Source organism: Chryseobacterium sp. ZHDP1 (assembly GCF_018603435.1).
Taxonomy (GTDB): domain Bacteria; phylum Bacteroidota; class Bacteroidia; order Flavobacteriales; family Weeksellaceae; genus Chryseobacterium; species Chryseobacterium indicum.
Genome location: NZ_CP075682.1, coordinates 865074 through 1326446, shown reverse-complemented (window position 1 = coordinate 1326446; position 461373 = coordinate 865074). Strand labels below are relative to the sequence as shown.

400 protein-coding genes, 5 tRNA genes, 1 pseudogene and 1 CRISPR repeat array (2 of these 407 running past the window's edge) are annotated in these 461373 nt (G+C 35.8%); of the genes and pseudogenes, 260 read left to right on the top strand and 146 right to left on the bottom strand.

What is annotated here, in order from left to right; translation table 11 throughout:
- The 11 genes from KKI44_RS05945 to KKI44_RS05900 form a co-directional block, all read left to right on the top strand.
- On the top strand, positions 1-492 hold the 3' portion of the coding sequence (locus tag KKI44_RS05945) for a TlpA family protein disulfide reductase (RefSeq protein ID WP_214590281.1). The gene continues 93 nt to the left of window position 1, outside the view; 492 of the gene's 585 nt are visible here — the last part of the coding sequence; its start codon lies beyond the left edge, outside the window; its stop codon occupies positions 490-492.
- 174 nt (positions 493-666) lie between these two features.
- Positions 667-1026 carry a hypothetical protein gene (locus KKI44_RS05940; RefSeq protein WP_250902170.1) on the top strand — a complete coding sequence of 120 codons (360 nt, stop codon included), beginning with the start codon at positions 667-669 and terminating at the stop codon, positions 1024-1026.
- A 357-nt stretch (positions 1027-1383) separates the two neighbouring features.
- Positions 1384-4536: an efflux RND transporter permease subunit gene (locus KKI44_RS05935; RefSeq protein ID WP_410492763.1), complete on the top strand. Its 3153-nt coding sequence runs from the start codon at positions 1384-1386 to the stop codon at positions 4534-4536.
- Positions 4537-4584: 48 nt separating this feature from the next.
- Positions 4585-5811: a TolC family protein gene (locus tag KKI44_RS22845; RefSeq protein WP_410492762.1), complete on the top strand. Its 1227-nt coding sequence runs from the start codon at positions 4585-4587 to the stop codon at positions 5809-5811.
- A 4-nt stretch (positions 5812-5815) separates the two neighbouring features.
- The gene (locus KKI44_RS05930) at positions 5816-6955 is read left to right on the top strand and encodes an efflux RND transporter periplasmic adaptor subunit (protein WP_214590280.1); all 1140 of its coding nucleotides are present in this window, start codon (positions 5816-5818) and stop codon (positions 6953-6955) included.
- Positions 6956-7633: 678 nt separating this feature from the next.
- On the top strand, positions 7634-7999 hold the full coding sequence (locus tag KKI44_RS05925) for a hypothetical protein (protein WP_250902169.1): 366 nt from the start codon (positions 7634-7636) through the stop codon (positions 7997-7999).
- Between the two features lie 75 nt (positions 8000-8074).
- Complete coding sequence (locus KKI44_RS05920; protein WP_214590278.1) at positions 8075-8518, top strand: thioredoxin family protein; 444 nt, start codon at positions 8075-8077, stop codon at positions 8516-8518.
- An 11-nt stretch (positions 8519-8529) separates the two neighbouring features.
- Complete coding sequence (locus tag KKI44_RS05915) at positions 8530-9456, top strand: FAD:protein FMN transferase (RefSeq protein ID WP_214590277.1); 927 nt, start codon at positions 8530-8532, stop codon at positions 9454-9456.
- Between the two features lie 149 nt (positions 9457-9605).
- Positions 9606-9809: a DUF4266 domain-containing protein gene (locus KKI44_RS05910; protein ID WP_214591106.1), complete on the top strand. Its 204-nt coding sequence runs from the start codon at positions 9606-9608 to the stop codon at positions 9807-9809.
- A gap of 35 nt (positions 9810-9844) precedes the next feature.
- Entirely contained in the window at positions 9845-11035 is a 1191-nt protein-coding gene (locus KKI44_RS05905; RefSeq protein WP_214590276.1) for a DUF3570 domain-containing protein, read from the top strand.
- A gap of 69 nt (positions 11036-11104) precedes the next feature.
- Positions 11105-11800 carry a VIT family protein gene (locus KKI44_RS05900; protein WP_214590275.1) on the top strand — a complete coding sequence of 232 codons (696 nt, stop codon included), beginning with the start codon at positions 11105-11107 and terminating at the stop codon, positions 11798-11800.
- A gap of 68 nt (positions 11801-11868) precedes the next feature.
- On the opposite strand, the gene KKI44_RS05895 is transcribed toward KKI44_RS05900, so the two are convergent.
- Positions 11869-12636 (bottom strand): methyltransferase domain-containing protein, encoded by a 768-nt coding sequence (locus KKI44_RS05895; protein WP_214590274.1) that lies wholly within the window; start codon positions 12634-12636, stop codon positions 11869-11871.
- Between the two features lie 284 nt (positions 12637-12920).
- Positions 12921-13391: an Lrp/AsnC family transcriptional regulator gene (locus KKI44_RS05890; RefSeq protein ID WP_214590273.1), complete on the bottom strand. Its 471-nt coding sequence runs from the start codon at positions 13389-13391 to the stop codon at positions 12921-12923.
- A gap of 143 nt (positions 13392-13534) precedes the next feature.
- On the opposite strand from KKI44_RS05890, the gene KKI44_RS05885 reads away from it, so the two are divergent.
- Together KKI44_RS05885 and KKI44_RS05880 are read left to right on the top strand one after the other, a co-directional pair.
- A complete protein-coding gene (locus tag KKI44_RS05885; protein ID WP_214590272.1) occupies positions 13535-14917 on the top strand; it encodes an MFS transporter in 1383 nt (460 codons plus the stop codon).
- Between the two features lie 127 nt (positions 14918-15044).
- The gene (locus tag KKI44_RS05880; RefSeq protein ID WP_214590271.1) at positions 15045-15791 is read left to right on the top strand and encodes a metallophosphoesterase; all 747 of its coding nucleotides are present in this window, start codon (positions 15045-15047) and stop codon (positions 15789-15791) included.
- 1 nt (position 15792) lies between these two features.
- Here KKI44_RS05880 and KKI44_RS05875 read toward each other — a convergent pair whose 3' ends face one another.
- The 7 genes from KKI44_RS05875 to KKI44_RS05845 all read right to left on the bottom strand — a co-directional run bounded on the left by KKI44_RS05875 (position 15793) and on the right by KKI44_RS05845 (position 25296).
- Positions 15793-16740, bottom strand: coding sequence for a hypothetical protein (locus tag KKI44_RS05875; protein ID WP_214590270.1), 948 nt, complete (start codon positions 16738-16740; stop codon positions 15793-15795).
- Between the two features lie 14 nt (positions 16741-16754).
- Positions 16755-18812: a phospholipase D-like domain-containing protein gene (locus KKI44_RS05870; protein ID WP_214590269.1), complete on the bottom strand. Its 2058-nt coding sequence runs from the start codon at positions 18810-18812 to the stop codon at positions 16755-16757.
- A 200-nt stretch (positions 18813-19012) separates the two neighbouring features.
- The gene (locus KKI44_RS05865) at positions 19013-21274 is read right to left on the bottom strand and encodes a glycoside hydrolase family 3 C-terminal domain-containing protein (protein WP_214590268.1); all 2262 of its coding nucleotides are present in this window, start codon (positions 21272-21274) and stop codon (positions 19013-19015) included.
- A 266-nt stretch (positions 21275-21540) separates the two neighbouring features.
- Positions 21541-22353 carry a methionine ABC transporter substrate-binding lipoprotein MetQ gene (metQ, locus tag KKI44_RS05860; protein ID WP_214590267.1) on the bottom strand — a complete coding sequence of 271 codons (813 nt, stop codon included), beginning with the start codon at positions 22351-22353 and terminating at the stop codon, positions 21541-21543.
- Between the two features lie 249 nt (positions 22354-22602).
- Complete coding sequence (gene metI / locus KKI44_RS05855) at positions 22603-23259, bottom strand: methionine ABC transporter permease MetI (protein ID WP_214590266.1); 657 nt, start codon at positions 23257-23259, stop codon at positions 22603-22605.
- Complete coding sequence (locus KKI44_RS05850; RefSeq protein ID WP_214590265.1) at positions 23252-24280, bottom strand: methionine ABC transporter ATP-binding protein; 1029 nt, start codon at positions 24278-24280, stop codon at positions 23252-23254. The genes metI and KKI44_RS05850 overlap by 8 nt, the downstream gene beginning before the upstream one ends.
- 14 nt (positions 24281-24294) lie before the next feature.
- Positions 24295-25296, bottom strand: a complete 1002-nt coding sequence (locus tag KKI44_RS05845; RefSeq protein WP_214590264.1) for an EamA family transporter — start codon at positions 25294-25296, stop codon at positions 24295-24297.
- A gap of 594 nt (positions 25297-25890) precedes the next feature.
- Between KKI44_RS05845 and KKI44_RS05840 the strand changes: the two genes are divergently transcribed.
- Together KKI44_RS05840 and KKI44_RS05835 are read left to right on the top strand one after the other, a co-directional pair.
- Positions 25891-26187: a GNAT family N-acetyltransferase gene (locus KKI44_RS05840; RefSeq protein WP_214590263.1), complete on the top strand. Its 297-nt coding sequence runs from the start codon at positions 25891-25893 to the stop codon at positions 26185-26187.
- A gap of 41 nt (positions 26188-26228) precedes the next feature.
- Positions 26229-27257 carry a pirin family protein gene (locus KKI44_RS05835; RefSeq protein WP_214590262.1) on the top strand — a complete coding sequence of 343 codons (1029 nt, stop codon included), beginning with the start codon at positions 26229-26231 and terminating at the stop codon, positions 27255-27257.
- A gap of 47 nt (positions 27258-27304) precedes the next feature.
- On the opposite strand, the gene KKI44_RS05830 is transcribed toward KKI44_RS05835, so the two are convergent.
- A complete protein-coding gene (locus KKI44_RS05830) occupies positions 27305-27481 on the bottom strand; it encodes a hypothetical protein (protein WP_214590261.1) in 177 nt (58 codons plus the stop codon).
- A 251-nt stretch (positions 27482-27732) separates the two neighbouring features.
- Between KKI44_RS05830 and KKI44_RS05825 the strand changes: the two genes are divergently transcribed.
- From KKI44_RS05825 to KKI44_RS05805, 5 genes are all read left to right on the top strand, one after another.
- A complete protein-coding gene (locus tag KKI44_RS05825) occupies positions 27733-29859 on the top strand; it encodes a type IA DNA topoisomerase (RefSeq protein WP_214590260.1) in 2127 nt (708 codons plus the stop codon).
- A 313-nt stretch (positions 29860-30172) separates the two neighbouring features.
- A complete protein-coding gene (locus KKI44_RS05820; RefSeq protein WP_214590259.1) occupies positions 30173-30595 on the top strand; it encodes a PaaI family thioesterase in 423 nt (140 codons plus the stop codon).
- A 65-nt stretch (positions 30596-30660) separates the two neighbouring features.
- Positions 30661-31005, top strand: a complete 345-nt coding sequence (locus KKI44_RS05815) for a phage holin family protein (protein WP_116099500.1) — start codon at positions 30661-30663, stop codon at positions 31003-31005.
- A gap of 155 nt (positions 31006-31160) precedes the next feature.
- Positions 31161-33155, top strand: a complete 1995-nt coding sequence (locus KKI44_RS05810; protein WP_214590258.1) for a S9 family peptidase — start codon at positions 31161-31163, stop codon at positions 33153-33155.
- 172 nt (positions 33156-33327) lie between these two features.
- Complete coding sequence (locus KKI44_RS05805) at positions 33328-33819, top strand: DNA-deoxyinosine glycosylase (RefSeq protein WP_214590257.1); 492 nt, start codon at positions 33328-33330, stop codon at positions 33817-33819.
- Between the two features lie 48 nt (positions 33820-33867).
- Here KKI44_RS05805 and KKI44_RS05800 read toward each other — a convergent pair whose 3' ends face one another.
- The gene (locus KKI44_RS05800; RefSeq protein ID WP_214590256.1) at positions 33868-34560 is read right to left on the bottom strand and encodes an AIM24 family protein; all 693 of its coding nucleotides are present in this window, start codon (positions 34558-34560) and stop codon (positions 33868-33870) included.
- 453 nt (positions 34561-35013) lie between these two features.
- Here KKI44_RS05800 and queA point away from each other — a divergent pair, with 453 nt between their 5' ends.
- The 5 genes from queA (at position 35014) to KKI44_RS05775 (ending at position 40453) form a co-directional block, all read left to right on the top strand.
- Entirely contained in the window at positions 35014-36063 is a 1050-nt protein-coding gene (gene queA, locus KKI44_RS05795; protein ID WP_214590255.1) for a tRNA preQ1(34) S-adenosylmethionine ribosyltransferase-isomerase QueA, read from the top strand.
- A gap of 89 nt (positions 36064-36152) precedes the next feature.
- On the top strand, positions 36153-37187 hold the full coding sequence (rlmN, locus tag KKI44_RS05790) for a 23S rRNA (adenine(2503)-C(2))-methyltransferase RlmN (RefSeq protein ID WP_214590254.1): 1035 nt from the start codon (positions 36153-36155) through the stop codon (positions 37185-37187).
- 76 nt (positions 37188-37263) lie between these two features.
- Positions 37264-38202, top strand: coding sequence for a sterol desaturase family protein (locus KKI44_RS05785; RefSeq protein WP_214590253.1), 939 nt, complete (start codon positions 37264-37266; stop codon positions 38200-38202).
- A gap of 325 nt (positions 38203-38527) precedes the next feature.
- Positions 38528-39406: a hypothetical protein gene (locus KKI44_RS05780; RefSeq protein WP_214590252.1), complete on the top strand. Its 879-nt coding sequence runs from the start codon at positions 38528-38530 to the stop codon at positions 39404-39406.
- A gap of 69 nt (positions 39407-39475) precedes the next feature.
- A complete protein-coding gene (locus tag KKI44_RS05775; RefSeq protein WP_214590251.1) occupies positions 39476-40453 on the top strand; it encodes a polyprenyl synthetase family protein in 978 nt (325 codons plus the stop codon).
- A gap of 52 nt (positions 40454-40505) precedes the next feature.
- Here KKI44_RS05775 and KKI44_RS05770 read toward each other — a convergent pair whose 3' ends face one another.
- The gene (locus KKI44_RS05770; RefSeq protein WP_214590250.1) at positions 40506-41303 is read right to left on the bottom strand and encodes a hypothetical protein; all 798 of its coding nucleotides are present in this window, start codon (positions 41301-41303) and stop codon (positions 40506-40508) included.
- A gap of 194 nt (positions 41304-41497) precedes the next feature.
- Complete coding sequence (locus tag KKI44_RS05765; protein WP_228427557.1) at positions 41498-41794, bottom strand: hypothetical protein; 297 nt, start codon at positions 41792-41794, stop codon at positions 41498-41500.
- 134 nt (positions 41795-41928) lie between these two features.
- Here KKI44_RS05765 and KKI44_RS05760 point away from each other — a divergent pair, with 134 nt between their 5' ends.
- Positions 41929-44361, top strand: a complete 2433-nt coding sequence (locus KKI44_RS05760) for a thiamine pyrophosphate-dependent enzyme (RefSeq protein ID WP_214590249.1) — start codon at positions 41929-41931, stop codon at positions 44359-44361.
- Between the two features lie 98 nt (positions 44362-44459).
- On the top strand, positions 44460-45443 hold the full coding sequence (locus tag KKI44_RS05755; RefSeq protein ID WP_214590248.1) for a hypothetical protein: 984 nt from the start codon (positions 44460-44462) through the stop codon (positions 45441-45443).
- 32 nt (positions 45444-45475) lie between these two features.
- Here the strand turns inward: KKI44_RS05755 and KKI44_RS05750 are convergent, their stop codons facing one another.
- A complete protein-coding gene (locus KKI44_RS05750) occupies positions 45476-45865 on the bottom strand; it encodes a winged helix-turn-helix transcriptional regulator (protein ID WP_214590247.1) in 390 nt (129 codons plus the stop codon).
- Between the two features lie 366 nt (positions 45866-46231).
- Here KKI44_RS05750 and KKI44_RS05745 point away from each other — a divergent pair, with 366 nt between their 5' ends.
- A complete protein-coding gene (locus KKI44_RS05745) occupies positions 46232-47293 on the top strand; it encodes an NADH:flavin oxidoreductase (RefSeq protein WP_214590246.1) in 1062 nt (353 codons plus the stop codon).
- A 200-nt stretch (positions 47294-47493) separates the two neighbouring features.
- Here KKI44_RS05745 and KKI44_RS05740 read toward each other — a convergent pair whose 3' ends face one another.
- Both KKI44_RS05740 and KKI44_RS05735 read right to left on the bottom strand, forming a co-directional pair.
- Complete coding sequence (locus KKI44_RS05740; RefSeq protein WP_214590245.1) at positions 47494-47655, bottom strand: bacteriocin-like protein; 162 nt, start codon at positions 47653-47655, stop codon at positions 47494-47496.
- A gap of 436 nt (positions 47656-48091) precedes the next feature.
- Positions 48092-49294 (bottom strand): aminopeptidase C, encoded by a 1203-nt coding sequence (locus KKI44_RS05735; RefSeq protein WP_214590244.1) that lies wholly within the window; start codon positions 49292-49294, stop codon positions 48092-48094.
- Positions 49295-49821: 527 nt separating this feature from the next.
- On the opposite strand from KKI44_RS05735, the gene KKI44_RS05730 reads away from it, so the two are divergent.
- From KKI44_RS05730 to KKI44_RS05610, 26 genes are all read left to right on the top strand, one after another.
- Positions 49822-50340: an RNA polymerase sigma factor gene (locus tag KKI44_RS05730; RefSeq protein WP_214590243.1), complete on the top strand. Its 519-nt coding sequence runs from the start codon at positions 49822-49824 to the stop codon at positions 50338-50340.
- Between the two features lie 12 nt (positions 50341-50352).
- The gene (locus KKI44_RS05725) at positions 50353-51477 is read left to right on the top strand and encodes a TonB-dependent receptor plug domain-containing protein (protein WP_214590242.1); all 1125 of its coding nucleotides are present in this window, start codon (positions 50353-50355) and stop codon (positions 51475-51477) included.
- A 99-nt stretch (positions 51478-51576) separates the two neighbouring features.
- On the top strand, positions 51577-54348 hold the full coding sequence (locus KKI44_RS05720; protein WP_214590241.1) for a hypothetical protein: 2772 nt from the start codon (positions 51577-51579) through the stop codon (positions 54346-54348).
- Between the two features lie 3 nt (positions 54349-54351).
- The gene (locus KKI44_RS05715; RefSeq protein ID WP_214590240.1) at positions 54352-58920 is read left to right on the top strand and encodes a TonB-dependent receptor plug domain-containing protein; all 4569 of its coding nucleotides are present in this window, start codon (positions 54352-54354) and stop codon (positions 58918-58920) included.
- 177 nt (positions 58921-59097) lie between these two features.
- Positions 59098-61104, top strand: coding sequence for a vWA domain-containing protein (locus KKI44_RS05710; protein WP_214590239.1), 2007 nt, complete (start codon positions 59098-59100; stop codon positions 61102-61104).
- A gap of 13 nt (positions 61105-61117) precedes the next feature.
- The gene (locus KKI44_RS05705) at positions 61118-62728 is read left to right on the top strand and encodes a DUF4139 domain-containing protein (protein WP_214590238.1); all 1611 of its coding nucleotides are present in this window, start codon (positions 61118-61120) and stop codon (positions 62726-62728) included.
- A gap of 161 nt (positions 62729-62889) precedes the next feature.
- Positions 62890-63393: a GbsR/MarR family transcriptional regulator gene (locus KKI44_RS05700; protein WP_087706067.1), complete on the top strand. Its 504-nt coding sequence runs from the start codon at positions 62890-62892 to the stop codon at positions 63391-63393.
- A gap of 118 nt (positions 63394-63511) precedes the next feature.
- Entirely contained in the window at positions 63512-63892 is a 381-nt protein-coding gene (locus KKI44_RS05695; RefSeq protein ID WP_214590237.1) for a hypothetical protein, read from the top strand.
- Between the two features lie 50 nt (positions 63893-63942).
- Positions 63943-64287, top strand: coding sequence for a hypothetical protein (locus KKI44_RS05690; RefSeq protein ID WP_214590236.1), 345 nt, complete (start codon positions 63943-63945; stop codon positions 64285-64287).
- Between the two features lie 7 nt (positions 64288-64294).
- Positions 64295-64696 carry a hypothetical protein gene (locus KKI44_RS05685; protein WP_076396570.1) on the top strand — a complete coding sequence of 134 codons (402 nt, stop codon included), beginning with the start codon at positions 64295-64297 and terminating at the stop codon, positions 64694-64696.
- 79 nt (positions 64697-64775) lie between these two features.
- Positions 64776-65144 carry a hypothetical protein gene (locus KKI44_RS05680; protein WP_214590235.1) on the top strand — a complete coding sequence of 123 codons (369 nt, stop codon included), beginning with the start codon at positions 64776-64778 and terminating at the stop codon, positions 65142-65144.
- Positions 65145-65156: 12 nt separating this feature from the next.
- Positions 65157-65573: a hypothetical protein gene (locus KKI44_RS05675; RefSeq protein ID WP_214590234.1), complete on the top strand. Its 417-nt coding sequence runs from the start codon at positions 65157-65159 to the stop codon at positions 65571-65573.
- Entirely contained in the window at positions 65570-66382 is an 813-nt protein-coding gene (locus tag KKI44_RS05670; RefSeq protein WP_214590233.1) for a DUF393 domain-containing protein, read from the top strand. The genes KKI44_RS05675 and KKI44_RS05670 overlap by 4 nt, the downstream gene beginning before the upstream one ends.
- A 21-nt stretch (positions 66383-66403) precedes the next feature.
- Positions 66404-66889, top strand: a complete 486-nt coding sequence (locus tag KKI44_RS05665) for an SRPBCC family protein (protein ID WP_214590232.1) — start codon at positions 66404-66406, stop codon at positions 66887-66889.
- A gap of 107 nt (positions 66890-66996) precedes the next feature.
- The gene (locus KKI44_RS05660) at positions 66997-67701 is read left to right on the top strand and encodes a YqjF family protein (protein ID WP_214590231.1); all 705 of its coding nucleotides are present in this window, start codon (positions 66997-66999) and stop codon (positions 67699-67701) included.
- Positions 67702-67839: 138 nt separating this feature from the next.
- Positions 67840-68427, top strand: coding sequence for a TetR/AcrR family transcriptional regulator (locus KKI44_RS05655; RefSeq protein ID WP_214590230.1), 588 nt, complete (start codon positions 67840-67842; stop codon positions 68425-68427).
- A gap of 15 nt (positions 68428-68442) precedes the next feature.
- Positions 68443-68730: a hypothetical protein gene (locus KKI44_RS05650; RefSeq protein ID WP_214590229.1), complete on the top strand. Its 288-nt coding sequence runs from the start codon at positions 68443-68445 to the stop codon at positions 68728-68730.
- A 3-nt stretch (positions 68731-68733) separates the two neighbouring features.
- Entirely contained in the window at positions 68734-70050 is a 1317-nt protein-coding gene (locus KKI44_RS05645; protein ID WP_214590228.1) for a TolC family protein, read from the top strand.
- Between the two features lie 21 nt (positions 70051-70071).
- Complete coding sequence (locus KKI44_RS05640; RefSeq protein WP_214590227.1) at positions 70072-71208, top strand: efflux RND transporter periplasmic adaptor subunit; 1137 nt, start codon at positions 70072-70074, stop codon at positions 71206-71208.
- A gap of 2 nt (positions 71209-71210) precedes the next feature.
- On the top strand, positions 71211-72434 hold the full coding sequence (locus KKI44_RS05635) for an ABC transporter permease (RefSeq protein WP_214590226.1): 1224 nt from the start codon (positions 71211-71213) through the stop codon (positions 72432-72434).
- Positions 72435-72437: 3 nt separating this feature from the next.
- Positions 72438-73115, top strand: a complete 678-nt coding sequence (locus KKI44_RS05630) for an ABC transporter ATP-binding protein (RefSeq protein ID WP_214591105.1) — start codon at positions 72438-72440, stop codon at positions 73113-73115.
- Between the two features lie 20 nt (positions 73116-73135).
- On the top strand, positions 73136-73678 hold the full coding sequence (locus KKI44_RS22825) for an NAD-dependent epimerase/dehydratase family protein (protein ID WP_317195191.1): 543 nt from the start codon (positions 73136-73138) through the stop codon (positions 73676-73678).
- Positions 73679-73828: 150 nt separating this feature from the next.
- Positions 73829-74029: a DUF1731 domain-containing protein gene (locus KKI44_RS22820; RefSeq protein ID WP_317195190.1), complete on the top strand. Its 201-nt coding sequence runs from the start codon at positions 73829-73831 to the stop codon at positions 74027-74029.
- A gap of 186 nt (positions 74030-74215) precedes the next feature.
- The gene (locus KKI44_RS05620) at positions 74216-75658 is read left to right on the top strand and encodes an alpha-L-fucosidase (protein WP_214590225.1); all 1443 of its coding nucleotides are present in this window, start codon (positions 74216-74218) and stop codon (positions 75656-75658) included.
- A 260-nt stretch (positions 75659-75918) separates the two neighbouring features.
- The gene (locus KKI44_RS05615) at positions 75919-78582 is read left to right on the top strand and encodes a beta-glucosidase (protein WP_214590224.1); all 2664 of its coding nucleotides are present in this window, start codon (positions 75919-75921) and stop codon (positions 78580-78582) included.
- A gap of 92 nt (positions 78583-78674) precedes the next feature.
- Positions 78675-78935, top strand: coding sequence for a hypothetical protein (locus KKI44_RS05610; RefSeq protein WP_214590223.1), 261 nt, complete (start codon positions 78675-78677; stop codon positions 78933-78935).
- Positions 78936-78995: 60 nt separating this feature from the next.
- Here KKI44_RS05610 and KKI44_RS05605 read toward each other — a convergent pair whose 3' ends face one another.
- Positions 78996-79868 carry a hypothetical protein gene (locus tag KKI44_RS05605; RefSeq protein WP_214590222.1) on the bottom strand — a complete coding sequence of 291 codons (873 nt, stop codon included), beginning with the start codon at positions 79866-79868 and terminating at the stop codon, positions 78996-78998.
- Positions 79869-80150: 282 nt separating this feature from the next.
- Between KKI44_RS05605 and lpdA (KKI44_RS05600) the strand changes: the two genes are divergently transcribed.
- From lpdA (KKI44_RS05600) to KKI44_RS05585, 4 genes are all read left to right on the top strand, one after another.
- Entirely contained in the window at positions 80151-81539 is a 1389-nt protein-coding gene (gene lpdA, locus KKI44_RS05600) for a dihydrolipoyl dehydrogenase (RefSeq protein WP_214590221.1), read from the top strand.
- Positions 81540-82243: 704 nt separating this feature from the next.
- Positions 82244-82825, top strand: coding sequence for a PH domain-containing protein (locus KKI44_RS05595; protein WP_250902168.1), 582 nt, complete (start codon positions 82244-82246; stop codon positions 82823-82825).
- Between the two features lie 54 nt (positions 82826-82879).
- Positions 82880-83470: a hypothetical protein gene (locus tag KKI44_RS05590; protein WP_087706088.1), complete on the top strand. Its 591-nt coding sequence runs from the start codon at positions 82880-82882 to the stop codon at positions 83468-83470.
- Positions 83471-83676: 206 nt separating this feature from the next.
- The gene (locus KKI44_RS05585; protein ID WP_214590220.1) at positions 83677-84483 is read left to right on the top strand and encodes a patatin-like phospholipase family protein; all 807 of its coding nucleotides are present in this window, start codon (positions 83677-83679) and stop codon (positions 84481-84483) included.
- Between the two features lie 106 nt (positions 84484-84589).
- Here the strand turns inward: KKI44_RS05585 and ade are convergent, their stop codons facing one another.
- Both ade and KKI44_RS05575 read right to left on the bottom strand, forming a co-directional pair.
- Complete coding sequence (gene ade / locus KKI44_RS05580) at positions 84590-86224, bottom strand: adenine deaminase (protein WP_214590219.1); 1635 nt, start codon at positions 86222-86224, stop codon at positions 84590-84592.
- A gap of 558 nt (positions 86225-86782) precedes the next feature.
- On the bottom strand, positions 86783-87214 hold the full coding sequence (locus KKI44_RS05575; RefSeq protein ID WP_214590218.1) for a hypothetical protein: 432 nt from the start codon (positions 87212-87214) through the stop codon (positions 86783-86785).
- 450 nt (positions 87215-87664) lie between these two features.
- Here KKI44_RS05575 and KKI44_RS05570 point away from each other — a divergent pair, with 450 nt between their 5' ends.
- Complete coding sequence (locus KKI44_RS05570) at positions 87665-89602, top strand: SPFH domain-containing protein (RefSeq protein ID WP_214590217.1); 1938 nt, start codon at positions 87665-87667, stop codon at positions 89600-89602.
- A 162-nt stretch (positions 89603-89764) separates the two neighbouring features.
- Here the strand turns inward: KKI44_RS05570 and KKI44_RS05565 are convergent, their stop codons facing one another.
- From KKI44_RS05565 to KKI44_RS05555, 3 genes are all read right to left on the bottom strand, one after another.
- Entirely contained in the window at positions 89765-90460 is a 696-nt protein-coding gene (locus KKI44_RS05565; protein WP_214590216.1) for an ABC transporter ATP-binding protein, read from the bottom strand.
- 84 nt (positions 90461-90544) lie between these two features.
- Positions 90545-91120 carry a hypothetical protein gene (locus KKI44_RS05560; RefSeq protein ID WP_250902167.1) on the bottom strand — a complete coding sequence of 192 codons (576 nt, stop codon included), beginning with the start codon at positions 91118-91120 and terminating at the stop codon, positions 90545-90547.
- Positions 91121-91567: 447 nt separating this feature from the next.
- Positions 91568-92500, bottom strand: coding sequence for a LacI family DNA-binding transcriptional regulator (locus tag KKI44_RS05555; protein WP_214590215.1), 933 nt, complete (start codon positions 92498-92500; stop codon positions 91568-91570).
- A gap of 243 nt (positions 92501-92743) precedes the next feature.
- Here KKI44_RS05555 and KKI44_RS05550 point away from each other — a divergent pair, with 243 nt between their 5' ends.
- The 4 genes from KKI44_RS05550 to KKI44_RS05535 all read left to right on the top strand — a co-directional run bounded on the left by KKI44_RS05550 (position 92744) and on the right by KKI44_RS05535 (position 98450).
- Positions 92744-95167 carry a TonB-dependent siderophore receptor gene (locus tag KKI44_RS05550; RefSeq protein WP_214590214.1) on the top strand — a complete coding sequence of 808 codons (2424 nt, stop codon included), beginning with the start codon at positions 92744-92746 and terminating at the stop codon, positions 95165-95167.
- Positions 95168-95232: 65 nt separating this feature from the next.
- Positions 95233-96360, top strand: coding sequence for a glycoside hydrolase 100 family protein (locus tag KKI44_RS05545; protein WP_214590213.1), 1128 nt, complete (start codon positions 95233-95235; stop codon positions 96358-96360).
- A 39-nt stretch (positions 96361-96399) separates the two neighbouring features.
- Positions 96400-97050 carry a hypothetical protein gene (locus KKI44_RS05540; RefSeq protein WP_214590212.1) on the top strand — a complete coding sequence of 217 codons (651 nt, stop codon included), beginning with the start codon at positions 96400-96402 and terminating at the stop codon, positions 97048-97050.
- A complete protein-coding gene (locus KKI44_RS05535; RefSeq protein ID WP_214590211.1) occupies positions 97047-98450 on the top strand; it encodes an MFS transporter in 1404 nt (467 codons plus the stop codon). The genes KKI44_RS05540 and KKI44_RS05535 overlap by 4 nt, the downstream gene beginning before the upstream one ends.
- Before the next feature lie 268 nt (positions 98451-98718).
- On the opposite strand, the gene KKI44_RS05530 is transcribed toward KKI44_RS05535, so the two are convergent.
- The 6 genes from KKI44_RS05530 to KKI44_RS05505 all read right to left on the bottom strand — a co-directional run bounded on the left by KKI44_RS05530 (position 98719) and on the right by KKI44_RS05505 (position 102133).
- Positions 98719-99396 carry a DUF2490 domain-containing protein gene (locus KKI44_RS05530; RefSeq protein WP_214590210.1) on the bottom strand — a complete coding sequence of 226 codons (678 nt, stop codon included), beginning with the start codon at positions 99394-99396 and terminating at the stop codon, positions 98719-98721.
- Positions 99397-99621: 225 nt separating this feature from the next.
- Complete coding sequence (locus KKI44_RS05525) at positions 99622-100071, bottom strand: VOC family protein (RefSeq protein ID WP_214590209.1); 450 nt, start codon at positions 100069-100071, stop codon at positions 99622-99624.
- Between the two features lie 341 nt (positions 100072-100412).
- Positions 100413-100784 carry a VOC family protein gene (locus KKI44_RS05520; RefSeq protein ID WP_214590208.1) on the bottom strand — a complete coding sequence of 124 codons (372 nt, stop codon included), beginning with the start codon at positions 100782-100784 and terminating at the stop codon, positions 100413-100415.
- Positions 100781-101185: a hypothetical protein gene (locus KKI44_RS05515; RefSeq protein WP_214590207.1), complete on the bottom strand. Its 405-nt coding sequence runs from the start codon at positions 101183-101185 to the stop codon at positions 100781-100783. Before KKI44_RS05515 ends, KKI44_RS05520 begins: the two co-directional genes overlap by 4 nt.
- 5 nt (positions 101186-101190) lie before the next feature.
- A complete protein-coding gene (locus tag KKI44_RS05510; protein ID WP_214590206.1) occupies positions 101191-101661 on the bottom strand; it encodes a hypothetical protein in 471 nt (156 codons plus the stop codon).
- 16 nt (positions 101662-101677) lie between these two features.
- A complete protein-coding gene (locus KKI44_RS05505) occupies positions 101678-102133 on the bottom strand; it encodes a DUF1569 domain-containing protein (protein WP_214590205.1) in 456 nt (151 codons plus the stop codon).
- 229 nt (positions 102134-102362) lie between these two features.
- On the opposite strand from KKI44_RS05505, the gene KKI44_RS05500 reads away from it, so the two are divergent.
- Positions 102363-103634 (top strand): hypothetical protein, encoded by a 1272-nt coding sequence (locus KKI44_RS05500; RefSeq protein ID WP_214590204.1) that lies wholly within the window; start codon positions 102363-102365, stop codon positions 103632-103634.
- Between the two features lie 50 nt (positions 103635-103684).
- Here KKI44_RS05500 and eco read toward each other — a convergent pair whose 3' ends face one another.
- The 8 genes from eco to KKI44_RS05460 all read right to left on the bottom strand — a co-directional run bounded on the left by eco (position 103685) and on the right by KKI44_RS05460 (position 111664).
- On the bottom strand, positions 103685-104170 hold the full coding sequence (gene eco / locus KKI44_RS05495) for a serine protease inhibitor ecotin (RefSeq protein ID WP_214590203.1): 486 nt from the start codon (positions 104168-104170) through the stop codon (positions 103685-103687).
- A gap of 281 nt (positions 104171-104451) precedes the next feature.
- Positions 104452-105936: a tetratricopeptide repeat protein gene (locus KKI44_RS05490; protein ID WP_214590202.1), complete on the bottom strand. Its 1485-nt coding sequence runs from the start codon at positions 105934-105936 to the stop codon at positions 104452-104454.
- 85 nt (positions 105937-106021) lie between these two features.
- Positions 106022-106348: a helix-turn-helix domain-containing protein gene (locus KKI44_RS05485; protein ID WP_214590201.1), complete on the bottom strand. Its 327-nt coding sequence runs from the start codon at positions 106346-106348 to the stop codon at positions 106022-106024.
- Positions 106320-106562, bottom strand: coding sequence for a hypothetical protein (locus tag KKI44_RS05480; RefSeq protein ID WP_214590200.1), 243 nt, complete (start codon positions 106560-106562; stop codon positions 106320-106322). Before KKI44_RS05480 ends, KKI44_RS05485 begins: the two co-directional genes overlap by 29 nt.
- Positions 106563-106566: 4 nt before the next feature.
- Complete coding sequence (locus KKI44_RS05475; protein ID WP_250902166.1) at positions 106567-107004, bottom strand: transposase; 438 nt, start codon at positions 107002-107004, stop codon at positions 106567-106569.
- Between the two features lie 113 nt (positions 107005-107117).
- Positions 107118-107636, bottom strand: coding sequence for a hypothetical protein (locus KKI44_RS05470; protein WP_214590198.1), 519 nt, complete (start codon positions 107634-107636; stop codon positions 107118-107120).
- Positions 107637-107660: 24 nt separating this feature from the next.
- Positions 107661-110036 (bottom strand): hypothetical protein, encoded by a 2376-nt coding sequence (locus tag KKI44_RS05465; RefSeq protein ID WP_214590197.1) that lies wholly within the window; start codon positions 110034-110036, stop codon positions 107661-107663.
- Between the two features lie 35 nt (positions 110037-110071).
- The gene (locus KKI44_RS05460; RefSeq protein WP_214590196.1) at positions 110072-111664 is read right to left on the bottom strand and encodes a hypothetical protein; all 1593 of its coding nucleotides are present in this window, start codon (positions 111662-111664) and stop codon (positions 110072-110074) included.
- Positions 111665-112327: 663 nt separating this feature from the next.
- Between KKI44_RS05460 and KKI44_RS05455 the strand changes: the two genes are divergently transcribed.
- The 9 genes from KKI44_RS05455 (at position 112328) to KKI44_RS05415 (ending at position 119884) form a co-directional block, all read left to right on the top strand.
- Entirely contained in the window at positions 112328-112777 is a 450-nt protein-coding gene (locus tag KKI44_RS05455) for a PA2169 family four-helix-bundle protein (RefSeq protein WP_214590195.1), read from the top strand.
- A gap of 75 nt (positions 112778-112852) precedes the next feature.
- Complete coding sequence (locus tag KKI44_RS05450) at positions 112853-114556, top strand: FAD/NAD(P)-binding protein (protein WP_214590194.1); 1704 nt, start codon at positions 112853-112855, stop codon at positions 114554-114556.
- Between the two features lie 207 nt (positions 114557-114763).
- Complete coding sequence (locus KKI44_RS05445) at positions 114764-115189, top strand: SRPBCC domain-containing protein (protein ID WP_214590193.1); 426 nt, start codon at positions 114764-114766, stop codon at positions 115187-115189.
- 27 nt (positions 115190-115216) lie between these two features.
- Positions 115217-115600: a VOC family protein gene (locus tag KKI44_RS05440; RefSeq protein WP_214590192.1), complete on the top strand. Its 384-nt coding sequence runs from the start codon at positions 115217-115219 to the stop codon at positions 115598-115600.
- 36 nt (positions 115601-115636) lie between these two features.
- Complete coding sequence (locus KKI44_RS05435; RefSeq protein WP_214590191.1) at positions 115637-116659, top strand: glutaminyl-peptide cyclotransferase; 1023 nt, start codon at positions 115637-115639, stop codon at positions 116657-116659.
- A gap of 46 nt (positions 116660-116705) precedes the next feature.
- The gene (locus KKI44_RS05430) at positions 116706-117731 is read left to right on the top strand and encodes a glutaminyl-peptide cyclotransferase (RefSeq protein WP_214590190.1); all 1026 of its coding nucleotides are present in this window, start codon (positions 116706-116708) and stop codon (positions 117729-117731) included.
- An 88-nt stretch (positions 117732-117819) separates the two neighbouring features.
- Positions 117820-118797, top strand: a complete 978-nt coding sequence (locus tag KKI44_RS05425; protein ID WP_214590189.1) for a hypothetical protein — start codon at positions 117820-117822, stop codon at positions 118795-118797.
- Positions 118798-118831: 34 nt separating this feature from the next.
- The gene (locus KKI44_RS05420) at positions 118832-119446 is read left to right on the top strand and encodes a deoxynucleoside kinase (protein WP_076394463.1); all 615 of its coding nucleotides are present in this window, start codon (positions 118832-118834) and stop codon (positions 119444-119446) included.
- Positions 119447-119533: 87 nt separating this feature from the next.
- A complete protein-coding gene (locus tag KKI44_RS05415; RefSeq protein ID WP_076394465.1) occupies positions 119534-119884 on the top strand; it encodes an ArsC/Spx/MgsR family protein in 351 nt (116 codons plus the stop codon).
- Positions 119885-119938: 54 nt separating this feature from the next.
- On the opposite strand, the gene KKI44_RS05410 is transcribed toward KKI44_RS05415, so the two are convergent.
- Together KKI44_RS05410 and KKI44_RS05405 are read right to left on the bottom strand one after the other, a co-directional pair.
- On the bottom strand, positions 119939-120244 hold the full coding sequence (locus KKI44_RS05410) for a DUF493 family protein (RefSeq protein ID WP_087706271.1): 306 nt from the start codon (positions 120242-120244) through the stop codon (positions 119939-119941).
- A 39-nt stretch (positions 120245-120283) separates the two neighbouring features.
- On the bottom strand, positions 120284-120961 hold the full coding sequence (locus KKI44_RS05405; protein WP_214590188.1) for a DUF4197 family protein: 678 nt from the start codon (positions 120959-120961) through the stop codon (positions 120284-120286).
- A gap of 426 nt (positions 120962-121387) precedes the next feature.
- Here KKI44_RS05405 and KKI44_RS05400 point away from each other — a divergent pair, with 426 nt between their 5' ends.
- The 7 genes from KKI44_RS05400 (at position 121388) to KKI44_RS05370 (ending at position 132321) form a co-directional block, all read left to right on the top strand.
- A complete protein-coding gene (locus KKI44_RS05400; protein ID WP_214590187.1) occupies positions 121388-124201 on the top strand; it encodes a SusC/RagA family TonB-linked outer membrane protein in 2814 nt (937 codons plus the stop codon).
- 10 nt (positions 124202-124211) lie between these two features.
- Positions 124212-125633 (top strand): RagB/SusD family nutrient uptake outer membrane protein, encoded by a 1422-nt coding sequence (locus KKI44_RS05395; protein ID WP_214590186.1) that lies wholly within the window; start codon positions 124212-124214, stop codon positions 125631-125633.
- Positions 125634-125638: 5 nt separating this feature from the next.
- Positions 125639-127027 (top strand): glucoamylase family protein, encoded by a 1389-nt coding sequence (locus tag KKI44_RS05390; RefSeq protein ID WP_214590185.1) that lies wholly within the window; start codon positions 125639-125641, stop codon positions 127025-127027.
- A gap of 13 nt (positions 127028-127040) precedes the next feature.
- On the top strand, positions 127041-128429 hold the full coding sequence (locus KKI44_RS05385) for a glucoamylase family protein (RefSeq protein WP_214590184.1): 1389 nt from the start codon (positions 127041-127043) through the stop codon (positions 128427-128429).
- A gap of 163 nt (positions 128430-128592) precedes the next feature.
- Entirely contained in the window at positions 128593-129300 is a 708-nt protein-coding gene (locus KKI44_RS05380; protein ID WP_214590183.1) for a prolyl oligopeptidase family serine peptidase, read from the top strand.
- Positions 129301-129471: 171 nt separating this feature from the next.
- The gene (gene bglX / locus KKI44_RS05375) at positions 129472-131799 is read left to right on the top strand and encodes a beta-glucosidase BglX (protein ID WP_214590182.1); all 2328 of its coding nucleotides are present in this window, start codon (positions 129472-129474) and stop codon (positions 131797-131799) included.
- Positions 131800-131910: 111 nt separating this feature from the next.
- Positions 131911-132321: a hypothetical protein gene (locus tag KKI44_RS05370; protein ID WP_214590181.1), complete on the top strand. Its 411-nt coding sequence runs from the start codon at positions 131911-131913 to the stop codon at positions 132319-132321.
- A 36-nt stretch (positions 132322-132357) separates the two neighbouring features.
- Here KKI44_RS05370 and KKI44_RS22840 read toward each other — a convergent pair whose 3' ends face one another.
- Positions 132358-132507, bottom strand: coding sequence for a bacteriocin-like protein (locus KKI44_RS22840; protein WP_410492760.1), 150 nt, complete (start codon positions 132505-132507; stop codon positions 132358-132360).
- A 229-nt stretch (positions 132508-132736) separates the two neighbouring features.
- On the opposite strand from KKI44_RS22840, the gene purB reads away from it, so the two are divergent.
- The 5 genes from purB to KKI44_RS05345 all read left to right on the top strand — a co-directional run bounded on the left by purB (position 132737) and on the right by KKI44_RS05345 (position 140009).
- On the top strand, positions 132737-134164 hold the full coding sequence (gene purB, locus KKI44_RS05365; protein ID WP_185204883.1) for an adenylosuccinate lyase: 1428 nt from the start codon (positions 132737-132739) through the stop codon (positions 134162-134164).
- A 321-nt stretch (positions 134165-134485) separates the two neighbouring features.
- Positions 134486-134959 (top strand): IS200/IS605 family transposase, encoded by a 474-nt coding sequence (gene tnpA, locus KKI44_RS05360; protein WP_214590180.1) that lies wholly within the window; start codon positions 134486-134488, stop codon positions 134957-134959.
- Positions 134960-135292: 333 nt separating this feature from the next.
- Positions 135293-138991 (top strand): phosphoribosylformylglycinamidine synthase, encoded by a 3699-nt coding sequence (locus KKI44_RS05355; RefSeq protein ID WP_214590179.1) that lies wholly within the window; start codon positions 135293-135295, stop codon positions 138989-138991.
- Entirely contained in the window at positions 138969-139361 is a 393-nt protein-coding gene (locus tag KKI44_RS05350) for a ribonuclease inhibitor (protein ID WP_214590178.1), read from the top strand. Before KKI44_RS05355 ends, KKI44_RS05350 begins: the two co-directional genes overlap by 23 nt.
- Positions 139362-139394: 33 nt before the next feature.
- A complete protein-coding gene (locus tag KKI44_RS05345; RefSeq protein ID WP_214590177.1) occupies positions 139395-140009 on the top strand; it encodes an SGNH/GDSL hydrolase family protein in 615 nt (204 codons plus the stop codon).
- A gap of 7 nt (positions 140010-140016) precedes the next feature.
- Here the strand turns inward: KKI44_RS05345 and KKI44_RS05340 are convergent, their stop codons facing one another.
- Positions 140017-140388, bottom strand: a complete 372-nt coding sequence (locus KKI44_RS05340; protein WP_214590176.1) for a diacylglycerol kinase family protein — start codon at positions 140386-140388, stop codon at positions 140017-140019.
- Between the two features lie 196 nt (positions 140389-140584).
- Between KKI44_RS05340 and dnaN the strand changes: the two genes are divergently transcribed.
- The 3 genes from dnaN to KKI44_RS05325 all read left to right on the top strand — a co-directional run bounded on the left by dnaN (position 140585) and on the right by KKI44_RS05325 (position 145608).
- Positions 140585-141715 (top strand): DNA polymerase III subunit beta, encoded by a 1131-nt coding sequence (dnaN, locus tag KKI44_RS05335; protein WP_076394496.1) that lies wholly within the window; start codon positions 140585-140587, stop codon positions 141713-141715.
- Positions 141716-142311: 596 nt separating this feature from the next.
- Positions 142312-144714 (top strand): phenylalanine--tRNA ligase subunit beta, encoded by a 2403-nt coding sequence (gene pheT, locus KKI44_RS05330; RefSeq protein WP_214590175.1) that lies wholly within the window; start codon positions 142312-142314, stop codon positions 144712-144714.
- Positions 144715-145197: 483 nt separating this feature from the next.
- Positions 145198-145608: an META domain-containing protein gene (locus KKI44_RS05325; protein WP_214590174.1), complete on the top strand. Its 411-nt coding sequence runs from the start codon at positions 145198-145200 to the stop codon at positions 145606-145608.
- A 47-nt stretch (positions 145609-145655) separates the two neighbouring features.
- Here the strand turns inward: KKI44_RS05325 and KKI44_RS05320 are convergent, their stop codons facing one another.
- The 8 genes from KKI44_RS05320 to KKI44_RS05285 all read right to left on the bottom strand — a co-directional run bounded on the left by KKI44_RS05320 (position 145656) and on the right by KKI44_RS05285 (position 153116).
- Positions 145656-145895: a hypothetical protein gene (locus KKI44_RS05320; RefSeq protein ID WP_002977986.1), complete on the bottom strand. Its 240-nt coding sequence runs from the start codon at positions 145893-145895 to the stop codon at positions 145656-145658.
- A 38-nt stretch (positions 145896-145933) separates the two neighbouring features.
- Positions 145934-147250, bottom strand: coding sequence for a hypothetical protein (locus tag KKI44_RS05315; protein ID WP_214590173.1), 1317 nt, complete (start codon positions 147248-147250; stop codon positions 145934-145936).
- Between the two features lie 101 nt (positions 147251-147351).
- The gene (locus tag KKI44_RS05310; RefSeq protein WP_214591104.1) at positions 147352-148242 is read right to left on the bottom strand and encodes a 3-hydroxybutyryl-CoA dehydrogenase; all 891 of its coding nucleotides are present in this window, start codon (positions 148240-148242) and stop codon (positions 147352-147354) included.
- Between the two features lie 24 nt (positions 148243-148266).
- Positions 148267-148680 carry a hypothetical protein gene (locus tag KKI44_RS05305; RefSeq protein ID WP_214590172.1) on the bottom strand — a complete coding sequence of 138 codons (414 nt, stop codon included), beginning with the start codon at positions 148678-148680 and terminating at the stop codon, positions 148267-148269.
- 31 nt (positions 148681-148711) lie between these two features.
- The gene (bla-A, locus tag KKI44_RS05300; protein WP_214590171.1) at positions 148712-149587 is read right to left on the bottom strand and encodes a CGA/CIA family class A beta-lactamase; all 876 of its coding nucleotides are present in this window, start codon (positions 149585-149587) and stop codon (positions 148712-148714) included.
- 58 nt (positions 149588-149645) lie between these two features.
- The gene (locus tag KKI44_RS05295; protein ID WP_214590170.1) at positions 149646-150083 is read right to left on the bottom strand and encodes a hypothetical protein; all 438 of its coding nucleotides are present in this window, start codon (positions 150081-150083) and stop codon (positions 149646-149648) included.
- 94 nt (positions 150084-150177) lie between these two features.
- Positions 150178-151899, bottom strand: a complete 1722-nt coding sequence (locus tag KKI44_RS05290; RefSeq protein ID WP_214590169.1) for a cellulase family glycosylhydrolase — start codon at positions 151897-151899, stop codon at positions 150178-150180.
- Positions 151900-152153: 254 nt separating this feature from the next.
- Entirely contained in the window at positions 152154-153116 is a 963-nt protein-coding gene (locus KKI44_RS05285) for a Gfo/Idh/MocA family protein (RefSeq protein WP_214590168.1), read from the bottom strand.
- Between the two features lie 157 nt (positions 153117-153273).
- Here KKI44_RS05285 and KKI44_RS05280 point away from each other — a divergent pair, with 157 nt between their 5' ends.
- From KKI44_RS05280 to KKI44_RS05245, 8 genes are all read left to right on the top strand, one after another.
- Positions 153274-153927: a protein-L-isoaspartate(D-aspartate) O-methyltransferase gene (locus tag KKI44_RS05280; RefSeq protein WP_214590167.1), complete on the top strand. Its 654-nt coding sequence runs from the start codon at positions 153274-153276 to the stop codon at positions 153925-153927.
- A gap of 309 nt (positions 153928-154236) precedes the next feature.
- Positions 154237-155034 (top strand): hypothetical protein, encoded by a 798-nt coding sequence (locus KKI44_RS05275; protein ID WP_214590166.1) that lies wholly within the window; start codon positions 154237-154239, stop codon positions 155032-155034.
- 234 nt (positions 155035-155268) lie between these two features.
- Positions 155269-155496: a hypothetical protein gene (locus KKI44_RS05270; protein WP_214590165.1), complete on the top strand. Its 228-nt coding sequence runs from the start codon at positions 155269-155271 to the stop codon at positions 155494-155496.
- A gap of 103 nt (positions 155497-155599) precedes the next feature.
- Positions 155600-156574: a 2-hydroxyacid dehydrogenase gene (locus tag KKI44_RS05265; protein ID WP_214590164.1), complete on the top strand. Its 975-nt coding sequence runs from the start codon at positions 155600-155602 to the stop codon at positions 156572-156574.
- 51 nt (positions 156575-156625) lie between these two features.
- Positions 156626-156919 carry a hypothetical protein gene (locus KKI44_RS05260; protein ID WP_214590163.1) on the top strand — a complete coding sequence of 98 codons (294 nt, stop codon included), beginning with the start codon at positions 156626-156628 and terminating at the stop codon, positions 156917-156919.
- Between the two features lie 202 nt (positions 156920-157121).
- Complete coding sequence (locus KKI44_RS05255; RefSeq protein ID WP_214590162.1) at positions 157122-161324, top strand: T9SS type B sorting domain-containing protein; 4203 nt, start codon at positions 157122-157124, stop codon at positions 161322-161324.
- 186 nt (positions 161325-161510) lie between these two features.
- A complete protein-coding gene (locus tag KKI44_RS05250; protein WP_214590161.1) occupies positions 161511-161930 on the top strand; it encodes an endonuclease domain-containing protein in 420 nt (139 codons plus the stop codon).
- Positions 161931-162199: 269 nt separating this feature from the next.
- Entirely contained in the window at positions 162200-164185 is a 1986-nt protein-coding gene (locus KKI44_RS05245; RefSeq protein WP_214590160.1) for a urocanate hydratase, read from the top strand.
- Between the two features lie 131 nt (positions 164186-164316).
- On the opposite strand, the gene KKI44_RS05240 is transcribed toward KKI44_RS05245, so the two are convergent.
- The 4 genes from KKI44_RS05240 to KKI44_RS05225 all read right to left on the bottom strand — a co-directional run bounded on the left by KKI44_RS05240 (position 164317) and on the right by KKI44_RS05225 (position 169658).
- Complete coding sequence (locus KKI44_RS05240) at positions 164317-165105, bottom strand: hypothetical protein (protein WP_214590159.1); 789 nt, start codon at positions 165103-165105, stop codon at positions 164317-164319.
- 1582 nt (positions 165106-166687) lie between these two features.
- On the bottom strand, positions 166688-167329 hold the full coding sequence (locus KKI44_RS05235; protein ID WP_214590158.1) for a hypothetical protein: 642 nt from the start codon (positions 167327-167329) through the stop codon (positions 166688-166690).
- A 108-nt stretch (positions 167330-167437) separates the two neighbouring features.
- Positions 167438-168523: a hypothetical protein gene (locus KKI44_RS05230; RefSeq protein WP_214590157.1), complete on the bottom strand. Its 1086-nt coding sequence runs from the start codon at positions 168521-168523 to the stop codon at positions 167438-167440.
- Between the two features lie 136 nt (positions 168524-168659).
- Entirely contained in the window at positions 168660-169658 is a 999-nt protein-coding gene (locus KKI44_RS05225; protein ID WP_214590156.1) for a hypothetical protein, read from the bottom strand.
- A 378-nt stretch (positions 169659-170036) separates the two neighbouring features.
- Here KKI44_RS05225 and KKI44_RS05220 point away from each other — a divergent pair, with 378 nt between their 5' ends.
- The 6 genes from KKI44_RS05220 (at position 170037) to KKI44_RS05195 (ending at position 176899) form a co-directional block, all read left to right on the top strand.
- A complete protein-coding gene (locus KKI44_RS05220; protein WP_214590155.1) occupies positions 170037-170759 on the top strand; it encodes a DUF6261 family protein in 723 nt (240 codons plus the stop codon).
- A gap of 2505 nt (positions 170760-173264) precedes the next feature.
- Positions 173265-174191: a tetratricopeptide repeat protein gene (locus KKI44_RS05215; RefSeq protein WP_214590154.1), complete on the top strand. Its 927-nt coding sequence runs from the start codon at positions 173265-173267 to the stop codon at positions 174189-174191.
- Between the two features lie 16 nt (positions 174192-174207).
- Positions 174208-174669: a hypothetical protein gene (locus KKI44_RS05210; protein ID WP_214590153.1), complete on the top strand. Its 462-nt coding sequence runs from the start codon at positions 174208-174210 to the stop codon at positions 174667-174669.
- 37 nt (positions 174670-174706) lie between these two features.
- Positions 174707-175165, top strand: a complete 459-nt coding sequence (locus KKI44_RS05205; protein ID WP_214590152.1) for a hypothetical protein — start codon at positions 174707-174709, stop codon at positions 175163-175165.
- A 689-nt stretch (positions 175166-175854) separates the two neighbouring features.
- Complete coding sequence (locus KKI44_RS05200; protein ID WP_214590151.1) at positions 175855-176625, top strand: hypothetical protein; 771 nt, start codon at positions 175855-175857, stop codon at positions 176623-176625.
- 4 nt (positions 176626-176629) lie between these two features.
- Positions 176630-176899: a hypothetical protein gene (locus KKI44_RS05195; RefSeq protein ID WP_214590150.1), complete on the top strand. Its 270-nt coding sequence runs from the start codon at positions 176630-176632 to the stop codon at positions 176897-176899.
- A 151-nt stretch (positions 176900-177050) separates the two neighbouring features.
- On the opposite strand, the gene KKI44_RS05190 is transcribed toward KKI44_RS05195, so the two are convergent.
- Entirely contained in the window at positions 177051-177551 is a 501-nt protein-coding gene (locus tag KKI44_RS05190) for a hypothetical protein (protein WP_214590149.1), read from the bottom strand.
- 236 nt (positions 177552-177787) lie between these two features.
- On the opposite strand from KKI44_RS05190, the gene KKI44_RS05185 reads away from it, so the two are divergent.
- Positions 177788-178465, top strand: a complete 678-nt coding sequence (locus tag KKI44_RS05185) for a TonB-dependent receptor plug domain-containing protein (RefSeq protein ID WP_214590148.1) — start codon at positions 177788-177790, stop codon at positions 178463-178465.
- Between the two features lie 633 nt (positions 178466-179098).
- Here KKI44_RS05185 and tpx (KKI44_RS05180) read toward each other — a convergent pair.
- Positions 179099-179671: a thiol peroxidase gene (gene tpx / locus KKI44_RS05180; protein WP_214590147.1), complete on the bottom strand. Its 573-nt coding sequence runs from the start codon at positions 179669-179671 to the stop codon at positions 179099-179101.
- 181 nt (positions 179672-179852) lie between these two features.
- Between tpx (KKI44_RS05180) and KKI44_RS05175 the strand changes: the two genes are divergently transcribed.
- Positions 179853-181481, top strand: coding sequence for an NADP-dependent glyceraldehyde-3-phosphate dehydrogenase (locus KKI44_RS05175; protein WP_214590146.1), 1629 nt, complete (start codon positions 179853-179855; stop codon positions 181479-181481).
- A gap of 303 nt (positions 181482-181784) precedes the next feature.
- On the opposite strand, the gene KKI44_RS05170 is transcribed toward KKI44_RS05175, so the two are convergent.
- Positions 181785-182615 (bottom strand): alpha/beta fold hydrolase, encoded by an 831-nt coding sequence (locus tag KKI44_RS05170; protein WP_214590145.1) that lies wholly within the window; start codon positions 182613-182615, stop codon positions 181785-181787.
- Between the two features lie 126 nt (positions 182616-182741).
- Between KKI44_RS05170 and KKI44_RS05165 the strand changes: the two genes are divergently transcribed.
- From KKI44_RS05165 to KKI44_RS05145, 5 genes are all read left to right on the top strand, one after another.
- Positions 182742-183245 (top strand): RNA polymerase sigma factor, encoded by a 504-nt coding sequence (locus KKI44_RS05165; protein WP_214590144.1) that lies wholly within the window; start codon positions 182742-182744, stop codon positions 183243-183245.
- A gap of 16 nt (positions 183246-183261) precedes the next feature.
- Positions 183262-184080, top strand: a complete 819-nt coding sequence (locus KKI44_RS05160; protein ID WP_214590143.1) for a hypothetical protein — start codon at positions 183262-183264, stop codon at positions 184078-184080.
- Positions 184081-184175: 95 nt separating this feature from the next.
- Positions 184176-186188, top strand: a complete 2013-nt coding sequence (locus KKI44_RS05155; RefSeq protein ID WP_214590142.1) for a M4 family metallopeptidase — start codon at positions 184176-184178, stop codon at positions 186186-186188.
- 122 nt (positions 186189-186310) lie between these two features.
- Positions 186311-186808 carry an RNA polymerase sigma factor gene (locus tag KKI44_RS05150; protein WP_214590141.1) on the top strand — a complete coding sequence of 166 codons (498 nt, stop codon included), beginning with the start codon at positions 186311-186313 and terminating at the stop codon, positions 186806-186808.
- A 20-nt stretch (positions 186809-186828) separates the two neighbouring features.
- Positions 186829-187425 carry a hypothetical protein gene (locus KKI44_RS05145; RefSeq protein ID WP_214590140.1) on the top strand — a complete coding sequence of 199 codons (597 nt, stop codon included), beginning with the start codon at positions 186829-186831 and terminating at the stop codon, positions 187423-187425.
- A gap of 39 nt (positions 187426-187464) precedes the next feature.
- Here KKI44_RS05145 and KKI44_RS05140 read toward each other — a convergent pair whose 3' ends face one another.
- Both KKI44_RS05140 and KKI44_RS05135 read right to left on the bottom strand, forming a co-directional pair.
- A complete protein-coding gene (locus KKI44_RS05140; protein WP_214590139.1) occupies positions 187465-188028 on the bottom strand; it encodes a YdcF family protein in 564 nt (187 codons plus the stop codon).
- Positions 188029-188031: 3 nt separating this feature from the next.
- Positions 188032-189513, bottom strand: coding sequence for a S41 family peptidase (locus tag KKI44_RS05135; protein ID WP_250902165.1), 1482 nt, complete (start codon positions 189511-189513; stop codon positions 188032-188034).
- A 499-nt stretch (positions 189514-190012) separates the two neighbouring features.
- On the opposite strand from KKI44_RS05135, the gene KKI44_RS05130 reads away from it, so the two are divergent.
- On the top strand, positions 190013-191110 hold the full coding sequence (locus KKI44_RS05130; protein WP_214590137.1) for an MBL fold metallo-hydrolase: 1098 nt from the start codon (positions 190013-190015) through the stop codon (positions 191108-191110).
- A gap of 1 nt (position 191111) precedes the next feature.
- On the opposite strand, the gene KKI44_RS05125 is transcribed toward KKI44_RS05130, so the two are convergent.
- A complete protein-coding gene (locus KKI44_RS05125; protein ID WP_087710810.1) occupies positions 191112-191399 on the bottom strand; it encodes a GNAT family N-acetyltransferase in 288 nt (95 codons plus the stop codon).
- 245 nt (positions 191400-191644) lie between these two features.
- Between KKI44_RS05125 and KKI44_RS05120 the strand changes: the two genes are divergently transcribed.
- From KKI44_RS05120 to KKI44_RS04990, 27 genes are all read left to right on the top strand, one after another.
- The gene (locus KKI44_RS05120) at positions 191645-192067 is read left to right on the top strand and encodes a hypothetical protein (RefSeq protein ID WP_194304437.1); all 423 of its coding nucleotides are present in this window, start codon (positions 191645-191647) and stop codon (positions 192065-192067) included.
- Between the two features lie 120 nt (positions 192068-192187).
- Entirely contained in the window at positions 192188-193081 is an 894-nt protein-coding gene (locus KKI44_RS05115; protein ID WP_076394570.1) for a helix-turn-helix domain-containing protein, read from the top strand.
- Between the two features lie 88 nt (positions 193082-193169).
- On the top strand, positions 193170-194171 hold the full coding sequence (locus tag KKI44_RS05110) for an aldo/keto reductase (protein ID WP_214590136.1): 1002 nt from the start codon (positions 193170-193172) through the stop codon (positions 194169-194171).
- A 75-nt stretch (positions 194172-194246) separates the two neighbouring features.
- The gene (locus KKI44_RS05105) at positions 194247-195437 is read left to right on the top strand and encodes an MFS transporter (RefSeq protein WP_214590135.1); all 1191 of its coding nucleotides are present in this window, start codon (positions 194247-194249) and stop codon (positions 195435-195437) included.
- Between the two features lie 286 nt (positions 195438-195723).
- Positions 195724-196221, top strand: a complete 498-nt coding sequence (tpx, locus tag KKI44_RS05100; protein WP_214590134.1) for a thiol peroxidase — start codon at positions 195724-195726, stop codon at positions 196219-196221.
- Between the two features lie 120 nt (positions 196222-196341).
- Positions 196342-197553, top strand: a complete 1212-nt coding sequence (locus KKI44_RS05095) for a DUF763 domain-containing protein (protein ID WP_214590133.1) — start codon at positions 196342-196344, stop codon at positions 197551-197553.
- Positions 197554-197797: 244 nt separating this feature from the next.
- Complete coding sequence (locus KKI44_RS05090) at positions 197798-198388, top strand: Crp/Fnr family transcriptional regulator (protein WP_214590132.1); 591 nt, start codon at positions 197798-197800, stop codon at positions 198386-198388.
- 76 nt (positions 198389-198464) lie between these two features.
- Complete coding sequence (locus KKI44_RS05085) at positions 198465-198872, top strand: VOC family protein (RefSeq protein WP_214590131.1); 408 nt, start codon at positions 198465-198467, stop codon at positions 198870-198872.
- A gap of 343 nt (positions 198873-199215) precedes the next feature.
- Positions 199216-199647 (top strand): VOC family protein, encoded by a 432-nt coding sequence (locus tag KKI44_RS05080; RefSeq protein ID WP_214590130.1) that lies wholly within the window; start codon positions 199216-199218, stop codon positions 199645-199647.
- A gap of 74 nt (positions 199648-199721) precedes the next feature.
- The gene (locus tag KKI44_RS05075; RefSeq protein WP_185204943.1) at positions 199722-200135 is read left to right on the top strand and encodes an SRPBCC family protein; all 414 of its coding nucleotides are present in this window, start codon (positions 199722-199724) and stop codon (positions 200133-200135) included.
- Positions 200136-200177: 42 nt separating this feature from the next.
- On the top strand, positions 200178-200414 hold the full coding sequence (locus tag KKI44_RS05070) for a hypothetical protein (RefSeq protein ID WP_250902164.1): 237 nt from the start codon (positions 200178-200180) through the stop codon (positions 200412-200414).
- 215 nt (positions 200415-200629) lie between these two features.
- Positions 200630-201496, top strand: coding sequence for a VOC family protein (locus KKI44_RS05065; RefSeq protein ID WP_214590128.1), 867 nt, complete (start codon positions 200630-200632; stop codon positions 201494-201496).
- A 133-nt stretch (positions 201497-201629) separates the two neighbouring features.
- Positions 201630-202463, top strand: a complete 834-nt coding sequence (locus KKI44_RS05060; RefSeq protein WP_214590127.1) for an SDR family oxidoreductase — start codon at positions 201630-201632, stop codon at positions 202461-202463.
- Between the two features lie 38 nt (positions 202464-202501).
- Positions 202502-202930, top strand: coding sequence for an SRPBCC domain-containing protein (locus KKI44_RS05055; RefSeq protein ID WP_214590126.1), 429 nt, complete (start codon positions 202502-202504; stop codon positions 202928-202930).
- A 17-nt stretch (positions 202931-202947) separates the two neighbouring features.
- Positions 202948-203394 carry an SRPBCC family protein gene (locus KKI44_RS05050; protein ID WP_214590125.1) on the top strand — a complete coding sequence of 149 codons (447 nt, stop codon included), beginning with the start codon at positions 202948-202950 and terminating at the stop codon, positions 203392-203394.
- Between the two features lie 106 nt (positions 203395-203500).
- The gene (locus KKI44_RS05045) at positions 203501-203959 is read left to right on the top strand and encodes a hypothetical protein (protein WP_214590124.1); all 459 of its coding nucleotides are present in this window, start codon (positions 203501-203503) and stop codon (positions 203957-203959) included.
- Between the two features lie 456 nt (positions 203960-204415).
- Positions 204416-204970: an RNA polymerase sigma factor gene (locus tag KKI44_RS05040; RefSeq protein WP_250902163.1), complete on the top strand. Its 555-nt coding sequence runs from the start codon at positions 204416-204418 to the stop codon at positions 204968-204970.
- Between the two features lie 13 nt (positions 204971-204983).
- On the top strand, positions 204984-205325 hold the full coding sequence (locus KKI44_RS05035) for a hypothetical protein (protein ID WP_214590122.1): 342 nt from the start codon (positions 204984-204986) through the stop codon (positions 205323-205325).
- An 87-nt stretch (positions 205326-205412) separates the two neighbouring features.
- Positions 205413-205685, top strand: coding sequence for a hypothetical protein (locus KKI44_RS05030; RefSeq protein WP_214590121.1), 273 nt, complete (start codon positions 205413-205415; stop codon positions 205683-205685).
- A gap of 14 nt (positions 205686-205699) precedes the next feature.
- The gene (locus KKI44_RS05025; RefSeq protein ID WP_214590120.1) at positions 205700-205843 is read left to right on the top strand and encodes a hypothetical protein; all 144 of its coding nucleotides are present in this window, start codon (positions 205700-205702) and stop codon (positions 205841-205843) included.
- A 141-nt stretch (positions 205844-205984) separates the two neighbouring features.
- Positions 205985-206947, top strand: coding sequence for a transposase (locus KKI44_RS05020; RefSeq protein WP_250902065.1), 963 nt, complete (start codon positions 205985-205987; stop codon positions 206945-206947).
- 432 nt (positions 206948-207379) lie between these two features.
- Complete coding sequence (locus KKI44_RS05015; RefSeq protein WP_214590119.1) at positions 207380-208027, top strand: J domain-containing protein; 648 nt, start codon at positions 207380-207382, stop codon at positions 208025-208027.
- Between the two features lie 476 nt (positions 208028-208503).
- The gene (locus tag KKI44_RS05010; RefSeq protein WP_214590118.1) at positions 208504-209772 is read left to right on the top strand and encodes a phage integrase SAM-like domain-containing protein; all 1269 of its coding nucleotides are present in this window, start codon (positions 208504-208506) and stop codon (positions 209770-209772) included.
- 17 nt (positions 209773-209789) lie between these two features.
- Positions 209790-211268, top strand: coding sequence for a hypothetical protein (locus KKI44_RS05005; protein ID WP_214590117.1), 1479 nt, complete (start codon positions 209790-209792; stop codon positions 211266-211268).
- Positions 211269-211386: 118 nt separating this feature from the next.
- Positions 211387-211662, top strand: coding sequence for a helix-turn-helix domain-containing protein (locus tag KKI44_RS05000; protein ID WP_214590116.1), 276 nt, complete (start codon positions 211387-211389; stop codon positions 211660-211662).
- 133 nt (positions 211663-211795) lie between these two features.
- Positions 211796-212650 (top strand): ParB/RepB/Spo0J family partition protein, encoded by an 855-nt coding sequence (locus tag KKI44_RS04995; protein WP_214590115.1) that lies wholly within the window; start codon positions 211796-211798, stop codon positions 212648-212650.
- Positions 212651-212818: 168 nt separating this feature from the next.
- Entirely contained in the window at positions 212819-214333 is a 1515-nt protein-coding gene (locus KKI44_RS04990) for a hypothetical protein (RefSeq protein ID WP_214590114.1), read from the top strand.
- Between the two features lie 316 nt (positions 214334-214649).
- On the opposite strand, the gene KKI44_RS04985 is transcribed toward KKI44_RS04990, so the two are convergent.
- The 9 genes from KKI44_RS04985 to KKI44_RS04945 all read right to left on the bottom strand — a co-directional run bounded on the left by KKI44_RS04985 (position 214650) and on the right by KKI44_RS04945 (position 228313).
- Entirely contained in the window at positions 214650-218027 is a 3378-nt protein-coding gene (locus tag KKI44_RS04985) for a hypothetical protein (protein ID WP_214590113.1), read from the bottom strand.
- Positions 218028-218033: 6 nt separating this feature from the next.
- Positions 218034-218417 (bottom strand): hypothetical protein, encoded by a 384-nt coding sequence (locus KKI44_RS04980; RefSeq protein WP_214590112.1) that lies wholly within the window; start codon positions 218415-218417, stop codon positions 218034-218036.
- Between the two features lie 344 nt (positions 218418-218761).
- On the bottom strand, positions 218762-219067 hold the full coding sequence (locus KKI44_RS04975; protein WP_214590111.1) for a DUF2185 domain-containing protein: 306 nt from the start codon (positions 219065-219067) through the stop codon (positions 218762-218764).
- Positions 219064-219597 (bottom strand): hypothetical protein, encoded by a 534-nt coding sequence (locus KKI44_RS04970; protein ID WP_214590110.1) that lies wholly within the window; start codon positions 219595-219597, stop codon positions 219064-219066. Before KKI44_RS04970 ends, KKI44_RS04975 begins: the two co-directional genes overlap by 4 nt.
- 12 nt (positions 219598-219609) lie before the next feature.
- The gene (locus tag KKI44_RS04965) at positions 219610-223014 is read right to left on the bottom strand and encodes a DUF6443 domain-containing protein (RefSeq protein WP_214590109.1); all 3405 of its coding nucleotides are present in this window, start codon (positions 223012-223014) and stop codon (positions 219610-219612) included.
- 162 nt (positions 223015-223176) lie between these two features.
- The gene (locus KKI44_RS04960) at positions 223177-224049 is read right to left on the bottom strand and encodes a hypothetical protein (protein WP_214590108.1); all 873 of its coding nucleotides are present in this window, start codon (positions 224047-224049) and stop codon (positions 223177-223179) included.
- A gap of 1 nt (position 224050) precedes the next feature.
- Complete coding sequence (locus KKI44_RS04955) at positions 224051-224452, bottom strand: hypothetical protein (protein WP_214590107.1); 402 nt, start codon at positions 224450-224452, stop codon at positions 224051-224053.
- Between the two features lie 469 nt (positions 224453-224921).
- A complete protein-coding gene (locus tag KKI44_RS04950; RefSeq protein ID WP_214590106.1) occupies positions 224922-226946 on the bottom strand; it encodes a hypothetical protein in 2025 nt (674 codons plus the stop codon).
- Between the two features lie 767 nt (positions 226947-227713).
- A complete protein-coding gene (locus KKI44_RS04945) occupies positions 227714-228313 on the bottom strand; it encodes a Crp/Fnr family transcriptional regulator (RefSeq protein ID WP_214590105.1) in 600 nt (199 codons plus the stop codon).
- 477 nt (positions 228314-228790) lie between these two features.
- Between KKI44_RS04945 and KKI44_RS04940 the strand changes: the two genes are divergently transcribed.
- A complete protein-coding gene (locus KKI44_RS04940) occupies positions 228791-229318 on the top strand; it encodes an antirestriction protein ArdA (protein WP_214590104.1) in 528 nt (175 codons plus the stop codon).
- 193 nt (positions 229319-229511) lie between these two features.
- On the opposite strand, the gene KKI44_RS04935 is transcribed toward KKI44_RS04940, so the two are convergent.
- From KKI44_RS04935 to KKI44_RS04925, 3 genes are all read right to left on the bottom strand, one after another.
- Positions 229512-229583, bottom strand: a tRNA-Arg gene (locus KKI44_RS04935).
- 87 nt (positions 229584-229670) lie between these two features.
- Positions 229671-231437, bottom strand: a complete 1767-nt coding sequence (locus tag KKI44_RS04930) for a TonB-dependent receptor (RefSeq protein WP_214590103.1) — start codon at positions 231435-231437, stop codon at positions 229671-229673.
- 106 nt (positions 231438-231543) lie between these two features.
- The gene (locus tag KKI44_RS04925; RefSeq protein WP_214590102.1) at positions 231544-234507 is read right to left on the bottom strand and encodes a tetratricopeptide repeat protein; all 2964 of its coding nucleotides are present in this window, start codon (positions 234505-234507) and stop codon (positions 231544-231546) included.
- Positions 234508-234756: 249 nt separating this feature from the next.
- Here KKI44_RS04925 and KKI44_RS04920 point away from each other — a divergent pair, with 249 nt between their 5' ends.
- Genes KKI44_RS04920 through KKI44_RS04905 form a run of 4 tightly spaced genes read left to right on the top strand, consistent with a single transcriptional unit; the run spans position 234757 to position 237787 of the window.
- Positions 234757-236427 carry an APC family permease gene (locus tag KKI44_RS04920; RefSeq protein ID WP_214590101.1) on the top strand — a complete coding sequence of 557 codons (1671 nt, stop codon included), beginning with the start codon at positions 234757-234759 and terminating at the stop codon, positions 236425-236427.
- 4 nt (positions 236428-236431) lie between these two features.
- Positions 236432-237043, top strand: a complete 612-nt coding sequence (locus KKI44_RS04915) for a hypothetical protein (protein WP_214590100.1) — start codon at positions 236432-236434, stop codon at positions 237041-237043.
- Between the two features lie 2 nt (positions 237044-237045).
- A complete protein-coding gene (locus tag KKI44_RS04910; RefSeq protein ID WP_214590099.1) occupies positions 237046-237384 on the top strand; it encodes a DUF962 domain-containing protein in 339 nt (112 codons plus the stop codon).
- A 55-nt stretch (positions 237385-237439) separates the two neighbouring features.
- The gene (locus KKI44_RS04905; protein ID WP_076394622.1) at positions 237440-237787 is read left to right on the top strand and encodes a DUF4377 domain-containing protein; all 348 of its coding nucleotides are present in this window, start codon (positions 237440-237442) and stop codon (positions 237785-237787) included.
- A 95-nt stretch (positions 237788-237882) separates the two neighbouring features.
- On the opposite strand, the gene KKI44_RS04900 is transcribed toward KKI44_RS04905, so the two are convergent.
- The 3 genes from KKI44_RS04900 to KKI44_RS04890 all read right to left on the bottom strand — a co-directional run bounded on the left by KKI44_RS04900 (position 237883) and on the right by KKI44_RS04890 (position 242047).
- Positions 237883-239427 carry an IS1182 family transposase gene (locus KKI44_RS04900; RefSeq protein ID WP_214590076.1) on the bottom strand — a complete coding sequence of 515 codons (1545 nt, stop codon included), beginning with the start codon at positions 239425-239427 and terminating at the stop codon, positions 237883-237885.
- A 99-nt stretch (positions 239428-239526) separates the two neighbouring features.
- Positions 239527-240477: an SPFH domain-containing protein gene (locus tag KKI44_RS04895; RefSeq protein WP_214590098.1), complete on the bottom strand. Its 951-nt coding sequence runs from the start codon at positions 240475-240477 to the stop codon at positions 239527-239529.
- Positions 240478-240691: 214 nt separating this feature from the next.
- A complete protein-coding gene (locus tag KKI44_RS04890) occupies positions 240692-242047 on the bottom strand; it encodes a deoxyguanosinetriphosphate triphosphohydrolase (protein WP_214591103.1) in 1356 nt (451 codons plus the stop codon).
- A 161-nt stretch (positions 242048-242208) separates the two neighbouring features.
- On the opposite strand from KKI44_RS04890, the gene KKI44_RS04885 reads away from it, so the two are divergent.
- From KKI44_RS04885 to KKI44_RS04825, 13 genes and pseudogenes are all read left to right on the top strand, one after another.
- Positions 242209-242751: a hypothetical protein gene (locus KKI44_RS04885; protein WP_214590097.1), complete on the top strand. Its 543-nt coding sequence runs from the start codon at positions 242209-242211 to the stop codon at positions 242749-242751.
- A 92-nt stretch (positions 242752-242843) separates the two neighbouring features.
- Positions 242844-243658, top strand: a pseudogene (locus KKI44_RS22835) (SDR family oxidoreductase).
- A gap of 7 nt (positions 243659-243665) precedes the next feature.
- The gene (locus tag KKI44_RS04875; protein ID WP_214590096.1) at positions 243666-244037 is read left to right on the top strand and encodes a DoxX family protein; all 372 of its coding nucleotides are present in this window, start codon (positions 243666-243668) and stop codon (positions 244035-244037) included.
- Positions 244038-244106: 69 nt separating this feature from the next.
- A complete protein-coding gene (locus KKI44_RS04870; RefSeq protein ID WP_214590095.1) occupies positions 244107-245024 on the top strand; it encodes a helix-turn-helix domain-containing protein in 918 nt (305 codons plus the stop codon).
- A 175-nt stretch (positions 245025-245199) separates the two neighbouring features.
- The gene (locus KKI44_RS04865) at positions 245200-245934 is read left to right on the top strand and encodes an endonuclease (protein WP_214590094.1); all 735 of its coding nucleotides are present in this window, start codon (positions 245200-245202) and stop codon (positions 245932-245934) included.
- 15 nt (positions 245935-245949) lie between these two features.
- A complete protein-coding gene (locus KKI44_RS04860) occupies positions 245950-247032 on the top strand; it encodes a hypothetical protein (RefSeq protein ID WP_214590093.1) in 1083 nt (360 codons plus the stop codon).
- Between the two features lie 935 nt (positions 247033-247967).
- Positions 247968-248684, top strand: coding sequence for an AAA family ATPase (locus KKI44_RS04855; protein ID WP_214590092.1), 717 nt, complete (start codon positions 247968-247970; stop codon positions 248682-248684).
- A gap of 39 nt (positions 248685-248723) precedes the next feature.
- Positions 248724-249062, top strand: coding sequence for a hypothetical protein (locus KKI44_RS04850; protein ID WP_214590091.1), 339 nt, complete (start codon positions 248724-248726; stop codon positions 249060-249062).
- A gap of 60 nt (positions 249063-249122) precedes the next feature.
- Positions 249123-249836 carry an ankyrin repeat domain-containing protein gene (locus tag KKI44_RS04845; RefSeq protein ID WP_214590090.1) on the top strand — a complete coding sequence of 238 codons (714 nt, stop codon included), beginning with the start codon at positions 249123-249125 and terminating at the stop codon, positions 249834-249836.
- An 11-nt stretch (positions 249837-249847) separates the two neighbouring features.
- Positions 249848-250675 (top strand): tetratricopeptide repeat protein, encoded by an 828-nt coding sequence (locus KKI44_RS04840; RefSeq protein ID WP_250902160.1) that lies wholly within the window; start codon positions 249848-249850, stop codon positions 250673-250675.
- A gap of 4 nt (positions 250676-250679) precedes the next feature.
- Positions 250680-251561: an SMI1/KNR4 family protein gene (locus tag KKI44_RS04835; protein ID WP_214590089.1), complete on the top strand. Its 882-nt coding sequence runs from the start codon at positions 250680-250682 to the stop codon at positions 251559-251561.
- 98 nt (positions 251562-251659) lie between these two features.
- Positions 251660-252232, top strand: coding sequence for a hypothetical protein (locus KKI44_RS04830; protein WP_214590088.1), 573 nt, complete (start codon positions 251660-251662; stop codon positions 252230-252232).
- Positions 252233-252282: 50 nt separating this feature from the next.
- On the top strand, positions 252283-252900 hold the full coding sequence (locus tag KKI44_RS04825; protein ID WP_214590087.1) for a leucine-rich repeat domain-containing protein: 618 nt from the start codon (positions 252283-252285) through the stop codon (positions 252898-252900).
- A 126-nt stretch (positions 252901-253026) separates the two neighbouring features.
- Here KKI44_RS04825 and gcvP read toward each other — a convergent pair whose 3' ends face one another.
- Positions 253027-255885 carry an aminomethyl-transferring glycine dehydrogenase gene (gene gcvP / locus KKI44_RS04820; protein WP_214590086.1) on the bottom strand — a complete coding sequence of 953 codons (2859 nt, stop codon included), beginning with the start codon at positions 255883-255885 and terminating at the stop codon, positions 253027-253029.
- A 372-nt stretch (positions 255886-256257) separates the two neighbouring features.
- Positions 256258-256629, bottom strand: coding sequence for a response regulator (locus tag KKI44_RS04815; protein WP_214590085.1), 372 nt, complete (start codon positions 256627-256629; stop codon positions 256258-256260).
- Between the two features lie 177 nt (positions 256630-256806).
- Here KKI44_RS04815 and KKI44_RS04810 point away from each other — a divergent pair, with 177 nt between their 5' ends.
- The 9 genes from KKI44_RS04810 to KKI44_RS04770 all read left to right on the top strand — a co-directional run bounded on the left by KKI44_RS04810 (position 256807) and on the right by KKI44_RS04770 (position 264750).
- Positions 256807-258117, top strand: coding sequence for a PQQ-dependent sugar dehydrogenase (locus KKI44_RS04810; RefSeq protein ID WP_214590084.1), 1311 nt, complete (start codon positions 256807-256809; stop codon positions 258115-258117).
- A 196-nt stretch (positions 258118-258313) separates the two neighbouring features.
- Positions 258314-258907 (top strand): Crp/Fnr family transcriptional regulator, encoded by a 594-nt coding sequence (locus KKI44_RS04805; protein ID WP_214590083.1) that lies wholly within the window; start codon positions 258314-258316, stop codon positions 258905-258907.
- A gap of 170 nt (positions 258908-259077) precedes the next feature.
- Positions 259078-259458 (top strand): response regulator, encoded by a 381-nt coding sequence (locus KKI44_RS04800; protein WP_214590082.1) that lies wholly within the window; start codon positions 259078-259080, stop codon positions 259456-259458.
- A gap of 139 nt (positions 259459-259597) precedes the next feature.
- A complete protein-coding gene (locus KKI44_RS04795) occupies positions 259598-259807 on the top strand; it encodes a hypothetical protein (protein ID WP_214590081.1) in 210 nt (69 codons plus the stop codon).
- A gap of 71 nt (positions 259808-259878) precedes the next feature.
- A complete protein-coding gene (locus KKI44_RS04790) occupies positions 259879-260478 on the top strand; it encodes a Crp/Fnr family transcriptional regulator (protein WP_214590080.1) in 600 nt (199 codons plus the stop codon).
- Positions 260479-260927: 449 nt separating this feature from the next.
- A complete protein-coding gene (locus KKI44_RS04785) occupies positions 260928-262094 on the top strand; it encodes a zinc-dependent alcohol dehydrogenase (RefSeq protein WP_214590079.1) in 1167 nt (388 codons plus the stop codon).
- Between the two features lie 36 nt (positions 262095-262130).
- Positions 262131-262931, top strand: a complete 801-nt coding sequence (locus tag KKI44_RS04780; protein ID WP_250902159.1) for an SDR family NAD(P)-dependent oxidoreductase — start codon at positions 262131-262133, stop codon at positions 262929-262931.
- 12 nt (positions 262932-262943) lie between these two features.
- Positions 262944-263216, top strand: a complete 273-nt coding sequence (locus KKI44_RS04775) for a hypothetical protein (protein ID WP_214590077.1) — start codon at positions 262944-262946, stop codon at positions 263214-263216.
- Positions 263206-264750, top strand: a complete 1545-nt coding sequence (locus tag KKI44_RS04770; RefSeq protein WP_214590076.1) for an IS1182 family transposase — start codon at positions 263206-263208, stop codon at positions 264748-264750. Before KKI44_RS04775 ends, KKI44_RS04770 begins: the two co-directional genes overlap by 11 nt.
- 136 nt (positions 264751-264886) lie before the next feature.
- On the opposite strand, the gene KKI44_RS04765 is transcribed toward KKI44_RS04770, so the two are convergent.
- Positions 264887-265477: a Crp/Fnr family transcriptional regulator gene (locus KKI44_RS04765; protein ID WP_214590075.1), complete on the bottom strand. Its 591-nt coding sequence runs from the start codon at positions 265475-265477 to the stop codon at positions 264887-264889.
- Between the two features lie 469 nt (positions 265478-265946).
- Between KKI44_RS04765 and KKI44_RS04760 the strand changes: the two genes are divergently transcribed.
- From KKI44_RS04760 to KKI44_RS04750, 3 genes are read left to right on the top strand one after another with little or no spacing between them, the layout of a single operon-like run.
- Entirely contained in the window at positions 265947-266147 is a 201-nt protein-coding gene (locus KKI44_RS04760; protein ID WP_214590074.1) for a hypothetical protein, read from the top strand.
- Entirely contained in the window at positions 266140-266964 is an 825-nt protein-coding gene (locus KKI44_RS04755) for a hypothetical protein (RefSeq protein ID WP_214590073.1), read from the top strand. The genes KKI44_RS04760 and KKI44_RS04755 overlap by 8 nt, the downstream gene beginning before the upstream one ends.
- 16 nt (positions 266965-266980) lie before the next feature.
- Entirely contained in the window at positions 266981-267826 is an 846-nt protein-coding gene (locus KKI44_RS04750) for a cyanophycinase (RefSeq protein ID WP_214590072.1), read from the top strand.
- 52 nt (positions 267827-267878) lie between these two features.
- Here the strand turns inward: KKI44_RS04750 and KKI44_RS04745 are convergent, their stop codons facing one another.
- A complete protein-coding gene (locus tag KKI44_RS04745; protein ID WP_214590071.1) occupies positions 267879-268487 on the bottom strand; it encodes a ferritin-like domain-containing protein in 609 nt (202 codons plus the stop codon).
- 87 nt (positions 268488-268574) lie between these two features.
- Entirely contained in the window at positions 268575-269171 is a 597-nt protein-coding gene (locus tag KKI44_RS04740) for a Crp/Fnr family transcriptional regulator (RefSeq protein WP_214590070.1), read from the bottom strand.
- Positions 269172-269388: 217 nt separating this feature from the next.
- On the opposite strand from KKI44_RS04740, the gene KKI44_RS04735 reads away from it, so the two are divergent.
- Positions 269389-270156, top strand: a complete 768-nt coding sequence (locus KKI44_RS04735) for a succinate dehydrogenase/fumarate reductase iron-sulfur subunit (protein ID WP_214590069.1) — start codon at positions 269389-269391, stop codon at positions 270154-270156.
- Positions 270157-270401: 245 nt separating this feature from the next.
- Here KKI44_RS04735 and KKI44_RS04730 read toward each other — a convergent pair whose 3' ends face one another.
- The 8 genes from KKI44_RS04730 to KKI44_RS04695 all read right to left on the bottom strand — a co-directional run bounded on the left by KKI44_RS04730 (position 270402) and on the right by KKI44_RS04695 (position 278208).
- Positions 270402-271067, bottom strand: coding sequence for a MarR family winged helix-turn-helix transcriptional regulator (locus KKI44_RS04730; protein WP_214590068.1), 666 nt, complete (start codon positions 271065-271067; stop codon positions 270402-270404).
- A gap of 110 nt (positions 271068-271177) precedes the next feature.
- Positions 271178-271876, bottom strand: a complete 699-nt coding sequence (locus tag KKI44_RS04725; RefSeq protein ID WP_214590067.1) for an SDR family NAD(P)-dependent oxidoreductase — start codon at positions 271874-271876, stop codon at positions 271178-271180.
- A 205-nt stretch (positions 271877-272081) separates the two neighbouring features.
- Positions 272082-272363, bottom strand: coding sequence for a TIGR03643 family protein (locus KKI44_RS04720; protein WP_214590066.1), 282 nt, complete (start codon positions 272361-272363; stop codon positions 272082-272084).
- A gap of 168 nt (positions 272364-272531) precedes the next feature.
- Positions 272532-274010 carry a cryptochrome/photolyase family protein gene (locus KKI44_RS04715; protein ID WP_214590065.1) on the bottom strand — a complete coding sequence of 493 codons (1479 nt, stop codon included), beginning with the start codon at positions 274008-274010 and terminating at the stop codon, positions 272532-272534.
- Positions 273995-275293 carry a DASH family cryptochrome gene (locus tag KKI44_RS04710; protein WP_214590064.1) on the bottom strand — a complete coding sequence of 433 codons (1299 nt, stop codon included), beginning with the start codon at positions 275291-275293 and terminating at the stop codon, positions 273995-273997. The genes KKI44_RS04715 and KKI44_RS04710 overlap by 16 nt, the downstream gene beginning before the upstream one ends.
- Positions 275245-275400, bottom strand: a complete 156-nt coding sequence (locus tag KKI44_RS04705) for a DUF2256 domain-containing protein (protein ID WP_143883645.1) — start codon at positions 275398-275400, stop codon at positions 275245-275247. Before KKI44_RS04705 ends, KKI44_RS04710 begins: the two co-directional genes overlap by 49 nt.
- A gap of 317 nt (positions 275401-275717) precedes the next feature.
- Positions 275718-277034, bottom strand: a complete 1317-nt coding sequence (locus KKI44_RS04700; RefSeq protein WP_214590063.1) for an ABC1 kinase family protein — start codon at positions 277032-277034, stop codon at positions 275718-275720.
- 514 nt (positions 277035-277548) lie between these two features.
- Positions 277549-278208, bottom strand: a complete 660-nt coding sequence (locus tag KKI44_RS04695) for a TetR family transcriptional regulator C-terminal domain-containing protein (RefSeq protein WP_214590062.1) — start codon at positions 278206-278208, stop codon at positions 277549-277551.
- A 97-nt stretch (positions 278209-278305) separates the two neighbouring features.
- Here KKI44_RS04695 and ribA point away from each other — a divergent pair, with 97 nt between their 5' ends.
- The 5 genes from ribA to pgl all read left to right on the top strand — a co-directional run bounded on the left by ribA (position 278306) and on the right by pgl (position 284247).
- On the top strand, positions 278306-278896 hold the full coding sequence (gene ribA / locus KKI44_RS04690; RefSeq protein ID WP_087710699.1) for a GTP cyclohydrolase II: 591 nt from the start codon (positions 278306-278308) through the stop codon (positions 278894-278896).
- A gap of 47 nt (positions 278897-278943) precedes the next feature.
- The gene (locus tag KKI44_RS04685) at positions 278944-280380 is read left to right on the top strand and encodes an SDR family oxidoreductase (RefSeq protein ID WP_214590061.1); all 1437 of its coding nucleotides are present in this window, start codon (positions 278944-278946) and stop codon (positions 280378-280380) included.
- 224 nt (positions 280381-280604) lie between these two features.
- Positions 280605-282023 (top strand): NADP-dependent phosphogluconate dehydrogenase, encoded by a 1419-nt coding sequence (gene gndA, locus KKI44_RS04680; protein WP_214590060.1) that lies wholly within the window; start codon positions 280605-280607, stop codon positions 282021-282023.
- Between the two features lie 9 nt (positions 282024-282032).
- The gene (gene zwf / locus KKI44_RS04675) at positions 282033-283514 is read left to right on the top strand and encodes a glucose-6-phosphate dehydrogenase (protein ID WP_214590059.1); all 1482 of its coding nucleotides are present in this window, start codon (positions 282033-282035) and stop codon (positions 283512-283514) included.
- Between the two features lie 22 nt (positions 283515-283536).
- Positions 283537-284247: a 6-phosphogluconolactonase gene (gene pgl / locus KKI44_RS04670; protein ID WP_214590058.1), complete on the top strand. Its 711-nt coding sequence runs from the start codon at positions 283537-283539 to the stop codon at positions 284245-284247.
- 336 nt (positions 284248-284583) lie between these two features.
- Here pgl and KKI44_RS04665 read toward each other — a convergent pair whose 3' ends face one another.
- Positions 284584-286119, bottom strand: coding sequence for a peroxidase, FMP-type (locus tag KKI44_RS04665; RefSeq protein ID WP_214590057.1), 1536 nt, complete (start codon positions 286117-286119; stop codon positions 284584-284586).
- A gap of 245 nt (positions 286120-286364) precedes the next feature.
- Here KKI44_RS04665 and KKI44_RS04660 point away from each other — a divergent pair, with 245 nt between their 5' ends.
- The 6 genes from KKI44_RS04660 (at position 286365) to KKI44_RS04635 (ending at position 291682) form a co-directional block, all read left to right on the top strand.
- Positions 286365-287243: a helix-turn-helix domain-containing protein gene (locus tag KKI44_RS04660; RefSeq protein WP_214590056.1), complete on the top strand. Its 879-nt coding sequence runs from the start codon at positions 286365-286367 to the stop codon at positions 287241-287243.
- Between the two features lie 90 nt (positions 287244-287333).
- Positions 287334-288389 (top strand): alpha/beta hydrolase, encoded by a 1056-nt coding sequence (locus KKI44_RS04655; protein WP_214590055.1) that lies wholly within the window; start codon positions 287334-287336, stop codon positions 288387-288389.
- A 57-nt stretch (positions 288390-288446) separates the two neighbouring features.
- Positions 288447-289016, top strand: a complete 570-nt coding sequence (locus tag KKI44_RS04650) for a sugar O-acetyltransferase (protein WP_375181172.1) — start codon at positions 288447-288449, stop codon at positions 289014-289016.
- A 12-nt stretch (positions 289017-289028) separates the two neighbouring features.
- Positions 289029-289499 (top strand): cupin domain-containing protein, encoded by a 471-nt coding sequence (locus KKI44_RS04645; RefSeq protein WP_250902158.1) that lies wholly within the window; start codon positions 289029-289031, stop codon positions 289497-289499.
- Positions 289500-289675: 176 nt separating this feature from the next.
- Positions 289676-289852, top strand: coding sequence for a histone H1 (locus tag KKI44_RS04640; protein ID WP_076394683.1), 177 nt, complete (start codon positions 289676-289678; stop codon positions 289850-289852).
- Positions 289853-290113: 261 nt separating this feature from the next.
- On the top strand, positions 290114-291682 hold the full coding sequence (locus KKI44_RS04635) for a M20/M25/M40 family metallo-hydrolase (protein ID WP_214590053.1): 1569 nt from the start codon (positions 290114-290116) through the stop codon (positions 291680-291682).
- A gap of 172 nt (positions 291683-291854) precedes the next feature.
- On the opposite strand, the gene KKI44_RS04630 is transcribed toward KKI44_RS04635, so the two are convergent.
- The 8 genes from KKI44_RS04630 to KKI44_RS04595 form a co-directional block, all read right to left on the bottom strand.
- Positions 291855-292601: a hypothetical protein gene (locus KKI44_RS04630; protein ID WP_214590052.1), complete on the bottom strand. Its 747-nt coding sequence runs from the start codon at positions 292599-292601 to the stop codon at positions 291855-291857.
- Between the two features lie 11 nt (positions 292602-292612).
- Positions 292613-293596 carry a bestrophin family protein gene (locus KKI44_RS04625; protein ID WP_290266239.1) on the bottom strand — a complete coding sequence of 328 codons (984 nt, stop codon included), beginning with the start codon at positions 293594-293596 and terminating at the stop codon, positions 292613-292615.
- Positions 293597-293771: 175 nt separating this feature from the next.
- The gene (locus KKI44_RS04620) at positions 293772-294446 is read right to left on the bottom strand and encodes an ion channel (RefSeq protein WP_250902157.1); all 675 of its coding nucleotides are present in this window, start codon (positions 294444-294446) and stop codon (positions 293772-293774) included.
- Between the two features lie 6 nt (positions 294447-294452).
- Entirely contained in the window at positions 294453-294773 is a 321-nt protein-coding gene (locus KKI44_RS04615; protein ID WP_214590050.1) for a hypothetical protein, read from the bottom strand.
- Between the two features lie 111 nt (positions 294774-294884).
- Complete coding sequence (locus KKI44_RS04610; RefSeq protein WP_214590049.1) at positions 294885-295235, bottom strand: DoxX family protein; 351 nt, start codon at positions 295233-295235, stop codon at positions 294885-294887.
- 75 nt (positions 295236-295310) lie between these two features.
- Positions 295311-296081 carry an SDR family oxidoreductase gene (locus KKI44_RS04605; protein ID WP_214590048.1) on the bottom strand — a complete coding sequence of 257 codons (771 nt, stop codon included), beginning with the start codon at positions 296079-296081 and terminating at the stop codon, positions 295311-295313.
- A 45-nt stretch (positions 296082-296126) separates the two neighbouring features.
- Positions 296127-296525, bottom strand: a complete 399-nt coding sequence (locus KKI44_RS04600) for a helix-turn-helix domain-containing protein (protein ID WP_214590047.1) — start codon at positions 296523-296525, stop codon at positions 296127-296129.
- Between the two features lie 65 nt (positions 296526-296590).
- Positions 296591-298714, bottom strand: coding sequence for a Tex family protein (locus KKI44_RS04595; protein WP_214590046.1), 2124 nt, complete (start codon positions 298712-298714; stop codon positions 296591-296593).
- A 704-nt stretch (positions 298715-299418) separates the two neighbouring features.
- On the opposite strand from KKI44_RS04595, the gene KKI44_RS04590 reads away from it, so the two are divergent.
- The 4 genes from KKI44_RS04590 to cas2 all read left to right on the top strand — a co-directional run bounded on the left by KKI44_RS04590 (position 299419) and on the right by cas2 (position 306356).
- Entirely contained in the window at positions 299419-300096 is a 678-nt protein-coding gene (locus tag KKI44_RS04590) for a YceI family protein (RefSeq protein ID WP_214590045.1), read from the top strand.
- A gap of 694 nt (positions 300097-300790) precedes the next feature.
- On the top strand, positions 300791-304984 hold the full coding sequence (cas9, locus tag KKI44_RS04585; protein ID WP_214591099.1) for a type II CRISPR RNA-guided endonuclease Cas9: 4194 nt from the start codon (positions 300791-300793) through the stop codon (positions 304982-304984).
- Positions 304985-304996: 12 nt separating this feature from the next.
- Complete coding sequence (gene cas1, locus KKI44_RS04580) at positions 304997-305890, top strand: type II CRISPR-associated endonuclease Cas1 (RefSeq protein WP_214590044.1); 894 nt, start codon at positions 304997-304999, stop codon at positions 305888-305890.
- A 127-nt stretch (positions 305891-306017) separates the two neighbouring features.
- Entirely contained in the window at positions 306018-306356 is a 339-nt protein-coding gene (cas2, locus tag KKI44_RS04575) for a CRISPR-associated endonuclease Cas2 (RefSeq protein WP_007842732.1), read from the top strand.
- A gap of 497 nt (positions 306357-306853) precedes the next feature.
- Positions 306854-311980: direct repeats of the CRISPR family, unit length 47 nt; unit sequence GTTGTCCTTCATCACGAAGATAATAATTTTTGAAAGCAATTCACAAC.
- Between the two features lie 656 nt (positions 311981-312636).
- On the opposite strand, the gene KKI44_RS04570 is transcribed toward cas2, so the two are convergent.
- The 3 genes from KKI44_RS04570 to KKI44_RS04560 form a co-directional block, all read right to left on the bottom strand.
- Positions 312637-314856: an NADP-dependent isocitrate dehydrogenase gene (locus KKI44_RS04570; protein ID WP_214590043.1), complete on the bottom strand. Its 2220-nt coding sequence runs from the start codon at positions 314854-314856 to the stop codon at positions 312637-312639.
- Between the two features lie 546 nt (positions 314857-315402).
- A complete protein-coding gene (locus KKI44_RS04565; protein WP_214590042.1) occupies positions 315403-315921 on the bottom strand; it encodes a hypothetical protein in 519 nt (172 codons plus the stop codon).
- Between the two features lie 455 nt (positions 315922-316376).
- Positions 316377-316793: a hypothetical protein gene (locus tag KKI44_RS04560; protein WP_214590041.1), complete on the bottom strand. Its 417-nt coding sequence runs from the start codon at positions 316791-316793 to the stop codon at positions 316377-316379.
- Between the two features lie 201 nt (positions 316794-316994).
- Here KKI44_RS04560 and KKI44_RS04555 point away from each other — a divergent pair, with 201 nt between their 5' ends.
- Positions 316995-317405: a hypothetical protein gene (locus KKI44_RS04555; protein ID WP_214590040.1), complete on the top strand. Its 411-nt coding sequence runs from the start codon at positions 316995-316997 to the stop codon at positions 317403-317405.
- A gap of 224 nt (positions 317406-317629) precedes the next feature.
- On the opposite strand, the gene KKI44_RS04550 is transcribed toward KKI44_RS04555, so the two are convergent.
- The 4 genes from KKI44_RS04550 to KKI44_RS04535 form a co-directional block, all read right to left on the bottom strand.
- Positions 317630-317995, bottom strand: a complete 366-nt coding sequence (locus tag KKI44_RS04550; protein ID WP_214590039.1) for a hypothetical protein — start codon at positions 317993-317995, stop codon at positions 317630-317632.
- A gap of 212 nt (positions 317996-318207) precedes the next feature.
- The gene (locus KKI44_RS04545) at positions 318208-318570 is read right to left on the bottom strand and encodes an enoyl-CoA hydratase (RefSeq protein ID WP_214590038.1); all 363 of its coding nucleotides are present in this window, start codon (positions 318568-318570) and stop codon (positions 318208-318210) included.
- A gap of 758 nt (positions 318571-319328) precedes the next feature.
- Complete coding sequence (locus KKI44_RS04540) at positions 319329-319760, bottom strand: hypothetical protein (protein ID WP_214590037.1); 432 nt, start codon at positions 319758-319760, stop codon at positions 319329-319331.
- A gap of 1 nt (position 319761) precedes the next feature.
- Positions 319762-320868, bottom strand: a complete 1107-nt coding sequence (locus KKI44_RS04535; RefSeq protein ID WP_214590036.1) for an RHS repeat-associated core domain-containing protein — start codon at positions 320866-320868, stop codon at positions 319762-319764.
- A 211-nt stretch (positions 320869-321079) separates the two neighbouring features.
- Here KKI44_RS04535 and KKI44_RS04530 point away from each other — a divergent pair, with 211 nt between their 5' ends.
- Complete coding sequence (locus KKI44_RS04530; RefSeq protein ID WP_214590035.1) at positions 321080-321406, top strand: helix-turn-helix domain-containing protein; 327 nt, start codon at positions 321080-321082, stop codon at positions 321404-321406.
- Positions 321407-321533: 127 nt separating this feature from the next.
- On the opposite strand, the gene KKI44_RS04525 is transcribed toward KKI44_RS04530, so the two are convergent.
- The 7 genes from KKI44_RS04525 to KKI44_RS04495 form a co-directional block, all read right to left on the bottom strand.
- On the bottom strand, positions 321534-321932 hold the full coding sequence (locus KKI44_RS04525; protein WP_214590034.1) for a hypothetical protein: 399 nt from the start codon (positions 321930-321932) through the stop codon (positions 321534-321536).
- Positions 321933-321941: 9 nt separating this feature from the next.
- The gene (locus KKI44_RS04520) at positions 321942-323003 is read right to left on the bottom strand and encodes an RHS repeat-associated core domain-containing protein (RefSeq protein ID WP_214590033.1); all 1062 of its coding nucleotides are present in this window, start codon (positions 323001-323003) and stop codon (positions 321942-321944) included.
- Positions 323004-323277: 274 nt separating this feature from the next.
- Positions 323278-323808, bottom strand: a complete 531-nt coding sequence (locus KKI44_RS04515) for an STM3941 family protein (protein ID WP_214590032.1) — start codon at positions 323806-323808, stop codon at positions 323278-323280.
- A 331-nt stretch (positions 323809-324139) separates the two neighbouring features.
- A complete protein-coding gene (locus KKI44_RS04510) occupies positions 324140-324679 on the bottom strand; it encodes a hypothetical protein (RefSeq protein WP_214590031.1) in 540 nt (179 codons plus the stop codon).
- A 38-nt stretch (positions 324680-324717) separates the two neighbouring features.
- Entirely contained in the window at positions 324718-328248 is a 3531-nt protein-coding gene (locus KKI44_RS04505) for a DUF6443 domain-containing protein (protein ID WP_214590030.1), read from the bottom strand.
- Between the two features lie 5 nt (positions 328249-328253).
- On the bottom strand, positions 328254-331022 hold the full coding sequence (locus KKI44_RS04500) for a hypothetical protein (RefSeq protein WP_214590029.1): 2769 nt from the start codon (positions 331020-331022) through the stop codon (positions 328254-328256).
- A 5-nt stretch (positions 331023-331027) separates the two neighbouring features.
- Positions 331028-332641 (bottom strand): T9SS type A sorting domain-containing protein, encoded by a 1614-nt coding sequence (locus tag KKI44_RS04495; RefSeq protein WP_214590028.1) that lies wholly within the window; start codon positions 332639-332641, stop codon positions 331028-331030.
- 1582 nt (positions 332642-334223) lie between these two features.
- Between KKI44_RS04495 and KKI44_RS04490 the strand changes: the two genes are divergently transcribed.
- The 16 genes from KKI44_RS04490 to KKI44_RS04415 all read left to right on the top strand — a co-directional run bounded on the left by KKI44_RS04490 (position 334224) and on the right by KKI44_RS04415 (position 354501).
- Complete coding sequence (locus KKI44_RS04490; protein ID WP_214590027.1) at positions 334224-334622, top strand: hypothetical protein; 399 nt, start codon at positions 334224-334226, stop codon at positions 334620-334622.
- Positions 334623-334797: 175 nt separating this feature from the next.
- Complete coding sequence (locus KKI44_RS04485) at positions 334798-335064, top strand: helix-turn-helix domain-containing protein (protein WP_214590026.1); 267 nt, start codon at positions 334798-334800, stop codon at positions 335062-335064.
- A gap of 1797 nt (positions 335065-336861) precedes the next feature.
- A complete protein-coding gene (locus tag KKI44_RS04480) occupies positions 336862-337503 on the top strand; it encodes a DUF6266 family protein (protein WP_214590025.1) in 642 nt (213 codons plus the stop codon).
- Positions 337504-338277: 774 nt separating this feature from the next.
- On the top strand, positions 338278-339885 hold the full coding sequence (locus KKI44_RS04475; protein ID WP_214590024.1) for a type I restriction-modification system subunit M: 1608 nt from the start codon (positions 338278-338280) through the stop codon (positions 339883-339885).
- Positions 339875-341182, top strand: a complete 1308-nt coding sequence (locus KKI44_RS04470; RefSeq protein WP_214590023.1) for a restriction endonuclease subunit S — start codon at positions 339875-339877, stop codon at positions 341180-341182. The genes KKI44_RS04475 and KKI44_RS04470 overlap by 11 nt, the downstream gene beginning before the upstream one ends.
- 40 nt (positions 341183-341222) lie before the next feature.
- Positions 341223-342365: a PD-(D/E)XK nuclease family protein gene (locus KKI44_RS04465; RefSeq protein WP_214590022.1), complete on the top strand. Its 1143-nt coding sequence runs from the start codon at positions 341223-341225 to the stop codon at positions 342363-342365.
- Between the two features lie 35 nt (positions 342366-342400).
- Positions 342401-342865, top strand: coding sequence for a DUF6998 domain-containing protein (locus tag KKI44_RS04460; RefSeq protein ID WP_214590021.1), 465 nt, complete (start codon positions 342401-342403; stop codon positions 342863-342865).
- 83 nt (positions 342866-342948) lie between these two features.
- Positions 342949-344988: a hypothetical protein gene (locus KKI44_RS04455; RefSeq protein ID WP_214590020.1), complete on the top strand. Its 2040-nt coding sequence runs from the start codon at positions 342949-342951 to the stop codon at positions 344986-344988.
- A gap of 32 nt (positions 344989-345020) precedes the next feature.
- Positions 345021-345332, top strand: a complete 312-nt coding sequence (locus tag KKI44_RS04450; protein WP_214590019.1) for a transposase — start codon at positions 345021-345023, stop codon at positions 345330-345332.
- A 39-nt stretch (positions 345333-345371) separates the two neighbouring features.
- Complete coding sequence (locus tag KKI44_RS04445; protein WP_214591210.1) at positions 345372-345776, top strand: transposase; 405 nt, start codon at positions 345372-345374, stop codon at positions 345774-345776.
- Between the two features lie 54 nt (positions 345777-345830).
- On the top strand, positions 345831-348974 hold the full coding sequence (locus tag KKI44_RS04440; RefSeq protein WP_214590018.1) for a type I restriction endonuclease subunit R: 3144 nt from the start codon (positions 345831-345833) through the stop codon (positions 348972-348974).
- A 14-nt stretch (positions 348975-348988) separates the two neighbouring features.
- Positions 348989-350968 (top strand): McrB family protein, encoded by a 1980-nt coding sequence (locus KKI44_RS04435; protein WP_214590017.1) that lies wholly within the window; start codon positions 348989-348991, stop codon positions 350966-350968.
- Positions 350968-352194: an McrC family protein gene (locus KKI44_RS04430; protein ID WP_214590016.1), complete on the top strand. Its 1227-nt coding sequence runs from the start codon at positions 350968-350970 to the stop codon at positions 352192-352194. The genes KKI44_RS04435 and KKI44_RS04430 overlap by 1 nt, the downstream gene beginning before the upstream one ends.
- Positions 352195-352199: 5 nt before the next feature.
- Complete coding sequence (locus tag KKI44_RS04425; RefSeq protein ID WP_214590015.1) at positions 352200-352961, top strand: LytR/AlgR family response regulator transcription factor; 762 nt, start codon at positions 352200-352202, stop codon at positions 352959-352961.
- A gap of 131 nt (positions 352962-353092) precedes the next feature.
- Positions 353093-353968: a viperin family antiviral radical SAM protein gene (locus tag KKI44_RS04420; protein WP_214590014.1), complete on the top strand. Its 876-nt coding sequence runs from the start codon at positions 353093-353095 to the stop codon at positions 353966-353968.
- 14 nt (positions 353969-353982) lie between these two features.
- Complete coding sequence (locus tag KKI44_RS04415; RefSeq protein ID WP_214590013.1) at positions 353983-354501, top strand: cytidylate kinase family protein; 519 nt, start codon at positions 353983-353985, stop codon at positions 354499-354501.
- 85 nt (positions 354502-354586) lie between these two features.
- Here the strand turns inward: KKI44_RS04415 and KKI44_RS04410 are convergent, their stop codons facing one another.
- Positions 354587-354943 carry a hypothetical protein gene (locus tag KKI44_RS04410; protein WP_214590012.1) on the bottom strand — a complete coding sequence of 119 codons (357 nt, stop codon included), beginning with the start codon at positions 354941-354943 and terminating at the stop codon, positions 354587-354589.
- Positions 354944-355563: 620 nt separating this feature from the next.
- On the opposite strand from KKI44_RS04410, the gene KKI44_RS04405 reads away from it, so the two are divergent.
- The 3 genes from KKI44_RS04405 (at position 355564) to KKI44_RS04395 (ending at position 357975) form a co-directional block, all read left to right on the top strand.
- Positions 355564-355770, top strand: a complete 207-nt coding sequence (locus tag KKI44_RS04405; protein WP_214590011.1) for a bacteriocin-like protein — start codon at positions 355564-355566, stop codon at positions 355768-355770.
- A 54-nt stretch (positions 355771-355824) separates the two neighbouring features.
- A complete protein-coding gene (locus KKI44_RS04400; protein WP_214590010.1) occupies positions 355825-356082 on the top strand; it encodes a DUF1294 domain-containing protein in 258 nt (85 codons plus the stop codon).
- Between the two features lie 366 nt (positions 356083-356448).
- Positions 356449-357975 carry a subtype B tannase gene (locus KKI44_RS04395; protein WP_214590009.1) on the top strand — a complete coding sequence of 509 codons (1527 nt, stop codon included), beginning with the start codon at positions 356449-356451 and terminating at the stop codon, positions 357973-357975.
- A gap of 209 nt (positions 357976-358184) precedes the next feature.
- Here KKI44_RS04395 and KKI44_RS04390 read toward each other — a convergent pair whose 3' ends face one another.
- Complete coding sequence (locus KKI44_RS04390) at positions 358185-358532, bottom strand: winged helix-turn-helix transcriptional regulator (protein WP_214590008.1); 348 nt, start codon at positions 358530-358532, stop codon at positions 358185-358187.
- A 161-nt stretch (positions 358533-358693) separates the two neighbouring features.
- Here KKI44_RS04390 and KKI44_RS04385 point away from each other — a divergent pair, with 161 nt between their 5' ends.
- The 13 genes from KKI44_RS04385 to KKI44_RS04325 all read left to right on the top strand — a co-directional run bounded on the left by KKI44_RS04385 (position 358694) and on the right by KKI44_RS04325 (position 377132).
- Positions 358694-359302: a hypothetical protein gene (locus tag KKI44_RS04385; protein ID WP_214590007.1), complete on the top strand. Its 609-nt coding sequence runs from the start codon at positions 358694-358696 to the stop codon at positions 359300-359302.
- A gap of 208 nt (positions 359303-359510) precedes the next feature.
- Entirely contained in the window at positions 359511-361316 is a 1806-nt protein-coding gene (gene typA, locus KKI44_RS04380; protein ID WP_214590006.1) for a translational GTPase TypA, read from the top strand.
- 810 nt (positions 361317-362126) lie between these two features.
- Entirely contained in the window at positions 362127-363725 is a 1599-nt protein-coding gene (locus KKI44_RS04375; RefSeq protein ID WP_317195189.1) for a glycoside hydrolase family 10 protein, read from the top strand.
- A gap of 602 nt (positions 363726-364327) precedes the next feature.
- Positions 364328-364897 (top strand): helix-turn-helix domain-containing protein, encoded by a 570-nt coding sequence (locus tag KKI44_RS04370; protein WP_084196320.1) that lies wholly within the window; start codon positions 364328-364330, stop codon positions 364895-364897.
- A gap of 363 nt (positions 364898-365260) precedes the next feature.
- Positions 365261-368086 carry a TonB-dependent receptor gene (locus KKI44_RS04365; RefSeq protein ID WP_214590004.1) on the top strand — a complete coding sequence of 942 codons (2826 nt, stop codon included), beginning with the start codon at positions 365261-365263 and terminating at the stop codon, positions 368084-368086.
- Positions 368087-368096: 10 nt separating this feature from the next.
- Entirely contained in the window at positions 368097-369398 is a 1302-nt protein-coding gene (locus tag KKI44_RS04360; protein WP_214590003.1) for a DUF5690 family protein, read from the top strand.
- A 12-nt stretch (positions 369399-369410) separates the two neighbouring features.
- Positions 369411-370565, top strand: a complete 1155-nt coding sequence (locus tag KKI44_RS04355; RefSeq protein ID WP_214590002.1) for a TIGR03364 family FAD-dependent oxidoreductase — start codon at positions 369411-369413, stop codon at positions 370563-370565.
- 6 nt (positions 370566-370571) lie between these two features.
- Positions 370572-371243, top strand: coding sequence for an HAD-IA family hydrolase (locus KKI44_RS04350; protein WP_214590001.1), 672 nt, complete (start codon positions 370572-370574; stop codon positions 371241-371243).
- 415 nt (positions 371244-371658) lie between these two features.
- Positions 371659-373512, top strand: coding sequence for an alkaline phosphatase family protein (locus KKI44_RS04345; RefSeq protein ID WP_214590000.1), 1854 nt, complete (start codon positions 371659-371661; stop codon positions 373510-373512).
- Between the two features lie 219 nt (positions 373513-373731).
- Entirely contained in the window at positions 373732-374283 is a 552-nt protein-coding gene (locus KKI44_RS04340) for a ferritin (RefSeq protein ID WP_214589999.1), read from the top strand.
- 148 nt (positions 374284-374431) lie between these two features.
- Entirely contained in the window at positions 374432-374632 is a 201-nt protein-coding gene (locus KKI44_RS04335; RefSeq protein ID WP_214589998.1) for a bacteriocin-like protein, read from the top strand.
- Between the two features lie 250 nt (positions 374633-374882).
- Positions 374883-375974, top strand: a complete 1092-nt coding sequence (gene ychF, locus KKI44_RS04330) for a redox-regulated ATPase YchF (protein ID WP_214589997.1) — start codon at positions 374883-374885, stop codon at positions 375972-375974.
- 195 nt (positions 375975-376169) lie between these two features.
- Complete coding sequence (locus KKI44_RS04325) at positions 376170-377132, top strand: transposase (RefSeq protein WP_250902065.1); 963 nt, start codon at positions 376170-376172, stop codon at positions 377130-377132.
- 201 nt (positions 377133-377333) lie between these two features.
- On the opposite strand, the gene KKI44_RS04320 is transcribed toward KKI44_RS04325, so the two are convergent.
- Positions 377334-377495: a hypothetical protein gene (locus KKI44_RS04320; protein WP_214589996.1), complete on the bottom strand. Its 162-nt coding sequence runs from the start codon at positions 377493-377495 to the stop codon at positions 377334-377336.
- Positions 377496-377642: 147 nt separating this feature from the next.
- On the opposite strand from KKI44_RS04320, the gene KKI44_RS04315 reads away from it, so the two are divergent.
- Together KKI44_RS04315 and KKI44_RS04310 are read left to right on the top strand one after the other, a co-directional pair.
- A complete protein-coding gene (locus tag KKI44_RS04315) occupies positions 377643-378581 on the top strand; it encodes a helix-turn-helix domain-containing protein (RefSeq protein WP_410492773.1) in 939 nt (312 codons plus the stop codon).
- Positions 378582-378671: 90 nt separating this feature from the next.
- Positions 378672-379436 (top strand): SDR family NAD(P)-dependent oxidoreductase, encoded by a 765-nt coding sequence (locus tag KKI44_RS04310; RefSeq protein WP_214589994.1) that lies wholly within the window; start codon positions 378672-378674, stop codon positions 379434-379436.
- Between the two features lie 356 nt (positions 379437-379792).
- On the opposite strand, the gene KKI44_RS04305 is transcribed toward KKI44_RS04310, so the two are convergent.
- The 5 genes from KKI44_RS04305 to KKI44_RS04285 form a co-directional block, all read right to left on the bottom strand.
- Positions 379793-380941: a methionine aminotransferase gene (locus KKI44_RS04305; protein ID WP_214589993.1), complete on the bottom strand. Its 1149-nt coding sequence runs from the start codon at positions 380939-380941 to the stop codon at positions 379793-379795.
- 194 nt (positions 380942-381135) lie between these two features.
- On the bottom strand, positions 381136-382404 hold the full coding sequence (locus tag KKI44_RS04300) for a T9SS type A sorting domain-containing protein (RefSeq protein WP_214589992.1): 1269 nt from the start codon (positions 382402-382404) through the stop codon (positions 381136-381138).
- Positions 382405-382438: 34 nt separating this feature from the next.
- Positions 382439-383656 carry a T9SS type A sorting domain-containing protein gene (locus KKI44_RS04295; protein WP_214589991.1) on the bottom strand — a complete coding sequence of 406 codons (1218 nt, stop codon included), beginning with the start codon at positions 383654-383656 and terminating at the stop codon, positions 382439-382441.
- 266 nt (positions 383657-383922) lie between these two features.
- The gene (locus tag KKI44_RS04290) at positions 383923-385083 is read right to left on the bottom strand and encodes a T9SS type A sorting domain-containing protein (protein WP_214589990.1); all 1161 of its coding nucleotides are present in this window, start codon (positions 385081-385083) and stop codon (positions 383923-383925) included.
- A 126-nt stretch (positions 385084-385209) separates the two neighbouring features.
- On the bottom strand, positions 385210-385926 hold the full coding sequence (locus KKI44_RS04285; RefSeq protein ID WP_214589989.1) for a LytR/AlgR family response regulator transcription factor: 717 nt from the start codon (positions 385924-385926) through the stop codon (positions 385210-385212).
- A 288-nt stretch (positions 385927-386214) separates the two neighbouring features.
- On the opposite strand from KKI44_RS04285, the gene KKI44_RS04280 reads away from it, so the two are divergent.
- The 4 genes from KKI44_RS04280 to KKI44_RS04265 are packed head-to-tail and all read left to right on the top strand — an operon-like array spanning position 386215 to position 391892.
- Positions 386215-388104 carry a DNA topoisomerase IV subunit B gene (locus KKI44_RS04280; RefSeq protein ID WP_214589988.1) on the top strand — a complete coding sequence of 630 codons (1890 nt, stop codon included), beginning with the start codon at positions 386215-386217 and terminating at the stop codon, positions 388102-388104.
- A gap of 52 nt (positions 388105-388156) precedes the next feature.
- Positions 388157-388633, top strand: coding sequence for a hypothetical protein (locus tag KKI44_RS04275; protein WP_214589987.1), 477 nt, complete (start codon positions 388157-388159; stop codon positions 388631-388633).
- 8 nt (positions 388634-388641) lie between these two features.
- Entirely contained in the window at positions 388642-391227 is a 2586-nt protein-coding gene (locus KKI44_RS04270) for a DNA gyrase/topoisomerase IV subunit A (RefSeq protein WP_214589986.1), read from the top strand.
- Positions 391228-391238: 11 nt separating this feature from the next.
- Positions 391239-391892, top strand: coding sequence for a rhomboid family intramembrane serine protease (locus tag KKI44_RS04265; protein ID WP_214589985.1), 654 nt, complete (start codon positions 391239-391241; stop codon positions 391890-391892).
- A gap of 468 nt (positions 391893-392360) precedes the next feature.
- Here the strand turns inward: KKI44_RS04265 and KKI44_RS04260 are convergent, their stop codons facing one another.
- The 6 genes from KKI44_RS04260 to KKI44_RS04235 form a co-directional block, all read right to left on the bottom strand.
- A complete protein-coding gene (locus KKI44_RS04260; RefSeq protein WP_214589984.1) occupies positions 392361-394859 on the bottom strand; it encodes a T9SS type A sorting domain-containing protein in 2499 nt (832 codons plus the stop codon).
- Positions 394860-395803: 944 nt separating this feature from the next.
- Positions 395804-396655: a peptide chain release factor N(5)-glutamine methyltransferase gene (prmC, locus tag KKI44_RS04255; protein WP_214589983.1), complete on the bottom strand. Its 852-nt coding sequence runs from the start codon at positions 396653-396655 to the stop codon at positions 395804-395806.
- A gap of 10 nt (positions 396656-396665) precedes the next feature.
- Positions 396666-397811, bottom strand: a complete 1146-nt coding sequence (locus KKI44_RS04250) for a retropepsin-like aspartic protease (RefSeq protein WP_214589982.1) — start codon at positions 397809-397811, stop codon at positions 396666-396668.
- Between the two features lie 8 nt (positions 397812-397819).
- Positions 397820-398578, bottom strand: coding sequence for a peroxide stress protein YaaA (gene yaaA / locus KKI44_RS04245; protein WP_214589981.1), 759 nt, complete (start codon positions 398576-398578; stop codon positions 397820-397822).
- Positions 398579-398582: 4 nt separating this feature from the next.
- On the bottom strand, positions 398583-399284 hold the full coding sequence (locus KKI44_RS04240; protein ID WP_214589980.1) for a CPBP family intramembrane glutamic endopeptidase: 702 nt from the start codon (positions 399282-399284) through the stop codon (positions 398583-398585).
- Positions 399285-399336: 52 nt separating this feature from the next.
- On the bottom strand, positions 399337-399948 hold the full coding sequence (locus KKI44_RS04235) for an L-threonylcarbamoyladenylate synthase (protein WP_214589979.1): 612 nt from the start codon (positions 399946-399948) through the stop codon (positions 399337-399339).
- A 101-nt stretch (positions 399949-400049) separates the two neighbouring features.
- On the opposite strand from KKI44_RS04235, the gene KKI44_RS04230 reads away from it, so the two are divergent.
- The 5 genes from KKI44_RS04230 to KKI44_RS04210 all read left to right on the top strand — a co-directional run bounded on the left by KKI44_RS04230 (position 400050) and on the right by KKI44_RS04210 (position 400980).
- Positions 400050-400122 (top strand) — tRNA-Met (locus KKI44_RS04230).
- Positions 400123-400162: 40 nt separating this feature from the next.
- Positions 400163-400235: transfer RNA gene (locus KKI44_RS04225), tRNA-Met, on the top strand.
- 36 nt (positions 400236-400271) lie between these two features.
- Positions 400272-400344, top strand: a tRNA-Met gene (locus tag KKI44_RS04220).
- A 36-nt stretch (positions 400345-400380) separates the two neighbouring features.
- A tRNA-Met gene (locus tag KKI44_RS04215) sits at positions 400381-400453 on the top strand.
- Positions 400454-400569: 116 nt separating this feature from the next.
- Positions 400570-400980: a hypothetical protein gene (locus KKI44_RS04210; RefSeq protein WP_214589978.1), complete on the top strand. Its 411-nt coding sequence runs from the start codon at positions 400570-400572 to the stop codon at positions 400978-400980.
- 42 nt (positions 400981-401022) lie between these two features.
- On the opposite strand, the gene KKI44_RS04205 is transcribed toward KKI44_RS04210, so the two are convergent.
- Positions 401023-401229, bottom strand: coding sequence for a DUF2945 domain-containing protein (locus KKI44_RS04205; RefSeq protein WP_214589977.1), 207 nt, complete (start codon positions 401227-401229; stop codon positions 401023-401025).
- 723 nt (positions 401230-401952) lie between these two features.
- On the bottom strand, positions 401953-402534 hold the full coding sequence (locus KKI44_RS04200) for a hypothetical protein (RefSeq protein ID WP_214589976.1): 582 nt from the start codon (positions 402532-402534) through the stop codon (positions 401953-401955).
- 232 nt (positions 402535-402766) lie between these two features.
- On the opposite strand from KKI44_RS04200, the gene KKI44_RS04195 reads away from it, so the two are divergent.
- The 9 genes from KKI44_RS04195 (at position 402767) to KKI44_RS04155 (ending at position 412516) form a co-directional block, all read left to right on the top strand.
- Positions 402767-404191, top strand: coding sequence for a TolC family protein (locus KKI44_RS04195; protein ID WP_214589975.1), 1425 nt, complete (start codon positions 402767-402769; stop codon positions 404189-404191).
- Positions 404192-404196: 5 nt separating this feature from the next.
- Positions 404197-405195, top strand: a complete 999-nt coding sequence (locus KKI44_RS04190) for an HlyD family secretion protein (RefSeq protein WP_185204742.1) — start codon at positions 404197-404199, stop codon at positions 405193-405195.
- Positions 405196-405218: 23 nt separating this feature from the next.
- A complete protein-coding gene (locus tag KKI44_RS04185) occupies positions 405219-406385 on the top strand; it encodes an ABC transporter permease (RefSeq protein ID WP_214589974.1) in 1167 nt (388 codons plus the stop codon).
- Positions 406382-407554, top strand: a complete 1173-nt coding sequence (locus KKI44_RS04180; RefSeq protein WP_214589973.1) for an ABC transporter permease — start codon at positions 406382-406384, stop codon at positions 407552-407554. The genes KKI44_RS04185 and KKI44_RS04180 overlap by 4 nt, the downstream gene beginning before the upstream one ends.
- 241 nt (positions 407555-407795) lie before the next feature.
- Positions 407796-408161, top strand: a complete 366-nt coding sequence (locus tag KKI44_RS04175) for a BlaI/MecI/CopY family transcriptional regulator (RefSeq protein WP_076389915.1) — start codon at positions 407796-407798, stop codon at positions 408159-408161.
- A gap of 2 nt (positions 408162-408163) precedes the next feature.
- Positions 408164-410029 (top strand): M56 family metallopeptidase, encoded by a 1866-nt coding sequence (locus tag KKI44_RS04170; RefSeq protein WP_214589972.1) that lies wholly within the window; start codon positions 408164-408166, stop codon positions 410027-410029.
- Between the two features lie 70 nt (positions 410030-410099).
- A complete protein-coding gene (locus KKI44_RS04165) occupies positions 410100-411002 on the top strand; it encodes a GLPGLI family protein (RefSeq protein WP_214589971.1) in 903 nt (300 codons plus the stop codon).
- A gap of 84 nt (positions 411003-411086) precedes the next feature.
- Positions 411087-411647: a sugar O-acetyltransferase gene (locus KKI44_RS04160; protein WP_214589970.1), complete on the top strand. Its 561-nt coding sequence runs from the start codon at positions 411087-411089 to the stop codon at positions 411645-411647.
- A 26-nt stretch (positions 411648-411673) separates the two neighbouring features.
- Positions 411674-412516, top strand: coding sequence for a GLPGLI family protein (locus KKI44_RS04155; protein WP_214589969.1), 843 nt, complete (start codon positions 411674-411676; stop codon positions 412514-412516).
- A gap of 65 nt (positions 412517-412581) precedes the next feature.
- Here the strand turns inward: KKI44_RS04155 and fsa are convergent, their stop codons facing one another.
- Entirely contained in the window at positions 412582-413235 is a 654-nt protein-coding gene (fsa, locus tag KKI44_RS04150; RefSeq protein ID WP_076389923.1) for a fructose-6-phosphate aldolase, read from the bottom strand.
- Positions 413236-413468: 233 nt separating this feature from the next.
- Between fsa and KKI44_RS04145 the strand changes: the two genes are divergently transcribed.
- A complete protein-coding gene (locus KKI44_RS04145; RefSeq protein WP_214589968.1) occupies positions 413469-413951 on the top strand; it encodes a YdeI/OmpD-associated family protein in 483 nt (160 codons plus the stop codon).
- Between the two features lie 47 nt (positions 413952-413998).
- On the opposite strand, the gene KKI44_RS04140 is transcribed toward KKI44_RS04145, so the two are convergent.
- Positions 413999-414562 (bottom strand): tetratricopeptide repeat protein, encoded by a 564-nt coding sequence (locus KKI44_RS04140; RefSeq protein WP_214589967.1) that lies wholly within the window; start codon positions 414560-414562, stop codon positions 413999-414001.
- Positions 414563-414746: 184 nt separating this feature from the next.
- Between KKI44_RS04140 and pepE the strand changes: the two genes are divergently transcribed.
- The 3 genes from pepE to KKI44_RS04125 all read left to right on the top strand — a co-directional run bounded on the left by pepE (position 414747) and on the right by KKI44_RS04125 (position 418343).
- Positions 414747-415439 carry a dipeptidase PepE gene (pepE, locus tag KKI44_RS04135; RefSeq protein WP_214589966.1) on the top strand — a complete coding sequence of 231 codons (693 nt, stop codon included), beginning with the start codon at positions 414747-414749 and terminating at the stop codon, positions 415437-415439.
- A gap of 371 nt (positions 415440-415810) precedes the next feature.
- Complete coding sequence (dacB, locus tag KKI44_RS04130; protein WP_214589965.1) at positions 415811-417181, top strand: D-alanyl-D-alanine carboxypeptidase/D-alanyl-D-alanine-endopeptidase; 1371 nt, start codon at positions 415811-415813, stop codon at positions 417179-417181.
- A gap of 7 nt (positions 417182-417188) precedes the next feature.
- Positions 417189-418343, top strand: a complete 1155-nt coding sequence (locus tag KKI44_RS04125) for a sensor histidine kinase (RefSeq protein WP_250902156.1) — start codon at positions 417189-417191, stop codon at positions 418341-418343.
- Positions 418344-418782: 439 nt separating this feature from the next.
- On the opposite strand, the gene KKI44_RS04120 is transcribed toward KKI44_RS04125, so the two are convergent.
- The 5 genes from KKI44_RS04120 to KKI44_RS04100 all read right to left on the bottom strand — a co-directional run bounded on the left by KKI44_RS04120 (position 418783) and on the right by KKI44_RS04100 (position 426158).
- Positions 418783-420639, bottom strand: a complete 1857-nt coding sequence (locus KKI44_RS04120; RefSeq protein ID WP_214589964.1) for a PDZ domain-containing protein — start codon at positions 420637-420639, stop codon at positions 418783-418785.
- 166 nt (positions 420640-420805) lie between these two features.
- A complete protein-coding gene (locus KKI44_RS04115; RefSeq protein WP_214589963.1) occupies positions 420806-422434 on the bottom strand; it encodes a M1 family metallopeptidase in 1629 nt (542 codons plus the stop codon).
- A 447-nt stretch (positions 422435-422881) separates the two neighbouring features.
- A protein-coding gene (locus KKI44_RS04110; RefSeq protein ID WP_214589637.1) for an IS3 family transposase occupies positions 422882-424134 on the bottom strand; the annotation gives its coding sequence in 2 pieces (ribosomal slippage) (positions 422882-423807 and positions 423807-424134; 1254 coding nt in all).
- A gap of 108 nt (positions 424135-424242) precedes the next feature.
- Positions 424243-425070 (bottom strand): twin-arginine translocase subunit TatC, encoded by an 828-nt coding sequence (gene tatC / locus KKI44_RS04105; RefSeq protein WP_185117461.1) that lies wholly within the window; start codon positions 425068-425070, stop codon positions 424243-424245.
- A 128-nt stretch (positions 425071-425198) separates the two neighbouring features.
- Positions 425199-426158 (bottom strand): SIS domain-containing protein, encoded by a 960-nt coding sequence (locus KKI44_RS04100; RefSeq protein ID WP_214589962.1) that lies wholly within the window; start codon positions 426156-426158, stop codon positions 425199-425201.
- Between the two features lie 159 nt (positions 426159-426317).
- Here KKI44_RS04100 and recQ point away from each other — a divergent pair, with 159 nt between their 5' ends.
- The 6 genes from recQ to KKI44_RS04070 all read left to right on the top strand — a co-directional run bounded on the left by recQ (position 426318) and on the right by KKI44_RS04070 (position 434378).
- A complete protein-coding gene (gene recQ / locus KKI44_RS04095; protein ID WP_214589961.1) occupies positions 426318-428522 on the top strand; it encodes a DNA helicase RecQ in 2205 nt (734 codons plus the stop codon).
- 591 nt (positions 428523-429113) lie between these two features.
- The gene (locus tag KKI44_RS04090) at positions 429114-430193 is read left to right on the top strand and encodes a glycosyltransferase (protein WP_214589960.1); all 1080 of its coding nucleotides are present in this window, start codon (positions 429114-429116) and stop codon (positions 430191-430193) included.
- 64 nt (positions 430194-430257) lie between these two features.
- Positions 430258-430608, top strand: a complete 351-nt coding sequence (locus KKI44_RS04085) for a hypothetical protein (RefSeq protein ID WP_214589959.1) — start codon at positions 430258-430260, stop codon at positions 430606-430608.
- A gap of 223 nt (positions 430609-430831) precedes the next feature.
- Positions 430832-432235 (top strand): dihydrolipoyl dehydrogenase, encoded by a 1404-nt coding sequence (gene lpdA / locus KKI44_RS04080; RefSeq protein ID WP_214589958.1) that lies wholly within the window; start codon positions 430832-430834, stop codon positions 432233-432235.
- A gap of 94 nt (positions 432236-432329) precedes the next feature.
- Positions 432330-433196: a DUF4476 domain-containing protein gene (locus tag KKI44_RS04075; protein ID WP_214589957.1), complete on the top strand. Its 867-nt coding sequence runs from the start codon at positions 432330-432332 to the stop codon at positions 433194-433196.
- Positions 433197-433553: 357 nt separating this feature from the next.
- Complete coding sequence (locus KKI44_RS04070) at positions 433554-434378, top strand: S1 RNA-binding domain-containing protein (protein WP_214589956.1); 825 nt, start codon at positions 433554-433556, stop codon at positions 434376-434378.
- A 91-nt stretch (positions 434379-434469) separates the two neighbouring features.
- On the opposite strand, the gene KKI44_RS04065 is transcribed toward KKI44_RS04070, so the two are convergent.
- Entirely contained in the window at positions 434470-438381 is a 3912-nt protein-coding gene (locus KKI44_RS04065) for a T9SS type B sorting domain-containing protein (protein ID WP_214589955.1), read from the bottom strand.
- A gap of 181 nt (positions 438382-438562) precedes the next feature.
- Between KKI44_RS04065 and KKI44_RS04060 the strand changes: the two genes are divergently transcribed.
- The 4 genes from KKI44_RS04060 to KKI44_RS04045 all read left to right on the top strand — a co-directional run bounded on the left by KKI44_RS04060 (position 438563) and on the right by KKI44_RS04045 (position 444862).
- On the top strand, positions 438563-439156 hold the full coding sequence (locus KKI44_RS04060) for a TetR/AcrR family transcriptional regulator (protein ID WP_214589954.1): 594 nt from the start codon (positions 438563-438565) through the stop codon (positions 439154-439156).
- A 92-nt stretch (positions 439157-439248) separates the two neighbouring features.
- Complete coding sequence (locus KKI44_RS04055) at positions 439249-440601, top strand: TolC family protein (protein ID WP_214591097.1); 1353 nt, start codon at positions 439249-439251, stop codon at positions 440599-440601.
- A gap of 6 nt (positions 440602-440607) precedes the next feature.
- Positions 440608-441669 carry an efflux RND transporter periplasmic adaptor subunit gene (locus KKI44_RS04050; protein ID WP_214589953.1) on the top strand — a complete coding sequence of 354 codons (1062 nt, stop codon included), beginning with the start codon at positions 440608-440610 and terminating at the stop codon, positions 441667-441669.
- A gap of 7 nt (positions 441670-441676) precedes the next feature.
- Positions 441677-444862 (top strand): efflux RND transporter permease subunit, encoded by a 3186-nt coding sequence (locus tag KKI44_RS04045; protein WP_214589952.1) that lies wholly within the window; start codon positions 441677-441679, stop codon positions 444860-444862.
- 442 nt (positions 444863-445304) lie between these two features.
- Here KKI44_RS04045 and KKI44_RS04040 read toward each other — a convergent pair whose 3' ends face one another.
- The 9 genes from KKI44_RS04040 to KKI44_RS04000 form a co-directional block, all read right to left on the bottom strand.
- Positions 445305-445751, bottom strand: a complete 447-nt coding sequence (locus tag KKI44_RS04040; RefSeq protein WP_214589951.1) for a KTSC domain-containing protein — start codon at positions 445749-445751, stop codon at positions 445305-445307.
- 133 nt (positions 445752-445884) lie between these two features.
- Positions 445885-446265, bottom strand: a complete 381-nt coding sequence (locus tag KKI44_RS04035; RefSeq protein ID WP_214589950.1) for a VOC family protein — start codon at positions 446263-446265, stop codon at positions 445885-445887.
- 16 nt (positions 446266-446281) lie between these two features.
- A complete protein-coding gene (locus KKI44_RS04030) occupies positions 446282-447070 on the bottom strand; it encodes a hypothetical protein (RefSeq protein ID WP_214589949.1) in 789 nt (262 codons plus the stop codon).
- A complete protein-coding gene (locus KKI44_RS04025) occupies positions 447060-447626 on the bottom strand; it encodes a hypothetical protein (RefSeq protein WP_214589948.1) in 567 nt (188 codons plus the stop codon). The genes KKI44_RS04030 and KKI44_RS04025 overlap by 11 nt, the downstream gene beginning before the upstream one ends.
- Positions 447627-447631: 5 nt before the next feature.
- Complete coding sequence (locus KKI44_RS04020; protein ID WP_214589947.1) at positions 447632-448210, bottom strand: hypothetical protein; 579 nt, start codon at positions 448208-448210, stop codon at positions 447632-447634.
- A 34-nt stretch (positions 448211-448244) separates the two neighbouring features.
- The gene (nudK, locus tag KKI44_RS04015) at positions 448245-448826 is read right to left on the bottom strand and encodes a GDP-mannose pyrophosphatase NudK (RefSeq protein ID WP_214589946.1); all 582 of its coding nucleotides are present in this window, start codon (positions 448824-448826) and stop codon (positions 448245-448247) included.
- 26 nt (positions 448827-448852) lie between these two features.
- Complete coding sequence (locus tag KKI44_RS04010) at positions 448853-449755, bottom strand: TIGR01777 family oxidoreductase (protein ID WP_214589945.1); 903 nt, start codon at positions 449753-449755, stop codon at positions 448853-448855.
- Between the two features lie 21 nt (positions 449756-449776).
- Positions 449777-450121: a hypothetical protein gene (locus KKI44_RS04005; RefSeq protein WP_214589944.1), complete on the bottom strand. Its 345-nt coding sequence runs from the start codon at positions 450119-450121 to the stop codon at positions 449777-449779.
- Positions 450118-450723, bottom strand: coding sequence for an HPP family protein (locus KKI44_RS04000; RefSeq protein ID WP_214589943.1), 606 nt, complete (start codon positions 450721-450723; stop codon positions 450118-450120). Before KKI44_RS04000 ends, KKI44_RS04005 begins: the two co-directional genes overlap by 4 nt.
- A gap of 160 nt (positions 450724-450883) precedes the next feature.
- Here KKI44_RS04000 and KKI44_RS03995 point away from each other — a divergent pair, with 160 nt between their 5' ends.
- The 6 genes from KKI44_RS03995 to KKI44_RS03970 all read left to right on the top strand — a co-directional run bounded on the left by KKI44_RS03995 (position 450884) and on the right by KKI44_RS03970 (position 456040).
- Complete coding sequence (locus KKI44_RS03995; protein ID WP_214589942.1) at positions 450884-451216, top strand: single-stranded DNA-binding protein; 333 nt, start codon at positions 450884-450886, stop codon at positions 451214-451216.
- A gap of 17 nt (positions 451217-451233) precedes the next feature.
- Entirely contained in the window at positions 451234-451689 is a 456-nt protein-coding gene (locus KKI44_RS03990) for an HRDC domain-containing protein (protein WP_214589941.1), read from the top strand.
- A 164-nt stretch (positions 451690-451853) separates the two neighbouring features.
- Entirely contained in the window at positions 451854-453203 is a 1350-nt protein-coding gene (gene hisS, locus KKI44_RS03985; RefSeq protein WP_214589940.1) for a histidine--tRNA ligase, read from the top strand.
- A gap of 137 nt (positions 453204-453340) precedes the next feature.
- Positions 453341-454288 carry a PH domain-containing protein gene (locus KKI44_RS03980; RefSeq protein WP_214589939.1) on the top strand — a complete coding sequence of 316 codons (948 nt, stop codon included), beginning with the start codon at positions 453341-453343 and terminating at the stop codon, positions 454286-454288.
- A 64-nt stretch (positions 454289-454352) separates the two neighbouring features.
- The gene (locus KKI44_RS03975; protein ID WP_214589938.1) at positions 454353-455186 is read left to right on the top strand and encodes a PH domain-containing protein; all 834 of its coding nucleotides are present in this window, start codon (positions 454353-454355) and stop codon (positions 455184-455186) included.
- Positions 455187-455242: 56 nt separating this feature from the next.
- Positions 455243-456040 carry a class I SAM-dependent methyltransferase gene (locus tag KKI44_RS03970; protein WP_214589937.1) on the top strand — a complete coding sequence of 266 codons (798 nt, stop codon included), beginning with the start codon at positions 455243-455245 and terminating at the stop codon, positions 456038-456040.
- Between the two features lie 56 nt (positions 456041-456096).
- Here KKI44_RS03970 and KKI44_RS03965 read toward each other — a convergent pair whose 3' ends face one another.
- The 4 genes from KKI44_RS03965 to KKI44_RS03950 form a co-directional block, all read right to left on the bottom strand.
- Positions 456097-456366 (bottom strand): YtxH domain-containing protein, encoded by a 270-nt coding sequence (locus KKI44_RS03965; RefSeq protein ID WP_214589936.1) that lies wholly within the window; start codon positions 456364-456366, stop codon positions 456097-456099.
- Positions 456367-456463: 97 nt separating this feature from the next.
- Positions 456464-457306, bottom strand: coding sequence for an isoaspartyl peptidase/L-asparaginase (locus KKI44_RS03960; protein WP_214589935.1), 843 nt, complete (start codon positions 457304-457306; stop codon positions 456464-456466).
- A 2-nt stretch (positions 457307-457308) separates the two neighbouring features.
- Positions 457309-458028, bottom strand: coding sequence for a YoaK family protein (locus KKI44_RS03955; protein ID WP_214589934.1), 720 nt, complete (start codon positions 458026-458028; stop codon positions 457309-457311).
- 16 nt (positions 458029-458044) lie between these two features.
- A complete protein-coding gene (locus KKI44_RS03950; protein WP_214591096.1) occupies positions 458045-458932 on the bottom strand; it encodes a cyanophycinase in 888 nt (295 codons plus the stop codon).
- Between the two features lie 300 nt (positions 458933-459232).
- Here KKI44_RS03950 and KKI44_RS03945 point away from each other — a divergent pair, with 300 nt between their 5' ends.
- From KKI44_RS03945 to KKI44_RS03935, 3 genes are all read left to right on the top strand, one after another.
- Positions 459233-459415: a bacteriocin-like protein gene (locus KKI44_RS03945; RefSeq protein WP_214589933.1), complete on the top strand. Its 183-nt coding sequence runs from the start codon at positions 459233-459235 to the stop codon at positions 459413-459415.
- Positions 459409-460269 (top strand): GLPGLI family protein, encoded by an 861-nt coding sequence (locus KKI44_RS03940; protein WP_214589932.1) that lies wholly within the window; start codon positions 459409-459411, stop codon positions 460267-460269. The genes KKI44_RS03945 and KKI44_RS03940 overlap by 7 nt, the downstream gene beginning before the upstream one ends.
- A gap of 455 nt (positions 460270-460724) precedes the next feature.
- A protein-coding gene (locus KKI44_RS03935; RefSeq protein ID WP_214589931.1) for a hypothetical protein crosses the window boundary here: on the top strand, positions 460725-461373 show its 5' portion. 2 nt of this gene lie beyond the right edge of the window; only the first 649 of its 651 coding nucleotides appear in the window; the start codon lies at positions 460725-460727; its stop codon straddles the right edge of the window (only 1 of its three bases is visible, at position 461373).

Genomic DNA, 461373 nt, shown 5'->3' with positions numbered 1-461373 from the left:
GCATGGGTGATGAGACAAATGATTTCCACAGGATTATTCAATTCGAAAATCGAAGAAAAGACAGAAGAATCTTCACTTGTACCGCCGAATTTCAGTGTAAAAAATGAGCGCGGAGAAATAATTGAAACGGCTCAGCTCAGAGGAAAAGTAGTTTTCATCAATTTCTGGGCTTCGTGGTGTCCTCCTTGCCGCGCAGAATTTCCTTCCGTTCAGAAACTGTATGACCGGTACATACCAAATGAAGATATGGTATTTCTTACAGTAAATCTTGATGATGAAATGATTTTGGGTAAGAAATATCTGCAGAAAGAAAAATTCAGTATTCCTTTTTTAGTTCCGAACGACAGTATTCCTAAAGAATTATACAGCGGCTCTATTCCGACAACCACTGTTCTGGACAAAACAGGGAAAATAAGAATGCATCATTCCGGAATGGCAGATTACAGCAAATACTCATTCTATCAGGAAATTGAACAGCTTTTGAAAGAATGATTTAAATAAAAATAACCTTAGCGATCCTTCGTTAACAATCAATGAAATTAATAATGGATAATCAATAAATCTTTTGTGCCTAAGGAAAAAAATTCAGGCAGACTATAATTTAAAACCATTCTTAACGAAACATTTTATAATTTTGCAGAAGTGAAAAAACTGATCTAAATACTATTGCTTAGTTTATACTTGGTTTCTACAACCGAGCTGTATCAGTTTTTGAAAATTCCGGTTCTTATTGAGCATTATCTGGAACACAAAGAGCAGAATCCGAAACTCACCATTGGTTCGTTCTTCAAAATCCATTATGACAATCCTGTAAAAGATTCAGATTACACCAAAGATCAGCAGTTACCGTTTGTTTCCCACGCAGCGCATCTTATCATCGTATGTACACCTGCGACACCTTTTACGTTTCAGTTGTCCGACAAAGAATCCAATCCGATTATTAAATCCAAACAGACTTTTTATAAAAGCATCTTTTACAATAAAGATATTCTCAATTCTATCTGGCAGCCGCCGAAATCTTGTTGATTTTTTTCTGAATTCCTCTCAAATATCACTTTGGGAGATTTCTGATACTTATTGGTAAATTTTTATACAGTTTTTTTTATTTGGGCAGCTTGATCCGCCCTCCGTTCCCGCTTTTTGTAATTTTGCCAAAGCTTTTCCAACCGAAAAATTACAAAAGAGCTCCACTCAGGTCGGGCTGCAAACCAGTATAAATTCCAGTGCTTAAAACAGGCATTAATTGGTATCAGACCATTACCTTATTTATTCATGAGCATTTGCTAGAATTGTAAATTCAAATAGAGATATTTATCTGTAAACCATTTATTTATCATCTATTATCAATTATCTATCATCTGCTAATAAGCTCAACAAAACATTATGCTTACAAAAATCATTGAGTTTTCTGTAAAGAACAAACTCATCATTGCGCTGTTGATTTTGGGATTGATAGGCATTGGTTCCTATCAGGTCACCAAACTTCCGATCGACGCCGTTCCCGATATCACCAACAATCAGGTTCAGGTCATCACCATTGCTCCTTCATTTGGAGCAACAGACATCGAAAGACTCGTGACATTTCCCATAGAACAGGCGAACAATAATATTTCAGGATTAAAAGAAATCCGCAGTTTTTCCCGTTTCGGGCTATCGCTCGTTACCATCGTTTTCGAGGATGACGTCGATGTATACTGGGCAAGACAGCAGGTCGCAGAACGGCTGCAGCAGGTTCAGAGCCAGATTCCGCAGGGAATAGGAACTCCCGAATTAGGTCCTATTTCCACGGGTTTAGGCGAAATTTTCCAGTACGTGATCCGTCCCGAAAAAGGCTACGAGAAAAAATACGACATCACAGAACTCCGCACCATTCAGGACTGGATCGTGAGAAGACAGCTTCTCGGTGTAAAAGGCGTTGCCGAAGTCAGCAGTTTCGGAGGAAAATTAAAGCAGTACGAAATTGCCGTCAATCCCGACAGATTAAACGCTTACGGAATCACCATCAACGATGTTTTCGATGCATTAAACACCAATAACCAGAACACAGGAGGAGCTTATATCGAAAAAGGTCCCACTGTTTTATACATCCGGAGCGAAGGTCTGATCGGAAATATTGAAGACATCAAAAATATTGCAATTGCTTCCAAAACCAATGAAATCCCGCTGTTTATAAGAGATGTTGCAGAGGTGAAAACCAGCTTTGCAACACGCTATGGCGCAATGACGTTCAACGATCAGGGAGAAGTTTCCGGAGCAGTGGTGATGATGCTGAAAGGCGAAAACAGCAATCAGGTTATTAAAAACGTAAAAGAAAAAATCGCACAGATTCAGAAAACCCTTCCGAAAGGAGTCGTAATAGAACCGTTCCTCGATCGTACCAAAATGGTAAACAACGCCATCGGAACAGTAGAGAAAAATCTTACAGAAGGTGCATTAATTGTTGTTTTTGTTCTGGTTCTGTTCCTCGGAAATGTACGCGCAGGACTGCTTGTGGCGTCCGTAATTCCTCTTGCTATGCTTTTTGCCATTTGTATGATGAATCTTTTCGGAGTCAGCGGAAACCTGATGAGTCTCGGTGCACTGGATTTTGGGTTGATTATCGACGGTGCGGTCATTATTGTAGAATCCGTCCTGCATCAGTTCAGTCATAATTCAAAATTCAAAAAAATATTCTCCGTTGGAAAAGAAGAAATGGACACCATTGTTACTGATTCTGCCGGAAAAATGATGAACAGTGCAGTTTTCGGTCAGATTATCATCCTGATTGTTTATCTTCCGATTCTTACCTTACAGGGAATTGAGGGGAAAATGTTCAAACCGATGGCTCAGACTGTAGCTTTTGCTTTATTAGGAGCATTTTTATTGTCGTTAACCTACATTCCGATGATGAGTTCTTTGCTTTTGAGAAAAAGAAGCTCAAAACCGAGTTTATCCGACCGGATGATGAAAAAAGTAGAGAAAATCTATCTGAAAACATTGCTTAAAATTTTAAGAGTTCCGAAAATGGTATTCTCCATCGTGGCTGTACTTTTCGTATTGGCAATTTTCATTCTCAGCAGAATGGGAGGTGAATTTATTCCTTCCCTTGAAGAAGGAGATTTTGCCGTAGAAACCAGAGTTTTGCCGGGAAGTAATCTGAATACAACCATTGAAAGTACCCAAAAAGCTGCTCATATCCTGAAATCAAGATTTCCTGAAGTACAAAAAGTCGTGACAAAAATCGGGAGCGGGGAAGTTCCTACGGATCCGATGCCGATGGATGCTGCCGATTTGATGGTGATTCTGAAAGATAAAAAAGAATGGACTTCTGCCTCTACATTCCCTGAATTGGCAGATAAAATGAGCAAAGAACTGCAGGATGTTCCCGGAGTAACCGTAAGTTTTCAGTTTCCGGTGCAGATGCGTTTCAATGAACTGATGACGGGAGCAAGACAGGATGTCGTGGTGAAGATTTTCGGTGATGATCTGGACGTTCTTTCCCAAAATGCCCAAAAACTTGGGAAAATTATTGAAACTGTAGACGGAGCGCAGAATCTTTACATCGAACCGATTGCAGGAATGCCGCAGGTAACCATAGAATATAACCGTCCTGTTATTGCACAATATCATTTATCCATTTCAGATATCAACCGGATTGTGAATGCTGCATTCGCAGGGCAGAGTACAGGTCTCGTTTTCGAAGGTGAAAAACGTTTCGATATGGTCGTTCGTCTCGATTCTAAAGTCCGTAAAAATGTGGATGATATTAAAAATCTTCTAGTTCCGACTCCGTTTGGAAACCAGATTCCCCTTTCCCAACTCGCAAAAGTTGAAGTAAAGAACGGTCCCAACCAAATCCAGAGAGAAAATGCACAACGAAGAATTGTCGTTGGATTCAACATCAAAGGAAGAGATGTTCAGAGCATTGTGGAGGAACTTCAGACTAAAGTCAATAAAGAGATAAAACTTCCGACAGGTTATTATATGACTTACGGAGGTTCTTTTGAAAACCTGAACAATGCAAAACAGCGTCTGATGATTGCCGTTCCGGTCGCTTTAGCGCTTATTTTTGTGATGTTATTTTTAGCATTCGGCTCGGTGAAAGAAAGTCTGCTGATTTACACCGCAATTCCACTGTCAATTATTGGCGGCGTATTTCTTCTGGCTTTGAGAGGAATGCCTTTCAGCATCAGTGCAGGTGTTGGATTCATCGCCCTTTTCGGAGTGGCGGTTCTCAACGGAATCGTTCTCATCTCAGAATTCAACAGATTATACAAAAGCGGAATCCGGAATATCGTAAGAATTGTAATTGATGGCGGGGAGTCCAGACTTCGTCCGGTTCTGATGACGGCTTTCGTGGCATCTTTAGGATTTATTCCGATGGCGCTCAGCAACGGAGCCGGAGCAGAAGTTCAGCGTCCGTTGGCAACTGTGGTGATCGGAGGTCTGCTCGTGGCAACCTTCCTTACGCTTTTTGTACTGCCGCTTCTTTATGTAACCATTGAAAAAGGATTTAAAATGAAATCGCCATCATTTGGAAAACGCAAACACCTATGAAGAAAACGCGATTACATATGACCTTTAAAAAACAATAAATATCTACATATGAAAAATAATCACAAAAATATAACGGCTGTATTGATTTTGCTGTTCAGCTTTGCAGGATTCGGACTGAAGGCACAAACGCCGATCAATCTTCAGACTGCGATCAATACCGCACTGGAAAACAACAGAAATCTTAAAAACGAAAAACTGAAATCGGAATATTCCAAAGCTTTAATAAAATCGGCTAATGACATTCCGCAGACTGGTGTAACGTTCGATTACGGACAGATCAACAGTGCGTACAACGATATGAAATTTGGCGTTTCCCAAAATATTGCTTTTCCGACAGTGTATAAAAAACAGAAAAATGTATACACCGAAGAATGGAAAAAATCCCTGCTGAATGTTTCCCTGAAAGAATATGAACTTAAAAAAGCAGTCAGTCTTACCTTTTACAACATTCTGTACTGGAAAGAAAAAGAAAAACTGCTGAATGAAATCCTGAAACTGTACACCGACTTTTCAGACAAAGCGAGCCTCAGACTGAAAGCAGGAGAGAGCAATATTCTCGAAAAAACAACCGCTTCAAGCCAGAAATCGGCGATAGAAATTCAGTTAAAACAATTGCAGCAGGAATTAGCAGTTTTAAAGATTCAGTTTCAGTGGCTTTTGAATACGGAAACCGATTTCATTCCCGAAGGTTCAAAATCTTTTGCCAATTCTTTAAACGAAAAACTGGCGGATCATCCTTTGCTGAAAATCTGGGAACAGCAGAAAAATATTTCCACAGAACAGATCGCACTGGAAAAAGCGAAAATGCTTCCCGGTCTGCAATTGGCGTATAACCTGAACAGTTTTAAAGGATTAGGTCCGGATGATAAACTCTACAATGCAACACCCCAGTTTCATTCGGTTCAGGTCGGTGTTTCGCTTCCGATATTTTCAGGAGGTCAGAAAGCGAGAATTGAAGCCGCAAAAGTAGCGCAGTCTGTTGCAGAAAGTGAACTGAAAAACGCTGAATTCAACCTTCAGAATCAGCTTAAAAAAGCCAGAGAAATCTATCAGTCCAATCTGGAAATTGTTTCAAAATATGAAAGTTCCGACCTTAAAAATGCAGACGTCATTACCGAAACGGCGAAAAGACAGTTTATCGGCGGAGAAATCAATTACCTCGAATTTGTGATCCTCGTGAATCAGGCAGTACAGCTTAAAAACAATTACACCGATGCAGTCTGGAAACTTAATCAAAGTGCCATTGAACTGGAATACCTTACTTTAAATCCGTAAAAAAATGAAATCAATTTCAATATATACCTTATTACTCAGCTTTTTTGTATTCATTCAATGTAAAAAAGAAGAAGCTCCCAAACAGGAAAAAAGCCTCCCGAAAGACGAAAATGTAGTGACTTTAACCGATGCACAGTTAAGAAATGCACCAATAGAAACAACCACACTTTCGTTACAGAATATCGCTTCAACCCTGAAATTAAACGGAATGATCGATGTTCCGCCTCAAAATCTGGTTTCTGTAAGCATTCCGCTTGGCGGTTATCTGAAATCCAGCAATCTTCTTCCGGGAATGCCGGTTTCCAGAGGTCAGGTGATTGCCGTGATCGAAAATCCGCAGTTCATTCAGCTTCAGCAGGATTATCTGATGGCAAGATCCAAAGCACATTTTGCAGAACTGGATTACAACCGTCAGAAAACCCTGAACCAAAGTCAGGCAAGCAGCGACAAAGCGATGCAGCTCGCCCAATCTGAAATGAACAGCCAGAGAATTTTAATGAATTCATTGGCACAGCAGCTCAGACTCATCAATATCAATCCTGAAGCATTAAAATCCGGAAGCATTACGAAAAGTGTTCCCGTGTACAGCTCAATCAATGGTTTTGTAAGCAAAGTGAATGTGAATATCGGAAAATATGTAAATCCTTCGGATGTGCTTTTTGAGCTTATTAATCCCGATGACATTCACCTGAATCTTAAAGTGTACGAAAAGGATTTGGAAAACCTGAAAAAAGGACAGCGTTTTGCAGCGTACACCAATGCAGATCCAAGTAAAAAATATTATGGGGAAATCCTTCTCATCAGCAAAGATATCAGTCAGGGCGGTTTGGCGGAAGTTCACTGCCATTTCGATAAATACGATCACAGTCTCGTTCCGGGAATGTATATGAATGCCGAAATTGAAACCAGCACCTCTTTTTCCAATGCGGTTCCGGAAGAAAGCATCGTGAATTTTGAAGGCAAAGACTTTGTATTTGTTGAGGTTAAAAAGCAGACGTACCGATTGACTCCGGTGACTTTAGGCGAAACGGAAAACGGATTTATCCAGATCCTCAATTTTGATGATTTTAAGAATAAAAAGATCGTGACCAAAAATGCCTATACGCTTTTGATGAAGCTTAAAAATACGGAGGAAGAAGAATAAATATTAAATTTAAAGTAATTTGATATCATTATTCGTCAGTTAAATATGTAAAGAATGTTTAAATTTTTTATTTAACCGCAAAAGTAAAAAAAGATGAAGTAAACTTTTGAAGTAGCTTAGAGTAAAATAGCTTTGCTCCTTTAGGTGCAGAATCTGTGTAGAAAAAGAATAAGTGTATCAATCAATCCGTAGGATTGATATCTGTAATACGATAAATGTTTTAAAGATAGCGTTCCTACGGAACGCCGAACGTACTCCTAGTATGATTTCTACACAGATAAAGCTCCATAGAGTTTTCTAACATTTTGCTTTAAACAACTTTAATTTAAGAGCTTATTTAATATTGCAAAATAAAAGTTTTATAGCTTTTCTTAATTTTCTAAATTAAATAAACTTGTTTATTCTTAAATTTAATATTAAGAATTTCAGTTAGTTAAGTTGATTGTAATGAATTAATCAATAAATTGATTTTTATTAAGTTTTTTAAGCTTAAAAGTCTTAATTCTCTTAATAGTAAAAATAAAATCTAAGCAGCCTCTAGACAAATTTATAATTTAAACAATAAACTAAAGCTGAACAATTTATTGAACATTTTAGCGTTATAATCCGGATTAATTTAAAATCATTCTTAACAGAAGATTTTATACCTTTGATTAGGTGAAAAAGTTGGTTTCCATATTGTTACTATCCTTATTCTTGGTTTCTACAACCGAGCTGTATCAATTTTTGAAGATTCCTACTCTGGTGGAACTTTATTGGGAACACAAACAGCTTAATCCGGAAATGCCGCTGATTGCATTTTTCAGAGCACATTACGATCATCCTGCAAAAGACGGAGATTACGGCAAAGACAGAAAACTGCCGTTTGTAATTCATTCTGCACCGCTGAATTTGGTTTTCACCATCAATCCGGGTTTTTATTTTGAAACAAAAACGGAAAATTTCAGATCACTGAAATCGCATAAAATTCCTTCAAAAGACGAAGATTTCTGCTACAAAGGATTCGCGGGATCTGTCTGGGAACCACCAAAACCGATTGCTTAATTCATTTACCTTTTTTTGATTTTATTCAATCAAAATCCATCGTTTATTATCAAAATCATTATAAAATTTAAAATAATGAAAACAATAGTATCAGCCATACTTATGGTTGTATTTTCCTTTGGTTTCCACGCACAAAACAGACTGGAAAACGCAAAAAAAACGGCTGCAGAAAACAAAGAACTCATTCTGCTTAACTTTTCCGGCTCAGACTGGTGTATTCCCTGCATTAAACTTCATAAAAACATCATTGAAACAGAAGATTTCAAAAAACTGGAATCTGATAAAGTGATTGTGTACATCAACGCAGATTTTCCGCGAAATAAGAAAAATCAGCTTTCTGCGGATATGAAAAAAGAAAACGCTTCTCTTGCCGATGCATATAATAAAAAAGGCTTGTTTCCGTATACCCTTTTATTAAATTCAGAAGGGAAAATTCTGAAAAGCTGGGAAGGACTGCCTTCAGAAAATGCACTGGCTTTCAGTAAAGAGATCAGGGAAATCAGAGAAAAACAAAAATAACAGAAAAAGAGATGCTTAGAGAATTCAAAAGACCTCAGAAACTGATGGGGAACGCTTTTGAAATTACCGTTGTAAGTAGTGATGAAAAATCCGCTTACGATCATATTGACGCCGCCATTGATGAAATCCGGAGAATCGAAAAACTGCTGACAACCTTCAGCGATGACAGTCAGACTAATCTCATTAATCAAAATGCGGGAATAAAGCCTGTAAAAGTAGACCGCGAGATTTTTGATCTCATTGAAAGGAGTTTGAGAATCAGCAGAATTACAGACGGTTACTTCGATATTTCTTATGGCGGAATCGATAAGAGTTTCTGGAATTTCGACCGTGAAATGAAAGAGCTTCCTAATCCTGAAAAAATAAAGGATCATCTGAAACTCGTTAATTATCAGAATATTATTCTCGATGGCGACAATCAGACGGTTTTTCTCAGAGAAAAAGGAATGCGTATCGGCTTTGGAGGAATCGGGAAAGGATATGCCGCAGAAATGGCAAAAAGAATTCTCATGGAAAGAGGCGTAAAATCCGGAATTGTAAATGCTTCAGGCGATTTAACGACTTGGGGAAATCAGGCGGACGGAAAACCCTGGACTGTAGGAATCGCCGATCCTGACAATGCAAAACAGCCTTTTTCTTATATGAATATTACGGATATGGCGGTTGCAACTTCAGGAAATTACGAGAAATTCGTAGTCATCAACGGTAAAAAATATTCTCATACCATCAATCCGAAAACAGGAATGCCGGTTTCGGGCGTAAAAAGTGTTACCGTATTTTGTCCCAACGCAGAAATTGCCGACGCAATGGCAACTCCCGTCAGTATTATGGGAATCGATGCCGCGCTCGGTATGATCAACCGGATCAATCATCTGGAGTGTATCATCATCGACGATGAGGACAGAATTTATTCATCTCAAAACATTAACTTAAAATGAAAAATATAATTAAAAATACCAGAAATGTTGTTCAAAATTTATTTGGGCAGCTTTTACCGTCTTCCACTCTCGCTTTTTTGCTCGTTCCTCACAAAAAGAGCTCCGTTCAAGCCGGGCTGCGAAGATTCAACGCTTTAAATTACAAAACCATTGCAGTTCTTTCGATAGTAACAATTCCTTTGCTGAATTCCTGTACCACCGTAAAAGAATACGAAAAAAATAAACTCAACGATGCCGAAATGGTGCTCGGAAACCGAACAATCGAAAAGACCGAACTGAGCTTTCAGTCTTACAGAGAAGGTTCTTCAGGAGCCAATGCCGGAAAAGTGGGCGGTGGCTGCGGATGCAATTAAGAAAAGAGAATGGTAAAAATTTAATGTGATCTACAATGAAAAAAATAATCATAAGTGTTGTTGCTCTTTTCGGAATTTTTAATGCAAAAGCACAGGAAAACACAAATAACGAACAGCCCAAAAAGCTGACTTTTGATGAAGCTAATTTAGTTTCAAGTTACTACAAACAGGACGGAAACAATTCTGCCGTTACAGGAGGAATCGGCTCAGAAAAACTGACCGATGTTTCCAACACGATCGATGTAACGATGGTAAAATACGATAAAAAAGACCGTAAAAATAAATTCAATGTAAGTGTCGGGATCGATCATTATACTTCCGCATCTTCGGATATGATTGATCTGAAAGCCAATTCCTCGGCTTCGCACGCAGACAACAGAATTTATCCTGCATTAAGCTGGAGCCGTGAAAATACCGAAAAAGGAACGACTTTAATGGCGGGTGTTTCTACCTCTTTCGAATTCGATTATACCTCTTACGGGGCAAACATCGGGTTTTCACAAAAAACGAAAAACAGAATGGGAGAGTTTACGGCTAAATTTCAGGCCTATCTCGATCAGGTAAAACTCATTGCTCCTATTGAATTGAGAACCAACGGAAGCACAGGCGGCGAACACGAAAACTACGGAACCAGCGGAAGAAATACCTTTGCTTTATCTTTGGCGTACTCACAGATCATCAATCAGAATTTTCAGGTTGAATTTCTGGCGGACGGAGTTCAGCAGACCGGATATTTAAGCCTGCCGTTCCACAGGGTTTACTTTAATGATAAATCGGTTCATCAGGAAGCGTTGCCGGATAAAAGATTTAAAATTCCTTTGGGAGTAAGAGCCAATTATTTCTTGGGAGACAAGGTGATTTTGAGAGCGTACTACCGTTATTATACCGACGATTGGGGCTTGAAATCCAATACTTTCAGTCTGGAAACGCCTGTAAAGATTTCTCCGTTTGTTTCGGTAAGTCCTTTCTATCGTTACTATTCGCAGACTGCGGCTAAATATTTTGCGCCTTATCAGCAGCATACCGCCTTTGATGATTTCTACACCAGCAATTATGATCTGTCCAAATTCGACAGTCATTTTTACGGGGCAGGAATCAGAATCAGTCCGAAGAACGGTTTATTCGGCGTAGAACGACTGAATATGCTGGAAATACGGTACGGACATTATACAAAATCGATCGGAATGAAATCTGATATTATTTCGTTAAATTTAAGGTTTAAATAAAAAATCAGTTTAATTTTGACTTGTTAACATAATTAGCAAGTCATTTTTTTAACTTAAAAACTAAAGTGTATGCATCATCAGTTGGAAAAACATTATGTGAACAGGTTAGGCTGGCTTCGTGCAGCAGTTTTGGGAGCGAATGACGGATTATTATCAACCACAAGTATCGTTATTGGTGTTGCAGCAGCCACACCCGAAAGAAATACCATCATTCTTGCCGCACTCGCCGGAATGATTGCCGGAGCGATGTCTATGGCTGCAGGAGAATATGTATCGGTAAGTTCGCAGGAAGATACCGAAAAAGCAGATCTCCTTCGCGAAAAGCGGGAACTTGAAGAAATGCCGGAAGTTGAACTTCTGGAACTGGCTAAAATTTATGAAAAAAGAGGCGTAAGCAAAGAAACAGCTTTGAAAGTAGCTACAGAACTTACGGAACACGATGCTTTGGCAGCTCACGCTCATGACGAGCTTGGAATTAACGAAATTACTCAGGCTAAACCGTTACAGGCTGCTTTGGCGTCATTCGGTTCTTTTGCTTTGGGAGCGTTACTGCCATTTATCGTTTCACTGGTGGCTCCCTTAAAGGAAATGGTGTATTTTCAATATGGCTTTTCTATTATATTTCTGATGATTCTGGGCGCTATTTCAGCAAGAACAGGAGGCTCAAAAATAGGAATTGCCGTGCTCAGAATTTGTTTCTGGGGAACGGTTGCCATGGGAATTACGGCTTTAATCGGGCATCTTTTCGGGGTTACAGTAGCTTAATCTTAAAATATTTTCTATAAATTGAAATCGCGGAGAATGCATTTTCCGCGATTTTATTTTTAAAGGAATTATGGCTTCCTTCCATACATTAAAATTCTTTTGAAAGAATAAACTGCCGGAAGCTTAGGGAAATTTTTCTGAATCCTTCGTTTAAATTCTGTCTTAAAAGTTTCCTGCTCATCCTCCGAAAGTCTTTCCAGATAAGGAATTAATGCAGATCCCGAAATGAAATTAAATAGCGTTTCATGATCTTCCGCGATAATAGGATACACCTTCTGAAATATATTTAAATTTTCAAGTTCGTTTTCAAATATAATCTGTACGTATTCGTCAATCGTTAAAACAGAAGAAGGACGGTTCCATCCGTTTAATTGTGTTTTGAAAGGTTCCTCACCCGACATTTCAGACAAAATCTGATTGAGAATATTTCCCGGCTGATAAGGCATTTGGATTGCAAGTTGTCCGTTACAGTTTAGTTTTGAAATCAATTCTGGGAATAATTTATGATGATTATCAGACCACTGCAGAGCCGCATTACTGAATATCAAATCCCAGTTTTCTTCACTTTCCAAAATTTCTTCTGTTGTCGCCTGTCTGAAATGAAGACGTTCATTTTCAAGACTTTTTGATTGCTCAAGCATTTCGGCAGAAGAATCTATTCCGATAAATACAGCTTCGGGAAATTTTTCAGCTAATATGGCAGTCTGTTCACCCGTTCCGCATCCCAGATCGATAGCCTTCATTGGTTTTTCATCTTTAATCAAATCTGAAAGATCAAAGAAAGGCTGATACCGTATATTTTTAAACTGATTGTAAATTTCAGGATTCCAAGGCATGATTTTGTTGATTTAATGTGACTAAATTTACGAAATTATACATTGACAGCACATAAAATAGCCTCTTAGTTTGTATTCAGATGAAGGAAGGATCTAAAAGTAGCGAGAAAAAAATCGAAAGATTCGTGCTTAGATCCTTACAGGATGACAAATACTAAGCAAAATAATCATGGCAAAATTACTCAATTGCTGAGTGAAACGCCCTTGCGAACGAAAAATATTCACAACAATTTTAAAAATATCTTTGTGGTCTTTACGTTAAAAAAAATTACCAGAAAAAATGACTACAAAATCTGGGAACTTTCCTTAATACTGTTCATCACAAAAATACTTTTCGTCTGTCCGATTCCTTCAATTTCAGAAAGCTTGTTCACGAAAAATTCATGAAATTCATCCATATTCGGAGCGAGAATTTTCAGCATAAAATCGAAATCACCACTGATGTTGTAAAACTCAACGACTTCTTTCAGTTTTCCGACTTCTTCAATAAATTTTCCTGCGGTTTTTTTGTTGTGGACATTCAGCGCGATCATACAGATCACCATCATGCCTTTATTCACTTTTTTACGGTCAACAACGGTGGTGTATTCTTTTATGATTCCCAGTTTTTCCATCCGTTTAATTCTTTCGTGAGTAGGAGTGGGACTCAGATTAATTCTTGCCGCAATATCGCGGACGCTTAATTTCGCATCTTTCTGTAAAATTCTGAGAATGGAAAGGTCTTTTTCGTCGGGTGTATAATTTTCTGTTGCCATCTGTTCTGTTTTTGAAGAATTAATTTCAAATATAAGACTATTTGTTCTTTTTTAAATTGAATTAAATTAAATATGTTCTTAATTTTAGTTTGAATTTTTATATACGTTCTATTAATTTTAATTTTGCAGCATAATTGAACTATATGGAGAGAAAGAATTTGATATTGATTTTAGCATCGGTAGGAACATTTGTAGAGGCTTTGGATATTGCCATTATCAATCTCACAATTCCTTCTATTCAACAGCAATTCGGTATTGGTGCAGAAACCGTACAATGGCTTCAGACTTTATATGTATTGTTTTTTGGCGGTTTTCTGATTATCGGGGGAAAACTTTCTGATCAGCTCGGAAGAAAGAAAATTTTTCTTTTGGGATTATTCCTTTTTATGCTGACTTCTCTGGGAGCGGGTTTGTCTGAAAGTTTCGGAACTTTAGCTATTTTCAGAGCTTTGCAGGGATTGGGAGCGGCTTTTATTATGCCTTCGGCAATGTCTATTGTAACGAATACTTTTAAAGAAGATCAGGAGAGAAACCGTGCGATCGGGATTTTCAGTTCTTTTGCTGCGATTGGTTCCGGAAGCGGACTTTCTTTGGGGGGAATCATCAGTACGTATCTGAGCTGGCATTGGGTTTTCTTAATCAATGTTCCGATTCTTTTCATCACGTTGATTTTCGCGTATCAGTATCTTCCGAAAGATGAGAAAGGTTTATCCCAAAAAACAGATCTTCTGTCGGGAATTCTACTGGTTTTAGGTTTATTGAGCTTAACATACGGAACGCATGAACTGGTTCACATCAAAGAACAGACTTTATTGGTTGCAGGTTCGTTAATTTTGGCGGTCATTTTATTAACTTCTGTCGTTTTTCGTTTAAAATCTGTTGCTCAGCCTTTGATTGATTTAAAATTGTTGAAACATTCTTCTCTGGTAGTTTCCAATCTGGCTTTTGTGGCTTTAGGCGCGTTTTTTATCGGATTTTTATTCTTAATATCATTGATGTTGCAGAAAGATATGAATCACAGTGCGGCTTCGGCGGGATTGATGTTGGTTCCTTTCAGTATTATGTCGGCTTTGGTGGCAAAATTTATTCTTCCTCATGTTGCCAAAAAATTAAATTCTTCGCAGATGGGAATTTTGGGCTGGATCTTTATGTTGAGCGGCACTTTGGCATTATTGGGTTCCATTTATTTCGGGCATCCTTTGTCATTGGTTTTGTTCGGTGCAGCATGCATTTCGGGAATAGGGATGACGTTTTGTTTTACCGGTTTGTCTGTCTTGGGAATTCAGGACGTAAATCCTTCCTCTTACGGAGTGGCTTCGAGTCTGAGTTCTACGAGCTATTTTTTAGGAGCAGGAATCGGGTTGTCTTTTATGACGTTGATGAGCCAGATTTTTCCTTCAGAACTTGCGGTTGGAAATTTGAGCCTGATTATTCTGATCGGCTATGCCGTTTTTGCACTGACAATGCTATGCTACTTTATCTTTAAAAATATAAAAATCGCGGAATCTGAAATCGCTGTTTCGTAAACTGACCTACTTTAAACTAAATTATATAAAGGAATGTTTACACTTTTTGATTAACCGAAAAATCAGTTTAGACATTCTTATTGAGAGAACCGCAAGAAATTGTCGGTTCTTTTTTTATTTTAGCACCATGAAAATACAAATCATCAGCGATCTGCATCAGGAATTCGGAATGTCGGAACTATCTTTTGATCATGCCGATGTCGTTGTTTTGGCGGGAGATGTTAATTTGGGAACGAAAGGAATTGAATGGATTAAAACAAAAATTCCCGATAAACCTGTGATTTATGTGTTGGGAAATCATGAATATTATAAAGGTTCTTATCCTAAAACATTAAATAAAATAAAAGCTGCCGCAGAAAATTCCAATGTTTTTGTGCTGGAAGATTCTTTTACAGACATCGACGGGATTCGTTTTCATGGCGCAACGTTGTGGACGGATTTTTCTATTTTCGGAGATCCGAGATACTACGGATTCGTCTGTCAGCAAGGAATGAACGATTATAAGCAAATTAAAAGAGATCCTTCTTATTCCAAGATGAGGTCGATTGATATTTATAAAATTCATCAGTTTTCGAGATTGTGGCTAAAAGAAAGTCTTGAAAGTTCAAAGGGCATGAAGAATATTGTGGTTACTCATCATGCCCCAAGTTTACAGTCGAGTCCGGAACATTTCAAAAATGATCCGCTGACTTCCGCATACGTTTCCAATCTGGAGGATTTTATTCTGGAATATCAACCGCTGTATTGGATTCACGGGCATATTCACACGCCGAAAAGATACAAAATAGGGGAGACGGAGATTATCTGCAATCCGCACGGTTATATTTCGGAAAAGTATAATGGATTTGAGAGGGAGCTGATTGTGGAGGTTTAAGTTATTTAATTTCTTTCATGAATTTTTTTAACGCTTCAAAAGAGTCTGTTTCTTTAGAAAAAGCAGGATAAATTTCAACATGTGATGCTCCGGAATCTTTCAGCCATTTTGTCCAGATGATTTTCATGATCTCAAAATCTGTTGGCTGAATGGTTGTTGAACCATTTTTATCAAGCGATCTGTCTACCATTTCTAAAATTAAAATATTAATATCGTGAAGGTTATTAGACGTTTTTTTAATTAAATATTCAGGTTTTGAACTGATAAATTTTTCGAGGTCAGTGGATTTACTATTCAAAAACTCGGTTCTTATTTTTTTGATTAATTTTTGGTCGAATGTATATCCCAAATCGTTATTGGTACTTTCTATATAGCCGTCTGTAAAAAGTACAACAATATTCTTTGTATTTTTAATCGTTTTTGCTGTGCTATCAATTTTATCGGGATTATTTATGATGGAACTTTTGATTGTCTCATTGAAGTAATTCCAAACATCGGAACCGGAAGAATTTTGTAAAGAATAATTGTAAATCTTTGAAACCCCGGATTTAAATTTCAATACATCAGATTTCAAACTTTTTCTTTTGTATTCAGAGGATGCCGATAAGTTATTCTCAAATTTTTTGAAATTAATTTCCAGATCTTTTGGATCCACTACATTCTTGTTCAAAATTCCCCGGTTGATAAAATCCAGTTTATAGACATCAAGCTGATTCATTTGTCTGTTATTTGTCTGTAATAAATGCTCAATGTTGCCTATTATATTATTGATTAACAGTGTGTCGTTTACAGGTTTAGGATGGATTTCTTTGTTGATTCTGTTAGATAAATCAGGCACAATTAATACGTTATAATCATGAATTTTCGTAAAAGACTTTTCAGGTGTTTTACAACAATTAAACAGAAGAAATGTGATTGCTAAAATGCTTAAGGTAAATTTTGTTTTCATAAAAATATTTAAGTTTAATTTTGGGCGAAGTCGGTAGTAAAACTTTCATTAAAAGCAATCATATTCAGCCATTTTTCGCATTCTCTAATGGCTTCAGTTGTTTTTGCTTCAGCTTTCGGAACTGCATAAATTTCAAATAAATATTTGCTCCAGCCTTCCATAAAGATGTTCACTCGGTTTTTCATTTCTGGTTTGGAGATCGGAAGTCTGTCGTTATCTACCTGACTTTGATAAATATGAGCAAGATTTTCCACTTTTTCTTTAAAGGTCAGTAACATTTGTTTCAGATTATTGATCTTGGTATTCGTCTGCATTGGTAAATCCTGAAGCTGCTTTGTAAAGTTTATTTTATTTCTTTCCGATGCGGAAATTTCACTGCTTAATCTGTTGTTTTCCTCTTTCAGGCTATTAATTTCCAGTCGGTGCTCCTGCATTTCTTCTTCCAGTTTTTTAACAACGAATTCAGTTTTTTCCTGATGGTGCGTTTTAGTTCTTTTATGATAGGACTGATAGAATTTTTCTGTAACAATTCCAAATAAGTATACTCCTAAAGTCCCAAGAATAAAGACCAGCCAAAAGTTTTCCGTCTGTAAAATATCTTTAAATTCTAACTGCTTATCGGTACGGTTGGTTAAATATTCTATAAAGTTGATATTTTTTGCCACCCGATAAGCGATAAAGCAATCAACCAGAAAAATTAAAAATATGCCTCCGTAATTGTTAAACAGTCTCTTCAATGTATTACTTACGCTGCTTTCTTTATCAGATGGTTCTTCTTTATTGGGCATGATGAGTTTCATCATTCCTAATCCTAAAGGAATACTGACGAAAAGGAACAGAAATAATATTCCGCCGGCTCCTTTGTTCCAAATTTGTGTGATGGCATCAGAATTAAAAACTTCCGGTGTTTCCGGAACTGTACCTCTGTTTAAAGCGGATAGTGTTTCATTTTTCGAAAAAATAAATATATAGGCAACAGAAGAATAAAATACGAATATATACGATAAAAGCATGATACCTATAAATCCTAAAGTAACCGTTAAAGGCCAGTTAACAGGAGGTTTTACAAAATCAACTTTCAATTCGTTTATTTTTTTCATCAGTACATCAATTTTATCCTGAATGAAAGGAATTTTGATGGAATTATTAGATTCTATAAGCTGTTTTTTATCCTCAATATTTTTCTCGGTTTCCCGAATATTATTTTCTGTGTTTTGTATTTCAGCATCCAGATTATAATTTAGTGTGTCAATCTCATTCTGAGTTTTCATTTCTACGTTACTGATGCTGACTTTCAATTGCTCTTCAATTCTGTTTTTAAGTCTGGTTTTCTTCTCTGCAATCACTTCTATTTCGTTAATGAAATTCGAGTAAAGACTATCCATCGCTTGTGGAAGAACCTGATGATCGCCCTGATTTTCAAAAGCTCTTTGATAAGCGTTTTCTTTCAGAAGATTTTTATCGAATGAGCCGACTTCTGTGGCTATAATGCTATCCAGAACATCTTTAAAATCTTTCAGAGATTGCTCCTGGAAATTCAATGGTTTATTTGGGCTTTCAGATTTTAAAGGATTCATTACCGGAAGAAATGATGCGTTTTCTTCTCTCTCAATTTCTTCAAGACTCAGTCCGTTGTTGAGTTTTTCTACTCGGTCTTTGATCTTGAAAAAACTTTCTGTAAGTTCATTTACTGTTTTAGGGAAATTGGTTACCAAAACCTGTTCATGATTATTTTTGGCATTATTTGACCAATTATAGGAACCAGAAATGGCGATAGTACGGTCTATCACACAAAATTTCAGATTCATCATTCCGTAACCAATATTCCTGATTTTCGTAAAATGTAAGCCCTGACTTACCAAAATATCAAAATCGAGTTTTTCATTATCGGGCTGATCAGAAAGAACCAGTAAAACTTTTACGTTTTGCAGAAGTTTTTCTTTAATAATTTCATACAAATCCTGATTGGTGAACCAAGCCATAGCAATCAGAATTTCGGATTTTGCGTTTCTTAGTTCAGATTTTATTCTTAGTAAAATATCATCTGTATTAGAAATTGAATCTTGAATCATTGTATTCATAATTATGGTTATAGAGTTTTAAATGGAGAAAAAATTAAACTATGATTTCTGTTTTAATGAATCAGTTTTATGATACAAATGTAAATACATGAAAAATAAATTTTTTACGGTTTTCCGTAATTGAAAATTTTTTATACGAAAAATGCCCGGAGAAAATCCGGGCATTTCGTTTTAGAAATATATAAGTAAGATTACTTTAACGTAAACTTCACCTTCGTTTTTATGGCATCGGAAGAATTACCGATCTGTGCTTCAAAATCTCCCGGTTCTGCAACCCAATCATGTTTTTGGGGATCGAAGAAACTTAAAGCAGATTGATCAATGGTAAATGTTACTTCTTTTTCTTCTCCCGGATTCAGATACACTTTTTCAAAACCTTTTAATTCTTTAGCCGGTCTTTCAACAGACGATTTAAGGTCGGAAATATACAGTTGGGCAACTTCCGCTCCGGCTCTTTTCCCTGTATTTTTCACAGAAACCGTAAACGTGATTTTATCATCCTGAGACATCGTTGTTTTATCGACTTTGGCTTTTCCAAATTCGAAAGTGGTGTAGCTTAAACCATGTCCGAAACTGAATAAAGGTTTTATTTTTTTCGTATCATGCCATCGGTATCCCACAAAAATTCCTTCATTGTATGCGATGTTGATCGGATTTTTCTGATCTTTGCCTTTATCCGCTGCCAATTCCGCTTTATTTCCGGGATATTCTCCCAACTGATGCGCAGAATTGTCTTCCAGTTTCACAGGGAAAGTGAAAGGCAGTTTTCCTGATGGGTTTGCATCACCTGCTAAAACCGAAGCAATAGAATTTCCTGCCTCAGAACCCAAATACCAAGCCTGAACAACAGTCGGAACTTCTTTAATCCACGGCATTGCCACCGCATTTCCGGAAACCAGAACAACCGCAAGATTTTTATTCGCCTTTGCCAATGCAGCAATTACATTATCCTGATTGTAAGGCAATCCGTAACTTTTTCTGTCGTTCCCTTCACTGTCCTGAAAATCTGCTTTGTTTAATCCTCCAACGAAAATAACATAATCAGATTTTTTTGCCAGTTCTACGGCTTCGTTTAATAATTCAGCTTCAGAACGGTTATCTTTTAAATCCTGTCCGGATTTTACCCCATTGTATTCTCCGCCGATGTCTCCCACATAACCTCTTGCGTATTGTACATCCGACTGTTTCCCGAATCTCGCCTTAATTCCGTCTAAAGGAAGCGTTTCGTATTTTACTTTTAATGAAGAAGAACCTCCGCCAACGGTCATGATTTTAATAGCATTTTCACCAATGACCGCTATTTTTTTAGCTTTATTCAGATCAATCGGAAGAATATTTCCCTGATTTTTCAACAATACAATTCCTTCTTCCCCGATTTCTTTTGCAATAGCTTTATGCTCTTCTGAAGCGATATTTCCGAAAGGTTTGTTTCGGTTCATTGTTGTTTTATACGCAAGATTTAAAAGCCTTGAAACCTTATCGTCCAACTCTTTCGTTCCTACTTTTCCGGATTTAATTAAATCTAAATAAGGCTTTGCCAGATAATAATTGTCGTAAGCATTTTTTGTACCTGCTGAAAGTCCGTTTGTCCAGCTTCCGAATTCCAAATCCAGTCCGTTATGGATAGCCTGTTCGGTATTGTTAACAGCACCCCAGTCGGAAACCACGACCCCTTTATATTTCCATTCTCCTTTTAAAATATCGTTCAGAAGATATTGGTTCTGGCTAGAATACTGACCTTTATACATATCATAAGCTCCCATGATCGTCCAAGAATCACCTTCTGTTACAGCCGCTTTGAAAGCCGGAAGATAAATTTCGTACAACGTTCTGTCGTCCACTTTTACATTGCTGGTATGGCGGAACATTTCCTGATTGTTCAGGGCGAAATGCTTTACAGAAGTTGCCACACCGTTGGATTGTACTCCTTTGATGTAAGGAACTACCATTTTTGAAGTCAGATAAGGATCTTCACCCATGTATTCGAAATTTCTTCCGTTGAGTGGAGTTCTGTAAATATTAACTCCTGGTCCCAGAAGAATATCTTTTTTTCGGTAACGGGCTTCTTCACCCAATGCTTTACCGTAATTCCAGGACATTTTTTTATTCCATGTCGCGGAAAGTGCCGTTAAAGCAGGATAGGCGATAATGGAGTCGTTCGTCCAGCCTGCCTGATTCCATTCGTCCCACATCACTTCCGGGCGAACTCCGTGAGGACCGTCCGTTGTCCAGAATTCAGGAATTCCCAATCTCGGAACTCCCGGCGAACTGAATTTTGACTGGGCATGAAGCATCGCCACTTTTTCTTCCAGAGTCATTCTGGAAAGGGCATCTTTTACCCGTAATTCCACAGGTTTGGATTCGTCTAAATAAACAGGAAGCGGTGTATTTTGAGCCATATAAGAAGCAGAAATAAATGTGAATAAACTTACAATGGCGGTTTTCTTAAACATAAAAAGCCTTTTTTGATTGGAAACAAAAATAGCAAAAAATTTTATTATCTCAAATTGAGAAAATATATTTTTAAATAAATAATTTTTAATAACCCGTGATTTGAAAATAAAAAAGACATCATTTCAAAAAACTGAAACAATGTCTGAATATATAATAATAGACTTTTTTAAAATGTCAATGGTGAATTGTCAATGGTGGATTGTTAGTGATGAATTTTAAAGCATAACGGAAAAATTCACTATTCACCATTCACAATTCCCTCAAATCAGTTCCAGCCTTTTACAGCACCGCCTTTGAAAATTTCTTCCGCCTTTTTTACCACTTCATCAGATTCATAGGCTTTTACGAAATTTTTTACCTTTTCGGAGGTTTTGTTATCTTCTCTTGAAACAATTACATTTACATAAGGAGAATCTTTATCTTCTTTGAAAATTCCCTGTTTATCGGCATCCAATCCCGCCTGAGCCGCAAAATTATTGTTGATAATGGCAATCACCACTTCTTTATCATCCAACACTCTCGGCAGTTGCGGCGCTTCAATTTCAAGGATTTTTAACTGTTTAGGATTGGCAACAATATCCGTTACTTTCGGTAAAAGTCCGATGCCGTCTTTCAGTTTCAGCAAACCGTTTTTCTGTAAAAGAAGTAAGGAACGTCCGCCATTGGTAGGATCATTCGGAATTACAACTGTGCTTCCGTTCTGAAGTTCATTGATGCTTTTAATTTTCTTTGAATACGCAACGATAGGGTAAACAAAAGTATTTCCTACAACCGCTAATTTATATCCTCTCTGTTTGGATTGTTCGGTTAAATAAGGAACGTGCTGAAAAGCATTGGCGTCAATATCACCGTTATTCAGAGCTTCATTGGGAACCACATAATCGTTGAAGGAAACCAGCTCTACTTCAAGGTTGTATTTTTCCTTCGCTACTTTTTTCGCCACTTCGGCAATTTCCTGTTCCGGTCCTGAAGTTATTCCTACTTTTATAAAGTTCGGATCCTCTTTTTTTGATGAATTACAGCCGGTAAATGCTAACAAACCCGCCGCTAAAAAACTTAAAATCTTTATTTTTTTCATTGTAAATTATTTTCTTTTAAAAAAAGGGCGAAAAGCAAAAAGGTTAGATTTTTAAAATTCTTTAATAAATAAATATGGCTTTTACTCCTTTTTGCTGATTTTCGCCCGATTGATGGCTGAAATTTTCAAACCACCACACTATTTCACATTCACACTTATCACATTATTTTCAAAATACTCACACACACTCACTCTCACACACTCAAACACTCACACCCTCCAACTCAAAAACCCTCCCACTCAAAAAACTCAACGATGATCAAACCTCTTCGCTAATCGGTCTCCCGAAAACTGAATGATAAAAACAATCGCAACCAGCAATCCCAACACAAGATTCATAATCACGGCATCATAACCGATGTAGCCGTACTGATAACCGATCTGTCCCAATCCGCCGGCTCCGACAGCTCCTCCCATCGCAGAATAGCCGACAAGCGTAATTAAGGTAATTGTTGCGTTATTAATCAAAGAAGGAAGTGCTTCCGGTAATAATATTTTTCTGATAATCTGAAACGGGCTTGCTCCCAAAGCTCTTGCGGTTTCAATTAGTCCATGAGGAACTTCCAGTAAGCTGTTTTCTACCAGTCTTGCGATAAAAGGAGCCGCTCCGATGCTTAAAGGAACCAAAGCTGCGTTTACCCCGATAGACGTTCCCACCAGACTTCTCGTGAAAGGAATCATCCACACAATTAAAATAATAAAAGGAATAGAACGGAAAATATTCACCAGAACAGATAAAATCCTGTTATAAATTACATTTTCCAAAAGCTGTCCTTTCCGTGTTAAAAACAATAGAATTCCGACAGGCAAACCCAGAACAAATCCGAAAAACCCCGAAACAAACGTCATAAAAACCGTCTCCCAAATTCCCTTTGATAAAAGAGAAATCACCGTATCACTAAGCATATCCTCTTACCGTATTTTGAATTTTATTCTGATTGAAATAATAAATGGCCTGCTGATTTTTCTCCTCTTCTCCTTGAAGCTGAAGCAATAGTTTTCCAAAATTGGAATCGCCTAAATATTCAACATCCGCTTTCAGCAGTTTGTATGGAATTTTATATTTATCGTAAACAATGGAAAGCAGTTCTTCCACCGATATATTTTCATTAAGTTCTACTTCCACCAATGGAAATAATCCGTCTTGTGGCTCTTGCTGTAGTTTTTTATTCAGTTCCTGTGGTATCGTCATAACACTAGAGTTTAAAAATTGTTTAATGATAGGATTCTCTTTGTTCGAGACAATCTCGCTTAAAGTTCCTTTAATTAATAGTTGACCTTTGTCGATTACCGCAACATGGTTGCAAACCGTTTTGATGACTTCCATTTCGTGCGTAATCAGCAAAATCGTAATTCCAAGTCTCTGATTAATATCCCTCAACAATTGTAAAATCGATTGTGTGGTTGCAGGATCGAGCGCACTCGTCGCTTCATCACAGAGCAGGAGATAAGGATCATTTGCTAAAGCCCTTGCAATAGCAACCCTCTGTTTTTGTCCTCCCGAAAGACTTTTAGGATAATCATTTGCTTTGTCTTCCAGTCCTACGATTTTCAGCAGTTCATTTACTTTTTTATTAATTTCAGTTTTGCTGACATGATCCAGCTCTAACGGAAGCGCAATATTTTCAAAAACAGTTCTCGAAGAAAGCAGATTAAAATGCTGAAAAATCATCCCGATCTTTTTCCTTTCCTGGGCTAATTGTCTCGAATTTAATTTCGTAAAATCCTTTCCGTTAATCACAATTTCACCGCTGTCAGGTTTTTCAAGAAGATTCACCGTTCGGATTAACGTACTTTTTCCCGCTCCCGAAAATCCGATGATTCCTACAATATCGCCCTGTTCAATCGTCAGACTTACATTATTCAGCGCCTTAAACGACTGTTTTTTCTGATGAAATGTTTTTGAAACATTCTTTATCTCTATCATTTTTTACTTAAATTTTATATTGGCTGATAAGGTCTTGCGGTTTTGTTCACGTGTCTTATCACTCTTCTTATTTTCACTTTAGACCGCTTGGAAAGCTTAAAATATTTAGTCACGTTCGTTAAAAGAACTCCGGCAAGAATAACAATCAATCCGTAAAACTGGTTGATGTTGATGGTCTGATTTGCAACGATCCAGCCCGCAATTACAGTAACAATAGGATTGATGTAAGTATGCGTACTTACCAAAGCGGCAGGTTTTACAGACAAAAGCCAGATATACGAAAGGTAAGCGATGATTGATCCGAATACAATAAGGAAAAACAATCCTGACCATGCGTTTAACGGTACTTTTATGATTGAAAAACCAGTCCATTCATTTCTGAAAAACGCAATAATAAATGAAGCAATACCGGCAGTAATAAGCTGTTGGGCAATATTCATAAAAGTTGAATGGCCAGCCGGATTTTTTTTGGAATAAAGAGATCCTAAAACCCACGCTACGGAACTTAGTCCCAGAACAACAAATGCAATTATCCTGATTGAAGCATCTGCCGTTTGTGTATGCGAACCGGAAGAACTTACACTTCCGTTGAGAAATAAAATAAGTCCTGCAAACCCGATCACCAAACCTAAAGGAATAAACTTATCCGAGAAATAATAACTCCAGTTTTTCTTATCAATGGCGATAAACCAAAAAGGTCCCGTTGCAATAGCAATGGCTGCTTCAGAAGCGGTTACATATTGTTCTCCCCACGCAACCAATCCCGTTCCTCCCGTAAGGATGAGAATTCCGGTGATGGCATTTTTTTTCCAGTTGATGACAGAATTGGCTTTTTCACCTTTTAAGAGCAGATAGCCGATCATTGCTATTCCTGCGCCCAAAAATCTGAACCCCGAAAGAATAAAAGGCGGAAATCCGTTTAACCCGAAAGAAATGGCGAGGAAAGTAATTCCCCATATTACATAAATATTGATGAAGGCTATAGGAATCAGCCATTTGTTTTTATTAGTATTCATGATATTTTTTAATGTTGTTTTTAAAATAAAAAAGGCTCTACAACGTGGTAAAGCCTTTAGAAATATGTCATATAAAAGTAAGGTTAACCACAACAGGAATGAAGCATAGGCATACAGCAATACATCATCATAAAATGATTGATATGTTTTCTTACGGTGCTGTTCTTGAATTCTGCTTTCATTGTATTATTATATCCTGATTACGGTTGCAAATATAAAACATATTTTTCTATTAGTCCACTAAAAAAGTAGGCTTTTTAGAAAATAAATTGATCTCTTGTTTTTAATGTTTTGATTTTTAATGATTTAATTTTTGAAAATACTATCAATTCACCAGTGATTTCTCTCAAAAAAAGCCAAATAATAGCTTTGAACTTCCTGTTGATGTTCCGAAAATCAAGCCTTCGTTGCGTTTAACCCCCTTCGCAAACGAAAAATTTATAGCAATACAGACAGAAAATTTATGTTCATCACGTTAAAAAATAATTCACGGCTTCTTTCAGTTTAATCAAAATAAAACGGATTTATTATCATACATCATGATCCGGCAAATTCAGGGTGCCTAATTTTACATCATCATTAAAAATCAAAATTATGGAAAGAACAGAAGTTGTTTTAGGAAATGTAAGAGGAGAGATTCAGCTTTTCTCAGACGATAAAAAAGCAGGAAAAATGGACATCTCTGTCATTGGAGATAAATTAACGGTATACCATACGGAAGTAAACGAAGAATTTGAAGGCAGAGGATTTGCGAAGATCCTGCTGGAAAAGCTGGTTTCCTACGCAAGAGAACATCAGCTCAAAATTGTTCCGTTGTGTCCGTATGTTCACGCCCAGTTCAAACGCCGTCCCGACGAATACAGCGATGTATGGTTCAAAGAAGAACTGTAAAAATTTATAATTGTAAACCATTAACTTTTAATTGAATCAAAATGAAAGCACTGAACTTTTTGATAATCGGAAAAAATGTCGAAATTCTTGCAACCTTACAAAGAATTATCGAAAAAAATGATGGATGGAAGGCTGAAATTCTGAGTGATGAAAGCAAGAGCGAGGATTTTATCAAAAATAATCCCGTGGATATAGTTTTGCTGAGTTCCGGTCTGGAAGAGCAGTTCGAAAAACAGATCAGTGTTTTTTGCAGAAATTTTGATGAAAATATAAAAGTAATAGAACATTACGGCGGCGGAAGCGGATTGCTGTTCAACGAGGTGGAAAACAGTTTTGCAGCAGTAAAAAAGCCTGAAAACAGAGTAGTGCACCGCGCAGATTCAAGAGGGGTAACCAACGAACAGTGGCTGGTCAGTAAAAAGACATTCAGCTTCGGAGAATTTTATGACCCCGAAAAAATGCAGTTCGGCGCCTTAAGAGTGCTGAATGACGATACTGTTGAAGCCGGAAAAGGCTTCGGAACGCATCCTCACGACAATATGGAAATCATCAGCATTGCACTGGAAGGAACCCTGATCCATCATGACAATCTGGGAAACCATAACGAAATAAAAGGCGGCGAAATTCAGGTCATGAGCGCCGGAACAGGATTAATGCACAGTGAATTCAGTAAAGATGAAGGCGATTTGGTTAAATTTCTGCAAATCTGGGTCTATCCCAATAAAAGAAATGTCACGCCGCGATACGACCAGATGAAACTCGACAGAACGAAAAGTCAAAACAGATTTCAGCAGATCCTTTCACCCGATCCTCAAGACGACGGAATATGGATCCATCAGGAAGCATGGTTTCATCTCGGAGATTTTGAAAATACGGCTGAAACCCAATATCAGATAAAGAAAAAAGGAAACGGTGTCTACGTTTTCATCATCAAAGGAAGCGCAGAAATTGAACGACAGAAACTGGAAGAAAGAGACGGCTTCGGAATTTGGGATATTTCCGAATTAAACATAAAATCCACATCGGAAAACACAGAGATTCTTCTCATGGAAGTTCCGATGGAAGTGTAGTGATAAGGTATGAATTGTTTTGAAGCTCTCTTTTTAAGGGAGCTTTTTTAATTTCCGGGAAAGTTTCTTGCAGGGGTGTAAGAAGGTTTCCCGCCTTCCGGAAAGTTTGTCGCAGGGGTGCAGGAAGCTTTCGAGGTTCCCGGAAAGTCTCTTGCAGGGGTGAAACATACTTTCCCGGTTACCCAAAAAGCCGTTACAGGACTGTTTTGAATTTTTCCAGACAAAATTGTCTTTTAATTCTGAATTCTTTTCCGGCACATCTGTCATCCTGAAAGGATCTAAGAAATTCACACAAAAATATTCGAATATAGATTCCTCCGGAATGACAATCACAACGTATCTATTTTCAAAAAATTAAGTAATACCCTTCATTTTAAAAGTTCAGACAAGCTTATTTTCAACCAACAATCCGCAAATTAGCAAAATCCAAAAAAAATCCCGATTTTTGCCCTCTCCAAAAAATTCCGAGACATTCATGAAACTTTGTATTGCCGAAAAACCCAGTGTTGCCAGAGATATCGCCAAAGTGTTGGGCGCCACCACGCCGAAGCAGGGCTATATGGAAGGAAATGGCTATTGTGTGACATGGACTTTCGGGCATCTTTGCACCCTCAAAGAACCACACGATTACGGTCCGCAGTACAAATCGTGGAACCTGTTTCTGCTGCCCATTATTCCCAATAATTTCGGGATCAAATTAATCCCCAACAAAGGCGTAGAAAATCAGTTTAAAGTTATTGAAAGACTGGTTGAAGAATGTGATGAGGTCATCAATTGCGGGGATGCCGGTCAGGAAGGAGAGCTGATCCAGAGATGGGTTTTACAGAAAGCAAAATGCAATAAACCCATTCAGCGTTTGTGGATTTCATCCCTTACCGAAGAAGCGATTAAAGAAGGTTTTGCTAATCTAAAACCTGCCGAAGATTACAAAAATCTCTACCTTGCCGGAAACGCAAGAGCGATTGGAGATTGGTTATTAGGAATCAATGCAACGCGACTTTTCACCAAAAAATTTGGGGGAAATAAAGCCGTTCTTTCCATCGGAAGAGTTCAGACTCCCACGTTGGCAATGCTTGTTCAGCGTCAGAAAGAAATTGATGCTTTTACCACCGAAGAATATTGGGAACTGAAAACCAAATACCGCGAAGTTATTTTTAACGCAGCGATCGACCGTCTCAAAACTTTGGAACGAGCAGAAAAAGGGCTGGAATATTTAAAACAGAATCCTTTCGAAATCGTATCCTTTGAAATTAAAGAAGGAAAAGAAAAAAATCCGAGACTGTTTGATTTGACGGCACTTCAGGTGGAAGCCAACAAAAAATACGGCTATTCTGCGGAGAATACTTTAAATTATATTCAGAGTCTTTACGAGAAAAAGCACGTTACGTATCCGCGTGTGGATACAACCTATTTGTCTGAAAGTTTATATCCGAAAATCGAAGGAATTCTGAAGAAAATGTATTTTTATCAGGAACTTATCGCCCCTTTACTGGAAGCTCCGATTCCCAAATCGAAAGCGGTTTTTGATGATACCAAAGTAACAGATCACCACGCAATTATTCCGACGGAAGTTCCGCCTTCCCAGAATTTAAGCAGGGAAGAAAAGTTAGTTTATGATCTGGTTGCGAAACGTTTCATTGCCGTATTTTATCCCGAGTGTAAAATTTCCAATACTTTAGTAGAAGGAAAAGTAGGAACCATTCCTTTCAAAACCAGCGGAAGGCAGATATTGGAACCGGGATGGAGAGCCGTTTACGCCAAAGAACCGAAAGAAGAACCCAACGATAAAGAAAAAGAAAAGGAAGAAGAACAGACCATTCCCGAATTTACCGTCGGAGAAACCGGACCACATGATCCGATGATCCATCAGGGAAAAACGACTCCGCCAAAACCATACACGGAAGCAACTTTGCTGAGAGCTATGGAAACCGCAGGAAAACAGGTGGAAGATGATGAACTGCGCGAACTCCTGAAAAACAACGGTATCGGAAGACCTTCAACCCGCGCCAATATTATCGAAACGCTTTTCAAGCGGAAGTATATCGAGAAGAAAAGAAAAAATCTCATCGCTACCCAAACCGGAATTCAACTGATCGATACCATTGAAGATGAATTGCTGAAAAGTCCCGAATTAACGGGAGAATGGGAACTGAAACTCCGAAAAATTGAAAAAGGCGAATATGAAGCAAATCATTTTAAGGAAGAGCTCATCCAGATGGTGACGGAGCTTACTAAAAAAGTAGTCGACGGAAAAGGGAAAGTGATTTCTTTGGAAGAAGAAAAAGTGGAGGAGGTAAAAGAAAAGAAAAAACGCGAACCCGCCGTTAAAAAAGAACTTCAATCCTGGGAAGAAACCAAATGCCCGAAATGCAAAGAACACCATTTGATGAAAGGAAAAACCGCTGTCGGATGTTCCGATTTTAAAAATTGCGGCTTTAAAGTTTCCTTTGAAATCTTCGGAAAAAAACTTTCGGATAAGCAATTAATGGATTTGGTCTTAAAAGGCAAAACCTCAAAATTAAAAGGCTTCACCACCCATCCTGAAAGTTTGGCAGAAGGTATTTTAGCGATGGATGAGCAATTTCAGATTGTTTTAAACTAAAAATTAAACACAAATACCACAAATATTTTCACGATTACCACAACGAAACATCAATAGGAGCGGACTTTAGTCCGCTTTCACATTTTACCCAAAACAACGGCTTCAGCCAAAACATAATAATTCTAACCTCTCAAATATCGTTCATGGTTAAAATATTTGCGCCATTTGTGAAAAAATTATTCGTGCAATTCGTGTTTAAAAATAAAATTTGTGAAATCTATCCGTGCCATTCGTGTTTAAATCAAAAGCAAACATAATATTTTCGCATTTGTAAAAAAAATTGTGCAACTTGTGTTCAAATTATAAACAAAAAATGACACCCCATAAAAAACAGCTCATCACCGACAGCTTCAACCGCTCCGAAACATTAAAATTCTACAAAGCCGAACTTCTGGAAGTGGAAACCGACTTCATTTCCATGAAAATCCCTAAAATGGATTTAATGACCCGAAAAGCAGGAATGTTCAACGGAGCCATGATTGCTTCTTTGGTGGATGTTTCTTCCGGTTACGCGGCAGTAAGTCATTACGAAGAAGACTGCTATGTGGTAACCGTTGAATTGAAAGTCAATTATTTAAGACCTGCCATTGGAGAAGCTTTAATTTCGAAATCTTATGTGATAAAAGGAGGTTCAAAGATCAGCGTGATCCGCACTGAAATTTATGTGGCTGATGAAAACGGAGCATCTGAAAGCCACGTTGCAACATCCTTGGTCACGATGATGAAGATCAGATAATTTTTCAAACAAGTGGAATAGCTTTTGCACAGGAACATTCATCAACAACATTAAAAAATCATACTATGAACTTAATTATTCGACTTTTGGTAACGGCCATTGTTGCCTATCTTTTAACATGGATCTTACCGGGAGTACACTTTACAGGATTTGGCGGAGCGATCATTTTTGCCATCGTTTTAGGACTTTTGAATTTAATTGTAAAACCTATTCTTAATATTTTAGGATTGCCTTTAACGATCATTACATTGGGACTGTTCACCTTAGTAATCAATGCAATTATTATCCTGATCGCCGATTATTTTATAGACAGCATGATGGTAGACGGATTTTTGTGGGCGCTGATTTTCAGCATCCTGCTTTCCATTGTCAGCTCACTGGCAAACTCAATGTTTTCGGACGGAGATTAATTTAAAATTTGAAATGATATAAAATCGCCTGTTAAAACGACAGGCGATTTTTTGTGTGCGTTTGTGTTTTAAAAATAGTTAACTTTGGCAATCTTTGAATTAAATAAAGACTTTATGATTGGATTGAATGATAAAGTCATAAAAAATGAATTAATATGAAACTTAAGTACAGTCTGCTGGCTTTGGCAGCTCCGCTCTTAATGAATGCACAACAACTAATGACGCCTGAAATTTTATGGACTTTGAAAAAAGTTGGAGTACAGGCAGTTTCTCCCGATCAGTCTTCGTTAATCTACAAAATAGGACAGACCGATCTTAAAACCGAAAAAACAAAAAGCGAGAACTATTTCCTGAATGTTCTGAACAATCAGTCCGTGAAAGTTGATTTAGGCAAAAAAGCACTGATTCAGTGGGATAAAAACGGATTGTACGCGCAGGAAGGCGATAAGATTTTCCTTTCAAAAGACAACGGTAAAACATGGACGGAATTTTATACCATCGGTGAAGCAGACAACATTGTTATTTCTCCCGACGGTAAAAAAATAGCCTTCAGTAAGCAGGTTTTGGTGGAAAAAGTAATGGGAAAAGACAAATATTCCGATACTCCGAAAACCACCGCGCAAGTTTATACAGATCTGAATCACAGACACTGGGATTATTTCAATGAAGGGAAATACAATCATGTTTTCGTAGTAAATGTTTCGGATAAAGCAGATGCTGCAAAAGATTTACTGGAAGGGAAAATGTGGGATTCTCCGCAAAGACCTTTTGGCGGAGCGGAAGATTTCATCTGGAGTCCGGATTCTGCACAGCTTTTATATGTAACTAAACCGAAAAGCGGTAGAGAATACTCTACAAGCACAAACACGGATATTTTTGCATATGATCTTGCTTCAGGAACAACAAAAAATTTAACTGAATCTAATAAAGGATACGACGTTAATCCGAAATTCAGTCCGGACGGAAAATCACTTTTGTGGCAGAGTATGTCAAGAGATGGTTATGAAGCCGATAAAAATGATGTAAAAATCATGGATTGGAAATCCGGAAAAACAACAAACCTCACCGCAGGTTGGGACGAAAGTGTTTCCGGAGATGTTTTCTGGAGCGGAGATTCAAAAATGATCTATTTTACGGCAGCTTTCAGAGGAACGAAGCAGTTATTCTCTTTAGATCCTAAAAATGCCAAAGTGCAGCAGATCACGAAAGGTGATTTTGATGTGAACGAAATTTTTGCCGATCAGAAGACTTCACTTTTGGTAGGAAGAACCGATATTAACCACGCCACAGATATTTTCTCTGTCAACCTTAAAAACGGAGAAATGAAGCAGGTTACGGAAGCCAATAAAGAAATGTATGCACAGTTGGCTCAGGGAAAATCTGAACTAAAAATGGTGAAAACTTCGGACGGAAAAGAAATGGGAGTGTGGTTCCATTATCCGCCAAACTTTGATCCGAATAAAAAATATCCAACCCTTGTTTATTGTCAGGGAGGTCCGCAATCTGCATTAACACAATTCTTCAGCACAAGATGGAATTTTGCTTTAATGGCAGCCAACGGATACATTGTTGTTGCACCAAACAGAAGAGGAATGCCGGGTTGGGGAACAAAATGGAATGAAGAAATCTCAAGAGACTGGGGAGGACAACCAATGAGAGATTATTTGGCCGCAACAGATTACGCAAAAACTTTACCTTACGTTGACGGAAGCAGAGTTGCTGCTGTCGGAGCAAGTTATGGAGGTTACAGCGTATTTATGTTAGCAGGAATTCACGAAAACAGATTCAAAACGTTCATCGCGCACGATGGATTATTCGATATGAAATCTTGGTATTTAACAACGGAAGAACTTTGGTTTGCGAACTGGGATCTCGGTTCACCGTGGGAAAAACCGCAACCAAAAGCTTATACGGAATTCAACCCAAGCAATTTTGTTGATAAATGGAATAAGCCGATTATGATCGTTCAGGGTGGAATCGACTTCAGAGTGCCTTACGAACAAGGACAGGAAGCCTTTCAGGCAGCAAAACTGAGAGGTTTAAAATCTAAACTGGTCTATTTCCCGAATGAAAATCACTGGGTGCTGCATCCACAAAACGGATTGGTTTGGCAAAGAGAATTCTTCGACTGGCTAAAAGAAACGTTATAAATGTAATCTTCCCTTCTGAATTCCCCTCCTTTGGAGGGGTGGCAAAAATTCATAGAATTTTTGACGGGGTGGTTTAAACAAATATAAAAATCAACAGAAAACGGGCTTTTAGTCCGTTTTTTGTTTTGAAAATTAATAATGACTTTAGCCAAAATGTATATGTATTTGAATCATGCAAAACAGAATATCTTCCTTTCCGCCAATCATTGATAACGATTCTAAAATTATCATTCTGGGATCAATTCCCGGTGTAAAATCGTTAGAAAAACAACAGTATTACGGTCATCCCCAAAACAAATTCTGGAAAATCATCTTTGAATTGCTTAACGAAGAATTTACAGAAGATTATGCTGAAAGAATCAATATTTTAAAGAAACACAACATTGCACTTTGGGATGTTATCGATTCCTGCGAAAGAAAAGGAAGTCTGGATTCTGAAATAAAAAATGAAGAAGCCAACCAGGTTGAAGAACTCCTGGAAGTTCATCCGAATATTAAGGCAATCTTTTGTAACGGCGGAAAGTCGTATAAAAATTTGCAGAAAATTTTAGGAAAGAATTATAAAATACCTGTATTTTTACTGCCTTCCACAAGCCCGCTTCATACGGTTTCTTTTGAAAAGAAACTGGAGGAGTGGAAGAAGATTGTAGAATTTCTGAATTAAAATAGCAGGAATAAAAACTATCCCTGCTAAGATTTATTTGAAAAATAATTACTTCTCAATCCTGTAAACCTCCTCATAAGGCTGTATCAGAACCCATCCATTTCCTGAGAATTTCATCTGAAATTCCTCACCGCTTCCTCTTCCTATCAGACTTTTAAAAGAAACATTGGTTTTCAGTTCAGGAGATAGATTTCCCGACCACGCAACGGTGGCATTCGGATCTGTGAAAACCGGAGCATCGGGAGTTACCAATAATGTCAACGGTTCGCCGTGAGTGGTAATCGCGATATGTCCCGTTCCGGATAATTTCACCTGAAAAAGTCCGCCTGACATTACGCCTGCAATACTTTTTAGCATTGTAATATCGCTTTTTATGCTTTGTTCATGTGCCAAAACGTCGTTTCCGTTCACGCAGACTGATTCATTATTTAAATAAAGAATACGAACTTTTTTTCCGGAATCCGCAACGTACAATTTTCCGGTTCCTTCGGCTTTCATTAATTTTGCTCCTTCGCCGCTGATCGCTTTTTTCAATAAGTTTCCAATTCCTCCGGAAAGCATTCCCTGCCTTTCGAAATTAACGTTTCCGATGTAGCCGACCATGCTTCCTGCCTTCGTCCAGACAGACTGATTATTAAGGTTGATCTCCAGAAGAGATGGCTTTTCCAGTTCGAAATAATCTCTTTCCATTGGATTTTCTTTCGTTTCGTTCACAAAAGATTCAATCGAATATTTGCTCATAGTGTAAATTTTTAATGTTCTCAAAAATAGCTTTTTTACGGTATAAAAAATATCGGGAAATCACGGTTTTTTATTTCAATTAAAATTAATTTAAATACTTTGAATCTTTGTATTTCGAAAATAAGTGAAACGCCCTTGTTTATCTTGGTTTCAATAATTTAAAATAGATTCTTTGTTTATCCTTGCGATTATTTAAACGCAACGCTAAACAAAATTCTTAAATAAAACTTTTTAATTTAAAGAAATACAAAGGCATCTCATTCAAAAAATACAAAACATAAAATAATTATATTGTTGATTATTAGTTAGTTATGTTTATTTAAAAAATACACAAAGAGTTACTTTAACATCTATGTAAATAATACTTGACAAAGGGGTGTTTCATGTCGTATATTTGCACTCCGAAAATTACACCATGTAATTTCTATAAATTTTTAAACCGTAATTTAAAAAATGAAAACATCAGATTTTAATTTTGATCTTCCTGCGGAATTATTGGCAGAACACCCATCAGAACACAGAGACGAAGCCAGATTAATGGTTTTAGACAGAAAAACTGAAACAATTCAGCATAAACTGTTCAAAGATGTGGTTGATTATTTCGACGAAGGAGATCTTTTTATCTTCAACAATACTAAAGTTTTTCCTGCACGTTTATACGGAAATAAAGAAAAAACGGGAGCTAAAATTGAAGTTTTCTTATTAAGAGAGCTGGATAAGGAAACCCGCGTTTGGGACGTTTTGGTAGATCCTGCAAGAAAAATCAGAATTGGTAACAAATTATTCTTCACAGAAGATGAATCTTTAGTAGCAGAAGTTATAGACAACACCACTTCAAGAGGAAGAACTTTAAGATTCTTATTCGATGGTTCTTACGAAGAATTCAGAGCTAAATTAAAGGAATTGGGAGAAACTCCGCTTCCGAAATACATCAAAAGAGATGTTGAACCTGAAGATGCGGAAAGATACCAAACCATCTATGCAAAAGTAGAAGGAGCGGTTGCAGCACCAACTGCAGGACTTCACTTTTCAAAACATCTGATGAAGAGACTGGAAATCAAAGGAATCGACTTTGCTGAGGTTACGCTTCACGTTGGTTTGGGAACATTTAACCCGATTGAAGTAGAAGATCTTTCTAAGCACAAAATGGAATCTGAAGAAATCTTCATCGATGAGAAAAATGCTCAGATCATCAACAATGCTGTGGAAGCAAACAGAAGAGTTTGTGCCGTTGGAACAACTACCATGAGAACTTTGGAAACTTCTGTTTCTTCAAACAAAAAGATCTCTGCTTTCCACGGATGGACCAATAAATTTATTTATCCTCCACACGATTTCGGAGTGGCAAACTGTATGATTACGAACTTCCACACGCCAAAATCTACATTAATCATGATGATCGCAGCGTTTGCAGGAAGAGATTTCGTAATGCACGCTTACGAAGAAGCCGTAAAAGAAAAATACAAATTCTACTCTTACGGAGACGCAATGTTAATTTTATAAGAACAGAAGCTGGAAGTTGGGTGTTGGAAGTTTGCAATTCGACGCCCAATTTTTCTTCCATCTTCTGACATCTAACTTCCAACAATATAATGAAAGACATCAGAACTTTATCACTGGACCAGCTCAAAGAATATTTTGTTTCTTTGGGGGAAAAACCGTTTCGTGCGAAGCAGGTGTACGACTGGTTGTGGAGTAAAAATCTCCACTCGATTGATGAAATGACGAATCTTTCAAAGTCTCTTCGTGAAAGAATCGCGGAAGAGTATACCATCAATCCTGTTTCTGTGGATCAGCTTCAGAAAAGCACAGACGGAACCATTAAAAACGGAGTGAAATTACACGACGGCTTATTGGTGGAATCCGTTCTTATTCCTACAGAAACCAGAACGACAGCCTGCGTTTCTTCACAGGTGGGATGTTCATTAAACTGCGAATTCTGCGCAACCGCAAGACTCAAAAGAATGAGAAATCTTGAAGTTGCTGAAATCGTGGATCAGGTTGCTTTAATCGACAGCCAGAGCAAAATGTACTTCGACAGACCGCTTTCCAACATTGTTTTTATGGGAATGGGAGAGCCGATGATGAATTACAAGAATGTAGTGGAAGCAATCCGGAAAATTACCCAACCGGAAGGTCTGGGAATGTCTCCGAGAAGAATTACGGTTTCAACTTCCGGAATTCCGAAGATGATTAAAATGCTTGCTGATGAAGAACTGAAAGTGAAATTAGCTTTATCACTCCATTCCGCAATCGAAGTAAAACGTAATGAGATCATGCCTTTTTCCGATAAGTTTCCTTTAACGGAAATCATGGAATCTCTTCAGTACTGGTATAAAAAAACAGGCTCTGTCATTACTTTCGAATATTGTGTATGGAAAGGAATTAACGACGGAGATGAAGACATCAAAGCCCTGATTAAATACTGTAAGCAGGTTCCTTCGAAAGTAAATTTAATCCAGTATAATCCCATTGGAGACGGAAAATATGACCAGTGCAACAAACAGGCAGAGGAAAATTATATCCGCCAGCTTGAAAATGCCGGAATTGTCTGTGTGGTAAGAAAAAGCCGTGGCGGAGATATTGATGCAGCCTGCGGACAGCTTGCCAATAAGTCTTCGGATTAAATTTTTATTAAAAAAAACAAAAATTTTTCTTATCGTTTTTGTAAAATCCTAACTTTGTACCACAAATTTAAAAGTGATGATGGATTACTTTATGGATGAAAATGGATTGGAAAGTGTCTACTCATGGGCAATTCCTGTTCACGCTGCTGTTATTTTAGCCGAAATGATTTACAGCCATGTTTCCGAGGCTAAATTATATGATAAAAAAGACGTTGCAACAAGTGTTTATTTGGCACTGATGAACTTCGGGCTGGATCTTTTAATGAAAGGATTTGCCATGTTTGTCATGTTTTTCTTTTACAATCATAGATTTTTCACGTGGGAATTTACGATCTGGTATTGGCTGATCTGTTTTGTGGTAACGGATTTTGCGTACTACGTTCTTCATTATGTAGATCATCATTCCAGAGCATTCTGGGCGGTTCATATTACGCACCATAACTCGGAATATTTCAATTTGACCACAGGTTTCAGGAGTCCGGTTTTACAGCCTCTATACAGATATTTGTACTTTTCGCCACTGGCTTTTTTAGGATTCAATCCGTGGCACATTATGGTGGTTTATGCGATTGGTCAGGTTTATGGAACGTGGGTTCATACGCAGACTGTAAAAAGTATGGGATTTCTGGAATATATCTTGGTAACGCCCTCTCATCACCGTGTTCATCATGCATGTAACATCAAATATCTTGACAGAAATATGGGAATGTGCCTTATTATCTGGGACAAAATTTTCGGAACTTTCGAAAAAGAAGATCCTAATGTTCCTGTAAAGTACGGTATTTATCCAAAAATGCCGAATGACAGACCAGACACGGTTTTGTTATACGAATGGAGAAAAATATGGAAAGATATTAAACAGCCGGGACTGAAATTTTCAGATCGTATTAATTATATTTTTAATTCTCCGGGATGGCGGCACGACGGAACCGGAAAAACAGTGAGACAATATCAAAAAGATTATTGGGCAAGAAAAAATAAAAATAAAGATCACGTTCAGAAGAAATCTGCTTAGTTTTCTAAACACTGGTGACGCTATTTTGACACAGATTTCACAATATTTGAATTTAAATACAATAAATTAGGACGGGCTTGCTCGTCTTTTTTGTTTGCTTAAATTTAAATTCAATCTCTTCTTCGTTATCTTAGTTAAGTGAAATGCCTTTGCGAACTTGAAAACAAATAGTAATAAAAAAAATCTTTGCGAGCTTTGTATTAAAAATATTACTCAACTTTATTATGTTCAAAACTACGAAAAGCATATAAAATTTTATATAAGTATTTGTGAAATTAGTATAACAAATTAGTGTCATTTGTGTTTAAATAAATATTTTTACCGCATGAAAAAGCTTTTCATCATATTTGCCATTACCGTTTCAACAGTCTCATTTTCCCAACAGGCGGATCTGTTCAAAATCAGAAAGTACAGAGTCAATTATTTGGATGATAAAGTGAAAGAAACTTCAGGGCTGAGCCTAATCAACGGAAAACTGTATACTTTTAATGACAGCGGAAATTCTCCTGAACTTTTCGAACTGGATAAAAAAACAGGAAAAATTATCAGCACTGTACAAATCAACGCTAAAAATAAAGATTGGGAAGCACTTACAAACGACGGTAAAAACTTTTACATCGGAGATTTCGGAAACAACGGCGGAACCAGAAAAGACCTCGAAATTTATAAAGTTCCTTTTGAAAATAATACATTAAATAACGATTCTGTAAAAGTAATTTCGTTTGAATATCCCGAACAGCAGGAATTTATTCCGAAATATTCCGAAACAGATTTCGATGCGGAAGCGATGATTTATTTAAATGGTAAAATTCATCTCTTTACAAAAGAATGGGGTTCAAAATCAACAACACATTACATTATCGATCCTGAAATTTCAGAAAAGCAGAAAGCACAGAAAACAGAAACTTTTAAGACCGGTTTTATTGTAACAGATGCTTCTTATTTTAATAAAAAGCTTTATTTGATAGGCTATACCAAGAAAACAGAAGTTTTTTTAGATATTTTTAATGAAGCTGAATCCGGAGTTTTTTTTAAAGAAAATCCTAAACATTATTATCTCGGAAGCGCTTTATCCATTGGACAAATTGAAGGAATTGCCGTTGATGAAACAGGAATCTATATTTCGGGGGAAAAATTTCATTCTCCGATTGGCGGAGGAAAACAAAGCCTGTATTTTATTCCGATAGATAAACTCAAAGATTAATTTCTCTTAAAATTGCCCGAAAAAAATTATCTTTGTGGGAATTAATAATTTATCTCTTATTCAAAGATTGTGGCGAACACCGTTGAAGAAATCAAGCGACCGATCAATGAGGAAATGAAACTTTTCAAGCAGAAGTTTTATGAATCCATGCAGAGCAAAGTACCTTTACTAGATAAAGTCACTCGTTTTATTGTTACCACAAAAGGAAAACAGATGCGTCCGATGTTTGTCTTTCTTTGTGCAAAATTAGTCGGCGATGTCAACGAAAAAACATATCGTGGAGCTTCCATGATCGAGCTGATTCACACCGCAACTCTGGTTCATGATGATGTGGTGGATGAAAGTTTTAAGCGTCGCAATTTCTTTTCAATTAATGCGTTGTGGAAAAATAAAATTGCTGTTTTGGTAGGGGATTATCTTTTATCCAAATCTGTTTTATTATCTACAGATCATAAAGACTACGATTTATTAGGTGTTATTTCAAGAACCATCCGCGAAATGTCTGAAGGTGAACTTCTTCAGCTGGAAAAAGCCAGAAAACTGGATATTACGGAAGATGTATATTATGAAATTATCCGTCAGAAAACAGCGACTTTAATTGCTGCGTGTTGCGAAATCGGCGTTTTATCGAATAATGCAGATGAAGTTCTGGCTAAAAAAATGATGGATTTCGGAACTTATACCGGAATGGCTTTCCAGATCAAAGACGACCTTTTTGATTATTTAACATCGAACGTCATCGGAAAACCTGTAGGAATTGATATCAAAGAGCAGAAAATGACACTGCCTCTGATCCATACTTTGAAAACAGCAAACGAGAAAGACCGCAAATACTATTTCAATACCATTAAACGTTACAATAACGATCAGAAACGCGTAAAAGAGTTGATTAATTTTGTTAAAAGTTCCGGAGGTTTGGAGTATGCGATTACCGTAATGAAAGACTTTCAGCAAAAAGCAATTGATATTCTGAACGAATTTCCCGATTCTGAAGCAAAAAAATCATTGCGGATTATGCTTGATTACGTAATTGAAAGAAAATTTTAAATAAAATATAATAAGCCGGATTTTCCGGCTTATTTTTTTATTAAGACGCTGATTAAATCTTCTGAATTGTTACGCTTGTTACATTTCCGCTTCCCGTACTTCCCGTTTCTGTCGCCAAAACAGTACAGTTCTGATTCGGAGCTGCCGTAAAACGAACCTGATATCCTGCGGTTGGAATCACAAGCAGTGTTGTATAATTCATAAGTTCACCCACCGAACCTGAAGTTGCCACTGCATTATAATGACTGCCTCGTCCTAAATAATCAGCATCCGGAACCGGTCTTATTCCAATCAGCAATTGAGTTCCTGCCGGAGCATTAACAAAGCTTGCCTGTAAAGTAACCAGATAATTTCCTGCCTGATTGAATGTTAAAACTCCTGTAGTAGTGTTGTAAGAATAATAAGGGGAAGTTGATAGAGGAGTACCGAATAATAAAGTTGTAATAGAGGAATTGGCGTTCTGATTAGCGGTTAGCCTTGCGTGAAATAACGAGTACGCATTGAAATTTATAGTTTTTAAAACACCGTTTGCATCTGCAACAACCACTCTGTCTGTTCCTCCAATGCCAACGTTTGAATTGATGTTTCGAATTCTCGCATTACCTGTTACAATATCTAATTTTTCTGTGGGAGCAACAGTTCCGATACCTAAATTTCCAGATGAAGTAACGGCTACGTCGTTAGATTGCTGTGCAGCAGTCGGCGTTCCCGAGGCTGCATTATCTCTGGCGCCGTCTACATGAAAGGTGGCTTGAGGATTACCCGTATTTATGCCTACTTGTGCGAATGTTGTTCCTGAAAGGGCACAGAATAAGAATAAGCCAACTGACTGAAATAATGATTTTTTCATGATCCTTTTAAATTTGTGAATTTTTTCAAGATCGTCAAAATGTATGCCGTGTTATTTGTGAATTTTAAGCTAAAATATTAAATAAATTATTAATAATTTTTAATAATTTTTAATTTATATGTATTATTTGGCTTTATCTGTTTATTATTGATGATAATTTAAATATAATTGAATATTAATTATTTTATTTAAAGTTAAATTATTTTCACTGTCACAATAATTACAGCCAGAACAATGCAAAATAAAGCGATTAAAAATAAATAATCCGCAATAGTTTCAAATCTGAAAGAACGTCTTTCATGTTTCGATCTTATAGCCAGAAAAGAAAAAAAGCAGCTGAAGGCAAAAAACAGACAGGCAACTCCGGCGAACTCGTCCAAATGCGTACTGTGGCTGATTTTTGATATCTTTAATGAAGTGATAATGACCAGAGAAAACCCCAGAAGATTACTCGATGCATTAAGGATATGAGACGATTTTTTCTCCATCATTTACAAATTTATTCCAAGATAAACACAATTTATTTTATTATCAAATTTTTAAAAAAGATTATTAAAAATTAAAATTAATTTAAAAAGTGTATATTAGCAAAATACTTCAAAATAAAAATATTTAATATTTGGCTATGCAGACAACCTATATTGAAACACAGCAAATTTCCTTTCAAGATTTTAAAAATCAGATACTTGAAGATTATAAATTAGGAAGAATTTCTCGTGAAATGTCCTACTTGGGAAGAAGAGAAGTTCTTACGGGAAAAGCTAAGTTTGGTATTTTTGGGGATGGAAAAGAGCTTCCTCAGCTTGCAATGGCGAAAGTTTTCAGAGATGGAGACTTCCGTTCGGGATATTACAGAGATCAGACCTTTGCATTGGCTGTAAATGCGTTGACTGTTGAAAGTTTCTTTGCACAATTGTATGCAGATACCAGCGTGGAAAGAGAACCTGCTTCAGCCGGAAGACAGATGAACGGTCACTTTGCAACAAGAAGTTTAAATGAAGACGGAAGCTGGAAAGACTTAACAGCTCAGAAAAATATCTCTTCCGACATTTCTCCTACTGCGGGACAGATGCCGAGATTATTAGGGTTGGCTCAGGCTTCTAAAATTTATAAAACCGTAAAATTCGAAGGCTCTGAAAAGTTTTCCAGAGAGGGAAATGAGATTGCTTTCGGAACAATCGGGGATGCTTCTACAGCGGAAGGTCATTTCTGGGAAACACTGAATGCGGCTTGTGCGCTTCAGGTTCCAATGGTAGTTTCGATCTGGGACGACGGTTACGGAATTTCTGTTCCCACGAAAAACCAGAGAGCAAAAGCCGATATTGCTGAAATGCTAAGCGGTTTCCAGAGAAAAGAAGGAGAAAACCAGGGATGTGAAATCATTCAGGTAAAAGCTTGGGATTATCCTGCGCTTTTGGATGCTTATGCAAGAGCAGAACAGTTTGCAAGAGTAGAAAGCGTTCCGGTAGTGGTTCATGTGATTGAAGTTACACAGCCTCAAGGTCACTCCACTTCAGGATCTCACGAAAGATATAAAAATGAAGAGCGTCTGGCTTGGGAATCTCAGTTTGACGGCTTGGTAAAATTCAGAGAATGGATTTTAAACTATTCCATCGAAATTGAAGGAAAAGAAGAAGTTCTGGCAACAGCAGAAGAACTTGATGTTATTGATAATGAAGCGAAAAAAACGGTAAAAACAGGTCAGAAACAGGCTTGGGAAAATTACCAGAAAACAATTACAGATTTAATCGGTTCTGTTTTGCCTTTGGTTGAAAATCTTAAAGGTCAGAATGCTGAAATTGAAAATTATATCAGCCAGTTCAATAAACTCGTTTCAAAAGCTAAGAAAGACGTTTTCCATTTGGTAAGAAAATCTTTACTGGCTACAAGAGGAACAAATTCTGCGGAAAGAAACCAACTGATGGAGAAATACAACGAGATCTTTGAAGTTGAAAAAGACAATTATTCTTCTCATTTATATTCTCAGTCTCAATGGAAAGCTGAAAACGTAAAAGAAATTAAGCCCATTTATTCCGACGCTTCTGAAGATGTGGACGGAAGAGTAGTGGTAAGAAACAATTTCGATAAAATATTCGAAAAATATCCTGAAACTTTAGTCTTTGGTGAAGATGCCGGTAATATCGGTGACGTAAACCAAGGCCTTGAAGGAATGCAGGAAAAATACGGTGATGTTCGTATTGCCGATACCGGAATCCGTGAAGCAACCATTCTAGGACAGGGAATCGGAATGGCAATGAGAGGTTTAAGACCAATTGCCGAAATCCAGTATCTTGATTATATTCTTTACTGTTTGCAGGGAATGAGCGATGATCTGGCAACGGTTCAGTACAGAACAAAAGGTGGTCAGAAATCGCCGGTTATCATCAGAACGAGAGGTCACAGACTGGAAGGAGTTTGGCATTCAGGTTCTCCAATGGCGGGAATTCTTAATCTTTCAAAAGGAATTTTGGTATTGGTTCCGAGAAACTTAACCAAAGCTGCCGGATTCTACAACACCATGCTTCAGAGCGATGATCCGGCTGTAATCGTTGAATGTTTAAATGGGTACAGATTAAAAGAAAAACAACCGGATAATTTAGGTGAATTTACTGTTCCTGTCGGAAAAATCGAGGTGACGAAAGAAGGAAAAGATGTTACGTTGGTTACTTACGGTTCTACGTGGAGAATTGTAATGGAAGCAGCAGAAGAACTTGAAAAATTAGGAATTTCTGCGGAAGTTATTGATGTTCAGTCGTTAATTCCTTTCGATTTAACACATGAAATTGCAGAATCTGTAAAGAAAACAAGCCGATTGGTCGTAATCGACGAAGATGTGGAAGGCGGAACTTCAGCGTTTATTCTTCAGCAGATTTTAGAAAAACAAAAGGCGTTCAGATTCTTAGATTCTGATCCGTTGACAATTTCTGCAAACGATCACAGACCGGCTTACGCAAGTGACGGAGATTATTTCAGCAAACCTTCTGCGGATGATATGGTTGAAAAAATCTATACAATGTTTAACGAAACAAATCCTCAGAAATATCCTGCGATATTTTAATTTGGATTTTAAATAAATTTAGAAACCGCTTTCTTTTGGAGGGCGGTTTTTTTTTGTTATATTATTTAATTTAATAAATTTGAAACTAATTTAATACTATGACAGATATTTATAAGAAAGAAATTGATAAAATAAAAGATGAGTCATTAAAAGAAAGTTTAAATATTTGTCTTTATAAAGATTATTTACAAGAAGATGAGTTTGATAATGTTTTTATATCTATTTCCCGAATTTTTGCAGCAGAATCGGCAAAGTATGGTATTTCAAATCCTATTTTATTATATAATAATTATGATTCTCTAAATGCTTGCGCAAGAAAATCAGATAATTATAATCTAATAATATTTAACAGAGGATTATTGTTAATAACCATTAACGAAGTTTTAGAAAACGAGAGACTTAAAAATTTTAACACTGAGTTTGAAATGACGGCTAGGTTCTTGAATATTTCAATTGAAAAATTGATTTATCAATTTACAATTTTATTTACTTTTTACCATGAATTTGCACATCTTCTTCAGTATAGTAATGATTTCTCAATGAATGTTTCAGAAGATAATGAACCTACTAAGACCGATTTTTTCGGACATTATAAGGAATTAGATGCTGATGCATATAGTGCAATTCATTTAGCAAGACATATTAATGAATATGCGGTTAAAAGTTTTCCTGAAAATATTTTGATTCAAGGTATCATAGGAATTACAGCTATTTTTTGTTCTAATCTTTTATATCATTTAATAAGATTCCCGTCTGCTAATAAGGAATTATATTTTAATGAAAATACTCATCCTCACACATTTATAAGAATTCTAAATATCATTGCAATAATTGTGCAATATATTAATCAAGATGTTAATTTAATAGAAAGAAAAATTAACATTACAAAAGAAGATTTATTTGAACCTATTGTAGACGAAGTATCAAGATTACAAGAGGTGTATTCGGAAAATAGTTTAGATTCTTTTAGAACTTGTATAGAAACGCAAATTGAAGATATTACTAAATATATAAATAAAGTTTCAAAAAATAAACCAGATCAAATAAAATCTGCAGTAGAAATTTATAATAAATTTGTTTAGCAAATATCTTATATATAAAATAAAAAAGACCATCAAACAACTGTCTTCTGCGGTTTCTTGCCTTCCAAAATCATTTTACAGTCCTTCTCTTTTTCCGGATCATACACATGATATTTCGTTTCCCATTCTTCCAGTTGATATAAAATAGGAAGGAGAGCCAATCCTTTTTCTGTGAGTGAATATTCAACTCTTGGAGGAATTTCTTTAAACTCCTCACGAATTACCAATCCGTCGGATTCCATTTCTCTAAGCTGATCGGTCAAAACTTTTCTGGAGATTACATTAATCCTCGCCGCCAATTCTCCGAAACGCAGTTTACGGTCTTTAATCACCAATACAATGATCGGTTTCCATTTGCTTCCCAAAGCAGACATTGCTTTTCCCAAAGGACAGCTGTATTGCATTAATTCGTTCTTTTTCATAAAGGTGTATTTCTAATTTCTGTTTTTTTGTTGAACACGAAGTTCACAAGGATTTTTATCAGCTAACTGTTTTAAGTTTCACAAAGGCGCTCTGCTTATAAGAGATACAGGATTTTTAAGATTTATATGTTCTTATGAATAGCTTAAAAAAATGTGCTAATTTTTTTTGTTTCTTTTTATTCTGTCGAACCTTCGGTTTATGATTAAATAAAAATTAAAATCCTATCTGCTTGTAAAATCTCGTCTGTTACTTTAAAGTTACTAATGTATGTTACTGCAAAGTTACTACTTTTTTTAATTCAAAAGATACAAATATGAACTATTATTAGTTACTTTGTGTAACAATTATAAAATAATAAGTTAAAGATGAGCACAGAATCATTATTTAAACCTTTTAAATATAAGAATTTAGAACTTAAAAATAGAATCGTAATGGCTCCCATGACGAGAGCACAATCCGATAACGGGGTTCCTACGCAGCAAATTACAGATTATTACGCAAGAAGAGCGGCTTCCGAAGTGGGATTAATTCTTTCGGAAGGAACGGTCATCAACAGACCTGCTTCAAAAAACTTACAGAATATCCCGGATTTTTACGGAACTGAAGCATTGAACGGCTGGAAAAACGTAATCGATGCAGTTCATGAAAACGGAGGAAAAATGGGACCACAAATCTGGCACGTTGGAGACACAAGAATGTCAGAAGATTATCCTTCGGTTGAGATGGAAAAAGCTTCTGCCATGACGTTGGAAGACATTCAGGATACGATTGCTCAGTTTGCGGCTTCTGCAAAATCTGCGAAGGATCTGGGATTTGATGTTTTGGAAATTCACGGAGCGCATGGTTATCTCATCGATCAGTTTTTCTGGGATGTAACCAATACAAGAACCGATGAATACGGAGGTAAAACCCTGAAAGAAAGAAGCAGATTTGCGGTAGATGTGGTGAAAGCAATCAGAGCTGCGGTTGGTGAAGATTTCACGATTATTATTCGTCTTTCTCAGTGGAAACAGCAGGATTATTCTGTAAAACTTGCGAATACACCGGAAGAAATGGAAGAGTGGTTATTACCATTAAAAGAAGCGGGAGTTGATATTTTCCACTGCTCTCAAAGACGTTTCTGGGAAGCAGAATTCGAAGGCTCTGATCTTAATTTCGCAGGCTGGGCAAAAAAAATTACCGGACAGCCAACCATTACTGTAGGTTCTGTAGGTCTTGAAGGAGATTTTATGGCGTCTTTTGGAGGACAGGGTACTGAAAAAGCTGATTTAACAGAGCTTACAAAAAGGCTGGAAAAAGGAGAATTCGATTTGGTAGCTGTGGGGCGTGCACTTTTACAGGATCCGGAATGGGTGAAAAAAGTCAAAGAAGAAAAAACAGACGAGCTTCAGGATTTCAAAGCAGAAAGCATGGCAATACTTTATTAAAAGTCGAAAGTCAATGTTGAATTGCTTTGCTGTCAGTTTTTATTGGACAAATAAAGCAAATTCATTATTCACTTTCCATATAATTTTACCTATCAATTATTTTAAACGAAACCGCTTCAGGAGAGATCCTGAAGCGGTTTTTTCTTTGAAATATTCTAATGATTTAAAAGAACATTAATTTCAGACACCTGAATTTACATTTAATTAGGACATCCGAAAGTAACGGAAACACATTTCCAGTATCCCGGAATTCCATTTTTTGGTGGATAATAACACTCAACAGTGTTTGTTGGACATTCCGGAGCATTTCCTCCGTTGATTTTTTTCAAATCAGATTTTGGTAATTTTCTTAGATTTTTCATAGGAATAATTTTGTTCGTTACCAAATATAATATTTCTCCACTAAATGAAAAAATAAAACAACCCTAAAAAATGAATTTACTTTTTCCAATTCACCTTTAAGAAATTAAGCCTCATTAAAAGAAAATCAATGGGACATTTAAACAGCAAAGCTAACTTAACATTCTTAAATCCTTACCGTAAAATCTTAATGGGTTTAAATTAAAAACTATTCTAAAAACTAAAATAACTTTTCGATATTTTTTAACATTAAGATTTCATATTTAATTAAGAAAAATCAATATGAATTTTAAAGCTTTAATCGGCTAATTGCAATACTTTATTACTTTTTTTAAATGTAAACAATAAATAAAATAAAACCGTTCCCAAAAATGAGAACGGTTTTTAACAGATTTAAATATCTAAAATTGTCATCAATAATGACAAAAGTGATCAGATTTACAGCCCAATATTTTTTGTTGGCTTCAGTTGCTTTTTAATTGATTTCGGAAGCGCATCCTTATGAACCAGAATTGCTGTCGATTTGTATTCTACATAAGGTCTTGTTACATAAATATACCCTTCAAAATCATTCGTTACACCCCATGAATTTTTAACCATATAATATTCTTTCCCCGACTGATCTTTTGCCAGTCCTACGATGTGCATTCCGTGGTCGTCCGTCGTAGAAAGGTTATTCAAAGCCTTCTGACGCATATCTTCAGTAATCGTTTTGTCTTTTTTCGGTTCTGTGAATAAAGTCCCTTTATTTTCTTTTGTAATCTGATCCAGATCCATGTCCGGAACATAAGCAACTCCGTTTTTGTAAGAGAAATAAGGCTCAGAAACATCCGTTGCCCAACCTACAGAATATCCTTTATTTACAGCATTATCAATAATTAAAGTTAAATCTTTCATTGGTACATTCCAGTCAGAATCATGGCTCCAGTTATCCGGAATCGGAACTACAAATTTCTGGTAATACGGATAATCCTTATAAGAAGAAAGTTCTACATAATCTTCCGGATTGATTCCTACAATCTCTTTCGCAAAAGTTTGCGGTGTGTAAGATTTTCCTTCATACGTAAAGTTGGCAGGAACTTTTCCAAGATATTCATCCAGAATGGCATCAACGGAAGACATCCAGTTATCCGTCAGTTTTCCTTTAGAACCAGCCTGAACCAAACTGTCCAGAACAGGCTTCAATTTTCCCTGCATTTCAGAGAAATTATTTAAACTCTGCCCCTGCTTCAAACCTGTGTAAACATCCTGTGGAACGGCTCCGTATTTTTTATACATATTGATTACGTCGTGAAGCTCTCCGCCGTCTCCCCAACTGATCGCGCCATTATTCAGAACGTATAATTTAGCTTTATCGTGGTAAGAATTTCTTGCAGTGTATATCTCCGCCAGATCAACAGGTTTTTTGCCCATTCTCTGCATCTCAGATTCAAGGAAAGAGTTTCCCGAGTAGCTCCAGCAGGTTCCCGAAGATCCCTGGTTTTTTACCGAAGTTGCACCCACATCTTTTAGCGTGGTAAACTGGAAATTAGCATTCTGAGATTGGTTGTTTTTTAACTTGTTGATTAAGTCATCCTGTGCAAACATCATACTTCCTGCAGACAAAACAAAAAGTAATGACACAAATTTTGAATTTTTCATTACTAAAAAGATTATTTATACGAATAGTCGTTCCTGTTAAAGATTTGTTACAAAGGCAAAGGTTAAATTGAATATCGCGTTTTCCGACAAAAAGTTTTTTATCAGGAGCTGTTTCGCGCTTTCGCTACTCGCTTTTTTGGGTTTTCGGCGGCGGCAAAGCCGCCGCCGAAAACCCAAAAAGAGCTCAGACAGACCGCTCAATCACGGCTAATATAGAAGTCATTCATTTTAAATATTTGTTGTGACCATTAAATTTGTCATGCTGAAAGCATCTGTTACTAATTTTCCATATCACTTTTCTACTACATTTGGATAATTGCGGCATCATAAACTTTGTGAAAATAATTTTAAAAAAAATAAAAAAAGAAAATATTTCAAAAATGTGAAGTATAGGCTTCATTTACAGGTGTTTTCGTTCTTAAATTTATTTGCAGCCTTCACTGAAATTCATTATTTTTTCAAAAAAGTTAACCATGTTTCCAACCTTTTTGAAATTTTTTGCATCTATGTAGATATAAAGCCTGATTATGGAACGAGAGTTACTATTAGAATGTCAACGGAACGACCGCAATGCGCAGCGGAAAGTCTACGAAAGGATGGCGGGAAAACTGTACACCGTTTGCAAACGCTATCTGAAAAACGATGAGGATATAGAAGAAGTTTTGGCAGACACTTTTTATAAGATTTTTACAAAAATAAACCAGCTTCATAATTCCGAAATTTTTGAAGCGTGGGCGAAAAAGATTGCAGTAAATGAGTGCCTTCAGAAACTGAGATCAACCAAAGAACTGCATATTTCTTTAGAAGACAATCATGTCGTTTCCACAGATTCTACACTAGAAAACGTATCGTTTGAAAAAGATATTTTAAGTCTTTTAAACTTTCTCCCAGAAGGTTGCAGAGCTATTTTTAACCTTTTTGCCATTGAAGGATACCCTCATAAAGAAATTGCAGCCATGCTTTCCATCAGCGAAGGAACCTCAAAATCCCAGCTCAATTTTGCCAGAAAAAGACTTCAGGAACTTTTGATTCATCAAAACATTTAAACTTTTACAACAATGGAAAACAATTCAATAGATAAAACATTCAACGAGGCTTCTAAAACACTGGAAGAACCTGCGACTTTTCCTGGGTTTGATAAAGTTTGGGCGAAAGTGGAAGAAAAATTAGACAGAAAAGAAGAAAAGAAGAGTAAAATAGTTCCGATATGGTTTCCTTACGGTATTGCCGCAAGTTTATTAATCGGATCTGCAATCTTTTACTTTTCCGGTAAAAAAGAAAAAGCGGAAGTAACCCAACAAATTATTGCAAAAAATATAATTTCCGAAAATAAACCTTCTGTTGTTATTTCAGAACACATCCAAAAAGCTGACAGTACTATAAAAGCGAACATTCAAAAGGAAACTTTGCCTCCTGTAACGATGGCTGCTGAAGCTCCGCATGCTATGATTGCAGCGCCACTTCCGGTAATTTCTTCCGTTCCGGCAGCTTCTCCAGCACATGGCGAAAAACCTGAAATTCCTGAAAAAATCGATAAAATAATTCAGGAGGTTCCAAAAAATCAAAATACAGAAGTGGTAATTGCGATGGGAATTAAAAAAGAGAAAGCTTCGATGGTGAATTCTCTGGATCCATCTTCATCACTGAAAAAGAAACTCACGGATCTTAATGCTGTTGCAGATACCGCAGAAGCAGTCTATTCTACCAATCCGTATGATCTGAAAGAATCTTCTCAGGAACCTGAAATTCTGGCATACAATAAAGGATATCTTCAGGCAAAACAATCTGTTGCAGGAAATTATCAGGGCTTGGCGAATAAGATAGGGAACAAAGAAGCAGTAAATTCAATTCGTGGTGCAGCTTCAGGCGTGAATATCAATTCAATTTCGGGAAGACAGGGTTCCGGAAAAGTGGATATCTCGATCAGTTGTGAAGGTTCATCCAAAACCAATAACAGTCCGCTGTTCGTTATCAACGGAAAGGCAACAGATTCCGAACTTTTCAAGAGAATTGATCCTAAAAAAATAGAATCCATCCGTGTTTTTAAAGCAGACACAGCAACCGCACTTTTCGGAAACCAAGCCGCGAATGGAGCTGTTCTGGTGGAAACAAAAGACATTTCCCGAAAAGAAAAAAGAATGCTGAAAAGGCTGCTTAAAAAAGAAAAACTGCTGAAAAAGTAGCTCTCTAAACCTCCAAAACTAATATTCATTCAATATAAATCTGAAAAAAGAAATTTCTTCGGAGGTTTCTTTTTTCGCCTTTTAATCAACAAAAATACCATGAAGAAGTTGTATTGTCTGCTTCCGCTGCTTGCGGTTAACTGCCTCTTCGCGCAGAATTCTCAACGGTATTATTCCGGAATATTTTTAAACGAAAAAGAAAAGCCACAGAATTTTTTAAAGGTTCTGAACAAAAACAGCGGAGTTTATGAACTTACCGATGAAAAAGGCTTTGCCATCATCGCAGCAAAAGATTACGATACTTTGGTTTGGAACAACGGTAAAAACAAAGCGGTTGTATACGGAACCCGTGAGCTGAAAACTATTTTGGAAAGTCAGATAGAGAAAAGAAGTGTTCAAAATATTCAAAATAATACGTATGACAGCTTGGTTTCAAAAGAGCGGAAAAATGAATTTAGTATAGAAAACTCAGGACAAAACCTGAAAGTTAATTTGTTTGATTATTATTCCATCAGAAACCTAAAAGAAATCGATAAGAATCTCATCAGTTTAAAAGGACGAACCCAGAAATTTTTGTTTTTAAACGGAAGTTTTACCACTTCAGCGGAAGTAAAAAGCAGAAATTCCGTTCCGAAAACCCAGAATCAATATGTTCAGGGAAGATATGAAAACGGAGAACTGGTTTGGAAAGGTCCCGAAACCAATGAAATGTTCAGTTTCGGACCGGATATTTCAACTTTACAGTTTGATAATCAGCCTTATGAATATGATCAGAATGGAAAACTCATTCCTCTCATGAACGGAAATTCTCCCGCGAAAGCTTATGACAACGACATTTTTAAAACGACAGTTGGGTACAATAATCAATTGAGGCTGAATCTTTTTTTCAAAAATCATCAGTACTCTTATGATGAAAAATTTCGGATTTCACTGGATCTCGGACAGCAGAAAGATCAGATGTATTTCATGGATCAGCACTGTATTCTGAATTCTTTTAAAACAAAACTAAGTTCGAAAATTTTAAAATTTAATGTAAATGCGGCTTTTATATATGAAGAAAATAAAGCGACAAATTCCAACAGGATTGGCTTGTTCAACAGAGTTTATCAGAATTCTTTACTGACGCCGGTTTCTTTTTCGAATGCTCAGAAGATCTTTATTACCGATGGTTCGCAGAGAAGCTACAGCAAGTTTGCAGACAATCCTGAATTTTTATTTTATGAAGATAATCAATACAATTCCAGAGATAAAAGAAGACAGTTCAACTTCGGAATTTCGCGGGACTGGTATCGTTTTAAGCTAAATGTCACACAATCTTATGAAAACGATTTTTTCCTGAATCTGGATCGTTATAAACCTTCAACGTATGGTTTTCCCGAAGGTCTGCGAAATGGGAGAAAGCAAAACAATAAATTGTATAATTCCAGTATTTCAGGAGAATATTCGATAAATGAATATCGTTGGAACCATCGCTTTAATCTCAATTTTATTGTCAATAACAACAGATCGGAGATTGATAATACTTTGAACAGTAAAAATTATATTTACCAGAGAACTTCGCAGGATTATATCTTTGAGTACGGATTAAATTATAATGGCTACGGAGATTTCGAAATGGGACTGAATGCAGGAAATTCTTTCTACATTTCAAATACTTCGCTTAAAAATAATTATTTCCTTCCTAAAGTGGGAGCATATTTTACTTTTAAAGAAATATTCAACTGGAGAAACATCAATTTTAAAATTTTAGGAGCCTACACTCAGCTAAGCTCGGAGCCGGAAATCACAAAATCGTATGCTTCTTACGCAACCACTTTGCTGAATGCGCAGAATTCCAATCAGTATTTTCCGATTCAGGAAGTGGAAACCTTTAAAAATCTGTCGAATATTGATTCTAAAGAATGGAAAACGGGTTTCAGGCTGACTTCAAGATACAATTTAGGCATTGAAGCAGAATATTTTCAACGGAAAATCAGCAATGATATTTTTCCGGTTTTTGAAAATGGCAATTTAAAACTGAAAAACCTTGCAGATCACACGTACCGCGGACTGGAAGTGAATTTCTTTTTTGATAATGTTTATCTGGGTTCAGATTTCAGGATGAGCCAGAAAGCTTCATTTTTTAAGTACAGAGATATTGTGGATCGGGTAAATTCGGGGTATAATAATACAGCGGTTTCAGGTTTTAAAGACATTTACAAAACATTGTCGGAAGGTGAAGTTCTGGGAGCCGTTGTAGGAAGTTATTTCGAAAGAAATAACAACGGAGCGTTGATAATTGATGAATCCGGTTATCCTAAAAAAGCGAATGGTTCCAAAATAATTGCAGATCCCACACCGGATTTCGTCGTTAAATTCACTCATAATTTCACCTATAAAATGTTCACTTTAGACATCAACTGGGAATGGAAAAAAGGCGGACAGGTATGGAACGGAACTCAGGCTGTTCTCGATTATTACGGACGCTCCCAAACTTCCGGAGACGACAGAAATATTAAAAATTATGTTTTTCAGGGAGTAAATTCCGGTGGAAATCCCAATCAGATTCCTGTTGATTTTTACGATCCCAATCAGGACGTTTCAAAAAACCGATGGACGAGATACGGATATTTGGGCGTTGCAGAAGACTATGTTCAGAAAGCGGATTATGTGAGAATTAATGCGGTTTCTCTAACGGCAAAATTCGATGTCGGGCAATTTAAAAAAGGTTTGGGAATTACGTTCTATGTGAATAATATCCTTCTTTGGCAGGCGAATCGTGGCGCAGATTCCAATCAGAATTTCTATGATTCGGATAACGGAAGAGGACTGGATTTTTTCAATCTTCCGTCGTTTAAAACTTTTGGCTGTATGGTTTCATTTCAATTTTAAGGTATGAATTTCAAGGTTACAACATCTATTTTAGGATTATTTTTTCTGGTTTTTGCTTCTCTGTCAAAAGCTCAGGAAGCGTTTAAAAATTTCGAAAAAGAAAAAACGTACATCCAGACCAACCATGTTTTTTATAAACCCGGTGAGGAAATGTACTTTAAAATTTACACGGTAAAGGCAGAAAATAATCTTCCCGCCGATCAGAGCAAAGCCGTCAATTTTGAATTGACTGATCCAAGCGGAACAGTCGTAAAAAAAGCCAGATACGAAATTACAAACGGTTATTCAGAAGGCTATTTTTATTTTAACAGCGACATGAAGGGCGGAATATACAAATTGCGCGCTTTCACGAACTGGATGCAGAATGAAGACGGAAAAAATGCTTTCGAGAAAGAAATTACCCTCCAAAAAATTGTTTCGCCAAGAATTCTGATGAAACTGGAATTTCCCAAAAAAGGATATGGAGCAGGAGATGAGGTTCTTGCCGATTTTTCAATGAGAAGTCTCAGCAATCTTCCGATTCCTTTTTACGAAGGAGATTACACGGTAATGCATAACGGTGAAAAGATTTCAGAGGGAAAGCTGATAACAGACAAAGAAGGGAAAAATCAACTGAAATTCAGACTTCCGGCTGTTTTAAAATCTTCTGATGCACTGTTAACCATTAAAATCAATTTCGACGGCTTTACAGAATCCATTTCACGAAATATTCCGATTGTACTGAATCATCTTGATATAAAATTCATGCCGGAAGGAGGAACTTTCATTAATGGAATTGAACAGAATATTGCCTATAAAATTCTGGATGAATTTGAAAAGCCTGTCGATGCAGCTTTGGAAATTTTTAACCAAAATCATCAGAAAATTACGGAGACTACAGCATATAATTTCGGGATGGGAAGTTTTCTTTTTACTCCAAAAAAAGGAGAAAATTATTATGCTAAAGTATTGAAACCTGAAAATATTTCAGCCGTTTATCCGCTTCCGATGGCAAAAGATGAAGGAATCGTTTTCAATATCAATAAAGAAAATCAGAAGATTGTTTTTAAAATCCGATCAAAAGATGAAAAGGATGTTATTCTCAAAGGAAATTTCCGTGAGAAAGAAATGTACAGCAAAACCATTTCATTAAAAAAAGGATTGAATGAATTGGAACTTCCGGAAAATGAACTTCCTATCGGCATTTGCAGATTCACGGTGTTTGAAGGTGATATTCCTTTGGCAGAACGCATCGTCTTTGCGAATGAAAACAGACAGATGAATGTGAAAGTAAAACCGGTAAAGCAAAATTACCTTCCGAGAGAAAAAGTAACTGTGAATATCGAAACCACCGATGAAAATAACAAACCGATTCCCGCAAATCTCGCTCTGAGCGTTGTGGATGATAAACTATGGACGTATGCAGACGATAAGCAGAACCATATTCTTTCGTGGCTGCTGATGGATTCTGAGCTGAAAGGAAAAATTGAAAGACCACAGTTTTATTTCGATAAAAAAGAAGAAAAAAGAACCAGAAGCCTCGATTTGGTAATGCTTACCAACGGTTACCGATATTTTGAGATGACTCCCGAAGTGATCAAAAACAGAAAATACAAATATCTTCCCGAAAAGAAAAATCCCATCTACGGAATTGTAGAAGATGAAAAAGGAAACCCTGTAAAAGCCGATGTGTATTTCCTTGGGGACGGTAAAATCCTGAAACAGACGACTTCTGAGAACGGATTGTTTTATTTTTATGATCTTAACAGAAGTTATTCCAATAAGCTGATTGCGAAATCTGTACAGCCAAAACAGCAGGTGAAAATTCGGATTTTATCTTACAGACTGGCAATAAATCCTTTGGCTGCAAAATCTCTGAATAATATTAATGTAGAAGAAATTGTAAAGGAAACCGTAAAAGAAGAAGGTAAAATAAAACTGCGTGAAGAGGCTGAAAAGGAAATTGCGAAAACGGCTTCCACAGAAAGAACAAAATCTTCCTCCGAAAACAAACGTTCCCGATCGGTTTCAAGAGGAAGCATGAGAAGTGATACCATAAAATCTCAAAATATAGAAGAGGTTGTCGTGACGGGAGCAATGGGAATGAAGAAAAAAGAATGGCTTACCAGTTCTGTAACTATGCTGAGAACTGAGGAAATTCAGAATCCAAGCATTACGTCTTCTTTAGCCGGAAAAGTTTCGGGACTTGTTATTACTCCCACCAATCAGCCGGGAGGTTATCTCAATGTGCAGATCAGAGGAAATGCTTCTGTTGCCAATAAAAATCCGCTGTTTGTCGTAGATGGAGTTCCTGTTGAAAATTTTAAGACCATCATTAATCCAAATGATATCAACAGTATAACGGTTTTAAAAGATGCCGCTGCAACCGCCATTTATGGGAACAGAGGTGCAAATGGGGTGATCGTCATTAATTCTTTGAAGAACTTTCGCACTCAGATAAAATTTGATGTAACGCCGAAATCATATTATGCATTGGTGAATATTCCCAATGACAGTCTGGTTTCGTACGAATACACAAGAAATTTTTCTTATCCTGTCTACAAAACGACAAACACTTCTTACAGACACGATTATCGCGAAGCTCTGTATTGGAATCCTGTAGTAGAAACAGGAAAAAACGGAAAAGCACAGGTTGAATTTTATAATTCCGATGCCAGTTCTACTTTCAGAATCATGACGGAAGGAATTTCCTCTTCAGGTTTAATCGGGCGTGATGAAACAACCTATGCCGCTCAAAGTCTGATTTCAATAGATGCGAAACTTCCGCAATATCTTACAAGAACAGATCAGATGATGATTCCGGTGGTGGTTAAAAATAATTCTCCGGAAACCAGAAAGATAACGATGGACGTTATTGTTCCGAATCGTGTGAATGTGGTAAAATCAGATAGCGCGATTACTTTGAAACCTTTGGAATCAGGCAGATTATTTGTGAAAATCCAGACCAATGAAGTGTTGGAATCGAATATTCAGTTTACCGTAAGATCAGAAGATTTCAGAGAAACTATGATCCTTCCTTTTAAAGTTGATGAAAAAGGATTTCCGCACCGCTATTCAGTTATCAATAACAAAACAGAAGACCTTAAAATTGATATTCCGGATTATATTGAAGGCAGTTTCTTCTCGTCTTATTATGTGTATGAAAACAATGCACTGCAGATGTTTGAAAATATGGAACGCCTGAAAAGAGAACCTTACGGATGTTTTGAACAGCTTTCTTCAACCGTTTATCCAAATATTTTCATTCTGGATTATTTAAAACAGATTAAAAAAATTACGCCGGAAACCGAAAGTCTGGTCATCAAAAATATGAAAAAAGGCTATCAGAAAATGCTGAGCTATAAAAACCGCGACGGCGGATTCACTTACTTCGGATCTTCGGAATCGGATGTGGCGCTTTCTGCTTTTGCATTGCTTGAATTTAGAGATCTGAAAAAATATGTGAATATTGAACCTAAAATCATTCTGGATCTTACGTCTTTTATTTTATCTAAAAAAAATCAGAACGGAATGTTTGAGGTAAGAAGAGACTATGAAAAAAGCATTCCATATTCAGATTTTGCATGGTCGAGAAATATGTATGTTTTGTATGCTTTGTCTAAAACCGGGATCAGAAATCTGGATGATGCCTACGAAATCAATCTGAAACGTGCTTTGGCTACAAAAGATGCTTATCAGTTGGCTTTAATGGCAAATATTTCTTCCGATCTGGGCAAAAATCAGCAGTATAAAGACTTGATAGCAATTTTAAACAATCAGTTTGAAGGGAAAAGTTTAAAAACAAAAACTACTTTTACAGGTTCCGGAGGATTTTCTGCAAATGCAGAAACACTTTCACTTTATCTGATGGCTTTGCAGAAAGATAAGCAGTTGAGCCAGTTAAAAATTGCAGAAGTTGCAGATCATTTAATCAATTTCAACGGATATTACGGTTTCGGTTCCACTCAGGCAACAACTTTGGCATTGGAATCATTATCAGAATTTTTCGCCAAAAATGAAAGATTATACGGAACCGACAAACCTGCAATAAAAGTAAACGGAGCTGAAATCGGGGTTAATAATTCGGTGGGTTCTGCTTTTAAAAACGGAGAAAATACAATCAGCGTCAATTATCCTACACAAAGAGGACTTCCATATAAACTGGATTACGAATATTACACGTTAAAAGCTCCTAAAAGTGCAGAAATTCCTTTAATTCTGAATACAAGATTAAAATCTGAAACAACTAAAACAGGCGATACAGACCGAATGATAATTACCATTCAGAATAAAATAAATAACCAGCTTCCGATGGTGACCGCGAAAATAGGAATTCCGGCAGGATTAACTTTACAGAATGCTTTGCTGAAGGATCTTTTGGATAAAGGACAGGTTTCTTATTATGAAATTTTTGATAATTATCTGGTGTTGTATTGGGAACATTTTGATGCCAATGAAATAAAAACCATCAATCTGGATCTTAAAGTGGAATTTGCAGGAGAATATACAGGAAAAGCAAGCAACGCATACCTTTATTATATGCCGGAAGCAAAATTTTGGAATGAAGGAATAAAAGTCAGAATTCAGCCTTAAAGCTTATTTTAAAGTTGTTAAATTTTTAGTTGTTTGAATTTTAATTAATTAAATTGGGAAAATGAAGAGGGTAAAGTTTTAACAAAAAAACATCAAATCCGCTGCAACTTTTCCGAAAATCTGCATCCTTAAAACACAGAAACGGAAAATAATTATACTTTCAGAAAAATAATACATATGAAAAAACTAGGAACTACCATATTGGCTTTGATGTTAATAATGGGCTGTAAAACCAAAACAGCAACAGATCATCAAACTGAAAAAGAGAAATTAAGCATTGAAAAAGACAAAGATCAGGACGGAGTTAAAAACCGAAAAGATAAATGTCCTGAAATCGCAGGACCGATAGAGAATAAAGGTTGTCCGTTCCCAGATATGGACGGCGACGGTGTTCCCGATAAAGAAGACCAATGCAAAGAAGCTGCGGGACCGATAGAAAATAACGGCTGTCCTTTTTCTGATACCGACGGAGATGGAATAATAGACAAAGATGATGCCTGTCCGACGGTTGCAGGACCCGCAGAAAACAACGGCTGTCCTTGGCCGGACACAGATGGCGACGGAATCCTGGATAAAGACGATGCGTGTCCTACCGTTCCCGGATTACCGGAATATAACGGCTGTCCGAAACCAAAATCGCTTACTGCGTCAGAAATTTCCTATTCTCCGCGAAATTCCTATACTCTTGGAAGATCGTATCAACTTCAAGGAAAAGTATACAATAATCATATAGGAACTAAAAAAGGGAAGAAGAAAGTTGCCCGGAAAGGTGATTATACGAATGAAGAATATGATGCTTTAGTTGAAAATCCGTTTGAATTAACAAAGAATCAGCCACTTTCCACATTTTCTATTGATACAGACAACGCTTCCTATTCTAATCTAAGAAGAATGATTGAGTATGGGGAAGTTTATAAAAACGCGGTGAGAGTGGAGGAGATGATCAATTATTTTAAATATGATTATCCGCAGCCAAAAAACAATCAGCCTTTTTCTATCAGTACAGAATTGGGAAAAAATCCATGGAATCCTAATCATCAGTTGCTGAAGATCGGCTTGAAGGGGAAAAATATTCCGATGAATAATCTTCCTCCTTCCAATATTGTTTTCCTGATTGATACTTCCGGTTCTATGGCTGCGGAAAATAAATTACCGTTGCTAAAATCTTCTTTGAAAATATTACTGGATCAGCTAAGACCGGTAGATAAAGTGGCAATGGTGGTGTATGCAGGAAGTGCCGGTGTTGTATTGCCTCCGACATCGATTTCTGAGAAAGGAAAAATTATTGAATCTTTGGACAGATTGGAAGCAGGAGGAAGTACGGCGGGAGGAGCAGGAATTGAACTTGCCTATAAGTTGGCGCAGGAAAATTTCATCAAAAACGGAAATAATCGGGTGATTTTAGCAACAGACGGAGATTTCAATGTAGGAGTTTCTTCAAAAGGTGATCTTGAAAGTCTGATTGAGGAAAAAAGAAAATCAGGCATTTTTCTTACATGTTTAGGGTACGGAATGGGAAATTATAAAGACAGCAAAATGGAAACACTCGCTGATAAAGGAAACGGAAATTATGCGTACATAGATAATCTGCAGGAAGCCAACAAGTTTTTAGGAAGAGAATTCGCCGGAAATATCTATACAATTGCTAAAGATGTTAAAATTCAGATTGAGTTTAATCCTAAATTCGTAAAATCTTACCGATTGATTGGATATGAAAATAGAAAACTGAGAAATGAGGATTTTACAAATGATAAAATTGATGCAGGAGAATTAGGAAGCGGACATACAGTAACGGCTTTATACGAAATCATTCCTGCTAATGTAAATTCTAAGTTTTTACCTAAACAGAATAAACTTAAATATACTTCAAATTCTGTCAGTCAAAAGTCCGGAAATGAACTGGGAACTGTTAAATTCAGATATAAAAAACCTCAAGAAACAAAAAGTGCAGAAATTATTCATGTCATAAAAAATACTGCCTCTCAGAAAGAAAGCAATGATTTTCAATTTGCGTCATCGGTTGCTTGGTTTGGACTGGTTTTAAGAGATTCAGATTTAATTACGAGAAAGAATTTATCCGAGATCGAAAAAATGGCGAAAGAAAGCAAAGGCGAGGATAAAGAAGGATACAGAAAAGGATTTGTAAAAATGATTCAGGATTATAAAAAGATAAAAAATAATTAAGTAGTAAAATTATATGAAAAAACTCATCATTATTGCTCTGTGCAATATTCCATTCCTTGCCTTCGCACAAAAACCCGTTTTTGCAGAGGCAAAATTAAAGTCTGTTACTTTATACGAGCAGTCTGCAGAGCTGTACAGCAATACTATGTTTAAAATTCCGAAAGGAAGCTCCGAAGTCGTCATTACTAATATCGCACAGAACATTGATGAGAATACCATAAAAATAGGTTCGAAATCTAAAGTTTCGGTTCTTACCTATCGGTTCACAACAGATGAAAGTATTTATAAAGTAGAACTGGATAAAAGAAATCCCCAACATAAAATTGTTTTGGACAGCATTTCTCTTGTGGAGAAAAAATTAAAGGATCTGGACTTTCAAAGAGCAGCATTGTCTAACAGTATCGGTATTCTAGATAAAAATCAAACCATTAATGCAGGTTCTACCTCATATTCTAAAGAACTTGAAAAATTAATTGATTACTATCAGAAAAAAAGAACAGACCTTAGTATACAGTTGGATCAGGCCGAAACGTCATATGCTCTTTTTACTCAAAAGCTGGATAAACTAAGAAGCAGATTTGATCTCAACAATCAGGAATTGGAAAAATATCCGAAAGGAAAACTGATTCTGCAGGTTTCCGGCGATAGCTCAGAGGACGTTAATTTAGACATCAAGTACAGCATCCGGGACGCTTTTTGGAAACCTTACTACGATGTGTTGATTCCTGATATTAATTCTAAAGCGCAGCTGCTGTACAAGGCAATGGTTAGACAGAATTCAGGACTGGACTGGAAGAATGTGGAGCTGCATCTGGTTTCCGGATATCCTAATGTCAAAAAAACAATTCCTTCTTTATCGGAGTGGAGTTTGTTTTATCAGGAACCTTTAATTGCTTCTGCACCGGGAATCAAAATAAATCAGGCAGAAAACTATAATTCGGGAAGAACATCTGCTGTGGCAGAAGTAAATATAGCAGAAGTTGCTGTTCTTGGATCGAATGTTTCCAGAAATCAGCTGAATGTCGCTTACGACCTCAAAGATCTTTATACTATTTTATCAAATAATCAGGATAACAGCATCAATCTGGACCGTACAGAAATTCCTGCGACATATACTTATTATTCAGTTCCTAAAGTGGATAGAACAGTTTATCTGATTGCAGAACTAGATAATCTCGATAAATACAACCTTATTAATGCGGAAGCGAATGTTATTTTCGAAAATACCAATGTCGGAAAAACTACGCTTAATGCAGAAAACACGGATACTAAACTTCTGCTGACACTGGGCGATGATAAAAGAATAAGTGCTAAAAGAGAGGTGATTAAAGATAAAACCATGGAAAAGAGTATTTCCTCTTCTAATAAGGAACAGCAGTTTGCCTATCAGTTTACCATCCGAAATAATAAAAGTGAAAAAGTAAAACTCAGAATTAAAGACCGAATTCCGGTGTCACAGGATAAGCAGATCATCATTACGCTTGTTAACAAAGGCGGTGCATCTTACAATGAAGAAACGGGAGAACTTATCTGGGAAATAACTTTAAATGCCAATGAAACAAAAAAGATGGAATTTTCCTTTAAAGTGAATTCACTCAAAAATAGAGTGGTTTTGGGACTTTAATGGATGAAAATAAAATGAAATAGAGCAAAATAGTAAATTAAAGTTAGTGTTAACAGGCATTCTCACAGGATGTCTGTTTTTATTTTAAATAAACTTTCAAAAATTATTGAAAGTTCGAAAATTATTATTACATTTGTATCAGAAACTAAAAGTAAAACAAAATGCAACTTTCAGAAGCTAAAGAAAAATACATTCAGACTTGGGGTACATTTGCCACCAATTGGGGCATTAACCGTACGATGGCACAGGTTCATGCTTTGCTTTTGGCAAGTGGTAAAGCGCTTTCTACCGATGAGGTGATGGAGCAGCTTGAAATTTCAAGAGGAAATGCCAATATGAATCTCCGTGCACTGATGGATTGGGGAATTGTAAGAAAAGAATTTGTAAAAGGCGACCGTAAAGAATATTTTGTAGCTGAAAAAGACGTCTGGTTTTTATTCAAGCAGATTACCAAAGAAAGAAGAAAGAGAGAGATTGAGCCTGTAATTTCGTTTCTGGAAGAACTAAAAAATATTGAAGATAAAGATTCTGACGAAGCGAAAGAGTTCATTAAATTAATGGATGATTTCAGCTCTGTAACAGGAAAAATCAACAATATCATGGATCTCGCGATAAAAAGTGACGATCATTGGCTGGTTGGAAAGATTACGAATTTACTGAAGTAATCGTTTGTTAGTCTGAACGAAACGAAAAGGATGAATATAAAAAGGAAAATTTTCCTTTTTTATTTCAGGTTAACTTTCAAAAATTATTGAAAATATAATAACAATAAAAACTCACAACATGAAACGTAAAATATTAATAGGAGAAGCAATAGTTCAGACAGTCATTAGCCTTGTATTCTTTTCGTATGCTATCGCTGATTATTTCGAAAAAACACCCGGAACAGAATTTTTTATTGCACTTTTTTATATTGGTATATCAAATCTGATAGGATTTTTATTGAGAGTTTCACTTAGCAAAAGCAAACTTCACCGGTACTATTTTTATGGTGTCTTGTTATTTTTCCAGTTATTATTTGTTGCGGTTTTATTATTCAACGATTCTAAAATTGAGTATGTTCTTTATTTCATGGGCATCGGAGGCGTACTTTTTAATATTTACTATCTGATCTATGGCTTCTACAATGTTAAAACTATGCAACAGAATAAAACGGAAAAATAATTTTTTTGAAATTAAATTTCAAAATTTATTGAAAATATAATATTTATAAAATGTTCAATATTGTTTCATATCTGCTTTTTCTTTCCGTCAGTTCCTACATAACCATTGATGTCGGAAGAAGATGCTACAACGCAGGAAAACATTACCTGAACTATCTTATTCACGATGCAGATTTGTGTTTAACGATCAACAGGATTCTTTTGGGATGTTATTATCTCATCAATCTCGGGTACATCGCATTAAATCTTACCCACTGGGAAAAAGTAGATTCTATGGAAAAAATGTTATCTGTGACAGCAATCAGAATCGGCTATATCACCTTGATTTTATGTGTGCTGCACTTTATTAACATTTTCGCACTATACTTTTTAAGAAAAAATTTAACCATAAAATAATAAAACTATGAATGCAACAGCTCTTACCACAACGTACAATTTTCAGGCATACATGATCTATCTGCCAATTGTAATCCTCCTTACTGTATTGGTTTCCCAGTTTCTGTTCAAAAATTCCAAAGCGTTTATGATCGATATTTTTCATCAGAAAGAAGACATTGCAATGGCAACCAACTCTTTATTTAAAATCGGTTTTTACCTCTTAAATCTCGGTTTCGCACTTTGTATCATTGAATTTTTTCAAATTGAAACCATTGAAAGGCTGGTTGTTGCTTTAAGCGAAAAAATCGGAGGATTTTCCATCTATCTCGGAGTGATGATGCTTCTGAACCTGCTTCTTTTCCTGAAAGGTCGTAAACACGCCATGAACAAAGATAAAATCATCAAAAATGAAAACACTGCTATTTAAAATCTGGATGTATTTCACCTTCAAAATCCAGAAAAAGAGAACTAGAGGAGATTTTTTGAACCTTTAAAATCCAATAACCATGAAAACTTCTATTAAAAACGACTTTTACATTCAACTTTCATTCCTTGTAATCGGACTTATTTTGGTATTCTTAGGAATTGTTGTTTTTGAAAATGCTACTGTTTTTCTTTTTTATTTCATAGTGGGAATACCTCAATTAATTAGTTTTATCAGCAGAGCCTTTCAGAAAACAAAGAAATCTTGGCTATATATTGTCTACGGAATTTTTATAATGCCTGTTTGGATTTCATGGCTGATTATTTTGGCTTTTAATAGCAATAATGATGTCACCAATTTTTTCGGATATATTTTAATCGCATCAGTGTTTTACAGTCCGGTACTGGCAATCCTCTACATTATAGATTGTTATAAAACTTGTGAATACTAAAAAAACAGAACTATGAAAACCATTCTTACATACGATCTCAGAATCCAGCAATCGCTAATCTTACTGTTTCTTGCAACAATTCTTGCAGCAATAATTACAAAACAGGAATTTTTAGGAGTAGTAATAATAGTTGAATTTTTCCTGATAGCCGTTGCACAATATTCTCTGAATATTATCAAGGCTTTCAGTAACAAATATATAAAGACAGATTCCAGAAAAGTATATGTTTTTATTTCAACCTATGTTGTAATCGGCTTTTTAATCCTGATTTTATCATCATTATTCAAGTTTGAAGACACTGAACAAAACCTGAAAAATATTTTTGAATTAATGGTAATGTCCTGGATATTTCTTTCACCCATTCTTATTATTCAGTCCTTAATGATCAGTTTTTTTGATGCTAAAAATAGTTTAAACGAACAACCATGAAAACCCTCAAAAACCACATCCTCATTTACGATAACGAATGTCCCATGTGCAACATCTATTCAAAAGGCTTCATTAAATGCGGAATGCTCGATGAAAACGGAAGAGAAGCCTTTACAGACCTGAGTTTCGAAAATAAAAACATCATTGATTTCAACCGCGCAAAAAACGAAATCGCTTTAGTCGATCACGAAAAAAACACAGTAATATATGGTTTAGAAAGTCTTTTGTTAATCATAGGAAATTCATTTCCAAAGCTTGAAAAAATTGCGAGGATTCAGCCTTTATTTTGGTTTTTCAAGAAGATGTATTCCTTCGTTTCTTATAACCGAAAACAGATCATCCCTTCGAAAAATGACGATACGGAAACAGCTTGTGTTCCGGATTTCAATCTAAAATACAGATTGGCTTACATCGCTTTTGTGGTCATTTTTTCAGGATATATTTTAAGCATATTTTCATCTAAATTGGGATTAAACCTCACTCAGAATTTTTGGAGAGAATTTGCAATCTGTTGCGGACAAATCGTTTGGCAGACTTTAATTTTAAAAACTTATTTAAAAGAGAAAATCTGGAATTACCTCGGAAATATGATGACGGTTTCTTTAATCGGAACTTTACTTCTGATTCCGGCTTTATTTCTTAATATCAATGCAAATGCATCAGTTATCTACTTCGGAATTGTGGTTTTTGTCATGTTTTCAGAACATCTCAGAAGAAGCAGAATTTTAAAATTAAACCTTCTTCCGACCATTTCATGGATTGTTTTCAGATTGACTGTTTTAGCCATCTTAATCTGGATGAATCTTTAAAAACTAAAAAATATTTTTAAAATGTCAACAATCTATTTAGATACCATCATCAAACCAGACATTCAGACCGTTTTTGATCTGGCAAGAGACATCGATCTTCATCAGGAATCAACTTTTAAAACAGGAGAAAAAGCAATCGCAGGACGAACTTCAGGACTCATTGAAGAAGGCGAAACGGTAACGTGGAGAGCAAAACATTTAGGATTCTGTCAAACCTTGACTATAAAAATTATCAGTATGAAAAGGCCTCATCATTTCACAGATATGATGTTGCAGGGTGCTTTCAAATCCATGAAACATCAGCATATTTTCAGGCAGGAAGGTAAAAACACAATCATGACAGACATCTTCGAATTTCATTCCCCTTTCGGGATCATCGGAAAAATTTTTGATGCTCTGTTTCTTAAAAATTACATGAAAAACTTTCTTTTAGAGAGAAACAAATTAATAAAAACTGTTGCAGAAAATAAGCAGAAGCGTGAGCGAAGCGAGCGTCGAAACGTTTAGTATTAGCGATGTCATGCTAAGCTGTAAGTTTATCCTGAGCTTGACTAAGGAAAGCATCTCAATATTTAAATCCATCAACTTTCAACTAACAACAATCAACCAAAGTCATGAACTTCCTAAAAGCCGAATGGCGAAAACTAGCCATCATCAATTACGAAATTAAACCCGAAATTCTACAGAAATATCTTCCAAAAGGTACAGAACTCGATTTTTACAAGGGAAAATGCTATGTAAGTGTAGTCGGGTTTATGTTTTTAAATACAAAATTACTCGGACTTCCGATTCCTTTTCACAGAAATTTCGAAGAAGTAAATTTAAGATTTTATGTAAAGAAAAAAGAAGGCAATGATTGGAAAAGAGGAGTTGTTTTCATCAAAGAAATTGTTCCTAAACCGGCTTTGAGTTTTGTGGCAAATTCGGTTTACAAAGAAAATTATAAAACAATGCCGATGAAAAATATCATTCATCAAAAAGATCAAGAACTGCTGATAAAATACTCTTGGAAAGATAAAGAATGGCATTCAATAGAGATCAGTGCAGAAAGTGAACCATTAAAAATGGAAAACAATTCTGAATTTGAGTTCATTACTGAACATTATTACGGTTTCACAAAAAAAGAAAATAAAACATCAGAATATCAAGTCTGCCATCCGAAATGGGATTATTATTTAATCAAAAACTATCAGTTAGAAATAGATTTTCAGAAAGTATACGGTAATGATTTTGAATGTTTAAATCATAGGAACCCAATTTCTGTAATGCTTGCAGAAGGTTCTGAAATTGAAGTAAAAACAAAAAAATATGTGATCTAAATGATTTATAAATTACAAATATCTTTCTTTTACGGCTAAAATCAGTTATATGATAAAAAACACAAAATCAGAATATTGTCCGAATAAAAATAAATGCTAAATTTGGAGAGTGAATATTCACTAACTTTAATAGAATGCATGAAATTAGATATTACAAACAGGCAGATTGAAATTATCAAAGCGTCGGGTAAAATCTTGATGGAGAAAGGAATTGTGGGTCTTACGACAAAAAATTTAGCTGCTGAAATCGGTTTCTCTGAAAGTGCTCTCTACAGACATTTTAAGGATAAAGAGTCAATAATTTCACTCTTAATTCAATATCTGGCAGAAAATATCAACGAAAGATTTACAAAGATTATGAGCTCAGATCTCAACGGAGAAGAAAAATATCTTGCTGTTTTCGGGAGCCAGTTTCAGTTCTTTAAAGATAATCCCCATTATATTGCGGTTATTCTTTCCGATGGATTGATGGATAGTTCGGAAGTGATAAAGCAAAGCATAAAAAATTTAATACAGAGAAATTCTAAATTCCTCATAGAACTCATTGAAAACGGAAAACAAAATCATTTCTTTACCCATAAAATTGATACCGAAGATATGGTTCATATCATGATGGGAACCTTCAGATTACAAATGCTGAAATGGAAAATGGCAGATTTCAGTTTTGATATTACCGAAAAAGGAATGAAAACCATGAAAGGCCTATTAACACTTATTAAAAACTAAAATAAAAAAAATACAATGAACCTGAAAAAATTACATGAAGACAGTTCCGGAGTACAGGCTAAAACAATCTTTTCTGCTTCCGAAGGTAAAGTTATTTCCTTGCAGATCCTGAAGAACAACAGGCTGAAAGAACATATCACAAAAGTTCCTGCAATGCTTCTATGTATATCCGGAGAAGCCGTTTATGAAGATGAAAACAACACCAAAATATCTCTGGTTTCCGGTGATTTTACAGAAATAAAACCAGATGTAAAACATTGGGTGGATGGTATCGAAAACTGTAATCTGCTTCTTATAAAATAACCTATGAAAAGGTCTCAGTTTTTATATACATCCTTTGTCTTCCTGATTTTTTTCAGCGTTATAAATGGACAGGAAAAAAGAGAATTCACCTCTTTTAAAGAAGTTCTGGAATATGCCAAAGCCACAAATCATCAGTTTAAAAATGCCGAATGGCAGACCCGATTAGCAGACTTAACAAGAAAAACCGCAAAATTAAATCTGCTGAATCCCAAAATTCCAGCATCTGCACAGGTACTGGATAATATTACCCAGCAGGTCAGCTTTTTACCGGGACAGATTTTCGGGCAGCCGCAGGGAACTTTTAAAGAAGTAACGATTGGTCAGCAATATGCATCTACTTTCAGCATTCAGCCACAATTTGATATCATTAATTTAGCAAATTACGCCCAGATTAAATCGGCAAAAACCAATCAGCTTCTGGTTGACAATCAGAACAAAATTAACGAACAGAATGTATATGACCAGATCAATATGGTATATTTTAACATTCTTTCCTTTAATGAGCAGAAAAAAATACTCGAAGAAAATATTATTATTGCCAAAGATATTCTCAGAATCATTCAGAACAAATTCACAGAAGGAATTGCAAGAAAACAGGAGGTAAATGAGGCTGAAACCAATTTGATTTCCTTGCAGGACAAGCTTCAGCAAATAGAGCTGAATACAGAAATTCAGGTTCAGACCTTCAATTTATTTCTTGAAAATACTATAAACGCGACACTTTCTGAAGATTTGTGGACTTACGAAAACAGCAATTCGCCTCTAACCACACAAAACAGTCTTTTGGCAGAAAATGCAAAACTACAATATGAATTATCCGAACAGGAATATAATGGATTAAAATTTCAGAATTATCCCGTCCTTAGTTTTATTTCATCTTTCAACTGGCAGAATCTGAGCAATGATTTTGCTTTCTCTAAGAATTCCGACTGGATCAATTTTAATTATATCGGGTTAAAATTATCCTACGATTTGCCTACGACCGTTACCAAGTATTCTAACCTGAAATCCAAGAAAATTCAACTGGAAATCGCGAAAAACAATCAGGAATTCAGCAAAAAAGAAAACGAAAACAAAAATAAGCAGATGATTCTGGAATATGAAAAAGCCCTTCTGCAAAACGAAAATTTCAGAAAAATTTACACTCTGAAGAAAGACACCTATGAAAAAAACTTCAATCAGTTTAAAGAAAATATCCTGCCTTTGGATAAATTGCTCATTTCACAGAATGATATGTTAACAAGCCGGCTTAATGTTGTTTATTCACTGGCAAATATTGGTTTTGCCAAAGCTAAAATAGAAATCAGCAATAGATTTTAAAGTTCACAAAAAGACAACCCAATGAATACAGAAAGAAATTATTCAGAATTATCCCATCAGAAATACAGGCTGAAAACATCAGTTTTAGCTCTTTTTTTTATACTTTTTTTATTTTCCTGCGCAAAAAAGGAAGAAGTAAAACCCGTTGTTCAGGATATAAAAGAGCTTGTCTTTGCATCGGGAGATTTAGAATGGGAAAACGCTTACAATCTTACCGCGCAATCCGATGGAATATTGTTGAATGCAGATTTTGAAGTAGGAGATAAAATTTCAAAAGGAAAAAATGTAGCGGATATTGATAACAGATCAAGCGAAGTGAATGCCGAAATCGCCAATGAACAACTGGCAATTTCCAATGAAAATCTTACCCCAAATTCACCTCAGATTCAGCAGTTAGAACAGAATATTCAGTTTGCCGAAAACAAATATACTCAGGATAAAATTCAGGCAGAACGTTACGAAAGACTCTACAAAAGCCAAAGCGTGGCAAAGGTAGAATATGAAAACATGCAGCTTACTGCAAAAAATTCCTTATCCAGCTTAAATGCGCTGAAAAAACAGAAATTACAGATATTGCAGCAGGCTGAAATTCAGAAAATTGCATCAAAAGGACAGGCGGAAAACAGCAGAATTGTCCGGGGTTTTAATCACATCACGGCAACTGTGAGCGGAACAGTAATTAAAAAGCTGAAGTCGAAAGGAGATTATGTGCGGAAAGGAGATATAATCGCCACGATTGCCGATGATCAGAAGGTGGAAGCCGTACTCAATGTAGACGAAAATAACATCGGGAAAATCAAAGTCGGGCAGACTGTTTACGTAAAACTAAATACAGACAAAAATAAAGTATACAACGGAAAAATATCCGAGATTCTATCCGCTTTTAACGAACAGACCCAGTCGTTTATCTGCAAAGTTACTTTTGATAATACATTGAATGCATCTTTATTCGGAACACAGCTTGAAGCCAATGTTTTGGTGGGAGAAAAGAAAAATGCACTACTCATCCCGAGAGAACTGATGGGATATGGAAATAAAGTAAACGTGAAAGGAAAAGAACAGCCGGTAATCATAAAATCAGGGATTGTTTCCACAGATTATGTAGAAGTACTTTCAGGAATTACGAAAGATGATGTTTTACTTCCTCTAAAACCATAAGTATGAACATCAATTCTCTTATTTCAAAAACCTATATCTTTTCCAATAAAAAGCTTACCGCAGTTGCCGTTTTGGGAGTGTTATTGGGAATGTCTGTCTATATTTTCATGAACTGTCTTCTGGTAGGTTTCGACAGGACTTCCAACGCCTCCGTTTTCCGAAACACTTCCCACATCAGAGTATACAAAGATGATGAAATAAGCAGGGTTTTACCCGAAAACAAGGCAGGAAACTTCATCATTATCAATCCGAAAGTAGTTCCCGATAACAATACGATCATCAACCCGAAATTAATTTTAGCAACCATTCTAAAGCAGAAAGAAGTAACCGTTGCTGCTCCACAGGTAAATGCGAGTGTTTTTTACAATAACGGAAAATCTCAGATTTCGGGTATTGCAGCGGGGATAAATCCCGATGAAGCCAACCTTATGTACGATATAAAATCGTTTATGGTAGAAGGAAAATATGATCTCTTAAAATCCAATCCCAACGGAATTATTATCGGAAGCGGAATTGCAGAAAAAATGAATGTTGAAGTAGGCGATAATATCAATTTAACATCTTCAAGAGGTGTTAACCGAACCTTTAAACTGATCGGGATTTTCAAAACCAACAATTCTGCGGTAGACAAAACAAAATCATACATTAATCTCGCTTCCTCACAGCAGTTACTAAAAGAAGGAAATTCCTACATAACCGATATTAATGTAAATGTTACCGATCCGGAGACTGCAGGAGATATGGCAAAAAAACTGACGCAGATTACAGGATATAAAGCCGAAGGATGGAAGGAAGCCAATCAGACATTAATGGCAGCTAATAAAATGCGGAAACTGATTATCTCATTCGTTTCACTTACCATTTTGTTGGTTGCAGGTTTTGGAATTTACAATATTCTGAACATGACGGTATCACAGAAAATTAATGACATAGCGATCTTAAAAGCGATTGGTTTCAAAGGTAAAGATGTGATCCGCATTTTTGTGATGCAGGCAATTTCTATAGGAATCATGGGAGTAATAGGAGGAATTATTTTAGCTACTGTTCTCATTACCATTTTAAAAAGAGTGTATCTTGGCGGCGATATTGGTTATTTTCCCATAGACTATGAACCCGTAAAATACATTCAGGGAATTGTAATTGGCTTGGGAATTACTTTTTTTGCGGGATATATTCCTGCTAAAAAAGCAGCAGGTATAGATCCGGTAGAAATATTTAGAAAATAAATGATGACCACAATTTTAAAAACAGAAAAGGTAAATAAATTTTTTCACGATCCTGTTGAATTTCAGGTACTCAAAAACATAGAATTTGAAGTACAAAAAGGGGAATTCCTTTCCATGATCGGGAAATCCGGAAGCGGGAAATCTACCCTGTTGTACATCCTTTCTACGATGGATACAGATTATAAAGGGAATCTTTATATTGATAATCAGCTTACAACAGGTCTCAACAAAGATAAGCTTGCAGAACTGCGGAACGAAAAAATAGGATTTGTTTTTCAGTTTCATTATTTACTCCCTGAATTTTCTTGCCTGAAAAATGTAATGATTCCTGCATTAAAACTTGGAAGATTAAACGAAAAAGAAATTGAACACAAAGCTTATGAGAAACTGGAAATGCTGGGGCTGAAAGATCAGGCTCTGAAGCCGGCAAGCAAACTTTCAGGAGGACAGCAGCAACGTGTTGCAATCGCCAGAGCACTCATCAATGATCCGTTGATTATCATGGGAGACGAACCGACAGGAAACCTCGACAGCAAGAATACAGACATTGTTTTTGATATTTTTCAGGAGCTTACCAAAACCTACGGTCAGACGATTATTGCAGTTACTCATGATGATGATTTTGCCCGCAAAAGTGACCGGATTATTGAGATGAAAGACGGAGAAATTATCAAAAAATAAATACGCACAATAGAATTCAGATGAAAATAATCATTGCTGCCGGAACAGGTTTTCTAGGCAAAAATCTCGAAAAATATTTTACCGAAAAAAGAAACGAAGTATATATTTTAACCCGAAACCCAAAACAGAAAAATGAATTGTATTGGGATGCCAAAACTTTGGGCGAATGGAAAAAAATACTCGAAAATTCTGATGTTCTGATCAATCTTGCCGGAAAATCCGTCGATTGCAGATATACGGAAAACAACAAAAAAGAAATTTACAATTCAAGAATTGAAAGCACTAAAGTTCTTCGGCAGGCAATTGACGAATGTATCCATAAACCCAAAATCTGGCTCAATTCCAGTTCCGCAACCATTTACGTTCATTCAGAAAAGCAATTAAACACAGAAGAAAATGGAATCATCGGTGACGATTTTTCCATGAACATCTGTAAAAGCTGGGAAAATGAATTTTTTAAATCAGAAACAGAAAATCTACGAAAAGTTGCGTTACGGACTTCCATCGTTTTAGGAAATAACGGCGGTGCTTTTCCAAAACTGAAAATGCTCACCAAATTCTGATTAGGCGGAAAACAGGGAAGAGGAAACCAAAACGTAAGCTGGATTCATATCGAAGATTTTTGCAGAGCAGTAGCGTTCATTATTGAACATGAAAATATTTCAGGAACTATCAATATTACAGCTCCAAATCCGTTATCCAACGAAGAATTCATGAAAAAATTAAGAAAACAAATGAAAATTCCATTTGGATTGAATGCTCCGGTTTGGCAACTGGAAATCGCATCAATATTCTTAAACACCGAAACCGAATTACTATTAAAAAGTCGGAATGTCTACCCTGAAAAATTAATCAAAAGTGGGTTTGAATTTACTTATTCAAATATTGAATCTGCATTTAACGATTTGGTTTAAAGTAAAAATAAAAATGAAAGGAATGAGAAACCAATGCAACAGAAAATATTTGATTTTCAAAAACTAATGTGTTCTTCTATAGAAAATGTGATAATAATCTTAAATTCTAATGTGTTTCTAATCTTTTATGCCTTTTGTAGTTAAAAATTTACGGTGAAATATTAAATTAGCAAAAACTAAACGTCAATGTTCATCAGACAAAAAGCAAAAGCCATAATCCTTTCATCATTTCTTACGTCATCCGCTTTTTTTTCTCAGGCTCACAATGTTTCTGAAGGCTATCAGAAACCTACCGATCCGCTTGTTGTTCAAAATCTGGAAAACTGGCAGGATTTAAAATTCGGACTCTTCATGCATTGGGGAACCTACAGTCAATGGGGAATTGTCGAAAGCTGGAGCCTTTGTCCCGAAGACGAATCATGGACACAAAGAAAACCCGAACACGGAAAATCGTACTATGAATACGTAAAAAACTATGAAAATCTTCAGACTACTTTCAATCCGGTTCAGTTCGATCCACAGAAATGGGCAGAAGCAGCGAAAAAAGCAGGAATGAAATATGTGGTTTTTACCACAAAACACCACGACGGTTTTGCAATGTTTAATACCCAACAGTCTGATTACAAAATTACTTCTTCCAAAACGCCTTTTTCCAAAAATCCGAAAGCAGACGTAACAAAAGAAATTTTCAATACATTCCGAAATAGCGGGTTTAAAATCGGAGCTTACTTTTCAAAACCCGATTGGCATTCCGACGATTACTGGTGGTCGTATTTTCCGCCAAAAGACCGAAATGTAAACTACGATCCTAAAAAATATCCGGAAAAATGGAACAGTTTTAAAAACTTTACCTTTAACCAACTCAACGAAATCACCTCCAATTACGGCAAAATTGACATTCTTTGGTTAGACGGAGGCTGGGTTCGTCCCTTTAATACCATCGATCCTAATGTAGAATGGCAGAGAACCATCAAAGTTGAACAGGACATCGATATGGATAAAATCGGAACAATGGCGCGTAAAAACCAACCCGGAATCATTGTCGTAGACCGTACCGTTCCCGGAAAATGGGAAAATTACGTAACACCGGAACAGGCGGTTCCCGAAAAACCACTTTCCATTCCCTGGGAAAGCTGCATCACAATGGGGGATTCCTTTTCCTATGTTCCCAATGACAATTATAAATCCTCTCAGAAAATTATCGAAACGTTAATTAAAATCATCTCAAGAGGCGGAAATTACCTCATGAATATTGCTCCCGGACCCAATGGAGACTACGATTCCATTGTTTACGAAAGACTGAAAGAAATTTCAAGTTGGATGGATAAAAATCAGTTGGCTGTTTTTGCAACAAGAAGTATTGCCCCTTATCATGACGGAAATTTTTACTACACCAAAAGCAAAGACGGAAAAACAGTGAATATTTTTCATCTGGATGAAAAAGTAAATTATCTCGCTCCTTCTACGTTAAATTTTGCAATTCCGGAAAATTTTAAACTAAAATCATTGAAAATTTTAGGTTTATCCCATAAAATTCAGTGGAAACAATCTGGAAATTCAATTGAAATCAATTTACCCAAAGAAAGAAATCAATTAAAATATTCAACCGTAATCCAGATTACACGATAGTTCAGATTGAGGACTGCTATATATCAAAAAACGACCTAGGAAATCGAAGCGTTAAGAAAATAAAGTCTGTGAACGTTAAGAAAATTCTACTGTTTGAGCGCGACACAATTATTGAACTGAAAAACCAACATTGAATTCGCGCGGGTTTTAGAATTTTTAGAGAGCAGATTTTTTTTTTAGCGGAGAGTTCCATGTCTTGATTTTTTGTTTCTTTTTTCATCAAGGAAAAAAGAAAATATTTAAAACAAAATTATTTTGCGATGTCTTTAAAACTTCGATTTAAAATTATAGGAATTTCATTGTTGAGCACGGTATTCATCTCAGCTCAAAAAACACTTTACAAAGACCCCAAACAGCCTGTTGAAGCCAGAGTTCAGGATTTATTGAAACGCATGACGCCCGAAGAAAAATTCTGGCAGTGCTTTATGATTCCCGGAGATCTAGATAACGTTCCGAAAGGTCAGTATTCATACGGAATTTTCGGTTTGCAGGTGAGCGCAGGAAATCAGGGAGGCGGAGTTGCAGGACAAATGCTGAAATACAACGCCAATGAAGATGCAGAAAGACTCGCAAAAAAAATCAACGCCATTCAGAAATATTTTGTGGAAGAATCAAGATTGGGAATTCCGATTATTCCTTTTGATGAGGCTTTGCATGGATTAATGCGTGAAGGTGCAACTGCTTTTCCACAGGCAATTGGTTTATCCGCAACTTTCAATCCTGAATTGATGAAACAAGTTTCAAGGGCTATTGCAAAAGAATCTAAACTGAGAGGAATCCGTCAGATTTTAACGCCGGTTGTCAATTTAGCAAGCGATGTACGATGGGGGAGAACGGAAGAAACATACGGGGAAGATCCGTTTCTGACTTCCGTAATGGGGGTAAATTTCGTCAGTTCTTTTGAAAATCAGGGAATTATTACCACTCCGAAACACTTTTTAGCCAACGTTGGAGAAGGCGGAAGAGATTCTTATCCGATTCACTGGAGCAGAAGATATTTGGAGGAAACCCATTTGATTCCTTTTCAGAAAGCTTTCCAACAGGGAAAAAGCCGTTCGGTAATGACTTCCTACAATTTGCTTGACGGAAGACCTTCAACGGCAAATCATTGGCTGTTAACAGAGAAATTAAAAAAAGACTGGAATTTTAAAGGATTTGTCATCAGCGATGCAAGTGCAGTCGGAGGAGCCAATGTGTTACATTTTACGGCAAAAGATTACGATGATGCCTCTGCACAGGCAATCAATGCGGGGCTTGATGTGATTTTTCAGACAGAATATCAACATTACAAACTTTTTATTCCTCCGTTTTTGGATGGAAGAATTTCTCAGGAAAGAATTGATGATGCAGTCGCGAGAGTTTTGAGGGCAAAATTTGAACTCGGTTTGTTTGAAAATCCTTACGTTTCCAACAAAGACATTGCAGAATTAAAAAAAATCAATCACAAAACATTGGCGGAAAAAGCTGCGGCAGAATCTTTTGTGTTGCTTCAGAATAATAATCATACTCTTCCGATTTCAGAAAAATATAAAAAGATTTTAGTTGTCGGAACAGATGCTGTTGATGCAAGATTGGGTGGTTATTCGGGGCCGGGAAATAAAAAGGTCAGCATTTTGGACGGCATTAAAAATTTTGCCAAAAATAAAAATATCGAAATCGCTTATTCAAAGGGAATCGACTGGAATGTAAAGGATTTTATGACCGTTCCTGCTGAAGTTTTGTCTTCTGAAAATCAAAAAGGGTTGAAGGGAAGTTATTTTTCAAATTCTGAATTAAATGGAGATCCCGCTTTTGAAAAACAGGACGAACAACTGAATTTCAAGTGGACTTTGTATTCGCCTAATCCTGAAAAATTGCAGCCAGATAACTACAGTGTTCGCTGGAAAGGAAAACTGGAAGCTCCAAAATCGGGAAAATATCAGTTAGGTTTAAGAGGAAATGATGGTTTCAGATTGATTTTAAACGGTTCATTGTTAATTGACCATTGGGAAAAGCTGAGCTATTCAACAAAAACGGTTGAGGTAGAATTTAATAAAGGTCAGAAATATGATATTGTGGTTGAATTTCACGAAAACAGGGGAGAAGCGAACATTGAACTGATCTGGAACTATGGCTTATATGACTATCAAAAAGATTTTAATGATGCTTTGAAACAGGCTCAGAATGCAGATTACATTATCGTGACAGCCGGAATTCATGAAGGGGAATTTCAGGACCGCTCTTCGTTGAGTCTTTCTGGAAATCAGGAAAAATTCATCCATGAATTATCAAAATTAAATAAACCGACAACGGTTGTTTTGATTGGTGGTTCTGCCATAAAAACAATAGGTTGGAAAGAGAAAGTCGGAGCGATTCTGGATGTCTGGTATCCCGGAGAAGAAGGCGGAAACGCAGTGGCAAAAGTGCTTTTCGGAGAAGAAAATCCTTCAGGAAAACTGCCGATAACATTCCCTGTTGAGGAAGGGCAGCTGCCTTTAACCTACAATCATCATCCTACAGGACGCGGAAACGACTATTATGATCTGAGTGGCGAACCTTTATATCCTTTCGGTTTCGGATTAAGCTATACCACTTTTGAAATCTCAGATTTACAATTAAATAAAACAAAATATTCTAAAAATGATGTCATTACAGCAAAAGTAACCGTTAAAAATACAGGTTCAAAAGCAGGAAGTGAAGTGGTTCAGCTCTACGTAAAAGATCTGCTGGCTTCGGTTTCAAGACCGATTATTGAACTGAAAGGATTTCAGAAAGTATATCTGAAACCCGGAGAATCCAAACAGATTTCAATTACAGTTCCGGCGAAAGAATTACAGTTTTTAGATGAAAAAATGAACTGGATTGTCGAAAAAGGAACATACAGAATCTTTGTCGGAAACTCTTCCAAAAATCTTCCTTTGAAACACAATATTGAAGTTGAGTAGTTCGGCGTAAAAAAATTATGGTATGATATATGTAATATTTCCTCCGAACGCGAATGAATTCATCACGAATTCATTCAAAAAAGTAAAATGTTATGAAAAATTTATTTATATCAGCCGTTTTATTAGTAGGATTATCAATGAATACTTACGGACAAAAACGTCCGCCGGCACCTCCTCATCCTTCAAAAAGTGAACTGATCAGCATCAAGTCGAAAGAACTTGACAGAAGATACAACGCAGAGAAAAAAGCAATTTTAAATCATCCGCTTGCTACTAAAAGAATGAAGCAGGATCAGTTAAGAGCTTTGAACGAAAAATATCAGAGTCAGAAGAGATTACTGAGAAAAATGTAATTTCCAGGCAAAATAAAATAGGCTATCCCAAAAAGACAGCCTATTTTTTATGAATTCATGCTAATAAACTTTTCTTGAAAGCAAGAGATTTAAAAGGAATGTTCCCGTCCAGTTACTGTTATTGGTAAAGTTATTCCCTACAAAGTCTACACGGGCTACGGAAACAGTCAGTCTTGTTCTGCCCGCTGTTCCGTTATTGGCAAGATTTACGAAAGAAGCAATAAACACATCCGGAAAACTTGAGTTATTTCCGGCTGTAAGAATAGGATTCATATTAGTGATGTTAAAAGGAGTTCCCTGATATTCATACACTATGGTCATTCTGCTGGCATTTGAATATCCTGATCCAACAATATATGAAGTTGATGCTTTGCTGATAACCCACCATACATCAGTTCCTGTTCCTGTATCATATCCTGTATTAGAATGTCCCGTCCAGTCAGCTACTCCGGCATGTGGAGGAATGGATAGCTGAGCTCCGTAAATTTCAACATTGCTGGGTCTTGGGAGAGTGGCATAGGAAATATCCCATGTTCCGCCCGTGGTATTGTTGTTGTTTACAACTTCGGCATAGGCTCCTGTAGGAATCGTAAGAGTAGATACTGCGGTATTGTCAACCCTTAGTGTATTGCCACCTGAAGCCTGCAGCGTGATATTAAAAGCAGAGACGTTTTTAATTTTATAAACTCTTCCTGCATAACTTGACGATCCTGATCCGATATTCGGAAGCGTAAAGGTAGAATTTGCAGTTCCGTTATAGGTCACATAACAATCGTTGTCCGCAAGTGTATACGTGGCAGCCGTTACTTGTCTGTAATTGGCACTTAAGGATCCGTTAACATCTAGGGTACTTGTTGGTAGGTTTTTGTTGATTCCTACTTGTGCATTGAGGGATAATGCCGAAAATACAATTATCGATAATAATTTTTTCATAAATGTCGTTTTTGTTGTGTTATTGATGATAAAATTAAAAAAAAACAAAATAAAAACAATATTGGCGTGTCAATTTTTTAATAGTTTGTTTGTATTTTTGTTATTTATACAATCTTAAAAGGTTATATGTGGATATTTTAAAATTATTTGTAAATTTTATTAAAAATTTCACTTTTTTGGGATTATTTTGTTTATCATATCAAAATCCTGTAGTCCATCAATTTTGTTACAATGCAATACATCCGATATTTTTCCTTAAATTCGCATAAAAATTTTAAACTAATGAATTACGATATTATTGTCATCGGAAGTGGTCCTGGCGGATACGTTACAGCAATCAGAGCGGCACAATTAGGTTTCAAAACAGCAATCATTGAAAAAGAAAATTTAGGAGGAATCTGCCTTAACTGGGGATGTATTCCTACGAAAGCTTTATTGAAATCGGCTCAGGTTTTTCATTATATCAACCATGCTGAAGATTATGGTTTGAATAAAGTGGAAGCAAGTTTTGAGTTTCCAAACGTAATTCAGAGAAGCCGTGGCGTTGCATCGAAAATGAGCAAAGGGATTGAATTCCTGATGAAGAAAAATAAAATCGACGTTATCCTTGGAACTGCAAAAGTACAGAAAGGTAAAAAAGTTTCTGTTACAGATAAAGAAGGAAAAGTAACTGAGTATACAGGAACCCACATCATTATCGCAACAGGAGCACGTTCAAGAGAATTACCGAACTTACCACAGGACGGTAAAAAAGTAATCGGATACAGACAGGCATTGTCTCTTCCTGAGCAGCCAAAATCTATGATCGTTGTAGGCTCCGGAGCAATCGGGGTAGAATTTGCCGATTTCTATAACACGATGGGGACAAAAGTAACCGTTGTAGAATTTATGCCAAACATCGTCCCTGTAGAAGACGAAGAAATTTCTAAACATTTAGAAAAATCTCTGAAAAAATCAGGAATTGATATTATGACCAATGCTTCAGTAGAAAGCGTTGATACAAGCGGAGAAGGCGTAAAAGCTACCGTAAAAACAGCAAAAGGAAACATCGTTCTTGAAGCTGATATCTTATTATCTGCTGTAGGAATTGCTGCAAACATCGAGAACATCGGTCTTGAAGAAGTGGGAATCCAGACAGATAAAGGAAGAGTTTTGGTAAACGAATGGTACGAAACTTCAGTTCCGGGTTATTATGCAATCGGAGACATCATTCCTACTCAGGCTTTGGCGCACGTTGCTTCAGCGGAAGGAATTACCTGCGTTGAAAAAATCAAAGGAATGCACGTTGAAAAAATCGACTATGGCAATATTCCGGGATGTACATACTGTCACCCTGAAGTAGCTTCAGTAGGTCTTACAGAAAAGCAGGCGAAAGAAAAAGGATACGAAATTAAAGTAGGTAAATTCCCTCTTTCTGCAAGTGGAAAAGCAACGGCAAACGGAAATACGGATGGTTTCATCAAAGTTATTTTCGATGCAAAATACGGAGAATGGTTAGGATGCCACATGATCGGAGAAGGGGTTACAGACATGGTTGCAGAAGCGGTTGTTGCCAGAAAACTGGAAACTACAGGTCATGAAATCATCAAATCTATTCACCCGCACCCTACAGTTTCTGAAGCCATTATGGAAGCTGCAGCGGCTGCTTATGGTGAAGTAATCCACATTTAATTTTTCACTTTGTCAAAGTTGAAAATCTTTGACAAAGTTTAACAATATCAAAACCACAGATAAGGAGTCTGTGGTTTTTCTTTTTGAAAAAAGCCCGTTTCAATCTGACATTAAAATTTTTATATTCTTAAACGCAAAGTTTTAATTCAGCTTTACACATTATTCTTAGAAAGCAACGGTAATAAAATTTGCTTCATGAAGCCTGAAAATAGTGCTTCATCAAATCAACTTGTTGATTTTCTTTGTTCACTTAAATAATTAACCTCAGTTCGGGATAAGAAATAAATTTAAATAATTGATTTATAGTATTATATTAATTTATCGCAAAGAAAAACAAAAGATTTTTCTACTTATTGAAAGTTTGCAAGCTAAACAAAGGCACTTCGTTTATTTAAAAAATGCAAAAATGGTATTACTTTGATCAATTTTACGCCTTTGTATATCTTAAAAGCTGAATTCCTGATAATTGAATCTTTTTGTTTTACCTTGCGTTCAAAAAGACTTATCCGAACTCAGGTAATTAAATCTTTAAATAAAAACTTTGCGTCAAAAAATGAATGAAATTTTTCAATATTTAATCAAATTTAAACACTCTTTAAGATGATTTTTTTTGATTTCATCTCAGTTATTTTCTTATTTTAGTCAGTCAATAAATACAAATATAACAAACTATGTTTAAAAAATTAGCTGCGGAAGCTTTATGATTGGGTGATATCGGTAAAATCATTCCTTCTCAGGATTATGATAAAGTAGACTCAGACGATTATATCCTTTCCGAAGATAACGAGAAAATTTTCTTTTTAATTAAATCAAAAAGAGACGAATACTGCTTTACGAACAGAGCTTTGATCCACATCGACGGAGCCAGTGCGTTAGACAAAAAAAGAGTCTTGAAGAGATATGAATATTACCAGTTTCCTTTCTCTAATATTGCTTTGCAGACGGCAGGAACCATCGATCTTGATGTAGAAATTTCTTTCAATATCGGGAATGTTCCAATGATGATAAGCGTTGCAAAAGGTCAGATCGATCAGTTGAAAGATTTATATAAAGCACTTTTGGCGATTCAGCAGGAAGTTCACCACAATCATTCTTTGCTGAATTTTTCTAACGACAGCATCCAGAAGGCGATCACTACAGTAGCTTCCGGAAAGCAGGAAAATGTTTCGAAAAGTCAGGAATTAAGAGCCATCAACGAATATATTTTTGCATGGAATACCAACAGTTTTGATAAATATAATCAGAAAGATTTTTCAAGAATTTTTGAAAAATATATTAATAATTAAAATAAATTTAGATAATATGCCCGGAAATTTGCCGGGCTTTTTAAACCACCATTCATGAAAAAAATCATTTTTTTGCTGCTTTTTGTATGCTTTAGCTTTTCATTTTCTCAGAACAAAGACGATAAAAGATATTTTCCTGTGGAGTACATTCTGAAAACATCCAGTGATACCATCAAAACGAAGATCAGAAATGTAGGTAAATTTTCCAATACAAAATATTATGTAGCCACTGTGTTACTTAAGATGAAAATGAGGGATTCTTCCGGGGCTGAAACGTGGGTGGAACCAAAAGATGTGGAATACATTAAGATTACCGATGAAAATAATACCATTCATGAATATTATGCTTCTGCCGGGAAAATGGTTTTTGACAATGGTTTTGTAGAAATTTTGTACGAAGGCAAAAATATGAACTGGTACAGATTTTTTCCTCACGGCGGCTTAAAATTTGTTGGAACTGACTTCTTAATAGACGGCAGAAACCGAAAAATCATCAATGAATCCGGATTTTTCAATCCCAGTCTTAAAAACAGTTTGAAAGTAAGATTTGCAGCTTATCCGGATCTTCTTGCTATGATAGATTCCTGGAAAACAGATGATGATCTTCTGAAGATTCTTCAGTTGTATGATAAAAAAGTGGGTTGAACTATTTCTTATTGAAGAAAACCTCTTTTAAAAAAGCTTTAGATTAAATACTTAATAACAAAAATCACTATAATTTTTCTGCCTAAATAAGAATATACCATCAATATTCATTTAAGCACAATTTTATTTGTGTTAAAATAATCCCAAATCACGGTATTTAGAAAATTTAATCTGTTTTTCTCGACTTGTTTTCTTAATTTTATTCAATGGATTTTGGGAAAGTTGGGCTTGTTTTATCGGGTGGCGGTACAAAAGGGATCGCACATGCCGGAGTTTTAAAATTCTTAGCAGAAAAAAATATTGATATTGATGTTCTGTCATGCTGCAGTGCAGGTTCAATTGTGGGCTGTCTTCATGCGGTAGGCAAAACACCCGAAGAAATTCTGGAATTTTTCAATTCGGTTTACTTTTTCAACTGGAAGCATTTTGCATTCAACCAACCCGGATTGGTTTCTTCCGTTATTTTCAGAAATTATCTCAATCCTATTTTCGGCGAAATGAAACTGGGCGATTTAGATAAAGACGTAAGAATTGTGGCAACAGAATTGGTAAGAGGAACCGAAAAAATCTTTGAAAAAAGTTTTAAAATCGTTGATGCCATTATTGCTTCATGCTCCATTCCCGGAGTGACGACTCCGTACATTATCGATGAAGAAATGTACTGCGACGGAGGCGTGCTGAATAATTTTCCCGCCGACATCATCAGAGACGATTGCGATAAGCTGATCGGAGTCTTCGTTTCTCCCCCACAAGACGTCAAAATCAATGATTTAAAATCGATTAAAGCCATTGTTTCCCGCTCGTACGATCTGCTTTCTTACCGCATCGAAAGAATTAAATTCGATCACTGCGACTGGTTTATCTCATCGCAGGAACTTTCCATCTACGGAACATTCGAAAGAAGAAAAGACCGTCTCGAACAGATTTTTAACATTGGCTACAACGCTGCAAAAGAAAGCTTTAACGAAAGCCGTTTTTACGCTAATCTGGAAAACGAGAAAAGAATTGTTTAAACCAATTTTAGAATTAACCGTAAAAGGAACAAATAATGTTAAAGCAAAATCAGCTTTAAATAAAAGTTTAGGTTATATTTTTTGACTTTTGCGGTTAAATAAGAGTTTAAACAGACTTGATAAAAACATCCGTAAAATCGAAACTTTTCCCGTTGAAAAGCCCTTTGTCACTCAGTTTCAGCTCGGGAATCACCAGAAGAGCCATGAAAGACAAACTCATGTAAGGCGCTCGTAATCTGCTTCCCAATTCCTTTGCGCGCCGGTCTAATTTAATATAAGCTTCTGCTACTTTTTCCGCAGGAAGATCCGTCATAATTCCCGCAATCGGCAGTTCCAGAACCATTTCTTCCTCATCATGGGCAAGAGAAATTCCGCCTTTTGCCTGAATGATCAGATTCACGGCTTTGCATATGTCATCGTCATTCGTTCCCACCACTACAATATTATGACAGTCGTGCGCAACACACGAAGCAATCGCTCCGTTTTTTAAGCCTATATTTTTAATGAAAGCTGTTGCAACTGGCGCATCCTGATAACGGTTCACCACGGCAATTTTCAGAATATCATTTTCAGGATCAGATTCTGCAAAACCATCAATATTTAAAACTTCTGCATGAATTTCTTTTGTAATCAGTTGTCCGTCCAGTGTTTCAATCACACGAACTTTTTCCCCTTCGCTTTTTACCTTAAAATCTGATGGGCTTTTTAAGCTGCAGCTAAAATTATTCACTGTCGCAGCTTCCACAGATTCAATAAACGATTCCCCGTTTTCTGAAACCAATGCTCCGTTGATGTACGTTTTTAAAATCGTAAAATCCGTGAGATTATCGATTTCTATAAAATCTGCATTGTCGCCAATCTGCAATAATCCGACCGGTAAATTGTAATGTTTAACTACATTGTACGAAGAAGTACGCAGCACATCGTACAAATCATAACCCAAATCCAGAGCGCGTTTTACATGATCGTTGATATGAGATTCCAGCAAATTATCAGGATGCTTATCGTCACAGCAAAACATCATCTGATCCGGAAAATCTTTTAATAAAGGAATTAAAGTGTCAAAATTTTTCGCTGCACTTCCTTCACGGATCATCACTTTTACCCCGAATTCAAGCTTTTCCAGTGCTTCCTGATACCCAAAACACTCATGATCTGTAGAAATTCCCGCACTGAAATAAGATCTCATTTCTTCTCCCATTAATCCCGGAGCATGACCGTCAATCGGCTTGTTATGTTTTTTCGCAGATTCCAGCTTTTTCAGAACCTCCTCATCTTTATAAATAACCCCCGGAAAATTCATCATTTCAGCCAGATATACAATTTCTTTCTTGCTTAAAAGCCCGTCAATATCACCCGAATCAATCACCGCACCTGCTGTCTCAAAATGGGTCGCAGGAACGCATGAAGGAGCCCCGAAATAAAAATGAAAAGGTACTTTCTGAGCATTTTCGATCATATAATCTACCCCCGAAACTCCCAAAACATTGGCAATTTCATGAGGATCTGAAATCGTTCCCACCGTTCCGTGCTTTACCGCAATCTTTGCAAACTCAGACGGAACCAGCATACTGCTTTCAATATGAACATGTGCATCAATAAATCCGGGCAGAACATACGTATTCAGTTTTTCTGAAATTCTTTGTATTGAACTGATCTTGTTGTCTTTAATAATTATTTCAGCAGGGTAGGTTTCCTTTGCAACAATGTCGATGAGGTTTGATTTAATGGTGAAATCCATTTTGTATTGAATATTTTAAGTGAATTTACCAAAATATTAGAAATAATACCATTTTTCTACACATAAAATATTCTGTAGAAATCATATCTGTGCAGCAGAAAAATAAAATGCAGAAGCAGAACTCCGAAGGAGTTCAATTCTTTACAGTAACTTTAATGATAGGATAAACAGATAGGATAGCCTTAACCTTAATCTTAATCTCAGCCTCAAACTTAACCTTTCCACTCCAAATCTTTTTTCTTTGAAGCTTTTTCCCACTTTCGCTACTCGCTTTTTTAGAGTTTCGGCGGCAGCGAAGCTGCCGCCGAAACTCTAAAAAGAGCTCAGACATGCCGCTCAATTGGGGCTAGGAAACCAGTTATCCATTCACTATTTCAACAACAGCTTCAATAGACAACCTTCCCCAAAATAAAAGCCAAAGTATTTTTTATTTATCTGATTTTTAGCTTTCACCAGAATGTAAAACCCTTTCATAAAAGTTTAAACAATTCTCCATTGTTTCAAAAAGACAAAAAAATTCCTGACGGTGAAGTCAGGAACTCAAATATAGAATTAAAATTAATTTTTGACAATGTAACCATCCTGATTAACGATTGTCTTGCCGTTTCGGTCCGTTACCGTTAAAGTATAAGGAGCTTTTTTTGCAGAACTCGTTAAATAATTTCTCCAGATCTGATAAGTATATCCGTTATTATTAAACTCATAGTAATAATTTCCGCCTGTTCCGTCCGGAATTAATTCTCCGTCCGAAATAATCATACTCGGTTTCGAAGTCACCTTTCCGTTGGCTGCCCACGATTGATACAGATAATTTCCGTTCGGTTGCTTATCAATTTTAATTTTAAACTTTTTCGTTTTAATGATAAACGACTTTGGAACTTTTTCCTGTTGATAATGGATTTTTGAAACCGGATTTTCATTAAAAGCTGCTGCCTGTACCAATGAAAACTGTGCAATACAAAATACTCCTAATAAAATTTTTCTGATCATTTTCGATGTATATTACACAAAAAATTAATCAAATTTAAAGCCAATTTATAACGATAGGGTTCGTTTTCCGTCTAATTTCACATTAAAAACCACCTGATTTTGATTAAAAAACAATATCGCTGTAAAAATAATTGTATTGATTATCAGTGAATTAATAAATATTCAGAAAAATATTTAATTTTTTTGAAACAAGTAAATATTTTTCTTACGTACATTTGTATCATCAAAAGGATCTCGTTCCTTTCTTATCAAAATGAAACTAATTAACTTTAAGTTTTTTCTTTTAAAAGTATCAGAAATCATCTTCACGATTTTCAATACTTCTCCTCCTGCACTTTCTTAATTTTTACGAAAGAATTATCATATAATTCGTACTCTGTTTTTCTTTTATGAAAAAATAGAGCACACTTTCTGTTTTCAAATTTAATCAAACAAAAAAACAAACAAACTATGGAATTAGGTTTTCATGGCTGGATGATTCCGGTCGTTATTGCACTGTTGTGCATCATTTTTTACAAATTTATCTTAAGAATTTTCTTTGGATTAGTGATTGTTCCACAAGACAGAATTGGCTTGGTCACCAAAAAATTCGTGCTTGTCGGTAAACAGGAACTTCCCGAAGGAAGAATCATCGCCACCAACGGAGAAGCCGGTTTTCAGGCACAGACTTTGGCTCCCGGAGTTTATTTCGGAAAATGGATCTGGCAATATTCTATTGATTTTCAGCCTTTCACCGTAATTCCCACAGGAAAAATAGGCTTACTTCTTGCGAAAGACGGGATGGAGCTGGAAACCGGAAGAATTTTAGGAAGAAAGGTAGACTGCGATTCTTTTCAGGATGCAGAAGCCTTTTTAAAGAATGGAGGAAGAAAAGGCCGCCAAACCGCCATCATTGCTCCCGGATCTTACAGAATCAATACTTTACTGTTTGAAATCGAACTTACTGACATGACTCAGATTCCCGATAATGCAGTGGGAATTATAACAACGATGGAAGGAAGTCCGTTGGAAGAAGGACAGATTGCCGGAAAGATCATTAATGACCATAATAAATTTCAGGATGTTGATACTTTTTTAAACAGCGGTGGTTACAAAGGTCTTCAGGAACAGGTGATTTTGGCGGGTTCATATTTCTTAAACCCTTGGTTTACAAAAGTTGAAATGGTAAAAATGACGGAAATTCCTATCGGTCATGTTGGAGTCATTATCAGTTATGTAGGAGAAGAAGGGCAGGATTTGAGTGGGGTAGACTTTAAGCACGGAAATATTGTAGAAAAAGGGCACAAAGGAGTTTGGGCAGAACCTATCGGTCCCGGAAAATATCCAATTAACCCTTACATTATGAAAGTGGAACTTGTTCCGACAACCAATTTAGTTTTAAACTGGGCTTATGAAAGAAGCGAATCTCACCAACTGGATAAAAACCTTTCCACTATTACCGTTCGAAGTAAAGACGGTTTCCCTTTCAACTTGGATGTTTCGCAGATTATTCATATTCCGACGTATGAAGCACCAAAAGTAATTGCCCGTTTCGGAAATATGATCAATCTGGTGAGTCAGGTACTGGAACCTACGATCGGAAATTACTTCAGAAACTCTGCGCAGGACAGTGATGTAATTGCCTTTTTAGGAACCCGTAAAGAAAGACAGCAGTCAGCCAAAGATCATATCAGCAGTGTTTTGGAACAATATAATGTAAATGCCGTTGATACACTGATTGGAGCAATCGTTCCTCCTGAAAGTTTAATGAAAACTTTAACAGACAGAAAGTTAGCAGAAGAACAGAAAATTACTTACGAAACCGAAATGCTTGCTCAGGAAACCAGACAGGCTCTTGAAAAAGAAACTGCTGTTGCAGATATGCAGAAAGAAATTGTAAAAGCAGATCAGGGCGTTGTGATTGCAGAAAGAATTGCCGATGCATCCGTGAAAAAAGCAACAGGAGACGCCAATTCCGTAAGATTACAGGCAACTGCGGAAGGAGACAGATTAAAACTTTTAGCAACCGGTGAAGCAGAAAAAACAAGACTTCTTGCAAAAGCCGAAGCGGAAAAAATCGAATTGCTGGCAAAAGCTAGTGCAGAGCAGATTTCATTAACAGGTAATGCAGAAGCGGAAAAAATCCTTGCCATCGGTAAATCCAACGCGGAATCTTACAAATTGTCTGTGGAAGCAATGGGTGGAAATAATTTCACGCAGTTAAAGATTATGGAAAATATTGCGAGCCAAAATGTGAGAATTATGCCTGAAGTGTTGATCGGAGGAAACGGAGATTCAGCAAGCGGAGGAATCAGCGGACTTTTGGGATTACAGCTTTTGGAGCAGGTTCAGAAGAAAAATTTAGAAACGGTTCCTGCAACTGAGGAAAAAGGAGATAACCATGCTTAATAATTTCTGTCAGAATCAGAATCAAAAAAAACACAACATCATATATATTCAAAGTACAGAAATTTTTTCTGCTTCACTTTAAAAACTTTTAACCATTCTATATATCTTTTGCCGGATTTCGCTGCAAAAGAGGAAAGCTCCAGATTTTGGAGCTTTTTCCTTTTATGCGGTATAGTTTGCAAATGCTTCTTCCAGACTTTCAAACTTGCCTTTGAATTCATCAATCGGGCAGTCCTGCAGGATATTTCCTTTATGGATAAGGATCACACGCGAGCAAAGCGCTTCCACTTCCTGCATGATGTGAGTGGAAAGCAAAACCGTTTTCTGCTGTCCGATTTCTTTCACCACATTTCGGATTTCGATGATCTGGTTCGGATCCAGTCCGTTTGTAGGTTCATCCAGAATCAAAAGATCAGGCTGATGAATAATTGCCTGTGCAAGACCAACTCTCTGTTTGTATCCTTTGGAAAGCTGACCGATCTTTTTAGATTTTTCAGGGGTAATTCCTACAAGCTCAATCACTTCATCTACTCTTGACGCCGGAATTTTGTGAATATTGGCAACAAATTGTAAATATTCTTTTACATACATTTCCAGATACAGTGGATTGTTTTCAGGAAGGAAACCGATCTTCTTCTTGCTTTCGATTTCGTTTTCCGTGATGTTTTTTCCGTTAAAAATTATTTCGCCTTCATCAATTTTCAGTGCGCCGACAATGGATTTCATTAAAGTAGATTTTCCGGCTCCGTTCGGACCCAAAAGACCGATGATTTCATTTTTATCAATGGAAACGTTAATATTGTTCAGAGCAGTCTGCTCACCAAATTTTTTAGTTAAATTGTTTATTTGAAGAGACATAATTTCGTAATGATCTTTTTGCAAAAATAAAATAAAAAAACTCATCCGTATGAATGAGTTGATGCAATATTTTAAAAAGTTTAATTATTTTTTCGACTTCTTACCTGTACCGGAAGCAGATGGTTCTGCGGCTGGTTGAACTGCAGCTTGTTGCGGATTGGAAGCACTCATTGTCTGAGCATTATTCTTTTGTCCGGGTTTCTCATACAGTGCAGATTTTCCGTTGGTTCTGCCAAAGATTTTATCAATCTGTTTTTTGGTCAGAAGCTGGGATTTTCCTACGAATTTTCTGTTTTTGTTGATATACTGGATAAACTGAACAGTAGGAGTACCGTAGTTTTTCTCAAAATGCAGTTCGATGATATCGTTCGGAAGCTCCAGAATGATGTTTCCTACAGGAATATCAATAAAGCCGTTTTCGATAAGTTCATAAAGTCCGGAAACGTCCTTATTAAGATTCTGAAAAGAGAATGATCTGAAGGTATTAAGGTTTGCCGTATTCAGATCCTGATAATTGAACGTAAATTTATCATCTTTTTTATATAAACCTACGGCATTATCTTTACCAATTTCTATCAGAGTTTCGTTTTTCAACACCTTGATCTGTGAGGAAACTGAAATACCGATCATACATACAAATAGTAGAATTATTTTTCTCATGAGTAGATTTTTAATGCTATATAATGTGGTATTCTAAAATTAACAAATAAAACGCGAAAAGTAATTTTTACGCCCTCAAAAACAAATGTAACACTTTTTTTTAATATTTGTTAATGGGATTTAATAGATAAAACTTATTCTTTACTGCGTGAATTATATTAAATCTTTGAAATTTAATTATTTATGAAAGATGCCCGATCTCTGTTAATTAATTGATAATTCTTAAAAAAGTGTACTTATCTCATAATAATTTAAAAGTCAGGAGCTTTGTCCTATTATAAAAGCAATGCTTCAAATAATTATTTCTGAAAATTATTAAAATAGGGATTGGAATTTTTGATAACAGAATGGCAGTTCGGGAATGGGAATGTTGATTTTTTCATTTCGTGTATGTTTATTTACTGGCAAATTTAGCAAAATAATCTTTGCAAATCCTACAGTTTCCTATTAAATACCACTTTTAATGAGGTGCAGCAATTTCGAAGCCGCCATAGTTCCCATACTGAAACCGTCATTGATGATACACTCATACGAATCGTCCAGATATCGTGGAAGCGTACCCTCCGTAATAGCAATAACTTTTACATCGGAAGTCTGTACCTTCTTTTTAATAAGAGAACTGTGCAGTCCGGCAAGCGTTTCGTCACTCATCGCGAAATAACCGTCAAACTGTTCATAATCCAGAATAATATTCAGTTTCTCTTTTACACTTTCCGCAGACTCACAATAAATTACCTTGCATTCTATTTCCGGATATTCTTTCAGCTTTTGCAGGAAAAAATCTCTTCGGGTTTGCGTGATGTCCAGATTCTCATCCCCGAAAATGGCAAGAATCTTTTTACATTGGTTTTGGGCAAGCTTTTCCGCGGCAGCTTCCACATTCAGTTTATTGTCGAAAACAATCTGCTCAAAAGAATTCTGAGAAATCGTTTTATCAAACATTACTACCGGAACTTCTATTTCCCTGAGTCTGTTTAAGTGGGAAAGATCTTTCGTTTGTCTTGTAAGAGAAATAAGAATTCCGTCCACACGTGAGTTGATGCAGGTAATGATATTTTCTTCCTCCATTCCCACAGATTCTTCTGAGGACAATACAAAAAAATGATATCCTTCTTTATGCAGCACCGAAGAAATTCCTCTTATAATAGAAGGTATAAAAAACATCGACATTTCCGGAATGATAAGTCCGATAACTTTTGAAGACTTTTTTCTGAAATTGATTGCAAAATCATTCGGAATATAATTAAAAGTTTCTGCAGCCTCCTTCACTCTCAGCTTTACAGCACTGCTGATATCAGGATGGTCTTTCAGTGCTCTGGATACTGTAGATACACTGATATTGAGCATTTCTGCGAGGTCTTTTATTGTGACTCTTTTCATTTTTAAGTTAATTGAGGCAATTTTTGGGTTAATTTAGTGATGTTTTCGGGTTAAATTTAAGTTAAAAAATGTTAAAATTTAAGATTTAAATGTTAATAAAATGTTAAAATTTTTAGAAGTTATCCACCGCAAACGTTTGCGCAAACGTTTGAAATTAATATAAATTTAACACAAGGGAAAAATTATGTTTTGAATATGTTAAAAAAAATACTTTTAGACCATAATTAAAAACTCTCAAAAATTATGGAATCAAAAATTTTTACCAAATTGCTCATTTTCGGTGCGATGAACACTGCAGCATTTATGTTTTCTCAGAGTACAGAAAATGATACAATTACAAGAGGAAAAGCGATTGATGAGGTTGTGGTGACCGGAAACGCAAATCCTAAAGCATCTATTAAAACCAGTACTTCTATTTCTACTTTAAAAATGAAAGATATAGAAAATGCTGCTCCAAGAACAACTGCCGAAATTTTCCGTACCATCCCGGGAATCCGTTCAGAATCTTCAGGGGGTGAAGGTAACTCAAATATTACGGTAAGAGGGGTTCCTGTTTCAGCAGGAGGATCAAGATATCTACTGATTCAGGAAGACGGTTTACCGGTAATGCAGTTCGGAGATATTGCTTTCGGAACTCAGGATCAGTTTACAAGATTCGATTCTTTTGTTGCCAGAGTGGAAGCGTTAAGAGGAGGTTCAGCATCCGTTTTTGCAAGTAATTCTCCTGCGGGGATCATCAACTTCATTACGAAGACCGGAGAAAAAGAAGGCGGAAGCATCACGCAGCAATTAGGTCTAAATTATAAAAACTACAGAACAGATTTCGACTATGGAACTCAGATTGCGGATAATACGTTTTTAGCTTTAGGAGGTTTCTACAGAATCGGCGACGGACCAAGAAAAACAGGATTCAACTCTAATAACGGAGGACAGTTCAGAGTATCTTTACTAAAAAAGTTCGAGAAAGGAAGCTTCAGAATTTATGCTAAATTTCTGGATGACAGAACTGCTGCGTATATGCCGATGCCGGTTGCGGTTTCAGGAACAGATGCAGATCCGAAGTGGTCTTCTTTATCCAATTATAATATCCTGAACGGTGCGTTACAGACAATTAATTTACAGCACGACAGAACATTAGGGAACGACGGTAATATCTTCAACAGCGATGTTTCAGACGGTATGCATTCTATTTCAAAAACCATCGGTGCAGAATTCAATTATGACCTTGGAGAAGGATGGAAATTTGAAGACAGAATCCGTTACTCAGCAAACGATGGTCAGTTTATTGCACCTTTCCCTGCAAGCGTAAGCAAAGGAAGCGATTTCTTCAAAGCTTCTAATTTTGCCAATTTCGGAAGTGCAGTGTATGCAGGAACCAATACTCCGGTTGACATGAATGCTTATTACATGAAAATTGCACTTTTCAACGTAAAGCTTAACAACTTCAATAATTTTGTGAATGATTTTAACATCAGCAAAAAATGGAGCAATGTGAAATTCAACGCAGGATTGTACAAAGCTACCCAAAACATCAATATGGACTGGATGTGGAACAACTATATTCAGGAAGTAAGCGACAGCAATGCAAGATTGGTAGATGTTAAAAATCTTTCAGGAGCTTTCATCACAGATCAGGGGTTACTTAATTACGGGATGAAAGACTGGGGGAATTTAAAAAGAAACTACAATACCAAATATGACATTACTGCGCCTCACGCACAGATCGAAATTAATGCTACTGATAAGTTAACGATTGATGCGGGTGCAAGATACGATATCGGAAAAGTGACAGGAACTTTTTCAGGAGGGACTGTTACCTATACAAGCCGTGATATGAATGGAAACGGGGTTATCGATATTCCTGAACAATTGGTAGGTTCTAACGACAATATCAATGTTCCTGTAAAATACAGATACGGAATTTTCGGATATTCAGTAGGTGCTAATTATGCTTTAAACAGCAAAAATGCAGTATTTGCAAGAGTGAGCCAGGGTGGAAGCGCTTCTGCAGACAGAATTTTATTCTCAGGATACAATTATACCAATAATGATGATCCTGCATTGGATGCTGTAAAAGTAAACAAAGTAAATCAGGTGGAAGCCGGTTACAAATTGAGAGGAGCAGGATATTTCCTTAATACAACGCTTTTCTATGCAGGAACCAAAGAAGCGAATTACGAAGCAACTACACAGAGAAAAACAGAAAATAAATACGAGTCTCTTGGGGTAGAATTGGACGGATACTATAAAATTGCTAAAGGTTTTGACGTAAAAGCAGGACTTACCTATACCCACGCGGAAATTAAAAACGCACTTGATCCGACTGTTGTTGGAAACACGCCTAGAAGAACACCTAAATTGATGTACTCCGTAAATCCTAATTTCAACGTAGACAAACTGAATGTTGGTTTCTATCTGATCGGAGCAACAAAAGCTTACACTCAGGATTCAAACAAATTAATCATGCCTGGTTACGCGATTGTAAACCCTTATATTTCTTACCAGTTGATGAAAAATCTTTCGGTTAGCGTAAATGCAAACAACATCTTCAATACCATTGCAGTTACAGAAGCTGAAGAAGGATCTATCGCAGGAGGAAACGGAATCGTAAGAGCAAGAACGCTTCCTGGAAGCAGCTACAGCGCAAGTGTAAAATTTGACTTTTAATACTTTTATCTTAAAAATGTGGAATGAATGAAAGTTCATTCCGCATTTTTTAAAAAAAATAAAATATGTTTAGACAGGAAGCCATTGAAATTATAAGGAAAGCCATTACAGAAGAAGGAATTCTGGCATCTGCACAACAGAGAGACAACTACGCAAGAGTATGGGCGAGAGATTCTATGATGACGGGATATGCCGGAATTTTAGTACATGATGAAGAAATCCTTGCCGGACTGGAAAAATCTGTACTTACACTCGCCAGACATCAGGCAGAAAACGGACAGATCCCTTCCAATGTGGTAAATGATAAAGCAAGCTACGGAACACACGTAGGCAGAACAGATGCCACAACATGGTGGATTGTTACAACTTGTGAATATCTTAAAAGCAAGCAAAATGAAGAGCTTAAAAAAAGTCTGAAAGAAAAAATTTATAAAGCTCTTTCATGCCTTAAAAGCTGGGAATACAACCAGAGAGGTTTGGTATACAGTCCGTTAGGCGGAAACTGGGCAGACGAATATGTAACTTCAGGATATACTTTGTATGATAACGTTCTGAGATATTGGGCTTTAAAAAATGCTGCTGAAATTTATGATGATGAAACATTGAAAATTTTAGCGGAAAATACAAAAAAGCTGATTCAGGAAAATTTTTATAAAAATGAAAACGGAACAGATTCAACCCGATATCACGAAACGGCTTATGCGAAAGTTACTGCAAAACCCTATTTCTATGCTTCGCTCAATGCTAATGGATATGACGGACGTTTTGATCTTGCAGGAAATGCGCTTGCTCTTCTACTGGATTTTGATTTGGATACAAACGCTTTTTCAGAATTTTTGAATGGTGTAAAGGCTGAATTTAAACATTGGATGCTTCCTGCATTTTATCCTGTGATTTTGCCGGGAGACGATGACTGGCGCCTGCTGGAAAACAACTACAGCTACAGTTTTAAAAATGAACCTTATCATTTTCATAACGGAGGTTCCTGGCCGATATTTCTGGGCTGGCTTTGTCTCGGACTTAAAAATAAGGGCGTAAAAGACATTCCTGAAAAAATCCTGAAGCAGTACGAAGAACTGATGAATGAAAAAGGAGAGCATTTCAGAGAATATTATTCCACAGATCAGTTATTGCCGTTGGGAACAGAGCAGCTTTGCTTTTCTGCATCGGGGTATCTTTTAATGACTTACTAAGGTAGTTTTTCAAATTTTTCATTTTAAAAAAGTAAAAAAATGGTCGGCGATATTATAGAATTAAAAGAGAAACATCTGGCAACAGCCAAAAAAATAACAGCAATATTAGAAAAGCGCTTTTCGTTGAATGGAAAACAGAAATTAGCCATCGGAATCGGGGGAGAAAGCGGAAGCGGTAAATCGGTAACGGCTTTTGCTATACAGAAAATTCTGGAGCAGGAGAATGTAAAAAGTCTGGTGTTGCAGATGGACGATTATTTTAAGCTTCCTCCGAAAACCAACCACGAAAATCGTCTGAAATCTATTGAAAATGTGGGAATTCAGGAAGTAGATCTTGAAAAACTGTCCCAAAATATAAAAGATTTTAAAGCAGATATTCATGAGATCGAAAAACCGCTGGTTTACTATAATGAGAATCTGATCAGTAAAGAAAAAATAAAAACTTCAGAATATGAAGTCATTATTGTAGAAGGAACGTACATTCTGGAGATCGAAGAATTTGATTTTAAAATTTTTATAGACAGAAACTACAAAGACACTCACGAAAACCGCATGAAACGTAATCGTGACGAGCAAAGTGATTTTGTAGAAAAAGTTTTGGAAATTGAACATCAGATTATCCGCAGTTTCAAAAATAATGCAGATCTTATTCTCGGAAAAAACTATGAACTTGTAAACACAGATTTATGAACGCAAAAAGAATCATTCCGCGCCTGAGTTTCTGGCAGATCTGGAATATGAATGTCGGATTTTTCGGCATTCAGTACAGTTTCGGGCTTCAGCAGACTGCGGTTAACCCCATCTATTCTTTTTTAGGAGCCCATGCAGAACAGCTTCCTATCCTTAATCTTGCCGGTCCTATTACAGGACTGCTTATCCAGCCTTTGATCGGAGCCATCAGTGATAAGACCTGGAGTCCGAGATGGGGGCGAAGAAAACCATTTTTTTTGCTGGGTGCAATATTCTGCAGTATTGCCTTGTTTTTATTCCCTTTCAGCTCATCGATTTGGATGGCGGCAGGACTTTTATGGATTCTGGATGCGGCAAATAATACGGCAATGGAACCTTACCGCGCTTTTATCGGAGACAAACTTCCCGAAGATCAGCAGACTTTTGGTTTCCAGATGCAGAGTCTTTTCGTTGGTGCGGGGATTACGCTTGCGAATCTTTCTTTATTTGTTTTTCAGAAATATTTAGGCGGAAATTCTGCAAACGGAGGAATTCCGGTGTGGGTTTATTATTCATTCTTTCTGGGTTCTTTCTGTTCCATTGCTTCTGTGGCGTGGTCCGTTTATAAGACACCTGAAATTCCTCCAACAGATGAGGAAATTGAAGAATTAAGAATAGCAAAGGAGAAAAGTACATTTTTCACACCTTTTACAGAGATCATTGTAGCAATAAGAGAAATGCCGAAAGTACTTTGGCAGCTGGCATTGGTTTATCTCTTCCAGTGGTATGCGCTTTTTGTCTATTGGCAATTTATTACACCCATGCTGAAATCTTCGCTGTACGGAATTTCTGAAGCTGATGAAACCAAAGCAAATGCAATAGTAGAAAGTGCCAAAAAAGGAGTCTCTGTTATATCTTCCGACCTAAGCTGGGCACAAGGAATACTTCATCAGGTTGAGGTTGCTGTAGGACAAACGGGATTAATGAATGGTTCTTACAATATTGTCACCATGCTTTCCGCTTTGCTTCTGGTTCCTTTTGCTAAAAAATTTGGTTCTAAAAACACATATATATTTTGTTTGTTCCTTACAGGTTTAGGCATTATGACCTTACCTTTTATTAAAAATGAATATTTCATTTTGCTTCCTATGGTAGCATTGGGAATTGGATGGGCTTCAATGATGGGGTTACCATATTCCATGGTTTCTCCATCTATTCCTCACAACAAAAGAGGAGTTTATATGGGGGTTATTAATATGATGATTGTTATTCCGATGCTTATCCAGACTTTATCCTTTGGTTTTGTATTTAACAACTTTTTAGGAAACAATCCCTGTTCTGCAATTATTTTAGCCGGAGTACTGTTTGTTGTAGCGGGAAGTTGTGTATTCTTAATAAAACAGGATGTGGCAAAAAATTAAAATTAATGTAAAAATAGATCTTCATATAATTTGGTTAGGAAGCGCGCTGCAAAATTTTTGCAGCCGCTTTTTATTTGAAAATAATACCTCTTATAATATTGAGAAATTTTTATGAAAGAAATAGGAGAGAGCCTAAGAATTAAGAAAAAGGATATAATAAAATCCGTGTCAAACAACTCTGGTTTATAGGATTAAACTACTCAGGAAAGGCTCGGATAGTTTGGTTTAAATTTTTAAAATAAACCGTATTTAATCTCATAATTCATTTTTAGTTTTTAGTAAACGGAATATTATTATAAAATCCGATCTGGATCTGTCCGCGGTTTCTGTTTTCCTGAATCTGGTTCATGTATCCCGCTTCAATTCTCATATTTTTATTAATGACATATCCCAAAGCTCCGTAAACTCTGTTTCTGTCGAAAACCGGACTGTCGAGATGTAGAAAAATTTCATTGTAAGCCGATGCGTAGAATGTTTTGGGCAGCATTTCCTTGTTATTGATCGGAATATTAAATCCTAAAAAATAACGGAACCTCATCCTGAAATCTTCTTCCAGAAAACGTTCTTCCAGACGATAACGATGCTGAATGTTAAAACGTCCGAATTTCTGTTTTGTAATATATTGCTGGAAAATCCGGTGCTCTATATTTTCTGTTTTCTCTCCTTTCACGTAAGGCTGACTTAGAATAAAACCGTAACCCAACAAAACATTGTTATTGTTTTCTGAGAGATCGTAGCCAATTCCGGTGCGGATTAACAGTTGCTCCAAATCTCCTATTCCGTCAAAATTTCTGTACTGGATTTCGTTGTGAAAGTTCAGTTTTTTGCTGATTTTGTTATTCCCGAAATACATATACCAGGCTCCCAAATCGCTTTTCTGAGCCTGTGAAAAAATTGCTCCCAATGTAAAAATTCCTAAAACAGCTTTTTTTAAAATATTCCTCATGTAGTTTTATTACTATTATCTATCGTTTTTAACAAATTTAATATTTTAAATCAATAATAACAAACTGCATATTGTAAGCCGCTTATATTTTATTTGAACACAAAAGGCTTTTATTTAAGATGGAATAAGCGTCAATAGTTTATAATGAGCCTGTAAAAGTTGTGCTGCTTACGAACAGGACAAAAAAAACTGACAGAATTTGTCAGTTTTAAAATACATTAAATATTAAGGATGTTGCTTCATTTTTGCAGGATCGTCATAATTTACCATCCAGTTGATCCCAAATTGATCGGCAAACATTCCGAAATAGGCTCCCCAAAATGTATCGGACATCGGCATCGTTACATTTCCGCCTTCAGAAAGTCCAGCGAATAATTTGTCCGCTTCTTCTCTGGATTCTGCATTAATGGAAATTGAAAAGTTGTTTCCCATCACCAGATGAGCGGCATGATCGCAGCCTGCATCACTTCCCATTAAAATCGTTTCTTTAGAAATCGGAAGCGAAACGTGCATGATTTTGTCTCTGTCTTCTTCTTTCGTTTCCTGACCTTCCATCGGAGGCATTTCCCCGAATGTTCCGATGTAAGGAAATTCTCCGCCGAAAACAGATTTGTAAAAATCAAATGCTTGTCTGCAATTTCCGTTAAAAGTTAAGTAAACATTTACTGTTGCCATAGATGTGTCTTTTTTTATAGTTTAGTTTTAATTTTTAACTTGTCTAAGCTTTAGTTTTTTAAGTTTAATAGTTAAATGGAAAAAAGAGTACGTAAGTTAAAAAATCAAAGATTTTTTCTCTTTGCAGACTTTTGAAATACTTTAAATTCGATAAAGTCTTTTGTCTCTTTTGCGGTTAAATTTAAAATGAGTTTAAACAAACTTATTAAATAATAATTCCGTTTGAACTTTTTATCACATAAGAGTTTAAAATGATTTTTAAACCTGATAAAAAGAACATTTTAGTTATTAAGAAACCTTTGATTCTGCTCTTTTGTGATAGTATTAAAAAGAATAAAACCTTATCTGTGCTGATCGATCAGGATCATATTTCCGTCGGGATCTTTCAGGTAAATATGTTCAGGACCGGAAGTGTTTTCATCGGCTTCCTTCTGTAATTCCAAACCCTGTTCTTTTAATTTTTTCTGTATTTCCCGAACATCATCGAAAGATTCAAGATTCTGTGCATTCTGATCCCAACCCGGATTGAAAGTAAGCATATTCCCATCGAACATTGCCTGAAAAAGACCAATGATATGATCTCCGTTTTTCATGATAAGATAGTTGTGATCGAGATTTCCAGCCATCTGGCTGAATCCTAATTTTTCGTAAAAATCCTTAGACTTCTGAAGATCTTTTACACTGAGACTGATTGAAAAAGCGCCTAAATTCATGCTTGTTTATTGTTTAATGCCAATTTATATCCTGCCAAAACCAATCCCCATACTGCAATTCCCAAAACCCAGAACCAGAAAGGAGTCGGAAGCATTACCATATTGTAAATGGTAAAAAAAGTAAAAATAACTCCACAGATGATTGCTGATGTCGGTTTTCCGTTGTTGGCAACTTTGGTGGAAATAAATCCCGCGAGCAAAGCTCCCAAAGCGTAACCGAGAATCACGATAAATTTCCCCATAAAAGGCAAATTTTCCACATACGCTCTGAATCCTTCAATATCATCCGGTCTTAAACCTGAAGGAAACGGATACAGCGCATGACCGAGTCTTTCCATCAGCCAGACTCCAATGGATCCGGAGATCATTCCTGCGATTACCGCTAAAATTCTTCTTAACATAGTGATTACTGATTGTTCATTTTTGTTTTGAGATCAAGCGTTCCGTCATAGCTTTTCCAGTCGCCAATGAGTTCAATATACTGGGATTCCACTTTTTCAGTGTCTTTATTCCATTTAAAAGTATAAATAAATTTTCCTTTTAAAATGCCGGAATGCTTTCCTTTGTTTTCTTCTGCCAGTTCATATTCTCCGAAAACGGTTCCTCTTTTTTTAGCATCCTTATATTTGGTAATGATGAATTTGCCTTCGAATTTAGCATAAGTTTTATCAACGAGAGTATATCCCGAAACAAAATATTCCTGATCGTTTTTCTTGTTCTGCTCAGAAATATTGATTTTCAGTTTGATTTCCTGATTCTTATTTCCGATGGTTCCTGTGTACGCTTTGCTGTTATTGAGCCAGACATTGGAAATATCGGGCATCTGTGCAAAGATAAAATTGGAAAGAAGTACAAAAAGTAATAAAAGTTTTTTCATATTGTTTTTAGTTTTTTTAAACTCCGAATTGTGCCAGATGGTGATTCAGATGTTTTGCAAACATATTGTTCCATTCCTGTGCTTTCAGTTTCCCGAAAGAAAAAGATTCTTTACCGTCAAAAGCAGAAGCTCCCAATTGCTGTGTTTTCTGGATAAAACCGATGAGTCTTTTTTTCTCTTCTTCAAAGTTTTTATGATCCGAAATAATAAACTGAGGCGCAGTGGGTCCGTTCTGCGGATATGCTTTTTCACCGACAACTTTAGATTTTACAAAAGATTTAAGGATGAATTTTGCAATAGCTCCCGGCTTTTTATGCTTTTCCGGTTCGTAAACCATTTCGTAAGACACATTACAATGCGCCAACATCTGATCTACAGACATTTTCCCCCACAAGCCTTTGGTTTCCGGCGTAAGATTATTAATCCTATCAATGTAATTTTGAGCAGCTTTTGCATCAAAAACGTTTTCCATAGTTTAATTGTTAAAAAACAAATATATCAGTTTTTTTTCATCCTTTTTTTATCATTTAATAAAAAGAATGCAATCCATTATAAATCATATTATTAATCGAATAAAATTTAATCTTAGGATAAGGAGTTGTGATCAGAGTTTTCTTTCTAATTTAAAAATTAAGAGTGATATTCAGAATTGGTGATAATAAATGTTTAGAGAAACCGTTAACCAGAGTAAAACTATAATTTTGAAAAATTCTGTTGCTTTTTTATTGCTTTTCATTTGTTCTTTTTACAATGCACAGGAAATGGAATTATGCAAATGTGATCTTTTAAAAAAATCCGAAGACAGCATCAGCGATTTTTATGCAAAACATGAGTTTAAGGCGATTTCCAAAAAAGAAGCATTGAAGACTAAGTATGATTACATTTCAGTTCAATATTTAAAAAAATATTCAAAATCGCAGGATATTGTCGATTCTTTGGAGCTTAAAATCAGTAATGAGATAAGCAAAATCGTTCCTGATACAGCTTATGTTTCTTATAAAATTCGGGACTCTATTGAAAGGCTTGAATATTCAAAAAAATTTGGAGACATCCCAAAACCTGTAATTATCAAGACAGGTAAACTCCATGATGCTATAGCTATATTATATCATACCCGTAATTTTTATCATCCCAAATATTATCTTAGAATTTCTTATGATGAAGGGAAAAGCTGGAAAAACTATTATACAGGTTTGGAGAAAAATGCTAATTATTTATTCAAAACAAATTCTAAGTATCCATTATGGAAAGATAAAAACAACATACAGATTGAAGCAGATATTGTGAGAATGATTAAAGAGCCTTTGTTTCCATCAAATCCCATTCCGACGTACGAAACCATTAAAAACAATGCTTTAATAACTTTAAATTTAAAGGAAATTATTAAAGATTCTGATGGCATTAACGATCTTGAAGAAAAATTTGTCTATTTTACCAATCCTTTATCAGCTGACACAGATAAAGATGGCACTATGGATTTTGACGACGAAAATCCCCGATATAAAAATCTTAACAACGATTTTACAAGACTTGCAGAGATATTAAGATTCGGAGATTATCCATTGCTGACAAATAATTCTACAGTACAAATGGATGAATTTACCACCGATTTAAAAACGGTACATGAGGATATACAAACTCAGGTAGAAAAGCAGAAATCTGAATTTAAACCACGAGAAAGAAGTTTTTTGGATTTATTAGAATTTAAAGTTATCGTTACAGATGATGAAAACATCAGAAGAATGGATACATACGGAGAGAAAACCATATTTCTGACTTCTAAGGAGTATTCTAATTATTTAAAATATAATTATGGTATTAATTATTGTAATTACAGTAAAATTTTCAAATGTGATGATCAAAAAGATACTTATATTTTAACTTTTGATGGCTTAATAATTGGTGAAACCTATATTTTTATCAAAATTCCTGAAGGCTGGATTGTGAGAATCGGACATAGATGGCAAGCCTAAACAAAAATTCCCCGCAAATAGCAGGGAATTCATATTTAAATTAAGTTAATTTATCTCTGAACAGCTTTCTTCATCGCATCGGGACGAAGAATTCTGTATCGTACTTCCATATCTTTCGGAACATAGAAAACCAATGGTAATTTGCTGTTGTATCTTACGGTTTCCGGCTGAATATACACAAACTGTTTTGTCATTTTTTTATCCGGACAAGCCATTAGAGTTCCGGCAGTTTCTCCTTTCGATTCTACTTCATAATAATTGTACCCCCATCCCTGAAGATCCTGTGTATTCACTTTCCCGATTAAAAAATGTCTGTTACAGTCGAGCATTTTTTCTGCTCCTACAAAAAATTCCACTTTAAGGTCATTTTCATTCTTAGCAACCGGAAGCTGTACATACACCTGCTTAAAACCTTCTTTTGCTTTTGGGAACATTTCAATCTGCAATTTTTCAAACTTTTCTGTTTTCTTTTGCGCGAATGCATTCACTGCTGCAAACATCATTAATCCCGAAATAAGTGTTTTTGAAAATTTCATAAATTTTGTATTTATTTTTTATAAATTCTTTAAAGACAAAAACTGTTCCAAATTAAACATTTGTTTAAATTAATTTACAAACAACAATGAAAAAAATCAATCATTTTTCTGAGAAATAAGTCCGGAAACGGTTAGTGTTCTGCTTATGCCTTACAGTGTTCTTTTAAATAACAGATGATGCCTATTGTATTAAATTTAAAAGTTGTTTAAACTCATTTCATAATTAACTCAAATATAAAAATCTTACCTATTCTATTATTCTTGTATAGTTTTATTGTTATTTATAAAGTCGGAGAATCTTCTGAAGGCTGATGATCGTTTTCTAAAAAGGAAAGAATATCTGAGTTCGGAGGCAGATTATATTTTTTTCTGAATCTGTTTTTCCTTATTTCGACAGTACTTACATTTACATGAGTATAAGTTGCAATATCTTTATTGGAAAAATTTAATTTAAGAAAAGCACACAGTTTAAAATCATTCTTATTGATTTCAGGAAAAGTCTTTTCAATGGTATTGCTGAATTTCGGATAAGCGTCTTTAAACCTTACTAAAAATGAAGGATCATTGTTTTGAGCCAGCTCCAGCACTTCTTTGGAAATATCGTTAATTCTGTCCTGAAGTTGAGAAATCTGTTCTTCCTTTTCTGTAATATACTGGCTGGTTTCTTCTTTTTGTTTTCTTTCGGTATGATACTTTTTAAATATCCTCCCTGCAAAAAACAATATCACTACAAAGGCTGAGAAAAACAGGATTAATATGTAGTAAAACTGATTTTTTTTCTTTCTGTTGTTATCTTCCAATAAGTATTCGTAAGTTCCGTTGATGTCTCCTTTCTCTTTTTTGCTCAACGCATACGCAAGATCTTTCGCTTTTTTCGTGTAATATAACGAAGTTTTACTTTCACCGAGATTTTCGTAAATTGAAGATAAATCTTCATAGATATATTGCTGCTGATAATCCTGCTTAAGATTTAAAAATAAAGGCAACGCTTTATTGTAATAATACAGGGCGCTATCATTTTTGTTCACATTTTTAAAAGCTTCTGCAATTCCCATTAAACCAAACGCAATATCATTGGGATTTTTTGCCTTAAGAGAAAGCGAATAGGCTTTTCTTGAATAATATAGTGCCGAGTCCGGTTTGCCCACCGCCGAATAGGAACTGCCCAGATTATACGCCTGTGTAGCAGTAACCGTAATTCTCCTGTAGACATTTTTAATTTTTTCGCAGGAAAGAAAGCTTTTAAGATCGTATTTTAAAATAATTTCCGGCCCGGAACCTCTCATTTCTTCAATTTCTGCGTGTCTTTTATAAACATCTCCCATGGCATAATAAAAGTCGTCTCCCTTGAGATTTTTCGATAAGGATTCTGCTGTTTTTAAAGAGCTGTCTGCTTCTTTGAAGAACCCTAAATATGCATACGCTGATGCTTTGGTTCCCCATGCAAATACCTGAAAAAGATAATTGTTTTCCTCCGATGCAATCTTTTCAAGCTGATTGGCATATTCAATGGCTTTTTTATTATTCCCTGTGTATATATTGATGTTCACCACACTGTACAAAGCCCGCATTTTACCATAACCGTATCCCATTTCATCCGATAATCTGTAGGCTTCAGATGCATCTTTTACTGCCTTTTTTATGTTAGATTTGCTGTATGTTGCCGAAATAATACTGTCGATCTGCTTTTTTGAATATGCCTGAGTCTTTATTTGGGAGAATACTAATTGAGATAATAAAATTAATAGCCATTTAAAGTTCTGCATTATTTTTTCAATAAAAATAAGAAAATTTAGATATTTTTTTAATTAATCATTAGAATAACTTATTGAGAAATTGATGTGTATCATCTCATGACTGATTAATAAATATTTTTTTCCATTTGGTAATGGTATTTCTGCTCATTTTAAAATGACTGGCAAGCTGGGTATTGTTGAGGTTATTGATCTTTTGATATTGCAGAATTTCGAATATTGTTTTTCGGTCATAAGAACGATGCTTATGATTAAAGTCTTCATTGCTGTTCCCAAATATAAGGTCATTCAGGTTCATAATGTCTACAAAAGACAGATACTTTTTGGAAAGTATCTGTACACATTTTTCTTTTTTTTCGGGATATTTTTCTGACAACAGATCATTGTAAATTCTTTTATAATTTGGTTTTTTTAATTCTTTCATACCAATAATAATATCTTTCTACTGTAAAACTTACCTTTTCATTTTCAAAATACACATACAGAACTTTCTTCATTATTTTTTTTCTTTCCACATAAATCCACAGGTCTTGTTCGGAATATTCGGAATCTTTTTCTCCAAGAATATGAATGATTTCCTGTTTGTTTTTTCCCTTCAGCTCTTGCCGGTTTGTATTTTCTGTATTTTTATTTCTCATTGCTTTATAGTGATGGAGGATCGTTTTTTTTAATGAGACTTTTCTCGTGTTTATAAATCCATTTATATAATGTAGTCTTAGGAATGTTATAGTGTTCTATAACTTCATTTTTAGACATTTTTCCTTTGTTGATTTTTTCCAGAATAAATTCAATAATTTCTTTGGTATAGATATTTTTCCGGAATTGCGGTAAGGAAGACTTTTTGGCGGTGACTTTATTATAATTTACGTTTCTCTGAGGAGCGTATAATATAAGATGCTGTGTATAAATCCTGAAAAAATCATATTCCAGTAATTTAGACCATTTCAGCAGATCCTCACAATAGAGATCTCTCCTTTCAAAATGTTCCTGTATTTCTTCTTCACTGCATTTAAAGAACTTCGCAATTCTTGCCATATCCAGATCACTTTCTTCCACTCTTTCTTTTAAAAGTGATCCCATGTGAATTTTTTTTAACTTCATAATAAGCTGATTTTTTTTATTTCCGTTGTATGAATGAAAATGAAATACAGTAAATTTTTGTCCGGAGTATCATATCGTGTTTTTAGAATTCTTTATTTCCAGTAATTCCATTTCAGACCGTCAAATACCGCTAAAGATTTGCTTACCGTATCATAACACATTGTTCCGACATGGGGTGACTTTACATTAATATGCGGATTGTTTATTTTAGGGAGAATCATTGCCTTATCCGATGATTCCAGTACCAAAACTCCTTTTGCATTACTGAAAGGTGCACCGATCGTTATTCCCTGTCCCAATTCTGATCCGCTGTTTGAAGTTGCTCCGGAAGCATTTCCGGCATCAGAAAGGTTTTTCCACACACCATTTTCAAACATCTTCAATTTTAAATCACTTTTATCAAAAATAAAAGTCCCGTTATTATTGGATGTTAAACCCGTTGGAGCGCTGTTTACGGCAGGTAATATAATCGCTCGTGTATTGGAAGCAGAATCTTCAAAATCCAGTAAAGTACTGCTTCCGTTTACATTGGTTTTTGCAACAGCAATCTGCGCATGGGATACACTGAATATCCAAAAAAAGAAGAATAATATATATGCTTTATTTTTCATTATTTCCAATTTTAATTGTTGTTTTTAATTATTGCAGCTTCTTACAATACAGTTCCAGACAGTGCCGTTATATAACTTCACGCAATTGGCTGCGATATCATAAATAATCATTCCTTCCTTAGGATTAACGATGGCGTTTTCATTGGCTACTCTTGTAATAACAAAGCCTTTGTCTTTAGACTCCAATGCTATAAAACCGTTGGAAACCGCATCTGGAAAATCAGAAGATTTTGTAAGATATGTTGAGATCCCTATCAGTGAATATGAATAGTCCGGTGTCCCGATTGCCGCAGGCTGGGTACAATAGGAAGGACAAGTAATTATCTGTACCGGAACACTTACCGTAGGACTGTAACATCCTCCTGCAGCATCATAAAATGCAGCATAATACGTTCCGGAAACAGAAACTGCGTCAGGACTGGCGATTTTGTTAGAGTCCGTAGCCGGAGTTCCCGTATGCCACGTTACCGGAAGATTACCACTTTGTACCAGTGCCGTAAGATTAACAGTAACAGCAGGACAAATGTTGGATATCACAGTACAGCCGTTAATACTTACAGTAACGGGAGCAGAAGTGGTACTGTAGCATCCGTTTGCCGCATCATAAAATGCTGCATAATAAATTCCTCCCTGATTTACGGCATCCGGTGTTGTCACTTTATTGGCATCCGTAGCTGTGGAGCCGGTGTGCCAGGTTAAGGTAACATCCGCATTCTGATTGCCCGCTGTAATTGTTGTTAAATTTACCACAGCTGCAGGACAGGTATTGCTTATACTATAAGTACTTAATGCCGGACTCGGATCGTCACTTGCCAGACATGGGATCGTTATCGTTGCGGGACAGTTAAAAGAAGGAGAAACGACACCGCCGTTGTTCGTATTACTGAAAGTGTTGCCTCCGCCATTTATGTAATTTGTATTTACCGGAGCTGTAGTTCTGGGAAAATATTCATGACTTAAATAACTATTAATACCGGATAACTGTAATTGATTATTAGTCAGCGTTAAAGTCCCGTGAGTTCCAAATTGGCTTCCACTGTATAACGCGATATCTGCCGCAGTATTTCCGTTGCCTGCCGGAAAACAAGCCGGTCCGGATGTTGTATTGCCTCCAACATTATTGCCATAGAACAGGCATCCCGTAATGGTGCTTGCAGCACTTGTAGTACCTCCTGAGTTCACCATGAATATTGCGCCACCTAAACTGCCGTTTGTATAATTGCTGACAAATTTACTGTTGCTGATGCTGGTAAGACCAGAGTTTGGATAAGTATAAATAGCACCACCTCCCTGAATATTGGCATTGCTTACATCAAGAGTATACGGAGAACCGTTGTTGTAGAAAACACAATTATTTACCGTAAGAGTATTTCCCACTCCGCTGCTGCTGCCATATGCACCTCCGCCATAAGCTTTATTTCCATAGAAATTACAATTGTTAAGGGTAACATAGCCGTTTGAGTTTAATATGGCACCTCCAAAACCAACGCTGGTAACTATATTATTACTAAATGTACATCCTGTAAAATTAGCTGTAGCAAAATAACTGCTATAGCCAATCTGTATGGCACCACCTCCCCATTGTGAGGTATTTCCGCAAAAGCTGCTGTTGGTAGCCGTAAAATCTCCCATTGTGGTAATTCCGCCTCCACTGCCTACAGATGAAGTATTGGAACATCCTACCACAGAACTGTCATTAAACGAAATGGAAGTCGTATTGGTATTGGCATAAATTGCAGAAGCAAAACTCCCGGTACTCAGATTTTTCAGTAAACAGTTATTAAATACTGCTTTACTACCGGCTACAGTGGTAAGAAAATCGAAAGCAATAGCACACATGTCGTGTACATAAAGATCTGTAAAATTGATGGTTCCTCCGCCACCTGCCGAAAAGCCATTATTTCCCGTTACATAGACCCACGCACACGTTGTGGAACTTGCCGTTATATCCAGACCTTTTATTTCGGCAGATTCTGTACCCGCCATATTGGTTTGCCCGAATAACTGATAGGCTGTGCCTCCTGTAATCGTAATACGCGTCGTATTAATTACCGGATTATATCCCGAAAGATCATTACCTGTAGCCGTTGCAGGAAAACCTCCCTGTATAAGCACACCCGGACTTACCCTGATAACCGGTGCTGAAGATCCTCCCAAATAGGTGTAACCCGTATTTGCTTTTATATAGACTTTAGTGTTCGCCGGAATAGTACCTGAAGAAAGGCTTCCGAAATAAGAGCTAAATGACTTGGCATTATTCCAGTTGACACCGGTTCCGGCACCTCTGTTGGCGATGTCCAGAAAAACCTGTGCAGCTAAATTTTGTGAAAAAATAAAGAATATTAGGAATACAGAAAGTCCGGATATTCTTTTGTATATATTGAATAAATTACTTTTCATAACGTTGAAATTTGTAAATAATAAATCTTTGGATCTTAATTTAAGATGGGGGCAAAAGATCCTGCCACACAATAGGTAATCTTTGAAGGACAACTGAAAGTAGGTGCATTCAGCCCTCCGGAAATATTACCAAATACATTCCCCGTACCAAAAGTGTAGTTATTAGCTGTTGCCGTAAAAAATGCGTACGAGCGATAAGAGTTGGCAGCAGGCAGCTGCATCCTGCTGTTGGCAATGCTGTATTTGCCGCTACCCGCTGAACCTGCATAAATACCGATGTCACAACCTGCGGTAACAGTAGAGGTTCCTAATTTATTATTTATAAAAGTTACATTACTAAGAGTAATATTGGTATCAATGCTTCCTCCGAAAATATTGCTCAGGAAAATAGCGCCTCCGTAACTTGTAGAAGGAACCGCATTACTGTCAAATACACAATTGCTGATATTGATGATTTTCAGCAGTGATTGTCCTGTAAAAAGAATAGCTCCTCCGCCCTGATTTCCTCCTCCTGACGGTGAAGAACCAGTAGTAATGCTATTGTTGTAAAAATTACAGTTGGTAATAGAAGTCGTAAGATAACCTGCATCCAAAGACAATGCTCCGCCTCCTGAACAGCAGCTCGTTTCCGAATTACTGTAAAAATTACAGCCACTCATGGTAAGAGTATTTATACCGCTTCCCGTAGGTCCCGGATTCAGACAAAATGCTCCTCCCGTGTAAGCTCCTGATGTATTGTTACTGAAAGTACAGTTGATAACGGTCCAGTTACCCGCCGAAACTCCTGTGCCCGCTCCGTTTCCCAAAGCACCTCCTGCACCGCTGGGTGTACTGTTCCCACAAAATGAACTGTTGGTAATAGTGGTTGTATCTGCAACACTTGCCACAGCACCGCCACCGCCTTGTTGACCGGTGTTACTTTTATTATTGGTAAATGTACAACCATTAACACTAAGTGTAGTTCCTGTTCCTCCCAAAATATCAATGGCTGCTCCGTCATTTGCTGCGCCATTGTCGTGGAAATAGCAGTTGGTAAAAGTATAATTTCCGTCGTCCTGTGTCCAGAATGGCTGCCATCCCTGTCCATTGGTAAAATTTCCAAAATGGAAAAATTCACAATCCATTACCTGAAGGTCAATCGTAATGAGTGAACCCAAAGTCCCGTAATAAATTACATGAGAAAAGCCTCCCGCGGTTAAATTTCCTTCTCCTTCAAAACGGATTCCCTTTATCAGCATACTGTTGACGGAACCTGTAGCATTCAGGAATTCGTAAGGCGTGGAGGTTCCGGCTCCCGAGAATTTAATATTGGTCTGATTCGCCAATGGATTGTAACCTGTAATGTCCGTTCCTGTAGCCGTTGCAGGAAAACCGCCTATTAATCTGAATCCCGTTGCTGCAGATATTGCATTAACAGCGCTGTAATTGTACGTTCCGGCTTTTAAGTAGATCGTAGTATTGGCAGAAACGGTAGTACCAGATAATGTTTGCAGAAAGGTAACTCCTTTTGGACTATTCCAGCTTGTTCCGGTATTCGAATTATTTCCTGTTGTGGAAACATAAATTTCAGCGGCTGAAATCTGATCAAAAGAAAGAATGAAAATCACTGATAAAAAAATTCCGTACATTTTTTTCAGAATTTTTTTGTGCTTAAAAAAAATTGGGTTCATCATTTTGTTTGTTATTTATCATCATTTTTATCTCGTTCATAAAACTTAAAAAGTAAGCAGAGAACATTTGAATGTAGTTCCTATACCAATTTGCTCATTAGTGAACAGATGAAGTATATATCCATTAACTGTTGATAATTAAAATACATCAGCAATGGCTTTGTGAAAAATTTTGTGGAATGTGTTTTTGATGAAGCAAAACTACTTCGTGATCCATTTGTAATCCAAATTTCGTTACCCTACATTTACTTAACAAATGAATAAAACACTGTTGTTCAGGTATTTAATTTAATAAGCTAAATAATTAATGTAGTTATTACAATGAAAATGAATTTTAAAATTTTCATTAAAAACTGAGTAATATTTAATTTTAAATTAGGCAAACCGTTAAAAAAACAACAGAGCAGTGAATGTAAACTTAAATGATGGCATTATAAAATTTACTTTATTTCTTGAAGATCAAAATCACAAAAGACCAAGATTATTAAATAGAAATTTGAGCTTACCTATAAACTGTAAATTAATTGATTCTTTTTCAGCCTGAAACGTAAATAAAGAAATTTAATTCATAAAAGGCATATTTATTGTAAAGTATGAAGGACACCAAATAAAAAATTTAATATGAACAACGAAAAAAATGTAGCAGTATTAAACGATTTACTGAACATTACCAATGACAGAATTGAAGGATTTTCAAAAGTAGAAGACAAAGTATGGGACACCCATTCTGCATTAAGAAGTGACTACGACAATATGGTTTCTCAGTCTCAGATTATGAAAAATGATCTGATAAGACATATCAATGAACACGGAGGAGAAGCAGACAACACCACAAGTACAGCAGGAGCTTTCCACAGAGCGTGGATAGATGTGAAAAATGCATTTTCAGCAAATAAAGATGAGTCTACTTTAGAAAATGTTGTTTTCGGAGAAAAAGCAGCCATCGATGCTTATCAGGATGCACTGGACAGTGGAGATCTTTCTCCTGAATGTTCCACACTGGTATCGGATCAGCTTCATCACCTGAAATCTTCCTATTCCAAATTTGAAAATCTTGAAGAAAGAAATTAATACATACATTACCATCCAAAGAAGAGAGTTTTTTAGCTCTCTTTTTTGTGGTAAATTTTAAAAATTAAATTACCCATGAATACCATCAACAGTATTGCCCTTATCGGCGGAGGACCTGCAGCTTTATTTGTCGTAAAACACCTGATTGCCGAAAAGGTTTATCCCAAAGAACTTTATATTTTCGAAAAAAATGAAACTTTAGGATCCGGTATGCCTTACAGCCATTACGGAGCTAATGTAGAACATGTCGCCAACGTATCAGCAAACGAACTTCCGGAACTTCCGCACTCTTTTACAGATTTTGTCCTGAGAAAAGATCTGAAAGACTATCCCGATTTTGCCGGCGGAGACAATGGAAATATCAATGAATATAAAGTAATCCCCAGACTTCTTTTGGGAAATTATCTGGAAGACCAGTTTAATATTTTATTAAAAACCGCCAATAAACTCAATATTGTAGTAAAAGTTTTCAAAAACACAAAAATTGTAGATATCGACAGGAAAAATGATGATTTTTTTAATGTGATTACAGAATCCGGTGAAATTCATAAAGTTTCTAAAGTCATTATCTGTACCGGACATCAATGGTCTTCTGAAAACGAATCCCGAACCAAAGGATGGTATGATTCTCCTTATCCTCCGTCAAAATTTACCTTTGCATCTGATCATTCAGTTGCAATTCGCGGAACATCACTTACTGCAGTAGATGCCGTGAAAACTCTGGCAAGATTAAACGGAAAATACATCGAGGAAAATAATGATCTGAAATTTAAAATTAACGAAGAAAGCAAAAATTTTTCGATTACCTTATTTTCAAAAAGAGGATTTCTTCCGGCTTTAAGGTTTCATTCTGAAGGAAGCCCTTATTCTGAAGGCTGGATCATGTCTCATGACGAAATCTATGAATATAAACAGAAAAATAACGGATTTGTGGATCTGGATTATGTATTCAATATTAATTTTAAGCAGCCACTAAGAAAAAGAAACGAAAAGTTTTATCAGGAAATTAAAGATCTCAGCATTGAAGAATTTGTTGAAAAAATGCTTGAACTGAGAGAAAAACTGGACAGTTTTCAACTTTTTAAAGCTGAATATGCAGAAGCCGAGAAATCAATAGAAAGACATCAGACTATCGCATGGAAAGAAACTCTATCAGCTTTCAGCTACGCGATTAATTATCCTGCGAAACATTTTTCTGCTGAAGATATGATGAGATTAAGAAAAACTTTGCTTCCTCTTATTTCCGTTATCATTTCATCTCTTCCTCAGTCTTCATATAAAGAACTTATGGCAATTTATGATGCAGGAATTCTGAATCTGGTAAGTGTAGATGAAGACAGCTATATCGAATCTCATGACGACGAAGGCATAATTTATCATTACACAGATGAGACAGGAAACAAAAGATCAGATCATTACAGACTTTATATCGATGCTATTGGTCAACAGCCTGTCCAGTTCAACAATATTCCTTTTGAAGGTCTGAAAAACGGAAGATTCATAAGTTCAGGGTATATTAAATTTAAAGATCCGGACAAAGGCAAAAATGAATTCGAACAGGATAACCGAAATATCGTACAAACTGAACCCGGCAATTATTATCTGCGCGTGGACGGATTGAATATTAATGATAATTTTCAGGCTCTGGATTATTACGGAAGAGTTACAGAAGATCTGTACATCATGGCTGTACCATATATTGCAGGCTTAAATCCGGATTATTCCGGACTTGATTTCTGCGATACGGCAGGAAAAAGAATTGTAAAATCTTTATTGTAAATGTGAATTTATCATTTTATAATCTGAAATACACATCTATATTTAAAATTTCCGTTTTCGACTCTTTAAGAAATTTTATTGAGCTATATATCCATCTTATAGTTTTCTTTTGTAACTTTTGAGATTAAATTTAAAATCATCTTAAGTAAATGATTCTAAAGTAAACTTTCATCATTTTTGCATTCAATCAATAAAAAAAACAGAAATATGAGTCATCCAATTATTGTTGAGCAGAAAATAAATGCTCCGGTTTATAAAGTCTGGAAAGCACTAACCGATAAAGCTGAAATGCAGGTATGGTATTTCGATATTTTTGATTTTGAACTGCAAACCGGCAAAATATTCAACTTTTATGAACCGGGTGAAAAGAAAAAGTATCATCATCAGGGAGAAATTTTAGAAATTTTTCCTAATGAAAAGCTAAAATATTCATGGTCATATCCTGAGTTATCAGATAAAAAAACAACCGTAATCTGGGAATTGAAACCCGACGAAAACGGAACTTTAATAAAGCTTATTCACGAAGATATTGACCTTTTTAACGATCTGGGTGAAAATTTTTCACGGGAATCTTTTACGGAGGGCTGGAACGGAATTTTGAAGGAAAGTTTAAAACCCTATCTCGAAAATTAATTAAATAGTAGACTTAAAATATAAGTGATGGCAAAATTCAATTCCCTTCGTCCCGTTTTATGGACAGAACAATTCGATGAAACAATAGGTTTTTATACGCAGATTCTTGGTTTTACCCTACAGGAAAGAAATGACGACTGGCAATGGGCTTCTTTGCAGAAAGATGAGGTGCAGATTATGCTTACAAAACCGAATCAGCATGAGAAATTCAACGGAATTGGTTTTACGGGTTCATTCTATTTTACTGTAAATAATGCAGATGAATTATGGGAAGAGCTGAAAGATAAAGCAAAAATCTGCTACGAAATAGAAACGTTCGACTGGGAAATGAGGGAGTTTGCGATCTACGATAACAACGGCTATATATTACAATTTGGTCAAGATGTACATGAAATTAGTTCAGAGGAATAAATTTTGCTAATTTTGGGAAAATTATTTTAGAAATCAATGAAAAAAAATATAATAGCAGGTTTTGCAGCGATTTTGTTGTTGGCTTCATGTAAAGATGACAAAAAAGTACTGGATTCTTTGGCAGATTACAACAACTCGATGATGGAAAAAGGATACCATTTCGGAGATAAACTGGATTTGCCGAAAGATGTGCTTGATGATGCAGAAACCATTTCAATTAGTTTCGGAGACAAAGAAACATCAGGTCTTACCATAGATCCTAAATTTTTTACTTTGGGCGATAATGCTGTTACTTTTAATATCAAAACAAAAGGCGGTGAAACATTAACGCAGGACGCCACCATTAATGTATTTGCCAAAAATCCTGAACAGAAAATCAATTACGAAATCATTGCCGAATATCCTCACGATCCGAAAAATTTTGTGCAGGGTTTCCAGATCGAAGGCAACACAATTTATGAAAGCGACGGACAGAACGGTTCTTCACAGATTTTAAAATATACGTTAGGCACTACAACACCTTTGGCTTCTACAAAACAGGGACAGGAAGATTTTTCTGAAGGAAGCACCATTGTTGGCGATAAAGTCTATCAGTTAACATGGCAGAGCAAAAAAGGATATATTTACGATAAAAGTTCTTTAAAATTGATCAAAGAATTTGCTTATCCAAATGTATTGGGTGAAGGTTGGGGATTAACCTACGACGGTAAAAACCTGATCGCTTCAGATGGTAGTAAATTGCTATATTTCCTTGATCCGAACAATCCTTCAAAAATGGTTAAATATATTGCCGTTGCAGGAAGTTCTCAGGCTTACGACCAGTTGAATGAACTGGAATTCCATAAGGGATTTATTTACGCTAATGTTTGGCAGAAACCGATCATTCTGAAAATTAATCCGGCAAACGGAGAAGTGGTAGGAACTTTTGATTTTACAGAAATTGCCAAGCAAAATACCAAAGGAAGCGACGACGTTTTGAACGGAATTGCTTTTAAAGGAGATAATATGCTGATAACCGGTAAAAACTGGTCTAAAATTTACGAAGTAGCCATCAAATAAATTCTGATATTTTCTCTTTATTTGTAATGAAAATAAAAAATTTAAAGTGAAGAAAAGTCTGATCGCAGGTTTTGCAGCAGCTTTGCTGTTAATGTCCTGTAAAAACGATAAAAAAATCCTTGATTCTTTAGCTGATTATAACAATTCGATGGAGCAGAAGGGATATCATTTTGGTGATAAACTGAATCTTCCGAAAGAAGTTATAGACAATGCAGAAAGTATTTCTATAAGTTTCGGAGATAAAGAAACGTCAGATTTAACGATTGATCCGAAGTTCTTTTCTTACGGTGATAATGAGGTGACCTTCAATATTAAAACGAAAGGAGGGGAAATTTTAAATCAGGACGCCACCATCAATGTTTTTACAAAAAATCCTGAAGCCAATATTCCTTTCGAAATTGTAGCAGAATATCCTCATGATCCGAATAATTTTGTGGAAGGGTTTCTTATAGAAGGAAATACGATTTACGAAAGTGACGGGCTGGAAAAAGCTTCACAACTAATAAAATATACTTTGGGAAGTACGGCTCCCGCGCAGACTGAAAAACAGCCTGCTAATATTTTTTCCGAAGGAATTGCCATTGCGGGAGATAAAATTTATCAGTTGACCTATCAAAATAAAATCGGATTTGTTTACGATAAAAATACGTTGAAGAAAATCTCGGAATTTCCTTTGCCGAATGAATTCGGAGAAGGTTGGGGAATGACCTATGACGGGAAAAATCTTATCGCAGATACAGGTTCAAATAAACTGTATTTTCTGGATGTAAATAATCCTTCAAAAGTGGTGAAAACCGTTTCCGTGGGTGGAAATAAGGAAATTTACAACCAAATCAACGAGCTGGAATACTACAACGGATTTATTTATGCCAATATCTGGCATCAGCCTTATATTTTAAAGATCAATCCTCAAACCGGTGAAACTGTAGGTAAATTTGATTTTACAAAGATCACGGAAGAATATACTCAGAATAACAGCGAACACGTTCTCAACGGAATCGCCTTTAAAGGAGATCATATGCTGATTACAGGAAAAAACTGGTCGAAAATTTATGAAGTTGCGATTAAATAAGTTAAAAAGAATGGCAATTTCTGTTGAAATAAATAAAAATAGTAAATTGGTAGCGTTCCTTTCCGGAACGCTATCTTAGTAAAAGAATTTGAAAGTATTATCCTTCATATTTGCATTCGTTTTCTGCTCGTTATCTGCGCAGAAAGCTCTTCCTTTAGACACTTTGAAACTGAAGGAAGCAAAAGATATGCTTGCCGACGATTACGGGAATCTGTACATCTATAAAAACAAAGATTTCAGTTTTACCAAATACGATTCGCTCGGGAAGCAGATCGGAAAAATGATGCTTACGGTTCCTTATAAAGTACAGACGGTACAAAATCCGTTAAGCGTGCCTTTGTTTTCTGAAAACGCTCAGGAAATGAAATTTGTAGATCAGAACTTAAACGAAATCCAAAAGGTTGATTTTAAGCAGAAATTCGGGTTTATTAAAATGGCTTATGCGGAAGATCTGCAGCAGCTCTGGCTTCTGGACGACAGTACAAAACGTCTGATCCAGTATAATTTCAGAAATGAAACCACCATTAATTCTTATCCTTTTGATGCAAGTATTGACGATTTGACGGATCTTCTGGTATATGAAAATAAAGTGTATGTTTTAACCAGAAAATACATCCGTGTCTATTCATTAAAATTTGAAAAACTCTTTGAAGCACCTCTGGAAAACGGAAAACGTTTCAGACGAGAGAATGAATTTATACTGGTGATTACCAATAATTCCATCCTGAAATATGTTCCGGAGAAGGAAATGGTGAAGATTTTTGAAGATTCGGATGCACAGATTGTGGATAAAAATACGCTGTCTTATTTTGAAATAAAAGCCAACAAACTTTATCTTTACAGTCTTGAAAAAAACAAGGAATCCAAACCACAAACAGAGCCTGATCCTAAGCAGAAAGTTGCGGAACAGGAGGTAGAAAAATCTGCTGAGAAAGCAGCGGAACCCGATAGTCCTGAAGGAAAACTGGAAAAGAAAACTCAGGAAATTGAAAGCAAAAATCCTGCGGAAAGTTCTCTTCAGAAGCTTCTTGAAGATACTTCCCAGATTCAGGCTGCCGGAATTTAGATCTTATTGAATTTAAAAATATACTAAGGAAAATATGCACATTGCAGTTACAGGAAATATTGGAGCAGGAAAAACGACGTTAACGACGATGCTTTCTAAGCATTACGGTTGGGATGCCCAGTTTGAAGATGTAGATCACAATCCTTATCTGGAGGATTTTTACGCGGATATGAGCAAGTGGAGTTTTGCGCTTCAGATCTATTTTTTGGGAAGCAGATTCAGACAGGTAAAAGAGATCAGGGAAAGCGGCAAAAATATTATTCAGGATCGTACGATTTATGAAGATGCACACATTTTTGCAGAAAACCTGAACGATATGAATCTTCTTTCGGACCGTGATTTTAAAAACTACGAATCTGTTTTCAATCTGATGAAATCTTTCGTTTCTGCGCCGGATTTATTAATTTACCTTAAATCTGACGTTCCGAATCTGGTAAAGAAAATTTACAAAAGAGGAAGAGAATATGAAGCATCCATCAGCATCGAATATCTTTCAAAACTGAATCAGAAATACGAAAAATGGATCTCCAATTATACGGAAGGCAAACTTTTGATTATTGAAGTGGATGATCTTGATTTTGTAGAAAAGCCTGAAGATTTTGGATTTATTTTAGAAAAAATCGAAGCGGAACTAAACGGTTTGTTTTAACAAAGTTTTATCATACATTAAAGCAGTAATCGTTTTATTCTTTCTAAATTTGCTAAAGAAACAGTTAATTTTTAAATATAAATAATCATGTTGGTGAAGGTTTTACATAATGGAAATTGTTCAAAATCGAATGCGGTTTTAGAATACCTCGACGAAAACGGAGTTCCGTTTGAGATCATCAACATCGTTGAAGATCCGTTGAGTGAGCTGGAAATTAAAACTGTTTTAAAAAAGCTGAATCAGAGTGTTTTTCACATCATCAGAAAAACCGATAAATTATATCTGGAAAATTTCGCAGACAAAAATTTATCAGAAGAAGAATGGATCAAAGTTCTGGCTGAAAATCCGTCCCTGATCCAAAGACCGATTATTATTAAAGGCTCTGTAGCAATGCTGGGAAGACCAATTGAAAATGTGAAGTACTTTATCGAGAAATAAAAACTTCTTTGAAAAATATACTAAAAAAGTCAGCCGTGAAGCTGACTTTTTGTTTTATAAAAGAATGACGCCTTCTATTTTTGCGACTTCCTGATAAATGGTTACCACCTGATCCGCATCCAGAACGAATGCATTAATATTGCAGGCTGTGTATTTTCCGTTTTTACTTTCGCGGTTTCCCAGTGTAAATTTGATCCCGTCGAAAACCTTATAAATCTCTGTAAGTTTTGCCTGATCGGTAGGAATAATAAATTTAAATAAATAATCTTCCGGAAAATCGTGATGACCTTCCAGTTTTTCCCTCAAAGAGTTATAAAAATCTTCAGGGTTTGCGTGTTGATTTCCTTGTAATATATCCATCTGCTTTTTAAAATCTATATAAATATAGTCAAAATTTTTCTATTTCCCAAGCGGTCCCAGAAGCGACTTGGAATTTTGGATCTCATAATCTTCAATGATGTTGAAAATCCCGTTCACAAGCTGTTCGGAAGCCAATTGGCTTAATCCTCCCGAATTTACAGAAGTTTTATTTCCACCCAGAAGACTTCCGAGTAGATTGCTTCCCGATAGTGCAGTATTAATGCTCTTAACAATTCCGTATTGGTTAAGCTGTTCTTCGACTTTCGGAGTAATGGCGGCAATAAGCTGTTGGGAAGTTTTTTCTTTTAGAATTAAAGTTGCTGTTCCTTTCTCTCCCTGAATAATTCTCGTTACGTCATTTGCATTCAGGCTGTTAACGGCATTTACGAGAATAGGTTTTGAAATATTTACCGTATATACTGCTGCATCCGCAATATAGGCTCTTTCTTTTGCAACCAGAGAAGGAGCAATTTTTTCTAACATTGAATTGATGTCTCTAAGCTGTTTTGGAAGGGCTTTATCTACCATATTATTTTGTAAGAAAGCATCTCTGTTGCTGTATACATTCACTCCTTTATCAATTCCGTTCAGAAGAAGTCTTTTAATAATCGATAATCCGAGATCAGATGTTGCCAGAGTCGTACAAGACTGCATTGTTGTATTGATAACAGCTCCGGTTCCTATCATAAGAGCCGCCGCGATAATATATTTTTTCATTGATAGTGATTAAATTTTAAAAATTGTCAAATACCGAACCAAATTTATAACAGTAGAATTAGTTTAACAAATTTTATTATTCCTATTTACTATCGGAGTTTAACTTTATTTGGTCGTTTCTTTTGGCATAGTTAAAATTTTTAAGAGCTATGTTATGAATAAATTATTAATTTTTTTAATTGAAAAGTATAAGTTTGCTATTAAATAATATGTAATAATAACGAATATATTGAATGATTTACTTAATGTAAATGATAATTAAATGTTTTTCCGTAAATCTAAAATATTAACAGATAGGTAAAAAAATTAAGTATAATTAACATTGTTTGATATATTTTTATAATTTTGACTAATGTCTTTTATTGAGAATATATATTTTTCGGTAAAAAACATCAAGTTTTGATTGTACGAATAAAATTAAACTATATGAAACAACGTGATTTAAAGTATTCATGTCTCATTGCGGTTTTATACTTCGGTATGAATGTCAATGCGCAAACTACCCCAAAAGACACTGTTCCGAAGGAGCAGAAGATTGAGGAAGTTGTGATGATTGGATATGGATCTCAGAAAAAGGAGAATGTAACGGGGAGTATTGCTACAATATCTTCAAAGCAATTGGAAAATCAGCCCAATCCAAACGCGCTTAGCTCTGTTCAGGGGAAAGTAGCGGGGGTTCAGATTACAAACGGTGCGGCTCCGGGATCTTCTCCAAGAGTGGATATCCGAGGAATTGGAACTTTAAACGGAACAACGGTATTTATTGTTGACGGAAGTATAACAGAAGATATTTCTTTTCTGAATCCGCTGGACATTGAGTCGATGAGTGTTTTAAAAGATCCTTCTTCGTTGGCTATTTATGGAGCGAAAGCTTCTAAAGGTGCTGTAATTATTAAAACAAAATCCGGTAAAGGTAAAAATGTCTTTAATTTCAATTCTTATATCGGGTTAAAAAGAGTTTCCAACATACCTAAAATGGTTAATAAAGATCAGTATGTGGAACTTTACAATGAAAAATTAAAAAACCAGGGATCAACAACCGGATTTATTAATTCTTCCATGTTTCCGACAAGTACCAACTGGTTTGATGAGATTTTTAGAGATGCCATGATTAATTCAAATGATATCTCTGCATCCGGAAAATCAGACAAATTAACTTACTTTTTAAGTTTAGGTTATTTAACAGATCAGGGGAATTTAGCTGCCGGTAAAGGAATCAACAGTGGAGATGAGTTCCGCAGATTTACATCAAAGATTAATTTAACGTATAAATTAACAGATCATTTAACGGTTGGTACAAATTCAACATGGAGTACTACACGAAGAGATAATGCAAACAATCCTACATTAACAGCATATCTTTCTCCACCAGTATACAGCCCAATGAATGCAGATGGAACTTACGGTTATCAGACTCTTGTTTCATTAGCTAACCCAAGAGCTACTTTAGATCTTTTCAGAGGAAAGGATAATGGTAACAGATATTTGATAAACCTTTGGGGAGAATATAAATTCTGGGACGATTTTACATATAGAATAAGTTATACTCAGGATAATTCTGATGTTAAATCTTATTCTTATAATCCTGTTATTAATTACATTCCTGCAAGTACTTCACGTTCAAGCTTATTAAGAACAAACCAGATGTTAAGATCTTATGTTTTAGATAATACTTTAACATGGAGAAAGCAATTAGGAAGTCATAACCTTGAAATTCTTGCAGGTATGACCAGAAACGAGGATTACGGACTTAATCTTAATACTTTTGGAAGAGATATCGTGTATAACGGTACAGAACAGTCTTTATATTTTTCTGGAAGTATCCCAACCACGAGCGGAGGAGGAAATAATTATGCGGACGGAGCTTCTTGGGAAGTAGGCTTCAGAGATAGGGTACAGTCTTATTTTGGAAGAGTAAATTATGATTATAAAGGAAAATATCTTATTAATGCATCCATTAGAAATGATGGAACTACAGGATACAGCTCCGGAGACAGAACACACTGGTTCCCTGCTGTAAGTGCAGGATGGGTTATTTCCAAAGAAAACTTCATGAGCAACCAGAATATTTTTAATTTGTTAAAAGTAAGAGGAAGCTGGGGAAGTTTAGGAAATCCGGTAAGAGGTCTTAACTACGTTTTAACCACACAAACCGGTCTGAATGCTTACTTTGGAGGGGTTGCTTATCCGGGTGAAACCACAACAGATATTATTGATACATCAATTGGCTGGGAAACTATTGAAGGAACAGATTTCGGATTGGAGATGGCGTTCCTGAAAAACAGGCTGAAAGTTGAAGCTACTTATTATAACAAAGATTCTAAAGATGTTGTATACGGAATTCAGCAGCCTTCTATTTCCGGAGCGCAGAATAAATTGGTTACCAATGCATTCTCTTTCAATAATAAAGGATTTGAATTCTCTGTTAATTATGAAGCAAACCTTACCGATAAAATCAAATTCGGAGTGTATGGAAATTTAACCACTCTTAAAAATGAAATCACTTCGGTTTACAACAACTCCTATAACGAAACAGGACCTTATCTATTCGGAAGCACCATCACAAGACTTGAAAAAGGAGTTCCTGTAGGTTCTTACTACGGGTTCCAGGTAGCGGGAATTTTCCAGAATCAGGCACAGGTAAATGCTGCACCTAAGCAGGTGGGAGCTGCTGTCGGAGGATTTCAGTTTGCAGATATTAACGGGGACGGAGTTATTGACAATTCAGATAAAACATACCTAGGAAGCCCGATTCCGGACTTTACTTACGGATTCGGAGTTAATTTATCCGGATATAATGTAGATTTTTCTGTGGACTTCCAGGGAGTTTCCGGAAACAAAATTTACAACTACAACAGAGAGCAGCGTTATGGTAACGAAAGCTGGGATTTAGATTTCTACAACAACAGATGGAGAGGCGAAGGTACTTCTAATATATATCCTATGGTTACCAATGATCAGAATATCATCAAGCCCAACAGTTTCTATGTTGAGAATGGAAGTTTCTTCAGAATCAGAAATATTCAGTTAGGATATACATTACCATCTAATTTATTTACGAATACAAAGATTCAGAAATTAAGACTGTATGTTTCTGCTCAAAATCCATGGACATCTTTTAAATACAACGGTTTTTCACCAGAAATATTGAATACATCAGACCGTGTTCAACTGGGGGTAGATCAAAACATTTATCCCTTATCTTCGATCTATACAATGGGGGTTAATTTAACTTTCTAAAATTAAAAAAATGAAAAAAGTATCAATACTGTTATTAAGTCTATTTCTTGCATCATCTTGCGGAAATGATTATTTAGATATAAAACCGGAAACTAAAAACGAAGCTGATAATTTCTTTACTACCGAAGCTGATGCTGTCTCTGCGACGACTGCTATTTATAGCTTTCTAAGAAGCTGGGAAAACTCTGCATTTCCGTCTCAATATGTTTTTGGTGTTCCTGCGGATGACGTCCTGAAAGGTTCAAACCCGGGAGATGCATCCTTTATGCTTGCTTATGATCAATTTACTTACACTGCTTCCGATGGCGGAGTGGAAGGATACTGGACAGGTCAGTGGAATGCTGTAGCGAGATGTAATCAGGTAATCAGTAACATTCCAAAGATTACCATGAACGAAACATTAAAAAAGAGACTTCTTGCAGAGGCTAAAATGCTGAGAGCATATTTCTATTTTAATCTGGTAAGAATTTATGGAGGGGTTCCTATTTTTGATGGTATTCCTTCAGATTTAAATTATAACATCCCTAGAAAATCCAAAGAAGAGGTGTATAATTTTATCATTTCAGATTTAATTTCAGCTTCAGAGGTCCTGCCTCAGACTTATTCTGCTGCGGATCAGGGTAGAGTTACCAAAGGTGCAGCGCTAGGATTACTATCAAAAGTTTATTTGTATAAAAAAGATTACCAGAAGGCATACGATGCTTCTAACCAGGTAATTGCAATGGGATATTCACTAGATCCTGATTTCAACCACCTTTTCAGAATTGCAGGAGAATTCGGTCCGGAATCTGTATTTGAAGTAGACTGTGAATGTTCTTCATTAGGAGGAAGTCAATATGCAGAAGTTCAGGGAGTAAGAGGACAGTTTGGATGGGGCTTCTTCACACCGTCACCTTCTCTGGAAGCGGCGTTTGAAACCGGAGATATCAGAAAAGAGCTTACGATCTTAAGAGACGGAGAAACAACTCCGGAAGGAGATGTTATTGCGGTTGGAGATCCTTTATCAGTAAAAACATTTAATCAGAAGGCGTATGTTCCTAAAAGTTTAAATAATACTTCTTGCGGATATGGCTCCAGACAAAATATAAGAATTTTAAGATTTGCTGAAGTATTGCTAATTAATGCAGAAGCGGCAAATGAATTAGGAAATTCTGCAACCGCGATCACGAACTTAAATAAAGTGAGAACGAGAGCTATGTTACCGGTTACAACTGCAACCTCACAATCTGCATTACGTACCGCGATATGGAAAGAGAGAAGAGTAGAATTAGCGATGGAAGGAGACCGATTTGTGGATCTTGTAAGAACGGGACAGGCAGCCAGCGTCCTTGGAAGTTATGGATTTGTTGCCGGGAAAAACGAAGTATTCCCAATACCGCAAAACGCAATTAATCAAAGCAATGGGGTACTTGTTCAGAATCCTGGATACTAATCCTCATGAGAATTAAAAATTTTATAATACTAACAACTGCCATATATTTATGTGGCAGTTGTTCTTCTGAAGATATTGTAAATAACCAGCAAAATCCAACAGCTCCCACCAACAACTACACCGATGCACAACTCATCGAAATGGTACAAAAAGATGCTTTAAAGTATTTTTGGGATTATGCCGAATCGGGATCAAAATTAGCAAGAGAACGATATCACACAGATAATCCGTCTCAGGATGCAAATATTGTAACCACCGGTGGTTCAGGTTTTGGACTCATGACTATTTTAGTGGGTATTAAAAACGGATATATTTCCAGAGCTGAAGCGGTTTCCAGATTAACAACCTCTCTTAATTTCCTTCAGAATGCCAATCGTTTTCATGGAGCATGGCCGCATTGGATCAATGGAACTAACGGTCAGGTTATACCTTTCAGCCAGAAAGATAATGGAGGAGATTTGGTAGAAACTTCATTTCTTGCACAGGGACTTATCTGTGTGAGAGAATATTTTAAAAATTCTTCAGATGCTTCAGAACTGGCAATTTCTCAGAAAGCTGATGCGCTATGGAAAGGAATTGAATGGAACTGGTACACGCAAAATCCCGCAGCTCCCAATATGCTTACATGGCATTGGTCTCCCAATTATGATTGGCAGATGAATATGCCGTTAAGAGGCTTTGATGAGACGTTAATTACCTATGTCATGGCTGCTGCATCTCCAAACTATTCAATCGCTAAACCTGTTTATCAGCAGGGATGGGCAAGAAGCGGAAGTATAAAAAATACAGGATCACAGTTCGGATTACCTCTTGTAGTGAATCATAATGGTGCGAATGGTACAGTAGGTCCTATGTTTTGGTCACATTATTCATTTTTGGGATTAGATCCGAGAGGCTTGTCGGATGAATATGTAAATTATGGCGATGCTACAACCAATCATGCCAAAATAATGTATCAGTACTGCGTTGCTAATCCAAAAGGATGGCAGGGTTATAATTCAAAAAGTTGGGGACTTACAGCAAGTTATTCCAGAAATCCAAATACAGGAGGAGACGATTACGCTGCACATCAGCCAAATAACGATTTAGGAATAATTTCTCCTACAGCAGCATTATCGAGTATGCCTTACACACCAACGGAAAGTATGAATATGCTCAGATTTCTGTATAATGAAAATTATAATAAATATGTAGGTGTTGCAGGACCTTACGATGCTTATTCTGTTCATTACAATTGGGTTACGCCAAGATATCTCGCAATAGATCAGGGAACGATTGCACCAATGGTAGAAAATTATAAAAGCCAGTTTTTATGGCAGTTATTTATGAATGCGCCAGACGTGAAGCAGGGATTAATAAAATTAGGATTCCATTCTACACAGTATGGATTTTAAACAAAATTAAATTATGAAAAGGATAATACTTTCAGTCATCACTATATCATCACTCTCGGTTTCGTGTAAGAACTCACAGACTTCCATTCAGGAAGCATCAAAAGTTCAGGTTGTAAAAAGCAATGTCACAGACGAGCAGTTAATGGATAAAGTTCAGAAAGATGCTTTAAAGTATTTTTGGGACTATGCAGAACCCAATTCCATGTTGGGAAGAGAACGCTATCACGAAGATAATATCTATCCGGATAATGATAAGCACGTTGTGACGACAGGAGGATCAGGATTTGGATTGGCAACCATTTTAGTGGGTGTAGAAAGAGGATTTATTCCAAGAAAAGATGCGGTAAAAAGATTGAGTACCATGATGGATTTTCTTGCAAAAGCAGATCGTCATAAAGGAGCCTGGTCGCACTGGATCAATGGCGAAACTGGAAAAACAGTGCCGTTCGGGAAAAAAGACAATGGAGGAGATCTGGTGGAAACCGCTTTCTTAACTTCAGGAATTTTAATGGTTCGTGAATATTTTAAAAACGGAAATACTGAAGAAAAATCTTTAGCAAAAAAATGTGATGAACTTTGGAAAGGAATTCAATGGAACTGGTACACAAAAGGTGGACAGAAAGTCCTTTACTGGCATTGGTCGCCCGATTATCAGTGGGAAATGAACTTCCCGTTGGAAGGCTACAACGAATGTTTAATTACCTATATTTTAGCCGCTTCGTCACCTACTTATCCGATTGATGCTGAAACCTACTACAAAGGCTGGACAAGAAATAGAACCTACCTTTCAGATAAAGAAAAATATGGTCTTCCAATGTATGTAAAACACAATGGAGCAGCAGAATATGGAGGACCTCTATTTTGGGCGCATTATTCTTATATCGGTTTGGATCCGACGAACTTATCAGATAAATTAATTAAAAACTATTTTGATTTAAATAAAAATCAGGTTCTTATTGATTACAAATATTGCGTTGAAAATCCCAAAAACTGGAAAGGATATGGACCCAATTATTGGGGGTTAACCGCCAGTTATTCAAGAAATGAAGACGGAACTGCGGGATATGACGCGCACTTTCCACAAAATGACCGTGGTGTAATTACTCCTACTGCGGCATTGAGCAGCTTTCCGTATTCTCCGAAAGAATCAATGGATTTTTTAAGATTTATTTACACCCAAAAACCTGAATTTATTGGCTCTGCGGGACCTTATGATGCAACGTCTATTCATTACAACAATTGGACAACGCCTAGATATCTCGCGATTGATCAGGGAACGATTGCGCCGATGATAGAAAACTACAGAACCGGATTTTTGTGGAAATTATTCATGAATGCACCTGAAATTCAACAGGGATTAAAGAAATTAAGCTTCAAATCGGAAAAATATCATATTAAATAATTTTTTCAGAAGCTATTTCCCGCTTTCCGCACTCGCTATTTTAGAGTTTCGGCGGCGGCGAAGCCGCCGCCGAAACTCTAAAATGAGCTCAGACAAATGCTGCAATCGGGGCTATTAAAAAAGAATGGTTAAATTGTAACAACCAAAACATACAAATTCTAATATGAAATATAAATTAAAATACGCTTTGTTGCTGCCGTTTTTATTTTCTTTAAAAGCAAATGCGCAGGAAATAAAAGCAGAACTCAACAAAGAAGTAAAAAGACAGGAAAAAATTTCTTACATTCTGGATTTTCCTCAGAATGCAAAAGGAAACGTTCCGCTTATTGTTTTTCTTCACGGTTCTGGAGAAAGAGGCAATAATTTGGAAATCGTAAAAGTGCACAGTCCGTTTACCTATAAAAACTTAATAAAAGAACCGGTGGCAATTTTAGCACCTCAATGTCCGGAAAATACATGGTGGGATACAGAAACAGTTTATAATTTAATAAAAGAAATTCAGTCAAAATATAAAGTGGATCCTTCAAGAATCTACCTTACCGGACTTTCAATGGGAGGTTGGGGAACACTGAAACTAGCAATGGAACATCCCGAAATGTTTGCGGCGGTCATTCCGGTTTGCGCACCTACAGACAGATTAATGTACGCAAACATCCATCAGTACAAAAATCTGAATATGAAAATCTTTCATGGCGGAATGGATGATGTTGTTTTACCGGAAAATGCATTTAATTTTTATCAGGCATTGCATCCTGTCAATCCCTCTGCCGAATTAACAGTTTTCCCGAATGACAATCACAATTCCTGGGATTCAACCTATTCCAATCCTAAATTATACGAATGGATGCTGTCAAAAAGAAAAGAGAAATAATTTAGTATAAATCGTTAAACGAAAAGTGTTTGCTGAATGAATACTTCATACTTAGCTTATAAAATTACCTACGCGAACAGAAAATGGACAGGATAATTAAAAAAAACTTTTCAACTTTTCGTTTAGATAAAAAAATTAAAAATAGAACTATAATTAAAAGAAGATAGAGTTATGAAAAAGTTAATTGTAATCGCCACTTTAGCATTGGCTCCTGTATTTTCGGCACAGGAAATGGTAACGAAACCCGTTCAGTCTTATCAGACGGCTCAATATCAGGCTAAAAAGAAAGCTTTTGTGGATAATCTTTTGTCGAAAATGACTTTAGATGAAAAAATCGGACAGCTTAATTTACCAAGTTCAGGAGATTTTACAACCGGTTTGGCTAAAAGTTCAGACATCGGAAAAAAAATCGAACAGGGTTTAGTAGGAGGGCTTTTCAATATAAAAGGAGCAGATAAAATCAGAGCCGTTCAGAAAGTGGCAGTGGAAAACAGCCGTCTTAAAATTCCATTGATTTTCGGAATGGACGTCATCCACGGTTACGAAACCACTTTCCCGATTCCATTGGGATTAGCCGCTTCATGGGACATGAATTTAGTTCAGCAGTCGGCAAGAGTTGCCGCTAAAGAAGCAGCTTCCGACGGAATCAACTGGACATTCTCGCCAATGGTGGATATTTCCCGCGAACCAAGATGGGGAAGAGTTTCTGAAGGTTCCGGTGAAGACCCATACTTAGGAAGCGAAATTGCAAAAAATATGGTCTATGGTTATCAGGGAAAAGATCTTGCCAACGGAACCAATATTCTGGCTTGCGTTAAACATTTCGCGCTGTACGGCGCAGGTGAAGCAGGAAGAGACTACAACACAGTCGATATGAGCCACGTAAGAATGTTCAACGAATATTTTCCGCCCTACAAAGCAGCAGTAGATGCAGGAGTAGCTTCTGTAATGGCCTCTTTCAACGAAGTGGACGGAGTTCCTGCAACAGGAAACAGATGGCTGCAGACTGAAGTCTTAAGAAACAAGTGGAATTTCAAAGGTTTCGTAGTAACCGATTATACCGGAATCAACGAAATGGTAGATCACGGGATGGGAAATCTTCAGGAAGTTTCCGCATTGGCTTTAAAAGCAGGTATTGATATGGATATGGTAGGTGAAGGATTTTTAACGACGTTAAAAAAATCTTTGGCAGAAGGAAAAGTGACTCAGGCTGAGATCGATATGGCAGCAAAGAGAATTCTTGAAGCGAAATACGACTTAGGTTTATTTTCAGATCCATATAAATTCGGAGATGCAAAACTGGCTGCAAAAGAGGTGTACAATATGGAAAACCGAAACATTGCCAGAAATGCAGCAGCACAGTCTATGGTTTTGATGAAAAACGACAATCAGGTTTTGCCTTTGAAAAAATCAGGAACTGTTGCCGTAATCGGACCATTGGTAAATAACTCTCTGAACATGGCAGGAACATGGAGCGTTGCAGCAAAACATGAGAAAGCCGTTAATCTGATGCAGGGATTACAGGAAAACTTCGGTAAAGAAGTGAAATTCCTTTCTGCAAAAGGAGCAAATATTGATTATGATGCAAAACTGGAAGATATCTATGCAGCGCACGGTAAAAAAACCGACAGAGACAACCGTTCAAAAGAAGCTTTATTAAAAGAAGCGGTAGATGTTGCCAATAAATCCGATGTTATTGTTCTGGCAATCGGAGAATCTGCTGAAATGAGCGGAGAATCGTCTTCAAGAACAGAAATTACCATTCCTCAGTCTCAGGTAGATCTTTTAAATGAACTAAAAAAGACAGGAAAGCCAATTGCAGTAGTTCTTTTCACAGGTCGTCCTTTAGCCTTAACAAACATTAAAGATACTCCGGATGCAATTCTTAATGTCTGGTTTGCAGGTTCCGAAGCAGGAAATGCAATCTCGGATGTGCTGTTCGGAAAAGTAAATCCTTCAGGAAAACTACCGATGACTTTCCCAAGAAGTTTAGGGCAGGTTCCAATCTATTACAATGCTAAAAATACAGGACGCCCGTTAGATCAGAAGCTGGTTGATAAATGTGAATACCAGAGATTCCGTTCCAATTATATGGATGAGTGTAACACGCCGTTGTATCCTTTCGGTTATGGGTTAAGTTACACAAAATTCAATTATTCTGATGTTACAGTTTCCAATGCAAATCCAAAAGGAAATCAGACCATTCAGGCATCCGTTACTGTAACGAATACCGGAAATTATGATGGAGCAGAAGTAGTTCAGCTTTATATCAGAGATATGGTAGGAAGCATCACAAGACCCGTAAAAGAACTGAAAGGCTTCCAGAAAGTAATGTTGAAAAAAGGAGAATCTAAAAAAGTCACCTTCGATATTACTCCGGAAAACCTTAAATTCTACAATGGAGACCTGAAATACGACTGGGAACCGGGTGAATTTGATATCATGATCGGAACCAATTCATCCGATGTGAAACATTCCAAAATCAACTGGACAAAATAATTTTATAAGCCGCTCACAATGAGTGGCTTTTTTTGTATTTTTGAATACATAGCAACTCATAAGGTTCTTTGGCATAATTTTGAACAGATTGAAAACTTAAAATTTAAAAACATGAAAAAAACAATTTTATTTGGTATGATGTTCCTTGGTTCATTAGTCTTTTCACAGCAAACGCATTTAGTGGGCGGAGACAAAGATGTTCATGGCTGTAAAGCTTCCGCAGGATATACCTATTCTCAGCTGAGAAACGATTGCGTAAGAGTTTTCGAGCAGAAAATTAAATTGAACGAGGTAAACTCAGACAAAAGTTACAGCACATCAACGGCAGTTATTTTCAGTAAAAACATGAAAAAAGCCGAAATTTTTATTCCCGACGGAAGCGCGAACAGCATTATTCTCGACAGACAGGGAAAAAGCAAGGTCTGGAAAAGCGGAAAGCACATCAAAGACAGCTATGTTTTGATAGCTTATAAGAAGACAGGCTATCAGATTAAGAAAAATGATGTTGTCATTTATCAATAAAAAACAGGAGAACTATTCTCCTGTTTTTTTATTAGTTTAGATACAAAGACTAGCATTATATGGTCTGCAAGGTCCGTTCTCTTTATATTGGCAACTACCTGCAGGACAACTTTCTCCTGGAGGAGGTACCCATCCTCCTGCAATGTTTTTTAAGGCTGACTTTGATAATTTTTTTAAATTTTTCATAATTAATTTGATTTAATATTTCTTTTGTAGAAGCTAAAATAAAAAATAAATCTGATAATAATTCATTTAATGTTGAAAAATATTTTCTACGGCTTTTTTATGAAAGTTTTCCTTCATTATTGCTGTCTGGTTTCATTTAAACACAGATAAGCATTTCTAAGAAAAAACCATTTTTATCTCTCACTGAAAAACCGTATTTTTGCATATCTAAAAAAAGTAAAAGAAAAGAATGAATTCCTACAAAAATCCATTGGAAGAACGCTATTCAAGCGAAGAGATGTTATTTAACTTTTCTCACAATAATAAATTCCAGAACTGGAGAAAGCTTTGGATTGCCCTTGCTGAAATCGAAAAAGATCTTGGTCTTGACATTACAGACGAGCAAATCGCCGAATTGAAAGCTAATGCAGAAAACATCGATTACGAAAAGGCTGCTGAATACGAGAAAAAGTTCAGACACGATGTAATGGCTCACGTTCATACATATGGTGATGTAGCACCTTCAGCAAAAGGGATAATTCATTTGGGAGCAACTTCAGCATTTGTAGGAGATAACACCGATTTAATCCAGATTCGCGACGGACTTTTAATCTTAAAGAAAAAATTGGTTAACGTTATTAAAAACTTAGCGGATTTTGCAATTCAATATAAAGATTTACCAACCTTAGGATTTACGCATTTCCAACCGGCTCAGTTAACGACGGTTGGAAAAAGAGCAACCCTTTGGCTTCAGAGTTTAGTCCTTGACATTGAAGAACTTGATTTCTTCTTGGAAACATTACGTTTCAGAGGAGTAAAAGGAACAACAGGAACAGCAGCAAGCTTCTTAGAGCTTTTCAACGGAGATTATTCTAAAGTGAAGCATTTAGATAAAGAATTGTCAAAAAGATTCGGTTTTGAGAAAGTTTTTGGCGTTTCCGGACAGACTTACGACAGAAAAATAGACGCGAAAGTAGTCGCTTTATTAGGAAATATTGCTCAATCTGCACACAAATTCACCAACGATTTACGTTTACTTCAAAATCTTAAAGAAATTGAAGAACCATTCGAGAAAAACCAAATCGGTTCATCTGCAATGGCTTACAAACGTAATCCAATGAGAAGCGAAAGAATCGGAGCTTTGGCAAAATACGTTATGTCTTTAACAACGAGCTCTGCAATGGTGGCTTCAACACAATGGTTTGAAAGAACTTTAGATGATTCTGCAAATAAGAGATTAACCATTCCTCAGGCTTTTTTAGCTGTTGATGCAATCTTATTGATCTGGAACAACATCATGAACGGAATTGTTGTTTATCCGAACAGAATCAACAAACATATTATGGAAGAACTTCCTTTCATGGCGACAGAATACATCATCATGGAAGAAGTGAAAGCTGGTGGTGACCGTCAGGAAATCCATGAAGTGATCAGAGTTCATTCTATGGAAGCTTCCAAGCAGGTAAAAGTAGAAGGTAAAGAAAACGACCTTATCGAAAGAATCCTGAACGACGATTCGTTAAAATTAGATAAATCAAAATTAAAAGAAGTTCTCGATCCTAAAAACTTCATCGGTTTTGCACCCATTCAGACGGAAGAATTCATTGCCAATGAAGTTCAGCCGATTATTGATGCAAATAAAGATTTGATTGGGTTAGAAGCTGATCTTAAAGTATAATATGGTATGCAGTCCTTTTGGGCTGCATATTTTTTAAGATTTGGTTTGATAAGATAGCAGTCCTACGGACTGCAACGTTATTACAATAAATTTTCTACACAGATAAGATTCCTAACGGAATCAACTTTAAGAATTTTAATATTAATAAACATTCCAGAGGAATGTCATCTGTGTAGACAATAAATAAAGAGGCGTTTGCAGTCCGTAGGACTGCTATCTGTGTAGCAAAAAGATTGGTATATGAATTTGTTTTCAATCTGTATTCATTGGGAATTTGACAAAGATAATTTACCTTTGAAGAAGTGATGAAAATAAAATTTTATGCCCAACACCTATACACAAATTTACATTCAGGTTGTTTTTGCTACAAAAGGACGTGATATTAAAATTAAATCGGAAGTACGAGAAGAAATTGAAAAATATATTTGTGGAATATTTAGCAATAAAAATCAAAAAGTATTAGCTATTTATGCAAATCAAGACCACATTCATATCTTCTTCAGTTATAAGAATTTGCAGGTTACAATTCCGGAACTGATTAAAACGGTTAAAATTGAATCCTCAAATTTTATTAATGACAGAAAATTGTGTTTAGGAAAGTTTTTCTGGCAGGAAGGTTACGGTGCATTTTCCTATGCGAAAAGCCAAAAGGATAAAGTTGTAAATTATATTCTGAATCAGGAAAAGCATCATGCGAAGAAGAGTTTCAGAGAAGAATATATAGAGATGCTGAACGCATTTGAAATTGAATTTAAGAATGAATATTTATTTGAATTTTACGATGAACTAGGTTAATTTTTTATTGTAAAATAATTTTTTAATAAAGAAAGATAGCAGTCCTACGAACTGCGCTATCTCAGACAATATAATTTCTACACAGATACGATTCCTACGGAATCAGCTTTAAGAATTTTTAATATTAATAAATATTTCGGAAGAATGTTATACGTGTAGATAAATGAGTAAGATGTGCTCGCAGTCCGTATGACTGTTATCTGTGTAGCAAAAAGCAAATAAATATGAAATCAGCAGTCCGTAGGACTGCTATCTGATCAATGTATTGCTGATTTAAAATCATCCCATTGATTATTAAAAAAATAAATAAATCTAAATAAAATCTGACATCTAATGTCTCAAAACAAAAGAATTTTCGTAGAAAAAAGAGGAATTTTCGATGTGGAAAGTCCAAAAATTTTTGATGAAGTAAAAGCGGTTATTCCGTCCATCCAAAAAGTAAAAGTATACAACGTGTACGATATTTTCGGATTAAATGACGGCGAATTCGAAAAGGTAGTCAACAGCACTTTCGTAGATCCGGTTACTGATATTTTAATCGAAGAAAATCCTGCACAGGGAATTTATTTCGCATTGGAATTTTTACCGGGACAGTACGATCAGCGTGCAGATTCTGCGCAACAGTGTATTGCTTTATTAACGGGAAATGAGAAATCTAAAGTAAGAAGCGGCAAACTCATTGAATTCGAAGGTATTTCCGAATCTGATTTAGTAAAAATCAAAGACCTTCTAATCAATAAAGTAGAATCTCAGGAAAAAGATTTATCGACTTTAAACATTCCTGCGGAAGAAGCTCCTTCAAAAGTAATTATTCATGAAGATTTTATCAATTTTGATGATGCTCAGCTTGAGGAATTTTTTAATAATCACGGTTTTGCTTTAGGGTTGGATGATTTGAAATTCATTCAGGAATATTTTAAATCGGAACAGAGAAATCCTACGGAAACGGAACTTAAAGTTTTAGACACCTATTGGAGCGACCACTGTCGTCACACAACGTTCGAAACAGAATTGTCCAATATCGAATTTGAAGGACAGTTTAAACATACATTGGAAACCATTTTCAATGATTATATCGAAAAAAGAAAATTCTTAGGACGCGAATTGAAGCCTATCTCCTTGATGGATCTGGCTACGGTTTGCGGAAGATATTTCCATAAAACAGGCAATTTGGAGAATCTTGTGGTTTCTGACGAGATCAATGCCTGTACAATCCAGATTGAAGCGGAATACGATGGTAAAAAAGAACCGTGGTATTTATTATTCAAGAACGAAACCCACAATCACCCGACAGAAATTGAACCTTTTGGTGGTGCTTCAACTTGTTTAGGGGGAGCCATCAGAGACCCTTTGTCTGGGCGTTCTTTTGTTTTCCAAGCGATGAGATTAACGGGTGCTGCAGATGTTTTGGAACCGGTTGATAAAACATTACCGGGAAAATTGCCTCAAAAAACAATCACGAAACAGGCGGCAAACGGATATTCCTCTTACGGGAACCAAATCGGTTTAGCAACTACAATGGTTTCTGAAATCTACGATGAAGGCTACAAAGCGAAAAGAATGGAAGTTGGTTTCGTTGCGGGAGCCGTTCCTGTGGATTGGGTAAGACGTGAAAAACCGGCAAATGGTGATTCTATCATTATTTTAGGAGGATCAACAGGTCGTGACGGTGTTGGAGGAGCAAGCGGAAGTTCAAAAGAACAGGACGAAACTTCTATCCATACGATGAGTTCTGAAGTTCAGAAAGGAAATGCCGTTGAAGAGCGCAAAATTCAGAGATTATTCAGAAATCCTGAAGTAACGAGACTGATTAAAAAATCAAATGACTTCGGAGCGGGAGGAGTTTCCGTGGCAATTGGCGAAATTGCTGATTCTTTGGAGGTTAATCTGGATGTTTTACCTTTAAAATATGAAGGTTTGAACGGAACTGAACTTGCTATCTCTGAATCTCAGGAAAGAATGGCGGTTGTGGTTGAACCAAAAGATAAAGAAAAGTTCATCAAATTCTGTGAGGCTGAAAACATTGTGGCTGTTGAGGTTGCAAAAGTAACAGATTCAGGAAGAATGCAGATGTTCTGGAAAGGCGATAAAATTGTTGACCTTTCAAGAGCGTTTTTAGATACAAACGGCTGTTCAAAAAGTCAGGAAGTTAAAATTACGCATCTTAATGAACTGAAAGAAGAAACTCCAGTATTTAATGAAGAGAATTTCCTGAAGATTTTAAGCGATAAAAATGTTGCTTCTCAAAAAGGATTGCTGGAAATGTTCGATTCCTCGATTGGCGCGACTACGGTTGCGATGCCTTTGGGTGGAAAATATCAGCAGACTTTAATGGAAGGAAGTGTTCAGACATTGCCGATCATCGGAGCAAAAGATATTGAAACAGTTTCTCTGGCGAGTTGGGGATTCGATGCTGAAATTTCAAAGCAAAACTCACTTTTAGGAGCTTCTTACGCTGTTGTAGAAAGTGTTGCGAAGATTGTTGCAATGGGTGGCGATTATAAAAATATCAGATTCAGTTTTCAGGAATATTTTGAGAAATTAGGTCAGAATCCTGAAAAGTGGGGAAAACCATTGGCTTCTTTATTGGGAGCTTATGATGCTCAGATCAATTTCGGTTTAGCAGCTATCGGAGGGAAAGATTCAATGAGCGGAACGTATCAGGATCTGAATGTGCCGCCAACATTAATCTCTTTCGCTTGTGCAAACGGAGAAAAGAAAAATATTATTTCACCTGAATTTAAAAATGAAGGAAATAAAGTATATTTCTTCAATCATATCGCTCAGGAAAACGGACTTCCGAATTACAATGCTTTAAAAGATATTTATGAATTCATATTCGAAAATATCAAAGCAGAAAAAATCGTTTCGGTAAAAACAGTTAAAGAAGGTGGAGTTGCGGTTGCTTTGGCAAAAATGAGCTTTGGAAACAGATTGGGCGCAGACATTACAGTAGATGATGCTTCGGCATTGCTCAGCAAGCGAATTGGTAGCTTAATTATAGAATCTAAAGAAGAATTAAGTTCTGTAAATCTTCAATTGATAGGTCAAGTTGTTGCAGACGAAGTTTTAACCATCAACAATCTTCAAACTTCCATCCTCCAGCTTCTCGCTTCCAACAGCAACACCTTCGAAAACCTTTTCCCAACAGTTGAAAAAGAAAAAATAACGGTTGAAATCGATGAAAAATTAAATTCAGTCAACCCAAGAAATATCATCATTAAGAAACACGGAATCGCTCAGCCAAAAGTATTTGCGCCTGTTTTCCCGGGAACAAACTGCGAATACGATACACTGAACGCTTTCGCAAAAGAGGGCGCTGTAATCAGCAGTTTACCTTTAATCAACATCAATCACCAATTGTTGGATGAAAGCATTGATGCTTGGGTTGAAGAAATCAAAACTTCTCAGATTCTGGCTTTCTCAGGAGGGTTCTCAGCGGGTGACGAACCGGATGGTTCTGCAAAATTCATTGTCAATGTGTTGAAAAATGAGAAGATGAGAAATGCCGTTCACGAACTGCTCGACAGAGACGGAATGATTATCGGGATCTGTAACGGTTTTCAGGCGTTGGTTAAATCCGGATTATTGCCTTACGGAAGAATCAAAGATTTGGATGAAAATTCTCCAACGTTGGCTCACAACGCGATAAGAAGACATATTTCCCAAATGGTCAATGTAAAAGTTGTAAATGACGAATCGCCTTGGTTAAAAGGAATGAAAGATCAGGTATTTACCATTCCGATTTCTCACGGTGAAGGTCGTTTCATGGCTTCGGAAGCGGAAATTCAGAAGCTATATGAAAACGGACAGATTGCCACGCAATATTTGGATCTAGACGGAAATATTGCCCACGGAATGCCTTTCAATCCAAATAATTCATTATTCGGAATTGAGGGAATCACCAGTCCTTGCGGAAAAATTTTCGGAAGAATGGGACATCCGGAACGTTTTGCTGAGGGATTATTCAAAAATATTCCAACCGCAAATTATCACAACATCTTTAAAAATGGAGTGGAGTACTTCAAATAACAATAAAAACAAAATGACTGTCATCAATGGCAGTCATTTTTCAAATCTGGAAGCGTTCTACGAGGAAGCTTCATTACTTTTTTTGAAAGATGAAAATTGGAAAGTCGGAACTTTAGATGGTTTTGATGATATTTTGTATGGATTTCAGGGTGAATTGATTTGGAAAGATTCTCGAAAATCAAAAGAAGATTTAGGTTTTGATCTCACCAAAGAATTTTACGAAAATAAAATCCGACAGGGAAGACCTTTCAACGTTACATTGATTCAGCAAAAACTGGATGATTTAATTAATGGAAACGGACAAACGCTATTTGAAATTTTAATAGAAATTATAGAATCGCATAAAAATATTACCCTAATTTTGGATTGATTTTTAATTGAACAATTAACATTTGCCTAAACTATGTACGGATTATTTTTTGGCGACAGCATCACTTATGGAGAATACGATGGCGTTTTTGGCGGCTGGGTCGATATTCTAAAAAGATATGTTCTGCAAAAATACAATGAAGGAAGCAAAGAACTGATTATTTTCAACCTTGGAATCGGCGGCGAAACAACCGAAGGTTTGGTAAAAAGAATTTCTTCCGAAATAGCAGCAAGAAATTCAGATGAAGGAAATATTATTTTTCTGGGATACGGCGCAAACGATCTGGCTGTAAAAGAAGATAATTACCTTGTAAATCCGGAAAAGTTCAGGGAAAATATATTAAAGGCGGTTCAGGAAGCAGAAAAATATTCACAAACAATTTACTTAATAAGCATTCTCCCGATTGCTGAAAAATTAGACGGAATTATCACTGCCTCCGGAAAATTAAGAACAAATGATGAGGTTTTGGTATACAATCAGATTCTAAAACAAATTGCCAAAGAAAATTCTCTGAATTATATAGATTTTCATTCTGCTTTTCTGCAGGATAAAGAAATCCTGCTTTCAGAAGACGGCATTCACCCCAATGAAAAAGGTTATGGAATCATGGCTGAAATTGCCATTCCGATTATAGAAAAATATTTATAAACAACCTTCAGAACTGCTGAAGAAATCCTGAAACATATTTCCAGTAAACCATAACTCCGACGATAACTGATAAAATAGCCATCAAAACTACGGCTCCGGCGGAAATATCTTTGATAAATCCAATTCTTTTATCAAATTCAGGCTGAACAAAATCGCAGATTTTCTCAATGGCAGTATTCAGAATTTCAGTCGTTAAAACGCCGAAGGAAACCATTAAAATTAAAATAGTATCTGTAGAAGAAAGATTCAGGTAAAAAATCAGAAACAAATTAACAAGGAAAGCGGCAAATTCAAGCTGAAAATTTCTTTCATGCTTCATCATGAGAAAAACACCCCGGAAAGCATTTCGTAAACTCTTATGTATAGGAGGTTTTCGCATATTAAAACTTTATTTGCAAATATAGTCAATTGCTAAAAGAAAATCCTTATCTTTAGTGCTTTAGGATGTTTTCGGGCATCAAAAAGCAGAGCAGGGAAGTTGTAAAATTATTTTGATGGATGTTAATAACTCTCAGAATTATTCTTTTCATTCTGTTTTCTATTTATTATATTTGTAAAAATTTATTTTTAAATCTATGAAATTTATTATTTCAAGTGGTGAACTACAGAAGGCTTTGCAAACTGTAAGTGGCGTAATATCAAGCTCTCAGTCGAGACCGATTTTAGAAAACTATCTTTTTGAATTAGACGGAACTCAGGTTACCATTACCGCATCTGACGGCGAAACGACTCTTGTAACTTCTCTTGAGGCAAAGTCTGATGATACGGGTAAATTTGCCGTTCCTGCAAAGATTTTTCAGGACTTCATCAAGACTTACGGAGAACAGCCTCTTACGTTGGTTGTGAAGGACAATGCGGAAGGAACAGGAAGTCAGCTTGAGATTTTAGATGAAAAAGATAACTTCGCCGTAGCATTGGATAACGCAGACGATTATCCGGAATTGCCGGAATTTGATGCCGCACAAAGTGTTACCATGCCTGCAGGAGTTTTATCTGAAGCCCTTACCAATACGCTTTTCGCAACAAGTAACGACTCTCTTCGTCCGGTAATGACGGGAGTACTGTTCCAGTTTGGAGAAAATGAAACCAACTTCGTTTCTACAGATTCTCACAGATTGGTAGTATATAAAAGAAAAGATCTGATGAATGCCGAACCTATGGAATTCATCATGCCTAAAAAGCCATTAAACATTTTCAAAAATATTTTAGCGAGCTCCAATGAAGACGTAACGATCGAATTCAACGAGAACATGGCAAAATTCACTTTTGGAAAACACGTTTGGATCTGTAGATTAATCGACGGAAAATATCCGAATTATACAGCGGTAATTCCTAAAGAAAACCCTAATGTATTAACCATCAACAGAAATCTTTTATTAGGAGCGATTAAAAGAGCTTCCATCATGTCTAATAAATCGACAAATCAGGTAAGATTTAAGCTTTCTGCAAACATTCTTCACCTTCACGCAGAAGATACGGAGTATGCAAACAAAGCAGATATGCAGATTCCTTGCGATTATAACGGAGAAGACATCAACATCGGCTTCAGCTCTAAATTCTTAACGGAAATGTTAACGATTCTTGGTTCAGACGATATCACCATGAAAATGTCTCAGCCAAACAGACCGGGAATTATCGAACCTCTTGATGGTCTTGAAGAAAACGAAAGTATTTTAATGTTATCAATGCCGGTCATCGGATTGTAATTTTGACGTAAATAAAATAGGATAAGAGGTTTTGATTTTTTCAGAACCTCTTATTTTTTAGGAGCTATTTCCCGCTTTCCGCACTCGCTATTTACTTAGGAATCGGCTGCGGCAGCGAAGCTGCCGCAGCCGATTCCTAAGTAAATGAGCTCAAACAAAGCTGCAATCGGGGCTAAAATTGCAGTCCGCCGTTTTGTAAAGAACAAAGAGAAGAAGTAAGAATATATCTGCAAAGTTGGTCATTCCATAGGAATCTAGGCTTAGTTTCAGAAATAGTAATGACAGATTTAAATTCTGCTGTTACTTGCTGAGTAGAACACCTTAGCGAACAAAAATATTCGAAATTTAACAATACTTTTCTTAGCGATCTTTTGCGTTAAAAATAAGGTTTTCAGATTGCTGCGGTGTTTCGCTTTTCGCAATGAAAATGCCTTGCTAATCCGGCAGGAAAAAGAAAGCTGCTAAATAACTCTTAAAGTTTCTCTCACATTTCTCTGTTTCTTAAAAAAACACGATATTTGTAACGCGAAAAATTCAAGTAAAATTTTCAAAATAAACAGGGTTTCTTTTAACCTTGAAAAATAATAAATTATCAGATGAAAATATCAAACAACTGGCTTAAAGATTATATCAAAACGGACCTGAAAACTGAAAGAATCGGTGAGTTCCTTACAGATATAGGTCTTGAAGTTGAAGGGATAGAAAAATTTGAAAGCATAAAAGGAAGCCTGGAAGGAATTGTTGTGGGTAAAGTTTTAACCTGCGAGAAACATCCGAATGCAGACAAATTAAAAAAGACAACCGTAGAAGTAGGAAACGGAAAGATTTTAAACATCGTTTGCGGAGCTCCTAATGTGGAAGCCGGACAAACCGTTCCCGTAGCAGTTGTCGGAACAAAAATCTATGATAAAACCGGAAACTTTTTCGAGATCAAAGAAGCAAAAATCCGGGGAGAAGTTTCTCAGGGTATGATCTGTGCAGAAGACGAATTGGGTCTTAGCGACGATCATGGCGGAATTATGGTTTTGGATGAAGAAAAGTTTGAAGTCGGAAAAAATTTCGCAGATTATTTTGAAATAACAAACGATGAAGTTCTGGAAATCGGTTTAACGCCGAACAGAACGGATGCAATGTCTCATTACGGTGTTGCAAGAGATCTTCACGCTTATCTTTCCACAAACAAGCAGAAATCGGAGTTCGAAAAAGTATCTTCTGTTGCACTGAACAACGAAGGTTCTCACGATTTTACATTAGAAGTGGAAGATGCAGAATTATGCCCGAGATACATCGGAGCGGTGATTGAAAATGTAAAAGTGGCAGACTCTCCGGCTTGGCTGAAAGACAGACTGAAAGCCATCGGATTAAGCCCGATCAACAATGTTGTAGATATTACAAATTATATCCTTCACGGTTACGGACAGCCGCTTCATGCTTTTGATGCAGATAAAATTACAGATAAAAAAGTAAAAGTAGGGACAGTAAAAGAAGGAACAAAATTCACGACTTTAGACGGCGTTGAAAGAACTTTGAACGGTTCTGAAATCATCATCAAAGACGGAAAAGATACACCGATATGTATTGCCGGAGTTTTCGGAGGAGCTAATTCAGGGGTTTCTGCTGAAACAACTACCATCTTTTTGGAAAGTGCTTATTTCAATCCGGTTGCGGTGAGAAAAGGAGCAAAATTCCATGGATTGAATACCGATGCTTCTTTCAGATTCGAGAGAGGAGTAGATCCTAATATTACAAGAACAGCAATTACGCACGCTATAAAATTAGTTCAGGAACTTACTGAAGGAAAACTTGTGGGAGAATTGCTGGAACAATATCCTAAGAAAATTGAAGATCAGTACGTCATCATTAGATTTTCAAAAATCGAGCAGATTTTAGGAACCAAAATTCACAGGGAAAAAGTAAAAGAAATTTTAAAAGCCCTTGAAATTCAGGTTTTAAATGAAATTCAGAATGGTTATGAAATTTCTGTACCTGCTTACAGAGCAGATGTTACCAGAGAAATTGACGTTATCGAGGAGATTTTAAGAATTTACGGATACAATAAGATCGATGCTCCTCAGAAAATTTCGTTTACGCCGGTAAAATTGGCTGCACAGGATCAGGATGAGCTTGAAAATAACTGGGCAAGAACATTACAGGGACTAGGTTTCAATGAAGTAATGAACAACTCATTGACTTCGCTGAAAGATGAAACGGATGCCGTAAAATTACTGAATCCTTTAAGCAGCGATCTGGCATTTATGAGAAAGTCTTTACTGGAAGGGCTTTTGCAGAATGCAATTTACAATATCAACAGAAAAAATCAGGATATTAAATTCTTCGAATTCGGAAAGATCTATCATAAGAGGGATCAATACGAGGAAAGAAAGCAATTGGCTATCCTTGTTTCCGGAAGAGATGTTGCAGAAAACTGGTTGCAGCCGAAATCTGCGACAAGCTTCTATAATCTGAAAGCTTATGTAAAAGTTTTGCTGGAAAGATTAGCAGTTGATTATAAAGAAGTGGCTTTGTCTGATGAAAGATTTTCTGATGCTTTGGCGTATGAAGTGGATGGAAAAGCTTTGGTAAGAATCGGGAAAGTGGCTACTCAGATGTTGAAAGATTTCGATATTGAGCAGGAATGTTTCTACGCCGAAATTGAACTTGAATTTGCTCAGAAATTACGTTCTGAAAATCAATTGAAATTCAAAGATATTCCTAAATTCAATAAAATCAGAAGAGACCTTGCTTTACTGATCGATAAGAACGTGAATTACGAAGATCTTTATCAGACAGCAAAGAAAAATAAATCTCCGTACCTGAAAAATATTAATTTATTTGACGTTTACGAGGGGAAAAATCTTCCGGAAGGCAAGAAGTCTTATGCAATGAGTTTCGAACTTTTAAACGAGGAAAAAACTCTTGAAGAGAAAGAAATTACTGCGGTAATGGATTCCTTAATTAAATCTTTCCAGAAAGAATTCAGTGCAGAATTAAGAGGGTAAAAAAATTATCTTTCGAATACAATATAAACGGACATTTGTCCGTTTTTTTTATGGGCAAAAACCGAAATTGCCAATAGTTTAAAGATTTAATATTTTATTAAATTAACCTCAGTGTGGGATAAGAAATAAATTTAAATAATTGATTTATAGCGTTGTATTATTTTATCGCAAAGAAAAACAAAAGATTTTTTTTACTTATTGAAAGTTTACAAGCTAAACAAAGGCACTTCGTTTATTTGAAAAAGACAAAATGGTATTACTTTGATAAGTTTTACGCCTTTGTATATCTTAAAAGCTGAATTCCTGATAATTGAATCTCTTTGTTTAACCTTGCGTTTAATACTTATTCCGAACTCAGGTTAAATCAGGATAAATCATATTCAATTACAATTTTATCTGAAGTGTTAAAGAATAATAAAATCTTCCGAAACCCGTTTAAATAATAATAATTCCGTAAATTTGGTTTAAATCAAAAAGTAAACAATGAAGAATCTTTTTTTAAGTATATGTACTGCTGCAGTTTTGGTTTCGTGTGGAACAATGTCTAGCTCTTCTGCTTCCAAAGTAGGAAAAGCGCAGCCTTCTCTTGCAGGTACAAAATGGGCTTTGGCTGATAATGTGAAAGGAAAAATTCCTACTCTGAATATTGAAGGAGAAAAGATCAGTGGTAATGCAGGATGTAATAATTACTTCGGGACAGCGAAAGTGGATCCGGCAATGGGTAATTTTTCTGCGGGAGCTTTAGGTTCTACAAGAATGGCTTGCGATAATATGAGCGTGGAGAAAAACTTTATGGATATGGTAGGAAAAGCCAATAAATATGTAGTAACCGGAAATGTTCTGGAATTGTATCAGGACAATCTTTTACTTTTAAAATTCAATAAAGCTGAATAAAATAAAAAGGAACTCAATCGAGTTCCTTTTTTATGTTTAAATTGTTATTAATCTTCCTCTTCTTCGTCGTACTTAGCCAACTCTTCATCACACCATTTAAACGCAGCTTCCACTACTTTTGTAGCCTCATCCGCCATTGTTTCTTCGTCGTCACCTTCCAGATCATCCAGCCACTCAACTTCTTCTTCCTCAACGTTTAAGATAAATCTTGGATATTCTGTGTGTACCACGAATAAATCTTCTGGAAATTCCGAATTATCTGCTAATAAAAACTTTGGTAATTTCATTTTTTTAATGTTTTAACTTTAAATCAAAGATAATAAAATTATTGGTATTTGTTCTTGTCAATCTTTATTTTTTGCAAAACTTTATACCTTGTTAACGTTGTTTTCTGAAGCGTATCTTTCGGTTTAAAAGTTAGCGTAATATTAGGATTGATGGTACTCATCAGTTCGGCAACCTGTATTTTATCAAGATCTTCCGTGGTTTCAAGATAGAATTTTAAAGGTATTTCATCAAGTTTTTCAGATTGCAGAAACTGCTTCATTTCCTTTCTGTTTTCAAGATAATTGCCTTTGGAAAGCCATGTAAATAACATTCCCGAAAGCAGACTTAAAAAGCCTAAAGCGTATGTTTTAACTTCAAAAACCATGAATAATTTCCTGAAATAAACCAGCCAGACCGGAAGACTGAAAGGAGCCATTAATCTGTAATCAATCGCATTCACAGAATAAAAATACTGAATAAAATAAGAACAGATAATCCCGAAAACACTCACAAAAATATAAAAGAACTCTGTTTCTGAAAGTTTGTATTTAATAAAAAGGAAAACAATCAGCAGGATATTTACAAAGCCGATTCCGTAGATCGCATAATTGATCATTCCGCCTCCCGGATCTGCAATGTGAATAAAAGGGTTGAAAGTGGTACACAATCCCTGAAACAATTCAACAAGAAGTTTAGAGGTAGGATATAGACCGATTTCCAGAAATTGACTGACATAGTTTTCGTTAAAGTAATCAATGAAAACAAATTTGTACAAAACCACAAAAATTCCTCCGATAAGTCCTGAAATAATAAATATTCCCGAATATTTTCTTTTCCAGAAAATTAATCCAAAAAGTCCGGTTCCGCCCATGATGAAAAGAGCGCTGTATCTTATGTTATACAAAGCAATCAGGCTTAGTGAAAGATAAAAAACGGCTTTTCTCTTTTCTAATTTTCCTTCAATAATTAATGTGGAAACATATAAAAATAAAATAACGAACGGCAAAATCAACGGTTCGCTCATGGTGTAGGAGAAAATGGAGAGGAAGCTGAATAAAGCACATAAAACAATGGATTCTCTAAAGAAAAATTTCTTCTTCCATGTGAAAAAAAGAATGAAGAAAAATGCAGAAATTCCTACAATTTTACTTCCCCAGAATTCATCAAACCCGAAAAATGTAAAAAATTTTATCGCTAAAGGATATCCTAAAGGCGTCGTGGTATTATCGATCGTCGGAAAAACGTGCGCAAATCTCATATAACGGATGGAATCCGGATTTACACGTCCTTTTTCATTAAGCAGAAAACGCAAAATGGTCATCACTAAAGTAATGATGACCATTGATATCTGAATATTTTTTTCTTTAAATTTCATGGATCGTGAAATTAGTAAATTTTGCAAAGCCAGTCAATCTTAATCACATTAAAATTGAATTCCAGAAAATTCACAATTTACCCTTCACAATTCACTTTTTATTATTTAGAAAACATTTTCGCTACTTTTTCTGCTTTTTTGCTTTCGGAGTAATCATAGAAACCTTCGCCAGATTTTACGCCTAATTTTCCTGCCATTACCATATTTACCAACAATGGATTCGGAGCATATTTAGGATTTTTGAAGCCATCGTACATTACGTTTAAGATCGCTAAACAAACATCAAGACCAATAAAATCGGCAAGCTGAAGCGGTCCCATTGGATGCGCCATTCCCAGTTTCATTACCGTATCGATTTCCTCAACACCTGCAACACCGTTGTACAATGTCTCGATAGATTCATTAATCATCGGCATTAAAATTCTGTTGGCAACAAATCCCGAATAATCGTTTACCTCTACAGGAACTTTTCCTAACGTTTTGCTCATTTCATAGATCGCATCGAACGTCTCTTTGGAAGTGGAGTAGCCTTTAATGATTTCAACCAGTTTCATGATCGGAACCGGATTCATAAAGTGCATTCCAATTACCTTATCGGCTCTTTTGGTAGCCGCCGCAATTTTTGTGATCGAAATTGAGGAAGTATTGGTTGCCAAGATGCAGTTTTCAGGAGCAAATTCATCCATCTGTCCGAAAATCTTCAGCTTTAATTCCTGATTTTCCGTTGCTGCTTCCACAATAAGATCCGCAGAACCTACCGCATCCTGAAGTGCTGTAAATGTGGTGATGTTCCCTAAAGTTTCCGCTTTTTGTTCTTCGGTAAGGTTTCCCTTTGCAATTATTCTGTCGAGATTCGTGGTAATGGTTTTAAGACCTCTGTCTAAAGCTTCCTGAGATACATCTACAAGATTTACTTTAAAACCGCTTTGTGCAAATGTGTGCGCAATACCATTTCCCATGGTTCCGGCTCCGATAACTACAATGTTTTTGATCATTTTTCCTTATTTAAGTTTTAATTATTTACTGTTGATTAAAGTTAAATTTCGTGCATTGGAAAGATCTGCTTTTTTTACCGTCAACGTTTCATCAAAACTCACATTACCGTCTCTGTTTGGTTTTTTCATCTGATTCTGAGTATTGATGGCAGCTTTCAGTCCTTCTACAAATTTGGTTTTCTGGGTTCTGGAGAATGTATCTGTTCCGATATAAATGTTAAATTCACCTTCTCTTCCCAAACCGCTTTGTTTGTATACTTCGAAATTTTTTATTTTGTTTTTTTTCTGAAACTGATTAATAAAATCCATCACAGGTTTAGCGGAAGGTGTACCGCAGCAAATGCTGTGATAACCTACCTGCAGATAATTTTCGCTCTTCTGTGCAAAGAATACTGCTGAAGTGAATAACCCGATGATTAATACTATTTTTTTCATTTTTAATGGTTTTAAAATTAAGCTTAAATTTTTACTTATTAAAATAATCCCAGACTGTTTTTGAAATGTCTGAAATCATTCTACAGTTTACTTCGGCTGTTTCCGTTGAGTTACTGACAAATACAGCTATTGCATAATGCTTGCCATTCGGTAAAGTTACAATTGCAATTTCATTTTCAGCACCCGTTAAACCTGCATTATTCTTGCCGGAAGATCCCGTTTTTCTTGCGATAGGCGTATCTTTCGGAAGCTGCTCAATTAATTTATTTATTCCTGTAGAAGTAGAAAGCATTACTTTCATCAGATAATCGGTCGATTTTTTTGATAATAATTTTCCGTCATAAAACTTTTTCAGCACATCAACCGCGGAATTCATGGTGGTGTAATTTTCATACTGCGCATTCCAGTCTTTATGCATTGCTTCTTCATTGTATTTGATCTGAAAGTTTTTCACCCCTTTCGCATTCATAAATTTCTGAACAACCTGCGTTCCGCCCAATAATTTTAAAAGAATATCGCAGCCGTTATTGTCACTTTTAGCAACGGTGTATTCAATAACTTCACTTAGAGGAACAATACCGCCATTTGGATATTTTTCGCGAAGAGGCGACCATGTATTTTCATGTAAATTTGATTGATTAAGGGTAACTTTTTGATCTAATGAAAGTTTTCCTTTCTCTACATAATCTAAAACCGCAATGGCAATATGAAATTTGAACACACTCTGCATCGGAAGTTTTTTATCAGCATTCTTATTGTATGTAAAGCCGTTTTCGAACCCCAGAACAGAAATTCCGACCGTTGCTTTTTTGTCTTTAATAATAGAGCTTATTTTTTGATCTAAAGAAGATTTCTGCGCAAAAACAAATGCCGAAATCAAAAGAAATAATAAGGTGATTTTTTTCATAATATTTGTTTAAAACAAATCCCTCTTAAAAAAGAAGGATTTAATTTATGAATGTATTTTAAGCCTGTCCTAAGGTTGTCATAATTGCGCCAGCAATTGCAAGAATATAGAATCCTAAAATTATAATTGTAATAATACCTATAAACTTATAATGTGATTTTAAATATTCGAAAGCGTTGGTAAGACTTTTTTGGTCATTTGTGCGCAAAGCAATCTTCATATTTGATGAAAATTTATATAAATAAGTTATAGGAAAAAAGTATATTCCTGCAAAAAGTATATAAATTACCGAAATCCAAATTCCGCTTCCTATAGGTCCAATACTTACAGACGAACCAACAATAATAATAGAGACCGCAGCAAGGATCATTAATCCTAATCCTATATAACCTAAAATGGCTAAAAAATTTGCCCATTTCGCAATTTCTGTAAGAAATGATCCGCTCACAATGTCGATTTTCAGCTCTTCAAACTGTTCGAAAGGAGATTTTTCCATGTAATTTATTTTTCCGCAAAATACTTAAATAATCTATAATATTTAAAATTTTTTAGATAGCTTGATTGAAAAAACTTACTAATCTATTTTTTCTTTATCTCACTTCAAAATAATTCAGATTAACGCCGTCATTTTCGAAATAAATTCTGACTTTATTTTCTCCTTTTTTAAGATGAATTCCTTTTGCAGAAGTCGTTTTCCAAATTTCATTTTCGCCTGTTGAAGCTAATGAAACTGAAGCTAATTGTTTTCCGGAAGCATCCTCAAGCCGTATTTTCGCATCTTTTTCACTTGCGTATTTTATGTCGAAAGTATACGTTTTATCTGCTTTTGAAATAATCGTATATTGAAGCCATTCTCCGGTTTCTGTCTTTCCGACGTAATATTCATTGTCTTTTGTTCTGTAAATATCAACACCGTCATTTCTCAGTTGGTTTCCGGAATTCCATTCCGATCTTTTTGCGGGATCACTTACCCAAAGATTAATAAAATCTTTATCCGAATAAGCAGAACCTATTCTTCCTAAATCATAATCGGTTGCGAATATTTTTCCTGGAGCCTGTAGATTTTTGAAAGGTTTTGTGGAACTGTCTTTTGTCTGTCTGAACATCGCATCAATCACATCATTTTTAATTTCCACATTGCTGAATTTATAGTTTTCGGCGATCTGCATCAAAGCTTTCCTGGCGAAATCTTTAGATGGTTTTTCACCTCCGTTCTTCCAGTAATCCAGTAATTTCTGGTATTCCGGAGTAATTTTAACGTTGGTAATTCCTGCGATATTGTCTATCTTTTTCATCGGCCAGAATGCGTAACCGATGTTGTGTTTATCCAAAAGCTGAATAAGCTCTGTAAACCATACATTTGAATTTTCGCCTGTTTCGCCCAGCCAGATCGGGATTTTGTATTTTTCTCTTAAATCCAAAGCAAATTTCAGTGTGGCGTCATCATTATTATTCCAGTATTTATGGAAACTGAAGACCATATTATCGTCCCAAAGTGGCGTTAAACCATTGTAATTATTTCCCCAGCCGTTTCCTTCAATGATGATCATGTGCTTTTTATCAACAGTACGAATCGCTTCCGTGATTTCTTTCTGAAGCTTCCAAAGCGGAGCATTCGACATTTCATCCGTTCCGTTTATATTTTTTCCTGTGAAATTAATATTGGGTTCGTTAATTAAATCATAACCGCCGATCCACGGAGAATTTTTATATCTTTCGGCTAATTTCTTCCATAATGCGATGGTTTTTTTCTGATTTTCTTCACTTTCCCAAAGAGATGGTTTAGATTTATCGTTGTCAGAAATATTTACATCATTTCCCTGTCCGCCCGGAGCTGCATGAAGGTCAAGAATCAGGTACATTTTATTATCAGCGCACCATTTCAGAAGATCATCAGTTATTGTAAAACCTTCTTCCAGCCAGGTGTTTTCTCCTTTTTTAGGTTCTTTTTCAGTTAGTAAAGTGTACAGGTTATAATGCATTGGAAGTCTGATCGAATTGAATCCTGCTTTTTTCAGAAAATCAATATCCTGTCTGGTAATTCCGTTTTTCAGATAAACTTTGTAAAACTCGTTCATACCGTCTTCACCAATCAGTTCAGCAATTTTCTCCTTGATTTTGTATTGTGGACCTGCAAAGTCAGCCGTTTTCAGCATATATCCTTCCTGAAGCATCCAGCCTCCTAAACCGAGACCTCGCAACTGAATATTTTCACCTTTATCATTAATAATTTTCTCACCTTGTGTTTTTAAAAGCTGTGATGTCCCAAATTGAGACAATAAAAAAGCGGATAATAGGATGGCTCTTTTCATAGTGATTTTAATTATTGAATTGTTAAGGGATTGTTATAAAGAAATTATTGATTAAGAATTAACAAATATATTTAAAAATTATTGAAAAGTAATTAAATTGATTTAAAATTTAAATATAAAAGAGATTCGACATTTGAAACGTCCGGTAAAAGTCAATGTGAAATAATTCATAAAAAAAACGGGTTTTTAGCCCGTTTCTATCAATAAATTATCCTGTTATTCGTGAAAATATTTGTGCGATTTGTGTTAAAAAATTAAGAAATCAATTTCATAATTTCCAAAGCCACTTTCAGTGCTTCCGTTCCGTCTTCAATCGAAACTTCTACGTTTTTGTCTTCGGTAATAGAATCTGCAAAAGAATTAAGCTCATCCAAAATCGCATTATTAGGCTGAATATTCGGATATTCAAATAAAATCTGATTTTTCTCTCCCTCTGCGTTTTCAATAATCATATCGAATGGAGTAGGGTTTTCAGGAGCATCTTTCATGCGGATCACTTCTGCTTTTTTCTCAAGAAAATCAACGGAAATATAAGCGTCTTTCTGGAAGAAACGGCTCTTTCTCATCGCTTTCATCGAAATTCTGGAAGTCGTTAAATTCGCAACACAGCCATTTTCAAATTCAATTCTCGCATTCGCAATATCAGGCGTTTTGCTAACCACACAAACGCCGCTTGCGTGAATATTTTTAACCTTAGATTTAGCAATGCTTAATAAAATATCCAGATCATGAATCATCAGATCCAGAACCACAGAAACATCTGTTCCGCGCGGATTAAATTCTGCTAACCGGTGAATCTCAATAAACATCGGATTATTGATGTATTCTTTCGTTGCAATAAATGCAGGATTATATCTTTCAACGTGTCCTACCTGTGCTTTAATGCCTTTTTCCTTACATTTCTGAAGAATCTCTTCCGCCTGTTCCAATGTTTGGGTAACCGGTTTTTCAATGAAAAAATGCAGACCTTTTTCAATTGCTTTTAGCGCATAATCGTAATGATAAATGGTGGGTGTTACAATATCCAGCATATCGATCTGCTCCAGCAGTTCATCAAAATTCTCAAAATATTTATATCCGAATTCCGCTTCCAGTTTTTTTCCGTTTTCTGCGTCTTTGTCGTGGAAACCGATGAATTCGTATTTATCTGACTGATTTAAAAGTCGTAAATGTATTTTTCCTAAATGTCCGGCTCCTACCAAACCTGCTTTTAACATAGCTGTATTAAATTTCTGTAAATATAACAATTTGTTGTTGGTTGTACATTGACGGTTATCAGAAAATTAAAAACTGCGTGCAACAGTTTTTAACCCCCGACAAAATTTCATATTTTTGTGCGAACTGTTACCTGCAACCTAATAACTACTATCTGTAATGACGCAAGATTCATTTGTACATAAAGGAAAAAGAAAGATTTTAGTGGAATATCTCCGAAACAGAATCGGGATTTCGGATGAAAACGTACTTTCAGCAATGAATGAAGTTCCGAGACACCTTTTTATTGAAAGTATTTTCGAAGATTTTGCCTACGAAGACCGTGCTTTTCCTATTCTTGCGCATCAGACGATTTCGCATCCTTCAACAGTTGCCGAGCAGTCTGAACTTTTGCAGGTGAAAGAAGGGGAAAAAGTGTTGGAAATAGGAACCGGTTGTGGTTATCAGACCGCCGTTTTAATGGCAATGAAAGCCCATGTTTATACGGTTGAGCGACAAAAAGATCTTTTCGATTTTTCTAAAAAGAAACTCCGTGAAATGAATTTATATCCAAAATTCCAGAGTTTCGGGGATGGTTTTGCCGGACTTCCTACCTTTGCTCCGTTTGATAAAATTATCGTGACCTGCGGAGCTTCAGTTTTACCAACCGAACTTCTGAAACAGCTTAAAGTCGGTGGAAAAATGGTTATTCCTCTCGGTCCGACCGATGAGCAGGTTTTATACAGATTTACAAAAATCTCGCAGACCGAATTTGAAAAGGAGGAATTCGGGGCTTACAAATTTGTTCCGATGCTTGGAAATACAAATCAGTAGTTAATAATCCGAGTCACTATTTTTATCGTTGCCGGAAATCGGAGATGGAGCGTATTTTCAATTTAAGTTTTCAGCATATTCAGGAATATGCTGAATAATGATCATTATCCAAAATTCTAAAATAATTTGGTCGTTAAAAAAAATGAGTTTGAAAGAATAGTTTGAGAATCAGACAGATAATGTTTTTTACTTCTCAAATCGGCTAAATCAGGACAAAAAAAAGTAATAATCTTTTTAAAAAGTACTGAAATAACAATTAAAAAATATATTTTAGCCGAAATTTTAAAATAGCACATGAAAACAAAAATTATGCTTCTGTCTATTGCATTACTTGCAATATCATGCTCTAACGATTCAAACACTGTAGATCCTGTAGATTCAACCCCCATTCTTCTTACCAAATTGATGAATAATGGGGAAACCTATGTTTATACCTACAATGGTTCAAAAATAGTACAGGAAAAAGGTTTAGTTGACGGAGATATCAGCAACTTTACTTATACGGGTGATTTGATTACAAAAATCGTTAGTACCTCTTCTAATGGAGCACCAACTTCTACAGAGACCTTCACTTACGACAGTTCTAATCGTTTAATAAAAGCGGAGGATATTTCGGGTTCGAATAGTACAGTTACAACGTTTAATTATTTATCTGCCGATCATGTTACCATAATAGAAAAAAATACAAGTGGAAATTATGTAAAAACATATACCAGAGACGCCTATTTAAATACTGATGGATCTGTAAAAAGCTATACTCAAACCATACAGGCGACTCAAAATGGAACTATTGTTGAAACTGGAACGGGTAATCTGCAACCTATTGTTTATGATAACAAAAACAATCCTTTCAAAAATGTTACAGGTTTAAAGAATATTCAGGTTTATTATCAGGTAGATCAAGCATCTGAACATAATGTCCTGTCTTACAAATTAGTGAATAGTACTACAGGGAGTGGGTCAAGTGGTATAAGTTCTGATATATTCACGCAAACTTATCAGTACAACTCTAATAATTTTCCTACACAGAGTGTCTTAAAAAGCTATGACAATAATAATACATTAACGGGAACTTATACGACTACTTACGAGTACAATCACAATTAATCAACCGGACGATGAAAATAAGAAAAGATACTGTTTTAAAAGGCAGTATCTTTTTTTGTAAGCATACTTTATTACTGACTTATCAATACAGTTACAGTCCTGAGTCTTATTCTTAACCTTTAAATCTTCCATTTAAAATAATCTGTTATTAAAATTAATTAAAAACAAAAATTACGTGACGTTTCGGAACGAAAATTGAATATGTATTTCTGTATAATTAACTAAAATCTTAATATGATGAATGCGAAAAGATTTAAAATATTACAAGATTTCAGTAATATTCAGAACGGTTTTAAGATTAATTTCCGAAACAGAGCGGAAGATAATCCGGATAAAAAAGAATCCGGAAATGATCTTCAGGTAAACACTTTCAAAGCTAAAAAGTCGGAACCGAAAAGAAAAGTCAGAAGATCAGCATTGGAGATTTGGGAAGAAATGGAAGAGTTGATATCTGAATCTTAGAAGAATAAATTAAAGTATAATCATTTTAATATTAAAGTTGAAAAACCTTACTTGTGAAAAGTGAGGTTTTTTACTTGATGAAATCATTTAACCATCACAAAATATGAAAGTATTCATTAACAAAAGAATTCCTGAAGCAGGTATCAGACTTCTTAAAGACGCTAATCTTGAAATATTCATTCCTGAACAAGAAAATCTCTCCTATGAAGAATGGCTGAATTACTGCAGAAGCCATGATGCCATTTTAAGCGTGGGAGGAGAGTTTAAATTCGATAAAGACTTTTTTAACGAATGTCCGAATATAAAGGCGATTGCCCTGTTTTCAGTAGGGTTTGATCATGTTGATATTCAGGAGGCCGATGCAAGAAAAATTCCGGTCGGAAATACACCCGATGTGTTAAGTAAAGCCACTTCAGATGTTGCTTTTTTACTCATGCAGTCGGTTGCACGAAGGGCAAGCTATAATTTTGAAAAAGTAAAATCCGGAAACTGGGGAGATTTTGATCCTTTGCACGCTTTGGGTCAGGAATTATACGGAAAAACGCTCGGTATTTTCGGTCTCGGAAGAATTGGATATGAAATGGCTGAAAAATCCAGAGCTGCTTTCGGAATGCAGATTATTTATCACAACCGCCATCACAATGAAGAAGCAGAAAAGAATTTGGGAGCAAAATATGTTTCTTTTGATGAGCTTATTGAGCAATCCGATGTTCTGAGTATTCATGCCAATTTCAAACCAGAGCAGAAAGAGCTTTTTAATGCTTCTGTCTTTGATAGGATGAAGAAGAATGCAATCTTCATTAATACCGCAAGAGGAGGTTTCCATCATCAGAAAGATCTTTACGCCGCACTTTCTGAGCATAAAATCTGGGGAGCCGGACTGGATGTTACCAATCCGGAACCAATTTTTAAAGATGATCCTATTTTAGAGCTTTCTAATGTTTGTGTACTTCCTCACATTGGCTCAGCAACGGAAGAAGCCAGAAACGGAATGGCAAAAGTGGCTGCTGAAAATATTATTGCCTTTTCAAAAGGTGAAAAAATGCCTGCCTGTGTAAATCCTGAAATATACGCTTAATATCTTGGAACTATTTTTGTTTGATTACAGACAACACCAAAAAATAAGAGTATGATACCCGAAAACAGCGAACAGGAACAGGAAAGAAGACTGGAACAGAGAGAATATAAATCCAGTGAAGATATTTTTAATCAGGAAGAGCATATTTCCTTAGACGGAAACGGAAAACCGATTTTTAATCAAGAAAACGATGACGATAAATTAGATAAAGGACTGGATATTCCCGGAGTGGAAGATGACGACGAAATGGAGGAGATCGGCAGTGAAGACGAAGAAAACAATTACTGGAGTCTAAGCGATAACGACGATGACCATGAGGAAGAAAATGATGATGTTTTAACCTAATATGAACTTAATTTCAAATAATTATAAACCTTGCTTTTCCGGCAAGTTTTTTTTTATTTACATTTATTTTGTAAATTGTTGTATTCTAACCTTATGAATAATTTCGTTATGAATACCATGTAAATAAATGTTTACTATTGATAATTGTATTGCTAAAAGTGGTAAATTTATCAATAAATAGTGATTAAAAGAAAACTTGATTATGATAAAACCTTTACAATTTATCCTCGTATGGATAAGCATTTTCGGGCTTGCCCAAACTCCCGGAAATGTTATCATAAAAGATGCAGTAGGCAATCAGAGCTTTAATGTTACCTGTACCAATGGTCTTAATGCAAACGGTTGTATCGATCTCCATCTGGAATATCCTGTCATTAAACAGACTTCAAATTATGAAGTCGTTTCTCAGGCTTTTGCTCCTCCCATTGCATTGAATCAGGGAACTCCGCTCAATGCCAACTACGATGACGTTTTTCCTACCAAGCTGGATCTTCCTTTTCAGTTTTGTTTTTATAATCAGAATTTTAATGCATTAGTAGTCGGTTCAAACGGGATGGTCACTTTTGATCTGAGCCAGTTGGGAAACATCAACTATCCCAATGTCCAATGGCAGAACCCCAATGTAAGCCTTCCTAAAAACTCCATATTCGGGGTATACAACGATATGGTTTTTTCTGCAAATGATCCTTCTGAAATTTATTATTCCACCATCGGAACAGCTCCTTACAGAAAATTTGTTGTCAGCTTTTTCGAAGGAAGAATTGCAGGATGTACAGACAGAGCTTCATCTCAGATTGTTCTGCATGAAACTACCAATGTGATTGAAGTTTTCGTAGATAAAAAACCGACACCCTGCCCGACAAGAAAATTTGAAAATGCTTTAATAGGCGTTATCAACGGCGACGGAACACTCGGCGTTTCTCCTCCTAACAGAAATACAGGAGTATGGCAGGCTTTGCAGGAAGGATATAGATTTAATCCGCTTGGGAACGCAATACAGCCGGATGTAACATGGACAGATTCTGCCGGACAGACTGTTGCTACGGGAATTCAGGCTACGATTTGCCCTACCCAGAATGAAGTGTATACGGCAACTGCGGTTTTTAATACCTGCGGAACCAGTACCCTTACTTTAACGGATGATTTTCCTTTAACATTTGATCCTACTTATCCCGCTGCGAAAAATTTCACACAGGATTACTGCGGAAATAATCCTGTAAACCTTACTTTAAGCAGTTTTCAGGGAAATGTAACCACACAGAACCCTGCAAATTTTGTATTCAGCTTTCATACAACTTTGCAGAACGCACAAAATAACGTCAGTCCTTTACCGAACAACTTTACATTAACAGCAAATACGGTTTTATATGTGAGAATTCAGAATCCGAATGTTCCCAACTGTTACAGAGTGGCTGTTTTAACTCTAAATTTTAAGACCAAAAGTTTGCTCAAAAATACGGTTCAGATTTGCGATACGAATAATGACGGGGTAGAATCCAACTATAACTTAGCATTCCTGGATCCTGAGCTTTTTCCGCCGGGCACTACGGGAATTTCTTATTTCGCCACGCAGGCAAATGCTCAGAACAATACCAATGCGATCAGCACAATTAATGTTACAGCAGGTACAACGGTCTGGGTAAGACTGCAGGAAGGAAACTGTACCTTCGTTTTAGGTCCTGTAACTTTCCAGTTCAAACCGGGAGTTAATCTCAATTCTCCGATTAACTATAACTATTCAACCTGTGATATCAACAATGATGATGCAGAGCCTTTTGATTTTCCTTTAACTTTCGGACCGCTCATTACTTCACAGCCGGGAGCTGTATTTACGGCATATGCAACCTATAACGAAGCTCTTACAGGTTCAGGAGGCGTTTTAAGTACAGTGCATGACGGAGCTTATACCATTTTTATAAGAGTTCAGATCCCGAACGGATGTGTTGCAGTGGCAACTGTAAATCTCAATATTACATTTACTAAAGTTGTGGTTATTCCTAAAACAGAATACATCTGCTTTAACGGAACAGATGACATCAGTGTTAATTTAAATACCCTTTCAAACGGAATGCTGATCTCTCCGGCAACAGTTCCCGTAGTGAAATTTTTTGCAGATTATGCGGATGCGAGTTTCGGAATAAATCCTATAAGCCCGAATCAGGTCATTACCACCAACGGAAATTTCGTTACACAGATTTATTATGTACGTTTCGAACTTTCCGAGACCTGCTACACGATAAGACCACTTACGATCAATCTGGTTCATCCTGTTGCAGAACAGTCCAGTTTTACGGTTTGTGATTTTAATAATGATAATACAGAAAACGTACAGTTATCACAGTTTTCATCTGCCATTATCGGAAGCCAGAATGCTACGGTAACCTTCTATCTTACTGCTGCAGACGCAGCAAGTGGAAATAATCCGGTGAATAATGTAACCTTTACCGGAACACAGCAGTACTTTGTAAAGATCAATTCGTATAATTGTGAGCAGATTTATCCGTTTACCGTAGGATTAACTTCTACACCGGCAGTAAATCCTCAGGTAACGGTTAACCTGACGAATATTTGTGATAATAATAATGACAATACGGAGATTTATAATCTTACACAGGCGCAAAGCCAGATTACAACAAGCTCGAATGTAAACTTTACGTATTATCTGAATTATGATCCTGTTACCCACATTTTCACCAACGAGATTACAAATCCCACTCAGTTTGTTGTTACCGGAGGAAGTGCAACTGTTTATGTAAAGGTGAAGTTTAATAACAACGATTGCTTTTCAGCGGTTAAACTTACCATTCTGATGTCGTTCTTACCCCCTGTAGTTCTGAACAATGCGGTATTGAACAAATGCGATGAAGATTTTAATTTAAGTGAAACCTTTCAGTTGAGTGATGCCACTTCTCAGATGTTTATTCCTGCTCAGAATACCTATCCTTTATCAAATATCACCGTTACTTATTACAATACACAGGCAGAAGCCAATGCCGGAAACCCTGCCAATCAGATCGGAAATACCGTTACAACCAATATTTCTACCGTTCAGGTGTGGGCAAGATTTCAGGTGAATACCACAGGATGTTACTCTGTAGCATCAATTGAGCTGAATACCTATTTCCCTCCGAAAGCCATCAATTCTACCATTTCGGTTTGTGATGAAAATCTCGACGGAAGTTATGAAGTAAACCTTTTGAATTTTACCAATTTAATGGTTGACGCACCGAATCCTGCGAATACATTTACCTTCTATCTTACCTTGCAGGATGCGCAGAACGGAACCAATCCTATTGCCAATCCATCGAACTTTACCGCCAATCCTTTCCCTGCGCAGATGTGGGTGAATGTGCAGAATATTCCGGGATGTAATGATATTGCATCCATAACCTTCACTTACGGAAATAAAGTAACCCTGCTGAACAACGGACCTTTCCCTTTAGCGACCTGTGATATCGGAAATGACGGATCAGAGACCGTTAATCTGACCCAGTTCCAGACACAGATTTACAATGGAGCTAACGTTACATTTACCTATTACTCGTCTTTAGCAGATCTTAATGCGGGAACCAATGCGATTGCAAATCCTTCAGCGTATCTGTATAATCAGGTTTCAGGTTCCAGTATCATTTATGTAAAAGTAAGTGTTCCCGGATCGTGTTCCAATCTGGTACAGATTCAGCTTTCATTGAAAAAAACTCCGATTTTCGATATTCCGACATTGTATTTCTGTCCGGAAGGCTCACTGAGCAGTTATTCTGTAAACATTACCAATTATACTATTGTAAGCTATCAATGGACTAATCCTGCAGGACAGACCATCTCTACAACGAATACAATTACAGGAATTAACACAGTAGGAACTTACTCATTAACCGTGACGGCGGACAACGGATGTTCTTACACCAAGACTTTCGAAATCAAACATTATGAAGTCCCTGTTATTACAAGCATTCAGTTCAGCGGTAATAATGTGATTATTTATGCTACGGGTTCAAAATCAATACTGTATTCTATCGATGGAATCAACTGGCAGGCAAGCAACAGCTTCAATAATTTACCTACAGGAATTACCACCTTCTATGTGAGATTTGCCGACAGTGACTGTATTGTAAAAAAAGACGGTCTGGTACTGGATATTACAAACACGATTACACCAAACGGTGACGGACTTAATGACCATTGGGTGATTAAAGATCTTCAGGTATTCGGAACAAGAATGTCTAACCTCAAAATCTTCGACCGTTATCAGATGCTGATTTTTGAACAGAATTCAAATACCCAGTTCTATTGGGACGGGATGATAAAAGGAAGAGTACTTCCAACTGCAAGTTACTGGTATGTGATTACCATACCGGATGGAAGAACAATAACCGGCTGGGTTTTGGTTAAAAATCATAATTAAATCTAAAAGCTTATTTCTATAAAGCCTCATTGAAATTTTCAGTGAGGTTTTTTATTTTTGAAAAGATGTAATCATCGCATTATCCGGAAAGTGGAAATTCCCCTCCTCTGGAGGGGTGGCAAAAATTTATAAAATTTTTGACGGGGTGGTTTAATTAAAAAACACAAACAGTAAAAGCAACAATTGATGAAAGAAATCCTTACAGTAATTAACGGAATTTCTGTTCGCAGGAATTTTGTAGAAAATCTTCCCTACAATCCCAAATTAAAACCTCTTTTGAACGGAAAACGGAAAGCCGGAATTTTAAGTGAAGTCATTTTCTGGAAACAGGTTCGCGCGAAAACATTCCATAACATTGATTTTGACAGACAGAGAATTATCGGAAATTATATTGTTGATTTTTATGTGAAAACGCTGGGGTTAGTTATAGAAATTGACGGCTGGAGTCACGATGGAAAAGAAGTTGATGATGAGGTAAGACAGAAATATCTCGAATCTTTAGATCTGAAAATATTCAGGATAACAGATTTTGATGTACGGAACAATTTGTCGTTTGTAATGAAGGATTTAGAAAACTTCATCATTGAACATTATAAATACGAGTAAAATATCCATCACAAAATTCCCCTCCTCCGGAGGGGTGGATTCGACCAAAGGGAGAAGACGGGGTGGTAAAATAATAAACAAAAGATAAATTAAAGATCATCTAAAACCACCCCGTCAAAAATTCTTCCGAATTTTCGCCACCCCTCCAGAGGAGGGGAATCTTTCATCCTGTTTCAAATTTTATCACATTAGTTGCAGGGATTTTCTAATTTGAATATCTTTAAAACCACAAAAATAAATCTGCTAAACTAACAACGATCAACAAATACATGACATTCCAACAACAGATACAACAGGGTATACCCAACCAGCTGCCACAGCCGAAACCTTACGAAACCAATATCAATCATGCGCCGAAACGCAAAGAAATTTTAGGGGAAGAAGAAAAAAAACTAGCGTTGAAAAATGCGTTACGTTACTTCGAACCCCAGTTTCATGCAGAGTTATTGCCGGAATTCAGGGAAGAACTTGAAAAATACGGAAGAATTTATATGTACCGTTTCCGTCCGGATTATGAGATGAAGGCGAGACCGATTTCTGAATATCCCGGAAAATCGGAGCAGGCAAAAGCCATCATGCTGATGATTCAGAACAATCTGGATTATGCAGTAGCACAGCATCCTCATGAACTGATTACGTATGGTGGAAACGGGGGAGTATTTTCCAACTGGGCACAATATCTTTTAACAATGAAATACCTGTCTGAAATGACGGATGAACAGACTTTGGTCATGTATTCCGGACATCCGATGGGATTGTTTCCTTCCCATAAAGATGCGCCGAGAGTAGTGGTAACCAACGGAATGATGATCCCGAATTACTCAAAACCGGACGACTGGGAAAAATTCAATGCTTTGGGCGTTACACAGTACGGACAAATGACGGCGGGAAGCTATATGTACATCGGTCCGCAGGGAATAGTTCACGGAACAACCATTACGGTACTGAACGCGTTCAGAAAAATCAATAAAGATCCGAAAGGCGGACTGTTCGTGACTTCAGGATTAGGCGGAATGTCCGGAGCGCAGCCAAAAGCAGGAAATATTGCAGGCTGTGTTACCGTTTGTGCGGAAGTTAATCCAAAGATTACCAAAATCCGTCACGACCAGAAGTGGGTAAACGAGATCCATGAAAATCTTGACGAATTAGTTGCAAGAGTTAGACAGGCGCAGGAAAATAAAGAATCTGTTTCTCTGGCGTACTTGGGAAATATTGTTGAGGTCTGGGAAAAATTCGATCAGGAGAATTTAAGAATTGACATCGGTTCAGACCAGACTTCGCTTCACAATCCTTGGGCGGGAGGATATTATCCTGCAGGACAGAGCTTTGAAGAATCCAATAAAATGATGGCGGAAGATCCGGAACTTTTTAAAGATAAAGTTCAGGAAAGCTTAAGAAGACACGCAGAAGCCATCAACAAACATACGGCGAAAGGAACCTATTTCTTCGATTACGGAAATGCCTTTTTACTCGAATCTTCCAGAGCCGGAGCCGATGTAATGGCGGAAAATCCTACATTGGGAAGAGAATTTAAATTCCCTTCTTATGTGCAGGATATTATGGGACCGATGTGTTTCGATTACGGTTTCGGGCCATTCCGCTGGGTTTGTACGAGCGGAAAACCGGAAGATTTACAGAAAACAGATGATATTGCCTGTGCGGTTTTAGAAGAAATTCAGCAGAATTCCCCTGAAGAAATCCAGCAGCAGATGAAAGACAACATTCAGTGGATCAAAGGAGCGCAGGAAAATAATCTGGTAGTCGGTTCGCAGGCGAGAATTTTATATGCCGATGCAGAAGGTAGAATGAAAATTGCAGAAGCCTTCAATAAAGCCATCAGAAACGGAGAAATCGGACCCGTAGTTTTGGGAAGAGATCATCATGATGTTTCCGGAACAGATTCGCCGTACAGAGAGACGTCCAATATTTATGACGGTTCAAGATTTACGGCAGATATGGCGATCCATAATGTGATTGGCGACAGTTTCCGTGGGGCAACCTGGGTTTCAATCCACAACGGAGGCGGAGTAGGATGGGGAGAGGTCATCAACGGAGGCTTCGGAATGCTGCTGGACGGAAGCGATGATGCCGACAGAAGATTAAAATCCATGCTGTTCTGGGACGTAAACAACGGAATCTCAAGAAGAAGCTGGGCAAGAAATGAAGGCGCTGTTTTCGCCATCAAAAGAGCCATGGAAATGGAGCCGAATCTGAAAGTAACGCTTCCGAATTTTGTGGATGAAAATCTTTTTTAATTTAGAAATGAAATCAACTTTGTCAAAGTTCTTAAACCTTGACAAAGTTTTACTAATTTTTGATATAAGGTATATTCTGTTGTGTTTCGATCAATATTTTTCAGAAATAATGATCCCAATTGTAGAGCCTCCTAATTCGCAATATAATAGTAAAATCCGTCGCTGATATTTCGGGAACTCATGATCTCAAACAAGTGATTATTGTTTTCCAACATTCCGGATTTGGAGAAATAATAACCGTAAGAATTGTCTGAAAATCCGTCTAAAAGGAAAAATATTCCCAAATCTGTCTTTACCGCAGAGTAGATATTTACCTTCTTCATTTGCTCAAGAATCTGCTGCTGTAAAGAACTGTAGCTGTAACTCTTTTCTGTTTTTATCTTTGTTGAAATCGGGAAAGGCGATTTTTGCGGAATCACATAAGACCAGTATCCATTGTTTTCTTTAAAAATATCATCTACCCTTTGCAAAGAAATCTGGTTTAGATAGATTAAATTCCTGCTTTTTCCCACAAGAGCAGCCAGTGTTTTGAATTCCGGAAGATGATCCTTCAGAAACTGAATATGCCTGTCCTCGTCAATCATACCTTGTTTTAAAAACTGATTCGGTTTTTCTGCCGCTTCCTTTTCCGTCAGTTCATACCGCTGAGAAAAACCACCCCAGAAAAAATTGGAGATTTCACTTGATGTACGTACCGAATCGAGCGCGTAGATTTTCTCATGCTGTACAGGTCGGATGTCCCATTTCGAAAAAGGCTTTGAAAACTTCAGATATTCTTCCAGAGGAACTTTTTTCTCAATCGTTAAACTGTCTAAATAATTAAACAGTTCCACATCATATTTTTCGGTTTTATTCAAATAATCCTGACCGAAAACAGATGCCGATAAAGCGAAAAACAACAGAATGACAATTTTTTGCATAGAATAAGAAAGTAATTTCGTGGTTATTATATTAAATTTTGGAAACAAATGTAATGAAAAGTTAAGAAGGGTGATGAATGATAGGTCTTTTTAGATTCTTTTATTTAATACAATGCTTTCACGATTATTTTTCAAAACTATTCCTGTCATTCAGAATGAAATTTTGCGAAGCATTATGGAATGAAGAATCTTTTAATATAAGATTTTTCGACTTCACTTCGTTGCACTCAAAATGGTAGTGTTGCAGATTAAATGAAAGAGCTTTTAAACACATCAGTCACATAAGATTTTATAATAATTTCTAAGCTTTAGATCAGAACACATTAGTCTATGAAAATCTTTGATTTTCTTCTTATGTGTTCTTTTAAATATTTCATTAAACTAAACTTATGTGACTAATGTGTTATATTTTAAAGCAGTAAAATCCCTCTGTCATTCAGAATGAAATTTTGCGAAGCATTATGGAATGAAGAATCTTTTAATATAAGATTTTTCGACTTCACTTCGTTGCACTCAAAATGGCAGTGTTGCAGATTAAATGAAAGAGCTTTTAAACACATCAGTCACATAAGATTTTATAATAATTTCTAAGCTTTAGATCAGAACACATTAGTCTATGAAAATCTTTGATTTTCTTCTTATGTGTTCTTTTAAATATTTCATTAAACTAAACTTATGTGACTAATGTGTTATATTTTAAAGCAGTAAAATCCCTCTGTCATTCAGAATGAAATTTTGCGAAGCATTATGCAGTGAAGAATCTTTTAATATAAGATTTTCGACTCCACTTCGTTTCGCTCAAAATGACAGTGCTGTAGATTGAATGTAAGAGTTTTTTTAAACACATAAGTCACATAAGATTTTAAAACAATTTAAGCGTTATATCAGAACACATTAGTCTATGAAAATCTTTGATTTTCTTCTTATGTGTTCTTTTAAATATTTCATTAAACTAAACTTATGTGACTTATGTGTTATATTTTAAAGCAGTAAAATCCCTCTGTCATTCAGAATAAAATTTTGCGAAGCATTATGCAATGAAGAATCTATTAAAACGTTTTGATTTTAGATTTTTCGACTCCACTTCGTTTCGCTCAAAATGACAGTGCTGTAGATTGAATGTAAGAGTTTTTTTAAACACATAAGTCACATAAGATTTTAAAACAATTTAAGCGTTATATCAGAACACATTAGTTTATGAAAATCTTTGATTTTCTTCTTATGTGTTCTTTTAAATATTTCATTAAACTAAACTTATGTGACTTATGTGTTATATTTTAAAGCAGTAAAATCCCTCTGTCATTCAGAATGAAATTTTGCGAAGCATTATGCAGTGAAGAATCTGTTAAAATGCAGCTATTTGAAATTTTTCGGTTCTAATTCGTTTCGCTCAAGACAGCAGTACAGATTAGAACAGAATAAGTATCAACGCTTATCGCTCCCATATTTTTCTGATGAATCTGATCAGTTTTGGCGGTTCATCTGTATTTATTTCGTTCGTCGGGACTTCCTTTTCCTGCAAAGTTTCAATCGTATTTTCTTCAATTTATATGCTTTTAATTGTCGCTCAAAACGTTCATTTTCATCGCGTAGGCTGTTGTAAGGCGGAACTTCCTTTATGAGCGTGCTGAATATAATTTTCAGGTGGTTGTGGCAATGCATTCCCGCATTCTTCTGAGCAGAGATTCACCAGTAAAGGCATTACATCGGTTCCTACCCAAAGGGAAATCCAGAGCTGATTGGTCTGTTCATAGCTTATTGTTTTGCGGCACACGCTGCACTGTACAGTTTCGCCTGAGTAACGGACAGGGTTTTGGCTTAAATCCGGAAAGCCCATTCTGTTTCTATAATTGCCGTAGACGGCTCTCGTGCTCATTATGCTGCTTTTTAAATTTTTGCAGTGGGTGATTTCATAAGGAAACCAATGCAAATCGTAGGAAGTGTACACATCAAAATATTCCAGTGCTTCCATCTGTCCGATTTCTGGAGGAATGCGCTTGAGCTTACTTCCGTACAGCCGGACTTTTTTTACCTTTTTAAGCTTTGAAATCGTTTCCGGAAGCGTATGAATCTGGGAAAAAAGATCATAGCAAAGTTCTTCCGCCGGCGAAAATTCTTCCCTTCCGTCTTCGGCAACCCGATCAATATAATCACAAAGTTTCTTCCATGCCACAGAATTTCTATCCTGAACATGATTCTCAATTTTTTGTATTCTTTTGTTCATGAAGGTTATCGTTTTTTTAAGAATTGTTTTCAAAGATAGAAAATTTGAGCGTAGGGGATGGATATGAAAAAACCTGCGGTGAGGCAGGGTTTTTTATTGTACCAATAGTTAAAGCATTATTTCTTGTGCATGAATTCTTATTATATTTCTATTATCAAGAAGGTCATTATCCTCATAAAACTTTTGATGCTCATCAAAGTTAAGAACTCTTGATCCAATCATATTTGAATTAAAAAGTTCATCAAAAATTTTATAAGAAATATTTTTTCCTTTTATATTTTCTTTGGTTAGTGATTTTTCTGTTTCCATTATTTTTTTTGCTTCACAAATAGGTATATGCATTCCCGTACTTACCATTTTACTATCAGAATTTTGCATTTTACTTGTTGGTCTTAAAAAAGCACAGCAATATGGTAACCTATAAAATCTTCCAATTCTTTTACCTCCATAATCATTGCAATATCCAGCTTTGCACAAAATATTATCTAACTTGTTTATTTGATCTTCTAAATTTCCAGCTTTAAAGTTTAAAATCTTATTGTTCCATGTCTTATATTGCATATGTAAAAATCGAACGTTTTTATGCTTCGTATTCAAGTGTTCATAAATAAGATCCGCACCAATAATGTGTTCTGGTCTATCTGGATGGATTAACCTTAATCTTAAAATGTTGTTATTATCTAAACGATAATCTTTATGTTCTTCATCCTCATATAAAGTTTCAACAATTTTAAAATCAGTTCTTTCTGCTAAATAAAAATCTCTATTTAATATTTTGTGCTCAGAGATTTTCCTAGGTGAAAAATAATCTAATGCATTTTCATAATCTCTAACTCTTTTATTTAAAAATCTTTTATCCGATCTAGTTTTAGTTATCTTCTTTAATTCCGCAAGTTCTTCGTTTATAACTGTAATTGGTGAAACAATATTTTCATCTGTTGAAAGAGCATCTGCTTTTTCTTTAAAATATTTCACCCAATCACTTTCATTTTTTCTTTGCATTAATGGAACAATAGCTTCATAAGTTTCAGGAGAAAAATCACTGAGTAAATCTAAAGTTTGTTCATATGAAATTGGTTGATTCATCTTTTTTGAAATACTAACAACTTCTCTCAATGCATTAACTAATTGAAAAGCAATGTCTCTCCTGTCATTCTCTTCAAAATTATTATCTAAAAAATAATTTTCTTTCATGAAATTTTAACTGGTTTAAATTGTAAAATGTTTTATAATTAAAATAAATATTAATCAAATATAAACAACTTCACTTTTCATTTTTACGGTTTACCGTAACAAAGAATTATCAAAATGTAAATGCTTAATATTGTTATCATTTATAATAGATATACAAGTTATTTTCGATTTCCATTTTTTGATAATTATCATTTATAGTTTTTATTTTTATTGGATCATAAATTGGGTAAAAAGATTGTATTCTATTTATTTCTACATTACCTTTTCCTTTAACTTGTTTAAATCTCTTTTGTACCCAAAGTTGATATGTAACGTTATCATATTCAAAAATTATATTATCTGTCTTATTAATGTCAATTACATTTTTATTATCAACTTTTGTTAATATTTCTTTTAAATTTAGATGTAACTCTTTTGGAAGAAAATTTTTATAATGATACGTTTTATCTTTATTATCTTTTATAGGTTCAGCATAATGACGACTTGTTATATGTATTAGAGAGTATGAAGTAAATTCAATAATTTGTCCTGAGAAACTTATTTCAAAGTCTTCAGCTTTATAATTTTCAATTACAGATTTTGTTAAGTGATAAATAAATTTTGATTGAAGAATTATTTTATCTTTTTTTAATTTGTAATCATCCTGGTGTTTTTTTATTTTTCTTATCCAATTAGGATATTTTTTTTCTAATGCTTTTAAATCAAGTCTTGTTTCTGTTGCTAAATCTTGTAATACTTGATCTGTGTGATTTTTTTTTACTATTTCTTTCATCCAATCGTCAGATATTTTTTGAAGAGTTTTAAGGTCTTTTATTTGCTCATCAAAATCTACAAGTACTATTTCTCCCTTTTTTGCTTTGTAAAACGGACCTGCAAGGTTATTATGAAAATATGTTAAGTATAGTTCTTGAAATATAAAATCTTTACAGAAATCAAAATCTTCTGGCTTTCCATCATTTTCATAAATTGTTAATTTTAGAGATGTGCACAAAAACTCTTTTTCTCGTTCTAAAAGTTTTTCTCCTTTTAACGCACGATCTTTAAGGTCATCGAATATTTTTCTTGTTCTAATTTGTTCTTCTTCTGAATCACTTTTAAAATCAAGTTCGTCTACTGTATATCTTTTTTTTGCCATATTTTAGATAAATATTTAATATATTATTAAATTTAAAAAACGAAGATTATAATCCTTTCCGTATTTCTACGGAAATTTATAAGAAATTATAATTAATAAAACTTTCAAAAACCTCTCACAACCACAAGGCATCTACAACAATTTGCAGGAAACTTCCGGAGTCCTCCGGAGATTAAAAACAAAGTTGTTTGCGAATTCCGTACATCTCCGGAATTCTCCTGCAAGTTGCAGGAAACCTCCGGAGGACTTCTGTCGTTTAAAACAATAGTGTTTGTAAGTTTCGGAGAACTCCGGAGGTTTAAAACAGAGTTGTTTGTAATCAAAGAAGTTTTTTTATATTTGGTTTTTTAAATTATTAATCAAAAAAACGCAAACAAAATGAAAATTGCACTCACAAAACTGAGTACTAAAGATCTCGCTACTTTATCTCAACGTATTATCTCAAATGCACAGTCAGGGAAATATACCATAGTTGATAATCATCCACTTACTTTGGCTTTACAGAATTCGTACACAGAATACGATAAAGTCTATGCAAAGCAAAGCTACAGCGGAAAAGGGAAGGATGTGGCAACGGCAGATCATGAAAGGGATGTCGCTTACACCAATCTGAAAGCCTTTCTCAACGGATACCGCAAACTTTCTTCTGCGCCCAATTATCAGGCTGCCGAAGATTTGTACAATGTATTGAAGAAGTACGGACTGGATCTTGACCGTTTAAGCTATTCTTCTCAGACCGCACAGATGAAAAAGCTGATCGAAGAACTGGAAACGCCCGAAAATATGCAGAAAATCGGACTGCTTTCCATCAATGCTGCATTCACAGAAATGAAAACGAAACATGAAGATTTTGAGACCTTATTTGCCGATCAGGCAGAAGCCAACGCAGACCTCCGACAAATGACGAGCGCAAGCGCCATCCGCAAAGATCTTGAGAAAAACCTGAAAGCCTACATCAGTTTATTAACCGTGATGAAGGGCGTTTCCGGTTGGGAACTTCTTTACAGCGACACCAATGAACTGGTAAAGGCTGCCAAAAATTCTTCCCTGCAAAAGACGAACAGCGAAGGAAAAACAGGAACTTCCGGAAACCAGCCGTAAAATCAACGATTTGTTGATTGCTGCACGTACTTTTTTAACCACAAAAGCTACAAAAGATTTTGATGCTTTATTAAAGGTAACAAGCGTAAGAATAAAAGAAAACAACAGTTTTTAAAAATCTCTGATTTTTATGCTTTTGAGTGCTTTGATTATTATGAAACTTCGCTTTATGATTATCTTTTGTGCCTTTTGTGGTTAAATTTCCCTGTCATTCAGAATGAAATTTTGCGAAGCATTATGGAATGAAGAATCTATCAGTACGAGATTTTTCGGCTCCACTTTGTTGCGCTCAAAATGACAGTGTTGTAGGTTGAAGAGTTTTTAAACACTTAAGTCACATAAGATTTTAAATAATTTAAGCTTTAGATTAGAACACATTAGTTTATGAAAATCTTTGATTTTCTTCTTATGTGATCTACTAAATATTTCATTAAACTAAACTTATGTGACTTATGTGTTATATTTAAAAATCCTGTCATTCAGAATGAAATTTTGCACAGCATTATGCAATGAAGAATCTATTAAGATACAGTTGTTTTTAGATTTTTCGACTTCACTTAGTTTCGCTCAAATTGACAGCTTTGCAGGTTGAAAAGTTTTCAAACACATTAGTCACATAAGATTTTAAATAATTTCTAAGCTTTAGATCAGAACACATTAGTTTATAAAAATCTTTGATTTTCTTCTTATGTGATCTTCTAAATATTTCATTAAACTAACTTATGTGACTAATGTGTTATATTTTAAAGCAGTAAAATCACTCTGTCATTCAGAATGAAATTTTGCGAAGCATTATGCAGTGAAGAGTTTGTAAATGAAAGCTTTAAAGACTAAATACACGTACTTTTTTAACCACAAAAGCCACAAAAGATTTTGATGTTTTATTAAAGTTAACAAGCGTAAGAATAAAAGAGCACAACAGTTTAAAAAAATCTTTGATTTTTATGCTTTTGAGGGCTTTTATTATTCTGAAACTTCGCTTTATCATTATCTTTTGTGCCTTTTGCGGTTAAATTTCCCTGTCATTTTGAATGAAATTTTGCGAAGCATTATGCAATGAAGAATCTCTTAAAATGCATTTGTTTTTAGATTTTTCGCTCCACTTCATTGCGCTCAAAATGACAGTGTTGCAGATTGAAATCTAAAAGTTTTTAAACACATTAGTCACATAAGATTTTAAATAATATAAGCTTTATATTAGAACACATTAGTTTATAAAAATCTTTGATTTTCTTCTTATGTGAACTTCTAATTATTCATTAAACTAAACTTATGTTACTTAAGTGTTATATTTAAAAATCCTGTCCTTCAGAATGAAATTTTGCGAAGCAATATGCAGTGAAGAATCTGTTAAGACACAGTTGTTTTTAGATTTTTCAACTCCACTTCGTTGCGCTCAAAATGACAGCGCTGTAGATTGAATGTAAGAGTTTTTTTTTTAACACATAAGTTATATAAGATTTTAAAATGATTCTAAGCTTTAGATCAGAACACATTAGTTTTTGAAAATCTTTGATTCTCTTCTTATGTGATCTTCTGAATACTTCATTAAACTAAACTTATGTGACTTATGTGTTATATTTAAAGCAGTAAAACTGTCCTTCAGAATGGAATTTTGCGAAGCATTATGGAATGAAGAATCTCTTAAAATGCAATTATTTTTAGATTTTTCGGCTCCACTTCGTTGCGCTCAAAATGACAGCTTTGCAGGTTGAAAAGTTTTTAAACACTTAAGTCACATAAGATTTTAAATAATTTAAGCTTTAGATCAGAACACATTAGTCTGTGAAAATCTTTGATTTTCTTCTTTGGTCTTTTAAATATTTAGTTAATCTAAACTTATGTGACTAATGTGTTATAATTTAAAATAGTGAAATTCATCTGTCATTCTAAATGGAATTTTGCGCAGCATTATGCAGTAAAGAATTTATCAGTACGAGATTTTTCGGCTCCACTTTGTTGCGCTCAAAATGACAGTGTTGGAGATTGAATGTAAGAGTTTTTTTTAACACATAAGTCACATAAGCTTTTAAAATAATTCTAAGCTTTATATCAGAACACATTAGTTTATGAAATTCTTTGATTTTCTTCTTATGTGATCTACTAAATATTTCATTAAACTAACTTATGTGACTTATGTGTTATAATTTAAAAACAGTAAATCACTCTGTCATTCAGAATGAAATTTTGCGAAGCATTATGCAGTAAAGAATTTATCAGTACGAGATTTTTCAACTCCACTTCGTTGCGCTCAAAATGACAGTGCTGCAGATTGAATGTAAGAGTTTTTTTTAACACATAAGTCACATAAGCTTTTAAATAATTTAAGCTTTAGATCAGAACACATTAGTTTTTGAAAATCTTTGATTTTCTTCTTATGTGATCTTTTAAATATTTGGTTGGAATAATTGAACTTATTTGATTATTAAAATTAAATTTATGCTGCAGGTTTTGTATCTTTTGCAGATAAAAACTTTTTAAAACCTGTAACCATAGAAATCGGATATGAGGAAATATTTTTTTAGTGTACTGTTCGGGGTTTTATTTTCTGTTCCCGCATTCGGATGCCTGAACGGAGAAACACTGCATCTTGAAGACGGAACCATTCTCTATGAAGATTATGAAGGATATGTACCGTATGGTCATTATTTTACCAATACCGAAGAGCTTAATAAGATACTGTTATCGCTGGAAAAAGGCTATAAGGAAACAGGAAAACTGAATTACCTTTCAGATAAAGGACTGATCCTGATTATTCAGGGAAAATATAAGGAAGCCATCGAACTTTACAAAAAGATTGAAAAAGAGGAACCGAACCGATATTCTACCGCCTCCAATATCGGTACCGCTTATGAACTGATCGGTAATAATGCCGAAGCGTTGCGCTGGATTGAAAAAGCAGTAAAAATAAACCCGAATTCTCACTACGGTTCCGAATGGATTCACATCAATATTCTGAAAGCCAAAATGAAAGGCGGAAAGTTGATCAATTCCAGATTTTTAATCGGAAATGATTTCGGAAATGGAAAATTTCCTGAATCGGAAAGAGAGGACAAGGAACTTTTTGTTTTAAGAAAGCAATTGTATTATCAGCTTAATGAGAGGGTTTCTTTTGTAAAACCGAAAGATAAAATCGTAGCACAGCTTTTATTTGATCTCGGGAATATTTCTTACCTGATGCGGGAAAAAGAAGAAGCTGCAGAAACTTATAAATTGGCAAAAGAGTACGGTTTTAATAAGCCTGTTTTGGAAGAAAGACTGGCGTTGTATACACCGCCGGTAATCGATCATGTACAAAAGAAAGCAATTAAGGAAATTAAGTTTCAGACCAAACCCATACGAAGAACTGAACTGATTAGTTTTTGTATAGCAATCGCGTATCTGCTCTTTTCGGGAGTGATCGTTTTTGTATTCAGAAAGAAGATTTTTTAATCTCAACTCGTTTTTTATGAATAAAATATTTTACATTTTTCTATTTCTTGCTCTGGTTTCTTGTAAAAAAGATCATGAGGTGAAAAAGGATGAGTGGGATTATTTAAACAGCAGTTTTAATAACAAAGAAAACCTGAGCGATCTTATGATGCACTGTATGTATGATCTGTTTTCTGTAAAAAGGATCAATGATTCATTGTTCTACATCAGGCTTGATGAATTTCAGGGATGGAAAAAAGATTACAGAATCTATGAAGATACCGTAAAATTAAGTGAGAATAAAAAGCTTACAGATTCATTGGGCAACCAGAAAAAACAGATCCTAAGATTTTCGAATAACCATAATATAGATCTTGAAATTGAGATTCATAAAATTGCAGTGCATTTCGATTCGGTTTCTCTTTACGAATATAAGGGAAGAGTAAGCATTAATAACAAAAAGCTTCAGTATACCTGCAAAGATTTATTTGTAAAGTAAAAATTGTTTTTCCTCAGTAAAATGATATTTTTGAAGGATGAGATTGTTCACGATAAAGCAAATTTTATCTTCTTGTCAGCTTTTAGATGAAGCAGGGAATATCGTTGCGGAAAGGCTTGCTGATTTTGTTTTTTCAACAAATGAAAGGCTGAAAATCAAAGATCAGATATACAGAATTAAATATTCAGGTCTTTTTGGGGAGAAAACTCAATACTTTGATGAAAAGGGAAATGTTGTCGTAATGATTGATCGCGCAAACCAAAGAATATTTCATTATCAGAATCAATACACCGAAATATATTTCTACAGATCAAAGGGTTTTATCAACAGAACTGTTTCTTTATACCGTTTTCAGGATGATGCTTTAATGATGACATTCACTTTTAAAAACTCTATTTTCAAAAAACAAGGAAATATTGAAACGAATGATGATTTCAACAATCCATTGCTTTTAACCATATTTTTTCATCACAATCTCAGAGAATCTGAAGATTGATCTGAACACAATTTTTTGAAATGATTTTTTTTAACATAGCAGTTATTTTAAATTTAACCGCGAAAATCACAAATAAATCTGTCATTCAGAATGGAATTTTGCGCAGCATTATGCAATGAAGAATCTGCTAACACGAAAGCTTTAAAGACTAAAATATACGTAATTTTTTAACCACAAAAGCCACAAAAGATTTTAAAGTTAATAAGCATAAGAATAAAAGCACACAACAGTTTTTAAAAATCTCTGATTTTATACTTTGAGAACTTTAATTATTCTGAAAATCAGCTTTGTCATTATCTTTTGAGACTTTTGTGGTTAAATTTTTCTGTCATTCTGAAAGGAATTTTGCGAAGCATTATGTAATGAAGAATCTATCAAGATACAGTTGTTTTTTAGATTCACTTCGTTGCGCTCAAAATGACAGTGCTGCAGATTAAATGAAAGAGTTTTTTTTAAACACTTAAGTCACATAAGATTTTAAATAATTAAAGCTTTAGATCAGAACACATTAGTTTATGAAAATCTTTGATTTTTATGCTTTTGAGGGCTTTTATTATTCTGAAATTTGGCTTTATTATTATCTTTTGTGACTTTTGTGGTTAAAGAAAGTAATCATATTTAGCTTGCTTTTTACAATTTTCAACGCTGAAAAACCATAATAAAATTGTAATTTTCGGCAAATAAAAAATATGAAGAAACTCGGGATCATCGGTTGTGGCTGGCTGGGAAACCATTTGGCGGAACGTCTGTCGAAAAACTATGAAATTTTTGCGACCACTACAACAGAAGCGAAACTGGATGTTCTGAAAGCTAAAGGATATCATGCGGATCTGGTAAAATTTCCTGATGAAATTGATGCTGACATGAAACCGTGGAAAATAGCTTCCGAACTGGACGCTATTATTGTTGCCGTTCCTTTTTCGGGACTCAGAGGTTCCAGGATTCCGATGACGGAAAAAAGGGAAAACCTGCTTCGTTTTATAGGAGATTTTAACCGTCAGATTTTTTATACAAGTTCCACAGGCGTTTATCCGGATATCGAAAAAGAATTTACAGAGGATGATCTTCCGGCAGCGGAAGTGGAAAGCGAAAGCTTTATTCTGGAGAAATTTCCTCAGACCAATATTCTGAGACTGGGCGGTTTAATGGGCGGTGAAAGATTGCTGAAAAATTACAATATATCCCATCTGGATCAGTTGGTGAATCATATTCATTACGCAGACATCTGTTCGGTTGTTGAAAAAATGTTAGATCAGAAATCTCAGGCTAAAGTTTATAATGTTGTTGCGCCGATTCATCCCAACAAAGAAGAAGTCATCAATGCGCAGAAAGATCTGGCTTATGAAGGAGAAAGAAGAACCACAGGAAGAATAATTTCCCCTGCAAAATTAAAAGAAGAGCTGAATTTTGAATTTCAATATCCTGATCCGAGATATTTTCACCTGAATGTAAATAATTAATAAAATGATGACTGTTTTATCTTGCGGACCTATTTTCGAGCCTTTAATGGGAATGTTGTTTTCTACGGTTGCCTGTATCGGTATCCTGATATTTTTAGCGGTTCGTTTCTTTAAAGGCGAAAATTATACGCTGTTGAAAAACTCAGGAACCGCGAACAAAACCTTCAGTATTATTCTGTATGGTGCAGCAGGAATTATAGTGACAGCATTTGTCTGGTTTATTCTCACCTTTGTTTTTACAGCCATTGTTTTTTGGTACACCAAAAATTTTTAGAGTTTTTGACTTAAATTTTAGAGTATTTTTTACGTAAAAAGATCCTTACACAAGCTCAACGTGACTTCTCCGGTGCAGACTGTTATTTTCAACGGTGTAACACTGAGCCTGTAGAAGATTTATGATAAAATAATTGACAAACAACTTTTTTTTATCTGTTCATCAGTATATTTTCAATCGATTCTAAAATTTCTCTTTCAATATTTTCTTCGGTAATTGTTTCCAGAGTATATTTCTGCTCTTTGAAAGCAGCGATTCCCGTTCCGTTCTGAAAAATGGTGTCCTGATGAATTCCGATGCGCTTCAGATTTTTATCGGCAACGAACATGATGTGCGGAAATTTATCATTCGCATAAAAATTAGATTCCACATTTCTGGAAATCTGAAGTTTCATATGGGTCTGTGAATTGACGCCCAAACCGTTTTTATTTTCTTCATTAAAAGTTACCTTACAGCCAAATCCGTTTTCTCTCAGCATCCTTCTGAATTCCTGCATTTTGGGTTCGATGAGGTTTTTACTCAGCGTTCTGAACCCTTCAATAAACATATCTTCCTCGCTTTTCTTCTTGGCAAGACTTTCCTGCAGTTTTTGTTCTTCCGTTTTTAAATTGGAAAACAGAGAATTAAGCCGTTCTATATTTTCTTCCTTCATGGTAATTAAAAATCAATAAATAATTGTCCTGTTTTTAAGTTCCGAAATATCGTGAATTTTTTTGAGTAGATTGATATGTTGCATTCAAGCTTAAATTATTAGTTCCATCTTTTTATTACTTTTGACTCCGTTAAACCTTTGGTTTGTAATTAATAAAAATTGTGGTCAGTTTTAAAAATATCAGTTTACTTTCCAACCTTTTTAGCCGATCATGCATCTTTATAAAAAAGATCAATATGAAAATAACGATACCAAAACCATGTCACGAAAACTGGGAAATGATGACACCCGAAGACAAAGGGCGATTTTGCGCAGTCTGTTCAAAGACAGTAAAAGATTTTACGAACGCTTCGGATGAAGAAATCATCAATGCTTTTTCCAACACATCAGAAAATATCTGCGGAAATTTCAACGAATCTCAACTCGACAGAGATCTGCAGTATTCTTACCTCAATTCGCTCCTTACCAAATTTGCAGTAGGTTTTGTTTTTACAACAGCGGGCTTTGTCGCCCTGAATGCACAGAAGACTACAGCGAAAGATACTATAAACAGGGAAAGAACCGATGGAATTGTTATAACATCAGGAATTGTACGCAAAAAAGTATGTGAGACAGATATTTCTAAAGATACAAAGACTAAAGATCTTGATATTCAATTAAAAGGGCAGGTTTCAGGAGTAAAGATAAAAGATACAGTTCAGTCGGACAGGCTGATTCTCGGAGGCATTCATTCCGTTAAAATTGATGATTACAGACCGTTGTATGTTCTGGACGGAAAGATCATCAGCGAAAAAAAGTTCCGGAAATTAGACCAGAAGTCCATAAAAACAATGAATATTTTGAAGGGAGCTTCAGCAACTGCAATTTATGGTGAGAAAGGAAAAAACGGAGTGATTTTGGTGAAGACCAAATGATTTTTTCAATGTAAATAATTTTTTAGTGTAATAGCAAAAAGAACTATGCTAATCAAAAATTTTTAATTGATATGGCTGTCATTTTGAGCGCAACGAAGTGGAGCCGAAAAATCTAAAAATAACTGCATCTTAATAGATTCTTCATTGCATAATGCTGCGCAAAATTCCATTCTGAATGACAGAAAAATTTAACCACAAAATGCATAAAAGATAATAATAAAGCCAAATTTCAGAATAATTAAAGCCCTCAAAAGCATAAAAATCAAAGATTTTTAAAAACTGTTGTGTTCTTTTATTCTTACGCTTGTTAACTTTAATAAAACATCAAAATCTTTTGTGGCTTTTGTGGTTAAAAAAGTGCTTACATTTTCAACCCGTAAAACCATCATTTTTAAGAGATTCTTCATTGCATAATGCTTCGCAAAATTTCATTATGAATGACAGAAGAATTTAACCACAAAAGGTACAAAAGATAATGATAAAGCCAAATTTCAGAATAATTAAAGTCCTCAAAAGCATAAAAATCAAAGATTTTTAAAAACTGTTGTGAGCTTTTTATTCTTCCGCTTGTCAGCTTTAATAAAACATCAAAATCTTTTGTGGCTTTTGTGGTTAATTAAAAGTCTTTCGGTCTTACTTTTTCACAGCAGCGATTGCCGCTTCATAATTCGGTTCGTGAGAAATATCTTCTACCTGTTCTTCATATACGATTTTTCCTGAAGGATCAATTACAACAACTGCTCTGCTCAATAATCCTTTCATGGCAGAATCGGTAAGTTCCACACCATATTTTTTTCCGAAATCTGAACGGAAATCTGAAAGCATCACGACATTTTTAATTCCTTCTGCACCGCAGAATCTTTTCTGTGCAAACGGAAGGTCTTTAGAAATACACAAAACCACTGTGTTCGGAAGATTTGCCGCATCTTCATTGAAATGGCGCACAGAAGCTGAACAGACTCCTGTATCTACACTTGGAAAGATATTCAGGATCATGTATTTTCCTTTATAAGACTCCAGAGTCTGCTCTTTCATGGTAACGTCGGTAAGGGTGAAGTTGGGAGCCATTTTGCTGACAGCAGGCAATTTCGAGTAGGTATGAAATGGTTTTCCTCCTGCCAAAATGGTATTGCCAGACTTTGAATTTTGTGCAAAAGTAAACACCGCCAAAAGTAACAGCGCACCGGAAAATAATTTTGAATACATGAATTTCATTTTTTAGATGGTTTGAATGTCTGGCAAAATTATTCTTTTTTCAGGGGCTGAATGTTAATTTTTGTTTTAAATAGAGCAAATCTATTACACGGAGTATTTTAAAACCAATTTTTAGATCTACCTTTAGTATAGACAAATTTTAACCTTACCATATTAAAAAAATAGAAGATTTATGAGTTCAGAAAATAACCCGTCATTTCATGAAATATTCAAATCCGAAAACGAAATCCCGGAAGAATATAAAGTTCCCGAAATTCATCAGCGGGAATACCTTCTTAATGGAGAACTGGTAGAATGGAACGGCGATGTGCAGCATATTTATTCCCCTGTCTGTATTCGTACAGAACATGGTCTGGAGAGAAAACTGTTGGGAAGCATCCCGAATATCGGTCCCGATGAAGCTATGAAAGTTTTGGATGCCTGCGTAAAAGCGTATGACAACGGACTGGGAGAGTGGCCAACAATGTCTGTGGAAGGGAGAATAAAATGTATGCAGAAATTTGTGTACTTAATGATTCAGCAGAGAGATCTTGTGATCAGATTGCTGATGTGGGAGATTGGGAAAACATTGGCAGATTCTACGAAAGAATTCGACAGAACGGTGGATTACATCAACCAGACGATTGATGCACTAAAAGATCTCGACAGAGAATCTTCTCGTTTTCAGCAGGCGGAAGGTACAATTGCCCAGATCCGAAGAGCGCCGCTTGGTGTGGTGTTAAGCATGGGACCTTTCAATTATCCTTTAAATGAAATCTTCACGACGCTGATTCCGGCGTTGATTATGGGAAATACGATTCTGTTTAAACTTCCAAAACATGGTGTTTTAGCACATTACCCTTTATTAAATGCTTTTAAAGAAGCTTTCCCGAAAGGAACTGTAAATACGTTGTACGGAAAAGGTTCTGAAATTATTACGCCGATCATGGAAAGCGGAAAGGTGAATGTTCTTGCATTCATCGGATCGAGTAAAGTTGCGAACGGACTGAAAAAACTTCATCCGAAAGTTAATCGTTTAAGAGCGATTTTAAGTTTAGATGCTAAGAATGCGGCTATCGTTACAAAACACGCTAATCTGGATGTTGCGGTGAGTGAATGTATTTTGGGATCTCTTTCTTTTAACGGACAGAGATGCACCGCTTTAAAATTAATTTTCGTTCAGAGAGAAGTGGCAGAAGAGTTTACCCGCAAATTAACCGAAGCCGTTTCTGCCATGAAACCGGGACTTCCATGGGAAAAAGACGTGAAAATAACTCCTCTTCCGGAAGTCAATAAGCCTTCTTATTTGAAAGAATGTATTGAAGATGCGTTATCCAAAGGTGCAAAAGTCTTAAATGATAACGGCGGTTTTACGGAAGAATCTTTCGTGTTTCCGGCAGTGGTTTATCCGGTAAATCATGAGATGAAACTGTATCATGAAGAGCAGTTCGGTCCTGTAATTCCGGTGGTTCCTTTTGATGATATCGAGGAACCTATCGATTATCAGGTAAATGCAGATCACGGGATGCAGGTAAGTATTTTCAGTGAAGATGCGATGGAAGTTTCAAAATTAATTGATCCTTTTGTGAATCTGGTAAGCCGTGTGAATATCAATTGTCAGGCTCAGCGCGGACCGGATGTTTTCCCGTTCACCGGAAGAAAAGACAGTGCAGAAGGAACGCTTTCTGTTTTTGATGCGCTTCGTTCGTTTTCAATCCGCTCTCTGGTTGCTGCAAAAGTTACAGATTCCAATAAAAATCTCCTGAACACGATTGTGAGAGATCATGATTCTAATTTCCTGAGTACGGATTATATTTTTTAATCACTGATCTTTTAACCTGATTTTGAAACTTTATTAAAAGTTAACAGGCGTAAGAGTTTTTTTAAAACACATAAGGCATATAAGATTTTATAATAATTTTAAGCTTTATATCAGAACACATTAGTTTGTGAAAATCTTTGATTTTCTTCTTTTAATCAATTGATTATTCTTAAGCTTAGCTTTATTTTTTTCTGGCTTAATTTGAAATTAGTTAAATAACGACCATAAAACAAAATCCGCAATCTGAAAGGACTGCGGATTATTTGATTAGTAAAAATCAAAAACATATATTTGGAAGAAAAGTTATTTTTCTGTTAGAAATCTGCTGATAATGCTGTTTAAATCATCTGCATGCGTTACATTTAAACCGTGAGGCGCGCCTTCAATAATAACAAATTCATTATTGGCAATTCCCTGTGCAGCCTGTTTTCCTGCTGTATCAATGGGAACAATATTGTCTGCATCTCCATGAACGATGAGTGTTCTTACGTTCACGTTAGCTAATTCGGGACGGAAATCTGTATTTGCCCAGCTTTCAGCACATTTTATGGTGGCAATAGGATTGGCAAAAGAAGCAATTGCCCAGTCGAAATCCAGCTGTTTCTGGCTTACAGGTTTTGAAAGCATTCCGAAATTATAAAAGTCTTTGTGGAAAGATTCAAGAAAAGTGATTCTGTCTGTTTTCAAAGCATTCATGATTTCATCCAGTTTTTCCTGGGGAACTCCGTCCGGATTGTCGTCTTTCTGCTTAACAATCGGAATAATGGATGAAATTAAAGCAACCTTATCTACATTTTCTGCGCCGTAATTCGTTAAATAACGCACGACTTCTCCACCTCCCATAGAAAATCCGAAAAGGATCACATTTTTAAGGTCTAATTGTGAGATAATTTCATGAAGGTCTTTTGCCAGTCCATCATAATCGTATCCGTCATAAGTTGGTGAAGATTTTCCGAAACCTTTTCTGTCGTATGCAATAACGCGGTATCCTAAATTTAAAAGTACCGGAATCTGCATTTCCCAGGATTTTCCGCTTAAAGGCCATCCGTGGATTAATATAATGGGTTGTCCGGATCCGAAATCTTCATAGTAAAGCTGAACGTTCTGATCGTTCTGTTTTGTAATGTAAGGCATATTTATATTTTTGGTGTTACTCATCAATTCCAAATATTAAGCCATAAATAAGGGATATTTAAAAATTTAAGATAGTTTGTGTAACAAAATACCACATTTCCTACTAACTGAAATACAGCCTAAATAATGTCTTTACTGGAAATGGAATTCTTAGAGAAGATTGAAAAGCACAAAGGTGTAATTTTCAAGATCTCGAAGATGTATATGGATAATCCCGACGATCAGAATGATCTCTATCAGGAGATCATCTATCAGGCGTGGAAATCTTACAGCGATTTTCAGAAGAAGAGTGAATTTTCGACATGGTTATACAGAACCGCGCTTAATACTGCCATTGTATTTCTCCGAAGCGAAAAAAAACGTAGTTTTATACAGAATCAGAGCATAGAAAATCTTAGTGTTCATCAGGAGTCTTATAATGATGCAGACGACAGGAATATGAAGCTGATGTACGAGGCAATCCATCAGTTGAGCGCGATTGACAAGGCATTGATTTTTTTCTATCTGGAAGATTTTCCGGGAAAGGAGATTGCAAAGCAACTGGGAATAACGGAGGTAAATGCAAGAGTAAAGCTGAACCGGGCGAAAACCAAACTGAAAGAAATTATTGAAAAACAAAAGGCTATCTAAACGTAAAGAAAAAGGTATGGAATTAGAAAATTTTAAAGAACTCTGGGACAAAGATCATCAGGAACTTCCGGAAGTTTCTTTGGAAAAACAGAATGAAATACATTCGCCGCTGGAAATGATCAGAATCAACATGAAAACTGAGTTTTGGCTGATGATTCTCACGCTTCCAATGATTTTAATCGGTTTTCCTTTTGCAACGGAAGATTTTAATGTAAAGACCATTTCGGTTTTAGTGGCATTTCTTACGATAGCTATTATTATTTATTTTTATTCAAGATTCATAAAGCTGTATAAGATGCTCAAGAAGACGAGTATTAATACCAATTATGATCTTTTCAATATCAAAACCCAACTGCTGGTTGCCAAAGAAATTTATATTTCATACTACATCTCTTATATTCCTTTAGCGTTTGTTTCTTCTCTTGAGCAGATTGATTTTCAGTTTAATATAGATTACCATTTTGCTGTTTTTGTCGTTAGTTTTTTGATCGCCATTTTTGTTTTGTTTATTTTAATAAAGTACTGGATCTACTATATGTACGGAAAATATATTGAAGATGTCGTACGGCTTGTGGATGAACTTAATGGAGTTGAAGCAGAGATCAGACAAAGAAAAAACAGGGATAAAACATGGTTTGAACGTTCCCAGAAATATTTCATCAAAAAATTCGGAATTAAAGGAAATATCCTGAACACGGTATTGTGGTTTGTTTCCGCTTATATTTTTATTGTTATTTTTTTTACCATTGTTCTGTTTGCGGTTATTTTAATCGGTGTGAAGCTTGATTTTATAGACGTTCATATCCTTCTGAAAGCTTTAAAAAAGGGGAGTTAGAAAGTAATATTCATGAATTTTAAAAAAAATGCTGTCCTTTTTGTAACAAATTTTATCTTTTTCTACTAACTGTCAGATTTAATCAAAAAAATAATATGAAAAAGACAGTTACAATCGTTAAAGCATTGATTTTTTCATTTGCTATCGGTATTGCACCGCTTTCTCTGGTGAAGGCTCAGAAGAAAGACCGCACAGAACTTTCTGTGAAAAATTTTCCTAAGCGTATTACTACTTCATCAATGGGAAATTTCAGTGCTGATTTCAGCGGGCAGAATATTCCTTCGGATTATCTTATTAATCATTTAGGAGAGTGGCTGGAAAGTAATGGAGATCACTCTTTTTCAATGGTAAAGACTACTACGGATGAATTGGGAATTAAACATTCATCTTTTCAGCATTATTATAAAAATGTAAAGGTTGCAGATGAATTAATTCTGGTTCACGAGAAAAACGGGATTCTTACTTTTGTAAACGGAGAATTTACAGATAATATAGATTTACAGATCTCACAGCCGCTTACGAAATCTGAGACAGAAAATATTGTAAGTAATGATATGAAAGCTCCGAATCTTTCCTTTACCGATTTTGAGCAGGTTATTACAAAAGTGAATTCTGCTAAAGGGGTAAAGCTGTATTTTGCATCTCAGATTAATGCACTTTCCCTGAAGGCTCTGAAGAGTTATTTGTACTATGTAGATAATTCAACGAAGCAGGTTGTTAAAAAATTAGAAAAGATTCATCAGCATAATAATGAAATCATAAACATCGCAAAACCTTTTGCAGATACTCCTTCTACAAGTGCTACTTTCTACAAAGGAAATCAGCAGATAACTGTGGATTCTTACAGCGGATCTTACCGATTGAAAGATAATGCGAGAAATATCCATACTTTGAACGGAACCAACTGGGACGGAAACGGAAATACTGCAACCGGTGAGCTTACAGGTGCGATCACTGAATATACGAGTACAACACCTAACTTCACAACAGCAGATACAAAACCTCCTGTTGAAGTTCACTGGGCAATGGCAAAGGCTCATGATTACTATGTGAGCAGACATAACAGGAATTCTTATGATGGCAACGGATCCATTGTAAGAAATTATTACAACATCAATTTTGCAAGTGCAGGACAACCTGCGAACGGAGTAAATGCTGCCGCAATCGATACACAAGGGATTGTAGCGATGGTTTATGGAAGCGGTGTTTATCAGGGATTATCCGGATATTTTAGCCCGTTTGTGGGAATAGATGTTGCAGGTCATGAATACTCTCATTTAATGGTGAGCCGGACAGCAAATCTTGCTTATCAGGGCGAATCAGGAGCTTTAAACGAATCTTTTGCAGATATATTTGGAGCATCAATAGAATTTTATTCCAATATCAGTCCGAACTGGACGATTGGTGAGGGGATTCCGAATCCGGCTCTGGGCTTTACATTTTTAAGAAGCATGTCTAATCCAAACTCGGGTCCTGCAGTATTGGGTTCGCAGCAACCGGATACTTATCAGGGAACTTATTGGGTAGATCCCACAAGTTCTACTGATAGCGGGGGAGTTCATACAAACAGTGGGGTAGGAAATTACTGGTTTTATCTTTTATCAGCAGGTGGTTCCGGAACAAATGATATCGGAAATGCATTTAACGTAACAGGAATTACAATCCAAAAAGCTGAAAAAATAGCGTACCGGACACTTGCAAACTATCTTACTGCAAACAGCCAGTTTATAGATGCTTATACAGCCAGTAAACAGGCGGTTACAGATCTTTATGGAGCAACAGGTAACGAACAGCAGCAAAACGTGAAAGCATGGTATGCAGTAGGCATTGGCAATGGGCTTCTTTCGACCAATGAAGTTAAAAATAATTTAGAGAGTCAATTTAATGTTTATCCAAATCCTGTTAAAAACGGAGTGTTCACCATTGAGAATAATAAAAACGATGCGGCTTTTGAAATTTATGATGTTTCAGGAAAACTGGTAAAACAAAATGAAAAATTAAATAAAGGAATCAATAAAATTAATATCTACGGATTACAAAAAGGAATTTATATCATTAAAATTAGTGTAGATGATACTGCTGTTTCTAAAAAAATAGTAGTAGAGTAGGTTTTCAGAATCAAGAAAACAAAATCAATGCCCGACGGAATATTCTGTCGGGTTTTTTATTTTAATTAAAAAAACTGTAACATTTTTATGAAGGGTAAACTAATTCTATAGAGCGCAAAACTATGACCTCATTAGAACAGGATTTTTTAAGAGAAATAGAAAAACATAAAGGAATCATTTTTAAGATTTCTAAAATGTACATGGACGAAAAAGAAGACCGCGATGATCTTTTTCAGGAGATCACCTATCAGGTCTGGAAAGCCTATCCCAAATTTAAAGGAGAAAGCGAATTTTCTACATGGCTGTACAGAATTGCCCTGAATACGGCCATTATTTTCCTTAAAAACGAAAAAAGAAGAAGCTTTATAGGAAATGAAGATTTTTCGGAATATAAAATTATTCAGGAAGAATTTGATCATGAAAAAGAAGAAAAACTGAATGCCATGTACAAAGCCATTCATCAGTTGAATCCCATTGATAAAGCTTTTATTTTCTATTATCTCGAAGATTTTTCCGGAAAGCAGATTGCCGAACAGATGGGGATTTCCGAAGGAAATGTAAGGGTGAAAATGAATCGCGCCAAAAATAAGCTGAAAGATATCTTGAACGCAAATAAATAATAACATTTAAATTAGACATTATGAATATAGACGACCTTAAAAATACATGGAATGAAGATCATTCTTTTGGAGAAACCCCTGAAATAAGCATCGAGCAGAAAAACAGAATCCATCTTCCGCTGGAAAAAATCCGTAAAAATATGCGGATGGAATTTTGGTCTACCGTGGCAATTTTTGTTTTTGCTTTTGCCTTAATTGCAGTCTGTGCAGGATCTTTTAAGTTTAAATTTTACATCACAATTCTTATAGGATCTATGGTTTTTGTAACCTTTTTCTTTTACAGTCAGTTTTTTAAGCTGTATAAAAATATGAGCGAGACGATGATGAAAACCTATGACAGTCTGCAGGATCTTTTGCATCAGTTTAACCTGAATAAGCAGTACTATCTTTCTTTTTATCTGTCTTTTGTGCCGTTCTTGGTCTGTGAACTTATTATCGTTCTGGAATTTATTCCACGACCGGTTCCTTTAACGGATACACAAATTGCCATTGCGCTGATTTCTACCATGATCATCACCATGCCTTTGCTGTTTTTACTGGGGAAAGTCTGGTTCAATGGTTTCTACGGAAAATATATTAAACAGATTGAAACGCTTTTCTCTGAACTGAAAAAATAAATTTTGATTGGTTTTCGGCGGCGAAGCCGCCGAAAACCTTTACTGCGTATAATAAGCCGGAAATTCACGCAAAATCGAATACAGATCCCGCCATTCAAAATAAGCCGGACTTGCTGAACTTACCTCTTCAAAACCCTGGTCTTCAAACAGTTTTTTGGTTCGGGTAACATGGAAATATTGGGAAACAACGATAATGCTCTTAAAATCTAACTGAGGCTCAAGTTTAAGCGTATTTTCAACGGTTAATCTTGTGTTATCTCCCTTATTATCAACAATAATTACAGAATCAGGAATTCCTTTGCTAAGGAGAAACTCTTTCATTTTATCCCCTTCGTAAAATCCTTCCTTTCCCAATCCTCCGCTCACGAGAATCTTTTGGATTCTGTGTTGCTGATACAACGCGATTCCGGTTTCCAGACGTTTTTCAAGCCTTGTCGATAAAGTACCGTCTTCATTCACCTTATTTCCCAGAATAACGGCAAGATCGGCACGTTTTTCCTGATCAGAAAGACCATCGGTAACAATATAAATGGAGTGAATGATAAACCATAAAAACAGAGCAGTAGCTATGATTTTTAAGATTTTTAAAATACTTTTTTGCATCAGTTATGGGTGTTTTTCTTTTTCAATTTCAGTCATGATCCAATCCAACTGAGGATCTTTTTTCTCAAGAATATCCTCCATGGTTTCAGAAACTTTTACATCCGGAACAACCCCCTTTTTAGTATCAGTAAACGTAATATTGGGCTGTACCAGAAGAACTCCAATGGGCAGATCGATCTTGGAATTAGGCAGCGTTTGATAAGAGTAAAATCCTGCAACCGTACCGTCATTGGCTCCTCCGGTTTCCTCACCTACAAGAACTGCTTTTTTATCATTTTTAAGCTTTGAGGTTAAAATAGAAGATGCTGAAAAACTCGAGCCATTAATAAGCACAAAAACTTTCCCTTTAAAAACATCATTTTTGGGTTTAGATACTTTGTCGGCTCTCGTTTTGTAATAAAATTTGCCGTCTTTTTTATACGTGCTGAAAGTCTGTCCGAAGAAAAATGCAGGATACATCAATGTTTTGAAAGCATACTGCAAAAAACCTGATTTTCTGAAATAATTGGTTTTCAGAGGTGCCGATTTTGAAGTTACCTGTGACGGTTTTATCAAAGTGTACGGCTCAGAACTCAGGTAAGAATACAGATTATTGATTTCTTCAAGCGAACCGCCGTAATTGTTCCGAATATCAATAATTAAATATTTTGCATTCGCTTTTTTGATCTTTCTGAACGTTTCTTTATAAAACTTCGAAGAAAAAATACCCGAGAAACTTTTCACCTGAATGTACGCAATCGTACTGTCCTGATCTAAAAATTTAAAATTCCGGTTGTAAGAATTGCTGAAAGCAACGTAATCATTCACTTTTTTCTCCTGCGTCCGCTTTTTGTTTTCCTTATCTTTCCTAAGATCCTCTTCAGATTTTGATTCTCTCGTGAGTTCGTAAGTCTTTTTTTCTCCCTTATAAACTGTTTCCAGAGTTGCGTGGTCTTCGTAGCCTTTTTCTGCAACATAATAATTGAAGAAAACATCTTTCAGGAAATAAGGCTGAAAAGTCGTGTTGAAACCATCACTGCTGATCAGTTTTTTATACCGTTTAATATATTCAGAAACAGGAACCTTATCGATCGAGAGAATTTCTGTTCCCGGCTTTATATTTTGGATCGAATCTTTATTTTCGATAATGTAAAGCCTATCGTTTTTCACATAATATTCAAAACGGCTGAACATTCCTTTTTTCCCTTCCAGCGTTTTAATTTCCTTTTTGGTGATTCTCTTGGACGGAATTCTCAACGAAAGATGACCTTCCCTTATTTCCGCAATCACAGGCTGCAATTTAAAATAAAACTGAAGCGGCGTAAGCGGCTCCCGAAGCGTTTGCTTAAGACTGTCAAACTTAAAATCCAGCGTTTCCTTGGTAATGTACCAATACAGATTTGGGTGCGTTTCTTTCAGTTTGGAATACGCAAAATCTACATCCTCTTTCAGTTTTTCGGGAGAAATACACACTTTCTGCTGCTCATTGTGCTTTTTTACAGACACACAAGAGCATAGCGAGACAATTAATACTAATATGAAATAATTTCTAAAGCGCATTTTCAATTTTACCAATGCTAAAATAATTACTTTAACACAATGAATTGTTGATGTTTACCATAAACAATCAAAATATTTAAAATTTTAACATATTTCTAAATAAATAACGCATTTTGGATTTCTTCACTTTGTATTACTTATATAAGTGAAACGCCCTTGTTTGACTTAATTTTCCATTATTCAAATCAATTTTGTCTTTCTTTGCGGTTTAATTATTGAAAAAGAGCTTCTTACAATAAAATCATGCATCATTTCCTTTGTGACATCGGAGATTCAAAGAAATCAACTGTAATTCCGAACTAAATATATCACAAAAATATCAATAAATCCACTGCAAACCAGACGTTAAAACAATTACTAAAAATTATTCGGATAAAAATAAAGGACTTTCAATTTTAAATCGTCATAGCTTATAAAGTCATACATTTGACAATTATTTTAAGAAATGGTTTATACAATTATTGCAGTCGCAGTTTTAGTGGTTTTATTATATTTTGTAATTACAGGACAGGAAGTCTTTGGCGCGGAAGCAAAAGGAGAGAGGTTAAAAAGAATGCAGCAGTCCGCTCATTACAGAGATGGTCAGTTTCAGAACCTCAGCGAAACACCCTCTCTTGCAGAAGGATATTCCATGCCGAAAGTAATGTTCGATTTCTTCTTTGCAAAAAAAAATCCGCTTTTAAAGCCACTGAAAAATATTCCATCCATTCATACAAATTTAAAAAATCTTCCTAAAAATGAAGATATTTTTGTGTGGTTGGGACATTCATCGTATTATATTCAGACCGATGGCGTTTCATTTCTTATTGATCCGGTGCTAAGTTCTTACGGTTCGCCGTTTAAGTTTTTCAACAAAGCCTTTTCCGGAGCCGATATTTTTAAGCCCGCAGATATTCCGGAACTTGATTATCTGGTGATTACCCACGATCATTACGACCATCTGGATTATCCTACGGTAAAAGCCATTAAAAATAAAGTAAAAAAAGTCATTTTACCATTGGGAGTTGGTTCACATCTGGAAAGATGGGGTTATGAACCGGAACAGCTCATCGAAGAAGAGTGGGGAAGTGAAGTTGTTTTGAAGAATGATCTTAAAATAATTTATACTCCTGCAAGACATTTTTCAGGAAGAAAAGTCAAAAGAAATGTCACACTCTGGACTTCCTATGTTTTGGAAACTCCTACAAAAAAACTGTTTTTAGGCGGAGACAGCGGCTACGATACCCATTTCAAAATGATCGGTGAAAAATACGGACCTTTCGATTATGCGTTTATGGAGAACGGACAGTATAATGAAGCATGGAAATACATTCATGCGTTGCCGGAAGATGTTATTCACGCAAGTATTGATGTAAAGGCGAAAAATATCATTCCGGTACATTCGTCTAAATTTGCATTGGCGCTCCATGCATGGAACGAACCGCTGGAAAAAGTAACGAAATTCGGAAAAGATAAAAATCTTAATATTTTAACACCCATGATCGGCGAACCCGTTGATCTGAATGCTTCAGATAATAAGTTCAGAGTCTGGTGGAAAGATTAATTTACGCGTGCCAAATGTCTTTGTAACGGGCAGGATGATTTTCAAACTGCTGTCTTACAAAATCACATTCAGGATCTACCAGAAGATCTTTTTCTTCGGCATAGCGAACAAGCTCATCCAGAAGCATTTTGGCGTAGCCTTTTCCCTCATGCTCCTCTTCAAGTTTGGTGTAGTAGACAATTAAAAGTCTGCCGTCGATCTCAATGGACATATAGCCCGACTTTTTTCCGTCAATAAGTATCTGCAATTCATCCTGATAAGGAGATACTTCAAATTTTATATTTTCCATACGATTGAGATTTTTGGTGAGTAAGAAGTATTGAAAACTTTCTTCTTTTAAAATTACAAATTAAAACTGAAATCTGCGAAAGTTTTAAGAATTTTTAAAATCATTAAGAAAAATTTATGAATGGTTTGTATCTTTTAGATAATCAATAATTTATGAATGTTTTCTGTTGCATTTAGAAATTGTTTTAAATGGTTTGGCATTCAAATTGAAAATTTATATTCAGTTTAATTTAAAATGAATGAAAGATGAAAAAGTTAATCATAACAATGATGCTGGTAGGAACTTTTGGTTTATCCTACGCACAGACAGACTATTATAACGACTACAGAAGAAGTATTACCGATGTCAATTGGCAGAGTGTAATTTCAGATCTGGTGCTTTCAACAACACAGGCAAACCAAATTTATGCGCTGAACGACCGTTACAGAGATTATGATTCCTGGAACAGAGTATATGATAATAATCCTGATCGATGGAGAAATGACCGTTATGTAGAGTTGGAAAGAATTTTGGGAAGGGATAAATATGCTAAATTTAAAAACAGATATTACAAAGGACAAAACCCTGTAGCAGTTTACAATAGAAATAAAAATAATGACAAACGCTATAAACACATGGATAAAAAAGCCAAAGTTTACAGGCATAAAAACGGAAAAGGTCATCATTAAAACCAATTAATCAATTATATTCAATCTTAAAACGGCTGGTCGAAAGATCAGTCGTTTTTATTTTATCTATCGCTGTTATTTCATTACTGAAATTCTGTTTGAATTTTATAATTTTGAAAAATGGAATCTAATGAAACCGTAAAAGGATTTTACCAGCGCGTCGGTCTGGAATGTATCAAAACTCCCGGAGTAGGACATTTTAATGTCTTTTCACGCGAAAATTGCTCACTCATTACACCGTACAGCAGAAGAGATTATTATAAAATTTCTTTGATTATCGGGAAAGGAAAACTGCATTATGCCGATAAATGGATCTATGTGGATCAGCCGGCTTTGCTCTTTTCAAATCCGGTGATTCCTTACTCATGGGAAGCAGAAGATAATGATCAGAAAGGTTTTTTCTGCCTTTTTACAGATCATTTTGTGCATGACGGAAACCGTCTGGGAAATCTTCAGGATTCCCAGCTCTTCAAAATTGGCGGAACTCCCGTATTCTTTATCAATGAAGAACAGCAGAAAACCTTTGCCGATATCTTTATTAAAATGATGAACGAAATTCAGTCTGATTATCTTCATAAATATGATATGCTGCGTGCTTACCTTCATCTTCTGATTCACGAAACGATGAAAATGCATCCTGCGGAAAATTTTGAACCTTATCAGAATGCTTCGCAGAGAGTCGCTTCCTTATTCATGGAACTGCTGGAAAGACAATTTCCCATTGACAGTCCCGAAAGATTTTTAAAACTGAAAAGTCCTGTAGATTATGCCGAAAGCCTTTCCATTCATGTTAATTCATTAAACCGTTCCGTAAAGGAAATTACAGGAAAAACGACAAGTCAGCAGATTGCGGCAAGAATTATTCAGGAAGCTCATGCCTTATTAAAACATACCGACTGGAATGTCTCTGAAATTGCCTACGGATTAGGCTTTGAAGAACCTGCCTATTTTACCAATTATTTTAAAAAACAAACCGGAATGACACCCAATGCAGTAAGAACTGCGCTTGTTTGAATTTTATAATTCTTCGTTTGAATTCTATATTGAAATCATTCAGCGGCTGTTATAATTTTGTACTGTAACTTTTAAATCACAAACTATCATGAAATTTAGAAAATTAGGAAACACAGGTGTAGAATTATCGGCGATCGGTTTGGGCTGTATGGGAATGAGCTTTGCTTATGGACCAACGGATGAACAGGAAAGCATTAAAACCCTTCATAAATCGTTGGATCTTGGGATCAACTTTTGGGATACAGCCGATATGTACGCCAACGGAGAAAATGAAAAACTGATTTCAAAAGTTTTGGTTCCGAACCGTGACAAAATTTTTATCGCAACCAAGTTCGGATTCAGGTTTAAAGATGGACAAGCCGGTCACAGCGGCGCTCCGGGAACTTATTTCGACGGTTCACCGGAATGGATCAAAAAGGCAGTAGATTTAAGCCTTCAACGCCTGAAAATTAATGAAATCGATTTGTACTATGCACACAGAGTAGATCCCAATATTCCTGTGGAAGAAACGGTAGGAGCAATGGCAGATCTCGTAAAGGCAGGAAAAGTAAAATATCTAGGTTTATCCGAAGCTTCTGCGGAATCGATCAGAAAAGCACATAAAATTCATCCGATTACCGCGTTGCAGTCAGAATATTCTCTGCTTACGAAAGATGTGGAGCGTGAAATTCTGCCTGTAATCCGTGAACTGGGAATCACTTTAATTCCTTATTCACCTTTAGCAAGAGGACTTTTTTCGAATATTAATGAAGCTCAGAATTTTACAGATGAAGATTTCAGAAAATCTTTACCGCGTTATCAGGAAAAATATCTTGAAAATAACAGAAATTTAGCTCAGGAGATCAATGGTTTTGCGGCTTCAAAAGGCGTAAAAGGAACTCAGCTTGCTTTAGCGTGGGTTTTGAATCAGGGAGAGGATATCATTCCGATTCCGGGAACGAAACGCATCCAATACTTAGAAGAAAATATTGAAGCAACCAAAATTGAGCTTTCAGAATCTGACCTGAAAACAATAAATTCTATCTTAAAAAAATATCCCGACGTTGGTGAAAGATACAGCGAAGGATCAATGAAATTAGTCAATAATTAAAATTGCATGAATTCATATTTTCAGGATCTTTTTCCGGAAATCTGGATTTTCAATTGATAATTTTTAACATCAGCAATGGTTACCCTTAAAGAAAAAAACAAATTTATTGCTACAGTTTTGGCATTTGCGGTTATTCCGATGTCCGGACTGGCAACGGATATTTATCTTCCTTCCATGCCGAGTATGGCAACAGAACTGCACCAGACGGAAAGCAATATCCAGCTTACTTTATCCATATTTTTAATCAGTTACGGTCTTACCCAGTTTTTCGCCGGAAGTATTGTGGATTCTTTCGGAAGATATAAAGTTTCCATGATTTCTCTGGCGCTTTTTGTCGCTTCTTTTTTAATTACCGCTACAACGCAGAACATTTTTGTGATCTATGCAATGCGTGTTTTGCAGGGTGTTTTATCGGGTTTCGCAGTCGTTGCCAAAAGAGCTTTTTTTGTAGATGTTTATGAAGGAGAAGAGCGGAAACATTATCTCAGCATCATGACGATTGTATGGTCAGTTGGACCTATTGTTGCACCGTTTATCGGAGGATATCTGCAGAAAAACTTTGGATGGCAGTCAAATTTCTACGTTTTGGCAGGGTACAGTTTGTTATTGCTGATTCTTGAATTTATATTCTCTGGTGAAACATTAAAAAAGAGAAATCCTTTTCATGTGGAATTCCTGATTAAAGAATACAACTCTATGTTCAAAGCTAAAGATTTTTTCTACGGAATGATTATGTGTGGTTTGAGTTACTCGATGATTATGTTTTTTAATCTTTGTGGTTCCTTTATTATTGAGCATAAAATGGGCTATTCCGAAGTTGTGGCAGGATATGTTTCTCTTATTCTCGGTTTTGCATGGATGACGGGCGGATTTTTAGGAAAGGCATTAATTAATAAAGCTTTTTTACCTAAAATAAGAAACGCCAATTTTATTCAGTTGCTTCTGATTGCTGTTATGTTTGCCGCTTCGTATTTCTCCAATAATATTTACAGTCTGGTTGCTTTTGCTTTTTTCATTCACGTAACAGCAGGATTTATTTTCAACAATTATTTTTCCTACTGTATCGGAAGATTTCCCAATTCTGCAGGAATTGCAGGCGGTTTAACGGGTGGAGTAGCCTTCATTATTACTTCAGCATTAAGCTATGGAATTGCCGCTTTCATAAAACCTCAGATTCAGCTTCAGGTTGCGGAAGGTTATTTTATTCTGGGACTTTTAGGTCTGTTTATTTTAAGCATGATTAAATTCAGAAAAGCTCATGCTTAATATTTTTTATTTATTTAAATTTTCCACGACATAGTTTTCATAATAAATCCTCTCATTTTCGGGAGGATTTGTTTTTTACTTTTCATATTTTTAATAGAAAAAGCCCCTTTATAAAAGGAGCTTCTGTTAAGTATATTGTTAACAATTTCGGATACTATTTGAAACCCATTGAATGTAAAAGACCCGTTATTGGTATTTCTTTCCGGTTTAATTATTTTTTAACCATTATTTGATGGGAAAAGTTTTCTTTTTTAGCTAAATTTGAAAAACATTAAAAAAACAAATTATGTCAAGTATTACATTAAAAGGAAATGCAGTAAATACAATAGGAACTTTACCGTCAGTAGGAAGCACAATTAAAGATTTTGCTTTGGTAGATTCAGGGCTTAATGTGAAAACTCTGGAAACTTTCGAAGGAAAGAAGAAAGTATTCAACATTTTCCCAAGTATCGATACCCCGACTTGCGCATCATCTGCAAGAAAATTCAATGAAGAAGCTTCAGCTTTAGAAAATACAGTCGTTATTAATGTATCTAAAGATTTACCTTTTGCTTTGGGAAGATTCTGCGCTGCGGAAGGTCTTAATAATGTAGAAACGCTATCAGATTTCAGAAGCAGTTTTGGAGACGATTACGAAGTAACCATTACAGATTCGCCAATGAAGGGACTTTTAAGCCGTGCTGTCATTGTAGCGGATGAAAACAATAAAGTGGTGTATACAGAGCAGGTATCAGAAATTGCAGATGAACCCGATTATCAGGCTGCATTAGCTGCGTTGAAATAAAAACCGATCCATAAAAAATCGGAGTCCTGCACAGTCTGCAGGACTTTTTCTTTCCTGTTTTCCATAAAATTACTGATCACAATCATTAAAAATTAAAAACATTCCGCTTACATTTACACAATGAAACGTTCCGGAACCGCAGATTTACCCCTTCACTATGGCAAAGTACCGCCGTGGTTGTATGAACGGATGTCGATTCTCGGGCTTTCTATTGTTGAGGTAATTCTCATGGAGTATGGAAAAGACGAAGTTCTCCGTCGACTGGCAGATCCTTTCTGGTTTCAGAGTTTTGGCGCGGTGATGGGAATGGATTGGCATTCTTCAGGAATTACAACTTCGGTAATGGGTGCTTTGAAGCGTTCCATCAATCCAAATTCCCAATCATTGGGGTTGTATATTTGCGGCGGAAAAGGAAAATTTTCCCGCGAAACACCTTCAGAATTACTTCAGATTGCTGATAAAACAGGATTGAACGGAAATGATCTCGTAAAAGCCAGCAAACTTTCGGCAAAAGTGGATAATACGGCAATTCAGGATGGATATCAACTGTATCTGCATAATTTTATTCTGTCGGATAACGGAAACTGGAGCGTTGTTCAGCAGGGAATGCACGAATCGGACGGAACGGCAAGACGCTATCATTGGCATTCGGAGAATATTAAATCCTTTGTGGAAGAGCCTCACACCGGAATAAACGGAATTTCAAGAGGAACTATTTTAAACCTTACAGATGCGGAAGCTTCCGGGAACAGAAAAGGAATTCTGGAAATTTCCCACACCGATTCCGCAGAAATCATGAGCGATTTTTCAAGATTAATTCTTCCTAATCATCACGATGTTCAGGCTTCTGATGTTGATCTGAAACGACTTGGAGCACTTTTATATGTAACCAGAGAACAGCAGCCGCAAAATTTCGAAGATTTGCTCATGCTGGAAGGCGTTGGTCCGCGAACAATGCAGTCTCTGGCTTTGGTAAGCGAAGTCATTCATGGTGCGCCGTCAAGATTCAAAGATCCTGCGAGATTTTCATTCGCCCACGGTGGAAAAGATGGTCATCCGTTTCCGGTTCCTACGAAAGTGTATGATGAAAGTTTGCAGATTTTAAAATCAGGAATCGAAAGATCCAAACTGGGAAATTCAGATAAATTAAAAACGTTAAACAAGCTTCACCAGATTATTGAATCAACTGAAAAAGATTTTACTCCCGATTTTGATATTCGGGAAGTCATTGAAGAAGAAAGACAGAATTCATGGCGGTTTGGAGGAAAAACTGTATTTGGAGATGCCCAGAAACCTTCCAGTCCAAAACCTATACAGCTTTCTCTGTTTTAAATTTTAGATTTGAAAGTTTTTCTTTTTAATAATAGATTTTGTGATTTCAAAAGAATCTACGCAAAGGATTTATAAAGATTGACACTTCTTTGTCATTAATTGTAATTGGTGGACAGATCCGGAATATACTTATTGTAAAGGATTACGCAAAAATAAGCTACCACAAATCATCACTTTGTTTAAGAATTGCTTCATCAGTTCCGGGAAAAATTTTATTTTTAAAACTTTGAAAAACATTTACTTGATGAGCAATAAAGCCTTACAAATCTGCTACGATTTCCCTTTTTTCCTTGATGATGAGCTGGATGAAATATTTCAGGCACATGAAAAAGTTTTTTTTCATAAAGGAGATTTTATACTGAAAGAAGGAAAAACAGCCAACGAATATTATATTCTGGAGAAAGGTCTTGCCCGCTCATTTGTCAACGATTTTAACGGAAATGATGTAACGATTAATTTTTTTGTTGAAAATGAAATCATTATTGAAGTTTCATCTTTATTTCAGAGAATTCCCACTCAGGAAAATATTGTCTGCATTACAGACTGCGAGTGCTGGAAGTTTGATTTTGAAACTTTTCAGGAACTGTTTCATAAAATTCCGAATCTCAGAGAATGGGGGAGAGCATGGATGTCTCAGCAGCTTTTCATTGGTAAACAGCGTTCTGTAGAGATGTTTACCCTTTCCGCAACCAAACGTTATCTCAATCTTTTAGAGCAGAAGCCGCATGTAGTACAGTTTGCTCCCTTAAAGCAGATTGCCTCGTTTCTGGGAATTACAGATACTTCCTTAAGCAGAATCCGTAAAGAGCTGGTTTCCCATCCGAAGAAAATTTAAATCTTGTCTTATGGCAAGTTGATTTTTATTTTAACTTGATAACTTTGAGTATAATTTTAACAGTAAAAACAGCAAAATGAAAATCAATCAGATTTATGTGAATCTTCCGGTGAAAGATGTACAGAAAACAAGAGAATTCTGGACAAAATTAGGCTTCCCAACCAATGATGAAATGTCCAATGACCAATCCGTTTGTATTGTTATGAACGATAATACTTACGTGATGTTTTTAACGGAAGAATTTTTCCAGACTTTTTCAGAAAGACCTGTTCCGAAAGGAGATACAACGCAGGTTTTGGTTGCCATCAGTTTAGATACCCGTGAACAGGTAGATCAGATGGTAAATACTGCTGTGGCGAATGGTGCAACACAGCATGAAGAACCGCAGGATTACGGATGGATGTATCACAATTCCTTTTGGGATATCAACGGACATGGCTGGAATGTAATGTTTGCAGATCCGTCCCAAATGCCTAAAGAGTAAAATTTAAATCAATACCATTAATTCTTACATAAATTTTAGTAAAAAAAATTTGTGCGGATATTTCTTTGTTATTTTTAACGGAAATTCTCTTGAATGATCTGATATTAAAAAAATGATAAAATAGATTCTCCCTTCGTGAGAATGATAAATTATCCGTTTGATGAAAACACTAATCAAAAAAAACTCTACACAAATTCCACAAATAGTATTAGTGGTATTCATAAAAAATATTAGAGCTATTTGTGTTTAAAATATTAATACACAAATTCCACAAATATTATTCGTGGTATTCGTGAAAAAATTAGTGCTATCTGTGTTTAACTAAAAAAAAATAAAAAAAATCATGGCTAAATTAAATCCTTACTTAAATTTTGATGGAAAAGCAGAAGAAGCTTTCAATTTTTACAAATCCGTTTTCGGCGGGGAATTCGTTGGTGAAATTTACAGAATGGGCAATGCTCCCGGAACTGAACATTTATCGGATGAAGAGAAAAACAGGGTAATGCATATTGCACTTCCGATAGGCGGAGATTTACTGATGGCATCAGACATCGTTCCAAGTTTCGGACAAAAACTGAATGTGGGAAATAACAATTACGTTTCTGTTTTTCCGGATTCCAGAGATGAGGCCGACAGAATTTTCAAAGGGCTTTCTGAAGACGGAAATGTGGAAATGCCCATTGAAGACCAGTTCTGGGGCGATTATTTCGGAAGCTTTCAGGATAAATATGGTGTACACTGGATGATTAATTATAACGAAGAATACGTAAAATAGACTTATCTTTAAACTAATTATATTGAAAGGGCAACTGAACTTTGGTTGCCTTTTACACCTTTAAAAATAATATTATGGAACCAATTCACATCGATATTACAATTCTGGCACCTGTTCAGAAAGTCTGGGACTATTACAACGGTCCGGAGCATATTACCAAATGGAATTTTGCCCACGAATCCTGGGAATGTCCGAGTTCAGAAAACGATCTCAGAGTCGGAGGACAGTTCAAAAACAGGATGGAAGCCAAAGATAAAAGCTTTGGATTCGATTTTGTGGGAACTTATGATGAAGTGATACCGTATGAGAAGATCAGATATCACATGGAAGACGGAAGAAAAGCAGAGATAACTTTTGATAAGATGGATGAAAATACAACCAGCGTACAGATTATTTTCGATCCGGAAACACAGAATCCCGTAGAAATGCAGAGAGAAGGATGGTATGCAATTCTGAACAATTTTCATAAGTATGTAGAAAACAATTAAGAAAGATTTTTAATTTTCAGAATCATGATCAATTTAGTGATAATGGCAAAATGTTTAAGTTCCATTTGCGCGGTGAGTCATGTAGTTAACGGAACTTTTTTACAGGGAATTCTTGCCGCTCCTGCCCGAAGAGCTCTGGCAAAGGAAAAGATTGATTCTCTTGAAAAACTTTCAGAGTATTCTGAAAAGGAAATCCTGCAGCTTCACGGTTTCGGAAAAAGTACAATGTACAAACTCAAAGCCTATATGCAGGAAAACAATGTTTCCTTTAAAAATTGATATAGAACACAAACTGCACCAATATCTGCATACATTTTCATTATAAATTTTGATTAAATGCTTTGATAAGCTCAGCATGACATGCATCAGTTATATTGCTAAATAAACTGTTGGTATCAGAGATGCCAAGCTGAACCTTTCGAATCATTTGTGATTATTCGTGAAAAACATTTGAAGCTATTGGTGTTCAAAGCAAAAAAATAAAATTTAAAAATATGAACAACACTATTTTCCCGTGTCTCTGGTATGACGGAGACGCAAAAGAATCCGCAGAATTCTACTGCAGAATATTTAACGGAAAAATTACCGCAGATACTCCGATGGTGATGAATATCGAGCTTTTCGGTCAGAAAATGATGATGCTGAATGGCGGTCCTCATTTCAAAAAAAATGCATCGGTTTCGTTTATGGTGATTTGCGAAACGGAAGATGAGGTGCAAAAGTATTGGGACGGGTTATTGGAAGGCGGAATTGCTTTAATGCCTCTGGATTCTTATTCCTGGAGCAAAAAATATGGCTGGCTGAAAGATAAATATGATGTAACGTGGCAAATCTTTTTAGGTGAAAAACAAACTGAACAGAAAATAATTCCTACCTTAATGTTTATTCATGAAAATAACGGAAAAGCAATGGAAGCGATGGAATTGTACACTAAAGTTTTCCCGAATTCTAAAATCGGAAATATTTTAAGATATGGCTATGGAAGCGAAGGACATCCTGCTCCTGAACCGGCAGAAAATATTCAGCATGCCCATTTTGAAATTGATGGATACAGTTTCTTCTGTATGGATAATTCTTACGATCATCAGTTCGATTTCAATGAAGGAATTTCTATGGTCGTAATGACAGATGATCAGGAACAAACCGATCATTATTGGAATGCTTTAACGGCAGATGGAGGAAGAGAAAGTATGTGTGGCTGGCTGAAAGATAAATTTGGTTTGAGCTGGCAGATTGTTCCCAAAAGATTGCTGGAACTGATGAACGGATCAGATCCGGTAAAAGGTCAGCAAGTATTTCAGGCGATGATGGGAATGCACAAAATTGTTATTCAGGATCTGGAAGATGCCTATAATTCTTAGGATTCGATTGAAGAAGGAAGCAGGGAGGTTTGAAGCTTTTTAACCGTTACAAAACTTTCTGCTTATATTCTTCAACGTCATAATTTTTCCGTTTCGGCTTGCTGTTTGATGGGTATTCATAAAAGATTTGCTTATGAAGACACAGAACAAGTCAGACTCAAAGTCAAAAGTTCCTGAAGAAGGGGTATTTCCTGAAATCATCCGTGAAAATTATAAAGGAAGCGATAGACTAAAGGGTAAAAAAGCCTTAATTTCAGGTGGAGACAGCGGAATCGGACAGGCGGTTGCGGTTCATTTTGCGAGAGAAGGAGCAGATGTTGTGATTATTTACAAAGAAAGTGATGACGATGCAAAAGAAACTCAGAATCTCGTAGAAAAAGAAGGGCGGAAATGTATTCTGATGAAAGGAGACGTCTCCGAAAAGTCCTTCAGAAAAAAATGCATGGATTCGCTTAAAAAAGACTGGAAAACCTTAGATATTCTTGTAAACAATGCAGGTATTCAGTTTCCGGAAAATGATATTAAAAATATTTCTGATGAGCAGATTCTCGAAACTTTTAATGTCAACATTATTTCTATGATTGCTCTCACCAGAGATCTTTTAACCCTGATGAAAAAAGGGAGCCGGATTATCTGTACCACTTCAGTAACGGCATACCGAGGAAGCGATCATCTGATTGATTATTCCGCTACGAAGGGTGCTATCGCAACTTTTATCCGTTCTCTGGCAACCAATATCGCAGAGAAAGGGATTTTAGTCAACGGCGTTGCTCCCGGTCCGATCTGGACTCCTCTTGTGAAGGAAACTTTCGACGATCTCTCAACCTTTGGAAAAGATAACCCGTTAAAACGTGCAGGACAGCCATCGGAAGTTGCTCCGGCTTATGTTTTTCTGGCTTCGGAAGATTCCAGTTTTATAACGGGAGAAATTATTCACATTAACGGCGGAGATTTCGTAGGCGGGTAACATCGTATTTAAAATAACAGCTAGTTTATATATTTTTTATGGAAAAATTACATTTTGATATTCAGATCAATGCTGAGCCGGAAAAAGTATGGAGTGTGCTCTGGGATGATTTTTCTTTCAGACAATGGACTTCTGCATTCAGAGAAGGTTCTTTTTATCAGGGAAATTTAAAAGAAAATGAAATTATTAAATTTCTGGATCCTCAGAACAACGGGATGTTCAGCAAAATTGTGAAGCTTGTTCCCAATGAAGAGATTACCTTTCAGCATCTTGGCGAAATTTATAATGGCGTTGAAACACCGCAGAACTTTAAAAGTGGGACAGAAAATTATATTTTAACAGAAAACGAAAATACAACGCATCTTACCGTTGAAATTCAGACTTCAGAAGAGTTTAAAAGCTTTTTCGAAGAAAATTTCTCCAATGCACTTTCCAATGTGAAGCATTTATCTGAAAATCAGTTTTAAAATTGAATAAAAACATTATGGAAACTTTATCGTATGAAATTATCATTAACGCTCCGAAAGAAAAAATATGGGACGTTTTGTGGAATGAACACACCTACAGTGAGTGGACGAAATTTTTTAATCCAAATTCGGCTTCTTTTATGAAATCCGACTGGAAAGTAAACGGGAAAACCTATTTTACAAATGCAGAAGGAGCAGGAATGGTTTCTACAATAGACAGTTTGGAAAAGCCTGATCAGATTGTTTTCAAACATTTGGGAATGCGAGATGAAGCAGGTAACGAAGATACAGAAAGCATGGAGGTGAAACAGTGGAGCGGCTGCTTTGAAAAATATTTTTTAATCGATTTTGATGGCAAAACAAAACTTCATGCCGAAGTTCAGACTGAAAAAGATTGGGAAGAGCATATGAATACAGGCTTTACAAAAGGTCTGCAAATTGTAAAAGAACTTGCTGAAAAATAATTATTTTCTACGATTTGCACTTATTTTAAACTATATTTATAGTTGATAAAATTACTATTAATCATAGTGTAAATCTTTGTATCTACTGGAAACAAAAAGACATCTTATGAAATTGCTGACCATTCTTTTTACCACATTTATTTTAGCTTTATTGGCAACCAGAATTTTTCAGGGAGACTGGAATTTTGTGTTTTCCGGAAATCTGGGAATGGCTGTTTTCATCATATTTACAGGATTTTCTCATTTTAAATTTCAAAAGGGAATGGCAATGATGATTCCGGATTTTATCCCGGCAAAACTATTTTGGGTATACATAACAGGAATTATTGAGATTGCAGCCGGAATCGGATTGATGATTCCTTCCATTCGTGAACTGACTGCTGTTTTACTGATTGTTTTTTATGTTTTGGTTTTCGTTGCGAATATCAATTCTTCCCGAAAAAAAATCAATATTTTTAAAGCGGATTTCACTGGTCCCGGAATGAATTATCTGTATAAAAAAAGAATTCCGATGCAGATTATTTTGATTGTCTGGACTTGGTACTTCGGAATTTATCTGAATTAAAACTTATCATTCAAAATACAAACGGAAGGCTTAGCTTTTCGTTTTTTTGTTTAAATACAAATTAGGACATATATCTTTTAAAAATTTCATACTTAACCTGAGTTTTGGATAAGTCTTCTTAAACGCAAGGTTAAACAAAGAGATTCAATTATCAGGAATTTAGCTTTAAGATATACAAAGGCGTAAAACTTATCAAAATAATACTATTTTGTTTTTCTTTGCGATAAATTAATATAATGCGATAAATCAATTATTTAAATTTATTTCTTATCCCGAACTTAGGTTACATAATAATAGGATTTGTGTTATTAGCGAAAAAAAGTTTGCTTTATTCATGTTTCAAAATACGGATGAATAAAACAAAATCTTAATTTCTCAAAAATTATTTTAAATTTATTAAAGTAAAACAAAATTTTCAATCGTCATAGCAATATGGAGATTGTCGAAAAAATAACAATGCCACAGAAGGAGAAGGAAAATATCATCTCGCAGACCGTTTCAAAGTACGGAGGAAAGCTGATGTCGTACATTCGTCCGAAAGTGAAAAATACGGAGGATGCGGAAGATATTCTGCAGGAAGTGTGGTATCAGTTCAGTAGTCTTACCAATCTTTCTGAGATTGTGAATGTTGGCGGTTGGCTGTACAGAGTAACGGCAAATAAAATCACGGACAAATACCGCAAGAAGAAAACCGAGAATCTTGAAGATTTCGTGTATGAAGATGAAGACGGAGATTTTTCCATCAAAGATATTCTGCTGATGGATGAAAGTGCAGGCCCCGAAATTAAAATGTTTCAGGACGAGATCTGGAAAAAGCTTTTTGAAGCTCTGGATGAACTGCCGGAAAAACAAAGACTCGTCTATGTGGAAAATGAACTTAATGACAAAACCCTTCAGGAAATTGCGGATGAGCATGGTGAAAACATTAAAACGATTATTAGCCGTAAAAATTACGCCGTCAAACATTTAAGAAACAGATTGAGAAAATTATACGAAGATTTAAACAGTTAGTAAATAAAAAGATATGAATCATAAACATAAAAAAGGCTGGATTTTTCTGATTCTTTGTCCGCCATTGATTTTTTTAGGCGTTACATGGATCGTGATGGCGCTCTGGAATTGCCTTCTCCCTGAAATTTTGGGTGTAAAATCCATTACTTTCTGGCAGGCAATGGGAATTCTGATTTTAAGTAAGATTCTTTTCGGAGGATTTCATTTCGGAAAAGGAATGAGGGATTTTAAAGAAAAGAAGATGAGAGAAAAAATGATGCATCTTACTCCCGAAGAAAGAGAGAAATTCAAAGAAGTGTGGAGGGACAAATGTTCAGCAGGTTTTTTCAACAGGCACAACAGAACAAACGAATAAATAAAAATTTAGAAGTAGTAAAGTAAATTCAGCATTTATTCGTCTATATAAAAAACAAAAAGTAGTAAAATTTAAAATTTTGAAAAAATGAAAAATTCAGTATTAAAAGGCGCTTTAGCTGCTTTAGCCGTAGTAGGAGTTGCAGCAGTTGTTAAAAAAGCAGCGCAGAGAAAAAGATTTGTAAAGGGTATTTTTGAGGAATACGGAATCAAAGAAAAATCTCCTTTCGGATTGGCGGATAAAATCAGAGAAATGAATGATGAGCAATATCAGGAGCTGAAAGGAAAGTTTAAAAAAGAATTCGCTTCAAGATGCCGCCACAGAGGTTTCGAAAGAAAAGAAAACGTTGCAGAAGCATAATAAAAGTAACTAAATTGAAATTGTTTAATTCCGGCTCGGGAAGCGAAGCTTCCCGAGCCGGAATTTTTTACAGTCATTGCGATGAGCGAAGCGAAAAAGCAATCTCGGAAAATAGGGTTTCGGTTCAGGCGGCGAAGCCGCCTGAACCGAAACATTAAAAAGATTTAAACAAGCAAGCTTGAAATATTTGGCATAATACTGAAAAATAGTTGGTAGAATTCTATCAAAACCTCATTGTTAGGCTGCTTGGAGGAAGTTTTATGAAACGTGTTTCATAAAACTTTTTCTTTGTCTGAAAAATGGCAAAAAAACGTTGTTGGTCTTGTTCAAGCCTGGAGGTAATTCGTTGGGGAAAACAAGGGGGAAAGCAAAGATTTAAATGTAAAAATTGCGGGATTTTATTTACTCAAAACAGAACGGAGCAGAGAATTAAAAATCGTTTTATCTGGTTCAAAAAATGGGTATTGGAAAGGCAGACCTACAAAACGCTTTGCAGAGACAGCGGTTATTCGAAAGATACTTTGCAGAAAACATTTTATACCATTTTAGAGCAGTCTCCTACCTTAAAGATCATCAAACGGGAAAAGGTGAATTTAAGAATGGATGCAACTTATTTTGCTCAGTTCTGTTTAATTGCTTATCAGGATGATTTTGATGGATATACACAGCTTATCCGTTTTACCGATGGAGAACATTATGAAGAAATCAGGGAAGATTTAAACAATCTTTTACGGCTGGGCGTAAAGCTGGAAAGCATTACTACAGATGGACATAAAAGCGTTTTGAAAGCCATAAATAAATCTGATGGAGACATCATTACTCAGAGATGTCTGGTTCATATTCAGAGAATGTGCCTGATCTGGCTCACAAAGTTTCCTAAACACATTGCCGGTCAGGAACTTCGAAAACACGTTTTATTATTACTGAAAATTAAAACACAAAACGATAAAATCTGGTGGAAAAATGAACTCAACGACTGGTATTTGAGACATCAGGATTATATTAATGAAAAAACAATTAATCTTGAAACCGAAAGATACTGGTATACCCACAAGCTTATCAGACGATCGTATTTTACTATAAAACGGGCATTGCCCAATATGTTTCATTATCTGGAAAATCCCAATATTCCTAAAACAACCAATGGTATTGAGGGATATTTCAGCCATTTAAAAAATCATCTCGACCTGCACAGAGGTCTCACATTGAAAAACCGAATCAATTTCATCAAATGGTATATTTATTTTTCTAACGAAAAATAGAGTTTTTTTAGCCATAAGGTTCATCCGATAATAAACGAAAAGGTGAGGGAAACCTCACCTTAAAACTATCGTTTTGAACATTAATCCTATTGCTGAAAAGTTGATCTCCACCAGTGCTTTTGTCCTCTTCGGATTAACATCCATAATTTATTAAAATATATCCTGAATTTCACCAACTATTTTTCAGTACATTACCAAATATTTTGATAAATGTTCTAAGATGGCGTTCCTACGGAACGCCGAACGTCCTCTTAATATGATTTCTACACAGATAAAACTCCAAAGAGTCTTTAGCAATTTTACTTTATACGACTGTTTGTTTTAAAGAAAAAAATTAAAAGCATAACATAAAATTATTCAGGCTATTTATGAAATTATTCGTGCCATTTGCGTTTAAAAAAGAAAATAAATTCACTATTTTTGCATAGCTTAATGAAAGATTACTACTATTTTCTCGGGATTTCTCACGATGCTTCGGAAGAAGACATCAAAAAAGCGTATAGAAAACTATCTTTAAAATATCACCCTGATAAAAATGATAACGATGATTTTTTCGCAGACCGGTTCCGTGAAATTCAGGAAGCTTATGAAACATTGAGTGATAAAAGCAGAAGACATTCTTACGATCAAAATTTAGAAAGTCATCAGAAAAGCTTCAGGTATAATATTCCGCCGTCCATTAAGACTTTTACGGCAAACAAAATTCATGCGAAAAAAGGGGAGGAGATCATTATCAATTGGCAGACTCAAAATGCGGATGTGGTGAAAGTGTTACCTTTCGGACTGGAAAAACCTTATGGAGAAAGAGTTTTCAAAATAACGGAATTTAAAGACGGAAAATTCCAGATTTTGCTTCACGCTACGAATTCACTACTGCACAAAACAGCCGTTCAGGGAATTACGATTACCGAAGTTTTTGAAAACAATTCGGAAAAATTTAAAGATAAGGCAGAGGAATTATTTAAGTCACAGCCAAGAACTGTTGCAAATCCTCACGGACAGCCAAAAATCGCGAGAATTATTATTGGGTTGGTCTTATTAATTCTGGCAGTCTATTTCCTGTTAAAAAGCTTTAATTAAGCCATTTTTTTTCTTCCCGGACACTTCTTGCATCTTTTTCCCTTTTTAAATTTTTTGCAGCATGATTTCTTGTCGCCGCAATACATTTCTTCTGTATTCATTGAAAAAGCAGGAGCTAATGGAGCTACTTTGAAAGGAACGATCATATTCATGATGCAAATATATTAATTTAGAATAAATCCAGATAATAAATTTGACAAAAAATTAATGATATATATCAAAGAGATTAAAATGGTTAGCAATAATGACTAATAAAAAAGGACAAACATCAAATGTCTGTCCTTAAAAGTGACCGCAGAAGGACTACACCTAACTAATCTGCTTTAATGTATTAAAACTTAAAAACCTCTATGAATGCTTTGTTTATAGAGGTTTTAATTATTTTAAATTTAAGTTAATTAAAATAGCTTTCAAAATTTGGGCACAAATTTGGGCGCACATTTAGTAAATTGCAACACTATAAAATTTATAAATTTATGGCTAAAGTATCTTTTTTTCTTAGAAGTACTGTTAAGAACAAACCAAGTAATATTTGCATTAGGCTTAGAGATAAGGATCTTGATGTCAGACTTGCACTATCAGAATTAAAATGTCTTCCTGATGAATGGAAAAATGGTAAATGTAGAATAGCTTCAAAAAAAATGTTTGATACGGACACCGAATCAATTAATACAAAGCTTTCTAAAATTGAATCACATGTACTGCAAAAATATTCCGACCAAAACAGCATTTTAAATTATAAAATATGGTTACAATCTTGTCTTGACGAAATATTGAAACCAAAAGTAAAAACTATATATTCATCGAATCTCATTGAATTTATAGATACTTACTTAGAACTCAACAAAAATACAATAGCAGTAAGAACAAATTACAAAATCAAAGTTCTTAAAACAATGCTGATTGACTATTGTACTTATCATAAAAGAGTTCCGATAATCGAATTTAAAAATTTGGATAATTATTTCAAGGATGATTTTGAGAAGTACTGTTTGAATATTAACTACAAACACGAAACTATATATAGCAAATTGCGTGATATTAAAGTTATTTCGAAATTTGCAAGTAATTATGATATTGAAACACATCCACATACAAAAGATTGGAAACTGGGTTTAAGTAAATTCAAGAAAGATAAACCGAAACATATTTATTTGAATTTTGAAGAATTAGAAAGTATTAAAAAATCGAATCAACCGCATGATTACCTCGACAACGCACGAGATTGGCTAATAATAGCCTGTTTTACAGGTCAAAGGGTAAGTGATTTTTTGAGATTTGAAAAATCCATGATTGTAGAGGATAGAGACATAAAATATATAGAATTTAAACAGGAAAAAACGGGGAAGCTAATGCAAATTCCATTACTTAAAGAAGTACAGAAAATATTGGATAAAAGAAATGGCGAGTTTCCTAGAAAAATTTCTGATGTCAAATTTAACAAGTACATAAAAATTGTGTGTAAAAATGCTAAAATCTCAGAAGTTGTTTACGGTCTTAAATCTCAGGTCTTGGAAGATAAAACCAAAAGAGGAGTTTTAGGAGATTATCCAAAATACGAACTTGTAGCAAGCCATATCGGAAGAAGAAGTTTCGCAACTAACTTTCACACCTTGATCCCTACAGCAGATATTATGTATATGACAGGTCATTCAACTGAAAAGCAGTTTTTAGTGTATATTGGTAAAACAGAAAAAGAAATGGCAGTACGAACGGCAAATAGCTTTGCTAGAATTGGTTTTTAATAGTTTAGGATATTAATATGAAAAAACATACAGATGTTAATACAAAATCTGGAGTAACACTTGATTTTATTGTATATGCCGTTGTGTCAAATTCGCCTACTAATGTACATGGAATTGGTGGGTTCTTTTTTCAAGATCATAGAGTAGTAAACAAGGTAGAAAATTACTGTTCTGATGAAGATATTATAAATAATATTGCTAAATATTATCCTGATATTACCGATGAAAATGAAAGAAAACTTATCCGATACTCATTAGAAGATATGTTTACATTCCATTGGAAAGCGTTGTTTCACGAGAGACAAGGCTGTGCTGATATAATAAAAGATTATTTTGAATACCTAGATCATTTTATAGATGTAGACGAGATAATCAGCGAGAATTTTGATTATGTAGATTTTGATGAAGTAAATACCTTGCTAGATCTTTATACAACAGAAGAAATAGAAGACATATTATTTGAAGTCAATTATTTTATAAGTGAAAATAGCTTTTATGATAATGAAAACCAACAAGGAGACCTTTTAGAAGAAGAAAATTATACAATTAAACTAGCGTATTTAAAAGAGGATTTTGAAGATTTTTTATCCTTACGATATATATTCCCAAATACATATATTAGCTATTACGCTTCGCAAATTTTCTTTTTAGAACAAAAAACAAGTAATAAAATGAGACGTTTTGTAAGAGAAATAGATGCTCTTACAAATTCACCAACAATTAATCAAGTTTCAACCAGTAGTAAATACTTAGAAACACTAATATCTGAAAATGAAATTTTATGTTATAAACATTCATTTGATACTCCACAATTAGATGGTTTTTTTGAAGAAGTAACACCAGTAGTTACACTCTATGATACTCTATGGAATTATCTTAATATACTAAAAGATTCAAGTATTTTTCAGTTTACATATCTAAATAATATCTATCAATATAATTATTTAGAATTAGACGATGAACATTGTTTATATGGAATGAAGTTAAAATATCTAAATTTTAAATTATACGGTGAGAATGAAGATTCAGACGAAGAAAGTTTAAGCGAAAATTTCACTTATTTTATCAAGGAAAAAGAAAATTTCATACAGTACCTAAAAAGAAAAAACTTTACCACTCGTGAAATAAATATTATTCTAAATATCTTATCAGAGAATAAATACAATTCATTAGATATAAAAAGCCTCAATACAGAACGTGATATTTACTTCTTTAGAATTTGTTATTTTTTCCACGTTTTCGATTATTTTACAGAGATTGAAGGGATCATATTTGATTCAATTGTTTCATTTCAACCTATAATTAAGTTTAATTCTCAGAACAAAAGGGAAAATAAACAGCAATTCCTTAAAAATTATAGTAATATTAATAATCCTGAGCACAAAGATTATCCATTTACTCTAAAAAAGACAGAACTTTTCTTATCAGAGATTGAATATTCATTAGGAATTGATAGGGAAAAGTTGAAACCAATTCCAGAATTAAAAGTTTATTGAAATTTTTATCTTTGAATATTAACTAGTTATGTACTGTTAGCGAAAAAATGTTTTCCCTATTTTTTCCCTGTTTCCCCTATTTGGAATTTTGCATCATAATCTTAAAGAAATAAAAATTATGACAAATTCAGCAATCCAATTGATGCAAATAGACATAGAATCTTTTGGTCAATTTATTCAAAAACTAGTTAGGGAAGAATTAGAAAAAATTATCCCTGTACATTCAGAGGAAAAAGAGTTTTATACTCGTGAAGAAACTGCAAAACTTTTAAATGTAAGTTTGACAACATTATTTCATTGGAATAATGACGGGACATTGAAAAATACCAAAATCGGCAAAAGAGTGTATTACTCAAAAGACGAAGTATTTTCAAAACTGAAACAAGTTTCTTAAAAACAACTACATCGGGAAATTCTATACTTCCCAACATTTCTTAACTATTTACCACGCTTTTAATGTTTAATCAAAGCACACTTAGAGTATTGTGTGGGTATCTCTTTGTGTCAAATTTAAAATATTTATTATCATGTCAAACACAATTCAATTATTCGGTCAAAATTACAATGTTAGCTATAACTATGAAGATTTAAAGACAATTTCTGAGCTACAATCTTATCTTACTATTGCAGATGCAAATCGCTTTAAACAATTAAAAGCAGATATTGAAAAAAACGGAATTAACGATCCAATTCTATATTATACAGCTGCAAACGGAATTAAACTAGTTGTTGACGGTCATGTAAGATTAAAAGCCTGTATAGATTTAAAAATATCAAATATTCCTACAAAAGAAATTAATGAAGATTTTGAAACTCTTTTAGATATTCAGTTTTGGATGGTTAAAAATCAATGTCAAAGAAGGAATCTTACACAAATACATAAAATACAACTTGCATGTTTACATGAAGAAAAAATACAACAAGCTGCAAAAGATAATCTTGTTAAAGCAGGTAAGGGTAATGATGTTGAAAAAGCAGTTGATACACTTTTAGAAATAGCAAAAATCGCCAATGTTGGCAGAACAACTGTTGCCAGATATAAGAAAGTTGTCAGCAGTGGTTTGGAAGATATTATTCAAAAAATGATTACAGAAGATTTAAGCATATCTTCTGCATATAAGCAGGTTCAAAAATCTATAAAGAATGAACTAGATAAAACAATAAAAACTGAGCTTCAGGAGGAAACTCAAGTTGAATCTGAAACCCAAGAATCGCAAGAGCCTCAAGAGCTACAATATGTGAATGATATTAACGCTGGTACCCATCTTTTGAGAGATAATAAAGTTGCATGTTTTATAGTGACAAAAGATAAAGACAAAGTAAAAGACATTGTATCTCAACAGCCTAATATTAAATATGCTGTATTTATAATCGAGGATTAAACCTTATACACACGGGTACAAGGCTGAGAAACACAGAATCTTTTTACTACTACACCGCATAACCCTGCGCACGCCAAAAAATCGACTAAAATCTTTTTATAACATTAACCAAAGGCACAGTAAAACTGCTGTAACAGTCCATGTTGTGCCTTTTTTATACAAAAAACAATGAAAATACAACAATACAAAACCAAAAGTTCAAACCATAGAATCAACGCAACAGCTTTTTATCATAAGGGGTTTCGGTGGAAGGTTATTTTACCCACAAAAGTTTATAATTATTTGGTAGATATGGTTGAGAAAAAACCACCTTTCAAAACGTTTAAATTGGCACTGGCAATGTATTATTTAAGTTTAATTATCAGTATTCCCACCCGCAAAAAAGATAAAATCTACAAATGGGGGTATGTCCCGCTAAGTTCAAGATTATTAGAGAAAAAATATTACAAATATACTCGGTATTTTGATTATTTCCTTGATATTGAAATTATTCAAAAGATAAATTATTCAACTTATACTAATACAAGTAATGGTTACAGATTCAATTATTCTGCAATTAAAACAGAAGGTAATGAATGTCTAGATTTTTCAATTTTTGAAATCTCAGATGAAAAACTTAACGAAAAAATTTTGGATGAAAACTTTTCAAACGATTGTCCGCATCTTTCAAAATGGTTAAATGAAGGACTTATTATTGATTTTGACAATCTAATTGCCAGTATGGAAGATAAATTCTGTTATAATAAATATGACGCAGTTTATAGCACCCCCAATCCAATAATAGCAAATGTTTATAATTATTGGCATTGTGCTTTAATGATGAAAAATCAGATTTTCAGAGCAACGAGAGATGATAATTCTGATAATAGAATCCATACTAATCTTACTAATCTCCCAAAATCATTTAGACCTTTTTTGAGTTATGAGGGTGAAATGATTGCAAGTCTAGATATTAAAAATTCTCAACCTTATTTTATGGTTTTGTTGCTAGAAAGGTATAATGATGAAAGAATAAAAGGTATTATTCAGTCGATTTATGATTCTAAAACTGCTGTCTTAATGAATGATTTATCGGAGATTATTGCCACTCAGGAATTTCAAGAAGAATTTCAAGATGTAAAAAAATCAATAATATCAGGAATGTTTTATGAATACTTAGGAGATGAAGTATTTAGCGAAATTAAACCACATAGAGTTATTGATGAAAATGGTGAAAAAATCGAAATATACAGATCTTCTTTTTATAACAGAGACACTGAATATATGGAAATGAAAGAGTTCAAAGGTAAAAGAAATTTGATGAAAAAACTCACGTTACAGCTTTTATACACTCCATTGAAAAGACCTGCAAAAGAATATCAGATTTTTCAAAATCATTTGCCTATGTTGTGCAAATGTATAGAACTTTTCAAAACACAATTTGAGGATAAGGATTCTTATAAAAATTTCCCTAAATTATTGCAACATATTGAATCTGATTGTATTCTGGATTTTGTTACTGTAAAACTGGCGGAAAAATATCCTGAAATGCCACTTTGGACGATACATGATTCAATATGTACAACAGTACAATGGTTTCCCACGATGCAAAATGTAACAGAATCACTGTTTTCGGAATATTCTCAGGATATGAACCCAAAATTTGAATCAGAAGACTGGATAATCAAAGATAAGTCTGCCTAAAGAACCCTAAAAAGTGATTTAATATTGATTATAAGAGAATAATTAAAGGTATAAATATTTATAGTACTATGGTATTATCTTCGAGGTTTTTATATAAATCCTTTATTCATAGTGGTTGTGGCATTTTTCAACGATCAATAAATATAGAAATGACTTGTTGATAGTCAAAGCATCTCACTTATAGCAAGTTTATGGGTTGATGCGATATATATATTGACTATGCTCCGAAGTTGCCCCCAAAAGGTTTAGAGATAATATAAAAGACAATAAACCCTGACTGTGTCTTATCAATCAGGGTTTATTTTTATCGGTTTTTCTAACTATATAGTTTCTTAGCTAATTTAAACTGTGATAAGACATTATCGTAATAATCACCCAATAGCTTAAATTCTTTTCTTAGAACTGATTCATATAAATTAACTATTTCAGTCGGCATCAGATTAAAATTATTAGCAAAAAGGTCAAATGCATATCTATTTTTATTCTCAATAGTCATAGAAATAATTAAATAAATTTCTTTTAAAAATTTACTGCATGTGTGAATAATTTGTTGATTAGAACAAACTGAGAATTGCAAGTTTTCTACTGCTTTTGAATAATAATTTTCTTTACCAGCCAACAAATCAAAAAATTCATTTTTCAAAACAGCCAAATTAATGTCGATACCTAAATAATTCCATTTTAATAGTTGCCTGTAAAAAATCTCATCACATTTATCTGAATAATAAGTTTTTAGATATTTTTCGGGATTTAATTGATTATTAAAAATATTATTGCTTTTTTTATGAATAAAAAGAAAAGTATCATTACTTATCAACCTTAATTTCTCTCTTGTTGACATATAAAAAATATCAACAAAATTTTTCATAAAATCAGAATTAAAATCTTTTTCATTTACTTGTAACTTAGGATACAACTCTAGTTTTTCAATAACATTGTCAACAATACAGTTATCATTAACCCATTCCAAAACATTTTCTAAAAAAACTATTTTCCTATCATTTATATCATCTGGAAAAATATATTTTTCTACCTTTTCTAAAGTAATATCCATTGATAATTTTGAAACTGGTGAATTTTTTAACTCTAAAATTTCTTTTTCAAGATATTCTTTCGTTTGGTATGTAATTTTAAACTTGTGAATAAATTTAAATTGAAGTTCTTTTTCTAAAAAATAGAATAATAAAATTGCACTAGTATCTAAGCCATATTCATCAGCGATATGATTACTAATTAAAGAATTGGGAATTGTTGTGAATTGTCCTTTATTATGAGTCAAATAGTTATATGCATCAATAAAATCTCCATCAAAGACTGAACGTGTAATTTCCGAAAAGCCAATTCGACTATTATAATAATCATTTAACTGAGATTCTCTGAATTTTTTTTCTTCACTACCACGAGCTCCTAAATGATTTTTCAAAAACTCTTCTAAATTCCCTTTCTCTTTTGGGAGGTTAAGTGATTCAAAGCCAAGTTCATTTAAAGGATTATGAGCTTCTTCAGAAATTTCTCTGAATAATCTCATTGCATCATTATATATTTCAATAATTTCTATATTTTTATTGACTCTGGACATCGTAGAAGTTTCAATAAACTTTTCTCCAACTTTACGCCCAATAAATTTACCATGCAACCCATCCTCTTTAATTATTTTTATAATATGTGTTGTATCGTCGATATTATATACAACCCAATTATTAACTCTAACCTCTTCAAATTTTTTCAAAAAGCCCTCCAATACCAATGTATGGGTAAAATAAGCTCTTCTAGCAATTATGTTATTTTTATTTTGAGCCAAACCATATAATAAGGCAAAAGCTTTAGGAGTATTTATTTGATTTCTCAATAAAACAATACAAATATTTACTCCAAATATTTCATTTTCAAAAGATGCTTTATCTTTAATAATTTCAATTATTTTATCAAAGTCTTTCTTTTTTTCCAGAGTTAATATGTAATGATAAATATACTCCTCTTTATTAGGAAAGTATTGATATAAAAGTTCATCTATAGTTGATAAATTATCAATATCATTAATACACCCATATAGATTATGTTCTATTCGTAGAAACTCTTCATCAACATATTCACTTTTTTCTCGCCAAAATTTTAATAGTTCGAGTAACTCTTCATATCTTCTTTCGCTATCATCTTTATCATAAAGCTGATTTATTAAAAACTGGATGTACAATCTCAACTCATCTGAAATCTTTTTTCTATCAACAAAACTTTCTAAGAATTCTATAGCTTCAGACCTTAATCCTAACTCTGCAAAATTTCTCGCAACAAACACTTTACATTCTGATAATTCTAGGCTTTTACTTTCAATTTCCTTTAATTGTTGTATAACATCATCTGTCTTTTCTCCTAAAAAATTAATTTTCAATGTAACATCAACAAGTTTTTTAAGGTCTACGGATGTATATTGCATTTTCATCATTTCAGTATGCTCCCTCAGAAACAATTCTTTATCACAGTATTTTTTTTGAATATTAAAAAATGTCGAAAAAATATGTAAGACTGAAGTATCGTCCAAAATTTGTTTTAAACTTAGATACTCCATGAACATTTCTTCTACACCTTCGGGTTTTTGTAAAGCATCCAGAACAATTGCTTTAAAAAGATAATATTGATTAGCATGTTCATTTGTTTTTTTTGAATAATCATCTAAAATTTCTAAAGAATTGTCAAATCTACCTTTATGATTTAAGACTTGACAAATCGATAAAGTATATGACCAATGAGTTGTTTGCAGATTTTTATATTTTATCTGAATCATTTTTAAATCTTCATCATTATTTTCAATCAAATATTTTAAATAATGATAATGAAATTCATATAATGTTAGGGAATCTGATAATTCTGTCGTAGTTAATGTAGAAATGAACTTGTCAAGCAAATTCAAAGCATTATCTATACTCGGATTTCTCTCTGTAATAAAAGTATTTCCTGAAATATACCTTATGGGAAATTCATTAAAAAATCTATCAAGAAGCAAATTAATATTTACTATCCATTTGATTTTATTTGCAAAAGTTACTTCCGTAAATTCATTAATATTAAACTTATATTCAAGCCCATACTTTTTTAAATCATCGTAAGACCTGATTCCTTCGGATTGAATTACTTTGATTATTAACGAACTTGAAAAATCGTTATTGTCTTTTAAAATTTTAGGTAAAATATAAGGAATTTCAGAAAAATCATCTAAAAGTAGACATTTCACATACCATGCTGAAATATTAAATTCTTCTATTTTTAAAATTTCATCAGCTAATGCCTTTGCTTTTTCATCTTCGGATAGATTAAGATACTCGAAACATGCTCTATCCCTAAAATTATTGTCACTTTTGTTTAAATTATACGCATTTACAAAATCCATTGCAGAGTTTTCTTTTGTAAATGTTTGAATTTCTGACTTACATAAACCTTTTAAGTATAATATTTTTGCTTTTAAAGTATCTTTTTGGTCTATATTTTTATCAATAATCCTGTTTTCTAATTCTTGTAATAGGCTTAAAGCAGTTTTAGGCTTAAATTCAGAAAGTAAAGTAGAGATTTTTGTTAATTGATCTTTATATTCCTGAATCAACATTTCTAAACCATTAATAAATTGATTTATACTATTATTGTTGCCTACAATGGAATTTCCTCCAACATTTATAGGTGCATTAACTATATTCTCACCCATTATTCTTTAGTTTATTGTATTTCCGTCTCCAACAATTGAGTTTCCTCCTACTGATATATTTCCTGTTACAACATTTTTACTATTTGATATTGTATTTTCTGATTTTGGAAGATTTTTAATTAATTCCTCAAAATATTTCAAATTGTTTTCATCATCTTCAATACTGTTTTCAATAATACCTTTGGCAACTTCTTGTTTATTCGCATTAGTTGGATCATCTTGAAGTTCTTTAAGAGCTTTTTTAGGTTCTCCATTTTTATAAAATAAGCCTTTAACCCAACTCATTGCACCTTCTGATATTTTTTCACCACCCGTTTCAAATGCTTTTTCAAGTCCTTTTTGTGTTAGATTTAATAGTAAAGATGTTACTATTGCTGTTGTAATTACCATTTGTTTTTGTTTAAGTTTTATAATTAAAATTATCAACAATTTAATCATTTTTTTAATTCCATAATTATGGAAAAACGTAATTATATTATAAAAACCTTATACACAAAGGTATAAGGTTATCGGGGATGTGAAAAAGGACAAAATCGGTCTATATATTAAGGGTAATTTATACTGTAAAATTAAAATGATTGGTTCTACCATAGGCGGGTAGAGCCAATCATTTGTATTTATGAATTTTTACTTCGATCAGGATTTAATATAATGCTAAAGTATTTGTAATATTCTGTTTTGTATTTTTCAGAAGCTATATGACTATTCGTTTTAATCTTTAGTGATAAGCTTGTTTAATCTTCTATTGGTTTTATTTTCCATGAATCTTTTTTTGATTCTCGAAATGCCATATGATTTAATGCTAGGTTAGCAATTTCTAATATTGAAGAATCAATATTTATTATTTCCTGCAAGGAAATGACCTTGTAATCATTATCATTTATTTCGTTTTCATTACCTGAAAATTGCCACATACCATCTTCTTCATAATGAAATACATACAAAATTGGACTTTTATCTTCTAAAATGAATTTTGTTGTAATTACTGCTGTATTTAAGTCTTCACTAAATTTATTTATCATCGGTGTTAATCTCTTCAATGAGTATTTAAGTTTTGGTTGATTTCTATATCTTTATCAACATAATACTTCTTACCATTTACTTGTTTCAGATCACATCTTCCTTTTAAAAACTTAACAAGTTTTGAATAAAAAATCTTAACATTATTATTAGTAATGTGTTCAATAGATAAATCTTCTCTGTCTAAAAACTTCGGATAATATCCAAGATCAGTCCTTTTATATTTTATGGTAGAATGTTGTGCAAACCCTCTATATAAAGCTAAATCAATATATGGTCCTCCTACACGCTGAACAATGTGATATGTTGGTTTTTCTATAAATCTATTTTTTTTAATAACAAGTTCCTGTTCTGAAAAATCTTTAGAAATAATAAAAAATCTTACGGTATTATTTTTTATGAAATCTAAAAATTGTTCACTGCTTTCAATAAATACAAATTCTGCTTCATCATAATGAATATCTGGAATCAGTTTACCATTTATTGATGTAATGTAATCAAACAAAGACTTACGGGACTGATCGTTTATATAATAGCTTGTATCGGGCATATCAAATATTTTTTAGTTTCCTACTGGGTGAGTTTCATTAGGGATATTTAGTCTTTTATATTCTTCTTCTCGTTTTTTATTTCGAGCACTGTTTGGTCTTCTTTCCGCCTCATATATTTTTTTTGTTTCTCCAGTTTCTTTATCAACAACTTGTACGTCTGGTCTTCTGTTAGAACCTTCTTTTTTAATTTTCTTTTCGGTAATAACATCGTCATCTGGAAATTCAGCTTTACCTTTTTCTTCCAATTCTTTCACTTTTTCTTGATGATCAGGATTTCCTTTAGGTCCGTGTGGATTTGGAACTTTTTTCTTTTCAGATCCGTCTTTTTTTTCTGCTTTTCCACTCTCACCCTCGCTATTCAACACACGGTTGGCAACTTCTTTAAACTTTTTCACACCATAGATTACAGCACTGGTTGCAATAATAGTATTCATTGAGTTCCTGTTGTTCATGTTCTGCATCCACTGGGGAGTCATTCTGCCAACAGAATTATTATTGTAGGTAGGTGAGGGAGTGAGAACAGGAGCAGCCAGACCTGTACCCAAAACGCCTATACTTTCCAGTCCTTCAAGTTCCCTGTGTGCTACTACGGCATTTTCAGAGAAATTGAAAGGGGACTGATAAGCATACTTTTCCGCCAACGGATCAATATTAAAGAACCTTACAAACGAAGGATCATAGTTTCGCCATTTAAAAGAACTCCATCCTGTCTCTTCCTGTCTTTCCTGTTCCTGAAAAGAATACAGGTAGTTGGGAGATAAAGATCCTGAAATATTCATTCCGTCACCGCCAAAATCCATCCCGAAAGGGTAGAAATCCGAAATTCTGTCTGCTACTGCATTTCCCGAAGCATCTTTATAAAACGACAGCCTGATATTTCCGACCTGATCTTTATATTGGTAAAAATACTTATTTTGAATGAAATCGTAATATCCTTCTTCTGTCGGCACAAACTGTAATGCCATAGTATAACTTCCGTCAGGCTGTACAGAAGAATCTGAATTTTTGTACTGGAAACCATCGAAATATTCGTTTACCGATGAAGTCCCGACATTGGTTCGCCCTGTAAAATAATTGTAGCTTTTACGAAGCTTCACACCATCCGCTCGGTACAAATATCCTGTATTAACGTAGTAAATCGCCCCTTTCCTTGAAACCGATTTGTTAAATTTAATATAGCTCGGAAGATTCAGGAAATTATAATCGATCTGTAAAATATTTTTATCAATCTGGCTCTGCATATTTCCGTTGCCGTCATACGTAATGGCAGTTCCCGAAGTATCGGGATAACCATAATAATTGCCAGAACTTTCCGTAACAGTATCAAGCCTGTTTCCTGTATAAGAAAATGCAAGATCATCAATAATCTGTGCGCCAACCCCGATAAGATATCTGTTTCTTTTCAGCGTTTTGACGTTGCCGTTAAGGTCATAGGTAAGAATCTCGTTGTAGTAGTTATTTTCGGGAACAGAAGCGTTCGGCTCAGAATAGATTCCGCTTTTCAGCCTTCCCAAAGGATCATATTTGTAGGAATATCTTTTCAGTCCTTCCCCTGAAGAAGAAATCCAGTCAGACTCCGCAATGCTTCCGTTAAAATAGGGAAAAGAAAGATTGGTATTGACAGGATTGTTGAATTTCAGTTCGTAGGCAAAAAGCTTGTTCCCGAGATTTTGCGGATTGTTCACCTTTGTAAGCCATCCCTGTATATTGTAGGTATAATCTATGCTTTGCAAAGGCTGTGCAGGGTTTGTTCCGCCTACCTTTTTGTTTTTCAGTTGGGAAAGTTCGTTGTATTCATTTTGCGCAATAATTTCTATCGGCTTATTGTCTACCTGATGTTTCTGTACCAAAAGCCTGTTTTGGGCATCATACTCAAATGTTTCGGTAACAACTTTTTCAGTATCGGTGCTTAATCTTTTGTGATAGGTGATGCTTTTTTCGGTCTGCCCTGTAAAGTCAAGCAGTAAATCCTTATGGGTGTAACCCCCTAAATGATTGTACGACCTTGTGGCAATAACCTTTCCAAAAGTATCATAATAATCATAGTTTTTCGTCCAGCGGTTATCTTCGATATTTTTTAGATACTGTGCTGTTTTTAAATTATTGGTTGAAGCATCCTCATTTACCCCCACATGATCCCTTAATGTGTACTGTCCTAAAACCGTTGGCGGAAAGGGTGGGGAATCAGGAGGGTAAGTATCGTAATAATTAACGCTTAAAAGCGTAATATTGGAAGAAGGATAAGCAAGATTCCTGTAATACAGGTTCAGTCCGCTTATTAAACTGGGATCATTAAGCCGAATTTCATAATTCCCGCCATTAGCGGTAAGTGTATTAAGATACGCCTGTATTTCTGCCCTTGACTGGGAATTGCTAAAAAATCCTGTGTAAGCAACCCTGCTGAACTCATCATATTTTGTAAATATCCATCCCCTTGACTGGAAGTTGTTAAAAGCTGTTTTCAGTACGGCATCCTGCGCTAAAACCAATCTGTCCTGTTTGTCATAAACAAAATACTCCCATCCCTTGTTAGGCAGTTTCTTTTCTGCTACACGGTCTAATCCGTCAAGTCGGTACTGATAACAAAGGTTATTGAGTATCTCATCGGGAATCTGAGTTCCTGCGGGAAGGTTTTTGATGGCTTCCGAAGCCAGAGGAGGAATAATAAAAGCCAGTTGCGCATATTCATTGTAAATGTAGTAGGTATCTGCATTTTCAGTAGCACTCAGTACCTTTCTGCTCAGGATCAGTTCATCATCTCCGTTGGTGTACTCGTAGGTTGTGTTTCCGTCTTCATCGGTAATCTTTCTTTTACGGATTGTAGTTTCTTTATAAAAACCATTCACCGCCAAAGTATTATCCGCTACTTTAAGGGTTGAGTTCATGATTCCGTCTACTGCTGAAGTAGTGGTAACATATCTTCTGATTTCATTAGCTGAGTTGGCGAGATATTCGTATGTAATGGGTTTGTCTGCCCATGCTGTTCCTGCTTTGGTCTGCTGTTGTAATCTGTCTAAAGGTGAATTTTCCAGTTTCTTTTCAGAAAATATTCTTTCATTTCCGTACAGATTCGGATTCACGGCATTGGCTAAAGGATTGGGAACGATAGCTCCGTTTAACGTTCCGTTTTGCGGTACAGGCAGGTAATCTTTAACCTGTCTGCCGAATCCGTCATATTCTACGTGGGTAACAACATCTTTTCCCGTGGGGGAAGCTTTAACCTGAACGATCTGTTTGGTTCTTCCCAGTCCGTCCAGATATTCTACGGTTACAGACTTCTTTACACAGTCTGCATCCAGACATCGGGTACTCTCAATGTAGTTTTCTGTATTGCTTGGGGTGGTTTGTGCATAGGTATACGCACTTATAAGCATTCCTGTGAATGCGAGAAGGAATTTCGATAAATTTTTTCTCATGATACTTGTGAATTTTTTACATAGTTAATTTTTATTTGGTCGACAATTTAGAAATAATCATTGGTGTACAACATGGGTATTTTCCCCATATTTTTCATTCAGTAATTTATTTCTGTCCGTAAATGTAGATCTGCAAAACGTCAAATCTTGACGTAATTTATTCTAATAATTGTTTACAGATGTCGAAACAGAATCTGTCAAATCAGGTTCGTACTGTTCTGGGTATGTAGTACTGTTTATTTTTAATATTCTTTCTTTCTCCCGACTTGCCTGTGCATAACTGTCAAACCGCATCATAAATCTTTCAAGAATGTTTTTGTCAAATAGTTGTAACCTGCATTGTTCCTGTACATCGTCAAGTATTTTGTATTCTTCATCAGCGTCGATAAAAAAAGGAGTATCAAATATACCTGTAACCATTACAGATTCTTTATGGTCAAAGTATTTATCACGTACTTTAAAAACGACAAACGCGTGTTTTATCTGCTCTTTTTGTGGTTGGGGGATGTTTTGTGTTCTTTTTAGATTTTGAGCCGTAGAATCGCTTTGTATGGAGGTCTTTTCCTGCACGATCTTATTTTCACAATTTGTTATAGTGATTGGGAAGGTTAATATCAAAACCTTTAATCGGTATCTTTTAAAAAACAGGACGATGAGTGTGTATGCCATCCAAAACAGCAAAAGGTATTTGTAATCATTGAATACTGACTTTGCATATAGCACGATCTTATTGGAATAGCTCCTGAACTCGGAATCATACAGTAGCTCACTGCACATCATGCCGTTTGTCGGGAGGTCTATTCGGGTTCCAAAAGGCGTTGTTTGGTACAATGCGCCTACAGGTGTTGTGCGGGTGTCGTATGTTCCGCTTAAAACAATCTTACCACTATTGTCAATACTTGGTGTGCTAAGATTGGGGATGTATGAGAATGTACTAAAGTGTTCTACTGTAAAAACTGTTACAAATGCGAGTATAAAACCTATCAACACTGATTTAGGTATATTGCTGTCAACCTGAATAGTTTTCTTTTCCATATTAATAATATTCAGCGATTCCATCATTTGACATTACAACAATTTTCTTGTAATCCTGAGATATAAACACGTAAATGTTTTCTTTGGATGCGGTATTGTAGTACAGGGATTGTTTAAAAATTGTACCTCCGATCTCTTTATATCCTGATTTTTTTAATTCAGCCGCCCAATATGCTTCCTGTCCGTTATTATAAACTGTAAAAAGTTGGGTTGCTCTTCCATCGGCAGATACTTCGAAATAAAACTTGTAATCTGAGGTTTCGTTAGCAATAGTTTTGTATTGCGTCTGCCCGTAGCTGTCCGTATACTTTATACTTTCTTTTCGGTGGCTGAAATAATAGTTTTGGGAGAAACATAGGGTACTGGATAGTACCATTACTACTGATAATAATAGTTTTGTCATAAGTGATTTTGTGTCACCCGAGCCTAAAGTGCAGTTTGTTTGGGTTTTATAATGGAAAAAGGACGCAGGCTCGTAACTCTTACTTACTAATAGAGGCTCTGGTAAGCCTTGTAGTGCAAGCAAGCGAAACCCACGTCCCGTTAAATATGGACGTGAGCGTTCAACTTACCATTCTGCACTACTTTTTGAATTTACCAGATTCCTATTAGCAGAATAATTATTAACGCTTTTTCGTTTTCGATAAAATTTGAGGTGCTAATATAAGAATTTTTGTAATTATGTAACAGTTTGTTTTTTATTGAAAATGTAAAGGTTCGTGTGTCATCATACACAAAAAAAGAGACTCCTTCAAAAGTCTCTTGTATCTTTATGTTTTACGATAAACCCAAGCTTGTCGAAGGGTTCAATAGAGTTTTCATTGTTCGTGCTTCGCAAGCAACGAAAACTTAGCTATTAGCTGTAGTACAATTTATACAAATAATTTATTAAAAAATGGATTATGTCTTTGCTTTGATGAATTTAGTAATTGTCTAAATGTCATTACTTCAATATGCAAATTCAATTCTCCTGATATTTTGAAAAATGTACCAAAAGGTGTTTTTTTCCATCCACGACCTTTATTATAACGTTCTAATGGTTCTGGGATAATATCAAGTATTATGTAACCAAACTTAGGAGTAGATTCTTTAACTATTACTTGATTACCTTTATAATTCTTCTTTATAGGTTTATATATAAATTCATCAAAATAAGGTTCTACTAATTCCGAAAACTCCCAAGTATAATCGGTTTTTCTCTTTTGATGTGCAATATCTCCAGGTCTCTTAAACTCAAAAATAACCATTGAGTTAACCTCACCACTTGATTTATCACCAAAACTTATTGGATTATCAAACATTTCGGGATTTTCTGTTAAAATTAAATCTGGCTCTTTACTACTTTTTACTTGTGAAAATGATGTAATTGATTTATCTGAAGCAATGAACTTGTAAGAAATGAATCTCTCATCTAAAATCCATAAATTATGATTTTCGTAATCAAGTTCGTTGTTAGTCAAGCCTAATGGAAAAATTAAATTATGAATATCTTCCTCTAGCTTATAATCACCATTTTCATCTGCATCTAAGAACTTATCAAACAAATCTAATATTGCTTTTCTTCTTGTCATATAATCTGCTAAACTATCAACATCATATGCCGTTTTAGCTTTTATATCATCTTTTATTTTCTCAATTGTTTCCTCATTTAAATCTTTACATTCAATAAATTTCTCAATATTACTTTCTACACTTTTACGTGCATTAAATGAAATTTTATAGAGATATTCTTCAAGTTTGTCTTCAGTTAAATTTGGCGGAACTCTATTTAGGATCTCTTCATTTCTTAAAAACGAATTAAATCGAGGCGCTTTATTTTTAATATAACTTTTAATATTATTTATGTTCTTTTCTTTGGCGACTTTTACAAATTCATCATATTCGTTTTCAAGGATTTCTGATATTTTTTCTTCTATATCTTGAAACGTTATAGGTTCAGTTTCACTAAAAAGTAAATTCTCACGTTCTTTCGGAATGTTAAAACCATTTCTTGCATTAAAAACTTTTCTGTTTAAAAATTCAGAAACTACATAAATATCAAAAAAATAATAGTCATTTTCAATCAAAACAGGATACGAAAATATAGAGTTTATTGTTTTAATATTTTTAGGATTACCAACAGTTCGATTATTTGCACAATAATATAAATAGTTGTTTTTTCTATTACCTTCTTTAATTGTTTTTGTTATATAGAACTTGAATTTTTCACCTTTTAGGTTAAAATCTCGTTCCTTTTCCTTAGAAACCTTTACAAATAATTCATTAATTACTTCTGCTTCATTATTTTCTAAGTCAATTAATTCAATACTTGGAAGTGAACTATTTAAATAATAAATAAAGCAATGTTGCATAATTGCTTCACTAATTTGTAATGTTGTTAATGCCGATTTTTCGCTAACGATTTTGTTAGTGCAATTTTGAATATTAATAACCGTTTTCCAATCACTATTTTCAGATTCTTTGAAGTCTATAACTTCAATTTCATTTTCAGTTGAAAATTTGAATTTACGATTATGCCAAACTTTATTTTCTTTAAAATTACTATCAACTTCAAAATCTTTATAAGCTGCTAATACTGTAAATCTTCCAATTCCTTTACAACCAAAATCTTTATTTATTTGAGAAAATGGAGTTTGAAAAGATTCATAGTTTTGCGAGTTAAAACCCACTCCGTTATCTATAATTTTAAAACCATAAATTGTTTTAATATTTTCAAAATTCAATTTTTGTGGCAATTCACCTCTAGTGATTTGAATTTGAATCTTTTTTTCTTCGATCGGTAACTGGGATTTTTGTAAACTTATAATCGAATTAACAACGCATTCAAGCATTGGTAAAAGCACATCTTCAGATGTTAGATCTACGGTCTCAACTAAATTTTTTACAGGTACTTCCATTTAGTATTGTTGTTCGTTTTGTATTATAGATAACTTCCTAATTTACGGATTGCATTAATAAAAACAATATATATTACATCATTTTTTTAATCTTTATGAATTAATATTTGTAATAATTTGATTTTCAATAAAAACGAATGAGGTTATTTTATGTTTTTTTTATACGGGTGCATATTTAAGCTAACTGTATCATATATATTGTGGGAAACTGTACCAAAGTCGGGCAGGAGTATTACCCATTATATTACTATTATAAAGTGCTTACTTATAGGGTATGATTATATTGGGTTCAAATTAAGATTCAGTTTTTCATAGCATGAGTCTGAAAAAATGAATTTCTGAAGTTTATTTTAAACATTTTTTTTTCATACTGTTAAAGCTTTTCTGGTGTGGTTAAGTCCTCTTTACGGTTTTTGGCGAGGTGTAGAAAAATAATTTTTTTACGGACGTACTTTTGTCAATATATATCTGCCAATTTACCCCAAAAACAAAAAAGTCCCTCAAAGAACGAGGGACTTTAAAAACACAGAGGATGAAAAAATAAATTTTCAGGCACTAATTTATTACATTCTTTTAATATCTGCAAACCTGTGTAAACTACTATAAAAAGAGGTGTTGTCGGAGTTTCTGCAACATAGTACCTATATATCATTTATATCTATCATCATATCTATAACACATCTAACAACCCTAAACTAACTTTTCGGGATGGAGTAGTGGTTTTTTTCTGCGGAGTCCGAGAAAGTGTGTATTACTTGGGTTACTATTTACAAATAATATATTTTTCTGTTTTCGATTTTTAATATTCTTTCTTTTTCCATTTTCTTTACTGTTCTGATAACTGTTTCAACTCTCAATCCTGTTAAACTGGCTAATTGCTTTCTTGTAAAAGGAACATGATTTGAGGTTTGTTTATCAGGCAAATTGTAATTATGAAAATATTCAAGTAAAGTTTGTAACCGTTGTGTAGGATTATTTAATGATATATTAAACAGCATTATAGATTTATAATAAAGCCTGTCTGATAGGCATTTAATTATATTGATGAAAACATTAGGATTTTTTTGTAGTAAATCGAAAAAAGCATCTTTATGTAATTTTATTACTGTGCAGGCTGTTTGAGTAATAGCAGACATAGGATAAACTCTTTCATTGAATAATAAATACTCGCCTAAGCATTGCCCGTTTGTTAAGATATTTTGTGTAAACTCTCTGCCATCATCATTGAGATTATTTAATTCTACAATACCTTCAACAATTTGAAAGTAAAATTTTGGTGTAGTACCCTCTTGAAATATGGGTTGATTTGCTTCATAATCTATGTACTCTGCACCATACCTAATTAAAAGATTTTCATTAATTATCATATTATTATATTTTTTGTGTGTATTGTGAAAATCTTAGTAAAATTGGTTTGTAATACGTGCAAATATTAAGCCATATACTATTATGTTTAAGTTAAAAATACCCCTATATCAAATATCAAAAATTTTGTATAGGCATCGGGTGTCTCCCTACTATAAGGATTTTGCACCCCATAAGTGAGGTTTTTTCGTTGTGCCCCTGTCAAGGTCTTTAGGTTTTTTGACACCTTTTTTTATTTTCCCGCGCTCGGAGTGGTTAAAAAGATTTTAACAAGTCTTGCAAAGTATTGATATTTTGGTTAAAAAGTGCTGTAAACACTTGTATTTATCGGCTTTTTGTCGTATATTTATGCTGTACTCTACTACTAAAAACAGCCTTGTTTCTTTGTGTACAAGGTTCAATATAAAAAAATGCCTAGAAGTGCGGGAACACAACTAGGCGAATCAATAAATTTTAAATCAGACTTAAAACTTATCAACATGACAAATTTACGAAATTGTCTTGATACTGCTAGTATCTATGTAGGAACGTACGCCAAGTACAACAATTCAAGCCTTTACGGAAAATGGCTAAATCTCGGAGACTATTCGAATTATGAAGATCTTTTAGAAACAATGCGGGAACTGCACAAAGACGAATCAGATCCAGAGTTCATGCTTTCCGATTACGAAAACTGCGAACTGTTTGAAAAACTCGGATTGATTAGCGAATGCCATTTATCACCTGATATTTACGAAATAGCCGAACAAATCAACGATTCAGGGCATGATCTCGAAGTGTTCGAGGCTTGTATTGATTGTCTAGGTAGAATTGATTTTCAAAGCTTGTATGAGTACGTGAATAATTTTTATTACGGCGAATTTAGTTCAGATGAAGATTTTGTACAATGGCTGTACGAAGATGATACGTTTAATATTCCTAACTGGGTTGTTATTGATTGGGAAGCCACCGCACGGAGCATAATGTATGATTATTTTGAGAGTTCAGGGCATTATTTCCGATCTTAATAATTATTCTATACATTTGTCACTACAGATGTAATTTATCTGTTTTAGTATTCAGATAGATTTAATTAAATTCAGGCAGATTAAAAAAAGTGTATTTCTTAAATTTGGGCACGATTCTGGGCACAAAAATAAAAAAGAGAAAATGTAATCACTTTGTTTTTAATAATTTACAAATTCTCTTTTCATTAAAAAGTGACCGCAGAAGGATTCGAACCCTCACTGTCGGAGCCGAAATCCGAAGTTCTATCCATTAAACTATGCAGCCTATTTGAGTTGTAGGGTTTGAGACTAAGAGAGCTTTAAATCTGAATAAATAAACACTCAAACACAAAAACTCTCCCACCCTAAGACTCTAGAACGTAATCTTCACGCCTCCCAGAACCTGTGCACCCAGAACTTTATAGCCTTGGTACGTCTGATATTTTGAACTCAGAAGATTATTTCCAAGCGCGAAAATACTGAAATTTTTGTGAATTTTATACTCTGCAGACAAATTTAAATCTGCATAACCTCCCACTTTATCGTTGGTGTTCTCTGTAGACTGATAGAACATGGGACTTCCAACTCCCTGAATCATAAATGAATTCGTTGTTCTGTCGCTGGCAAAAATCCCTTTAAAACCTAACAATAATTTTTGATCCAACATCGTATATTTTGCTCCGATTGTTGCCGTAACCAAGGGTACGTTATAGATATTTTCGTAGTTTTTAAGATCAAACTTGGTAAATTTTACTTCTCCGTCCAACACTAAATTTGCCAGAGGAAAATACTGTAAACTACCTTTGATGTCTCCTACATTTCCGTCATCATACACCGCAGAAAAAGTATTTGCGAAGTTATAGGCAGAACGGTTCAGGGTAAAATTCGTGTCAAAAAGATCATTTGCCTTAAAGAACATAATGTCTCTCATTTTTCCGTATCCTGCAGAAACATCATACTTAAAAGTTTCATCAATATCTCCTCTCAAACCTACATAAAAATGGTATTTTGTTTCGGTAGGTCTTAAATACTGGTCAGAAACGATGAAAGGATTCTGCTGCAGTAAATCCGAATACGTATTCAGCTTTAAACCGCCGTCAACTCCCCCGTAAAATTTAAATTCCTGCGCGGCAGCAACCTGAAATTCAGCTTCCGGAAACCAATAGGTCTTGTTGTTTTTCATTTGCTCAGCCATCAGATCATTCTGGTTTTTACCATTCAGAAACGCGAACTGCGATCCTAATTTCAGGTAGGAATCCCCTTTTCTGAAAGTAACTTTCGGGCTCAGATTTGTATTGAAAAAGTTGGACGAATTTTTATCTCTGATCGAAAATTCAGTTTTCACGGTTTCCAGACCAACGCCTAAATCTGCATTCAGACTGATGCCTGATTTGCCGATTTCAACCCCATGTTTCGAGAAATTCGCCAAAACGGAAGCCTGATTTTCCTGAGCATCAAAATGGTCTTTTAAAAATGAAGATTTCACTCTTACGTCATTCAGAATTTCGTTCGAATAAAAATCATAATAACCGTTTACTTTAAACTGATTGACTCTTTGATCCAGATCAACATCATTGCTCGGAGTCAGCGCATAAATTCCGTAATAATTATAGCTGTTCAAACCATATTCAGCATTCAGATTGAATTTCCCTTTATCTCCGTAGGAATTCAGAAAAGCTCCTAAAGTGGTCGAACTCTGCTTAGAATCCCAGTCGTATTCCTTTTTTAAACCCTGTGTTGAAAGAAAATGAGCATCCACTCCAACCTCAATTTTATTTTCCAGCGTTTTCGAAATATTTGCATCGCCCAGAATTTTACCGAAATTTCCCATTCCGAACTGGATATAGTTGTTTTGCGCCGAACCTTCGAATTTCGGGGTCACATCTGCTCCCTGAATGGTTGACGTTTTAAAATCCGAAACCGCAGGAACATCCGTAATATTGTACTGTACAGGATTCTGAGATTTTTCTTCCGGCGGATAATTTTTAATGGTTTCTACCGAAGTTTTCTTTTTTTCGATCTTCTTTACTTCCGGTTCCCTTTTTTTATTGAGAATCAGTTTTTCTTCTTTGATCTGGGAAAACGCTACCGACGAAACCCCTAAAAATATGATGGATAATAATTGAATTCTTTTATTCATTACTTTTTGTATTAATAATGTGCCAATTTATCAATGCAGCAATCCGGCAATGTAAAGTTTGATTGGTAAACTGTTACATTGATAAATTGATACATTAAATATATTTTTACTTTTTAATCTGCTTTTTAACTTCCTTCGCTTCCGCTACAATTTCAGGGAAATCTTTATAATTCTCAATGATCTGATCACAAGTGTAACTTGCCTGATAATTGTCTTTCAGACCAACATAGTTTTTCGCCATCAGAACAAGCGCTTTTGCTCCCCAATATTCTTCGGAAGCATAATTATTGGCTAATTTAAAGATCGTTTCATTAGAAGATTTAAACGCTTTTCCTTTGTTTTGATAATAAGCTTTCGCGTACAGAGATTCTGCGGCAACTGAGGTGTTTGATGATTTTTCAAGAGAAGCATAAGCTGACTGTGCGTCTTTGTCTTTTCCTGAATTCATCAGACTTCTTGCCTTAATTACTTTTGCCGTCTCAATAACCGCTGCGGAGTTTTTATTGTTTGCAATCACCGCATCGGCTAATTTTTCAGCCTGAGAGAAGTTCTTTTCATCGGCATAAACTTTCATCAGTTCAACATTGGCGTAATTTTTAATGTTGACGTCTGATGAGTTTTTAATATTTTCAAGATATTTTTTAGCTTCAGCCGTATTACCCTGATTGACAAAGATTTGCGCTAAACGGGTTTGTGCATCATCCTGATAATCATTCTGAACATTGGCAACTTCCTGTAAAACCAACAGTGCTTTTGTAGTATCTTTGGTCTGATAATAACTCTCACCAAGCTCATATTTTGCCTGATAAAGCCCTTCTCCGGTCGGATTCTGCGTTAAATATTTCTCGTAATATGAAATCGCGTTTTTGTAATCTTTCTTCGTGAAATACTGTTTTGCAGTCGATAAGTTAATTTCATCAATTTCTGAAGCATCAATATTAACGCCTAAATTTCTTGCAAAAGTTTCATAGCCGGAAACATCACCGTTTTTCGTGAAGATTGGTTTTGCAGCCTGAACGATTTTTTCAGCATACGCTGTATTTTTATATTGTTCTCCAAGCGATCTCAGTTCAGACAAAGCTTTATCGCTTTGGTTTTGGTCAATATAATTTTGGGCTCTGTAAATTGATGCATTGGCAACCAAATCTTTATCAGACGAAGTTTTAATCACTTTATTAAAGTAATCATTCGAGTTACTGAAATCGTCCTGCGCTGCGTAAGCTGTCCCGATTTCGTACTGCGCATCGTCATAATAATCAGAATCCGGATATTTGGATAAAAGGTTTTTCAGGTTGGTAATTTTCGCCTGAGTATCACCTTTAAATCCTAAAGCCATTGCTTTCTGATACAGCGTATAATCTGTTGCGTCTTCATTTTTATCATAAATGGCAATCGCTTCGTTCAGGTTATTGTTCGCGTAATTAATATCTGCCAAACGAAGTTCTGCATCATTTTTAAACTCAGGTTTCGGATTTGCTAAATATTGCTTGAAATACGTTTCCGCCTGATCGAATTTTTTAGATTTGAAATAAGCATAGCCTAAATCATAAGGAAGCTGCTGCTTTTCAGGGAAATTTTCGCCCAGTAATTTTTCATAACGGGCGATTGCGGAAGGGTAGTTTCCTTTCTGATAATACACCTGTCCTAACCAGTATAATGCTCTGTTGTTGAATTCTTTATTGATGTTGAATCCTAAACTTCTTAAGAAATAATTTTCCGCTTCATCATAATTTCCTTTGTTAAATTCCTCCGTTCCCAAAAGATAAGAAACTTCCTGATCGATCTTATTGATTTCCGGCGTTGAGCTCTGTAAACGGTCAATCGCGTTCAGTGTTTCCTTATAATTTCCGGAATATAAATAGGATTTCACCAAAAGCGATCTCATTTCCGAAGCATTCGCGCCGTTTTGGTTTTCATTAATATAATTCTGAATTACCGTTGAAGCACTTTCAAACGGATTTCCGATGTCGTAGCTTAATTTAGCGTATTGTTCATGCGCAAGCTTTTTCACATTCTTATCATAATTCATCTGATAGGCAGAACGGAAAGCCGAAAGTGCTTCCTGTTTTTTACCAACCGCCAGATAAGCATTTCCAAGCTGATAGTAAGCATTCTGAGCCAAAGCCGAATTGCTGTTCAGCAATTGATTGTAATAAGAAACCGCTTCGTCATATTTTTTAAGCTGAGCCGCTACAAATCCCATCTCGTAAAGATCATTTTCAGACGGATTTTGCTGAACGCTCAGATAATCTTTTAAATGTGGGTACGCCGAAGTGTAATCGTCTTTCATGAAATAACTTTCACCAATGATCTTGTGAACTTCTGCTTTGTAAGATTCCGAAATATCTTCATTCAGTAAAGCAGTTCCTTCGGAGATCGCTTTATCATAATCTTTATCATTGTAGTACATCTGAACATAGTAAGGACGCACCAGTTTAGAATATTTCGGTTCTTCTTTAATGGAATCAAAATAACGGAACGCTTTATCATTCTGCCTGTTGGAATAATACAAGTGTCCCAACATATAAGCAATGTCGCCTTTTTGGGACTGGTCTGCTGTTTTATAAGCTTCTTCCAGTGCATCTGTTGCGCCTTTGGAATCGCCCATCATAAATTTGGCATATCCTAATTTCAGAATGTATTGTGTATTTTCTTCTTTGGAAAGCTGATACTGGTTTACTTTTTTCAGAGTTTCCAGAGCTTTGGCGAAATCTTTTTTAGCCAAATAATAATCAGCCAACGGTAAATTTGCTTGTGCAAAATACGCAGAGTTCGGATATTCTTTCATAAAAGCGGTTAATCCTTCTTCCGCATGATTTTTCTGAAGAATGACGCCGATCACGTTATCAAAAAACTGTGCAGCTTCTTTTCTCGAACGCGACAAATGCTGATTGTAGAAATATTGTCTGGCGTATTCGTATTGTGAAGCGTTGTATATTTTGGTCTGATAAAGATTTTCAGCGAGATTGAATCTGTAGTTTTCTTTTTGGGTAAAGTACTGAGACTGTTGCGCATCGGAGATCCCGAAATACATTACAGCAGCCGCTAAAAGTATTTTTTTCGATTTCATTAATTTTAAATTTTAACATGAAGAAGCCTGAAGATCAGGTTCAGATATTTAAAATTACGGGAATTTTTATCCACAATTTATCAACGAAAATATTGAAAAGATATTGTATAAGCAAGCGTTTTAACACATTGTTAGTAACCAAATTTTTTTTTAAGACTTCTTAACTTTTTGATAAGAAAGATTAAGAAAATAAAAATTATTTCAGAGAAATAATTACATTTGCTTTTTTCGAATCAAATATAGAATTGAATGAATCAACTTTTTAGAAGAAAAATCTATTCAGATACAGACACATCTACGAGTTTATTGAGGGTTTTGGGTGTTTGGGACATCGTATTTTTTGGTATTGCCGCCATCATCGGAGCCGGAAGTTTCAGCAGTTTGGGCGAAGCCGTCTTCAGAGGAGGTCCCGGTGTGATCTTACTATATTTGATTTGTGGTTTTGCGTGCGGTTTTACTGCACTTTGCTATGCAGAATTTGCCAGTAGAATTCCGACAGCGGGTTCAGCGTATACTTACGCGTATGCAAGTTTCGGGGAATTAATTGCCTGGATCATCGGTTGGGCGCTGATTATGGAATATTCTTTCGGAAATATCTACGTCGCATTTTCGTGGTCGGATTATTTTACAAGTTTCCTGCACCGTTTAGGAATGCATATTCCTGATTATCTTACGTGCAGTTATACCGAAGCTAAAAAAGCTTTTATGAGCGGTTCTGAAAACAAAGAACTGATTAATGCATGGACGAATGCTCCGTTAATCGGAAGTTTAAAATTCATCGTTGATGTTCCGGCTTTGGTCATCAACGGATTGATTACATGGCTTTGTTATGTAGGAGTTAAGGAAAGTAAAAACTTCAATAACGCTTTGGTAATCCTGAAATTAGCGGTGATTGTTTTAGTGATTTTAGTAGGATTTGCTTACATCAATACAGATAACTGGACGCCTTTAAATCCGGAAACTCAGGTTACTTCTTTCATGCCGAATGGTTTTGCAGGCGTAATGAGTGCGGTTTCAGGAGTTTTCTTCGCTTATATCGGGTTTGATGCCTTAAGTGTGCTTTCGGAAGAAACAAAAGATCCTCAGAAAACGCTTCCGAAAGGTATGATTATTTCTCTGGTATTGTGTACATTTATCTATATCGCTTTAACGCTGGTTCTTACCGGAATGGTGGATTACAGAAAATTCGATGGGGTAGGAGATCCGCTTTCCTTTATTTTTGAAAAAGGAAATGCCAATGTTGCATGGATGGAACTTGTTGTTTCTTTTGTAGCCATTGTAGCCATTACAACCGTTCTTTTGGTGTTCCAGATGGGACAGCCGAGAATCTGGTACGCAATGAGCCGTGACGGACTGATGCCGCAGAAATTTCAGGAAGTACATCCGAAATATAAAACCCCTTCGTTTGCGACTTTAGTTACAGGAATTGTGGTGGGAATTCCGATCTTGTTTACCGATAAATCTTTCATTCTCGATTTTACAAGTATCGGAACCATTTTCGCCTTCGTTTTGGTTTGTGCAGGAGTTTTAATGCTTCCGGCAAAAGAAAAGATCAAAGGAAGATTTCACTTGCCTTACGTGAACGGAAAGCTTATTTTCCCTCTTATTTTTATTGGCGGATTAGTGGTTTTCTATTTCTGGCAGCCTGATTTTTTCCATAATTTAATGGACTGGAAAGACCCTAAAGAAGGAGAATTCAGAGCTTCTATTTTCTTTTTTATTCTGGTCAACTTACTGCTTTGTGTATTGGCATTTGTTAAAAATCTATCTCTGATTCCGTTAATCGGTTTAAGCTCGTGTTTATATCTTCTTACCGGAATGAGCCATGACAACTGGTTCTGGTTTGGACTGTGGTTTGCTATAGGTTTGGTAATTTATTTCTGCTACGGATATCGAAACAGCAAATTGGGTAAGGCTTAATCGTATGATGAAATATCTGCTTGTTTTTTCGCTTCTGATATTGGGAGGCTGTAAAAAGACATCTGATCATGAAGGCAATTCCCAAACAAACCGTGCAGAAGTAAAACGGAGTTATAAGGAATGTTTAACAGCAATTCATAAAAAAACAGAAGCAGAGAAAAAGCAGTATTTTTTTAAATTTATCAATAATAATGTTCCTCAATACTGGGTAAAAACGCCATGGTCTTTTGCAGGAACTTCCAGAGAGCCGCAGAAAGGAAGTATTGCCTGCGGATATTTTGTAACGAATACTTTATCGGATTACGGTTTTGATATCAACAGAACGTATCTTGCGCAGCAGGCTTCATCTGTAATGATTAAAAAGCTTTGTACTGATATACAATATTTCAGCAAAAGGCAGGATCTGGAGCATTATATTTTAGGTAAAAATAAAAATCAGGTTTATATTGTTGGACTGGATTTTCATACAGGTTACATTACCCGCGAAAACAAAGATACTTATTTTATTCATTCCAATTACATTAAGAATGAAGGTGTAATAAAGGAACTGACTAAAAATTCACGTGCATTGAATGCTTCTGAAACTTTTATGATTGGAACTTTAAAGTACAAATAATCATGTCTGAAAGAATTAAAACCTTCAAAGAGTTCTATGAGTTTTATCTTACGGAACACAGTAAAACAGGAACCAGAATCTTTCATTTTCTGGGCATATTGCTTGTTTTTTTTGTCATAGGATATGTTATCAGCTCCGGAAAAGAACGGTTTCTCTGGTACGTCCCGATCTTCGGGTACGGATTCGCGTGGTTCAGCCATGCAGTGATTGAAAAAAACCGACCTGCAACCTTCAAATATCCGCTTTGGTCGCTGATTTCAGACTTCAGGCTGTTTTTTGAACTGCTGATCGGGAGACAGAAATTTTGGGGAGTTTCAGATAAAAAACCTGCTGAAAAGTAAATTGTAAGATCATTTCACGGCACAGTAATTGCAACCAAGTCCTAAAATTTTATTTATGAAAAATTTCACAACATTTTTAAAAGTAACGTTTTCTGCAATTTTTGTTATGATTCTTACGCAATGTACAACTTCTTCCAACGTTGCTGCTGCGAACGAAAAGACATTTATTGTAGGTCCTGAAACCGCAGACTGCACCGGAGTTGCACCCATGAAATGCCTTCAGGTAAAAGAAAACGCTTCAGATTCGTGGACGAATTTTTATACCAATATCGAAGGTTTTACTTATGAACCGGGTTATGAATATGTTTTAAAAGTAAAAACAGAAAAAATAGAAAATCCTCCGGCAGACGGATCTTCCATAAGATACACTTTGGTAAAGCAAATATCTAAAACTAAAAAATAAACAATAAAGAAGCCGTCTCATTTCCATGAGGCGGTTTTTTTATTAAACTTTTCAGATTGGATTTTTTGGCTGATTTTTAAAATAAAATGTGGATCTTACGCCACTTTTTTTCTTAAATTATGTGCTAAAGCATGTAATCCGAACTCGATTTCTACTTTTTTGATGGATTTGAGCATAAATCGTTTAAAATGGTGATTGTGTTTCAGATGTGCAAACACAGGTTCCACATCGCAGCATCTTTTTTTACGTTTTTGTATTCCTTCTTCGCTTTTCAGTCGTTTTCGGGCGAGTTCTTTGTGGCGTTCCAGATTGTGATTCCGCTCTATACTGCGGTTTTCTTTGGACTGATGGCACCTGCTTCTCAACGGGCAACCACTACAGTTTTTGGCTTGGTAATGCGATTGTTTTTGTATAAAACCATTTTTCGTTTTGGTGGTACTTTCATGGGTTTTCTCCATTTTTTGTCCCATCGGACAAACGTAAAAATCCTGTTCCCGATTGTAATGTAAATGCTCTTTGCTAAAGGTTTTGTGCTTGTTTTGATAATGCTCATCCTGTTCTTTATCAAAGGTATTGTACTTTACGAAAGCTTCTATCTTAAGTTCTTCTAACAATTGATAATTTTCTTCACTCCCGTAACCCGCATCTGCGGTGAGTGATTCTATTGCAGAGAAGACTTCTTGTCCATAACTTTCTTTAAAATTATCTAAATGCGACACTAAAGTCGTTGTATCCGTGGGATTTTGATGAAGCGTGTAATTAAGAATAAACTGATTCTCTGTAGAAATCTGCGCATTGTAAGCGGGTTTGAGCTGTCCGTTCTTCATATGATCTTCCTTCATTCTCATAAAGGTCGCATCCGTATCGGTCTTGCTGTAAGAGCCTCTTTCTTTCAAAATTTCCTCCTGCAGCTCATACTTTTCAAGGTTTTTCTCAAAGTTGTTTTTGATATAATTCAGCTTCGCTTTTGCTTTGGTTTTTCCTTTGTCCGAAGTAGTTTTTCCGCTTAGTTTTTGATTAATATTTTCAACGGTCTGCCGGATTTTTTCTTTACTGATTTCTTTAAATTCCGGCGGCTGCGGATCTGTATCTTCATCCGAAGCGATGCTTTGGGCATAAGTCCAAAGTTCTTCAAGTTGTTGAAGCATTTTTTCTTTATTGGTTTGGATGGATTTTCCCCAAACAAAAGTATAACGGTTGGCTTGTGCTTCTATCTTTGTACCGTCCGTGTAGACTTGCTTTAAAGTAATCAATCCTTCTTCTGCCAAAAGCAAAACCACCTGGGTAAAAATATCCTTGAAAGCGGACTGCAATTTCTGACTTCTGAATCTTGCAATAGTGTTATGATCAGCAATATTCATATTGGAAAGCCACATAAAAAGAACATTTTCACGCATCGCCTTTTCTATTTTTCTTGACGAATAAATGTTTTCCATATATGCAAAAACCATCACCTTAAGCATCATTACCGGATGGTAACTCGGATTGCCTTCTTTACGGTAAGCGCTTAATAATTTGGAAATATTAATCTTCTCTAAGACATCATTGACGATGCGGACAGGATGTTCCGATGAAATTAAATCCTCAAAAGTATGAGGAAACAAAACCAACTGATTTTGATTGTAATGCCTAAATCCCATATATGTTATTGATTACCAAATAAATATACAAAACAACAGTCAATCTTACAAATGTTTTAATCAAAGAAACCGCCTCAGTTGTGAGACGGCTTCTTTGCTTTATCTGCTGTTGTTTGTATTGTGATCGTGATCATTCGGCGGTTTAGGATAATTTCCTTTGGTCATTTCTCCTACTGTATTGGCAGTGGTCATGGCGGCCACAAGATCATTTAGCATTCCGCTTGCTGCGGTGGGCGAATTGGGCAGTAAAACAAGATTGCTTCTGTTGCTTGCTCCTACAGAATGAAGCGTGTCATAATGCTGCGTAACAACAATAAGCGCAGAGGCTTCGTGAGAGTTGATATTAACGTTGTTCAGCATTCTTACAGACTCTTCCAGGCCTTTTGCAATTTCTCTTCTCTGGTCTGCAATACCTTGTCCCTGCAGTTTTTTAGATTCCGCTTCGGCTTTTGCCACGGCTACAATTCTTATTCTCTGGGCTTCAGATTCGTATTCTGCTGCCGTTTTTTCTCTTTCGGCAGCGTTGATTCTGTTCATGGCGTGTTTTACCTGCTCATCCGGATCGATATCTGTAACCAGAGCTTTGATGATATCATATCCGTAACTCTGCATCGCTTCCTGAAGTTCTGCTTTTACAGCGATGGCAATATCATCTTTTTTTAAGAAAACATCATCCAGTTTTAATTTCGGAACTTCGGCTCTTACGACATCAAAAACATATGATGTAATCTGGTCGTGCGGACTTTCCAACCTGTAAAAAGCATCCGCAACCTGTGTTCTGATCACCTGAAACTGAACGGAAATCTTCATTTTCACAAAAACATTATCCAGAGTCTTTGTATCAATCATTACATCCAGTTGCTGGATTCTGAGGTTCATCCTTTTTGCGATCCTGTCCAGATAAGGAATTTTAAGCTGTAAACCTGCATGACGGACGGAGTGGAATTTTCCGAGTCGCTCTACAATGGCTGCGGTTTCCTGTTTCACCGTGAAAAAAGAAGCAAACAAGGTTACCAATCCTATAAAAACAATAATTCCGAAATAGGTCATAATCTGATTTTTTAAATGGTTTATAAATTCTGACCGGATGAAATATTTTCATCCGTGTCTGTTTAAATATATGAAAAATAATTGAATGGTACGGTTATAACAATCAGCAGTTGTTATCACGGAGAAAAAGAATTTACCTTCAGTTTAAGACGTAAAAAACTTCAACAATGATAAATTGAAGAAGTTTTAATTTTTTTATTTAACTAAACCGCAATTACACCGTCATTCCGATGTCGATTCCTTTAATTTTACGGTAAAGATCGGTTGCATAATTGTCTGTCATTCCGGAAACAAAATCGATCACACCCAAAACTTTCTGGTAATCGGTTCCATCGTCGTATACAAACTGTTTAGGTAATAGTTTTAACGCTTTTTTGTCGTAAGATTTTCTTTCATCATGTGATTTTAGAATGGAGGGAATAAAATGATCCAGCAATTCATACATTACATTATAACCTGCATTTTCAATTTCCACAACGGCTTTATGGTTGTAGATTTTTTCTATTGAGAAAGATTCGATATCCTGCAAAGCATTATTCTCAGATTTATAAATGTCCAGAAGACCTTTTTCTAAATTTCCTTCCAGAATGGTATTAAAGTTATTTTTATAAAGCTCAATCGATTTGTTGATTAATGCATTGATTACTTTGGCTCTTAAATAAGAAATCTGTTCGTTTTCGTTTCCTATGGAATCCAGCTTGTCTTTTACTCTGTTTATATCGTCTGTTTCAGATTTTACCAATTCAAAGAACAGGTTTTTGCAGTCCGCTGTGGAAACGATTCCCAATCGGTGCGCATCTTCCATGTCGATAATATTGTAACAGATATCATCTGCAGCTTCAACCAGCCAGACAAAAGGATGTCGCTTAAAAATATAAGGTTCTTCGCTTTCTGAAATTAAATTTGTGCCTTTTGCAATCTCAAGGAAAATATCTTTTTCATTCTGAAAGAATCCGAACTTTTTACGGTGAATGATTCCTTTCTTTTTAGCAATGGCTTCACACGGATATTTGGCGATACTTGCCAAAGTAGAAAAGGTAAGCTGAATTCCTCCCGCATCTTTTCCCTGCTGTTGCTGCGCCAGAACTCTTATTGCATTCGCATTTCCCTCAAAATTCACCAGATCCGCCCATTCTTTTTCGTTGAATTTCGGCTTTAAATCAGATTCATTTCTTTCAAAATAACTCGCAATCGCATCTTCTCCGGAATGTCCGAAAGCGGGGTTTCCGACATCGTGACACAGACACGCCGCCGCAATAACGTTGCCTAAATTGTGAAGGTAAAAGTTTTTGGAATCTTCTGTAAGATCATTTTTAAACTCATCGTGAATAAACTCACCCATGACACTTCCCAGACTTCTTCCGACAGAAGAAACTTCCAGCGAATGCGTTAAACGGTTGTGTACAAAAACACTTCCCGGAAGCGGAAAAACCTGCGTTTTATTCTGCAGTCTCCGGAAAGCCGAAGAGAAAATAATTCTGTCAAAATCCCTCTGAAAATCCGTTCTTGAAGCCTTTGTCTGTGGATTGTTTCCGGTACGCTGATTCGTGAAAATCTGGTTTAAGTTCATCATTTTTCAAAATTACTTCAAATTTTATTTTTTACGAACTAATCGGAAGGATTTTTCTGAAAAATATCGTGTTTCCCGCTTTTGTTTTTCCGTAAAATACCTGTGACATTTTGCTGATTTTCATCGTAATTTTAGGATCATTAACTCAAAAAACTGAAATCATGTCCGAATTTTTTAAACAAATCCTTGGAAGCACGATTGTTACAGGATTTTTCACCGCAATAATTGCTTATTTCTTTCACAAAAGAACAGAAAAATACAATTCCGTTTTGAAAAGGGAATTTGAAGCGTTATCCAAAAAAGATACGGCTTATTTTGAATGGCGGAAAAATACGGTAGAATTGTTAGGACAGGTTTACATTCATCTGAACCGTTTAAAGCTCGCTTTTCAGAACAAATATTCCAAAATACAGGAATATGACAGATTCTATGAAGATGAAATTATTTTAAAATCCAATCAGCACATCAGAGATCTGCTCATCAATAACGGTCATGCTTTACCTCCTGAATTATTGGACGAAGCCACAAAACTGATTGAGCATTTCGATGTGTGGTTAACGAAATACAACCAGATCAGGATTTCAGATCAAGATCACGCAACCAGACAGATTTACGTGGGACCCGATGGTTTCCGTTTCCCTGAAAATGCCGAAAAGCTGTTCAAAGAGAAATATATTGAAATGTTTAAAGAACTTCATCGCTAGTTTTTGGATACAATATTCTGAGATTTGGCTACAAATATCCGGACAGATCGGCTGAAATTTGTATCATCATTAACAATTTAAATAAAAAAAAGATGGAATCAAAAATCTGGCTGATCACAGGAGCATCAAAAGGTTTTGGAAAAGTATGGGCAGAAGCTGCATTGAAGCGAGGAGATAAAGTAGCGGCAACGGCACGAAATACTGAAACGCTGAAAGAACTGGTATCTGAATATGGTGATGCCGTATTACCTGTAACATTAGATGTAGACAATAGAGAAGATTGTTTTTCAGCCGTTGAAAAGGTAGTCAGTCATTTTGGAAAATTAGATATCCTTATTAATAATGCAGGGTATGGACATTTCGGATATGTAGAAGAAATTTCTGAAGTTGAGGCAAGGCAGCAAATTGAAACCAATGTATTTGGTTCTCTGTGGATGATTCAGGCGTTTTGCCTATTATGAGAGACCAAAAAGCGGGACACATTTTACAGGTATCAAGTATTGGCGGAGTAATGGCGTTTCCAAGTCTTAGTATTTATCATGCTTCAAAATGGGCTGTAGAAGGAATATGTGAGTCTCTAAATCAGGAAGTTGCTCAGTTCGGCATCAAAACAACCTTAATAGAACCTGCTGCTTATGCAACAGACTGGGCTACGACTTCAGCAAGCCACAGCAAACCCATCGAGGCGTACAGCACACTAAGGAACGCTATGCTTGAAAACAGCAAAAATATGTCTTTTGGTAATCCGGAAGCAACTGCCGATGCTATTTTAAAATTGGCAGATGCCGAAAATCCGCCATTGAGACTGTTTTTAGGATCGCTTCCTTTGATGATGATTGAACCTGCTTACAGCAAAAGGCTAGAAACATGGAAAGAATGGAAAGAAGTTTCAGAAAATGCTCAATAGGTAAAAAATGAAAAAAGTAAAAATTATATTGCTTTATCTTTTAGCTGCTTTTTACTTTCTTATGGGTTTGATGCATCTCATTAAACCGGAACAGTATAATGCGATGATGCCTTCGTGGCTTCCATCGCATTCACTGCTGATTTTATCAAGCGGCGTTGCCGAAATTGCATTGGCGGTTCTGCTTATTCCGTTAAAAACCAGAGCAATGTCGGCTCAATTAATTATTGTAATGTTACTTGTTTTTTTCTTTGTAATCCACATTCCTCAAAGTGTTGATTATTACAGAACCGGTAACGAGAATTTTACAGCAAGCATAATAAGGCTGCCTTTTCAGTTTTTGCTGATTGCCTGGGCTTGGCTGTTTATAAAAGACAAATAATAAGAATCGACATCATTAAAGCAGGACAGGATTTTGTTTTGCTTTAATGATTTTTTATAAGTTTGAAAGATGGGAAATAAAATACCGAATATAAAAATAAATTCCGTTTCTGAACTGCACAGCCTGTTGGGACTTTCAAAGCCATTGCATCCTCTGATAAGTCTAATAAAAATGGATGATATTGGACGTTCTGATACCAAAGGAAAAGTAAATTTTAGTCTTAATTTTTACGGAATATCTCTGAAGAAAAATCTGAAGGGAAAACTAAAGTATGGTCAAAATTATTACGATTTCGATGAAGGTGTATTGGGAATGACCGCCCCTCAACAAGTCTTATCGGCTGACAGCGAAGATAACTATGAAGTTTCGGGTTGGTGGCTGGTTTTTCATCAGGATTTTATTTTGAATTATCCGCTGGGCAAAACCATTAAAGATTATGGTTTTTTTTCGTATTCTATAAATGAAGCCCTTCATTTATCGGATAAAGAAGAAAAAATGTTAGAAGGAATTTTCAAAAGTATAGAGCAGGAATATCAGACTTCAATAGACCAATTCAGTCAGGATGTCATGGTTTCCCAACTGGAATTATTGCTTAACTATTGCAACAGATTTTACAACAGGCAATTTCTTACCCGCAAAAAAGCAAGCAATGATTTGCTCGTTAAAATGGAAACTTTGCTTGATGAATATTTCAACAGTCATAAGATCATCGAGTCAGGACTTCCGTCTGTGCAGTATCTTTCGGAGCAGCTTCATGTTTCGCCCAATTATCTGAGTGATATGCTGAAGTCGCTAACGGGACAGAGTACGCAGCAACATATTCATCATAAAATTATTGAACAGGCTAAAGTGATATTAACCTCTACCAATTTATCCGTTGGTGAAATAGCTTATCAGCTTGGTTTTGAGCATTCTCAATCTTTCAATAAATTATTTAAAAGCAAGACCAATTTAACCCCGAAAGAATTCAGGGCTTCATTTAACTGAGAAGCGGAATGATCATAAAAAGATTCATTCCGGTCATTTGTTTAGGCTTATCCAGTTTTAAATTTATTATTGCCGGCAATCTTCACAAAAATCTGTCCCGAAATCCAAAACGTTTATGAATAAATAAAAATTCATGGCAAAATAATTGTTGTGTACATTCTCAAATTCATATTCTATGCCCGAAGGTCCACCGATTGTTCTGATGAAAGAAGATCTGCAGAAATTTGCAGGCGAAAAAGTAATGGAGGTAAAAGGAAATTCGATTACTGAAACAACAGGAATTAAAGACCATTTTTTACGCGAAATCAAAACCTTCGGAAAGCAGACGTTTTTAATTTTTGATAAAGCGAATATCCGAATTCATTTGCTGATGTTTGGTTCTTACAGCTTATTTGAAAGAAAAGATCAGGCGCAGAATCTTCGTCTGGGCTTAATCTTTAAGAACGGCGGAATGTTTTTTTATACCTGCAATGTAAAAACGGTAAAAGATAAATTTTTAAAAGATATCGATTGGGAAGCCGATGTGATGAGCGATCTGTGGAATCCCGAAAAGGCAGAAGAAAGGCTGAAAGCAAATCCTGAAATGATGGTTTGTGATGCTTTGATGGATCAGGATATTTTTGCGGGAGTGGGCAATATTATCAAAAATGAGGCTTTGTTCAGAATTGAAGTTCATCCTGAAACGCTTATTAAAAATTTACCTTCAAAAAAATTAAAGGAACTGATTGCAGAAGCCAGAAATTACAGTTTCGATTTTAAGAAATGGAAAAAAGCGAATGTCCTGAGAAAACATTTTGAAGTGTATCATCAGGAAAAATGTCCGAAATGCGGTTTGGAAATTGTGAAAAAAGAAACCGGAAAAGGGAAGAGAACGAGTTTTTTCTGTGAAAAAGATCAGAAATTGTATTAGAAAAATTAATCAGCCATGAAACTCACGTATATTTTAATTGCTCTTGTGTTGTTTTCCTGTAAACAGTATGAAATTGACAGAAACTGCTTTGAAAGCGAAAATAAAAAAGAATCTCAATACAAAGAGTTTGAGTTGGATCAGCCTGAAACCATTATCAAATCCAATCCGAAACATGTAAAATTTTCTGTCGATGCAAACGTTAAAAGTTTTGAGGAAGAACAGGATGAAATTAACAGTAATTTCTTTGATGAAAAGGAAAGCAAAAAGCGGATGGATGAATATGACCTGAAATTTTCTGAACTGAAGAAAAATTTCGGCGATCAGTTTTATTATAAAAATATTCAGAAAGAAAATGGTCTTATCTATGGAATTGGTGAAAACCAGTTCGGATACTGGCTTCTTGAAATTAAAAACAATATTCCCAATGCTTATTATCTGGGTTTGAGTAAGTTTACCCATCTTAATGAAAATCAGCCTGAAATTTTTGTTTCCGGAAACAGCATCATACTTTCCGGAAGTTTTGTAAGAATAAGCGGAAATTGGGCATATCCCGAATCTCCTTCAAAAGAAGCTGTAAAAGACAGGCTGGTTTTTGATATTGATCTGAAAGAAGTTTTAAAAGACAGCGATAAAGACCGCTTTAATGACCTGTTTGAAAAACTAATCTTATTAAATCCGGATTCAGCAGATACGGATAAAGACGGAATAAATGATTTTACCGATAAAAATCCCCTGTACAAATCTGAAAAATCAAAGTTTTCGGATCTGTATTCTCAAATTGTGAATGACGATTACGAGCAGTTTCATTTCTCTGAAAGCCATTACTTTTTCGCAGGATATTTTTCTGACTGCGATTATTTTCAAAAGATGAATCCGGAAAGTATAAAAGTTCTTATTTATCCAGAAAAAGAACAGTCTCATTTAGAATCAGATTATCGTCTCGGAATGTTTCCTGATTATGTCGGAAAGATTAAAAAAACCGATGATAAAGAACGGTTTCTGATCGATTACGGAAGTGGGGCGGGCGGCGGATTTATAGAAGCTGTTTTCAAAAGCGGTAAATGGACATTAAAAAAGACACAGACGATCGTAATTTGATTTATCAATCTCTGGATCTGATTCCTCTTTATAATTGAATGAGTTTATATATTCCGCTTTTAACATTTTCCTATATCATCCGGAAAAAATTGTAGGAAATAACTATTCTTCTTCAAAAATTTCTGCTATGTTAACAGGAAATGAGAAAAAATACTATCATTTTTCGTTCTGAAAAAAGCTGTTTTTTTCTTTACTCTAAAAAATTTTATTCAAAAAAAATACTCGAAAATGTGCCTTGTAGAGTTTCTATGCTAACATTTCTTAATATTGCGAAAGTTAAATATCAAAAATAAGTGAGATATTATTGTCCCCGAAAATGTTATTATGTATTGCATTTTTTCTTTTTTGGATTATCAACTTTTAAATACAAGCTGCAAAATATTTAACAGATCAATAATTTTTTGCACATAAATCAAAAAAAGCCATATTATTTTTTCATTTTTATATTAATTATTTGTAAACTATTTTTATCTAAATCTTAAACAAAAACTACTTAAAACACTGATATACATCATGATTATTTATTTTGGAACCTTGTTTGAAAGTCGTAATATTGCAAATGTAAAATTGATAATAAATAGTCAAATAATTAAAAATTAAACAAAATGATCACTTACATCGGAATTGCAACATGTTTAGTAGTATTCGCCTCTTATTTCGCAGCAGCAAGAAGAGAAAGAAACTAATTAGAAAGTTCTGATCTGGAGAAATTCAGTTCCTGAACAAAGACGAAATTATATTGTTATATGTTTTCAATCTGCAAAGATTGACTGCTCTTTTACTCAGCGCGAGTAAAAGGGCACAAAAAACATACAGCAAGATTTTACACTAAGGAAGATAATTTTAATTTTTATAATAGCCGATAGAAAGTCGAACATTCATTTGTTCGGCTTTTTTGTTGGATAACCTTTATCTTTGCATATAATTTTCGAAAAATGAATCTGTACAATCTTATTATTCAAGACAAAGAAGAAGTTACCCTTAATGATGTTTTCCTTGATCCCCACAATAAAGAACAGCTTGTACAGCTCATAAAAGAAAATACATTTTCCAAAGAACTTCTGGAATTTGGTCTTCCGGTTAACAACAAAATTCTTCTTCAGGGAAGTTCAGGCTGCGGAAAAACAATGACGGCAAAAGCCATTGCCAATGCTTTGGGAAAAAGCATCATCATCCTCAATTTAAGCAATATCGTTTCTTCAAGAATCGGGGAAACTTCCCAGAACATCAAAATGATCTTTGATAAAGCGGCAAGAGAAAGATCTGTCCTGTTCCTTGATGAACTCGACCAGATTGGGAAAGCAAGAGGAAGCGACGATAAAGATGTGGGCGAAATGAGACGTCTCGTAAATACTCTTATTCAATTGATTGATTACTTTCCGGAAAATGCGCTTCTTTTATGTGCGACCAATCATCCTGAAATCATTGATACGGCTTTATTAAGACGTTTTCAGCTTAAAATAGATTATGCACTGCCTTCAAAACAATTTTTAGATGATTTTTACGACGACTTGCTTGCGAAATTTCCTGAAGATTTGAGATATATTGAAAGAAAATATGATATTTCTTTTGCGGAAGCGAAAGATTATGCTTTTACTTTGGTGAAAGGGAATTTGATAAAATCATTGGAAGCTAAAGCGGAAAAGATATAGTTTCCCAAATGAAATCAGGCTTTTTTTCAAGTTCTTCTGATGTTTTTGCTTTCATGCTCTGAAAAATATAGTGGAGAAATTACTTTCAAAAACTGTAAAGTCAACTATCCTTTGCATGGTGAAGAAAAAGAAATAAAAATTAATGATCAAGCTGTTACAAATCAGTGGGAGTATGAGTCTGCTTTACGCGAATTAGCACTTTGTCTGTGTGATGAATACGATCGTAAACCTAACAAGGAAGTCAAAGATAAGATTATTGAAATTTACAGGTATAAATTCGAATATTACAGCAGAAATGATTCTTTTGAGAAGATAAATTTTGATTCTATTTTAATGGACAGGAAAAGAATTTTTGGTCCGGCAATGATAATTGATTAATAAGATATTGTTTTATATTTGGAAATTATAAATTTAAATTTCAAATAAAACTTTAACCTTATGAAAACCAAAAACCTCTTGGTCGCTTTATCTCTATTTACGTTCAACTCTGTATTTTCTCAAAAAATCTTTAATGCTATTGAAAGTCAGGACATCGAAAAGGTAACAAAATTATTGGAGAAAGGAGAAAATATAAATCAAAAATCAAAAGAGGGTATAACGCCTTTATATTCTGCAGTAGGAACTGGAAACGTAAAACTGGTTGAACTTTTAATAAAAAAAGGCGCCGATGTTAATGCGCCTTTAGAAAGCACTGCCACTCCGCTGAATTTTGCTTCTCAGGAAGGATTTATAAAAATTGTAGAATTACTTCTAAGCAATAAAGCAAATCCAAATTTTCAGGATGTTAACGGATGGACTGCATTACGTTTTGCCACAAGAAATAACAGATTTGAGGTGGTAAAATTTCTAGTCGAAAATAAAGCTACAGTAGACTCCAGAGCAAAAGATCTTGCAACACCTTTCGCAAGCGCAATCAGCAAAGGCTATTTAAACATCGCGGAATATCTTATAAAAAACGGCGCCGATATTAATAATATTGATGCTGACAATGAAACCCCAATTATGTACTGCGCTCAGGGTGGAAATTTGGAAACGGTGAAATTTCTGCTTCAATACAAGCCTGATTTAACAATTAAAAATAAGGACGGCAAAACAGCTTTGGATATGGCAAAAGAGAAAAATAATACAGAAATTATAAAGCTTTTACAGTAAAAATAATATAAATGATGAAAAAATCATTTCTTACTTTTGGGTGTATTCTTTTAATTTTAAATTCCTGCCAAAATAAATCAGAGGAAGCAAAATCTGTAACAAATGATATTGTTTTTAAAGATAAAGCAGGTCATATGATTACGAAAAGTGAATTAGAAAATACAACAGGAAAAATAAATTATGAAATTATGGATAATAAAAATATTGATCCAACAGCAAGAAAACTGCATAGAGAAGCTAGAGAACTCGGGCAGTCAGGAAAATATGATCTTGCCATTTCGAAACTTGAAGAAACCATAAAAATTCAACCCGACTGGTCATATCCTATCTATGATCTTGCTTTTACTTATCTTTTAAAAGGGGATTTCGATAATGCTTTAAAATTTTATAAAAAAACTGATGATCTTTCACCTAAAGGATTTTTCACTACAAAAACAGCTTTATACACTCTTCAGGGAGAGCAGTCGGGAAAATTTCCTAAAGGTCTCTATTTAGCTTATCTGCAAATAGAATGGACGGATGATAAGGAACAGAAATTAGAAATTGCCCAAACCTTAACCGAAAAAGTTCCTGATTTTGCTCCTGCATGGAAAGAACTTGCCAATCTTATGGATAACAAAGCAGAAAAGTTTAACGCTATTGAACAAGGTCTGTTAAAAAATCCTGACGCAGATACCAAAGGAATTCTGGAAATAAATAAGGCAATTTTACTAGACCAAAATGGAAAGAAGGAAGAAGCCAAAAACCTTCTAGGACATCTTATTTTTTTATCTGATGCTACAACAGCCAATATTGAGCTTGCAAAATTTACTCTAAACTCAATAACTGAAAAAAAATAGCAGAATGGAATTGATCAGAAAAGAAATCGAAGGAAGACAGATTGAAGTATATACAGAGTCGAAAAAATTTATCCTTGCCGGTAAGAAAGGTGATGTTAAAAATAGGCTTGAGAATTATGGAGCCGTAGTGAAAAAATTTAACAAAGATCAGGATGTTTATTTGCTGATCGGTCGCGATTTCTTTGTTTCCGGTAATTACAGTTATATCAACCGCAACTATCTTTTTGAAGAAGAACTGCTGGAAAATCACTTGTCACTCAGTTTTTTCCCCAATCTTAAAAGAGATTTCTATAACATGATCCGAAGCCTGCTTCAGCGTGAAGATCTTTACATCCACTATTTTTCGATCGGAAAACCTCTAAGCAATGAGGATTTTGAAAAATATGAGAAAAAATTAAAACGGAAAATTCCTTCGGCTGTCAAAGAATTTTACAGCCTATTCGGTCACATTCAAATTTTATGGGATTATAAGGAACCTTACGTGGACAGAAGGGTAAGAGCGGGTAAAGCTTGGAATTTAGATGCTTATGACAATCATATCGGATCTATCCAGATACTGCCTTTAAAAACGGTTTTATTTGAAAAATGGGAAGAGCATTTCGATGTGGATGATGACCTGAAAATATTTGATTTTTATTCGGAATACAATATGATTGCTTTAGATCTTAATTCTGATGACGATCCAACTGTGTATAAAGGAGATAACTACGGCAATTCTTTTACAGACCATTCTACAATGAGCTTTACTGACTACATTTCTTTAACATTAAATCTCCACGGCTTGAGAGAAAGAGGAGGTTATTTTGTACATTTTTCCAGCAATAACCATTCAAAGACCAAATTAGGAGATGCGATTAAAAAATCATCTGAAATACCTTCACGATAAATTGAAAATCTTAGAATTATATAAAAATTTTCATTAAATAATAGCTGAAATTAAACATTTTTAATACTTTAGGGCTCTAAATTTAAAACTAATACGCTATGGCAATCAATTTTGCATCAGAAGAAGAGAAAAACGGTTTCTGGGAACTTTCTAATACCATTCAGGAAGGAAACTACGAAGAAGCTTTAAACCTTTCTAAAAATTTACTCAAGAGATTTCCCGACAATAAAGCTATCTACCATAATCAGATCGGCGCAATGATCTATCTTTCCAAGAATGATTACTGGGGTGCAACATCGCATTATACCAAAGCTTTAGAATATGGTTTCGATGCGGAAGCCTGTGAAGAAAACATCTGGGAATCTGCGGTAGATTCTTACAAATTTCTTATTTACAGTGAAGAAGGTCTCTGTTCACTGATGATTAAAGATACGCACGAATTTATTGCCGCCAATGATTTGGTTCAAAAATACGAAAATCTCTTCCCGAATGGAAAATATGTAGATGAAGCTAAAGAACTCAATTACATTTTCAGCTTATCAGAAGAACTGCTGGAAAGCAATAACTACAATTCTTCGGCATTACAGAAAAACTATTCGGAAAAATACCCGAATGGAAAACAACGCGAAGTGGTGACGGCTTTGTGTGAAATTATTGATAACAATACGTAATATATTTTAAGAAAAATTATTAGTAGTAACAATTCAGAGATATCTTCAATATGAATACTTTATTACCTAAAGATTATTTTTCATTTGACTTGGGAAATGATGAAAATTGGATAGGAAAGTCGTCTCAATTACCGGAGGATATAGAGAAATATATAAATATTACCTGTTTTGAAATTGGTTATAATAAATTTGAGATTTTACCGGATAGTATTTTTAGAAGTTTATTGAAACTTGAGGAAATTTATATTAATAACAATAGAATTAAAGAAATCCCAAGATCTATAGGGTTATTAAAAAAACTTGAAATTTTAACGATAAATGATAACCCCATCAGATCAATACCAATTGAGCTTACAGAGTGTGTTAATTTAGAAAGTTTTGCAGCAATTAATTGTGAATTGGAATCACTTCCTGAAGAGTTTGGAAACCTGAGTAATTTGCGGTTTTTATTACTAAATGAAAATAATATTAGATGGTTACCAATATCGATTTGTAATTTGAAAAAGTTACATCGTCTAGAATTGAGAGATAATAAACTAACAAATTTACCGGATAATTTTTTTAATCTATTAAATTTAAGACAATTAGACTTGAAAGGGAATAATATAGAAAGAAATGAATTGGATAAATTACAAAAAGCGCTTCCTAATTGTCAGATAAAAATATAGATTACTTATCTGGTTTTCAGTCTTAATAAATTACAACAAGATTGCTTCGTCGCTTCGCTCCTCGCAATGACATAAAAAATCCCTCTCATCACTGAAAGGGATTTTTCTATAACTAAAAACTTTTAATTACATATAAGCTTCAATCGGCTCACAGGTACAAACTAAGTTTCTGTCTCCGTAAGCTTCGTCCACTCTGGAGACTGTAGCGAAGAATTTGTGGTCTCTTACCCAATCTAAAGGATAAGCTGCTTTTTCTCTGCTGTATGGTTTATCCCAGGAATCGGAGATTACCAATTGTTCCGTGTGAGGAGCGTTTTTCAATACGTTATTGGCTGCATCTGCTTCACCATTTGCAATCTCATCAATTTCCTGTTTGATGGCAATTAAAGCTTCTGCAAAACGGTCAATTTCTGATTTGCTTTCAGATTCAGTCGGCTCAATCATTAAAGTTCCTGCAACCGGGAAAGAAACCGTAGGAGCGTGGAAACCATAGTCCATCAGTCTTTTCGCCACATCAGCAACTTCAATTCCTAAAGATTTGAACTGTCTGAAATCTACGATACATTCGTGGGCAACTCTTCCGTTTTCGTTTGAATATAAAATCGGGAAATGTTCTGCTAAAATTTCTTTTAAATAATTAGCATTTAAAATAGCGTGTTCCGTTGATTTTTTCAATCCTGAATTTCCTAACATTTTAATATAAGCATAAGAAATATTCAGAATTAAACCTGAACCGTAAGGCGCTGCTGAAATACCTTCAATTGCGTCTTTTGATCCGATTGTGATATTGGCATTGGAAGGTAAGAAAGGAACTAAGTGTTTAGCCACACAAATCGGACCAACTCCGGGACCTCCTCCTCCGTGAGGAATTGCGAAAGTTTTGTGCAAATTTAAGTGACAAACGTCTGCTCCGATGTTTCCGGGACTGGTATATCCAACCTGAGCGTTCATGTTGGCTCCGTCCATATAAACCTGTCCTCCGTGTTCGTGGATCAAAGCGGTAATTTCTTTAATGTTGGCATCGAAGAATCCGTATGTAGATGGATATGTGATCATTACGCAAGAAAGATTTTCAGAATGCTGTTCTGTTTTTGCTTTTAAATCTTCGAAATCGATTTCTCCGTTCTCAAGGTTTTTAACCACAACAATCTTCATTCCTGCCATTGCCGCAGAAGCAGGGTTGGTTCCGTGTGCAGACTGAGGAATCAATACAACGTTTCTGTGACCTTCACCTCTTGAAATGTGATATTCTCTGATGACCATCAATCCTGCATATTCTCCCTGAGCTCCGGAATTCGGCTGAAGAGAAGTTCCTGCAAAACCTGTGATTTTAGCTAAATCTTTCTCCAGTTCACGGATCATTTCCTGATAACCTCCTGCTTGATCAACCGGTACAAATGGATGAACTGAACCCCAATTGTCCCATGAAAGCGGTAACATCTGCGTTGCGGCGTTCAGTTTCATCGTACAGGAACCTAAAGAAATCATTGAGTGTGTCAGCGATAAATCTTTTCTTTCCAGACGTTTGATGTAACGCATCAATTCTGTTTCCGTATGGTATTTGTTGAATACTTCTTCCGTAAGAATTTCGTCTTTTCTTAAATTCTCTTCCGGAATGCTGTATCCTTCTTTAATTTCTAATTTGAAAGTCTGCTTGTCTTTGAACTGGGCAAAAGAAGCCATCAGATAATTTAATTTATCCAATGTTGTACTTTCGTTGATCGCAATACTTACAACTCCTTCTGTGAAGTAATTTAAGTTTAATTTGTGATCAAGCATCATTCTCATCAGTCTTCCTTTCTCATCTTCATTCATCGTGATTTTTACCGTATCAAAGATCGGTTCTTCCACGATTTCATATCCTAAAGCTTTCAGGCCTCCCTTCAAAGCATTGGCTTTAAAATGAATCTGATCTGCGATATAATTTAATCCTTTCGGACCGTGATAAACAGCGTACATTCCTGCCATAACAGCCAAAAGAACCTGAGCGGTACAGATGTTTGAAGTCGCTCTTTCTCTCTTAATGTGCTGTTCTCTGGTCTGCAAAGCCATTCTCAAAGCACGTCTTCCGTACATATCCTGAGAAACCCCGATAATTCTTCCCGGAATATCTCTCTTATAATCTTCCTTACAAGAGAAAAATGCTGCGTGAGGACCGCCATAACCCAATGGAATACCAAATCTCTGCGTTGTTCCCACTGCACAGTCTGCTCCCATTGAAGCCGGAGATTTTAACTTCACCAAAGCCATCGGATCACAGGCAACAACTACCTGAAGATCTAATTTTTTATATTCTACGATGTTTTCTGTATAATCTAAAACAATTCCGTTTTTCCCGGGATATTGTAATAAAACTCCGAAGTAAGAACCGTCAAACTCATGCGTTTTGTGATCTCCTTCTACAATTTCGATCTCAAGACCTTCTGCTTTTGTTTTTAATACAGAAACCGTTTGAGGAAGAACAAGATCGGAAACGAAGAACTTGTTTGCTCCCGCTTTTTTCTGATCCTTCGTTCTGTTATTGAAGAACATATGCATTGCTTCTGCAGCCGCAGTAGATTCATCCAGCAATGAAGCGTTTGCCAGAGCAAAACCCGTAAGATCACACACAACAGTCTGGAAATTAAGAAGAGCTTCCAGTCTTCCCTGTGCAATTTCCGCCTGATATGGAGTGTAAGCGGTGTACCAGCTCGGATTTTCAAAGATATTTCTCTGAATAGCCGATGGCAGCAAAGTGTTGTGATATCCGAACCCGATGTAGCTTGTATAATCAGTATTTTTCGATGCTAATTCCTTAGAATGGATCAGCATTTCGTATTCTGAAAGCGGTTCTGAGATTTCAAGATCTTTTTCTAAACGGATAGAAGAAGGGATGGTTTGAGAGATAAGCTCCTCGATACTTGAAACGCCAACTTTTTCCAGCATCGCCTGTTTATCGGCTTCATTCAGGGAAATGTGACGGCTCACAAACTGTTCTGTATTCATTTTTATTTATTAGATTTTTTAAGTAAAAAAGATTCGTAAAATTACGCATTTTTAGAAAATTGTACAACTAAATTAAAATCATAAATAAATAATCTAAAGTGTTTTAACTTATTTAAAATTAATGGCTTTTTGTTGAGTTATTGAACATAAAATCTGTTAAAAATAATCGATGGAAATAAATTTTTACCGACAGTAAATTGTCCGAAATTAAAAAATAGTGGATATTACAAGTCCTTTATTTTCAAACTTGTCAGGTTTTAACATTATTTAAATGTTAAATTTTTTCAACCGCCTGCTGAAAATTTTAATATCAGGAATTAAAAAAATCCTCCAAATCGAATGGGAGGATCTTGTATGGATTGTGGGTGATAATTACTGAAGATTAGGTTCTTTTACCAGATTTTCAATTTTTACGATCACATCATCAATGTCAAAAGGTTTAGGGATGAAAACATCTGCTTTGCAGGAATTTACCACATGGGCTGCTTTTGCATGAGCGCTGATAATCATGACAGGAATTTGAGCTGTTGCAGGATCTTCTTTAATCTGGTTGCACAGATCCGTACCCAGACCGTCCGGTAATTTTACGTCCATGATAAAAATATCAGGAATTACAGAGTGGTCTCTGTTATTAAACGCTTCCGCAGTGGCAAAAGAGCGTACATCATAATTCTCAAATGACAGGAGTAGCTGTAATGCATCTCTGATGCCTGTCTCATCTTCAACGATAAAAATTGTCTTCATATCCGTTTCGTGGCAAAAACAAAGCCAATCTTAAATAAATATTAAAATCATTGTAATTTATATCTGATTTTTACTTCATTTAAATAATACCTCTTAATGATATTCACGAATAATAGCCTTTTTCTTAAAGGAATACTTTTTGTAATCTCTCAGAAACAAAATCACAACTTATAATATATGAAAAACTACATTCTACCAGTGTTAGCTTTACTGATGTTGAGCTGTAAAGAGAATAAAAATGATAAAACAGGAAGCGATACTGCAGTCACCAAAACAGATACTCTGAAGCTTCCTGCACCGGATGAAAAAAACAGTAAAACAAAATTCAGCAATGTTCTGGGCTGGGCAAAAGGAAAAATGCCTGTGGCTCCGGAAGGATTTACCGTAGCCAGATTTGCAGAAAACATTAAAAGCCCCAGAAATATGATTCAGGCTGAAAACGGAGATGTTTTTGTGGTTTTATCCAATTCTGAACGTACTGTTTCGGAGAAAATTAAAAATGACATTAGTGGAAAAAGTGATGCTGAAGTAGGAGGAAAATCTGCCAACAGAATCATTCTCTATCGTGATGCCAATAAAGACGGAATTCCTGAATCTTCCAGCGTATTTTTAGCCAATCTTAATCAGCCTTACGGAATGTTGATTATTAAAGATCAGTTTTATGTGGCAAATACCGATGGTTTATGGGTTTATCCTTACAAATTGGGAGATACGAAGATTACAAAACCGGGGAAAAAGATTGTAAATCTTCCTGCGGGTGGATATAACAATCACTGGACGAGAAACCTGATCGCCAATAAGGATCAATCTAAAATCTATATTTCCGTAGGTTCGGGAAGTAATGTAGGAGAAAACGGGATGGATAAAGAGGTGAGAAGAGCGAATATCTTGGAAGTAAATCCCGACGGAAGCGGGGAGAACATCTATGCAGCTGGTCTCAGAAACCCTGTCGGAATGAGCTGGAATCCCGTAACCGGAGAACTCTGGACTGTAGTAAATGAAAGAGATGAATTAGGCGATGACTTAGTTCCGGATTATCTTACCAGTGTAAAACAGAATGCTTTTTATGGCTGGCCATATTCCTATTTCGGTAAAAATGAAGATCCGAGAAGAAAAGGAGAAAGATCGGATCTTGTACAGAAAACAATTGTTCCGGACGTTTCTTTGGGAAGTCATACTGCCTCTTTAGGTTTAACATTTTATACAGGTTCGCAGTTTCCCGAAAAATACAAAAACGGAGCATTTATCGGACAGCACGGATCTTGGAACAGATCTTCTTTAGTAGGATATCAGGTTGCATTTGTTCCTTTTGCCAATGGTAAACCGGCAGCTTCTTATCAGCCTTTTCTTACAGGATTTATAGCAGACGAAGCAAAAGGTGATGTGTACGGAAGACCTGTCGGAGTCCTTCAGATCGCAGATGGTTCTCTTTTGGTGGCAGATGATGTAGGAGGGATTGTCTGGAGAGTTTCCCGCGCCGGTAAATAACATCATCTTAAAAATTATATGGAACAGTCCGGAAGGGCTGTTTTTTTTGGTTAAATAAATTTTGTATAATATTTAATTTCACAGGATTATGTATTTAATTATGCATTTCTCTCTAATTAAACGATAATATTTTGAATAATTATTAAAATAAAACGCTAAATATTGTTATATTCAAAGAAGAAATTTTTTAAATGCCATGGGTACTTTAGACAATATTGCGGAAACATTGGGAAAGATAATTCCGGGTATGCAGGATACTGATATTCTGAATTATAAAGGCAGAGTAAAAATAGAACATCATAAAAACGGCAGCTTATTAATTTATCCCGGAGATAAGGTAAAGTCTTTATATTTCATTAAAAAAGGAATGGTGAGAGCATATTACTTTAGTGATGAAAAAAATATGGAAAAAACGGTATACATAAGGATGGAAAACTATTTTTTTGGCGATTACTGCTCATTAATATTAAATTCTTCGGCAAGACTTTATTATGGATGCGAAGAAGACTGTATCCTTTATAAGTTTAATTTTGATGATGTAAAGGAATACCTTCGGCAGAATTCAGGGTTGATGAAGTTCAGTTTACATTATACCCTGTTTTTACTGGGAGAGCATCTTTCCCGTAACGAAGATTTTATTTTTTTAAACCCCGAAGAAAGATACCTTAAATACGCAAAAGAAAATCCTGAAATTATGAAGCGCATACCGGAAAAGCATATTGCCTCTCTTTTGGGAGTGGCTCCCGCATCGTTGAGCAGAATAAAAAGAAGGCTGTATCCTAAAAACTGATTTCATCCAAAGAATTTATCTGATTGGAATTAACATAAGTTAATTTTCTTCCCGAAATAATATTTTTTCTTTGCTGTGAGAAATATAACGTTTAAAAAACTATTTTTTTTCAGTTTCACTTTATTATTTGCTATAAAATATAAAATTGAATTGTTTTATTTCCGAACACGATGAATAAGAATAAAATTATGATTTTCGATGATAATTATGCAACTTTTAAAGTGTTGCAGGATATACTTGAGCAGGAAAACTACGTGGTTCAGTCTCAGGATAAAAATAAAGATGCTGTAAAACAGATAGAGCAATTCGCTCCGGATATTGTTATTGTAGATATGCTGAACTCATTGTCGGGATTCGGGATTATCAAAAAAATCCGTGAACAGCAGACGCTTAAAAAACTACCCGTTATAGCGGTTTCGATAGACAGCCTCAAAAGAAAGGAAGCATTCGAAGCGGGTGCAGACTGTTTTATTGGTAAGCCTTTCGGGCTTGATGATTTGTATTCTACCCTGTTTTCTCTTGCGCACAGGAGAGCTTCAGACAACTGTTAACACACTTTTAGAATCTCAGAAATTCCTATTTGCTTTATGGATTCTCTTAAAGACATACACACATAGGAAAATTATTTTTACTGTGTTCAGTGAAACAAATAACAGAAGATTACAGAATTCCTACAACCACTCTTCATCAATGAATAAAAAAATACAAAAGATAAAAACTCCCGATTGCCATAGATTTTATGCAGATCTTTTAGAAAAGAAATGCTTTGAAAAGAAAGAGGTTAGAGGAATTATCATGAAAAAAAAGAATCTGTTTTACAAAGATACGGAACTTCTGAATCAGCTTAATTTCGGAATTCCCGATAAAAATCGGGCACTGCAAAAAGAAATCATCGTTTAATGATTCCATGAATTTATTACCCATTTTTTATTCGTCCCTCAAAACAAAGTGTTACCGTAAAATTATGATCAATGCACGATAAAAAGGAAATAGCAGAAGCTATGGCGGACAAAATAAAAAGTATTTCTTACGATGATGTCTATCATTATCCGGGAAAAATAGCCGTTGAAACTTATACCGCCGGTGCTATCTTCATAGAGCCGGGGGATGTTTGCCAATACTTTTACTTTATTAAAAAAGGTATTGTACGGACGTATTATGTTTCAGGCAAAAATGAGCTTGAAAAAACCATTTTCATAAGACTCGAAGGAGACCATTTCGGAGATTATTACGCTTTGATCCGTAATCTGGAAAGCAGATTGTACTTCGAATGTCTGGAAGACTGCATTTTCTACCGGTTTGAGCTCTCCGAACTTCAGTCTTACGTTTATTCCAATGAAAGGATGCTGTCTGTAGCTTTCGATTTTATGATGAATTTAATCGCAGAATATATCATACGGCAGGAAGATTTCATCTTTTTCACTGCTGAAGAACGGTACATTAAATTTTCTAAAGAATATCCGGAAATTATCAGTCGGGTTCCGGCAAAATATATCTCCTCACTTTTAGGAATTACGCCCGTATCATTAAGCAGGATTAAAAAAAGAATTCAGAGAAGATCCGAAAAATAAAGCAGACCGGAATCTCTTCAGAGGTAATACAAATAAAAGACAGATAAAATTCAATATCTGTCTTTCTCGAAATAAGATCTCTATTTCATTTGGGTTTTAATAGGTTAATCAAATTTTCCTTATTGTGTATCTTTATATAACAAAGGAAAGTAAAATCTAAATTACCCGAATTATCATTTGTTAATTTCACACAAGTTTGATAAATTATATTACAAGTAAAGAAAGATCACTGTTTTACAGCCATATCATGATTCGATTAATTCCGATCTTACCATTTATTTTAGGTTAAATTACTGATACTGAGCAAGTATTATTTTATTAGTGCTTTTCAGGAAATAATATTATGACACAGGTCATAAACTGCAGCACCGGATACAAGGTATATTTGGGAATGAAAGGATTTAAAATTCCTTCAGATTAATTACACACCAAACCTAAAATAGTAAAATATGAAAGCAGCAGTTATTCATTCGCCGGGAAATATCACCTGCGATACAGTGGATGATCCTATTATCAAAGACCAGAACGACATTATTTTAAGAGTAACTTCCACAGCGATCTGCGGAAGCGATCTTCATATGTATTCGGGAGGTATTCCTCAGGCAAGACCCATGGTTATGGGGCACGAGTTTATGGGAATTGTAGAAGAAGTCGGAAAAAACATTACCAGTTTAAGAGTAGGAGACAGAGTGGTCGTTCCGTTTCCTATCTCCTGCGGAAGCTGCTTTTTTTGTCAGCACGATCTTCCCACCGCCTGCGAACACAGCAATCCCGAACATTACGGTCCGGAAGGAGGAATTGTTACGGAAAAAGGAGGAGCGCTTTTCGGATACTCAGATCTTTACGGAGGATACGACGGCGGACAGGCGCAGTACGTGAGAGTTCCTTACGCTCATGTGGGACCGAGAAAAGTTCCTGAAAACTTAAGCGATGAACAGGTTTTATTCCTTACGGACATTTTTCCTACAGGTTACACCGGAGTACTTTGGGGAGAACTGAAAGGAGGAGAAACGGTGGCGATTTTCGGTGCAGGTCCTGTAGGCTCCATGTCTGCAAAAAGTGCCATCCTGCACAACGCCAGAAAAGTGATCGTTATAGATACCCAGCAATACCGTTTAGATCAGATTAAAAACATTACAGGCTGCGATACAATTCTCTGGGAAGACGGAAGAGATGTCATCCGGCAGATCAGAGATATGACGGAAGGACGAGGTGCGGATGTCTGCATTGATGCAGTAGGATTTGAGCCCGACAGAAATTTACTGGACAGAGCCAAAGCGGTTTTAAATCTTGAAAAAGGTTCTGTTAAAGTGCTTGAAGCTTGTATGAGTGCCGTAAGAAGAGGAGGAATTGTTTCTGTTTTAGGAGTTTATCCCGTGAACTACGATAATTTCAAATTAGGACAGATTTTCGATAAAGGAATTACAATAAAGGCAGGACAGTGTAACGTTCATGCGATTATTGATGATCTTATGGATCATGTTCAGAGCGGTCGGGTTGTTCTTGATGATATCATTACGCACCGTCTGTCTCTTACCGAAGTTGCCAAAGGCTACGAAATTTTCGATAAAAAAGAAGACGGCTGTGTAAAAGTGGTTCTTGATCCATGGAAATAATTAAAATCATCAATCTTTAAATCACTTAAAATGAATATGAAAAACCAATATGCCTTAATAACCGGCGCAACCAGCGGAATCGGTTACGAACTGGCAAAAATTTTCGCCAAAAACGGCTACGATCTCGTAATTGTTGCCCGAAATTATGACGAGCTGAAAAAGAAAGCCGCAGAACTGAAAAGCTTTGGAGTAAATGTAATCACCATAGCTAAAAACCTTTTTAATCAGGAAGATGCATATTCTCTGTATTCTGAACTGAAGCTGAACGGAATAAGTCCTGAAATTCTTGTAAATGACGCAGGACAGGGAGTGTACGGAAAATTTCATGAAACCGATATTCATCGTGAAGTAGATATCATCAATCTGAATATTGTCTCCGTAATTATTTTAACCAAATTATTCTTAAAAGATCGTTTACAGAAAGGTTCAGGAAGAATTTTGAATCTTGCTTCCATCGCGAGTAAAGCTCCCGGACCTTGGCATTCTGTATATCATGGTACAAAAGCCTTTGTTTTATCTTGGTCTGAAGCCATCAGAGAAGAGCTGAAAGATTCGGGGATTACCGTAACAGCACTTTTGCCGGGACCTACTGATACAGATTTTTTCAACAAAGCAGATATGAACGAAAGTAAAATTCTGGATGATCCCGATAATCTTGCCTCACCCGAAGACGTAGCAATGGATGGGTTTAATGCTTTAATGAAAGGAGAAGACAAAGTAATTTCAGGATTGAAAAATAAACCCTCTGTTGCCATGACGAATATAACAACAGATCAAATGGCGGCTCACAGAATGTCGGAAATGCAAAAACCTTCAAGCGAAAATAAAAACAATTAAACTGAAACTTTTATGAAATCAATTGCCACCATACTATTGGGAATTTTTTGCGGTTTTGTTTCCCTGTCCTGCAGATGCGATCCGGATCAGGACGATCCCAAAGAAAACACAGAAACCAATGCCGAAAATAAAATTTTAAATAAGCACTATACAGAATCCGATTCTGCTGTTGTAACCCAAAGAAGCCGTCTCACAACTGAGGCGGTTTCTTTGATTAAAACATTTGTAAGATTGACTGTTGTTTTGTATATTTATTTGGTAATCAATAACATATATGGGATTTAGGCATTACAATCAAAATCAGTTGGTTTTGTTTCCTCATACTTTTGAGGATTTAATTTCATCGGAACATCCTGTCCGCATCGTCAATGATGTCTTAGAGAAGATTAATATTTCCAAATTATTAAGCGCTTACCGTAAAGAAGGCAATCCGAGTTACCATCCGGTAATGATGCTTAAGGTGATGGTTTTTGCATATATGGAAAACATTTATTCGTCAAGAAAAATAGAAAAGGCGATGCGTGAAAATGTTCTTTTTATGTGGCTTTCCAATATGAATATTGCTGATCATAACACTATTGCAAGATTCAGAAGTCAGAAATTGCAGTCCGCTTTCAAGGATATTTTTACCCAGGTGGTTTTGCTTTTGGCAGAAGAAGGATTGATTACTTTAAAGCAAGTCTACACGGACGGTACAAAGATAGAAGCACAAGCCAACCGTTATACTTTTGTTTGGGGAAAATCCATCCAAACCAATAAAGAAAAAATGCTTCAACAACTTGAAGAACTTTGGACTTATGCCCAAAGCATCGCTTCGGATGAAGATACAGATCCGCAGCCGCCGGAATTTAAAGAAATCAGTAAAGAAAAAATCCGGCAGACCGTTGAAAATATTAATCAAAAACTAAGCGGAAAAACTACTTCGGACAAAGGAAAAACCAAAGCAAAAGCGAAGCTGAATTATATCAAAAACAACTTTGAGAAAAACCTTGAAAAGTATGAGCTGCAGGAGGAAATTTTGAAAGAAAGAGGCTCTTACAGCAAGACCGATACGGATGCGACCTTTATGAGAATGAAGGAAGATCATATGAAGAACGGACAGCTCAAACCCGCTTACAATGCGCAGATTTCTACAGAGAATCAGTTTATTCTTAATTACACGCTTCATCAAAATCCCACGGATACAACGACTTTAGTGTCGCATTTAGATAATTTTAAAGAAAGTTATGGACAAGAAGTCTTCTCTGCAATAGAATCACTCACCGCAGATGCGGGTTACGGGAGTGAAGAAAATTATCAATTGTTAGAAGAACTTAAGATAGAAGCTTTCGTAAAGTACAATACCTTTGATAAAGAACAGGATGAGCATTATCAAAACAAGCACAAAACCTTTAGCAAAGAGCATTTACATTACAATCGGGAACAGGATTTTTACGTTTGTCCGATGGGACAAAAAATGGAGAAAACCCATGAAAGTACCACCAAAACGAAAAATGGTTTTATACAAAAACAATCGCATTACCAAGCCAAAAACTGTAGTGGTTGCCCGTTGAGAAGCAGGTGCCATCAGTCCAAAGAAAACCGCAGTATAGAGCGGAATCACAATCTGGAACGCCACAAAGAACTCGCCCGAAAACGACTGAAAAGCGAAGAAGGAATACAAAAACGTAAAAAAAGATGCTGCGATGTGGAACCTGTGTTTGCACATCTGAAACACAATCACCATTTTAAACGATTTATGCTCAAATCCATCAAAAAAGTAGAAATCGAGTTCGGATTACATGCTTTAGCACATAATTTAAGAAAAAAAGTGGCGTAAGATCCACATTTTATTTTAAAAATCAGCCAAAAAATCCAATCTGAAAAGTTTAATAAAAAAACCGCCTCATGGAAATGAGACGGCTTCTTCATTATTTAATCAATAGTAATTGTGAATACTCTGAAAGATGTAAAAATTAATAAAATATTTTTCGGTTTTCAATTCTTAACTGATGGTTGTCATGCATTTTTTTAATCGTTCTGATCACCGTTTCCACACGAAGCCCCGTTAAATTGGCAAGCTGTTGTCTCGTAAGAGGAACCTGAAAAGAATATTTATCTCCCGATTCACCTTTCAGGCTTTCCATAACGGTTTTTATTTTGTATGATGGATCCGCCGAAGAAATATTAAAAAGCATAATGTACTTATCATACAGTCTGTCTGCAAGACATTTGAACATTTTTGCGGAAACTTCAGGATTCTGGTTCAGGAGGCTGAAAAAATCATTCTTGGGAAGTTTAAAAATCCTGCAGGCTGTTTTCGCAGTCGCATTGGTGGGATAAACTTTATCATCAAATAAAAAAGATTCTCCCAGACTCTGTCCATCCGATAATATATTCTGGGTAAACTCTTTTCCGTCTTCATGGTAATTATTCAGTTCCACGATGCCGCTGTCTATCTGAAAGTAATATTTGGGCAAATTTCCTTCATGAAAAACGGTTTCGTTTACATTGTACATCTCATAGATGGCACCGTACGCTAACAATAAATCTTCACTAATTATCATATGTTGAATTTTAATGTTAAAAAAATGAATATTTAAGCTTTATTATTTATTAAATAATTACAAATAGCAAACCATAACGTAAAATATTTACAATAAAAAATACCACATTTATGGGAAATATTGTGGGTTTTCTTCAATATAGATCATCAATTATGAGAGAGATCATAAAATATCACAGGAAGTCCTTATTATCTTTGAATAAGCATACTTTATCATTTTTGCACTTATTCTAAACAGGCTTCCCGATTCGGGAAGCTTTTTTAATTAACGTAAGTTCGGCGTGAAAACAATTAAATGTCTTTAAATCTGATTTTCAGAATAAGCAAAAGTCACCAATGGCAAACAACACCTTTGGCGTATGGTTAAATAAAAATATAGTTAAATAAAAAGTTTAATGAGACTTATTGTGACCTGCATCATAATTTTTTCGTTTTCCGATCCTTAAGTTTGATAATCAAATCCAGATTATATGAAAAATTTAACATCACTTATCTTTATGTTATGCATTTTGTCGTCATGCACAAAATCCGAAACGCAGTATACGGATCAGAACAATAAGAAAGAAACGGTAAATGATAAAGCTTCGGATACTATTCAGAAACTGAATGAAGTTTCAGATACGGCAAATACCGCGAAAGACAGAACCCATGTGAAAACGGATAATGAATAAGGGAACATTTGCCCATCCGAAAGGCAGACTCATCATTGCCGGAGGGAAAGTTCAGAAAGAAGTTCATGATACGGAAGAGTTTTTCCCGATCAGAGAAGTATTAAAGTTATTGTACGGTCAAAAAGATGAGGAGATTGCAGTGATTATATTTTCACAGGATTCGGAACCGAAAGAAAAAATTTCTGCATTACTTTCAGATCATGGATTTGCAGATGTTTTATTTATTGATCCTGAAAATTATCAACATGAGCATCTGTTAAAGCTTTCTTCCGCGAAAGCAGTTTTTCTCACCGGAAACAAAACGGAACTTTGTGAAAACTTTAAAAAGTCATCCCTTTCAGAAATTGTATACCAAAAATACTGTACAGAAGAAGATTTTACAGTAGCATCAACCGATGATATTGCAATGTTTATCCCCAAAATTACCGTAAGCCCCTCTTTTGAAGAAGAAGGTCTGAACTATATCAGCAACTGTATTATAGATAATCAGTTTGCGCACGGTTTGCGCTTCAGAAATCTGGTGAAAGCGGTTATACAACATCCGGAATGTTTAGGTTTCGGAATTGGAATGGAAATGATCCTGATTATTGAAAAAGGCTACAGGATTTCATGCATCGGTAATGGCTCCGTAATGGTTGTTAACGCTAAATACATTAAAAAAAGAAGACTGAAAAAAGGAGCTTCCGTATATATGAAAAATCTTAAAGGACATATTCTGATTCCGGGATCTGTTCTTAATCTGCACAATGGGAAAATCATGAATGAACAGATATTCGATTATAATTTAAATTTTACAAACAGAAATATCATTATTTAATTAAAAGACCTGAACTATGATTCCAAAAGGACGATTATTAATTATAGGCGGTAAAGAAGACAAAGACGGAAATGAGCCTGAAATAGAGAAAAAGAATAATAATTTTTCGCCCAATGAGATTCTTAAACTATTGGTGAAATCCAAAGACGACCGCATTGAAGTTATTACCGCGGCAAGCACAGAACCGGAAGGAATGCGCGATACCTATACTAAAACTTTCGATGAGATAGGATTTACAAATTTTGATTTTCTTGATATCTGTGACGATCAGGTACATTCTGATTATCATCTGAAAAGGGTAGAGGAGGCGAAGACGGTTTTCTTTACGGGAGGAGATCAAAACAGGATCTTTGAGACTCTTCAGCAGTCGGTTTTAACGGATCTTCTGAAAAAGAAATACTTTGAAGAAGAAGATTTTATGATCGCAGGGACAAGTGCGGGAGCGATGTGTATGCCTAAAACGGCCATTCTTGAAGCAGTAAACGGTGAAGCAATTCTGGAACATGATATCGAACTGGCTTCCGGACTGGGTTTTATTGAAAACTGCATTATCGATACCCACTTTGTGCATCGTGCGAGATTCGGGAGGCTGGCTCATGCCGTTATTCTGCATCAGGAATGTTGGGGAATTGGTCTGGGAGAAGATACCGCGCTGATTATTGTAGAAGGCTGCAAGGCAGTCTGCCGCGGATCCGGATCGGCGTGGATCATTAATGCCAGAGAAATCGGAAAAACCAATACTTCGGTGGTTCAAAAAGGATTTCCTGTGTATGCTGAAAATCTCAAAGTTCATATTTTAACAGACAACTGCACTCTTGATTTCAGTACCAATACTTTTAAAGGAACATCTACCGGAAATTAATAGAAAAAGGAAACCGCTTTGGTTTCCTTTTCTTATCATGAAAATGTTTTTTCTATAATGCCTTGCTGTTGAGATTGGTATCTGCAACTTTAGTAAGCAGTTCATCACATTTCTTTTCTTCTTCCAGAGTACTTAGAAGATGCTTCATACAGTCTTTTTCTTCCAGTACTTTTGCAAATGCTGCCAGAGTTCCGTAGGTTGCAATTTCGTAATGTTCCACTTTCTGTGCTGCGGCAATAATTCCGGCATCTCTTACAGGTCCCGGTTCCGTTTCTTCAATAATGCTTTTTCCCTCATCCAGTAAACCCTGCATAGCGTCACATTTTTTAGCCTGAGCTTTTTTACCCAAAGCTTTGAAGCATTCCTCCAGTCTTTCAACATGCCCTTCAGTTTCAATAATGTGGTTTTCTATTGCTTTTTTCAGCTTTTCATGAGTTGCATTTTTCATCATCGAAGGCAATGCTTTCAGCAGGGCTTTTTCTGCCCAGTAAATGTCTTTCAGAGAATCTTCAAAAAGATCCTTGAGTTCTTTTGCTGCATTTTTCTTTGCAGGTGTTTTGGCAGTTGCCTTTGTTGAGGTTTTCGCATTGGATTTGGCTGCTGTTTTAGCAGGTGTTGTTTTTTTTGCAGGCACTTTTTTAGTTGCGGTCTTCGTTTCCATAATATAATATTTTAGTGTTTGGCTGCTGAGGTTTCTGCAACTATAAGACCATTTTTAACCAAAGTACCGAACTGTGGTATCTAAAATTCAGACATGAATTTTTCTGTTGATGATTTTCAGATATTTTTCTTTTTCCAGCCTTTTCACTGCTCTTACGACGGTTTCCACTCTTAAAGCGGTTATAGCAGCAATTTGCTGTCGGGTAAACGGGACTTCATAAGAATATTTCGACTGATCTTCATAAAAGCTTTTATGATAATCCAGTACGCCTACAATCCGGGTATCCGGTCGGAGAGAAGAATTATTTTCCAGCATGATGTATTTATAGTAAAGCCTTTCCGATAAAAACTTATTAATGTCCCTCGAAATTTCAGGATTGTCGTCCAGCATTTTTATAAATCTTTTTTTAGGAAGCTTCAGAATGGTACACTTTTCAAAAGTTACAGCATTTACAGGATAGGTCTGGTCTATAAACAAAAGAAGTTCACAAACGCTCAGTCCTCTGTCCAGAATAGCAAGAATAAGTTCTCTTCCCTCATCGTTGTAATGGTTCAGCTTTATTCTTCCTTCCACCACCTGATAATAATATTGAGGTTTATCTCCTTCATTAAAAATGGTGTGATGGCGCCCGAAAGTTTCTTCTTCTGCACCGTAATCGAGTAAAAGTTCTTCTGATATAAGCATATATAAGGTTTTAGATGTAATGAATTTGTTAAAGTAAGCTGAATTAAATGTAGAAGTAAAAAAATTATACCATTATGACTGAGATCATAATTTTACTTTTCTTGTCTAAGAATTTTAATCCCGAAAAATTTTCTCTCTGTATCTAAAGAATTATGATGGGCATCATAAAAATAAAGATCGCTTTTCATTTAATTTTAATTCCACTAAATCAAAAATAATGACGCTGAGAAAAAATCTGAATCTAACTTTAAAAATCTGGCGACAGAAAAACAGAAAGGTTAAAGGAAAATTTGAAATCTATAAAGTTTCGGATATTTCCACAGACTCTTCTTTTTTAGAAATGCTGGATATTCTTAATGAAAAACTGATTAGCGAAAATAAAGAACCGGTAGCTTTTGACCACGACTGTCGGGAAGGAATCTGCGGAATGTGTTCGCTGTACATTAACGGAAGAGCACATGGTCCCGATACAGGAATTACGACCTGTCAGCTTCACATGAGAATGTTTAAAGACGGAGAAACCATCGTTATTGAACCCTGGAGAAGTATTGCCTTTCCCGTGATTAAAGATCTTATTACAGACCGGAGTGCTTTCGACCGGATTATGGCTGCAGGAGGATTTATTTCCGTCAATACCTCAGGAAATACACTCGATGCAAATGCAGTTGCAGTTCCTAAAGAAGATGCCGACAAAGCAATGGATGCTGCTTCGTGTATAAGTTGTGGCGCCTGTGTTGCGTGCTGTCCGAACGGAGCTGCAATGCTTTTTGTAGGAGCCAAAGTTTCGCATTTTGCATTGCTCCCGCAGGGAAAAACAGAAGCCAAAAGAAGGGTTCTGAATATGGTTCAGGCAATGGATGACGAAGGCTTTGGAAACTGTTCCGTAATCGGAGCCTGTGAAGTAGAGTGTCCTAAAAATATTTCGCTGGATAATATCGCAAGGATGAACCGCGAATACATGTCCGCATGGCTTGATAAAAAATAACCTGTCCATCAGTTTTTATCCGTTCGTTTAAAACTTCCAAACTGCAAAAAAGTCTGAAAGTTTTAAACGAAATCTTTGATATAGATCTGAAGATTATAGACTTGTATCAACTTAATAACTGTAATCATCAATCCTTGTTAAAAATCTTTGATTTTCTTGCACCTTGAAGATTTGAAGCTATAAAAAATCCTGTGTCTTTGCTTTTTCCAACAGAAATATTTTATTTGAAAAAACTTAAACAAACTCTATTTCTGATCTCTGTTGTAAGCTATCAGATCCATTACTTTCACAATATCTTCATTTCGGTATTCGGAGTACACATGAGAATGGAAATCATTCAGTTTTCGCAGCAGCTCAAGAAGTTCTGCTTTTTCCTTATTTTCCAGTTTACCGGCAAGAATTCTGGAGGTCATGTTCACTTTTTCAACAGAACGGTGGAAGTAATCTTCCCCTTTCGCCGTAATGTTGAGGCGTTTGCTTCTTTTGTCTTCGCTGTCGTTTTTCTCTTCAATTAAGCCATATTCAAGAAGACGTTTGATGATCTGCGTTCCGGTCTGTTTCTCGTGCCCGTTTCTTTCAATAAGCTGAATTTTGGTAAGATTCGACTCATCTTTCAATCGGTAGAGATAGGTAAATTCTTCATTGGCAAGTTCAGGGAAATCATTTAAACCCTTTCTTATCAGTTGTTTAGAATATCGTCCCAGAAGCAGAACCTGTTTGCAGATTTCATTCTCTGTGAATGAAACCTGATGCTGTTCATTTTTAAAAAGCTTGGTCGGGCTCTCTTTTCTGTATTTTTTATCATTCAGCCACAACCGGAAATCTTCGACTGTAGAGTTAGGTCTGTAAGCATCGGAGTTTTCAAATTCTTTAACCTGATGAAGCAGATCAATGAAAAAGTCGGTATTCATAATGCAAATTTAATCTAAGTATTTTTAATAATGTAACAATTTAATAGTCTGGAGATGTATCAATGTATAAAGTCATAACTCCAAAACTCAAAAACCCTCAAACTCTCCAACTAAAGTTTCACACTTCCCATTCCGCCATCGATTCCGAAAATCTGTCCTGTAATCCACGAAGATTTATCTGAAACTAAAAATGCCGTCATTTCCGCGATTTCTTCCGCAGTTCCCACTCTTTGTAACGGATGTCTTTTCGCAGAGGCTTCTCTTTTCTCAGGCGTAGCCAAAAGCTGTGATGCTAAATTCGTGTCCGTTAAAGAAGGTGCAATCGCATTCACCCTGATTTTCTGTGCCGAAAATTCTGCCGCCAGACTTTTCGTAAGACCTTCCACCGCATTTTTACTCGCCGCAATCGAAGCGTGAAAAGTCATTCCCAGTTTTGCCGCCACGGAACTGAAAAGCACAACAGAGGCACTTTCCGACTTTTTAAGATTCGGCAATAGTTTCTGAATAATTTTTACCGCTCCCAAAACATTAATTTCAAAATCATTCTTAAAATCATCTACAGAAAGTCGGTTAAAAGGTTTCAGATTAATACTTCCCGGCGCATAAACCAATCCGTCCACAATTTCCGGAAAACTGATTTCATCTAAATTTCCCGAAAGAATATCCATTGTGTGGAATTCAATATTCGGATGATTCAGTTCAGGATTTTCCGTTCTGGAAATTCCAATGATTTTGTGTTGTTCTGAAAGGATTTTTGCTGTTGCTAATCCAATTCCTTTTCCGCAACCGATAATGACGATATTTTTCATAATTTTTATTTTTTTGAACACGAGGTTCACAAGGTTTTTATTTTGAGACACTTCGACAAGCTCATTGTGACATCTCTAATACTATTCACTTAATAATCTGAATTGTCGAACTAAGCTTATTAAAGTCTTTATTCACAAAGCTTTTTTGCTCTTTGATAAAACTTATCTTCAGACAATTCTTTTGTGCCTTTTGCGGTTAAATCAACTACCTTTTTGAGATTTTATTATTGCTGATAACTCTTTGTCTGCTGCATTTAAAGCGATCGATTTTTTCACTTCTTTTCTTCAGGTGTTTCTGGCTTACTCCCGAATTCACTCTTTTTCTCCAAAGCTTAAAGCTCGATTCCTTCAGTTCCGAACGCATCAGTTCAATCACTTCCGATTCACTGATTCCGAACTGAAATTGTATCGCTTCAAACGGCGTTCTGTCTTCCCACGCCATTTCTATGATTCTGTCGATTTCTTGTATGTTGAGGTTTTTATTCATTTTTTTTGATTTTTAACGCAAAGTCCGCAAAGATTTTTCTTTAAAATTTTGAAAATATTTTTTGTTCGCAAAGGCGTTTCACTCAGCAAAGTCTTTTTATAGAATCTTTTTTGCTCTTTTGAAAACTTTTTACCAATCAATTCTTTTGTGTCTTTTGTGGTTAAAAAATCATTTCAAATTTCCCATAACTTCCTTCGCTGTTTTAAAATGCTGTTTTCGTTTTTCTTCCGGCATTTTCTCCAATGTTCTCAGCATCATTCCCAACCTTGGATTTTTAGCAAAAAAATCTTTGTTGTCATTGATGAAATTCCAAAATAATGCATCCCATTGTTCCGCCCATTCTCCATCGGGATAATCGCTCATTTTTTTGATGTAATTGCTTCCGCTGATGTACGGTTTCGTGCTCATCTTTCCGCCGTCAGAAAAACTGCTCATTCCATACACATTCGGAACCATTACCCAGTCGTAGGAATCGATGAACATTTCCATAAACCATTGATAGACTTCATCCGGATCGAACTGAACAAGATTCATAAAATTGGCAAAAATCATCAGTCGTTCGATGTGATGCGCATAACCTGTTTTCAGGATTTTCTGAAGCGAACTGTCAATCGGGCGGATTCCTGTTTTGGCAGTGTAGAAAGACTCCGGAAGTTTTTTGTTGTGTTTCCAGTAATTTTTATTCCGCTGATAAGTTCCCTGATAAACATAAACCCCGCGAACAAATTCTCTCCAACCCAGAATCTGGCGGACAAAACCTTCCAGAGAATTCACCGGAATACCGTTGTCTTTTGCAAATAAAATCGCTTTTTCCAGCACATTTTCAGGTGTTAAAAGTCCGACATTCATTAACGGAGAAAGCACGCTGTGATGCAGAAAATATTCTTTTTCAACAATACTGTCCTCGTAAACGCCAAATTCGAGAAAACGGTTTTCGAGAAACTGTTCCAGCCACTGTTCCGCTTCCTTAAAAGTAGTCGGGTAGAGCTGTTCATCTGTAAGAATTCCGTAATTCCCCGCAAAATGCTTTTCGGTGTATTGTTTTGCTTCCTCGTAAAATTCATTGTTTTTCGGAAAATGAATCGCGGGCGCTTTTTTATTTTTCGGATATTTTTTCCGGTTTTCGGTGTCGTACGTCCATTTTCCGCCCAAAGGTTTTCCTGCTTTCATCAGGATATTTCGGGTAATTCTCTGCTGCTTATAAAAATCAGTCTGATGATAGGCTTTTTTACCTTCAAAATAATCTTTCAGGTCTTCTTTGCTGTTGATGAAAAGCGGACTATCTAAAATTTCGAGTTCTAATTTCGTTTCCTTTAATCTTTTTTCCAGCCAGTTGTCGCAAACATCCGTTGTTTTTATTGTTGTAAAATTTTCTTTTTCAAGCTTCGGAATTAAATTTCGGATGTCTGAATATTTGGATGAACCTTCTATATATTCAACTTCAAAACCTGACTTTTTTAGTTCATTTTCATAAAACTTCATTGTCGTACGGTGAAACGCAATCTTCTGTTGATGGAATGAATACTGTTTAAAAAACAAGAATTCCTCTATCAAAAATACAGGCTGACTTTTATCCAGATAATCCGTATCCTCGAAAAGCTGATGCGGAAAAATCAATTGGGCGGTATGTTTTACTGCTTTAGCCATAATTTTCTGAATTCTTGGTTAGAATCATACATTTCTGCCTGTTTTTCTGGGTTAAAAGTCCGGTCACGATTGTCATTTCCGACTCCGGCAAGATACATCCAGTTGCCATAATTGCTGTGAACATCATAATCAATCAGCATTTCTTCAAAATACGCCGCTCCGATTCTCCAATCCTGTTTCAGAATTTTGCAGAAGTAGGAAGCCACATTTTGACGACCGCGATTGCTCATCCAGCCTGTATTTTTCAGTTCAAGCATATTCGCATTCACGAAATCGGAATCCGTTTCTCCATCCTTCCATTTTTGAATCAATGTTTTATTGTTTTCCGCGAAATATTTTTGATGATTGATTCCGCTTTTCCAGAAAATCAAATCTTTATACTGTAAAGAAACATATCTGAAAAAATCCCTCCAAAGCAATTCAAAAATCAACCAATACGTTGAATCATTGGCTCCGAATTCCTCCTCATATTTTTTTATTTCGTAGTAAATGGTTACCGCAGAAAGACTTCCATCTGACAGCCAAGCGGAAAACTTTGAACTGTAATCTGTTCCCACCAAACCGTTTCGGGTTTGTTTATATTGACTCAGATTTTGCGTTTCCGAGAAATAATGATGCAATCTTTTCAATGCTTCATTTTCTCCGCCTGAAAATGGAAAAGCTGTTCTTTCATCTGTTTCAAAATCTTCAAAACCGAGCGATTTTAATGAAATGGTATCACTTTTAAAATGAATTTCCGGTTTATCGTACATCAAATCTTCCGATTCAAATTCAGGGCGGATCAGCAGATTTTTTTCAATTTTCTGCCGGAACGCGGTAAAAAGCATCGGAATTTTATCCAAAGTTTTAAAAACAAAAAGCGGATGAACAAGAAATTGAGAATACGATTTTTCCCAAACGGCAGCCGGAACCACACTTCGGATTTTTGTCTGAAGATCGGTTTCCTCTTTTGTCCATTCTTCCTGACAGAAAATCTTCACGATTTCAAATTCCTCGGAAATGTCTTTAAAAACGTCTTCCGTTTTGCCGTATTTGACTATAAAAGGAATCTTCTGTTTCGCTAAATTTCGGTTTAAATCTTCCACACTTTCCAGCAAAAATTTTGCACGGTATTTTCCGATTTTTCTTGAACCGAACTGTTTTTGAGCAAAAAATTCAGAGTCAAAAACATACATTGCAAGAAACGGCAAATCTTCCTGCATCACTTTGTATAAGGATTCTGAATCTCTCGTTCTCAAATCTTTGGTGAACCAGAGGATGTTGATTTTTTGTTTTTCCGGCATCTTTCGCTGCAATATTTTACTTCGTCCCAGTTTTTCTTCCACTTTTTGCGCCAGTTGAAGGGCAGTCCGCAGACTTCACAGATTTTGGACGGTAATTGTGAAGGCATAATTTTTATATTAAACTTTAATTCAAATACAATTGTAATATTAACAGGTCGCTCCTACGGAGCTTCCTTTTTACGGCTTTCTATTTTCTATTAACAGTCAATTCCTACGGAATTTTATAATGCTCCGATAGGAGCTGACTATTAATAGCTAACATTTTTATTTTTAGAAGATGAGAGCTCCGTAGGAGCGACCTGTTAATGATCCATTTATTCCAAAAAAAATCGTTTCAAACCTTTTTTGTTCTTTGAACAATTTAAATTCATCAAAATCTTTTGTGAATTTTGGCTCCGTCGAATCTTCGATTTGTGGTTAAATATCACTTATAATAATTTTTAAAATTATTAATCGCTACATCTTTCGCTTTCAGATCGTGCATCATATTATACAGTCCGAAAAACGTACGGTTCAGGTAAATAAAATGTCGGGAACCGCGGTTGGTGTTCATTCCTTTCATATCACTTGCTTTCGCATATTTTTGTCCCAAATCGGCAATCTCCTGAAAGAATGATTCGTCTGAAAAATCGAATTTTTCCTGATTAAATGGTCTTGTAAACAATTCAAGCAATTCGTAGAATAATTTGGCAAAAAACTCCTTTTCCTGTAGCGAATCTTCTTCACGCAAAATTTCCAGCGTAAATAATTTCTCACGGAAAATCTCAGGATTTTTTAAATTTTCTTCTTTTGCCAGTTCAAAATAAGGAATATAAAAATCTTCCGGAATCTCTTTGATACAGCCAAAATCGATAACCAATAATTCCTTGTTTTCCGAAATCAGGAAATTTCCCGGGTGCGGATCGGCATGAACTTTTTTTAGGATATGCATCTGATACATATAAAAGTCCCAAAGCATCTGTCCGATTTTGTTCAAATCTTCCTGAGAATTCTGCTTTTTGGTAAATTCCGAAAAATGAATTCCGGACATCCAGTCCATTGTGATGATTTTCTCACACGAAAATTCCGGATAATAATGCGGAAAATTTACATTCGGAAGATGACTGCATTCTTCTGCAAAGTGTTGACTTCTTTTCAGTTCCAGATTATAATCTGTTTCCTCAAATAGTTTGTCTTCCACTTCCTGAAAATAAGATTCCGAACCTTCCTTTTTGATGTTGAACATTTTCATCGCAATCGGTTTTACCATTTTAAGGTCGCTCGAAATACTTTCTCTTACGCCGGGATACTGGATTTTAACCGCCAGTTTCTTGCCGTCTTTTTTTGCAGTATGAACCTGTCCGATACTCGCGGCATTAACCGATTCGGCGGAAAATTCATCAAAAATATCTTCAGGATTTTTCCCGAAATATTTTCTGAATGTTTTCTTCACCAAAGCACCCGACAATGGCGGAACCGAAAACTGTGAAAGCGAAAATTTCTCCACATATTCCACCGGAAGAATGTTTTTTTCCATACTCAGCATTTGGGCAACTTTCAGCGCGGAACCTTTTAATTCTTTTAGTGAGTCGTAGATGTCTGTTGCATTATCCTCATTCAGGATTTTGCGGGCTTCATCTTCATCTTTCGTGATTTTATTTCCGTAATATTTCAGGTAATTGACACCGACTTTTGCTCCTGCTTTAAGCAGGCTGCTTGTCCGTTCTAATTTTCCTGTAGGAATTTTATCTAATGTTTTCATTTTTAAATTTTGTTTGTCAAATGTTTTTAACGCAATGTCGCAATGATTTTTTTAATTGCTAACTGTTTTAAGTTCGCAACGGTGCTTCGACAAGCTCAGCATAACTATTCATTTCTTAAGCTCCTTTAGGAGCTTTATCTGTGTAGAAAAAGGATATATTTCCCATTTTGGAGCACTCCGTAGGAGTGCTATTTTTAATTCATCTTTGAATTTTCAGATTGAACTCCTACGGAGTTCTCTTCAACACAATTATTCGTAATTTCTACACAGATTCCGCACCTACGGAGCGTAACATCCTTCTATCTATTTTCTTTCATTTTTCGCAGCCGAAGTGCTTCATTTTTTTATTTTTAATTCTTGAGTCGGTAAATCTCGCAGCCCGACCTGAACGTAGCTCTTTTTGTAAATTAATGGCTGAGGAATCAAAGTCATTGGTTTGCAAAAAAGCGGGAGTGGAGGGCGGAAATAGCTGCCCAAATAAAAAATAGCTTTATTTGAAGCCAAAAGCCATTCATCAACTCATTTTAAACTTTTCCTTCCAAAGAAACTTTCCAAGGTCGAAAACTTTTCTTAACGGTTCATTATCCATTAATTCAAAACCGGTGTCAATGGTTTTTTCGATGAAAATATCGGTTTTTTCAAAATCGGGAGAAGTGTCTTTTTTCCAGAAATCAATGGCGGAAATCAAATGGAGCCAAAGTGCTTCCTGTCTTGATTTTTCGTTGAATTTTCGGATGTCTTCCTTCGCTTTTTCAATCATTTCCCATTCGTTGAAGTTGAGCGTATTGACAAATTGTTTGTGGGTTTCCCTAAGATTCTGAAGGGTTTTAATGTTCTGGATTTTATTGCTTCCTAAAATAGATAAAACTAAAGAACGGTTCATCGTCATATTTTCAAAGAAAATATAATATACATTCAGGAGTTTTTCTTTGGTTGTCACTTCGCTCGAAGAATTCACTTCCGAAGCGAGTTCCAGAGATTTCGTGAAAAGATGATTCAATATTTCTTTTTCAATCTGCTCGAATCCTGAGAAATAATGATAAAACTCTTTCTCCTCAAAATTATTTTCTTTCGCAAAAAGGTAAACGTTTTTCGGTTTTTCTCCGTGATTCAAAAGATAATCTCCGTATAATTCAAATATTTTTTCCTGCGTGATATTGGCTTGTTCTTGCATAATAGAATTTATTTATTGACAAATTTAGTAAATAAATTTACATTTAATTAAAATAAAGTATAAATTTGTACTATATAGACCATTTAATTTTTGAATTATGTTGACAATACAGGCACAATCGAATATACCTACAGATTTTGGAATGTTTACTGTTTATGCGTTCTCAGAACACGAAGAAGACTGGAATCCGCACTTGGTTTGGGTGGCAGAAAATACAGATTTCAGCAAAACGGTGAATGTCCGTTTTCACTCGGAATGCATCACAGGTGAGATTTTTCATTCTAAAAAATGTGAATGCGGACAGCAATTAGACGCTGCAATGAAATATATGTCGGAAAACGGAGGAATGATTATTTATCTTCGACAGGAAGGTCGTAATATCGGAATCATCAATAAGTTAAGAGCATATGCGCTTCAGGAAAAAGGTTTTGATACGGTGGAAGCCAATTTAAAGCTGGGTTTGCCCGCAGACGGAAGAAATTTTGATGTGGCAGTTGAAATGCTTAAGATTCTGAATGTGAAAGAAATTAATCTGCTGACGAACAATCCGGATAAGCTTAAATCTCTGGAAAACAGTGGAATTATTCTGAATCATAGAGTTCCTTTGGAAATAGAATCTAACGAGGTTAACGAAAGTTATCTTTCAAAAAAGAAAGATTATTTTGGACATCTCTTAGAAAAGGTATAATTTTCTCATTACGCTGAAAATAATTTCCATTCACCAAAACCAATCTTATGAAAAAAATTCTGCTAACCGGAGCCACCGGATACATCGGGAAACGAATGATTAACGTAATCGCTGCACAAGGTTATCAGGTAATCTGCTGCTGCAGAGATAAAAACCGTTTTTCCAAAAGTGTGGACATAGACGACGCTCAGATTGAAGTGGTGGAAGTGGATTTTCTGAAATCTGAAACATTGGAAAATATTCCAAAGGATATTTCCGGAGCGTATTACCTTATGCATTCGATGAGTAACAGCAACGATTATGCAGAAATTGAAAGACAATGCGCCGTTAATTTTTCAAATTATATTGAAAAAACTGATTGCAAACACATCATTTATCTTTCGGGTCTGGCAAATGAAAAAGAATTATCACAACATTTAAGTTCAAGATTTGAAGTTGAAAAAATCCTGATGAAATGTAAAGTTCCGGCAACCGTTTTAAGAGCGGGAATTATCATTGGTTCAGGAAGTGCATCTTTCGAAATCATCAGAGATCTGGTGGAAAAATTACCGGTGATGGTGGCTCCGAAATGGCTCCACACAAAATGTCAGCCGATAGGAATTGCCAATGTTCTGGATTTTCTAATCTTTACTTTATTTAAAGAACAGGCGTATCACAGAAATTTTGACATTGGCTGTGATAATGTTTTGACCTACAAAGAAATGCTTTTGGAGTTTGCTAAAATCAGAGGACTGAAAAGAAAGATTTTTACCGTTCCTGTAATGACTCCGAAATTGTCTTCATACTGGCTCTATTTTATTACTTCAACATCTTATAATTTAGCTTCTGCATTGGTCGGAAGCATGAAGATTGAAGTCATCTGCAGACCGGAAAGCCTTGCGGAAATTAAACATATTACCGGAGTTCAGCCTTTTTCTTATGATACGGCTTTAAGAAGAACGCTGGCTAAAATTCAGGACAACGAAATTGCCTCAAGCTGGAAGGACAGTTTTATCAGCAGCAGAAGCGATTCCACCCTGAAAGATTATCTCGATGTACCAAAGTACGGCTGCTTTGTAGATTTAAGAACTGAAGAATATGATGACCGTGAAAAATGTCTCTACAGAGTTTTTTCTTTGGGTGGCGCAAACGGATGGTACGGTCAAAGTCTCTGGAAGATCCGTGGTTTTATGGATTTATTGGTTGGCGGACCGGGATTGAGACGCGGCAGAACGCATCCCGATAAACTTCATGAAGGCGATGCACTGGATTTCTGGCGTGTTCTATATGCCAACAAAGAAGAAGGAAAACTCATTCTCTTCGCTGAAATGAAGCTTCCCGGAGAAGCGTGGTTAATGTTTAAAGTCTACAAGGGTAAACTTTGGCAAAAAGCGGTTTTTCGACCTCATGGATTAACCGGAAGATTATATTGGTATTCTGTTTTGCCGTTTCACGGGATTATTTTTAAAGGAATGGTGAGAAGACTGGCAGGAAAAATTTCTTGATTTCAAATATATCCGATTATTTTTTGAGAATTGGCAACGCAGATATGTGTTGCCGGTTTTTTATCGAACAGGATAAACAATTGAGGATGATATTTTTAAGCAAGTTTTAAAATTCACCTTAAACATCAGATAGAAAATTTTTATGAATCATATTTCGGTATCACTTTCATAATGCTTAATTTTAAAGCTTTAAACGTTTAAACATTCACTAATACATCATCATAATGGAAAAATACAGTTATGGTATGATCGGACTGGGAGTTATGGGGAGAAATCTCCTGTACAACATCGCCGATCACGGATTTTCTATTGCAGGATTTGATCTTGATCATGAAAAAATAAAAGATTTGGAAGAACAGAAAACTTCCGGTATGAATATCAAAGGAATACCTTCTCTGGAAGATTTTGTATCGCAGCTGGAAACACCGCGAAAAATTATTCTGATGGTTCCTGCCGGAAAACCGGTAGATGCGGTATTAGAAAATCTTAAACCGATTCTAAGTGAAGGAGATATCGTAATAGATGCCGGAAATTCTTATTTCAAAGATACCGACCGACGTGTGGCAGATCTGGCTTCCAAAAAACTTCATTTTATGGGAATGGGAGTTTCGGGAGGTGAAAAAGGAGCGAGAACGGGACCAAGTATTATGCCGGGCGGAGATCAGGAAGCTTTTGGACTTTTACAGCCGATGCTCGAAGCCATTGCAGCCAAAGTAGATGGCGATGCGTGTACAGCCTATATGGGAAAAGGTTCTGCCGGAAATTATGTAAAAATGGTTCACAACGGGATTGAATATGCCATTATGCAGCTCATCAGCGAAGCGTATGATTTACTGAGAAAAGGAGCAAAGCTTACAAATGATGAGCTTTATGAAGTGTTTAAAGAATGGAATAACGGAGAGATGAATTCTTTCCTGATCGAAATTACAAGAGACATTTTCCAGCAGAAAGATTCTTTAACCGATGGTTATCTTGTTGATCAGATTTTAGATAAAGCAGGTGCTAAAGGAACCGGAAAATGGACTTCCGAACAGGCAATGGAAATCGGCGTTTCAATTCCGACGATTGATATTGCAGTAACTTCCAGAATTTTATCAGCTTATAAAGACGAAAGAATAAAAGCTTCTCAACTGTATTCTCACAGTGAAGTTGTAACTCCAGAGAACAAAGAAATTTTCATTAAAGAAGTGGGAGAGGCTCTGTATTTGTCTACACTAATCAGCTATGCACAAGGTCTGGCTTTACTCGTAAAGGCTTCTGAAGAATATCAGTTTGAAATTCCTCTGAAAGATGTGGTAAAAATCTGGAGAGGAGGATGCATTATCCGTTCGGTTTTACTGGAGAAATTCTACACTGCTTATACAAAAAATCCTCAGCTTTCTAATATTCTGCTTGATGAAAATATCGCAGCTATCGTTAAAGAAAAGGTTTCTTCATTGAGAAAAACAGCAGCTTTTGCAGTTTCAAACGGTATTTCAAGCTTAGGACTTCAGACGGCTTTAGGATATTTTGATGCCTATACTACAGAATCTCTTCCGGTGAACCTGATTCAGGCGCAGAGGGATTATTTCGGAGCGCACACTTACCAGAGAACCGACAGAGAGGGAGTTTTTCATACCAACTGGGAAAGTTTTAATCATTAAAATTAAGAAATGAGCGAAAATAAAGTTTTGCAGCCAACAACAATTATCATTTTTGGCGCAACAGGAGATTTAGCAAAAAGAAAACTTTTTCCTGCTTTTTACAATCTTTATATTGATGGAAGAATGCCGAAAGGCTTCAATATCATTGCTTTGGGAAGAGCAGATAATTCTGACGAATATTTCAAAAATTACATCAGAGAAAACCTGAACAGCTTTTCCAGAAAAAAAGTAACTTCAGAAGACTGGGCGGGATTTCAGGCACATATCACCTATTTTCAGCATCAGCTTGATGAAGAAAATTCCTATAAAAATCTTAATCAGAAGCTGGAAAGTTTTGATAAAGTCTACGGAACAAGAGGAAACAGACTTTTTTACCTTTCAATAGGTCCTAATTTTGTCGCTACTATTTCCAATCATATCAAAAATGCATCGCTGGCTTCAGATCCTAAAAAAGACCGTATTATTATCGAAAAACCTTTCGGACACGATAAACAGTCTGCGATTGAACTGAACAGCCTTTTGGCAGATGCTTTTGAAGAAGAGCAGATCTACAGAATCGATCATTATCTTGGAAAAGAAACTGTACAGAATATTCTTGCCTTCAGATTCGGAAATGCTATTTTTGAACCTTTATGGGATCGTAAACATATTGAATCTGTACAGATTACGGTAGCGGAGGAAGTAGGAGTGGAAACCAGAGGAAGCTTCTACGAGCAGACCGGTGCGCTCAGAGATATGGTTCAGAATCATCTTTTGCAGATTCTCTGTATGGTGGCAATGGAACCGCCTGCTTCACTGGAATCCGGAGAGATCAGGGATCGTAAAGTAGATGTCTTAAAATCTATCCGAAGAATTCCTGCGGAAAAAGTAGACCATTATGCCGTGAGAGGACAGTACGGAAAAGGAACGGTAAATGGCGAAAAAGCAAAAGGTTACAGACAGGAAGAAGGAATTGCACCGGATTCTAACACAGAAACTTTTGCCGCCGTAAAATTTTATCTGGATAACGAAAGATGGCAGGATGTTCCTTTCTACGTAAGGACAGGGAAAAAGATGAAAGAAAAACATTCTTACATCACCATTCAGTTTAAGCCGCTTCCGCATTCTACGTTTTCAGAAAGTTTACAGCATTTGTCTGCCAATAGACTGATTATCAATATTCAGCCTTTAATGGATATCAGACTGCAGTTTATGGCAAAAAAGCCGGGACTTTCTCTGGTTTTAAAACCTGTGGAAATGATTTTTGATAATTTTGCCTGTCAGGAAGACACTCCGGAAGCGTACGAAACCTTATTGCTGGATGCTCTTTTAGGAGATTTAACACTCTTTATGCGTTCCGATCAGGTAGAAGAAGCATGGGATGTGGTGAAAACCATTCAGGAAGCGTGGGCAAATGAAAAAGATACTTCTTTCCCGAATTATGAAGCCGGAAGCTGGGGTCCGGAAGAAAGTACGGCTCTGGTAGAAAGACAGGGGCATCACTGGGTTTAAAATTTAATAAAGAAAAGTAAAAATGAAGATTACCGTATTTAACGATTTAGATACATTATATAAAAAATCCGCAGATCGATTTGTAGATTTGGCTGAAAAGTCCATTAAAAATCACGGTCGTTTTGTAGTGGCACTAAGCGGAGGTTCTTCTCCGAAAGCTATCTTTAAACTTTTGGCTTCCGAGGAATATGCAGATAAAATAGAGTGGAGCAAAGTCTTTTTTTTCTGGGTAGACGAAAGATGGGTTCCGCTGAATGACGAGAAAAGCAATGCTAAAATGACATTCGATACCCTTCTCGATCATGTTTCCGTAACTAAAGATCACATTTTCCCGATGTATAAAGACGGAGTTTCTGCAGAAGAATTTGCTGCGGAATATGAAAATCAGATCAGAAATGTTCTGGGAAATGACGGACGTTTTGATTTTATTCTGTTGGGAATGGGAGACGACGGACATACAGCATCACTGTTTCCGGGAGAAAAAGTGCTTTGGGAAAAAGAAAAGTGGGTGGATGCGTATTACCTGAAACCTCAGGAAATGTTCAGAATCACTCTTACAGCTCCCGTCATCAACAACGCAGAAAATATTCTGATTGTTACCTTTGGAGAAAACAAAAAACACGCTCTGAATGAAGTTTTGAACGGAGTTTATAATCCGGAACAATATCCGATGCAGCTTATTGAAAAAAGAGATTGTGTAGAACTTTTCACAGACGAAAAAGCAAAAGGGTAATCATTAAGTTTAAACTTGTTTAAGCTCTTTATTTGAACCACAAAAAAGGACAAAAGATTGAGCTGCTGTAGTTAAAGTTAATAAAGATTTTTAAAGTTTTTTAAAACAAAAATATTCTTGTTGGAAAATGCAAAGACGCAAGATTTCTATTAGTCTCAAATCTTTAAGGCGCAAGAAAATCAAAGATTTTCAATAAAGAATTGATGTTTAATTTTATCGTAGATAAAATCTTTTCTGGTTAAATTAATAATTGTTTAAATAGGTATCGCATATATTAAGCAGCGACGGCACTTGTGCCGTCGCTGCTTTCTTTAAAACCATAGTATAAATATTTACTTACCCTTTATGATACGGACAGCCTGATGTCACAGCCGGAGCATTTAAGGATATATTTTGCGAAGCTTTTGTTCCTTCAAAAAACTGCTCTTCTATAATTTTTCTCTGATCTTCAGGAATATCCTCCAGTTTTCGCAGCGTGTTCACCTGAATATGCGGCCAGCTTGTCGTTCCGCCGTCATCTCCGAAATGGAATTCAAAAAGAATAATCTGCTCATACTGAAGCTGAAGAATCTCTCTTCCGTTTTCTACCACGGTTTCAATCCACATTCTGAAATTTACCTCTACGGTTGGAACAAAACGGTTTACGAAAGGAACATTTAAGATCCCGCCTTGTGCGCCGGTCTTATTTTTGGAAGACATCTGAAGAAAAACATAATTCTTAACTTCCTGTCCGCTGAGTGTATCTCTCAGTCTCAGATCCGGTCTTACGGAATAAGGATAAAGATCGTGTGCAAGAATTCTCTGCGTGTAAATTTTATTTTCTCCCGGATCATTTTGGTCATTCAGCGTTTCGTGAACCCACGCCGGAGCGGGCTCATCCAGATTGATAGGATGGGTTTCACTCGCTCCTGCTCCTCCCATCGTTGGCGAAACAGAAAGGAAATCATAATTCCATGCCTTATCGCCTTCCGGAAACTGCGGAGCTCCCTGTATAAGATAATTGGATTGGGAAGGCACGATATCGCCCAGTAAAGTAATCGTGCTTCCGTGAGGAATCACTCCGCTTCGCGAAATAGAATAATCGGGAATAAAATACGGTCCGCGATTACCGGCTCCCGGTTTCAGTTCTTTTGCCGGAATGATCTCATAATATTCCTGATCTTCCTTCAGTTCGCTCATCAGAATATACTGAGGATTTCCGTTTTCATCTTTTACCTGCACCAAAGGTTCGTTTCTGTATTCGCCTTTGTACCCGTAGTTTTTGTAATCTTCCTCATCAAAAGCATGAATTCCGCGGTCTCTTTCTATAGATTCTTTTGTGGCTGCGTGATTGTAGACATCACTCAGCCAGAGATACATCCCGTTTTCTTCATGAATAGGCGTGTACAGCAAATCCGGATTATCTTTTTGGGTATTCACACTTTTAATGCTCTGCTCATACTTTACAGCACCGCAGAACAGCTCATTTGCACCGCCCCGGTTACGCACACCTCCCGGAACAAGAGAAAAAACCAGTTTTTCAATGTATTCTTCACATTCGAAGCTGAATTTTCCCGGAATTGTTCCCGAATTGGTTCCCGGCGAAGGCATAATCGTGGTATGAACGCCGCTTCCGTTCATTATTCTGTCGATATTTTTATTGTAATCGGCGTTGTAGCTCACCCAGGTTCCTTCCAGTGCTTTTAAAATTCCGTAATCCACATTATCTGCAATCTGGTTCAGGTCTTTTTCTCTGAAAGGAATCAGCGGATCATCAATCGTAAGTTTAGAATAGCCTTTCATAAGATTCTCCAGAAATCCCTGAGAACTGTCTGCTGTAGTTCTTAGAAACAGGCTTTCCTGCTCAATACTTTCTTTTTGTCTTTTCAGCATGGTAATTTCGTTTTTATAATGGTTAGTATTTCTGATTCTGAAAATTATTCAAACTTCAAAATAGAGGTCTGAATCTTTTCGGAATCGTCAGTTTTATGCATCCAAAATTAATGAGTTTAAGAAACAAAAAACTCAGTAGTTTTACTTAATTGTGCAGGGTGAACAGAATATTCCGTACTTTAAAAATTCAACGATAAATTGTAAATACATATTTTTCATTTGTTTGAATTTCTTAACTTTGAAGCATGAAAGACAAAGTAAAAAGAACCGTTTCGGATTTTAACAGTGAACTGAAATTAAAAGGATTCCGTGCTTTTCAGATAGAGCAGGATACCAATGAAACCCGTACTTACAGCCGTAAAGAATTCTACAAAATTTGTCTTACTACCGGTAAAAGCAAAATTCATTATTCAGATAAAACCTTTGAGCAGGAAGGAACCATACTGTTTTTCGGAAACCCGCATATTCCGTATTCCTGGGAAACTATTTCTTCAACTTATGCAGGCTATACCATTCTTTTTTCTGAAGAGTTTTTTAAAAATTCCGAACGTTCAGAAAGTCTTCAACAGTCTTCATTTTTTAAGATCGGAGGAACTCCTGTTCTGAAAATCACCGAAGAACAGAGAGATTTTCTCAACACCCTGTTTCAAAAAATGATTGCCGAGCAGGAAAGCGATTACCTTTATAAAGATGAGCTGATCCGAAATTACATCAGTCTTATTATCCATGAATCTTTAAAGCTTGAGCCTGCTGAAAATATAGATCATAATCAAAATGCGGCATTCAGATTAACTTCCGTCTTTTTAGAATTGCTGGAAAGACAATTCCCGATTGAAACAACAGATCATCCGCTGCAGTTGAAATCTGCTCAGGAATTTGCGAAAAGCCTTAATGTTCACGTTAACTATCTTAACCGTTCTGTAAAGGAAATCACCGGGAAATCCACCACATCGCATATCACCGAAAGAATTCTTACCGAAGCGAAAGCTCTTTTGCAGCACACCGACTGGAATATTTCTGAAATTGCCTTTGCATTGAGGTTTGATTATCCTACTTATTTCAACAATTTTTTTAAAAAACAGACCGGAACCAATCCGAAAGCTTTCAGATCTGCTGAAGTTTGATTTTCTTAATTTTTGGTTTGATTATCATTACCTGCTGCACTGCTGCGGTTTCTAATTTTGTACCATCAATTTTTAATTTAAAATGCGGATATGAAAATAGTAACAACTGCGGTGGTTTTGTCCTGTATGCTCATCGGGCAGACCTTTGCACAAAAGAATCAAACCAATCAGAAAAAAATGAATGCAACGGAACAAAAAGAACATTACACGTTCACCCTGAGCGATAAAGTGGTAAGAAAGAAAGTCAGCTTTAAAAACCGTTACGGAATTGTACTTTCAGGAGATTATTATCTTCCTAAAAATAAAGAAAATGAAAAGCTTCCTGCTTTGGCGATCAGCGGACCTTTCGGAGCAGTGAAAGAACAGTCTTCGGGCTTATACGCGAATCAGATGGCAGAAAAAGGGTTTGCGGTAATTGCATTTGATCCTTCTTATACCGGCGAAAGCGGAGGAGAACCGAGAAACATTGCTTCTTCGGACATCAATACGGAAGATTTCAGCGCGGCAGTAGATTTTCTGGGTTTACAGAAGAATGTTGACCGGGATAAAATCGGGATCATCGGAATCTGCGGTTTCGGAGGATTTGTACTGAATGCAACTGCCATAGACAAAAGGGTAAAAGCGGTTGCCACAACAAGTATGTATGATATGCCCCGCGTTTCTTCAAAAGGATATTACGATAAAATGACTCAGGAAGAGCGGGATAAAATTTTAAAAGAAATGAGCCTGCAGCGATGGAAAGATGCTGAAAAAGGCAGTCCTGAATATGGAAACAGCCCTAACCCAAATGTTCTGAAAGGTGATGAACCACAGTTTGTAAAAGATTATTTTGATTATTATAAAACGCCGAGAGGATTTCACGAACGCTCTGTAAATTCAAATCAGGCATGGACGAAAACAAATGGTTTTTCTCTGATGAATATCCCGATTTTAGCCTATGTGAAGGAAATTTCTCCAAGACCGCTTCTTTTGATTGCCGGAGAAAATGCCCACTCCAGATATTTTTCTGAAGATGTTTATAAAATGGCTGCAGAACCTAAGGAATTAATGATTATTCCTAATGCAGTTCATGTTGATCTGTACGATAAAACGGACATTATCCCTTTTGATAAACTCGAAAGTTTTTTCAGAACATATTTGAAATAATTGAACGATCCGCCGATGAAAAGGCGGATCTTATGTTTACCCCTAAAAATATCAGATTTGAATAGTAAAGAAAGTATCTTCAGCAGATTACAGAATGGCGGGACGGTTTTGCCGGATGATCCTGAAATCCATCATTTGAGAGAAGCATTTTATGAAATCAAAAATAAGCTCAATCAGTTGAATAATTCTTCCGATCCGGATAAGATTTCAGAATTGTTAAGTGAGATTACAGAACAGAAACTTGAAAATGTAACGGTTTTCACGCCGGTTTACATCAATTATGGAAAAGGGATTACCATCGGTAAAAATGTGTTCATCAATTTCGATTGTACTTTTCTGTCTTTGGGAGGAATCACAATAGAAGATGATGTTCTGATCGGCCCGAAAGTCAGTCTGATCACGGAAAATCATCCTTTAGAACCTCAACACAGAAAAGGTCTTACTGGGAAATCTATCGTTATTAAAAAGAATGCGTGGATCGGAGCTAACGTAACGATTCTGCCCGGCGTTACCGTTGGAGAAAATTCCGTAGTTGCAGCAGGAGCAGTCGTTTCCAAAGATGTTCCGGAAAATACAATTGTAGGAGGAATTCCGGCAAAAATTATTAAAACGATTGATTCCGTTTAAGTTTTAACTACCATGAAAAAAGCAGTATTTATCATTCTGGCTCTTATATTGTCAGGATGTCAATATCATAAAAAAGAAACAATGACTACAGCAGATCTATTTAAAAAAGGAGAGCCGCTTCCGGCAGAATGGTTTACCGGAAAAGCATTTCTTACTCCCTTGGTTTCAAAAGATAAAAACAATAATTTTTCGGCAGGAAGTGTTGCTTTCGAGCCTGAAGCCAGAACAAACTGGCATACGCATCCTAAAGGACAGGTTTTACTGGTTATTGACGGAGAAGGTCTTTATCAGGAAAAAGGAAAACCCGCTCAGGTTATTAAGAAAGGAGACGTAATTAATATTCCTGAAAATACAGAACACTGGCACGGAGCGTCTTCCAAAACTTCCATGACGCATATTGCGATCACCAATTATGAAGGTGATGAGCAGGTTACGTGGCTGAAAGCGGTGACAGATGAAGAATATTCAGGCGACATTCAGTAGGAATTTTTAAATGCAGCAGAATTGTTTTTCGATTCCTCCGGATCGGCTTGTTTTACGGCAATCTGAAGCATTTTGCCGGAAAATTGAAATTATTTGTGAATTCTTGGAAATTTTTTCTTCACTATTAGGCTGGAATCACCATAAAAGCTATATTTGCAGCCTAAATTTTAAAAATAATGAAAGAACTAATTGAAAAAATCAACGCAGAATTTGAAGCTTTCACAACTGAAGCAAACCAACAAGCAGAAAAAGGAAACAAAGCAGCTGGAACAAGAGCTCGTAAAGCAGCTTTGGAACTAAGCAAGCTTTTCAAGGAATTCAGAAAAGTTTCTGTTGAAGAATCAAAAAAATAGTTGTTCCCAAAACCGGCTTTTCAGTCGGTTTTTTTATTTGAATTTTTACAAAGAAATTTAGTTTTTTAAATCATCACTCTTATGTAGTCTTAACTTGTGGATTGTGAACTGTAAATCAAAAGCGAATCTCATTCACCCTTGACTTTTTCACCATTCACCATTCGCAGCTACCATTAATAGCTGCCATTCACCATCAGCAAATCCTTTCCGCGTTTTCCCATTTCCGCGAATCTCTTTATCTTTAGGGCTACAATGATTAATATGAAGATAAACAGATTTCTTGCATTGCCTGTTATGATGGCGATGACGCAATTTTCTCTGGCTCAGAATGCCGTTTCTCAGGAAAAACTTAATCCCGTAGTTCAGAATTTCGTGAACGAGGTAAACAATAATTCCCAGCTTGAAACGATGGCGTATGAACTTTTGGACGGAATCGGTCCTCGACTGATCGGAACTCCGGAAATGCTTGCCGCCAATGAATGGACAGCAAATAAACTGAAATCATGGGATATCGAAGCCAATCTGCAGCAATTCGGAACATGGAAAGGATGGCAAAGAGGAATTACTCATGTGGACATGACGTTTCCGCGCATGAAAAGTTTATCGGCAACCCAGTTAGCATGGAGTCCGGCAACGAAAAAAGCGGTGGAAGCAGAAGTTGTTATTCTCCCAAAAGTCTCTTCCAAAGCTGAATTTGATGAGTGGATGTCTTCCGTGAAGGGAAAAGTTGTTTTGATGGCACAATACCAGAAAATCGGTCGTTCAGACGATCAGATCAAAGAATTTGCTACACCTGAACTGTATGAGAAACTCAAAAAAGAAAAAGAGCAGGCTTCAAAAGAGTATCAGAATTATATAAAAAGCATCGGCTATAACAATGAAACGCTTCCCGAAGCTCTGGAAAAAGCAGGAGCGGCAGGAATTGCGATTTCCAACTGGACAGGAATTATGGGAGCCAACAGAATTTTTGAGGCAAAAACGAAGAACATTCCCATGTTCGATATTGAGCTTGAAGATTATGGAATGTTGTACAGAATGGCGGAAAACGGCGCAAAACCCAAGATCAGGATCGAGGTGAAATCAAAAATCCTTCCTGAAGCCAAATCGTTCAACACCATCGGAATGATTAAAGGAAAAGAAAAACCTGATGAATACGTTATTCTTTCTGCGCATCTGGATTCGTGGGACGGCGCGCAAGGCGCTACAGACAACGGAACGGGAGTTTTAACCATGTTGGAAGCGATGAGAATTCTTAAGAAATATTATCCTGATAACAAAAGGACGATTATTGTAGGACTTTGGGGAAGTGAAGAGCAGGGACTGAACGGATCGAGAAGTTTTGTAGCGGATCATCCGGAGATTGTAAAGGGAGTTCAGGCGGTTTTCAATCAGGACAACGGGACGGGTAGAGTAGTAAACATCGGCGGACAGGGTTTTGTACATGCTTACAATTATCTTGGAAAATGGCTAAACGCGGTTCCTAAAAATATTAAAAGCCAGATTAAAACGGATTTTCCGGGAACTCCGGGTGGAGGAGGTTCCGATCATGCTTCTTTCGTGGCAGCGGGAGTTCCGTCGTTCGGACTGGGTTCTTTAAACTGGGGTTATTTTGGCTACACGTGGCATACAACAAAAGATACCTACGACAAAATTATTTTTGATGAGGTGAAAAGCAATGTGATTCTAACGGCAACTTTAGCGTACATGGCTTCAGAAGATCCCGAATTTTCGAACCGGGAAAAAAGAGCAATGCCTTTGGATGATAAAGGGCAGGTTACCCAATGGCCGGAAGTGAGAAAAGCGGTAAGGAATTCTAAGGATTACAAATAGTTTAAGAATTCTAAAGTGGCAATAGAAGCGGGGCTGAAGTAAAGCTTCAGCCCCGCTTCGGGTAAAATACCTTCTTGAATACTGTTGTCTTTTCAGTTCTATTGTATTTCAATTGAAAAAGATGTTCAGATTTTGACCGGAAGTTTCTGTTTTACTGTAAATCTTTCTGTTTTCATGACGTCAGATAATCAATTTTGCTTTGTCTTGTTTTTGTACTCAGGTCTATTACATCAAAACGTCTGACCTCTGTAAAAGAACCCATATCACTGTCGCTGTTAATCAGGATTGCTCCAACAAGAATCACGTATTTACAGCTATAATTTGTTTTGTCTACCAATTCATTAATGCGTTGGTCAATGGCTTCGTAAATTACTTCCGTTGCTTCAAACAAAGGCGTTTCAGCTTGGAGAACCCTTTCTTTTTTATTGAAAAGAATTTGTTCAATTGTATTCATCTGATAATCCAGCTCGGTGATGTTGCCTGCGATAATCTGGTCATTAATAAGCTTTCCTAATGCTCCCTTTGCAGCCCCGCAACAGCCGCTGTTTTTGCTTTGCCCCAAACGGTGGATTTCCCCAATTGTTCCGTCTTTGGTGATGCCAATGTGCGGACCATAATAGATAAAAACAGCTCCATCATCCGGAACATGACTTGCAAAAGCGCCCATCCCTGTAAGTCCTGTAAACGGAAATCCGTCTAAACCACCCATTTTAAAAGGGCCTAAAAATTCCTGCGTTCTTGCGGGATATTGGATGCTGTTTACATCATCACTGCAAATGCTGTCGGCAAGCATTACCTGTCTTGGTTCTAAATCCAGATCGTATTCAACAAAATCAATGATTTTGTTGACGTTGTCGATGGTAGTCATTGCTTTGGGATACCATTTGTGAATGATGTTTAATTTTTCTCTTTTCTTCATTTTAATTGTTTTTAAAGTATAATATTATTTTTTGGCTGTAAGGCAGGCGGCAAATCTGTCTCCCCCAGCATTTCTCTCATATCAATCTCTATTGTTCTGCTCATTTGCGAGATCGGAACATCATTTGCGCTTCCTTCAAATGGATTTTCTGTACTTTCGCCCACCTGCTCCAATGAAGTATATACCCAGGAAATTAAAGCGCTGAACGGAATAACCAGCCAGACCATATTTCCTTTCATAATACCTTCCATACTTTCATTCAGCTTATCAAATTCTTTAAGCATACCGAAGGGCAGAAGAACGCAGAATAACTTGATGAAAAATGAATTGATGGTTGCAAACTGCCTTGGATACGGGAAGTTTTTTATTCGTTCGCTTCTGCCTTGCTGGTTGTAAAAATCCGCTATCATTTTTTGCATTTCTACAAATTGGTAGCTGTCAATTTCCTTATTGAGAAAGAGCTCTTTCAATGTTTTGGACTGCAGGCTCATAAGCTGTGTTGCTTTATTTTTTGTGCTTAAAATATATTTTAATTCATCTTCCGAAATATATTTTAACAATTCTGTTTCCAAAGCTGTTTCTTTCTCGGGGATGCTGTAAAACTCTTTGTATTCTTCGTTATGTGCTTTACTGACGGTTTCCCATTCCCTACTATCTCTCATTGCGTAACGCAAAGCTGTAAGCCATGCAAAATGACGGTAGACCAACTCTTTTGTTTTGTCGGGATTGTTTAAAAAATCTCTGCTCATCGTCCCAAAAGCACGGCTGCTGTTGATAATTCCTCCCCAGATTTGTCTGGCTTCCCAGGTTCGGTTATAGGTCTGTGTATTTTTAAAACCGACAATAAAAGCTGTTGCAGTTCCCAAAAGAGCTACTACAGTCCATGGAATTACCAGCCATTTCAAACCTGCTATCTGAAATAAAACAACAGGTATAATGCTGATAATTAATGTTATGTAAATATTTCTTCTCGTCCAAATGAGAAATTCTGACAATTTGTATGATTTACCGCTGTGCATTTTTTTAAGTATAAATGATTAATTGTTAATTATTAATGTTCACTTTAGTTGTTTTGATGATGCTTTTTATCAATTTAAAGATTTCAATGATGTCTTTATTGAGGCTGATAAATTGATGGCTGTTAAAAATTCTGCTTCTTTCACTAACTCTTTATGATTTATAATTACTGGAAAATTTGCTGATAAGAATACCGACCAAAACCACTGAGTAAAACTGTCCTGCAATACCAAAAAAAGAAGTGATCAGTTTTGTATTGTAGGCGTTTGGAGTTATATCGCCAAAGCCAATACTAGTAAGGGTAATGGAACTGAAGTAAACCAGATCAATATACGTTTTTGCCGGACTTGAAAAATCAATTCCTTTAAAGGGTGAAGGATCTTGATAAATGAAGAATTGGAACAAAAAAGTGCTGATTTCTATCAGTAAAAAGTAACCGCAGCCCGAAGCCGAAATAATATCTGTATTGATATAACTGGGTTTGACTAAATATTTAAGCACCTCCAAAAAAATAAACATAAAGAAAACAACATAACCGATATTTAAAAAAATAAAATAGTAATGATTGTTTCCCAAAAAGGTTAAACCTATCGGCAATGCTACAACAAGAAAGAAAAGTATTTTTTGTAAAATATTTTTCCAGCGTCCTTTTTCTATAAAAACGCCAACACTTGCCATACCCAGAATCAGCATGTTTACAGGCCAGATTACTTTTGTGTAAAAAGCCAGATCGCTTAAAAAAATGGCTATGAAAAGATGTTGAATTAATGCAAAAAGCAATAATTCATATTTTTTCTTTTGTAAAAAGGGCTTTATGTTTTTAATCATTTTCAATTAATTGGCTTGTCCGATATCCAGACGATTTATTTTTCCTCCGGCATTGATGTGAAATTTAAAATAGGTTTTAAAATTGCCCCAGCGTTCGCTATGAAAATTTCCTGTAATGTCTCTTCCTTCGTTTTCCACTTTTTCAATACTTGTAAATTTTTCGTGTCCGCAGGCATCTTTTACAAACTTTTGAAAGTCTCTCGGATTGCCATCGTCGAAAAGTTGTACATCTGTTGCAAAAAATGATAAAAATGTTTTACTGTCGCCATTTTTCCATGCTTCAAAAGCATTTTTTACCGTTTCGTTGGTAAGTTTTTGGGTATCCATTATCGTATTTTTTGAGTTGTCTGAATGGCTGTTTTTTTGTGTAGCAGATTGTCCGCAAGCAGTAAAACCGGTTACTGAAAGGGGAATGCATGAGAATTTAAAGATGGTCTTTTACGCTTTGTTAAGGGGATGCTGGAAATAAAGAATCACTAAATTCAGCAACAGAAAAGGGAGTTCTATGGATGCCCCTTTCAGATCTTTGCTTACTAATTGCAGACAGATAATCATTAAAATTCCGGCTGCCATTAGAAAATTTCCCCAGACAAAGGTTTTTGGAAAAAGAATAAGAACGGCTGCCAGTATTGTAGTACCACCGTTTATCATCACCGCAGTTTTAGAGAAATTCCATTTGCCGAACATTTCCAGCATTTCCGGCTTACCGGAAAACATGGCGTACCCTTGCTTCACTCCCATACATATAGCAATGAGAATAAGGACTGAGTTTATTAGTTTTAAAATCATAATGTGTTTTTTTAATTAAAAAAAATGGATCATCGAAATCAATCATCCATTTTAATTTTACGAATTTACTTAATTTTATCTTGTGGTGTATCCTCCGTTGGCAAAAATAGTTTGTCCCGTAATCCACCATCCGTCTGTTACCAGAAAAGTAACCAAAGGAACAATATCTTCAGGATCGGTTAATCCTGTTTTGCTAAAACTGCTTAACGCCGCTGCAGATTTATTGTAAGCCGCCGAATCTGCAGTTTCCTGACCATAGAAAAACGGCGTTTCCATCGGACCCGGACCTACGGCAGTAACAGAAATTCCTCTTGAGCCAAATTCTTTTGAAGCAGCACGGGTATAGTGTTCTATGGGGGCTTTGCTTCCCGGATAGATGGCGTAATCGCTTGTATAAGCTGCCAGAAGTGAACTTACAATGGTACAGATTTTACCGTTATCGGATAGTTTTTTTCCGGCTTCCTGCATAAAAAAGAATGCCGCTTTAGCATTTACAGCAAAAATTTTATCATAATCTTCCTCGGTAACCTGTACAATCGGTTTTTTAATAACCATCCCTGTCGTGTTTACTGCAATATCTGCTTTTCCGTATTTTTCAATAGCTGCATCAAACAGTCTGGTGTTGTTCTCCACAACTGTTAAATCTCCCTGAAACATAAATGCTTCACCGCCTGCTGCAGTAATATCTGCTACTGTTTTCTCCGCATCTGCTCTGGTACTGTCACTATTGAAATGAACCACCACTTTAGCTCCTTTATCTGCAAAATCCAAAGAAATTAATCTTCCTAAATTTTTGGCACCGCCTCCTACAATTGCTACTTTTCCTTTTAAATCGTTTCTTGACATAATTTGTAAATTTTTAATTTTTTACAAATTTCGAGAAGATAAATTTTAAAAATATGGTGAACTTTTCGGAAGTTTATTCTCTTTTCTGAAATTTCCCGGAGTTTCACCTGTCCATTTTTTAAAGAACTTACCGAAGTTCGATGGATCGTAGGTTAGTTTCTTTGCAATTTCAGCAATCGATAACTCGGTATCTGTCAAAAGAAATTTGGCTTTATCTGCAATTTTAAGATCGTAAAAATAACAGGGATGATGTCCGGTTTCCCGTTGCAGAGTGTCAGAAAGATGCGAGTGAGAAACATGCAGTATTTTGGCAATTTGGTTGAGTTTCAGGAAATCGCTGATATTTCCGCTTATCACCTCTTCGATATGCTGGTCCAGAAAAGCGAAATATTCGGCAGTAATTTCTTTGCTTCGTTTTAAATTATTTTGCTTAGAGTCTGTCATTACTTTTTATCTTTCGATTTTTAGGATGTATGGGAATGGCTTTCTTTAATTTCCGATAAAAACATTTACAAAACCATACTCAGCTGAATTCTTTTTCTCGCCTCATCAATCTCCGTTACTCTTACCTGAACGTGCTGATGCAGTTTTACCACTTCGTTCACATCGGAAACAAAGCCGTCTTTTAACTGGGAAATATGAACCAATCCGCTTTCCTTGATTCCCAGATCTACAAAACAGCCAAAAGCCGTGATATTATTGACGATTCCGGGCAGAATCATTCCTGTTTTTAAATCTTTGATGCTTTTTACATTCGGATCAAATTCAAAAACTTTAGCCGCTTTTCTTGGGTCCAGTCCCGGTTTTTCAAGCTCTTTTAAAATGTCTTTGATTCCTAAAATTCCGATGTCTCCGGTGATGTAGTTTTCGGGTTTTATCAGTGCAATTTTTTCTTTATTGGCAATCAGTTCATTGGTTTTTATGCCTAAATCTTTTGCCATTTTTTCAACAATTCCGTAAGCTTCGGGATGTACGGCAGAATTATCCAGCGGATTTTTGGCATTATGGATTCTTACAAATGCGGCTGCCTGCTGAAAAGCTTTTTCTCCCAGCCTCGGAACTTTTTTAAGCTGCTTTCTGTCCTCAAAAGCTCCGTTTTCAGTACGGTAGTTCACAATGTTTTCTGCCATTTTCTCGCCGATTCCCGACACATAGCTTAATAAAGATTTACTTGCTGTATTCAGATTGATTCCTACAGAATTTACACATTTCATCACTGTAGAATCGAGTTCGTTTTTTAACTGAGTCTGATCCACATCATGCTGATATTGTCCGACTCCGATGGATTTCGGATCGATTTTTACCAGTTCTGCCAACGGATCCGCCAGTCTTCTTCCGATAGAAACCGATCCGCGAACCGTCACGTCATAGCTTGGAAATTCTTCACGCGCAATTTTACTTGCAGAATACACCGAAGCTCCGGCTTCCGAAACAACGAAAACCTGTAAAGGTTTGTCGAATGCAATTTTCTTGATGAAAAACTCGGTTTCGCGGCTTGCGGTTCCGTTTCCGATGGAAATGGCTTCAATGTTATAGGCATTTACCATAGAACGGATTTTTTTCATTGCCATTCCGCTTTCGTTTTGCGGAGCGTGCGGATAAATGGTCTCGTTGTGGAGCAGATCGCCTTTTTCGTCTAAACAGACTACTTTACAGCCGCTTCTGTAACCCGGATCGATCGCCAGAATCCTTTTTTCTCCCAAAGGCGGCGCAAGAAGAAGCTGTGTAAGGTTTTCAGAGAAAATCTCAATGGCTTTTTTATCAGCTTTTTCTTTGGCTTCCTGTAAGGTTTCGTTGGAGATTGCGGGTTCCAGTAATCTTTTGTAGCTGTCTTTGATCGCCAGTGAAATCTGTTCCGATGTTTCATTGTTGGATTTGATGATGGCATTTTCAATAAATTCAATGGCTTCCTCTTTATCGATTCCGACATTGGTTTTCACAAAACCTTCGGATTCGGCTCTTAACATGGCTAAAAGGCGGTGAGAAGGGGTTCTGTTCAGGTTTTCTTCCCATTCGAAATACTGAGAGAATTTCTGTGCGTCTTCTTCATCTTTTTTGGCTTTCACCACTTTTGAAGTAACCACCGCTTTTCGCTGAAATAATAGGCGTAGATTTTTTCTCACATACATATTTTCGTTGATCCATTCTGCCATGATGTCTCTTGCGCCATGCAAAGCTTCCTCTTCGGAGGCAACCTGATCGTTCAGATATTTTGAAGCCAAAAACTGCAGATCCTGAACTTTCTGGCTCATAATCATTTTCGCTAAAGGTTCCAGCCCTTTTTCTTTCGCTGCATCGGCTTTGGTTTTCTTTCTTTTTTTGAAAGGTAAATAAAGATCTTCAATTTCCTGAATATCAAAACTTTCTTCAATTCTCTGTTTCAGTTCCGGCGTTAAAGCGTTTTGTTCTTCAATCGATTTTAAGATGGATTCTTTTCTTTTTACAATTTCTTCAAACTGTTTACTGAGTTTTGAAATCTGTTCAATCTGTGTTTCGTCAAGGTTTCCGGTTTTATCCTTTCGGTAGCGGGAAATGAAAGGGATGGTGCAGTCTTCCGCCAATAGTTCTAAAGTGGAATTGATGTTTTTTCCGGATATATTGAGGGATTGCCGTATGTATTGTGTTGTGTTCATTTTAAAATTTAAAGGGCTAAAATAATCAAAATGTCTTTTGTAAACACATTTTAAATTTAACTACATTATGAAGTTGTTTAAAGTAAAAGAGTTTGCTCCTTTAGGAGCAGAATCTGTGTAGAAATAAGAATAAATCCGTCAATCCATCCATAGTATTGATATCTTAAATACGATAAATTTTCTAAAGATAGCGTTCCTACGGAACGCAGAACGCCTTGCGAATATGGGGTCTACACAGATAAAACTCTATAGAGTTTTTAAAAAACTTTAATTTCTAAAAAGCTTTATTGTCTTATTTAAATTTAACAAAGAGGCTTAACTTATTAAAGGTAAAAATAAATTATAAATTTAATACGCTTTTAAACACTTTAGTTGTTTAAGTTTAATACCTAAATGAAAAAAGGGCACGTAAGTTAAAAAAATCAAATATTTTTCTCTTTGCAAACTTTTGAAATACTTTACATAGATCCGATAAAGTGTTTTGCTTTTTTGCGGTTAAATTTATAATTGGTTTAAACAAACCTGATACAAAGATTTTTAAATGTACCATGTCTATTTAATAATTCTTATTTTAGCGGAAAGGCATTAACGGAAACCCTGAAATCTTATTTCTTGATGTATGATAAGATAAAAGTGTGGGATGTTTTCTATTTTTGGCTCCGGAATTTAGAGATTACGAATCAACTTTAAACAATTTAAATAATATGAAAAAACTAAGTGTTATTGCATTGGTTGCAGTAGGATTGCTTGCAGCGTCTTGTAACAAAGAAAAATCGGCTGAAAATGCAGCAACTTCTACCGAGCAGAAAGTAGCAGAAAGCAAAGGGGAAGTTTTGCCTGTAGATACAGTAGGTTCTGTGGTAAACTGGAAAGCATTCCACAAAGGGGGAATGGCTCCGCGTTGGGGAACTTTAATGGTAAAATCGGGAGATCTGAGCATTGAAAACGGCGGTGTAACGGCAGGAAACTTTGTGATCGACATGAACTCTATTAAAGTAGATCCGGCTTCTGTAACGGAAAAAGATAAAAAACCGGCAGATCTTGAAGCGCACCTTAAAAACCCTGATTTCTTCGACACGGCAAAAAATCCGACGGCTGATTTCAAAATTACAAGCGTAGCAGATCTTAAGGAAGCTCCAAAAGATGGGGTAGCAGGAGCTAACAAAACGGTAAGCGGAAACCTTACTTTATCCGGAAAAACAATGAATGTAACATTCCCTGCAAAAGTGGATGTAACGGAAAACTCAGCGGCAATCCAGGCTAAATTCACGGTGAACAGAGCAGACTGGGGAATTAAATTCGGAACTTCTGAAGCGGATCCTGCAGAATGGATGATCAGCAAAGACATCGAAATCGCTGTAGATGTAAAAGCTAAAAAATAATATTGTTAGATATTTCAGACTTGTAAAGCTGCCTTTTTTGAGGCGGCTTTTTTTATAATATAGTTTATTTTATAACTGTTGCTTTTTTATAATTTCCGATTCAATAGCCTTATGTTGTATGTATTTAATTTTTTTATATATTTGTAATTCCAATGATTCAATAACTTACTTCATTAGGCTGATTGAATCGGTTGTGACTTGCTTTTAAATTATTAAGAATGATAACCTCCATAATTTGGAGATGGATAAAACGAAAAATCCCTCGATGTTGGCGCATCAAAGGATTGTAACTTAGAATTAAATGTTTAATTTTTTAATTTATTGAAATGGAATTAAAAAACCTTATTTGCTTTCGTTCATTTAGACATTGGCGAAGCAAAAAGATAGTTCATCTATCTAAGCCTTTCTGTTTTTATTGCAAAAAGCGTAAATAAAAACATTTCAATTGGGCAGTTTTTTTAGCTGCCTAATTGTTTTGCAAATATACTAAAATTGTACGATTTGTTATAAAATAAAGAAGGCGAGTTACCCCGCCTTAAATGTTTTCACAACGGAATAATCCTTATTGTGAATTGCTTTCAAAATTATTGGTACAAATATAAAAGAAAATTTCTTTGAATGGTTTACGGAAAACCTCATTTTTAATATTTTTTTTCTTACTATTTTTATTTACTTCAAAAAACTGATACTTATGATTAAAAATATACTCGGACTGGACTTAGGAGTTTCATCAATTGGCTGGGCTTACGTTCAGGAGGATTCTGAAAATTTAGAAAACAATAAAATCATCAAATTAGGGGTTCGTGTAAATCCATTAACTGTTGATGAACAATTAAATTTTGAAAAAGGAAAACCAATTACAACTAATGCGGGAAGAACTTTAGCCAGAAGTGCAAGAAGGAATCTTCAGAGATTTAAGTTAAGAAGAGCCAATCTTATTGATGTTTTAAAGAAAAATAATATTCTTAAAGAATCTGACTTACTTGCCGAAGTTGGTGAAAATTCAACATTCCAAACTCATGAATTAAGAGCGAAAGCAGCAAAAGAAAAAATAGAACTTTCAGAATTTGCCAGAGTTTTGCTTCTTATCAATAAAAAAAGAGGGTATAAAAGCAGCCGCAAAGCTAAAAATGAAGATGAAGGACAGATTGTAGACGGAATGGCTGTTGCCAAAAAATTGTATGAAGAAAATTTAACACCTGGAGAATATTCATATCAACTTTTACAGCAGGGGAAAAAACAGTTGCCAGATTTTTACCGTTCAGATTTACAGGCTGAATTTGATAAAGTATGGGATTTTCAGAAACAATATTATTCAGAAATTTTAACCGATGACCTTTATAAAGAATTACAAGGCAAAAATAAAAATGCAACTTGGGCAATTCTGAAAGAGCCATTTTCTCTCGTTGGAATCAAGCAAACTGGAACAATGCAGGAGAAGAAAGTTGAAAAATACTTTTGGAGAAGCGAAGCGGTAAAAAAGCAATTGGATTTTGAAAGTCTGGCTGTTGTATTTCAGGAAATTAACAGCAATCTGAATAATTCTAGCGGTTATTTAGGTGCGATTAGTGATCGAAGTAAAGAGCTTTATTTTCATAATCAAACAGTTGGAGAGTATTTATTTCAGCAGTTGAAAGAAAACCCTCATACAAAGCTTAAAAATCAGGTTTTCTACAGACAGGATTACTTAAATGAATTTGAGAAGATATGGGAAACTCAATCAAAACATTATAAAGAATTAACGAAAGAATTAAAGGAAGAAATTCGGGATATTATCATTTTCTATCAAAGGAAACTCAAATCACAGAAAGGATTAATCAGTATCTGTGAGTTTGAAAACAGGGAAATTGAAATTACAGAAAATGGAAAAACAAAAAAGAAAACCGTTGGGCTAAAAGTTGCTCCAAAATCATCTCCTTTGTTTCAGGAATTTAAAATCTGGCAGGTTCTGAATAATTTACAATTTCAAAATTTAGATACAAAGGAAATATTCCCAGTAGATTTAGATTTCAAGCAATCTATTTTTGATGAGGTGAATATCAAAGGAAAGCTTTCTGCAAAAGATGTTTTAGATCTTGTTGGATATTCAGGAAAAGAATGGAAAACTAATTTCAAAGATATTGAAGGAAATTATACTAATGAAAATTTATATACTGCTTTTTTAAAGATTATTGCGAGTGAAGGGATAGAATTTCCAAAAGAATTTAAATTAACCATTGATGACGAAATTAAAGTTTCTAAAATAAATGCTTCGGCAGAAGTCATAAAATTATTTGTCAGAGAAAAGCTTTCAGAATTAGGAATTGATACATCTATTCTGGATTCTAATCCGGAGTTGGAAGGAAGTAATTTTGAAAAACAGGCTTCTTATCAGCTATGGCATTTATTATATTCCTATGAAGGCGATGATTCTCCTTCCGGAAACGAAAAATTGTATGAATTATTGGAGAGGAAATTTGGTTTCAAAAAAGAACATTCCAAAATATTAGCTGAAATTAGTTTTTCTCAGGATTATGGAAGTTTGAGCTCTAAGGCAATGCGAAAGATTTATCCTTACATTAAAGAACATAAATACAGCGTAGCATGTAATTATGCAGGTTACAATCATTCTAAAAATTCTTTGACCAAAGAGCAATTGGAGAACCGGATTTTGAAAGAACAATTAGATATTCTTCCTAAAAATTCTTTACGAAATCCAGTCGTTGAAAAGATTTTGAATCAAATGATCAATCTGGTCAATGAAATAATCAAAGAATACGGAAAACCAGATGAAGTAAGAATTGAACTAGCACGCGAACTCAAACTTAATGCGGAAGAACGAGCTACAATGACTTCTGAAATTAACAAAGCGACTATACAGCATCAGAAATATGCAGAAGTTTTGCAAAGAGAATTTGGCATAAAAAGTCCTTCAAGAAATGATATTATTCGCTATAAATTATACTTGGAACTGGCAAATAACGGCTTTAAAGATCTGTATACAGATGTAAAAATTGAAAGAGAAAATTTATTTACAGATAAATACGATATTGACCACATCATTCCTCAATCTCGATTTTTTGATGACAGTTTTTCCAATAAAGTTTTAGTTCCGAGAAGTGCTAATCTTAAAAAAGGAAATTTTACGGCTTTCGACTATCTTGAGAATGAAGGAAAGGAAAAATTAGAGAAATTTCTTAATGTCATAAAAGATCTTTATGATAAAAGTATTATAACCAAAGCGAAATATGAAAAGCTACAAAAAAAAGGTTCTGAAATAGGAGAGGGATTCATTGAAAGAGATTTAAGAAATACACAATATATCGCTAAAAAAGCAAAAGAAATTCTTTTCGGAATTACTAATTCTGTGGTTTCCACTTCGGGAAGAATTACCGATAAACTTCGGGAAGACTGGAATCTTGTCAACACAATGAAAGAACTTAATATCGAAAAGTACAGAAAATTAGGTTTAACGGAATTAATTGCAAATTCCAAAGGAGAGGAAAAAGAAAGAATCATTGATTGGACGAAGAGAAATGACCATCGCCATCACGCAATGGATGCTTTAACGGTTGCTTTTACCACCCACAGTCACATCCAATATCTGAATTATTTGAATGCAAGAAAAAATGAAGCTCATAAAGAACATAAAATAATTACAAATATTGAAAATAGCATTACAGAAATTGTAGAAAAGAAAAACGGATCAAAAGAAAGAAGATTCAAATTACCGATTAAAAATTTCCGTAGTGAAGCGAAAAAACAATTGGAAGAAGTTTTGATTTCTCATAAAGCTAAAAATAAAGTAGTTACCAAAAATATTAATAAAATTAAGAAAAAGGGAAGTATAATTGCAAAAACAGAACTAACCCCGAGAGGACAGCTTCATAAAGAAACAATTTACGGAAGTTCGAAATTTCTTAAAACAAAAGAAGAAAAAATATCTGGAAAATTTGATCTCGAAACTATTCAGAAAGTTCAAAATGAAAAATACAAAAATGCTCTGCTAAAAAGATTACAGGAGTTTGGCGGAGATTCTAAAAAAGCATTCACTGGGAAAAATATTATTTCTAAAAATCCAATATTTCTTAATGCTGAAAAAACGGAGCAATTACCTGAAACCGTAACTTTAGCTTGGTATGAAACAGGTTATACCATCAGAAAAGTTGTTAATCCGGATAATTTTAAAGATTTTAAAAATATTGAAAAAGTTATTGATAAAGGAGTTCGCGATATTCTAACTGAAAGATTAAAAGAATTTAACGGAAACTCTAAAGAAGCCTTTTCAGATTTGGAAAAGAATCCGATCTGGATTAACAAATCAAAAGGAATTTCAATAAAGACCGTTACTATTACAGGAATTAATAATGCCGAAGCTTTACATTATAAAAAAGATCATTTAGGAAAAGAAATTTTAGACGAAAATGGTCAAAAGATAGCCGTTGATTTCGTCAGTACAGGAAATAATCATCACGTTGCAATTTATGAAGATGAAAATGGAAATCTACAGGAGAAAGTTGTGAGTTTTTATGAAGCTGTAGAAAGAGTAAATCAGAATTTACCAATTATTGACAAAGAATATAATTCTGAGTTAGGTTGGAAATTCTTATTTACAATGAAACAGAATGAAATGTTTTTATTTCCATCAGACGATTTTGATCCGAAAGAAGTTGATTTATTTGATGATAAAAATCTGAGTTTGATTTCTAAAAATCTTTTTAGAGTGCAGAAGTTCGGATCATTGCTTTCTGGATTTTGGTTTAGACATCATTTAGAAACAAGTGTAGATGTAAATTCTGTGTTAAGAGGTACGTCATATAAAGTAATTCAAAGCTCTAATAATTTGAGATCTATTGTAAAAGTAAGGCTTAATCATTTAGGTAAGATAGTTCAAATAGGAGAATATTAAAACATTTATAGTATGATCACCCGCTCCATCTACATCGGCAATCCCGCCTATCTTAAGCTCAAAGACGAGCAATTGAAAATCCTTTGCCCGGAAACCAAAACGGAGAAGGGGAGTGTTCCTGTGGAAGATTTGGGGTTATTGATGCTGGATCATTATCAGATTACCATTTCACACCATCTGATTCAGAAAATGATGGGAAATAGTGTCGTGGTAGTGAGTTGTGATGCCCATCATTTACCGCACGGAATAATGCTTCCGCTGTATGGGCATACCGAGCATTCCGATCGCGTAAAAGATCAGTTGGAAGCCAGTGAACCGCTGAAAAAACAGCTTTGGAAACAGACAGTAGAATGTAAGATCGAAAACCAGAAAAATGTACTGATGAAACTGGGGAATTACTACGAACCGATGATTGAATATCAGAGAAACGTAAAATCCGGCGATATAACGAATATGGAAGGGATTGCGGCGCAGCATTACTGGAAATACCTCATCAGTCTGGACTTTTTGAGACAGCGTTTTGGAGATTCACCCAATCAGTTTTTTAATTTTGGATATGCCGTGCTTAGAAGCATTGTGGCAAGAGCCATTGTAGAAACCGGACTGTTGCCTGTTCTCGGCATTTTTCATAAAAATAAATACAATCCGTATTGTCTTGCCGATGATTTAATGGAACCTTATCGTCCGTTTGTTGATTTACTCGTGATGCAATGGCTGAAAATTCATCCGGATACCGAAGAACTGACGAAAGAATTTAAAGCGCATATTCTCCAGATTGCGACCAAAGATGTGCGTATTGATGACAAAACAAGACCGTTGCTGGTTGCTGTAAAAATGACCACATCATCGCTTTACAAATGCTACACAGGAGAAAAGCGGCTGATTTCTTATCCGGAATTGATGTAATTTTTTTATGGCAGCTTTATCCGCCCGTAGTTTATCCTGAGCGGAGCCGAAGGACAAAAATCTGCAAAAAGAGCTCCACTCAGGTCGGGCTGCAAACGTTACGATAAACAAACAATAGTCACCAAAAATGAACGCCGAAAGGTTTAATGCATACCGAATTATGTGGGTTTTAGTATTATATGACCTCCCGACCGAAACGAAAGCGAATATGAAAGATGCGAACCGTTTTCGGAAAGCTTTGATTGATGACGGGTTTACCTTATTTCAGTTTTCGATGTATGTACGACACTGTCCGAGCCGCGAAAATGCAGAAGTACACATCAAAAGAGTGAAATTTATGCTTCCTAAAGCCGGAAAAGTAGCCATTATGTGCATTACCGATAAACAGTTTGGAGACATCGAAATTTTTTTTGCCAGAAATAAAGAAGAACCGCCACCGACCTTCCAACAACTCGAATTGTTCTGAATTTTAAATCCTGAAAATAAAAATAATCTACTGAAAACCAGTAGATTATTTTTTGAGCTTGCCCTTCATCGCGAAGATAATAATTTTGAAATCCGCAGCTGGATAAGCGTAGGCGGATTCGACGAAAAGTGTTGGATTCGATTTGGCTGAGTCAAAGCAATTCTCAAATAGAAAATCAAAAAAGATAATTAGAGATAGATTATAATTACCTTTTAGAGATTTTGTTATTTTTAAAATACAAAATAATCCATTGAAAACCAATGGATTATTTTTTGAGGTTGTCCTTCATCACGAAGATAATAATTTTGAAATCCGCAGCCGGATAAGCGTAGGCGGATTCGACGAAAAGCGTTGGATTCGATTTGGCTGAGTCAAAGCAATTCCCAAATAGAAAATCAAAAAAGATAATTAGAGATAGATTATAATTAACTTTTAGAGATTTTGTTATTTTTAAAATATAAAATAATCCATTGAAAACCAATGGATTATTTTTTGAGGTTGTCCTTCATCACGAAGATAATAATTTTTGAAAGCAATTCACAACGGAAATTCGAAAAATGAAATTAGCGTGAGTGTTGTCCTTCATCACGAAGATAATAATTTTTGAAAGCAATTCACAACTTCATCCGTGCTATGCCAACTAAAGTTCCTGTTGTCCTTCATCACGAAGATAATAATTTTTGAAAGCAATTCACAACCACGCAAGTGAAAAGTACAAAAACGGTCGCGTTGTCCTTCATCACGAAGATAATAATTTTTGAAAGCAATTCACAACACCAGAGTGCGATATCACGATAATTATAAAGTTGTCCTTCATCACGAAGATAATAATTTTTGAAAGCAATTCACAACTATATTCCTTATAGGTGCCTTTGGAATGGTGTTGTCCTTCATCACGAAGATAATAATTTTTGAAAGCAATTCACAACCATCCAACTGAAAAGTACAAGAACGGTAGGGTTGTCCTTCATCACGAAGATAATAATTTTTGAAAGCAATTCACAACTTCTGCCGGTAGTTTGAATTGGTCCTCTTCGTTGTCCTTCATCACGAAGATAATAATTTTTGAAAGCAATTCACAACTTGCAGCATTATCTAGAAAAGCTCCAACAAGTTGTCCTTCATCACGAAGATAATAATTTTTGAAAGCAATTCACAACCGGCAGTTCAAAGGAGGTGAAGTAATTGATGTTGTCCTTCATCACGAAGATAATAATTTTTGAAAGCAATTCACAACTCCTGAATTCATGGACGCAAATGTCAGAACGTTGTCCTTCATCACGAAGATAATAATTTTTGAAAGCAATTCACAACATTAGCGCTGGTAAAATGAATAAGAGGGGTGTTGTCCTTCATCACGAAGATAATAATTTTTGAAAGCAATTCACAACTTAGAAAACTACGTAAAATGAAACAACAATGTTGTCCTTCATCACGAAGATAATAATTTTTGAAAGCAATTCACAACCACTTTTATTTCGGTAACGGCGTAACAAGCGTTGTCCTTCATCACGAAGATAATAATTTTTGAAAGCAATTCACAACAATCACTGTAGCTAATTTCGCATTTCTGTAGTTGTCCTTCATCACGAAGATAATAATTTTTGAAAGCAATTCACAACTTTCAAGGCTTTTACAAGTACCTCAAACTGGTTGTCCTTCATCACGAAGATAATAATTTTTGAAAGCAATTCACAACGTAGTCTATCGGCTTCATCAAATCTGGATAGTTGTCCTTCATCACGAAGATAATAATTTTTGAAAGCAATTCACAACAGCAATCTTGTTAATGATCTTACCATAAGCGTTGTCCTTCATCACGAAGATAATAATTTTTGAAAGCAATTCACAACCTTCTGAATGGACCTGCTCTGGGTAAATTTGTTGTCCTTCATCACGAAGATAATAATTTTTGAAAGCAATTCACAACTGCGTTTTTGCCATAGCTGTCTGAAATGACGTTGTCCTTCATCACGAAGATAATAATTTTTGAAAGCAATTCACAACGGATTATTTAATTTGTCGGATCCATAAGATGTTGTCCTTCATCACGAAGATAATAATTTTTGAAAGCAATTCACAACGATAAATAAATACTATTTTGATTTAATTTTGTTGTCCTTCATCACGAAGATAATAATTTTTGAAAGCAATTCACAACGATTCGGACCATTGTTTATTTTCGTAGGTAGTTGTCCTTCATCACGAAGATAATAATTTTTGAAAGCAATTCACAACTTATCAGATAAAATAAGCCTTCTCTGTTCTGTTGTCCTTCATCACGAAGATAATAATTTTTGAAAGCAATTCACAACATAGTATTCGGTTTGCCAATTCGAAGCGCTGTTGTCCTTCATCACGAAGATAATAATTTTTGAAAGCAATTCACAACTAACGAACTGATAAATAATGCAATTATATCGTTGTCCTTCATCACGAAGATAATAATTTTTGAAAGCAATTCACAACTGGAATACAAGAAGGTGTGGTTGATACCCCGTTGTCCTTCATCACGAAGATAATAATTTTTGAAAGCAATTCACAACATAAGTCTACAACACTACTTAGAAAAATTGGTTGTCCTTCATCACGAAGATAATAATTTTTGAAAGCAATTCACAACGTTGTCGTTTGATTTGGGTTTTTATCCAGTGTTGTCCTTCATCACGAAGATAATAATTTTTGAAAGCAATTCACAACTGCGTCAATAAAGTCGAATAGAGTAGGCATGTTGTCCTTCATCACGAAGATAATAATTTTTGAAAGCAATTCACAACATGCAATTTGGATCAAAAAAGTATTCTACCGTTGTCCTTCATCACGAAGATAATAATTTTTGAAAGCAATTCACAACATTGAGAATAAATAAGGATCTTCGACCTCTGTTGTCCTTCATCACGAAGATAATAATTTTTGAAAGCAATTCACAACAAAGGTCCAGCTATTCCAACCGAATAACAAGTTGTCCTTCATCACGAAGATAATAATTTTTGAAAGCAATTCACAACGGAGACAATATTCACCCGAATAACGCGGGAGTTGTCCTTCATCACGAAGATAATAATTTTTGAAAGCAATTCACAACAAGTAGGAGCGACAAATAAATTTTCACAAAGTTGTCCTTCATCACGAAGATAATAATTTTTGAAAGCAATTCACAACGCTGCCAACTCATAAAGATCGCCCTCCGTGGTTGTCCTTCATCACGAAGATAATAATTTTTGAAAGCAATTCACAACTAAAATCAAATAAAAATGAAAAAAGGTAAAGTTGTCCTTCATCACGAAGATAATAATTTTTGAAAGCAATTCACAACCAAGATCCCGTATTTCCTTAACCTAACCTAGTTGTCCTTCATCACGAAGATAATAATTTTTGAAAGCAATTCACAACCTCGTGGTGGTATAAGACTTTCGTAGTTTTGTTGTCCTTCATCACGAAGATAATAATTTTTGAAAGCAATTCACAACTACTCTACAGTATTTTGAGAATTAGATATAGTTGTCCTTCATCACGAAGATAATAATTTTTGAAAGCAATTCACAACGAACCATAAGCGCAGCGATAGGAGCATTGCGTTGTCCTTCATCACGAAGATAATAATTTTTGAAAGCAATTCACAACAACAATCACCGGGAGTAAAAATCAGGTAGAGTTGTCCTTCATCACGAAGATAATAATTTTTGAAAGCAATTCACAACATGAAGTATAAAGAAAAGTTAGATTTAATTGTTGTCCTTCATCACGAAGATAATAATTTTTGAAAGCAATTCACAACATAACAATGGAGTTTATAAAGCTTTTCTTTGTTGTCCTTCATCACGAAGATAATAATTTTTGAAAGCAATTCACAACCGAATCGTTAACGAAAATTACAGCGTGCATGTTGTCCTTCATCACGAAGATAATAATTTTTGAAAGCAATTCACAACTTTCTATCCATGATTAGCTTAGATCATAATGTTGTCCTTCATCACGAAGATAATAATTTTTGAAAGCAATTCACAACGAGGTTTCACTTAAAGTCATTCCAAAAGCGGTTGTCCTTCATCACGAAGATAATAATTTTTGAAAGCAATTCACAACGTAAAATTCATCTTATTCGCTTGATATTATGTTGTCCTTCATCACGAAGATAATAATTTTTGAAAGCAATTCACAACTTCATCCGCGCCATGCCTACAAAAGTACCGTTGTCCTTCATCACGAAGATAATAATTTTTGAAAGCAATTCACAACTCTCTAAATTCGTCTCCCGTTTCCGTGTAAGTTGTCCTTCATCACGAAGATAATAATTTTTGAAAGCAATTCACAACTGGCATAATTCTTAATTTAAAAGTTTGTTTGTTGTCCTTCATCACGAAGATAATAATTTTTGAAAGCAATTCACAACAAGATATTATAAGAGACTTAGATTCGCAAAGTTGTCCTTCATCACGAAGATAATAATTTTTGAAAGCAATTCACAACGTAAAAGATTGAAAATTAAATCATATGTGCGTTGTCCTTCATCACGAAGATAATAATTTTTGAAAGCAATTCACAACATTAGCTTACAGCATTACTTAGAAAAGCTCGTTGTCCTTCATCACGAAGATAATAATTTTTGAAAGCAATTCACAACTTGAGATAATGAAGCAGATTTATAACAATTGTTGTCCTTCATCACGAAGATAATAATTTTTGAAAGCAATTCACAACCATAAAGATGATTTTTAATTGCCACAAATTGTTGTCCTTCATCACGAAGATAATAATTTTTGAAAGCAATTCACAACAACAAATCAGAAATTAATCATCTATTGGAGTTGTCCTTCATCACGAAGATAATAATTTTTGAAAGCAATTCACAACAATCGCATCAATCACAATAACTTTAATTTCGTTGTCCTTCATCACGAAGATAATAATTTTTGAAAGCAATTCACAACTCCGTAGTTGCCGTATTTATCTGTTTCTGTGTTGTCCTTCATCACGAAGATAATAATTTTTGAAAGCAATTCACAACTATTAATTCGTCTTTATTCATTGGTTTATTGTTGTCCTTCATCACGAAGATAATAATTTTTGAAAGCAATTCACAACATGATTTTCATGTTCAAATAAAACTATAAAGTTGTCCTTCATCACGAAGATAATAATTTTTGAAAGCAATTCACAACGCAATTAGATGGCAAGGATTGCGCATGGACGTTGTCCTTCATCACGAAGATAATAATTTTTGAAAGCAATTCACAACGTAATTGGTAACATTCCCCAGACCTACGATGTTGTCCTTCATCACGAAGATAATAATTTTTGAAAGCAATTCACAACATGAATGGATGCGCAAAGGCTGAGGAAAGGGTTGTCCTTCATCACGAAGATAATAATTTTTGAAAGCAATTCACAACTTTCTGTTATCATCTTAATTATCTCTTTGTGTTGTCCTTCATCACGAAGATAATAATTTTTGAAAGCAATTCACAACAGCCCAAGCCATTTTTTATTTTATTTTTAAGTTGTCCTTCATCACGAAGATAATAATTTTTGAAAGCAATTCACAACTGATTCGGAGTATAATATGATAATTCATGGGTTGTCCTTCATCACGAAGATAATAATTTTTGAAAGCAATTCACAACAAAGTAATGATGCGCTTCACATGGGTTGACGTTGTCCTTCATCGCGAAGATAATAATTTTTGAAATCCACTGCAGGAAAAGCGTAGGCGGATTCGACGAAAAGCGTTTGATTAAGCTAGGGCTGAGTCAAAGCAATTCACATTCAACTTTTGCTGTCCCAAAGATAATAATTTTTGAAATCCGCTGCAGGAAAAGCGTAGGCGGATTCGACGAAAAGCATTTGATTAAGCTAGGGCTGAGTCAAAGCAATTCACATTCAACTATTGCTGCCCATATATAATAATTTTTTAATCTGCTGCAGGAAGAGCGCGGGCGGATTCGACGAAAAGCATTTGATTAAGCTATGGCTGAGTCAAAGCAATTCACATTAAACCTTTGCTGTCCCAAAGATAATAATTTTTGAAATCCGCTGCAGGAAAAGCGTAGGCGGATTCGACGAAAAGCATTTGATTAAGCTAGGGCTGAGTCAAAGCAATTCACATATATTCTTGTTAGCCCAAAGACAATAGTTTTGAAATCCGCTGCAGGAAAAGCATAGGCGGATTCGACGAAAAGCGTTCGATTAAGTAAGCCAAGCTGATTTACAGACTTACAAAAAATAGCCACAACCGAAGTACAATCGGTTATGGCTAAAGGATATTTTAATAAAAACGAAATTAAATTCCGTCGATGATTTCATTTAAAACCGTACTCGGTCTCATGGCAGCGTACGTTTTGTACGTATCTGTTTTATAGTAACCGTCAATGTTCTGAGGTTTTCCCTGTGCACCAATTAATTCTGCGTTAATCACTTCTTCGTTTTCCTTCATTGCCTCTGCAATCGGAGCGAATTGTGCCGCTAATTCTGCATCAGCAGTCTGGTTTGCCAAAGCTTCAGCCCAGTACATTGCCAGATAAAAGTGAGAACCTCTGTTGTCGATTTGTCCCACTTTTCTTGCAGGCGATTTATCGGTAGCTAAGAATTTAGCATTAGCCTCATCCAGTGCATCTGCTAAAACCTGAGATTTTGTATTCCCCTGAGTTTGTGCCAAATGCTCTAAAGATGCCTGTAAAGCAAGGAATTCCCCTAAAGAATCCCATCTTAAATAGCCTTCTTCGATGAACTGTTCAACGTGTTTTGGTGCAGAACCTCCTGCTCCGGTTTCGAACAATCCTCCGCCGTTCATTAACGGAACAATAGAAAGCATTTTAGCAGAAGTTCCAAGTTCAAGAATCGGGAAAAGATCGGTTAAGTAGTCTCTTAATACATTTCCGGATACAGAAATGGTATCTTTCCCTTCTCTTGCTCTCTTAAGCGTTTCCGTCATGGCATCTTTTACATCAAGAATCTTAATGTCAAGACCGGTAGTGTCGTGATCTGCTAAGTATTTTTCAACTTTTTTGATGATTTCTCTGTCGTGTGCTCTTCCTTTGTCTAACCAGAAGATAGCCGGAGTATCAGATAATCTGGATCTGTTGACAGCTAATTTTACCCAGTCCTGAATCGGAGCGTCTTTCGTCTGGCACATTCTGAAAATATCTCCCTTTTCAACTTTCTGAGAAAGAAGTACGTTTCCGTTTTCGTCCTGAACTTCGATAGTTCCTTCTGCAGAAGCCTGGAATGTCTTATCATGAGATCCGTATTCTTCAGCTTTCTGAGCCATTAAACCAACGTTCGGAACAGAACCCATTGTAGTAGGATCTAATTTTCCGTGTGCTTTCATATCATCAATAACAGACTGATAGAAACCTGCGTAAGAACGGTCCGGAATGATACAAACCGTATCTTCTTCTTTTCCGTCTTTGTTCCACATTTTTCCGCCTCCTCTTACCAATGCAGCCATAGAAGCATCAACGATGATGTCTGAAGGAACGTGGAAATTCGTGATTCCTTTATCAGAATTTACCATTGCTACTCTTGGACCGTTTGCCAAAGCCGCTTCAATATCTGCTTTAATATCTGCTTCCTGAGTATTTCCTTTGATTTTTTCGAAAAGATCAGCCAGACCGTTGTTTGGATTAACATCTAAAGATTTAAATGTCTCTGCATATTTTGTGAAAACCTCTTTGAAGAACGTTTCTACGATGGCTCCGAAAATAATAGGATCGGAGATCTTCATCATGGTTGCTTTAAGATGCGCAGAAAGAAGAACGTTTCTGTTTTTTGCCTCTTCAATCGCTTCCTGTACGAAAGTCTTCAAAGCATTCAGATTCATTACGGAAGAATCAATTACTTCTCCTGCCTGAAGATTAGCGAAGTCTTTCAGTTGCGTTTCTGAACCGTCATTTCCTTTGAAAATGATTTTATATTTTGTAGCATTCTCTACCGTTACTGAAGTCTCAGTACCGTAGAAATCACCTGAGTTCATATGGGCAACATCTGTTTTGCTGTCAGAAGCCCAGTCGCCCATTCTGTGAGGGTTTGCTTTTGCGTAGTTTTTAACGGCTTTTGGAGCACGTCTGTCAGAATTTCCTTCTCTTAATACAGGATTTACGGCACTTCCTAAAACTTTGGCATATTTAGCCTTAATTGCTTTTTCGTCTTCATTTTTAGGTTCAGCTGGATAATTCGGTACCGCGAAACCTTTGGACTGCAGTTCAGCAATTGCTTCATCCAGCTGTGGCACAGAAGCGGAGATGTTGGGTAATTTAATGATATTTGCGTCAGGTTGAGTTGCCAGCTGACCCAATTCAGCCAAAGCATCGCCGATCTTCTGATCGTCTTTCAAAAATTCCGGGAAGTTTGCTAAAATTCTTCCAGCCAAAGAAATATCCGGAACGGCGATCTCAATGTTTGCAGATTTTGTGAAAGCTTTTACAATCGGTAAAAACGAGTGTGTAGCCAACATAGGAGCCTCATCCGTAAGGGTGTAATAGATTTTTGATTTGTCTGACATTATACTGTAATTTATTATTTGATTTTTTTAAGACTCACAAATTTAGTGATTATGATTGTTTTATAAAGATATTTTGCCCAGAAATTGTTTAAAGTGCCCTTAAGTAAATTGTTTAGAAATTTAAGACGAGGATTTTAAACCTTTTTGCAGATGGGTCCTGTGCTGTTTTTGAGACTTCATGATGGTTGTGGAGATGTTAAGAACCCTGCTTAGTTAAATTCAATTATTTCCCCAGTTTTATGGATAGGAAGCCTGCTTTTGTAGGGTAATTGGTTTGAAATCCTTATCCGAAAGGGTAGGGGGGGCTGCCAAATTATTGAATGATTAGCTTACGGGATTATCATCATGAATAAGGGTTCAATCTTCTCGATGTTCCACTAAAGGATTGATTGCATCTCAACGAGGTATTTAATTGGGAAAGGTGAGATTTCTTCTTACAATAAAGAAGTTATGGAAAACAACTTACATTCTTAGATCCTTCTATGAAGTTTTTCCTTCACAGATGTTTTTTTATTGAAACTTCTGTTCCTGAAAGGGAGCGGCATCTTATAAAGCATATCCTAAAGATACTCCTAAGACGAATCCTGCTTTTCTGTTATTTACACTTGGAAATTCTATCATAGGGTTCACTCTCACCACAAAACCACCCGTAGCAATCAACCGATAACCTACCCCCGCATAGTACATATTTTCAGACTTTCTATAAGTTACAGCAGGATCTTTTAATGTGTTTGTGAAGTTCTTCCCAAAAGTAGGCGTAACCCCTAAAATAAATTCCACATTATTATGATTTCCATATAATACTATTACCTGAACAGGTATACTATATCTTGGGGTCATATCATTTTTTGCCTGATCAGCAAAACCAAACCCAATTCCAGCTCTTCCCGCTATCCTAAACCTATTATCTCTTGACAAACTATAATTACGTTCATAATTGGCACTAAATAGCTGATCACTATTCCCTAATACTTCACCATAAATAATATTTTTTGAATCAACTCCATGTTCTTGCGAAAAAGCAAATGAACACAATGTTAGAAGAATAATTGTTAGTAGTTTCATTGTTCTTTGTATATCTTATTAATCTTTTCATCGGAAAGATTTACTATCCCCAAGACTTTTTTGCGCTTTGGAAGTCTTTACAGGCTGATTTTTTGTTTCCTATTTTGTTACAGGAAGAAGCTCGAAAGAGCAACAGATCATTAATTTAAGGCTCAATATTTAAAGCTTTCATTGCGTATTTATGGACATTTTATGATCTTTTCATCTGATAATAACAAACAGTAAGCGGAATATTATAACTAAGCGCATGGGAAAAGTCTGTTTAATCTTATGGGTATTGCTCATTAACCGTCTTTGGCAACCATTTTCAGGATTGTTGTTTTTGTATTATAAAAGAGTAATACATCTTCGGAACCAAAAAATGTATGCAAAGTTTTTTACATTTCCTGATCTGCTATCGTAAAATAAAATGAAAAACCTCATACACCTTCCTGATTAGATTTTTTTTAGAATATTTAGTTGGTTTCTAAAATTGAATTATTAATCTTGACAGTATCTACGTATATTGGTAACTCTTTTATATTCCATCCATTCGTGGGAGGGGATAAAAAATCATCCATTGGATAAATATCTAAAAGAACATTATTTTCATGATGTAGCGAATCAAAAACTAAAAGATATTTTTGCCCTTTTTTTAAATCTAGATTTATTGTATTATAATATTTTCTACTATCTATAAAATATTCATAATCTACACCTATACCGTTATTATTTTTATGATGCCAATCGCTAGTGGCTACTGCTAGGGTATATTTTTTCCTTTTTGATATATTCTTAAGACCATTTAAGGAACTTAGATACCAATAGCCAACTAAAATAACAAGTGCTGAAATTACAATCAAATGTAAATTTTTATCAATTATTTCTTTCATATTAAGGTAATAGATACTACTACTACTACTACTACTATTAATTAATAGTCTTTATTATTTCAAAAGTATAAATTTTAAATCAATAAAATATCGGGTTTTTCCTATTTTAAAATTTATCGTTTCATTTTTCTATTAAAGAGCGAAACTAAATTATAGAACAAAGAGACTGGTCTTTTGAAACAGTCTCTTTTATTATTGCTCATGGATTACAAATCCGCGAGAGCGGAAGATAAAAAGGAACTCGAACAGATCAGATTAATACAACAGCTCGAAGAGGAAGACAAGCAAACTATTTTCCAGCTCGTGGAAAAAATGCTTACCCATAAAAAGTTTAAAGATTTTTTTGCCAAAAACCAGCTACGCTATAAAACACAAAAACCACCGAAAAGCGGTGGATTCTTTATTATTGCTCACAGATTACAAATCCGCGAGATCTGGGGATCCGGTGCATTTTATAAACCATTACCTTTAGTCATATCTTTTCTTATTTTATTTTTAAAATCTTCAAAATTAGAATCAAAAAAATATGGAGGACGTGTAGAAAAACAGAATATTAACTCGTCCATAAAAAATGCAACTCTTTCCCAACAATTATCTTCATATTCGTCATAATTATATTTATGATGAATAAGCTTATTAAATTCTACAAAATCTTTTTTACTTAAATGATATTTGTCTTTGTATAAATTTATATATTCAAATGTTGAAATTAAAAAATCACCATATTCATCCAGAGTCAACTGATATAGATTTTTCGGATCAAATTTAATATATAATTCGTCTAATATTTTTCTTATAATACTATCTCTTTCTTCCATGTAATTCCCTTAACTATTTTACAAACCATTACCTTTCGTGACATGTCTTTTCATTTTATATTTGAAATCCTCAAAATTAGAATCCCAAAAAAATGGTGGATTATAAGTATATATAATCGCTAATTCATCCATAAAAAATCTTACGCGTTCGCTACAATTATCTTCATAACCATCATCTTCATAATTGTAAACAAAATCATTTGCAAATTCCCTGAAGTCCAAGGATGTCAAAAGATATTTATCCTTATATAAATTGATAGACTCAAATATTGAAATAATAAAATCTCTATATTCATCCAAGGTCATCTTGGAAATATTTTCTGGTCTTAGTTCAATTTCTAATTTTTCCTGAATTTGTTTTATAATTAAGTCTCTTTCTTTCATATGATTTATTTTACAGGTTGCCAAGCCGGGGCAGTAGTTTGGATTAATGCCCTAAATGTCCCCACATTTATAGGAATTGCAGGGTATATTTGTCCATAATTTGGAATCTCAGGATTAAATACAGGCATTCCTGTCAAGCCATAAAATATTAAAGAATTTGCTGGTATTTAAAAACTATTCCTTTGCTTCTTGTAAAATCAGGCACTTTTTAATCAATCAATTGAATTCATACTTGTAAATTCGCTTTCATCAATTTCACGTTCTAAGTATCCAACAACTTCATTCCAATTTTCACTCAGAAAAAAAATTCCGTAATATTTTTTCCCTAATACACTTACAAACCTCAGTTTACTATTAGAATAATTTTCTAAATTTAGTATTAGAGTACCTATTTCTTGTGATAAATTATCATTACCATTTCTGGTAGCGCTATATTGTCTAATTTTATATATTCCTATTAAGTTATCTCTATCAAAGTTATCACTATTGCTGATTTTAATTTTATATTGATCAATATTTCCTAAGAAATTTCTTTCTTTTTTAATTAATTTAAAAATGTCTTCTGATCTTAACATATGGAATACTTTATTTTGACTGCCTTGTTCAGTTAAATTCTGGCTCTCCAATCATTGTAGGCACAAATATAGCTCCAGCTATAAGACCGGCTGTAGAAAATAAACCCGTTCCGACGGCTGCTCAGGAAAGAGCTCTGGATTATTACCATACTCTGATTGATAAAAAAATAATAAATAAATTAAGTATTATCAAAACACATAGGATAATCTGATTAGTAATATTTTTTTTAATTAAAAATGCACTTGCAAAAAGAGACATAATTAGAAAAAAATATATCACGGACTTAATTTCCGGCATTTTATAATTAAAAAGATTATTCATATTATCAAAAATATTTTTATTGGATGGGCTATAAAATATTCTAAAAGCAAAAATGATTATAGCTGTTATCGCTTGTATTAAACTAAGTATTCTTGTTTTCATTTTAACTATATTAATTTCTATGTATAATCCAATCCTGCCTCCAATAAATATTCCTTCATGCTTCATCCCAAAAGGATAGAAATTGTTTTCTTCAAGAACTTCTGCGCTGCCATTGGTGTTTTTAAAGTAACTTACTCTAATGTTCCCCAAATGGTCTGTATAGCTGTAAATATATTGATTTTTTTAAGAGATATTTATTAACATAAAAATAAAACAGACAGCTAATAGAAATTAGTGTCTACTTTATTTCTTTAAGATTTTTAAAACACAAAACCCACCGCAATGCGGTGGGTTCTTTATTATTGCTCATGGATTACAAATCCGCGAGAGCGGGTTAATCATCAATAACTACACTTTTCCAAACAGTTTTACAGCTATCTTTCCATTCTTTAGGAAAATTTTTATCATTTAATATACTTTTAGATATTGAAACAAACTTTAATTTTTTAGGATTTTTCCCTTTTTGTAAGATATAGAAAAATGGAGAATTTTTATGTTTTAGAATACTATCACCAATGTCTACAAGCTTATTATTTTCTATTCCTAACAGAACTAAAGTATCTGATTTTTTATACCTTGAAATTTTTGCATGTGTTAAAAGACCCTTTCTAACCGCAACTTTTTTCTTTATTTTACCATATATTTCAGTTTTAATGTCTGCAATAATAAATTTATTCTCATTTTTAGGAAAATAAAGGAATAAAAACAACATGAATCCTGTAGCAAATAATATCAACACAAGATATATTAAGTCTCTTTTTTTCATTTTAGAAAACTTTTTTTAATATTTTATAATTTGACCAAAATACTTTCCCTCCCATCTCTCCATATGCAGCACCATTAGATATTGTAACCCAAGTTGTTTTACTTTTTTGTCCTGGCCATAATTCTCCATCATTTGTTCTATTACCCCAAGATTTTGAATATCCCCAAACTCCAACTCCAAAACCATGACCTGAAGATTTTCCAGCATAACCAGCAGCATTAAAGTTATCTTTTAATTCTTTGTCAACGAACTTTGCATAAAACTTACTAACGCCAATAGATGCTTCAAAGCCAGTATTTCCTCCAGTATATCCATAAACATAGCCACTTCCAGCATCACCTCCAGCCATAAAATAAACAAATGCAAGTCCTCCATTTGGTCCCCCTCCCAGTGTAGCACTATAATCTAAACTAAATCCGACAGCATGTGCCCCCATCTTTTCATAATCCTCCAAATTAACTGTCATTGGGTTTCCAATTTCTATATCTGTATCAATTTTTACGTCTTTGTAAACAGTCTTGGATAAAATTCGGTACATAATATGTCCTTTTCTATTTCTAATGATGATGTCATGAGGATCAGTATCTCCATAACCTGAAAAATCAATATCTTTAAAATATTCTCCAGAATTTTGTTTTACTCCAAGAAAAGATAATGCTTCATAATATGCCGAAACAACATCATCTGAATTGTCTGCGTTTACTCCGTTTTCACCGCCGCCACCGCCGTCAGAGCCGGAACCTTTGTAAAAGAAAGGCATACCATTTCCTAAGAACTCATTATATGATGCATAAGATCCATTTCCTCCCCTTAAATAAAAATCAGCAAGTCCTCCTCGTGGTACGTTATCTTCAACCGGTTCGGGAGCAAAAGCTTTTCTTCCGTCCGGATCAATAAACATCACAGGATTATTCAGTGCATAATTATACGGATTTACCCTTGTCGTTGTTTCAGCTAAAGGATCAATAACGCCCCATCTTGCGATGTCGCTCATGTACATTCTTGCTCCAAAATCGCTCCAGCCTGTTTCCTTCTGCAGCTCTTTTCCGCTGTATTGGTAGTTGTAAGAAGGGTTTCCTGCAGTCTGGTTATATCCTTCATGCTTCATCCCAAAAGGGTAGAAGTTGTTTTCTTCAAGAACTTCTGCGCTGCCATTGAAGTGATCCCTAAATGGTCTTTATCATTTTCAAAAGTATAAATTTTAAATCATAAAATATTGTGCTTTCTCTATTTTTATTGAAAATAATTCTTTAAGATTTGTTGTTCCGTTTTTCTATTAGAGAACGAAACTAAATTATAGAACAAACCCCACCGCAATTTTGCTGTGGGGTTTTTATTATTGCTCACGGATTACAAATCCGCGAGATCAGGAGCTTGCAGAAAAGTCTCAGGTAAATAACAAAAGCCTTTCCCGTTACGAACTGGGAAGCAGTATTCCGCCTGCCGATACGCTTAAAAATATTGCCGATGCTTTAGGAGTTTCAAGTGATGCGTTACTGAACGATGAAACAGTTGCTATTAAAGATAAGGAACTTCTGAAAAAATTTGAAGCTATACAGGAGATGAGCGAAGAAGACAAAGCTCTGGTAATAAGATTTCTCGATCTTACCATAAGAGATTTTAATGCAAGAAAAGCCTATAAGTAAGTTTTGCTTTACTATAAAACACAAAACCCACCGCATTGCGGTGGGTTCTTTATTATTGCTCACGGATTATAAATCCGCGAGATCGGGTTTGGCATTTATTGGTACATCTAATATTAATTCATAATTCTTATTTAATTTCATATATTTTATTACCACAAACATTATTACAATTATCATAATATTTTTCTTTCATATCACTACTCCAAATAAAGTCTCCATTGATAGTTATATCAAAGGCTGAAGCTCTTGTATTAGCAATAATCATGGGGCTTAATATGAGTTTGTAGCTTTTATTTAATTTAATTTTTTTCCACGATTTTAATGATTGATCACATTTTTTTTCACTCGCAAAAATGCCAGCTAATTTAGTATTCTTAAAATGATAAACTATCATATTGCTTTTCTCTTCAATTTTAAAAATTTTTGCGTCTATAACAACAAATCTATGGTCAAAATAGGCTGTTTCATTTTTCACAGTACATTGAATGCCAATAGCACTAAATAAAATTAAAAATAAATATTTCATAATTTGCACTTAATATTTTACAGTTCCGAATCTATATAATATTTCTCCCGTTGTTTTATTATAAAAATATGGTGAAATACTTTGCAATTTACCATTTAGACGTACCTCGTTTGGCATCAACCTATAATTAGCAGGAGTATTTCTAAAATTCTCTTTGTCTAAACATGCAGCCCAATCGTGAGAAGCTGAATAGGGTATATTGTCTGGACCAAACGTCCCATCTTTACCAGCCGTTTTCATACTATCAGGAAAATATTTTCCTCCAATATATGCTTCTAAAGCCGCATGTAATACCCCCGTTCCATTAGGAGATTTGGTTATAAAATCAAATCCTTTAATAACTTCAGTACTTACAATATTTGTAGCTACAGTCTTATTATTATAAATAAAACTTCCCCTAAATGCATCTCCTTCAAAGTAAACATCTTTTTTTAAATTTGGATCATAAAAATAAAAACCGGCAACAGTGTCTAATCTAACTTTAATATCTGGATTTTTAATCGCTTCCAACAGCCAACTAGCTGCCTCTGACAAAGTCGCTCCTTCAACTGCTGAGCCACTAACCATTCCATCTTTAAATGTTAAATTTAATTGTCCCTTCATTGATTCTTTTAAGAGATCAAATGCAGCTTGCGCGAATTTTCCATAAATGCCTATTTCAGTAGGTGAACTTCCACCACCACCACCATAAGCACCATTGGCTCCTTTGTAGAAAAGAAGCATATCATTTCCTAAGAACTCATTATATGATGCATAAGATCCATTTCCTCCCCTTAAATAAAAATCAGCAAGTCCTCCTCGTGGTACGTTATCTTCAACCGGTTCGGGAGCAAAAGCTTTTCTTCCGTCCGGATCAATAAACATCACAGGATTATTCAGTGCATAATTATACGGATTTACCCTTGTCGTTGTTTCAGCTAAAGGATCAATAACGCCCCATCTTGCGATGTCGCTCATGTACATCCTTGCTCCAAAATCGCTCCAGCCTGTTTCCTTCTGAAGCTCTTTCCCGCTGTATTGGTAGTTGTAAGAAGGGTTTCCTGCAGTCTGGCTATATCCTTCATGCTTCATCCCAAAAGGGTAGAAATTGTTTTCTTCAAGAACTTCTGCGCTGCCGTTTAAGTGATCCCTAAATGGTCTTTATTATTTTCAAAAGTATAAATTTTTAATCAATTAAAATATGGGGTTTTCCCTATTTTTAATATTTATTGTTAATTTTCTATTAGAGAGCGAAACTAAATTATAGAACAAAGAGACTGTCCTTTGAGACAGCCTCTTTTATTATTGCTCACGGATTACAAATCCGCTAGAGCTGAATACGATGTATTTAGAACTCTTATTAAGCTTACTGAATTTTATATTTATTATGAAATTTTGAAATAATTTTTTCTAATTCATCAAAATTATAAACTAATGTATTCGAAGAAATCGAAATAGGCGTGCCATATATTTTACAGGTTCTCTCTAATAATTTTTTCTTTGTTCCTCTCTGTGAGTTTAAATATTTACTAGGATCTTTTACATTAATAATTAAAAATTTTGTTGACATAATATTAATGCTTTTTATTGAGGTGATATCCTTCCAAAAAATCATACCTACACTTGTATAGCTAGAATTGTCAATAATGCCTTTTTCGTTAATGATAAGATTAAATTTTTGTACAAGAGAACTTTTTATTAAAATTATTGAGCAAAATCCAAAAAAAATTATTGTTAAAATTCCTACAATACGTATAAAAATCTCATTTTTAAATATCACAGAAGCAAATTTATTAGGATCAACTGCTAAAAAGATGCCTATTAAAATAAAAATTAGTGAGGCAGATAACAATAACATTATTTTTGTTTTGCTACCTTTTATTTCAATTGTATTCATTATATTTATATTTAATAATCTGCTTTATTCAATGCACGGCTCGCGATGCCTTCTGCAATATCACCTCCCCAAACTCCACCAACAATACCGCCAACTACACCGCCAATTGTAGCACCAATAAGGGTTCCTTCAGGTTTTGATCGAGAATAACTTACATTATTTAAACTTTTATAATATCCTTCTCTGAATAATTTAAGTTTTATAAAATTATCCCTTTTTCATACTTACTAGAAAAGAGTAAAAAACCCCACCTTAAAGCGGTGGAGTTTTATTATTACTAACGGATTGCAAATCTGCGAGAGCGAAAAGCAAAAAGTTTAAATGAGTTCATCTAATATATTTTTGATAATAGAACAAAACTTAAAACAAAAAACGTTAAAATTCCTATTATAATTCCAAAACTAATCCAAGCCCATTTCCGTTTTACTTTTTTAGTCTCTATATCAAATTCATCAAAATATTTTAAATATTTATCATTTTTAAATAACAATTTTTCATTAATGATCCAAGGTAAAACTAACAATACTATTATAAAAATCCATTTATATGAATTGCCGGGTTCCCAAACATATTGAATTAGTGATTTTCCTAGTATTGCTTGAAAAATATTAAATATCCCATATTCTATAAGAATTATTAAGCCTCCCATTTGAACACCTGCCCAAATGCTATGTAGCCCAGATACTTTATTATTAAAAATAACTTCATCTGTAAATTGATTCATATCCTCGATTCCTCCTTTAGCATAAAATTTTCTTATGGCAGGTATTTTATAAATGAGCCTAAAAGGATCTATATATGATAATAATTTATAAACTCTTATATAAAAATTGAAAATTGTATAATGTATATAATTCCAAACTCTTTCCATATATTTTACTATTTTATTTTTACTGCCTTCATTTTAATTTAATAGTCAGGTTTGTTTAAAATTCTGCTAGCGACTCCTTCAGCATAATCACCACCATAAACACCTCCTAAAATTCCTCCTACAATACCACCAATTGCTCCTCCAATGGCAGCCCCTGGAGCAGCTCCTACTCCAAAAAAAGCAACACCAATTGCACCTCCAATAGGCGCTAATATTTTAGCTCCTAACCATGCACCCACAGCAGCTCCTGCCATTCCTCCCGCTACATTTGCAGTTGCAACCTGAGCTCTAACACCAAATTTTCCACCATCTTTATAAACTCCATAGCTAATTTGTGCGGCACTAATTGCATAACCTACATATCCAGCTCTTTTTGCATATTTCCCAAGCATAACAGTATTTCGCAAATAGTCACTTCTTAATCCTATTAAAGATGATCCTCTACCTCTTCCAGCATAGGTAATACTTCTCATTTGTCCGAGATTATCAATCCAGTAGCCGCTATTATAAAGAGCTGTTCTCTGTTCGGAAATATATTTAAATCCTCCCCCTAAGGTGGTAGATCCCCAATCAGCCCAATTCTTGTAGGCATCAAATGGCGTCCCATTTTCAATTTTGATTGTCAATTGATGTAAAGTACCAAAATTATGATCGCCAAATAATTCATTATTACTTGTATAAGCAGTAGCAGTTGAGTTTCCCGTCCAATAATGAATGGTAGAAGATCCCTCTCCGGATGCTGCCGCATAAAATGATTTTATCAAACTTTGGGAGTCAGAATCATTCATATAATTAAAGGAATTCAATTTTGGGCTTCCGTCATTATTAAATGACCAACTTGTAACTCCTTGACCAGAATTATTCCAAATATAATCAGTTTGTGCCTGTGTAAGCCTTCCATCCGGATCAAACATATCAATGGGGTTATTGCCTACATAAGCAAATGGAGAAACAGAATTGTACGTTTCTGCCAACTGATCCATCCCGTTCCATCTTCCAAGCTCCGGCATATACTGCCTCCATCCGTAATCCAACATCTTGGTTTCCTGTAATTCCTTCCCATTGTATTTATACTGGTAAGAATTGTTTCCTGCCAAAGCATTATAGCCTTCATGCTTTAATCCAAACGGATAATAATTGTTTTCTTCAAGAACTTCTGCGCTGCCATTGGTGTTTCTAAAATAGCTTAAACGCACATTTCCCAGATGGTCTTTATAGCTGTAAATATACTTATTTTTTACAAAATCGAAATAGCCTTCAGCCGTTGGGATAAACTGTAATGAAGTCGTGCTTTGTGAGGTTTCATACTGGAAGCCGTCAAGATAATCTACCGTTTTTGAAGTAGCGGCTTTTCTCAGTTTGGTACCGTCTGCTGCGTAGGTGTAGGAAATGGTACCCTGCGCTGTAGTCATTACACTGGCAAGGTTCAGCAGGTTGTACTGGATGGCTGAAATACCTTTATCCTGCTGGCTGGTCATGTTTCCGTTGGCATCATACCCAATCGTGTAGCCCAAAGCATTATAACCGGAAGCATTATTGGCAACTCCTGCCGGAAGGCTGATGCTGGCAAGCCTGTTGCTCAGGTTGCTGTTTTCATAATTGTACACCAGATCGTCGATCTTCTCGGCAATGGTACCGGAAGAAGGTCTGGAAAACCTTTTCAGGGTTTTGATATTCCCGTTGCTGTCGTAGCTGATGTTTTCATTGAAGTAATTATTGGACGTTACCGAATTGTAAGGTTCAGAATAAGTCCCCTGCAAAAGCCTGTTCAGAGCATCGTAAGTATAATTGTATCTTCTGTAAACCCCGTCAGTAGATGTCTTCCAGTTTACTTCGGTAATGTTTCCGTTGTATTTGGCGGACGCGGAGGTATTCAGCGGATCAGTATATTTCACCTCATACCCGAACAGCTTTCCGTTGAGACCGGAAGGATCATTAATCCTGGTCATCCATCCACGGATGTTATAGGCGTAGTCGATGTTTTGCAGGTTGTTTCCAACTTTTTTGTTAGAAAGCTGGGACAGCTCATTGTATGTATTTTCGGACAGCAGTTCCTGAGGCTGGCTGTTTACCTGGTGCCATTGCTTTTTCAGCCTGTTCTGGCTGTCGTATTCATAAATCTGGGTTATTATTGTTTCGGTATCTGAGGAAAGCCTTTTGTGATAGACTTTTGTTTTCTGAGGCGTCCCGGAAAAATCGAGTTCAGATTCTGTTTTGGTATATCCACCCAAATGATTGACGGAGTGGCTGCCTATTGCTCTTGCTTTTTCGTCGTACCAGATGTAGCTTTTCGTCCAGTTATCTTCTTCTATATTCTTCACATAAGAAGCCGTAGGAAGGTTTTTGGTATTCACCGCCATGGCAGGGTTATCGCCAATGGTGTTTTTGCCAAATACCTGGGAAGGTCTTGCAGGTGTTTCTGCTGGATAGGTATCAAAATAGTTAATACTCAGGATCCTGGTAAACGCGGTGGGGTATGCGCTGTTGGTGTAATAAGCCGTTACGCCGTTGGCGCTGAATCCTCCCGGGTTTCTGCTCTCGTTTTGAGAGACAGCGGCAGCATTGGCAGTATTCTGCTCTGCCTGTCTTCCTTCGCTGCCATAGTTCTGTGCACTGGTGAATATTCCGGTGTATACCGTTCTTCCGAACCTGTCGTACTTGGTAAAAAGCCACTGTCGGGAAGCTCCCATATTGGCATCCTGGGTCATGAGCACACGATCCTGCGTATCATACACGATGTATTCCCATCCTTTTCCCGGGAGTTTCTTCTCTACCTGCCTGCTTCTGCTGTCGTAGCGGTACTGGTAGCAAAGTTCATCCAGCACTGTTCCCGTTAACGGCTGGGAGGCAGCCAGCGGGGGAATTACATAAGCCAGCTGCCCGTATTTGTTGTAGAGGTAGTAGGTTTCCGTATTCTGTTTTTTTACCAGTACGGTCTGTCCTTTTCCGTTCTTATATTCGGTGGTCTGGTGTCCGTCTTCATCCGTAACGGAAGTTTTCATCAGCTCTCCTGCGCCATAGTTTCCGGCAGGGGTAACCACATTGCTGGTTGCTCCGTTCAACCATGAGGTCGTTACGGTATATTTTTTTACTTCGTCTGCGGCATTTACCCCATAGCCATACTGTACGGAATGCCCCAGATAATCCGATCCCGGTTTTCTCTGGGAAAGGAGCTTGCCGCCGGGAGCATTCTCCTGTACCGACTCGCTGTAGAAATACGGATCTGAGCCATAAGCCTGGGCAGCATTTGCTTTCGGATCTGTATAGATTGCCCCGTTCTGGGTTCCCGTCTGCGGAACAGGAAGGTAAGATCTCAGCTGTCTTCCAAAGCTGTCGTATTCCGAAGGAATCACGATGTCTTTACCGCTAGGGGATGCCTTGATGCTGATGACCTGCTTCGCCCTTCCCAGCCCGTCGGAATACTGTACGGCTTCGGTTTTCCGGCTGCAGTCTTCATTCAGACAGTTTTTGGTATAGATGAAGTTATGGTCTGTGGAAAGCCCCGTGGTTTGTGCATAGGATAACCCTGCAACAAACAAAAGGCTGAATATATTAAAACTTTTTTTCATGCTCATTAATGTTTATAGTTGTACTGATTTTCTTTAATCACCTGTCCTTCGCTGTTTTTCACCCGCAGCAATCTTCCGGAATCATCATACTGGAAGGTGTTTCTGATGCCGTTGGGCGATACAGAGTTGGTAACCCCAACCAGCGGATCATAGGTGTACGCCGTGATGGAATACTGCTGAAGCTGGAAATCTGTGCGCAGGGCATTGAGCGCAGTAAGCAAAGCTCCTTCATTGGCAGGATCTGCCGCATCAGCATTGGATGCCGATATGGCGGCAGAGATCACAGAAAGGGAAGAAATATCACTGTATTTCGCTCCGGCAATCTGTGCAATGGGAAGACTGTTCTGGTATCCCCATATTGTGGTTACGGAATTTCCTGCTTTGTCGGTGGTCTGTACGAGGTTTCCGTTGCTGTCGTAGAGATCGAAGGTCACGGAAGTTTCCGCCGTCTGGTTCAGGTCTGTTGTTTCGATAGAGGTAGGATAAAAATGGCTGCTGCTGTCATATTTCGTGGTAATCCTGGTCATCACGGTGCCGTCTGCTTTCACTTCGGTCTGCAAAGGGACGGAAAGCATATTTTTATTTACCAGACGGGTATTCCCCAGATCTGCGGCATATTTTGTAGAAGCTTCACTCACGGTGCCGTCCTGAGCTGTCGTTTTAACAAGCATTTCCTGAAAATTGCCCGGATGGAAGGTCCTTTCTTTAATGGTAGCGTAAGAGGAGTTATTATCCGGATAGACAATCTCCGTCTGTTTGCTGTACTGCAGCCATGCGGGTTTTGTAGCTCCCATCTGGATAGATCTCTCAGGCGCTCCCGGAATCTCCTGAAATGTATATTCGTACAGTGAAGATTCGGTTTTCTGATTCAGTTTATTATATACTTCCTTTTTTTCAAGAATACCTTCTGATGTTAAATTGTAATAGGGAATATAGGATGTGTTGGCAGGCAATATATAATCATTGGGTGTTTTGAAGTAATATTTGATGTAGCCGTTGTTTTCGGTTCCTGCTATTTCCGTTTCCTTTACGTTCTTATACAGCAGAAAGCCATTTAAATCATCCTGTTCGTTATTAAAAAAAGTCCCACCTGAACTCGAAGCATCTGAAAACAACTGGTAATCAAATGTTTTTGTTTTCACCAGCACCCCGTTTTCATCAAAAGACCGGATCTTTTCTACCCTTGCCCCTGCATTTACAGGATGTTCGTTCCTGTAGGGTGCGGGCATTGTTTTCTTTTTGTAGAGGCTGAGAAAACCATTGCCTCCTCCGGTCATGCTTACCGTATAGGTTCCGGGGAACAGGGTAAAGATCGGAACGGTACTGCAGGAGCTGTCTTTTATTAAGGTCTGGTTTGCGGCATTTCTCACCGTATAAGTGAAAGGGATGATATCCCCATGGGGATTGGTAAGGTTGTACACCTCCATCACTCCCGGGATCAGGTACTGGGCATCTCCGGTTACCGTAAAGGAATAATGGCTTGAGGTATTGGTATCAAAAGGAATAACGTTCGTGGTATCGTAGTAATTGATTTCCAGGTCATCTGTACTTTGTGCATAATCCGGAGCTGTTTTATCAACATATACCATATTTGCTTCAAAATTATACACTACAGATCCTTTCGTAGGAAAGGTGATCTTTTTCAGGAGTCCTACGGTGTATTTTTTGGGATTTACAGGCTGCGTTCCTTCGCACAGAAAGTTCCCGTAGCGTGTATCGCTATAGTATCCGTATTGTCTGTCAGAGCCGTCTGCATCATATTCAAAAAGTGTTTCTTCCGTTGGTGAGAGGTTTTTATCCAGTTTCTGTATTCCGGTCAGTGCTTTTCTTCCGCTGATCTTCCAGGAAGGGGAACCCTGCAGGTTATCTTCCAGAACATACGAGGTTCCGTAGGTAAACTGGTATTTGGAGATCAGCCTGTCTGCCGGATCGGTGAGGCTTACTGCAGTTAGGGTATAGGGATCGGTAGTCACGATCTCTCCGTCATTCATCTGGTCATAGAGATAACTGAACTTCAGTTTGCCTTTTGCCGTAGAAATGGTATTGATCTTACAGTACTGGTACTTCATGATGGAAGACGTACCCATGTATTTGATCTTCTTATCGTAGCTGTAATTAATGAACTCTGTGCCGTTAGGATCTTTTACTTTTGTAAGAAAGAATGAGGTTTTGTAATTCTTATAGCTTATATCTTTAATAACCCCTACATTATAATCCTGAAATAGATACTGATATCCCAGATCATCGGTAATGGTAAAAGTATTGATGATGAATTTGCTGCTTGAGGTATTTCTTTCATAATCTATCCTGATCTTTTCACCTGTAAGATTGCTGACCATAAAATTTCCGGTAGCCGCATCTTTCAGTATTTTAAATTTGCCGGAATGCCCCGGGATATTGTAAAAGAAGATATCTGCCTGTTCTTCATTTATGAAAGAAGCGTCGGTAATTTCGTCCAGCTCGGAGACAATCTGCCGCGTTATCATCCCTGAAGCGAACATCGACCAGCCTTGTCCTACCTCACTGGCAGGGATATGGGCTTTGGCATTGTAAACGTGATAGGATAAAGCAATATTTACCGGAAGATCTTTATGGATGCTTTCCAGCTGATAAACAGGGAAACCGATATTGGGAACCCCCGTTGCAGGAGATACTGCCGTATTGATGTAATTGGATAACGATCCGGTGGTAGGCTCTGCCACCGCAGTGTTTTGTGCCGCTGCCACTCCATAAAGCAGAGACAGGGAAAAAACAGTTAGTTTTATTTTCTTCATTTGTATTATTTTTTAATCAATTTGGCATTCGCCGTTTTGTCATTGGTTTTTACCACCACCAGATACGCCCCCTGAATCAGAGGCTGGGTATTGATCTTAGTGATCTTATTTTTCGTTTTTACCGTTTCAAGCTTTCTTCCGCCCATATCGTACACCGCGATCTCAGCCTCAAACATTCCTTCTCTCAGGCCCTCAAACCCAAGCTCCACATACACATAATCCGTTACCGGGTTTGGGTAGATCTTAATATCCTGCTTTTCGATCAGCTGGTCAACCTGTTTATCCCCAAGCTTCACGATCTTCCAGTTTTCTTTGCCCAGCTCCTCTGCGCTGGTTCCTGCAAGTACAATCGATCCGTCACGGTTCAGTTTAATATCAGATAACCGTTCTTCTTTTTTTCGGGATTCTCCCTTCACGTGCTTTCTCCACTGCTCATTTCCGTTCTGGTCAAGATACAGCATCCAGAAAGTTTCATCATCATTTTCAATCCTGCCTTCTGCCTGTGTGTAACCGCCCAGCAAGATACCTTTAGACTTCCCGCCTCCGTCTTCCTGCTTCCCGGCAATAACACTCATTCCCATCATAACATCGCGGTTCTTGAAGCTGTAGGATTTCTGCCAGAGTTCTTCACCCTTTTCATCAATGGAGATCAACCAGAGGTCGGTTCCGTCTTCAATACCTACGGATTTGTTTCCCGATCTTTCCGATCTGGATTCTCCACCGATCAGGTAGCCTGTAGAAGTCAGTGCCAGTGTTCTTACATGATCGTCGCCTTTTCCGCCAAAGTTCTTTTCCCATTCCACTTTTCCGTCTTTCGAAAGTTTCACGATCCAGTAATCGCCTTCGCCATAATTTTCTGTCTGCTTGGCTTTACTTCCAGCCTCTGCCTTCCCGCTTCCTGCCAAAGCCCCGCTTCTGGAGTAGATCCCTAACAAAGCTCCCCCGTCTTTGGTGGGAATCATTTTTTCCACTTCATCCAGACCTTTTCCGCCTAAAATTAATTGGGATAGTTCCTTCCCGTTTTTATCCAGCCGTACTACCAAAACATCTTTGGAGCCGTAGCCTCTCATTTTCGGATCCTGAGCGGAGCCGAAGGATCCTGCTACAAAAAACCCCATATCCGTGGTCTGAATCACCGCCCTTGCTTCTTCATCTGCAGCACTGCCTATGGTTTTCTGCCATAATTCATCGCCAAATTCATTGATTCTGATCAGCCAGAAATCCGATCCGCCTTTGGAATCGTCTTTTTTATCCAGCCCTTTCCCCGAATAGCTGGAACCCGCCAGAAGAAATCCTCCTTCCTGCGTGTTGACGGTTGCCGACAAAAAGTCATGGTTTTTCCCTGAGAAATATTTTTCCCAGACTTCTTCGCCCTGCTGGTTAAGTTTTACCAGATGGAAATCGTAACCGTTGTTTTGCTTTTGGTTGCCGGATGATGGTTGTTGGTTGTCAGGACGGATGCTGCTTCCGGTAATTAGATACTGCTGATCGATGGTCGTGGTGACCTGTGAGAGAAAGTCCTGCGTAGAGGACCAGATGTCTTTCTGCCAGACTACTTCCTGGGCATACACCCCCAGAATGCTGCACAGAGTGAAGACACTCATGCTGAGTTTTTTCATACTTAGTGTAATTTTAACGTTATTGTAAAGGTGAAATTAAGAATAGAACGGGTTAAAAAAATAAGGAAACCCTCATTCTTAAAAATGTATTCCGGATAGAATCTGTTCGAAAATCTTTTTTTGTATTCATGGTCTTTGTTTTTTTATCGGCTTTTGACAGCCTGTTTTTTAGTTTTTTTAAAAATCAGAATGGTAAAAAGCTGTTAGTTTTTTTGTCTTCTGCAAAGTTACATCCCTGTAACGACAAAAGGTGTCGTTTTATTTTAAAGATGCAAAAATTTTTAAAAAGGTTGGAAATTAATCGAAAAAAAAGAAAGCGTGGACCTTCCCATTTTCCCGTTACAATCCGGAAACGAAATTAGAGAAAATATTTTTCAACGGCAAAATTTATTTACTGTGCGCTTCGGCTCCGCTCAGCGCACGGTGGTGGATGTGGTTTGCAATGATCTGTTTAAAATGGGGTGGCAATGATGTGTGCTTCGGCTCCGCTCAGCCTACAGTGGCAGGTTTTCGTTACAATGATTTGTTTAAATTGATGTAGTAATGATGTAGGCTTTACAGAGCCGAAGCGGAAAATATCCGCCTTAAAATTTTATCGGAGATAAAATCTTTGCGCCTTAATACATAGAGCATGAAGTTGTTTAAAGTAAAAGAGTTTGCTCCTTTAGGAGCAGAATCTGTGTAGAAATAAGAATAAATCCGTCAGTCAATCCATCGGATTGATATCTTAAATACGATACATTTTCTAAAGATAGCGTTCCTACGGAACGCAGAACGCCTTGCGAATATGGTGTCTACACAGATAAAACTCTATAGAGTTTTCTACCATTTTACTTTAAACAACTTTGATGTTAGAAATCCTGCGCCTTTGCGATTGTAAACAATTTTGGGAATGTTTATTTCAGGATGATGTGCGCTTCGACTCCGCTCAGCCCACGGTGGCGGGTTTGTGTTACAATGATCTGTTTAAAATGAAGTAGTAATGATGTACGCTTTGCAGAACCGAAGCGGAAAATACCCGCCTTAAAATTTTATCGGAGATAAAATCTTTGCGCTTTAATAGATAGAGCATAAAGTTGTTTAAAGTAAAAGAGTTTGCTCCTTTAGGAGCAGAATCTGTGTAGAAATAAGAATAAATCCGTCAATCAATCCATAGGATTGATATCTTAAATACGATACATTTTCTAAAGATAGCGTTCCTACGGAACGCAGAACGCCTTGCGAATATGGTGTCTACACAGATAAAACTCTATAGAGTTTTCTACCATTTTACTTTAAACAACTTTTATGTTAGAAATCTTGCGCCTTTGCGATTGTAAACAATTTTGGGGAGGGTTATTCAGGATGATGTGTGCTTCGGCTCCGCTCAGCGTACGGTGGCAGGTGTGATTGACAATTATTTGTTTAATGGAATTGCAGCACCGTAGGCTTCGACTCCGCTCAGCCTACAGTGGCAGGTGTATTTACAATGATCTGTTTAAAATGGATTGACAATGATGTACGCTTTGCAGAACCGAAGCGAAAAAGCATCCGCCTTAAAATTTTATCGGAGATAAAATCTTTGCGCCTTAATAGATAGAGCATGTTAGAAATCTTGCGCCTTTGCGATTGTAAACAATTTTGGGGAGGGTTATTCAGGATGATGTGCGCTTCGGCTCCGCTCAGCGTACGGTGGCAGGTTTGCGTTACAATGATTTGTTTAAAATGGGGCGACAATGATGTGCGCTTCGGCTCCGCTCAGCCTACGGTGACGGTATGCGTTACAATGATTTGTTTAAAATGGGGTGACAATGATGTGCGCTTTGACTCCGCTCAGCGTACGGTGGCGGGTGTGGGTACAATGATCTGTTTAAAATGGAATGACATGATGTACGCTGAGCGGAGCCGAAGCGTATCTTTATTTATTTTGAAAATCATGAAAAACATCAAAATTTTTTCCGGTGAACAGCATTCATTTTTACAGGAAATTTTATCCCTCTGATTCCGGATAACTAAAATTTTAACAAATAATTTTCAGAGTTTTTATTAAAGGAATGAATTTCTGCATTGTAGAGTTTCCCCCGCTTCTGCCTTTAGGAGGCGGGATGACGCAATATTTTATATTTCCTCCACGTTTGAAATAAAAATTAATACCATCATTTCTTAAAGAGCACAATATGAAAAAGAAATTTAGCAATACCCCGTTGTATGATGAGGAGACGATGCATACCATTCTGGATATCTTTTCCGGAATTCTGGAAACTCTTGAAAAAAAGCAGATCGGCGATTTGCAGTATTATGACAGTGCCGATGTAAAAAGGCTGCTGAAGATCAGCGACAGTACCTTGTTCAGAATCCGGAAATCACAGAATATTCCGCATGTAAAGATCGGAAAGAAGATATATTATCCCAAATGGTTTTTTAATACTGCCCTCAAAAAATGAGGGTATTTTTTATGCTTTTCGTGGACGGGATCAGATCCCGGATTCTGCTGAATGAGCCGGGTATTGGGCTGGTCATTCCTCTGTCATCCTGAGCGCGAAGCAGCCGAAGGATCTCCTTTTCTTATAACATTAATCTGTTGTTTTGATTGTCGTGCGCAACTGCTTCACGCAGATTGTGGAGATTGCGCAGATGTACAATGTAACTTCTTAAGTTACTTTCTGCGCTGTCATCCTGAGCGCGAAGCAGTCGAAGGATCTTTTTTTTATTACAATGATCTGTTGTCTTGATTGTTGTGAATAATTGCTTCACGCAGATTGTGGAGATTATGCAGATACAATGTAACTTCTTAAGCTGCTTTCCAAGTATACTAAGCAGCCAAAGGATCTTTTTTTTATAACAATAAATAATTGTCAAACGCTTTCGATTCAATATCATACTTTAAAATCAATGACTTTCTGCGCTGTCATCCTGAGCGCGAAGCAGCCGAAGGATCTCCTTTTCTTATTACAATAATCTGTTGTTTCCATTTTCATCCGCAATTGCTTCACGCAGATTTTGGAGATTACGCAGATATACAATGTAACTGCTTAAATTACTTTCTAAATATAGTAAGCAGCTAAATGATCTCTTTTTTTATTACAATAAATAATTGTCTAACGCTTTCAATTCAATAGCATACTCTAAAATCAATGATTTTCTGCGCTGTCATCCTGAGCGCGAAGCAGTCGAAGGATCTTCTTTTACTACAATGATTTATTTAAAATGGCGTAGCAGTGATGTGCGCTTCGGCTCCGCTCAGCGCACGGTGGTGGGTATGGTTGACAATGATTTGTTTAAAATGGCGTAGCAGTGATGTGCGCTTCGGCTCCGCTCAGCGCACGGTGGTGGGTATGGTTGACAATGATTTGTTTAAAATGGTGTAGCAGTGATGTGCGCTTCGGCTCCGCTCAGCACACGGCGGTGGGTATGGTTGACAATGATTTGTTTAAAATGGAATGGCAGTGAAGTACGCTGAGCGGAGCCGAAGCGAAAAATATCCGTATTACATTTTATCGGAGATAAAATCTTTGCGCCTTAATACATATAGCTTGTTAGAAGTCTTGCGTCCTTGCGATTGTAAACAATTTTGGGGAGGGTTATTCAGGTTGATGTGCGCTTCGACTCCGCTCAGCCCACGGTGGCGGGTTTTATTTACAATGATCTGTTTAAAATGGAATCGCATTGATGTGCACTTCGGCTACGCTCAGCCCACGGTGGCGGGTTTTATTTACAATGATTTGTTTAAAATGGAGTTGTACTGAAGTACGCTGAGCGGAGCCGAAGCGAAAAATATCCGTATTACATTTTATCGGAGATAAAATCTTTGCGCCTTAAATAGATAGAGCATGTTAAAAAATATTGCGTCTTTGCGGGTTTAAACAACTTTAGGAATGATTATTTACGATGATCTGCGCTTCAGCTCCGCTCAGCGCACGATGGAGGGTATGGTTGACAATGATTTGTTTAAAATGGAATGACATGAAGTACGCTGAGCGGAGCCGAAGCGTACAATGAAGCAGAAATATTTTCATAAAATTCTTCCGGAATCCTTCGGGTGTTGTTCGGTGTTTCTTCGGAAAAAATCCCATTTTTCCGAAGCCGATCCGAAGAAGACCCGAACATGATCCGAAGAAATGGGTTTTCAAACCGGTCAAAACCGGTCAAAAGCAGTCAAAACCGGTCATCTTTTTCACAGGTGCCTGAAATTGGAAAATTCTGTAATACCTTCGTTCTGTTAACCAATAAAAATGCACAAAATGGCACGAATAACAAAAGGAATCCTTGGAGGATTTTCAGGAAAAGTGGGAACGATTGTAGGCGCAAACTGGCGCGGACAGGACATTATCAGAAGCATTCCCAAACCAAGCTCGAAACAGCCCACCGATAAACAGCTTCTGCAGCAGACCAAATTCAGCATGGTGATCAGCTTTCTGCAGCCGCTCAAAAATATCCAGACGAAGTATTTCGGATCGGGGAGCGGTTCAAAATCGAGGGTGAATATGGCGGTTTCCTATACCATCAGCGAAGCGTTACAGATGAATGGCGATGTTCCCGAACTGGTATACAACAAGGTTCTGATCACGAAAGGTGATCTGGCAGGTTTCCAGAACGTCGCTGCTGCTCCGCAGACCGGAAATATCATTGCGCTGAGCTGGGAAGACAATTCCGCACAGGGAAATGCAGATACCGCCGACAAAGCCAATGCGGTGTGTTATTGCGAAGAACTGGGAACTTTTGAAATTTTCGAATCCGTTGCCGAAAGAGGAGCACTGACTGCTGATGTCACAATGCCTGCTTCCTACACAGGAAAGGAAATTCAGGTCTGGGTGTTTTTCAGGAATGTGAAAGAAACCCTTGCGTGTAACAGCGCGTATCTTGGGGCTATGACGATGATTTAATGAGAAGCCTCTGCCTGAAAGGGCGGAGGTTTTTTTATCCAGGAAAATATATCATTTTAAGAGCCTGCTTACATACTGCTCAATAAAAGATGTACAGGTTTTTCTTAATGATCTGATTGATTTATCTCTTTACCTGATATTGGAGAACAACAATTAGCAGGCGGTTTTCTGATAGTGCCCGTTCGACAGGCTCAGGGTGACATCTGGAATGCTCACCGCAATATTTTAACATTGTCAGGCTGAGCCTGTCGAAGCCTTTATGAGTAAAAGAGATAAGTCTATTATCTCAAATACAATAAACTCTGTTTATCCTTATATTTAACATTAAGAAATCTTCAGATTAAACGGCATCAATGCAAGCTGGTTAAGCTGATTCTGATTAAGGAATCAATCCATTGCTTTTTATTAGGTTTTTAAGCTAAAGGGGTTTAACTCCTTAAGGGTAAAAGTAAATGATCAATTTAAACACGCTGAATAAATAGAAATTCCAACGATATTTTTTATGGTATCCCGTAATGGTGAAATTATTTTTTTATTTATATTTGAATTATAATTTAAAAAAACGATAAACCATGATCATCTTTACGATACATTCGATTGATTATCAATCGTCATAGGTTATGCCGATATCATATGATGATGCCCGCCGTATGAAAACAGCATTATATTTCTGGAAGTGAAAAGCTGAAAATTCTTAACTTCAGAAATATGCAGGAGGGAAGGAATCGAAGAATTGCGATATATTTGCTGTTCTATTATATCTAAGATTTAACAATGGCAACGAAAACAGCTGCAAAAACAAAAAGTACCGAAGAAATCCTCTGGGATTCTGCCAATAAATTAAGAGGTTCTGTAGAGCCTTCCGAATACAAGCACGTGGTGCTGAGTCTCATCTTCCTGAAGTTTGCGAATGACAAATTTCTGAGAAGAAGACAGGAACTCATTAATGAGCACAAAGAAGCATTCTTAGATATTCCCGAATTTTATCAGGCAGAAAATGTATTTTATCTGCCGGAAGAATCGCGGTGGACTTTCATTATGGAAAACGCGAAGCAGGAAAATATTACCCTGATTGTAGATTCTGCGCTGAAAATCATCGAGCGTACCAACAAATCTCTGGAAGGGGCATTGCCCGATAATTATTTCTCCCGTCTCGGGCTGGATCAGTCTAAATTTTCGGCTTTGCTGGATACGATTAACAATATTGATACCCTGAAAGATGAAGCCCACGATATTGTGGGACGTGTGTACGAATATTTCCTGAGCAAATTTGCCATTGCCGAAGGAAAAGGAAAAGGAGAGTTCTATACCCCGAAATCGATCGTCAACCTCATCGCGGAAATGATAGAACCCTACAAAGGAAAAATCTATGATCCTTCCTGCGGTTCGGGTGGGATGTTTGTACAGTCGCTGAAATTTATTGAAAAACACAAGGGCAACAAGAAAGATGTTTCTATCTATGGTCAGGAGCTTACCAATACCACCTATAAACTGGCGAAGATGAACCTCGCCATCCGTGGGATTTCTTCTAATCTCGGAAGCAAAGCAGCAGATACTTTTAGCGACGACCAGCACAAAGATCTGAAAGCCGACTACATCATGGCCAACCCGCCTTTTAATTTAAAGGACTGGCGTGCAGAAAACGAACTGACCACCGACCCGCGATGGGCAGGGTACGAAGTGCCCCCAAAATCCAATGCCAACTATGCATGGATTCTGAATATGATCTCCAAACTCTCTCAGAACGGCGTTGCCGGATTTATATTGGCAAACGGTGCGTTGAGTGGCGGCGGCGAAGAATATAAAATTCGGAAACAGATTATTGAAAATGATTTGGTGGAAGCCGTGGTGATTTTACCACAAGATATGTTTTATTCTACCAATATCTCCGTGACACTATGGATTCTGAACCGCAATAAAAACGAAAGAAGTATTGTAAGGGCGAATAATGATTCGTCCGTACCAAACGATGGGGTAAAAAAGTACCGTGACCGAAAAGGCGAAGTTTTGTTTATGGATCTGAGACAGAAAGGCGAGCCGTTTGAAAAGAAATTCATTCAGTTTGGCGAGGAAGAGATTACTGCGATTGCTGCCCATTATCACAACTGGCAGCAATTCCCTTCCACTGGAGGGATGTCCGAAGGACGGGGTGGTTATAATATTCCTGAATATTCTTACAGTGCGACTCTGGAAGAGATCCGCAAAAAAGATTATTCTTTAGTTCCAAGTAAATACATTGAATTCGTTAACCGGGATGAAAGTCTGGATTATGATGAGCAGATGCAAAGCCTGCAGGCAGATCTGAAAGATTTATTTGAGCAGGAAAACCAATTGAAAGAGGAGGTTTCTAATGTTTTTAAAACTTTGGGATATGAGTTATAGAAGAATTGGAGATTTAATTCAGTTAGTAGATCAGCGAAATAAGGATTTGGCAATAACCCATCTTGTTGGTTTAACCATTAATAAAAAGTTTATTCCTTCGGTTGCCAACACGATTGGAACTGATATGGCAAATTATAAATTGATTAGAAAAAATCAGTTTGCTTGCAGTACAATGCAAGTTCGTAGAGATAAAAAAATACCCATTGCTTTGTTGAAAGAATTGGATATTGCAATTATCTCACAGGCATATCCTGTTTTTGAAGTCATTGATGAAAATTTGATTTTGCCTGATTATCTGATGTTGTGGTTTTCCCGTTCTGAATTTGATCGAGAAGCTTGTTTTCACGCTGTTGGCGGTGTGAGAGGAAGTCTTGAATGGGAAGATTTCTGTGGAATGCAACTTCCGGTTCCATCCATCGAAGAACAGCGACAAATTGTAGCGCAATACCAAAGCATAGCCAACAAAATAAAAGTGAACGAGCAGATTTGCGAGAAACTGGAAGCTGCTGCGCAGGCTTTGTATAAACATTGGTTTGTGGATTTTGAGTTTCCCTATTCCCCTCCGTCGGAGGGGGGGGCGCAGGACGGGGTGGCCATAGAAAAACCTTATAAATCTTCCGGTGGAAAAATGGTTTGGAACGAAGAACTTGGGAAGGAAATTCCGGAGGGGTGGGAAGTTAGTAGCTTAACAGAAATTACTGAAGATACAATTGGTGGAGATTGGGGTAAAGAAGTTCCTGAAGGAAATTACACTTCGGAGGTCTTATGTATTCGCGGAACCGATATACCAACTTTGAATAGAAGCGATAAAAATGGAATACCTCAAAGATATATACTTGAGAAAAATTTAAAAAGTAGGAAGCTTACTGAAGGAAATATTGTAGTAGAAATATCAGGTGGAAGTCCTACTCAGGCTACTGGTAGGACAGTTTTAATTGATAAATCTTTAACAAAATTTATTAATAAAGATCTTATTTGTTCAAACTTTTGTAGAGTGATCTCAGTGAAGACATCTTTTGAAAATGTCTATCATTTAGAATTAAAAAGGAATTATAATAATGGACTATTCTTTACATACGAAAATAGTTCCAATGGTGTCAAAAACCTTGCTCTAAATGATCTTTTATCCGATCTTAAAATTGCTTACAATAACACAATAGTAAATAAGTTTGATAAACATTTTTCAATACTTAGTCGTCAAAAATTTATAATTAATAATCAAAACTACTATTTACTACAACTACAAAGTTTGTTGCTGTCACGCTTGGCGGTTGGGGAGGCAGTAGAAGCATCATAAAACATTTTAAAATTAAAAACTAAACCTGAAAACTCTTACCATGAAAGAAATCGCAAAGCTTCTTCAGGAAGTTAACTGGATAATTAAAAGTAGAAAATCAGAGCTTGCTAAGAATGATGATTCATTTAATATGTTTAGGATCTGTGGGGTTAATCATTATGAAAATACACATTCATCTATCCTTGCAGAACTGTTAGATCCCAATGGAAGCCATCAGCTACATCATAAATTTTTAGATGCTTTTATCAATACGCTTATTAAATCGGGTATATTGCCTCCGGAATATGTTTTTGGATATCAGGATGTCGAAGTACATCGGGAATATGCTACACGGTTTGGAAGACTTGATATTTTAATAAAGAATTCTTCGGGCGAAGCTATTTTAATAGAAAATAAAATATATGCAAACGATCAATTCGAGCAGCTGAAAAGGTATCATGCTTTCGGAGTCCAGCAATACGGTACTGCGTTTAAATTGCTATATTTAACATTATGGGGGAATGAATCTCCACAGATTGCACCTGATAAAACAGATTATCTGCAGGTTTCTTATTGTGAAGTCATCTTAGACTGGCTGGAGCGGTGCATTGAAATAGCGGTAAGGTCTCCTATTGTCCGGGAAACACTGATACAATACAGCAATCACCTTAAAGAGTTAACCAATCAAAATACAACTTCAGCCATGGATAAAGAATTAATCGACCAACTGTCATTAACGGAAAATTTAGATGCCGTTTTTATGATCTCTGACAATCTCAGCAATGTAAAAAATAATCTGATCAATACTGTTTTCCTTAAACAGCTTGAAGAACTGTGCGAAGAAATGGGACTTGATCTGCTAAGTGATCCGGGAGACTACGTTAACACGAGCTGGGCGGGTTTCCAGTTTTCAGTTCCTCATTGGAAAAATTACAAAGTATTCATAGAATTCGGAGCGCAGGGATTAAGAAACTGTATCATTGGTCTGGCTCCTAAAAATGATCAGGTTGATACATCAGCGCTTTCAAAGATTAAAGAAAAAGTAGGAGGCGGAAATGCAAGGCTTGCGTACACCAGATTTCCTAAATATCAGAATTGGCAGGCTGATGCAATGAAAGCCATTATCAGCGGCGAGATGAAAGGGATTATAAAAAATGAAATCAATAAGTTTTTTGAATTGCTGGCAGAGGTTGAAGGGGTGTAGAAAACTGATATAATTATGATGTTATATAAAGAAGTATGAAAGATGAGTTTAAAATACTGTTCACTACGATTAATATATTAAAGGAAAAATACAGGCATCACAAAAAGAATTTTACTTTAGATGGAAAGCTGGTAGGAGATATAGGAGAAGTATTGGTTGCAGAACATTATGGGTTAACTCTTTATGGAGATAATACTCACATTCACGATGGGTTTGTGACAGATTCAAAGGAAAGAGAAGTCCAGATAAAAGCTTCCTTTAAAGAGTATTTTTATTTTACTAAACATATTGATCGAAAACCAAAATATTTTATTGCAGTGCAACTCTATGAAGATGGTACATTTGAAGAAATTTATAATGGAACAGGAGAACTGCTTTTTAATAAATTACTTGCTCATTTACCAACTGACAGAAAGTATCCCTACAGACTATCTGTAAAAAAGTTGAGAGAATTGAACATGTCTGAGGAGAATGTTGATAGGATAATGAGAATCAAATAATAAAACTTATATAAATAATTACTGTTTCCGCGTAAAGGACACTTGTGCAATTTGCTTAATCACTCAAAATTATCTAATAACTTATGAAAAATAAAAATTTATTATCATCTGTAGCGCTATTTAGTGAATTATATAGTAATTCAGACAAGGATATTTTCGATATAATAGGAGATTTTATTCTGGGTATTTGTACGATAGAATCTAAATATTCATTTACATCTGCAGAACTAAAATTGCTTATGGAAAGCACTTTTGGTTTTGATATTCCAGAAGCTGTTCTTAAGACAGTATTAAATAATAGGCTAAACAAAAAGTTAAATAGAAATGGCTTAGTCTATAATTTTGAAATTACACAAAATCACGGAAGAGATGCTATTAAGGATAAGTATAATACTATTAATAACGAACATAAAAATCTGTTTTTAAACTTAATTAAGTTTATTGAGGAAAGAACGCAGCGTAAACTAACATCGCAACAACAACGAAAATTAGAGGATAATTTTTATGAATATTTACTTGATAATGGGTATTCTGAAGAGTATTCTAATTATATAAGTGCTTTTTTTGTAAAAAATGAAGGAAATGGAAATTTTAGAGATATTCTGTTAAGCATTAAAGAAGGTTTAATTTTATATGAAGGAATTAAGTATTCCCCGGACCTAAACGAGCTTGGCACGTGGAAAAATAATTTAACAATCTATTTGGGAACTGAATATTTATTTAATTCGCAAGGGCTAAATGGTGAACTATATAAGGAGATGTTCAATGATTTTTATACATTGGTACAGGAAATCAATATAAAAAATAAAGGTGGAAAAAAGACAATTGAATTAAAATATTTTACTGAAACAAAGTTAGAAATTGATAATTTTTTTTCTACTGCGGAAAAGATCAAATCAGGAAAATTAAGTTTGAAAATTAGTAAACCTGCAATGGTAGACATAGTCAATAATGCTAAAGAAGTTTCTGATGTGGCGTTACGTAAAACTTTGTTTTATAGAGGACTACTTAATTTGGGTATTTATGAAGACGATTACGAATGCTCCATTGAGGAATTGGAAAGATATAATTTAGAGGATAAAACAATTTTAGAAGAGATTGAAAAAATTTCTAAAGAAAAAAATAGAATTTTTAATGAAGTAGATACTGTAGAATTAATTAAGATTTTCACAAAGATAAATTGTCTTCGTAAAGGAAATTCTAAAGTTAACTTTGAAAAATGCTCTTATTTGTATATATCAGAAAATTCTTTAGCGAGATATTTAGGTCATAATAACTTATTAAAGATTAAAGAAGGAGATTTTACTTATTGTAAAGAAATGGATTTTGTGACCACAAAATTTTGGTTCTATTTAAACAAAGGTTTAAATCAACATAAGGATTGTTTACCAAAGACATTTGATTTAATTAATAAAGCTAAAATTATTATTTCTTCTCATTTACAAAATTCAGTCGTTGAAAAGTTCGATGAGTTTTCAGAAAGAGTTAGAAATAATGAACTTAGTGAAGAAGAAATTAAAATTTACAATCTTGAATTAAAGTCTAAAATCTCAAATCCAGAGAAAATTGTTGTTGATACTGTAGATAATTCATTAGATTTTCTTGAAAATGAAGACTACCTTAACAGAGCATACGAAGAAAATATTCTTAAAGATAAAAAGCTGAAAGAGCAGGAGAAAAAATTGCAATATTTTTATGAGAAAGAAAGTTTGGAAAAGCAAAAAAAAGCGGAGGAGGTATTTGAACATGAAAAGTTAAAATGGTCAAGACAAGAAGCACAAAATGATAAAAATATAAATAAAAAAAACCTTCAATATTTTCTTAAATGTTTAATTCCTGAATTTTTTATTATTATTATCACTGTGGTGATTTTTAGAATAAATTCAATTACAGATTGGCTTAAAACTATTTCAGATAATGTCACTATGATATTTTGGATATTTTTAATTTTAGTACTTTTAAGCTTTCAGTTTATAAAAAGTAATTTCGTTGATAAGACAAAAGTTGCTGAAGGTTGGAAAGTCCTAAAATTATACAGATATTATTTTTCTGAAAAATTCATCAGAGATAGAGTTGATTTCCATAAATCTAATTATAAGCCAACTGATAATCTAAATCAATGAAATACACCAAATCCCAATTAGAAAAGTAATCTATGAATCACTACAATCCCCAAAAACACCATCGCCGCTCGATACGGTTACAAGGCTATGATTATATCCGGGAAGGATTGTATTTTATTACGATTTGTTATCAGGATAGAGCACATTTGTTTGGGAAAATTGCAGAGAAATGTTTACAATTGAATGATGCAGGAATTCAGGCACAACAATGTTGGTTGGATATTCCGAATCATTTTCCAAATGTGGTGCTGCACGAATTTATTATTATGCCCAATCATATCCACGGCATTATTGAATTTGTTGGGGCGAATAATTATTCGCCCAACCCATCATTACCCCAATAACCATTATTGCCTCATCAACCATTGCCCCATAATTTTGGTGTGAATGATCCGGAAATAGGGAATGGTGGAAAAAATATAGAAATGGCGAATGAGGCGAAAGATGCAGAAATTACAAATGCAAAGAGAAATGTTATGAATGGGGGAAATGATGCCGATGCAGAAATGGCGAATATAGGGGCGAAAAATGTGGAAATGGCTAATGGGGCGAAAAATTTTTCGTCCCTATGGCGGTCACCATCAAAAACAATTGGTTCCGTTGTTCGCGGGTTTAAAATCGGGGTTACAAAATGGATGCGTAATAATACCAATGTTATGAATGTGTGGCAAAGGAATTATTATGACCACATTATAAGAAACGAAAAGGATTACCACAGAATATCAGAATACATAAAAAACAATCCGATTCTCTGGAAAGAAGATAGGTTTTATGATAACGGTATTTAATGAGATATTTACGTACGAAAGATATTTCGTTCGTAGGCTATAAAAAAAATAATTATGAAATACACCGAATCCCAATTAGAAAAATCATTCATCCACCTTCTGAAAGAAGAAGGTTATGAATACGTAAATGGCAAAAAGGTAGCACGGGCATCAAACCAGGAGATCCTCATTCGGGAAGATCTGAGTGATTTTCTGCTGTCGCGTTATCCGGATTTGGAAACGATGGAACTGGAAACCCTGATTAATGAACTGGCGTATCAGCCGGCTTCCAATCTCTATGACAGCAATAAATACATTGGAAAACTATTGGCAGACGGTCTGATTTTCAAGCGAAACAATCCTGCAAAAAAAGATCTGCATATCCGTTATATCGATGTAGATTCAGCCAGTCTTTTAGAAACCAATCGTTTCAAGATGGTGAACCAATTGGAGATTCAGGGTAAAGAGCTGCGCATTCCGGATCTGATTGTATACATCAACGGGATTCCGGTGGTGGTTTTTGAGTTTAAAACACTGATTGAAGAAAACGTTACCATTTTTAATGCCTACGAACAATTGGCAAAACGTTACCGGAGAGATATTCCGGAACTGATGAAATACAATGCGTTCTGCATCATCAGCGATGGTGTGAACAACAAAGCGGGTTCTCTGTTTGCACCTTACGATTTTTTCTACGGCTGGCATAAAATTACAGGCGACGAAAAGAAAGCATTAACGGGCATTCATACCGCCACTTCCATCGTTCACGGAATGCTGAACAAGGAAAGGCTGTGTGATATTCTGCATCATTTCATCTGGTTTCCCGATACTTCCAAAAAAGAAGAAAAGATCCTGTGCCGTTATCCGCAGTATTACGCAGCCAACAAACTGTTCAGCAATATCCAAAAGCACCGCAAACCGGAAGGCGACGGAAAGGGCGGAACTTACTTCGGAGCAACCGGTTGTGGAAAGAGTTTTACAATGCTTTACCTTTCCAGACTGCTGATGCGTTCTACACAATTGGCAAGTCCTACCATCATTATTATTTCTGACCGTACCGATCTGGACGATCAGTTATCAAGAGATTTTACCAACGCCAAAGACTTTATTGGCGATGAAAACATCATCAATATAGAATCCAGAGCCGATCTTCGCACAAGATTGCGGGGCAGGGAAAGTGGCGGTGTTTTTCTGACAACCGTACAGAAATTTGCAGAAGATGATGAGGTGTTGAGCGAGCGTAACAATATCATCTGTATTTCAGATGAAGCGCACCGTTCGCAGGTGAATCTGGATTTGAAAGTCCGCATTGATGAAGACGGCGTAAAGAAATCCTATGGGTTTGCAAAATACCTGCACGATTCGCTTCCCAACGCTACGTATGTCGGTTTTACGGGAACACCGATTGATAAAACACTGGATGTTTTCGGTCCTGTGGTAGATTCTTACACGATGTTTGAATCGGTGGTCGATGAAATCACGGTTCGCCTGGTCTATGAAGGTCGTGCTGCAAAAGTGAATCTGAACCATTCTAAAGTAGTGGAAATCGAACAGTATTATCAAAATGCAGTTGCAGAAGGCGCTTCGGAATACCACGTGGAAGCCAGCCAAAAGGCGATTGCCAAAATGGAAGCTGTCTTGGGAGATCCGGGAAGAATTGAAGCCATTGCGCAGGATTTTATCAGTCATTATGAAAAAAGAATCGAGGAAAAAGCGACCGTTGCCGGAAAAGTAATGTTCGTCTGTGCTTCCAGAGAAATTGCGTATAAATTATTCAAAGAAATTATCAGGCAAAGACCGGAATGGAATGAGAAAACCATTGCGGAACATCTGAGCGAGAAAGAACAGAAAGAAATTAAGCCCATAGAGCGCATCAAAATGGTAATGACCCGAAGCAAAGATGATGAAGAAAGCCTGTGGAATCTCCTCGGAACGAAAGAAGACCGAAAGGAACTGGACAGACAGTTTAAACAAAAGCATTCCAACTTTAAAATAGCCATCGTTGTGGATATGTGGCTCACTGGTTTTGATGTGCCGTTTCTCGATACGATCTACATTGATAAACCTTTGCAGACGCATAATCTCATCCAGACCATTTCCCGTGTGAACAGAAAGTCTGAAGGGAAAGACAAAGGTTTGGTAGTCGATTATATCGGCATCAAGAAAAATCTGAATCACGCTTTAGGAATGTTCAATAATACCACGGCAGCAGATGATTTTGAAGACATCGATAAAGCCGTTATTATCGTGAAAGATCAACTGGAACTTTTGAGACAGTTTTTCTATCAGTTCGACACGACGGATTATTTTAAAGGTTCACCTATTGAACAGCTGAATTGCTTAAACCGGGCTTCTGAAGTTGTTCTGATGACAGAGAAATCTGAAAAATTCTTTGTAGAGGTGACCAAAAAACTGAAAGCGGCCTACAACCTGACCTGCAGTGCAGAAATCTTTAACGAAAAAGAAACCGATGAGATTCATTTCTACTTTGCCATCAAATCAATTGTCGTAAAACTGACCAAAGGCGAAGCGCCCGACACCGCACAAATGAATGCGAAAGTGAGTAAAATGGTAGAAGAGGCCATTGTTTCGGAAGGGGTGGAAGAAATCTTTAAACTGGACGACAACAAAGCCAACGCAATTGATTTGTTTAATGATAAGTTTCTGGAAAAAATAAATGCGCTGGAATTACCGAATACCAAGATTAAAATCCTTGAAAGATTGCTGAAACAGGCGATCTCTGATTTTAAAAAAGTAAATAAAGTAAAAGGCATCGAGTTTTCTGAAAGGCTTCAGAAAATCATTAACAGCTACAACGAAAGAAGCGAACTGGATATTTTGGATTATGACGGCATCCAGACCGATACTTCCGAACAGATCCTCGACCTGATTTTAAAACTGCGTACCGAAATGGCGTCTTTTGAAGATTTAGGAATTGATTACGAAGAAAAAGCCTTTTACGACATTCTGGATATGGTCTGCACGCAATACGGTTTTACCTTTGATAAAAACAAAATGCTGGAACTCGCCCGAGAAATTAAAAAAATTGTAGACGACACCGCCAAGTTCCCGGACTGGAGCGACAGAGAAGACATCAAAGCACAATTGAAAATGGAAATCATCGTCAAGCTTCATCAGTTCGGCTATCCGCCGATTACGCAGGATGAGGTGTATAAGAATGTGCTGGAACAGGCGGAGAATTTTAAGAGGAATAGATAAATTAATTGAGCAATATGGTTAACAAAATAGAAGATAAAATAATAAAAATTTCGGATAAAATTTTAAATATACTGTTAGAATTTAGAGAGAAAAAATCCGATTTTACTTTTTCTTTGCGACAAAGAGATAGTCCTCAATCTAAAGATAAGAGATTAGATAAAGGTTTTTGGTTTCAAGGGTCTACTTATATTTATGTTCCTCTTTTTAAAAAAGGAGATAATGCAAGAAAATTAAAAACATTGGGTTTCGTTGTTGGTTTTAGTAAAGATGGGGAAAAACTTCACAATTATATTGAGATTTCGTTTAAAGTTGGAAGTAATAATAATGAAAAAGCTTTTCATAAAGAATTGGCTGATTTTTTCAATATAAAATTAGATAAAAATAATGTAGGATATTATAAATTTTCTAGCAACGATTATGAGAATAATATTAATTTTTATTTAAATGAATTTAGAAATAAAGCTTTAGAATTATTGGATAAGTATTCTATTACAAAACAATTTGTAATTACTGAAGATCAATTTAAAAAATCATTGACTAAGATTAATAAGATAAGAGAAAATCTTAATTTTTTTTCAAATCAAGAAAAAATAAGCGCAATAGAACCTAATATTATTCATAGATATGATATTAATTTACCTTTAAATCAAATCCTCTATGGTCCACCAGGAACTGGTAAAACACATAAGTTATTAAATGAATATTATAGTCATTTTGAAGTTCAGAATAAAACTGTTACTAAAGAAGAGTTTGAATTTGAAATCATCAATAAACTTAGTTGGTGGCAAGTGTTTGCTCTTATACTTTTAGAAAATAAAAGTTTAACGGTACCAGATATTAAAAAACACAGATTTGTAGGTTACAAGCTACAAGTTTCAAATACTAAAAGTTTAAGCCAAACAGTTTGGGGGCAATTATCTGCACACACAATTGAAGCTTCAGACACTGTTCAATATAGCAAAAGAACCGAACCTTTAATTTTTAATAAATCAAATGATTCCGTTTGGCAAATTGTTAATGAAAAAAAAGAACTAATTGATGAGTTATTAGAATTATCACAAAAGATCGGAGATTATAAGGGAAAAGTTGTCACCTCTAAAAACTATAAATTCATTACTTTTCATCAATCCTTTTCTTATGAAGATTTTATTGAAGGAATCAAGCCTATATTGGATAAAGATGTAGGCGATGAATCTGCTGACGTAATTTACACTATCGAAAAAGGAATTTTTTATGAATGTTGTAACGAGGCAGCAAAGATTGCAGGATTTCTGAGCTTAAAAGATTCCATTGAAAGTTATACTAAAGAAGAAAGAATAGCTAAGTTTGAGAATTCTCCTCCTTACGGTTTATTCATTGATGAAATTAACAGAGGAAATATTTCTCAAATATTTGGAGAATTAATAACTGTTATTGAAGACACAAAAAGGCTTGGTAAAAATGAAATTATAGTAGAATTGCCATACAGTAAAAACAAATTCGGAGTGCCTCCAAATCTCTACATTATCGGCACAATGAATACCGCAGACCGAAGTATAGAAGCCTTAGATACAGCTTTGAGAAGACGTTTTTGTTTTGAAGAAATGTTGCCCAAGCCTAACCTGCTTAACGATATGATTATTGGTACAGTTAAGTTAGACGAACTATTAACCACAATAAATAAAAGAATAGAAGTGTTACTGGATCGAGATCACACCATTGGTCATTCTTATTTTATTAACGTAAAAACAGAACAAGATCTTAGAAATACTTTTAAGACTAATATCATTCCATTATTGCAGGAATATTTCTATGGAGACTATGAAAAAATCGGGATGATTTTAGGGATTGGATTTTTTGATGAACAAGAAAAATATGATAATAAATTTTTTGCCGCTTTTCCTACACAAAATTATCCTGAAGGAGGAAATATTCTTAGATTAAAAACGATTGATGACAATTTTAATATCATCAATGCAATAAACATATTATTGGGTAATAACTCAAATCAATAATGAATAGAATCCAAGTTTTTGAACACAGCTTCTTACCCATTGGAGAAAATGGTTTTGAAAAACGTCATTTTGTAGCGTTATCAAAACTTAACGCCCTACACAATTATCAATATTTTGATTTGAAACATAATGGAGTAGTGTTCAAGCAATTTGTTGGTGTTATTCAGGCAGGTAATCTTACAATAGAGATTCTCCCAAAGATAGACCGTTACGAATCTGAAGATCAGGAAAACAAAACAAAGTGGCAAAAGGTATTAATAGAAATGTTGCGTGTAACCAAAAAACTGAAAATTCAACAGGTTGGGCAAGCCAATGTTTCCAGACAGTCGATTCATCTGCTAGATATTTATTTTGAATGGTTTCTGAACGAGGTGCAATTGTTGATTCACCAAGGTTTAATTAAACAATATTATAAGGAAACCGGAAATGTAAAAGCTCTGAAAGGAAAGCTAGAATTTGCTAGACATATTAATAAAAATCTTGTTCATAAGGAAAGATTTTACACCACCCATCAAGTGTATGAAAAAGATCATTTAATTCATCAGATTTTAGGTCAGGCTTTGGATATTATCGCTCACCTTTCAAAAGGAAGTTATCTTTATAGTAAATGTAAAACAGTACAGCTTGATTTTCCAGAAGTCAAAAAGATTAATGCAACAGAAATCACATTTTCCAAAGTCCCGAAATCCAGAAAGACCGTACCTTACGAAACGGCTTTATCCATAGCCCGACTAATTATTTTGAATTATGCGCCTAATATTTCGAGTGGTTCAGAAAAAATGCTGGCTTTGCTTTTTAATATGAACAGTCTTTGGGAAGAATATGTTTTGGTCAAATTAAAACAGGCGGCGCAAGGAACAGGCATTGAAGTTTACGGGCAGGATTCAAAAGCGTTTTGGAACGGAATTACTATTCGCCCCGATGTTGTCCTGAAAAAGAATGATGAGGTTGTTTTAATTATTGACACCAAATGGAAGAATATTGATCAGTCGCAACCTTCAACGCATGATTTGAGACAGATGTATGTGTACAATGAATATTGGACGAGTAAAAAGGCGCTTTTGCTTTATCCATCAAATAATAATGAGTTAAATCAGTTTTCAAGGTTTGAAAAAATCAGTGAAGATGAACACCATCAATGTGGTTTGGGTAAAATTTCTGTTTTAAACTCTTTCTCACAGTTAGATGATCGTATAGGAAATATAATTTTAAATACAATTAATTAAATAAAATGCACCACACCTACCACATCGCCATTCTGGAAGACAGCCCCAAACAATTGGAAAAACTGGAGCTGTATCTTCAGCATATTCCCAATGTTCAGATTGTTTTAAAAAGCAGCAGTTCAGATCATTTTTTTGAGGAACTGAAAACGATAAAGCCGGATATTTTGCTGGCGGATCTGGATCTGGGCAGCGACAGCATGACGGGAATGGAAGTGGCGCAGGAAATCGGGATTCCGGTGTTCTTTGCAAGTGCCAATACCAGAGAATACATCGGAGATATTGAGAATCTGAAGCGCGATTCCGGGATTTGTGTAGATCATATTACCAAGCCTTTTACCGAAGAAAAATTGGTTAAAAGTTTTAAAAGGTTCTTACAGGAAGTGTATTTGTTTTCTAGTCTTCAATACGTTTATCTGGATTTTAATAAAACAAAAAGAAACAGGGTTCTGATTGATGATATCGTCTATTTAAGCGCAGATAAGTCTTCCGGCTCCGAATCCAACAACAAGCAGATTCATTTCATTAACCGGAAAACAGAGAATCTTATTGATTTTTCCTTTTCGAAAATGGAAGATAAAGGACTGATGAAAAGCCAGTTTATAACGATTCATAAATCTTTCAGAGTCAATAAAAAATACATTCAGTGTTATCATAAAAAAGATGAGCACGTAGAAATCATTGTATTTGATGATAAAAACAAGACAAAATGTCATTACCTGCCTGTGTCAGAAAATTATCAGAATGACATAAAAAAACTTTTGGGCTAACCGCACTTATTCCTCAAAAAAAAGCTTTTATTCCTGCGTTTCCGATGATGTTTTCCGGAAACGCATTTTTTTGTTTTCCGGATGTTTTTTTGTTGATACTCCTGTACAATAAATAATTATTAAAACAAACAATGGAAACATCTTTTGAAGGAATAATTCCTTCCGTTAATTATCATCTCTGGGAACCCTGTAATATGAAATGCAGATTCTGTTTTGCAACATTTCAGGAGGCTAAAAAAATACTTCCTAAGGGACATCTGCCTAAAGAACAGTCTCTGGAACTGATAAAGCAGATTGCCGGAATGGGCTTTAAAAAAATAACCTTTGCAGGAGGAGAGCCTACAATATGTCCATGGATTTCAGATCTTATTGCTACAGCAAAAGAAGCAGGGATGACTACAATGCTGGTGACAAACGGGACTAATCTAAATGAAGCATTTTTTAAGAAAAACCAGAAGAATCTGGACTGGATCATTCTAAGTATTGACAGTCTGAATGATGAAACCAATATTAAGTCTGGAAGAGCTTTTAAAGGAAAGGAGCCGTTACCTGCGGAGACCTATAAATTGATGATTGATGAAATTAAAAAGTATGGTTTTCAATTAAAAATCAATACAGTAGTCCATTATCTGAATTACAATGAGTCTTTAATGGATCTGATTCTTTATGCTCAGCCAAAACGCTGGAAGGTATTTCAGGTTCTGCCGATGAAAGGGGAGAATGATGAACATATTGAAGAATTTATGATCAATAAACAGCAGTTCAATCATTTTATAGCGAACCATCAGTTTTTGAAAGATCGTGGAATATTGGTTTCTGAAGATAATTCTGAAATGAAAGACAGCTATGTGATGATAGATCCTGCCGGAAGGTTTTTTACCAATAAGAAAGGCTTTCAGGAATACAGCAGACCAATATTGGAAGCAGGGGCTAAAAAAGCTTATGATGAGATGGATTACAGCTATAAAAACTTTTTAGACAGAGGAGGATTATATCAATGGGATTAATACTTAAAAATTATATGAAAACAAAAATTACATTATCCGGTGAAGTAGCTTCCGGGAAAAGTACAGTAGGAAAATTACTGGCAGAACAATTAGGATATCAGTTTATTTCTTTAGGGAATTTAATTCGCAAGAGGGCAGAGAATGAAGGAGTAAGTATTGTTGAATTTCAGCGAAGGTGTACTGAAAATCCGGAAATTGATAAAGAAATTGACTTGGAATTCGCTTGTGAATGTAATAAAAATGAACATTTAATTATTGATTATCGTTTAGGATTTAAATTTATAAGCAATGCTTTTCATGTTTTTCTTAAAATTTCTGAAGAAGATGCGTCAGAAAGACTCAGAAAATATGAAAGAGCTGATGAATCTTCAAAAACGATTTCTGAAAGAAACAATGCCTTTAAGAAACAATTTAAAAATGCGTATGATATCAATTATACTTTAGAATCACACTATGATCTGGTCGTTACTATCAACAACAAAATAACGCCTCAGGAAATTGTAGATATTATTCTGTCTGAGATCAGAAGTTAACTGCTGAGTAATTAATAATGCTGTCCCAAAAGTCAATTTGACTTTTGGGACAGCTGCTTTTATATTTACATCATAAAAATGAAGCTCAATTCAGCACCTCCGATCCAAAAATCCTCACACAGTATTCATTGCCCAGAAACCTCGGATCGCCATGTTTCTCAGACCAGAAACCATCCAGAATGTCTTTGCTGATACAGCGGTAAACCGCCACACCCTTGTAGATGTTAAGATCTTCCCCTTCATAACGGAAGTTGATGACCAGAATCCCGTCTTTATAAAAACCGGTGCCTTGCTGCAGATGATCCCCAATCATCCACTCAGCCATAATGCGTTGGTTTTCGTCGAGGGACAGCGTGAGAATCCCGTAATAAGAAACTTCCGCAGACTCTTCCTGATTGCTTCCCTGAATAGAATAGCTTCCTGCTAAATCCTGTACTGTCATTAGTTCTATTAATAAATTGTGCAAATGTAGGACTAATATGAAATTTTATAAAAGAATTTATTTAAACTTTTAAAAAGGTTCTGTATTAATAAAAGCTAATAAGTCAGTTTAAACTTTTATTTAACCGCAAAAGGTACAAAAGATCTACTAAATTTTTTATTTAAAGCTGATCATTATAAATGAAAAAGCTCACCATAGTTTTTAAAAATCTTTGATTTTTATTCATTTGAGCGCTTTGATTATTCTTGAAATTCTCTTTGCCATTATCTTTTGTCCCTTTTGCGGTTAATTCTGAAATTAGTTAAAAAGTTTAATATTTACAATTATTAAAAGCAAAGAAAATATATTATTGTCGAGAAGCAGAACAGGGTATTTCCATAAGATACGACTGATGAAGCGTTTGCTTTAATGGCAGATGAAATCTGCTTTTTTGTTTTGTTTAAAATGTTAATTCTGAAAACACGGACTTTACATTTAAAATTTGTAGTTAAAAATGACGGTTATTATGATTAAATCTTTAAAATCAGTCCACTAAAAATTTTTATTCAATAAATGTTGAAATATTTTGCAGATCTAATGTTTTTTTATATTTTTATCCCTCAAACTATAAAAAATATATCATGAAAAATCTAAAAAAGGTTTCAAGAAATGCGATGAAATCTATTCAGGGAGGTATCATTAAAGGTATGGTAAGATGTAAAGATCCAAATACATGCGTTGTTCAGTGGGGATGGAATGGAGGGTCATCAAGTAACTGCGGTACTTTTGATATTATTTGTGGAGAAGCTCCTCCGCAGGATCCTTGCGAATATACTTTATGTGTATAAATAAAAAAAAGAGGCTGCCTTTTGAGACAGCCTTTTTTTATTTTAGATTTGCCTATGTTTTATTTTTTATTGGCAATCAATTTTTTCAGTTTCATCATTTACAGAGCAGACAAGAGAAAGGCAGAAAAACACGAGCGGAGAATTTCCGAAAAAAAACTTCTGGCGGTTTCTTTTTTCGGCGGAACTCTGGGGGCTTTTCTGGCAATGGTGATCTTCAGGCATAAAATTTCAAAGACTTCATTTGTATTAAAATTCGGATGCATTGTTTTAATTCAGGTAGTTTTCATTTACCTTTTTGAAAATGCTTTCTAAAAAGGAAGAAAAATATACAGATTTTATGACTAATATGTTAATCCCTAAGAGAATATTTTGTGGTCACATTCTGCATTTAAAGTAGAAAGTTCACTTTTTATCCCGAACCTTTTTTGATGAGTAAATTTTAAAAATTTATATATTATCCCAGAAATAAATCATTTCACAACATTTTTCTTATTTAAATTACCGAAACAAATATTTTTGCTCAATAGAAATGGAGAAAAGAATAAAAGAAGAATATTTATTCTAAGAGCAGATTGATTTCTGTTACAATATTCAGATTTCGATGTTCATTCCATTTCAGAAGAACTTTTGCAATAAAATTACTAATAAAGAAATAACATTAGCTTAAGATAATATCATATGAGAAATACGATAGTTGGTCTTTTCTGTTTTATATCGCTATTCTCTTGCGCACAAGAAAGGAAAGCCGGTTCGGGCTTAAATTTTAATCCCGGCAAATACGAGATTCAAACTCTTACTTACAATGGTAAAGAAATCCGCGTAAGAGCTTTTGAGAAAATTGTTTATGTGGGAAAACCTGTAGACACAACCTATCAGGTTCTTAATTTCTATGTTCCTGAAGAATATTACAGAAATAAAAGTATTAATGGATACAATGCCCAAAATGCCCCTATATTTTTCCCTAACCAGGTAGGTGGTTATATGCCTGCTGAACCAGGATCTACAAAGTCAAACAATTTTAGACCTCCGATTAATGGCGGTGTGGCAAACGATAATAACCAGCAAAGACCACAGGGCGGTTTTGAAGACAAAAAAGAAAATACCATCTTAAAAGCCTTGGCTCATGGCTATGTAGTAGCTTCTGCGGGAGCAAGAGGGCGCACGAATAAAAATAAAGATGGCAAATACTATGGGAAAGCACCTGCCGGGCTGGTCGATTTAAAGGCTGCCATTCGTTATCTTAAACTAAACGACCGCGAAATGCCGGGCAATGCCGACAAAATTATTTCCAATGGAACCAGTGCTGGTGGTGCCATGTCAGCTTTATTGGGAGCTACCGGAGATAACCCTGATTATTTGCCTTACCTGAAAGAAATAGGAGCAGCAGAAACCAGCGATGCTATTTATGCCTCCTCTGATTACTGCCCAATTACCAATTTGGATCACGCAGACGCTGCTTATGAATGGCAGTTTTTCGGGGTAAATGATTATAAAAAAGGAGGACTCTTTGGACCTCAAGCCGATACAGCTACAGAAACTTTGAGTGAAAGGCAGCAGAAAGTCTCATTGGAGTTAAAAAACACATTTCCTGCCTATATCAATTCTCTGAAACTTAAAGATGAAAAGGGAAACCTCCTCACATTAGATAATAGTGGAAATGGTTCTTTCAAAGAGTTTTTGAAGGCAAAAGTAATTGTATCAGCCCATGTCGCATTAAAGGCAGGAACTGATCTTTCCGGAAAATCCTTTCTTATCATAAAAAACGGAATAATAACAGACATTAATTGGGATGAGTATGTACGCTATATGCAAAGACAAAAAACACCACCTGCTTTTGATGCACTGGATTTATCAGCAGCAGAAAATACAGAGTTTGGAACAGAAAGTTTTAATGCAAAACATTTTACGGAATATAGCTTAAAAAATAGTACCGTAAGTAATGCAGTGATAGCAGATAAACAAATTGTAAAAATGATGAATCCTATGAATTATATCGGGGATGCTCATACAAAAACAGCAAAATATTGGAGAATTCGTCACGGTTCAAAAGATAAAGATACAGGTTTGGCGATTTCTGCTATTTTAGCTGTGAGACTTGCAAACCAAGGCTATCACGTAGACTATGCATTGCCTTGGGACAAACCTCATAGTGGAGATTACGATTTGGATGAGCTTTTCCAGTGGATAGATCAGATTTCCAAATAAAAAATAGATAGAATTTTAAACTCTTTTGATTATTAGGAGCAATTCGTTTGTGTCTTCGGAAAGTATTATTAGAAATATTAATTTTCCGAAGATTTTTTATTAAATTCTAAAAAGGACTCATTTGTTTCACTAACTTTCAAATACTGCGAAACGAAAACCCGCAAATTATTTCTTCATTTTTTTCCAAGTATTTAGCGATAACGAATCATCTATGATTTGTTTTTCTTTTCGGCTACATAATGTCCCCATTTATTAATAACATCCAAAGCAGGAATAAACGTTCTGCCAAATTGAGTCAGACTGTAGAATACTTTTACCGGAGCTTTATCTCCATCTACAGTTCTAGATATTAAACCGTCTGATTCTAAATTTTTTAACTGTAAACTGAGTGTCATCTCTGTAATTACTTCAATTTCTTTTCGCAGTTCATTAAAACGTTTGTCTCCGTCTTTAAGATGATATAAGATAACAGCTTTCCATTTTCCACCGACTAAATCCATTGCGAGACTTATTGTACAAGGATAATATTTTCCTTCAACTTCTATGTTTTTTCCCATTGTTTTTACATATCAATTTTGATAGTTCTTGCAAAAATAGATAACTATTAATAATTTTGCAACTATAATTACTTTAGTTAGTTATTAAACAGATGTAATATCAATTTAAAGAGATTCTTTTTATATTAAAAGATATTTATAATTGTAAAATTTTTAAATTTTTGCAGGCAGGAATATTTTTCAATATTAATTTTAGCGGTGACTTTTTATTAAAACAACTTACTCAATATAAATCATATACAATGAAGCAAAATGCTATAATATGGCCGGAAAAATATACTCCGGGCACAACAGACAATTACTGTTCAAATGAGGTGATCGTAAAAGATATAACCGCCTCTGAGGTTTGGCCTTACCTTACTAATCCGTTTACTTGGCCAACCTATTACTCCAATTCTTCAGATATTGAATTTTTAAAAGCTGGCGATAATGAATTGTATCATGATGTACGCTTCCGATTCAAGACTTTTGGTTTTCCGATAGAGGCTCAAGTTACCGAGTTTGTGCCTCCTTCAGAAAATGAACCTGCAAGACTAGCTTGGCATGGTTGGGCAGAAGGTGATGAAGAGACTCGGTTGGACGTAATCCACGCGTGGCTTATCGAAGATCTGCCGGGTAACAGAGTACGCATTCTCACTCAGGAAAGTCAAATTGGTAAGCCTGCGCAGCAATTGGCTAAACAAAAGCCAAATCCAATGATAAATGGTCATCAGGAATGGCTTGAAGGCTTGATAGACGCTATCATTAAATCAAACGATACACGACTTTAGTGTAAATATTTAAATCCTCTATGCTTACAGAATTTCTTTGAGCAAATATATTTGTGCACAACCACAAAACTTGACATAATATTTCTAATTATGAGGATTTTTTTAGATGCTAATATTTAAATTCCTCATTATGAATTTGTTAATTATCAAAAGTTATTGGTGAATATTTCATTAAAAATCACTATTTTTGCACCCGTAAAAATCTTATATGCAAAACATTAGAAATATTGCGATTATCGCACACGTTGACCACGGTAAGACTACTTTGGTCGACAAGATCATCCACGCTACCAACATTTTCAGAGAAAATCAGGAGAGTGGGGAGTTAATTATGGATAACAACGATCTTGAAAGAGAAAGAGGGATCACGATCTTATCCAAGAATATTTCTGTTACTTATAAAGACACGAAAATTAACGTAATTGATACACCGGGTCACGCCGATTTCGGAGGAGAGGTAGAAAGAGTACTTAAAATGGCAGACGGGGTAATTTTGTTGGTGGATGCGTTCGAAGGACCAATGCCACAGACAAGATTCGTACTTCAGAAAGCTTTGGAGCTTGGTTTAAGACCATTGGTGGTAATCAATAAAGTAGATAAGCCAAACTGCCGTCCGGATGAGGTTCACGATCAGGTATTCGATCTTTTCTTCAACCTGGATGCTACTGAAGAGCAATTGGATTTCCCAACGTTCTACGGTTCTTCTAAACAGGGATGGTTCAACACTTCATTAGAGCAGACGGAAGATATTTTACCATTACTGGATGGTATTTTACAGTACGTTCCTGCACCGAAAGTTACAGAAGGTACCCTTCAGATGCAGATTACTTCTCTTGATTATTCTTCTTTCTTAGGAAGAATCGCAATCGGAAAAGTAACGAGAGGGGAAATTAAAGAATCTCAGTGGATCGGTCTTGCTCAGGCAGACGGAAAAATAGCAAAAGGAAAAGTAAAAGAATTATACGTTTTCGAAGGTTTAGGAAAGAAAAAAGTAACTGAAGTTCAGGCAGGAGATATCTGTGCTGTGGTAGGTTTCGACGCGTTCCAGATCGGAGATTCTTTCGTAGATCTTGAAAATCCTGAGCCATTGGAAAGAACGGCAATTGACGAGCCTACGCTGAACATGACGTTCTCCATCAACAATTCACCTTTCTTCGGGAAAGACGGTAAATATGTAACGTCTAACCACTTAAAAGAAAGATTAACCAAAGAATTAGAGAAAAACTTAGCATTAAGAGTTCAGCAGACCGACGATGCCAATACCTTCCTTGTTTTCGGTAGAGGTATTCTTCACTTATCAGTTCTTATCGAAACCATGAGAAGAGAAGGATATGAAATGACGATCGGTCAGCCACAGGTAATCCTTAGAGAAATCGACGGAGTAAGCTGTGAGCCTTACGAATCTTTGGTAGTAGACGTTCCTGAAGAATATGCTTCAAGAGTAATCGACCTTGCTACCCAGAGAAAAGGAGACCTTCACATCATGGAAACCAAAGGGGAGATGCAGCACATGGAATTCGAAATTCCTTCAAGAGGTCTGATCGGATTGCGTTCTCAGATGTTAACCGCGACTGCGGGAGAAGCGATCATGGCACACCGTTTTACAGAATACAAGCCTTTCAAAGGAGCTATTCCGGGAAGAAACAACGGGGTGTTGATCAGCAAAACGCAAGGACCGGCTACAGAATATTCCATCAACAAACTACAGGACAGAGGCAAGTTCTTCGTAGATCCGGGAGAGGAAATCTACGCAGGAATGATCATCGGTGAGCAGAACAAACCGGGTGACCTTGTGGTAAACATCGTGGAAGCGAAGCAGCTGAACAACATGAGAGCCGCAGGTAAAGATAAAGATACAGGCGTTGCTCCGAAGATCTTATTCTCTCTTGAAGAATGTATGGAATATATCCAGAGTGATGAAGCGATTGAGGTAACTCCGAACTTCATCCGTATGAGAAAGAAATTGCTTTCTGAAGAAGACAGAAAAAAAGTGGAAAGAGCGGCTAAAGCTTAATTCAGTTTTTATAATAATAAAGCTCCGGTTTTTCGGGGCTTTTTTGTTTTAAATTAAAATTCAATCTGTCATTCTGAATGGAATTTTGCGAAGCATTATGAAATGAAGAATCTTTTTAGAAATTAATCAAAATGGTATGGATTTTACTTGCTTTAAATATTCGGTAAAAGTTCTGGCTTTGGTCAAAATTAATATAAAACTTGTCTAAACTTTTTTACCGCAAAAGATGCAAAAGATTGTAACACTGTAATTGTTTAAGTTTAATAATTAAATGGGAAAAAAAGAGCACATAAGTTTAAAAAAATCTAAAGATTTTTTCTCTCTGCATACTTTTGAAATGCTTTGAATAAATCCAATAAAGTCTTTTGTCTTTTGCGGTAAAATTTAGAAGCTGTTTAAAGTAAAAGAGTTTGCTCCTTTAGGAGCAGAATCTGTGTAGAAACAAGAATAAATCCGTCAATCAATCCATAGGATTGATATCTATACTGCGATAAATTTTCTAAAGATAGCGTTCCTACGGAACGCAGAACGCCTTGTGAATATGTTTTCTATACAAATAAAAACTCTATAGAATTTTCTGCCATTTTACTTTAAACAACTTTTTAAAATGACTCTAAACAAACTTATAAGTAAGGAAATCTTTTAGAGTTTACCTGAGTGAAACGCCTTCGCAAACTTAAAAGCAGTCAATAGTCAAAAAAACTTTGCGTTAAAGCATCAGTAATTTTAAATCAAAGTCCAAATAATTCATTTTATTATTGTAATTTAAAATCAACAAAATAAATTAATGTAGTTTTGCAGACTATGAAAATGAATACCCTAAAAATGATCGTTTTATCGGGATTTTTTACATCATTTGTTGCCTGTTCCACACAGAACAACGCAGTGAAAGCTTCCACTCCTGTAAAAAATTCCGTAAAATCCAATATACCGAAACCGCCGCTTCCCATAACCAGTACAGATTCTTCGGCAGTACCTCCGAATGACGACACTTTCCGAACCAATCTCCCGGAAATCAAAAGAGAATTTCGCGGAGCATGGATTGCAAGTGTTGCCAATATCAACTGGCCTTCAAGAAATAATTTATCCGTCGATCAGCAGAAGGCAGAAGCCATTTCCATGCTGGATATGCTGAAAGACAACAACTTTAATGCGGTGATTTTTCAGGTAAGACCTTCCGCAGATGCTTTGTACACCAGTAATCTGGAACCTTGGTCGTATTTCCTGACCGGACAGACCGGAGCCGCTCCTTATCCGAATTATGATCCTTTGCAGTTCTGGATTGAAGAATCCCACAAGAGAGGACTGGAACTTCATGTGTGGCTGAATCCGTACCGCGCCCATCATTCGAACGGAGGCTCGCCCAACAGTTTATCTATGGTGAATAAGCTTTCCGATATCGTTATCCGCCTGAAAAACGGAATGTACTGGTTTGATCCGGCTGATCCGAAAACGCAGGGACACGTTTCGAACGTGGTAAAAGATATCGTAACGAGATATGATATTGATGCCGTGCATTTTGATGACTATTTTTATCCTTACGCAACCTATAATAAAGGAGCCGATTTTCCGGACAATAAAACCTGGAATGCGTACGTAAGCAGCGGAGGAACCTTAACGAGAGCCGACTGGAGAAGAGATAATGTGAATAAATTTGTTGAAAGAATCTACAAAGAAATCCACGCAGAAAAGAACTATGTACGATTCGGGATCAGTCCGTTCGGGATCTGGAAACCCGGTTATCCGGAAGGTGTGGTTGGTTCTTCTCAGTATGATGAGCTGTATGCAGATGCTAAATTATGGTTAAATAAAGGCTGGGTAGATTATTTCTCGCCACAGTTGTACTGGCCGATAGAATCGAAAGGACAGCCGTTTGAAGGCTTATTGAACTGGTGGAAATCTGAAAACACCATGAACCGACATCTGTGGCCGGGCTTGAATACGGTAGAAATTAAAACTTCAGACCGTCCGACAGAAATTAAAAATCAGATCGAAATATCACGTCAGGTGTTAGGGAAAGATGCAGGGGAAATCCACTGGAGTATTGCCGGATTAACCAAAAATGCCAATATGCTTCCCACCCTGAAAAACGGTCCTTATAAAGAAAAAGCATTGGTTCCTAAAACATCGTGGATAAAAGCCGTCCCTCTGCAGACCCCGACTTTGTTCATTAATGATAATGGAAATTCTGCGCAGGTAAGCTGGAGCGTAAAGAATATAAAAGATGTTTTTCAATGGGTGCTTTTCACCCAGTACAACGGAGTCTGGGAAACCGAAATTCTTACACTGGATCAGCTTTCCAGAGAAATTCCTAAAAATAAAGACGGAAAAGTACTGAATGCAGTGGCGATCAAAGCAATTGACCGATTAGGAAATGAAAGCGATTATATCGCCAAGAAAATAAAGTAATTTTAATAAATACAGATAAATAAACTCAGCAGTCTTAAACAGGCTGCTGGGTTTTTTATTTTAACCACAAAGTCACAAAAGATTTTAAATAATTTTTACACTTTATATCAGAACACATTGGTTTTTGAAAATCTTTGATTTTCTTCTTATGTGATCTTATTTTAAAGAAATTAATGTAAAAAAACTTATGTGACCTTATGTGTTATATCTAAAAAAAACTGTCATTCTGAATGGAATTTTGCGAAGCATTATGCAATGAAGAATCTCTAGTCTGAAGTTATTTTAGATTTTTCGGCTCCACTTCGTTTCGCTCAAAATGACAGTGTTGAAGATTTAATGTAAGATTTTTTTTCAAACACATAAGTCACATAAGATTTTAAATAATCAGCGTATCATATGCAAGAACACATTAGTTTTTAAAAATCTTTGATTTTTATGCTTTTTGAGTTCTTTAATTATTGTGAAATTGAGCTTTATCATTATCTTTTGCGCCTTTTGTGGTTAAATTTCCCCCAAATTCCGGATAGTTGAGAAGAATTGTCATTTAATATAGTAAATTTGCTTTTGCATATAATAACCGGATCTGGCTAACTGTAAATGATATGAATGATTTTTTAATAGGCATTGGAAAAAGACTGAAAGACATCAGAAAAAAAAATAATTTAACCATTAACGAATTAGCTTTCAGAGCCAATGTAAGCAACGGGCTTGTTTCCAGAATAGAAAACGGCAGAACGATTCCTTCGCTTCCCGTGCTGTTGGATTTAATCCAGTCTCTGGAAATTGATGCAAGTTATTTTTTTGAGGGGGTTGAGAAAAAATCAAACGCCAAATTCATTTATCTGCCCAAAGAAAACCAGCAGCTTATTGAAAAAGAAGTGGAAGCCGAAGGGTTTAAATACATGCATATCTTCAGCAAAAGCCTTCATTCTTTAGGTTTTGAAGCGGTTTTACTTACGCTTGAACCCAATGCCAAAAGAGAAAAAGTAATTACCGACGCATGGGAATTCAAATATATTCTGAAAGGAGAAGTGAAATATCTGATCGATAATGAAGAAGTGATATTAAAAGAAGGAGATTCCCTTTATTTCAACGGAAAATTCCCGCATGTTCCGGTGAGCATCAGTAACGAAAGCTGCATTATGCTGGTTTTGTATTTTTACTCAGGATAAATTTTACATCTCTTTTTTAATTGTTTATTTACAAATATTCAATTATTGTTTTTCATAAAAGTTTACAAATACTCAACTTTCTGTTTTTTATCAATCCTTCTGATTTAACTTTAAATTAATCTTTGAGCGTTTGTTTTTTTGAAAATTTTATTAAACAAATACGCATTGCAAATGGTGTTCCGTCTTCTGAAACACTGATTAACACTCATATTTTTCCATTATAAAAGAAAAATACGATACTTTTTGCAGGTAAAACTGAGGTAACAATTCTGCTTCATTTATTAAACATTACTTAATATAAAATAATTACATATATTAAAATTATTGACTTGTTTTGCGGTATAAATTTAATATATGTAAACAATGGAGCCGATAATAAAAAAATCTCTATTCCCTCTTTTTGCCTGTTGCAGTATCTTTATCTCTGCCCAGCAACAGATCGTTACAGGAATTGTTTCAGACCATAATCAGCCGCTTCCGGGAGCTGCCGTAAAGGTTGCCGGAACCTCCAAAATCATCATGACCGATTTAGAAGGAAAGTTTTCCGTCAATGATCTGAAACCGGGGCATTATGACCTGCAGATCTCTTATATTGGTTTTGAAAATCAGAATATTACAATAGATCTGAAGTCTCAGCAGACTATGGATCTGGGAATGATCTCCATGCTTCAGAAACAGAAAAACATTGATGAAGTCATCGTTACCGGATCTCTGAAAAACAGCGAGGCAAGAGCTTTAAATCTTCAGAAAAACGCAATCAATATTTCCAACGTTATTGCTTCCGACGGAATCGGAAAATTACCGGACCGAAATGCTGCGGAAACCGTTCAGCGTGTACAGGGAGTCTCCATAGAGAGAGATCAGGGCGAAGGAAGATTTGTTTCTCTGAGAGGATTGCCGCCTTTCTGGGCATCAACAACCATCAACGGAAACAGGCTTCCCACAGCGGAAGAGGAAACCACCTCCAGAGCAACCGCTTTCGATTTTTTTCCGACAGAACTTATCTCTTATGTTCATGTGAACAAATCTTTCACTCCCGATATGGAAGCCGACGGAATCGGAGGCGGCGTGAATTTCATTACGAAAACACCACCCATGAAAACCGAGTTCAAAGCAACACTGGGAAGCGGTTACAATGCTAAATCTGATAAAGGAGTCTACAACATCGGACTGCTTTACGGCGGAAGAACAAAGGATAAAAAATTCGGGTATTTATTCAATTTTGCACACTTCATCCGAAACTGGTCTACCGATAATTTTGAAGCGAGAAGAAGCGGAGACGAAGGTGTTTTCAGGTTAGAGCTTCGCGATTACAACGGAGTGAGAAAAACGACAGGAATTAACACTGCTTTTGAATATGTGCTGTCTCCAAAAACCACATTTTATCTTAAAGGAATGTACGGAACGCTGTCTGATGATGAAACGCACTACAAACACAGAATCCGTTTTGATAAATTCAGTTCCGCCAACAACACCGCAAGAGTGGAATTGCAGAACATCCGTAACCGTCTGATTACAGAATTAACTTCGGTTTCTTTAGGCGCAGTTCATCAGTTAAACAAAGGGAAGATCGACTGGGATCTATCGTATTATGACAATAAATTCAAGTACGGAAATATTCCGGATAAACAGAACAATTCCTATTTTGTCATCAAGTATAGCCAATCCGGAGTGGGAATTGATCCGGCTTATATTGCCAATCACGGAATCGGTCCAAGAGCTTACTGGAAAGCCGATGGCGGAAAATTAGACTATAAAGATCCGGACGCATTATTTGGCTTTTACAGCGATCCCAATTTTAAAATGGATGCTTCCAAAATGAGATTTACCGATCTGGAATTTTACAAAGTCTTTGTTGAGGAAAAGGATAAGATTGTCGCTGCTTTTAACCATGAGATCAATGCCTCAGACCGTTTAACCTTAAAATACGGCTTCAAATACAGGGATAAAGAACGGAACGCCAGATTCTCGGATATTTTCTACAACTGGAACAACGGAACAGCACCGCTTTTATCAGATTTTGGACAATATATTACGAGTCAGGCAAATGGCTCTCAGTATTTAAGCGAAATGAACACCCACATCGGGAATACGTTCGGCCCTGTTCTGTCGACATCGGGAATGGATCAGTTCTGGTTGCAGAATCAGGGAAATTTAAAGATCAATACAGCCGATTCTGAAGCTCTGGAATACAATAAAGCACTCGGAAGAAATTTCGATGTCTTTGAGAAACACGCCGATGCTTATGGAATGGGAACGTATAAAGTGAATGGTAAGATCACCATTTTAGGAGGGATCAGATTATCAGATACCAATACCAAAGTAAAAGGATATAATGTAATCAATAATACCCTTGTTCCTGTTGAAAACACAAAAAAATATCTTGCCGTTTTGCCGATGCTGCATATTAAATACGCTCTAAATGATAAAATAAATCTGCGTTTTGCCGCCACGAGAACATTTTCCAGACCCAATTTCGGAGATTTAACGCCGGGAGGAACATACAGCGAAGCGGACAACGAATTCAAAGGCGGAAACCCGAATCTGAATCCGACCTATTCCCTGAATTTTGATCTGATGGGAGAGTACTATTTTTCAAACGTGGGAATTCTGAGTGGGGGAGTATTCTATAAATCTATTACAGACCCGATTTTTCAGGATTCTTTCATCGGAAACTACAACGGAATAAACGGCGTACAGTTCACCGCACCAAATAACGGAAAAGCAGCTTCACTAAGCGGAATCGAATTGGGCATCAACAGAAGATTCGATTTTTTACCCGGTTTCCTGCAGTATTTCGGAACACAGCTTAACGCCACTTTTATGGATTCTGAAATGGTAAAACCAGGCGGAAGAAAAGTAAAACTTCCTTATCAGGCAAAAGAATTATACAATGTTCAGTTGTTTTTCGAGAAAAAAGGATTCAACGCAAGACTGGCATACAATTACAAAGGCAAATATGCTGTGGAATATGCGGAAGACGATATCAATGATTCTTATTACGGAAAATACAGCAGTCTGGATTTCGGAGGTTCTTATCAGTTTACCAAACATATTCTTTTGTACGCGGATGTGAATAATATTCTGAATAAACCGCTTATTTACCATTTTGGAAAAGACGAAACCCGACCGGAACAGGTTGAATATTACGGCGTAAGATGCAATTTGGGAATAAAATTTAATTTCTAACCGGATCATCATGATAAAAGCGGTCAATAAAAAAACAGCAGTAACCCTTAAAGCGGCTTTTGCGGCATTTGGAGTGTACTTTTGCATGTACGGTTTCCGGAAACCCTTTACAGTTGCCTCTTTCGAAGGACTTTCTTATTTCGGGATCGACTATAAAGTTTTGATAATCATTGCGCAGGTTATGGGATATTTTATCTCAAAGTTTCTTGGAATTAAGTTTATTTCAGAACTAAAGCCGGAAAATAGGATCTTCTATTTATTCATTTTTATTGTAGTGGCAGAACTTGCTTTGCTGGGTTTTGCCGTCATTCCTGCTCCATACAATATTCTTTGTATGTTCATTAACGGGATTCCGCTCGGGATGATCTGGGGAATCGTTTTTTCTTATATTGAAGGAAGGAAAACAACAGAAATCATCGGTTTGTTTTTGTGTTCGAGCTTTGTGGTTTCTTCAGGATTTACAAAATCCGCAGGAAAGTTTTTGATGGATACTTTCTCTGTTTCAGAATTCTGGATGCCTTTTTCGGCAGGATTATTATTCATTATTCCGTTGCTCATATTCGGACTGATGCTGGAAAAACTTCCGCAGCCTACGGAAGAAGACATTCTGTTAAAAAACAAAAGAGAGCCGCTTCATAAAGCAGAAAGAAAAAAAATCATTCAGCAGTTTCTGGTTCCGATGGTCTGCATTACATTGTTGTACGTAAGTCTTACAGTTTTAAGGGACTTCAGAGATAATTTCAACCGCGAGATATGGGATAATCTGCACATCAGATTCAGCAGCTCTGTCTTTACCTTAACGGAAATTCCGATTGCTGTTATGGTGCTTCTGATCTTAGGTTTTATGGTGAAGATCAAAAACAACAGAAAAGCTTTTGCCTGGTATCATTATCTTCTTTTTGGAGGGATTTTAACCGTAGGTTTTTCAACCTTTTTATTTGAAAGCACTGTTATATCGCCTTTTTTATGGATGGTTCTTTCAGGTTTCGGAATGTACCTCTGTTATATCCCGTTCAACGGAATTTATTTCGACAGAATGATTGCTGCTTTCAATATCAAAGGAAATGTAGGGTTTCTGATTTATCTCGTAGATTCTTTCGGGTATTTGGGAAGTGTTCTGATTCTGCTTTACAAAAATTTTGGCTCACCTCAGACTTCATGGCTGAATTTTTATATCCGCCTAAACTACATCATTGTAGCCATTGTGCTGATTTCTTCCTTCATCGCATTGGTTGCATTCAGAAGAAAATCAGGAAAAAATGAAATCAATAAAAAACCATACATCAGTTTTGATCCTTCGAAAAGTATATAAATTATAGTAAAAATGACAACAAAATTCGATTTAATCGTTGTAGGAGGAGGCATTTTAGGAACTTTTCATGCGTATCATGCGCTGAAAAAAGGACTTAAGGTAGCTTTAGTGGAGAAGAATTCTGTCCCTCAAGGAGCAACGGTAAGAAATTTCGGACAGGTCGTACCTTCCGGAATGGATCTCAAATGGCAGAACTTCGGAAGAGAAAGTTTAACCATGTATAACGAACTTCAGTTTCAGGCTGATTTAACGGTACGAAAAAACGGTTCGGTCTATATCGCATCCAATGACGAAGAGCTTCAGCTGATTAATGAGCTACATGAAATCAATAAAAATAATGAGTATGAATCTGTTCTCCTGTCAAAAAGTGAATGCATCAGTAAATTTGACGGACTCCGTTCAGATTACTGCAAGGGCGGATTGTTTTTCCCTCAGGAATTGTCGGTAGATTCTGCTGATATGATTGTAAAACTTCATCGGTTCCTACAGGAAAAACTGAAGCTGGAAATTTTCTACAACACGACCATTGTTGAAACCCATGAAAATAATGGAAAATGTATTGCCGTAACTTCTGATCGTTCAGAACTGAATTCTTCAAAAATCATTATTTGCGGCGGACATGAATTTAAAACCTTATATCCCGAAGTTTTTAACGAAAGTGATCTCGAAGTAAGCAAACTGCAGATGCTTCAGACAAAGCCACAGGGAATTTATGCGCTTCAGGGAAATATTCTCACCGGACTTTCCATCAGAAGGTATGAAGCCTTTGAAGAATGTCCGTCTTTCAAAAAAATCAAGTCACTGGAAGATCCGAATTCCTTTGAGAAAAAATACGGCGTTCATATTTTGTTCAAACAGGCTTTGGACGGTTCGGTTATTTTAGGAGATTCCCATGAATATGCAGATGCGAAAAATGCAGATGATTTAGGATTTGATCTGAATATGGAAATTGATGAATTCATGATTAATGAAGCAAAGAAAATCATAGATCTTCCGACTTACGAGATCCAGAGAAGATGGTTTGGAGTGTATTCCCAATGCAAAACAAAAGATATTTTCGAGTACAGTCCTTCTCCCAACATTCATATTGTAACAGGAATCGGAGGAAAGGGAATGACGGGAAGCGGAGGCTTTTCAAAATTTAATATAGATAAAATTTACGCATAAAATTAAATGAAGAACATAGAATTACTGGTTCTGGATATGGCTGGAACCACCATTGATGAAGATAATGTGGTATATAAAACGTTAATGAAATCCGTGAATGATTACGGATACAGCGTTTCTCTGGAAAAAGTTTTATTAAGCTGCGCCGGAATGGAAAAACTGGAAGCGATCAGCAGTCTGTTAAAAGAAATAGGCGGAAATGAAGAAGATGCGGCTGCCATTTTTGAAAGCTTTTCGGATCAGCTGAAAACAGCGTATCAGAATTTAGTGGTAAAACCGATTAACGGCGTTGAAAATTTCCTCATCAAGATGAGAACTCAGGATAAAAAGATTGTTTTAAATACAGGCTATACTTCCGAAATTGCCCTGCAACTTTTGGAAAAACTGGGCTGGAAAGAAAATGCGCACTTTGATGCTTTAATTACAGCCGATGACGTTTCGGAAAGCCGGCCAAGTCCGGAAATGATTCTTCTGGCTATGAAAAAATTCAATATTCATGAACCTGAAAAAGTTTTAAAAGCGGGCGATTCTGTCATCGATATCGAAGAAGGCAAAAATGCAGGCTGCGGAGTTACGGTAGCTGTTCTTTCCGGGGCGCAGAGCAAGGCTGAACTGGAAAAATCCAATCCCGATTATATTTTTAACACGATTTCTGAGGCTGAACGATTTTTTTACTAAAAGCTTGTTTTAACTGAATGGATATAACCATCGCAAAGGCGCAAAATATTCATCAAATACGGTTTTGTCTTAAGGCGCAAAGATTTTATCTACGATAAAATTAAGCATATTCCCTATTGAAAATCTTTGATTTTCTTGCGCCTTAAAGATTTGAGACGAATAAAAATCCTGCGTCTTTGCGTTTTACAACAAGAATATTTTATTTTAAAAAAAAGTTTAAACAAACTCTAATTCTTTCAAATTACGCTTATCCAAATTCAGCCTCTTTTTTACTTCTGAACATCGGTTTCGTGAAATCAGGAAATCAACTTTGTCAAAGTTTTAAACTTTGACAAAGTTCCCAACATCCCTTTTTAAAATTACTCAATCAACCTAAAGTTTGTAAAGTCTTAAAATTCAAAACCCACTTATTATTATGAAAGCAAAACTATTTTCAATGGCAGTCGTAATGAGCTGTTTTCTCGGAGCTCAGACGAAGAAAGTTCTTTTTATCGGGATCGACGGTTGTCGGGCGGATGTTATGATGTCTTCCGGTACACCGAACATTCATGCACTGGCAAATCAGTCAGTTTATTCTTTAGACGGACTCTGTGCCGCAATTACTTTGAGCGGAAACGGCTGGAGCACCATGCTTACAGGAGTCTGGCATACGAAACACAATGTGCAGGACAATAATTTTACCAGTCCGAACTATGCAAATTACCCTGACTTTTTAACGAGAACGGAAGCGTATAATCCCAATTTAAGAACCATTTCTCTGGCTCATTGGGCTCCGGTTAACAATACCATTGTTCAGAACGCCGATGTAAAGACTAATTTCACAACGGATCTTGCAGTGAAAAATGCGGCTGTAAATGCTTTGCAAAACGATAATCCGGATATTTTGTTTATTGATTTTGACGATGTGGATCACGCCGGACATTCTTATGGCTTTTCGTCTTCTGTACCGCAGTATGTTTCTTCCATACAAACCATCGATACGTACATCGGAGAAATTGTAAACACTATGAAAAGCCGATCAACGTACAGTAATGAAGACTGGCTGGTTGTTTTAACTACGGATCATGGTGCGGTAGATAACGGGCATGGAGGCGGAAATCTTTCGGAAAGGAATACTTTTACCATCTATTCTAATCTTAATTTTACTCCTCAGCAAATCAGCAGAACCATTTCAGAATCTCCTAAAACGTTCAATCAGCTCAATCTTCCGGCAGGAACGTATGCAAAACCTGCGAATCAGACTCCATTTAATTTTGGGGCAACTCAGGATTTTACAGTTGAATTCTGGGTGAAACCCAATGTTGCGTACACCAGTGATCCTGTAATGATCAGTAATAAAAACTGGGCAAACGGAAAAAACAAAGGCTTTGTGATCTCAGGATATTCCGGACAGACTTTTAAAATGAATATCGGCGACGGAATCAACAGGATTGATCTTGTGGGTGGGAAAATGGAACTCAATACATGGAAGCATATTGCCGTAAGTTTCGACAGAGACGGACTTGTAACGATGTATGAAGATGGTGTTCCCGTAACTTTTGCAAAAATGAATACCATTGGAAATATTGATTCGGGACTTCCGTTTACGATCAATCAGGACGGGACGAACACCTACAGTCCAACACTCGCAGCTTCCTACAGAGACATCAGAGTGTGGAAATCTGCGCTTCCGAATGAGGTCATCGTGAATTGGGCAAATCAGGATATTACAGCTTCGCATCCTTATTATTCTCAATTGGTTGCCAACTGGAAATGTGATGAGGTTTCGGGAAATACACTGGCGGATTCCGGTCCGAATGCAAACACTGTTACGATTACCGGATCTCCTGCCAGAAATCTGAACACGATTACTAATTTTAAAATTTATAATTATTTATCGACAACCCGGGAAACGGATCATTTGCCGACTGTATTGAACTGGCTGTGTATTCCCGTTCAGCCATCTTGGGGAATTGATGGGGTCAACAGAATTCCACTATGTGCTAACGGAAGCTTATCTGCTGAAGAAAAGGAGATTACAACGAATGATTTTATTATTTATCCCAATCCTTCGAATCAGGAGGTAAATATACAATTCAAATCAAAGGAAAAAGAAATGAAGATTGAAATTATTGATGCAAGAGGATCATTGGTTTTATCAAAAAATGTGAATTCTTACAACGATGATTACCATGAAAAACTAAATATTAATCATTTCCCGAGCGGAATTTATTACATAAAAATAACAGGGAAAGGAAAGTCACTTACGAAAACATTGATAAAGCAATAGAACAGAGATAATTTTTTAGAGAAGGCTTCCGTTTTTATACCGGAAGTTTTCTTTTGATCTGAAAATTTTATCTTCATATTTTAGAATAACTATAAATTAATGGCTTAAAATGATGTAATTCAGTGGTTTGTGGATGTGTGTAAATGTTTTGGTTAAAAATAAAAACTTCTCGGAACTATTTTTGTATCCATAGATTCATAATCACAAAAAATATCTATTATGAATACCAAAAGACTTTCCGATTCCATTGAAAAAGCATTAAGCGACCAGATGAACAAAGAAATTCACGCTTCACACACCTTTTTATCATACGGAATCTGGGCAGACGATAAAGGATATCAGGGAATGGCCAATTTCCTGTACAGACACGCTCAGGAAGAAAGAAATCACTCCATCAAATTCATGGAATATGTATTAAACAGAGGCGGAAAGCCAAAGGTAGATGCAATTCCTGCTCCTCCGGCAGATCCGGAATCGCTTACCGATTGTTTTGAAGGGGTTTTCAAACATGAAGTAGATAATACCACTGCCATTTATAAAATTGTAGATATGGCTCTTGAAGAAAAAGACTGGGCAACGTGGAACTTTATGCAGTGGTTTGTACAGGAGCAGATTGAAGAGGAAACACTGGCGCAGAATCTGATGGATAAATTAAAAATTGCAGGTGGAGACAGAGCTACGGATGAATCTTTATTTACCTTAGATAAAACTTTACAGGAAACTCCGGGAGACGTTCCATTGGCGCAGGAAGCGACGGGAGATAATCCTTAATAATCTTTTTTGAAATTAAATTATTGAAATCCGTCATAGTGGTGACGGATTTTTAGAATAGTTTTATTTCTATAGTAAATTTTTAACTTAATAATTCATTATGTAGAGAATATTATTATATTTGTCTGAATTACAAATAAAAATTACTATGAAAAATTTGAAAAAAATTTCAAGAGAACAGCTGAAGCAGGTAAAAGGAGCAGGACCCAATGTTCCAGCTTGTCCTGTAGGACATTTATGGAGATGTGAAGCCATTGGTGTTTGCGATGAGGTATTTGATCAGTGGGATTGTCTTTGCGGATGCTATCCTGTAGATCCTATTCATCCAACTCTTCCTTTCCCAAGATAATTGAAACATCTCTTTAACAAAATGTCCCCGAAGCTTAATGTTTCGGGGATAATTTATTTCTGGAAAGGAAAATAGCTTAGAATTTAATTAATAGAAGGGTGAAGGAATTATGCTTTAAAATCACTATCTTTGCACGCTGAAAGTTCAGATCGGAAATAACCTCCAATTTGAATATTAATCTTAACCATAGAATTTTACAATATGAAACCGAAAGGTTACATAGCATTATAAATAAAATAAAAATTTCGTTATGAAATGTGGAATCGTAGGCTTACCGAATGTAGGTAAATCAACTCTTTTTAACTGTCTGAGCAATGCAAAAGCACAGTCGGCAAACTATCCTTTCTGTACCATCGAACCGAATTTGGGGACTGTTTCAGTACCGGATCACAGATTGTTTGAGCTTGAAAAATTAGTAAAACCTGAAAGAGTTTTACCGGCAGTTGTAGAGATTGTAGACATCGCAGGACTTGTAAAAGGAGCAAGTAAAGGAGAAGGTTTGGGAAACCAGTTCCTTGCCAATATCCGCGAATGTGAGGCAATTATCCATGTTTTAAGATGTTTTGATAACGGTAATATTGTTCACGTAGAAGGCTCGGTAGATCCGTTAAGAGATAAAGAGATCATTGATATCGAACTTCAGCTGAAAGATCTGGAAACGGTAGGAAAAGCAGTTGAAAAAGCTAAAAAGTTCATCAAATCCGGTAAAAAAGAAGATGTTTTGGCTTATGAAACACTTCAGAATCTTCAGAAATTTTTAGAAGACGGTAAAAATGCGAGAGAATTTGCAACAGATGATTTTACGAAATCAATTATCGGAGATGTTCAATTATTAACCAATAAGCCGGTTCTTTACGTTTGTAATGTGGATGAAAATTCAATAAAGAATGGTAACGAATGGATTGGTAAAATTGAAGAAATGGCAAAAAATGAAGGTGCAGAAGTCGTTGTTTTAGCCGCTCAGATTGAAGCAGACATCAATGAACTTGAAACTTACGAAGAAAGAGAAATTTTCCTTGAAGAGCTTGGTCTTACGGAGCCGGGAGTAAATCGACTGATCAGAAAAGCCTATGATTTATTAAAACTTCAGACTTATTTTACAGCAGGAGTAAAAGAGGTAAGAGCGTGGACAATCGGAAAAGGGTGGACTGCTCCTCAAGCGGCGGGTGTAATTCATACCGACTTTGAAAAAGGGTTCATCCGTGCAGAAGTAATCAAGTATGATGATTACGTAAACTACGGTTCTGAAGTAAAAGTAAAAGAAGCCGGAAAACTTTCTGTAGAAGGGAAGGAATATATCGTAAAAGACGGTGATATCATGCACTTCAGATTCAACGTATAAGAATAAAGTATTAAAGTTAGTTATAAAGAAAAACGCTCCGGAGCATTGCTTCGAAGCGTTTTTATTTGTTTAATAAATTAATTTAGGCATAATACTGAAAAATAGTTGGTAGAATCCTATCAAAACCTCATTGTTAGGCTGCTTGGAGGAAGTTTTATGAAACGTGTTTCATAAAACTTTTTCTTTGTCTGAAAAATGGCAAAAAAACGTTGTTGGTCTTGTTCAAGCCTGGAGGTAATTCGTTGGGGAAAACAAGGGGGAAAGCAAAGATTTAAATGTAAAAATTGCGGGATTTTATTTACTCAAAACAGAACGGAGCAGAGAATTAAAAATCGTTTTATCTGGTTCAAAAAATGGGTATTGGAAAGGCAGACCTACAAAACGCTTTGCAGAGACAGCGGTTATTCGAAAGATACTTTGCAGAAAACATTTTATACCATTTTAGAGCAGTCTCCTACCTTAAAGATCATCAAACGGGAAAAGGTGAATTTAAGAATGGATGCAACTTATTTTGCTCAGTTCTGTTTAATTGCTTATCAGGATGATTTTGATGGATATACACAGCTTATCCGTTTTACCGATGGAGAACATTATGAAGAAATCAGGGAAGATTTAAACAATCTTTTACGGCTGGGCGTAAAGCTGGAAAGCATTACTACAGATGGACATAAAAGCGTTTTGAAAGCCATAAATAAATCTGATGGAGACATCATTACTCAGAGATGTCTGGTTCATATTCAGAGAATGTGCCTGATCTGGCTCACAAAGTTTCCTAAACACATTGCCGGTCAGGAACTTCGAAAACACGTTTTATTATTACTGAAAATTAAAACACAAAACGATAAAATCTGGTGGAAAAATGAACTCAACGACTGGTATTTGAGACATCAGGATTATATTAATGAAAAAACAATTAATCTTGAAACCGAAAGATACTGGTATACCCACAAGCTTATCAGACGATCGTATTTTACTATAAAACGGGCATTGCCCAATATGTTTCATTATCTGGAAAATCCCAATATTCCTAAAACAACCAATGGTATTGAGGGATATTTCAGCCATTTAAAAAATCATCTCGACCTGCACAGAGGTCTCACATTGAAAAACCGAATCAATTTCATCAAATGGTATATTTATTTTTCTAACGAAAAATAGAGTTTTTTTAGCCATAAGGTTCATCCGATAATAAACGAAAAGGTGAGGGAAACCTCACCTTAAAACTATCGTTTTGAACATTAATCCTATTGCTGAAAAGTTGATCTCCACCAGTGCTTTTGTCCTCTTCGGATTAACATCCATAATTTATTAAAATATATCCTGAATTTCACCAACTATTTTTCAGTACATTACCTTAATTTATAAATCAGGAATGAGCTGGCATTGTATCTCACCACAAAATGGACCATATTTTCTACATTCCCCTGTATTACGATCTATACACATTTCTTTTCCCCCTGTAATAGAACGCAGTTGTTTTTTGTTCAATTTCCTTCTGTTGCTTAAATTTTGATTTTTCATATTGAATATTTTTAATTTGACATCACTAATATATAAAATAATTCAATATAAATCACTTTTGTTTGATAAATTTATAAAATTATTGTTTGGGATTTCGGAAATAATATTCCGTACATTTGAATTTTACAAATTTCAGTTATGGAAAAGATGCAGCATACTTCCTACACTTCGCTGGATGACTTTTACAGAGAAATGACCGCAAAACTCGGAACGGATATCGAGACTATTTTTCCGAAAGGGCTTCATAAGGAAATCGGCCATTTTAATGTTTTTGATATTGCCCAAACTCTGGAAAGAGCAAAAACAACTTCTGAAATGCCTTACAACAGGAGGAAATATTACAAGATAAGCTTAATAAGAGGCAGAAACAGGGCGGAATATGCAGATAAAATTATTCAGATAAAAGGGAATGCACTTTTATTTGCGACTCCTAAAGTTCCGTATCACTGGATTCCCGAAGATCCTTTCCAGTCGGGGAGTTTCTGCGTTTTTACAGAAGATTTTTTTATTAAGGATAAATCGCATAATACTCTTGAAGATTTGCCGATCTTTCAGCCTGGAAATGTGCCTCTTTTTGAGATTGAGGATGATCTGGCTGACGAAATTGAACAGCTGTACGATAAGATGAAAAAAGAAATTAATTCTGATTATATTTTTAAGTATGATCTTATCAGGAATTATGTTCTGGAGCTTATTCATTACGGGCAGAAGCTGCAGCCGGCTTCAAAATTATCAACATCAAATGATGCTTCACTGCGTGTTGTTTCGCTGTTTATAGAACTGTTGGAAAGGCAGTTTCCCATAGAATCATCGGATCAGAGACTGCAGCTGAAAACGGCAAAAGATTATGCAGACCGATTGGCTGTTCACGTAAATTATTTGAATAAAAAACTGAAAGAAAGTACAGGAAAAACCACTACGGAAATTATTGCAGAAAGGGTTATTCAGGAAGCAAAAATTCTTCTGAAACAGACCAAGTGGAATGTTTCTGAGATTTCCTATGCTCTAGGATTTGAGGAAATTGCTCATTTTTCAAACTTTTTCAAAAAGAAAACATCTCTCGCTCCTTTGGAATTTCGATCATGATTTGAATTTTGCAAATTTAAGTTTGATTAAAGCAAACGCCTGAACCGTAAATTACCTGAACTTTGTCTCATTAAAATAAATCATTAAATAATGGAAACAAGAACAAAAATTGCTCTGATTACAGGTGGAAGCAGAGGATTAGGAAGAAATTCTGCTATTAAAATTGCCCAGAAAGGTCTTGATGTCATTTTAACTTACAGAACCAATAAGGAAGAAGCGGATAGAGTAGTAGAAGAAATTCAGTCTTTAGGACAGAAAGCAATTGCTTATCAACTGGATACAAAAGAGGTGAAAAGTTTTGATGCTTTTGTAAAAACGGTGGGAGATCACCTTGAAGAAAATACAGGCAGCCGAAATATCGATTATCTCATCAACAATGCAGGAACAGCTTTGTACTGCCCGATTCCGGAGGTTACCGAAGAGCAGTTGGACGATATGGTGGATATTCATTTCAAAGGAGTATTTTTCCTGACTCAGAAGTTTTTGCCTTTTATGAATGAAGGTGGTGGAATCATCAACGTTTCATCAGGATTGGCAAGGTTTGCATTACCCGGATCTTCCGTATATGGTTCTATGAAAGCAGCCATTGATATGCTTACGAAATATCAGGCAAAAGAATTGGGCGCAAGAAAAATTAAATCCAATGTTGTGGCTCCCGGTGCTATTGAAACAGATTTTGGCGGCGGAAGAACAAGGGATGATAAAAACATCAATACTATGGTTGCCAATAATACCGCTTTAGGAAGAGCAGGTGTTCCCGACGATATCGGCGGAATAGTGGCTTTCCTGTGTACCGAAGAGGCAAGATGGATCAACGGACAGAGAATTGAAGCTTCCGGAGGTATGTTTTTATAATCTTAAATAAAAACTGATGACAGAAATTATCAATGTCACCAGTTTTTTATTTCAACTTTTTTACTGCGAAAGATGCAAAAAGATGGAAACACTTTAGTTTTTAAAGTTTACTACTTAAATGGAAAATTTGTCTAAACTTTTTTACCGCAAAAGATGCAAAAGATTGTAACACTTTAGTAGTTTAAGTTTAATACTTAAATGGAAAAAAGAGCACATAAGTTTTAAAAAAATCAAAGATTTTTTCTCTTTGCAGACTTTTGAAATACTTTAAATAAATCCAATAAAGTCTTTTGCATCTTTTGTGGTTAAATTTTTTTTGAAATCTTTATAGTTTGCTAAATCAACGATCAACGAAATTACAGTTTAGACAAATTTTCCAAAGCTCTTTCTAAAGTTTCCTGCTTCTTGGCAAAACACAAACGGATAACATTTTCATTCAGTCTGTTTTTATAAAAAGAAGAGAAAGGAACACTTGCCACCTTATGATTAATCGTGAGTTCGTGAGCAAAATCAAGATCATTTTTGTCAGAAATCTTATCATATTTTAAAGCCTGAAAATAAGTTCCTTCACAATCCAGTAATTCAAAAGAAGTATTGGCTAAACCCTGTCTTAAAAAATCTCTTTTTTCCTGAAAGAACTGATTCAGCTGATTGTAATGATCCGGATTTTTCATATACTCCGCCAAAGCAAGCTGCATCGGTGTATTCACGGAGAAAACATTAAACTGATGGACTTTCCTGAATTCGTCAGTCAGATATTTCGGAGCTGCACAATAGCCTATTTTCCAGCCGGTAACATGAAACAGTTTTCCAAATGAAGCAACCAGAAGACTTCTGTTTTTCAGTTCGGGATATTTGCAGATGCTTAAATGCTGTTTTCCGTCAAAGACAATATTTTCATAAACTTCGTCACTTAAAATCAGGATAGAAGTTCCTTCCACAATTTTAATTAATTCTTGAATGTCATTTTCCTTTAAAATCTTTCCGGAAGGATTGTTCGGATTGTTCAGGATAATCATCTTTGTTTTTTCCGAGACTAAATTTTTCACAACATTCCAGTCGATTTCATAATCGGGAGCTTTCATTTCGAAACGCTTTACAATTCCTCCGAAAAGCTCTACCGTAGGTTCATAACAGTCGTAAGCCGGTTCAAAAATAATGACCTCATCTTCTTTCTTTACAAAAGTCGCAATTGCAGTGAAAATAGCCTGAGTTCCGCCTGCAGTAACGGTAATTTCAGAATCTGGATGATACACTGCCTGATGAGAATTTTCTATTTTTCCGGCAATTTCTTCCTTCAAACCAATCATTCCGCCCATCGGTGCATACTGATTAAAGCCTTTTTTAATGAAATGATCCACATGATCCAGCAATTCGGAATCCGGCATGAAATCGGGAAACCCCTGCGATAGATTGATGGCTTCATTTTCATTGGCAAGCTGCGTCATCTGGCTGAAAATCGTAGTTCCTACATTGGAAAGTTTGGATAAAGGAAGTTGTATCATTAAGGATTGTTTTTTCTTGTATCGAATTTAATTTATTTTTTACAATCAGGAGAGATTTATTGGCTTAAATTAACCACAAAACGCAAAAAGATATTTTATTGGAGCAGGAATTAAATACTTAAAATGTTTTTAAAGAAATCATTCAAAGAAAAACCACCCGATTTCGGATGGCTTTTTTGAAGATATGAATTGCGCTACCTCGTTATGAGCAGTTTCTGCGAAGTCGTTTTAGAAGTCGATTTTATCTCAACAATATAAGTTCCGGGCAGAAGCTGATCCGTATTAAGTCTTATGGATTGTTTCCCGCTGTTCAGCGCTTCAGATTTTTCGGCAGCTATTTTACCCAAAGAACTGATGATTCTTACAATAATCAATTCTCTTTTTTCAAGGTTCATATTTACGTCTACATAATCTTTTGCAGGATTTGGAGTAAGTTTTGGCGTGTCAGAAGAAAGAGTATTATCAATTGCCGTATTTGCATTTTTTTGCACCACTGCGGTACTGATATCAAATCCGCCATCCATTACTGTTACCAGCGTAAGCTTTTCATCATCATTTAAATTAACATTAATAGGAACCGATGAAGAAAAATTGCTGAAAGAAACGCCTTTTTCCTGTGCGGTAGCATATTCTTTAATCTGGTTGCTTATAAATCCGTTTTTAAAAATTCCGTCGTAAGTAAGTCCGTTTTTAGAAATATGTACGGTTGCGGTATACACTACATCGGGATAAGTTCCGTTTTGGACAGCCTGTTCATTGGCAAGCGCTTCATCATCCGAAATATTAATGTTTTCTTTAATGACAACTATTTTTACGTCAGAATAAAAATCTGCTGACGGAGTAACACTGATTCTTCCGTTCATTTTAGTAACAACAAGCTGATTATTATCGTTCACCGTAACATCGCCGGTAATTTCTCCGAAAGAAGTACCATTATCTACAAGTCTGGAGAACTTCTTTTCATCTAAAGCATAACTTCCTGTAAGTCCTGCAGAACCTCTGCCTGAGGAAGTCTGCGTAAGATAAATTCCGCTTGTAAGGTGTTCGGCTTTTGCATAGCTGTTATACGCATAGGGACCTGTGAAAGAAAGTGTACAAAGATTGTAAACCTGATCGTAAACCGTTCCGCTTTTGCTGCAGGTGGCTGTCTGAGGACGGGAACATCCTTTGCTTTCATTGGAGCAGGTTGAAGACCAATAACCTATATTTCCGTATCCTACAAATTGCCCGATACAATTATAGCCTGTTACATATTTTGTGTAAGAAAGTGCGGAAGTCTGAGCCTGAGCAACAAATTTTCTGTGAAAAAATCCGCCGCACCATTTTCTTGTAATCGTAGAAGCATGCGCAGAAACTTCTGAATAAGAAATCAGACTGATGAAAATGGCTAAAAGTAATCTTTGCGATTTTATGATTTGGAAGCTTCTCAGAAGCAGTCCTCCGGTTTTTAGATTTGTTTTCATGCTATATTATTTTGTGTGTTGGTTTTGACTGAATTTACTTCGAAATTAAAAGCTTTTGTGCAGATTTACTGTTATCAGACTGCACTTCTACGATGTAGGTTCCCTGAATCAGTTTCTCTGTATTAATCTTGATGCTTTGTTTTCCGCTTTCCACTATTTCAGAATTACTGATCAGAATTTTTCCGGAAGCATCCATTATTCTGATGGTTACATTTCCTCTTTTTGCCAGATTAGTCTGCACATCCACATAATTTTTTGCAGGATTGGGAACCAGATTATAATCCAGTTGGCTGGCTGTTCCGGATTCTGCTCTTGCTGCATCTGCCACATCTTTCAGAGGAGATTTCAGATTAGCCGAATTTCTGGCATTTCCGCCTTCTGCGGGTTTCGGAATACAGATTGAAATACAGGTTTTACATTTAGGTACGTCTCCCTGAAGCTGAGTCACACAAACTGTATAGCTTCCCGGTGTGTTGTAGGTATGCGAAGTAAGTACATTTCCTGTCGTTCCGTCGCCCCAGTCTACCTTATACACGCTTGGAGAGTTGGTACTTTCTAAAAATACCTGAGCCGTGGTATAATTTCCGGATGTACTAGTTGTAGTTTGGATTTTAAAGTTAGAGTTACATTCGTTACAGCCTTCACAAGGTTTTACACAAATATTATCAAAATACATAACTTCCTGTTGTGTAGAGGTAATATCCGGAGTGATCGCAATAAGCTGAGTATTCATGATGATATTATCAAAAACTGCCGCATTAACGGGACTCATCGTCCATGCTCCGTCGGAATTGCTCGGAAGAACACCGCCGCTGGAAAGCTGAATAGGCGCTTTTATACGAACCCATCCGCTTCCGGGAGTTACAGTTACGCTCGCAACAAACGTCGCACTGTTGGTTCCGTCGGAAATAGTAATGTACGGATGATAAGGCAATCCATAGCCACTGTCGTTTTCCAGATAAAAATCAAAGTAAATGCACTGTCCCAGAAAATATTTTCCCAGATTCTGGTAATCTTTCCAGTTCTGGTACCAGGAACCTCCGGATTTATCCTTGATAACAAGAAACTGTGATCCGTCAAGCGGATTGGGAGAATCTACGCCTACACTAACGTTTCCGTTGGGCGGTGCAGCAGGAGCCCAGTTTCCGTAAGGATTTACAGGATCATTAAAATCTGAGCAGGGTGGATTCTGCCCGAAAAGCATGACGCTTCCTAAGAGAAAACAGAGAGTTAAAAAATACATTCTTACCATGATGCGAAATTGATTTTATACATCAAAAACCAACAAAAACTTTAAGAATTAATACTCAATGAATAATACATTTTGGTTTTCACCTTTTAGTTTGTTTTATTTTCTACATGTAGTTAATAGTTTAAAAGTATCATTTAAAACAATATCACACTAAGGTGATTAAGTAAGTGTGGGAAGATTTTGAGTAAGTGTAAAGTATTTTTTAATAAATGTTAAAAGCTGCCCGAAGACAGCTTAAAAATTAAAAAAATATCTAAGACCATTAACTATTCCTGAATCAGCATTTTTTTTGAGTCTGTAATTTTCCCGTCTGCAATAAGACTGTAAACATAAGAACCGCCTCTTATTCCTGAAAGATTGATGCTTCCGTTTCCTTTTTCTTTCAAGGAAATGGTTTTCATCATCTGCCCTGAAGCATTATAGATTTCAATGGAGGCATTCTTGGTATCTTTTGGAAGATAATATTTGATGATTGTTTCGCCTTTTCCGGGATTAGGAGCGTTTTGATATAATTTTGCTTCATGGGCTTCTGAGCTCATATCAACGCTCATTTTATTTTGTTTCAGCAGCTCTTTAAGTTCTTTAATTTCATTTTTCAATTCATCAATCTGGATCTGATAATCGGTTTCATTATTTGCTTGTCGTGTAATCGTACTCGTTGCCACCATCACATTTCCGTCATTATCTACAACCAATGCTCTTCCGGATCCATTAGGAAGCCCCTGTAGCCGCACTGTTCCTACACTATGAAAATTAGCGGTAGGAGTTGTTGTTCTTACACCGACATATTGATCTACAATCAGCATTGTGGAAGTTGGTGACATACCAAACATAATAGAACGCGGAATACTGTTCGTTAGTTTTGTTCCGCCCGTTCCAGATCCGATGACGAAAGAACGGTCCCCGGTTGCTGCAAGATCAATCCCGAATCCTCCCGAATAAAAGTTTCCGAGATCAATTCCTACCCCAATCGCAAACTGATTGGCGTTTCTGATGACGTTTTTCCAGCCTAAAGCAACAGATTTACTTGCATTATTCAATACAACGTTGTCCTGTCCGCTCACCAGATTAGCGCCTGCTGCAGCCGCTAAATTATTTCCCCAGCCGCTTACCAATGAACTTCCGGATCCTGCTCCGATAGTGTTACCTGCACCGGCGACAATATTTCCTTTGGATTTTACAATGTTTGTATTGTTGTCTCCATCTACAATAAAGCTTCCGAATTCATTAAGAATCGCCTGTCCGGGAACCGCTGCAGTTCCGTTCGTTCTCAGATAAAATGCGGTTGCTCCTGTTGTTCCGGCATAGTTTCCTGCGGTAGTTCCTGCGTTTCCTGTCGTTAGCCATTGTTGTGCATTTACTAAACCGCCGGAAAAGATCATTGCTGCTGCAAAAAGATGTTTTGCATGTAATAGACTTTTTTTCATAATGATAATATTTAATGATTGGATTGTCCTCAAAAATAGTAAAGCATTACAAAACAGCCTATTTGAAGTGATTAACTGTAACCAACAAATGAGCAAGTGTGTAGATTATTCAAACATATGTGAATTTTAAGCCATTTTATGAAGAAACTCATTTTTCTTTCGGATAGAAACGTCAAGTACAGAATTGTCTGCCATTACAACCTGTCCGCCTTTTCCTTTGATGTATTCTTTCAGATGTTCCAGATTGATGAGATGCTTATGATGAATTCTGAAGAAATTATATTCTGAAAGATTTTTTTCAAAATCACATAAGGTTTTCGAAACCATTACTTTGCTTTTATCGGAAAGGTAAATAGAAGTGTAGTTGGAATCTGCTTCGCAACGGATAATTTCATCAATATTTACCCGCTTAAAGCCTTGCAGGGTGGGAAGGTTAATTTTGTTTTGAGAACCTGCAGAATGTGAAGCTTTATTTTTTCTGAATTTTTCAAGTGCTTTATTAACGGTGAGAACAAAATCCAGATTTTTTAAAGGTTTAAAAACATATCGGATAAACCCTTTTTTTATAGCCTGAATGGCCGATTTTTCAGATTCCGTAACCAATATAACGGGGAAATCATTTTCTTTCAGTTTCATCAGTATTTCCTCACTCTTATCGTCGAAATACTGAATATCAACGAATAAAATATCCGGAGAATTCTTGCTGAAATAATCTGGCTCGAAAAGGATACCGCTCTTCTGAAGATGCACTTCAAATTCAGGAAATTCCTTTTTCAGTAATCGGGAAATGCATTTGCCATCATCCTTGTCATCAATGATGATGGCATTCAATTTATTTTTCATGTGAGTTTGGTTTTGGTTTCAGTTTTCTATATTAATAGCTAAATGATCTAAGTCATAAGATAATATTTTATTTTTATGATTAAAATTATTAAATTGAAACATAATCTGCATTAATTTTAACGAAAAAAATAAAACAAAATACTTTTTTCACTTTATATTGAATAATTTAAATTGAGATTTTCTCTGTCAATATTGCCATTCTTGGGAGAATATTAACAAAAAAACGGCTTAAAATATTCGGATAATTTTCTTCAATTTCGTATTTTTGTATGTTTGCTGAAATTACATATGTCACAAGAAATAAATCCGATCTATTCCGAAGATAATATCAGAACCCTCGATTGGCAGGAACATATCCGCCTGCGTCCCGGAATGTACATCGGGAAGCTGGGAGACGGGTCTTCCGCCGATGATGGTATCTACATTTTACTGAAAGAAATTCTGGACAACTCCATTGATGAGTTCAGGATGAAAGCAGGTAAAAGAATTGAAATAAAATTAGACGACGGAAAAGTCACGATCCGTGATTTCGGACGTGGTATTCCATTGGGGAAAGTAGTGGATGCGGTTTCCAAAATGAATACCGGAGGAAAGTACGACAGTAAAGCCTTCAAAAAATCGGTAGGTCTTAACGGAGTCGGTACAAAAGCAGTTAATGCCCTTTCCGATTATTTCCGCGTTCGTTCTTTCCGTGACGGGAGGATGAAAGCCGCAGAGTTTTCCAGAGGTATTATTACAGAAAATTTTGAAGAAAAAGACTCGTCGGACAGAAACGGAACCGAGATTTCCTTTATTCCGGATGCGGATATTTTCCTTCACTTCAAATTCAGAAAAGAGTATATCGAAAGAATGCTCCGCAATTATGCGTATCTGAATCCCGGCTTAAAAATCCTTTTCAACGGAGAAACCTTCTTTTCAGAGAACGGACTGAAAGATTTGCTGGATGAAGAGCTGGAAAACGAAACGCTTTATCCCATTGTTCATCTGAAAGACAATGATATCGAAGTTGCCATTACACACACCGATAAATCTCAGACAGAGACTTATTTTTCTTTTGTTAACGGGCAGAATACCACACAGGGAGGAACGCATTTAAATGCCTTCAGAGAAGCGTATGTAAAAACAATCCGTGAGTTTTTCAATAAAAATTTTGATGCTTCCGACGTTAGAAAATCCATTGTGGCGGCAGTTTCCATCAATGTGGAAGAACCGGTTTTCGAATCCCAAACCAAAACAAAGCTAGGATCCAATGATATCGGACCGAACGGACCCACCGTAAGAACTTTTGTTATTGATTTCCTTAAAAGTAAATTAGATAACTTCTTACACAAAAATCCTGAAGTGGCAGAAGCGATCCAGAGAAAGATTTTAATCTCGGAAAGAGAAAGAAAAGAACTTTCAGGAATTCAGAAGCTGGCGAGAGAAAGAGCCAAAAAAGTTTCCCTCCATAACAAAAAACTTCGCGACTGCAGACAGCATTACAACGATCAGAAGAACGAAAGAAAAGGAGAAACCCAGATCTTCATTACCGAGGGAGATTCTGCATCAGGATCCATCACAAAATCCAGAGATGTAGAAACACAGGCGGTATTTTCCCTGAAAGGTAAACCATTGAACTGTTATGGTTTAACTAAAAAAGTAGTGTACGAAAACGAAGAATTCAATCTTCTTCAGGCTGCTTTGAATATTGAGGAAAGTCTCGAAGATCTTCGGTACAATCAGGTAATTATAGCAACCGATGCCGATGTAGACGGAATGCATATTCGCCTGCTGATGATTACATTTTTCCTGCAGTTCTTTCCGGATCTCATCAAGAACGGTCACCTTTATATTCTTCAGACTCCGTTATTCAGGGTGAGAAACAAAAAAGAAACACGATACTGCTATACAGAACAGGAAAGGATAAAAGCACTGAACGAACTGGGAAGAAATCCTGAGATCACCCGATTTAAAGGATTGGGGGAAATTTCTCCTGATGAATTCAAGCATTTTATCGGAAAAGACATCCGTCTGGAACCTGTTGTCGTAGGAAAAGATCAGACGATTGATCAGCTTCTTGAATTTTACATGGGAAAGAACACTCCTGACAGGCAAACTTTTATTCTTGAAAATCTGGTAGTTGAAGATCCGGACATAAATAAAAAAGACATATTGAGTGAAGTCATAGATGAAAATTAATTAAAAGAACTACCTTAAAAACACAAATAAACCCACTAATACAAATATTAATATGAGACTCAGCAACCGCAATAAGACTTCGGTTTACAGCTTCATAAGTACCTTATTGGCAATGCTTTTAGTCGGAGGTATCGGAGCGTATATCTTAGAAGAATACAGGTTTAAAGTACTGGGACAGGAAAATCTCCTGCTTATTATTGTTCCCGTCATTTTAATTCTGTTCTTCTATTTCAACGGAAGACAGATTTTTGAATATGACAGCGACGGAGAAGCACTGCATTTCAGAAACAGGAATATTATTCCCTTTCTGCAAAAACCTTTAAGCGACGAATTTCCGAAATATAAACTACAGAAATTTGAGGTCATTGATCTCTTTTTGATGAAAAGACTTTATATAACGATTTCAAGCAAAAACAGCGGTTCTACTATTTTAAGATATGAAATTTCGTATCTTACCAAAAGAGAAATTAGTGATTTAAAAATCTCCTTAAACAAGGTTGTTAAAGCCAATAAAGAGAAAAAGAGTTAATAAATTAAATGATAACAGAAGAATACTCGCATGAGGGCGAAAGCTTAAAAAAGGTTTCAGGGCTGTATAAAGACTGGTTTCTGGATTATGCTTCTTATGTAATTTTAGACAGGGCAATTCCTTCCGTTTATGACGGTTTTAAGCCTGTTCAGCGAAGAATCATGCATTCCATGCGGGAGCTGGAAGACGGACGTTACAATAAAGTTGCCAATATCGTGGGAAACACCATGAAATATCACCCTCATGGTGATGCTTCCATTACGGATGCCATGGTAGGAATCGGTCAGAAAGAACTGTTGATCGATACGCAGGGAAACTGGGGAAACATCTACACCGGAGATTCTGCGGCGGCGGCGAGATATATCGAAGCCCGATTAACACCTTTTGCACTGGAAGTGGTTTTCAATCCGAAAACAACAGAATGGGCAAAATCGTATGACGGCAGAAATAACGAGCCGATAGATCTTCCCGTAAAATTTCCTCTCCTTCTGGCACAGGGTGTGGAAGGAATCGGAGTCGGGCTTTCTACAAAGATTCTTCCGCATAATTTTAATGAACTCATCAATGCTTCCGTAGCGTATCTGAAAGGCAAAAAGTTTGAGCTTTTTCCCGACTTTATGACGGCAGGTTATCTGGATGTTTCTGAATACAACGACGGACACCGTGGCGGAAAGGTAAGAGCCAGAGCTAAAATTTCGCCTTACGATAAACACACTCTCATTATTACGGAACTTCCGTACTCAAAAACGACAAGTGATCTTATTGATTCCATCATTAAAGCCAATGAAAAAGGAAAGATCAAGATCAAAAAAATTGAAGACAATACATCCGATAAAGTTGAAATCCTGATCCATCTTCATAATGATGTTTCGCCGGATAAAACCATTGATGCTCTATATGCTTTTACCGATTGTCAGGTAACCATTTCTCCGAATGCCTGTGTAATTGTTGGTGATAAGCCGATGTTCATGAATGTTTCTGACATCCTGAAAATGAACACGGACCATACTGTTTCTTTGCTTAAAAAAGAACTGGAGATCGAACTTCATGAGCTTCAGGAAAGCTGGCATTTTTCTTCATTGGAAAGAATTTTCATTGAAAACAGAATTTACCATGATATTGAAGAGGTCAAAAGCTGGGAAGAGGTTCTTAAAACCATTGATGAAGGATTGAAACCTCATACAAAACATCTTTTAAGGGCTGTAACGGAAGAAGATATTGTAAAATTAACAGAGATCAGAATCAAGAGAATTTCAAGATTCGATTTAGATAAATTTAAAGAAAATATTGCTGCGCTGGAAGGTAAGATCGAGCAGGTGAAACATCATCTTGCGAATCTTATTCAGTATGCGATAGATTATTATCTGAACATTCAGAAAAAATACGGTAAAGAAAGACAGAGAAAGACAGAACTTCGAATTTTTGATACCATTGATGCAACAAAAGTTGCGGTTGCCAACGAAAAGTTCTACGCCAATTTCGAGGAAGGATTTATCGGAACGTCTCTGAAAAAAGATCAGTATCTGTTCGACTGTTCGGATATCGACGACATCATTACCTTCCGAAAAGATGGAAGCATGAAAGTGGTAAAAGTAGAGGCAAAAACGTTCATCGGAAAAGATATTCTTCATGTTGCGATCTGGAAGAAAAACGATAAAAGAACGGTCTACAACATGATCTACCGCGAAGGAAGAGAAGGACCTTATTATATGAAGCGTTTTTCTGTAACAGGTGTTACCCGAAATACAGATTATCCTCTGGCTTCGGATAAAAAAGGATCGGAAGTGCTTTATTTTTCGGCAAATCCGAACGGAGAAGCAGAAACTGTGACGGTTCTTCTGAAACCCAATCCAAGGATCAGAAAAAATAAAATGGACATCGATTTCTCAGAACTCGCGATTAAAGGGCGTGATTCCAAAGGAAATCTGGTAACCAAATATTCCGTGAAAAAAGTTGATCTGAAAGAAGAAGGCGTTTCTACATTAGCACCGCGAAGAATCTGGTTTGATGATACGGTGAGAAGACTGAATGCAGACGGAAGAGGAACTTTACTGGGAAGCTTTAAAGGAGATGATAAAATTTTAACCATCAATACCAACGGAGAAGCAAAATTAGTTTCCTTTGATCTTGGAAACCGCTTCGATGACGAATATCTGGTGCTGGAAAAATGGCGTCCGAATCAGCCGGTAACCTGCATCTATTACGATGGTGAAAAAGATATTTATTTCATCAAACGGTTTTTATTTGAAAACACGCCGAATGTGCAGACTTTTATGCCTTCGGAACATTCAAAATCGTTTATTGAAAATGTAATTGTTGCCAACGGAGCTACTGCCGAAATTATTTTCGCAAAGGACAAGGGCAAAGAACGAGAACCGGAAGAAGTGAATATCGATGAATTTATTGCCGTGAAAGGAATCAAAGCCATCGGAAACCAGTTTACCAAATTCAAAGTAAAATCCATTAATATCAACATTCCTGAACCTGTGGAAGAAGAACCGGAAGTATATGAAGATCCCGAACCAACAGCGGGATTTGATGAAGACGGAACCATTGGAAACCTGTTTCAGAATGATGATAATACAGAACATTAAATGTTGAAAAAATGAATATTTTAATAGCAATCATCATCATAACCGCAGTAATAAGTTTTGCTGCTCCTATGGGAAGTGCCAACTTTGAGAAATACAAATTCAGCGTAGGCGCCATATTAAACAGGAAAGAATATATCCGTTTGCTTTCTTCAGGATTTCTGCATGCCGATATTATGCATCTGGTCTTTAATATGCTCACCTTGTATTTTTTCGGTCCGGTTGTTATTCAGGGATTTGGAAATCTGGGTTTTCTTATCATTTATTTCGGATCAATCCTGCTGGGAAATATGTTTTCTCTATTTGTTTACCAGAGGCAGCCTTGGTATTCAGCCATTGGAGCAAGTGGAGGAGTTTCGGGAATTTTGTTTGCATCTATTGCCCTGATTCCGCATTTAGAAATCTATATGTTTTTCATTCCGATCGGAATTCCGGGATATATATTTGGGCTTGTTTATTTCAGCTATTCTGTTTATATGATGCTGAATCCCAATTATAACGACAATATAGGTCATGCCGCGCATTTAGGAGGAGCATTTTTCGGGCTTGTTTATGCAGTTGCTAATCATCCACAGGCGGCGATTGCTAATTCAATGTATCTGGGAATTATGTCGCTTCCTTTAATTTATTTGGGATATGAGATTTTTGTGAAGAAAAGAATTGGATAAAGATTCCTTACAGATAAATTTAAAAGCAATGAATTATATGTTTCATTGCTTTTTTATTGAAGCTCAAGACAGATAAAATCTTTTAATTGATTAAAGTTTAAAGTTTATAGTTTATAGTTTATAGTTTATAGTTTATAGTTTATAGTTTATAGTTTATTTTGTCATTAAAAACTAAGTCTCTTTAGCTTAAACTTAATAAAAATCAATCTCAATGAAAGTATAAAAGACTCAATTTTGACATCAACAGACTGGATATTCAGTCTGTTTTCTTGGATGGCGAGTGTTTTAAACTTGAATTCCTTTAAACTTTTATCAATAAAATTGTGTAAACTACTTCAATAATAAATCGTTCGTTTCAATACAGATTAAGCCTTGCATCATTTCAGAAGTGATTTACATTCAAAATTAAAAAGCCGTCCCAAAAATGAGACGGCTCAACAGAATGTTAATTTAATGACCTGATTTTATTTATTTTTTAATGATCTTCTGATTAATTACTTCCTTATTGGTTTTGATCTGAACGAAGTAAATTCCGCTGATCAGTTCACTTACATCAACATTTTTAATACTTCCTTTTATAGATTTAATAATTTTACCTCCGTCATTAATAATGGTAATCCCTTCCACCGTATCTGATGTTAAAACGGTGAAATAATTTTCAACAGGATTGGGATAAATGGCTAACCTATCCGATCCTTTGCTTTCTTTTGCGGCTAAAATGGCTGCCGAAGAATATTCTGTTTTAATGTAGAATAAATTTGCCACGCTCCCTTTGGTGATGGAATGTGAGCCTGCCGGAATATTTGAAAGGGTAACCAGTCCTGAAGAAGCGGTATAAGAAACATTATCCACTTTAATTGTTCCGCTGAAAGAAGGATCAAAGACAAGCGTAAGCGAAGACGGGGCAGAGGTTGTATATGTAATTGCCGTCGCAGATTCTATTTTTAATCTCTTTGTTAAAGTTAATCCGTTATACGTCGCAGAACCATCTGTAGAATTGATATTGGCAGACGTAAACGTGTAAAACGAGCTCGTTAAATTGGATGTTGTAAAATTATGAATCTCATTTCCCTGAGGATTGCTTCCTGTGGGCGTAATCGAAATGCTGCCTGTTCCTGAAACCGGAGTTCCCGCAGAACCTACCGTTGTTACCGTAAAATCCAGATCCGCAGTTGGAGTTCCTGAAACAGTAATTGTTTTTGCTGCAGTATTTTTAACAAAACTGATTCCCGAAGCCGGAAGTCCCGTTACAGCAGCATCCGTTGCTGTTCCTCCCCATGTAAATACCATTGGAGCAATTGCACTTCCCGAAGCCACCGTCTGATCGTTATTTGAAGCAATGGTTAAAGTCTGTGAACTTGCAGGCGCAGCCGTTTCTCCCTGCACCGATACAAGTGAGGAGGTGTAGTTTTGCAGCAAAGCCATCAAGCCTGTGTTTACTGTATCGGAAGTATCATCAACCGAGTTATTGAAAGTCCAGTTAATATCTCCTCCGGAAACTCTTCCTGAATATTGCGTTACTTTATCCTTCGCCACGGCTGGAACCTCCGGAACAAGAGTTTTAACGTACAGTGAGTTGTCGGTATCGAAATTATTATACGTTCCGTTTCCCTGTAATGCCTTAATATTGGTTCCTAGAATTTCATTTCTTGAGGATGCCACATAAGCGTCGAAATGAATTGATGCTGTTGAAGAATTATAAGGAACAAAAGCGGTCTGTCCCGTCATAAAATTATTAAAAGCCTTTACAACGCCTCCGTTTTCTCCTGAAAAAGTTCCCACCGCTCCGTTGGCAACATCGGTTCCCTGCTTGGAGATCAGAATCGGATATTTGGCATTTCTGAAATAATTTCCTTCTGCAAAAACCGAAGAGCCCAATGTAGAACCTATTCCGTATTTAGAATTTCCGTCATAATAATTGTTGTAAACATGCGCAGAATAATACCTCACTCTGGGATGTCTGGAATCTGAATGATCAAACCAGTTGTGGTGATAAGTAATATACAATCCCGAAGTTGTTCCTTCGCTTAAACCCAGAAGACAGCTCTTTCCGTTATCCCAGAAATGATTGTAGGAAAAAGTAATGTACGTAGATTTTTTCGCATCCAGAGCGCCGTCACCCTTTACCTGATCTGCATCACTTCCCGGCTTGCCGTAGAAAAGATCGCAGTTGTGTGCCCAGATATAACTGTTATCCTGCTGTAAACTCAGATTATCTCCTTCCGCAGCATCAGTCAGCATAAAACCAAGATTCCTGACTTCAATATTGGTGGCATTTTTTATTCTGATTCCCCATCCGTTGATGAGAGCATCTGAACCGACTCCTTCCAGCGTGATGGAGCTTGCAGCGATATTTTTATTCTCTACAACCGCATCTCCGTTTAGCAGATAACTGGGATCGGTGATGTTTCCTATAAATCTGATGGCGAGAGGACGGGTGTCATATCCCTTTTTAAAACCATCCAGAATCGTCTGCAACCCAACACATGGATTTGCTGTCGCTCCCGTTACATTCAGCGAAACCGTATTTTTATTATTTTGAGTTATATAAAGAACAACGGCATTGGCTTTTAAAGTTCCGTCCAGATTGTAAGCACCGGGAATTCTTCCGTTGCTGTGCGCAAAACCGTTTCTGTCATGAGGAAGAACGGTAACCGAACCCGAAACCGTGGCAGTTCCTTCCACATTATTCGTTACAGGAGCAACTTTTATGGTGTAATTTCCGGGACTTAATCCTAAAATATCTGCACGAAAATAAGAACCGTAATTTCTGATTAACTGATTATCAATTATTTTGTTGGTAAAGCCGCCGCCTGTGTAATAGACTCTGTAACTGTCGGCTCCGTTTACGGGATTCCATTTTACATAAGCAGTTTCCAGCCATCCGGTTGCCTGCGTAATCGTAACCTGTGCATTCAGCAGAACAGACCCCAGCACAAGAATAAAAAATGAAAAGAGTTTTTTCATGATTAATAAATTTTTAATGGTTTTGGAATTAATTTAATAATGTGTAATCGATTACACACAAATATATAGAAATATTTAAATTAAATCTTTTTGTTGTGAAATTTGTTTGAAAAAAGTTTTGAAACGCTTTATTATTCAGGGATTGCTGCAGTATATTGAAAATAACTTAATCGTATAACCCAAGAAAATTTTCGGATTTCGGATTACCAATAAATTAATACAAAAGCTGAAAAGTTATTTTGTTACGAAAAACTGAAAAGAGATTAGTTAAATCTAATTGAAGTTTTATGAAAAATTTCTGTACGAGGATAATTTTAAAAGATCAATCTGTTTAAAGTTTTGATTATCCGCTATTAATCATACTGTTTTTTCTAACGCAAAGGACTCGCAAAGATTCTTTATATACTAACTGTTTTTAAGTTCGCAAAGGTTCTTCGACAAGTTCAGCATAAACTATTCACTCGGCAAAGAACTCAAAGATTTTTCAAATTATAACAAATAACGGACAATCATATTAAAGTTTCTAGTTAAGTGCAAAAGTGACAGATGATCAGATAAATTTTTATAAGTTAATTAATGTGAGTTCAATATGAGAAGATTGAAAATGAAATGATCATTAAACTATTGTATCCGTGAGTTGCGGTAGTCTTTAATTCGATGTAAATTTTTCAAATCAGGATTAACATCAGTTTTAGCTAAATCCAATTGTTTTCTTAATTATTAAATGAAATAGGCTAAAGTTCATTCCTATTGATGTTTTTGTATTGCTTTTACATCGTACTCACGTTAAGTTTTGATTGCTTAAGGTAAAGAATTTTGCTTTTTTAAATCTGCAAATGTTCTAAAGATAGCGTTCCTACGGAACGCCAATCATCGCCCGAATATGATCTCTACACAGATAAAACTCCATAGAGTTTTTTTTAATAGTCACAAGCTATCAATGTTTACTTCCTCCCAAAAACAAACCGGTCATTTTCCGATAAATCTTTGATTAAACAAGCCTCTTCAAAATCATTACGGTATAATTCCAGTGTTTCTGGGCCTAATTTCTGGTTGATTTCTAAAAATAAAAGTCCGTTTTTGTTCAGGTTTTTTTTAGAGTCTTCTGCTATTTTTCTGTAAAAAATCAATGCATCGGAAGTAGGAGAGAAGAGTGCCATGGTCGGTTCAAAACCTTTTACGGAATGCTCTATTTCCTTTTCTTCGTCAATTGCGATATAAGGCGGATTTGAAATGATAACATCAAAGCTTTCTTTTAAATCAAAATTCAGATAATCTGCATGAACGAAATTGACATCAAGCTGATGAAATGCCGCATTTTTTCTGGCAACTTCCAGTGCTTTTTCAGAAAAATCGATGGAAGTAACTTCAGCCTGCGGAAAATGTTTTTTTAAAACCAATGGAATAATTCCGCTTCCTGTTCCGATATCCAGAATTTTTAAATTTTGAGCATTAAAAGGCGAATTTTTAATCTTTTTTATCGCAAATTCCAGCAGCTCTTCCGTTTCAGGACGGGGAATTAATACGTTTTCATTCACGAAAAATGTCATTCCGTAGAAATCTGTTTCGCCTAAAATATGCTGATAAGGTTTTGAAGTTTTTAACTCCGAAATAACTTCAAGAAGCCTTTTTTCATCATCCTTTAATAGTTCCTGATCCGCAGATCTTCTCTGATAAAAAGCATCAAATCCAACAATTTTTTCGATGAATACTGAACTCAGAAATGCAGATTCCGAGTTTGTATATAAAGCGGAAAGTTCTGTTTTGAAGTAATTTTTTAGTTCTGAAATGGTCATTTTTAGACAATTATTTTAAATGGCTGCTGCTTTTAATCTCAATTTTTTCACCGTTTTCTTTTTCCAGAATATAATCTTCTTTGCTGAAATATGCCCATTGTAACAGCTCGCATTCCGTAAATTCTGATGCATTTTTACCATTGATCGATTTGATGTGATCTCCGATCTGTACGTTTTTTGCCGTAGAATTTTCGTTCATATTTTTTGAAATTACAGTGAGCTTACCGTCGATGAAAAAAGCTTTTGCATCCATTTGTTTTTTAGGAAGCAATGGTTTTCTGGACTGTTTTAAGTAGAAAGCATTTTCGTTAAAATTCATGATTAAAACATCTGAATACTGGCTGAAAAAGTTAATTCCGATTTTGGATTCTTTTGCTTTATTGATGGTAACCGGCAATTGACGGATTACAGTCTGATCCAGTTTTATTTCATCAACAAAAAAGGTGCTGTAAGATTCGGGATTTCCCAGACCGCTCAGTCCCATATTCGTAGAAATGAATTCATCGGCTTGATTTTTAGACTTTCTTTCATCAAAAATAGTATTCATGATGTCTGTATCTTTAGAATTAATTTCCATTACACCCGAAAATCCGGTATCTAAAAGACAGTTCCTGAAGGTTTTGTCTTGGATGGTAAAATCGATCAAAGGTCTGTTGCTGTGATAGTAAACCGTCCATTTTTGGTAAGACTGATCCGTCGGAAATGGTTTTTCTGAAATATAAATCAGCTTTTTTGTAAAATCTATTTTCCAGTTGAATTTTTTGATGAAGTCCTGTCCCAGAAGCAGCAGATTGGTGCAGTACAAGAAAGGCATATCAAACGTAACTCCTTTTAGGTTTTTTACTTCAAAATTTCCTATGGAAAGCGATTCTATTTTTGTGCTTTTAATCTTTATCTTTTTGTTGCTGGAATCGTTGATGGTTTTATTGGAATCCAGAATTTCTACTCCGGCAGTTTTATTATTGATAGAATTGGTTACGGAGACAGCCGCTCCCGTATCGAGTGCAAATTCTATTGTTTTTCCATTCACTTTTCCCGAAAATGTAAGCAGCTGCTTTTCCAGAGAAAAAGGAATTGAATTAACTTCTGCCTGTTGAGAATAACAACAGATGATTGTTAAAAAGAGCGATGAGAGGAGAAAAATTTTTTTCATCATTTCAGTGTTTATCTTACAAAAACCAGTTTGTTTTCAGTCGATTTTTCTTCATTAATGAGGTAGCCTTCATAATTGAATGCTTTTACATCATTCAGAGTCTGTGCGTTCGTCTGTGCGCAAAATCTTGCAACAAGACCTCTTGCGTGTTTGGTGTAAACCACAATGGTTTTCAGTTTTCCTTCTTTTAATTCGTAAAAATCGAAATCGATAATTTGATGGTTGAGTTTTTTACGGTCAACCGCTTTAAAATATTCATTGCTTGCAAGATTCAGGAGGATTTCATTCTTTTTCATTTCAGAATTCAACTGTTCCGTTATTTTTTCTCTCCAGAATTCGTAAAGATTTTTATATTCATCAAATTCAAAAGGTCTTCCCATTTCCAGCCTGTAAAGCATCACTTTATCCGAAGGTTTAAGCAATCCGTATAGTCCGGAAAGGATTCTCTGGTTTTTCTGAAGATAATCTACTGCATCTTTGTCTAATGTTTTGGCATCCAAACCTCTGTAAACCTCTCCTGTAAAGGCAAATAGAGCAGGAGCGGATTCTTTTGCAGAAGGTTTTGCTTTCCATTTTTGGTTTCTTTCCCAGTTTTCGTCTGCTAATTTGGCAGAAATTTCCATCAGCTCAGAAAGATATTTCGGCGATTTTTGTTTTAAATAAGAGTGTATAAATTCTGACTGTTCAATGAATTTAGGCGTAGTGGTTTTCAACAGGTCGGTTGAATTTTCCACATTCATTAATTTGGCAGGGGATGTTACTATTTTCATAATGTTAAAAGACAGATAAATGTTTAAAATCAATTAAGTTCATAATCATCAGAGAAATGAAATCATACATAAAATGGCAGATAATCAGGATCTTAATATTAGAATATATTTTATAAAACATGGCAAAAACAACACCGATGAAGAAAGTTCCTAAAATCTGATTTATCGTTCCGTAAGGGCTATGTAGAATTCCGAAAAGTAGGGCAGAAATGATAATTCCAATATATTGATTATGATAAATTTTTTCAATTCTGGACTGCATATAACCACGCATCAGAAGTTCTTCCACAACACCCGCCGTTAAGCATGTAAAAATAATTAATAAATAATTGTTTTTGAAAATGAAAGAAAGCTGTACAAGCTTATCACTGAAATTTTCGTTTATTAAAATTTTAATTAAAAGGCTTAAAAAAGCGCCACCAACGGCACAAATTAAATAAAGACGGAGTATTTTTTTAACATAAAATGAGAAAGAATAGTTTTTGTCTTTCCACAGCAGAAAAGGTTGTTTTTCAATCAGAAAACTGTACAGAAAAGTAATTGCCAAAACCATCCAGAGTACCATTCTGGAATACAAAAATGAAGTCGCAGTAAAGGCTTTTTCTCCTGTTATCATTGAGATAAGAGGAAAAATATACAGCATTACTGCGGCGAGCAAAACAAATGTAAGAAGAATTCCTAAGGAATATTTTCCGTTCAGACTCATATTAAAAACCTTCAACCATCATTTTAAATAAAAAGACAAAGCTTTTTTATAATTAAATATCTCCTTTTCCCTGACGGATAATTTCAGGTTCTCCCGAAGTAAGATCTACAATCGTGGATGCCATATTATCTCCATAACCGGAATCTATCACGATATCAACTAAATGATCGTATTTTTCGGCGATCAGTTCAGGATCGGTAGAATATTCGATGATTTCATCATCATCTTTTATGGAAGTGGAAGCTATGGGATGTCCCAGTTTTTCAACAATTAATTGCGGAATCGGATGATCGGGAACACGGATTCCGATGGTTTTATGTCCTTTGTAAGCGAGCGGCAGACTTTTATTGGCTTCAAGAATAAAGGTAAAAGGTCCCGGAAGATGGCTTTTCAGAAATCTGAAAGTCGACGTGTCAATCGGTCTTGTAAAATCTGAAAGATGGCTTAAATCATTACAGATAATGGAGAATTTTGATTTTTCGAGCTTTATTTTTTTGATCTGGGCAAGCTTTTCCATGGCTTTTATGTCGAAAATATTACAGCCCAACGCATAGACCGTATCGGATGGATAAATAATTAATCCACCATTGTTTAAAGTTTTAATAACCTCATTAATAAGGTTTTCCTGAGGGTTGTCCGGATAAATTTTCAGTATTTTTGCCATACCTCAAAGATACGAATATTAAAATAGTTTTCATGAAAGTCCTTTATTTAAAAGAAAAATTAGGAGTTTTAAAAATAATTCGTATATTTGCAGTCCAATATCGCGGGATGGAGCAGTAGGTAGCTCGTCGGGCTCATAACCCGAAGGTCATCGGTTCGAGTCCGGTTCCCGCTACTAAGTAAACGTTTGTCGGTAACGTTTTTAAAAAATATACCGCGGGATGGAGCAGTAGGTAGCTCGTCGGGCTCATAACCCGAAGGTCATCGGTTCGAGTCCGGTTCCCGCTACTAAGACAGTGTTTCGGTAACACTCTAAAAATACACCGCGGGGTGGAGCAGTAGGTAGCTCGTCGGGCTCATAACCCGAAGGTCGCACGTTCGAGTCGTGTCCCCGCTACTAAGATAACGCTTCGGTGGCGTTCAGAAAATACACCGCGGGATGGAGCAGTAGGTAGCTCGTCGGGCTCATAACCCGAAGGTCATCGGTTCGAGTCCGGTTCCCGCTACTATTTTAAAAGAGTATTGCAGATTTTTGTGATACTCTTTTTTATTTATGCGAGCCGGCAAATGCTTTTGTGGCTTAATTTGTGCAGGTATTGTGATACACTTAAATCATTATATTATGTATAAAAAAATTCTCGCAGGTTTGGGCGGAGCAATCGCATTAAACCTTCTGCACGAAATCATCAGGAAAAATTTTGATAATGTCCCCGAAATTAATAAAGTGGGAGAAGAAGCTTTAAATAAAACTTTGGCGAAAGCTGATGCAGAAATTACAGATCATGATAAGCTGTATGCTGCAACCTTAGCCGGAGATATTATCGGCAACGGAATGTATTATGCAACTACTGCCACAACAGGTTTTAATATCGCTTCAGGATTGGCAATGGGAATCGGAGCCATTACACTGCCGCAAAAGATGGGTCTGGATGAAAATCCTGTTGCTGAAACTACCCAAAAGAAAGTAATGACGGTGGCTTATTATCTTTTCGGAGCTATTGTTACTAAATTTATTTACGATAAAATTAAATAATTTTTTCCACGAAAATTTGCCACAGAAAACTGTGGCATTTTTTTACATTTTTTTCAGGGAAGAAGCTTTGTGAACGGCTGATCTTCCTGTTTTTTCGCTCATGACTTCATATTGTGGCTCATCCTCTGTCGCTCTTCTCTGCTTATCCATGAATACAAAGTCTTTTTTATGAATTTTTGTAATCTTTCCGTGAGTTTCTCCGTTGCTGGAATTCCATCTCACCATGTCTCCTTTTTTTAATGTGCTCATTTTGTTTTGATTTGGTTGTGAAGTACCATTCACTTATTATGCCATATTTTAAAGTTTATACGAGGAAGATTTGGCTGCGCTTATTTAAATCAGATAAGTCACATAAGTTTTGTGAGTTATTTAAAAATAAAGATCACTTAAGAGAAAATCAAAGATTTTCATAAACTAATGTGTTCTTCTACGCTATATTCAGATCAATAAATTCTCATGTGACTTATGTGTTAAATTAAAATATCTCAAATTTTAAAATGAATAAAAGTCAGAGTTTTCAAAACTAATATGTTCTTCTATTCTGAATGCCAATCAAATAAAAACTCATGTGACTTATGTATTTAAATTAAAATTTAGCTCCAAACCTAAAACTTTGAACTACAGATTTATAATTAGAATAAAACTGGAACTCATAAAAAGTTTTCCTATCGCATAATAGAAAATCAAAGATTTTCAGAAAACTAATGTGTTCTTCTATGCTGTATGCCGATCAAATAAAACTAATGTGACTTATGTGTTAAATTAAAATATTTCAAATTTTCAAAATAATAAAAGTCAGAGCTTTCAAAACTAACATGTTCTTGTATGTTGAATGCCAATCAAATAAAAACTCATGTGACTTATGTATTTAAATTAAAATTTACCTCCGAAACTAAAACTTTGGTAGATTTATAAATAAAAAATCCCGCTTCAAAAAGCAGGATCTCGTATCATTTAATTAAAAAAAATAAATTATTGCGCTAGCTGATTGAAAGGCTTAAGAGCATTATCATCAGCCATTGTCTGCCCGATAAAATCTTTCTTCTGATTTCCTTGCATTCTGTTAGCTGCATTATTTCCGTTAAAGAAAGACTCGCTCAGTTTTGTGGTGATTTCAGAAGGGTTAAATTCAAATTTTGTATCACCGTCCACTCCAAGATATCCGTTCTTTCTTGTAAGATTAGTGATGTAGTTGTTATAGTTGATCAGAGTGCCTCTGAACATATTATTGTGATATTCCATGCACTTTTTCGCTTTTTTGGAAGAATTGTTCAGAATGCAGTTGTTCATATTTCCTCTGTACAGTTTCCATTCAAGCTCTACCTTTCCGTATTCTTTTGCCAGAGCGGTTTTGCCGTTAGAAAGAATGTTCGGATTGTTTTCTTTTTCACTGACCTCTTTTAAATGTTTAATAACTAAAGGAACTGTATTTTCGATTTTGTTTTTAGCTTCGCCTACTGCGCTGAAATCTGCTGCCGGAGAACCTTTCTTTTGAGCGGTAGTAATGTTAAAAATAAGTAATAATAGTACAATTAATAAATTATATCTTTTCATGAGAAATTTTTAAAGCACTAAAATAAATATAATTTCTCAGTTTAAACAAATACATTTTAAATTTATTTAATAAAAATTAACAATTTTATAACGTAAGTGGTTCATTATTGTTAAAATGATGTTTTTAAACTTTTTATGAAAGTCATTTTTTACAATGATTCCCCCAAATTCTTATATATTTTTAATATCTTTAAGGGAACAACACGCGATACTAAAATCACATTTTAAGGCTATGAATCATAAGATTATTGCTTTTACTTTATTATGTACCACAAAATTATTCTGCCAGCAGCTTACTTTGCAGCAATGCATAGAAAAAGGAAAACAGAATAATGTCGCTGTAAAACTGGCAGAACAGTCTTTGGAAACAAGGCAGAAAATAGCACAGTCGAGCAAAAACAATATTCTTCCCAAAGTCGATTTTCTTGGCGGATATAACTACATTGGAGAACCCATCAGAGTAAATCTTCAGCAGGTAAAAGACGGAATTGTGGAAGGTTCGGCCAGTCAGAGTGCTTATTCTGCCAATGCGGCTTATCAGCAGATCACAGGAAATCCGCTTCCACAACAGGTGCAGAATGTTATTTATCAGACTTCAAAAGACATCATCAGTGCGGTCTATCCCAATTACAATCCTGCCATTACCAAACAGAGTTATTTTCTTGCCGGAATACTTGTAAGACAGCCCATTTATCTCGGAGGAAAACTGAATGCTTCGAGAGAACTTTCGAAACAGCAGGTGGAAAGCGGGAAAGCCAATCTGGAATCTATTCAGAATCTAAATTCATATAATATTTCTCTGAACTATATTCAGATCATGTATCTTAATTCCATGATCAAAAAGCAGGAGAAAATGGCGGAAGCTCTTGAAAGCAATGAAAAGTATGCGCAGAATCTCCTTAAAGCAGAGATTATCCCGCCTTATCTTAAAAACTGGTCAGATATTGCCAAAATTCAGGGCGAAACTACTCTTAAAAATTTACGGCTTGAAAAGGAAAATACGTTACTGACTTTAAAAGATCTTATGGGAATTCCTCTTGATGAATCTTTGGAAATTAACGAAGAATTAAATGAAAATATAGAAGTGACCAGTTTTGGTTCCTCAGATAAAAATACAGATCTGAAATTATTGCAGAGTAAGAAAAAAGAGGCACAAACCACCAACGATATCACAAGATCTCTGTCTAAGCCTAATATTTTTGCCATCGGAAATTACCAGTTTTTCAGAAATGATCTTCCTTTAATCACGCCGCCGTGGTTAGTGGGCGTAGAAGTTCAGTGGACTCTTTTTGATCCTGAAAGGAGATCCAGAAATCAAGCCTCTGAATCTTTGGTGAAAGAGGCAGATCTGTTAATAGATCAGAAACAGAAATCGGTGGATCTCGCGGTCAGAATTTCTGAAAACAAGCTCATCAGCTTCAAAGAACAGAAAGAAACTTTGGATCTTGCGAGAAAACAGGCATATACCACTACAGAAATGGTGAAAAAAAGAATGGAAAACAGCCTTTCTTCCGTGAAAGATGTAAACGATGCACTGCAGCTTCAGTATGAGGCAGAGAAATTGTATTACACATCTTTGGTGGCTTATCAGACGGTGGTGGCAACCTATTTTTATATTACAGGAAACGTCGAAAATATTACCAATTACATTCCCTAAACAAGATGAAAAATTTTATAAAAAATTACTGGGCAGTATGTATTCCAATTGTTGTATTGGTCATCGCGCTGATTTATCTTCTTCAGAACAAATCTTCCGAAAGCAGCAGCAAAGATGCGGTTATAGGAATGGTAGACGCTGAATTTGTGGACGTTTCGGCTTCACTTCCGGGTAGAGTTTTGGAGCTTTTGGTAAAGGAAGGCGATGATGTAAAGGAAGGACAGATTATTGCACAGATGAAAACCTCCGAGATTGAAAGCATACAGTCTCAGGTTTCAGAAGCGGTGAAAATTGCACAGAACCAATTGGATAAAGTGAATCGCGGAGTAGAACCGGAAGTATTGAAATCAGCCGAGAATTTACAGCAGATTGCGAAACAGCAGATGGATCTGATGTCTAAAACGTACAGCCGTTTTCAGAATCTGTATGCGGAAGGAGTAGTTTCCGGACAGGAACGCGATGTAATTTATTTCAAATACAAAGCAGCCCAGAAAGAACTGGAAACCGCCAATCTGAATGTTCAGCTTTTGAAAAGAGGAAACAATGAAGAGCTTAAAAACTCAGCACAATCGGTTTTAAATCAGGCAAAAAGTGCAGATGAACTTACGCAGGAGATCAAAGACAATGCTTCTATAAAAGCACCCGCTTCCGGAATTATTTCTACGGTAATTGCCAAAAAAGGAGAAATGGTAAATGCGGGTTATCCGATGATGACGATTCAGAAAGATCAGTCTTTTTTTGTGAAATTTAATCTTCGCCAGAATCAGATGACGAAAATAAATAAAGGAAGTCTGGTGACCATGAAAATTCCCGGCTGTACGCCTGAAAAAGTTCAGGGAAGAGTGGCAGAACTGGCTCCGGCTTTAGGCTACGCAGACTGGGTTCCGGAAAAGCAGAACGGAGAATTTGAACTCAGAACGTTTCAGATCAAAGTAAGACCGGAAAACGCAGGTTCCATCAAAGGACTTCGTTCAGGAATGACAGCACAGCTTATTTTTCAATAATTTAATTCATAAAAAACAACTTTTTGAAAACAATCAGCCAGATTATCATTCGGGAGTGGAAACGGATTTTTTCGATTCCGAATTTCTATGTGGTTTTACTGGTCATTCCGCCCATAATATTTCTTTTTTACGGATTAATTTACCAGAAGCAGTTTGCAAAAGAACTTCCGATGGCAGTTTGGGATGAAGATCAGTCTTCTGTTTCCAGACAGCTTACGGATATGATGGATCACAGCGATCTGATTCATATTACAGAAAAGGTTTCCAGCAATGCAGAAATAGAAAAATTAATGAAGGAAGGCAAGATTTTCGGAGCTGTACATTTTCCTAAAAATCTGGAGTCGGATGTTAAAAAAAATCATCAGTCAAACATTACTTTGTATACCAACGGAGCGTATCTGGTTCCTGCAAAAATGATTTATAAAGGAGCGGCAGAAGTCATTATAAAAGGCGGTCTTGCCGTAGTTCTCCAGAAAGCGGAAAAACAGGGAATGCCTGCTGAACAGGCAACAGCTTTGGTTCAGCCGATAAAACTGAATACCACAACGCTCTACAATCCGGACTTTAATTATCAGATGTATTTAACGCCCGGACTGATTACAGTCGGGCTTCAAATGGCTTTGGTCGTAGCTTCTGTTTTAATTTTAAATCTTGAATTTAAACGGAATACGATTGATGAACTGTTAAAAATTTCCGCTTCTTCCTCACAGATTATAGTCGGAAAAACACTTGCTCATCTTTGCATTTCATGGATTCTCTTTGTATTGGTTGCTTACATTGTATTTCCTGTTTTTGAACTGGGAAAACCGCAGACCGATTTTAATTTTTTCCTGATCTATACTTTAATGTCTTTAGCCTGCATCGGCATCGGAATGATGCTTTCCGCAATGTCCAATAATCTGCTTTTTGTAACCGATGTGGCTCTGTTTTTTACATCTCCGGCTTTTGTTTTCAGCGGTTTTACATTTCCGCGATGGGCAATGCCGTGGTACGATCAGTTTTACGCAGACATTATGCCTTATACCCACTTTCTGGATGGTTTTATTAAGCTTTATTTCATGGAGCTTCCCTTATCATATACAACGCCTGAGATTTTTAAACTGCTGATTTTTACCGGAGTAACATTTCCTTTAAGTATTGTGTTTTTTCAGAAAAAAATTAATAACTATCTTAAAGAAAAGAGCATATGAAGGAGATTATTGAGATATTTAAAAGAGAGCTTCGGAATGTTTCGAAAGATTCGAGTCTGTTTCTGATTTTGCTTCTCGCTCCGATTCTGTACGCATTCATGTACGGAAGTATTTATTTAAACAAGGGTGAAGAAAAGGTAAAACTGGCGTTAATTGATGATGATGGAACCGCCATTTCCAGAACATTGACGCAGCAATTCAATTCCACTTCCATGATTGAAATCGTTCCGGCTTCAAATATTGCGGAAGGACAGGAAAAAATGTATCAGGGTGAAGTTCAGGGGTATTTTTATATTCAGTCTGGATTCGAGAGAAATATTTTATCGCAGAAACAGGCAAATGTGAATATGGTTCTCAATGCTTCCCGTTTTTTACCTTCCAGCGATTTACTCAGCACTGCAACCAAAGTATGCTTAACGGTTGGAGCAGGAGTGAGGAAAACGTACTTTAACAAAAAGGGAATGGGAGAAGATGAATCCATGAAAATGACTAATCCCATCAATATGGATTACCGTCCGCTTTACAACGCAAGTATGACGTATGGAGGATTTCTGTTGCCCGGTCTATTGGCAATTATTCTTCAGCAGACACTTCTGATTGGTGTTGCGGCGGCTTTTACTTCAGAAAGAGAAGAAAATAAACTGCTGAATCTTTATGAAATTTCAAAACAGAGCATTTCTAAAATGATTTTTGGGAAAAGCATCCTTTATTTTTTTGCTTTTATGATTTTCGGATTGTTTTTCGCTGTAGTGAATTTCTCTGTTTTCGGGGTTGAAATTCGCGGAAACGCCATTGATCTTGCGGTAATTTTTGCGTTATTCATTTCTACAATTATCGTTTTCGGAATGCTGATCGGAAGTTTTTTTAAGACGAAACTGTTTGCATTTCAGGTTCTTGTATTTTCCTCGTATCCGATATTTCTGATTACGGGATATTCAATGCCGTATCAGGCGCTGCCGAAATTTGTTCAGTTTTTGTCTGATGCTTTGCCCACGTCGCCGTTTTTAAAGACTTTTATTTCCATTGTACAATCCGGAGGTTCTCTCTCAGATAATCTTCCATCGGTCATTCATCTTATTATTTTATGGATCATTTTTGAAGGTCTTCTGATTCTGAGGATAAAATATTTGGTCAGTTCATCAATAACAGAAAATAAAAATCAGAAGTAATCTTTTTGGAGATCAACGGATCTTTAAAACCAAGCAAATAATCCTACCAAAATTTTTTTAACAAATTTTAATAAAATTTATTTATTTGATAATCAGTTATTTATGTGTTTTAATATTTTATCACTAAAAAAATAGTTGTTTGGATGGATTTTATTTCTACATTTGTATAACTAATTTCTTAGTGATATAAAATTTTCGTGAATATTTTTATGTCACGTTTAATGATAAAAATGAAAAGGATATGAAAATTCAGACTTTAACAAAAGCAGAAGAACAGGTGATGCAGTATTTATGGAAACTGGAAAAAGGATTTCTGAAAGACGTTCTTGATCTTTTCCCTGAACCGAAGCCTCACACCAATACCGTTTCTACCATTTTAAAAGTGCTGAAAGAAAAAGAATTTGTAGACTATAATGTATACGGAAGACAGCATGAATATTTTCCGTTGGTTTCCAAGGAGCAGTATTCCGGAAAAACCATTAAAAGTCTGGTAAAAAATTATTTCAAAGGATCTTACAAAAGTGCCGTTTCTTTTCTGGTCGAAAAAAATGAAATGACGGTGGAAGATCTTGAGATGCTGTTAAACGAACTTAAAAAGAAAAACTAACCATGGAAACTGTACTTCTCTATTTCGGAAAAGTTATTTTATGTTCCGGTGTAACGTTTCTGTATTATCAGTTGTCTTTAAAAGACAAGACGTTTCATCACTACAACAGATTTTATCTTTTGTCTGCGATGCTCATATCGTTATTGCTTCCTTTAATAAAGGTTGAAGACTTTACCATTGAAGTAAGCAGTGACTTGTATAAGTTGATAGATCAGGTACAGAATTTTAATACCATTAAAAACTCAAACAATGATTACATTTATTTTAGAATTATTTTTTCGGCTTTGGGACTTGTTTCTTTCTATTTTTTAGGAAGATTCGTCTACGGGATTTTCAGAATCCAAAAGCTTAAAAGTCAGTTTCAGAAAGAAAGTTTCGATGGGATTAATTTTTACCATACAAACTTATCCGAAGCTCCTTTTTCTTACTTTAAAAATCTTTTCTGGAAGAATTCCATCACGCTGAATTCTGATCTCGGAAAACAGATTTTAAAGCACGAAATGGTGCATATTGAACAGAAACACTCCTTCGATAAAATTTTTATTGAGATTATTACCTCTGTTTTCTGGTTCAATCCTTTTTTTCATCTCATCAAAAAAGAAATTAGTTTAATTCACGAATATCTGGCTGATAAAAAAGCCGTAAAACAATCGGACACGAAAGCATTTGCGCAGATGCTTTTAGCAAGCCACTTTTCCGGAAACCAGTTGCCTGCAACCAGTCCGTTTCTTAGTTCAAATCTCAAAAAACGATTAAAAATGTTACAAAAACCTAAAACCAAATTCGGGTATGCGCGTAGAATTTTTGCATTGCCGGTAGTATTTTCTGTTGCGTTTGCTTATTTGGTAAATGCCAAAAACCAAGAAATTAAAGCAACGAATATAGAAATTGAGAAAGCCGTTTCTCAGATTAAAAAAGGAGATAAAATTGTTATTAAAAAAGATACCATTACTCCAGATTCAAAAGATCATGTTGTCGTAAGTCCAAAAGTGTATAAAAAATCTGAAGACGACAAAAAAATAGCAGATTTAAGCAAAAAGATTCAGGAAAAAAGCCAGAATCTGAAAAGTTTAAAACCTGAAAGTGACGAGTACAACAAAAATCTCGAAGAAATCGGAAAACTATCCGGAGAAATCGGAAAAATTGCAAGCTCAAAAGATTTTCTGAAATCGGCAATGGTGATCCGAATGGACGGAAAAGATGTTAATATCAACGATTATTTTAAATCCAAAGAATGGAAAGATCAAATGAAAGATCTGGAAGAACTTAATATTGAAATTCCTGATATTCCAGAAATGAATTTTGATTTTCCGGATGCTCCTCCAAGTCCGCCCAATGCACCGAAAGCGCCAAACGCACCAAAAGTAAAAGTATATTCTTTCCGTGATTCCAGAGATATGAAATGGTCGCCGGAATCTGAAAACAGCTTCAATTTTTCCGAACCAAAAGTAAAAGAATCTGCGGCAATGGCTAAAAAAAGAGCGAAACTTGAGAAAGAAAGAGCCAAACTGGAAGAAAAAAGAGCCAAATTAGAGGGCGAAAGAGCTAAACTGGAAGCAGAACGAAGAGCATTGGACGGAAACAGAAAAGTGTACATTTATGGCAATACTTTCAGAGGTTTCCCGGATGAAAAAGTGTTCAGAATCCATGCAGACAATATTAAAATCGATAATAAAAATCAATCTGTTGTTGCTTCGGGCATCAAAAATCTAAACGGAGCGGGAGATATGAAGATCTATATTAACGGAAAAGAATCTACCAATGAAGAAATGCAGGCTCTGGATTCTAAAACCATTAAAAGAATGGATGTAAACAAAAGAAACATAGACGGAAAAATGCAGGGCGAAATCCGAATTCAGACTAAATAATCAAGTTTTTTAAACTCTGCTGATTATTTCAAAGCTAAATAATAGCAGAGTCTTTTTAAAAATGCAGCTTATGAAATATAAATTACTCCTCTTTTTATTGGCGGGAATTCTTGCCAATGCACAGATCAACCGTTTTTTCTATGATTACAAATTCATTCCCGATTCCAATAATAAGGAAGACGTGAAAAGCGAAATGATGTACCTTGATATTGATAAAAACGGTTCGAATTATTACAGCAGAACAAAATTTGTCGCCGATTCCACTTCCAGAGCAGAATTGGAGAAGCAGATCAAATCATTTTCCGGAAATATCAGTGTTAACAGAAGAGAAAATCCGGGACAGGTTTCATTCAAAGTAACCAAAAGTTATCCCGATTTTAAAACATATCTTTTTAGAAGTGTTTCTTCGGATCAGTATAAAATCAGAGAAGATCAGAAACCAGAATGGAAAATTTTATCCGACAAGCAGAAAATCGGGGAATACAATACGCAGAAAGCAACCACAAGCTTTGGCGGAAGAGAATGGATTGCGTGGTTTTCTACGGATATTCCTTTTCAGGACGGACCTTATAAATTCTACGGTTTACCGGGACTGATTGTTAAAATTGAAGATACTACAGGTTCCCACATCATGACTTTGGTCGGAAATAAAAAGGTTACCCAAGCTGCTGCTTCAGAAAAAGAACCGGAACTTCCGCAAAACATCAGGGTTTTCGGAATGGGCGGAAAAGAGCTTGAAGTAACGGAAGATCAGTTCAGAAAAGCGTGGAAAGATTATGTAAATGATCCTGCTAAAAACATGAGGGAAATGATGATGAGAAATACCGATAACTCTAAGATGACTTTTAAAGTAAAAACTTCAGACGGAAAAGAAATTTCAGATCCTAATCAGGTTTTCAGGGAAATGGAAAAGAGAACAAAAGAATCTCTGGCAAAAAATAACAATCCTATTGAGCCGGATCTTGTAAAATAATAGGTTAAATATTTCTTAAACAGGGCGAAAGTAATTTTTGCCCTGTTTTGTTTTTGTTATCTTTAGAACTGCAAATCATAAAATATGACGGAAAAGGAAAAATGTGCGAAAGGACTTTTGTATAATGCCAATTACGACCAGGAACTTATTGAAGAAAGAATTAAAGTAAAAGATCTTTGTCAGGAATACAACCTTCTGAAAAATTCTGATGCTGAAGGAAGAGCGGCACTGCTGAGAAAGATTTTAGGCAAAACAAAACAGAATATCTGCATAGAACCCAGTTTCTGGTGCGATTACGGATATAATATTGAAGTGGGAGAGAATTTCTATTCGAATCATAATCTGGTAATTCTGGATTGTGCGAAAGTAACTTTCGGAGATCATGTTTTTATCGGTCCCAACTGTAGTTTTTACACCGCAAATCATCCCATAGATTTTAAACAAAGAAACGAAGGTCTTGAATCTGCTCATCCCATTACAGTAGGAGATAACGTATGGTTCGGAGGAAATGTAGTGGTTCTTCCCGGAATTTCTATCGGAAACAACTCGGTGATCGGAGCGGGAAGTGTCGTAAACAAAGACATTCCGGACAATGTGGTTGCAGTGGGAAATCCTTGTAAAGTGGTGAAAAATATTATGAATTAAAAATTTAAACTAAATAAAAAATATTAATGAAGAAGATCATTATTGCGTTTGCGTTGCTATTGGGAATGTTGTTTAATGCCCAAAACAAACGTTTTGTTTATGAGTACAGATTTGTTTCAGATTCTACAAAAAAAGATGTATCAATCACAGAATCGATATATCTTGATGTTTCTAAGAAAGGTTCGAAATTTTACAGCAGAGATAAATATATTTCAGATTCGTTGATCGAAGCTCAATCGAAACATCAGAACGGAGATTTTTCTAAAATTAAGTTCGGAATGGTTCCTTATGTTGTTCAAAAATCTTATCCTGACTATAAAATTTTGTTTTTCAATCGTTTGGATATGGATGAGTACAAAGTTTCCGATGACAGGAAAATAGACTGGAAAATTTTACCTGAAAAACAAAAAGTAGGTGAATTTAATGCACAAAAAGCAACCACGGATTTCGCCGGAAGAAAATGGACGGCTTGGTTTGTTGCCGAAATTCCGATTCAGGACGGGCCGTATAAATTTCATGGATTACCGGGATTAATTGTAAAGCTGGAAGATCAAACGAACTCTCATTCTTATGTTTTAAAGGAAATTATAGATTTAAAAGATCGGGAATGGAAAAGTCAAGAAGAAAATCATAGATTCGGAGCATTGGTTCCTTTAAATCAGGAGAAATATAAAAAACAGTTTCTAGATTACCGGATTAATCCGACAAAAGGAATACGGCAGATGCTTTCCAGCGGAACAAAAATCATGATGACCGACGAAAAAGGAAATAAGCTGGATGTGGAAGACATGATTCGTCAGCGTGAGAGAAAGGTAAAAGAAGATAATGCAAAAGACAATAATCTTCTGGAACTGGATTTACTGAAATAATAATTACGGCGCGGAAACGAAGTTTCCGCGCCGTAATTTATTCTAAAATATAAAAAGATATATTGTTAAGATAATTTCTGAGAATCCGCAACAAACTGAGCCAATCCGCTGTCTGTTAAAGGATGTTTCAGTAAACTCAAGATCGGAGGAAGCGGTGAAGTAATCACATCTGCCCCGATTTTAGCACAGTCGATAATGTGCATCGAATGACGGATAGAAGCTGCTAAAATTTCAGTTTCATACATATAATTATCAAAAATCAATCTGATTTCCTGGATTAAATTTAATCCGTCAGTTGAAATATCATCCAGTCTTCCCAGGAAAGGAGAAACATAAGTTGCACCCGCTTTTGCAGCCAAAAGAGCCTGTCCCGGAGAGAAAATCAGCGTACAGTTCGTTTTGATCCCTTTATCTGAAAAATATTTTAATGCTTTAATTCCGTCTTTGATCATTGGGATTTTCACCACGATATTCGGATGGATTGCTGCCAATTCGTCCCCTTCTTTAATCATTTCTTCATACGTTGTAGAAAGAACTTCCGCAGAAATATCTCCGTCTACAATTTCGCAGATGGCTTTGTAATGATTTTTAATCGCTTCAGCTCCCTGAATTCCTTCTTTTGCCATTAAAGACGGGTTGGTTGTTACCCCATCAAGAATTCCAAGATCTTTGGCTTCTTTTATTTGCTCTAAATTAGCAGTGTCAATAAAAAATTTCATTTGTTTTACAGATTTATTTTTTACAAAGATAATCATTCCTTTTTGAGTGGAAAATTAATTAAAGATGAGATTCCGCATTCAGGAAGAGTTTCTGTTAAAACAAAAGTTAAATAATAGAGAAATACAATTCCCCTCTTTCGGAGGGGTGTCAAAAATTCAAAGAATTTTTGACGGGGTGGTTAAAGATTTACAGTTTTAAAATAATCACTAATTTAGTTAACAATAAAGTAGTAATGAAAAACCATTTCACCACAAAACTCGAAATTATCGGAATTAATCCTTTTGTTTTTCTTCCTGAAGAAATTCTTGCCGCCGTATTTGAAAATTCAGACAAAAATAAAAGTCCGATTCCCATAAAAGGTACGGTCAACGGCAAAGAATTTAAGCAGAATTTAATGAAATACAAAGGAGAGTGGCGTCTTTATATTAATATGATTATGCTGAAAGATTCACCTAAAAGAATTGGTGAAACAGTTGATATTTTTATTGAATATGATAATTCCGAGAGAAAAATTTCTATGCATCCTGACTTGGAGAAAGCCATCAACGAAAATTCTGTTGCTTTAAGAAACTTTGAAAATTTAACTCCTTCAAGAAAATCAGAGCTGATAAAATATATCAATCATCTAAAAACTGAAAAGAGTATTCAGAGAAATATTCAGAAAATCATTCAGCATCTGAAAGGAGAATCAGACTTTTTCGGCAGGAAAATTTAACCAAAAATAAAAAAGATCCGAAGAAATTTTCTTCGGATCTTTCACAACTATGAATTTAAAGCTTTGCTTAACTTTACAGCATCCTGATTGGTAGGATCGTACTGTAAGGATTTAGCAATATGCTCCTTTGCTTTATCGGGATTGCTCTGCTGTTCGGAGAATGCTACATAAAAATAGGCATATGCCAGATTTTTCTTATTCTGTTCCACCTCTTCAGGCTTTACCGTTGCAATATACTTTTCATAAGCCAGTTTTGCATTGGCATCATCTTTTGCAGACTGATAGGCATAAGCCTGACTATAATAAGATGGTGCCCAATCCGGTACTAAAGCCGAAATCTTTTTCCATGTATCAATTGCATTTGTCCAGTCTGAAGCTTCCTGATACGCTCCTGCTAATTTTGCCAAAGCTTCGGTATCTTTCGGGTTGGCTTCGATCTGTTTTTTTAGACCGTCAATCGTCGGATTTCCTGTCGACTGAGCGGTTGTTGTGGTTGTTTTTGCAGCAGTTGTACTGTCTGTCTGTGTCGTCTGTGCATTTACAAAACTTGCGGTTCCTATAAACATCAAACCTAAAAACAGGTTTTGGATATTACTTTTAATCATTTTCATAATCTTACATTTTTCAAGTTGATAACTAAAGTTCAATTATAATTCCATAAACGTCTAAATTTTAGAACCTTTAAACTTTTTTGGAAAATATTAACGGGATTCTATGTTTTTTTATCATTATTTTTGATTCGCTGTAGATTCGGTTATCTTTGTAACACAACGATCATAAGACAAATCATTCGTTATGAATATCATTTTGGCATCAACTTCCACACTCTTTGGTGGAGCATATCTGGAATATCTGAGAGAAGAATTAATCAAATTATATGAAGGAATCGAAGAAATCATTTTCGTGCCTTTCGCAAGACCGGGCGGAATTTCTCATGACGATTATACAGCAAAAGCACGTTCTTTTTTTGAAACCATAAATATTAAAGTGAAAGGTCTTCACGAATTTGAGGATAAAACACAAGCCATAAACAGCGCGAAAGCATTTTTTACAGGAGGCGGAAATACTTTTTTACTAGTAAAAACTTTACATGAAGAAGGCTTGATGAATGTTTTGAAAGAAAATGTTGAAGGCGGAAAACCTTATCTGGGATGCAGCGCAGGAAGCAATATCGGCGGACAGAATATGAAAACAACGAACGATATGCCGATTGTATATCCTCCAAGTTTTGATTGTATAGGGCTGGTTCCGTTCAATATCAATCCGCATTATCTCGATCCGAATCCTGAACTTAAACATAATGGCGAAACGAGAGAAACCAGAATTAAAGAATTTTTAACGCAGAATGACCTAAAAGTTGTCGGACTTCGTGAAGGAAACTGGATCAGAAGAATGGGCGATAAAATTACCGTTGAGGGAACCGAACTCACGAGAATCTTCGAAAAAGGGAAGGAACCTTATGAAATCGAATCCGGAACTGAACTGTAAATTTTATTTTAATTATATTTGAATTGAAGAATTTGATTTTGAATTCATATGTAAATGAAATCAGATGTTTCGCAGGTTTAGCATGATATTTATAATACTAACGGTTTTATATCAACAGTTTATTTGTAGCAGTGTCATGCTGAGCTTGTCGAAGCATATCAATTAAGCGATCAAAAGAATAAAAATCAAAGATTTTAAAAAACTATGTTGAGCTTTTTCATTTATAATGATCAGCTTTAAATAAAAGTTTAGTTCATCTTTTGTGGCTTTTGCGGTTAAATAAAAGTTTAGACAGACTTAAAAATATGCTGAAAAAATAAAGCAGATTCTTTATTTCTAAAAAGACAATAAAAAGTTTATAAAAAAACGCAATGAAAAAGACATTGGCTGTTCTTACATTATCCACGCAGATTATTTTTGCCCAAAATATTACTCAGAAACTGGATGAAGCAACCAAAAACCTGATGAATTCTTCAGGGGCAATTTCGTCTAACTTATCATTTTATGTTTCCGATGAAAACGGAAATTTTATTTATGAATATCAGGGAAATAAAGGACTTTCCACAGCTTCTACGCAGAAAATATTTACTGCCGGAGCAGCTTTGGAGATTTTAGGAAAGAACTACACGTATAAGACTACTTCATCATATTCCGGAAATATTTCTGGTGGAAACCTGAACGGAAATCTTTTCATCAGCTCAACTGGAGATCCCACATTGGGAAGTTGGAGGTATGAAGCGTATAAACCCGAAATTTTTAAGCAGAAATTAATTGATGCCATAAAAAAGTCCGGGATTAAAAAAATTTCGGGAGATCTTGTGATCGACGATTCTTACTTTGATCATCAGACGATTCCGGGAGGATGGCCATGGAATGATCTTGGAAATTACTATGGAGCCGGAGTTTGGGGGATCAACTGGCGCGAAAACCAGTTCGATATCAACATCAACGGAAATGAATTCAAAAGCTTCTCTTATCCGCTTGAAGGAGTTAACTGGCTGAATGATCTTAAAGTGGGCGGAAGTTCAGATCAGAGTCTGATTTTTACGGCGCCGCATTCTGACGTTGCGCTGATTAACGGAACTTTACCCGCCAAAACGGTTATGGTTTCCGGTTCGGTTCCCAATCCGCCTTTGCAGCTTGGAGCAGAAGTGAAGCAATGGCTAAAAGATTCGGGAATTGATTTTTCGGGGAAAGTGGTTACCAATTCCCAACTGGAAATTGAAGGGAAAAAGGCATTGCAGGCTCCAAAAAATAATATTATTCTTACCTACGAATCGCCGACTTTGGATAAAATTATTTACTGGTTTCTGAGAAAAAGCATTAATTTTTATGGAGAAACTTTAATAAAAACGTTAGGAAAAGAGAAAAAAGGCGATCCAAGTTTTAAAAGCGGAGTGGCTTATTTAAAAGAATTCTGGAAATCAAAGGGAATCAACCCGAATATGATTAATTTTGCAGACGGAAGCGGACTTTCTCCGCAAAATTATGTTGCCGCAAAAGCAGAAGTTCAGGCTTTGCTGTACGCCAGAAAACAGCCTTGGTTTGAATCTTATTATGATGGTTTTCCAACGCACGATAACGGTATGAAAATGAAAAGCGGAACGATGAGCGATACCAAATCTTACGCAGGATACCACACCTCAAAAGACGGAAAAAAATATGTTTTCTCCATTATCATCAACAATTATGAAGGAAACGGAAGCACAGAACTGCAGAAAATCCTGAATGTTTTAAAATAAATTTGCCTTGAAGAAATCCATATTTGCGAGACTTAACAACTGGATTATTTTTACGCTGATGACGATTGTTGTCTTAACAATTGTTATTGCTTCTACGATCCTTTTTAATTTCCTCCGAAAAGAAGAAGTAAAAAGGGTAGATATTTTAGTCACTGCACTGAAATTTCAGCAGGAAGTGAAGGTTCCGAGTCTGGAAATTCAGGCTTTGCTGCTGCAGATTTACAGTTCCAATACCACGATTCCGGTAATTATTCTCGATAAGAACGGACAGATTATTGAGCATAAAAATATTCCGCAGGATATTGAAAATAATTCTGCTGAAATTGTTGCTTTGGCTAATAAAATGGCTAAAAATTATCCGCCAATAGAAATAAAAGTTCCCAATGCCAACAATCAGTTTGTATACTATGATAATTCCGAATTGCTTAATAATCTTCGGTATTCTCCTTATATTTTAGGCTTTTTCATTCTGTGTTATTTTCTTTTTTCATTCTGGTTTTTAAGGACGATTAAAAAAACGGATGAAGGCTATCTTTGGGCAGGTCTGGCTAAAGAAACTGCACACCAGATCGGAACTCCATTATCTTCCATGATCGGCTGGATGGAAATTATGAAGCTGGATACTCCGGATTCCGAAGGCGTTCATGAAATTGAAAAAGATATTGAAAGATTAAGAACGATTTCCGAGAGGTTTTCGAAGATTGGTTCTGTTCCGGAACTGAATGATAGGGATTTCAACGCGACCATTCAGGAGAATTATGATTATCTGAAAACAAGAATTTCAAGAAAGATCAATTTTGGACTTCATCTTCCCAATTATACAATTTTGGTTCCCCATAATAAAATCCTGATGAGCTGGGTGATTGAAAATCTGGTTAAAAATGCAGTGGATGCGATGAAAGGAGAGGGTTCTATTTCTATGTCTGTTTTGGAAAGAAATAAAAATATTGTTGTGGAAGTTCAGGATACGGGAAGCGGAATGACGAAACAACAGGCAAGAAATGCGTTTAAGCCGGGTTATTCCACCAAAAAACGAGGTTGGGGATTGGGATTGTCTCTTGCAAAAAGAGTGATTCAGGAATATCACAACGGAGATATTAAAATTTCCCAGACGGAAATAGGAAAGGGAACGACTTTTAGGATTACGATTAAGAAAGGGTAAATTGTTTTAGGAATGTGCTGTGTAAAGTTTGTCATTCCGGAGGAATCTAAGCTGTGAAATTTATATTTTGATTTTTGTTAACTGACAATTTTTTATTGAATATTTATAAGGAGCGACCTGAATTTTAGCCCTGATTGAAGCTTTGTCTGAGCTCATTTTGTGTATTTTGGTTTGCGGCGGCGAAGCCGCCGCAAACCAAAATACACAAAATAGCGAGTGCGGAAAGCAGGAAAAAGCTCCTAAAAATTATCCATTATTTACAGCATTTACAAAGACTTCGACAAACTCATTCTGACAGGATTTCAAAATAACAATTGGGATTAGCAATGTCAAAAAGCATCTGTTTACTCAAAGAACTTATGGGTTCACATTGACAATAAAAAAAGCGGAGAAAATTCCCCGCTTGATTACTAAGTCCTAATTTTAATCTTAGCTGCATTTATTTTTTTCCGGTTAACCACTGATCCTGTAATTTTTGTTCAGTGGCTGTTGGATTAGATTTGAACTGAAGCGTTTCGATCGTCATTTTATCCAGAATTGCTTTCCCTTTAAGATCGATTTTTTCTGTTTTGTCACCATTTTTTCTTAAAACGGTTACCGTTACATTTTGTCCTTCCTTTACAGATTTCGCATACTCCACAAACGACTGGATATTCTGAACATTGATGGTTTTTCCGTCGAGAGCAACGATTTTATCAGTGATTTTAAATCCGATGCTTTTTGAGAAAGGAGACAGGGCAGAACTTTCGTCGAATACAAAAGCATTATCTTTATCATCAAAACCGGTCTGTTGAGGATCTTTAATGAACCAGAAAATTGGCGGAGTTTCCTGTTTTTTTGCTTCTACACCTACAAGACTCAGATATTGTGCATAAGGAGTCGGCTGATCTCCCGCAATGTATTTGTTGTAGAAGTCTTTTACCTGAGGATACCCTGTAACTGTTACCAGTTCGTCAATCAGTTTATCGTCTTTAAACGGTTTGTTTTCGCCAAATCGCTGCGACAGTTTTCTGATCATGTCACGATAGCCCATTTCTCCGTTGGACAGCTTTCTCAATTCGATATCAAGACACATCGCAAGAAGCGCTCCTTTTTCGTAAACGTTTCTGTATTGGTCTTTATACTCGTCCTTCAGAACATTTTTACTCATTACCGTAAAAGGCATGGTATCATTATAGTTTTTGGAGTTGGCAATTTTTTCGCTCATTCTCTGAAGGAATTCATCTTTTGTGATCAGACCTTCCTGAATCTGGAATAAATTCGCAAAATATTCCGTTCCGCCTTCATACATCCATAAATGCTGAGACATTTTCGGATCTGCATAATCGAAATAATGAATTTCTTCCGAATGCGTTTTCAAAGGATTTACCGTGTGGAAAAACTCATGAGAAACAACATCTGTAATGGTTTTGTCAATCGCATCTTTCGGCATCATTTCAGGCAGGACAACACTTGTTGATTCGTGGTGTTCCAAAGCTCCGAAACCTTTGATATGCGGTTCTTCCATCCCCGAAAGATAAAGCATGATCGCATATTTTTTGTTGGTGTTCATATCACCTAAGAATTTCTTTTGTGCAATCACCGTTTTTTCAAGATTTTCTTTGAAATCAGCAGCTTTGTATTTTCCTGTCGGAGAATAAACGCCTAAAACAAGATCCATTCCTCCTGCATTAAACGTCACATAATCCGGTTTTGTGTACATTAACGGAGAATCGGTCACTTTTGCGTAATTGGCTAAAGTATAGGTATCTGTAGATTCAGATTTATCCTGATCTACCAAAGCGGTTGTTCCGTAGAAATCTGTCGGTTTCTGGATAACCAACTGATAAGGAACATCCTGCATATTATCGATGTAACCTATAAAACCGTGGGTATTGATTAAATAAACTTTTCCGGTTTCAATATCTGTTCCCGAAGGTGAAAATACCGCTTTGTGTTTGGAATCGTCCATTTCTTCATCAAAACTGTCATTCACCAGATAGGTTACTTTGCTTAAATTCTGAGCGTTTTTCAGAGCGTAAGTGTTGTCATTTACTTTTGTGAAAGCAATTTCTTTTCCTTTGTTATCTAAAAATTTAATTCCTTCTACAAATCTTCCGTAATCGTCTACAGAATAAGTTCCCGGAACGGTTTTAGGAAAATGAAACTTCACGTCACCGGATTTCATTTTTGGGAATTCCATCGTTACGGCAACCTTATCGTCTTTTACATTTACCAGATCTATCGTAGTTTTTATAGACTGTGCATTTACAAAAAACGCAGCCAGTAATCCTAAACTTAGTGCTATTTTTTTCATTGAGTTCAAATTATATTCAAGTAGTTGATGAAAAACTGATTTTGTTACTTTAAAAGTTTTAAATTTTTGTTAAAATTTAAAGAGCTTCATTAATTTAATACTGAATTGCGGTTAAATCAAACAAAAAAGCAAAACCGAAAAACGATTTTGCTTCTATGATTAAGTTTTACTGTACCTTTTTATAATCGATATAATAATTTTCATTAAACTGTACCGGAGTTCCTTTTTTAAGTTTTACAGTCTGCCATTGCTCGGTTGGATTAATGGTAATTGCGTCAACAATAATAGGCAGTTTTAAATTCTTCACAACGTTGGTGTAGCGGAATTTCAGTTCTTCGCCTTTCTGAGAATATTCCAGTGTCGGAATTTTTGTGGTTCTCAGATACTGATTGAAAACACTTGAAAAATCGATTCCGGATTTCTTTGAAATGTAATTTTCAATCTGTTGTGTTGTTACCGTCTGATGATAAAAATCTTTATTGATTCCTCTTAAAATTTCTCTGAATTTTGCATCGTTATTGATGACCTGACGAATCGTGTGAAGCATACTTGCACCTTTCGGGTACATATCGCCGCTTCCTTCATTTCTTACGCCGTATTTCCCGATAATCGGGACATCATTTCTAATACCGTTTCGGATTCCCACCGCATAAAGTTCTGCAGATTTTTTATCCATATATCTTTCTGTAAAAAGTACTTCGGAATAGTTTGTGAAACTTTCGTGAATCCACATATCTGCCTGATCTTTTGCCGTAATATTATTCGCAAACCACTCATGTCCGCTTTCGTGAATAATGATGAAGTCCCAGTTCAGACCAACTCCGGTACCAGAAAGGTCTCTTCCAAGATAACCGTTCTGGTAACCGTTTCCGTAAGCAACATTGCTTTGATGTTCCATTCCCAAATAAGGCGAATCTACAAGCTTGTAAGAATCTTCATAGAAAGGATAGGGTCCAAACCAGTATTCAAACGCAGAAAGCATCGGTTTTACCTGCTGAAACTGTTTTTTTGCTTTGTCTAAATTATAATCAATTACCCAGTAATCCAGATCCAGTTTCCCTTTTTCTCCGGTAAAAGTGTCTTTGAAATTCACATATTTTCCAATATTCGGAATGATAGAGTAGGCGTTAATCGGGTTTTTTACTTCCCATGTGTAAGACATTTTATCGCCTTCTGCTTTTTTACTGATTAATCTTCCGTTTCCAACTCCCACTAAATCTTTTGGAGTAATAATTTTCATCACAACGCCATTGTCAGGTTCATCGTCCCAGATATCTTTGGTAGGAAGCCAGATAGAAGCTCCGATTCCTTCGTCGGCAACGCTCATCCACGGATTTCCGTTTTCATCTTTGGTGAAAACCCAGCCTCCGTCCCAAGGCGCACGTTTTGCGATGGTGGGATTTCCGGAATAGGTTACATCAATGATATATTTTTCTCCTTTTTTGAAGCTTTTATTGGTTTTGATCCAGATAAAATCGCCATCCTGTTTATATTCTGCCACTGGAAAACTGGCTTCCACTTTGTCCGCTTTCATTGGCTGCTGCAGATCAATCTGAAACGTAGGATTTGTAACGTCTTTAATGATCTCAAAACTGATCTTGTTGTTTCCTTTAATGCTTTTCTGGGCAAAATCCGGCTCTACGGAAAGGTCATATTTTTTGACGTCCCAAAAATTTCGGAATTGTGTATTGGAACCTTTTAAGGTATCCTGTTTTGTGAAAACCTTATCTTTCTCGAAAAACTGTCCGAAAGAAAAACTTGCCGCAAACAAAAGCGTATATGAAAGTTTTTTCATCTGAATTAAATTATAATGGCTAAAATATAAATTAATAAACGTAAAATAAAGTGGATATTAATGATTATGATCCTCATAATTAGACGAAGCAAATAAAACTTTGTTACATTCTTTGAATTTATTATTTGGTAATCAGTTGTTTATGTAATGAAATTCCCCTCCTTTGGAGGGGTGGCAAAAATTCTTTAGAATTTTTGACGGGGTGGTTAAAAAAAACACAATCCGCAAAAGACTTATTATCAATATTTTCAGAAACAATTCTTTTCCACACAAAAATCCTAGCCGCGATTGCAGCAATTGTCTGAGCTCATTTTCAAGGTTCAGTTTTTGCGGCGGCGAAGCCGCCGCAAAAACTGAACCTTGAAAATAGCGAGTGCGGAAAGCGCGATAAAGCTCCTGAATGACTAGTCCTGAAAAAGGTTAACTAGTTTTATATCACAAATATACTTAAATCAGAGTAGGAATTTTCCTATTCTGATTTTGTTTTTTATAGGTTTTTAATTTCACATTATTTTTCATGTGTACTTGGTTTGGAATATTATAATGTAAAGAAAAATGCGGTCTTAAATTGTTATAGCAATAAATTGCTTGTTCAAGCTGTTGGGAAAGATTTTTAAAATTTTCAAAAGTATCAATCAATCCAAATTCATGTTTCAGAATACCATTCACTCTCTCTGCTATAGCATTTTCATAAGGATCCGAATTTTCGGTCATACTGATAAGCATATCACTTTTCTTGAGTGTTTCAGTATATTCTTTACTGCAATACTGCAACCCTCTGTCTGAATGATGAATGAGTGAATGCTTGTACAGTCGATTCTGTATGGCTTGCTTTAATGCTTTCAACGTAGAGTTGGTCTGTAAATTATCACTCAATTCGTATCCTACAATTTTCTTAGAATAGGCATCGGTAATCAGATGAAGATAATAATTCTTCTCTTTGGTCTTGAGATAAGTAATATCTGCAACCCAAACTTTCTCCGAACATTTCAATTCTTTTCCTTTGATAATATTGGGATATTTTTTCATCCAATGTCTGGAATTGGTTGTTTTAAAATAGCTGTGCCTTCTGGGAATTAAAAGATAATTTGATCTCAAAATGCTAAACAACTGATCCCTTCCTACATGAATTTCTTCCTTTTCAAAATCATTCTTAAGTAAAACATAAAGTTTTCTAGTACCTATTTTAGGCATCTTTTTACGAATTGATACAATAAATTCTATAACTCTTGTTTCATGATCTGTAGAAACAGGCTGTTTTTGTCTCTTGTAATAAGCTTGCTTACTGTAGCCAAACAATCGGCAGATATTCTCTGTTGAAAGAGTCGTATTTACCTTTATTTCCTGGATTGATTGGAACCAGACTTTTTTACAATCTCAACCTTAAGCTCACGCTCTGCAATTTCTATAAATTTCCTGAACACTTTGAGTTCTTCTTCCTTTTTGGCCAATGCTGCTTCAAGCTCTTTAATCTTCTGTTTCTGTGGATCTTTCATGGGTCTGCCTTTACTTAATTGTTTTTCATAAGTAAAGTTACCATATTTCATTAACCATCTGGGAATGCAGGAATTACCCCTGATATTATAGCGGGTTTGTAATTGTGATTTTGTATATAATCCCCGCTCATATTCGGAGACAACTTGTCTTTTAAATGCTTCACTGTATTCTTGAACAGGGGCGGATACTTTTTTTAATCTCATTAGGATGACTGGTTTTTTGGTATTTAGTAGTCAACCTTTTTCAGGACAAGACAGAAAAAGAAAAATCCCGCAGAAAATCTACGGGACTATATTTTGAATGGATAAAAATTATTTCTGAACTGCAGGTAAATTTCCTGCCGCTTTCTGAACTTTCTTATACGTATACGAACACATGATGATACTGAATTCGTACAGTAAAAGCAGTGGAAATGCTGCCATCAACATACTTAAAACGTCTGCCGGAGTGATAATTGCTGCAACCACCATGATTAAAACAATCGCATGACGACGGTATGTTTTCATAAAGGTTGGTGTAAGAATTCCGATAGTGGTAAGGAAATAAATAAGAACCGGAAAAAGGAAAATTACGCCCATTCCTAAAACTACCTGTAAAAACAGAGTCGTATAATCGCTTAAATCATAAAGCGGAATAATAATATCGGAGATTTTGAAAATAACCCCAAAATTAACGGCAAAAGGAAGGATTAAATAATATCCGCATAAAACGCCTGTCATAAATAAAATCCAAACTGAATTGATGATAAAGATTGAATTTTTTCTTTCATTCGGATGTAAAGCGGGACTGATGAATCTCCAAAGTTCCCACACAATATAAGGAAAAGCCAAAACAATTCCTCCAAAAATGGAAACTGCCATCATCACATTAAACTGCTGGTAAAGCTTGCTTGCACGAACCGGAAAATCTTTCGGAAGGTGAATGCTGTCTTCGCCTAAAATCATTTTAGAAAAATGATTCACAATCTCAAATGTAGCAAAATCGTTTCGGGTAGGACCAAAGAAAACATGATCCATAATCCAGTTGATATTGAAACCGATAATAACTGCAGCAACTATAATAGCAAGAATAGAACGGATGAGATGACCTCTTAGTTCACCAATATGTCCCCAAAAAGACATGTCTTTAGCATCACTCACAGGATAATATTTTTTAAGATTTCAAATTTAGGGAAAAAGTTTCAGTAAAAAGAGATGTTTCATTTTTTTAAATGCAGATGCATGTTTATTATGAGAAAAAATTAAATCTTTTCACGTATACATTCTGATTAATTAATTCCTTCATCCAGCAGTTTGTGCAGATCGATAATCCCGAAATATTTTCCGTTTTCCGTTACCACAAGCTGTCCGATATTATTGTCCTTTAATATTTTCATGGCTTCTTTAGCCAGAGCACTTCTCTCGATGGTTTTCGGATGCGCAGACATGATGTCTTTTGCCAGAACTTTAGCGATATCATCACCCTTTAAAAGCATTCTTCTCAAATCGCCGTCGGTAATGACCCCGATAATTTCATCATTATTCGTGACTACCGTGATTCCGTGTCGGGAACCGCTGATCGAAATAATAACATCTTTTACCGTATCATTTTCTGTAACCTGAGGTTTTTGGGATGAAAGAAAATCATCCACTTTCGAAATTAAATTTTTACCCAGACTTCCTCCCGGATGAAATTTGGCAAAATCATTCGCCTTAAAATCATTCATTTCCATTAAAGCAATCGCCAAAGCATCTCCCAAAGCCATTTGCAGAGTGGTTGAACTGGTAGGCGCAAGTTTATTCGGGCACGCTTCCTTTTCTACATGGGTATCTAAAATTATTTCTGAAAATTCCGCAAGTTTACTGGATTTATTTCCCGTCATTCCTATTAAGGCGGAAGAATAATCTTTTAAATAAGGAACCAGATTCACAATTTCCGGTGAATTTCCGGAATTTGAAATACATAAAACAACATCCTGCTTCTGAATAACGCCCAAATCTCCGTGGATGGCTTCCGAAGCGTGTAAAAACTGAGAAGGAGTTCCTGTAGAGTTCAGGGTAGCAACGATCTTATTTCCGACGTGTGCCGATTTCCCGATTCCCACCACGATAAGTTTTCCTTTTGCAGAATGTATGATTTCTACAGCTTTTGCAAAATTGTCATTAATTCTGGATTTAAGTTTTTCAAGTTCTGAAATTTCTATTTCTAAAGTGCTTTTCGCGATTGAAATGATGTCGGCTCTTTCCATTTTTCTTTTTACAGCGTATACAAAAAATCTCTTAAAAAACGTTATATTTTTAAAAGAATATTTAATATAAATTTTATTTTTTATAAATTCGTTCGCTTTTATTTTAAGCGAAAAATTCATATCTTTGGGTTAGATGCAAATTTAGCAATAGAAAATTAGATGAGCGCAAAAAAAGCCAATTTATCAGGCGAATTGAAAAAATATTTCGGGTTTTCTACTTTTAAAGGACAGCAAGAGCAGATCATAGAAAACCTGTTGAATGGGAAGGATATATTTGTTCTGATGCCTACAGGAGGAGGAAAATCCTTATGTTATCAGCTTCCGGCTCTTATTTCGGAAGGTACGGCAATCGTGGTTTCTCCGCTTATAGCGTTGATGAAAAACCAGGTGGATGCCGTAAACGGGCTTTCATCTGATGATGGAGTAGCACACGTTTTAAATTCATCATTAAACAAAACGCAGACCAAACAGGTTTTCGACGATATTAAAAATGGCAAGACCAAACTTTTATACGTTGCTCCGGAATCATTAATTAAGGAAGAATATTTAGATTTTCTGAAAGATGTAAAAATATCTTTCTTTGCGATTGATGAAGCACACTGTATTTCAGAGTGGGGACACGATTTCAGACCGGAATACCGAAACCTGAAATCCATTATCGATAAGATTGCCGATGTTCCGGTGATTGCACTTACCGCTACGGCTACACCAAAAGTTCAGGATGATATCCAGAAAACTCTTGGGATGACAAATGCTCTGGTTTTTAAAGAAAGCTTCAACAGACCGAATCTTTACTATGAAGTACAGCCAAAAGTAAACGTAGACAAAGAAATTGTTAAATTTATCAGTCAGAATAAAGGGAAATCCGGAATTGTTTACTGTCTGAGCCGAAGAAAAGTTGAAGAATTTGCACAGCTTCTTCAGGTAAATGGCGTAAATGCATTGCCTTATCATGCAGGTCTCGATCAGAAAATAAGGGTAGCGAATCAGGATAAATTTCTGATGGAGGAAGTGGATGTGATTGTGGCAACTATTGCTTTCGGGATGGGAATCGATAAGCCGGATGTACGTTTTGTAATTCATTACGATTTCCCGAAATCTCTGGAAAGTTATTATCAGGAAACCGGTCGTGCAGGTCGTGACGGAGGAGAAGGTCATTGTCTGGCGTTCTACGATCCTAAAGATATTGAAAAACTAGAGAAATTCCTCGCTCAGAAGCCTGTTTCCGAAAGAGAAATCGGATTGCAGCTTCTCAATGAAGTGGTTGGATACGCCGAAACTTCGATGAGCAGAAGACAGTATATTCTATATTATTTTGGGGAAAATTTTGATCCGATCAATGGTGACGGCGCAAAGATGTGCGATAATTCATCGAATCCGCCAAAATTAAAAGATGCAACAGATGATCTTAAAAAAGTCCTGGAGCTTATTAATGATACCGGAGAAAAATTCAAAGCTAAAGATCTGATTTCGGTCATCGCAGGAAAAGAAACTGCGGTTACTAAGTCTTACAAACTGGAACAGACTTCTTATTTCGGTTTTGGAAAAGAAGAAAAAGACAACCACTGGAAAACGATTTTAAGACAGGCAACGGTTCAGAATTTTTTACAGAAAGATATTGAAACCTACGGCGTTTTAAAAATTGCTGAAAAGGGAAGACTGGTTCTTGACGGAAAACTGGAACATTCTTTCTTAATTGCAGAAGACAGAGAGTTTGATTTAACGCAGACAAAAGCAGAAAGCGATCAGGTTCAGATGCAGTCCGGAGGCGGTCTGGATCAGAATTTATTCAACCAGCTTAAAGAACTAAGAAAAAAAGTTGCCAAAAAACACGGAATTCCGCCTTACACAGTGTTTATGGATCCGAGTTTGGAAGATATGACGGTTCAGTATCCGATTACGGTGGAAGAAATTACTAAAATCTACGGAGTCGGAGAAGGAAAAGCCAAGAAATATGGTAAAGAATTTGCAGATTTCATCAGTAAATATGTAGAAGATAACAATATTGAGCGAACTCAGGATATGGTTCTGAAACAGGTGGCAAACAAATCCAGTCACAAAGTTTTCATCATTCAGAGTACCGATAAAAAGATTGATCTTGAAGACATTGCGAGAGCAAAAAACCTTTCGATGGACGAATTGCTGAAGGAAATGGAACGTATTGTTTATCAGGGAACCAAACTGAATATCGATTATTATATTGAAGATAATTTTGATGAAGATATTGTTGACGGTTTCATGGAATTCATGAATGAATCTGAAAGCGACAGCATGAAAGTTCTGCTTGATGAATTCGGAGATGAGCTTTCGGATGAAGAGGTGAGAATGTTGAGAATAAAATTCATCAGCGATGTTGCCAACTAAATGAAAGATGTATTAAAATATCTTTTGTATATTATAATTTTCTTGATAGGATGCTATTTCCTTTTACTTCTTTTTGGGGTATTTATAGACTGGTTTCTTCAGGGAAAAAAATAAAAAAGAAGCTCTTCCCACGAGGAGTTTCTTTTTTATTTTAAGAAAAAGTACTCATTTAAGTGGTATTCGTAAAGTTTGTCATTCCGTAGGAATCTAAATGTAGTACTAGAAAATTTTATGTTGAGATTCCTACGGAATGACAAACTGAACAAATGAAAAAATTAAATAGAGTTTAATTTCATACTGAAATTATTAATTAGAATGTTTAAACTTAATAGCTATAATCGTCGCAAAGACGCAAAATATTCATTAAATACGACCTTGTCTTAAGGCGCAAAGATATTTTATCTACGATAAAATTAGGCATCAATTCTTATTGGAAATCTTTGATTTTCTTACGCCTTAAAAGTTTAAGATTAATAAAGATCTTGCGTCTTTGCGTTTTCCAATAAGTATATTTTTATTTATAAAAAAGATTAAATAAACTCTATAGGTTTGGTTTGAAGGTTAAGAAAACTTTTTACTAATTTTACAGTGATGAAAAAGATTTCTGTCATATTTATTCTGCCGGATCTGGAAACCGGAGGCGCAGAAAGAATTGTTACTACCATTGCAAATCATCTCTCACGGGATCGTTTTGAGCCTAAGATATTGCTTCTGCGCAAACAGGGAGGTTATCTCAATATTTTGAAAGATGACGTTGAAATCATTGATGTTAATACGGAAAGAATCAGACATTCCTTAAAACCTATTCTCAGGGAAATTTACCGCAGAAAGCCGGATATTGTATTTTCCGGATTTGGAGAAGTAAACGCTTATCTGTCTTTATTCATCAAAGTTTTTCCCAAGACAAAATTTATTGCAAGGGAAACCAATGTTGTTTCTCAGCACGTTACCAGAAAGGAAATTAAATTTTTCTACAACTTCTATAACAATTATGATACGATCATTGCGCAAAGTGATGATATGAAGCATGATCTGATGCTTAATTTTAAGATTAAGCCTTCGAAAATCGTTAAAATAAACAATCCTGTAGATTTTGATTTCATTGATGAAAAAATTAAAATTTCCCATAAACCGGAAAGTTTTAAATACGGCTATAAAAATGTTGTCGCGATCGGAAATTTATCGGCAAGAAAAGGTTTTGATAATTTACTGAAAGTTTTCTCCAGGCTTAAAAACGAAAATATCCTGCTTCATATTTTGGGTGACGGACAGGATCGTGAAGTTTTGCATCAAATGAAAGATTTTTTAGGCTTAAAAAACGTGATCTTTCACGGAAGACAGGAAAATCCTTATCAGTTTTTAAAATATGCAGATCTTTTTATTCTTTCATCAAGATATGAAGGTTTTCCGAATGTTTTACTGGAAGCCGGAGCTTGCGGAACCTATTCTTTAGCCAATAATTGCCCCGGAGGAATCACTGAAATCATTCAGGACGATACCAATGGTGAAATTGCGAATATTGAAAATTATGAAGAATTTTCACAGAAAATTACGAAAATTCTTCATGAAAATCATGAAAATGAAGCTATTAAAAATTCTATAAAATCCAGATTTTCCAAGAATATTATTTTAAATCAGTACGAAAAAGTTTTGCTGGATCTGATGAAATAACCGCCTTGAGTATTCAGCTAATATTTTTTAATTTTGGACTTTTAATTTCAGAAAACAATTAGTAATGATTAAAATCCAGAAACTGGGATGCGCCTGCGAAAAACCGACTTCCACTTACACAGAATTCAGAACGTCAGAATTGGGAATCGATAAAACGAATGGAAGATTTGCCGAAGTAAGCATTCAGCAGTGTAAACTTTGCCAGAGAATCTGGATCCGATATTTTGTGGAATATGAAAGTTTTTCCAAATCCGGAAGATGGTACAAAGGAATTGTCTCCAAAAAAGACCGTCCGCAAATTACTCCAGAAAATGCTGTAGAATATCTCGAAAGCCTTGATTGGTACGTTTACGGAGGCTCATATTTTGAAAGCACAGGAGAATTCGGACAGGGGAAACTGATAGTGGATTTATAATTGGTTGGAAGTATGAAGCCGGGAGCTGGAAGATCTTACTGGATGCTTAGTTTAGTGAATAAAAAGATTAAATTTAAAAGATATTTGCAATTCTTTAAACTTCCATCTTCCATCCTCAATCATCCCTCTCAAAAATTTGACAAATCTCACTTTCTCACGTGGTAATAAATCGTTAAATTTGTAAGCATAAGAAAGTTAATAATAAACAAATTCATAAAATAACATGAGTCAATTTGATGTTACCGTAATCGGTTCCGGTCCTGGTGGTTATGTTGCTGCAATCCGTGCTGCACAATTAGGTTTCACAACAGCAATTATTGAAAAATATCCAACTTTGGGAGGAACTTGTCTTAACGTGGGATGTATTCCGTCAAAAGCGCTTTTAGACAGCTCTGAGCATTTTGAGAACGCAAAACACAATTTTGCAGGTCACGGAATCATTATCAACGAGCCTCAAGCCGACATTGCAAGAATGATCGAGCGTAAAAATGAGGTAATTAAACAAAATACAGACGGAATCAGCTATCTGATGAACAAAAACAAAATCACTGTTTTTGAAGGTGTTGGAAGCTTCGAATCCGCTACTCAGATCAAAGTAACAAAAAACGACGGTTCTACAGAAACCATCGAATCCAAATATACCATCATCGCAACAGGTTCTAAACCTTCTTCTTTACCTTTCATCACGTTAGATAAAGAAAGAGTGATTACTTCTACAGAAGCTTTAAATCTTAAAGAAATTCCGAAACATTTAGTCGTAATCGGAGGCGGAGTAATCGGTCTTGAATTAGGTTCTGTTTATTTAAGATTAGGAGCTCAGGTGACAGTGGTTGAGTTTATGGATAAAATTATCCCGACAATGGACGGAGCGCTAAGTAAAGAATTAACGAAAGTTCTTAAAAAGCAGGGAATGAAATTCATGCTTTCTACAGCCGTATCCGCAGTGGAAAGAAACGGAGAGACCGTAAAAATTACAGCGAAAGACAAAAAAGGAGAAGAAGTAACAGTAGAAGGAGATTACTGTCTGGTTTCTGTAGGAAGAAAGCCTTACACAGACGGTCTTGGATTGGAAAAAGCTGGTGTTGAGCTTGATGAAAGAGGAAGAGTGAAAGTAAATGACCATTTACAAACTAATGTTGCCAACATTTATGCAATCGGAGACGTGGTAAAAGGAGCAATGCTGGCTCACAAAGCAGAAGAGGAAGGTGTTTTTGTTGCTGAAACTTTAGCAGGACAGAAGCCTCACATCAACTATAATTTAATTCCGGGAGTGGTTTACACATGGCCGGAAGTTGCAGGAGTTGGAAAAACTGAAGAGCAGTTGAAAGAAGAAGGAGTCGCTTATAAAGTAGGTTCTTTCCCGATGAGAGCTTTGGGAAGAAGCCGTGCAAGTGGTGATGTAGATGGTCTGGTAAAAATTATTGCAGACGAAAAAACAGACGAAGTTCTTGGAATGCACATCGTAGGAGCAAGAGCGGCAGATTTAATTGCTGAAGGAGTTATCGCTATGGAATTCCGTGCAAGTGCAGAAGATATCGCAAGAAGTTCTCACGCACACCCGACTTATGCAGAAGCGATTAAAGAAGCAGCTTTAGATGCTACCGCGAAAAGACCAATTCATATGTAATTGATTAACAATCATATAAATAAAAAAGAGAAATCAGATACTGGTTTCTCTTTTTTTTGGCATGAAAGTGGAGCTGGAGATTAAAAAAAGTGTTATGAAAAATATATTTATGAGTGTTTTGTTTCTTGTAGGAAGTTTTTCTTTCGCGCAGGAAGCAGGAAAAGCAGGCGAACTTTTAAAAAACGAGGCTTCAAAAACAGAAATGGAATCTCCAAAAGCAAAAAGAACGGAGAGCAGAAACAGCAATAATTCCGGTTTCAGAAATCAGAATGAAAATAACAACGGATTCAGGGTTAAAAATCCAAATTACCAATGGAATCAGCAGTATGGATATTCAGAAGTTTTCCTGAGAATTCCAGAGCAGGGAATGTTCAGTGTGGAACTGGGAGATCAGTTTATTTCCAACAATTCCGGAAGATTCAGATTTTTTGATCTCCCGTCAGGAAGAATTCCTGTTTCGATTTACGAAAGCGGGTATTTATTATACAGAACCACCTTAAATGTAAGAAACAATACCAGATTGGTTCTTGATTTCTTTACCAATGAAGGATTGTTTTTATTAGATTCATATCCTGTTCAGAACCAGTCTTACGGATTTAATGACTGGAATGATGTTTGGAACAATCCCTACGGAAATTCAGGAGGATGGAATGATGGCGGAAGTTATGCCAATGTGATGGATAACAGTTCCTTCAGTGAATTTATGGATATGTTGAGAAAAAATGCAAGATTCGACGACAGTAAACTCTCAATGATCCGACAGCAGATGCGTACAACCATGTTTACTTCCCAACAGATCAGTGCTTTGGTAAAAGAAGTGAGTTTTGATAAAAATAAACTTTCACTGGCAAAATCTATGTTTTCAAAATGTGTAGATAAGCATAAATATTTTCTGGTTTACGATGCCTTCGATTTTGAAAGCAGTAAACGGGAACTGATGGAATTTGTACAAAATTCATAAAAAAACAGTTTGAAATTAATATTAAACTTGTCTAAACTTTTTTACCGCAAAAGATGCAGAAGATTGTAACACTTTAGCTGTTTAAGTTTAATTCCTAAATTGAAAAAAGAGCACATAAGTTAAAAAAAATCAAAGATTTTTTTCTTTGCAGACTTTTGAAATACTTTACATAAATCCAATAAAGTCTTTTATGTCTCTTTTGCGGTTAATTTTAAAATTAGTTTAAACAACATATTAATAATTTGATATTAAAAGGTAGAAAGAGAAGCTGATTGTTTCTCTTTTTTTTGTTTAAAATTTTACATTTTGCAGATTCGGGTTATATTTCCTTACCTTTGCAGACTAATTTTATCATACATGCAATTCGGAAAAACTCAGACTTTAAAAATTTCAGATAAAAATAATTCGGGATGGATCTTAACAGACGAATCCGGAGAAAAGGCTTTTCTTCCTAAAATTTTCATTCAGGATGATAAGGAAATTGATGACGAAATTGAAGTTTTTGTATATCAGGATGATGGAAAATTAAAGGCAACCACAGAAATTCCTTTGGCAGAAGTAGGAGAGTTTGCCGTAATGAGCTGTGTACAAAGTCTTCCAAGCGGAGCTTTTATGGATTGGGGAATCATCAAAGATCTGTTTATTCCTTACAAGCAGCAGAAATCTAAGATCATTGAAGGAAAAAGGTATCTTGTCTATATTTATGTAGATGAAGATCTGGAGCTGATTACTGGAACCACGAAATTCAAAAGAAATCCTCAATATCAGAATCTGCCTTTCCAAAAAGGAGATAAAGTGGATCTTATTATGATGAATGAAAGTGAGTTGGGCTGGAATGTGGTCATCAACAAAAAATATATCGGACTCATCTACAATTCGGATGTATTCAAAAAGCTGTATCCGTTGTCTGAAGAATTTGGTTATATCAAAGAAATCCGCGAAGATGGAAAGATTGACGTTTCCCTACAGCCACAAGGTTTTGAAAATATCGATGAGTTTAAAAAGAAAATTTTAGACAAACTTGAAGAAAACTACGGTTTGCTTCATCTTTCAGACAAATCAACTCCCGAAGAAATTAAGGACGAAGTTCAGATGAGCAAAAAGAACTTTAAAAAAGCCATCGGAGGATTGTATAAAGATAAAATCATCGATATTCTGGACGATAAAATTCGGTTATTGTAATTATTTTGGCTAATCAAAAAGTGGTAAAAGACAATCTATAAACCTTTAAAAATAAAAAAACGAGCGGAAAATTTTCCGCTCGTTTCTGTTTTTAGTCTCTGTTTTTAATCAGAAGCCAGCCTGTATATACTCTGCCGTCTGAAACTTTTATCGTATACCAGTAATTTCCTGTCGGGACAGGACTTCCGTTGAGTTTACCGTCCCAATGCAGAGGTTTTTTAGAAATAATCTCTTTGAAAACAGCAAGACCTCTTCTGTCGTAAACGTTCACTTCAGTTCCCGGATAATTTTCCAGTCCTGCAATTTTCCATTGGTCGTTATATCCGTCTGCATTAGGAGTGAATGCATTTGGAATGTTGAATATCGAAAATGGTTTCTGACCAATAATGCAACCGCCTTTTGTTCTTACATAAACAATATATTCTCCAATATTTAAGTTCGTGAAAATGTTAGAATCCTGCCATGTGAAGTTATCTAAAGAATATTCAAAGCTGCCTGTCACAGAAAGGATTACCGTTGCGGAATTATTGCTGATATTTACGGAAACAATTTCCGGCAAAACCGTATAGCTTACCTGAATGTTATCTGTACTCTGACAGCCAAAACTATTCGTTACTGTTACAGAATAATTTCCGGGAGCTGAAACGGCAATTGTCTGAGTTGTTGCTCCGTTGCTCCATAGGTAAGATGAAAATCCGCTTCCTGCATCCAGAGTAACTGTTTTTCCTTTACAGAAATCAATTCTTTCAGGAAGATTGAATATAGGTTTAGGGGTCAGAGCTAAATTTAATCGTACAATTTTAAAACATCCGTCCGGAGTGGAAACCTTTACGTGGATAACGGTCGCTCCTAAATTTAAAGAGTACGCAGAAGGATTGGTAATTACGTTCCCAAAATCATCCGTATAAGTAAATGTGTATCCGGAAGGATTGGCAATAATATTACTCTGATATGATGTTAAATTCACCATCATAGAGTTCCCTGTCGTACTGTTACAGAACGTCGCCGAATAATCATTGGCAGGAACATTATTCGTTGAAAGTGTTACCGTAATTGCCAGTTTTTCAGATTCACAGTTGTTCAGCGTCTGTGTTATGTAGTAAACCGTTCCATTTACCAGAGGAGTTGTAAGGGATAAGATATTTCCTGCGGCATCATAAAACTTAAGGGAAGTTCCGGTTACAGCTAAACTTGCCAAAGTAGGATTTGCCGAAGCACAAAAATCCTGAACAGCGTTTCCTGTAGGTTTCGGAGTTTCATTTACAGTAACCTGAATAGCGATTTTATCACTTTCGCATCCGTTAATCGTTTGGGAGGCATAATAGGTCTGTCCGTTTACCAGAGCCGTTGTTGAAGGCAAAAGATTTCCGGCAGCATTGTACCATTTGATATTCTGTCCTGTAATCTGAATATTGGCAACCGTTGGATTGGTGCTTTTACAGAAGATTTGCTGAAGATTGGTTGTTACAGGTAATGCCGTTGCTGTTACCGTTACATTTTGGTTTTGTGCCGAAACATTTCCGTTTCCGTCATTATAAGTCCAGTGGATCACATAAGTTCCCGGAACAGAATAGGAAAGAGGATCGGTAGTGGTTGCCGTAATGATTCCGGCACAATTATCTGTTGCTTTTGGAAAATTGGAAATCGTCGTATGGCAGTCTCCGGTAATGTTGGGAAGACTGGCAGTATTGGGAACTGGTGCAACATTGTCTCCTACAACTACGTTTACTGTAAAACTTCCGTCGCAGGCTCCTGAACCGGTAACCTGACAGGTGTATACTCCTGCGTTAGCTGCTGTTGCGTTGGGAATTACAGGATTCTGAAGAGTAGAAGTAAATCCGTTTGGACCTGTCCAGTTGTAATTTGTGCCTCCGGTTGCGCTTAGCTGAAGATTAGAGTTAATACAAACGGGAGAGTTTGATGAAATTACAGCAGAAGAAGTACAATCCTGAAATTTTGCAATAAATATATCATTCGACGGATGACCGCCTTGTTGCTGAAATGTTCCCGGAGTTGCAATACCAGTTGTATTATTACTGGACATTCCTGTAAAGTAAATAAATCCGTTACTGTCTTTAGTTGGTGTTCCTAATTGAGTTCCCCCGTTACCTCCATAAAAAGTTCCCCATTCTTTAACATTACTAGAATTATATTTTACTAAAAAAGTTTTAATATAGGGCCCAGTTGTTTCCATATAAGCACCGGGAGTTGCAATGCCCGTTTGGTTTGTGTAAGCCAGCCCTCCAAAAAATATATTTCCTGTAATATCTATATAGGCTGTTAATTGCATCTGATAAATAAATGGAAAATAAACTTTATCGATAGCGTTGGATGCTAAATCTACTTTCCAGACTCCCGGTTTTAGAACACTACCAGGAACAAGCTCCATATATTCGCCAGCAAGTAAAAGTTTATTATTAATGATTCTTGCTTCACGTACACTTTCCTGCCCGTTTTCTCCAAAATAGCTTGATCTTAACAAAATTCCTGATTTTGAAAATTTTAAATAGAGTCCATCCGATGTGCCGCCATTTGTAGCCTGAAACGGATTAATCATTGGAATTGTAGAAGATTGTGTTGCTCCAATCACTTCCAGATTATTTGTAGAAGAAAATATAGTGAAAATAGATGTTGATAATGATGAACCTCCAAAATAAGTAGACCATTGTGCATTACCCGTTGCACTGTCCAGATCAATTAGGAACCCATCATAATACCCTGCTCCGCTCGGTTTTACAGGATATGCAGCATTAATAACCGGAAAGTCTGTACTCATCGTTTCTCCTCCAAGATAAATATGGCTTTGGTTATAGGAAACAGTATAGCATTCATCAACTTGAGTTCCGCTGAAATCCTTAATATACAATAAATTTCCATTAGCATTTAATTTTACTAATAGTGCATCTTTAGTAAGTGTTTTTTCTGCTGTACCGCCGAGATAAACATTATAATTTTCATCAAACGTAACATCATTGAAATAATCTGTTTTGGAAGTTCCGTAATAAGTACTCCAGGATCTTTGCCCGTCACTTGTAAGTTTCATTACAAATGCATCAGCTTGTCCGTTTAGCCAGGTTTGATATGCACCACTTGTAGCAATATTAGAAGTACTGGTAGTTGCTCCATAAAGATAAGGCCTGTTTTGATCGTCGGTTTTAACTTTTCCGTAATCTTCTCCATAACCTCCTGCATAACTTCCCCAAACCCTTGTAGGAACCGGATCAATAACAATAGTTTTATCAGAAACATTTACAGGAGCATTAAATCCGAAAATCTCATCGCCAAGATCATTAAAAGAAACATGAATATTCTCTTTTTTATTTCCTGCAATCCAGCTGTTAGGAATATTTTCATACATTTCTCCGAAACGTAATTTCATTAAAAGTTTATTCTCTTTTACAGCAACAGGAGCACCACTGAATTTCATTTTAATATCTGAAATTTTTCCTCCGGGATTGATAATAAAATTATACTCAATGGGTTTTAAAGTATCATTAGGTTTAAAAAATACCAGATCAATGTTCGGATAAATATTTTTATAAGAAATTTTCTGATAACGATGCACACTGGTTACTCCTTTCGGTTTGTTGGGAATGTTGTAATAATTATCGTAATCTGCAGATTTGCCTTCCGCAGTCAATTTTGCCGTTTTGTTCGAATTAATTAATTCAATATCAATTCGGTGAAATATATTTTCATAATTAAATTCATCATAACAATATGTTTTTGCATCAACAGAATGGTCTTTTCGGAATTTTGATGAATTCGGGTTTACTGTTTTTTTTGTTTCATAAACATCATAAGAAAATCCATTAGATCGAAGTTGTACATTCAGTCCTGCAGAATGAAAAAGGTATTTTACGCCTGCATTTTCTTTACCGTCCTGATCTACGATCTGTCCCTTGTTTTCGTAAAAATAATAATCATTGTTTTTTGAAATTTTGCTTTGAGAAAACAAAAATCCACAGCAGAAAACTGTGCATAGAAACAATATTTTTCGCATCGGTTACTAATTTTTCGGCAAAGATATAAAATCAGGTTATTTTTCAAAGGTTAATAAGTCGTAATCTGAGATTAAAGTCAAAAATATGATGCATGTCACACTAATTTGTTTAATAATTTTGTTTAACAATTTTGTCAAAAATAAAATTTGATTTAAATTTGCACAAATTTGTTTAACAAAAATGTCAAATCAAGCAAAAAAAGACCAAACACAGGAATTAATTAAAGACACAGCAAAGAATTTATTCTTTGTGAAAGGTAAGTTTGACGCTACTACTCAGGAAATTGCTGATGAAGCCGGTGTCAACAGAACGCTTATCAATTACTATTTCCGCTCACGGGACAACCTCATCCAGATTATTTTTGATGAAGCCCAGAAAGTGGAAAAAGAAAAATCTGAAATTATCATGAATTCTGATCTTCCTCTGAAAGAAAAGATCAGCCAGTTTATCGAAGGAAGTCTGTCTACAAGTCTTCAGTATCCTTATCTCGAAACCTATATCGTTTCACAGATCAATAAAGGAAACTGCCATAAAAAAGACATCGAAGAAGATGAACTGAAAAGGCTTTTTACAGATATAGAAACAGAAATGGAACGGGGAAATATAGAGAGGATGAAACCCATTCAGTTTCTTCTGAATATGATTTCTCTGCTGGTTTTCCCAAGTGCGGTAAGACCTTTATTAATGGAAAATCTTATGATCAGCGAAGAGGAATTCGATAAGATTATTTCCGAAAGAAAAGAGATCATTTTGAATATGTTATTTAAAAACTAAAAAAATGTTAAAGTATTTTAAGAAATGATTCGTCATTTAGATATAAAGCATTTAACATAATAATTACATTAAAAAAATAAACGAAGTATAATATTATGAAAAAACGTATAACTGCAAACAAGCTAAAAGTAGGAATAGCGGCTGCATTTATGATGTTCGGTTTTTCATCGGTGTCTGCACAACAGCAGGTTTCCTTACAGGAAGCGATCAAACAGGCACTTCAGAATAAAGCGGAAGCCAAAAAGGCAGCTTTACAGATCAAAAAAGCCGAATATAAGATTGATGAGGCAAAAGCAGGAGCTTTACCTCAGATTTCAGCGACAGCAGGTCTTACCTACAATCCCATCATTCAGGAATCCCTTCTTGCATTTGGAGGCGAAAAAATCAGAGCCCAGTTTGGACAGCCCTGGAACTCTACGGCTTCCGTACAGCTTCAACAGGCAATTTTCGATCAGAGAGTGTTCACAGGACTGAAGGCGGCAAAATCTACAAGAGAATTTTATGTTCTTAATGCACAGCTTACCAATGAGCAGATCATCGAAAACGTAGCATCTGCTTACTATCAGGTTTTTGTTCAGGAAGAAAATCTTAAAACCGTAGAAGCAAGCTATGCGAATACCGAAAAAGTAAGAAATGTAATTAAAAGTCTGGTGGATAACGGACTGGCAAAATCCATTGATCTCGACAGAACCAATGTTCAGCTTACCAACATCGGATCAAACAAACAGACATTAATTAATTCTGTTCAGTTGGCTAAAAACGCACTGAAGTTCTACATGGGGGTTCCAATTGAATCTGATATCGAGCTTGAAGAAAAAACCATTGAACCAAAACCGGAACTGGTTGCAGGAAATTTAAATCTTGATAACCGTACCGAAATCAAAGTTTTAAATAAAAACAGAGAGCTTCTGGTATTCAATAAAAAAGCGACTGAAGCGTATCTTTACCCTACAGTAAGCCTTGTTGCGAATTACGGCTGGGGTGCAAACGGAGCAAAATTTCCATTAACCAACGGGCTTAAAAATGGTGTTCTCTGGAGCGATTACTCTGCAATCGGATTAAATGTTAATATTCCGATTTTTACCGGAGGAGCTACAAAAGCAAAGATCAATCAGGCAGAAGTTGATATTCAGGATCTTGATCTGGATATTCAGAATACACAGTTAAGCCTTAATTTAGATTATAAAAATGCCATTACCAACATAGAAAATGCTTTAATTAATATTGAAAGTATGAAAGACAACGTAGGATTGGCAGAAAGAGTTCAGAAAAATACACAATCCAATTACCAGTACGGTTTAGCAACACTTACAGAAGTTCTGGATGCTGAAAATGCATTAACGCAGGCAAAACAGAATTACGCCAATGCTTTACTGGATTACAAACAGGCTGAAATTAAATTAATTAAAGCAAAAGGAGAATTAAACACACTACAAAACCCGTAATAAACTATGAAAAAAACTTTAATATATATCATCGTAGCAGCTGTCCTGGTTGGTTTGGCAGCTTACAAGATTGCCGGAAATAAAGAAAAGCAGACACAGGAAGTAAAAGAGGTTGCAAAGCAGGTAGACAAAGTTAACGTAAACGTTGTAACGGTTTCGAGAGAAAACATTGATACAGATTACAGTGCAAACGGAACATTTATCCCGAAGCAGGAAATGAACCAGTCTTCTGAAATTTCAGGACGTGTAGTAAGCGTTTTGGTAAAAGAAGGCTCAAGAGTGGGAGCAGGACAGGTATTGGCAACCATTAAAAGAGATGCCATTGAAGTAGATGTTACACAGGCTCAGAACAATTTGCAGAATGCGATTGCAGACAACCAGCGTTATGAAAATGCCTTTAAAACAGGTGGTGTTACCAAACAACAGCTTGATAATTCCAGATTACAGCTTAAAAACGCTCAGGCTGCCCTAAGAGCCCAGGGTGTAAAAGTAAACGATACAAGCATTCGTGCAGGAATCAGCGGAACCATCAATAAAAAAATGGTAGAGCCGGGAATGGTGGTTGCTCCGGGAACAGGACTATTCGAAATAGTAAACATCAACAGCTTAAAACTTTCAGTTTTGGTTGATGAAAGCCAGATCGGGAAAATTCAGTTAGGGCAGGAAGTTCCGATTAAAGTAAACGTTTTACCGGAAGATTCATTTGTGGGAAGAATTACATTTATCGCTCCTAAAAGTGATGCTTCTTTAAATTTCCCTGTTGAAATTGAAGTTCAGAACAGAGGAAACCTTAAAGCCGGGATGTACGCAACAGCAACATTTAAAACAAACAACGGTGCAGAAACGCAGAATATGTTAACCGTTCCTGCAGAAGCCTTTGTAAACGGGGTAAGTTCAGGACAATTATTTGTTGTACAGAACGGAGTGGCTAAACTCATCAAAGTAACCGTTGGAAAAGTATATGGCGATAAAGTTCAGGTTTTAAGCGGACTGAATGGCGGAGAACAGGTGGTGACAAGCGGACAGATCAATCTGGATAACGGATCTAAAGTAAATATCGTAAAGTAGAAGGTTTATGAAGTTAGCAGAAATATCGATTAAAAGACCTTCGTTGGTAATCGTATTGTTTACGATTCTTACGTTGGGAGGTATCCTGAGTTATACGCTCATGGGATACGAGTTGATTCCGAAGTTTGAAACCAATATGGTAACCATTTCTACGGTATATCCGGGAGCTTCGCCTGCAGAGGTGGAAACATCCGTTACCCGAAAAATTGAAGATGCCGTTGGTTCTTTGGAAAATGTGAAGAAAGTAGAATCTTCTTCCTATGAAAGTTTATCCGTAATTATGGTTCAACTGAATGACGGAGCTGATGTAGATTATGCATTGAATGATGCACAGAGAAAGGTAAACGCCATTCTGGCAGACCTTCCGGATGATGTAAAAGCGCCGTCTCTTAATAAATTCTCTCTGGACGATTTACCGATCATCACGATGAGTATTTCATCAGACAAATTAAACAGCAAAGATCTTTATGACCTTTTAGATAAAAAAATTGAGCCTATTTTCTCCCGTGTAAACGGTGTTGCTCAGGTTGACCTTGTGGGTGGACAGGAAAGAGAAATTCAGGTAAATCTTGACGAGAAAAAACTGCAGGGTTACGGACTTTCCATCGGAGATGTTCAACAGGCAATCCTTTCTTCAAACTTGGATTTCCCTACCGGTAGTTTAAAGACGAGAACGTCAAAATCTACCATCAGATTATCCGGAAAGTATAAATCTGTAGCAGAAATGAACAATCTTGTGGTTTCCAATAAAAACGGAGCACAGGTTCGTTTATCTGATATTGCTACGGTTTTCGACTCTCAGAAAGATGTGGAGAAAGTAGCGAGATTCAACCAGTTTCCTACCATCTTAATGCAGGTTAAAAAACAATCTGATGCCAATGCGGTTGCAGTATCTGAAAGCGTTCAGAAAACCATTGAAACCGTTCAGGAAGCTTATAAAGCACAGGGTGTAAAAGTAAAAGTGGTAAACGATACAACCGACTTTACCCTTGAATCTGCGAATCACGTAATTTTCGACTTATTCTTAGCGATTATTCTGGTAGCAATTGTAATGTTATTATTCCTTCACAGCATCAGAAATGCCTTCATCGTAATGGTTTCCATTCCGGCTTCATTGGTGGCAACATTCATCGGAATGAATCTGATGGGATATACGCTGAACTTAATGAGTTTACTGGGACTTTCCTTAGTGGTAGGTATTCTTGTGGATGACGCGATCGTTGTACTGGAAAACATTTACCGTCACATGGAGATGGGGAAAAGCAAAATCAGAGCAGCGTATGACGGAGCTTCGGAGATCGGGTTTACCGTTGCAGCGATTACTTTGGTAATTGTGGTGGTATTCTTACCGATTGCGATGAGTTCAGGTCTGGTAGCGAACATTCTGGCTCAGTTCTGCGTCACGGTGGTTATCGCAACAATGTTATCATTGCTGGCTTCATTTACCATCATTCCGTGGCTGTCTTCAAGATTTGGTAAGCTTGAGCATTTAACAGGGAAAAACTGGTTCGAAAAATTCATCCTTTGGTTTGAAGGTTTAATTGAGAAATTTACGCACTGGATCACAGGAATTCTTGAATGGTGTTTAAAAACCACATTAAGAAGAATTTCTACGGTAGTGATTACATTTATCGTTCTAATTTCTTCTTTCATGCTGGTAGCTTTCGGATTCATTGGGGGAGAATTCTTCCCGCCGATCGACAGAGGACAGTTCCTTGTTCAGATGGAATTACCAAAAGATGCAACCATTGAAAAGACCAATCAGCTTACGTTGGATGTTGAGAAGTTTTTAAGAAATGATAAGGATGTTGTTGATTTAATTACAACAGTAGGACAGCAGTCAACAGGTTTTGGCGGAGCTCAGGCGACAACTTATCAGTCGGAAGTTCAGGTGAATTTAACGGATAAATCTGAACGTTCTGAAAGCACCAATATCAAAGCTGCAAAAATAAAAAGAGCTTTAGAAGAGAAATTTACAGGAGTAGAATTCAAAACTGCTCCAATCGGAATCATGGGTGCTGAAAATGCACCGATCGAAATGGTGGTAACCGCTCCGGACAACGCAACCGCTGTAAAAGAAGCAACAAGAATTTTAGAATTGCTGAAAAAAGTTCCGGGAGCAGTAGATGCAGAATTATCTACCGATTCAGGAAACCCTGAAGTTCAGGTAAATATCGACAGAGATAAAATGGCTTCTTTAGGCTTAAATCTTTCAAGTGTAGGACAAACAATGCAGACGGCATTCAACGGAAATACAGACGGGAAATTCAGAGCAGGAGAATATGAATATGACATCAATATCCGTTTCGGAGATGCGAACAGACAGTCTATTGATGATGTTAAAAACTTAATGTTTACAAATCCTCAGGGACAGCAGGTTCGTCTTAGCCAGTTTGCTGAGGTTAAAATGGGATCCGGACCGAGTTTGCTTGAGCGTAGAGATAAATCTCCTTCTGTAAAAGTAAGAGCTAAAGCAGTAGGGAGACCTGTAGGAGACGTTGCCAACGAATGGGCAAAACAGTTCAAGGACAGCAAAAACAAACCTATAGGTGTAGATTACATCTGGAGTGGAGATATGGAAAACCAGCAGGAAGGTTTCGGTACGTTGGGAATCGCTTTATTGGCAGCTATTGTATTGGTTTACCTTGTAATGGTTTCATTGTATGACAGTTTTGTGTATCCTTTCGTGGTATTGTTCTCAATTCCTCTGGCGATGATTGGGGTAATGGTAATTCTTGCCTTAACAGCAAATTCACTGAATATCTTTACGATGTTAGGGATGATTATGTTGATTGGTCTGGTTGCGAAGAACGCGATTTTGATTGTCGACTTTACCAATGCCAGAAAAGCAGCAGGATCCAATACACACGACGCTTTGGTACAGGCAAATCACGCCCGTCTTCGTCCAATCCTTATGACAACGATTGCGATGATCTTCGGGATGTTGCCGATCGCATTGGCGACAGGAGCAGGAGCGGAGATGAACAAAGGTTTGGCTTGGGTAGTTATTGGTGGTTTAACATCATCTCTATTCCTTACCTTAATTATTGTACCGGTCGTTTACTCTTTATTTGATTCAATTCTGAGAAGAATGGGTAAACATAAAAAAGTAGATTATGAAGCTGAAATAAAAGCCGATTATGAACACAGAGAACTAAGTGAAGACGGTTTTACGCCAAAACATTTAGACTAATATAACACCTTAATTAACCGAAAACCGTATCAGCAATGATGCGGTTTTTTTATGTCATTGCAAACAGACTGAAGATCTGCAAACGTAGTTCTGAAGCAACGAAGCAATCTTAAAAAAGAAAAGAAACATGATTGCTCATTTGCTGAGTAAAATGCCTTTGTGATCGAAAAGTATGTTCAATAATTTAAAAAAAGCTAGCGACTCTTTTGCGTTAAAATTAAAATTTAATTGATTATCTGTTGTCAATCATAATGCTTGATTTTAACGCTAAGCACGCAAAGACTTTTTATATACAAACTGTTTTTAAGGTTCGCAGAGGCGTTAAAACTTAACTGAGATCGCAGAGGTTTTTATTCTGACAAATTACGGACAATCAAAAAAATTAATCAAATAAAAAAGCTTCCAAATTAATTGAAAGCTCTTATTTATTGTAAATAGGTGATTATTCCGCCATTGCCTCACCGGCTTTTCTGTAGACGAAACTTCCGTAAATATGTCTTCTTGCAAAACGGCTCGGAGAATCGGAATTCACCATTTTGATGTAGGTATTTTTCGGAACTCCAAGATATTCGTACATATTTCCGTTCAGGTGCTGTACTTTGAGAACCGATTTTTCCAGATAAAAATCCTGAATATTAGATTTTGTAATGGTTTCGGTGTATTCTTCTTTGTATTTTTCCTGCGTTTCCGGATTTATGCTTACCAGAAAATGATAGGCTTCAATCACAGATTTGCTTTTTTCTTCCGCTTCCAGCTTTCCTGCTTCATCATTGATGAATTTATCAGGATGCGTATCTTTCATCGTATTCCTGTAAATGGTTTTTAGTTCCTTCAGTGTTACATTTTTATCAACTTCCAGAAGCTTTCTGTATTCGCCTAATTTTTTCATAATGGATGATCCTTATTTCGGGGTGCAAAATTAAGGTTTTAAAATGTAAAAATCATAACTTATTCAGTATTAATTTATTTTATCCTGAAAATTAATATTAAGATAATCTTTGTGCATAATTTTAAATATTATTTCACAGATAATTACTAACCTCAATTAAATTCAGATCCGGATCTCTGAAATAAACCGATTGTATTTTTCCCAAAGCTCCGGTTCTTTCAACAATTCCTTCGATGATCTTAATATTCTTTTCCTTTAGTTCCTGTAAAACTTCGTGAATATCGGTTTCTGAAATAAAACAAAGATCCGCAGAACCGCAAGTCGGATGTTCTGCTTTTGGTTCAAATTCTTTTCCTTTTTGATGAAGATTGATTTTCTGATTTCCAAAAGTCAGAGCTTTTCTGTTTTCTCCAAACGTCACCACTTCAAAACCAAGAATAGAGGTGTAAAAATCTACCGTTTTTTCAATGTCTGCAACCGTTAAAACGAGGTGATCTATATTTTTTATTTTCATGTTTGATTTTCAATTATTAAAGACTATTAAAAGGAATTATTTTTTCTTCAGTTAATTTTTTCTTCAGTCGATCAGCATACTGGTGCGCGAAAGTTTCTTTTTCAACTTTAGATAAAGCTGAGTAGTAATCATCGCGAATTTCTTTTGCCTCATAATCTTTATCACTTTCAAAAGGTCTTTCCACAACTTCTAAGTAATGAACATAATGCCCGAATTCATGCAGTAGAGTTCTGTACAATTGGGTATTTCTTGAAGGCTCTAAATTTAACTGAGAAATAAAACTTCTCTTATTTTGTGTAAAAATATGTCCGTCTCCTTTTAATCTTTCAAATTCTTTCTGATCTTCGATGCTTTGTTTTTTAGACCATATTAACTTTTTGTTTAAATCTATTGAGTCTAAAATTATCGCCGGAAAATATTCGTTTTCGTACTCAAAGCTGTAAACAAGTCTTCCCCAAACCGGAGAGATTATTTCCTCCTTTCTTTTCGGTTGGCGTAAAACAATAAACTTTAAATCTCCGTAATCTTCTTTAGGAATATTTTCGATTATCTTTTCAAGATCAGAAACAGAACAGGAGTGATAACAGTTTTCGCGAAGCTCTTCAATGATAAATAAAAATTCGTGTCCATTTATTATTTTAGATTCTTTTTCATGCTTACCAATTCTTTCGTAAAAAGACTTTAATGTTCCGTTAGGTGTTGAAATTTTCAATTTATTATTTTGACTGAAACCTTGATTTTCGGTTCCTATATTTTTGTTCCTTCTGGTTGCATTGTACATTTTCAGAGCGCAATTATTTTTCAAGATAATCTATATCAAACCATCCTTTATTAAACGTTACTTCTACCGTGTCATTATTCTGAAGATCAAAAATAGATTTTAAACCTTTTGAAACTTTATAGTGGTTAATTTTTTGAAGATCCTCTTTATCATGAATAGAATTTTCATTATTCAGCCAAAAAACTTTCTTTCCTTTATGATATACAACTTCGTAAACTTTAATAATTTCGGTTTTCTTCGTTTCTGAATTAATTAAAAGTAAAGAATTATCTACCAAGGAATGAAATGCAAAATAAAATCCGCTGCCGAATACAATTAGTGCCAATAAAATTAAGGGAATTGATGAAGGTTTAACATTCTTTTTTGAGATGAAAATAATAATTCCGGCAAGAATAATAATTGCAGAAACCGTGTACTTCCATGAAAACTCTTTGAAATTTTTTATATCATCACTTAAATACAGATTTTTTACAAAAGGTTTAAGAAAAAAATCCTGCAACAAAAGAATGATAATAAAAATAATTACCCAAAAATATTTTCTGAATAAAGCTTTTACATTGATGTTATGGTTATTAGTCATCCTTCTTACTCCGTTCTCTGGAAAATATGCGTCAGTTTGGAATTCTTAATAAAATCCTGAACAGAAGTATCTTTTGTAGCATTTTTATTCGTTAATTCAAAATAATAAATCATAAGATTCGGAAACTTCGGGTCTTTGCAGACCACTTTAAAACGCTTTACCTTTTCATCGGTACTTAAAAAACTCAGTTCAGAACCACCACTCAGTTTAATATTATTGACTTCAAAAGAATCTTTCCAGTTTTTTTGAATTTTTGCAAATCGTTTCTGCGTTCTGTCGCTGTCTTCGTTTTCGAATTTATCAACCTGAAATTCCGTTAAAAGCTGAGGATAAATTAATCCTTCTTTAAGCATCGTTTCAGTAATTTTATCCGCTTTATCATAGAATATAATTTTGTTATCAAACAATATCTGATTGTCATTAAGTGTCATTTTTCCATCGAACTTCTTATAATTTTTCTTTTTATAATCATTCTTAAAATGTTCAATGACAGCTTTATCTTTAGGGCCTGCTTTTTCAGTTTTCTGTCCAAAAACAGAAGCAGATAAAAATAAAGAAAGACTTATTGTATATATTAGTTTCATAATGGCTTGAATAAAATTAATTTAAATTTGAATTTTATAGAATATTTTTAATTCTTAAATATTGCAGCAGCATGATTGTTTTTGCATCTTTAATTTCTCCCGAATCGATCATTTCCAATGCTTTATCAATTGAAAGTTCAAGGACTTCAATGTTTTCGCCTTCTTCATCCAATCCGCCGCCTTCTGTAATTTTCATTTCCGTAGAATATTCTGCAATAAAAAAATGAAGAATTTCTGTTACCGAACCGGGAGACATATAGGCTTCAAATATTTTTTCAGCTTTTGAGATCTTATAGCCTGTTTCTTCCTCAGTTTCTCTTCTGATGCAGTCTTCGGGATTGTCATCGTCCAATAATCCGGCACACGCTTCGATCAGCATTCCTGTTGGATTTCCATTGATAAAAGTTGGCAGTCTGAACTGTCTTGTCAAAATAATTGTTTCAGACTTTTTATTATAAAGTAAAATAACGGCACCATTTCCTCTGTCATAGGCTTCACGGCTTTGCTGTTCGATGGTTCCGTCTTTTTTTTGAATACTGAAAGTTACTTTTTTCAAAGTGTACCAGTTATCAGATAAAATTTCCGTCTTTTCAATATGTACGTTCATATTTTGCATAGATTTTACAATCTTCGTTACATTTTTTATTTCAATAAATCTTCCAGAGCGCGCTTTAATTCAGGAAATTCAAACTGAAAACCTGCTTTCTGAATTTTTTCGGATGAAGCTCTCGAACCTTCCAGTAAAGCTTCCGACAGTTCTCCAAACATCAGTTTCAGAACAAAAGCGGGAACATTAGGCATAAATAAAGGTTTATGAAGCACTTCCGCCATATTTTTTGTCAGATTTTCATTCGTGGTATGCTGTGGAGAATTCGCATTGAATGCACCATCCAGTTCAGATTTTTTTAAAGCAAATTCGTAAATCGAACAAATATCATTGATATGAATCCAAGGCATATATTGTTTTCCTGTTCCGATGGGCGAACCGATGCCCATTTTTACAGGCGGAAGCATCTTTTTTAAAGCGCCGTCTTTTTCTGAAAGAACTACTGCGGTACGAACTTTAACCACTCTTTCTGCAATATTTTGCTCCTTAAAATTATCGGCAGCTTTCTCCCATAGAATCACCACTTCACTTAAAAAATCATTTCCCGGATTATCATTTTCAGTAAAAATTTTCTCCGTTGTTTTTGTTCCGTAATAATTAATTCCGGAAGCGGAAATAAAAGATTTTAATCTGATATTATTTTTTTGCAGAGTTTTTAAAAGCAAAGCTGCAGAATCGACACGGCTTGAAATCAGTTCTTTTTTTCTTTCATCGGTCCATCGCTTTTCCGAAATATTGGCTCCCGCAAGATGAATGATATGCGAAACATTCTCAAAAGCTTTTTCGTCGATCGTTCCTTTTTTAATATCCCATTCAAAATCGTTGCTGTTCTGTTTTTTTCGCGTAAGAAAACGTACCGTATAATCTTTCTCAAGTTTTTTAGACAATTCTTTGGCAACCAGTCCGTTTGCGCCCGTGATAAGAACAATTTCTTTCATGTTTAAAAATCTTTGTTGTTTCTAAGCCTGATTTTTTACGATCAGAACAAAATCATCTTCTAAAAGTTTATAGCCGTAATCGTAAATAAATTTATATTCGGAGCCGTTTTTATAAACTTTCAGATTTGTGAAATAATCGAAATCAAAACCTAAGCCATCGAGCTTGGATTTGGCAATTTTTGTTTTTCCTTCGGTATTCACTTCCGTCAGAATTCTGTAATTTTTGCGAAGCCTGTTATTGATGTTCCGCATCAGATTGCTGGAATCCTTGTTCTGTTTATTGTTGTAGGCATTTCGGCAGGCATCATTACAGAATTTTTTGTCGGATCTGCCGATAATTTTTTCGCCGCATTCGAGACAATTCATAGCTTTTTCATTTTGTGTGGATGTTTGTGTTTTTTCTTCAGTAAATATGTAAACCGGTTATGATTCGGATAACTTCTGTTTGAGGTAATATTATTGAAAATTAAAGCAATAATCAATAAAATAATACATCCTGAAAGAACAGGTGAAAGAACATACCAATATCCCAGTCCCGGAATTTTCCCTGTAGAACTTACCGCAATAAGCGCAGTGGCTCCGCCTGGAGGATGCAGCGTTTTTGTGTATTGCATCAAAACGATGGAAAATGCAACAGCTAAAGGTGCAGAAAGCCAGATGATATCAGGAACGATTTTATAGACTGTAACTCCAACTAAAGCTGACAGAACGTGTCCTCCGATTAAATTTCTCGGTTGCGCAAGAGGACTTTGAATGGCTCCGTAAATTAAAACGCTTGAAGCTCCGAAAGAACCGATTAAAAAGATATTTTCTGTAGCAGACAAAGTGTGTGACTGGATGAAAGCAATCATTCCGATTCCGAAAAACGCTCCCAGAAACGACCAGAAATGCTCTTTATAGTCTACCAGAGTTTCTCTGTAAATCACATATTTAGAAACGCGGAACGTTCTTTTTATTGTCTTCTTCATAGGATTTCAAAGATACGAAATTATCCGTTTGCAAACGACTACAAACGAATTTAAATAGTTTTCTACCGACTCCGGTTCTTAAATTCAGCAACCTTTGCCACAGAGATTTGAGAAAAACATGAACGTCTCTTATCTGAACGTTAAATTTAAAAATAAAGTTATGTCACTAAGAAACAAAGTTACCCTAATCGGATTTACAGGAAAAGAAGTAGAAATCATCAGCTTCGATAACGGAAATGTAAAAGCTGCCGTTTCTCTTGCAACATCAGATCATTACACCAATGCAAAAGGTGAAAAAGTAGAAGAAACACAATGGCACAATCTGGTCGCTTTCGGAAAAACCGCTGAAATATTTCAAAAATACGTTCCGAAGGGAAAAGAAATAGCTGTGGAAGGAAAACTTACTTACCGATCGTATGATGATAAAGACAGTGTAAAAAGATACATTACGGAAATTCGTGTAGATGAAATTCTTTTGTTGGGAGGAAAATAAACTAAAAATTACAAGCCATGAAAATTAAAGTTTTTAAAATCGGACTGGACGACAGACACCTTGAAAAAGATCAAAAAACACTTGAAGCGTTTCTGGAATCGCACGATATTATAAAAGTTGAAACTGCTTTCGTTCAGGACGAAAAATACTGGTCGGTTGTTCTGTATTTTGAAGAATTGAAAATCGTTCAGCAAAGCGTTGTAAAAGATTCTAAAACAGTAAAATACTCCGCAGAAGATGAAGCCTTAAATAATGATGAATTAAAAATACTGGAAGCTTTGAAATACTGGCGCTCCGAGAAAGCAAAAGAACAAAATCTGCCAAGTTATTTTATTGCTTCAAACAAAGAACTGATGTCTGTAGCGAAATATAAACCGGCTAAAAAAGAAGAGTTACGTGATATCAAAGGTTTTGGAAAGCATAAAATAGAAAATTACGGCGAAGAGATTTTAGAAATATTGGAAAGCATATGAGCTTCATGTATTTTTAAGTCTTTTCAAACCTCACAGGTTTTTAAAACCTGTGAGGTTTAGTATTATCTGCCGATAAAGCTTAAACAGGTTTATCTGTAGTAAAAGTCCTTTCAATTCCTTATTTTTGCAGCTTATACATATTAATATCATTTATTTATCATAAAATGAAACCAAGTTTAGCAAGAGGGACAAGAGATTTTTCAGCATTAGAGGTCTCGAGAAGAAGATATATTATCAATACTTTACAGAAAAATTTCGAACTTTTTGGATTTCAGCCTTTAGAAACTCCAAGTTTTGAAAATCTTTCAACATTAACGGGAAAGTACGGAGAAGAAGGAGATCGTCTGATTTTTAAAATTTTAAATTCAGGAAATTATTTAGACAAAATTCCTCAAGAAGAATTAACCATTGAGAATCATCAGGCTTTAACGAAAAAGATTTCTGAAAAAGCATTACGATATGATCTTACCGTGCCTTTTGCAAGATATGTTGCCATGAATCATGGTCAACTTACTTTTCCTTTTAAAAGATATCAGATTCAACCTGTTTGGAGAGCAGATAGACCCGCTAAAGGAAGATTCAGAGAATTTTACCAGTGCGATGCGGATGTGGTAGGAAGCGAAAGTCTTTTGCAGGAAGTAGATCTGGTTCAGTTGTATCTGAAATCTTTCGCGGAGCTTGGAGTTTCTGTAACCATCCACATCAATAACCGGAAAATTCTTTCCGGATTGGCTGAGTTTGCAGGAATTACCGACAAGTTAATAGATTTCACGGTAGCTTTGGATAAATTAGACAAAATCGGGAAAGAAGGTGTTGTAAAAGAATTGCTGGAAAGAGGAATTGCACAGGAATCCATTGATAAACTGGATTTCCTTTTCAACCAGTCGGATGATGCGCTGGAAAATCTTCTTCAGCTAAAAGAAAAATTTGCAGGAAATGAAGTTGGGCTGAAAGGAGTAGAAGAACTTGAGTTTGTGATTACACAATCTTTAAATCTCGGTGTGGACATTCAGAATCTTGTGTTTGACATTACGTTGGCAAGGGGGCTGGATTATTACACCGGAGCGATTTTCGAAGTAAAAGCAGATGAAGTTCAGATGGGTTCCATCGGCGGCGGCGGAAGATATGATAATCTTACGGAAGTTTTTGGTGTTAAAAATATTCCGGGAATCGGGATTTCTTTCGGATTAGACAGAATTTATCTTGTGATGGAAGAACTTGGTCTTTTCCCTGAAGGAGCGACCTCTAAAACAGAGTATCTTTTTGCTAATTTCGGTGGAAATGAAACGGTAGCAGCTTTAAAATTAATCCGACAACTGCGAGAAAAAGGAGTTTCCGCAGAAATGTATCCTGAAGCGGCAAAGATTGGCAAACAGTTTACATATGCTGAGAAAAAAGGGATTAAAAATCTGGTATTCTTAGGCGAAGAAGAAATTAAAAACGGAACGGTAACCTATAAAGATCTTGAAGCAGGGGAGCAGAAAACGGTTTCTCTGGAAGAGTTTTTGGGATAGAATAAATAAGAAATAAAAAAGCATCATTAATCCTGATGCTTTTTTATTTTCAGTTGGTACGATTTAATTACAAATTTGTATTTTAGAAAATCATAAAATTGTTTTGTGATTTTTAAAACTATTAAACATAAAACCCAATGAACAATATTTGTGGATTGTGCGGAACTCCTTTAACGGCTATGGATACGCTTTTGGGCGAAAACAAACTGGCAGACAATCATATTCTCTGTAACAAATGCCTGAATGAAGCTTCCGGTATCAATAAGGATATTGTTAATAATCTGCAGCAGTTTTTCCTGCCCGAGATCAGGGGAATTATTTTGCAGGGGAAAATCGGCGAAGTTGAAAATCCGGCTTCTTCACAGACTTCAAATGTACAGCGTTCCCAAACTCCTTCTTTTGGATTTGGCGGAACAGTGACCAGACTTGATGATATTCAGGATCAGATTGTTGCCCTGAATGCGAGGCTGAGCATTTTTGTAAACAGCGAAGTAAAAGAGCTCGTTCATATTTTAGAAAATAATGAAAGGTTAACCGCGATTGCAGAAGGTCTTACCATGCCTTCGAAGGTGGAAGGACTTTTGTTTTCTACGCAGAAAAGAGTTGTTTTCATAGATAAAAAGCTTTTTGGAAATGTGCAGAAAGATGAATATCTCTTCGAACATATACGTTCTGTTGAGCATGTGGAAAGTCTTTTATATTCAACGTTAAAAATTTTCTCTAAAAACGGTTCCACAGCAGAGTTTAAGCTTCATAACAAAAGTGACGGGAACAACTTCTGCAACGCAGTTAATCAATATCTGCATGGGAATGTGAATCAGCCTGTTCAACAACAACAACAACAACAACAACAACAACAACAAATTCAGTCTTCGTCTTTTAATCTCTACAATATGCCGGTTGCTGAGAATCCGTTTCAAAAGCCTGAGGATTCAAATCCGGTACAGCAGAATTCTGGTGTACAGAAAGAAGCTCCGGAAGTTATTTTTGAACAGCTGGAAAAGCTCGGCAAACTTAGGGAAATGGGTGTTCTGACGGATCAGGAATTTGCGGAACAGAAGAAAAAATTATTAGACCGGCTTTAATCCCTGTTTTTCTTTTTTAGCTAAATCAAAAATTAAAACAGGTTAAATATAATAAGATATTATAATGAATAATCATTGCGGATTGTGTGGAAAAGAACTCACTTCAATCGATATGATGTTGGGTGAAAATAAGCTTTCTGACGGAAATATTATCTGTAATTCATGCCTTGAAAAAGCGAGTGTGCTGAATGAAGAATTGCTTTCGGATCTGCACCGTTTCAGCTTAAAAGACATTGAAAGCCTGCTCCAAAACGGAGAAATTGTTCAGCAGGAAACAATTCAGGAAAATATTTCTGAAAATGTACCTGCTGTTGCAGATTCAGAGCGAAGGGTGCTGTCAAAAGATCTTTATAAAAGACGACTGAAAGAAATAAAAAATCAGATGGAAGGTTTAAGAGCCAGTCTTTCTATGTTTACAAAGGGAGAAATTAAGGAACTTCCTTATATTCTTGATCCTGACGAAGTGATTCTAGCGATTACCGATGCACAGTTTGCAAAAACTACGGATGCCGGAATTCTGCTTACGACTCCAAAAAGAATGATTTCAGTTTCCAAAGCGATGTTTTCACCTGCAAAAGTGAATGAATTTCTTAATGAGGATATTCTTGAAGTAAGCTTCGTCAAAAACTTTGTATCGCCGAACATCAGAATTCATACAAAAGATAAAATGTTTGAGTTTGAGTCGTTTTTTAATAAAGATTATGCTGAAGATTTTTACCAGTTCATCAGTAAAATATACAACAGGGAAGACGTTTCGGAAACATCCTCTGCAGAACATGATGTAATTTCTGAAAGCGTTCTTGAGCAGCTCGAAAAATTAGGAAAATTAAGAGAAAACGGCATTTTAACGGAGGAAGAATTTACCTTACAGAAGAAAAAACTATTAGAAAAACTATGATGAAAGCAATCTTTTTAAGAAGACTTGTTTAAACTTTTATCTAAAAATTAAAACCAATGGAAAATTATCTTGAAATAAACAAAAATTCGTGGAATGCGAAAGTAGAACCGCATCTCAAATCAGATTTTTATTTTGTAGACGAGTTTCTGAAAGGAAGAACCTCCCTGAATTCCATCGAATTGGAACTTTTAGGAAATATTGAAGGAAAAACCATTCTTCATCTCCAGTGTCATTTCGGACAGGATTCTGTTTCGCTGTCGAGAATGGGAGCAAAAGTTACAGGAATTGATCTGTCGGATAAAGCCATTGCAGCAGCAAAAGATCTGGCTCAGAAAGCAGGAACCGATACAGAATTTCTCTGTACAGATCTGTACAGTCTTCCCGATGTTCTCGATCAGAAATTCGATATTGTTTTTACAAGCTACGGAACAATCGGCTGGCTTCCCGATTTGGGAGAATGGGCAAAAGTGATTAACCACTTTCTGAAACCGGAAGGAAAATTCATCATGGCAGAATTTCACCCTGTAGTCTGGATGTATGATGATGATTTTAAAGGCATACAATACAATTATTTCAACGAAAAGCCGATTGTGGAAACCTATGAAGGAACGTATGCAGATCAGTCTGCGGACATCGTTCAGGATTATGTGATGTGGAACCATTCTCTGGCGGAAGTTCTTCAGAATTTAATTGAACAGGATCTTCACATTAAAAGATTTCAGGAATTCGACTGGTCGCCGTATCCATGTTTCAGGCATGTTGAAGAATTTGAAAAAGGAAAATGGAGAATCCCTCAGTTCGGAAATAAAATTCCTTTGGTTTTCGCGATTGAAGCACAAAAAAAGTCATCGTAATAAAAACTACGATGACTTTCCTGTATATATGAATGTTAAAATAAACTATTTATGGTCTAGCTTACCGCTTCCTGAGCTTTATTTTTAAGATCTTCCGCTTTATCCTGAGCCTGAGAAGCTACGTCGTTTGCTTTGTCTTTTACCTGCGAAGCAACATTATTGGCTTTATCTTTAAGATCATTTCCCCATTTGTTTAGGTTGTCTTTTGCGGTGTTGATCTTATCTTTCACCATCTGCTTATCTTCTTCAGAAGAATTTTTGTATTTCCAGTATGCAATTGCTCCTAATCCTAATAACGCTAATAAGCCTTTTGTCTTATTTCCCATGATTTCTATTTTTTTAAGTTAATATTAAAGTTTGATGTTAGTAATCATGTAAAATGTGTGCCAAAAAAATAAACAGACTTATAAAATAATGTTAAATTTAATTGAAGACTTCAAAATTTTCTCCGTCAAAACTTGCGAAAACCATAGTGGGATAAGAGTCCTGATGGTATATATTTCCATTTTTATCAATGGCAATAGCACCCGCAAAGCCATCAATGATTTTTAACTCGTCGAAAGTTTTTGTAAACGCTTCTTCTATCGTCATACCATCGGTAACTCTGGTTACGATTTTCGTTGCAGTGGCATTGCTTACAATATCTTCACCTACTCCGGTACAGCTTACCGCGCAGAAAGAATTCGCATAATTTCCGGCAACAGTTGCTGAGTCTGATATTCTTCCCGGGATTTCAAAACCTTTTCCTCCGGTAGAAGTGGCAACGGCTAATTTTCCGTCCTTATCAATCGCGACGCAGCCTACCGTTCCTTTTCCGCCATTTTCCAGTTTTGCTTCATATTCTTTTCTTCTTTGCGGAATTTCAGTTGAAAAATTCTCGAAACCATGCTCTGTTGCGTAATTTTTAGCGCCGCTTCCTCCCAAAACCCTGTCGTCTTCCTTCATCAGCTCTTTCGCCACAAAAACGGGATTCTTCACCTCCTGAATATTGATAACACCGCTTAGTTTCTGCGTTTCTCCATCCATAATGGCTGCACTCATCCTGATCACGCCGTCACTCTGGATCTGCGAACCGATTCCTGCATTGTACAGATCATCATCTTCCAGTAAAGAAACAGCGTAGGCAACGGTATCAAATGCTGAGTTGGATTTTAAATATTCAAATGCTTTCTGAGCAATATTTTTTAATGAATTTTGTTTGGCTGTTTTCACTTCGTGGCTTTGGTCGCTTTCCGAGAAAAATCCGCCGTGGATGATTATTTTCATTTTTAATGTTGTTTTCTGTAGACAATATACCCAATTTTGATAAAATCATACAATATTCCTGAAATCAATGTTAGGGCAGCTAAAATTAATATTTTTAAACTCAATGATCCATAAAGTGTTCCTCCGGTAATACCTCCCAGAAAGAAAAAACTGATGATGGAAATCCTGAGTTTTATTGAAGACAAAAGTTTCTTTCTTTTATCATCCGCTTTTTTATAAAAGAAAAGCTGTGAAAGTTCAATACCCAGATCTGTAAATAATCCTGTTAAATGGGTTGTTCTTACTGTTGCATTGGAAATAGTGGTTACCATTGAATTTTGTAAACCCATGGCAAACAGCAGAATAAAAGACAGAAGAACAGAGTTGTATACTATAAAGTAATTCCCCCAGATCCCGGCTGCCAGTAAAAGGCAGCATTCAATAAGAGTGGGGATTATATACAGATATTTACTGTTTTTTCTTGATGCAAATTCTGTTATAAAATTCGAGACAAAAGATCCGAAAAAGAAAAAAAGTATGTACAGAAAGTAAACTGTTCCCTTCCAGAATCTAAGACTGAATATCTCATCAATAAAATAAGCAAAATGACCTGTTATATTGGTTGTAAGAGTCTGTACAGAAAGGTAACCGGCAACATTTACAATTCCGGCAACAAAAGACAATAAACATGCTATATGCAGATTATGATAATATGTCCTAGTTCTGCCTTTATGTCTGAACATACTCTACAGATCGTATTTAACGGTCTTGCGGGATCGGATTAAACTGAGAATTCTCTATCGTCAGCGTTTTTGTCGTAAGATCATAATGATCGTTCATCGACATTACATGAACCGTTAAATTATCAATAGAAATAGGCTCTCCAAGATTAATGTTGGTAAGATTGGTGTCCTTGATAAACCTTCCGTCGACCAGAATCACCAGTCCGGAACCTACCGCCGTCATCACATCATTATGGATGAACAATCCGGTATCTTCTCCCAGGCCGATTCCCAGAGTTCTCGGATTGTTTACCACCGCCTGAAAAAGTCTTCCGATTCTTCCTCTCTGTACGAAGTGCGTATCGATAATCACGTTATCAATCAGTCCTAAACCCTGAGTGGTTTTAATTTCTCCTTTCAGCAAAGCTTCGGAACTGCTTCCCTGATAAATCATATTCTCCGATGCTGCCGCGGCTCCGGCAGAAGTTCCTGAGTAGATGAAATCCTGTTCCTGATATTTCAGTAAAATGGTATCGTGAAACCTTGTTCCGCCAAGAATTGAAGTCAGTCTCAATTGATCTCCACCCGTAAACATCACTACATCTGCTGCATTGGCTCTGGCAACAATCGCATCAGAATTTGCTTCCTCACGGTTATGAATGTCAAGGATGTTTACATTTTTAGCGCCTAGAAATTCGAAGGCTTTTTTATATTCGGAACCTACAATTTGCGGAATCTGAGAGGCAGTTGTGATAATCTCAATCACGGAATTCTCTTTTAACTTCGATTCATTGATAATCTTTCGAAGAATTCCTCTCTCAAAGAAATTCAGGTTTTTTTCTACGTTTTGATCAAAATCGGTTTCTGCAAAACTTCCTTTGTTTACAGCACCTCCGATAACAATTAATTTTCCAACAGGTTTCATCATAGGGTGCAAATTTAAAAAATAATTAACATTTGAGAAAGGATTAAGAGGGATTGATAATCAATAAGTGAAAATAAAATTTAAAAAGCAGGTATGAGAAGTGATTGTTTCTTTATTTCTTTGGTATTAATTGTGTTTTTAATCTGTTGTAAACTCCAGAAAAGTTAAGGTGATTGTTTTGTATGATAGTATTTTTAAATGTGTATAAGTATCTATCTCAAAATAATTTAACATAATAAAATTTTTCTTTTTAATGTGATTTATATTGTTAAATTAGCAGTGAACATACACATGAAAATAATGAAAAAACTAAAAAAATTATCTCGAGATGACCTTAAAACAGTAATAGGTGGAAAGGCTTGCAGCCAATGGGTTGGTATTACTGCTTTTTGCGGAGCTACCTATTCTTTATGTACAGACAATTATAAGAATTGGGCAGAATTACAAGAAGCTGTAGAATATTTTAATGATGCAAAATGCTAATTACAAATGAAAAGAATTATGATAGCCGTAATTTATTACGGTTATTGTTCTTATTCTTAAGTTTTTTCTCCTATGCTCAGATTTCTGTGAGCGGAAATTTTTCTATGAAACCTGATTCTTATGAAGCAATGGTTATTGACAGCAGTTATCAGAATGTTTACTATAAAACAGAATTTGTTAAAGATACCAAAAAGAAAAATCTGGAAACAACCTGCGTTCTGCAGATAGGAAAGAAATATTCTAAATTTTCAGATTTTAATGTATTGCGTAAAGATTCTTTAATGGAGAAATACAGTCATTTGGAGAAAATAGGAGCTAAAGAATTAAATCAGTCTCTTAATTTAGCAGAAAAATGGAAAAGTGTTTTAATAAAAAATTTTCCGGAAAATAAAATTACAGTGCAGGATAAAGCAAATATCATGTACCAATATGAAGAAGAACAGCCGTCTCCTGACTGGAAACTTGAAAATGAGACAAGGGAGATTCTAGGCTATGTATGTAACAAAGCCACGGCAAAGTATCGGGGAAGAAAGTATACAGCATGGTATTGTAAAGAAATTCCTATTAATAACGGACCCTATATTTTTCAGAATCTTCCCGGCTTGATTTTAGAAATAGAGGATAGTAAAGAGAATTTTCATTTTACTGCAGTTGGAATGGATAAAAAAGCAGATAAAATCTATTTAAGAACCGAAAAAAGAATTCTTCATGTAACCCGAGAGCAGTTTAGAAAAGCCCTTCAAACGTACTGTGATAATCCCGGTTTTTTCCATGGGAAGGCTTACAATGAGGATGGAAGCCAGATCGCTGTAAAATCTGCACCTCTTCCATATAACCCCATTGAACTGGAATAATAAGCGGATTAAAGTTTCACCTTAGGGTTAAAAGGTATTTTCTCTACAGAAAACAGGAATTTCTCTGGTGTAAAAAGTAATTGACTCTTATGAAAATTGATTTCAGCCAACAGATAAAAGAAATTCGTCCTACAGAAAACAGCATTTTGCCGGGCGAAAAAAGCTGTTAATATTGGTGCGCAGTCGTTTTGTACGGTATGCAATATTCATTATCCTGCGAACCAAAGGTTTTTTAATCCCAAGAAGGACAAAATTTCACCAATAAATATTTTTTATTTGCTTATGATGAGTAATAGATTTTATCTTATGTATAGACTGTTAATGATTGGTTTTAAATTATTTATAAAGGTGTTAAAAAAATTTTTAAAAATATAATTTTTTAAAAAAATGTTTAACTATATATTGAATTGATAATAAAAATTATTATATTAGTATTAAATTAAAAACAAGTAACCATGTATATTAAACAGGAAGAATATCTTCCACTGGCCAAAGATCTTATGGCTAGTTTCAGCAGGGATCTTTTGCTTTTTGCAGAGGAAGATCATAATTATACACAGGCATATAAAGATGCTTTTCAGTCGAAAATTACAGAAGTAGAGCAGAAAGAAGCCAGTAATACGGCTTTGGTACAGCAGAAACAGGCAACGCAGGCACTTTATCTTTTAGGAGAAGACCTGAAGAAACCTCTTAAAAGTCTACGGATACGCATTGAAAGAGCAGGGATTCCCACTAACCTCACCACACAGATTCTGACGGATATTAAGAAGCGTAATTTCGAAGGAGTCGGCAGTAAGCTTACAGACCTTATTTCATTGGTCGATGCCCATCTTACGGTTTTACAGGATAAGGGAATGAAAAGTACGATACCTCAGGATTTGCAGGATTTTCAATTGGCTATTGCCGCAAAAGCCGATGAGCAGACGCAGTTAATGAAAAAGGTAGCAGGAATCATCGGCACTCAAAAAGAGCTGTACGACGGCTTATACAAATATATTTCTGAGATCTGCGAAGATGGCAAATTAATCTTCGAAGGACAGCAAAAAGCCGATGAATATATCATCAAAAGAATGCTCGCCAAGCTGCGCTGCATGTGGATAAGGT

What these genes read in the sequence shown, in the direction of transcription:
- KKI44_RS05385 (WP_214590184.1), top strand. Translation starts at nt 127,041, where the DNA reads ATGAAAAGGATAATACTTTCAGTCATCACTATATCATCACTCTCGGTT.
- KKI44_RS22840 (WP_410492760.1), bottom strand. Translation starts at nt 132,507, where the DNA reads ATGAAAAATTTAAAAAAATTATCAAAGTCAGCCTTAAAAAACATTGCA.
- KKI44_RS04950 (WP_214590106.1), bottom strand. Translation starts at nt 226,946, where the DNA reads ATGGAAGTACCTGTAAAAAATTTAGTTGAGACCGTAGATCTAACATCT.
- KKI44_RS05275 (WP_214590166.1), top strand. Translation starts at nt 154,237, where the DNA reads ATGCTTCTGTCTATTGCATTACTTGCAATATCATGCTCTAACGATTCA.
- KKI44_RS05555 (WP_214590215.1), bottom strand. Translation starts at nt 92,500, where the DNA reads ATGAAAAGAGTCACAATAAAAGACCTCGCAGAAATGCTCAATATCAGT.
- KKI44_RS04085 (WP_214589959.1), top strand. Translation starts at nt 430,258, where the DNA reads ATGATTAAAATCCAGAAACTGGGATGCGCCTGCGAAAAACCGACTTCC.
- KKI44_RS04290 (WP_214589990.1), bottom strand. Translation starts at nt 385,083, where the DNA reads ATGAAAAAAAGTCTATTACATGCAAAACATCTTTTTGCAGCAGCAATG.
- KKI44_RS05895 (WP_214590274.1), bottom strand. Translation starts at nt 12,636, where the DNA reads ATGCCTTGGAATCCTGAAATTTACAATCAGTTTAAAAATATACGGTAT.
- KKI44_RS05355 (WP_214590179.1), top strand. Translation starts at nt 135,293, where the DNA reads ATGTCTCAAAACAAAAGAATTTTCGTAGAAAAAAGAGGAATTTTCGAT.
- KKI44_RS04845 (WP_214590090.1), top strand. Translation starts at nt 249,123, where the DNA reads ATGAAAACCAAAAACCTCTTGGTCGCTTTATCTCTATTTACGTTCAAC.
- KKI44_RS05525 (WP_214590209.1), bottom strand. Translation starts at nt 100,071, where the DNA reads ATGGCAACAGTAAATGTTTACTTAACTTTTAACGGAAATTGCAGACAA.
- KKI44_RS05105 (WP_214590135.1), top strand. Translation starts at nt 194,247, where the DNA reads ATGGTTACCCTTAAAGAAAAAAACAAATTTATTGCTACAGTTTTGGCA.
- KKI44_RS03955 (WP_214589934.1), bottom strand. Translation starts at nt 458,028, where the DNA reads ATGTTCAGACATAAAGGCAGAACTAGGACATATTATCATAATCTGCAT.
- KKI44_RS05705 (WP_214590238.1), top strand. Translation starts at nt 61,118, where the DNA reads ATGAAAAAACTCATCATTATTGCTCTGTGCAATATTCCATTCCTTGCC.
- KKI44_RS05070 (WP_250902164.1), top strand. Translation starts at nt 200,178, where the DNA reads ATGGCAAAATGTTTAAGTTCCATTTGCGCGGTGAGTCATGTAGTTAAC.
- KKI44_RS05655 (WP_214590230.1), top strand. Translation starts at nt 67,840, where the DNA reads ATGAAATTAGATATTACAAACAGGCAGATTGAAATTATCAAAGCGTCG.
- KKI44_RS05060 (WP_214590127.1), top strand. Translation starts at nt 201,630, where the DNA reads ATGAAGACACAGAACAAGTCAGACTCAAAGTCAAAAGTTCCTGAAGAA.
- KKI44_RS04075 (WP_214589957.1), top strand. Translation starts at nt 432,330, where the DNA reads ATGAAAAATATATTTATGAGTGTTTTGTTTCTTGTAGGAAGTTTTTCT.
- KKI44_RS04620 (WP_250902157.1), bottom strand. Translation starts at nt 294,446, where the DNA reads ATGATTAAAAACATAAAGCCCTTTTTACAAAAGAAAAAATATGAATTA.
- KKI44_RS05865 (WP_214590268.1), bottom strand. Translation starts at nt 21,274, where the DNA reads ATGTTTAAGAAAACCGCCATTGTAAGTTTATTCACATTTATTTCTGCT.
- KKI44_RS05245 (WP_214590160.1), top strand. Translation starts at nt 162,200, where the DNA reads ATGACATTCCAACAACAGATACAACAGGGTATACCCAACCAGCTGCCA.
- KKI44_RS05045 (WP_214590124.1), top strand. Translation starts at nt 203,501, where the DNA reads ATGAAATTGCTGACCATTCTTTTTACCACATTTATTTTAGCTTTATTG.
- KKI44_RS05210 (WP_214590153.1), top strand. Translation starts at nt 174,208, where the DNA reads ATGAATAAAATATTTTACATTTTTCTATTTCTTGCTCTGGTTTCTTGT.
- KKI44_RS05475 (WP_250902166.1), bottom strand. Translation starts at nt 107,004, where the DNA reads ATGGGATCACTTTTAAAAGAAAGAGTGGAAGAAAGTGATCTGGATATG.
- KKI44_RS04375 (WP_317195189.1), top strand. Translation starts at nt 362,127, where the DNA reads ATGAATACCCTAAAAATGATCGTTTTATCGGGATTTTTTACATCATTT.
- KKI44_RS03950 (WP_214591096.1), bottom strand. Translation starts at nt 458,932, where the DNA reads ATGAAACCTGTTGGAAAATTAATTGTTATCGGAGGTGCTGTAAACAAA.
- KKI44_RS05520 (WP_214590208.1), bottom strand. Translation starts at nt 100,784, where the DNA reads ATGAATTTAGGCGCTTTTTCAATCAGTCTCAGTGTAAAAGATCTTCAG.
- KKI44_RS04955 (WP_214590107.1), bottom strand. Translation starts at nt 224,452, where the DNA reads ATGACAAAACTATTATTATCAGTAGTAATGGTACTATCCAGTACCCTA.
- KKI44_RS05540 (WP_214590212.1), top strand. Translation starts at nt 96,400, where the DNA reads ATGGTCGGCGATATTATAGAATTAAAAGAGAAACATCTGGCAACAGCC.
- KKI44_RS05290 (WP_214590169.1), bottom strand. Translation starts at nt 151,899, where the DNA reads ATGAAAAGAGCCATCCTATTATCCGCTTTTTTATTGTCTCAATTTGGG.
- KKI44_RS05325 (WP_214590174.1), top strand. Translation starts at nt 145,198, where the DNA reads ATGAAGAATCTTTTTTTAAGTATATGTACTGCTGCAGTTTTGGTTTCG.
- KKI44_RS05315 (WP_214590173.1), bottom strand. Translation starts at nt 147,250, where the DNA reads ATGAAATTTAAAGAAAAAAATATTCAGATATCAATGGTCATCATTACT.
- yaaA (WP_214589981.1), bottom strand. Translation starts at nt 398,578, where the DNA reads ATGAAAATAGTAACATCCCCTGCCAAATTAATGAATGTGGAAAATTCA.
- KKI44_RS04320 (WP_214589996.1), bottom strand. Translation starts at nt 377,495, where the DNA reads ATGAAAAATCAAAATTTAAGCAACAGAAGGAAATTGAACAAAAAACAA.
- KKI44_RS04345 (WP_214590000.1), top strand. Translation starts at nt 371,659, where the DNA reads ATGAAAGCAAAACTATTTTCAATGGCAGTCGTAATGAGCTGTTTTCTC.
- KKI44_RS04735 (WP_214590069.1), top strand. Translation starts at nt 269,389, where the DNA reads ATGACGCTGAGAAAAAATCTGAATCTAACTTTAAAAATCTGGCGACAG.
- KKI44_RS05565 (WP_214590216.1), bottom strand. Translation starts at nt 90,460, where the DNA reads ATGTCTCTTCAAATAAACAATTTAACTAAAAAATTTGGTGAGCAGACT.
- KKI44_RS05480 (WP_214590200.1), bottom strand. Translation starts at nt 106,562, where the DNA reads ATGAGAAATAAAAATACAGAAAATACAAACCGGCAAGAGCTGAAGGGA.
- KKI44_RS05405 (WP_214590188.1), bottom strand. Translation starts at nt 120,961, where the DNA reads ATGAAAAAATATATTATCGCGGCGGCTCTTATGATAGGAACCGGAGCT.
- hisS (WP_214589940.1), top strand. Translation starts at nt 451,854, where the DNA reads ATGAAACCAAGTTTAGCAAGAGGGACAAGAGATTTTTCAGCATTAGAG.
- KKI44_RS04785 (WP_214590079.1), top strand. Translation starts at nt 260,928, where the DNA reads ATGAAAGCAGCAGTTATTCATTCGCCGGGAAATATCACCTGCGATACA.
- KKI44_RS04635 (WP_214590053.1), top strand. Translation starts at nt 290,114, where the DNA reads ATGAAGATAAACAGATTTCTTGCATTGCCTGTTATGATGGCGATGACG.
- KKI44_RS05035 (WP_214590122.1), top strand. Translation starts at nt 204,984, where the DNA reads ATGAATCATAAACATAAAAAAGGCTGGATTTTTCTGATTCTTTGTCCG.
- KKI44_RS05890 (WP_214590273.1), bottom strand. Translation starts at nt 13,391, where the DNA reads ATGGCAACAGAAAATTATACACCCGACGAAAAAGACCTTTCCATTCTC.
- KKI44_RS04905 (WP_076394622.1), top strand. Translation starts at nt 237,440, where the DNA reads ATGAAAAATTTCACAACATTTTTAAAAGTAACGTTTTCTGCAATTTTT.
- KKI44_RS04280 (WP_214589988.1), top strand. Translation starts at nt 386,215, where the DNA reads ATGTCACAAGAAATAAATCCGATCTATTCCGAAGATAATATCAGAACC.
- tnpA (WP_214590180.1), top strand. Translation starts at nt 134,486, where the DNA reads ATGCCCAACACCTATACACAAATTTACATTCAGGTTGTTTTTGCTACA.
- KKI44_RS05810 (WP_214590258.1), top strand. Translation starts at nt 31,161, where the DNA reads ATGAAACTTAAGTACAGTCTGCTGGCTTTGGCAGCTCCGCTCTTAATG.
- KKI44_RS05740 (WP_214590245.1), bottom strand. Translation starts at nt 47,655, where the DNA reads ATGAAAAATCTAAGAAAATTACCAAAATCTGATTTGAAAAAAATCAAC.
- KKI44_RS04540 (WP_214590037.1), bottom strand. Translation starts at nt 319,760, where the DNA reads ATGAAAAAAAGAGACTTAATATATCTTGTGTTGATATTATTTGCTACA.
- KKI44_RS04170 (WP_214589972.1), top strand. Translation starts at nt 408,164, where the DNA reads ATGGAAACTGTACTTCTCTATTTCGGAAAAGTTATTTTATGTTCCGGT.
- KKI44_RS05470 (WP_214590198.1), bottom strand. Translation starts at nt 107,636, where the DNA reads ATGAAAAATAAAGCATATATATTATTCTTCTTTTTTTGGATATTCAGT.
- purB (WP_185204883.1), top strand. Translation starts at nt 132,737, where the DNA reads ATGAATTCCTACAAAAATCCATTGGAAGAACGCTATTCAAGCGAAGAG.
- KKI44_RS04425 (WP_214590015.1), top strand. Translation starts at nt 352,200, where the DNA reads ATGCACCACACCTACCACATCGCCATTCTGGAAGACAGCCCCAAACAA.
- KKI44_RS04240 (WP_214589980.1), bottom strand. Translation starts at nt 399,284, where the DNA reads ATGAGTCTGAACGGAAAATATTCCTTAGGAATTCTTCTTACATTTGTT.
- KKI44_RS22845 (WP_410492762.1), top strand. Translation starts at nt 4,585, where the DNA reads ATGAAAAATAATCACAAAAATATAACGGCTGTATTGATTTTGCTGTTC.
- KKI44_RS04545 (WP_214590038.1), bottom strand. Translation starts at nt 318,570, where the DNA reads ATGTTAAGATCAGAAGACATTTTTAAATTAATTAAAAAAGAAAGAAAT.
- KKI44_RS04740 (WP_214590070.1), bottom strand. Translation starts at nt 269,171, where the DNA reads ATGCTTATATCAGAAGAACTTTTACTCGATTACGGTGCAGAAGAAGAA.
- KKI44_RS04350 (WP_214590001.1), top strand. Translation starts at nt 370,572, where the DNA reads ATGAAGAACATAGAATTACTGGTTCTGGATATGGCTGGAACCACCATT.
- KKI44_RS04025 (WP_214589948.1), bottom strand. Translation starts at nt 447,626, where the DNA reads ATGACTAATAACCATAACATCAATGTAAAAGCTTTATTCAGAAAATAT.
- KKI44_RS04770 (WP_214590076.1), top strand. Translation starts at nt 263,206, where the DNA reads ATGGGATTTAGGCATTACAATCAAAATCAGTTGGTTTTGTTTCCTCAT.
- KKI44_RS04040 (WP_214589951.1), bottom strand. Translation starts at nt 445,751, where the DNA reads ATGAAAAAATTAGGCGAATACAGAAAGCTTCTGGAAGTTGATAAAAAT.
- KKI44_RS03970 (WP_214589937.1), top strand. Translation starts at nt 455,243, where the DNA reads ATGGAAAATTATCTTGAAATAAACAAAAATTCGTGGAATGCGAAAGTA.
- KKI44_RS04420 (WP_214590014.1), top strand. Translation starts at nt 353,093, where the DNA reads ATGGAAACATCTTTTGAAGGAATAATTCCTTCCGTTAATTATCATCTC.
- KKI44_RS04340 (WP_214589999.1), top strand. Translation starts at nt 373,732, where the DNA reads ATGAATACCAAAAGACTTTCCGATTCCATTGAAAAAGCATTAAGCGAC.
- KKI44_RS04360 (WP_214590003.1), top strand. Translation starts at nt 368,097, where the DNA reads ATGATAAAAGCGGTCAATAAAAAAACAGCAGTAACCCTTAAAGCGGCT.
- KKI44_RS05585 (WP_214590220.1), top strand. Translation starts at nt 83,677, where the DNA reads ATGGATTTTGGGAAAGTTGGGCTTGTTTTATCGGGTGGCGGTACAAAA.
- nudK (WP_214589946.1), bottom strand. Translation starts at nt 448,826, where the DNA reads ATGCAAAATATGAACGTACATATTGAAAAGACGGAAATTTTATCTGAT.
- KKI44_RS04710 (WP_214590064.1), bottom strand. Translation starts at nt 275,293, where the DNA reads ATGCCGGAAAAACAAAAAATCAACATCCTCTGGTTCACCAAAGATTTG.
- KKI44_RS04755 (WP_214590073.1), top strand. Translation starts at nt 266,140, where the DNA reads ATGAATAAGGGAACATTTGCCCATCCGAAAGGCAGACTCATCATTGCC.
- KKI44_RS05765 (WP_228427557.1), bottom strand. Translation starts at nt 41,794, where the DNA reads ATGATGGAGAAAAAATCGTCTCATATCCTTAATGCATCGAGTAATCTT.
- KKI44_RS05190 (WP_214590149.1), bottom strand. Translation starts at nt 177,551, where the DNA reads ATGAAGGAAGAAAATATAGAACGGCTTAATTCTCTGTTTTCCAATTTA.
- metI (WP_214590266.1), bottom strand. Translation starts at nt 23,259, where the DNA reads ATGCTTAGTGATACGGTGATTTCTCTTTTATCAAAGGGAATTTGGGAG.
- KKI44_RS05050 (WP_214590125.1), top strand. Translation starts at nt 202,948, where the DNA reads ATGGAAACTTTATCGTATGAAATTATCATTAACGCTCCGAAAGAAAAA.
- KKI44_RS04435 (WP_214590017.1), top strand. Translation starts at nt 348,989, where the DNA reads ATGGTTAACAAAATAGAAGATAAAATAATAAAAATTTCGGATAAAATT.
- KKI44_RS04115 (WP_214589963.1), bottom strand. Translation starts at nt 422,434, where the DNA reads ATGAAAAAACTTTCATATACGCTTTTGTTTGCGGCAAGTTTTTCTTTC.
- KKI44_RS05320 (WP_002977986.1), bottom strand. Translation starts at nt 145,895, where the DNA reads ATGAAATTACCAAAGTTTTTATTAGCAGATAATTCGGAATTTCCAGAA.
- KKI44_RS05145 (WP_214590140.1), top strand. Translation starts at nt 186,829, where the DNA reads ATGAATATAGACGACCTTAAAAATACATGGAATGAAGATCATTCTTTT.
- KKI44_RS04475 (WP_214590024.1), top strand. Translation starts at nt 338,278, where the DNA reads ATGGCAACGAAAACAGCTGCAAAAACAAAAAGTACCGAAGAAATCCTC.
- KKI44_RS04100 (WP_214589962.1), bottom strand. Translation starts at nt 426,158, where the DNA reads ATGGAAAGAGCCGACATCATTTCAATCGCGAAAAGCACTTTAGAAATA.
- eco (WP_214590203.1), bottom strand. Translation starts at nt 104,170, where the DNA reads ATGAAATTTTCAAAAACACTTATTTCGGGATTAATGATGTTTGCAGCA.
- KKI44_RS04390 (WP_214590008.1), bottom strand. Translation starts at nt 358,532, where the DNA reads ATGGGAAAAAACATAGAAGTTGAAGGAAAATATTATCCTTGTACAATA.
- KKI44_RS04465 (WP_214590022.1), top strand. Translation starts at nt 341,223, where the DNA reads ATGAAAGAAATCGCAAAGCTTCTTCAGGAAGTTAACTGGATAATTAAA.
- KKI44_RS04885 (WP_214590097.1), top strand. Translation starts at nt 242,209, where the DNA reads ATGTCCGAATTTTTTAAACAAATCCTTGGAAGCACGATTGTTACAGGA.
- KKI44_RS05465 (WP_214590197.1), bottom strand. Translation starts at nt 110,036, where the DNA reads ATGAAAAGTAATTTATTCAATATATACAAAAGAATATCCGGACTTTCT.
- KKI44_RS22825 (WP_317195191.1), top strand. Translation starts at nt 73,136, where the DNA reads ATGAAAATAATCATTGCTGCCGGAACAGGTTTTCTAGGCAAAAATCTC.
- KKI44_RS05455 (WP_214590195.1), top strand. Translation starts at nt 112,328, where the DNA reads ATGAACAACGAAAAAAATGTAGCAGTATTAAACGATTTACTGAACATT.
- KKI44_RS04090 (WP_214589960.1), top strand. Translation starts at nt 429,114, where the DNA reads ATGAAAAAGATTTCTGTCATATTTATTCTGCCGGATCTGGAAACCGGA.
- KKI44_RS05615 (WP_214590224.1), top strand. Translation starts at nt 75,919, where the DNA reads ATGTCTTTAAAACTTCGATTTAAAATTATAGGAATTTCATTGTTGAGC.
- KKI44_RS05545 (WP_214590213.1), top strand. Translation starts at nt 95,233, where the DNA reads ATGTTTAGACAGGAAGCCATTGAAATTATAAGGAAAGCCATTACAGAA.
- KKI44_RS04520 (WP_214590033.1), bottom strand. Translation starts at nt 323,003, where the DNA reads ATGAAGCATGAAGGATATAGCCAGACTGCAGGAAACCCTTCTTACAAC.
- KKI44_RS05220 (WP_214590155.1), top strand. Translation starts at nt 170,037, where the DNA reads ATGAAAATTGCACTCACAAAACTGAGTACTAAAGATCTCGCTACTTTA.
- KKI44_RS05155 (WP_214590142.1), top strand. Translation starts at nt 184,176, where the DNA reads ATGAAAAAGACAGTTACAATCGTTAAAGCATTGATTTTTTCATTTGCT.
- KKI44_RS04965 (WP_214590109.1), bottom strand. Translation starts at nt 223,014, where the DNA reads ATGAGAAAAAATTTATCGAAATTCCTTCTCGCATTCACAGGAATGCTT.
- KKI44_RS04450 (WP_214590019.1), top strand. Translation starts at nt 345,021, where the DNA reads ATGAATCACTACAATCCCCAAAAACACCATCGCCGCTCGATACGGTTA.
- KKI44_RS04570 (WP_214590043.1), bottom strand. Translation starts at nt 314,856, where the DNA reads ATGTCAGACAAATCAAAAATCTATTACACCCTTACGGATGAGGCTCCT.
- KKI44_RS04700 (WP_214590063.1), bottom strand. Translation starts at nt 277,034, where the DNA reads ATGAAAACATTAGATAAAATTCCTACAGGAAAATTAGAACGGACAAGC.
- KKI44_RS04035 (WP_214589950.1), bottom strand. Translation starts at nt 446,265, where the DNA reads ATGAAAATAAAAAATATAGATCACCTCGTTTTAACGGTTGCAGACATT.
- KKI44_RS04860 (WP_214590093.1), top strand. Translation starts at nt 245,950, where the DNA reads ATGAAACTCACGTATATTTTAATTGCTCTTGTGTTGTTTTCCTGTAAA.
- KKI44_RS04630 (WP_214590052.1), bottom strand. Translation starts at nt 292,601, where the DNA reads ATGAAGAAAAGAGAAAAATTAAACATCATTCACAAATGGTATCCCAAA.
- KKI44_RS05805 (WP_214590257.1), top strand. Translation starts at nt 33,328, where the DNA reads ATGCAAAACAGAATATCTTCCTTTCCGCCAATCATTGATAACGATTCT.
- KKI44_RS04665 (WP_214590057.1), bottom strand. Translation starts at nt 286,119, where the DNA reads ATGCTGAAAAGACAAAAAGAAAGTATTGAGCAGGAAAGCCTGTTTCTA.
- KKI44_RS04555 (WP_214590040.1), top strand. Translation starts at nt 316,995, where the DNA reads ATGGATTACAAATCCGCGAGAGCGGAAGATAAAAAGGAACTCGAACAG.
- KKI44_RS04480 (WP_214590025.1), top strand. Translation starts at nt 336,862, where the DNA reads ATGGCACGAATAACAAAAGGAATCCTTGGAGGATTTTCAGGAAAAGTG.
- KKI44_RS04070 (WP_214589956.1), top strand. Translation starts at nt 433,554, where the DNA reads ATGCAATTCGGAAAAACTCAGACTTTAAAAATTTCAGATAAAAATAAT.
- KKI44_RS05020 (WP_250902065.1), top strand. Translation starts at nt 205,985, where the DNA reads ATGGCAAAAAAACGTTGTTGGTCTTGTTCAAGCCTGGAGGTAATTCGT.
- KKI44_RS04605 (WP_214590048.1), bottom strand. Translation starts at nt 296,081, where the DNA reads ATGTCAAGAAACGATTTAAAAGGAAAAGTAGCAATTGTAGGAGGCGGT.
- KKI44_RS05630 (WP_214591105.1), top strand. Translation starts at nt 72,438, where the DNA reads ATGACCACAATTTTAAAAACAGAAAAGGTAAATAAATTTTTTCACGAT.
- KKI44_RS05620 (WP_214590225.1), top strand. Translation starts at nt 74,216, where the DNA reads ATGTTCATCAGACAAAAAGCAAAAGCCATAATCCTTTCATCATTTCTT.
- KKI44_RS04440 (WP_214590018.1), top strand. Translation starts at nt 345,831, where the DNA reads ATGAAATACACCGAATCCCAATTAGAAAAATCATTCATCCACCTTCTG.
- KKI44_RS05935 (WP_410492763.1), top strand. Translation starts at nt 1,384, where the DNA reads ATGCTTACAAAAATCATTGAGTTTTCTGTAAAGAACAAACTCATCATT.
- KKI44_RS04265 (WP_214589985.1), top strand. Translation starts at nt 391,239, where the DNA reads ATGAATATTTTAATAGCAATCATCATCATAACCGCAGTAATAAGTTTT.
- KKI44_RS04000 (WP_214589943.1), bottom strand. Translation starts at nt 450,723, where the DNA reads ATGAAGAAGACAATAAAAAGAACGTTCCGCGTTTCTAAATATGTGATT.
- KKI44_RS04925 (WP_214590102.1), bottom strand. Translation starts at nt 234,507, where the DNA reads ATGAAATCGAAAAAAATACTTTTAGCGGCTGCTGTAATGTATTTCGGG.
- KKI44_RS05880 (WP_214590271.1), top strand. Translation starts at nt 15,045, where the DNA reads ATGAAAATACAAATCATCAGCGATCTGCATCAGGAATTCGGAATGTCG.
- KKI44_RS04430 (WP_214590016.1), top strand. Translation starts at nt 350,968, where the DNA reads ATGAATAGAATCCAAGTTTTTGAACACAGCTTCTTACCCATTGGAGAA.
- KKI44_RS04235 (WP_214589979.1), bottom strand. Translation starts at nt 399,948, where the DNA reads ATGGCAAAAATACTGAAAATTTATCCGGACAACCCTCAGGAAAACCTT.
- zwf (WP_214590059.1), top strand. Translation starts at nt 282,033, where the DNA reads ATGAGCGAAAATAAAGTTTTGCAGCCAACAACAATTATCATTTTTGGC.
- KKI44_RS04505 (WP_214590030.1), bottom strand. Translation starts at nt 328,248, where the DNA reads ATGAAAAAAAGTTTTAATATATTCAGCCTTTTGTTTGTTGCAGGGTTA.
- KKI44_RS05755 (WP_214590248.1), top strand. Translation starts at nt 44,460, where the DNA reads ATGACAGATATTTATAAGAAAGAAATTGATAAAATAAAAGATGAGTCA.
- KKI44_RS04780 (WP_250902159.1), top strand. Translation starts at nt 262,131, where the DNA reads ATGAAAAACCAATATGCCTTAATAACCGGCGCAACCAGCGGAATCGGT.
- KKI44_RS05820 (WP_214590259.1), top strand. Translation starts at nt 30,173, where the DNA reads ATGACACCCCATAAAAAACAGCTCATCACCGACAGCTTCAACCGCTCC.
- KKI44_RS04485 (WP_214590026.1), top strand. Translation starts at nt 334,798, where the DNA reads ATGAAAAAGAAATTTAGCAATACCCCGTTGTATGATGAGGAGACGATG.
- KKI44_RS04920 (WP_214590101.1), top strand. Translation starts at nt 234,757, where the DNA reads ATGAATCAACTTTTTAGAAGAAAAATCTATTCAGATACAGACACATCT.
- KKI44_RS04560 (WP_214590041.1), bottom strand. Translation starts at nt 316,793, where the DNA reads ATGAAAGAAATAATTGATAAAAATTTACATTTGATTGTAATTTCAGCA.
- KKI44_RS05000 (WP_214590116.1), top strand. Translation starts at nt 211,387, where the DNA reads ATGACAAATTCAGCAATCCAATTGATGCAAATAGACATAGAATCTTTT.
- cas2 (WP_007842732.1), top strand. Translation starts at nt 306,018, where the DNA reads ATGAACGCCGAAAGGTTTAATGCATACCGAATTATGTGGGTTTTAGTA.
- KKI44_RS04020 (WP_214589947.1), bottom strand. Translation starts at nt 448,210, where the DNA reads ATGAAACTAATATATACAATAAGTCTTTCTTTATTTTTATCTGCTTCT.
- dacB (WP_214589965.1), top strand. Translation starts at nt 415,811, where the DNA reads ATGAAAAAGACATTGGCTGTTCTTACATTATCCACGCAGATTATTTTT.
- KKI44_RS04895 (WP_214590098.1), bottom strand. Translation starts at nt 240,477, where the DNA reads ATGACCTATTTCGGAATTATTGTTTTTATAGGATTGGTAACCTTGTTT.
- KKI44_RS04250 (WP_214589982.1), bottom strand. Translation starts at nt 397,811, where the DNA reads ATGATGAAAAAAATTTTTCTCCTCTCATCGCTCTTTTTAACAATCATC.
- KKI44_RS04010 (WP_214589945.1), bottom strand. Translation starts at nt 449,755, where the DNA reads ATGAAAGAAATTGTTCTTATCACGGGCGCAAACGGACTGGTTGCCAAA.
- KKI44_RS04370 (WP_084196320.1), top strand. Translation starts at nt 364,328, where the DNA reads ATGAATGATTTTTTAATAGGCATTGGAAAAAGACTGAAAGACATCAGA.
- KKI44_RS04595 (WP_214590046.1), bottom strand. Translation starts at nt 298,714, where the DNA reads ATGAACACAACACAATACATACGGCAATCCCTCAATATATCCGGAAAA.
- KKI44_RS05075 (WP_185204943.1), top strand. Translation starts at nt 199,722, where the DNA reads ATGGAACCAATTCACATCGATATTACAATTCTGGCACCTGTTCAGAAA.
- KKI44_RS03980 (WP_214589939.1), top strand. Translation starts at nt 453,341, where the DNA reads ATGAACAATATTTGTGGATTGTGCGGAACTCCTTTAACGGCTATGGAT.
- KKI44_RS05250 (WP_214590161.1), top strand. Translation starts at nt 161,511, where the DNA reads ATGAAAGAAATCCTTACAGTAATTAACGGAATTTCTGTTCGCAGGAAT.
- KKI44_RS05270 (WP_214590165.1), top strand. Translation starts at nt 155,269, where the DNA reads ATGATGAATGCGAAAAGATTTAAAATATTACAAGATTTCAGTAATATT.
- KKI44_RS05215 (WP_214590154.1), top strand. Translation starts at nt 173,265, where the DNA reads ATGAGGAAATATTTTTTTAGTGTACTGTTCGGGGTTTTATTTTCTGTT.
- KKI44_RS05695 (WP_214590237.1), top strand. Translation starts at nt 63,512, where the DNA reads ATGAAACGTAAAATATTAATAGGAGAAGCAATAGTTCAGACAGTCATT.
- KKI44_RS04840 (WP_250902160.1), top strand. Translation starts at nt 249,848, where the DNA reads ATGATGAAAAAATCATTTCTTACTTTTGGGTGTATTCTTTTAATTTTA.
- lpdA (WP_214589958.1), top strand. Translation starts at nt 430,832, where the DNA reads ATGAGTCAATTTGATGTTACCGTAATCGGTTCCGGTCCTGGTGGTTAT.
- KKI44_RS04875 (WP_214590096.1), top strand. Translation starts at nt 243,666, where the DNA reads ATGAAAAAAGTAAAAATTATATTGCTTTATCTTTTAGCTGCTTTTTAC.
- KKI44_RS04565 (WP_214590042.1), bottom strand. Translation starts at nt 315,921, where the DNA reads ATGAAACTACTAACAATTATTCTTCTAACATTGTGTTCATTTGCTTTT.
- KKI44_RS05870 (WP_214590269.1), bottom strand. Translation starts at nt 18,812, where the DNA reads ATGATTCAAGATTCAATTTCTAATACAGATGATATTTTACTAAGAATA.
- KKI44_RS04190 (WP_185204742.1), top strand. Translation starts at nt 404,197, where the DNA reads ATGAAAAATTTTATAAAAAATTACTGGGCAGTATGTATTCCAATTGTT.
- tpx (WP_214590134.1), top strand. Translation starts at nt 195,724, where the DNA reads ATGTCAAGTATTACATTAAAAGGAAATGCAGTAAATACAATAGGAACT.
- KKI44_RS05240 (WP_214590159.1), bottom strand. Translation starts at nt 165,105, where the DNA reads ATGCAAAAAATTGTCATTCTGTTGTTTTTCGCTTTATCGGCATCTGTT.
- lpdA (WP_214590221.1), top strand. Translation starts at nt 80,151, where the DNA reads ATGAATTACGATATTATTGTCATCGGAAGTGGTCCTGGCGGATACGTT.
- tpx (WP_214590147.1), bottom strand. Translation starts at nt 179,671, where the DNA reads ATGTATTCAAAATTATTTTCCGGTGCGCTGTTACTTTTGGCGGTGTTT.
- KKI44_RS05410 (WP_087706271.1), bottom strand. Translation starts at nt 120,244, where the DNA reads ATGGATATATTACAAGGAAATCAACACGCAAACCCTGAAGATTTTTAT.
- KKI44_RS05165 (WP_214590144.1), top strand. Translation starts at nt 182,742, where the DNA reads ATGTCTTTACTGGAAATGGAATTCTTAGAGAAGATTGAAAAGCACAAA.
- KKI44_RS05665 (WP_214590232.1), top strand. Translation starts at nt 66,404, where the DNA reads ATGTCAACAATCTATTTAGATACCATCATCAAACCAGACATTCAGACC.
- KKI44_RS04795 (WP_214590081.1), top strand. Translation starts at nt 259,598, where the DNA reads ATGAATAAAAAAATACAAAAGATAAAAACTCCCGATTGCCATAGATTT.
- KKI44_RS04655 (WP_214590055.1), top strand. Translation starts at nt 287,334, where the DNA reads ATGAAAATAGTAACAACTGCGGTGGTTTTGTCCTGTATGCTCATCGGG.
- KKI44_RS05675 (WP_214590234.1), top strand. Translation starts at nt 65,157, where the DNA reads ATGAAAACCATTCTTACATACGATCTCAGAATCCAGCAATCGCTAATC.
- KKI44_RS05845 (WP_214590264.1), bottom strand. Translation starts at nt 25,296, where the DNA reads ATGAATACTAATAAAAACAAATGGCTGATTCCTATAGCCTTCATCAAT.
- KKI44_RS04400 (WP_214590010.1), top strand. Translation starts at nt 355,825, where the DNA reads ATGTTTTATTTTTTATTGGCAATCAATTTTTTCAGTTTCATCATTTAC.
- KKI44_RS04460 (WP_214590021.1), top strand. Translation starts at nt 342,401, where the DNA reads ATGAAAGATGAGTTTAAAATACTGTTCACTACGATTAATATATTAAAG.
- KKI44_RS04940 (WP_214590104.1), top strand. Translation starts at nt 228,791, where the DNA reads ATGACAAATTTACGAAATTGTCTTGATACTGCTAGTATCTATGTAGGA.
- KKI44_RS04970 (WP_214590110.1), bottom strand. Translation starts at nt 219,597, where the DNA reads ATGCCCGATACAAGCTATTATATAAACGATCAGTCCCGTAAGTCTTTG.
- KKI44_RS04305 (WP_214589993.1), bottom strand. Translation starts at nt 380,941, where the DNA reads ATGATACAACTTCCTTTATCCAAACTTTCCAATGTAGGAACTACGATT.
- KKI44_RS04455 (WP_214590020.1), top strand. Translation starts at nt 342,949, where the DNA reads ATGAAAAATAAAAATTTATTATCATCTGTAGCGCTATTTAGTGAATTA.
- KKI44_RS05800 (WP_214590256.1), bottom strand. Translation starts at nt 34,560, where the DNA reads ATGAGCAAATATTCGATTGAATCTTTTGTGAACGAAACGAAAGAAAAT.
- KKI44_RS05915 (WP_214590277.1), top strand. Translation starts at nt 8,530, where the DNA reads ATGCTTAGAGAATTCAAAAGACCTCAGAAACTGATGGGGAACGCTTTT.
- KKI44_RS05440 (WP_214590192.1), top strand. Translation starts at nt 115,217, where the DNA reads ATGGCAAAATTCAATTCCCTTCGTCCCGTTTTATGGACAGAACAATTC.
- KKI44_RS05395 (WP_214590186.1), top strand. Translation starts at nt 124,212, where the DNA reads ATGAAAAAAGTATCAATACTGTTATTAAGTCTATTTCTTGCATCATCT.
- KKI44_RS04325 (WP_250902065.1), top strand. Translation starts at nt 376,170, where the DNA reads ATGGCAAAAAAACGTTGTTGGTCTTGTTCAAGCCTGGAGGTAATTCGT.
- KKI44_RS05140 (WP_214590139.1), bottom strand. Translation starts at nt 188,028, where the DNA reads ATGCAAAAAAGTATTTTAAAAATCTTAAAAATCATAGCTACTGCTCTG.
- KKI44_RS04945 (WP_214590105.1), bottom strand. Translation starts at nt 228,313, where the DNA reads ATGATAATTAATGAAAATCTTTTAATTAGGTATGGTGCAGAGTACATA.
- KKI44_RS03975 (WP_214589938.1), top strand. Translation starts at nt 454,353, where the DNA reads ATGAATAATCATTGCGGATTGTGTGGAAAAGAACTCACTTCAATCGAT.
- KKI44_RS05350 (WP_214590178.1), top strand. Translation starts at nt 138,969, where the DNA reads ATGGAGTGGAGTACTTCAAATAACAATAAAAACAAAATGACTGTCATC.
- KKI44_RS04865 (WP_214590094.1), top strand. Translation starts at nt 245,200, where the DNA reads ATGCCCGAAGGTCCACCGATTGTTCTGATGAAAGAAGATCTGCAGAAA.
- KKI44_RS05130 (WP_214590137.1), top strand. Translation starts at nt 190,013, where the DNA reads ATGGTTTATACAATTATTGCAGTCGCAGTTTTAGTGGTTTTATTATAT.
- KKI44_RS04160 (WP_214589970.1), top strand. Translation starts at nt 411,087, where the DNA reads ATGACGGAAAAGGAAAAATGTGCGAAAGGACTTTTGTATAATGCCAAT.
- KKI44_RS04510 (WP_214590031.1), bottom strand. Translation starts at nt 324,679, where the DNA reads ATGGAAAGAGTTTGGAATTATATACATTATACAATTTTCAATTTTTAT.
- KKI44_RS04870 (WP_214590095.1), top strand. Translation starts at nt 244,107, where the DNA reads ATGGGAAATAAAATACCGAATATAAAAATAAATTCCGTTTCTGAACTG.
- KKI44_RS04765 (WP_214590075.1), bottom strand. Translation starts at nt 265,477, where the DNA reads ATGATAATTAGTGAAGATTTATTGTTAGCGTACGGTGCCATCTATGAG.
- KKI44_RS04415 (WP_214590013.1), top strand. Translation starts at nt 353,983, where the DNA reads ATGAAAACAAAAATTACATTATCCGGTGAAGTAGCTTCCGGGAAAAGT.
- KKI44_RS04745 (WP_214590071.1), bottom strand. Translation starts at nt 268,487, where the DNA reads ATGGAAACGAAGACCGCAACTAAAAAAGTGCCTGCAAAAAAAACAACA.
- KKI44_RS05175 (WP_214590146.1), top strand. Translation starts at nt 179,853, where the DNA reads ATGAGTTCAGAAAATAACCCGTCATTTCATGAAATATTCAAATCCGAA.
- KKI44_RS05450 (WP_214590194.1), top strand. Translation starts at nt 112,853, where the DNA reads ATGAATACCATCAACAGTATTGCCCTTATCGGCGGAGGACCTGCAGCT.
- KKI44_RS05510 (WP_214590206.1), bottom strand. Translation starts at nt 101,661, where the DNA reads ATGAAAAAACTTTTATTACTTTTTGTACTTCTTTCCAATTTTATCTTT.
- KKI44_RS04300 (WP_214589992.1), bottom strand. Translation starts at nt 382,404, where the DNA reads ATGAAAACAAATCTAAAAACCGGAGGACTGCTTCTGAGAAGCTTCCAA.
- KKI44_RS04825 (WP_214590087.1), top strand. Translation starts at nt 252,283, where the DNA reads ATGAATACTTTATTACCTAAAGATTATTTTTCATTTGACTTGGGAAAT.
- KKI44_RS05680 (WP_214590235.1), top strand. Translation starts at nt 64,776, where the DNA reads ATGAAAACTTCTATTAAAAACGACTTTTACATTCAACTTTCATTCCTT.
- KKI44_RS05435 (WP_214590191.1), top strand. Translation starts at nt 115,637, where the DNA reads ATGAAAAAAAATATAATAGCAGGTTTTGCAGCGATTTTGTTGTTGGCT.
- KKI44_RS04500 (WP_214590029.1), bottom strand. Translation starts at nt 331,022, where the DNA reads ATGAAGAAAATAAAACTAACTGTTTTTTCCCTGTCTCTGCTTTATGGA.
- KKI44_RS04140 (WP_214589967.1), bottom strand. Translation starts at nt 414,562, where the DNA reads ATGAAAATGATTAAAAGTAATATCCAAAACCTGTTTTTAGGTTTGATG.
- typA (WP_214590006.1), top strand. Translation starts at nt 359,511, where the DNA reads ATGCAAAACATTAGAAATATTGCGATTATCGCACACGTTGACCACGGT.
- KKI44_RS05560 (WP_250902167.1), bottom strand. Translation starts at nt 91,120, where the DNA reads ATGAGAAAAATAATTCTACTATTTGTATGTATGATCGGTATTTCAGTT.
- KKI44_RS04120 (WP_214589964.1), bottom strand. Translation starts at nt 420,639, where the DNA reads ATGAAAAAAATAGCACTAAGTTTAGGATTACTGGCTGCGTTTTTTGTA.
- KKI44_RS05295 (WP_214590170.1), bottom strand. Translation starts at nt 150,083, where the DNA reads ATGGAAAAATCTCCTTTCGAACAGTTTGAAGAGCTGAAAATCGACATT.
- KKI44_RS05010 (WP_214590118.1), top strand. Translation starts at nt 208,504, where the DNA reads ATGGCTAAAGTATCTTTTTTTCTTAGAAGTACTGTTAAGAACAAACCA.
- KKI44_RS04405 (WP_214590011.1), top strand. Translation starts at nt 355,564, where the DNA reads ATGAAAAATCTAAAAAAGGTTTCAAGAAATGCGATGAAATCTATTCAG.
- prmC (WP_214589983.1), bottom strand. Translation starts at nt 396,655, where the DNA reads ATGACCATTTCAGAACTAAAAAATTACTTCAAAACAGAACTTTCCGCT.
- KKI44_RS04355 (WP_214590002.1), top strand. Translation starts at nt 369,411, where the DNA reads ATGACAACAAAATTCGATTTAATCGTTGTAGGAGGAGGCATTTTAGGA.
- KKI44_RS05715 (WP_214590240.1), top strand. Translation starts at nt 54,352, where the DNA reads ATGAATTTCAAGGTTACAACATCTATTTTAGGATTATTTTTTCTGGTT.
- KKI44_RS04535 (WP_214590036.1), bottom strand. Translation starts at nt 320,868, where the DNA reads ATGAAGCATGAAGGATATAACCAGACTGCAGGAAACCCTTCTTACAAC.
- KKI44_RS04285 (WP_214589989.1), bottom strand. Translation starts at nt 385,926, where the DNA reads ATGAAAAATAAATTGAATGCCATCATCATTGATGACAAGGATGATGGC.
- KKI44_RS03995 (WP_214589942.1), top strand. Translation starts at nt 450,884, where the DNA reads ATGTCACTAAGAAACAAAGTTACCCTAATCGGATTTACAGGAAAAGAA.
- pepE (WP_214589966.1), top strand. Translation starts at nt 414,747, where the DNA reads ATGAATATCATTTTGGCATCAACTTCCACACTCTTTGGTGGAGCATAT.
- KKI44_RS05370 (WP_214590181.1), top strand. Translation starts at nt 131,911, where the DNA reads ATGAAAAAAACAATTTTATTTGGTATGATGTTCCTTGGTTCATTAGTC.
- KKI44_RS05785 (WP_214590253.1), top strand. Translation starts at nt 37,264, where the DNA reads ATGATGGATTACTTTATGGATGAAAATGGATTGGAAAGTGTCTACTCA.
- KKI44_RS05195 (WP_214590150.1), top strand. Translation starts at nt 176,630, where the DNA reads ATGATGACTGTTTTATCTTGCGGACCTATTTTCGAGCCTTTAATGGGA.
- KKI44_RS04260 (WP_214589984.1), bottom strand. Translation starts at nt 394,859, where the DNA reads ATGAAAAAACTCTTTTCATTTTTTATTCTTGTGCTGGGGTCTGTTCTG.
- KKI44_RS04805 (WP_214590083.1), top strand. Translation starts at nt 258,314, where the DNA reads ATGGGTACTTTAGACAATATTGCGGAAACATTGGGAAAGATAATTCCG.
- KKI44_RS04645 (WP_250902158.1), top strand. Translation starts at nt 289,029, where the DNA reads ATGAAAAAAGCAGTATTTATCATTCTGGCTCTTATATTGTCAGGATGT.
- KKI44_RS04270 (WP_214589986.1), top strand. Translation starts at nt 388,642, where the DNA reads ATGATAACAGAAGAATACTCGCATGAGGGCGAAAGCTTAAAAAAGGTT.
- KKI44_RS05930 (WP_214590280.1), top strand. Translation starts at nt 5,816, where the DNA reads ATGAAATCAATTTCAATATATACCTTATTACTCAGCTTTTTTGTATTC.
- KKI44_RS05760 (WP_214590249.1), top strand. Translation starts at nt 41,929, where the DNA reads ATGCAGACAACCTATATTGAAACACAGCAAATTTCCTTTCAAGATTTT.
- KKI44_RS04890 (WP_214591103.1), bottom strand. Translation starts at nt 242,047, where the DNA reads ATGAACTTAAACCAGATTTTCACGAATCAGCGTACCGGAAACAATCCA.
- KKI44_RS04775 (WP_214590077.1), top strand. Translation starts at nt 262,944, where the DNA reads ATGAAATCAATTGCCACCATACTATTGGGAATTTTTTGCGGTTTTGTT.
- KKI44_RS05920 (WP_214590278.1), top strand. Translation starts at nt 8,075, where the DNA reads ATGAAAACAATAGTATCAGCCATACTTATGGTTGTATTTTCCTTTGGT.
- KKI44_RS04960 (WP_214590108.1), bottom strand. Translation starts at nt 224,049, where the DNA reads ATGGAAAAGAAAACTATTCAGGTTGACAGCAATATACCTAAATCAGTG.
- KKI44_RS04205 (WP_214589977.1), bottom strand. Translation starts at nt 401,229, where the DNA reads ATGAGCACATTAAAAAAAGGAGACATGGTGAGATGGAATTCCAGCAAC.
- bglX (WP_214590182.1), top strand. Translation starts at nt 129,472, where the DNA reads ATGAAAAAGTTAATTGTAATCGCCACTTTAGCATTGGCTCCTGTATTT.
- KKI44_RS04165 (WP_214589971.1), top strand. Translation starts at nt 410,100, where the DNA reads ATGAAATATAAATTACTCCTCTTTTTATTGGCGGGAATTCTTGCCAAT.
- KKI44_RS05535 (WP_214590211.1), top strand. Translation starts at nt 97,047, where the DNA reads ATGAACGCAAAAAGAATCATTCCGCGCCTGAGTTTCTGGCAGATCTGG.
- KKI44_RS04495 (WP_214590028.1), bottom strand. Translation starts at nt 332,641, where the DNA reads ATGAAAAAACTCAGCATGAGTGTCTTCACTCTGTGCAGCATTCTGGGG.
- KKI44_RS04790 (WP_214590080.1), top strand. Translation starts at nt 259,879, where the DNA reads ATGCACGATAAAAAGGAAATAGCAGAAGCTATGGCGGACAAAATAAAA.
- KKI44_RS05390 (WP_214590185.1), top strand. Translation starts at nt 125,639, where the DNA reads ATGAGAATTAAAAATTTTATAATACTAACAACTGCCATATATTTATGT.
- KKI44_RS05340 (WP_214590176.1), bottom strand. Translation starts at nt 140,388, where the DNA reads ATGCGAAAACCTCCTATACATAAGAGTTTACGAAATGCTTTCCGGGGT.
- KKI44_RS05690 (WP_214590236.1), top strand. Translation starts at nt 63,943, where the DNA reads ATGTTCAATATTGTTTCATATCTGCTTTTTCTTTCCGTCAGTTCCTAC.
- KKI44_RS04985 (WP_214590113.1), bottom strand. Translation starts at nt 218,027, where the DNA reads ATGGGTGAGAATATAGTTAATGCACCTATAAATGTTGGAGGAAATTCC.
- KKI44_RS05110 (WP_214590136.1), top strand. Translation starts at nt 193,170, where the DNA reads ATGAAATTTAGAAAATTAGGAAACACAGGTGTAGAATTATCGGCGATC.
- KKI44_RS05160 (WP_214590143.1), top strand. Translation starts at nt 183,262, where the DNA reads ATGGAATTAGAAAATTTTAAAGAACTCTGGGACAAAGATCATCAGGAA.
- KKI44_RS05505 (WP_214590205.1), bottom strand. Translation starts at nt 102,133, where the DNA reads ATGGAAAACGTTTTTGATGCAAAAGCTGCTCAAAATTACATTGATAGG.
- KKI44_RS05635 (WP_214590226.1), top strand. Translation starts at nt 71,211, where the DNA reads ATGAACATCAATTCTCTTATTTCAAAAACCTATATCTTTTCCAATAAA.
- KKI44_RS04365 (WP_214590004.1), top strand. Translation starts at nt 365,261, where the DNA reads ATGGAGCCGATAATAAAAAAATCTCTATTCCCTCTTTTTGCCTGTTGC.
- KKI44_RS05570 (WP_214590217.1), top strand. Translation starts at nt 87,665, where the DNA reads ATGGAATTAGGTTTTCATGGCTGGATGATTCCGGTCGTTATTGCACTG.
- KKI44_RS05485 (WP_214590201.1), bottom strand. Translation starts at nt 106,348, where the DNA reads ATGAAAGAATTAAAAAAACCAAATTATAAAAGAATTTACAATGATCTG.
- KKI44_RS05015 (WP_214590119.1), top strand. Translation starts at nt 207,380, where the DNA reads ATGAAAGATTACTACTATTTTCTCGGGATTTCTCACGATGCTTCGGAA.
- KKI44_RS04315 (WP_410492773.1), top strand. Translation starts at nt 377,643, where the DNA reads ATGCAGCATACTTCCTACACTTCGCTGGATGACTTTTACAGAGAAATG.
- KKI44_RS05255 (WP_214590162.1), top strand. Translation starts at nt 157,122, where the DNA reads ATGATAAAACCTTTACAATTTATCCTCGTATGGATAAGCATTTTCGGG.
- KKI44_RS05650 (WP_214590229.1), top strand. Translation starts at nt 68,443, where the DNA reads ATGAACCTGAAAAAATTACATGAAGACAGTTCCGGAGTACAGGCTAAA.
- KKI44_RS05415 (WP_076394465.1), top strand. Translation starts at nt 119,534, where the DNA reads ATGTTGGTGAAGGTTTTACATAATGGAAATTGTTCAAAATCGAATGCG.
- KKI44_RS05380 (WP_214590183.1), top strand. Translation starts at nt 128,593, where the DNA reads ATGAAATATAAATTAAAATACGCTTTGTTGCTGCCGTTTTTATTTTCT.
- KKI44_RS05150 (WP_214590141.1), top strand. Translation starts at nt 186,311, where the DNA reads ATGACCTCATTAGAACAGGATTTTTTAAGAGAAATAGAAAAACATAAA.
- KKI44_RS05400 (WP_214590187.1), top strand. Translation starts at nt 121,388, where the DNA reads ATGAAACAACGTGATTTAAAGTATTCATGTCTCATTGCGGTTTTATAC.
- KKI44_RS04720 (WP_214590066.1), bottom strand. Translation starts at nt 272,363, where the DNA reads ATGAATAAAAACCTCAACATACAAGAAATCGACAGAATCATAGAAATG.
- KKI44_RS04800 (WP_214590082.1), top strand. Translation starts at nt 259,078, where the DNA reads ATGAATAAGAATAAAATTATGATTTTCGATGATAATTATGCAACTTTT.
- KKI44_RS04760 (WP_214590074.1), top strand. Translation starts at nt 265,947, where the DNA reads ATGAAAAATTTAACATCACTTATCTTTATGTTATGCATTTTGTCGTCA.
- KKI44_RS04830 (WP_214590088.1), top strand. Translation starts at nt 251,660, where the DNA reads ATGGCAATCAATTTTGCATCAGAAGAAGAGAAAAACGGTTTCTGGGAA.
- gndA (WP_214590060.1), top strand. Translation starts at nt 280,605, where the DNA reads ATGGAAAAATACAGTTATGGTATGATCGGACTGGGAGTTATGGGGAGA.
- KKI44_RS04685 (WP_214590061.1), top strand. Translation starts at nt 278,944, where the DNA reads ATGAAAAAAATTCTGCTAACCGGAGCCACCGGATACATCGGGAAACGA.
- KKI44_RS05610 (WP_214590223.1), top strand. Translation starts at nt 78,675, where the DNA reads ATGAAAAATTTATTTATATCAGCCGTTTTATTAGTAGGATTATCAATG.
- KKI44_RS04155 (WP_214589969.1), top strand. Translation starts at nt 411,674, where the DNA reads ATGAAGAAGATCATTATTGCGTTTGCGTTGCTATTGGGAATGTTGTTT.
- KKI44_RS04470 (WP_214590023.1), top strand. Translation starts at nt 339,875, where the DNA reads ATGAGTTATAGAAGAATTGGAGATTTAATTCAGTTAGTAGATCAGCGA.
- KKI44_RS04295 (WP_214589991.1), bottom strand. Translation starts at nt 383,656, where the DNA reads ATGGTAAGAATGTATTTTTTAACTCTCTGTTTTCTCTTAGGAAGCGTC.
- KKI44_RS05460 (WP_214590196.1), bottom strand. Translation starts at nt 111,664, where the DNA reads ATGTACGGAATTTTTTTATCAGTGATTTTCATTCTTTCTTTTGATCAG.
- KKI44_RS04715 (WP_214590065.1), bottom strand. Translation starts at nt 274,010, where the DNA reads ATGGCTAAAGCAGTAAAACATACCGCCCAATTGATTTTTCCGCATCAG.
- rlmN (WP_214590254.1), top strand. Translation starts at nt 36,153, where the DNA reads ATGAAAGACATCAGAACTTTATCACTGGACCAGCTCAAAGAATATTTT.
- KKI44_RS04525 (WP_214590034.1), bottom strand. Translation starts at nt 321,932, where the DNA reads ATGAAATATTTATTTTTAATTTTATTTAGTGCTATTGGCATTCAATGT.
- queA (WP_214590255.1), top strand. Translation starts at nt 35,014, where the DNA reads ATGAAAACATCAGATTTTAATTTTGATCTTCCTGCGGAATTATTGGCA.
- KKI44_RS05725 (WP_214590242.1), top strand. Translation starts at nt 50,353, where the DNA reads ATGGAAAACAATTCAATAGATAAAACATTCAACGAGGCTTCTAAAACA.
- KKI44_RS05885 (WP_214590272.1), top strand. Translation starts at nt 13,535, where the DNA reads ATGGAGAGAAAGAATTTGATATTGATTTTAGCATCGGTAGGAACATTT.
- KKI44_RS05515 (WP_214590207.1), bottom strand. Translation starts at nt 101,185, where the DNA reads ATGTTAAGAAGAATTTTAGCGGTAATCGCAGGAATGATCTCCGGATCC.
- KKI44_RS04910 (WP_214590099.1), top strand. Translation starts at nt 237,046, where the DNA reads ATGTCTGAAAGAATTAAAACCTTCAAAGAGTTCTATGAGTTTTATCTT.
- KKI44_RS04410 (WP_214590012.1), bottom strand. Translation starts at nt 354,943, where the DNA reads ATGACAGTACAGGATTTAGCAGGAAGCTATTCTATTCAGGGAAGCAAT.
- KKI44_RS22820 (WP_317195190.1), top strand. Translation starts at nt 73,829, where the DNA reads ATGAAAAAATTAAGAAAACAAATGAAAATTCCATTTGGATTGAATGCT.
- KKI44_RS04335 (WP_214589998.1), top strand. Translation starts at nt 374,432, where the DNA reads ATGAAAAATTTGAAAAAAATTTCAAGAGAACAGCTGAAGCAGGTAAAA.
- bla-A (WP_214590171.1), bottom strand. Translation starts at nt 149,587, where the DNA reads ATGAAAAAAATCACCTTATTATTTCTTTTGATTTCGGCATTTGTTTTT.
- KKI44_RS05125 (WP_087710810.1), bottom strand. Translation starts at nt 191,399, where the DNA reads ATGGAAAATATAAAATTTGAAGTATCTCCTTATCAGGATGAATTGCAG.
- KKI44_RS05710 (WP_214590239.1), top strand. Translation starts at nt 59,098, where the DNA reads ATGAAAAAACTAGGAACTACCATATTGGCTTTGATGTTAATAATGGGC.
- KKI44_RS05225 (WP_214590156.1), bottom strand. Translation starts at nt 169,658, where the DNA reads ATGGCAAAAAAAAGATATACAGTAGACGAACTTGATTTTAAAAGTGAT.
- cas1 (WP_214590044.1), top strand. Translation starts at nt 304,997, where the DNA reads ATGATCACCCGCTCCATCTACATCGGCAATCCCGCCTATCTTAAGCTC.
- KKI44_RS04660 (WP_214590056.1), top strand. Translation starts at nt 286,365, where the DNA reads ATGAAAGACAAAGTAAAAAGAACCGTTTCGGATTTTAACAGTGAACTG.
- KKI44_RS03945 (WP_214589933.1), top strand. Translation starts at nt 459,233, where the DNA reads ATGAAAAAACTAAAAAAATTATCTCGAGATGACCTTAAAACAGTAATA.
- KKI44_RS05095 (WP_214590133.1), top strand. Translation starts at nt 196,342, where the DNA reads ATGAAACGTTCCGGAACCGCAGATTTACCCCTTCACTATGGCAAAGTA.
- KKI44_RS05530 (WP_214590210.1), bottom strand. Translation starts at nt 99,396, where the DNA reads ATGAGGAATATTTTAAAAAAAGCTGTTTTAGGAATTTTTACATTGGGA.
- KKI44_RS04060 (WP_214589954.1), top strand. Translation starts at nt 438,563, where the DNA reads ATGTCAAATCAAGCAAAAAAAGACCAAACACAGGAATTAATTAAAGAC.
- KKI44_RS04730 (WP_214590068.1), bottom strand. Translation starts at nt 271,067, where the DNA reads ATGAATACCGACTTTTTCATTGATCTGCTTCATCAGGTTAAAGAATTT.
- KKI44_RS04750 (WP_214590072.1), top strand. Translation starts at nt 266,981, where the DNA reads ATGATTCCAAAAGGACGATTATTAATTATAGGCGGTAAAGAAGACAAA.
- KKI44_RS03990 (WP_214589941.1), top strand. Translation starts at nt 451,234, where the DNA reads ATGAAAATTAAAGTTTTTAAAATCGGACTGGACGACAGACACCTTGAA.
- KKI44_RS05640 (WP_214590227.1), top strand. Translation starts at nt 70,072, where the DNA reads ATGAATACAGAAAGAAATTATTCAGAATTATCCCATCAGAAATACAGG.
- KKI44_RS05090 (WP_214590132.1), top strand. Translation starts at nt 197,798, where the DNA reads ATGAGCAATAAAGCCTTACAAATCTGCTACGATTTCCCTTTTTTCCTT.
- KKI44_RS05120 (WP_194304437.1), top strand. Translation starts at nt 191,645, where the DNA reads ATGAAAAAGTTAATCATAACAATGATGCTGGTAGGAACTTTTGGTTTA.
- KKI44_RS04005 (WP_214589944.1), bottom strand. Translation starts at nt 450,121, where the DNA reads ATGAATTGTCTCGAATGCGGCGAAAAAATTATCGGCAGATCCGACAAA.
- KKI44_RS05730 (WP_214590243.1), top strand. Translation starts at nt 49,822, where the DNA reads ATGGAACGAGAGTTACTATTAGAATGTCAACGGAACGACCGCAATGCG.
- KKI44_RS05850 (WP_214590265.1), bottom strand. Translation starts at nt 24,280, where the DNA reads ATGATAGAGATAAAGAATGTTTCAAAAACATTTCATCAGAAAAAACAG.
- KKI44_RS04640 (WP_076394683.1), top strand. Translation starts at nt 289,676, where the DNA reads ATGAAAGAACTAATTGAAAAAATCAACGCAGAATTTGAAGCTTTCACA.
- KKI44_RS05835 (WP_214590262.1), top strand. Translation starts at nt 26,229, where the DNA reads ATGAAAGCACTGAACTTTTTGATAATCGGAAAAAATGTCGAAATTCTT.
- recQ (WP_214589961.1), top strand. Translation starts at nt 426,318, where the DNA reads ATGAGCGCAAAAAAAGCCAATTTATCAGGCGAATTGAAAAAATATTTC.
- KKI44_RS04930 (WP_214590103.1), bottom strand. Translation starts at nt 231,437, where the DNA reads ATGAATAAAAGAATTCAATTATTATCCATCATATTTTTAGGGGTTTCG.
- KKI44_RS04815 (WP_214590085.1), bottom strand. Translation starts at nt 256,629, where the DNA reads ATGAAGACAATTTTTATCGTTGAAGATGAGACAGGCATCAGAGATGCA.
- KKI44_RS04900 (WP_214590076.1), bottom strand. Translation starts at nt 239,427, where the DNA reads ATGGGATTTAGGCATTACAATCAAAATCAGTTGGTTTTGTTTCCTCAT.
- KKI44_RS05605 (WP_214590222.1), bottom strand. Translation starts at nt 79,868, where the DNA reads ATGAAAAAATTATTATCGATAATTGTATTTTCGGCATTATCCCTCAAT.
- KKI44_RS03940 (WP_214589932.1), top strand. Translation starts at nt 459,409, where the DNA reads ATGCTAATTACAAATGAAAAGAATTATGATAGCCGTAATTTATTACGG.
- KKI44_RS05065 (WP_214590128.1), top strand. Translation starts at nt 200,630, where the DNA reads ATGAACAACACTATTTTCCCGTGTCTCTGGTATGACGGAGACGCAAAA.
- KKI44_RS05840 (WP_214590263.1), top strand. Translation starts at nt 25,891, where the DNA reads ATGGAAAGAACAGAAGTTGTTTTAGGAAATGTAAGAGGAGAGATTCAG.
- KKI44_RS04990 (WP_214590114.1), top strand. Translation starts at nt 212,819, where the DNA reads ATGAAAATACAACAATACAAAACCAAAAGTTCAAACCATAGAATCAAC.
- KKI44_RS05285 (WP_214590168.1), bottom strand. Translation starts at nt 153,116, where the DNA reads ATGTTAAAAGCAGGTTTGGTAGGAGCCGGACATTTAGGAAAAATACAT.
- KKI44_RS05115 (WP_076394570.1), top strand. Translation starts at nt 192,188, where the DNA reads ATGGAATCTAATGAAACCGTAAAAGGATTTTACCAGCGCGTCGGTCTG.
- KKI44_RS04600 (WP_214590047.1), bottom strand. Translation starts at nt 296,525, where the DNA reads ATGACAGACTCTAAGCAAAATAATTTAAAACGAAGCAAAGAAATTACT.
- KKI44_RS04835 (WP_214590089.1), top strand. Translation starts at nt 250,680, where the DNA reads ATGGAATTGATCAGAAAAGAAATCGAAGGAAGACAGATTGAAGTATAT.
- KKI44_RS04550 (WP_214590039.1), bottom strand. Translation starts at nt 317,995, where the DNA reads ATGAAAGAAAGAGACTTAATTATAAAACAAATTCAGGAAAAATTAGAA.
- dnaN (WP_076394496.1), top strand. Translation starts at nt 140,585, where the DNA reads ATGAAATTTATTATTTCAAGTGGTGAACTACAGAAGGCTTTGCAAACT.
- KKI44_RS04050 (WP_214589953.1), top strand. Translation starts at nt 440,608, where the DNA reads ATGAAAAAAACTTTAATATATATCATCGTAGCAGCTGTCCTGGTTGGT.
- KKI44_RS05235 (WP_214590158.1), bottom strand. Translation starts at nt 167,329, where the DNA reads ATGAACAAAAGAATACAAAAAATTGAGAATCATGTTCAGGATAGAAAT.
- KKI44_RS05900 (WP_214590275.1), top strand. Translation starts at nt 11,105, where the DNA reads ATGCATCATCAGTTGGAAAAACATTATGTGAACAGGTTAGGCTGGCTT.
- KKI44_RS04180 (WP_214589973.1), top strand. Translation starts at nt 406,382, where the DNA reads ATGAAGGAGATTATTGAGATATTTAAAAGAGAGCTTCGGAATGTTTCG.
- KKI44_RS03960 (WP_214589935.1), bottom strand. Translation starts at nt 457,306, where the DNA reads ATGAAAATAATCATCCACGGCGGATTTTTCTCGGAAAGCGACCAAAGC.
- KKI44_RS05750 (WP_214590247.1), bottom strand. Translation starts at nt 45,865, where the DNA reads ATGAAAAAGAACGAATTAATGCAATACAGCTGTCCTTTGGGAAAAGCA.
- KKI44_RS05055 (WP_214590126.1), top strand. Translation starts at nt 202,502, where the DNA reads ATGGAAAAATTACATTTTGATATTCAGATCAATGCTGAGCCGGAAAAA.
- KKI44_RS05280 (WP_214590167.1), top strand. Translation starts at nt 153,274, where the DNA reads ATGACGCAAGATTCATTTGTACATAAAGGAAAAAGAAAGATTTTAGTG.
- ychF (WP_214589997.1), top strand. Translation starts at nt 374,883, where the DNA reads ATGAAATGTGGAATCGTAGGCTTACCGAATGTAGGTAAATCAACTCTT.
- KKI44_RS04995 (WP_214590115.1), top strand. Translation starts at nt 211,796, where the DNA reads ATGTCAAACACAATTCAATTATTCGGTCAAAATTACAATGTTAGCTAT.
- KKI44_RS05170 (WP_214590145.1), bottom strand. Translation starts at nt 182,615, where the DNA reads ATGCCTTACATTACAAAACAGAACGATCAGAACGTTCAGCTTTACTAT.
- KKI44_RS05550 (WP_214590214.1), top strand. Translation starts at nt 92,744, where the DNA reads ATGGAATCAAAAATTTTTACCAAATTGCTCATTTTCGGTGCGATGAAC.
- KKI44_RS05780 (WP_214590252.1), top strand. Translation starts at nt 38,528, where the DNA reads ATGAAAAAGCTTTTCATCATATTTGCCATTACCGTTTCAACAGTCTCA.
- KKI44_RS05770 (WP_214590250.1), bottom strand. Translation starts at nt 41,303, where the DNA reads ATGAAAAAATCATTATTTCAGTCAGTTGGCTTATTCTTATTCTGTGCC.
- KKI44_RS04490 (WP_214590027.1), top strand. Translation starts at nt 334,224, where the DNA reads ATGTTAGAAATCTTGCGCCTTTGCGATTGTAAACAATTTTGGGGAGGG.
- KKI44_RS04695 (WP_214590062.1), bottom strand. Translation starts at nt 278,208, where the DNA reads ATGCAAGAACAAGCCAATATCACGCAGGAAAAAATATTTGAATTATAC.
- KKI44_RS05085 (WP_214590131.1), top strand. Translation starts at nt 198,465, where the DNA reads ATGAAAATCAATCAGATTTATGTGAATCTTCCGGTGAAAGATGTACAG.
- KKI44_RS04210 (WP_214589978.1), top strand. Translation starts at nt 400,570, where the DNA reads ATGTATAAAAAAATTCTCGCAGGTTTGGGCGGAGCAATCGCATTAAAC.
- KKI44_RS04395 (WP_214590009.1), top strand. Translation starts at nt 356,449, where the DNA reads ATGAGAAATACGATAGTTGGTCTTTTCTGTTTTATATCGCTATTCTCT.
- KKI44_RS04515 (WP_214590032.1), bottom strand. Translation starts at nt 323,808, where the DNA reads ATGAATACAATTGAAATAAAAGGTAGCAAAACAAAAATAATGTTATTG.
- KKI44_RS04275 (WP_214589987.1), top strand. Translation starts at nt 388,157, where the DNA reads ATGAGACTCAGCAACCGCAATAAGACTTCGGTTTACAGCTTCATAAGT.
- KKI44_RS05080 (WP_214590130.1), top strand. Translation starts at nt 199,216, where the DNA reads ATGGCTAAATTAAATCCTTACTTAAATTTTGATGGAAAAGCAGAAGAA.
- KKI44_RS05735 (WP_214590244.1), bottom strand. Translation starts at nt 49,294, where the DNA reads ATGAAAAATTCAAAATTTGTGTCATTACTTTTTGTTTTGTCTGCAGGA.
- KKI44_RS04810 (WP_214590084.1), top strand. Translation starts at nt 256,807, where the DNA reads ATGAAAAACTACATTCTACCAGTGTTAGCTTTACTGATGTTGAGCTGT.
- KKI44_RS04915 (WP_214590100.1), top strand. Translation starts at nt 236,432, where the DNA reads ATGATGAAATATCTGCTTGTTTTTTCGCTTCTGATATTGGGAGGCTGT.
- KKI44_RS04310 (WP_214589994.1), top strand. Translation starts at nt 378,672, where the DNA reads ATGGAAACAAGAACAAAAATTGCTCTGATTACAGGTGGAAGCAGAGGA.
- KKI44_RS04175 (WP_076389915.1), top strand. Translation starts at nt 407,796, where the DNA reads ATGAAAATTCAGACTTTAACAAAAGCAGAAGAACAGGTGATGCAGTAT.
- KKI44_RS04705 (WP_143883645.1), bottom strand. Translation starts at nt 275,400, where the DNA reads ATGCCTTCACAATTACCGTCCAAAATCTGTGAAGTCTGCGGACTGCCC.
- KKI44_RS04855 (WP_214590092.1), top strand. Translation starts at nt 247,968, where the DNA reads ATGAATCTGTACAATCTTATTATTCAAGACAAAGAAGAAGTTACCCTT.
- KKI44_RS05005 (WP_214590117.1), top strand. Translation starts at nt 209,790, where the DNA reads ATGAAAAAACATACAGATGTTAATACAAAATCTGGAGTAACACTTGAT.
- pheT (WP_214590175.1), top strand. Translation starts at nt 142,312, where the DNA reads ATGAAAATATCAAACAACTGGCTTAAAGATTATATCAAAACGGACCTG.
- KKI44_RS04615 (WP_214590050.1), bottom strand. Translation starts at nt 294,773, where the DNA reads ATGGATACCCAAAAACTTACCAACGAAACGGTAAAAAATGCTTTTGAA.
- KKI44_RS05205 (WP_214590152.1), top strand. Translation starts at nt 174,707, where the DNA reads ATGAGATTGTTCACGATAAAGCAAATTTTATCTTCTTGTCAGCTTTTA.
- ribA (WP_087710699.1), top strand. Translation starts at nt 278,306, where the DNA reads ATGTTGACAATACAGGCACAATCGAATATACCTACAGATTTTGGAATG.
- KKI44_RS05445 (WP_214590193.1), top strand. Translation starts at nt 114,764, where the DNA reads ATGAGTCATCCAATTATTGTTGAGCAGAAAATAAATGCTCCGGTTTAT.
- KKI44_RS05905 (WP_214590276.1), top strand. Translation starts at nt 9,845, where the DNA reads ATGAAAAAAATAATCATAAGTGTTGTTGCTCTTTTCGGAATTTTTAAT.
- KKI44_RS04045 (WP_214589952.1), top strand. Translation starts at nt 441,677, where the DNA reads ATGAAGTTAGCAGAAATATCGATTAAAAGACCTTCGTTGGTAATCGTA.
- KKI44_RS05590 (WP_087706088.1), top strand. Translation starts at nt 82,880, where the DNA reads ATGAAAAAAATCATTTTTTTGCTGCTTTTTGTATGCTTTAGCTTTTCA.
- KKI44_RS05265 (WP_214590164.1), top strand. Translation starts at nt 155,600, where the DNA reads ATGAAAGTATTCATTAACAAAAGAATTCCTGAAGCAGGTATCAGACTT.
- KKI44_RS05030 (WP_214590121.1), top strand. Translation starts at nt 205,413, where the DNA reads ATGAAAAATTCAGTATTAAAAGGCGCTTTAGCTGCTTTAGCCGTAGTA.
- KKI44_RS05200 (WP_214590151.1), top strand. Translation starts at nt 175,855, where the DNA reads ATGAAGAAACTCGGGATCATCGGTTGTGGCTGGCTGGGAAACCATTTG.
- KKI44_RS05815 (WP_116099500.1), top strand. Translation starts at nt 30,661, where the DNA reads ATGAACTTAATTATTCGACTTTTGGTAACGGCCATTGTTGCCTATCTT.
- KKI44_RS05345 (WP_214590177.1), top strand. Translation starts at nt 139,395, where the DNA reads ATGTACGGATTATTTTTTGGCGACAGCATCACTTATGGAGAATACGAT.
- KKI44_RS04590 (WP_214590045.1), top strand. Translation starts at nt 299,419, where the DNA reads ATGAAAAAACTAAGTGTTATTGCATTGGTTGCAGTAGGATTGCTTGCA.
- KKI44_RS04850 (WP_214590091.1), top strand. Translation starts at nt 248,724, where the DNA reads ATGTTTTTGCTTTCATGCTCTGAAAAATATAGTGGAGAAATTACTTTC.
- KKI44_RS04725 (WP_214590067.1), bottom strand. Translation starts at nt 271,876, where the DNA reads ATGAAAAATATCGTCATTATCGGTTGCGGAAAAGGAATTGGATTAGCA.
- KKI44_RS05575 (WP_214590218.1), bottom strand. Translation starts at nt 87,214, where the DNA reads ATGATCAGAAAAATTTTATTAGGAGTATTTTGTATTGCACAGTTTTCA.
- gcvP (WP_214590086.1), bottom strand. Translation starts at nt 255,885, where the DNA reads ATGAATACAGAACAGTTTGTGAGCCGTCACATTTCCCTGAATGAAGCC.
- fsa (WP_076389923.1), bottom strand. Translation starts at nt 413,235, where the DNA reads ATGAAATTTTTTATTGACACTGCTAATTTAGAGCAAATAAAAGAAGCC.
- KKI44_RS05305 (WP_214590172.1), bottom strand. Translation starts at nt 148,680, where the DNA reads ATGAAAAAAATAGTATTAATCATCGGGTTATTCACTTCAGCAGTATTC.
- KKI44_RS05420 (WP_076394463.1), top strand. Translation starts at nt 118,832, where the DNA reads ATGCACATTGCAGTTACAGGAAATATTGGAGCAGGAAAAACGACGTTA.
- KKI44_RS04980 (WP_214590112.1), bottom strand. Translation starts at nt 218,417, where the DNA reads ATGGTAATTACAACAGCAATAGTAACATCTTTACTATTAAATCTAACA.
- KKI44_RS03965 (WP_214589936.1), bottom strand. Translation starts at nt 456,366, where the DNA reads ATGGGAAATAAGACAAAAGGCTTATTAGCGTTATTAGGATTAGGAGCA.
- KKI44_RS04195 (WP_214589975.1), top strand. Translation starts at nt 402,767, where the DNA reads ATGAATCATAAGATTATTGCTTTTACTTTATTATGTACCACAAAATTA.
- KKI44_RS05720 (WP_214590241.1), top strand. Translation starts at nt 51,577, where the DNA reads ATGAAGAAGTTGTATTGTCTGCTTCCGCTGCTTGCGGTTAACTGCCTC.
- KKI44_RS05670 (WP_214590233.1), top strand. Translation starts at nt 65,570, where the DNA reads ATGAAAACCCTCAAAAACCACATCCTCATTTACGATAACGAATGTCCC.
- metQ (WP_214590267.1), bottom strand. Translation starts at nt 22,353, where the DNA reads ATGAAAAAAATAAAGATTTTAAGTTTTTTAGCGGCGGGTTTGTTAGCA.
- KKI44_RS04610 (WP_214590049.1), bottom strand. Translation starts at nt 295,235, where the DNA reads ATGATTTTAAAACTAATAAACTCAGTCCTTATTCTCATTGCTATATGT.
- KKI44_RS05685 (WP_076396570.1), top strand. Translation starts at nt 64,295, where the DNA reads ATGAATGCAACAGCTCTTACCACAACGTACAATTTTCAGGCATACATG.
- KKI44_RS05660 (WP_214590231.1), top strand. Translation starts at nt 66,997, where the DNA reads ATGAACTTCCTAAAAGCCGAATGGCGAAAACTAGCCATCATCAATTAC.
- KKI44_RS05040 (WP_250902163.1), top strand. Translation starts at nt 204,416, where the DNA reads ATGCCACAGAAGGAGAAGGAAAATATCATCTCGCAGACCGTTTCAAAG.
- KKI44_RS05185 (WP_214590148.1), top strand. Translation starts at nt 177,788, where the DNA reads ATGAAAATAACGATACCAAAACCATGTCACGAAAACTGGGAAATGATG.
- ade (WP_214590219.1), bottom strand. Translation starts at nt 86,224, where the DNA reads ATGGATTTCACCATTAAATCAAACCTCATCGACATTGTTGCAAAGGAA.
- KKI44_RS05260 (WP_214590163.1), top strand. Translation starts at nt 156,626, where the DNA reads ATGATACCCGAAAACAGCGAACAGGAACAGGAAAGAAGACTGGAACAG.
- KKI44_RS04145 (WP_214589968.1), top strand. Translation starts at nt 413,469, where the DNA reads ATGAAAAACCATTTCACCACAAAACTCGAAATTATCGGAATTAATCCT.
- KKI44_RS05875 (WP_214590270.1), bottom strand. Translation starts at nt 16,740, where the DNA reads ATGAAAACAAAATTTACCTTAAGCATTTTAGCAATCACATTTCTTCTG.
- KKI44_RS05745 (WP_214590246.1), top strand. Translation starts at nt 46,232, where the DNA reads ATGAGCACAGAATCATTATTTAAACCTTTTAAATATAAGAATTTAGAA.
- KKI44_RS05825 (WP_214590260.1), top strand. Translation starts at nt 27,733, where the DNA reads ATGAAACTTTGTATTGCCGAAAAACCCAGTGTTGCCAGAGATATCGCC.
- KKI44_RS05700 (WP_087706067.1), top strand. Translation starts at nt 62,890, where the DNA reads ATGCAACTTTCAGAAGCTAAAGAAAAATACATTCAGACTTGGGGTACA.
- KKI44_RS04065 (WP_214589955.1), bottom strand. Translation starts at nt 438,381, where the DNA reads ATGCGAAAAATATTGTTTCTATGCACAGTTTTCTGCTGTGGATTTTTG.
- KKI44_RS05490 (WP_214590202.1), bottom strand. Translation starts at nt 105,936, where the DNA reads ATGCAGAACTTTAAATGGCTATTAATTTTATTATCTCAATTAGTATTC.
- KKI44_RS05645 (WP_214590228.1), top strand. Translation starts at nt 68,734, where the DNA reads ATGAAAAGGTCTCAGTTTTTATATACATCCTTTGTCTTCCTGATTTTT.
- KKI44_RS05230 (WP_214590157.1), bottom strand. Translation starts at nt 168,523, where the DNA reads ATGAAAGAAAATTATTTTTTAGATAATAATTTTGAAGAGAATGACAGG.
- KKI44_RS04200 (WP_214589976.1), bottom strand. Translation starts at nt 402,534, where the DNA reads ATGAAAAGATATAATTTATTAATTGTACTATTATTACTTATTTTTAAC.
- pgl (WP_214590058.1), top strand. Translation starts at nt 283,537, where the DNA reads ATGAAGATTACCGTATTTAACGATTTAGATACATTATATAAAAAATCC.